This is a genomic window from Hyphomicrobium sp. 01T421, from assembly GCF_056398805.1.
This window is the reverse complement of sequence record NZ_JBFTQC010000003.1, coordinates 1-378093: the sequence shown is the minus strand read 5'-3', so window position 1 is coordinate 378093 and position 378093 is coordinate 1. Positions and strand designations below refer to the sequence as shown.

Annotated in this window: 345 protein-coding genes, 5 tRNA genes, 1 rRNA gene and 12 pseudogenes; 176 read left to right on the top strand and 187 right to left on the bottom strand. The window is 59.4% G+C overall.

Annotated elements, in window-relative coordinates:
• From rrf to AC1DK3_RS18735, 3 genes are all read left to right on the top strand, one after another.
• A 5S ribosomal RNA gene (gene rrf / locus AC1DK3_RS18745) occupies nt 1-112 on the top strand; the annotation flags it as partial.
• 832 nt (nt 113-944) lie between these two features.
• Entirely contained in the window at nt 945-1829 is an 885-nt protein-coding gene (locus AC1DK3_RS18740; RefSeq protein WP_477193748.1) for a helix-turn-helix transcriptional regulator, read from the top strand.
• Nucleotides 1830-2187: 358 nt separating this feature from the next.
• On the top strand, nt 2188-3357 hold the full coding sequence (locus AC1DK3_RS18735; RefSeq protein ID WP_477193747.1) for an alpha/beta hydrolase family protein: 1170 nt from the start codon (nt 2188-2190) through the stop codon (nt 3355-3357).
• Between the two features lie 297 nt (nt 3358-3654).
• Here the strand turns inward: AC1DK3_RS18735 and gspD are convergent, their stop codons facing one another.
• Together gspD and AC1DK3_RS18725 are read right to left on the bottom strand one after the other, a co-directional pair.
• Nucleotides 3655-5868, bottom strand: a complete 2214-nt coding sequence (gene gspD / locus AC1DK3_RS18730; protein WP_477193746.1) for a type II secretion system secretin GspD — start codon at nt 5866-5868, stop codon at nt 3655-3657.
• A gap of 598 nt (nt 5869-6466) precedes the next feature.
• Nucleotides 6467-6934, bottom strand: a complete 468-nt coding sequence (locus tag AC1DK3_RS18725) for a DUF1801 domain-containing protein (RefSeq protein ID WP_477193745.1) — start codon at nt 6932-6934, stop codon at nt 6467-6469.
• A 752-nt stretch (nt 6935-7686) separates the two neighbouring features.
• Here AC1DK3_RS18725 and AC1DK3_RS18720 point away from each other — a divergent pair.
• Nucleotides 7687-8187, top strand: a complete 501-nt coding sequence (locus AC1DK3_RS18720) for a Spy/CpxP family protein refolding chaperone (RefSeq protein ID WP_477193744.1) — start codon at nt 7687-7689, stop codon at nt 8185-8187.
• Nucleotides 8188-8409: 222 nt separating this feature from the next.
• On the opposite strand, the gene AC1DK3_RS18715 is transcribed toward AC1DK3_RS18720, so the two are convergent.
• Together AC1DK3_RS18715 and AC1DK3_RS18710 are read right to left on the bottom strand one after the other, a co-directional pair.
• Nucleotides 8410-8499, bottom strand: a tRNA-Ser gene (locus tag AC1DK3_RS18715).
• A 209-nt stretch (nt 8500-8708) separates the two neighbouring features.
• Complete coding sequence (locus AC1DK3_RS18710) at nt 8709-9176, bottom strand: cupin domain-containing protein (RefSeq protein ID WP_477193743.1); 468 nt, start codon at nt 9174-9176, stop codon at nt 8709-8711.
• A gap of 218 nt (nt 9177-9394) precedes the next feature.
• Here AC1DK3_RS18710 and AC1DK3_RS18705 point away from each other — a divergent pair, with 218 nt between their 5' ends.
• From AC1DK3_RS18705 to AC1DK3_RS18665, 9 genes are all read left to right on the top strand, one after another.
• Entirely contained in the window at nt 9395-10765 is a 1371-nt protein-coding gene (locus AC1DK3_RS18705) for a sensor histidine kinase (protein ID WP_477193742.1), read from the top strand.
• A gap of 3 nt (nt 10766-10768) precedes the next feature.
• On the top strand, nt 10769-11440 hold the full coding sequence (locus tag AC1DK3_RS18700; RefSeq protein WP_477193741.1) for a response regulator: 672 nt from the start codon (nt 10769-10771) through the stop codon (nt 11438-11440).
• A gap of 208 nt (nt 11441-11648) precedes the next feature.
• Nucleotides 11649-12842 (top strand): septal ring lytic transglycosylase RlpA family protein, encoded by a 1194-nt coding sequence (locus tag AC1DK3_RS18695; protein WP_477193740.1) that lies wholly within the window; start codon nt 11649-11651, stop codon nt 12840-12842.
• Between the two features lie 136 nt (nt 12843-12978).
• Nucleotides 12979-14139, top strand: a complete 1161-nt coding sequence (locus tag AC1DK3_RS18690) for a D-alanyl-D-alanine carboxypeptidase family protein (RefSeq protein ID WP_477193739.1) — start codon at nt 12979-12981, stop codon at nt 14137-14139.
• A gap of 30 nt (nt 14140-14169) precedes the next feature.
• On the top strand, nt 14170-14799 hold the full coding sequence (gene tmk, locus AC1DK3_RS18685; RefSeq protein ID WP_477193738.1) for a dTMP kinase: 630 nt from the start codon (nt 14170-14172) through the stop codon (nt 14797-14799).
• Complete coding sequence (locus tag AC1DK3_RS18680) at nt 14799-15920, top strand: DNA polymerase III subunit delta' (RefSeq protein WP_477193737.1); 1122 nt, start codon at nt 14799-14801, stop codon at nt 15918-15920. The genes tmk and AC1DK3_RS18680 overlap by 1 nt, the downstream gene beginning before the upstream one ends.
• Before the next feature lie 49 nt (nt 15921-15969).
• The gene (gene metG / locus AC1DK3_RS18675; RefSeq protein ID WP_477193736.1) at nt 15970-17508 is read left to right on the top strand and encodes a methionine--tRNA ligase; all 1539 of its coding nucleotides are present in this window, start codon (nt 15970-15972) and stop codon (nt 17506-17508) included.
• A gap of 52 nt (nt 17509-17560) precedes the next feature.
• Nucleotides 17561-18376 (top strand): TatD family hydrolase, encoded by an 816-nt coding sequence (locus AC1DK3_RS18670; protein ID WP_477193735.1) that lies wholly within the window; start codon nt 17561-17563, stop codon nt 18374-18376.
• Nucleotides 18373-19170 carry an MBL fold metallo-hydrolase gene (locus tag AC1DK3_RS18665; RefSeq protein ID WP_477193734.1) on the top strand — a complete coding sequence of 266 codons (798 nt, stop codon included), beginning with the start codon at nt 18373-18375 and terminating at the stop codon, nt 19168-19170. The genes AC1DK3_RS18670 and AC1DK3_RS18665 overlap by 4 nt, the downstream gene beginning before the upstream one ends.
• Before the next feature lie 39 nt (nt 19171-19209).
• Here AC1DK3_RS18665 and AC1DK3_RS18660 read toward each other — a convergent pair whose 3' ends face one another.
• The 11 genes from AC1DK3_RS18660 to rpsF form a co-directional block, all read right to left on the bottom strand.
• Nucleotides 19210-19602 carry a DUF930 domain-containing protein gene (locus AC1DK3_RS18660; RefSeq protein WP_477193733.1) on the bottom strand — a complete coding sequence of 131 codons (393 nt, stop codon included), beginning with the start codon at nt 19600-19602 and terminating at the stop codon, nt 19210-19212.
• A gap of 221 nt (nt 19603-19823) precedes the next feature.
• A complete protein-coding gene (locus tag AC1DK3_RS18655; RefSeq protein ID WP_477193732.1) occupies nt 19824-20591 on the bottom strand; it encodes an SDR family NAD(P)-dependent oxidoreductase in 768 nt (255 codons plus the stop codon).
• Between the two features lie 44 nt (nt 20592-20635).
• Complete coding sequence (gene purF / locus AC1DK3_RS18650; RefSeq protein ID WP_477193731.1) at nt 20636-22123, bottom strand: amidophosphoribosyltransferase; 1488 nt, start codon at nt 22121-22123, stop codon at nt 20636-20638.
• Between the two features lie 85 nt (nt 22124-22208).
• Complete coding sequence (locus AC1DK3_RS18645) at nt 22209-22844, bottom strand: CvpA family protein (RefSeq protein ID WP_339084042.1); 636 nt, start codon at nt 22842-22844, stop codon at nt 22209-22211.
• A 55-nt stretch (nt 22845-22899) separates the two neighbouring features.
• Nucleotides 22900-24279, bottom strand: coding sequence for a DNA repair protein RadA (gene radA / locus AC1DK3_RS18640; protein WP_477193730.1), 1380 nt, complete (start codon nt 24277-24279; stop codon nt 22900-22902).
• A 4-nt stretch (nt 24280-24283) separates the two neighbouring features.
• Complete coding sequence (gene alr / locus AC1DK3_RS18635) at nt 24284-25426, bottom strand: alanine racemase (RefSeq protein WP_477193729.1); 1143 nt, start codon at nt 25424-25426, stop codon at nt 24284-24286.
• Nucleotides 25427-25448: 22 nt separating this feature from the next.
• On the bottom strand, nt 25449-26960 hold the full coding sequence (locus AC1DK3_RS18630) for a replicative DNA helicase (RefSeq protein WP_477193728.1): 1512 nt from the start codon (nt 26958-26960) through the stop codon (nt 25449-25451).
• Nucleotides 26961-27109: 149 nt separating this feature from the next.
• Nucleotides 27110-27682: a 50S ribosomal protein L9 gene (rplI, locus tag AC1DK3_RS18625; RefSeq protein WP_477193727.1), complete on the bottom strand. Its 573-nt coding sequence runs from the start codon at nt 27680-27682 to the stop codon at nt 27110-27112.
• Nucleotides 27683-27719: 37 nt separating this feature from the next.
• Nucleotides 27720-28673, bottom strand: a complete 954-nt coding sequence (locus AC1DK3_RS18620; protein WP_477193726.1) for a DUF2232 domain-containing protein — start codon at nt 28671-28673, stop codon at nt 27720-27722.
• 113 nt (nt 28674-28786) lie between these two features.
• On the bottom strand, nt 28787-29041 hold the full coding sequence (gene rpsR, locus AC1DK3_RS18615) for a 30S ribosomal protein S18 (protein ID WP_045836217.1): 255 nt from the start codon (nt 29039-29041) through the stop codon (nt 28787-28789).
• Between the two features lie 3 nt (nt 29042-29044).
• A complete protein-coding gene (gene rpsF, locus AC1DK3_RS18610) occupies nt 29045-29617 on the bottom strand; it encodes a 30S ribosomal protein S6 (protein WP_477193725.1) in 573 nt (190 codons plus the stop codon).
• Between the two features lie 369 nt (nt 29618-29986).
• Here rpsF and AC1DK3_RS18605 point away from each other — a divergent pair, with 369 nt between their 5' ends.
• The 9 genes from AC1DK3_RS18605 (at nt 29987) to gmk (ending at nt 37974) form a co-directional block, all read left to right on the top strand.
• Nucleotides 29987-30229 carry a hypothetical protein gene (locus tag AC1DK3_RS18605; protein ID WP_477193724.1) on the top strand — a complete coding sequence of 81 codons (243 nt, stop codon included), beginning with the start codon at nt 29987-29989 and terminating at the stop codon, nt 30227-30229.
• Between the two features lie 150 nt (nt 30230-30379).
• Nucleotides 30380-30901, top strand: a complete 522-nt coding sequence (locus tag AC1DK3_RS18600; protein ID WP_477193762.1) for a VOC family protein — start codon at nt 30380-30382, stop codon at nt 30899-30901.
• 162 nt (nt 30902-31063) lie between these two features.
• On the top strand, nt 31064-32011 hold the full coding sequence (fabD, locus tag AC1DK3_RS18595; protein WP_477193723.1) for an ACP S-malonyltransferase: 948 nt from the start codon (nt 31064-31066) through the stop codon (nt 32009-32011).
• Nucleotides 32012-32021: 10 nt separating this feature from the next.
• A complete protein-coding gene (gene fabG, locus AC1DK3_RS18590; protein ID WP_092869513.1) occupies nt 32022-32768 on the top strand; it encodes a 3-oxoacyl-[acyl-carrier-protein] reductase in 747 nt (248 codons plus the stop codon).
• 396 nt (nt 32769-33164) lie between these two features.
• Nucleotides 33165-33407, top strand: coding sequence for an acyl carrier protein (locus AC1DK3_RS18585; RefSeq protein ID WP_013215676.1), 243 nt, complete (start codon nt 33165-33167; stop codon nt 33405-33407).
• Between the two features lie 135 nt (nt 33408-33542).
• Entirely contained in the window at nt 33543-34805 is a 1263-nt protein-coding gene (gene fabF / locus AC1DK3_RS18580) for a beta-ketoacyl-ACP synthase II (RefSeq protein WP_477193722.1), read from the top strand.
• A 284-nt stretch (nt 34806-35089) separates the two neighbouring features.
• Complete coding sequence (mltG, locus tag AC1DK3_RS18575; protein WP_477193721.1) at nt 35090-36310, top strand: endolytic transglycosylase MltG; 1221 nt, start codon at nt 35090-35092, stop codon at nt 36308-36310.
• A 91-nt stretch (nt 36311-36401) separates the two neighbouring features.
• Nucleotides 36402-37292, top strand: a complete 891-nt coding sequence (locus tag AC1DK3_RS18570) for a YicC/YloC family endoribonuclease (RefSeq protein WP_477193720.1) — start codon at nt 36402-36404, stop codon at nt 37290-37292.
• Nucleotide 37293: 1 nt separating this feature from the next.
• Entirely contained in the window at nt 37294-37974 is a 681-nt protein-coding gene (gene gmk / locus AC1DK3_RS18565) for a guanylate kinase (RefSeq protein ID WP_477193761.1), read from the top strand.
• On the opposite strand, the gene rsmA is transcribed toward gmk, so the two are convergent.
• The 6 genes from rsmA to lptF form a co-directional block, all read right to left on the bottom strand.
• Complete coding sequence (rsmA, locus tag AC1DK3_RS18560) at nt 37971-38858, bottom strand: 16S rRNA (adenine(1518)-N(6)/adenine(1519)-N(6))-dimethyltransferase RsmA (protein ID WP_477193719.1); 888 nt, start codon at nt 38856-38858, stop codon at nt 37971-37973. The genes gmk and rsmA overlap by 4 nt on opposite strands.
• Nucleotides 38855-39910, bottom strand: a complete 1056-nt coding sequence (gene pdxA, locus AC1DK3_RS18555) for a 4-hydroxythreonine-4-phosphate dehydrogenase PdxA (protein WP_477193718.1) — start codon at nt 39908-39910, stop codon at nt 38855-38857. The genes rsmA and pdxA overlap by 4 nt, the downstream gene beginning before the upstream one ends.
• 30 nt (nt 39911-39940) lie before the next feature.
• Nucleotides 39941-41284, bottom strand: coding sequence for a peptidylprolyl isomerase (locus AC1DK3_RS18550; protein WP_477193717.1), 1344 nt, complete (start codon nt 41282-41284; stop codon nt 39941-39943).
• A gap of 140 nt (nt 41285-41424) precedes the next feature.
• On the bottom strand, nt 41425-43962 hold the full coding sequence (locus AC1DK3_RS18545) for an LPS-assembly protein LptD (RefSeq protein ID WP_477193716.1): 2538 nt from the start codon (nt 43960-43962) through the stop codon (nt 41425-41427).
• Between the two features lie 3 nt (nt 43963-43965).
• Nucleotides 43966-45060 (bottom strand): LPS export ABC transporter permease LptG, encoded by a 1095-nt coding sequence (gene lptG, locus AC1DK3_RS18540; protein ID WP_477193715.1) that lies wholly within the window; start codon nt 45058-45060, stop codon nt 43966-43968.
• Nucleotides 45057-46247: an LPS export ABC transporter permease LptF gene (gene lptF / locus AC1DK3_RS18535; RefSeq protein ID WP_477193714.1), complete on the bottom strand. Its 1191-nt coding sequence runs from the start codon at nt 46245-46247 to the stop codon at nt 45057-45059. The genes lptG and lptF overlap by 4 nt, the downstream gene beginning before the upstream one ends.
• Before the next feature lie 455 nt (nt 46248-46702).
• On the opposite strand from lptF, the gene AC1DK3_RS18530 reads away from it, so the two are divergent.
• Nucleotides 46703-48232 carry a leucyl aminopeptidase gene (locus AC1DK3_RS18530; RefSeq protein ID WP_477193713.1) on the top strand — a complete coding sequence of 510 codons (1530 nt, stop codon included), beginning with the start codon at nt 46703-46705 and terminating at the stop codon, nt 48230-48232.
• A 153-nt stretch (nt 48233-48385) separates the two neighbouring features.
• Here AC1DK3_RS18530 and AC1DK3_RS18525 read toward each other — a convergent pair whose 3' ends face one another.
• The 3 genes from AC1DK3_RS18525 to AC1DK3_RS18515 form a co-directional block, all read right to left on the bottom strand.
• Nucleotides 48386-49234, bottom strand: coding sequence for a hypothetical protein (locus AC1DK3_RS18525; RefSeq protein WP_477193712.1), 849 nt, complete (start codon nt 49232-49234; stop codon nt 48386-48388).
• Between the two features lie 263 nt (nt 49235-49497).
• The gene (locus tag AC1DK3_RS18520) at nt 49498-50226 is read right to left on the bottom strand and encodes a hypothetical protein (RefSeq protein WP_477193711.1); all 729 of its coding nucleotides are present in this window, start codon (nt 50224-50226) and stop codon (nt 49498-49500) included.
• 98 nt (nt 50227-50324) lie between these two features.
• Nucleotides 50325-50882, bottom strand: a complete 558-nt coding sequence (locus AC1DK3_RS18515) for a hypothetical protein (RefSeq protein ID WP_477193710.1) — start codon at nt 50880-50882, stop codon at nt 50325-50327.
• Here AC1DK3_RS18515 and AC1DK3_RS18510 point away from each other — a divergent pair.
• Both AC1DK3_RS18510 and mazG read left to right on the top strand, forming a co-directional pair.
• Nucleotides 50866-51504 (top strand): DUF2306 domain-containing protein, encoded by a 639-nt coding sequence (locus tag AC1DK3_RS18510; RefSeq protein WP_477193709.1) that lies wholly within the window; start codon nt 50866-50868, stop codon nt 51502-51504. The genes AC1DK3_RS18515 and AC1DK3_RS18510 overlap by 17 nt on opposite strands.
• A 91-nt stretch (nt 51505-51595) precedes the next feature.
• Nucleotides 51596-52486 carry a nucleoside triphosphate pyrophosphohydrolase gene (gene mazG, locus AC1DK3_RS18505; RefSeq protein WP_477193708.1) on the top strand — a complete coding sequence of 297 codons (891 nt, stop codon included), beginning with the start codon at nt 51596-51598 and terminating at the stop codon, nt 52484-52486.
• Here mazG and AC1DK3_RS18500 read toward each other — a convergent pair.
• The 9 genes from AC1DK3_RS18500 to dusB form a co-directional block, all read right to left on the bottom strand.
• Complete coding sequence (locus tag AC1DK3_RS18500; protein WP_477193707.1) at nt 52483-53709, bottom strand: FAD-dependent oxidoreductase; 1227 nt, start codon at nt 53707-53709, stop codon at nt 52483-52485. The genes mazG and AC1DK3_RS18500 overlap by 4 nt on opposite strands.
• A gap of 9 nt (nt 53710-53718) precedes the next feature.
• Nucleotides 53719-55023, bottom strand: coding sequence for a GTPase HflX (gene hflX / locus AC1DK3_RS18495; protein ID WP_477193760.1), 1305 nt, complete (start codon nt 55021-55023; stop codon nt 53719-53721).
• 110 nt (nt 55024-55133) lie between these two features.
• Nucleotides 55134-55382, bottom strand: coding sequence for an RNA chaperone Hfq (gene hfq, locus AC1DK3_RS18490; protein WP_092869530.1), 249 nt, complete (start codon nt 55380-55382; stop codon nt 55134-55136).
• 185 nt (nt 55383-55567) lie between these two features.
• The gene (locus tag AC1DK3_RS18485) at nt 55568-56428 is read right to left on the bottom strand and encodes a D-amino-acid transaminase (RefSeq protein ID WP_477193706.1); all 861 of its coding nucleotides are present in this window, start codon (nt 56426-56428) and stop codon (nt 55568-55570) included.
• 12 nt (nt 56429-56440) lie between these two features.
• Nucleotides 56441-57841: a nitrogen assimilation response regulator NtrX gene (ntrX, locus tag AC1DK3_RS18480; protein WP_092869532.1), complete on the bottom strand. Its 1401-nt coding sequence runs from the start codon at nt 57839-57841 to the stop codon at nt 56441-56443.
• A 32-nt stretch (nt 57842-57873) separates the two neighbouring features.
• Nucleotides 57874-60198 carry a sensor histidine kinase NtrY-like gene (locus AC1DK3_RS18475; protein ID WP_477193705.1) on the bottom strand — a complete coding sequence of 775 codons (2325 nt, stop codon included), beginning with the start codon at nt 60196-60198 and terminating at the stop codon, nt 57874-57876.
• Nucleotides 60199-60445: 247 nt separating this feature from the next.
• Nucleotides 60446-61891, bottom strand: coding sequence for a nitrogen regulation protein NR(I) (gene ntrC / locus AC1DK3_RS18470; protein ID WP_339084073.1), 1446 nt, complete (start codon nt 61889-61891; stop codon nt 60446-60448).
• Nucleotides 61891-63057 carry a two-component system sensor histidine kinase NtrB gene (locus tag AC1DK3_RS18465; protein ID WP_477193704.1) on the bottom strand — a complete coding sequence of 389 codons (1167 nt, stop codon included), beginning with the start codon at nt 63055-63057 and terminating at the stop codon, nt 61891-61893. Before AC1DK3_RS18465 ends, ntrC begins: the two co-directional genes overlap by 1 nt.
• Nucleotides 63054-64040 (bottom strand): tRNA dihydrouridine synthase DusB, encoded by a 987-nt coding sequence (dusB, locus tag AC1DK3_RS18460; protein ID WP_477193759.1) that lies wholly within the window; start codon nt 64038-64040, stop codon nt 63054-63056. Before dusB ends, AC1DK3_RS18465 begins: the two co-directional genes overlap by 4 nt.
• 282 nt (nt 64041-64322) lie before the next feature.
• Here dusB and AC1DK3_RS18455 point away from each other — a divergent pair, with 282 nt between their 5' ends.
• The 5 genes from AC1DK3_RS18455 to AC1DK3_RS18435 all read left to right on the top strand — a co-directional run bounded on the left by AC1DK3_RS18455 (nt 64323) and on the right by AC1DK3_RS18435 (nt 68248).
• Nucleotides 64323-65528, top strand: a complete 1206-nt coding sequence (locus AC1DK3_RS18455) for a bifunctional 2-C-methyl-D-erythritol 4-phosphate cytidylyltransferase/2-C-methyl-D-erythritol 2,4-cyclodiphosphate synthase (RefSeq protein WP_477193703.1) — start codon at nt 64323-64325, stop codon at nt 65526-65528.
• Nucleotides 65525-66145: a cation efflux transmembrane domain-containing protein gene (locus AC1DK3_RS18450; RefSeq protein ID WP_477193702.1), complete on the top strand. Its 621-nt coding sequence runs from the start codon at nt 65525-65527 to the stop codon at nt 66143-66145. The genes AC1DK3_RS18455 and AC1DK3_RS18450 overlap by 4 nt, the downstream gene beginning before the upstream one ends.
• 157 nt (nt 66146-66302) lie before the next feature.
• A complete protein-coding gene (locus AC1DK3_RS18445; protein ID WP_477193701.1) occupies nt 66303-66788 on the top strand; it encodes a MarR family winged helix-turn-helix transcriptional regulator in 486 nt (161 codons plus the stop codon).
• Nucleotides 66789-66896: 108 nt separating this feature from the next.
• Nucleotides 66897-67388, top strand: coding sequence for a CinA family protein (locus AC1DK3_RS18440; RefSeq protein ID WP_477193700.1), 492 nt, complete (start codon nt 66897-66899; stop codon nt 67386-67388).
• Nucleotides 67385-68248 (top strand): pentapeptide repeat-containing protein, encoded by an 864-nt coding sequence (locus tag AC1DK3_RS18435; RefSeq protein ID WP_477193699.1) that lies wholly within the window; start codon nt 67385-67387, stop codon nt 68246-68248. Before AC1DK3_RS18440 ends, AC1DK3_RS18435 begins: the two co-directional genes overlap by 4 nt.
• A 9-nt stretch (nt 68249-68257) precedes the next feature.
• Here AC1DK3_RS18435 and AC1DK3_RS18430 read toward each other — a convergent pair whose 3' ends face one another.
• From AC1DK3_RS18430 to AC1DK3_RS18395, 8 genes are all read right to left on the bottom strand, one after another.
• Nucleotides 68258-68725 (bottom strand): type II toxin-antitoxin system RatA family toxin, encoded by a 468-nt coding sequence (locus AC1DK3_RS18430; protein ID WP_477193698.1) that lies wholly within the window; start codon nt 68723-68725, stop codon nt 68258-68260.
• Nucleotides 68726-68831: 106 nt separating this feature from the next.
• Entirely contained in the window at nt 68832-69086 is a 255-nt protein-coding gene (locus AC1DK3_RS18425; RefSeq protein ID WP_477193697.1) for a GlsB/YeaQ/YmgE family stress response membrane protein, read from the bottom strand.
• An 84-nt stretch (nt 69087-69170) separates the two neighbouring features.
• Nucleotides 69171-69458 (bottom strand): hypothetical protein, encoded by a 288-nt coding sequence (locus AC1DK3_RS18420; protein ID WP_477193696.1) that lies wholly within the window; start codon nt 69456-69458, stop codon nt 69171-69173.
• Between the two features lie 202 nt (nt 69459-69660).
• On the bottom strand, nt 69661-70047 hold the full coding sequence (locus AC1DK3_RS18415) for a hypothetical protein (RefSeq protein ID WP_477193695.1): 387 nt from the start codon (nt 70045-70047) through the stop codon (nt 69661-69663).
• A gap of 234 nt (nt 70048-70281) precedes the next feature.
• Nucleotides 70282-70611 (bottom strand): DUF5076 domain-containing protein, encoded by a 330-nt coding sequence (locus AC1DK3_RS18410; protein ID WP_477193694.1) that lies wholly within the window; start codon nt 70609-70611, stop codon nt 70282-70284.
• 136 nt (nt 70612-70747) lie between these two features.
• Nucleotides 70748-71011, bottom strand: coding sequence for an FtsB family cell division protein (locus AC1DK3_RS18405; RefSeq protein WP_477193693.1), 264 nt, complete (start codon nt 71009-71011; stop codon nt 70748-70750).
• Nucleotides 71012-71263: 252 nt separating this feature from the next.
• Nucleotides 71264-71614, bottom strand: a complete 351-nt coding sequence (locus AC1DK3_RS18400; protein WP_477193692.1) for a hypothetical protein — start codon at nt 71612-71614, stop codon at nt 71264-71266.
• 264 nt (nt 71615-71878) lie between these two features.
• A complete protein-coding gene (locus AC1DK3_RS18395; protein ID WP_477193691.1) occupies nt 71879-73141 on the bottom strand; it encodes a porin in 1263 nt (420 codons plus the stop codon).
• Nucleotides 73142-73433: 292 nt separating this feature from the next.
• Here AC1DK3_RS18395 and AC1DK3_RS18390 point away from each other — a divergent pair, with 292 nt between their 5' ends.
• From AC1DK3_RS18390 to AC1DK3_RS18380, 3 genes are all read left to right on the top strand, one after another.
• The gene (locus AC1DK3_RS18390) at nt 73434-74669 is read left to right on the top strand and encodes an FAD-dependent monooxygenase (RefSeq protein WP_477193690.1); all 1236 of its coding nucleotides are present in this window, start codon (nt 73434-73436) and stop codon (nt 74667-74669) included.
• On the top strand, nt 74666-75649 hold the full coding sequence (locus AC1DK3_RS18385; RefSeq protein ID WP_477193689.1) for a lysophospholipid acyltransferase family protein: 984 nt from the start codon (nt 74666-74668) through the stop codon (nt 75647-75649). The genes AC1DK3_RS18390 and AC1DK3_RS18385 overlap by 4 nt, the downstream gene beginning before the upstream one ends.
• Before the next feature lie 113 nt (nt 75650-75762).
• Nucleotides 75763-76572 carry a GTP-binding protein HSR1 gene (locus tag AC1DK3_RS18380; RefSeq protein ID WP_477193688.1) on the top strand — a complete coding sequence of 270 codons (810 nt, stop codon included), beginning with the start codon at nt 75763-75765 and terminating at the stop codon, nt 76570-76572.
• A gap of 152 nt (nt 76573-76724) precedes the next feature.
• On the opposite strand, the gene AC1DK3_RS18375 is transcribed toward AC1DK3_RS18380, so the two are convergent.
• The 5 genes from AC1DK3_RS18375 to AC1DK3_RS18355 form a co-directional block, all read right to left on the bottom strand.
• Nucleotides 76725-76973: a DUF883 family protein gene (locus AC1DK3_RS18375; protein WP_477193687.1), complete on the bottom strand. Its 249-nt coding sequence runs from the start codon at nt 76971-76973 to the stop codon at nt 76725-76727.
• 194 nt (nt 76974-77167) lie between these two features.
• Nucleotides 77168-79111, bottom strand: coding sequence for a threonine--tRNA ligase (gene thrS, locus AC1DK3_RS18370; protein ID WP_477193686.1), 1944 nt, complete (start codon nt 79109-79111; stop codon nt 77168-77170).
• Nucleotides 79112-79222: 111 nt separating this feature from the next.
• The gene (gene yidD, locus AC1DK3_RS18365) at nt 79223-79501 is read right to left on the bottom strand and encodes a membrane protein insertion efficiency factor YidD (protein ID WP_477193685.1); all 279 of its coding nucleotides are present in this window, start codon (nt 79499-79501) and stop codon (nt 79223-79225) included.
• Nucleotides 79502-79585: 84 nt separating this feature from the next.
• Nucleotides 79586-80221: a hypothetical protein gene (locus tag AC1DK3_RS18360; protein ID WP_477193684.1), complete on the bottom strand. Its 636-nt coding sequence runs from the start codon at nt 80219-80221 to the stop codon at nt 79586-79588.
• 300 nt (nt 80222-80521) lie between these two features.
• On the bottom strand, nt 80522-80983 hold the full coding sequence (locus AC1DK3_RS18355) for an iron-sulfur cluster assembly scaffold protein (RefSeq protein WP_477193683.1): 462 nt from the start codon (nt 80981-80983) through the stop codon (nt 80522-80524).
• A gap of 259 nt (nt 80984-81242) precedes the next feature.
• Between AC1DK3_RS18355 and hisI the strand changes: the two genes are divergently transcribed.
• Together hisI and AC1DK3_RS18345 are read left to right on the top strand one after the other, a co-directional pair.
• Complete coding sequence (hisI, locus tag AC1DK3_RS18350) at nt 81243-81659, top strand: phosphoribosyl-AMP cyclohydrolase (protein WP_477193682.1); 417 nt, start codon at nt 81243-81245, stop codon at nt 81657-81659.
• 186 nt (nt 81660-81845) lie between these two features.
• On the top strand, nt 81846-82850 hold the full coding sequence (locus AC1DK3_RS18345; protein ID WP_477193681.1) for a patatin-like phospholipase family protein: 1005 nt from the start codon (nt 81846-81848) through the stop codon (nt 82848-82850).
• Here the strand turns inward: AC1DK3_RS18345 and AC1DK3_RS18340 are convergent.
• Together AC1DK3_RS18340 and AC1DK3_RS18335 are read right to left on the bottom strand one after the other, a co-directional pair.
• Complete coding sequence (locus tag AC1DK3_RS18340; RefSeq protein WP_477193758.1) at nt 82832-83263, bottom strand: CBS domain-containing protein; 432 nt, start codon at nt 83261-83263, stop codon at nt 82832-82834. The genes AC1DK3_RS18345 and AC1DK3_RS18340 overlap by 19 nt on opposite strands.
• A gap of 186 nt (nt 83264-83449) precedes the next feature.
• Nucleotides 83450-84175: a rhomboid family intramembrane serine protease gene (locus AC1DK3_RS18335; RefSeq protein ID WP_477193680.1), complete on the bottom strand. Its 726-nt coding sequence runs from the start codon at nt 84173-84175 to the stop codon at nt 83450-83452.
• Between the two features lie 239 nt (nt 84176-84414).
• Between AC1DK3_RS18335 and AC1DK3_RS18330 the strand changes: the two genes are divergently transcribed.
• From AC1DK3_RS18330 to AC1DK3_RS18320, 3 genes are all read left to right on the top strand, one after another.
• Entirely contained in the window at nt 84415-85056 is a 642-nt protein-coding gene (locus tag AC1DK3_RS18330) for a PAS domain-containing protein (protein WP_477193679.1), read from the top strand.
• A 156-nt stretch (nt 85057-85212) separates the two neighbouring features.
• The gene (locus AC1DK3_RS18325) at nt 85213-85842 is read left to right on the top strand and encodes a PilZ domain-containing protein (protein ID WP_477193678.1); all 630 of its coding nucleotides are present in this window, start codon (nt 85213-85215) and stop codon (nt 85840-85842) included.
• 159 nt (nt 85843-86001) lie between these two features.
• Nucleotides 86002-86682: a transglutaminase-like cysteine peptidase gene (locus AC1DK3_RS18320; RefSeq protein ID WP_477193677.1), complete on the top strand. Its 681-nt coding sequence runs from the start codon at nt 86002-86004 to the stop codon at nt 86680-86682.
• Between the two features lie 187 nt (nt 86683-86869).
• Here AC1DK3_RS18320 and AC1DK3_RS18315 read toward each other — a convergent pair whose 3' ends face one another.
• Genes AC1DK3_RS18315 through cysE form a run of 3 tightly spaced genes read right to left on the bottom strand, consistent with a single transcriptional unit; the run spans nt 86870 to nt 88477 of the window.
• Entirely contained in the window at nt 86870-87400 is a 531-nt protein-coding gene (locus AC1DK3_RS18315; RefSeq protein WP_477193676.1) for a gamma carbonic anhydrase family protein, read from the bottom strand.
• Between the two features lie 12 nt (nt 87401-87412).
• Entirely contained in the window at nt 87413-87628 is a 216-nt protein-coding gene (locus tag AC1DK3_RS18310; protein WP_477193675.1) for a DUF3126 family protein, read from the bottom strand.
• Between the two features lie 21 nt (nt 87629-87649).
• Nucleotides 87650-88477: a serine O-acetyltransferase gene (gene cysE, locus AC1DK3_RS18305; protein WP_339084107.1), complete on the bottom strand. Its 828-nt coding sequence runs from the start codon at nt 88475-88477 to the stop codon at nt 87650-87652.
• Between the two features lie 221 nt (nt 88478-88698).
• Between cysE and AC1DK3_RS18300 the strand changes: the two genes are divergently transcribed.
• The 3 genes from AC1DK3_RS18300 to AC1DK3_RS18290 are packed head-to-tail and all read left to right on the top strand — an operon-like array spanning nt 88699 to nt 91136.
• The gene (locus AC1DK3_RS18300; RefSeq protein ID WP_477193674.1) at nt 88699-89502 is read left to right on the top strand and encodes an enoyl-CoA hydratase; all 804 of its coding nucleotides are present in this window, start codon (nt 88699-88701) and stop codon (nt 89500-89502) included.
• Between the two features lies 1 nt (nt 89503).
• Complete coding sequence (locus AC1DK3_RS18295; protein ID WP_477193673.1) at nt 89504-90637, top strand: polysaccharide deacetylase family protein; 1134 nt, start codon at nt 89504-89506, stop codon at nt 90635-90637.
• Between the two features lies 1 nt (nt 90638).
• Nucleotides 90639-91136: a GNAT family N-acetyltransferase gene (locus AC1DK3_RS18290; RefSeq protein WP_477193672.1), complete on the top strand. Its 498-nt coding sequence runs from the start codon at nt 90639-90641 to the stop codon at nt 91134-91136.
• A gap of 678 nt (nt 91137-91814) precedes the next feature.
• Here AC1DK3_RS18290 and metH read toward each other — a convergent pair.
• The 3 genes and pseudogenes from metH to AC1DK3_RS18275 form a co-directional block, all read right to left on the bottom strand.
• Nucleotides 91815-95580: pseudogene (metH, locus tag AC1DK3_RS18285) on the bottom strand (methionine synthase).
• A 25-nt stretch (nt 95581-95605) separates the two neighbouring features.
• Entirely contained in the window at nt 95606-96520 is a 915-nt protein-coding gene (metF, locus tag AC1DK3_RS18280) for a methylenetetrahydrofolate reductase [NAD(P)H] (RefSeq protein WP_477193671.1), read from the bottom strand.
• Entirely contained in the window at nt 96520-97533 is a 1014-nt protein-coding gene (locus tag AC1DK3_RS18275; RefSeq protein WP_477193670.1) for an ArsR/SmtB family transcription factor, read from the bottom strand. Before AC1DK3_RS18275 ends, metF begins: the two co-directional genes overlap by 1 nt.
• Nucleotides 97534-97693: 160 nt before the next feature.
• On the opposite strand from AC1DK3_RS18275, the gene AC1DK3_RS18270 reads away from it, so the two are divergent.
• The 4 genes from AC1DK3_RS18270 (at nt 97694) to AC1DK3_RS18255 (ending at nt 101892) form a co-directional block, all read left to right on the top strand.
• Nucleotides 97694-98314, top strand: a complete 621-nt coding sequence (locus tag AC1DK3_RS18270; RefSeq protein ID WP_477193669.1) for a hypothetical protein — start codon at nt 97694-97696, stop codon at nt 98312-98314.
• 250 nt (nt 98315-98564) lie between these two features.
• Nucleotides 98565-99038, top strand: a complete 474-nt coding sequence (locus tag AC1DK3_RS18265; protein WP_477193668.1) for an ABC transporter substrate-binding protein — start codon at nt 98565-98567, stop codon at nt 99036-99038.
• A 214-nt stretch (nt 99039-99252) separates the two neighbouring features.
• Nucleotides 99253-99849: a PRC-barrel domain-containing protein gene (locus AC1DK3_RS18260; protein ID WP_477193667.1), complete on the top strand. Its 597-nt coding sequence runs from the start codon at nt 99253-99255 to the stop codon at nt 99847-99849.
• A 177-nt stretch (nt 99850-100026) separates the two neighbouring features.
• Nucleotides 100027-101892, top strand: a complete 1866-nt coding sequence (locus tag AC1DK3_RS18255) for a hypothetical protein (RefSeq protein ID WP_477193666.1) — start codon at nt 100027-100029, stop codon at nt 101890-101892.
• A 69-nt stretch (nt 101893-101961) separates the two neighbouring features.
• Here the strand turns inward: AC1DK3_RS18255 and ettA are convergent, their stop codons facing one another.
• The 3 genes from ettA to AC1DK3_RS18240 form a co-directional block, all read right to left on the bottom strand.
• The gene (ettA, locus tag AC1DK3_RS18250) at nt 101962-103620 is read right to left on the bottom strand and encodes an energy-dependent translational throttle protein EttA (RefSeq protein WP_477193665.1); all 1659 of its coding nucleotides are present in this window, start codon (nt 103618-103620) and stop codon (nt 101962-101964) included.
• 191 nt (nt 103621-103811) lie between these two features.
• Nucleotides 103812-104561, bottom strand: coding sequence for a CPBP family intramembrane glutamic endopeptidase (locus AC1DK3_RS18245; protein WP_477193664.1), 750 nt, complete (start codon nt 104559-104561; stop codon nt 103812-103814).
• Nucleotides 104562-104588: 27 nt separating this feature from the next.
• A complete protein-coding gene (locus AC1DK3_RS18240; protein WP_477193663.1) occupies nt 104589-105626 on the bottom strand; it encodes a mitochondrial fission ELM1 family protein in 1038 nt (345 codons plus the stop codon).
• A 135-nt stretch (nt 105627-105761) separates the two neighbouring features.
• Between AC1DK3_RS18240 and AC1DK3_RS18235 the strand changes: the two genes are divergently transcribed.
• Both AC1DK3_RS18235 and AC1DK3_RS18230 read left to right on the top strand, forming a co-directional pair.
• Nucleotides 105762-106250 (top strand): Lrp/AsnC family transcriptional regulator, encoded by a 489-nt coding sequence (locus tag AC1DK3_RS18235; RefSeq protein ID WP_477193662.1) that lies wholly within the window; start codon nt 105762-105764, stop codon nt 106248-106250.
• Nucleotides 106251-106275: 25 nt separating this feature from the next.
• A complete protein-coding gene (locus tag AC1DK3_RS18230) occupies nt 106276-106839 on the top strand; it encodes a hypothetical protein (RefSeq protein WP_477193661.1) in 564 nt (187 codons plus the stop codon).
• A 75-nt stretch (nt 106840-106914) separates the two neighbouring features.
• On the opposite strand, the gene greA (AC1DK3_RS18225) is transcribed toward AC1DK3_RS18230, so the two are convergent.
• The 7 genes from greA (AC1DK3_RS18225) to carA all read right to left on the bottom strand — a co-directional run bounded on the left by greA (AC1DK3_RS18225) (nt 106915) and on the right by carA (nt 116101).
• Nucleotides 106915-107388, bottom strand: a complete 474-nt coding sequence (gene greA / locus AC1DK3_RS18225; RefSeq protein WP_477193660.1) for a transcription elongation factor GreA — start codon at nt 107386-107388, stop codon at nt 106915-106917.
• Between the two features lie 143 nt (nt 107389-107531).
• Nucleotides 107532-110807: a carbamoyl-phosphate synthase large subunit gene (gene carB, locus AC1DK3_RS18220; protein WP_477193659.1), complete on the bottom strand. Its 3276-nt coding sequence runs from the start codon at nt 110805-110807 to the stop codon at nt 107532-107534.
• A 149-nt stretch (nt 110808-110956) separates the two neighbouring features.
• Nucleotides 110957-112183 carry an MFS transporter gene (locus tag AC1DK3_RS18215; RefSeq protein WP_477193658.1) on the bottom strand — a complete coding sequence of 409 codons (1227 nt, stop codon included), beginning with the start codon at nt 112181-112183 and terminating at the stop codon, nt 110957-110959.
• 132 nt (nt 112184-112315) lie between these two features.
• Nucleotides 112316-113041, bottom strand: a complete 726-nt coding sequence (locus AC1DK3_RS18210) for a hypothetical protein (protein WP_477193657.1) — start codon at nt 113039-113041, stop codon at nt 112316-112318.
• Nucleotides 113042-113076: 35 nt separating this feature from the next.
• Nucleotides 113077-113703 carry a hypothetical protein gene (locus AC1DK3_RS18205; RefSeq protein ID WP_477193656.1) on the bottom strand — a complete coding sequence of 209 codons (627 nt, stop codon included), beginning with the start codon at nt 113701-113703 and terminating at the stop codon, nt 113077-113079.
• A gap of 115 nt (nt 113704-113818) precedes the next feature.
• Nucleotides 113819-114898: a ChaN family lipoprotein gene (locus tag AC1DK3_RS18200; RefSeq protein WP_477193655.1), complete on the bottom strand. Its 1080-nt coding sequence runs from the start codon at nt 114896-114898 to the stop codon at nt 113819-113821.
• A gap of 3 nt (nt 114899-114901) precedes the next feature.
• The gene (gene carA, locus AC1DK3_RS18195) at nt 114902-116101 is read right to left on the bottom strand and encodes a glutamine-hydrolyzing carbamoyl-phosphate synthase small subunit (protein WP_477193654.1); all 1200 of its coding nucleotides are present in this window, start codon (nt 116099-116101) and stop codon (nt 114902-114904) included.
• A 171-nt stretch (nt 116102-116272) separates the two neighbouring features.
• Here carA and AC1DK3_RS18190 point away from each other — a divergent pair, with 171 nt between their 5' ends.
• The 4 genes from AC1DK3_RS18190 to AC1DK3_RS18175 all read left to right on the top strand — a co-directional run bounded on the left by AC1DK3_RS18190 (nt 116273) and on the right by AC1DK3_RS18175 (nt 121819).
• Complete coding sequence (locus AC1DK3_RS18190) at nt 116273-116710, top strand: GatB/YqeY domain-containing protein (RefSeq protein ID WP_477193653.1); 438 nt, start codon at nt 116273-116275, stop codon at nt 116708-116710.
• A gap of 181 nt (nt 116711-116891) precedes the next feature.
• Nucleotides 116892-118859: a DNA primase gene (dnaG, locus tag AC1DK3_RS18185; RefSeq protein WP_477193652.1), complete on the top strand. Its 1968-nt coding sequence runs from the start codon at nt 116892-116894 to the stop codon at nt 118857-118859.
• A 114-nt stretch (nt 118860-118973) separates the two neighbouring features.
• On the top strand, nt 118974-120953 hold the full coding sequence (gene rpoD, locus AC1DK3_RS18180) for an RNA polymerase sigma factor RpoD (RefSeq protein WP_477193651.1): 1980 nt from the start codon (nt 118974-118976) through the stop codon (nt 120951-120953).
• 353 nt (nt 120954-121306) lie between these two features.
• Nucleotides 121307-121819 (top strand): VOC family protein, encoded by a 513-nt coding sequence (locus tag AC1DK3_RS18175; RefSeq protein WP_477193650.1) that lies wholly within the window; start codon nt 121307-121309, stop codon nt 121817-121819.
• Nucleotides 121820-121855: 36 nt separating this feature from the next.
• Here AC1DK3_RS18175 and greA (AC1DK3_RS18170) read toward each other — a convergent pair whose 3' ends face one another.
• Nucleotides 121856-122314, bottom strand: a complete 459-nt coding sequence (greA, locus tag AC1DK3_RS18170; RefSeq protein ID WP_477193649.1) for a transcription elongation factor GreA — start codon at nt 122312-122314, stop codon at nt 121856-121858.
• Between the two features lie 37 nt (nt 122315-122351).
• Between greA (AC1DK3_RS18170) and AC1DK3_RS18165 the strand changes: the two genes are divergently transcribed.
• Nucleotides 122352-122771 carry a secondary thiamine-phosphate synthase enzyme YjbQ gene (locus AC1DK3_RS18165; protein ID WP_477193648.1) on the top strand — a complete coding sequence of 140 codons (420 nt, stop codon included), beginning with the start codon at nt 122352-122354 and terminating at the stop codon, nt 122769-122771.
• Nucleotides 122772-122827: 56 nt separating this feature from the next.
• Here AC1DK3_RS18165 and AC1DK3_RS18160 read toward each other — a convergent pair.
• Nucleotides 122828-123420: pseudogene (locus AC1DK3_RS18160) on the bottom strand (TIGR02466 family protein).
• A gap of 131 nt (nt 123421-123551) precedes the next feature.
• Between AC1DK3_RS18160 and AC1DK3_RS18155 the strand changes: the two are divergent.
• The 3 genes from AC1DK3_RS18155 to AC1DK3_RS18145 are packed head-to-tail and all read left to right on the top strand — an operon-like array spanning nt 123552 to nt 125523.
• The gene (locus AC1DK3_RS18155; RefSeq protein ID WP_477193647.1) at nt 123552-123986 is read left to right on the top strand and encodes a ketosteroid isomerase-related protein; all 435 of its coding nucleotides are present in this window, start codon (nt 123552-123554) and stop codon (nt 123984-123986) included.
• 14 nt (nt 123987-124000) lie between these two features.
• Nucleotides 124001-124615 (top strand): GNAT family N-acetyltransferase, encoded by a 615-nt coding sequence (locus AC1DK3_RS18150; protein ID WP_477193646.1) that lies wholly within the window; start codon nt 124001-124003, stop codon nt 124613-124615.
• Nucleotides 124615-125523, top strand: a complete 909-nt coding sequence (locus tag AC1DK3_RS18145; protein ID WP_477193645.1) for a carbon-nitrogen hydrolase family protein — start codon at nt 124615-124617, stop codon at nt 125521-125523. The genes AC1DK3_RS18150 and AC1DK3_RS18145 overlap by 1 nt, the downstream gene beginning before the upstream one ends.
• 12 nt (nt 125524-125535) lie before the next feature.
• On the opposite strand, the gene AC1DK3_RS18140 is transcribed toward AC1DK3_RS18145, so the two are convergent.
• Nucleotides 125536-126264, bottom strand: coding sequence for an SIMPL domain-containing protein (locus tag AC1DK3_RS18140; RefSeq protein WP_477193644.1), 729 nt, complete (start codon nt 126262-126264; stop codon nt 125536-125538).
• A 213-nt stretch (nt 126265-126477) separates the two neighbouring features.
• Here AC1DK3_RS18140 and AC1DK3_RS18135 point away from each other — a divergent pair, with 213 nt between their 5' ends.
• The 9 genes from AC1DK3_RS18135 (at nt 126478) to AC1DK3_RS18095 (ending at nt 132507) form a co-directional block, all read left to right on the top strand.
• On the top strand, nt 126478-127239 hold the full coding sequence (locus AC1DK3_RS18135; protein WP_477193643.1) for a hypothetical protein: 762 nt from the start codon (nt 126478-126480) through the stop codon (nt 127237-127239).
• 84 nt (nt 127240-127323) lie between these two features.
• Nucleotides 127324-127399 (top strand) — tRNA-Ile (locus AC1DK3_RS18130).
• Nucleotides 127400-127561: 162 nt separating this feature from the next.
• Nucleotides 127562-128788 carry a tyrosine-type recombinase/integrase gene (locus tag AC1DK3_RS18125; protein ID WP_477193642.1) on the top strand — a complete coding sequence of 409 codons (1227 nt, stop codon included), beginning with the start codon at nt 127562-127564 and terminating at the stop codon, nt 128786-128788.
• Nucleotides 128788-129108 (top strand): hypothetical protein, encoded by a 321-nt coding sequence (locus AC1DK3_RS18120; protein WP_477193641.1) that lies wholly within the window; start codon nt 128788-128790, stop codon nt 129106-129108. The genes AC1DK3_RS18125 and AC1DK3_RS18120 overlap by 1 nt, the downstream gene beginning before the upstream one ends.
• Entirely contained in the window at nt 129105-129845 is a 741-nt protein-coding gene (locus tag AC1DK3_RS18115; protein WP_477193640.1) for a hypothetical protein, read from the top strand. The genes AC1DK3_RS18120 and AC1DK3_RS18115 overlap by 4 nt, the downstream gene beginning before the upstream one ends.
• Nucleotides 129846-129913: 68 nt before the next feature.
• Nucleotides 129914-130180: a helix-turn-helix transcriptional regulator gene (locus tag AC1DK3_RS18110; protein ID WP_477193639.1), complete on the top strand. Its 267-nt coding sequence runs from the start codon at nt 129914-129916 to the stop codon at nt 130178-130180.
• A 5-nt stretch (nt 130181-130185) separates the two neighbouring features.
• Nucleotides 130186-130548: a hypothetical protein gene (locus AC1DK3_RS18105; protein ID WP_477193638.1), complete on the top strand. Its 363-nt coding sequence runs from the start codon at nt 130186-130188 to the stop codon at nt 130546-130548.
• A 94-nt stretch (nt 130549-130642) separates the two neighbouring features.
• Nucleotides 130643-131842 carry a hypothetical protein gene (locus tag AC1DK3_RS18100; RefSeq protein ID WP_477193637.1) on the top strand — a complete coding sequence of 400 codons (1200 nt, stop codon included), beginning with the start codon at nt 130643-130645 and terminating at the stop codon, nt 131840-131842.
• A 185-nt stretch (nt 131843-132027) separates the two neighbouring features.
• Entirely contained in the window at nt 132028-132507 is a 480-nt protein-coding gene (locus AC1DK3_RS18095) for a DUF2280 domain-containing protein (RefSeq protein WP_477193636.1), read from the top strand.
• A 434-nt stretch (nt 132508-132941) separates the two neighbouring features.
• Here the strand turns inward: AC1DK3_RS18095 and AC1DK3_RS18090 are convergent, their stop codons facing one another.
• The 3 genes from AC1DK3_RS18090 to AC1DK3_RS18080 all read right to left on the bottom strand — a co-directional run bounded on the left by AC1DK3_RS18090 (nt 132942) and on the right by AC1DK3_RS18080 (nt 138312).
• Entirely contained in the window at nt 132942-133931 is a 990-nt protein-coding gene (locus AC1DK3_RS18090) for a PD-(D/E)XK motif protein (RefSeq protein WP_477193635.1), read from the bottom strand.
• Nucleotides 133928-136060, bottom strand: a complete 2133-nt coding sequence (locus tag AC1DK3_RS18085; protein WP_477193634.1) for a Z1 domain-containing protein — start codon at nt 136058-136060, stop codon at nt 133928-133930. The genes AC1DK3_RS18090 and AC1DK3_RS18085 overlap by 4 nt, the downstream gene beginning before the upstream one ends.
• A gap of 218 nt (nt 136061-136278) precedes the next feature.
• Entirely contained in the window at nt 136279-138312 is a 2034-nt protein-coding gene (locus tag AC1DK3_RS18080; RefSeq protein WP_477193633.1) for an ATP-binding protein, read from the bottom strand.
• A gap of 301 nt (nt 138313-138613) precedes the next feature.
• Between AC1DK3_RS18080 and AC1DK3_RS18075 the strand changes: the two genes are divergently transcribed.
• The 5 genes and pseudogenes from AC1DK3_RS18075 to AC1DK3_RS18055 form a co-directional block, all read left to right on the top strand.
• On the top strand, nt 138614-140107 hold the full coding sequence (locus AC1DK3_RS18075; protein ID WP_477193632.1) for a DNA cytosine methyltransferase: 1494 nt from the start codon (nt 138614-138616) through the stop codon (nt 140105-140107).
• 6 nt (nt 140108-140113) lie between these two features.
• Nucleotides 140114-140596, top strand: a complete 483-nt coding sequence (locus AC1DK3_RS18070; protein WP_477193631.1) for a very short patch repair endonuclease — start codon at nt 140114-140116, stop codon at nt 140594-140596.
• Nucleotides 140597-140747: 151 nt separating this feature from the next.
• Nucleotides 140748-141002, top strand: a complete 255-nt coding sequence (locus AC1DK3_RS18065) for a histone H1 (RefSeq protein ID WP_477193630.1) — start codon at nt 140748-140750, stop codon at nt 141000-141002.
• Nucleotides 140992-142272, top strand: coding sequence for a hypothetical protein (locus AC1DK3_RS18060; RefSeq protein ID WP_477193629.1), 1281 nt, complete (start codon nt 140992-140994; stop codon nt 142270-142272). The genes AC1DK3_RS18065 and AC1DK3_RS18060 overlap by 11 nt, the downstream gene beginning before the upstream one ends.
• A 186-nt stretch (nt 142273-142458) precedes the next feature.
• Nucleotides 142459-143095: pseudogene (locus tag AC1DK3_RS18055) on the top strand (IS1 family transposase); the annotation flags it as partial.
• A gap of 77 nt (nt 143096-143172) precedes the next feature.
• Here AC1DK3_RS18055 and AC1DK3_RS18050 read toward each other — a convergent pair.
• Entirely contained in the window at nt 143173-143424 is a 252-nt protein-coding gene (locus AC1DK3_RS18050; RefSeq protein ID WP_477193628.1) for a hypothetical protein, read from the bottom strand.
• A gap of 721 nt (nt 143425-144145) precedes the next feature.
• The gene (locus tag AC1DK3_RS18045; protein WP_477193627.1) at nt 144146-144901 is read right to left on the bottom strand and encodes a Tim44 domain-containing protein; all 756 of its coding nucleotides are present in this window, start codon (nt 144899-144901) and stop codon (nt 144146-144148) included.
• A gap of 662 nt (nt 144902-145563) precedes the next feature.
• On the opposite strand from AC1DK3_RS18045, the gene AC1DK3_RS18040 reads away from it, so the two are divergent.
• A complete protein-coding gene (locus AC1DK3_RS18040; protein ID WP_477193626.1) occupies nt 145564-145890 on the top strand; it encodes a septal ring lytic transglycosylase RlpA family protein in 327 nt (108 codons plus the stop codon).
• A gap of 9 nt (nt 145891-145899) precedes the next feature.
• Here the strand turns inward: AC1DK3_RS18040 and AC1DK3_RS18035 are convergent, their stop codons facing one another.
• The 5 genes and pseudogenes from AC1DK3_RS18035 to AC1DK3_RS18015 form a co-directional block, all read right to left on the bottom strand.
• Nucleotides 145900-147627, bottom strand: coding sequence for a sulfatase-like hydrolase/transferase (locus AC1DK3_RS18035; RefSeq protein ID WP_477193625.1), 1728 nt, complete (start codon nt 147625-147627; stop codon nt 145900-145902).
• 365 nt (nt 147628-147992) lie between these two features.
• Nucleotides 147993-149800 (bottom strand): annotated as a pseudogene (locus AC1DK3_RS18030) (arylsulfatase).
• 30 nt (nt 149801-149830) lie between these two features.
• Nucleotides 149831-150742, bottom strand: coding sequence for a formylglycine-generating enzyme family protein (locus AC1DK3_RS18025; RefSeq protein WP_477193757.1), 912 nt, complete (start codon nt 150740-150742; stop codon nt 149831-149833).
• Nucleotides 150743-151230: 488 nt separating this feature from the next.
• Nucleotides 151231-151707: a SphA family protein gene (locus AC1DK3_RS18020; RefSeq protein ID WP_477193756.1), complete on the bottom strand. Its 477-nt coding sequence runs from the start codon at nt 151705-151707 to the stop codon at nt 151231-151233.
• A gap of 10 nt (nt 151708-151717) precedes the next feature.
• Nucleotides 151718-151984, bottom strand: a complete 267-nt coding sequence (locus tag AC1DK3_RS18015) for a transporter (RefSeq protein ID WP_477193624.1) — start codon at nt 151982-151984, stop codon at nt 151718-151720.
• A gap of 150 nt (nt 151985-152134) precedes the next feature.
• Between AC1DK3_RS18015 and queE the strand changes: the two genes are divergently transcribed.
• From queE to queF, 3 genes are all read left to right on the top strand, one after another.
• Nucleotides 152135-152764, top strand: coding sequence for a 7-carboxy-7-deazaguanine synthase (gene queE, locus AC1DK3_RS18010; protein WP_477193623.1), 630 nt, complete (start codon nt 152135-152137; stop codon nt 152762-152764).
• 86 nt (nt 152765-152850) lie between these two features.
• Nucleotides 152851-153237 (top strand): 6-pyruvoyl trahydropterin synthase family protein, encoded by a 387-nt coding sequence (locus tag AC1DK3_RS18005; RefSeq protein WP_477193622.1) that lies wholly within the window; start codon nt 152851-152853, stop codon nt 153235-153237.
• A 6-nt stretch (nt 153238-153243) separates the two neighbouring features.
• Entirely contained in the window at nt 153244-153705 is a 462-nt protein-coding gene (gene queF, locus AC1DK3_RS18000) for a preQ(1) synthase (protein WP_477193621.1), read from the top strand.
• A 47-nt stretch (nt 153706-153752) separates the two neighbouring features.
• On the opposite strand, the gene AC1DK3_RS17995 is transcribed toward queF, so the two are convergent.
• The 3 genes from AC1DK3_RS17995 to AC1DK3_RS17985 all read right to left on the bottom strand — a co-directional run bounded on the left by AC1DK3_RS17995 (nt 153753) and on the right by AC1DK3_RS17985 (nt 155646).
• On the bottom strand, nt 153753-154034 hold the full coding sequence (locus AC1DK3_RS17995; protein WP_477193620.1) for a hypothetical protein: 282 nt from the start codon (nt 154032-154034) through the stop codon (nt 153753-153755).
• Between the two features lie 151 nt (nt 154035-154185).
• Entirely contained in the window at nt 154186-155109 is a 924-nt protein-coding gene (locus tag AC1DK3_RS17990; RefSeq protein ID WP_477193619.1) for a pirin family protein, read from the bottom strand.
• Nucleotides 155110-155187: 78 nt separating this feature from the next.
• Entirely contained in the window at nt 155188-155646 is a 459-nt protein-coding gene (locus AC1DK3_RS17985; protein ID WP_477193755.1) for a thiol-disulfide oxidoreductase DCC family protein, read from the bottom strand.
• Nucleotides 155647-155833: 187 nt separating this feature from the next.
• Here AC1DK3_RS17985 and AC1DK3_RS17980 point away from each other — a divergent pair, with 187 nt between their 5' ends.
• The 3 genes from AC1DK3_RS17980 (at nt 155834) to AC1DK3_RS17970 (ending at nt 157600) form a co-directional block, all read left to right on the top strand.
• Nucleotides 155834-156259, top strand: a complete 426-nt coding sequence (locus AC1DK3_RS17980) for a lysozyme inhibitor LprI family protein (RefSeq protein ID WP_477193618.1) — start codon at nt 155834-155836, stop codon at nt 156257-156259.
• 228 nt (nt 156260-156487) lie between these two features.
• Nucleotides 156488-156982, top strand: coding sequence for a DUF992 domain-containing protein (locus AC1DK3_RS17975; RefSeq protein ID WP_477193617.1), 495 nt, complete (start codon nt 156488-156490; stop codon nt 156980-156982).
• A gap of 210 nt (nt 156983-157192) precedes the next feature.
• On the top strand, nt 157193-157600 hold the full coding sequence (locus AC1DK3_RS17970; RefSeq protein ID WP_477193616.1) for a hypothetical protein: 408 nt from the start codon (nt 157193-157195) through the stop codon (nt 157598-157600).
• 6 nt (nt 157601-157606) lie between these two features.
• On the opposite strand, the gene AC1DK3_RS17965 is transcribed toward AC1DK3_RS17970, so the two are convergent.
• From AC1DK3_RS17965 to speB, 3 genes are all read right to left on the bottom strand, one after another.
• Nucleotides 157607-158308: a ParB-like protein gene (locus AC1DK3_RS17965; RefSeq protein WP_477193754.1), complete on the bottom strand. Its 702-nt coding sequence runs from the start codon at nt 158306-158308 to the stop codon at nt 157607-157609.
• Nucleotides 158309-158426: 118 nt separating this feature from the next.
• Nucleotides 158427-158738, bottom strand: coding sequence for a hypothetical protein (locus AC1DK3_RS17960; RefSeq protein WP_477193615.1), 312 nt, complete (start codon nt 158736-158738; stop codon nt 158427-158429).
• A 102-nt stretch (nt 158739-158840) separates the two neighbouring features.
• Nucleotides 158841-159893: an agmatinase gene (speB, locus tag AC1DK3_RS17955; RefSeq protein ID WP_477193614.1), complete on the bottom strand. Its 1053-nt coding sequence runs from the start codon at nt 159891-159893 to the stop codon at nt 158841-158843.
• A 221-nt stretch (nt 159894-160114) separates the two neighbouring features.
• Here speB and AC1DK3_RS17950 point away from each other — a divergent pair, with 221 nt between their 5' ends.
• The gene (locus AC1DK3_RS17950; RefSeq protein ID WP_477193613.1) at nt 160115-160411 is read left to right on the top strand and encodes a hypothetical protein; all 297 of its coding nucleotides are present in this window, start codon (nt 160115-160117) and stop codon (nt 160409-160411) included.
• Between the two features lie 154 nt (nt 160412-160565).
• Here the strand turns inward: AC1DK3_RS17950 and AC1DK3_RS17945 are convergent, their stop codons facing one another.
• Nucleotides 160566-160826 (bottom strand): hypothetical protein, encoded by a 261-nt coding sequence (locus AC1DK3_RS17945; RefSeq protein WP_477193612.1) that lies wholly within the window; start codon nt 160824-160826, stop codon nt 160566-160568.
• A 138-nt stretch (nt 160827-160964) separates the two neighbouring features.
• Between AC1DK3_RS17945 and AC1DK3_RS17940 the strand changes: the two genes are divergently transcribed.
• Nucleotides 160965-161312, top strand: coding sequence for a DMT family protein (locus AC1DK3_RS17940; RefSeq protein ID WP_477193611.1), 348 nt, complete (start codon nt 160965-160967; stop codon nt 161310-161312).
• A 41-nt stretch (nt 161313-161353) separates the two neighbouring features.
• Here the strand turns inward: AC1DK3_RS17940 and AC1DK3_RS17935 are convergent, their stop codons facing one another.
• Nucleotides 161354-162358 (bottom strand): hypothetical protein, encoded by a 1005-nt coding sequence (locus AC1DK3_RS17935; RefSeq protein WP_477193610.1) that lies wholly within the window; start codon nt 162356-162358, stop codon nt 161354-161356.
• 281 nt (nt 162359-162639) lie between these two features.
• Here AC1DK3_RS17935 and AC1DK3_RS17930 point away from each other — a divergent pair, with 281 nt between their 5' ends.
• Complete coding sequence (locus AC1DK3_RS17930) at nt 162640-163011, top strand: YidB family protein (protein WP_477193609.1); 372 nt, start codon at nt 162640-162642, stop codon at nt 163009-163011.
• A gap of 49 nt (nt 163012-163060) precedes the next feature.
• On the opposite strand, the gene AC1DK3_RS17925 is transcribed toward AC1DK3_RS17930, so the two are convergent.
• On the bottom strand, nt 163061-164683 hold the full coding sequence (locus AC1DK3_RS17925; protein WP_477193608.1) for an isovaleryl-CoA dehydrogenase: 1623 nt from the start codon (nt 164681-164683) through the stop codon (nt 163061-163063).
• A 796-nt stretch (nt 164684-165479) separates the two neighbouring features.
• On the opposite strand from AC1DK3_RS17925, the gene AC1DK3_RS17920 reads away from it, so the two are divergent.
• The 3 genes from AC1DK3_RS17920 (at nt 165480) to hspQ (ending at nt 167644) form a co-directional block, all read left to right on the top strand.
• Complete coding sequence (locus AC1DK3_RS17920; RefSeq protein WP_477193607.1) at nt 165480-165878, top strand: GNAT family N-acetyltransferase; 399 nt, start codon at nt 165480-165482, stop codon at nt 165876-165878.
• A 318-nt stretch (nt 165879-166196) separates the two neighbouring features.
• Nucleotides 166197-167258 (top strand): HpcH/HpaI aldolase/citrate lyase family protein, encoded by a 1062-nt coding sequence (locus AC1DK3_RS17915; protein ID WP_477193606.1) that lies wholly within the window; start codon nt 166197-166199, stop codon nt 167256-167258.
• 53 nt (nt 167259-167311) lie between these two features.
• On the top strand, nt 167312-167644 hold the full coding sequence (hspQ, locus tag AC1DK3_RS17910) for a heat shock protein HspQ (protein WP_477193605.1): 333 nt from the start codon (nt 167312-167314) through the stop codon (nt 167642-167644).
• 76 nt (nt 167645-167720) lie between these two features.
• Here the strand turns inward: hspQ and AC1DK3_RS17905 are convergent, their stop codons facing one another.
• Nucleotides 167721-168593, bottom strand: coding sequence for an invasion associated locus B family protein (locus AC1DK3_RS17905; RefSeq protein ID WP_477193604.1), 873 nt, complete (start codon nt 168591-168593; stop codon nt 167721-167723).
• Between the two features lie 346 nt (nt 168594-168939).
• Between AC1DK3_RS17905 and AC1DK3_RS17900 the strand changes: the two genes are divergently transcribed.
• The gene (locus tag AC1DK3_RS17900) at nt 168940-170730 is read left to right on the top strand and encodes an extracellular solute-binding protein (protein ID WP_477193603.1); all 1791 of its coding nucleotides are present in this window, start codon (nt 168940-168942) and stop codon (nt 170728-170730) included.
• Complete coding sequence (locus AC1DK3_RS17895; RefSeq protein WP_477193602.1) at nt 170727-172268, top strand: class I adenylate-forming enzyme family protein; 1542 nt, start codon at nt 170727-170729, stop codon at nt 172266-172268. The genes AC1DK3_RS17900 and AC1DK3_RS17895 overlap by 4 nt, the downstream gene beginning before the upstream one ends.
• 6 nt (nt 172269-172274) lie before the next feature.
• Here the strand turns inward: AC1DK3_RS17895 and mfd are convergent, their stop codons facing one another.
• Together mfd and AC1DK3_RS17885 are read right to left on the bottom strand one after the other, a co-directional pair.
• A complete protein-coding gene (gene mfd / locus AC1DK3_RS17890) occupies nt 172275-175760 on the bottom strand; it encodes a transcription-repair coupling factor (RefSeq protein ID WP_477193601.1) in 3486 nt (1161 codons plus the stop codon).
• Nucleotides 175761-175770: 10 nt separating this feature from the next.
• Nucleotides 175771-176127, bottom strand: a complete 357-nt coding sequence (locus tag AC1DK3_RS17885; protein WP_477193600.1) for an FAD assembly factor SdhE — start codon at nt 176125-176127, stop codon at nt 175771-175773.
• A gap of 119 nt (nt 176128-176246) precedes the next feature.
• Here AC1DK3_RS17885 and recG point away from each other — a divergent pair, with 119 nt between their 5' ends.
• Entirely contained in the window at nt 176247-178361 is a 2115-nt protein-coding gene (gene recG / locus AC1DK3_RS17880) for an ATP-dependent DNA helicase RecG (RefSeq protein ID WP_477193599.1), read from the top strand.
• An 8-nt stretch (nt 178362-178369) separates the two neighbouring features.
• Here the strand turns inward: recG and AC1DK3_RS17875 are convergent, their stop codons facing one another.
• The 4 genes from AC1DK3_RS17875 to glmU all read right to left on the bottom strand — a co-directional run bounded on the left by AC1DK3_RS17875 (nt 178370) and on the right by glmU (nt 184020).
• Nucleotides 178370-179194 (bottom strand): DUF502 domain-containing protein, encoded by an 825-nt coding sequence (locus tag AC1DK3_RS17875; RefSeq protein WP_477193598.1) that lies wholly within the window; start codon nt 179192-179194, stop codon nt 178370-178372.
• 44 nt (nt 179195-179238) lie between these two features.
• Nucleotides 179239-180567: an SPOR domain-containing protein gene (locus tag AC1DK3_RS17870; RefSeq protein ID WP_477193597.1), complete on the bottom strand. Its 1329-nt coding sequence runs from the start codon at nt 180565-180567 to the stop codon at nt 179239-179241.
• A gap of 128 nt (nt 180568-180695) precedes the next feature.
• On the bottom strand, nt 180696-182516 hold the full coding sequence (glmS, locus tag AC1DK3_RS17865) for a glutamine--fructose-6-phosphate transaminase (isomerizing) (protein ID WP_477193596.1): 1821 nt from the start codon (nt 182514-182516) through the stop codon (nt 180696-180698).
• Nucleotides 182517-182655: 139 nt separating this feature from the next.
• Nucleotides 182656-184020, bottom strand: a complete 1365-nt coding sequence (gene glmU, locus AC1DK3_RS17860) for a bifunctional UDP-N-acetylglucosamine diphosphorylase/glucosamine-1-phosphate N-acetyltransferase GlmU (protein WP_477193595.1) — start codon at nt 184018-184020, stop codon at nt 182656-182658.
• A 365-nt stretch (nt 184021-184385) separates the two neighbouring features.
• Here glmU and AC1DK3_RS17855 point away from each other — a divergent pair, with 365 nt between their 5' ends.
• Nucleotides 184386-185264 carry an SPOR domain-containing protein gene (locus AC1DK3_RS17855; protein WP_477193594.1) on the top strand — a complete coding sequence of 293 codons (879 nt, stop codon included), beginning with the start codon at nt 184386-184388 and terminating at the stop codon, nt 185262-185264.
• 107 nt (nt 185265-185371) lie between these two features.
• Here AC1DK3_RS17855 and ypfJ read toward each other — a convergent pair whose 3' ends face one another.
• A complete protein-coding gene (gene ypfJ / locus AC1DK3_RS17850) occupies nt 185372-186325 on the bottom strand; it encodes a KPN_02809 family neutral zinc metallopeptidase (protein WP_477193593.1) in 954 nt (317 codons plus the stop codon).
• A gap of 141 nt (nt 186326-186466) precedes the next feature.
• On the bottom strand, nt 186467-187909 hold the full coding sequence (locus AC1DK3_RS17845) for a malonyl-CoA decarboxylase domain-containing protein (RefSeq protein WP_477193592.1): 1443 nt from the start codon (nt 187907-187909) through the stop codon (nt 186467-186469).
• Nucleotides 187910-187995: 86 nt separating this feature from the next.
• Here AC1DK3_RS17845 and AC1DK3_RS17840 point away from each other — a divergent pair, with 86 nt between their 5' ends.
• The 3 genes from AC1DK3_RS17840 (at nt 187996) to AC1DK3_RS17830 (ending at nt 191371) form a co-directional block, all read left to right on the top strand.
• Entirely contained in the window at nt 187996-188493 is a 498-nt protein-coding gene (locus tag AC1DK3_RS17840; RefSeq protein ID WP_477193591.1) for a hypothetical protein, read from the top strand.
• 395 nt (nt 188494-188888) lie between these two features.
• A complete protein-coding gene (locus AC1DK3_RS17835) occupies nt 188889-190337 on the top strand; it encodes a YcjX family GTP-binding protein (RefSeq protein WP_477193590.1) in 1449 nt (482 codons plus the stop codon).
• On the top strand, nt 190334-191371 hold the full coding sequence (locus tag AC1DK3_RS17830; protein WP_477193589.1) for a YcjF family protein: 1038 nt from the start codon (nt 190334-190336) through the stop codon (nt 191369-191371). Before AC1DK3_RS17835 ends, AC1DK3_RS17830 begins: the two co-directional genes overlap by 4 nt.
• 31 nt (nt 191372-191402) lie before the next feature.
• Here the strand turns inward: AC1DK3_RS17830 and mdoH are convergent, their stop codons facing one another.
• Together mdoH and AC1DK3_RS17820 are read right to left on the bottom strand one after the other, a co-directional pair.
• Complete coding sequence (gene mdoH, locus AC1DK3_RS17825; protein WP_477193588.1) at nt 191403-193376, bottom strand: glucans biosynthesis glucosyltransferase MdoH; 1974 nt, start codon at nt 193374-193376, stop codon at nt 191403-191405.
• Complete coding sequence (locus AC1DK3_RS17820) at nt 193361-194950, bottom strand: OpgD/OpgG family glucan biosynthesis protein (RefSeq protein ID WP_477193587.1); 1590 nt, start codon at nt 194948-194950, stop codon at nt 193361-193363. Before AC1DK3_RS17820 ends, mdoH begins: the two co-directional genes overlap by 16 nt.
• Nucleotides 194951-195698: 748 nt before the next feature.
• Between AC1DK3_RS17820 and AC1DK3_RS17815 the strand changes: the two genes are divergently transcribed.
• The 6 genes from AC1DK3_RS17815 to AC1DK3_RS17790 all read left to right on the top strand — a co-directional run bounded on the left by AC1DK3_RS17815 (nt 195699) and on the right by AC1DK3_RS17790 (nt 202443).
• A complete protein-coding gene (locus tag AC1DK3_RS17815; RefSeq protein ID WP_477193753.1) occupies nt 195699-196982 on the top strand; it encodes a porin in 1284 nt (427 codons plus the stop codon).
• A 386-nt stretch (nt 196983-197368) separates the two neighbouring features.
• Nucleotides 197369-198694 (top strand): porin, encoded by a 1326-nt coding sequence (locus tag AC1DK3_RS17810; RefSeq protein WP_477193586.1) that lies wholly within the window; start codon nt 197369-197371, stop codon nt 198692-198694.
• Nucleotides 198695-198806: 112 nt separating this feature from the next.
• The gene (locus tag AC1DK3_RS17805) at nt 198807-199982 is read left to right on the top strand and encodes a vWA domain-containing protein (RefSeq protein WP_477193585.1); all 1176 of its coding nucleotides are present in this window, start codon (nt 198807-198809) and stop codon (nt 199980-199982) included.
• Nucleotides 199983-200145: 163 nt separating this feature from the next.
• A complete protein-coding gene (locus AC1DK3_RS17800; RefSeq protein WP_477193584.1) occupies nt 200146-200664 on the top strand; it encodes a hypothetical protein in 519 nt (172 codons plus the stop codon).
• 49 nt (nt 200665-200713) lie between these two features.
• Nucleotides 200714-201079, top strand: coding sequence for an ABC transporter permease (locus tag AC1DK3_RS17795; RefSeq protein WP_477193583.1), 366 nt, complete (start codon nt 200714-200716; stop codon nt 201077-201079).
• Between the two features lie 113 nt (nt 201080-201192).
• Nucleotides 201193-202443, top strand: coding sequence for a GNAT family N-acetyltransferase (locus tag AC1DK3_RS17790; RefSeq protein WP_477193582.1), 1251 nt, complete (start codon nt 201193-201195; stop codon nt 202441-202443).
• Nucleotides 202444-202447: 4 nt separating this feature from the next.
• Here AC1DK3_RS17790 and AC1DK3_RS17785 read toward each other — a convergent pair whose 3' ends face one another.
• The 3 genes from AC1DK3_RS17785 to AC1DK3_RS17775 all read right to left on the bottom strand — a co-directional run bounded on the left by AC1DK3_RS17785 (nt 202448) and on the right by AC1DK3_RS17775 (nt 204437).
• Entirely contained in the window at nt 202448-203530 is a 1083-nt protein-coding gene (locus tag AC1DK3_RS17785) for an NAD(P)/FAD-dependent oxidoreductase (RefSeq protein WP_477193581.1), read from the bottom strand.
• Nucleotides 203531-203561: 31 nt separating this feature from the next.
• Nucleotides 203562-203882: a 2Fe-2S iron-sulfur cluster-binding protein gene (locus AC1DK3_RS17780; RefSeq protein ID WP_045837936.1), complete on the bottom strand. Its 321-nt coding sequence runs from the start codon at nt 203880-203882 to the stop codon at nt 203562-203564.
• 159 nt (nt 203883-204041) lie between these two features.
• A complete protein-coding gene (locus AC1DK3_RS17775) occupies nt 204042-204437 on the bottom strand; it encodes an Hpt domain-containing protein (RefSeq protein WP_477193580.1) in 396 nt (131 codons plus the stop codon).
• A 376-nt stretch (nt 204438-204813) separates the two neighbouring features.
• On the opposite strand from AC1DK3_RS17775, the gene AC1DK3_RS17770 reads away from it, so the two are divergent.
• Nucleotides 204814-207579 (top strand): coiled-coil domain-containing protein, encoded by a 2766-nt coding sequence (locus AC1DK3_RS17770; protein ID WP_477193579.1) that lies wholly within the window; start codon nt 204814-204816, stop codon nt 207577-207579.
• 65 nt (nt 207580-207644) lie between these two features.
• Complete coding sequence (gene dgcA, locus AC1DK3_RS17765) at nt 207645-208622, top strand: N-acetyl-D-Glu racemase DgcA (protein WP_477193578.1); 978 nt, start codon at nt 207645-207647, stop codon at nt 208620-208622.
• Between the two features lie 10 nt (nt 208623-208632).
• Here the strand turns inward: dgcA and AC1DK3_RS17760 are convergent, their stop codons facing one another.
• Nucleotides 208633-209844, bottom strand: a complete 1212-nt coding sequence (locus tag AC1DK3_RS17760) for an MFS transporter (RefSeq protein ID WP_477193577.1) — start codon at nt 209842-209844, stop codon at nt 208633-208635.
• Between the two features lie 157 nt (nt 209845-210001).
• On the opposite strand from AC1DK3_RS17760, the gene AC1DK3_RS17755 reads away from it, so the two are divergent.
• A complete protein-coding gene (locus AC1DK3_RS17755) occupies nt 210002-210550 on the top strand; it encodes a hypothetical protein (protein ID WP_477193576.1) in 549 nt (182 codons plus the stop codon).
• A gap of 78 nt (nt 210551-210628) precedes the next feature.
• Here the strand turns inward: AC1DK3_RS17755 and AC1DK3_RS17750 are convergent, their stop codons facing one another.
• The 10 genes from AC1DK3_RS17750 to AC1DK3_RS17705 form a co-directional block, all read right to left on the bottom strand.
• Nucleotides 210629-211870 carry an OmpP1/FadL family transporter gene (locus AC1DK3_RS17750; RefSeq protein WP_477193575.1) on the bottom strand — a complete coding sequence of 414 codons (1242 nt, stop codon included), beginning with the start codon at nt 211868-211870 and terminating at the stop codon, nt 210629-210631.
• Nucleotides 211871-212256: 386 nt separating this feature from the next.
• Nucleotides 212257-213072, bottom strand: coding sequence for a bifunctional hydroxymethylpyrimidine kinase/phosphomethylpyrimidine kinase (gene thiD / locus AC1DK3_RS17745; protein ID WP_477193752.1), 816 nt, complete (start codon nt 213070-213072; stop codon nt 212257-212259).
• Nucleotides 213073-213128: 56 nt separating this feature from the next.
• Nucleotides 213129-213926: a cytochrome c biogenesis CcdA family protein gene (locus AC1DK3_RS17740; protein ID WP_477193574.1), complete on the bottom strand. Its 798-nt coding sequence runs from the start codon at nt 213924-213926 to the stop codon at nt 213129-213131.
• Nucleotides 213927-213973: 47 nt separating this feature from the next.
• Complete coding sequence (locus tag AC1DK3_RS17735) at nt 213974-215173, bottom strand: phosphoglycerate kinase (protein ID WP_477193573.1); 1200 nt, start codon at nt 215171-215173, stop codon at nt 213974-213976.
• Between the two features lie 41 nt (nt 215174-215214).
• Nucleotides 215215-217227 (bottom strand): transketolase, encoded by a 2013-nt coding sequence (gene tkt / locus AC1DK3_RS17730; protein ID WP_477193572.1) that lies wholly within the window; start codon nt 217225-217227, stop codon nt 215215-215217.
• A gap of 154 nt (nt 217228-217381) precedes the next feature.
• Nucleotides 217382-219247 carry a monovalent cation:proton antiporter-2 (CPA2) family protein gene (locus AC1DK3_RS17725; RefSeq protein WP_477193571.1) on the bottom strand — a complete coding sequence of 622 codons (1866 nt, stop codon included), beginning with the start codon at nt 219245-219247 and terminating at the stop codon, nt 217382-217384.
• 244 nt (nt 219248-219491) lie between these two features.
• Nucleotides 219492-220094, bottom strand: coding sequence for a PQQ-dependent catabolism-associated CXXCW motif protein (locus AC1DK3_RS17720; RefSeq protein ID WP_477193570.1), 603 nt, complete (start codon nt 220092-220094; stop codon nt 219492-219494).
• A gap of 113 nt (nt 220095-220207) precedes the next feature.
• The gene (locus AC1DK3_RS17715; protein ID WP_477193569.1) at nt 220208-221128 is read right to left on the bottom strand and encodes a substrate-binding domain-containing protein; all 921 of its coding nucleotides are present in this window, start codon (nt 221126-221128) and stop codon (nt 220208-220210) included.
• A 183-nt stretch (nt 221129-221311) separates the two neighbouring features.
• Entirely contained in the window at nt 221312-222199 is an 888-nt protein-coding gene (locus tag AC1DK3_RS17710) for a c-type cytochrome, methanol metabolism-related (protein WP_477193568.1), read from the bottom strand.
• 274 nt (nt 222200-222473) lie between these two features.
• Nucleotides 222474-224294, bottom strand: a complete 1821-nt coding sequence (locus AC1DK3_RS17705) for a methanol/ethanol family PQQ-dependent dehydrogenase (protein WP_477193567.1) — start codon at nt 224292-224294, stop codon at nt 222474-222476.
• Nucleotides 224295-224739: 445 nt separating this feature from the next.
• Here AC1DK3_RS17705 and AC1DK3_RS17700 point away from each other — a divergent pair, with 445 nt between their 5' ends.
• Nucleotides 224740-225708 (top strand): quinoprotein relay system zinc metallohydrolase 2, encoded by a 969-nt coding sequence (locus tag AC1DK3_RS17700; protein WP_477193566.1) that lies wholly within the window; start codon nt 224740-224742, stop codon nt 225706-225708.
• A 153-nt stretch (nt 225709-225861) separates the two neighbouring features.
• Here the strand turns inward: AC1DK3_RS17700 and AC1DK3_RS17695 are convergent, their stop codons facing one another.
• The 4 genes from AC1DK3_RS17695 to AC1DK3_RS17680 form a co-directional block, all read right to left on the bottom strand.
• The gene (locus tag AC1DK3_RS17695; RefSeq protein WP_477193565.1) at nt 225862-226233 is read right to left on the bottom strand and encodes a hypothetical protein; all 372 of its coding nucleotides are present in this window, start codon (nt 226231-226233) and stop codon (nt 225862-225864) included.
• Nucleotides 226230-226919, bottom strand: a complete 690-nt coding sequence (locus AC1DK3_RS17690) for a hypothetical protein (protein WP_477193564.1) — start codon at nt 226917-226919, stop codon at nt 226230-226232. The genes AC1DK3_RS17695 and AC1DK3_RS17690 overlap by 4 nt, the downstream gene beginning before the upstream one ends.
• 238 nt (nt 226920-227157) lie before the next feature.
• Nucleotides 227158-228087 (bottom strand): YVTN family beta-propeller repeat protein, encoded by a 930-nt coding sequence (locus AC1DK3_RS17685; protein WP_477193751.1) that lies wholly within the window; start codon nt 228085-228087, stop codon nt 227158-227160.
• A 46-nt stretch (nt 228088-228133) separates the two neighbouring features.
• Entirely contained in the window at nt 228134-228676 is a 543-nt protein-coding gene (locus AC1DK3_RS17680; RefSeq protein WP_477193563.1) for an SRPBCC family protein, read from the bottom strand.
• Between the two features lie 224 nt (nt 228677-228900).
• Between AC1DK3_RS17680 and AC1DK3_RS17675 the strand changes: the two genes are divergently transcribed.
• The 5 genes from AC1DK3_RS17675 (at nt 228901) to AC1DK3_RS17655 (ending at nt 233892) form a co-directional block, all read left to right on the top strand.
• Nucleotides 228901-230184, top strand: a complete 1284-nt coding sequence (locus AC1DK3_RS17675; RefSeq protein ID WP_477193562.1) for a formylmethanofuran dehydrogenase — start codon at nt 228901-228903, stop codon at nt 230182-230184.
• A 19-nt stretch (nt 230185-230203) separates the two neighbouring features.
• Nucleotides 230204-231868, top strand: coding sequence for a formylmethanofuran dehydrogenase subunit A (locus AC1DK3_RS17670; RefSeq protein ID WP_477193561.1), 1665 nt, complete (start codon nt 230204-230206; stop codon nt 231866-231868).
• A complete protein-coding gene (fhcD, locus tag AC1DK3_RS17665; protein ID WP_477193560.1) occupies nt 231865-232770 on the top strand; it encodes a formylmethanofuran--tetrahydromethanopterin N-formyltransferase in 906 nt (301 codons plus the stop codon). The genes AC1DK3_RS17670 and fhcD overlap by 4 nt, the downstream gene beginning before the upstream one ends.
• Complete coding sequence (locus AC1DK3_RS17660) at nt 232770-233582, top strand: formylmethanofuran dehydrogenase subunit C (protein ID WP_477193559.1); 813 nt, start codon at nt 232770-232772, stop codon at nt 233580-233582. Before fhcD ends, AC1DK3_RS17660 begins: the two co-directional genes overlap by 1 nt.
• Before the next feature lie 109 nt (nt 233583-233691).
• Entirely contained in the window at nt 233692-233892 is a 201-nt protein-coding gene (locus tag AC1DK3_RS17655) for a hypothetical protein (RefSeq protein ID WP_339083930.1), read from the top strand.
• Between the two features lie 20 nt (nt 233893-233912).
• Here AC1DK3_RS17655 and AC1DK3_RS17650 read toward each other — a convergent pair whose 3' ends face one another.
• The 3 genes from AC1DK3_RS17650 to AC1DK3_RS17640 all read right to left on the bottom strand — a co-directional run bounded on the left by AC1DK3_RS17650 (nt 233913) and on the right by AC1DK3_RS17640 (nt 237604).
• Complete coding sequence (locus AC1DK3_RS17650) at nt 233913-234656, bottom strand: DUF1194 domain-containing protein (RefSeq protein ID WP_477193750.1); 744 nt, start codon at nt 234654-234656, stop codon at nt 233913-233915.
• 169 nt (nt 234657-234825) lie between these two features.
• Entirely contained in the window at nt 234826-236109 is a 1284-nt protein-coding gene (locus AC1DK3_RS17645; RefSeq protein WP_477193558.1) for an O-antigen ligase family protein, read from the bottom strand.
• Nucleotides 236099-237604, bottom strand: coding sequence for an undecaprenyl-phosphate glucose phosphotransferase (locus AC1DK3_RS17640; protein WP_477193557.1), 1506 nt, complete (start codon nt 237602-237604; stop codon nt 236099-236101). The genes AC1DK3_RS17645 and AC1DK3_RS17640 overlap by 11 nt, the downstream gene beginning before the upstream one ends.
• A 391-nt stretch (nt 237605-237995) precedes the next feature.
• Between AC1DK3_RS17640 and AC1DK3_RS17635 the strand changes: the two genes are divergently transcribed.
• The 3 genes from AC1DK3_RS17635 (at nt 237996) to AC1DK3_RS17625 (ending at nt 240581) form a co-directional block, all read left to right on the top strand.
• Nucleotides 237996-238397 carry a hypothetical protein gene (locus AC1DK3_RS17635; RefSeq protein ID WP_477193556.1) on the top strand — a complete coding sequence of 134 codons (402 nt, stop codon included), beginning with the start codon at nt 237996-237998 and terminating at the stop codon, nt 238395-238397.
• Nucleotides 238398-238627: 230 nt separating this feature from the next.
• The gene (locus tag AC1DK3_RS17630; RefSeq protein WP_477193555.1) at nt 238628-240283 is read left to right on the top strand and encodes a L,D-transpeptidase family protein; all 1656 of its coding nucleotides are present in this window, start codon (nt 238628-238630) and stop codon (nt 240281-240283) included.
• Nucleotides 240284-240407: 124 nt separating this feature from the next.
• Complete coding sequence (locus tag AC1DK3_RS17625) at nt 240408-240581, top strand: hypothetical protein (protein ID WP_339083924.1); 174 nt, start codon at nt 240408-240410, stop codon at nt 240579-240581.
• Nucleotides 240582-240605: 24 nt separating this feature from the next.
• Here the strand turns inward: AC1DK3_RS17625 and AC1DK3_RS17620 are convergent, their stop codons facing one another.
• On the bottom strand, nt 240606-241190 hold the full coding sequence (locus AC1DK3_RS17620; protein WP_477193554.1) for a GNAT family N-acetyltransferase: 585 nt from the start codon (nt 241188-241190) through the stop codon (nt 240606-240608).
• 409 nt (nt 241191-241599) lie between these two features.
• Between AC1DK3_RS17620 and AC1DK3_RS17615 the strand changes: the two genes are divergently transcribed.
• Together AC1DK3_RS17615 and AC1DK3_RS17610 are read left to right on the top strand one after the other, a co-directional pair.
• Nucleotides 241600-242481: an HlyD family secretion protein gene (locus AC1DK3_RS17615; protein ID WP_477193553.1), complete on the top strand. Its 882-nt coding sequence runs from the start codon at nt 241600-241602 to the stop codon at nt 242479-242481.
• A gap of 28 nt (nt 242482-242509) precedes the next feature.
• A complete protein-coding gene (locus tag AC1DK3_RS17610; protein WP_477193552.1) occupies nt 242510-244015 on the top strand; it encodes a DHA2 family efflux MFS transporter permease subunit in 1506 nt (501 codons plus the stop codon).
• Nucleotides 244016-244025: 10 nt separating this feature from the next.
• On the opposite strand, the gene AC1DK3_RS17605 is transcribed toward AC1DK3_RS17610, so the two are convergent.
• The 3 genes from AC1DK3_RS17605 to AC1DK3_RS17595 form a co-directional block, all read right to left on the bottom strand.
• Nucleotides 244026-245282 carry an aminotransferase class I/II-fold pyridoxal phosphate-dependent enzyme gene (locus AC1DK3_RS17605; protein ID WP_477193551.1) on the bottom strand — a complete coding sequence of 419 codons (1257 nt, stop codon included), beginning with the start codon at nt 245280-245282 and terminating at the stop codon, nt 244026-244028.
• Between the two features lie 782 nt (nt 245283-246064).
• Nucleotides 246065-246841 (bottom strand): carbon-nitrogen hydrolase family protein, encoded by a 777-nt coding sequence (locus tag AC1DK3_RS17600; RefSeq protein ID WP_477193550.1) that lies wholly within the window; start codon nt 246839-246841, stop codon nt 246065-246067.
• A 269-nt stretch (nt 246842-247110) separates the two neighbouring features.
• Nucleotides 247111-248100: an agmatinase family protein gene (locus tag AC1DK3_RS17595; RefSeq protein WP_477193549.1), complete on the bottom strand. Its 990-nt coding sequence runs from the start codon at nt 248098-248100 to the stop codon at nt 247111-247113.
• Nucleotides 248101-248329: 229 nt separating this feature from the next.
• On the opposite strand from AC1DK3_RS17595, the gene AC1DK3_RS17590 reads away from it, so the two are divergent.
• From AC1DK3_RS17590 to AC1DK3_RS17580, 3 genes are all read left to right on the top strand, one after another.
• Entirely contained in the window at nt 248330-248764 is a 435-nt protein-coding gene (locus AC1DK3_RS17590) for a M20/M25/M40 family metallo-hydrolase (RefSeq protein ID WP_477193548.1), read from the top strand.
• A 352-nt stretch (nt 248765-249116) separates the two neighbouring features.
• Nucleotides 249117-250154, top strand: a complete 1038-nt coding sequence (gene lpxD, locus AC1DK3_RS17585; protein WP_477193547.1) for a UDP-3-O-(3-hydroxymyristoyl)glucosamine N-acyltransferase — start codon at nt 249117-249119, stop codon at nt 250152-250154.
• A gap of 164 nt (nt 250155-250318) precedes the next feature.
• A complete protein-coding gene (locus tag AC1DK3_RS17580) occupies nt 250319-250897 on the top strand; it encodes a lysophospholipid acyltransferase family protein (protein ID WP_477193546.1) in 579 nt (192 codons plus the stop codon).
• A gap of 63 nt (nt 250898-250960) precedes the next feature.
• Here AC1DK3_RS17580 and AC1DK3_RS17575 read toward each other — a convergent pair whose 3' ends face one another.
• Nucleotides 250961-251635, bottom strand: coding sequence for a tyrosine-type recombinase/integrase (locus tag AC1DK3_RS17575; RefSeq protein ID WP_477193545.1), 675 nt, complete (start codon nt 251633-251635; stop codon nt 250961-250963).
• Between the two features lie 300 nt (nt 251636-251935).
• Between AC1DK3_RS17575 and AC1DK3_RS17570 the strand changes: the two genes are divergently transcribed.
• Nucleotides 251936-252526 carry an integrase core domain-containing protein gene (locus tag AC1DK3_RS17570; RefSeq protein WP_477193544.1) on the top strand — a complete coding sequence of 197 codons (591 nt, stop codon included), beginning with the start codon at nt 251936-251938 and terminating at the stop codon, nt 252524-252526.
• Between the two features lie 332 nt (nt 252527-252858).
• Here AC1DK3_RS17570 and AC1DK3_RS17565 read toward each other — a convergent pair.
• Nucleotides 252859-253444 (bottom strand): annotated as a pseudogene (locus AC1DK3_RS17565) (cupin domain-containing protein).
• On the opposite strand from AC1DK3_RS17565, the pseudogene AC1DK3_RS17560 reads away from it, so the two are divergent.
• Nucleotides 253391-254103, top strand: a pseudogene (locus AC1DK3_RS17560) (acyl-CoA dehydrogenase family protein); the annotation flags it as partial. The pseudogenes AC1DK3_RS17565 and AC1DK3_RS17560 overlap by 54 nt on opposite strands.
• Before the next feature lie 3 nt (nt 254104-254106).
• Here the strand turns inward: AC1DK3_RS17560 and AC1DK3_RS17555 are convergent.
• The 10 genes and pseudogenes from AC1DK3_RS17555 to AC1DK3_RS17510 form a co-directional block, all read right to left on the bottom strand.
• Nucleotides 254107-255513 carry a sigma 54-interacting transcriptional regulator gene (locus AC1DK3_RS17555; RefSeq protein ID WP_477193543.1) on the bottom strand — a complete coding sequence of 469 codons (1407 nt, stop codon included), beginning with the start codon at nt 255511-255513 and terminating at the stop codon, nt 254107-254109.
• Nucleotides 255510-256664 carry a hypothetical protein gene (locus AC1DK3_RS17550; protein WP_477193542.1) on the bottom strand — a complete coding sequence of 385 codons (1155 nt, stop codon included), beginning with the start codon at nt 256662-256664 and terminating at the stop codon, nt 255510-255512. The genes AC1DK3_RS17555 and AC1DK3_RS17550 overlap by 4 nt, the downstream gene beginning before the upstream one ends.
• A gap of 156 nt (nt 256665-256820) precedes the next feature.
• Entirely contained in the window at nt 256821-257567 is a 747-nt protein-coding gene (locus AC1DK3_RS17545; protein WP_477193541.1) for a type 1 glutamine amidotransferase, read from the bottom strand.
• Nucleotides 257568-257652: 85 nt separating this feature from the next.
• Nucleotides 257653-259143 (bottom strand): APC family permease, encoded by a 1491-nt coding sequence (locus tag AC1DK3_RS17540; protein ID WP_477193540.1) that lies wholly within the window; start codon nt 259141-259143, stop codon nt 257653-257655.
• A 348-nt stretch (nt 259144-259491) separates the two neighbouring features.
• On the bottom strand, nt 259492-261024 hold the full coding sequence (locus AC1DK3_RS17535) for a glutamine synthetase family protein (protein WP_477193539.1): 1533 nt from the start codon (nt 261022-261024) through the stop codon (nt 259492-259494).
• A gap of 31 nt (nt 261025-261055) precedes the next feature.
• On the bottom strand, nt 261056-262375 hold the full coding sequence (locus AC1DK3_RS17530) for a type I glutamate--ammonia ligase (protein WP_477193538.1): 1320 nt from the start codon (nt 262373-262375) through the stop codon (nt 261056-261058).
• A gap of 43 nt (nt 262376-262418) precedes the next feature.
• Complete coding sequence (locus tag AC1DK3_RS17525; RefSeq protein WP_477193537.1) at nt 262419-263642, bottom strand: NAD(P)/FAD-dependent oxidoreductase; 1224 nt, start codon at nt 263640-263642, stop codon at nt 262419-262421.
• The gene (locus tag AC1DK3_RS17520) at nt 263639-263836 is read right to left on the bottom strand and encodes a ferredoxin (RefSeq protein WP_477193536.1); all 198 of its coding nucleotides are present in this window, start codon (nt 263834-263836) and stop codon (nt 263639-263641) included. The genes AC1DK3_RS17525 and AC1DK3_RS17520 overlap by 4 nt, the downstream gene beginning before the upstream one ends.
• 28 nt (nt 263837-263864) lie before the next feature.
• Nucleotides 263865-265079 carry a cytochrome P450 gene (locus tag AC1DK3_RS17515; RefSeq protein ID WP_477193535.1) on the bottom strand — a complete coding sequence of 405 codons (1215 nt, stop codon included), beginning with the start codon at nt 265077-265079 and terminating at the stop codon, nt 263865-263867.
• Nucleotides 265080-265482: 403 nt separating this feature from the next.
• A pseudogene (locus AC1DK3_RS17510) lies at nt 265483-266445 on the bottom strand (transposase); the annotation flags it as partial.
• Between the two features lie 341 nt (nt 266446-266786).
• Between AC1DK3_RS17510 and AC1DK3_RS17505 the strand changes: the two are divergent.
• The gene (locus tag AC1DK3_RS17505; RefSeq protein ID WP_477193534.1) at nt 266787-267332 is read left to right on the top strand and encodes an NADPH-dependent FMN reductase; all 546 of its coding nucleotides are present in this window, start codon (nt 266787-266789) and stop codon (nt 267330-267332) included.
• 43 nt (nt 267333-267375) lie between these two features.
• On the opposite strand, the pseudogene AC1DK3_RS17500 reads toward AC1DK3_RS17505, so the two are convergent.
• Both AC1DK3_RS17500 and AC1DK3_RS17495 read right to left on the bottom strand, forming a co-directional pair.
• Nucleotides 267376-267591: pseudogene (locus AC1DK3_RS17500) on the bottom strand (transposase); the annotation flags it as partial.
• Complete coding sequence (locus AC1DK3_RS17495) at nt 267584-268297, bottom strand: L,D-transpeptidase (RefSeq protein ID WP_477193533.1); 714 nt, start codon at nt 268295-268297, stop codon at nt 267584-267586. The gene AC1DK3_RS17495 and the pseudogene AC1DK3_RS17500, both read right to left, overlap by 8 nt.
• 173 nt (nt 268298-268470) lie before the next feature.
• Here AC1DK3_RS17495 and AC1DK3_RS17490 point away from each other — a divergent pair, with 173 nt between their 5' ends.
• A complete protein-coding gene (locus tag AC1DK3_RS17490; protein ID WP_477193532.1) occupies nt 268471-269388 on the top strand; it encodes a LysR family transcriptional regulator in 918 nt (305 codons plus the stop codon).
• Nucleotides 269389-270285: 897 nt separating this feature from the next.
• On the opposite strand, the gene AC1DK3_RS17485 is transcribed toward AC1DK3_RS17490, so the two are convergent.
• Entirely contained in the window at nt 270286-270756 is a 471-nt protein-coding gene (locus tag AC1DK3_RS17485) for a CYTH domain-containing protein (protein ID WP_477193531.1), read from the bottom strand.
• A 387-nt stretch (nt 270757-271143) separates the two neighbouring features.
• Here AC1DK3_RS17485 and AC1DK3_RS17480 point away from each other — a divergent pair, with 387 nt between their 5' ends.
• The 8 genes and pseudogenes from AC1DK3_RS17480 to AC1DK3_RS17445 all read left to right on the top strand — a co-directional run.
• Nucleotides 271144-272418 carry a M20 family metallopeptidase gene (locus AC1DK3_RS17480; RefSeq protein WP_477193530.1) on the top strand — a complete coding sequence of 425 codons (1275 nt, stop codon included), beginning with the start codon at nt 271144-271146 and terminating at the stop codon, nt 272416-272418.
• A gap of 125 nt (nt 272419-272543) precedes the next feature.
• The gene (locus AC1DK3_RS17475; RefSeq protein WP_477193529.1) at nt 272544-273212 is read left to right on the top strand and encodes a trimeric intracellular cation channel family protein; all 669 of its coding nucleotides are present in this window, start codon (nt 272544-272546) and stop codon (nt 273210-273212) included.
• Between the two features lie 965 nt (nt 273213-274177).
• Nucleotides 274178-275290 carry a hypothetical protein gene (locus AC1DK3_RS17470; RefSeq protein ID WP_477193764.1) on the top strand — a complete coding sequence of 371 codons (1113 nt, stop codon included), beginning with the start codon at nt 274178-274180 and terminating at the stop codon, nt 275288-275290.
• A complete protein-coding gene (locus AC1DK3_RS17465) occupies nt 275185-275415 on the top strand; it encodes a helix-turn-helix domain-containing protein (RefSeq protein WP_477193528.1) in 231 nt (76 codons plus the stop codon). Before AC1DK3_RS17470 ends, AC1DK3_RS17465 begins: the two co-directional genes overlap by 106 nt.
• Nucleotides 275416-275440: 25 nt before the next feature.
• On the top strand, nt 275441-275788 hold the full coding sequence (locus AC1DK3_RS17460; protein ID WP_477193527.1) for a hypothetical protein: 348 nt from the start codon (nt 275441-275443) through the stop codon (nt 275786-275788).
• A 187-nt stretch (nt 275789-275975) separates the two neighbouring features.
• Nucleotides 275976-276935: a helix-turn-helix domain-containing protein gene (locus tag AC1DK3_RS17455; protein ID WP_477193526.1), complete on the top strand. Its 960-nt coding sequence runs from the start codon at nt 275976-275978 to the stop codon at nt 276933-276935.
• Between the two features lie 113 nt (nt 276936-277048).
• A complete protein-coding gene (locus AC1DK3_RS17450) occupies nt 277049-277831 on the top strand; it encodes a hypothetical protein (protein WP_477193525.1) in 783 nt (260 codons plus the stop codon).
• A 145-nt stretch (nt 277832-277976) separates the two neighbouring features.
• Nucleotides 277977-278081: pseudogene (locus tag AC1DK3_RS17445) on the top strand (helix-turn-helix domain-containing protein); the annotation flags it as partial.
• Between the two features lie 333 nt (nt 278082-278414).
• On the opposite strand, the gene AC1DK3_RS17440 reads toward AC1DK3_RS17445, so the two are convergent.
• The 8 genes from AC1DK3_RS17440 to AC1DK3_RS17405 all read right to left on the bottom strand — a co-directional run bounded on the left by AC1DK3_RS17440 (nt 278415) and on the right by AC1DK3_RS17405 (nt 286157).
• Nucleotides 278415-278813: a RidA family protein gene (locus AC1DK3_RS17440; RefSeq protein ID WP_477193524.1), complete on the bottom strand. Its 399-nt coding sequence runs from the start codon at nt 278811-278813 to the stop codon at nt 278415-278417.
• 85 nt (nt 278814-278898) lie between these two features.
• Nucleotides 278899-279834, bottom strand: a complete 936-nt coding sequence (locus AC1DK3_RS17435; protein ID WP_477193523.1) for a pirin family protein — start codon at nt 279832-279834, stop codon at nt 278899-278901.
• A 25-nt stretch (nt 279835-279859) separates the two neighbouring features.
• Nucleotides 279860-281548 carry an MFS transporter gene (locus AC1DK3_RS17430; RefSeq protein ID WP_477193522.1) on the bottom strand — a complete coding sequence of 563 codons (1689 nt, stop codon included), beginning with the start codon at nt 281546-281548 and terminating at the stop codon, nt 279860-279862.
• A 4-nt stretch (nt 281549-281552) separates the two neighbouring features.
• Nucleotides 281553-283403, bottom strand: coding sequence for an amidohydrolase (locus tag AC1DK3_RS17425; RefSeq protein WP_477193521.1), 1851 nt, complete (start codon nt 283401-283403; stop codon nt 281553-281555).
• A gap of 35 nt (nt 283404-283438) precedes the next feature.
• On the bottom strand, nt 283439-283861 hold the full coding sequence (locus AC1DK3_RS17420) for a DoxX family protein (protein ID WP_477193520.1): 423 nt from the start codon (nt 283859-283861) through the stop codon (nt 283439-283441).
• Nucleotides 283845-284150: a GNAT family N-acetyltransferase gene (locus AC1DK3_RS17415; protein ID WP_477193519.1), complete on the bottom strand. Its 306-nt coding sequence runs from the start codon at nt 284148-284150 to the stop codon at nt 283845-283847. Before AC1DK3_RS17415 ends, AC1DK3_RS17420 begins: the two co-directional genes overlap by 17 nt.
• A gap of 68 nt (nt 284151-284218) precedes the next feature.
• Nucleotides 284219-284908: a hydrolase gene (locus AC1DK3_RS17410; protein ID WP_477193518.1), complete on the bottom strand. Its 690-nt coding sequence runs from the start codon at nt 284906-284908 to the stop codon at nt 284219-284221.
• Between the two features lie 304 nt (nt 284909-285212).
• Nucleotides 285213-286157: a LysR family transcriptional regulator gene (locus AC1DK3_RS17405; RefSeq protein ID WP_477193517.1), complete on the bottom strand. Its 945-nt coding sequence runs from the start codon at nt 286155-286157 to the stop codon at nt 285213-285215.
• Between the two features lie 98 nt (nt 286158-286255).
• Between AC1DK3_RS17405 and AC1DK3_RS17400 the strand changes: the two genes are divergently transcribed.
• Both AC1DK3_RS17400 and AC1DK3_RS17395 read left to right on the top strand, forming a co-directional pair.
• Nucleotides 286256-287134 (top strand): alpha/beta fold hydrolase, encoded by an 879-nt coding sequence (locus AC1DK3_RS17400; RefSeq protein WP_477193516.1) that lies wholly within the window; start codon nt 286256-286258, stop codon nt 287132-287134.
• A gap of 111 nt (nt 287135-287245) precedes the next feature.
• Nucleotides 287246-288154 carry a helix-turn-helix domain-containing protein gene (locus tag AC1DK3_RS17395; protein WP_477193515.1) on the top strand — a complete coding sequence of 303 codons (909 nt, stop codon included), beginning with the start codon at nt 287246-287248 and terminating at the stop codon, nt 288152-288154.
• A 552-nt stretch (nt 288155-288706) separates the two neighbouring features.
• Here the strand turns inward: AC1DK3_RS17395 and AC1DK3_RS17390 are convergent.
• A complete protein-coding gene (locus AC1DK3_RS17390) occupies nt 288707-288880 on the bottom strand; it encodes a hypothetical protein (protein WP_477193514.1) in 174 nt (57 codons plus the stop codon).
• Nucleotides 288881-289288: 408 nt separating this feature from the next.
• On the opposite strand from AC1DK3_RS17390, the gene AC1DK3_RS17385 reads away from it, so the two are divergent.
• On the top strand, nt 289289-289621 hold the full coding sequence (locus AC1DK3_RS17385; RefSeq protein WP_477193513.1) for an HGGxSTG domain-containing protein: 333 nt from the start codon (nt 289289-289291) through the stop codon (nt 289619-289621).
• Nucleotides 289622-289712: 91 nt separating this feature from the next.
• A pseudogene (locus AC1DK3_RS17380) lies at nt 289713-290301 on the top strand (recombinase family protein).
• Nucleotides 290302-290656: 355 nt separating this feature from the next.
• Here the strand turns inward: AC1DK3_RS17380 and AC1DK3_RS17375 are convergent.
• Together AC1DK3_RS17375 and AC1DK3_RS17370 are read right to left on the bottom strand one after the other, a co-directional pair.
• A complete protein-coding gene (locus tag AC1DK3_RS17375; protein ID WP_477193512.1) occupies nt 290657-291832 on the bottom strand; it encodes a tyrosine-type recombinase/integrase in 1176 nt (391 codons plus the stop codon).
• Between the two features lie 147 nt (nt 291833-291979).
• Nucleotides 291980-292064 (bottom strand) — tRNA-Tyr (locus AC1DK3_RS17370).
• Between the two features lie 111 nt (nt 292065-292175).
• Between AC1DK3_RS17370 and rlmB the strand changes: the two genes are divergently transcribed.
• Nucleotides 292176-293108: a 23S rRNA (guanosine(2251)-2'-O)-methyltransferase RlmB gene (gene rlmB / locus AC1DK3_RS17365; protein ID WP_477193511.1), complete on the top strand. Its 933-nt coding sequence runs from the start codon at nt 292176-292178 to the stop codon at nt 293106-293108.
• 83 nt (nt 293109-293191) lie between these two features.
• On the opposite strand, the gene AC1DK3_RS17360 is transcribed toward rlmB, so the two are convergent.
• The 3 genes from AC1DK3_RS17360 to AC1DK3_RS17350 all read right to left on the bottom strand — a co-directional run bounded on the left by AC1DK3_RS17360 (nt 293192) and on the right by AC1DK3_RS17350 (nt 295732).
• Complete coding sequence (locus AC1DK3_RS17360; protein WP_339083911.1) at nt 293192-293518, bottom strand: hypothetical protein; 327 nt, start codon at nt 293516-293518, stop codon at nt 293192-293194.
• 313 nt (nt 293519-293831) lie between these two features.
• Nucleotides 293832-294164 carry a hypothetical protein gene (locus AC1DK3_RS17355; protein ID WP_477193510.1) on the bottom strand — a complete coding sequence of 111 codons (333 nt, stop codon included), beginning with the start codon at nt 294162-294164 and terminating at the stop codon, nt 293832-293834.
• A gap of 164 nt (nt 294165-294328) precedes the next feature.
• Nucleotides 294329-295732: an exopolysaccharide biosynthesis polyprenyl glycosylphosphotransferase gene (locus AC1DK3_RS17350; RefSeq protein ID WP_477193509.1), complete on the bottom strand. Its 1404-nt coding sequence runs from the start codon at nt 295730-295732 to the stop codon at nt 294329-294331.
• A gap of 482 nt (nt 295733-296214) precedes the next feature.
• On the opposite strand from AC1DK3_RS17350, the gene AC1DK3_RS17345 reads away from it, so the two are divergent.
• Complete coding sequence (locus AC1DK3_RS17345; protein ID WP_477193508.1) at nt 296215-297060, top strand: WecB/TagA/CpsF family glycosyltransferase; 846 nt, start codon at nt 296215-296217, stop codon at nt 297058-297060.
• A gap of 26 nt (nt 297061-297086) precedes the next feature.
• Here the strand turns inward: AC1DK3_RS17345 and AC1DK3_RS17340 are convergent, their stop codons facing one another.
• Nucleotides 297087-297275 (bottom strand): hypothetical protein, encoded by a 189-nt coding sequence (locus tag AC1DK3_RS17340; protein ID WP_477193507.1) that lies wholly within the window; start codon nt 297273-297275, stop codon nt 297087-297089.
• Nucleotides 297276-298211: 936 nt separating this feature from the next.
• On the opposite strand from AC1DK3_RS17340, the gene AC1DK3_RS17335 reads away from it, so the two are divergent.
• Together AC1DK3_RS17335 and AC1DK3_RS17330 are read left to right on the top strand one after the other, a co-directional pair.
• Nucleotides 298212-298286: transfer RNA gene (locus AC1DK3_RS17335), tRNA-Thr, on the top strand.
• A gap of 572 nt (nt 298287-298858) precedes the next feature.
• Entirely contained in the window at nt 298859-301435 is a 2577-nt protein-coding gene (locus AC1DK3_RS17330; RefSeq protein WP_477193506.1) for a TonB-dependent receptor, read from the top strand.
• A 790-nt stretch (nt 301436-302225) separates the two neighbouring features.
• Here the strand turns inward: AC1DK3_RS17330 and AC1DK3_RS17325 are convergent.
• Together AC1DK3_RS17325 and AC1DK3_RS17320 are read right to left on the bottom strand one after the other, a co-directional pair.
• Nucleotides 302226-302582 (bottom strand): hypothetical protein, encoded by a 357-nt coding sequence (locus AC1DK3_RS17325; protein ID WP_477193505.1) that lies wholly within the window; start codon nt 302580-302582, stop codon nt 302226-302228.
• Nucleotides 302583-302806: 224 nt separating this feature from the next.
• Nucleotides 302807-303253, bottom strand: coding sequence for a cupin domain-containing protein (locus AC1DK3_RS17320; RefSeq protein WP_477193504.1), 447 nt, complete (start codon nt 303251-303253; stop codon nt 302807-302809).
• A 206-nt stretch (nt 303254-303459) separates the two neighbouring features.
• Between AC1DK3_RS17320 and AC1DK3_RS17315 the strand changes: the two genes are divergently transcribed.
• Nucleotides 303460-304401 (top strand): hypothetical protein, encoded by a 942-nt coding sequence (locus AC1DK3_RS17315; protein ID WP_477193503.1) that lies wholly within the window; start codon nt 303460-303462, stop codon nt 304399-304401.
• A gap of 49 nt (nt 304402-304450) precedes the next feature.
• On the opposite strand, the gene AC1DK3_RS17310 is transcribed toward AC1DK3_RS17315, so the two are convergent.
• The 3 genes from AC1DK3_RS17310 to AC1DK3_RS17300 all read right to left on the bottom strand — a co-directional run bounded on the left by AC1DK3_RS17310 (nt 304451) and on the right by AC1DK3_RS17300 (nt 306716).
• Entirely contained in the window at nt 304451-304897 is a 447-nt protein-coding gene (locus tag AC1DK3_RS17310) for a DUF1810 domain-containing protein (protein WP_477193502.1), read from the bottom strand.
• A gap of 173 nt (nt 304898-305070) precedes the next feature.
• On the bottom strand, nt 305071-305976 hold the full coding sequence (locus AC1DK3_RS17305) for an MBL fold metallo-hydrolase (protein WP_477193501.1): 906 nt from the start codon (nt 305974-305976) through the stop codon (nt 305071-305073).
• A 47-nt stretch (nt 305977-306023) separates the two neighbouring features.
• Nucleotides 306024-306716 (bottom strand): TetR/AcrR family transcriptional regulator, encoded by a 693-nt coding sequence (locus AC1DK3_RS17300; protein ID WP_477193500.1) that lies wholly within the window; start codon nt 306714-306716, stop codon nt 306024-306026.
• A gap of 250 nt (nt 306717-306966) precedes the next feature.
• Between AC1DK3_RS17300 and AC1DK3_RS17295 the strand changes: the two genes are divergently transcribed.
• The 6 genes from AC1DK3_RS17295 to AC1DK3_RS17270 all read left to right on the top strand — a co-directional run bounded on the left by AC1DK3_RS17295 (nt 306967) and on the right by AC1DK3_RS17270 (nt 312477).
• On the top strand, nt 306967-307821 hold the full coding sequence (locus tag AC1DK3_RS17295) for an ABC transporter permease (RefSeq protein ID WP_477193499.1): 855 nt from the start codon (nt 306967-306969) through the stop codon (nt 307819-307821).
• Between the two features lie 4 nt (nt 307822-307825).
• Nucleotides 307826-308656, top strand: a complete 831-nt coding sequence (locus tag AC1DK3_RS17290) for an ABC transporter ATP-binding protein (protein WP_477193498.1) — start codon at nt 307826-307828, stop codon at nt 308654-308656.
• 107 nt (nt 308657-308763) lie between these two features.
• Nucleotides 308764-309702: an ABC transporter substrate-binding protein gene (locus AC1DK3_RS17285; protein WP_477193497.1), complete on the top strand. Its 939-nt coding sequence runs from the start codon at nt 308764-308766 to the stop codon at nt 309700-309702.
• Nucleotides 309703-309811: 109 nt separating this feature from the next.
• Nucleotides 309812-311173, top strand: coding sequence for a type III glutamate--ammonia ligase (gene glnT / locus AC1DK3_RS17280; RefSeq protein WP_477193496.1), 1362 nt, complete (start codon nt 309812-309814; stop codon nt 311171-311173).
• 10 nt (nt 311174-311183) lie between these two features.
• Nucleotides 311184-311951: a creatininase family protein gene (locus AC1DK3_RS17275; protein ID WP_477193495.1), complete on the top strand. Its 768-nt coding sequence runs from the start codon at nt 311184-311186 to the stop codon at nt 311949-311951.
• A gap of 244 nt (nt 311952-312195) precedes the next feature.
• On the top strand, nt 312196-312477 hold the full coding sequence (locus AC1DK3_RS17270) for a hypothetical protein (protein ID WP_092869337.1): 282 nt from the start codon (nt 312196-312198) through the stop codon (nt 312475-312477).
• A 73-nt stretch (nt 312478-312550) separates the two neighbouring features.
• Here the strand turns inward: AC1DK3_RS17270 and AC1DK3_RS17265 are convergent, their stop codons facing one another.
• Together AC1DK3_RS17265 and AC1DK3_RS17260 are read right to left on the bottom strand one after the other, a co-directional pair.
• On the bottom strand, nt 312551-312868 hold the full coding sequence (locus AC1DK3_RS17265; RefSeq protein ID WP_477193494.1) for a hypothetical protein: 318 nt from the start codon (nt 312866-312868) through the stop codon (nt 312551-312553).
• 152 nt (nt 312869-313020) lie between these two features.
• A tRNA-Gly gene (locus tag AC1DK3_RS17260) sits at nt 313021-313094 on the bottom strand.
• Nucleotides 313095-313351: 257 nt separating this feature from the next.
• Between AC1DK3_RS17260 and AC1DK3_RS17255 the strand changes: the two genes are divergently transcribed.
• Complete coding sequence (locus AC1DK3_RS17255) at nt 313352-315043, top strand: L-lactate MFS transporter (RefSeq protein WP_477193493.1); 1692 nt, start codon at nt 313352-313354, stop codon at nt 315041-315043.
• Nucleotides 315044-315273: 230 nt separating this feature from the next.
• Here the strand turns inward: AC1DK3_RS17255 and AC1DK3_RS17250 are convergent, their stop codons facing one another.
• Together AC1DK3_RS17250 and AC1DK3_RS17245 are read right to left on the bottom strand one after the other, a co-directional pair.
• Nucleotides 315274-315579 carry an ETC complex I subunit gene (locus AC1DK3_RS17250; protein WP_339083891.1) on the bottom strand — a complete coding sequence of 102 codons (306 nt, stop codon included), beginning with the start codon at nt 315577-315579 and terminating at the stop codon, nt 315274-315276.
• A gap of 272 nt (nt 315580-315851) precedes the next feature.
• Nucleotides 315852-316142, bottom strand: coding sequence for a hypothetical protein (locus tag AC1DK3_RS17245; RefSeq protein ID WP_477193492.1), 291 nt, complete (start codon nt 316140-316142; stop codon nt 315852-315854).
• Nucleotides 316143-316543: 401 nt separating this feature from the next.
• Here AC1DK3_RS17245 and AC1DK3_RS17240 point away from each other — a divergent pair, with 401 nt between their 5' ends.
• The 3 genes from AC1DK3_RS17240 to AC1DK3_RS17230 all read left to right on the top strand — a co-directional run bounded on the left by AC1DK3_RS17240 (nt 316544) and on the right by AC1DK3_RS17230 (nt 318831).
• Nucleotides 316544-317590, top strand: coding sequence for an FkbM family methyltransferase (locus tag AC1DK3_RS17240; protein ID WP_477193491.1), 1047 nt, complete (start codon nt 316544-316546; stop codon nt 317588-317590).
• A gap of 343 nt (nt 317591-317933) precedes the next feature.
• The gene (locus AC1DK3_RS17235) at nt 317934-318167 is read left to right on the top strand and encodes a hypothetical protein (RefSeq protein ID WP_477193490.1); all 234 of its coding nucleotides are present in this window, start codon (nt 317934-317936) and stop codon (nt 318165-318167) included.
• 94 nt (nt 318168-318261) lie between these two features.
• Nucleotides 318262-318831, top strand: a complete 570-nt coding sequence (locus AC1DK3_RS17230) for a YceI family protein (protein ID WP_477193489.1) — start codon at nt 318262-318264, stop codon at nt 318829-318831.
• An 86-nt stretch (nt 318832-318917) separates the two neighbouring features.
• Here AC1DK3_RS17230 and AC1DK3_RS17225 read toward each other — a convergent pair whose 3' ends face one another.
• Both AC1DK3_RS17225 and AC1DK3_RS17220 read right to left on the bottom strand, forming a co-directional pair.
• The gene (locus AC1DK3_RS17225; protein WP_477193488.1) at nt 318918-320609 is read right to left on the bottom strand and encodes a hypothetical protein; all 1692 of its coding nucleotides are present in this window, start codon (nt 320607-320609) and stop codon (nt 318918-318920) included.
• 125 nt (nt 320610-320734) lie between these two features.
• Nucleotides 320735-322618: a multiheme c-type cytochrome gene (locus tag AC1DK3_RS17220; RefSeq protein ID WP_477193487.1), complete on the bottom strand. Its 1884-nt coding sequence runs from the start codon at nt 322616-322618 to the stop codon at nt 320735-320737.
• Between the two features lie 483 nt (nt 322619-323101).
• Between AC1DK3_RS17220 and AC1DK3_RS17215 the strand changes: the two genes are divergently transcribed.
• The 5 genes from AC1DK3_RS17215 to AC1DK3_RS17195 all read left to right on the top strand — a co-directional run bounded on the left by AC1DK3_RS17215 (nt 323102) and on the right by AC1DK3_RS17195 (nt 329670).
• A complete protein-coding gene (locus AC1DK3_RS17215) occupies nt 323102-324178 on the top strand; it encodes a 2Fe-2S iron-sulfur cluster-binding protein (RefSeq protein ID WP_477193486.1) in 1077 nt (358 codons plus the stop codon).
• Between the two features lie 28 nt (nt 324179-324206).
• The gene (locus AC1DK3_RS17210) at nt 324207-325265 is read left to right on the top strand and encodes a cytochrome c family protein (RefSeq protein ID WP_477193485.1); all 1059 of its coding nucleotides are present in this window, start codon (nt 324207-324209) and stop codon (nt 325263-325265) included.
• Between the two features lie 76 nt (nt 325266-325341).
• Nucleotides 325342-326247: a hypothetical protein gene (locus AC1DK3_RS17205; protein WP_477193484.1), complete on the top strand. Its 906-nt coding sequence runs from the start codon at nt 325342-325344 to the stop codon at nt 326245-326247.
• Nucleotides 326247-328628: a cytochrome c3 family protein gene (locus AC1DK3_RS17200; RefSeq protein ID WP_477193483.1), complete on the top strand. Its 2382-nt coding sequence runs from the start codon at nt 326247-326249 to the stop codon at nt 328626-328628. Before AC1DK3_RS17205 ends, AC1DK3_RS17200 begins: the two co-directional genes overlap by 1 nt.
• Nucleotides 328629-328773: 145 nt before the next feature.
• Entirely contained in the window at nt 328774-329670 is an 897-nt protein-coding gene (locus AC1DK3_RS17195; protein ID WP_477193482.1) for a tetratricopeptide repeat protein, read from the top strand.
• 143 nt (nt 329671-329813) lie between these two features.
• Here the strand turns inward: AC1DK3_RS17195 and AC1DK3_RS17190 are convergent, their stop codons facing one another.
• The 3 genes from AC1DK3_RS17190 to AC1DK3_RS17180 form a co-directional block, all read right to left on the bottom strand.
• Nucleotides 329814-330104 (bottom strand): hypothetical protein, encoded by a 291-nt coding sequence (locus tag AC1DK3_RS17190; RefSeq protein ID WP_477193481.1) that lies wholly within the window; start codon nt 330102-330104, stop codon nt 329814-329816.
• A gap of 687 nt (nt 330105-330791) precedes the next feature.
• Nucleotides 330792-331244, bottom strand: a complete 453-nt coding sequence (locus AC1DK3_RS17185; RefSeq protein WP_477193480.1) for a nuclear transport factor 2 family protein — start codon at nt 331242-331244, stop codon at nt 330792-330794.
• Nucleotides 331245-332468: 1224 nt separating this feature from the next.
• Entirely contained in the window at nt 332469-332720 is a 252-nt protein-coding gene (locus AC1DK3_RS17180) for an SGNH hydrolase domain-containing protein (protein WP_477193479.1), read from the bottom strand.
• Nucleotides 332721-332857: 137 nt separating this feature from the next.
• On the opposite strand from AC1DK3_RS17180, the gene AC1DK3_RS17175 reads away from it, so the two are divergent.
• The gene (locus tag AC1DK3_RS17175) at nt 332858-333802 is read left to right on the top strand and encodes a DUF3616 domain-containing protein (RefSeq protein ID WP_477193478.1); all 945 of its coding nucleotides are present in this window, start codon (nt 332858-332860) and stop codon (nt 333800-333802) included.
• Nucleotides 333803-333889: 87 nt separating this feature from the next.
• Nucleotides 333890-334237 (top strand): annotated as a pseudogene (locus AC1DK3_RS17170) (ATP-dependent DNA ligase); the annotation flags it as partial.
• A 280-nt stretch (nt 334238-334517) separates the two neighbouring features.
• Here AC1DK3_RS17170 and AC1DK3_RS17165 read toward each other — a convergent pair.
• Complete coding sequence (locus tag AC1DK3_RS17165) at nt 334518-334640, bottom strand: hypothetical protein (RefSeq protein WP_477193763.1); 123 nt, start codon at nt 334638-334640, stop codon at nt 334518-334520.
• Between the two features lie 1501 nt (nt 334641-336141).
• Here AC1DK3_RS17165 and AC1DK3_RS17160 point away from each other — a divergent pair.
• On the top strand, nt 336142-336432 hold the full coding sequence (locus AC1DK3_RS17160) for a hypothetical protein (protein WP_477193477.1): 291 nt from the start codon (nt 336142-336144) through the stop codon (nt 336430-336432).
• A gap of 1044 nt (nt 336433-337476) precedes the next feature.
• Here AC1DK3_RS17160 and AC1DK3_RS17155 read toward each other — a convergent pair.
• From AC1DK3_RS17155 to AC1DK3_RS17130, 6 genes are all read right to left on the bottom strand, one after another.
• Nucleotides 337477-337950 (bottom strand): ATP-dependent DNA ligase, encoded by a 474-nt coding sequence (locus AC1DK3_RS17155; protein ID WP_477193476.1) that lies wholly within the window; start codon nt 337948-337950, stop codon nt 337477-337479.
• A gap of 90 nt (nt 337951-338040) precedes the next feature.
• Complete coding sequence (locus AC1DK3_RS17150) at nt 338041-338412, bottom strand: hypothetical protein (RefSeq protein ID WP_477193475.1); 372 nt, start codon at nt 338410-338412, stop codon at nt 338041-338043.
• 906 nt (nt 338413-339318) lie between these two features.
• Complete coding sequence (locus tag AC1DK3_RS17145) at nt 339319-340131, bottom strand: YihY/virulence factor BrkB family protein (RefSeq protein WP_477193474.1); 813 nt, start codon at nt 340129-340131, stop codon at nt 339319-339321.
• A gap of 761 nt (nt 340132-340892) precedes the next feature.
• Nucleotides 340893-341903 carry a hypothetical protein gene (locus AC1DK3_RS17140; protein WP_477193473.1) on the bottom strand — a complete coding sequence of 337 codons (1011 nt, stop codon included), beginning with the start codon at nt 341901-341903 and terminating at the stop codon, nt 340893-340895.
• 534 nt (nt 341904-342437) lie between these two features.
• The gene (locus tag AC1DK3_RS17135; protein ID WP_477193472.1) at nt 342438-343679 is read right to left on the bottom strand and encodes an acyltransferase family protein; all 1242 of its coding nucleotides are present in this window, start codon (nt 343677-343679) and stop codon (nt 342438-342440) included.
• A 241-nt stretch (nt 343680-343920) separates the two neighbouring features.
• Nucleotides 343921-344277 (bottom strand): hypothetical protein, encoded by a 357-nt coding sequence (locus AC1DK3_RS17130; protein ID WP_477193471.1) that lies wholly within the window; start codon nt 344275-344277, stop codon nt 343921-343923.
• A gap of 224 nt (nt 344278-344501) precedes the next feature.
• Here AC1DK3_RS17130 and AC1DK3_RS17125 point away from each other — a divergent pair, with 224 nt between their 5' ends.
• Entirely contained in the window at nt 344502-344717 is a 216-nt protein-coding gene (locus AC1DK3_RS17125; RefSeq protein WP_477193470.1) for a hypothetical protein, read from the top strand.
• Between the two features lie 25 nt (nt 344718-344742).
• Nucleotides 344743-344934 carry a hypothetical protein gene (locus AC1DK3_RS17120; RefSeq protein WP_477193469.1) on the top strand — a complete coding sequence of 64 codons (192 nt, stop codon included), beginning with the start codon at nt 344743-344745 and terminating at the stop codon, nt 344932-344934.
• 1406 nt (nt 344935-346340) lie between these two features.
• Here the strand turns inward: AC1DK3_RS17120 and AC1DK3_RS17115 are convergent.
• Entirely contained in the window at nt 346341-346586 is a 246-nt protein-coding gene (locus AC1DK3_RS17115; protein WP_477193468.1) for a hypothetical protein, read from the bottom strand.
• Nucleotides 346587-346736: 150 nt separating this feature from the next.
• Nucleotides 346737-347237 (bottom strand): NAD-dependent epimerase/dehydratase family protein, encoded by a 501-nt coding sequence (locus tag AC1DK3_RS17110; protein WP_477193749.1) that lies wholly within the window; start codon nt 347235-347237, stop codon nt 346737-346739.
• 202 nt (nt 347238-347439) lie between these two features.
• Here AC1DK3_RS17110 and AC1DK3_RS17105 point away from each other — a divergent pair, with 202 nt between their 5' ends.
• On the top strand, nt 347440-347715 hold the full coding sequence (locus tag AC1DK3_RS17105) for a hypothetical protein (protein WP_477193467.1): 276 nt from the start codon (nt 347440-347442) through the stop codon (nt 347713-347715).
• Nucleotides 347716-347791: 76 nt separating this feature from the next.
• On the opposite strand, the gene AC1DK3_RS17100 is transcribed toward AC1DK3_RS17105, so the two are convergent.
• Nucleotides 347792-348061, bottom strand: a complete 270-nt coding sequence (locus AC1DK3_RS17100) for a hypothetical protein (RefSeq protein WP_477193466.1) — start codon at nt 348059-348061, stop codon at nt 347792-347794.
• A gap of 306 nt (nt 348062-348367) precedes the next feature.
• Nucleotides 348368-349543 (bottom strand): zinc-dependent alcohol dehydrogenase, encoded by a 1176-nt coding sequence (locus AC1DK3_RS17095; protein ID WP_477193465.1) that lies wholly within the window; start codon nt 349541-349543, stop codon nt 348368-348370.
• A 337-nt stretch (nt 349544-349880) separates the two neighbouring features.
• Here AC1DK3_RS17095 and AC1DK3_RS17090 point away from each other — a divergent pair.
• The 3 genes and pseudogenes from AC1DK3_RS17090 to AC1DK3_RS17080 form a co-directional block, all read left to right on the top strand.
• A pseudogene (locus tag AC1DK3_RS17090) lies at nt 349881-350648 on the top strand (NRAMP family divalent metal transporter); the annotation flags it as partial.
• Nucleotides 350649-350904: 256 nt separating this feature from the next.
• Nucleotides 350905-351924, top strand: a complete 1020-nt coding sequence (locus AC1DK3_RS17085; RefSeq protein ID WP_477193464.1) for an SDR family oxidoreductase — start codon at nt 350905-350907, stop codon at nt 351922-351924.
• A 487-nt stretch (nt 351925-352411) separates the two neighbouring features.
• A complete protein-coding gene (locus AC1DK3_RS17080; RefSeq protein ID WP_477193463.1) occupies nt 352412-352624 on the top strand; it encodes a con-10 family general stress protein in 213 nt (70 codons plus the stop codon).
• A gap of 160 nt (nt 352625-352784) precedes the next feature.
• Here AC1DK3_RS17080 and AC1DK3_RS17075 read toward each other — a convergent pair whose 3' ends face one another.
• Both AC1DK3_RS17075 and AC1DK3_RS17070 read right to left on the bottom strand, forming a co-directional pair.
• Nucleotides 352785-353039, bottom strand: a complete 255-nt coding sequence (locus AC1DK3_RS17075; protein ID WP_477193462.1) for a hypothetical protein — start codon at nt 353037-353039, stop codon at nt 352785-352787.
• Between the two features lie 44 nt (nt 353040-353083).
• Nucleotides 353084-353278, bottom strand: a complete 195-nt coding sequence (locus AC1DK3_RS17070; protein ID WP_477193461.1) for a hypothetical protein — start codon at nt 353276-353278, stop codon at nt 353084-353086.
• 449 nt (nt 353279-353727) lie between these two features.
• Here AC1DK3_RS17070 and coxB point away from each other — a divergent pair, with 449 nt between their 5' ends.
• From coxB to AC1DK3_RS17045, 5 genes are all read left to right on the top strand, one after another.
• Nucleotides 353728-354762: a cytochrome c oxidase subunit II gene (gene coxB, locus AC1DK3_RS17065; protein ID WP_477193460.1), complete on the top strand. Its 1035-nt coding sequence runs from the start codon at nt 353728-353730 to the stop codon at nt 354760-354762.
• Between the two features lie 7 nt (nt 354763-354769).
• Nucleotides 354770-356704, top strand: a complete 1935-nt coding sequence (gene ctaD, locus AC1DK3_RS17060; RefSeq protein WP_477193459.1) for a cytochrome c oxidase subunit I — start codon at nt 354770-354772, stop codon at nt 356702-356704.
• Entirely contained in the window at nt 356701-357306 is a 606-nt protein-coding gene (locus AC1DK3_RS17055) for a cytochrome c oxidase subunit 3 (protein ID WP_477193458.1), read from the top strand. Before ctaD ends, AC1DK3_RS17055 begins: the two co-directional genes overlap by 4 nt.
• A gap of 77 nt (nt 357307-357383) precedes the next feature.
• Nucleotides 357384-357752: a hypothetical protein gene (locus tag AC1DK3_RS17050; protein ID WP_477193457.1), complete on the top strand. Its 369-nt coding sequence runs from the start codon at nt 357384-357386 to the stop codon at nt 357750-357752.
• On the top strand, nt 357746-358660 hold the full coding sequence (locus AC1DK3_RS17045) for a cytochrome c oxidase assembly protein (RefSeq protein ID WP_477193456.1): 915 nt from the start codon (nt 357746-357748) through the stop codon (nt 358658-358660). Before AC1DK3_RS17050 ends, AC1DK3_RS17045 begins: the two co-directional genes overlap by 7 nt.
• Before the next feature lie 443 nt (nt 358661-359103).
• Here the strand turns inward: AC1DK3_RS17045 and AC1DK3_RS17040 are convergent, their stop codons facing one another.
• Nucleotides 359104-359406, bottom strand: a complete 303-nt coding sequence (locus AC1DK3_RS17040) for an HAD domain-containing protein (RefSeq protein ID WP_477193455.1) — start codon at nt 359404-359406, stop codon at nt 359104-359106.
• Nucleotides 359407-359749: 343 nt separating this feature from the next.
• Here AC1DK3_RS17040 and AC1DK3_RS17035 point away from each other — a divergent pair, with 343 nt between their 5' ends.
• The gene (locus AC1DK3_RS17035) at nt 359750-359908 is read left to right on the top strand and encodes a hypothetical protein (RefSeq protein WP_477193454.1); all 159 of its coding nucleotides are present in this window, start codon (nt 359750-359752) and stop codon (nt 359906-359908) included.
• A gap of 872 nt (nt 359909-360780) precedes the next feature.
• Here the strand turns inward: AC1DK3_RS17035 and AC1DK3_RS17030 are convergent.
• From AC1DK3_RS17030 to AC1DK3_RS17020, 3 genes are all read right to left on the bottom strand, one after another.
• Nucleotides 360781-361203 (bottom strand): response regulator, encoded by a 423-nt coding sequence (locus AC1DK3_RS17030; protein WP_477193453.1) that lies wholly within the window; start codon nt 361201-361203, stop codon nt 360781-360783.
• Nucleotides 361204-361257: 54 nt separating this feature from the next.
• Nucleotides 361258-361620, bottom strand: coding sequence for a hypothetical protein (locus AC1DK3_RS17025; RefSeq protein ID WP_477193452.1), 363 nt, complete (start codon nt 361618-361620; stop codon nt 361258-361260).
• Between the two features lie 172 nt (nt 361621-361792).
• A complete protein-coding gene (locus AC1DK3_RS17020) occupies nt 361793-362170 on the bottom strand; it encodes a response regulator (RefSeq protein ID WP_477193451.1) in 378 nt (125 codons plus the stop codon).
• A 256-nt stretch (nt 362171-362426) separates the two neighbouring features.
• Here AC1DK3_RS17020 and AC1DK3_RS17015 point away from each other — a divergent pair, with 256 nt between their 5' ends.
• Both AC1DK3_RS17015 and AC1DK3_RS17010 read left to right on the top strand, forming a co-directional pair.
• Entirely contained in the window at nt 362427-363092 is a 666-nt protein-coding gene (locus AC1DK3_RS17015) for a Crp/Fnr family transcriptional regulator (RefSeq protein ID WP_477193450.1), read from the top strand.
• A gap of 1485 nt (nt 363093-364577) precedes the next feature.
• A complete protein-coding gene (locus AC1DK3_RS17010; RefSeq protein WP_477193449.1) occupies nt 364578-365177 on the top strand; it encodes a hypothetical protein in 600 nt (199 codons plus the stop codon).
• Between the two features lie 202 nt (nt 365178-365379).
• Here the strand turns inward: AC1DK3_RS17010 and AC1DK3_RS17005 are convergent, their stop codons facing one another.
• The 3 genes from AC1DK3_RS17005 to AC1DK3_RS16995 form a co-directional block, all read right to left on the bottom strand.
• A complete protein-coding gene (locus AC1DK3_RS17005; RefSeq protein WP_477193448.1) occupies nt 365380-365568 on the bottom strand; it encodes a hypothetical protein in 189 nt (62 codons plus the stop codon).
• A gap of 211 nt (nt 365569-365779) precedes the next feature.
• Nucleotides 365780-366385, bottom strand: coding sequence for a hypothetical protein (locus AC1DK3_RS17000; RefSeq protein ID WP_477193447.1), 606 nt, complete (start codon nt 366383-366385; stop codon nt 365780-365782).
• Between the two features lie 14 nt (nt 366386-366399).
• The gene (locus AC1DK3_RS16995) at nt 366400-366684 is read right to left on the bottom strand and encodes a hypothetical protein (RefSeq protein ID WP_477193446.1); all 285 of its coding nucleotides are present in this window, start codon (nt 366682-366684) and stop codon (nt 366400-366402) included.
• A 742-nt stretch (nt 366685-367426) separates the two neighbouring features.
• On the opposite strand from AC1DK3_RS16995, the gene AC1DK3_RS16990 reads away from it, so the two are divergent.
• Nucleotides 367427-368254 carry a hypothetical protein gene (locus tag AC1DK3_RS16990; RefSeq protein WP_477193445.1) on the top strand — a complete coding sequence of 276 codons (828 nt, stop codon included), beginning with the start codon at nt 367427-367429 and terminating at the stop codon, nt 368252-368254.
• 254 nt (nt 368255-368508) lie between these two features.
• Here the strand turns inward: AC1DK3_RS16990 and AC1DK3_RS16985 are convergent, their stop codons facing one another.
• Nucleotides 368509-369159: an SOS response-associated peptidase gene (locus AC1DK3_RS16985; RefSeq protein ID WP_477193444.1), complete on the bottom strand. Its 651-nt coding sequence runs from the start codon at nt 369157-369159 to the stop codon at nt 368509-368511.
• Nucleotides 369160-369268: 109 nt separating this feature from the next.
• On the opposite strand from AC1DK3_RS16985, the gene AC1DK3_RS16980 reads away from it, so the two are divergent.
• The 10 genes from AC1DK3_RS16980 (at nt 369269) to AC1DK3_RS16935 (ending at nt 377368) form a co-directional block, all read left to right on the top strand.
• On the top strand, nt 369269-369556 hold the full coding sequence (locus tag AC1DK3_RS16980) for a hypothetical protein (RefSeq protein ID WP_477193443.1): 288 nt from the start codon (nt 369269-369271) through the stop codon (nt 369554-369556).
• Between the two features lie 283 nt (nt 369557-369839).
• A complete protein-coding gene (locus AC1DK3_RS16975) occupies nt 369840-370202 on the top strand; it encodes a PAS domain-containing protein (RefSeq protein WP_477193442.1) in 363 nt (120 codons plus the stop codon).
• Entirely contained in the window at nt 370154-370756 is a 603-nt protein-coding gene (locus tag AC1DK3_RS16970; protein WP_477193441.1) for a GGDEF domain-containing protein, read from the top strand. Before AC1DK3_RS16975 ends, AC1DK3_RS16970 begins: the two co-directional genes overlap by 49 nt.
• 1065 nt (nt 370757-371821) lie before the next feature.
• Nucleotides 371822-372079: a hypothetical protein gene (locus AC1DK3_RS16965; protein WP_477193440.1), complete on the top strand. Its 258-nt coding sequence runs from the start codon at nt 371822-371824 to the stop codon at nt 372077-372079.
• Nucleotides 372080-372545: 466 nt separating this feature from the next.
• Nucleotides 372546-373244, top strand: coding sequence for a phosphatase PAP2 family protein (locus AC1DK3_RS16960; protein ID WP_477193439.1), 699 nt, complete (start codon nt 372546-372548; stop codon nt 373242-373244).
• A 498-nt stretch (nt 373245-373742) separates the two neighbouring features.
• A complete protein-coding gene (gene ku / locus AC1DK3_RS16955; protein ID WP_477193438.1) occupies nt 373743-374570 on the top strand; it encodes a non-homologous end joining protein Ku in 828 nt (275 codons plus the stop codon).
• Between the two features lie 12 nt (nt 374571-374582).
• On the top strand, nt 374583-374960 hold the full coding sequence (locus AC1DK3_RS16950) for a hypothetical protein (RefSeq protein WP_477193437.1): 378 nt from the start codon (nt 374583-374585) through the stop codon (nt 374958-374960).
• A 1004-nt stretch (nt 374961-375964) separates the two neighbouring features.
• Nucleotides 375965-376420: a hypothetical protein gene (locus AC1DK3_RS16945; protein ID WP_477193436.1), complete on the top strand. Its 456-nt coding sequence runs from the start codon at nt 375965-375967 to the stop codon at nt 376418-376420.
• 108 nt (nt 376421-376528) lie between these two features.
• Nucleotides 376529-376669, top strand: a complete 141-nt coding sequence (locus AC1DK3_RS16940; RefSeq protein WP_477193435.1) for a hypothetical protein — start codon at nt 376529-376531, stop codon at nt 376667-376669.
• Between the two features lie 69 nt (nt 376670-376738).
• Nucleotides 376739-377368 (top strand): ATP-dependent DNA ligase, encoded by a 630-nt coding sequence (locus tag AC1DK3_RS16935; RefSeq protein ID WP_477193434.1) that lies wholly within the window; start codon nt 376739-376741, stop codon nt 377366-377368.
• Nucleotides 377369-378093 lie beyond the last annotated feature (725 nt).

The following is a 378093-nucleotide window of genomic DNA, read 5'->3' as shown; positions in this document are numbered from 1 at the left end:
GGTGATTATGGCGGGGTGGCTGCACCCGATCCCATTCCGAACTCGGCCGTGAAACGCCCCTGCGCCGATGGTACTTCGTCTTAAGACGCGGGAGAGTAGGTCGTTGCCAGGTCTGCCGAGACGTCATGTGAATTTTCTATTTTCGCGCATCGCGGCCGGCTCCCGGAACGGGAGTCGCGATGCGCAATCAGAAAGAAGTCAATCACCTCTATCGAAACGTTCAAAACGCGCCCCTGYGCCTCGTGCCAGGGGCGCGTTTTTGTTTTTTGCGACGTGTCGCAAACTATTCCCGCGCGAGCGAAACAGCGATCCCGTCTCATCGATCGGCTGTAACTTACTCGCGGCGAGCTGACCTCCCCAATCTTTAGGTTCCTGCCTTGTGTCGAGCCCGGCGGACGGGGGCGGGTTGATGACGATGTCGGTTTGTGGACATGGGATGCGTGATCGTGTGTGTGCAGCGCCGCTTCATGCGGAGACGGGGCGATGGAAGTGGGAAAAGTTTTATTATTTCGCGCCGCACAATGGTTGCGCTCTGTCATGCAGATCGTTTCATCGGATTCACCAGCGAACGACCTCATAAGCGACTGACTTCACGCTGTTCCGTTAAGGTTTTGCACTGGCGTACCGACGCGAAATTTCGTGTTGCAACAACGCCAAATCACGACGTTCTTGCCGTTTGATAATCCCGAGCAGCCGATCGTTACGCTGAAGACGAGCGATCGCGATCTAGGATGTGTGCGTCATAATTCGGGGATTGGAGCGCTGGCGCAAGACGATTGATTGTGCGCTGCACTCAGCTCGAATGGCTCGCAGCTGAAGCGTTCTGTTCATTCACTGCCAGTTGAGTTCTCGCAGCGCCAAGCCTTGCCGTTCGATTCCTGAAATTCTCTCGGGCTTCCAAACAAACGAGAAGACATCTCGGCAGTGCGGAACCGGGGGAGAATGTGACCGCGTCACGCCTTCAAATGAATACAAATGGGCGCCGTGTTCCGTTCTTCGCGGACGCGGCACTCAGTAGTGGCGATAGCCCTTGGGCCGGCTACTATTTTGAAGAGGCAAACGGCCCTCTCGAGCCGCTTCCGAGCCATTCCTGGTCCAAGACGACGCTCCTGTATGTCACCGGTGGCTCCGGATCCTTGAATTGGAAGCATCGGGGCATCTGGCGCAAGGACGCTGTTCGGCGCGGAACCGTCTCTATCGTGCGGCGCGATGTGGAAATTCAATCCGCTGTGCCAAGCGATGCTACTCCGATGATGGTGCTCCAACTTGATAACTCCAAATTGCAGCACATTGCCCCCGACAATGTTGTCGCCATCGATAAATTTTTGGAGACTGCGCAGGTCGCGAGCGATGCCCGGCTCGCCATGCTGTTGGCGATAATGTGCGAGGAAGTTCGAGAAGGATGTCCGTCCGGTAGATTATTTGGAGAGTCGATCTCGCTCGCCTTGCTCGCGTATCTGGCGGCCAGGTATGCGTCGGCCTCGCACGTAGACAGTCGCGAGGTCAACCTATCGCCGACACAGAAAAGTTGTCTCGTCGATTACATTCGAGAGAACCTGACAAGCAACATCTCAGTGACGGAGCTTGCAGGGCTAGTGCAGATGAGCCCTTCCCATTTCACTCGATTGTTCAAGGCTGCGTTTGGCGTAACGCCCTATAGGTTCGTCATGCGCGAGCGGATTGAAGGGGCGAAGGGCATGCTCGCAACCACAAAGCTATCCGCGAGCCAAATATCATCGGCGTATGGATTCTCCAGTCAGAGCCATTTTGCGAAAGTTTTCCGCGAGGTTACGGGCGTTACTCCCAAGCAATATAAAGTTGGGCTGTAACTGGTTGCTCGATGAAGCTCGTCGCATCGATGCTCGCGTGAGGGTGACTGCCAAAGCGTTTCGCCGATAGTCCCGTCTGATCGCAACGCAGTATTGATGCCGGCGTGTAAACGCGCCTGCGCGATGTCGCTCGCGTGAGAGGTCGCGTCGCGAGAGCCGCGCGCGTATCACTCGTTTAGCACATCGGCAAGTATTCGCTTCACGGAGCAGTATTGTGCCGGAATGCGCAGGATCATTGTAGTTCCGTTTTTTCTCCACCTCTATCGTCCTTTTCGACGAGTGCACTTCACTGTTCGACGAAGATCGAAATGCTCGTTTCAAAAAAGAAAAACGGACGATGCCAACGGAGGAAATAATAATGAAAACAGACAACAATCGATTTTCGAAATACAAGCCGGGGGGCGTACGGAGCTATTATCCGTTAGCTGCTCTCTTGCTTGTCGCTTCGAGCGGCGGCGCGATGGCCGGTAAAGATATCGTGCTCGAAAAATCGGGTGGATTCATCATCGGCGGCAAGCACTACACCGTCCCTTCCACCAACCCGAACGTTCCGACGAACCCGAACCGGACACTGTCGTGCGACCACGGGTATGTCGAGTATTTCATCCCGAAGAAGCCCCGCCAGACGAGCATCGTCCTGTGGCACAGCTCGAGCGCACAGGTGTGGCAGAACCGTTTTGACGGCGGCGAAGGCTATAAGGACAAGATGCTGCGCGCCGACTATCCCACGTACATTTGGGACGGCCCGCGCGTAGGCCGCGCCAACTGGAGCTGCGAGCCCATCAACTACGTGCCGAGCAACCGGGATCAGGGCAACTTCACCGCCTGGAAATTCGGCCCCACGATTCCAGCCGGACAAGTGCCGACGAAAGCCGAATTTTACAACCCCACGCAATTCCCAACCGATGCTGCGACTTTGGAGGAGAATTGGTGGAACGCGACCGGCGCTCGCTATGACGAGTTCGATAACGCTTACAACATCGAGCTCGAGACGGATGCTGCTGCCGTAGCGGCAGATTCCGGCAAACTCGGCAATCAGATCGTCTACCTCACGAACTCCGCGGGCGGCCTTCGCGCTGCGAAGACCACGGCGAAGACCACAAAGAACAACATCGCCGGCATCGTAACCTACGAGAGCATCGGATACCTGTTCCCGATCGGTGACCCGGAGAGCCCGACGCTCTGCACTGCACTGACCGCAGCCTGCGCATTCGGTCCGCTCGGTGTACCGCTGGAAGACTTCAAGAAGTTGGCTAAGCTCAAGAAGATCCAGTTCGTTTGGGGCGACAACCGTCCTGAAACCGAGCAGCAGGTCATCTTGTCCCGCCTTAGCGCCAAGCTCATCAACAAGTACGGCGGCAATGCAGAAGTCCTCAAGCTTGGGGATGATGCAGGCCTGAAGGGAAGCACGCATATTCCCTTCATGGACATGGACAACGACAAGGTCGCCGCTCTGCTCTTCACGCTTTTCAAGAAGAACAAGCTCGACGAGTACGCGAAGAAGCCCAAGGGCGGCAAGGGCAAGTAGTTACCCTCGTCGACGACACGGTTGAATTGGTCAGCTCTGCCCGCCTCGCGCGGGCAGAGTTTTTTTTGGGCCGTGTGTGAGGGACATAACGTTCGCTCCAGCGCAAGGCCATGCGCATCGCAATTTTACCGCGCTCTGCTCGGCTCATAAAAAGTCGGCACTCGGTAGGCGCGATGACGCCAGTGCCATTCGGCGTTTTCTTTTGCTTGCCATCCGGTAGCATTTGCCCACGCGTTCGTCGCGCGAGTGGAACTCACTCGCCTGGGCTATGATGATTAAACGCCGAGCGATTGCTTCTCACTTGATGACGGTTGGCCGGCGGCCGGCGCCGCGTTCCTCGACTTCGACATCCCATGCCGTTGGCCTTGGCGCGAGCGATTGCATACCCGCACGCAGTGCTTCAGCGGCATTGCTCGCATCTTCCGGATTGTGAATGACCGTCGGCCGGATAAAGACGATCAGCTCCGTTCTCACCTTGGAGTTATTGGTTGCTCCACCGAGAACGTCGCCGATGTAGGGAATTTTGTTGAGCACAGGAATGCTGGATTTCGAGCGATCGACTTCTTCGCGGATGAGCCCGCCGAGGACAACCATCTGACCGCTCTGGACAGCAATGGTGCTCGATACGCGACGCTGCGATATCGTCGGCGTGAGCGTGGTCGAGGTCGAATTCGGACCTCCGGGGTTCACAACCGCGCTGACTTCCTGCTGAACCTCCATCGTTACGAGACCGTTGCTGTTGATGCGCGGCGTTACATTCAGAATAACGCCGGTGTTCTTGAACGAGATTTCATTGACAGTCGGAGAGTCCGGATTGACCACGCTCTGTGCCTCGCGCGTGATGATCGGGACCTCGTCACCGACTTCCAATGTCGCCGGCTGGTTATGAAGCACGACGACGGATGGCGATGAAACAACCCTGACGGCGGTCTCCTTCGCCAAAGCATCGAGGATAACGCGCGGATCGGTGCCGACGCTTCCCGCGATCAGATTGAGGCCGGGTGCTACGGGCGAGATGGCAAGCGCATCAGATGTGCTAAATCCGATCGCGCCGGCCTTGCCGTGATTTTTCTGCAGGTAGAATTGAACGCCATAGGACAGATTGTTGTTGAGCGTGACCTCGGCGAGCGTCGCGTTGATGAGCACCTGTAGCGGCGGCTGGTCAATGCGCTGGAGGATCTGGAGGATCTTTCGGTAGTTTCGTTCAGATGCCTTGATCAGCAGCTTGTTGTTTCGCTCGTCCGGCGTGACCCGTACCTGATCGGACGACGAGGAAGGTCCACTGCTGGGTGACTCCGAGACGTCCTCGCTTGACGAGTCGTCGGCCGTCGACATCGGCGGTGCGCTCTTCAGCGGACCGCTGCTGTTGCTGCCGCTTCCGGAACTGCCCGGTGTATCGTTGTTAGCAAAACTGGACCCTGTGCCGGCCGAACTGTTGCTTCCGAAGCTGCTTCCAAAGCCACTTCCGCTGCCCCCGCCGGAACTCATCCGGGACGCTCCGGAAGTTGGTACAACTTCTTTCTCTTCCGCGCCACGACTGGAGCCGCCGCCCGATCCAGAAAAGGCCGCCATCAGGAGTCGCGCCAGATCTTTTGCGCGTCCGTTTTCAACCCGATAAACGTAAAAGTTGTTGTCGTCGGCGCCGCCATGGTCGAGCCGCGAAATCCATTCCGCCGCCTTGTCGATCATTTGCGATTTCGGCGCGAGAACGAGGACGGCGTTCAGGCGCGCGATCGGCTGAAACTTGACGAGGCCCTTGCCTTGCCGCTCCGTCTGGAAGACTTGAGTCAGCTCCCGGATGACGTCATCGGGCGCCGCGTTGTTGAGTTTGAAGAGCCCGGCGGACTGACCCCTCATCCAATCGACGTCAAACATCGAAACGATGTCGACCACCGACTGGCGGACTTGGCCGGACCCGCGGACGAAGAGAAGGTTGTTGTAAACGCTCGCGCGCAGATCGTCCTGCTTGACCAACAGTCCGTCGAGCATGCGCATCATTGCAGCGGTCGAGACGTATTTCAGAGCGAAGATGGAGACCCCGTAGCCGGGGCCAACCTCGCGGCTTTCCCTGACGTAGTCGAACGCAGAGATGCCTTGCTGGTGCGCGTCGGCTTCCGGCACCACGCGGTAGACGTTATTTTCAATGAGGAGGGCCGCTTTATAGGTCGCTAGCACACTCTCCAGGATCGAAATGAGCTCGGCGCGCGACACCGGGCTGCCAGTCGACAGGGTGACGCGACCTTCGACGTGCGAATCGAAGACGTACGTAAGTCCGAGCGTGTCTTTCAGAACGACTTTTGCGAACTCGGATAGCTCTGCATCGTTGAAATTCAGCTCGTATCCGGCGGTGCTTTGGCTAATTCCTGGGGTCGATTGCCGAGGTGCGCCTGCTACGCGGTCAACGCCCGGATATTTCGCAGAGATACTCCGGGGATTACCATTGGAATCGTATTGCGGTTGGCGATTTGCAGGCCGAGCCGGACCGAGATCTACGTTAGAGAGCTTTGCCATTTCGTCGGGCGGTTCGATAAGCGGCTTATCGAGAGATGAACAGCCTGAAATGCCAAGGGACGCACACAGTGCGACGGCCAGAACCAAGCAGCGAAACATAAAAGGCCTTCCCCCAGAGCTCTCAACTGTACGTGGTTGTTATTATTTAGACTTCCCGCGTACAGCAGCTGCGAAAGCCTGTTTGTCGTCGGTGTCCCCGCTTCCTCCTTCCGGTCTGATCCTATTTTTGAATCACGTGACATTAACTCGATGATCTAGGCCATAATAATCTTTCGACGCATATTGCGTCGTTGAATCTTCGCCTGTTGCCGAGACGTAACTTATCCTCGTTCAGAGATTTGCATGGGGTGAACGGGATTGGACGACCGTGCACTCCCTCGTTGCCGTTCACTGGGCCGGCTGATCGTTCCACTGAAAAATCTGCGTGCCGATGACGGCATCTGCCGCCAACGGGAGATTCGTACCGGCCGGAAAGATCGGAACGGGCGAGCGCACCCCAGAGCAGATTCGGGAGAGTAGGTCGCGAAGAATGAATGACGCCAGGTGATTTTCGTTCGACATGACGGAACGTGCTTGCTCCATCCCTGCGAGACGCGTGTCAGGGGCTCTTTGGCTTCTTCGGAGAGCGGGCGGGGCGGGCGCTAGCGCGAGCCGACGTGTTCAGCGCCGCGGCGGCGCGGATGAGCGCCTTCAATGCCTTTTCATCAATCTTGTCGCCTTCGTGGATATCGATGGCGCGCCGTGTGCTGCCTTCGAGGCTGGCATTGAAGAGGCCTGAAGGGTCGTCCAACGCGGCGCCCTTGGCGAAGGTCAACTTCACGACGCTTTTATACGTCTCGCCAGTGCAGATGATGCCGGCGTGCGACCAGACCGGAACCCCTCTCCACTTCAACTCCTCGATGACTTCGGGGTCGGCCTGTTTGATCAGATCTCGAACCCGAGCCAGCGTCTCACCCCTCCAATCACTCAGCGTCTCGATTCTCGCATCGATCAGCTGAGAGGCGGAGGCTTCTTGTTCTCCTTTCTTCGGGCGGCTTTCTTTCATTGTGGTTATCGCTTTCTTCATCGCCGTTGCTGGTGGTCTTCTTTTTTGGACACGCATTTTTGACGACTACGTATCTGCTCCGCGAGTGCGGATGGTTCCCAACGTCTTGCGCGACGGCAACAAACGGGACTCGATGCGCGTCGCGCTGCTTCGCCGCTTAGAGAATTGCCCGCCTTCCGAACGCCGGCCGAAGTAATCGCGCGACCGCAGAGCACTTCTAGACATTGTACAAACTATTATGCGTGTTTGCATTGAACCAACTTAGCACGCCATCAACAATCTTCGGATGCTCCGAACCGGGCAGCCGTCTCGATTGACCCGAGAGATGGCATGTTGGATATTGCGCGGCGATGCATTGGCCTGATGATACGACGCAGGTCTGATGGGAGCGACCGCCATTTCCACTATTTTGATTTTGGGCGGACCCACAGGTAACGCAGTAAAAACGGACGATAACGCTTGGTTGTCCTCCGTGAGCGCGACCGACATTTAAGAACAGATCTGCGATCATAAACGACTGCTATCGGCACCTCGCCCGAGGCAAGACTCCAGAACTTCGATATCGATCCATGAAGACGACGCATCGGCCAACATGCAGCCGGCTTCTTCGTAGCTTCTAACAATCGCGATAGGAACAGGAGTTCAACATGTCGAGATTCATCGCGTACGGCTTTGCGGCACTCCTAACGGCCGCTCCATCGCTCGCCATCGCGCAAACCGCCCAGCCCATGCAAGGCCAGCCCATGCAAGGCCAGCCAATGCAAGGCCAGCCAATGCAGGGCATGCAGCCGATGCAAGGGATGCAACGGATGCAAGGAATGCAAGGAGGGCGAATGGGTGCCAAGGATGATGTGACCGATAATCGGATCGACATTGTGAAGGCCGCTCTGCAGCTAAGACCCGATCAAATGCAGTACTGGCCCGCAGTCGAGGACGCTATCCGTGCACGGGCGGAAGGACGCCGCCAAAGAATTGAGAACATGATGTCTCACATGGAAGAAGGTCAATTTGACCGGAATTTCGTGCAGGTCTTGCAAAATCGAGCTGAAAATCTTTCAGAGCGCGGTGCTGAACTCAAAAAGCTCGCTGACGCATGGCAGCCCCTTTATTCAACGCTGGACGACGCCCAGAAGCGGCGGATGCGAGTACTCGGCGTCCTCATCCTTCATAGGATGAGGGAAGGCTTGGAAGCCCGGCGCGAGCGAATGGAAGACGAAGGTGGCGGAGCCATGATGGGCGCCAGTACAGGCGAGGGCGGCATGGGCCGGGAATAGACTCGCCGTTCAGACGGAAGGCCGGAGGTAGACAGGCTTCCGGCTTTCCGAGCCAGTTTTTTGAAGCGCGCCGGAACAGCTCGGACGATTTCGCATGAGGGCTGGTGGCGGAGAGTTCGGACGAAAGTTGGAACCCGGAGCCAGGAGCGCGACTGCGCGACCGGTCGCAAGGCCGCCCCATCGGAGCGGCGAGCGAAGCGAACTGTCGTGAGATAACAGAAATGGCGGAGGGGGTGGGATTCGAACCCACGGTGGACTTGCGCCCACGCCGGTTTTCAAGACCGGTGCCTTAAACCACTCGGCCACCCCTCCGAACATGCGCGCTCAGAGACGCTATTTGCATGCCGGGCCAATCACCATCGCAGCCACCGTAATGGACCGGCGCTTGGCCAAGTGCGACCGTTTACTTGCTAACGGGATCGCCGACAAGGCTTTGCGCGCGGTCAGCGGCGTCTTGCTGCATTTGGATGGGCCGGGGGTGGCTGGTGGTTGGGAAGAGCGACCTCGCGTATCGCTCCAATCTATTTCTTTCGCGGATCATCTTCCGGGTTGACGTAGGTAAGGTCGAAGGGGCCGATGGCGGCCACCTGAAGGATCGTTTCCTGGTCTTCAGACCACACGTAGTGCGGGTGGTTGGCCGGTAGCAGAAGCAATGACCCGGCCTCGAGGACCTTTCCTTTGGACTTGTCGACCTTCTCCCCCATGCCGCTTCCCATGGTTCCGGTCAGGATCGTAACCGATTCAAAAACCGGGTGCGTGTGGGGCGCTATGACGGAATGAGGCGGCAGCTTGACTCGCAGGACGAACATTCCGGGTTTGGACGGGTCGCCGTAAAGAACCACCGTTTGAATGCCTTCCGGAAATGCCGGGTTGTCTTCAAACTTCATCTCACCAGGAGCCAATTCCTTCGCATCATGGGTGGCTTCTTGCGCGAACGCGGGACTTGCAAATGCGATCACCGCGGCGGCCATCAGAGCTTTTGAAATCATCGATTCCTCTTTCCCTTCGTCATCGGGGAAAGCGCAGCTCCCTCCGAGCCATCCGCTCGCAAGCCTAACGCTCAACCCTGGGGGCGAAAGTAGGAGGCGCTGTGCCGGCTCGACAGAGTGGTTCACCCGCGGACCATTGGGCAAATTTCCTGAGCATTGGCTGCGGCCCTTCACAGCTTCCGCGTCGCCTTTTAGTTTGCTGGGAGAAAGGTGGCGTCATGGATCTCAAGCGGCTCTTGGTGAGGCGGATCACGCTGGTCGCGCTCGCGTGTTTCCTCGCCGGATCGGCGTTCGTCATTTATGAGACCGCGCGGGAGGCCAAGCAGCAGAACACGGAGCTTGCTGAACTCGTCTCCCGCCAACTCGAGCTGCAGCTTTCGCGCATCGACCGGTCGACGGACATCGCGATGCGATTTCCGGATTGGGACATCATCACGACGTACTCGTTGGAGGCCGGCCAATGCGTCGAACTGCGTAGTGAAGAGGGAACGACACAGCGCTCGAGCTGCGGCGGCATGAACACCGCATCGATCAACGCACCAGTTTGGTTTTACGAGGCGTATCGGTCGTTCATCAGCGGTAGCTTGGATGCGGTCAGGCCGATATTCTATCGCGGCGCATCGCACGGCACTGTCGCCGCAACCCTCAATCCAGCCGCGACAGCCGCGCAATCGTGGGCGACGATTGCGCCGCTTCTCCTTCTATCCGCGGTCCTCGTCGCAACGCTCTGCCTCGTCACGTATTTTGTTGTCGACCGTGCCCTTCTACCGGCAAGGGAAATACTTTCAGGGTTGAACCGTTTGGCGCGCGGTGACCTTACGGGCCGGCTGCCCCCGTTTCGCTTGACGGAGTTCAATCGTATCAGTGAGGTCTTCAATGCGTTGACGGACGAACTCGGCAAGGTCACTTCCGAGCGAGCCGAGCTTGCGCTACGCCTCGTGGACAGCCAAGAGCATGAGCGCCGCCACATAGCGCGCGAGCTTCACGATGAGATCGCTCAAAAGCTCGCCGCTCTCAACGCGCTTGCTGCATCCATTCGCACCGGCGCGCAACGCGACGCACCGGGGCTTGTCGCCGAGGCCAAGCAGCTTGAAGAGATGGCTTCCGGATCGATGAGATCGCTGCGCCGGACGCTCACCTACCTCAGACCGCAGGAAATCGACGATCTGGGTCTCATTCAGAGCCTCAGGGAGCTGATAGAACAGCACAACAAGTTCGCACATGGCGTTACGAAATTTTCGTTCGAAACAACCGGCGACGTAGAGAAACTCCGGGCGGAAACGAGTGCACACGTCTATCGGATCATTCAAGAAGCCCTGACTAACGCTTCGAAACACGCCAATGCGCGCAATGTAAGGGTGCTGTTGAACCACCTTGCCGATACCGGCCAGGAACGGATCACGCTTTCAGTCGTCGACGACGGATCGGGTAGTCGCTCCGATGAGGGAGGGTCGCTTACAGCGGGGTGGGGCCTGATCGGCATGCGGGAGCGCGTCGTCGCTCTCAGCGGAAAGTTCGTCGCAGGGCCACTTCCAAGTGGTGGTTTCGGGCTCCAAGTCGAGTTCCCAACCGCGCAGAGGGCAGCCTGAGACATGGTCATCCGAGTCCTACTGGTCGATGATCATGCCGTTGTCCGTGAGGGCTATCGCAGGCTGATCGAGAAGCACCCCGGCATCGAGATCGTCGCGGAAGCGAATGATGCGGCGTCGGGCTATCAGGCTTTCAAGAAAAACAGTCCGGATGTCGCCGTCATCGATATTTCAATGCCGGGGCGCGGAGGGATAGATCTCGTTCGGCAGATACGCCAATTGGATTCTACCGCTCGCATACTGATCTTTACGATGCACGCCAGCGCGAGCTACGCACAGCAGGCCTTTCGCGCCGGCGCGCGAGGCTATGTCACGAAAAGCAGTCCGCCCGACGTACTGGTCAGCGCAATCCGCGAAGTTTTCGCAGGCCGTCCCGCGCTTTGCGCGGAGATCAACCGGGCCATCGCGGAAAATACACTCTGCGATGAGGGGGCCGGCGTCGATCAGCTTTCGCCTCGGGAATTCGAAATCCTGCGTATGATCTTGGATGCCAAATCGACAGACGAGATTGCGGCGGCCTTCAACCTCAGTCCGAAGACCGTGGCGAACTACCACTATCAAATCAAATCCAAGCTCGGCGTCAGATCCGACATCGAACTCGTCTATTTCTGTATGCGGCGGGGGCTAGTTGCTTCGCTGGCCGAGCCGCCATCTTACGTGCAGGGTGGCCAGTAGCTTTTTTGGGAAGCCGGCTCAGTGACGGGTGGTGCCTGGACAACTTTTCCCGTGGGAGGTTGCATTTCCGCCCGAGGGGTCCCTAGAGCTTAACCTGATCCTAAGTCGCATTTGCCATCATTCCAGCAAGCTTCGGCCCACCTTCGCGCGCTTGATGGTTCGCGAGGGTGCGCTTGGGCGGGCGTAGCGTATCAAGTGAGTTTGCGTAATGGAGAGGCGTTTATTCGGCTCGCTCAGGGCGTGCCGGCTGATGCTCGCTGCGAGTGCAGCGGTGCTTACAACTGCCTGTTCCTCGAATAATCCGTCGCCGGGGTCGCTGACCGGCGTCTCACGCCCTGCCTTCTCGGAAGACGAATACGGCGTCAAAAGCAGCCCGCGCGTGGCCTCCTCCGACAACGTTCCGAAAGGTGGCGGTCATTTCAAGCTCGGTTCGCCATACAAGGTCGCCGGGCGATGGTACGTCCCCCGCGAAGATCCCAATTATCAGGCATCTGGCGTTGCGTCGTGGTACGGCGCAGATTTTCACGGCCGGAGAACCGCTAACGGGGAAGTCTTCGACGCGAAAGCGTTGACTGCCGCCCATCCGACGTTGCCGCTTCCGAGCTACGCCTATGTCACCAATCTGGAGAACGGCAAGACGGTGCTTGTGCGGGTGAACGACCGCGGGCCTTACGTGAACGACCGGCTTATCGACATGTCGTACGCCGCAGCAAAACATCTGGGATATACAAACAACGGACGGGCCCGGGTTCGTGTCCGTTTTGCTGGATTGGCGCCGCTCAATGGCGACGACAGCCGGGAACGGCAGTTTCTAGCTTCCCAAGAGTCCGGGCAGCGGCCGGGCAACTGGGCACCGCCACCACCCAAGCGCGCATATGCTTCCGCCCAGCCCGAATACCGGTCCGCAAACCAGTCTGGAAACGAGTCTGGCTATCAAGGATTGCCGTCCGACGCATCGGATCGCTGGTCGGCGACCAGCTACCGCGCCGCGCTTGCGGGCAAGCCGGATCGGGGTCCGCCTGCCGCGTCTCAATTCCAACCGTTCGTCCAAAGGGCAAGTCTGTCCACGCCTTCGAGGGGCGATGGCCGCATGTCTCTTTCCTCTCCGCCGCCCTTCGACAAACCGTTCGACAAACCGTACGGCCATGGCGCCGCTCCACAACCTTTCGGTAACGGCCGCACATATGTCCAGGTCGGTATTTTTCGCGACCGGTCCAACGCCGAAAGATTGCGCCGCGAGCTTGGCTCGCTCGGACCGGTCGAAGTGGCGCCGCTACAAGTCGGCACGGGGGCGGAGGCCTACCGCGTGCGCGTCGGGCCATTCTCGGAGGCCGATGCGTCGCGCACCCAAAGCCAAATTGCGACATATGGCGTCGCCAACACCGCGATCGTCAACGATTGAGACCTAACAGCCGTTAACCTTGCGTTGACCATGTTACAATGTGACCGGATACTCCTATCTTCATGAGGGAGTGCCCCGCTCTAGAGGCGGCGCTGGGCAAAGCGTGGTTCGATCTATGTCGAAGAAGACTTGCAGCATGTGGTTCGCGGCCGTTGTGATCGCGGCATCACTTTGGGTGCCGTTCGGCGGAGCTATTGCGGCAGAGTCTGCTTTTGCGACGAAAGCACCGCGCGCCATCCTCATGGATGCGGCGACGGGCGCGACCTTGTTCCAACAGAATGCCGACGAGCTGGCTCCGCCTGCGAGCATGAGCAAGCTCATGACGCTTGCCGTGCTGTTCAGGGCGATCAAGGAAGGCCGCATCAACAAGACCGACGAATTCGTCATGAGCGTCAACGCGTGGCGCAATGGCGGGGCGCCGTCGGGCACGTCGGCGATGATGGTGCCGGTCAACACCAAGGCGACGGTGGATGAACTCATTCAAGGCATCGCCGTGCAGTCGGGCAATGACGCCGCCATGTGTATTGCGGAGAGCATGGCCGGAACGGAGGCCGCCTTCGCTCGCATGATGACCGATGAGGCGCGTCGCATCGGTCTTGTCAAATCGACGTTCGCGAATGCAACGGGTCTCGAAGCCCCCAACCACCTGATGACAGCGCGCGAACTCGCCATGCTGGCGCGTTACCTCGCAACCGAATATCCGGAATTCTACCCCGTCTTCGGCCAAAAAGAATTCCTCTACCGCAAACACAGGTTCATCAATCGCAACCCGCTGCTGTTTCTGAACATCGGCGCCGACGGATTGAAGACCGGGCACACCGCCGCCGCTCGCTACGGCCTCGTTGGGTCTGCGGTGCAGGACGGCAAGCGCCTGATCGTCGTCGTCAGTGGGCTCGAGAAGGCGGACCAGCGCAAAGACGAGGCGGCGAAACTTCTGGACTGGGGTTTCCGGTCGTTCAGCGAAGTCAAAGTCTTCGACGATGGAGAGATCGTCGGCAAGGCGCGCGTGTGGGGCGGCAAGGAATGGTACGTGCCGCTCGCTCCCAAGGGCGACGTGATGTTCACGTTGCCGAAATATCCGGCCAACCAAAAACTCTCGGCGGAAATTGTCTATAAGGCGCCGCTGAAACCTCCGGTAAAAAAAGGCGATCAAGTTGCGGTACTTAAAATTACAAGTACCAGCAGCGCTTCGGTCGAAGTGCCGCTCTATGCGTCGGAAGACGTGCTCAACGGCGGGATCGTGCGGCAAGGCGTCGATTCACTTGTTCTGATGGCCTTGCGCCGCTTGGCGCTCTAGATTACGCCCGCCGGTAATAGAGGCGAGCCAATGAAACGCGGAAAATTCATCACATTCGAAGGCGGGGAGGGGGCTGGAAAGTCGACCCAGGCCAAGCGTCTTGCAGAACGCCTGGAGCGCACGGGCATCAGCGTCATCGTCACGCGCGAGCCGGGAGGCACCCCGGTCGGCGAAGACGTGCGCGAACTCATCATGCGCGATCATCCGACGGATCCCGTGACGGAGCTGTTGCTCTTCGCTGCGGCGAGAGCCGAGCATGTGACGTCCGTGATCCGGCCTGCGTTGGATGACGGTACGTGGGTCATCTCGGACCGCTTCATGGATTCGACGCGCGTCTATCAAGGCAAGCTCTATGGTCTGGAGCCCGAGTTCATCGCTCAGCTCGAGCGCTTCACGGTCGCGCCCGATTATCCTGATCTCACGTTGATCCTCGATTTGCCGGCGAGCGCCGGTATCGAGCGTGCGCAGCTTCGCGGCACGCTTTCGCGCTATGACGCGGAACGCATCGAAACGCACGAGACGCTGCGCGAGGGCTTTCTTGAGATTGCCGACGCCGAACCATTACGCTGCATACTGATCGATGCGAGCCTGACCGTATCGAGTGTCGAGACGGCGGTTTGGCAGGCCGTGTCGTCTCACCTGCTTGCCGAGGCCGATTGATGGCGCGGGCGCCGCTTGTCGCGGATGCGGAAGTCCTTCCCGAGGCCGATCGGCTGGACGATTTTCCGAATCCGAGAGAGACCCGTGCGCTCTACGGCCAGGAGGGCCCGCAATCGGTCTTCGCCGAAGCACTCGCGGGCGAACGCATGCATCATGCGTGGCTGCTTTCGGGACCGGCGGGGATAGGCAAGGCGACGCTCGCCTATCAGGTCGCGCGTGCGGCTCTTGCGCAGCCGGAGGAGCGCGACCTTTTCGGCCAGGGGCTCGCGATCGAGCCCGACTCTCGAACGGATCGGCAAGTTCGGGCGCTGTCCCATCCGTCGCTGTTGGTCATCCGGCGTCCCTACGATCAAAAGACGAAGCGTTTCCCGCAGTCCATTCCGGTTGACGAGGTCCGCAAGCTCAAAAACTTTCTTTCACTCAGCGCAATCGGGCAGGGGCGGCGCGTCGTCATCGTCGACACGGCGGATGAGCTCAACCAGAACGCGGCGAATGCGCTGCTCAAATCGCTGGAGGAGCCGCCGGCGCGCACGATATTCCTGATGATGACGTCGTCGCCCGGGCGCTTGCTCCCAACTATCCGGTCGCGGTGCAGGACGATCGCGATGGGGCCACTTCCGGATAGTGATGTGAAGCGGGCGGCGGCGCAGGCGCTTACAGCAGCGGGGAAGGCCGTGCCGGAAGCCCACGAGTGGGAAACGCTCGCGCCTCTCGCTGAGGGCAGCGCCGGCAGGGCCTTGGTGCTGCTCGGCGGCGGGGGGCTTGCCCTTCAGTCCCGGATCGATCAGGTGCTGGCGGGTCTTCCGCGGCTCGACCTCAAAACGGTGCATGCACTATCTGACGAGCTGCAGCCCTTGGCGCAGGATCGTAAATTTCAGCTGTTCATGGATCTTCTGCAAACGTCCCTGGCGCGGCTCATTTCGGCCGCCGCGACGGGAAAAGGGGCTGAACGGGACGTTAGCCTCGCAAAGCGTCTTATCGGCGAGGGCCGCCTTGCCACTTTTGCCGAGCTATGGGAAACACTGGCCCGCGACAAGGCTGATGTCGTTTCCCTCAACCTTGATCGCAAATCGCTCATCCTCGGAACTTTCGCGCGCCTCGAGGCCGCGAGCCGCGGTTGAGGCGAGCGCGGCCGCATCCTGCGACCGGCGATAACGAAAGATACCGAGAGTGGCGGAAAAATATTACATCACGACGCCGATTTTTTACCCCAACGGAAAGCCGCATATCGGTCACGCCTACACGGTGATCGCGAGCGATGCGTTGGCGCGGTTTGCCCGGCTCGACGGGAAGGACGTCTTCTTTCTCTCAGGCACGGACGAGCACGGCCTCAAGATGCAGCAGACCGCCGAGAAAGAGGGTGTGCCGACGATCGAGCTGGCGGACCGGAATTCGGCAATCTTCCGCTCGATGATCGAAACGCTCGGCGGTTCGAACGACGAATTCATCCGCACGACGGAGCCGCGCCATTATGCGGCGTGCCAGGCCATTTGGGAGCGGATGGCAGCGAACGGCGACATTTATCTCGCGCGCTACGGTGGCTGGTATTCGGTGCGCCAGGAAGCGTATTTCGACGAGAAGGAAACGACCGTCGGCGAGGATGGCGTGCGCCGCGAGCCGCTCGGGTCACCAGTCGAATGGAACGAGGAAGAAAGCTATTTCTTCCGCTTGTCGGCGTATCAAGACAAGCTGCTCGCGCTCTATGAAGACAATCCCGAGTTCGTCGGCCCCGTCGAGCGGCGGAACGAAGTCGCAAGCTTCGTCAAGTCCGGTCTCAAGGACCTTTCGATTTCGCGTTCGACGCTGAAGTGGGGCGTTCCTGTTCCCGGCGACGACAAACACGTGATGTACGTGTGGGTCGATGCGCTGACGAACTACATCACCGCTGCCGGATATCCGGATACGGATGGCGCGAAATGGAAGTATTGGCCGGCCGACGTCCACGTCATCGGCAAGGACATCGTGCGGTTTCACGGCGTCTACTGGCCGGCGTTTCTCATGTCGGCGGGCATCGAACTTCCGAAGCGGGTTTTCGCCCACGGGTTCTTGTTCAGCCGCGGCGAGAAGATGTCGAAATCGGTCGGCAACGTCGTCGATCCGTTCGATCTCGTGAAAGCCTACGGCCGCGATGCCGTGCGCTATTTCTTCCTGCGTGAAGTGATGTTCGGGCAGGACGGAAACTATTCGTCGGAAGTGATCGTCAATCGCATCAACGCCGATCTTGCCAACAACCTCGGCAATCTTGCGCAGCGCTCGCTGTCGATGATCTTCAAAAACTGCGACGGCGCTATTCCGGCTCCGGGGCAGCTCAGCGAGGCGGATCAGGCGATCCTGTCGGCGACGGATAGCCTTTACGTGATTGCGCGTTCGGAAATGGAGCGGCAAGCCGTCACCAAGTATCTCGATGCCGTGTGGGCCGTGATCGCCGACGCCAACCGCTATTTCGCGGCGGAAGAGCCGTGGGCGAAAAAGAAGACCGACCCGGCGCGCATGGCGACGATCCTTTACGTGACGGCGGAGGCTGTCCGGCAGTTCGCCATTCTCGTTCAGCCGGTGATGCCGGAAAGTGCTGCAAAGCTGCTCGATCTCCTCGGTATTCCGCAGGACGAACGCACGTTTGCATACCTTGGCGAAAAGGGCCGTTTGAAGCCGGGCGCGCGGATACCCGAACCGCAGGGCGTTTTTCCGCGCTACGTGGAACCCGAGTGAGCGGACAACGCGCCGCACCGCCGACACGAGCCTCTGGAGAGTAAAAGACCTGATGCTTGTCGATCATCATTGTCATCTCGACTTTCCGGAGTTCGCGCCGGAGCTCGATCAGGTCGTGGCACGCGCTCAGCAGGCGGGTGTCGGCACGCTCGTGACGATCTCGACGCGCATTCGCAAGTTCGACGATGTGAGGGCCATCGCCGAACGGTTCGACGATGTCTTTTGCTCCGTCGGTACGCATCCGCATAACGCGCACGAGGAACTCGACATCGCTGTCGAGCGGATCGTCGAACTTTCGCGGCATCCGAAAGTCGTCGCGATCGGTGAAGCGGGACTTGATTATCACTACAAGCATTCGACGCCGGAGGCGCAGGCGGAGGGCTTCCGTCGCCACATTGCGGCCGCGCGTGAAACGGGGCTTCCGCTTGAAATTCACACGCGCGAAGCTGACGCTGACACGATCGCCATTCTCGAGGCCGAACATGCGAAGGGCGCATTTTCGGCCGTGCTCCATTGCTTCACGGGCGGACGGGAACTCGCCATGCGTGCATTGGACCTCGGGCTCTACGTGTCGTTCAGCGGTGTGATCACCTTCAAGAATTCAGAGGCGTTACGCGAGATCGCACGCGACGTGCCGCTCGATCGGGTTCTCGTCGAAACGGATGCGCCGTTCCTGGCGCCGATGCCGTTCCGTGGCAAGCGCAACGAGCCTGCATTCGTCGTTCGCACGGCTGCGGCGCTTGCGTCTATCAAGGGCGTCACCGGCGACGACATCGCACGGGCGACGACCGAGAATTTCTTCAGGCTCTACGGCAAAGCGAAACGGCCGCTCTCTGCAGCAGCAGCCGGCGGGTCCGCCGCGGCATGAGCTACCGGTGCACGATATTGGGATGCGGCTCGTCGGGCGGTGTGCCGCGCATCGGAATGAACTGGGGTTCATGCGATCCCGACAATCCGAAAAACCGGCGGCTCAGATGTTCGGCACTCATCGAGCGCACGGGATCCGGCGGCAGAACATCCGTGCTGATCGATACCTCACCTGATTTTCGCGAACAGATTTTGTCGACCCGGCTGACGGCCCTCGATGGCGTTTTGTACACGCACGATCATGCCGATCATACGCACGGCATCGACGACCTCCGCATGGTCGCGTTCGCGATGAAGAAGCGCGTGGACGTCTACTTCAACAAGGAAACGGGCGAGAGCCTGAAGACACGCTTCAAATACTGCTTCGAAACGCCGGCGGGCTCACCCTATATGCCCATGCTCAACGGCCATGAGATCGACGGCGTTGCGCCGATCGCAATCGCGGGGGGCGGCGGTACGATTTCAGCTCAGCCCGTGATCCAGTGGCATGGATCGATCCAGTCGCTCGGCTACCGCGTCTCGAACCTCGCGTATTCGCCCGACATCAACGACATTCCGGCCGAGTCGCTACCGCTACTCGAAGGGCTGGACGTTTGGATCGTCGATGCCTTGCGTCATATGCCGCATGAGAGCCACTTCAGCGTCAAGCAGGCTCTCGGTTGGGTTGAGCGCTTGAAACCGAAGCGCACGATCCTGACGCACATGACGAGCGAGCTCGATTATGAAACGCTGGTGCGGCAACTGCCCGAGGGTGTCGAGCCGGCATATGACGGCATGATGATTTCGTTCACCTGACGTTGTGATCGCGGGTGTCCGGTTGGTCCGTGTGCGGCATCATTTCCAGAGGCCGAAATCTTCCCATTTGTTCTCGGGTATTTCGCCGCCGAGTTTGTAATCGAACGAGGTCGCTTTCATCTGGTCGGCGCTCACCGCGCAGGTGAAATCCAAAAAGTACCAATGATTTTTCGCACGCACCGCGCCGCCTTTGGCGATGACGACGTTGTCTTTGAAAATTGCGGGCTTCTGGAGCGTGGTGGTGACGCGATCGACGCCCTTCAGGTGGCTTCCTTTGCGGACCGCATCGAGCCCACGCAAATTGCAGACTTGATGGGCGCGTTCTTCCGGTTCGAGCTCTTTGAGTACGCGATCCATCGATGCGTCGGCCAAAGCCGTTTGCGTGCTGCCCGCCAGAATGAGCAGCAAGACAAGACTTCTCGTTAAGCGCATTCTGTTGTGTTCCCCAAGTCTGTTTGGCCGGCTTCCGCCGGACCAGAACGGCCCCCCGGCCGCGATCGTCAAAGCGCGCGAGGTTGTGTCCGTATTGAGGCAAGGTTGGGGCCAGCAGTTCTCCGCTGCTATGCGGGAATGGCCGTGTACGCCGTTTCGGAGGCTGGTCTCTCCGAGGGCGGGTTGGTTTTGCGTCGTGAAACTGTCGTCGGGGGTCAGACTCAGGCGTCGGACGGCGATCGTAGGGATGCTTCCTTCGCAGCCTGCTGTTCACGCCACTCGCGGAAATTCACCGTTTCGCCGTTTCGTTCGCAGGTGGGCGACGCAAGTTCGACGAAGAGGGGAGCGAGGGCTTCAGGCGGCGGCAGCGTTGCCGCATCTTCGCCCGGGAACGCCTTGGCGCGCATGTGTGTGCGCGTTGCGCCGGGGTTGATGAGGTTCGCCTTGACGGGGGTATTCACAAGCTCGGCGGCCCAGGTTTTGACGAGGGCTTCGAGGCCTGCTTTGGATGCCGCGTAGGCGCCCCAGTAGGCATATTTGCCGCTCGCTGCGCCCGACGTCACAAAGATGGCTCTGCCGGCGTCGGAGCGCTTCAGAAGCGGGTCGAGCGTGCGTATCAGCCGCCAGTTGGCAATGAGGTTGATGTCGATCGTCGAGACGAAGCCATCGTCGGTCGTATGACCGAGCGGGGAGAGGGGGCCAAGAATGCCGGCGTTGGCCACAAGGATATCGAGACGCTGCCAGCGCTGAAAGATCGTCGGGCCGACCTGGTCGACACGGTCGCCCTTTTTCAGATCGAGCTGGAGGAGGGTCGCGGCGCCGCCGATCGCTTGAATCTCGTCATCGAGGGATTCGAGCGCTCCGACGGAGCGGGCAGCAATGATGACGTGCGCGCCGGCTTTCGCGAGGCCCAGCGCGACAGCACGGCCAATTCCGCGCGATGCGCCCGTCAAAAGAGCTATGCGACCCGAAAGAGGGCTGTCGGTCATGTGTCACTTATGAATTCTAAGAAGCGGCCGGTCAGAGGCCTGGGTCAGCCCACTTCGGCCAAGAGGGAAAGCTGCCGGGGTACCGCCTCGCCGCCGTAATCGGTCAGGTTCGTCGGGTAGTCGCCGGTGAAGCAGTGGTCGGTGAACTGCGGCGAGCGGTCGTCGCGATGATCGAGGCCGATGGCGCGGTAGATGCCGTCGACCGAGAGGAACGCCAAGCTGTCGGCTCCCATAAATTCCCGCATTTCCTCGAGTGTCATGTTGGCCGCGAGCAGATCCTTTTTGCTCGGTGTGTCGATGCCGTAGAAATCGGGGTGTGTGATCGGGGGCGAGGAAATACGCATATGGACTTCGGCGGCGCCCGCATCGCGGATCAGCTGCACGATCTTTTTCGATGTCGTGCCGCGGACGACGCTGTCATCGATCAGGACGACGCGGTTGTTGCGGATCACTCCGGAATTCGCGGAATGCTTCAGCTTTACGCCGAGCTGGCGGATGCGCTGCTCCGGTTCGATGAAGGTCCGGCCGACATAGTGGTTACGGATGATGCCGAGTTCGAACGGAATGCCGCTCTGCTGGCTGAAGCCGATTGCGGCGGGTACGCCTGAGTCAGGAATAGGGACGATGACATCGGCCCCGATCGGCGCTTCGCGGGCCAATTCGATGCCCATCCGCTTGCGAATATCATAAACGGTCTGGCCGCCAACGTGAGAATCCGGTCGCGCGAAGTAGATGTATTCGAAGATGCACGGCCGCGCCGGGCGGATTGGAAAGGGGCGGTGGCTTTCGAGACCTTCGTCAGTGATGACGACGACCTCGCCGTTGTCGACCTCGCGCAAAAATTCGGCGCCGACCATGTCGAGTGCGCAAGTCTCGGAAGCGAGAACGTAGGAGGTGCCGAGACGGCCGATGACCAGGGGGCGGATGCCGATCGGATCGCGTACGCCGATCATCATATCGTTGGTCAGGCAAACGAGGGCGTAAGAGCCTTCGATCTGCCGGATTGCGTCGACCAGGCGTTCGACGATACGGCGCTTCTTCGAGCGGGACAGGAGATGGAGGATGACTTCGGTGTCGGATGTCGACTGGCAGATGGCGCCGGAGGAGATGAGCTCGCGCCGTAGCGTCAGAGCGTTCGTCAGGTTGCCGTTATGGGCTACGGCAAAGCCGCCGGTATCAATATCTGCGAAGAGTGGCTGAACGTTTCGGATGAGGGCTTCGCCCGTCGTCGAGTATCGATCGTGCCCTATGGCCATCCGGCCTTTGAGGCGGGCGAGTACGTCTGGCTTGGAGAAGTTATCACCGACGAGGCCCATGCGGCGCTCGGAGTGAAAGTTGCGGCCGTCGTAGGAGCAGATGCCTGCTGCTTCCTGGCCGCGGTGCTGGAGTGCGTGGAGGCCCAGCGCGGTTATGGCTGCGGCATCGGGATGGTCGAATATTCCGAAGACGCCGCATTCTTCCCGCAGGCGATCATCGCCATAGCGGGTAAAGGTCAGACCGTCGATTGTGGTCACGCCGCCTTGTTGTGCCATAGGCACCCTCCCGCGATTGAGCTGGCCTGCTTCGCCCGATACGCCGGTTAACCTTCGAACCATCCGCTATGTTCGACGCCGGTCGTCACGCGACGGTCATATAGTACCGCTTGCCGCCAATGACCAGCGCGACTGAACGACCCTTTTGTTCATTAAAGCCTTGTTGTCCAGGCTGTTCGTTCGGCGAAGGCGGAGGCGGCGTCGTCGAAGGCTGTGGAATAACCTGCAGGAGCACGTTCCGGATCGCTTCGCCCGTCGATTTCACGTAGTCGCGAAAATAGGCGTCGCGAACCAGGGGATGCTGCTTTTCCTTGTCCGGCGAGATGAATGCCTCATACGCCATATAAGGGATAACGAAGAGCAGGAACCCGCGGAGCACGCCGAAGACGAAGCCGAGAACCCGGTCGATCATGCCGACCTGCGAGTCGAGAATYGCATCTGAGATGCGGGCCGTGATCAGGTGCACGATGATCAATACGATCAATGCAACCACGACCGCCACAGCCACTGTCGCAATTTGAGGCGGAAGGCTTGTTTGTGCCGCGATATCCGCGGTCATTTCCTTCTTGGTCGCGAAGATCCAATAGCCGACGCCGGCTGCGGCAATCCACGACACGATGGAAAGAAGTTCGCGGGCGAACCCCCGGTACATCGCTAGAAGACCGGAAATGAACGCAACGGCGATCAACGCCAGGTCCAAGTAGGTGAACGGACCGATCATGGCCGGAATCCCTCTCTGATCGACAGCTCCCCGAGCGTCAGACTCGCTCGGAAATTCAGTCGCATGGCGTCATTGCCTCTGCAAGCGACTTGAGATGCGAGATGCGAGAAAGCGACAACTTCATCCCCTGAACATCGATCTCGCCACTTTCGGGCAGAAATGCGCGTCCAAACCCGAGTTTTGAGGCTTCTTTCAGCCGCGAGGTCATCATGGTGGCGGCGCGGACGGCTCCGGATAGGGAAACTTCGCCGAAATACACGGCGTCGCGAGGGAGGATGACGCCCGAAAGCGACGACAGAAGCGCCGCAGCCGCCGCCAAATCCGCTGCGGGCTCGGTTATTTTGAGGCCCCCGGCGACGTTCAGATAGACGTCGTGGCTGCTGAACGAGACGCCGCAGCGGGCATCGAGCACGGCCAGCAGCATCGCAAGCCGGTTGCTGTCCCACCCGACAACGGCCCGGCGTGGCGTCCCGAGCCCTGACGGCGCGACGAGCGCCTGAATTTCGACGAGCAGGGGGCGCGTACCTTCGACGCCTGCAAAGATCGAGGCGCCGGGGCTGCGGCTGTCGCGGTCGCCCAGGAAGAGTTCGGACGGGTTGGCGACTTCCTGCAGGCCGCCGCTAACCATCTCGAAGACGCCGATTTCGTCGCTCGGCCCGAAGCGGTTTTTGACGGCGCGAAGGATACGATAGGTTAGGCCACGATCACCTTCGAAGTACAACACGGTGTCGACCATGTGCTCGATGACCTTTGGACCGGCGATCTGGCCATCCTTGGTGACATGGCCGACGAGGAGGAGGGCGGCGCCCGCCATCTTCGCATAGCGGATGAGGGAGAGAGCCGCGGCGCGCACCTGGCTCACCGTGCCCGGCGCCGCGTCGAGCGTGTCCGCCCAGAGCGTCTGAATCGAATCGATGATGATGAGATCGGGCGGCCGGTCCTCTCCGAGCGTCGCCAGGATGTTCGAGAGATTGGTTTCGGATGCGAGCCCGACTTGAGCGTCGGCAAGACCCAATCGCCCAGCGCGCAGGCGGACCTGCGCGACGGCTTCTTCGCCGGAGAAATAGACCGCGCGTCCGCCACGCCGCGCCACGTGGGCTGCGACCTGAAGCAACAGCGTCGACTTTCCTATTCCCGGTTCGCCACCGATCAGGATCGCGGACCCCGGCACCACGCCACCGCCGGTCACGCGATCGAGCTCGGCGATCCCGGTCGAGAAGCGCGGTGCTTCCTCAGCGTCGCCCTTGAGCGTTTCGAGCTTGACGACGCGTCCCTTGCTTTGTCGCGTGACGCCAGCTCCGGGCGGCGGCCCGGCGTCCGTCTCTTCGATGAGCGCGTTCCACTCGCCGCAAGCGGTGCATTTGCCCGCCCAGCGCGTGGAGGTCGCTCCGCAGGACTGGCAGACGTAAAGCGACGATCGAGAGGCTTTTGCCATGTTGCTATGGGTTGTCGTCGAGGTAGAGACGCGTGAAGCGATGCCCGAGCCGCGTCAGGATCTCATAGCCGATGGTGCCTGCCGCGAAGCCCGCGTCTTCTATCGTCAGCCCTTCGGCGACGAGCTTGGCAAATTCGCCGGGCATTGCGGCGCCTTCGGGTAGATCGGTGACGTCGACGGTGATGAGGTCCATCGAAACGCGCCCGACAATGGGTGCGAGATGGCCGCTGATGAGAACGTGGCCGCCGGGACGGCCGTCGGGAGCGCTGGCACTACGCGGTATCCCGTCGGCGTAACCGGCAGCGATGGTCGCAATCCGGCTCGCGCGTCTCGCGCGCCATGTCGCCGAGTATCCGACGGTCTCGCCAGGAACGACATCGGCGACGGCGAGGATGCGGGCGGCCACCGTCACCGCCGACTTTACTGGTGCCGGCGAGCTTTGCGATGCCTGTCCGCCGTAGAGCGCGTAACCGGGCCTCACGAGATCGAAATGAAAGTCGGGCCCGAGCATCAGTCCGTCGGATGCCGCGAGACTTCGCGGAACGCCGGGGAACAGCGCCGAGAGCGTTTCGAACGCCAGAAGCTGGTCGCGATTTTTTGGATCGCGCGGATTGTCGGCGGAGGCGAGATGGCTCATCACGAGCTTGAGTTCGACGCCCGACATCATGGTGGGTTCGGCTGCAAGACGACGAACGTCGCGCAGAGGGAGCCCGAGCCGGTTGAGGCCAGTGTCGATGTGGAGGGCTGCAGGCAATTTCGCGCCGCGTCCCCGGCTCAATGCGGACCACGCGACGACGTCATCGAGGGTCGACAGGACCGGCGTTACTGCGAGCCGGTCGAAAGCCGCAGCGGAATTTCCGACGAGGCCGTCCAAAGCAAAGATGCAGGCTTGTGGCGCTATCTTGCGCGCGAGTTCGGCTTCTTCGGGCGTCGCAATGAAAAAGGCGCCGCAACCCGCTCGCGCCAGCGCAGCGATGACGCGCTCGGCTCCGAGGCCATAGGCATCGGCTTTCACGACGGCTGCGCACTGGGCCGGCGCGACCTTGTTTGCAAGCGCCCGCCAGTTCGTCACGATTTGCGCGAGATCAACCGTGATCGTACCGGTGGCGCTGGCTAGGCTTTCCGGCATGCGCATATTGACCGTCATCTCGCCGTTTCCACCCGATCACTTAACGCTCGGGCACCATATAGTCCCGAGCCAAATTGCCAAAGCGCGTGTATTGGCCTTCGAAGGCCAATTCGACCGTGCCGACGGGACCGTGACGCTGCTTGCCGATAATGACTTCAGCCTTGCCCGATACCAGGCTCATCTTGGTCATCCAATCGGCAAATTCGGGCGTTCCTTCGGCAGGCTTCGTGCGCTCGACGTAATATTCTTCGCGGAAGACGAACATGACGACGTCGGCGTCCTGCTCGATCGAGCCCGATTCACGGAGATCGGAAAGCTGAGGGCGTTTGTCTTCGCGTTGCTCCACCTGACGAGAAAGCTGCGAGAGCGCGATGATCGGTACGGCCAGTTCTTTCGCGAGCGCCTTGAGACCCGTCGTGATTTCGGTGATTTCCTGCACGCGGTTGGCGCTGCTGCTCGCTTTCGATCCGGCGAGCAGCTGGAGGTAGTCGACCACGAGAAGATCGAGGCCGTGCTGGCGCTTCAGTTTTCGCGCTCGCGCTGAAAGCTGCGCGATCGTGATGCCGCCCGTCTGATCGATGTAAAGCGGGATGCGCGACATCTCGGAGGCGACTTCGGAGAGCTTACGGAATTCGTTCTCATCGATCATGCCGCGGCGGATCTTTTCCGAGCTGATTTCTGCTTGCTCGGCGAGGATACGCGTTGCGAGCTGCTCGGACGACATTTCGAGCGAGAAGAAGCCGACGATGCCACCATCGGCTGTCTTGTTCGACCCATCCGGTTGGCGCTCGGCCCGGTAAGCCTTGGCGACGTTGTAGGCGATGTTCGTGACGAGCGCGGTCTTACCCATCGACGGACGGCCCGCGAGGATGATGAGATCCGACCGCTGCAATCCGCCGAGCTTGTTGTCGAGATCGGAGAGGCCGGTCGATGCGCCCGATAGATGACCTGCGCGCTGGAACGCACTGTTCGCCATCTCGACGGCGGTGATCAGCGCGGATTTGAACGACTCGAATCCCTTGCCGTACTTGTTCTGCTCGGCGAGCGAGTAGAGGCGGCTTTCCGCTTCCTCGATCTGTGACCGGGGCGGGTGGTCGACGGCGCTGTCGTAGGCGGTGTTGACCAGATCTTCGCCGATGATGATCAACGACCGGCGCGTCGAGAGATCGTAGACTGTGCGGCCGTACTCGGCGGCATTGATGATCGTCGTTGCGTTGGCTGCGAGACGGCCGAGGTATTGCGGCACCGTCATGTTCGCGTCGATCGGTTCGACGTTCTCGAAGAATGTTTTGACGGTGATCGGCGTCGCCGTCTTGCCGGCGTGAATGAGCGTCGCCAACGTTTCGTAGATTCGCCCATGCAGCGGATCGAAGAAATGTTCGGGAGACAGAAAGCCGGAAACGCGGTCGAGCGCCTCGTTGTTGACGAGGATCGCACCGAGGAGCGCCTGTTCGGCTTCGAGATTGTGAGGCGGTTGACGGAAGGTCAGCGCCTCGTCCGCCGACGACGCTTGCTTCAGCTTCTCGGTGTTGAGGAATGCGGGATTTGCCATGCGGGGAGGCTTAGCAGATTCCGCGTCGCATTCGCGGCCTGGGGACATGCAACCCGTAAAGCATCCCCGTTATCAACATGGCGCTCGGGAAGTGCTTGGCCGTGGGATTCGCGCCACGACCAAGCAACCCAGTGTTTATGCGTCTGCGCTCAGACTGATTCGTCGTCCGGACCAGCGCCGCCTTCGAATGCCGAGTCGGGATTGAAGGTTTCGAGCTCGAGCGCTTCTTCCTTCACGATCGCAACGTTTTCGCCACGGGCCTGCTTGTCGGCTTCGTCCTGCGAACGAGCGATGTTCAGATTGATCGAGGCGACGACTTCCGGATGCAGCTGAACTCTGGCGGGCGTCACGCCGAGCGCCTTGATCGGCTTGTCGAGAACGACCTGGTTACGGTCGACGGTGAAGCCGCCTTCGGTGATCACGGTCGCGATGTCGCGCGTCGAGACCGAACCGTAGAGCTGGCCCGTATCGCCGGCCGCGCGGATGAGCACGAACGTCTGGCCCTGCAGCTTGGCCGATACGGCTTCGGCTTCCGATTTGTGTGCGAGGTTATCGGCTTCGAGCTGTGCGCGGCGGCCGTCGAATACCTTCTTGTTGTCCTCAGTAGCGCGGAGCGCCTTCTTCTGGGGCAGCAAGTAGTTGCGAGCGTAGCCGTTCTTGACGTTGACGATGTCGCCCATCTGGCCGAGGCGGCCGATACGCTGGAGGAGAATGACTTGCATAGTTTGAAGCTCCTGTTGGATGCGTTGAATCAAATTGTCAGGTGGATGGTGTTTCAGGGGGCCGGCCGGCCGTTCGGTAGTGAAAGACGGTTTCCGCCAAGCCCGTGACTGCGAGGAGCAGACCGATGTAGGGGAGGAACACAAGGCCGGTGTAGAGAGCGGTTAGGATGAATGTCCGCCATGGCGAGCCGCGCGTCAGTGAATGAACGACTGCCAGGCCGACGAGAGCAAATGCGAACGTGAAAGGGGCTGCGACCGCCCCAGCGAAAAGTCCCGCGATCCCATCGACGAACGACAGTGCGATCGCGATCAGCAGCACGAACACCGCGCTCGCCGGCATCGTGAATGCCGCAAGATCCGGCCATGGACGTTGAAGGCGCCCCGAGGCGACCGTAATCCGTCCGGCGATCCACAGATTGAGCAGGATCGTTCCCATGGAGAGAAGACCCAGCGCCCAAGGCAACGATGACAGCGTCGAGCGCGTGATGGAATCGATCTCGCTCGGACCGATCGCGGGAGCGCCCGGCACCTGCGAGAGCTCGGTCTTGACGAAACTCTCGACGACGGTGCGCAACAACTTCGTCAGCGTCTCGACGTCGCCGCCCATCAGCATCAGCGCGAGCATCGCAAAGACAGCCGAGAAAATCGCGGCGGCAACGACAACGCGGCCGATCGGATACCATTGGCGTTCGTCTCCCTCTGTGCGGCTGAGGAGTGCGAGACGCGTGCAGACGACTGCAGGAGCCGCCGTGCTGATGGCGTAGACGAGGGCTGCGAGCGGATTGGCGATCAACAATACGATAGCGGTCGCGGTGATCGCAGCGATGCCGGCCGCAGCAGCGCCGAGGCCCAGCCCCGCCAGATAGATCGGGAGCGGCGTCAGCAGAAAGAGAATGATGCGGAGCAGGAAAGCGCCGGTCGTCGCAGACGCGAAGACCACCGCCGAGATCAATCCGGCGGCGAGGGCGAGTATGAAAGCTTTCGACTGCATTCGTTTGCTGTCCCGCGATCTGTGCGGTTAGAGCCAGATCCGGTTCCCCGTTCCGACCCAACGTATTGAAAGAAAGAGAGGCGGAGCGACAAGGGGCCGCTCCGCCTTCGGTATTACTTGATCACGTAAGGCAGCAGGCCGAGGAAGCGAGCGCGCTTGATGGCGCGTGCCAGCTCGCGCTGCTTCTTCGCCGAGACAGCCGTGATGCGGCTCGGAACGATCTTGCCGCGCTCGGAGATATAACGGCCGAGCGTACGGACGTCCTTGTAATCGATCTTCGGTGCGCCGGCGCCCGAGAACGGGCAGGTCTTGCGGCGACGTTGGAACGGACGGCGGGCTCCGCCGCCTGAAGAGGCGATTTCAGCCATTGGTTAGCCCTCCGAGCCAGGTGTGGAATCACGACGGGGTGCGGGCGCGCGGGGCGCTTCGCCTTCACGCGGGGGACGGGGACCGCGGTCGCCGTCACGCGGTGGGCCGCCGCCTTCACGGGGAGGACGCGACCGGAATGTGGAGCCGCCTTCGCGACCGCCGCCACCGAATCCGCGATCACCGCGGGGCGGGCCGCCACGGCCGCCACCGGGGCCGCCGAAGCCACGATCGCGATCACCGCGCTCGTCGCGATCCTGCTTGCGCATCTGGATGCTCGGCTCGGTCTCGAGTTCTTCGACGCGGACGGTCATGAAACGCATGACGTCCGTGTTAATGCCCATGCGCCGCTCCATTTCAGCGACGGCTGCAGGCGGGGAATCGATGTTGAAGAAGGCGTAGTGCGCCTTGCGGTTCTTCTTGATCTTGAACGCGAGGTTCTTCAGACCCCAGTATTCCTGCTTGGTGATCTTGCCCTGGCCCTCTTCGATGATGCCCTGGAATTCCTTCATGAGGGCTTCAACTTGGGCCTGGGTAATGTCCTGGCGCGCCAGGAATGTATGCTCATAGAGCGGCATACGGTTGGCCTTTCGGTTTGAGTTTCAACGTCTTTCGACGTCAGCTTTTCCGCCGGCGCAAAGCCCCAAAAGGCCGAGAAAGGCCAATCTGGTACCAAATAGGAGAAGACACTGGGGGACAGCGCGCGAAGCGCCCCTCGGGCTCGACCGGCCATTCAGCTGGTACAACCTAAGCCCCCGTTCAGCCTCCTGCCGACGGGAAAGCGGGCTTATACAGGAATTTGGGCAGAGGGCAACCCGGTCAGCGCCCCGCCACGAATGTCTATTTCTGCTCAATAGCCGCGTAACTGTCACCCGCCAAGCGCTGGAATCATGGCCTAGATGCGGTGCCGGGGGACGGTCCCGGCGCGTGAAGGGAGACGAGAAGACATGAAGTTTGCAGCCTATACCGAGGAAACGATCTGGGCGGTCGAGGACGACGAGGCGACCGCCAAAAGCGAAGGCGAGGCGTCGATGCAGGAAAACGGGGGATCGGATGTCGCAGCCCTCAAGGTCGCGCCAATCGATGATGACCTCGTGGAAGCCCTGGCCCAGGCCGAAGCGTCGGGCACCGACGTTCTCTTCGACCTGATCGACGGAGAGCTTTGCGAAGTCGAAACCGTCGAAGGCTGATCGGAGCCACTCTGCAATCCGCCTTCACATGGGCGCCGCGGTCTCGCGGCGCTTTTTTTCGGCGAGGGGAGAGCACCGGCGCCGAGCCTTGCCTTGGGCTCGCAGGCCGCCCATTTCCTGGCTCAGGATAATTTGGGAGCTTTACCCGTGATGGACGAGCCTCGCACGACAGCTGTTACGCCTTCGCCGATCGATAAAGGCGTCAGAATTGGTCACGTCCATCTCAAGGTCGCAGATCTCCAGCGGGCGCTTGATTTCTACTGCGGCGTGCTCGGCTTCGAGCTGACGCAGCGTTTAGGCAACCAGGCGGCTTTCATTTCAGCGGGCGGATATCATCATCACATCGGGCTCAATACCTGGGAAAGCCGAGGGGGCAGCGCGCCTCCTCGGGGTACGACCGGTCTCTATCATGTCGCCATTCTTTACCCGACGAGGGGAGCGCTCGCCGATGCGTTGCGACGGCTGATCTCGGCTGGCGTACGGCTTACCGGCGCCAGCGATCATGGCGTGAGCCAGGCCCTCTACCTCGATGATCCGGACGGGAATGGGGTGGAACTCTATTGGGACCGCCCGGAATCCGAGTGGCCGCGCGACGCCGCCGGGAATATCGCGATGTTCACCCGCGCCCTGGACCTGGACGATTTGCTGCGTGAGCCTGTCCCCGCGAAATAGCCCTCTGTTTTGTTTGCGCCCGGCGACTCCCCAAGAGGGGAGCCGGCCGCCGGGCGAAGACGTGCGTCTCTTGACACCGGGATGGCTCAGGTGGACTAAGGCCGCCAAATCTCGCCGTGGGGGTGCTTCCCGGCAATCCAGCACAAGGTATTTTTCCAAACGATGGCACGCGCATTCGTTTTTCCAGGGCAGGGCAGCCAGGACGTCGGCATGGGCAAGGCGCTGGCGGATGCTTTTCCGTCGGCGCGCGCCGTATTCGATGAGGTCGACGACGCGCTGGGTGAAAAGCTGTCGACGATCATCTGGGAGGGGCCGAAAGAAACCCTCACGCTGACTGAGAACGCTCAGCCGGCCTTGATGGCCGTCTCGGTCGCGGTCATGCGGGTTCTCGAGAAGGAGCGCGGCTTTTCTCTCGCAGACAACGTGAAGTTCGTCGCCGGGCATTCGCTCGGGGAATATTCGGCGCTCGCAGCTGCCGGAGCGTTCTCGCTGGCAGACGCGGCGCGGCTCCTCCGCCTCCGCGGGCTCGCCATGCAGAAGGCCGTTCCGGTCGGCGTGGGCGCGATGGCGGCACTGCTCGGCGTCGGGGTCGATGTGGCCGAGAAAGTTGCGGCCGAGGCCGCACAGGGCGACGTTTGCCAGGTCGCGAACGACAACGAGCCGACACAGGTCGTGCTCTCCGGCCACAAGACGGCGATCGATCGCGTGATGGAAATTGGGAAGGCGTTCGGCGTTCGGCGCGCGGTGCCTCTTCCGGTGTCTGCGCCCTTCCATTGCAAGCTTATGCAACCTGCAGCCGACGCGATGGCCGAAGCCTTGGCATCGGTTACAGTTCGCGCTCCTGCGGTGCCTGTCGTTGCAAACGTTCTGGCGCAGCCCATTTCCGACCCGGACGACATCAAAAAGCGCCTCGTCGAGCAGGTTACGGGCACGGTTCGCTGGCGCGAATGCGTCGCTGCGATGGCTGCGGCCGGGGTGACGGATTTCTACGAGATCGGCTCAGGCAAGGTTCTGGCCGGGCTCGTCAAGCGCACAGCGCCTAGTGCCAACGCGATGAGCGTTGGGACACCGGCCGATATCGATGCGGCGATCGCCGCACTCACTCAATAAGGAGATCTGAATGTTCGATTTGACCGGCAAGACTGCGCTCGTCACGGGCGCCACCGGCGGACTAGGCGCGGAGATCGCGCGAGTGCTGCATAAGGCGGGCGCTTCCGTCGCGATTTCCGGACGCAAGGTCGAGGCACTCGACGCTTTGGCGAAAGAACTCGGTGACCGGGTACACGTCGTTCCGTGCGACCTCGCCGATCGTGCAAGCGTCGGGAAGCTGGTCGACGAGGCGGTGAAGGCGCTCGGCGGACGGCTGGATATCCTGGTCAACAATGCCGGTCTCACCAAGGATAATCTCTTCATGGTGATGAAGGACGATCAGTGGGATGACGTCATCGCGGTCAACCTGACCTCGACGTTCATGCTCTGCCGCGCTGCCTCGCGCCACATGATGCGGTCCAAGACCGGGTACGGGCGCATCATCAACATCGCATCGGTTTCGGGCGTTTTCGGCAATCCGGGCCAGGGCAACTATGCAGCGTCCAAAGCCGGTATGATCGGCATGACCAAATCGCTCGCACGTGAAGTCGCGTCACGCGGGATCACGGCAAACTGCATCGCGCCCGGCTTTATCAAGACGGCGATGACGGATGTTCTGACTGAAAAGCAGAAGGGCGAGATCGCTCAAATCATTCCTGCGCAACGCTTTGGCGAGCCGCTGGACGTGGCAGCAGGCTGTTTATATCTCGCCTCGAATGAAGGCGGCTATATCACCGGCCAAACGCTCCACATCAACGGCGGCATGGCGATGGTTTGATGCAGCCTTGGGCATTGGTAAACGCCCAGAATGCCTGATTTATTGGCCTTGAGCCGGTCAGGCATTCTGATGCCGAATGGTGCGTCACCACGTACTTTGCATTGGTGCTGAAGTGTGTTAACGACACCACGGTTTTGAGGCGTCGAGATCGCGTCATCGGGACTGTGCGAAGCTGGGGACAACTCAGGGCCGTGCAAGTTAGAGACGATGCCGAGCGTTGAGACTCACGCTACGGCGACTAACGAAAAAAGACTTCTGAACGGGGCGAACCCCTATCCGAACAGGCTAAACTTCCCGTAAGTTGATATCCTGTCATGCGGCTTATAGCGGGTTCTGCAGGGCGAACAGGCGAGCAATAAAAGGCCGCCAAAAATTAGAAAGACACGAGGATTGACGATGAGCGATGTCGCAGAGCGCGTGAAGAAAATTGTCGTAGAGCATCTTGGGGTCGAGGCCGACAAGGTCACCGACAATGCAAGCTTCATCGACGACCTTGGTGCAGACAGCTTGGATACTGTTGAGCTCGTGATGGCATTCGAAGAGGAATTCGGCTGCGAAATTCCGGACGATGCTGCCGAGCACATCCTGACGGTCGGCGACGCCGTCAAGTTTCTCGAAAAGAACGCAAGCGCCGCTTAAAAAGCGCCGCCGTTCCTTTTCGTCCTTGGCGCAATTGCGTCTACCGGGCAGAATTAAGAGGGGGCTGGGCAACCGGCCCCCTCTACGCGCCCAGCGCCGATCGCAATCAATGCAACGGGAAATAAGAAAAAATCGATGCGCCGTGTCGTCATTACAGGAATGGGTCTCGTCACTCCCGTCGGATGCGGTGTCGAGGCCTCATGGTCCAATCTTCTCGCGGGCCAAAGCGGTGCACGGCGTATCGAGGAATTCGAAGTTTCCGACATAACATGTCAGATCGCGAACTTCATTCCGCGGGGCGCTGCGTCAGAGGGCAAGTTCAATCCCGATGATTGGATGGAGCCGAAAGAGCAGCGCAAGGTCGATGATTTCATCATCTATGCGGTCGCTGCTGCCGATCAGGCTATCGCGGATTCCGGTTTGAAGTTCGATACCTCCGACGCGCAGGAGCGCGCTGGGGTTCTCATCGGCTCGGGCATCGGCGGGCTTTCGGGAATTGCGGATACTGCCCTCCTGCTCAAGGAGAAGGGCCCGCGCCGCGTCTCGCCGTTCTTCATTCCGGGACGCCTCATCAATCTCGCCGGCGGCTACGTTTCGATCAAGCATCACTTGCGCGGTCCGAACAACGCGGTGGTGACTGCCTGCGCGACCGGTACGCATGCGATCGGCGACGCTGCGCGGATCATCGCGCTCGACGATGCCGATGTCATGGTGGCTGGCGGAACGGAGAGCCCGATCTGCCGTATCTCGATGGCGGGCTTTGCCGCTTGCCGCGCGCTCTCGACCGGCTTCAACGATGATCCCACAAAGGGTTCGCGGCCGTACGACAAGGACCGCGATGGGTTCGTGATGGGCGAGGGCGCCGGTGTCGTCGTCCTCGAAAGTTACGAGCACGCCAAGGCTCGCGGCGCCAAGATTTACGCCGAGGTTATCGGTTACGGCATGTCAGCGGACGCCTATCACATCACTGCGCCTGCCGAAGACGGCGACGGCGGCTACCGGTGCATGAAGGCCGCGCTTGCGCGAGCAGGCGTCGCACCAAGCGAGATCGACTACGTCAACGCGCACGGCACGTCGACGCCGATGGGCGACGAGATTGAACTCAAAGCTGTTGAACGGCTGTTCGGTAACAGCGCGGGGCGGCTTGCGATGTCGTCGACGAAGTCGGCCATCGGGCATCTGCTCGGGGCAGCTGGCGCGGTCGAGGCGATATTCTCCGTTCTCGCGATCCGCGATAACATCGCTCCTCCGACGCTCAATCTGGATAATCCATCGGTCGAGACGGCGATCGATCTTGTGCCTCACAAGGCACAAAAGCGTGATATCAATATCGCGCTTTCAAATTCGTTCGGCTTCGGCGGGACGAATGCGTCGCTCGTTCTCCGCCGCGTCGCGTGAAAGCTGCGGCGGGTACGGGTTTTTGCCACATTTTACGTTGAGCGTCCCGCGCGGGTGGTGGGGGATGGAGCAGCGCAATTCGAGGCAACAAATCTCGTACGCAGCGCTCTTTCAATGACGGTGCTCGCGGTATCATGAGTCAAAACAGAAAGCGGCCGGACGGGAACAGAACGTCTCGGACTGCTGGAGCTCGAAGCCCCGCCGAACGGTTAGAGCCGGGTCGCGCGCCGGGTCGTCCGCGCGGCGTCCAGGCCCGTGAGCCGTCGCGCGCCATTAGCGGGTTCGTGCGCGTCATCAGCAGCGTCCTGACGGTATCTCTCATCGTGATGGTGCTCGTCGGCGGAACAGCGTTCGCCATTTTCAATCAGTTCGAAAGTCCCGGCCCACTCGATGCGCCGCGCACCGTCGTGATCCCCAAGGGCGAAGGCCGGATCGCGATCGCCGAGCGCCTGGAAAAAGAAGGCGTCATCACCAATCGATGGACCTTCGTCGGCGGCTATCTGCTGCAAGGTTTCCTCGGCGGCCGAAAGACGAGCGAGCTTCGCGCCGGCGAATACGAAATCAAGGAACACGCCTCCATGCGGGAGGTGATCGATACGCTCGCCGAGGGCAAGTCGATCCTCTACAAGGCGACCTTACCTGAAGGCCTGACGAGCGAGCAGATCGTCGAGCGGCTCAAGGCCGAGCCGAACCTCAGCGGCGAGATCACGAGCATTCCCGCCGAAGGCACGCTGCTTCCCGATACTTATTATTTTTCGAAGGGCGCTTCTCGGAACGAGATCCTGGACCGGATGCGGGACGGGATGGAGAAGGTCATGACGGAACTCTGGGAGCAGCGCGATCCCGATCTCCCCGTCAGATCCGTCGAAGAGCTGGTGACGTTCGCCTCGATCGTCGAGAAGGAAACGGGTCGTCAGGACGAGCGCGATCGCGTGGCGGCCGTTTTCTACAATCGGCTGCGGAAGGGGATGCGGCTGCAATCCGATCCAACCATCATTTACGGCATCGTCGGCGGGCAGGGCGTTCTTGGCCGCGGCATCACGAGGGCCGATATCGATACCAAGTCGCCGTATAACACCTACCAGATCAACGGCTTGCCGCCGGGGCCGATCTGCAACCCGGGCAAATCCACGATCGAGGCCGCACTGCATCCGGCGAAAACGTCCGATCTCTATTTCGTCGCCGATGGTACTGGCGGCCATACTTTCTCGGAAACGCTGAAAGATCACAATTCGGCCGTCCAGAAATGGCGGGCGGTCGAGAAGCAGGCGAAAGCCAAGCAGGGGGCAAGCGACACGCCGGATCAGGACACGGGCACGGTTCCGATCCCTCAGGGGCCCGATTACGCGCCGAAGAGCCCAGCCACCACGAAGGGGCAGAAAGCCGCCAAGACCTCAGCTCCGGCGCCCTCAGCCAACGGCGCCGACGACGGGTCGGAAGCTCCGGTTTCTTCGGCGAATACGACGGACGTTCCCTTGCCCGTCCGGAAACCGAAGAAGCAATAGAGCGCACCTGATCACAACTCCTGTTGGCGGGGGCGGCGTGACCCGTTAAGTTGCGCGCCGCTAGCTCACCCCGTCGACGAGACCTTTCCTTATGACAATTTCCAGCATGACGGGATTTGCCCGTGTCGATGGCTCGGCCGATGGCTTGGCGTGGACGTGGGAAGCGCGCAGCGTCAACGGGCGCGGCCTCGACGTTCGGCTGCGCCTGCCGCCGGGCTACGAGGGGCTCGAAGTCGCCGCGCGCGACGCCGTTTCAAAGCGGTTTGCCCGCGGAAGCATTGCGCTCTCCCTCGCGCTCGAACGGCAGCAGGGCAACGGCTCCGTGCGTTTGAACGAACTCGTGCTCGCCGACGTGATGAAGGCCGCCGACCGGGTATCCGCGTTATCGGGTGCGGCGAAGCCCGATGCAGCACAGTTCCTCATGATCAAAGGCGTGCTCGAGACCGCGGATCAAGCGGTCGAGGACAGCGAAGTGCGTGCGGCTCGTGAAAGCGCGGTCTTGCGCAGTCTCGCGGCCACGCTCGATAAGCTTGCCGAAGCGCGGCGCGCCGAGGGCACGCGTCTCGCCGATATCGTTCGCGATCAGCTCGCTCAGATCGAACGTCTGGCGGGAGAGGTGCGTGCATCGCCTTCCCGGTCGCCGGAAGCCATCGTCGCGCGGTTGAAGGATGCGATGGCCCGTCTCTTCGAGACGACAGCCGCACTCGATCAAGACCGGCTCCATCAGGAAGYCATGCTCATGGCGACGCGTGCCGACGTCGAGGAAGAACTGCAACGGCTTGCCGCCCACGTCTCCGGCGCACGCGATATCATCAGCGAACCTGGGGCAGTCGGGCGGAAGCTTGATTTTCTGGCGCAGGAATTCAACCGCGAAGCCAATACGCTTTGCTCGAAAGCGAACGCGGTCGACGTCACCCGGCTCGGCCTGCAGTTGAAGACGGTCATCGACCAGCTTCGCGAACAAGTGCAAAATGTCGAATAGAATGACCAAGAACCCCGCGGACAATTCAATCGATAACGGGGGCATTGCCGGCCCGCACATCGCGCGCCGGGGATTGCTCTACATCGTCTCGTCGCCGTCGGGTGCGGGGAAAACGACGCTTGCCCGACGCGTGCTCGCGGCCGACGACAACATCGAGATGTCGGTTTCCGTTACGACGCGGCAACCGCGTCCCGGCGAAACGGACGGCGTCGACTATCATTTCGTCGACCATGCGACGTTCGAGAGAATGAAAGAGCGAGGCGAGCTGCTCGAATGGGCGCGCGTCTTCGACAACTTTTACGGCACGCCCCATGCGCCGGTCGAAAATGCCATTCGCCAGGGCAGGGACGTTCTGTTCGATATCGATTGGCAGGGCGCACAGCAGCTGTCCGGCAAAATGCCGGGAGACGTCGTGCGGGTGTTCGTTCTCCCGCCGTCGGGCGACGTGCTAGAGGGCCGGCTGAAATCGCGTGCGCAGGATCCGGCCGACGTCGTTGCGAAACGCATGGCGGCGGCGTCTTCCGAGATCAGCCACTGGCCGGAATACGATTACGTGATCGTCAACTCTGAGATCGAGAAGAGCACCGCTGCGGCGCTGTCGATCCTCTCGGCCGAACGATTGAAGCGGGCGCGGCTCTTGGGGCTATCCGACTTCGTTCGCAAATTGCAGTCGGCGCTTTAGTCCTTCGCCGCGCCGGCCTCGTCCAAAATGGCCGCGAGACGGGCGAAGTCCGAAACGGAAAGTTCTTCCGCGCGCTTTTCGGGCGATAGATCGGCGCGCTGGAGAAGAAGCTCAGGAAACGGCGTCAGTTGCTTCAAGCTCGAACGGAGCATCTTGCGGCGTTGACCGAAGGCTGCGCCCGTCACGCGGGCCAGCGTCGCAACGCGGCAGGCGGGTTCGGGCTTTGCCCGCGGGCGAAACTCGACAATAGCTGATGCAACTTTCGGGGCCGGCGTGAAAGCCTCTGGCGGCAGGTTGAGGACGATCTTTGCCTCCGTTCGCCACTGCGCGAGAACGGAAAGCCGGCCGTAGGCCTTCGACTTCGGCGCGGCGACGATGCGTTCGGCAACCTCGCGCTGGAACATCAAAACCATGCGGTCGTACCATGGTGGCCAGGGCTCGGTTTCGAGCCAGTTCACGAGGAGCAGCGAGGCGATGCCGTAGGGAAGGTTTGCCGCGACCGTCACCGGGCCGGCGCCTTCCAGCAGTTTCGGCCAATCGACTTTGAGGGCATCGTCCGCGTGGACGTCCAACCGTCCCGGGAAGCGCGCCGCGATATCGGCAAGCGCTGGGAGACAGCGATCGTCGCGTTCGATTGCGATGACGCGTTTCGCGCCTTCGATCAGAAGTGCGCGGGTCAGTCCGCCGGGTCCGGGGCCGACTTCGACAAACGTGCGCTCGCTCAAATCGCCGGCGAGGCGTGCGATCTTGCGCGTCAGATTGAGGTCGAGCAGAAAATTCTGGCCAAGAGCTTTCTTGGCGCTGAGGCCGTAGCGTTCGATGACATCGCGGAGTGGCGGCAGTCCATCGGGGCCTTCACGGTGAAGGGGCGCGGGGGCTTTCATGGTGCGGTCGCGAGAGATCTGCGTGCGCTCATCTCGCCGGCGAGTTTCAGAGCGGCTTTAAGGCTTGCCGCCGAAGCGAGCCCTTTGCCGGCGATCGCAAATGCCGTGCCGTGATCGGGTGAGGTGCGGACGAACGGCAGGCCGATCGTTGCGTTGACCCCTTCGTCGAATGAGAGCGTCTTGATCGGGATCAATCCTTGATCGTGATACATGGCGAGCGCCGCATCATAGGTCTTTCGCGCCGCGTCGTGAAACATCGTATCGGCGGCGTGGGGGCCCGTCACGTCAAGCCCCTCCGCTTTCAGAGCCTCGACGGCCGGCCGTATGATCTCGGCATCTTCCGAGCCTAGAGCGCTGTCTTCGCCCGCGTGCGGGTTCAGTCCTGCAACGGCGATGCGGGGATTTGAAATGCCGAAGTCGCGTTTGAGCGATGCCGCCATGATGCGTGCGGTTGCAACGATTTTATCGAAAGTCAGAAGGGAAGGCACGTCCTTCAACGCGACGTGGATCGTCAGCGGGACCACGCGCAACTGCGACGAGGCGAGCATCATCACGGGGACGGACGGCGCTCCCGGCCAAAATTCCGCGGCGAGCGCGCCCAGATACTCGGTATGTCCGGGAAACTCGAAGCCTGCGCCGTAGAGCACCGACTTCGCGATCGGGTTCGTAACAACCGCGGAGGCGCGTCCCGCGGCGACATCGGCGACGGCGCGGCGGATAGCGAGGATCGTTGCGGGGCCATTAGTGACACTGGGCGCGCCGGGCCTTGCAGGCTCCGCGAGCGGAATGGGAATGACCGGCAGCGCATCGTCGAAGATCTGCGCCGCGGCCGACGCGTCCGCCACGGGCACGATGATGGCGGGATCGACGCCGGCCGCGCGAGCGACTGCGCGCATCATATCGACGTCAGCGTAGAGTACGAACTTCGGTAATTTATCGGCGAAACGGTCTTTCCAGGCCTGGAGGGCGAGTTCGGGGCCGATGCCGGCGGCGTCGCCCATCGTCAGTGCCATAGGCGGCAGGGTCGCCGGTGTTGTGGGCGTCAGTGTCATGTGGCGTGTACCAGGTTCGCGCGCGTCCCCTTAGCGGGAGCCGACATTTATCCGGTACTCGATGTGGGCGTCCTCGCGAAGGTCTTTGAGATAGCGTTTGGCCATCAGCTCGAACTCTTTCTGCTTGAGTTCGCCCTCGGCCTGGGTGCGCTTTTCGTCCACCGCCTTCACCACGGTCCGTCCGCAAACGACCCAAAGCTCGATCGCCCCATCGTTTACGGTCGGCGGCAGCATCTCGCCGTCGGCGGCGTTGACGAGAAGTGTGCGGGTCGGTTCTGAAATGGCGGATGGCCGGCGTTTCCCAAGATCCTCGAACGTGGCACCAGGGACGCCGGTTGCCGCGGCCGCCGTCGTCTGGCAGCCGGTGAACTTCGAGCGCAGCCTATCAGCTTCCTGAATGCGCGCGGCGACGCCCTTTTCGTCGATCTTGACCGGCATCGATATCCGGACGCGCTGCACCTGCAGTTCGACGTCGTCGTTGCCGGCGACGGAGGTGGCCGCGACGAGCTTATCGACATCTCTGTTGGTGATATTGATCAACGGGCCAAAGCGGCGGCGCACGACTTCATTCCACGAGAGGGTGGCCCGGATGCGGGTCTTGATCGGGTCGAGGCTGCCGCCCATTTGCTTGGCGAATTGGTCGACTGTCATTTTATTTCGTTCTGCAATGCCGGAAACGATCCGGTCGATCTCGGCATCTTCGATTGCGACGCTCTGCTTTTTCGCTTCCTGCATCTTCAGCCGGTCATCGATGAGCTCTTCCAGGGCCTGCTTCTTCATGGCGGGCATAGCTGAATTCCTGGCGCTTTCGAACGCCTGCTTCTGCAGGCTCATGCCAAATTCTTTTTTGCGGCGCTCGAAAATTGCAATGATCTCTTCCCGCGATTTTCCCTCGTTCGCCTTGACCGTTTCCTGAAGCAACGCCTTGAGCCGCTCGGACGTCTTCGGATTTTTGATGATGGCTTCGAAGTTGGCTTTGGCCTGGTTCTGAATAGTCGAGCCGCTCAGCATCATCCCGCGTTGCTCGAGTTCGTAGCCGGTGATCGGCTCGTCGTTCACGAGAGCGGCGATCGCGCGCTGGTCGCTCGAGGGGGGCGCAGAATCCCGGCCGGCCGACTCTCTGGCACCTGCCGTTGGTGAATTCTTCTTCTGATTTTTGCCTTTGCCCTGCGTATCGGTAGACGCTCCGGTGGCCGTGTCACCGACCGCCGGCTTCGGCAGTGACGACGTGCCGTCACCGGTTACCGCAACCGTGCCGCCCTGAGCCGCGACGGCGAACGAAAAGGCGACGCTCGCGAGACCTGCGAGACCTGCGCGGCCGCATCGCCCAGCTAGCGAGGGAAATTGAGCGGTAATGGTCCGTGGCGAGGGCATGCTTTTACGACTTCCATAGGTCCGAATCGGCGCGGACGTCAGGATACCGCAGCCACGCCCGATACCCCGGCCTTATCCACATCAAGAGTGGCCAAAATCCGGTCTCCGTTGGGGACAGGAATGGACGCGGGCAGCCGGGATCAGTTCGTACGCTGGTCGCCGCCCATGTTGAAGTCGAGGTTGCCGGTCGTCGCCGCAAAATCTCCGAGATGCTTAAATTCGAACCGCAGCATGACCGTCTGGTCGGGCTCGATCGAGAGATCGGAGTAGTTAGACTGGATATAGGAGGCAGTCAGCACGAAGCATTCGTCGGCGTACTTAACGCTCACGCTATCGTAGCGGAAATTGCCGGTCTCGAGATCGTAGCGCGTCGAGCCACCGAGGCTCCAACGGTTGGTCAGCTGCAAGGTCGCCGAGCCCAGGATTTCCTCGAGGCGCGTCGGAACGGCGATCACGTCGGGATCATCCGGGTTCGTGAACAAGGCCGCGGCGTCATATGAATAGCCGGTCTGCACCGACAACGGCCCGTATTTGGCGACTGCGGCAAGATCCTGGCGTCTCAAAGCGAACGTGGATTGGTCAAACCGGCTCTGCGAAATAATCCGGAAATCGGCGATGGGGGCGAAATAGGCGCCGAGAACATAGTCGGAGTTCCGCGTCTGAAGGCCGTTAGCGGGGTTAAAGGTGAAGTTGCCGTCGTCGGTCCGGCCCGGGAATAAATAGGCGTTCTCGCCAGACAGCTGATAGCTCTGGCCCGCCAGGAACCGCGCATAGCCACCGTCGTTGGACTGGAAAGTGTACTGCAGACCGGCGTTGACGCGCGTACCCGTTTCGATGCGGTCGTAGCCCGAAAACTTCGAGGTCGCGAACAGGTTGGTGTCGTCGAAAACGAGGCTCTGGGCATCTTCGTTGGGCAGCCGGCGTTGCGGAAGGCTTTCCTGGTGCACGACGACTTGCCCGATGGGTTCGATGATGTGCGATCCGCCCGCGTTGTTTGCGACCCAGGGATAGGACACCAGGACACCGCCGTCGACGACGCCGCGCGTGACCGTGGAGGAGAATTGTTCGGACGATACAACCTCGGTGCCTGCCGCGTTGAGCACGACCGATTGAGGATTCGTAACGTTATCGTAGCCGTAGATATCGCCGCGCACGTCGGCGAACGGCGTGTAGCTGATGCCGATCGCGTCGGTCAGGCGGCGGCGCCATTTGAGCTCGGTGATCACCCGATTGATGTTCTGGTCGGTCTGGCGGCCATTGGTCAGGGGATCAACCGTCGTACCGTCCGCGCGGGTGAAGCTCAGGACGTTGGTATTCCATTTGAGTTCGCCGCCGGCGACGGGGTCGGCGAACACATAATTGTAGTTGATGATCGGGTGCGTGTAGCTTTCGGTTCTCGGCGTGTCGTCCGTCAACAGGCCGCCGAACTGATAAAGCGTCGCGTTGAAGTAGTTCCGGTCGGATTGTCCGGTCAGGTAAACCTGATTGACGCGATCGGTGACGAGAATGCTGTCGAGTTTATAGAAGCGGCGGAACTGATCGTCGCTTTCGACGATCGCATCCCAGCCGAATTTCCACCAGCTCGACAACGAGAACAGGCCGTGCGTCTCGACGCTGCCGCGGAGGCCGTCGAGTTTCTCATTGGGTCCCGGTTCGCCCGGTAGATTTCTGAAATTCTGGTCGATGCCTGCGAGCTTGATGGTGTATTCGCCGTTGGCCAGACGATGGCGCCACTCGCCCTTCAGGAAGAGGCCCTGTTCGCTCATGTAGAGCGGCTCGAACGTAACGTCGTAGTTCGGCGCGAGATTCCAGAAGTAGGGGATGCCGGTGATGTAGCCGAGCGTCGATGAGTGGCCGTAGTCAGGCGTCAAGAACCCGGACTTGCGCTTCACAGACGGGTCGGGGCTCTGGAAATAGGGAAGATACAAGATCGGCTGGCCGTAGATCTGGAAATRGGCGTCCTGGTAGGTGAGGGTCGCTGCTTCCTGATCGTGAATGATGCGCGCGGCGCTGATGCACCAAAGGGGAGGCGTGTTGCCATCGCTTTGGCACGGCGTGAATTTGCCGTTCTCGAATTCGGTGGTGTTGCCTTCGCGGCGAGTCGCGCGGTCGGCTGAGATGTGTGACTTGTCGGCCGAAACGATCGACAGCGCCGACACGAAACCGTCGCGGAAGTCATCGGTCAGCGTGTAGCGGTCGGCGTGGACGATGTTGCCTTGGGGCTCTTTCAGCGTGACGTTGCCGACGGCCGTCAGCGTTCCGCCGCTCTGGTCATAGACGACTTCGTCGGCGGTCAGGATGTAGTTGTTGTAAAAGATTTCGACGTTGCCGCGCGAAATTACGCGATCGCCGGACTTGTCGTAGATCAGCTGGTCGCCCTGCAAGCGCATGGGCTGCGCGCGATCGATATTCGTGTTGACCTTGCCGAAGATAGTGCCCGGCGAATTTGCAGCTCCGAACGACGACTTGTTCTTCTTCGTTTGGCCAAGCGTTCCGCCGGTCGCCGGATCGATACTTTGAGCGTGGGCAAGCGGGGCGTGGCCAAGGCTGGCAACGGTTGCAATGCAGGTGATGGCGAAGGCGCGCAGAAGCACACGAGCGGCCCTGCGCGCCTGGCGGCGGCCGGAACCCTCGCTTAACGGCCCGCAACCCTCTTGCGGTATCCGCCCTTCACGCATCACTCAACCGTCCTCCTGGTGCAACAGCACCGTGGTTGCGATGATTAAAACCAAGGCAACGGGCAACCATGCCGCGGCCCACGCCGGCGCCAAACCTGCGATGCCAATTTGTCTCGCGATTTCCGAGAGCAAGAAGAACCCGACCCCACCGACCATTCCAGTCGTAACCATAGTCTGGATGCCACCTGAGCGGAATGACCGCAATGACACAGTTGCTGCCAAAAGGACCATTGCCACACAGAGCAAAGGGCGAACCAGAAGGGACTCGTACTGCACCCTGAGCCGCTCAGTTGAAAGTTTTGCCTTATCAGCAGCTTCTATCAGCTCCGGCAGATCCCAAAAGGATACCGAGAAAACTGTGCCGAGAGCCTCCTGGACCCGGTCGGGTGTGAGGTAGGTCGAGACGAGGTAGGACGTGAATTTCTCGGGCTGCTGGCCGAGGCGGGAAACCCAGGCATCCGTCAGGTGCCAATAGCCGTCTCTGAGTTCGGCTTGCGTCGCGTCCACCCGCTCGGAGAAATGCCCTTCGCGATCATAAGCAAATATCATGACGCCGGTGAGGGTCAGGCCCCGGTTCGACGCCGCTGCGGCACCCAAAACCGATTCCCCGTCGACGCCGTTCTGCGTGATCCACGAGCCGCCACCTTGGGCGCGCAAGAGATTGGTATCGTTGCCGAAAGCCTTGGCGAACACCTGTTCGGATTTGGCCCGGCCACGGGCGGCAAGCGGGTTGTAGACGGTCACGGCGAAGACGCCGACCATAAGTCCGACCGTCAGCCCAGGAGCCAGAAATTGCCAGACGGACATGCCGCCGGCGCGCATGACGGCGAGTTCGCTTTTGCGGTTGAGATACAGGAGGGCGCTGATCGTGCCGACGAGGACCGCGAAGCCGATCAGAAATTCGACGTAGGCGCTGAGGCGGAGCAGGGCAATTCCGACGAGCGTTCCAACCGGAACGTTGCCGTACTTGCTCGACTGGCGAAGCAACTCGACGAAGTCGATCATGAAGATCAGGAGCGCGCAAACGGCGAGGGTTGATGCAATTGCAACGAAGAACAACCTGGCGATGTAGCGCGAGAGGGTGAAGGAGCGAATCATGGCGCCACCTTCCGGCGCGGCAAGATGAGACGAAGGACCTTTTCAATTGTTCCCGTCATCGCGTCAGCCGCGCGTCCAAAGATCGAGATCCCCGACTTCTGCCGGTCAGAGTTCTTGATGACGATCAACGACAGTACGATGGCGCCTATCGGGACCCCGTAGAGGGCGACGAGCATCGAGGCGTCCCGCGTCACGGCACTGTTCAACGCCAATCCGGCCATTCGGCAGGTGGCGGCGAAAAGGAATGTCAGGACAAGGGTTTGCATTCGGCTCGAGCGGGTGGATCTCGCTTGGCCCACAAAGGCGACGATGAGGAACACAAACGCGATCGGATAAAGTGGGCCGACCAGCCGTTCGTGAATTTCGGCGCGGAACTGGCCGGGGGAATTCTTGAATATTTTCGAGTCCGGGCTCGGGTGCACAAGTTCGTCCCAATACCGCTCTCGGGGCTTTTTTTCGCCCGAGCCGTCGTCCTGGGATTCGAACCGGTCGAGGTCAACGACGTATTTATCGAAAGCCACGATCTGCGGCGGGGCGTCGGCATCCGTCCGCCGGATGATGTGGCCGGTCGACATGACGAGATAGGCCGTTCCGTCTTGCTTCACGATCGATCCGTGCTCGGCGAGGTAGCTCTGGGACTGGGACTTGTCGCGGGTATCGTGCATGACAAGTCCGAGAAGCTCGCCGTCGGCCGAGCGGTCGCGGATATGAAACATCAGGTCGGGTTCGGGGCTGGAAAAGCGCCCGGGTTGGATGACCTGGGTCAGGAGATCACTTCTGACCTGCACCAGATAATCGCTCAAGAGCCGCATGCTCCACGGCTGCGCGAGGTGGCCGACGAACGCGAGAAAGATGCTGACGAGCAAAGCCAGCAGGATCAACGGCCGCGCCACTGTCCAGACTTTGGAACCTGCCGCTGACAGGACGATGAGTTCGCTATCGGTATTCAGGCGATTGAGCGTTTGAAGGGCTGCGATCAAAAACGAAAACGGGGCGATGATCGCCATGAGATTCGGGACGGCGAGGGACGTCATCTTGATGAGCATCCAGGTGTCCTGACCCTGGCTCGTCACGACATTGAACTGGCGCAGCGCCAGCGCAATCCAGACGATGCCGGTCAACGACGCCAGTATGAGCAGAAACGCGCTCGTTGCCTGCCGGAAGACGTATCTCGAGAAAATTCGCATGCGTTAGCCGCTCTCCCCCCTCCGGCCACCCCGCCGAAGCAATCTCCCCATCACCGGCTCCTGTGGGGATACGTCCGGCTCCCATAGCACAGTGGCGGAATTTCGGCTGTTGGCCGTTTCCTGGCCGTTCGGCCGATAGCAAAAATCGTTCTTTCGGCACAGTTGCTTAGATCGTGAAAGCGCCTTGGAGGGAAGGGCGTTTGCAAAGGCTTGCTTGCCACGCCTTCGTGAACGACTAAGTTGTGCCCCTTAACCACCGGTGCTTGCCCCTTCTGTCGCTGCCGTGACAGTGTGGGAAAACCTGCGGATCGGCGTCCGCATCCCGGCACCCTATCTCCATCCCCGGCCTTAAATCCGTGGCCTCGAATCTTTGGTCTCGAATTCCTTGTCTCAAATCCCTCGCCTCAAATCCATGCCCCCCCCCGATCACCTCTTAACCTGGAGTCGCTTTGAAAATGTCCGACCGCCTCGAAGTCACGTTCGCGCCGCTCAACGCCGAGAATGAATCTGTAACTGTCGCATTGGCGGGCGATGGCTTGGTTCTTGGCTCCCGGGCTCGTGAGCTCGAGACGAAATCCGCAAGCGCGCTGAGCAAGGCTGCAGCTGCCGCCGATTTCAAAGGCAAATACAAGTCGACGATCGAGATTCTGGCGCCGGCAAAACTTGGTATCGACAGGCTGATCCTCGGCGGTCTCGGGAAGGCTGCGACGCTCACCGATCTGCAGCTCGTCGATCTCGGCGGCGCGATATTGGGTGCCATTCAAAATCGCAAGACGTCGGCGGCAAGCGTGATCGTCGACGCGGAAGCAGCGGGCAATATCTCCGCCGATGAAGTTGGCGCGCTGATTGCTCAGGGCGCGTTGCTCCGCCACTACAACTTCAAAAAATACCTGACGAAGAAATCCGGGGAAGACGGAGCGGACAAGGACGGCTTGAAGAAGCTCGTCATTCACGTGCCGCATCCCGACAAGGCGAAGGCCGCATTCCAGCCGCTGAAGGCCGTTGCCAACGGCGTCAACGTGGCTCGCGATCTCGTCAATGAGCCCGCAAATATTCTCGGACCGGTCGAACTCGCCGAGAAGACAAAATCCCTCGAAAAGCTCGGTGTCAGCGTCGAGATCCTCGACGTCAAGGACATGGAAAAGCTCGGCATGGGCTCGCTTCTTTGCGTGGGTCAGGGAAGCGTTAGGCCGTCCCGTCTCGCCGTCATGGTTTGGAACGGCGCCAAGGGCAACAAGAAGCAGAAGCCGGTTTGCTTTGTCGGCAAGGGCGTCGTCTTCGATACCGGCGGCATATCGATCAAGCCTGCCGCCGGCATGGAGGACATGAAGGGCGACATGGGTGGCGCGGCTGCCGTGATCGGAACGATGCACGCGCTCGCGGAGCGCAAGGCGAACGTCAACGCCGTCGGCCTGATCGGTTGCGTCGAGAACATGCCGTCCGGCAACGCGGTTCGTCCGGGCGACATCGTGAAGTCCATGTCGGGCCAGACGATCGAAGTGATCAACACCGATGCCGAAGGCCGCCTCGTGCTCGCCGACGTGCTCTGGTACGCGCAGGAACAGTTCAAGCCGAAGGTCGTCATCGATCTCGCGACGCTGACCGGCGCCATCATGGTCGCTCTCGGCAAAGAGTATGCGGGTCTCTTCTCGAACGACGACAAGCTTGCGGACGAGTTGCTGTCGGCATCACGCGCGACCGGCGAAAAAGTCTGGCGCATGCCGCTCGACAAGGCATTCGACAAAATGATGGATTCCAAGAACGCCGACATGAAGAATGCCGGCGGGCGCTGGGCGGGTGCTGCAACCGCCGCAGCCTTCCTGCAGCGGTTCGTGCAGAAGGACACAGCTTGGAGCCACATCGATCTCGCCGGTACCGCGATGGACGGCAGCCGCAACGACACGAACCAGAGCTGGGGTGCCGGCTGGGGCGTGAGGCTGCTGAATGCGTACGTCGCGGAGCATCACGAGAAAGCTGAGAAGTAGGCTTCGGTCCCGCTGGGATCGGCCCTGGGCTGACCTCGGTTGTTAGAAATTGCCGCTTGGTGGATCCGCCGTATCGCGTTGATACATATGGCGGTCCGCCGGCTAGTTTCCATAATATATATTATGCGAAATTGAGAAGGGCTCATCAGGCCGTCATGCCAGCCTGAATCTCTCCGGGTTCTGGCGGATGAAATCGGGCAGCTCGGCGACGCCCACGATATCGGTCTGGTCGGCGACCATCTTCGCGTACTCGCTCGAGCACTCGAAGCTCGGCGTCAATTTGTGTTCCGCGTGCGAGTACGACGCGGCCTTGCGGCGCCATGCTTCCCAATCGCCCAAGCTCGTCATGTGCCAACCGGCATCCGGGACGACGCGCACTGGGGCCCAGATTCCGGTGTTGATCCAATTCCAAGCTCTGGCATGAAGGTGCCCCAGCGCCGTACCTCTGAGCCGCGCCGACGCACAGATCTTAGTCATGCGAAGACGTTGGGCACCTGGAAATTGTCGATACTCGATGAGACGTGGTCCCTTGTCCCAAGGTGGGCTCCTCACCCGGCGGTTGGCGGATCCACGGTAGACCGGCATCTCGAAGATCGTCAGCTCTCCCGGTTTGCGCTCGCTCAGCGCGCGTCGCAACGCCGTGGCGCTCAGGATTTCATCGACGTCCGACACGATGATCAAATCGCTTGCCGTGGCTTTGACTAATCCCTTGCCGATCTGATTGCGCTGGTAGTGCTCTCGCGCCCAATTCGCATCGAGGGGCTTTGTATCCAATCCGTAGCCGTCGCTCGTCTCGGGAAAGTCGACGACGATGGGGATGATCTTGCCGGAATAGCTTCGGAAGCGATCGGCATTCTCGCTGAAATAGAGCGGTTTGGGGGCTCCCTGGAATGTCCGGCGCGCTTCAACGAGCACAAAATAATCCACGAGCGCGTGAAGCTCGTGCAAGCGCACATCGAGCAAATCGAGCTCGTTGAAAAAGCTGAAGCAATCGAAGAGCATCCGATTACTCGTTGTTATCTACGCGATTGAAAAGGACAGGCTCGGATTGAGAGAGCGGGATGTTTTTGAAATGAATGGCTTTGAGAAATGGGCCGTCGATTCGAAAAGCCGACAATGGGCCCGCTGCGCGGCTATCTCCTAACGGAGTAGTTTTCGCGGGACAGGAAAACGCGGAGCGAGCGAGCCATCAATTTCATTCTGGCGGACGAAGGAGTTCCCGCCCCAACTAATCCTCCCGCGGATCATCTCCGCCGTCTCAGATGCTATGGCTCGCGGCGTTCGAGCGTCCGGATTCCTTCCGCGATCAACACGGCGTAGAGCGCTATGACAAAGCCCGACAGCATGTTGACCGAGACGATGGCTCCGATCGCCTGCGCCAGCGCCGGATCGAACACCCAGGACAGCATGCGGACGACGATCTCGTCGAAGCTCTGTTTCAGCAGGAAGAGGAACTCGCTCGCCTGCTCCATCGTCGGCTTCGTGGGAAGATCGAACGCGGCTCGCTTTGCAAGTTCGGTTATGCCGGGCGCCGGCAGGAATGTCAGGCCCGCGGAAAACAACAATCCGAGCGGTGCTGCCAACCGAAAGTAGCCCCAACGCATCGGGCGGGCCTTCAGCCGGTCCATCAGGAACCGCACGGCCTGGACGCCGAGAAAGAGCGAAATTGCGAAAATCACGGCGACGAACTTCAGCCGCTCCTGATCCGTGCCGAGAAATGTCAGAAGCCCGACGACGCCCGCGAGAACGGCCTTCGTTACTGCCTCCAGCGCCCCGACCGTCACGATGACGATCATCGAGCGTCCGGGAGGCCGGTCGAAATAAAACGGGAACTCGTATCTGAGGCGCGCGATCTCGAGTGCCGCGCCGACGCAGAGGGCCAACAGCGCGGTTCCGGCTGCGAAGATCAACGGCGCCGTGAAGCCCGTCCAGGTGACAGCGAAAATTGCCGCCAGCTCCAGCGCCATCATCAGGCCATTGAAGATAATGTGCATCGATCCCCCGCTCCGCCGTCGAGACTAGCAGAGCTATTCCGCTCGGCAACGGGCGTCGCAAACGGGAGACGCCCTGGTCTGGGCGGACCTCAGCGCCGTCAGCTCGTCGCCTTATCGGCTTTGCAAGTTGCATCGCCTGCCCGCGCGAAGTTCGCCTCGAACGGATAGGACCGGCGGAACAGCAGAAGCTCAGGGCCGGTATCGCCGAGAAGGTGCAGCTGGCCGATTTTGCTTTCCTCGTCAGTTCTGTACCAGGCTTCGATCGCATAGGGCGCGGCGCCTTTCGCGAGTTCGAGCTTGCCCTTGAAGGCGCCGTCGCCTTGGCCAGCGTCGATCGCGAGATGGACGGCGACCTCACCACAAGAGTTGTCGTCTTTGATTGCTATCCCGCACCAGCCGTCCTTGCACGCAACGATATCGTACGTCAGGGCGCAGCCATCGTCGCCACAGTCCTGCGCGTCGCCGTTCCGGCCGTAGCCGTAATAGTGACCGGTCCATCTGCCCGCGATGGATACCGGCGCGATTTCTTCGACTTTTGTGGCGGCTTCGTCGCCGGCCGCCGCAGAGCCGCCAAAACCGAAGACGATGATGGTGACCGCGATGACCGATATGGCGACGACAACTCCTGCGGCTGCGAGCGTGACGGCGCCAGCCACTTTGCGCCCCGGCGAATTGTCGAGGCTCGGTCTTCGCGTCGCGATTTTTTCGATCATCGGCTTCCTCATAATTCCCGTTGGAGCGGTCGCGATCGGTTCAGGAACCGGCCTCATCGCGTTGCCCTATGAAATGTTCGTACTCGCCGGTCGCGCGCCGTTTCTTTTTCCGGCGCACATGCTGTCGTCGGCAATGGCGTTGTTGATCGCACCGATCGTCATCGCGTGTCGACATCGGCCCGAGCTTCACAGACCGCTTGGCCGGCTGTTGGGCGTATTTGTGGTGATTGGGGGGCTTACGTCGTTACCTGTCGCCATCATGAGCCATTCTCCGGCGTTGGCGCGGGCCGGATTCTTCGTGCAAGGTCTCGTCTGGCTTTACCTGTTCGGATCAGCCTTCGTCGCGATCCGCCAGCGGAACGTTCGCCGCCACGCGCACCTGATGATGGCGATGGTTGCGGTGACGACGGGCGCCGTCTGGTTCCGCGTGATTACGGGCGCCGCGATTGTACTCCACCTGCCGTTCGACCCCGTCTACGCGCTCGCGGCATGGATCGCCTGGATGGTTCCGTTAGGAATTGTCTTATCCAATCCGCGGTTCATTTCGGCGAGCTTGGCACGATAGCCGGGCGACATAGCCGCAGGACTCCACGGAACTGGCCCTCGTCCATCCTTTCGGGGTCGTCTACTGTCCGCCCGATCCAAAGAGGACGGACATGGCGGCATCAATCAAACCATCGCGCGACATCACCCGGCTGATCGAAATCATGGCGGCGCTCAGGACACCCAAAACGGGCTGCCCTTGGGATCTCGAGCAGACCTTCGAGACGATTGCGCCCTACACGATCGAGGAAGCCTACGAAGTTGCCGATGCGATCGCGCGCAAGGATCTCGTCGATCTCAAGGACGAGCTCGGCGATCTCCTTTTGCAAGTCGTCTATCATTCGCGCATCGCGGAGGAGCAAGGCTCCTTCGCATTCGGCGACGTCGTCGAGTCCTCCACGAAGAAGATGATCCGGCGACATCCTCATGTCTTCGGCGATGGTGCGGCGCGCGATCCGTCTCAAGTCAAATCGACGTGGGAAGAGATCAAGGCGGAAGAACGCGCTGAGAAGGCTGCGGAACGTTTGCGCGTCTTGGCGCCAAGTTCTTCGCGCGGGCATTCGTCCGCAACGCTGGCTGACGTTCCGGTGGGCCTTCCGGCTCTGACACGCGCGATCAAGTTGCAGGACAAAGCCGCGAGGGTCGGTTTCGATTGGCCGAACCTTCAGCCCGTGTTCGAAAAGCTGAAAGAAGAAGTCGCGGAGCTTGAAGAAGCTTTGGTTGCGTCCGGCGACTCTCCTTCGTCGAGCCGGCCGCCGAGCGCGGAAGTGAATCAGGACGCGGTCAAAGAAGAATTCGGCGATATGCTTTTTGTGATGGCGAACATCGCGCGGCATCTGAAGCTGGATCCGGAGGATGCGCTGCGCGGCGCCAACGACAAGTTCGTCCGGCGGTTCGCTCATATCGAAAAGGCGCTCGCCGAGCGCGGCAAATCCCCGTCGCAGTCTTCGCTCGACGAAATGGATGCGCTTTGGGATGAGGCGAAAGCGCTCGAGAAGCGTTAGGTTCCGTTCGCATTCCTTATCGCTTCGGAGATGTGCTCGGGCCGGAATCCGAGACCGATGAGGCGCGCCGGGATGCGGGAGACAAACGGCAGCCGGGTCAACAGCCGGATGATCAGCGGCGGCGTTATGGGGCCGCTGGCCGCCAGGGTTTTTGCTATCACCGCGTTCTGAACGGCGAGTTGCAGGCGTTGCGTCGCGCGGGTCGGGAACTCGCGGCGCTTCTGTACGGCTTCCAGATCTTCGAACGTCAGACTGCCGGTCTTGAGCGGCAGCCACAAAAGATTGGCGGCGGCGACGGCATCCTGAACCGCGAGGTTGATACCGACACCGCCGACGGGGCTCATTGCGTGCGCGGCGTCTCCGATGCAGAGGAAGCCGGGCCGCGCCCACGTCTTGAGGCGGTCGACCACAACCGTCAGAAGCTTGACGTGATCCCAGTCGGCAATGGCGTCGGCGCGCTTGGCGTCAAATGGCAGAAGTGCGCCGACCGATCTGCGGAAAGCGTCGAGGCCCGCCGCTCGCACTCTCGCATCGCCACCTTTCGGGATGACGTAGGCGCACTGCCAATAATCTCCGCGCTGGAGCATAACGAAGATATGCCCGGCATCGAAGCGGCCTTGCGTTTCCTCGGTGTCGGTTGGGAGCCTCGGCAGGCGGAACCACATCACGTCCATCGGCGCGCCGAAGTCCTCGCTGACGAGGCCGGCTGCGCCGCGCAGTACTGATGAGCGTCCGTCGGCTGCGACCACGAGATCGGCGTTGATGGTCATGGCGCCTTCCGGCGTCTTGATCTTTACGCCCGTTACACGATCGCGATCGAAAACGAGGCCTGTCGCTTCGGCGTTCATTTTCAGGCTGAATTTTGGATAGGCCCTGTCCTTTTCCGCAAGGAAGTTCAAAAAATCCCACTGCGGCATCAGGGCGATAAATTTCGTCCTGATCGGGAGATGCGAGAAATTCGCCATCTCGAGACGCGTGTCACCGAACTGCCCGTAGATGCTCTTGGCTTCCTGATGTGGAAGTTTGAGAAAATCGTCGAGCCAGCCGAGTTCGTCCATCAACTGCAGCGTTGACGGATGAATTGTATCGCCGCGAAAATCGCGAAGGAAATCTTTGTGTTTCTCGAGTACGGTCACGGCGACGCCGGCGCGCGCCAGAAGCACGCCCAGCATCATCCCCGCAGGTCCACCGCCCGCTATGCAGCATGTGACGCGCTCATCCACGGGACGAGCTTAGACCGATATTCCCGCTTTGCGAAGATGCCCGATGACGCGCGCCTTCTTTTCGCTCGGCACGCGGAGGCGCAATTCGATGCTGCCATCCTTGCGGGCTTCTCGTGCGAGCACATCGCACGTCTCGTGCAGCCAATGGAGAAGCGCGCCATTGCTTCCCGGCAGGATCACGTCGAGAATTTCGTCCGACGCGCCGAGGCGCTCATCGATCGAATGCAGCAACGGCGCCATGCCCTCGCCTGTCGACGCCGAGACGAGCACAGGCGGGCGTGCATTGCGATGCACTTCGTGTTGCAGCTCCTCTCGACGCTCCGCAGGCAGAAGATCGATCTTGTTCCAGACTTCGAGAAGGTGGCTTTCGACGGGCAAGGTATCGATACCGAGATCCGTCAGCACTTTCTCGACGTCCTGCGCCTGCGCGTCGGTTTCTTCGTGGGCGATGTCGCGCACGTGCAGAATGAGATCGGCTTCAACCACTTCTTCGAGCGTCGCGCGGAAGGCGGCGACGAGCATCGTCGGGAGATCAGAGATGAAACCGACCGTGTCGGACAGGATGATCCGCCGGGCGCTGGGGAGCTTTACTTCGCGCATGGTTGGATCGAGGGTCGCGAAGACCTGATCCATCGCGACGACGCCAGCGCCGGTGATTTTATTGAAGAGTGTCGACTTGCCCGCGTTCGTATAGCCGACGATCGCGACGATGGGGTACGGCACTTTACGCCGGCCTTTGCGATGCAGATCACGCGTTTTTGCGACGTCGGCCAGGTCGCGCTTGATCGCATCGATGCGGTCCTGGAGCATTCGGCGATCGAGTTCGATCTGGGCTTCGCCGGGGCCGCCGAGGAAGCCGCCGCCGCCGCGCTGGCGTTCCAAATGGGTCCAGGCGCGAACCAGACGGCCCTTTTGATACGTCAAATGCGCGAGTTCGACCTGCAGCACGCCTTCGCGTGTCCTGGCGCGCGCGCCGAATATTTCGAGGATCAGCCCGGTGCGATCGAGAACCTTGGCGTTCCACGCCTTCTCGAGATTGCGCTGCTGCACCGGCGTGATGTTGTAATCGATGACGACGAGACCGATTTCGAGCTCTTCGACGAGGCCCTTGATCTCTTCGACCTTGCCCGATCCGAGCAATGTCGACGGCCGAGGTTCGGAGACCGGCACGATCGTCGAGTCAATGATGTCGAGTTCGATGGCTCGCGCCAGGCCGACGGCTTCGGCCAGACGATTTTCCGGCGTGTGTATTTGCGCGGACGATTCCGCCGGCTGCGTGGTCTTGGGCTTCGGCTGACGCTTCCATGCGGGCACGACAACGAGCGTTCGCGTCTTCGGCGCTCTCGTCTCCTTCGAGACACGCCGACGTTCGCGATTTCGTCCGCCTTCGCCCTTTTCGCCCTCGCCGTCTTTAGAACGAGAGGTCAACCGGCGGGGCTTTCGTCCTGGTCGTTCAGATTGACGGGGCCGCCCGGCATGATCGTGGAAATTGCGTGTTTGTAGACAAGCTGGGAGTGACCATCGCGGCGCAGGAGAACGCAGAAATTATCAAACCAGCTGACGATGCCTTGGAGTTTCACGCCATTGATGAGGAAGATCGTGAGTGGCGTTTTGTTTTTGCGAACATAATTTAAAAATGTGTCTTGGAGATTCTGAGGTTTTTCAGCCGCCATTTTTTTTGTCCGTTTTTTATCTCGACGTCTTGTTCTAGCGTCTTCTCGTATTCGACCGGTGCTGTTGCGGTGGACAGCAACGAAGCACCGATGCAGCGGTCACCAGGAAATGCGGTGATGATCGAAGCGAGCCGCACTCTACATCCATTGTTGCCTCGCACAATGCGGCAACGTTCGCACCTGCCTCATGCCGAAAATTCAGCAACCTGATGAAATCTCAACCGCAGCTGGCGGGCAAGCGGCCCCGGCCGCCCATCCCCAATTGCAGCTCCATCTATTTTAACAACCGGCATGACGATATTGGTGGCGGATGTCACAAATGCCTCGCGGGCGTTCAGGACTTCTTCCCGGGTAAAGGTCCGCTGTTCAATTTTTATTCCCTCCCCTTTCGCAACATCCATCACGGTTGCCCGGGTCACTCCGGGCAGAATGTGATGGTCGAGCGGATGGGTGACGAGCGAACCGTTCGAGGCGACGATCCAGGCGTTGCTCGAGGCCCCCTCGGTGACGTTGCCGGCGGCGTCCACGAACCATGCCTCGCGGGCTCCGGCCCGGCGTGCTTCGTCCTTCGCCAGGACGGCGGGCAGCAGCATCACCGTTTTGATATCGCAGCGCGCCCACCGATTGTCCGGGGTGGTCTTCACACTGATACCCGTTTCGGCGAGTTCGGCCGCCCATCCCCGCCGTTGGGCGCGAGCGATCACGACAAGCGTCGGCGGCGTCTCGGGAGGCGGCAACGCGAAGTCCCTCGGCCCAGCGCCGCGCGAGACTTGCATATAAACGATGCCGTCGCGGACGCGATTGCGCCGGATCACCTGGTGAATGACGTGGCGCAGCGCGCTCTCCGTCATCGGCGCCGGGATCGCAAGTTGCTTCAACGACCGGGCGAGACGCTGGAGATGCCGGGGTGCATCGACCAGTCCGCCGTCGCGGACTTCAATGACCTCGTAGATCGCATCGGCGAATTGGAAGCCGCGGTCTTCGACATGAACGGCGGCCTGCGCATAGGGCCGGTAGCCGCCATTGACATAAACGATGCGTGTCAAGCAACCTCGCTCCTAGGACGCCGAGCGGAGGTCGCCGCTACGCTGCTCGGAGGAAACGCCGAGCGCGCGGAGCTTGCGATGCAATGCCGATCGCTCCATGCCGACGAATTCAGCGGTTCTCGAAATGTTGCCGCCGAACCGGTTGATCTGAGCCAGGAGGTATTCACGCTCGAAAATTTCGCGCGCCTCGCGGAGCGGAAGCGACATCAGATGTTCGGCGCCGCCGTTGACGGGCAACGGCACGTTGGAGCCGATCTCGTCGGGAAGCATGTCGGCCGTGATCGCGGCGTTCGGCTCACCGCCCGCGAGGATCAAGAGACGCTCGACGTTGTTGCGCAGTTCGCGAACGTTACCCGGCCAATCGTGCGCCTGCAGCACCGCGATGGCGTCTTCGCCGATCCTGCGGGGTGCGAGGCCCGACGTCTGGGCGACCTGACCGATGAAATACTGGATGAGTTCGGGAATATCCTCGCGGCGCTCGGCGAGGCTTGGCACCCGGAGCGTCACGACATTCAGGCGATGGTAGAGATCTTCCCGGAAGCGTCCCTCGCGGATGTCCTGCTCGAGGTCGCGAGAGGTCGATGAGATGATCCTGACATCGACCGAAACTTTTTGCGAGCCGCCGAGGCGGAGAAACTTCTGTTCGACGAGCACGCGCAGGATCTTGCCCTGCGTTTCCATCGGCATGTCGGCGACTTCGTCGATGTAGAGCGTGCCGGTGTGCGCTTCTTCCAAAGCGCCGACTTTGCGCGGGCCGCCCGTGCGGTCCTCTGTTCCGAACAACTCGTCTTCGACGCGATCCGGTACCATGGCTGCCGCGTTGAGCACGACGAACGGTCCGTCGGCGCGCAGCGATTTTTGATGGAGAACGCGGGCCGCGAGTTCTTTGCCGGTCCCTGACGCGCCGCGCAGCATGATGCGGCTATTCGTTGGGCCTGCCTTGTCGATGTTGTTCTTCAGCTGGTTGATCGCCGGCGACTTGCCAATCATGTCGGCGGAAACGACGGAGCGCTCCTTGAGCTCTCGAACTTCCCGCTTCAGCTGGGATGCTTCGAGCGCGCGCAAGGCGACGAGGATGAGGCGATCGGATTTGAACGGCTTCTCGATGTAATCGTAAGCGCCGCGCTTGATGGCGGTCACGGCGGTTTCGATGTTGCCGTGGCCTGAAATGATGACGACGGGCAGATCGGGATATGTCCGCTTCATCACCGTCAGGACTTCCAGTCCGTCGAGGCGGCTTCCCTGCAGCCAGATATCGAGGACGACGAGATGAGGCCTTCTGTCTTCAATCGCGCGCAGAGCTTCATCGCTATCGCGCGCAAGCCGTGTGCGGTGGCCCTCGTCCTGTAGAATGCCGGCGACCAGGTCCCGGATATCTGCCTCGTCATCGACGATCAATATATCAGCTGACATTGCTGCGCTCCTGGGGGGTTAAGCGTTTCATCTCATGCTCCGCCGGCTAAGTGCGCTGCGGCGCGTATTTGATCTGTCGTCATGTCGCGGGATGGTCCGACCTTTATCGGCAATGTCAGCCGAACCAGAGCGCCGCGCGTTCTCGTATTGCTTACGGGAGCATCCTCAAGGGCCAGCGTGCCGCCGTGCTGCTCGACGACTTTCTGCACGATGGCGAGACCGAGGCCAGTGCCCTTGGCTCTTGTCGTAACATAGGGTTCCAAAAGCTTCGCACGATTTTGTTTCGGCAGACCGATGCCGTTGTCGATGACTTCGATCGCGACGCGGTCCGGCAGGGGTACCAGCCGCACCTCGATCTCGCCCTTATAGCCGGGCGGACGGCCTTGTGCTTCGCCGTAGGATTCGATCGCCTCGGCAGCGTTCTTGATGAGGTTGGTGACCGCCTGCGAGATCAGCCGCAGATCGAAATGCGCGGTGACCGGGCGATCCGGAAGAACGAGCTTGAAGTTTATGTCCTTGTGGCCTTCGCGGAAAAGGACGGCCGGCTCTTGGACAGCGAGTTTCAGATCCTGATCCGCCATGACGGGCTGCGGCATACGCGCGAACGACGCAAACTCGTCGACCATGCTTTTGATCTGACCGGTTTGGCGTTCGATCGTCTGCGTCAGCGTTTCGAACAGCTCGCGGTTCTCGCCAATCTGCGACCCGAACTTCCGGCGCAGGCGCTCGGCGGAAAGTTGTATCGGCGTGAGGGGGTTTTTGATTTCGTGCGCGATGCGTCGCGCGACGTCCGCCCATGCACTCGTTCGCTGGGCCTGGACGAGTTCGGATATGTCATCGAACGTGACGACGGAACCGACGTCTCCCTCACCCTCTCTCTCGTGCGTGATCCGGACGGCGAACGTTCGCTCTTCGTCGCCGATCTGCTTTTGAATTTCGTACTGCTTGCTCTTCAGACCGGGCTCGTCGCCGGCGGAAAGAATGCACGCGAACTCCGGAACGACATCCTTCAGGGGTTTGCCGACGACTTCCGCACTCGTGAAGCCGAGCAGGCGTTCGGCGGAGCGGCTGATAAGGGTGATGCAGTCGGCGCTGTCGAGGCCGATGACGCCGGCGGAGACGCCCGACAGAACGGCTTCGATGAAGTTCCGCCGCTCGGTCAATTGCGCATTGGTGGTGACCAGCGCGTTCTGCTGCTGCTTCAAATCGCGCGTCATCACGTTGAACGTATGCGAGAGGCGCCGCAGGTCGCCTTCTCCCCGCTTCTCGGGCAGCGAGAATTCGAGATTGCCTTTCGACACTTCTTGCGCGCCTGCGATCAACCTTCGGATCGGCGCGACGAACCTGCCCGCAAACCACATGCCGACCCAGATCGCAGCAAGCAGAGACGTCATCGAGATCATGAAGTAGATGAGGCCGTGCGCGACCTTCAGGCCGCCTTTGGCTTGCCTCAGGCGTGTATATTCATAGACATTCTGCTCGGTGCTCTGGAGATGGCTGATAACCTTCGGACTGACGCCGCGCGCGACGTAGAGATACCGCCCCGGCATGCTGTCGATCTTGGTGATCGCGGAAATCCGATAATCGCTCGACGGTTTCGATAATGCGACTTGGCCCGATTCCGCCTGCTGAATCGCGGCGGGCGGCGGCACGACATACGGCAACTTCGGATCATCGAGCGCAAGGACGATGGGCACGCCTTCGCCATCGATGATGTAGGCCGACGTGAGATCTCTGAGACCTGCCTGGCCGATGAGGAACTTCTGAAATGCGTCCGGATCGTCCTTGAGGGTCGCTGCCTCGCCGTTGATGTCGCGGACCATGTTGACGATATCGGTCCGGATGATCTGGCTGTGCTCGTCGACGTAGGCTTTCGCAACGTCATAGGAGTTTTCGACGATGGCGCGCGTGCGCCCTGAGAACCAGCCGTCGAGCGAGCGGGAGAATGTCGTCGTCGCGGCGACGGCGAGCAGCACGGCCGGCAGCGCAGCCGTAAGCGTGAAGAGAGCGACGATGCGCGTGTGCAGCCGCGCTCCTGGAACCTTCTGCTTCCACGCACGGCGAAGTCCGAGCGCTTGCCAGACAATGGTGCCGAACATCGCGACGAGGAGGACGGCATTCACCGCCAGCGCCGTCCAGACATATTCGTTGCGCGGCGTTATCGCGGTTAGACCCGTCAGGATGAGATAGCTGACGAGCGCAGACATCAAAGAGAGCAGCACGACGCCGAGGCCGAACCAGAATGCGCGGTCGGAAGGGTTCAGCGGTGTTGCCCCTTCCTGGACCAAAGCAGCAGTGGGCACTCTATCGCGCGGGGCGATCGTGTCGGCTTTGCCATCGCTGTTGCTGGCGCTCATCAGTTGTCGACCGATCCAACTATTGCTCTGAATTCGTTCCCAATTGACCGTCCGCCCATTACCGTGGACGGCATTTCCCGACGCGGTATTTCCACGCCGGGCGAGCATGCAGCGACGATCACGCTACAGCTGCCCAGACCCAACAGCCTAACTGTGACATTTTCGCGACGGGTGTGGCGCAGATCAAGCGCCAAACGCACGTTCGGTCAAGGCCTGTGGATAACTTTTTGGGATAAGAACCGGATGATCAGCCTTCGACGGTGCGAAATACCCGGATATTGAGATCCCGAATGCGCGCGCGCAGCGTGTTGCGATTGAGGCCGAGAAGCTCGGCGGCGCGAATTTGATTGCCGCGCGTGGCGGCCAGCGCCGCGCTGAGCAGCGGTTTCTCAACGTCGCGGATGACCCGGTCGTAAAGGCCTGGCGGCGGCAGTTCATTGCCGAACGAAGAAAAATACCGCGAGAGGTATCGTTCGACGGCTTCTCCGAGATCGCCGCCTTCGGCGCCGCCTCCGACCGGGGCCGAGATCGCGGAGCCCGCAAGCTCCTGCTCGACGATCTGAGCCGTCAGCGCGTCCTGCGTGTAGAGGGCGACAAGGCGGCGGACGACGTTCTCCAGCTCACGGACGTTTCCGGGCCAAGGATGCGACTTGAGGCGTTCGATCGCGGCGGTCTCAATCGACTTCTGGCCGAGGCCTTCCCGCGCTGCCTGTCTCAGGAAGTGGCGAACGAGATCGCCGATATCTTCGAGCCGCTCCCGAAGCGGTGGCAGGCGGATCGGCACGACATTCAGCCGATAGAAAAGATCTTCCCGGAATAGACCCTGCTGGATCTGCGTTTTGAGATCGCGGTGCGTCGCCGCGATGATGCGCACGTTGGTCTTGATGGGCGTGCGTCCGCCAACGGTCGTGTATTCACCTTGCTGCAGAACGCGCAAAAGCCGCGTCTGCGCCTCGAGCGGCATATCGCCGATCTCGTCGAGGAAGAGCGTACCGCCCTCGGCCTGCTCGAAGCGGCCGGGCGTGCGCGTCTGGGCGCCGGTGAAGGCCCCCTTTTCGTGCCCAAAGAGCTCGCTCTCGATCAATTCCCGCGGGATCGCCGCCATGTTGATCGCGACGAAGGGGCCGTGCCGGCGCTTGCCGTAATCGTGCAGAACGCGCGCGACGAGTTCCTTGCCCGTGCCGCTCTCGCCGTTGATCATGACCGTCAGATCGCTCTGCGTCAGGCGGGCGAGCACGCGGTAGATGTCTTGCATCGGCAGCGAACGGCCGATGAGCGGCAGTTCGTCCGTCTCGCGTTCGGTGTTGACCGTCTGGCGCTTTCGCCCCGGCTCCGACAGCGCACGCGAAACAACCGCCACGACCTCATTGAGATCGAAGGGTTTGGGCAGATATTCGAAGGCGCCCTTCTCGGCCGCCGTCAGCGCCGTCATAAGCGTGTTCTGCGCGCTCATGACGATGATCGGCAGGTCGGGCCGCAGCTTCTTCATCCGCGGAATGAGATCGAACGCGTTCTCGTCCGGCATGACGACGTCCGTGATGACGACATCGCCCTCGCCCTGGCTCACCCAGCGCCACAGCGTCGCCGCGTTGCCAGTCGCCCGGGGCGCGAAACCTGCTCGCGCCAATGCCTGGTTCAACACCGTGCGAATGGCGGTGTCGTCGTCGGCGATAAGTATGGTGCCTCTGGCCATTAAGTCTCTCTCGTCGTCGGCACGGGAGCTGGCCGCGTGCGTTGCATGGGAAGCAGCACGCGGAAGATCGTGCGCTTGGGCTCACTTTCACATTCGATGATGCCGCCGTGATCGGCGATGATCTTGGCGACCAGGGCGAGGCCGAGGCCGCTACCTGACGTCTTTGTGGTGACGAACGGGTCGAAGAGATGCGGCTTCAAATGATCGGGGATGCCGCAACCGTTGTCTTCGATCTGGATCATCAGCGGGAGGCTGACGCGCATATCGGAGCCGGGAAGCGATAACCGCACGCCCGGCCTAAACGCCGTCTGCATGATGATGCGGCCAGAGTCGGTTCTATCGCCGATGGCTTCCGCCGCGTTCTTCAGAAGGTTGAGGAAGACCTGCACGAGCTTGTCGCGGTTGCCGAGAACGGCCGGCAGCGACGGATCGTAATCTTCGACGTAGCGAATGTTGCGGCCGAACCCGTGCTCCGCGATGCGTCGCACGTGATTGAGAACGTCGTGAATGTTGACCGCATCCTTCGTGATCGGGCGCTCGTCACCGAACACTTCCATGCGATCGACGAGGTTTCGGATGCGATCGGTTTCGGAACAGATGAGCTGGGTCAGCGCGCGGTCTTCGTCGGAAAGAGCGGGCTCCAACAGCTGGGCTGCGCCGCGGATGCCGGATAAGGGATTTTTGATCTCGTGCGCCAAGACGCCGGCCATTCCCGACACGGAGCGCGCGGCCGCGCGATGCGTCAGCTGCCGCTCGATCATTTGCGCCATCGAGCGCTGCTGCAGCATGAGGAACATGTTGCGCGGCTCTTCCAGAAGCGGGCCGCCGTAAACATCGACGAGCTTTGCACCGGAGAACCGGGGCGTTGCGACCTCGATGCTGTATTCATTGACTGTCGAGCTTGTGGCCTGCACCTGCTCGATCAATCCAAGCAGCGGGCAGCCGAATGCGACGATGTCGGAAATTCGGCTTCTCGTCAGCGCGGACGCGCTCATCGAGAAAAAGGATTCAGCCGCCGCGTTGGCAAAAACGATGGTTTGATCGCTGGCGACGACGAGTATCGGGTGCGGCAGCGCACTCAATAGATCCTCGCAATCGACCACTCTGGCCGGAGGCGGCGCCGAGTGACGATCAGATTTGCGTACCGATGCCGACTTGCTACTCATGCCGCGCGGGACTCCGTACAAGAATAAAAAGTCTTAAGGCCGTCGAGCACGCGCTCGGGTTCAAGCATCGTGCAGAGCTTGGCGCGCCACGACTTGACGACCGCTTCGCTGGCGCCGCTCGTCGCCAAATACCAGCCGACGTGCTTGCGGGCGTTGCGCAGACCGAGGTCCCTGCCGTAGTGGCCGAGCATCGCTTCGACATGCTCGATGGCAATGTCGCGCTGGTCGTCGAGTGCCGGATCGCCTGCATCGCGGCCCGTCGCCAAGAAGTTTGCGATGCGCCCGGGCATCCACGGTGCCCCGTAGGCCCCGCGTCCGACCATGACGCCCCTCGCCCCGGATGCTCGCAGCGCCTCTGCGGCGTGGACGGGCGATAGGATGTCTCCGTTGACCAGGACGGGAAGCGAGGTCGCTTCAACGACGGGACGAACGGCGGTCCAGTCGGCTGTGCCGGTGAAGAACTGACATCTCGTGCGGCCGTGCACCGTGATCAGCTTGACGCCTTCGGCCTCGGCTCGCTTGGCGAGTTCAGGCGCATTGCGGGTGTTGTCGTCCCAGCCGAGCCGCATCTTCAGCGTCACGGGAACCTTCACGGCATTGATGACCGCTTTGATCAAAGCCTGGGCGTGGTCGAGATTGCGCATGAGCGCGGAGCCCGAGAGCTTGCCCGTCACCTCTTTGGCCGGGCAGCCCATATTGATGTCGATGATGTTCGCGCCCTTCGCTTCGGCGATACGGGCGCCCTCAGCCATCCACCGCTCTTCGCGGCCGGCGAGTTGTACGACAAACGGTGTTAGGTCCCGTCCCTCGACCCGGCGCAGGACGTCAAAACGCGATTTGACCAATTCCTCGCTCGCGACCATCTCGGAAACGACAAGGCTCGCTCCAAGGCGATGAGCAAGGCGCCGGAAGGGCAGATCACTCACCCCCGACATGGGCGCCAAGACTGCGGGCGGCGCGCCGTTTACGATGTCTTCTAGCATTTGGTCGAAACCAGCTCTCACCGTTCTGCCTATTCCCTGTGCAGATTAAAGATGTGCCGCGAGTTTGGGCAGCCTATGCGCCGTTCAGGGATTTCGCAAGGGTGAACAAGACGTTTCGGATTTGCCGATTTGACGCGGCTGAGCATCTGGCGATTATGAAATTGGCAGTTCCGGTTTCACGGCGGCCATTCCAGCGGGCGAGAGGGTGTTGCGAAAGCTCGCGCCAGCGGGCACGGAAGGCCTGGGCTTTCGACCATAGAGCATTTTCAGGGAGATCGTATCTTGCGCATTGCCGCTTTGATTGTCGCGGCCGGTCGGGGAACGCGCGCGGCTTCAAGCCAAAGCTCCGGCGGTCAGGGCGCCGGGCCGAAGCAATATGCGGCCATCGGAGGTCGAACGGTCCTCACCCGCGCGATCGATGCCTTCGCGCGCCATCCCGAGATCACCGAGATCAAGGTCGTCATCCATGCTGACGATGGCGAGTTGTACGAACGTGCCACGGCGGGATTTGGCTTCGGCAAGCTTTCCGGCGTCGCCATTGGCGGCCCAAGCCGGCAAGCGTCCGTCCTGCGCGGTCTCGAAGCTTTGGCGCCGGCGGCTCCCGACGTCGTCTTGATCCACGACGCCGCGAGGCCGTTCGTATCATCGAAGACGATATCGAACGTTATTGCGGCGCTTCGCGAGCGGCCCGCGGCCCTGGCGGCGCTGCCGGTCACCGACACCCTGAAGCGGACTTCCGGCGACGGCGTCGTTAAGGAGACTGTCGCCCGCGCTGGGCTATGGCGCGCGCAGACACCGCAAGGTTTTCAATTCGGGCCGATCATCGCCGCCCACCGCGAGGCCGCGAAGAAGAACTTGGATACGTTTACCGACGATGCTGCGATCGCCGAATGGGCCGGTCTCGAGGTGGCCGTGGTCGAAGATTCAACCGGTAACATCAAAATCACAACGGCAGAGGATCTCGAATTGGCAGACCGGCAAATGACTAGCGCACTCGAACCGCGCACCGGCACGGGCTTCGACGTTCACCGCTTCTCAGAAGGCGACCACGTTTGRCTCGGCGGCGTGAAAATTCCGCACACGCACAAACTCGAGGGACACTCCGACGCCGACGTCGTGCTGCACGCGCTGACGGATGCTCTGCTTGGAGCGATCGGAGATGGCGATATCGGTCAGCACTTCCCGCCGTCCGATCCGAAATGGAAGGGCGCTGCGTCGCGACTGTTTCTGGAGGATGCCGTTCGCCGCGTGCGAGAGATCGGCGGCCGGATCGGCAACGTCGATATTACCGTGCTTGCCGAAGCTCCGCGCATCGGACCGCACCGCCCGGCGATGCAGAACTTGATCGGCGAAGTCTTAGGTCTTCCGCCGAACCGCGTCGGTATCAAAGCCACGACGATGGAAAGCATGGGTTTCGTCGGCCGCCGAGAAGGCATGGCCGCAATGGCATCGGCGATGGTCTTTGTTCCGGCCGACGACGCCAAATGAGCGAGGCACCTGATCCCGCTGCCGACGACATCGCGACGAATGCCCGGCTGCGCGTGACGGTCCGGAATGTTGCGGCACTCAATCTCGGATATTTCGGGATCGAGTTTGCCGTGGCTGTCGCGATCGGCTCCGTCTCGCTCTTCGCCGACAGCGTCGACTTCCTCGAGGATGGCGCGATCAATCTGCTTATCCTCGCCGGGTTGGGTTTCAGCGCTGCACGCCGAGCCAAGCTCGGAATGCTCCTTGCGGTGATTATTCTTGTTCCGGGTCTCGCGACGCTCTGGACGGCTTGGCAGAACTTTGCGGACGTCCGCGTTCCGGACGCTCTTCCGCTCAGTCTCACAGGATTGGGAGCACTCGCCGTCAATGCCGTCTGCGCGTGGCTCCTCGCACCATTTCGTGCGGGAGGCGGCAGCCTGACCAAAGCGGCGTTTTTGTCGGCCCGAAACGATGTGGCCGCGAACATCGCGATTGTGTTCGCCGGACTTTTGACTGCTGGAACGGCGTCCCGCTGGCCGGATCTCATCGTTGGGCTCGGCATCGCGGCTCTGAACGCCGGAGCTGCCATCGAAATCTATCAGGCCGCCCGCGATGAACACGTTTCAGCCAAACCGTGATTACCGGGTTGCGTGCTCCCATCTATTCGTCTCGCCAACGAAATTGATGCTGCTTTGCAACGGCTTTCTTCGTTGACCCTCAAGGCAGAATCGCGGCATCAAATGGTTAAGTGGTTGTATTGCCACGACCCACGAAAGTGCTCATACGGGAGCCGATATGAACATCATGCCCCAAAATCTCGAACGCAAGCCTGACGACGACGCCATCAGCACAATCGCTGAGGCACAGTCGGAGATGTGCTTAGCGACCCGTGTGCGTCAGCTTTCGCGGATCGTCACGAGGGTTTACGACGATGCCTTGCGCCCACTCGGCATCACCGCGAGCCAATATACGTTGCTGGCACAGCTGGCTTCTCGTGACGCCATCACGGCCGTCGAGATCGGTCACGAACTCGACATTGAAAAGTCGACCCTCTCTCGCAACTTGAAGCGCCTCTTGGCACTTGGCCATATCATAATGGATCCTCCCGCCGGACGGCGGGGACGCGGCCTGCACCTTACGCCCAAAGGTCAGGCAGTCCTGAAGGATGCCTACCCGATTTGGCAAGGCGCCCAGAAGCGTGCTGTCGGGGCCATGGGCTCCGATAGCCGGTCCGTCCTCGATAGCCTGCTTTTACATGCTGAGGTCTTAGCCGCGGCTTGATCAGCCAAGCCGTTTGCACATTCTTCTCTCTCTAGATAGCGTTGCCGGGGAGTGCTTCATCTGAAGCGCTCCCCTCCTTCTTTTGGGAGCAATGGCGAGGCTTCCCGCGTGTTTCCACCTGACGTACTCGATGACGCCGGCCGGCTCATTGCCGCTCTCAGAGCCAAGCGCCGGCTGCTGGCGACGGCCGAGAGCTGCACGGGCGGCCTCGTTGCAAGCGCGATTACAGCCATAGCCGGTTCGTCGGACGTGTTTTTCGGCGGGTTCGTCACGTACGCCGACGATGCGAAGTCCGGCATGATTGGGGTCGATAGCGGGCTCATCCTGCGCCACGGGGCCGTTAGCGAGGCGGTGGCCCATGCCATGGCGGACGGCGTCGTCCGGACGACGGGGGTCGATCTGGCCGTTTCCATCACTGGCATCGCCGGGCCGGGCGGCGGCAGCCCGCACAAGCCCGTCGGGCTGGTTTACATCGGGATCGCTTCCGTGTTCGACGCTCCGCTCGTCGAACGCCATATGTTTGGCGAGGTTGGGAGGGATGAGGTTCGCCTCGCCAGCCTCCGGGCGGCCCTCAGGATGCTTCTAGAGGCAGCTGCATGAAGCCGGGAATATTCTGGGCATCCGTTGGCGCCGCCGTCCGCGCGTTCGTTCTGGTGGCTGCAAGCGCGCTGGAATTGGGGCTCACATTCGGGCCGTCGGTCGCCGCCGATATGTCGGCGCGGGACGTCTCGATCCTGGTGTTTCGGGCCGCTCCCGGAAGTCACCCTTCCCTCAATCATCGGGATCTGACGCGGCTTGATCTTTCTGGCCTCGACTTCAAACAGGCCGACCTCAGTCAATCCAATCTCTTCGGGGCCGATCTTTCCGGCGCAAACCTTTCGGGGACGGATCTCTCCGGCGCGATACTGGACCGCGTCACTCTCGTCGGCGCGAAGCTCGACGGCGCTCGCCTCGACAATGCGAGCCTGATGCGTCCGTCATCGTTCTCAACGCTCGCCCCACTTCCGGCCGAGGCACCGAGCCTCAAGGGCGCTTCGATGCGCGGCGCGCGGTTTTTTGGAACCTTCGCGGGCTCGAATCTTGCCGGCGCCGACCTCACCGATTCCCATTGTGCACCCACGTACACCACGGGCTTCATCGAGCACATTTGGCGGACCGACTTTACGAGCGCAAACCTTGTTGGGGCCATTCTCACGCGCGCCGACATGGGCCGAGCGCAACTGAGTTTCGCGCGGCTCCAAGGCGCGGTCATGCGCGACGTGATCCTGCGGGGCGCTGACCTTTCGGGCGCCGATCTGACGAATGCCGATCTGTCAGGCGCTGATCTGACGGACGCCGACCTGACCGATGCGGATGTTCGCGGCGCCAATCTCTCAGGCACCAAACTTCGCAATGCCAAAGGATTGGATCGGCTCAGAGGCTTGGCGCTCGCCAAAAACTCTGACAAGAGCGTCCGCTAGTTTTTGCCGTCAGGTTTCCGCCGTCTTGGATGCCGCGCCATAGACCTGAGAAGCGCGTTCCTCGAAGGCGTGGGTAAAACGCCGGAATGCCTGATCGAACATCGCGCCCATGAGCGCGCCGAGCAGTTTCGAGCGAAATTCGTAGTCGATGAAAAAATCGATCATCGAGCCCGATGGATCGTCCAAAAATTTCCAGCGATTTTCGAGGTGCTTGAAGGGACCGTCGAGGTAGCTGACATCGATACGCCGGTCAGACCTATCGATCACGACGCGTGTCGTGAAGCTTTCGGCGATCGATTTGTAGCCGATGCTCATGCGGGCTGTCAGTTCCTCTCCCGCAGCGGTTTGCTGGCGGGACAGGACGGTCAGGCCGGTGCAGAGCGGAAGGAAGTCGGGATATTTTTCAATGTCGGCGACGAGAGCAAACATTTGCTCGGCCGAAAAGCTGACGTGGCGCTGGGTGGAGAAAGATGGCATGGCGCCGGTCTTATGGCACGGGTCGCCGCTCAGCGGAAAGTATATGCTTCAAGCAGCCGCACCGCTGTGCGGCGGTGATGGCGTGTTGCTCTATCAAGCGATGAGACTAGGCGATCAGGCGGGCGACCAGCACGATCACGATTGCGCCGATCGCGGCAGTGACGATTTCCGACACGAAGGCGTTTCTGATGCCGAGATTGATGCCCAGCGCCCGGAACAGATAACCGCCGACGAAGGCGCCGATGATGCCGGTGATCAGGTATCGGATCAGGCCGTCGCCACCAACCACGAGAGAGGCCAGAAAGCCGGCGATGATCCCGATGATAGCGAAGACGACCAAACCGCGCGTTTGACTGTCCATGTCAGCTCCGAAGGCTTCCTCACCGAAACGGCGGCAACTGAACCGTCATCGCCGGATCGTCACCGTGGAGTCAAAACTGGAAGCTCAAACGTGGCAGCGAGCACCCAGATACTGGTTGAGCAGGTCGTTGTACTTGTCGACGTCGGCGCGTTGGGCCGGCGTAAGCTTGCCGCCGCCGCTGGCGCGTTCGACTTGAGCGGGAACGCCTCTGGAATCCAGCCGATTGAGTTCGCCGCGAATTGAACCGCACGATTCGCCCGCAGGAAGAGGCTTCGCTCCCGGATCGCCGCCGGTAGTTCCCGCTGCCCCGCCGCATCCCTGCAGCGCGCAGCCAAGAGCGATCACAAGACCAACCGCTAAACAACCCCGCATTATCCGTCTCACTCAGCTTGAATTTACGAAGAGGTTCCCGAGGACGGCTCTTCTAACGTCGCAGAGATCACAGCCAGGGAGCCTTCGCAATCCCCCGTGGCCTTCCTGTGGCACTGATGCAGCAACAGAAATTCCAAAATACCCGTTTTCCACACGCCAAAAAAGCGTGTGCGCCATCATCGCGGCAATGCTCGGGATCAGGTCAGTTCGCGGCAGGAGTCGTTGCAGCCGCGGCAGGTTTTGCCGGCTGTTGCGAGGCGACCTGGTTGGGAATGCCAGTGCCACAGCGGGTCTGGTATTCGCCGTAGGCCTTGTTGAGCTCGGCCTGCTTTTGGAGGGCCGTGCGCTTTACAGAAACCTTGTCGCCTTTGCCGTCGGCCGCCTTCTCGAGTCTCTCGATCGTGCCGTCACCCTTCAAGGTCGTGATCTGACTTGCGAGCGAGGCGCAGACAGGATCCGATTTTGCCGCGGTCTTCTCAGGCGCCATCACAGAGGCCGTAGAAAGATCAAAACCCGAGTTCGCGCATCCGCACGTGAGTGCCGCCGCAACGACGACGAAACCGATTTTGCCAATATGAACTTTTCTCATCTAAACCCCCAGAGAGTTGCCACCCACAACTCGACGCGCACGCACAAATTGTTAGCGATCCGAGAGGACGCGGCGCAAGGAGGGGAACCCTCGTCATCCCCCGCCAAAGCGGCGGAATGACCCGAAAGTGTGGAGATCAACTATCTGGCGCAAATGGGCAACAGAGCGGGCAGCACGGCCCGCTGCGCACGGCGGCGCTTGTACTCTCGACGCAACGATACGAGCGCGACAGCGCTAGTGGGTCACGCGCTTACGGCTTCTGCCGAAGGCCGCCAATTCGTTCTTCGGGAATGCCTCGTCGAAGCCTTTACGGACGGCCGCGATCAAGCGCTGTTCGCTCGATTCTCCGTTCGCGGAAGCCGAACGCGCGACGTGGTGCCCGATCTGCGCGAGCAATCTGCCCCATTCTTCCAATCGCGGGCCGAAGGCTTCGCCATTGAGGGTTACGACAAGTGCGCCGTCCGCCACCCAAGCTCTGATAAGCTCGACGGCCTGCTCGGCCTCCGGCACTTCTTCCGGGATATCGAGTTCGAGGAGGACGTCGGAATCCTGCAGGTCTGACATTTCATGGACTCCCCTCGATGCACCAAACGCATCTCTGACGTAGCCAGTCTCGGCCTGGTGCTCAAGCGGTGATTATCCCACGGGAGCACTCATTTGGAGCTGTGAGATGCCAAGGCGTAGTAATCAACTACGGTGCTTATTGGGCGGTGATGATTTTGTCGTCGGCGCGCACATAGCCGAGCATGTCGCGCGCGGTCTCTTCCACGATATCGGCGTTCGGGATTTCGGGAGACAGCAGCGCCACGTCGTGGCGGAGTTTCGTGCGCACGCTCTCGAGACCTTTGATCTCGAAATCGAGAAGCGCCGAGCGCTCGATGAGCTGAGCCCGCACCTCGAGGCCGTGCCGTCCATATCGAATGTGGTAGGCGAAATAGCTCGTCAGCGCGATACAGGCCAACATAATCGCAAGCTGCTCCATGAGCCGCCCGGCTCCGTTCGGCCTGTTCGTTGAGAGGCTCAAATAACGCAAGCCGCGGTCCCCGAGAAGAGAGGGTGAGATCGACGGTATATGAGAGGGGCCATTAAGAGCGGGTAAACCCGGTGTCGACCAACGGACAGCCGACAGACAGACATGTACAGGCAGACATGTCTGCAGTTAGAACATTGCGCGGAGAACGAGCCCAGACCGCCGCTCAAGATGCGCGATCGGCTTCTAGAAGCGGTGTTTCACTGATCCGTGGATCATCAGGTCTTTCTGATCATCGGAATTCTGCGAATCGGGAAGATTGGGAGCTTTATTATTGTCCTCGGCCGCGCCGTACAAAAGATCGAGGCCGAAGTCCATTTTCGGCAACGTACCGATTTTGCCCAGTCCGGGAATTCTGATTTCGGTGCCCTCAGGCTTCGAAGGACTTGCCTGATCTTGCTCTTGAGCCTTCGGGGCGTCGGGCGCGGACACGCCGCCCGGGATCGCCCCGCGCTGCTCTTCCATTGAGAACACATTGGTGCTCGCCGCAGCGGCCAACGCCGCCAGCATGCCAGTCACCATAATCAATCGTCTCACGTCTACCCCGCAATGCTTCGGAAGCACGCACATGCCGTAGTGTTGCGCGGTAGATAGCAGAACTTCAATGCCATTAGCCCATCGTTAACTGGACAGAGGACGTTTCTTATCGTCGCTGTTGTAGCATAGCCATGTTGCTCGAACGACACATGTTTTCCCGGCGCGGGCCATCGCCGGATTGCGGCTTATGGGCGGCGAGCCCGCAACAAAAAGGGGCCGCCCGAAGGCAGCCCCAGTACTCTGACGCAGACGGGAGATAAGCGATCAGAATCTCATCAGAGCGCCCATCATCACCGTATCGAACGCATCGAGCTTGACCGACTCGTCGGCAGAGTTCGTAACGTCGCCGTCTGCATGGCGATAGATCACGTAGAGATCCATGGCAGCAGGTTCGATGTTCTGAACGACGCCAGCACCTACGAAGTTGAGGCTGCTGTTGTGCACGTAGCCGCTGAAGCCGTTGGCCGTGAACGACTTGTCGAGGTTCGAGCCGCCGTCATCGTGACGATATTCGCCGAACACGGTCGTCTTACCCAGCGGGATCCACTTCTGCTCGATACCGCCCTGGACGAACCACATCGTGTCCGTGGCTTCAGCGCCGTTACCAGATTTAGCTTCGGCATTGTCGTGGTTCTGCGCGTAGCCGCCATAAACATACAGACCCGTGGGGACGTGCATGATGGTACCGGCTGCGCCGAACAGTTCGCAATCCTGACCGCCGACACCTTTGCTACCGGTTGTCGAGCACTTAGAAATGGTTTCGTCCGAGTTCTGGCCGTAACCGACTTTGCCGAGGAGTTTGAAGTCGCCGAGCGTATTGGCGTAGGTCAACGCCATAGCCCAGATATCGTCTTCACCCCACGACGCCGTCACTGTGAAACCGGCGATCGTCGGCGAGTCGTAGCGGACGATGTTGCGGCGGCCGTCCTGGCCGTCCGTGCCGTTGTCTACGCCGCGGAGGACGTCGCTCCAACGCAGGTTATTGACGAAATTGCCGTTGCTACGGAGGAAGAATGCGCCTTGTGCAACCGCTGCAGCCTGCGCGTCCGCGAAGTTACGCGTGTTGGCACCGTCAGCATCGTCGAGGATGTGATACATCGCCGTGCCTTCGAGACCGACCGTGACTTTGCCGTAGTCTTTGCTCTTCAGCCACCAGTTGCTCTTACGGACCGTCAGAGAGCTGTCGCTGCTGCTCGAGGGAGAGTTCTGATCCCACTTGTTCGAGCCATGGCCCTGGAGGCCGATTTCGAGGGTGTAACCTGCCGAGTATCCGGGAGCGATCTGAGCTTCGCCGGTGAATTTGACGCGCGACTGCTCGAGCGAGTTGGTGCCGACATAGGCGTTGCGCTCGGTGCCATCATCCCACAGGAAAACGGCTTCGTTGACCCAGCCAGTGACGGTCAGCGAGACTTTGCGGTTGCCCTTACGGGCGGTCGTAGCTTCGAGCTCGGCTACGCGTTCTTCGAGATCGGCGCAGCAATCGCCGCCCAGATCGGCCGCTTGCGCGGGTGTAAATCCAATGGCCAACCCGAAGGCTGCCACTAACGCCATACGGCTACTAGATAATTTGAATACCGACTTCATCGGTGCCCCTCTGTTTACAGACCCCAAACTTGACGGCGCGCAATCCCCTTCGCGCCGGGCGAGTTTTTCGCCGTTTGCCCCTGAGAGTTTTTCTCCGTGAGCAACTTACGTGTCTGCTAACCACGCCAATTTAACAGATGCGTGACAGTCCGGCCGAAACAGCGTTGCACGCCTGCAACGGCTGCCCTTTGGAGCATTTCTGTGTTTCAATGATCACACTTTCAGGGGCTAAGGCATGAGCCGAGAAGACATTTTTGACATTGCTGTCGTGGGCGCCGGTCCTGCCGGGCTCATCACGGGATTGTCTTGTGCTTTCTCGGGACTTAGCACCGCCGTCCTCGGGCCGCGTTCCAGCATAACGGACGGGCGCACATCGGCGCTCTTTGGCGGTTCCATCGATCTTTTGAAAGCTGTCGGCGTCTGGCCGGCGCTCGCCGATGTCTCCGCTCCGATTTCGGGTATCAGCATAGCGGATGCGAGCGGCGGGTTGCTGAGCGCGCCGGAGGTGCATTTCCAGGCAAAGGAAATCGAACTCGACGCCTTTGGCTACAATGTCCCGAATGTCCCCCTCACCCAAGCTCTCGAGGGTGCAAGCGCTGGGCGTCTCAGCCGTATCGTCTGCGAAGGCGTGACGGGGTTCGCCTCGAAGGCCGATCATATTTTGGTATCGGACAGCGATGGGAACCAGATCCGGGCGCGGCTCGTCGTGGCCGCCGACGGCAGGGCATCCTCGGCGCGGCAGTTCGCCGGCATCGAGGTTTCGACCTGGTCGTATCCGCAGTCGGCAATCGTTGCGACCTTCCGGCACCAGCGTCCGCATCGGGGCGTATCGACCGAGTTGCATCGGCGCGCTGGGCCGTTGACCGTCGTTCCCGGCCGATCCGGGCTTTCTCACCTCGTGTGGGTTGATACTCCCGAAGAGGCAGCGAGATTGCTCGCGCTTGATGATCTGGGTTTTGCTCGCGCACTCAACGCGGAGCTCAAAGGGCATTTGGGCGCGCTTTCGGAGTTCTCTCCGCGGCAGGCCTTTCGGCTGACGGGACAAACCGCACGCGCGCTCGGCAAAAACAGGGTTGTGCTCGCGGGTGAAGCTGCCCACGTGATTCCGCCGATCGGCGCGCAGGGTCTCAATCTCAGCTTCCGGGATGCGGCCACGATTGCCGAGATAGCCAGTGACGCGAAACGCAACGGATCGGATGTCGGCGGCGACGCGACCCTCGCCCGTTATGAAGGCGCGCGACGCAGAGACATTGCGACGCGGGTTTTCGCGGTCGACGTTCTGAACCGGTCCCTGCTGAGTAACCTCCCGGGCGTCGGCCTCGCGCGCGGGTTTGGCCTCTTTGCACTTGCTTCCAGCCCCGCCTTGCGAGTTCGGATCATGCGGGAAGGCTTCAGGCCGTCCGCTTCAACTCCCGCCTTGATGGCCTCCTCCGCGGCTGTGACCGGGGGAAATGGGGCGATGGAAGCTTGACGGGCCCCTCGTCGGGGGAGCATGACCCTCGGTCAACGGCAAACGAGGGTCGGGCACTGTCCACGCCAGAAATTTCACGGCTGCGCGATTTGCAGTTCCGGCTCGAATATTGGCTGCTTCGGGGCATAGCCGGGGTCGTGCGCTCCGTACCTCTCGATGCCGCGACGCATTTCTCGGCCTGGTGCTGGCGCCGTCTGGCGCCCCGGATCAACCCGAAACGCCACAATCGAGCGCTCGACAATCTGAGGATCGCTTTTCCGGAGAAGTCCGAAAAGGAACGTGAAGCCATTGCGCTCGCGCATTGGGAAAACCTCGGGCGCGTCATGGCCGAGACGATGCGCATCGACCAGATCATCGCCGAGCCGTCGCGTCTTTCCATCAAGAACCCTGAAGTCTTCGCCCGCTATTCGAGCAAGCTCGGCCCGATCGTCGGCGCGTCGCTTCACATGGGTAACTGGGAACTCGCCATATGGCCGTTGACGATCTCGGGCGCCAATCCTGCCTGCGTCTATCGCACGGTCAACAATCCCTACATCGACCAATATGTCCGTTATCAGCGCCGCGACCTTTATCCCGGCGGTCTTTTCGGCCGGGGCAAAGTCGAGGGTGATCACGGCGAGAGCCAGAAAACCGCGCGGGTCATCATGGATTACGTTCGCAACGGCGGCCGTCTCGGCGTCGTCTGCGATCTCTATGATCACACAGGACTACCCGTCCCGTTCTTCGGAAAAGACGCCCGCACTGTCAGCATCCCAGCAATGATTGCTCGCCGGGTGGGCGCTCGTATCTGGATGGCGCGGTGCCTGCGCATCGGCCGGGACAGCCGTTTCGAGATCGAGTTGAAAGAACTTCGCGTACCGCGAACTGCCAACCAAGGCGACGACGTGAAGTGGGCGACGGCCGAGATGACCCGTCAATTCGAAGCCTGGGTGAGAGAATTCCCAGAACAGTGGATGTGGTCGAACCGTCGCTGGAAATGAGCTTCGGACGCTGCGCCGTGTCCGGAAGCCGGGCCTGAAGAAGTCGGCGCTTGAATAGGAACCGCGGGTCGACAGGTTGCGTTTCCCGAGGTTGAACCGCGACGGAGCGCCGAATGAGCGACGCCCTATCACCACTACGCCTGTTGATCGTATTCCTTGGACTGCTGTTCCCGACGCTGGCTCTCATCCCGCTGGGTAGTCTGTGGCTCTGGCAACATGGCTACCTGATCTATTGGGCTGCAGCGACGCTCTGCTGCACGCTCATTGCGTTCTTCTTCCAGCGGCGAACTCTTGGGCCCCCTCCTAAGGCCGGCCAAGACGAGCCGGCCGCCGAGGTGATCCCTCCGCCCGGCTCCTCCGGTGGCGATTCCCTGCGATCCTCCGCGCAGAAGGCCGTCGATACATTTGCGAGCGACGCAAACACGCGAACCATCGGATCGTGGAACGATTTGCTGAATACCGGTCTCGAGACGGTTGAGATCGTCGCCAAGACCTATCATCCGGACCGCAAGGACCCGATGCTGCGCTTTACCGTTCCAGAAGCCTTGACGCTTCTCGAACAGGTCAGCGCGCGTCTCAGGCCGGTATTCGAAGGGAGCATTCCGCTTGGCAACCGCCTGACGGTCGCGCAATTCGCGCAGGTCTACCGGTGGCGCGGAATCTACGACGTTGCCGGACGGGCCTGGTCGGTATGGCGTCTTGCGCGGATGTTCAATCCTGCAACCGCTGCCACGTACGAATTGCGCGAGAAGCTATCGAATTCCCTCATCCAGTGGCTCAAGGGAACGATTTCGGGCCGCTTGGTCCGGGCATTTATTCAGGAGGTCGGGGCGGCGTCGATCGATCTTTATAGCGGCGAACTCAAGAAAGCCGCGTCGAACCGTAAGACCGCAAATCTGCCGGCGACAATTCCGAAACCATAGTTCGCTCACACTTCGTTTGGATCGTGATCCAACGCACGCGCACGAAGGCCGCCGAGGCGCCAAAGGGCAGTCGCCCAATCGAGCCTTCGACGGCCTAATATGTCGTCACGAGCGGGACGTTGCCTGACGATGCGCTGTCCGCAAGCGAGTGATTACGACTTCCAAAGTGCGCCGATGACGAAGCCGACCGCGGCTGCCATAGCCAATGTTGCGATCGGCTGATCTTTCACCGATTTGTCGATTGCGCCCTTGACGTTGCCCGCCAAGTCGCCGACCTGCTGCCGAGCTTGGCCAGCAATCTCCTGCGCACGGTCGGACGCCTCGTCAAAGGTCTGTTTGGCTTTGCCTTTGACGTCGTCGAGTGATGTCGATGTCCCATACTGGGAAGTAGATGCGGCCATAGTCAAAACTCCGTTCGTTGCAAGTTCATGGTGCAAACGCGGAGCGCAAGGCGTTGGTTGCACGTGGCCGGCCCAAAAGAAACGGCGGCGGCGCGAAGCCGCCGATATGCCGATATTCAGCGTGCAGATCACATTCGAGTGCTGGAACGGCGCGTTCAATGGGAGCGCCGCTTACCGGCAGTTATCTGAGGCCATTATCTAAGGTCTGGCGGCACGGCCTCGGCGGCGAGTGCGGTTAACGCCTCATCGAGGCCGAGCACGGTTTGATCCTGCGAACCGAGGCGGCGGATCGAGACCTTCTTTTCCTCGGCCTCGCGTTTTCCGACGACGATGATGACCGGAATTTTCGCGAGCGAATGTTCGCGAATTTTCAGGTTGATCTTCTCGTTGCGCAGATCCGTTTCGACGCGCAGGCCCGCTGCCTTGGCCTTTTGCGCAACTTCGACGGCGTAGTCGTTCGCGTCCGAAACGATCGGCGCGACGACGATCTGCAACGGCGCAAGCCACAACGGGAAGTGACCGGCGAAGTTCTCGATCAGAATGCCGGTGAAGCGCTCGAGCGAGCCGAACATCGCCCGGTGGATCATCACGGGGGTTTTCTTTTCCGAATGATCGTCGATGTAGAACGCGCTGAGGCGGCCTGCGAGATTGAAGTCGACCTGCGTCGTTCCGCATTGCCAGTCGCGGCCGATGGCGTCCTTCAAGACGTACTCGAGCTTCGGGCCATAGAAGGCGCCCTCGCCCGGATTGATCGCGGTTTTCACCTGACCGTTCGAGCGGCGCTTCACTTCGTCGAGCACGTCCGACAAGGCTTTCTCGGCTTTGTCCCAAAGCGCGTCGGCGCCGACACGCTTCTCCGGCCGGGTCGAGAGCTTGATGTAAATGTCCTCGAAGCCAAAGTCCTTGTAGATCTGAAGCATCAGATCGTTGATCTTGAGGCATTCCTCCATGATCTGATCTTCGGTCAGGAAGATGTGCGCGTCGTCCTGCGTGAAATGGCGCACGCGGAGCATGCCATGCAAGGCGCCCGACGGTTCATAGCGGTGAACCTTGCCGAACTCAGCGATGCGGTACGGAAGATCGCGGTAGCTCTTCAGGCCGTGCTTGTAGATCTGCACGTGGCCTGGGCAGTTCATCGGCTTGCAGCAGAACACACGCTCGTCCGGCAGGACGGTCGTAAACATGTTCTCGCCGTAGTTCTCCCAGTGACCCGAAAGCTCCCAGAAGTGCTTCTCCATCATGTCCGGAGAGTTGACTTCCTGGTAGCCGGCGCGTTGCTGCTGACGGCGCATGTAGGCGATCAGGGTCTGGAACAACGTCCAGCCTTTCGCGTGCCAGAAAACGGAGCCCGGCGCTTCTTCCTGGAAATGGAAAAGATCCATCTCGCGGCCGAGCTTGCGATGGTCGCGCTTCTCGGCTTCTTCCAGCTGGTGCAGGTAGGCTTTGAGCTCGTCTTCGGTCGCATAGGCAGTGCCGTAGATACGCTGGAGCTGCGGCTTCGTTGAATCGCCGCGCCAATAGGCGCCCGCGAACTTCATCAGCTTGAAAGCCTTGCCGACCTGGCCGGTCGAGGTCATGTGCGGGCCGCGGCAGAGGTCGAGCCAATCGCCCTGCTTGTAGATCTTGAGGTCCTGATCCTCAGGGATCGCATCCACGAGTTCGACCTTGAAGTACTCGCCCTTGTCCTTGAAGAATTTCTTCGCCTGGTTGCGCGACCATACTTCCTTTGTGAAAGGTGCGTTCTTGGCGATGATCTCTCCCATCCTCTTTTCGATTTTGGGAATGTCTTCGGGCTCGAACGGCTGCTGCTTTGCAAAGTCGTAGTAGAAGCCGTTCTCGATCACCGGGCCAATGGTGACCTGGGTGCCGGGCCAAAGCGATTGCACGGCTTCCGCCAACACGTGCGCGGCGTCGTGCCGGATCAGCTCGAGAGCCGCCGGATCGGTGCGCGATACGAAATTGATCGACGCGTTCTTGGTGATCGGATCGGCGAGGTCGGCCAATGCGCCGTCGAGCTGCATGGCGACGGTGCGCTTCGCGAGTGAGGGCGAGATCGACTTTGCGATTTCGAGGCCCGTGGTTCCTGAAGCGACCTGGCGCTGTTTGCCATCGGGGAACGTAATCGTAACATCAGTCATCGCGGCCTCCTTTGCTCACTCGCCGCAAACGAACGCGGCGTAAGACGATTTCGAATGCGCTAATGGGGTGTGGCGGCGCTCGAGTCAAGTCAGCCCAATCGCAGCACCAGCTCAGCGCCAGCGGCCGTAACGCCAGGGCTGGAAGGTGTGTTTAACGGCGCGAATATCGGGCACCATATCGACGCCGTGCGTGCCGCCCGGCCCACATCTCACGAAGCGAGAGAGGGTCAGCCAGAACCCCCGCCAAGCGCCATTCAGTTCGATGGCCTGCAGTGCGTATTCAGAACACGTCGGCCAATGGCGGCATTGACCGCCCGCCATGCCTTTGAAGGTGTAGCGGTAGACGTGGACCGGGGCCTTGAGGAGCGTTTTGGCGAACGTGGAACTCATAGTTCGAGCAGACGTCAAGTCCGTGGGCGGACGCAAGCGCAAACCCGACGCAGTTATCAGGTGGCGGTTATCGGGTCGCAGTTATCAGGGCGTCGGGGTCGCCGGTGCGGCTGGAGCCGGAGGTGCCGGGGTCGGTGCCGCAGGCGGCGCCGCCTTCGCCGCGTCCAGCTCCTTCTGGACAGTGCTCAGCTGCGATTTCAGGCTGTCGTTTTCAGCACGAATTGTGTCCAGGGCTGCTTCGGCATCGGCCTTCGCCTTGTTCGCGATATCGAGCAGAACCTTGACCTTGCTGGTTTCGTCGCCCGCTGCCGCGAGCTTCGCCTTCGCCTCCTCTTCGGCGGCTGCGAGCTTGGCTTTCAGATCGTCGGTTTCCTTGGCCAACGCGTTCGCCTTGTTGTCGAGTTCCGACACCTTGGCCATCGCCGTCGAAACGTCAGCCTTGCCCTCGTCGACCTGACGCAGCGCATCGGTCTCGGCAGCCTTCAGGCGATCGATCTCGTCCTGCGATGATTTTCTGACCTGCGCGGCATCGTCGACCGCCTTGCGGAGCGAGGTCACTTCACCCTGCATCGCCGTAAGTTCGCCCTCGGCCGACGTCTTGCCATGCCAGCCATAGAGCGCGAGGAACGCCAGAATTGCGATCACGGCCCATTTGAGCGCGCTGGTCGACGAGGCCGCACCATCCGCGCGCGCGCCGCTATCGTTATCCTGCGCTGCCATCTCAAACTCCGTTTCTGCTCTAGGCTATGGTTTGTGGGCGTTTACACGCCGCCGCTTCGGCCTGCCCGAAAATTCTCTTCGACTCGTGTTCGACTCGTGACTTGCATACTCGGCAGACGGTTCGACTTCCACACTCAGATTGACGGATGTAACCGCTTGAAAAAGATGGCATTGCTGAGGCTGTCGGCGCTGCTGCGTCCTGCAGGTCGGGTCTTTTGGACATACAGCACGCCGCATCGTTCTCGTCGATTGGCTGAATGATTTCGCGGCAGCCTTAGTCGCAAAAAGTTGCGGTAAAGGTTAGCGCGCAACCTGCAGCCCGGCGTCCGTCCGAAGGACTGCATCGTCAAGAGCTCTCTCGACGGCGTCGAACACAAGCAGCGTCGAAGCCTGGCGCGCTTTGTAGTTGCGGACGGGCTCGAGGACGGCAAGGTCCGCCCAACGCCCGCCGGGGGGCGGTCCCCCTTCCTTCAGCATGGCGCGCATCGTGTTGGCGACGGTGCGGAGTTCCTCCGGCGTCGAACCGACGATCTCGCGGGCCATGACCGACGCCGACGCCTGACCGAGAAGGCAGGCCTTGACCGACTGGCCGAAATCGCTGACGCGGCCATTCTCCAGTTCGAGATCGACAGTCACAGTCGATCCGCAGAGCTTGGAATGACCCGTCGCGGTGCCATGGGGGTGGGTTAGTCTTCCTGTTCGCGAGATCGCTCCCGCCAGCTCGAGAATGCGCGTGTTGTAGATCTCATCGAGGTTGGCCATAGGTCTCTTTTGCGTCTTATGGTCTTTTGGATTGCGGGCGGTGTCCCGCCTCTCGTCTAAACATATCAGTCGCCGTATATAAGGCCTGCCGGCCGCGAATACGAGATCTGCCGGCAATCCGGCGGGGAACGATACCCCCAACGATCCCATGACGATTGGGCCTTTCCAACCACCATAGTTGGCCATAATTGGCCTATGCGGCGGTGGACCCGATATTATGGCGGGCCCAATGATGGCCACAACCTAGACAGAGTTGCAGATGGCGGACGGCGAAACCGACGAGACCACCCTTTCCTTTCGGCCCGTATTCGGACCGGACGGCCTGATACCCGCGATCGTGACGGATCCGGTGTCGGGAAATGTGCTCATGTTCGCGTACATGAACGAGGAAGCCCTGGCGCAAACCATCGCCAGCGGGTTTGCGCATTTCTGGAGCCGGTCGCGGGCCAAGCTTTGGAAAAAGGGCGACGAGAGCGGAAACCTGCTCAAGGTCATCGAACTGCGCACCGACTGCGACCAGGACGTCATCTGGGTTGCCGCCGAGGTTCAAGGCGACGGGGTCGCCTGCCATACGGGCGCTCGTTCCTGCTTCTATCGCCGAGTTGTGCAGGCGACCGGCAGCGGAACGCCCGTCCTCGAGTTTGCCGACCTTCCGGAGCCGAAGACGCTGGCCTGACAAGACGCTGGCCTAACTACGAATATCTCTGCTGCCATCCCGGCGCTTCCGCCAGTTGCTTTGGCTCGCCCTGTTCACACCTTGATTACCTATTGGTAGCGGGGCCTTAATGCCGCAGCGCTAGCATAAGGTTTGCGGACGCTGCTCGGCTGGTAGAGCCGTCGCCCGCTGGCAGGGAGTGCCATCATGGAACGCGCGGCGGGGTTTAGGATCGGATTAGCGCTGGGCGGAGGTGCCGCCCGCGGATGGGCGCACATCGGCGTTCTCAGAGCTTTGGAACGCGCCGGCATCAAGCCGGATATTATCGCGGGCACGTCGATCGGCGCGGTCGTCGGCGGTTGCCATGCGGCCGGCCATCTCGACAACCTGGAGCGCTGGGCGCGCGAACTCACTCCGAAGCGCATATTCGGCTACCTCGACTTGAACTTCGCCGGCACCGGCCTGATCAGCGGCCAGCGTTTGTGCGACCGCCTCGAGCAACATCTCGGCGACCGCAACATCGAAGATCTTGGAACGCGTTTCACGGCGGTCGCGACGGAAATTGGCACCGGGCACGAGCATTGGCTGTCGCGCGGCCGGTTGGTCGATGCCGTGCGCGCATCCTATGCGCTGCCGGGTGTTTTCAAACCGGTCAAAGTTCATGGCCGCTGGCTGTTCGACGGCGCACTGGTGAACCCCATTCCCGTCTCGGTCTGCCGTGCGCTCGGCGCTCGCTACGTTATCGCCGTCAATTTGAACTTCGATATTCTTGGCCGCGGAAGCGTCATCTCCACACCGGAAGCGCTTTTTGCGGAAGGCGAAGAAGCTTTGCACATGGCTCAGGAAGTCGAGCCGCAGGACAAGCGCGGCGTGCGCGCGCTTCTGCAACGTCAGATTCTCGGAAAGCGCGATGGCGCTCCCGGCATCTCGACGGTGATGGTCGATGCTCTCAACATCGTACAGGACCGCATCGCGCGCTCGCGGCTTGCCGGTGATCCCCCTGACGCCATGATTTCGCCGCGGCTTCAGGACGTCGGCCTCTTCGATTTTCACCGCGCGGAAGAAGCCATCGAGCGCGGCAGCCAAGCCGTCGAGCGTCAGCTCGACGACATGGTCCGCGAAATTGAAATATGCGATCCGAGGCGCGCACCCAATCGCGCGCGCCTGCAAACAGGTGGTTCGATCGCGAACGATCAGCCGGTTGCCAAGTAACCGCGCATCGCGGTTACTTCAAGCTCCACCTCGGCCGTGTGGTGCTTGACGACGTCTCCGATCGAAATGATGCCGACGAGCGCGCCGTTTTCGACGACGGGAATATGGCGGAAGCGTCCCTTCGTCATCGTCTCCATGATCTCGTCGAGCGTGCACTCACGCGTGCAGCAAACGACATCGCGAGTCATTCCTTCTTTGGCCAGCATCGAGAGCGCTGCGGCTCCATGCTCCGCGACCAATCGTATGATGTCTCGCTCCGAAATAATGCCAACGACGTTTTCGGTGTCGCCGAGAATGAGGATGGCGCCGATCTTGCGGCTGGCGAGCCGCAAAGCAATTTCCTGGATCGAGTCATCCGGACGCGCAGTCATGACACCGCGGTCTTTCGACTTGAGTATTTGTCCAATGATCACTGGTTCAGCCTCCGTTCCGAACGTCGTGCGTGACGGAATGCAGAGCTTTGCGCTTGCGCGCTCCGGAGCATTCGCAAGCTTGCCCGTCTTCAGCCGGCACAACGCTGCGTTTTTCACCCTAATTGATATCCGCTCTTACGGCGGACTGCCTAAAGGCTGGGGCAAATCCGGAATGAATGCAAGGCTTCAATCTAAATCCGGTGAAGGCGGCGGATCATTTTGCGCTGCACGATCGAAAGCACCGAGTGCGAACAAACCAAATAGATATCCGCCGACGTGCGCTTCCCACGCGATATCACCCTCTTCGCCGAATTTACCGAAGCCGATGATCGCCAGCAAATTGATCGCAAGAAATGCAGCGGACACAACGATAATGCGTTTGTCGCTCAATGCGCCTCTTAACGTTAGCGCCGGGATTGCAGACGGCTGTTCGCGAAGCAAATAGCCCTCGCCCCTATCGAGCGCCGGAAAGAGAAATCGCATGACGCCGCCCATCATCGCGGAGATGGCGCCGCTTGCTCCGATGACGGGCGCCAGCAGTTCAGGATTGATAACGAGAAACAGAAGTGCACCGCACATTCCGCCCGCTATCGAGAACGCTAAAAAGCGAGCACCCCCGAGGCGAGCACACAAGACAGATCCAAACGCGAGCATCCATGCCGAATTGAACACGAGGTGCGTAATGTCGGCGTGAACCAGCATGTGCGTAATCCACGACGTGACTGCCGACACGTCGCCGCCCGGCAGCTCGCCTGCCAATCCTGAATAGCGCGCGGGAATAAAAGCGAGCGCGAGCAGCCACCACATGAGCTGGTCCGGTGTCAGAAACGACATCGCGGCGTGGACGGCGATCAAAACGGCAAGGATCGCGAGCACCGTGCCGGGGACGTTGAAGATTGGTTCTCGGTTCACTGGGACGTCCCACTTTGATGCGATGCGGCATCTGTCTGCCGGACGGCCGTTGTTAGCCGTTCGGTTCGAGCCGGGCAACACCGAGAACCCGCGCCTCAAGCGGAAGATCTCCCGGATGGCACGAAGGATGCTCCCCACAGGTCCGTCGGGCCGGCGCACTAGCGTCGTGCGCCGAAATGGTACGGACCGGCTTTAACCGCGTCCGGTCAAGTTGCAATCGTTGCCGGGTGCCCGTTCGCATGAAAGAAGCTGTCAGCCAATCGTTGTTTACCTATTGGAACGACCTTAGAGGAGATCGGCTGGCGCCGAAGCGTTTCGAAATCGACCCCTCGAGCATTGCCAATTATCTCCCCGATACGTTCATTCTCGAGCGCGTCGATTATGCGACGCTGCGGTTCCGCCTCGCCGGAACACGGATCGCCGAAGCTTTCGGCATGGAATTGCGCGGGCAAAATCTGCTCGGGCTCTTCAACGAGGAAGATGCCGCCACATTGGAAGGGCAAATATCTCTCATCACGTCGGAGGCCGCGGTCGGCGTATTCGAGATGTCCGCCCATGACGGGCGCGGTCACTCGGCCTCTTTCGAAGTCACGATTTTGCCTTTGGTCCACACGCGCGATGTCGTGGAACGCTATCTCGGTTCGGTCGTGCCGATCGACAGGCCGGAATGGCTCGGCAGGGTACCTCTTCCGCATCGTTCGCTCGTCCGGCACAAGCTCATCCGGCCCGACGGCGCGACGCGCCGCGAAGTCGAAACCGTCAATCGCCAGACACCGTTTTGCCCAACCATTCGAGAAGCCAGAATTGTGCGATCGGCGCGCCGGCAATTCCGCGTCTATGAGGGCGGCCTCAGCGGAACGGCGAAGACAGATAATCTTTAGGACGGACATAACCTTACCCGGAGCCAATCGATTTTGATGCGCTGATTAGAACTTCATTAAGGAGGTCTTCGGCATAGTCATTACGGGTAGCGTTCATGTGTTGACACCGCGGATAGCGCCCAATGAACCCACCCCGTTCAGTCCCAAGGGTCGGCTATGTCCGTGCATTCGAGCATCATCCGGGAAGTCCTGCAGCAGACTGATGCGCTGAAGGCAGGAGACTTGCGCAAGCATCGCAGGGTTCCGCTTTCGCTTCCGGGCCGCTTCATGCGCTCTGACCGCACCGAATACACATGCCAGCTCAAGGACATCTCAGTCGGCGGCGCCGCGATCATAACGACGAACGTTCCCGAAATCGGTGAGCGCGTCGTCGTCTACCTCGAGCATCTCGGCGGTCTCGAAGGTGTCGTCTCTCGGATTACGTCCGACGGCTTCGCATTTGCTTTTAAAGTCACTGAGCACAAACGCGAGAAGCTCGCGGCGCAAATCATGTGGCTGGTGAACAAGGACGAATTCCCCGATGAGGTCGGCCGGCTGCATGAGCGCACAGGAACTCGCGGGCGGCGGACGACGTTGAGGGTCGAAGAAGGCGTCATAATTGACGTCGAATTGCTCGATGTTTCAGCATCTGGCGCTTCAATCGGCACTCCGGCGCGGCCGCCGATCGGAAGCCTCGTGATCGCTGGAAAGACGCGAGCTATCGTTCGGCGTCACCACGGACACGGCATTGGTTTACAATTTCTGTCGCTGCTTTCGCCCGAGGCGTTGCGCGACAGATTTCCTTGAACATTACGCGTTGGTTGTGTGATGCCTCAAATCGCCCGCCGAGTTGCCAAAATCATAAAGTTCAATTTGGATGTAACTTTAGTGCGAATGCCACGGCGGGCATTCATGCTAAAAGCAGCTGTCTCGCGTACTGTATCGTACCGTGTTCGAGGGCGTATCATGAAGTACGGTAGCGTAGCCATTTACTTGGCGGTTGGACTATTTGCGGCAGTGATGCCGGCGGCAGCGCAGCAGGTAGCGGTGGTCAGCCCCGCGACGCGAGCTCCCGAATTTATGCGGGTATACGGAAGTTCCCAGCCGCCATATGGCTTTGTGGCTTTCTGTGAGCGCATGCCTCAGGAATGTGTCGTCACCTCACAGGATGACGCGCGTTACCAGGCGACACCACAGGCGTTGAGCGAGCTCGACGAAGTCAATCGCTCGGTCAATCACGAGATTGAGCCCGCGACCGACCTCGAAGTTTACGGCGTGGTCGAATACTGGACGCTGCCGAAAACACGCGGCGATTGCGAAGATTACCAACTTCTTAAGCGCCATCGTCTCATCACTCGGGGGTGGCCGTCCTCATCGCTTTTGATGACGGTCGTTCGCGACGAAAAGAACGAAGGACACGCCGTACTTACGGCGCGTACGACGCAAGGCGATTTCATCCTCGACAACAAGGTCGATGTCGTCCGGCTGTGGAACCAGACGCCTTATCACTATGTGATGCGGCAGTCGTATATGGATCCGAAGGTTTGGGTATCACTCGACCCGAACGATGCCGCGACGCCTTCTGCGCTGTCGGGTGTTCAGTCGGTCAATCCGGGGATCATCGAGACGACGCCGGGTTACCGGTGATTGGACAGTAGTCGACGAAAGAACTTTGCAGGCCGGACTGAAAACCGATCTTTGGCCGTTCCCCCGGCCGATCCCCCGATCGAGTCCGACCTGTTCGCGGGCCGCGCGTCTTCCCCCGAGACGCCGGCCCGCTTTTTTTTGGGCCGGTTCATGCAAACGCGGTCAACGAGGCTTTAGCGTCAGGATTTTAAGTTTGGGGCATGAGGCCGGCCGCGTAGTGCTTCCACTTTTCGACGTACCGCCGTGCGCCGCCGCCGAAGCGATGAGCTTCTTCGTCACTCAGCTGACGAACGACTTTGCCGGGTGAGCCCATAACCATCGACCGGGGCGGGATGATCTTTCCTTCCGGTATTAGCGTGTTGGCGCCGATGACGCATTCCTCGCCGATCTCTGCGCCGTTCAAAATGATGCTGCCGACGCCGACGAGGCTGCCGCGGCCGATGGTGCAGCCATGCAGCATCACCATGTGGCCGACCGTGCAGTCTTCGCCGATCGTGAGCGGGAAGCCGGGATCGGTGTGCAGAACGCAGCCGTCCTGCACGTTCGACCGCGCGCCGACGGTGATCAATTCGTTGTCGCCGCGGAGCACTGCGCCGAACCAAACGCTCGCATCCTCCTCGAGCTTCACTTTGCCGAGGAGAACGGCGTTGGGGGCAACCCAGAACACGCCGTTTGCCGGCGTGCTCACGCCTACGCCATCGAATTTATAAAGGGGCATGCTGATCGGGCTCTAGACGCCTTCGAGGTCCATATCGAGGATCGCCATCTGGAATTGATAGGACGTCTCGCCCTCTTCGACTTCACGATAAAGCGTCGCGACGAACTCGCCATTGATGAAGACTTCGGCCATGTCGTCTTTCTTCGGCTGAGGCCTGATTTCGAGATTCGTGGCGCCGAACGTTTTACGCAGGTACGACTGCAGGCGCGCGAGTTCTTCTTTCTTCAATGTCTTTCTCCTGGACGAATTTCAGAGGCCGCCGAAATCATCAACCCAACCCTGCTCCATGGAGCGGGCGGGTTCGGCGCAACCTGCGCTGCCGACGATTTTCGCGGGTACTCCGGCGACGGTTACGTTGGGCGGCACTTCGGCGAGAACCACCGATCCGGCAGCCACGCGCGAGCAACGCCCGACTTTGATATTACCAAGAATCTTGGCCCCCGCTCCGACCAGCACATTATCGCCGATCTTCGGGTGCCGGTCACCCATCTCTTTGCCGCTGCCGCCAAGTGTCACCGCGTGCAGGAACGAGCAGTTGTCGCCGACGACGGCCGTCTCACCGACGACGAAACCCGTCGCATGATCGAGCATGATGCCCTTGCCGAACTGTGCGGCCGGATGAATGTCGACCGCAAACATTCGCGACGACTGGCTTTGCAGATAGAGCGCAAAATCATAGCGGCGGCTCTTCCACAGCGCGTGCGCGAAGCGATACGTGACGAGGGCGTGGAAACCCTTGAAGTACAACAGCGGGTCGAGATAGCGCGTGCATGCCGGATCGCGGTCGTAGACCGCCTGGAGGTCGGCACGGAAAATTGCGCCGATGCCCGGATGCTCGGCCATCACGCTTTGGAATGTTTGCGAGATCAGCCCGGCATCCACGTCGGTGTGGTTCAACCGCTGGGCGAGCCGGTGGCAGACAGCATCTTCCAGCATCTGGTGGCTGAGAACGGTCGCGAAGATGAAGCTGCCGAGCGCGGGCTCGGTCTTCATCGCGGCTTCGGCCTCGGCGCGGATCTGCGCCCAGATCGGGTCGACGATTTGGACCTTGGAAGTGGCTGTCTTTGTGTTCGACACGTCTTGCCTCTACGCGGAATGAGGTCCGGCACCCCTGCGCACGCACGCGGGCCGATCCAAATTAGCAACAGCCGATTAACGCTGGTGTAAACCCCGGTCAATCGATCGCGTCATTAACATATACACTTTCTCGCCGCCGCGTGCATCTGCCGCCCTGGCCCCGGTTTGCCGGCCGTTTTATTGCGCCTTAGATGGCCGCCCGAACAGAAGGATCAAGACGCATGGCTCAAGCCGCGGAAGTCGCCAACCCGACGCTGCGATATGTCAAGGACGGGGCCATCGGCTGGATCACGGCCGATAATCCGGCCCGGATGAACGCGCTCACGGCCGCCATGTGGGAGGCCATACCAGGCGCGGTCGCGCAAGCCATTGCCGATCCAGACGTCCGGGTCGTCGTTTTACGCGGCGCGGGCGACAAGGCCTTTTCGGCCGGCGCCGATATTTCCGAATTCGAAAATTCCCGAACCGGGGATGCCGCTAAGACCTACGACATGTTGAACGACAACGCCTTCAACGCCCTCATTAGCTGCCCCAAGCCGACGATTGCCATGATCCACGGCTTTTGTCTCGGCGGCGGACTTGGGCTAGCGCTCTGCTGCGATATGCGGATTGCGGACGATGCGAGCCAGTTCGCCATTCCGGCGGCCAAGCTCGGGATTGGTTACAATGCACGCTGGGTGCGGCCGATCCTTGCCGCCGTCCCGGCAGCGCGCGCCAAGGAACTCCTCTTCACTGGACGCCGTTTCCGCTCCGCCGATGCAGAAGCGATGGGCCTTGTTTCGCAACTCGTGACGACGGCAGAACTCGAGGCGACCGTCAGGGCGCTCGCGCTGGAGATTGCCACGAACGCACCCTTATCCGTCGCGGCAGCCAAACAGGTGATCGACGAAATCTCACGTCATCCCGAGACTCCCGATATGGCCCGCCTCGATGCGGCCGTCGCCGCCTGCTTCGAAAGCGAAGACTATGCCGAAGGCCGCCGGGCGTTTCTTGAAAAGCGCAAGCCAGTATTCAAGGGCAAATGAATTGACCGAGCGCATCACCTGGTTTCGCATTCTTGGCTCCGTGGCTGTCGTCTCCTTCACTGCGACAACTGCATGGGCCGGCGACAAGACATTGCTCGAAGCGTGTTTTTCGCCGGCGGCCCTTGCGGCCGTTCAGGGCGAAGAGGCGATCACAAAGGGCAATCGCTCTTTCGATGCTCAGATCAAAATCACCGGGTTTACGCCTGCGTCTCCCGTTCCCGATACGCTTCGCGGTGCGATCCGCCGCGTCAACCTTCCGCCCGGCGAGAAGGCAATCGCGCTGACGTTCGACCTTTGCGAGCAACGTGAAGAAGTCGCCGGTTACGACGGGCGAATTTTCGATTATCTACGGCAGCAGGGCGTCAAGGCAACGTTCTTTGCGGGCGGAAAGTGGATGGTTTCACATCAACAGCGCACCGCACAGCTGTTGGCCGATCCGTTGTTCGAAATCGGCAATCACACCGAAACGCACGCCAACCTGCGCCTGTTGCAACCTGCCGCCGTGAACCAGCAGGTGCTCGCTCCGCAAAAGGCATATGAGGACGCGCGCGGCCGCTTGGGTGCGCAGCAATGCGTTGCGTCGTCAGCGCCGGACTCGATGAGCCGCATTCCAGTGCAACCGACGCTTTTCCGCTTTCCCTACGGGGCCTGCAACGACGCGTCGATGAAAGCCGTCAACGATGCGGGCATGCTTGCGATCCAATGGGATGTCGCCACGGGCGATCCCGATCCGCACGTATCAGCCGCCAGGATTGCGCAAGCCATGGTGAACGAAGCAAAGCCCGGCTCGATCATCGTCAACCACGCGAACGGGCGCGGCTGGCACACCGCCGAAGCACTCGCGATCGCTATTCCGAAGCTGAAGGCCAAGGGCTATAAATTCGTGACGGTCAGCGAACTGATGACAATGGGCAAACCGGTGATCACGTCCGAATGCTACGATCGCAAGCCTGGCGACACCAATCGCTACGACTTCCTCAGCGCCCTGCAACATCCGCTGAATTCAACCGCCCAGAATTCAACCGGCAAGAACGGGGCGACAGCCGTCCTTGCGCCGTCGTCATCGCAGAAGCCACCGTCCAAATCAAAGACGCCAAAAGACGCTTCGCAGAAACCCCTAGCGACCGATCACTGAGATGACGGGAGCCGACATACTGCCGGTCTCCCATCGCGCGGTGACGTTCGAACCGATGACGGCCGAGGCGGCGCAAAGTCTCGGAGCGACGCTCGCACAAATCGATCCGTGGGCGCGTTACGATTACACGGGAGAGACGCTCGCCGCGTTCCTCGACGGCGAGGAGCCGGGTGCGCAGCGCTTCCAGATCGTCGTCGATCGCGTGCTCGCGGGTGCAATTGTCATCCGGAGCAATTGGCTCCGGGGACCCTATCTGCAGTTTCTCGGCATCCTGCCGGCGTTCCATCGCCAGGGCGTGGGGCGCTCAGCCCTCTTGTGGTTCGAGCGCGGATCGGAAGCGGCTGGCGATCGCAATCTTTGGGTTGTCGCTTCCGATTTCAACGCGGGCGCGCAGGCCTTCTACGAACGGCACGGATTCGCTCGCGTCGGGATCATCGACGGGCTCGTCGCCGATGGCGCCGCAGAAATACTTTTTCGAAAACGACTAACGATTGGTTGAGGCGGCGATGCGGCGCGGCTGAGTTGCCTGGGCCGCCAATGAGGCTTGATGCCTACGAGGCTCGCTACCGGCGAACGCCACGAACGTCGTGGTGAATGCAAGAAATTAATTTTGGATCGTTATTGTGCGGCGCATCGCAACAAGCCGCCAGTTATGACGGGATGCGATCCATCCTCGGGCTCATCCCGATAACCGCGCATTTGCGGGGCTTTTTGAAGAGGCCGCCCCCATCCCCGCGGGAGCTGCGGTCTTTGCTTATGGGCTCGGCCGCGATCTCGGCACTGAGATTAATCGTTTTGAGGCAGGGCTGCTTCTGCGACGCAAAATGCTTTTTGCTTGTCAGCGATGTCAGCTGTTGCATAGCTTCCGGCCGACGCTTCGAAGAAAGCGAGACGAATTCCAAGGCCTTCAAAGGGGGGCCGGTGGCAAGGCTCTGCAGGGCGAATTTAACTCTCTTGCGGTAAGATTGTCGTTTGGATTTCGTGGTCTGGTCGTGCTCGGGACCCAATGAGAGCGACCGTCTGGAGGAAATGCCTGAAACAGTAATCCCACGCGCGATGCTCCAAGGAGCCAACGAGACGGGGGACTATTTCTGGGATGTCTGGCGCGAGCCAAACGACCATACGGCGCGGTACCGAATGCGGACCGCGCCGATTTTTTTTCCTTGGGAGTTGAGCCTCAAGCCGCCGCGGCTGTGCTCGCCCGCTCATAATTCAAAACGGGGGCGAGCCAACGCTCCGTTTCTTGGACTGTCCATCCCTTGCGAGCCGCGTAGTCCTCGACCTGATCCCGCTCCACCTTGCCGACGCCGAAATAGTGGCTTTCGGGATTTGCGAAATAAAGTCCCGACACGGATGAACCGGGCCACATCGCGTAGCTCTCCGTTAACGTAATGCCGGCGGCCTTTTCGACGTCCATCAGCTTCCAGATGGTCGCCTTTTCCGTGTGATCGGGCTGAGCCGGATAGCCGGGCGCCGGGCGGATTCCCTGGTACTTCTCGAGGATCAAATCCTCGGCCGAAATTTTTTCGGATTTCGCGTAGCCCCAAAGCTCCTTGCGGACCTTCTCGTGCATGGCTTCGGCGAACGCCTCCGCCAAGCGATCGCACAACGCTTTCACCATGATGCGATTATAGTCATCGGTCTTTTTGATGTGCCGTTCGATGGCTTCGTCTTCGCCATGGCCCGTCGTCACGGCGAACGTGCCGACGTAATCGGTGATCCCGGTTTCCTTCGGCGCAACGAAATCGGCAAGAGCCACGTGAGCGCGGTTGCGCGTCGGATCGCGGGCGATCTGCTGGCGCAGAGTGTGTAGCGTCGCCATCTCACCGGACCGCGTGTCGTCCGCGTAGAGCGCAATGTCGTCGCCGATGCTGTTCGCCGGCCAGAAGCCGACGACGCCGGATGCCGTTACCCATTTCTCGGCGACCATGCGTTTCAACAACGCTTGAGCGTCGTCAAAGAGCTTCTTCGCTTCCGAGCCGACTTTGTTGTCGGTCAAGATTTGAGGATAACGGCCGGTCAGCTCCCACGTCTGGAAGAATGGCGTCCAGTCGATATAGGGAACGAGCGATGCGAGGCTGAAATTCGAGAAGCTGCGCGCGCCGAGGAAGCTCGGCTTGACCGGCTTGAACGCCTGCCAGTCGATCTTGAACTTGTTGTCGCGCGCGGCCTTCAGAGTAATGCGCTGCTTGCGCGCTTCGTTGGCGAGGTGCGTCTCGCGAACCTTGGCGTACTCGGCTTGGATGTTTTCGACGTACGGCGCCTTATCGGTATCCGACAGCAGTTTCGAGACAACGCCAACGGCCCGGCTCGCGTCGAGAACGTAGACGGCCTGCCCACGGTTGTAGTTCGGATTGATCTTGACGGCCGTGTGCACTTTGCTGGTCGTCGCGCCGCCAATCAGAAGCGGCATCGAGAAGCCTTCGCGCTCCATCTCGCCTGCTACGAAACACATCTCGTCGAGCGACGGCGTGATGAGGCCTGACAGGCCGATCATATCGACTTTTTCCCGCTTTGCCGTCTCGAGGATTTTCGCGGCGGGCACCATGACGCCGAGATCGATGACTTCGTAGTTGTTGCACTGGAGCACGACGCCGACGATGTTCTTACCGATGTCGTGGACGTCGCCCTTGACGGTCGCCATCAGAATTTTGCCCGCGGCGGGCTTCTGGTCGAGGCCTGACGCTTTCTTCTCGGCCTCGAGGTAAGGCTGCAAATATGCAACCGCCTGCTTCATGACGCGGGCCGATTTCACGACCTGCGGAAGGAACATCTTGCCGGCGCCGAAGAGGTCGCCCACGACGTTCATGCCGGCCATAAGCGGACCTTCGATCACGTGCAGCGGCTTGTCGGCCTCGGCGCGCGCCTCTTCCGTGTCGGCTTCGATGAAATCGGTGATGCCGTGCACGAGGGCGTGGGTCAGGCGCGCTTGAACGGGCGCTTCGCGCCACCTGAGATCTTTCTCCTTCGCCTTCTGGCCGCTGCCGTCGCCTTTGAATTTCGCGGCCGAGTCGAGCAGCCGGTCGGTCGCGTCGGGGCGACGATTGAGGATCACGTCCTCGCAAAGTTCGCGCAGCTCCGCCGGGATGTCGTCATAGAGCGCGAGCTGTCCAGCATTGACGATGCCCATATCCATGCCGGCTTGAATGGCGTGGTAGAGGAACACGGAGTGCATTGCCTCGCGAACCGGCTCGTTGCCGCGGAAGGCGAACGACAGGTTGGAAACGCCGCCCGAGATATGGACGAGCGGCATCTTCTCCTTGATCTGACGCGCCGCCTCGATGAAGGCGATGCCATAGCCGTTGTGCTCTTCGATGCCGGTTGCGACGGCAAAGATGTTGGGATCAAAGATGATGTCTTCCGGTGGGAAGCCGACTTTCTCGGTCAATAGTTTATAGGCGCGCTCGCAAATCGTGACCTTGCGCTCAATCGTGTCGGCTTGGCCCTGCTCGTCGAAAGCCATGACGACGACAGCTGCGCCATAGCGCAAAACCTTGCGCGCATGCTCGAGAAACGGCCCCTCGCCTTCCTTCATCGAGATCGAGTTGACGATCGGCTTGCCTTGCACGCACTTCAGGCCCGCCTCGATGACGCTCCATTTCGAGCTGTCGATCATGATCGGCACGCGGCTGATGTCGGGTTCTGACGCGATCATATTGAGGAACGTCGACATCGCCCTTTCGGAATCGAGCAGGCCTTCGTCCATGTTGACGTCGATGATCTGCGCGCCGGCTTCCACCTGCTGGCGTGCAACGGCCAGGGCACCGGCATAGTCATTCTGCTCGATCAGCTTGCGAAACTTGGCTGAACCCGTGACGTTTGTGCGCTCACCGATGTTGATGAACGACTGTGCGGCGTTGGCTGTGGTCATTGTGCTCAGTTCACCCATGGACGAACGGTTCGAGGCCGGAAAGGCGCAAGCGCGGCTGATGCTCGGGGAGCGCGCGCGGTTTGTAGGATTTCGCGTGGCTTGCGATGTGCGCGATATGGTCAGGCGTCGAACCGCAGCAGCCGCCCACGATGTTGACCAAGCCGTCGGCCAGCCAGGGCTCGACCTTGCAGGCCATCTCGTCGGGGCCTTCGTCATACTCGCCCATCGCATTCGGCAGGCCGGCATTCGGATATGCCGAGATACGCACGTCAGCGACGTGCGAAAGCTCGGCGATGTACGGCCGCATCAGTTCGGCTCCGAGCGCGCAGTTGAGCCCGATCGAAAACGGCTTCAGATGCCGCATCGAGTACCAAAAGGCTTCAGCCGTTTGCCCCGACAGTGTTCGGCCCGAACGATCCGTGATCGTTCCGGAAATCATGATCGGCAGCTCGAGATCTTTTTCCTCGAAGACTTCCAAAGTGGCAAAGCCCGCGGCCTTGGCGTTCAAAGTGTCGAAGATCGTCTCGATCAGGATGATGTCGGAGCCGCCGTCGATCAGTCCCCTCACCTGCTCCTTATAGGCTTCGCGCAACTCATCGAAGCTGACGTTGCGGTAGCCGGGATTATTGACGTCCGGCGAAAGCGACGCCGTGCGATTGGTCGGCCCGACGGCGCCCGCGACGAAGCGCGGCTTCTCGGGCGTTTTCTTCGTCCATTCATCAGCTGCGCGACGCGCGAGCTTCGCCGCCTCGACGTTCATCTCATACGACAGCTCTTCCATATGATAGTCGGCCATGGAAATGCGCTGCGCATTGAACGTATTCGTCTCGATGAGGTCGGCACCCGCCTGCAGATACTTGCCGTGGATCTCTTGGATGATCTCCGGCTGCGTCAGCACGAGCAGATCGTTGTTGCCCTTGATGTCCTTCGAATGATCGGCAAAGCGCTCGCCGCGATAATGTTCTTCGCCGAGCTTGTATTGCTGGATCATCGTGCCCATCGCACCGTCGATGATCAGGATGCGTTCGCTTGCGGCCTTTTCAAGCGCGGCCCAACTTGGTTTGCGTCTCATATCACGCCTCAACTTTCCTGAAATTTCACGCAGCGTCCGCGTTCGCCGCCCTGACAGAGCGCAAGCCCAGCAGATGGCAAATTGCGTAAACGAGATCGGCGCGGTTCAACGTGTAGAAGTGAAATTTCTTGATGCCTTCGTCGACGAGGTCCATCACCTGCTCGGTCGCAACGGCGGCTCCGACGAGATGAGAGGTGGCGCTGTCGTCTTCCAGCCCTTCGAAACGCCGCGCGAGCCAGGACGGCACCGTCGCGCCCGCGCGCTTCGCGAAGCCCGCGACCTGCTTGAAGTTATGGATCGGCACGATGCCCGGAGAAATCGGGACCCAAATGCCTGCAGCACGGGCGCGCTCGATGAAGCGCAGGAAGTAGGCGTTATCGAAACCGAACTGCGTGATGATGCGATCGGCGCCGGCATCGACCTTGGCTTTCAGATTTTCGATGTCGGCCTCGATCGACGGGCTTTCCGGATGCTTCTCGGGATAGCCCGCAACCGAAATTTCAAAATCGGCAATGGCCTTCAATCCTGCGACGAGGTCGGCTGCGTTTTTGTAGCCGCCCGGATAGGGCTCGTACTTCGCGCCGGTTCCTTGTGCGGGATCTCCGCGTAGCGCAACGATGTGGCGGACGCCCTCGTCCCAATAGGTCTTGGCGACGGCGTTCACCTCTTCCTTCGTGGCATCGACGCAGGTGAGATGCGCGGCAGGCTTCAGCGGCGTCTCCTTGAGGAGACGGGTCACCGTTGCGTGCGTACGCTCACGCGTCGATCCGCCTGCGCCGTATGTCACTGAGACGAATTCAGGGCCGAGCGGCGCAAGCCGCGTGATCGAAGACCACAGCGTCTCTTCCATTTTCTCGGTCTTCGGCGGGAAAAATTCGAAGCTGACGAGGATATCGCCCGATCCCAGCAGCTTGCTTTTGCGTTCATTCGTTTGTGCCATCAGCCTGCCCCCTCGCGCACTTCTTCAGCGGGTGCGCTTATTCTTGCGACCGACGCCTGCGCCGCGGGCCGTTCCGCGAGCCAGATCGTAACGGTCAGGATTTCTTCGCTGTCGCCGTCCTTCGGTTTCAGATCCTCGGTCGACTTCGGAACGAGACCTGCATCCTTGAGCCAGCCGGCGACCTGCTCATGCGGGAAGCCGAGCCGCTCGTGCGCTTCGCGGGATCTCAAGAACTCGAGATCATGCGGCGCGAAATCGATGATCAGCAGCTTGCCGCCCGGAGCGAGCACGCGCGCGGCTTCGCGAATGGCGAGCGCCGGATCGGATAGAAAATGCAGAACCTGATGCATGACCACGACGTCGGCCTGCCGATCGGCGAGCGACAGCGAATAGATATCGCCGTGACGTACCTGCGCGTTGAGGCATCCCTTGGATTTCAGATTGGCCTGCGCGTAGTTGAGCATCGCCTGATTGACGTCTAGGCCGAGCCCCCGCGCAAACCGGTCTGCGAACAGTTCGAGCGTGCGGCCGGTGCCCGTTCCAAGATCGACGAACAGGCCGAATGGCCCCTCGCCGATGGCACGGCGCATCGCCGCCTCGACGTCGTTTTCCGCGACGTGCAAGGTTCTGATCCGATCCCAATCGGCAGCGTGCTGTTCGAAAAACGACTGGGCGGTGGCTTCGCGCTCGCGCTTCAGGGCTTCCGCGCGCTCGCGATCACGCCGGACCGAAGCCTCCGCCGGATCGACGTCCGAGACGAGGCGCAGCGCCAAGCGGCCGCCCGGCTGGCGATCGGAAATATGAAAATAGACCCAGCTGCCGTCCCGGAAGCGCTCGATCAGGCCTGCTTCGCACAGGAGCTTCAGATGGCGGCTGATCCGCGGCTGGCTTTGACCGAGGATGAGGGTCAGATCCTTGACGTTGAGTTCGCCGCCCGCGAGCAGCAGCAAGATCCGCAGACGCGTCGGCTCGGCCGCTGCTTTGAGCGCGGCGACGAGATCAGCGGTTCGCATTTCGGGCGATCGATGCATGCGCCACAACATATAAAGATATGTTTATGTGTCAAGTGGCGAGTTCAATTCCCTTAATTGAACGCTGGTACGTAGGTTAACGGCCTTTTAGCTATATTCGCCATAATGTGCCGCCGTTAGGTCTGCGGGGATCGAGTTCGGAATGCGGCGTCAGGATTTTGAAGTCATTGAGCTTTCGAGCAGCCCCCATAGGTTGCCGATCATACTTCGCCAGACCAACTCGAAGCTTTCCCGGGTTCCGGGCCTTGTCCTGATGACGATTTTGGCCGCCCTGATCGTCGGCCCGCAAGTGGGCTTCGCGGCCTACGCCATCGCTTCTCCGGAAGTCCGGAGCGCGATGATTGCACACCCCATGGTTGCGATAGAGCTCGCGCTTGCTCTCGTGTTCTGGGTCGGCCTCATCGTTTGGCCATTGCGCAACATTCTCCTCGCTTTGCTTTCGGACCGCGAGGTCGATATCCGCGATGGCGAGGTCAAGGTGATTGACCGGACTGCCTTTTCGAAGACGTTTTGGCGGATGCCGCTTGCCACCTACGAGGGTGTGGCCGTGCATGTGCGTTCTTCCCTTTCGGGCGTGCGGCAGGAGGCCGTCCTTGTGCATCCCAATAAAAATCGCAGCATCGTTTTGATGACCGCCGAGCATATCGGAGCGCGAGAAGTCGAGGAGCTTTGCAATTTACTGAGCCTTCCTTCTGCTCCGGCCGACCGCGGTTTTGCCGTCAGCGCGCAGGTCTCGGGCCGAGAAAATCCTGTGGCAGCGTAGCCATCCGGCATCGTTTTGACGTGATTGTTGCCTCTCTAACGCGTTGAGAGGCTTGTTTCGAAGCAGTGAGGACGGCAGAGTCTGATTGGGTGACCTGCCACTTCCGGTTTTTCAGGGGACGACTATGCGAGGGTTAGACATGTTGTGGGCATTTTCACGGATCCGCTCCGCTGGTTGCCTTGCCATTTTGGTCGCTTGCTTTGCCGCCATTTCTGCCGGTGGAGCGCGGGCTGAATCTCCGGCTGTTTACATGCAGCGCGTTCAAAACGAGTTGATCGTCGCGCAGAAGTCCGGCGGGGTCGCACAGTTTGCCCAGGTGCTGCGCCAGCACATGGATGTGCCCGGGATCGGCTTGACGGCGCTCGGTCCTCATGCCCGGACGCTGCCGAAGGAAGAACGTCCGGCGTATTACAACGGCATGATCAATTTCATCGCCAAGTACGCGGCCAAAGAAGGCCCGAAGTACATGGTCAGAAGCGCTGTCGTGACGGGTCAGGGTCCTGGTGACGCGGGCGGCACGAATGTCGACAGCCGCCTCACGCTGATGACGGGCGAAAGCTACGACATCCGCTGGCTCGTGATGAAATCGGGGTCGGGCTACAAGGTTCGCGATGCGCAGGTGGTCGGCTTCTGGATGACGTCGTTCCTCGACGATCTTTTCCAGAATTACATCACCGAGAACGGAAATAATCCGCGCGCTCTTGTATTGGCTCTGAGCCGGTAGCATCTGCCATCGGGCGCTTTTCGCCGGATGTACGTGTGCAATTGCCGGTGACGGTCATGGAATAGCCTGCAAATCACACTTCCATCGGCCGGCGCCGAGAATTTTGACAAAGGGCCGTACTCATGGTCCTTGTCAAACGGGGACGGAAAATGACGACGCGCACGTTCCATAAGTGCTGTGCGCGTACGGTCGTGAGTGGGGATGGAGACGGGTGATGAATTCTCAGAAGTTGCGTTTTGTGTTCGGCATGGCGCTTGTCGTCGGCCTCGGCACAGCGATGTCGATGTCACCGGCATCGGCGGATGATCAACAGCCACCCGCCGCGGAGAGCGATCAAGCGGCACCTGCCCCTGAAGGCGGTGCGGATACGCTTCCGACCGCAGGTGCGGCACAGGATGGATCGGAGCAGGCTGCTCCCAGCGCAGAGCCCGCGCAGGATGGCGCGGCAGGGGCCCCCGAAGCTCCGGCCGAAGCTACTGCCCCGGCGGAACACCAGGAAGCGCCAGCTGCAGCTGAGGGTGCTGAAGCTCCCGCATCAGGCGCATCAGCCGTCTCGGCCAGCGAATTGAAAATCGGAGCCGCGGTCTATGGCGCCGATGGCGCGAAGATCGGTGAGGTCAACGGCGTCAAATCCGACGATGCCGGCAAGGTTCAAGAAATTCTCGTGACGGACGGTGTTGCAGCGGGCATCAACGCGAAGGTCTTCGCCATTTCCGGCGACAAGATCACAAGCGTTTCCGACGGCGTGAAGCTGTCGCTCAGCTCGGAAGAAGCAAAGAAACTTCCGATCATCGACAACAGCAACGGCTAATCAGTCCACAGACTCTCATTTCGGAAGCCGCGCTTTTAACCGAAGCGCGGCTTTTTGCTGTGAATTGTCCGTGTTCAACCGAATTTGCCGGCCGGTTCTCTCGCAATCGGCGGGCCGCTCGCATATGCAGGACCTCCGGCGGCAATGACATCGCCCGCGTCGGAGAATGGAAACGTCATGCGCAGCAGTGGCTTCCTCGCACTTATTCCGTGTGTCCTATCGGCATTTGCACTCTTCGTTGGCATCACCGGTGCTTCAGCGGACGAAACTCTCGACACGAACAAGCTCCCGCGCGTCTCCGGCACCAAGGTCATCTTCGCCAGCCCGTCGTCCACGATTTTCACGTCGCCGGGAGCCGTCGCCGAGACGGCCGACGGCACCGTCGCGGCGCTCACGGCGGCGGGTTGGCAGCCATATGCGCCAGCCTTCGGCGAGCCGATCAAGAGCCCCACCATGGCTATCGCGAACTTGAAGAAAGGCGCGACTGGCCTCTCCGTGTTCATCACCGTCGCGCCGGCGCAGAATAACGCGACGAGCGTCACCTATACCGGAGTGATCATCGCGAACGACTTGCCGTTTCCCAAGGATGCGACGGACATCAAGTTCGACGGGGATCGGCCGTTTCTCTCGTGCGTGACGGCCGGCAACCTCGCGGCGACTTCCGATTTCCTGCGGACGGAGCTGATCGCGCGCGGCTGGTCGCCTTGGTCAGTCAAGGACAATGCCAAGTCGGCCTACGCTGACGAGAAGACTGAGAAGGGCCTCTATGCCTACTACGTTCGCGACGCTGGCAAACCGCTGATACTCGTGCTGCAGAGCGCGGATGACGGCAAAACGACGGTGAAGATCGAGTCCGTTCCCCCTGAAGTCCTGCACCCCGCTGAAAAGAAGGAAGCGGCGAAGGCGCCTGAGGCTTCTCGGGCTCCGGCAGCCAAGCCCCAGGACAAGGTCGGCGATGCCATCGACGATCTGGCGGCAAGCATCATCAAACAGGCGCAGCAGTCGGTCGAGGACTCGATGCGGGGAGCCAAGCCCGCTGCCGCCGACAAGGCCGACAAGATCTCCGACGAGCCCACGGAGGCCTTGACCGTTCTCGACGGCAACACAGCGCCCATTCCGGTTCCGTCGACAGCGGCGGACATCGACTTCGACGGCGCCAGCGGCCAACTAGAATTCAACTCGTCCTCCAGCATCAAGCAAATCGCGGCGTTCTACAGGAGCCAGATGAAGACGCTCAGTTGGAGCGAAGAGAAGTCCGTGATCAACCAAGCGAACATGGTGGTGCTCGGCTTCCACAAGGGTGAGCAGGACGTTTCGCTCACGCTGATGAAGATGGGCGATACGGTCAACGTCAGCGCCTCGGGGTCGGCACTCGAGAAACCGGAGGCGACCGAAGAGGCTTCAGCAAGCAGCGATGCTGCTAGCGCGACGGGCAACGAGCCTGAAAAGGAACTCGAAGCCGAAGATGCCGGAGGCCTCCCCGTGCCGAAAGAACATTCGCTGAGCGGTAGCGAGCAGTCGATGTTTCGCCACGGCGCTAATGCCAATGTCCCGGCGAAGCTTTTGTCGGTGCTTGCTTTTTATCGCCGGGAGCTCGGCAAGCGTGATTGGAAAGAGGATGCGTCGAAGTCCGTCATCAAGGATGACGCTGCGGAGGTTCACTACGTGACGGCTGAGGGGCCCGCCGTCCTCACGCTCGGGCGCGCCAATGGCGAGACGACAATCGCGCTTGGCGTGCGCGAGGACGATAAGGCGAAGAAATCCGGGATGATGGCGAAGCCCGGGCAGACGAAGCTCCTGATCGGCAACTTCCTCGAAACCGATGCCGTCATCACCATCGCCGGAAAGACGATCAAGGTTCCGGCCGGTGCGGGCAAAAACGGCCCAGATGGGCCGACGCTCGACGTCGCGCCGGGAAAATATCCATATAAGCTCAAAGGCGCAGGCGGCGCCGGACCCAACGATCCAGTCGAAGTCGGCGCCGATGAAATCTGGGGGCTGATGATCGGACCCGGCGGCGTGTTGCCGGTTCAGATGTACTGAGGCCAGCCTGAACGGACATGCTCTCCGAGTGGATGTGCGTGTCCGTCTGTCAGCTGGCCTCGTATTGCGTCACCGTTCGAAGCGCTTGAACTTGATGCGGTGCGGCTCCACGGCCTGATCACCGAGGCGGCGCTTCTTGTCTTCTTCGTAGTCGGCGAAGTTGCCTTCAAACCATTCGACGTGGCTGTCGCCTTCGAAGGCAAGAATGTGCGTCGCGAGACGATCGAGGAAGAAGCGGTCATGCGAGATGACCACGGCGCAACCGGGGAAATCTTCGAGTGCAGCTTCGAGCGCGCCGAGCGTCTCCGTGTCGAGGTCGTTGGTCGGCTCGTCGAGCAGCAGCAAATTGCCGCCCTCCTTCAGGAGCTTGGCGAGATGCACGCGGTTGCGTTCACCGCCCGACAGCATGCCGACCTTCTTCTGCTGGTCAGCGCCCTTGAAGTTGAACCAGCCGCAATAGGCGCGGCTCGGGATTTCCTTTTTGCCGCCGAGCAGCATTTGATCGAGACCCCCTGAGATCTCTTCCCAGACCGTCTTCTTGTCGTCCAAATGCGCGCGGGACTGATCGACGTAACCGATCTTCACAGTATCGCCGAGACGGATCGAACCCTTGTCGGGTGTTTCCGCACCGGTCAGCATCTTGAACAACGTCGTCTTGCCGGCGCCGTTCGGGCCAATCACGCCGACGATGCCGCCGGGCGGCAGCTTGAACGAGAGATCGTCGATCAGCAGCCGGTCGCCAAAGGCCTTCGTCAGGCCTTCCGCTTCGATGACGACACCACCGAGGCGCGGTCCGGTCGCGATCTGGATCGATGCGCGTCCCGCTTCCTCGCGGCCGGCTTCGTCAGCCAGCTTCTCGTAAGCGGTGATACGCGCCTTCGATTTGGCCTGACGCGCTTTCGGCGACGATCTGATCCACTCGAGTTCGCGGGACAGAGTCTTTTGCTTGCCTTCTTCCTGCGCCTTCTCGACAGCCTCGCGCTTGGCCTTCTGCTCGAGCCAGCCGGAGTAGTTGCCTTTCCACGGCACGCCATGTCCGCGGTCGAGTTCCAAGGTCCATTCCGTGATGTTGTCGAGGAAGTAGCGGTCGTGGGTCACGAGGATGACGCAGCCCGTGTACTCTTTCAGATAGCGTTCGAGCCAAGCGACGCTCTCGGCGTCGAGATGGTTGGTCGGCTCGTCGAGGAGAAGAATGTCGGGCTTCGACAGCAGAAGCTTGGTCAGCGCGACGCGGCGCTTCTCGCCGCCCGAGAGCTTCGTGACATCGGAGTCGCCGGGGGGCGAGCGCAGAGCATCGAGCGCCTGCTCGACCTGAGCGTCGAGGTCCCAAAGGTTCTGCGCATCGATCTGGTCCTGGAGCGCCGTCATCTCGTCGGCGGTTTCCTCGGTGTAGTTCGAGGCGATTTCATTGTAGCGATCGAGAATGGCCTTCTTCTCGGCCACGCCCTCCATCGCATTGCCGAGAACATCCTTGTTCGGATCGAGCTCTGGCTCTTGCGGCAGATAGCCAACCTTGATGCCGTCAGCGGGGCGGGCTTCGCCCGTAAAGTCGTCGATCCGGCCGGCCATGATTTTCAGCAGCGTCGATTTACCGGAGCCGTTGAGGCCGACGACACCGATCTTTGCGCCCGGCAGGAACGAAAGGGAGACGTCCTTCAGCACCTGCTTCCCGCCTGGATAGGCTTTGGACAGCTTATGCATGTGATAAACGTACTGGTGTGCTGCCATGCGCGGCGCCTCGTTGGGGGTAAGGTTTAGGGATTGGGGCCTTCCTACCCGATTGTCGCGACTTCCTCAATTGCATCATTGCGCCCATGTGCGACGTGCCGCGGGGCGACTTTTGGGGGCGGGCAGGAGGGCGGATCAGCTTGTCGCAAACGGCGCAGGACACAGAGCAAAATCAAGCTCGGTCTTGACCGTCACCACGCGGGATTTTTGACGCCGGTAAAGAAATAGACGCCGAGACCGATGGTGAAGACGAGCCATCCCCAGAGGACGTGCTCCATATAGACCGCTGAGAACGATCGGGTGCGCTCGTACCGCCAAGCCAAGAGCAGTCCGATGACGAAGGTTCCGCCGACTGCGATCCAGTTGCGGAAAAGGATGTGGCCAAATCCAAATGCCAAGGCGTTGACGAGGATCAGGCTCCATCGCGAATGGAACAACGGTCCGTAACGGTGAAAGAAGAATACGCGATACGCGAACTCCTGAGGCAGGACCGACGTGAACGGATAGAGCACCATAATCTTCAGCCAGAGGCCGGGACGCTCGGCGGCGAGTGCGAACAGGCGCTCGGGCATCAATACCGCGACGAGCGAGCCGACCAGCGCGCTGCCGATGATGAATGTGCCCAGTATCGAGGGCACGGTCGATCTCGCGACGCCGCGGCTCGCCTCCGTTTTCAGGCTGAAGGTGCGATCGAAATAGAGGAACGCGACAAACGCGATGAGCACCGGCGGCAGCGCATAAAACAGCGGCACACCGTACTCGAAAACGGCGATCCGCATCAGCAGCGGGGTTCCGACGTAAATCAGTCCGAACTCCGTCCAGAGTTGCAGCCTGCGTCGTTCCGAAGGATGAATAACGTCGAGCGATTGCGCGAGCGTTCCGCCAGCGCAGAGATCGGCAGAACCGGAGACCACATCTTTCGGGGAGAAGACTGTCGTCATCTCGTCTGCACCTCTCGCCTACCCTCGTTACGTCTTTGCCTTGACCAGCCCGGGGAGCATTTCGGCACGCCGGAGCCAGCGCTTCGCAATTTCTGCGGCGATGACGTCCGCCGAATGCAACGGGTCATAGGTCCACGACGGCAGCGGTTCACCAGGTGGGGGTAAAGGCCGCGTCGCGCCATAGGACGCGAGGCCAGAGTGGAAACGGTTGAACTTCGCGCTTCCGCCGGAGGGCGAGAAAATAAAGATCGGACGTCCCGTCGCTGCTGCCTCGCAGGTCATGCTGACGCTGTCGGCGGTGATGACGAACATGTCCGCGTGGGCGACAAAATCGGGGTACGGGTTCTGCCCTTCGCCATCCCAGAAATAGGCGCGCTCGGCCGCCACCGAGTTTTTGATCCGAGCTGCGAGCCGCTCGGGGGTTCGACGGGAGGTTGTGATCATGAGCCCGGCGCCGCTTGCCGCCAACCCGGCCAAGGCGTCCACCAAGCGCTCCTCATCAGCCGGCGAATATCGGTAATAGCCGTTCGGACCGCCGATCAGGCACGCAATGCGGGGCCTCGGCAGCCCGGCGATCCTCGGCGCCGGGTTGGTGTTGAGCGCGCGCAGCCGCGCGGGCGAAAAGCGATGCGGCGCCGTCAGCGTCGAGATGACGTTCGGGCCTCGGCGGCGATCGTGCGCGGGGACCCATATGAGGTCGGCGCTATTCGCTCCAGTTCGGGGGTCCATCAGAATGACGGTATATGTCTCGAGGCCAGCGCGCCGCCGCAGGGCGCGGATGTAGGGTATCGTCGTGCGGCCCGTTGCGAACGCAAACGCCGGCCATGGCGGGTCGAGACGCGCTCTGCCGCCATTGGGAGCCTCGGGCGGCAGCGGACCCCAGGGGGCCATAAACTTGTAGATACCGGCTATGTCGACCCGTTGGATCTCGGCCTGCAGCCCCAGCGCTTCGACGACGCCCAGGACCTGGGCTTCGTGGCCCGCCTTGCCGTCAGAGAAGATCCAGGCCGTTTGACCCTGGAACATCCCGGAATATGGAGCTGAAGGCGGGTCGCTACGTGCCATGACGGACAAACTTTTGGGCTCCTCACCGCGGCTATGCCGAGGCTGCCGGCGATCTTGTTAAAGAAATAAGCGAAACTTCGTGCGCCGTTCTACATTCCTGATATTACTCAAATCTCCCTGAAGTGGCGCGGCTCCATGGCTATCGAACTCGACGCAACGGACTGGCGGATCTTGCGCGAGCTGCAAGCCGACGGACGGATTACCAATATCGCTCTCGCCAACCGCATCGGGTTATCGGCTCCGCCCTGTCTTCGCCGCGTTCGGGCATTGGAAGAAGCCGGACTTATCGCAAGCTATACTGCTCTCGTCGATGAGGTAAGGCTCGGTTATGCGCTGACGGCGTTTGCGATGGTGAGGCTCCACAATCAGGCCGAGTCCGATCTCCGTTCATTCGAAAACAGAATTCTGGGCTGGCCCCTCGTCCGTGAGGCCTACATGCTGTCCGGCGAAAGCGACTTTATACTGAAGTGCATCGCTCGCGATCTGCAACGGTTCCAGAGCTTCGTGCTCGATGAATTGACTGCGGCGCCCAACGTCGCCAGCGTCAAGACCTACCTTACGATCCGCCGGGCAAAACGGGAGCCCGGGGTGCCGATCACAGTGGCTGGCCCCGAAGGGACCTGAGAGGAACGGGCATTGCGGAGGGCCGATGGCAACCTTTTCTGATATGGCGCTTCGGATTGGAAGAGCGCTCGTTCTCTCGGTTGTCAGCATATTGCCTTCGGCCGCCGCTACGTCGGACGATCTCTACAATAGCTATTTCGCGAATGTGCTCGACGGCGCGCCCTGCTTTGCCCGGACGTATGAGGAAGCTCATCTCAAAGATCATCCGGACCAGCGCGTTCGCAAAATCGAGATCGACCTTTCGAAACGGAATTCGGACGGCACGCCGAATTCCGCAGACCGGTTTGAAATCGGGTTCGGGCTCATGCTGACGAGCGGCCCGGAATGGTATGGACAGGCCGCGAGCTGCAAAACCAACGATACCGATTTCGAGTGCTTTCTCGAAGGCGACGGCGGCGTGTTTCGCCTCACACCGCAAAGCGGCGGTGCGCTTCGCCTCGAGACCGGCGACACCGGCATCGCGATCCAAGGCGGCGCCGGCGACATCGAACTTTCCGGCAAAACCGGAGAGGATCGCGCTTTCGACCTTACTCAGTCGAAGGAAGAGTGCCGTTCCGCTTCTGCGTTCTTCGAAGGCGGCAACGAGTAGCGAGCCCGAGCCTTGCGGCTTAGGCTCGGCTTTGTTTGGTTTGGCTTAGAATGAGCCTGAGTCGGTGGCTCGAGTTCAGCCCCAGTTCACCTGCAAGACTTCGAGTGTACGCGTCCCCTTGGGCGTCGTGACGTCGACGCTTTCGCCCTTGGTCTTACCGATGAGCGCACGCGCGATCGGCGACGAGATGGAGATTCTGCGCTGGCGCATATCGGCCTCTGTATCGCCGACGATCGTATAGGTGACCTTGTCGCCTGAATCTTCGTCCTGCAGCGTGACCGTCGCGCCGAACTTGATCGTGTCGCCGGAAAGCTTCGTTATATCGATGACATCGGCGCGGTTGATCTTGTCTTCGATCTCGGAGACGCGCGCTTCGTTGAGGCCCTGCTGCTCTTTGGCTGCGTGATACTCTGCGTTCTCGGAAAGGTCGCCATGGGCGCGAGCCTCGGAAATCGCCGCGATAATGCGCGGACGCTCGACTGCCTTCAGGCGGTGCAATTCTTCCTCGAGGTTCTTGTAACCCTCAAGCGTCATCGGCACCCGTTCCATCATCTTCTCCAAATTCTTCCGAACGGCTAATCCATTGCGGGGAAGAGGCCCCCAACACACACGGTAACAGTAGAGTTGGCATACAGGAAAGCAGCGAAGCCCGGCCGCGCCTTCCGGCGCGTCCCGAACTCTCGACGAAAGACTCAGCGATGGGCGAAGGCCTGCAACGGCGCCACTTCCAGCGTATCCGATGCCAGCGCTTTAATGGCCCGTGTAACCGCTACTGCCCCCGCCAATGTTGTATAGTAGGGTATGTGGTGAAGCAAGGCCGTGCGCCGAATGTCCTTGCTGTCGCTGAGGGCTTTTGACCCTTCGGTTGTATTGAAAACAAGGTGAATATCCCCGTTTTTCATCGCGTCAACGATGTGCGGGCGGCCTTCCAGCACCTTGTTGATCGCGTCACACTGAATGCCGTTGGCCTCGAGTAAGCGCTTCGTGCCGCGGGTGGCGACGACCTTGAAGCCCATGGCCGCAAGCTCCTTCACCGGAGCAACGACGCGAGCCTTGTCACTTTCCTTCACCGAGACGAAAACCGTGCCGCCCGAGGGAAGCTTCAGGCCGGCGCCGAGCTGGCTCTTGCCGAAGGCCATCGCGAAGTCGTGGTCGATACCCATGACCTCGCCAGTCGAGCGCATCTCCGGTCCGAGGATCGGATCGACGCCGAGGAAGCGGGCGAACGGAAAGACGGCTTCCTTCACCGCGACGTGCTTGTAGGACGGCTTCTTCAGGTTGAACGCCGCGAGCGGCTTACCCGCCATCACCTCGGCCGCAATCGTCGCGATAGGCAGCCCGATGACTTTGGCAACGAAGGGCACGGTTCGCGACGCACGCGGATTGACTTCGAGAATGAAGACCTGATCGTCCTTGATGGCGAACTGAACGTTCATCAGGCCGACGACGCGCAGCGCGAGCGCAAGCTCCCGGGTCTGCCGCTCGAGTTCAGCGATCATCGCGGGCGAAAGCGAGTACGGCGGCAGGGAGCAGGCGCTATCGCCGGAGTGAATCCCGGCTTCCTCGATATGCTCCATGATGCCGGCGACGAAGGTGTCCTTGCCGTCCGAAAGGCAGTCAACATCGACTTCGACCGCGTCGGTCAGATAGCTGTCGATTAAAAGCGGCCGCTTGGCCGAGACGACCAGTTCCGAGGGCTTGTCGAGTGTCGCGGAAAGGCGGGCGACGTAGCGGTCGACCTCTGCTCCATCGTGCACGATCTCCATACCACGGCCACCGAGCACGTAGGACGGACGAATGACGACGGGATAGCCGACCTGTTCGGCGATGCCGCGGGCTTCGCCCGGAGACTTGGCGATGCCGCTCTTGGGCTGCATGAGTTGCAGCTTTTCGATCAGCGCTTTGAAACGATCGCGATCTTCGGCGAGATCGATGGCGTCGGGCGACGTTCCGAGGATCGGCACGCCGGCTTCTTCCAATGCGCTCGCGAGCTTCAGCGGCGTCTGGCCGCCGAACTGGACGATCACGCCCTTGAGCGTGCCCTTTTTGCTTTCGACGCGAATGACTTCGAGGACATCCTCCGCAGTCAGCGGCTCGAAGAACAGACGGTCGGATGTGTCGTAATCCGTCGAGACCGTCTCGGGGTTGCAGTTGATCATGATCGTCTCGAACCCGGCCGCGGTCAGCGCAAAACACGCGTGGCAGCAGCAGTAGTCGAACTCGATGCCTTGGCCGATGCGGTTCGGTCCGCCGCCCAAGATGATGATCTTGTTCTTGTCGGTCGGATCGGCCTCGCAGACCGGGTCGCCGGTGAGGCCCGTTTCGTAGGTTGAATACATGTACGCGGTCGGCGAGGCGAACTCGGCGGCGCACGTGTCGATGCGCTTGAATACGGGTTCGACGCCCGCCGCTTTACGCGCCTCGCGAAACGCCGCTTCGGTCGTTTTGCCGAGCTTGGCGAGGCGAGCGTCCGAGAAGCCTTGCGCTTTGAGCGCGCGAAGCTGGGCAGCCGACTTCGGCAACCCGTGCGCGAGGACCCGCGCTTCCGTGTCGACGATGGCTTTGATCTCGGTCAGGAACCAGGGATCGATTTTGCAGTACTGATGAATTTCGTCGAGCGAGAAGCCCTCGCGGAATGCCTGCGCTACCTTCAAAATGCGATCGAAGGTCGGGCGGGAGACGGCAGCGCGAACGACGTTCTTGTCGTCGCCTTGGCCGAGGCCCTCGAGCTGCACGTCGTCGAAACCGGTCAGGCCGGTTTCCATCGAGCGAAGCGCCTTCTGCATGCTTTCCGCGAACGTCCGGCCGATGGCCATGGCTTCGCCGACCGATTTCATCGACGTCGTCAGCGTGGTGTCGGCGCCGTGGAATTTCTCGAACGCGAAGCGCGGGATTTTCACGACGACATAGTCGATCGTCGGCTCGAAGGAAGCCGGGGTCGCGCCGCCCGTGATTTCGTTCTGGATTTCGTCGAGCGTGTAGCCGACGGCGAGCTTGGCCGCGACCTTGGCGATCGGGAAGCCCGTCGCCTTCGACGCCAGCGCCGACGATCTCGAAACGCGCGGATTCATCTCGATAACGACGAGACGACCGTCGGCGGGATTGACCGCGAACTGAACGTTCGAGCCGCCGGTTTCGACGCCGATCTCGCGCAGAACCGCAATCGAGGCGTCGCGCATGATCTGGTATTCTTTGTCAGTCAGCGTCAGCGCCGGCGCGACGGTGATGCTGTCGCCCGTGTGCACGCCCATCGGATCGATGTTCTCGATCGAGCAGATGATGATGCAGTTGTCCGCCTTGTCGCGAACGACCTCCATCTCGAATTCTTTCCAGCCGAGGACGCTCTCCTCGACAAGGACCTGAGACGTCGGCGACGCATCGAGGCCGCGTTCGATGATCTCGAAGTACTCTTCGCGATTGTAAGCGATACCGCCGCCTGTGCCGCCGAGGGTGAACGACGGCCTGATGATCGCGGGTAGGCCGACACTCTCGAGCGCCGCTGCCGCCTCGTCGCGCGAGTTCACGAGTTCCGAGCGCGGCGTTTCGAGGCCGATCTCGCGCATGGCTTCGCGGAAAAGCTGGCGATCCTCGGCCTTGTCGATGGCTTCGGCTTTGGCGCCGATGAGCTCGACACCGTATTTGTGCAGGATGCCCTGCTTGTGGAGTGCGAGCGCGGTGTTGAGAGCGGTCTGTCCGCCCATCGTCGGAAGGATCGCGTCGGGGCGCTCCTTGGCGATGATCTTGGTCACCACTTCCGGCGTGATCGGCTCGACGTAGGTCGCATCCGCGAGATCCGGGTCGGTCATGATCGTCGCCGGATTGGAATTGACGAGGATGATCCGATAACCCTCTGCCCTCAGCGCCTTACAGGCCTGGGTGCCGGAATAATCGAACTCGCACGCCTGTCCGATGACAATCGGGCCTGCGCCGATGATGAGAATTGAGTTGATGTCAGTTCGTTTTGGCATTCGGCGCACGGATTTGGCCGAGGCTCGCGATATCGCGGTCGGCTCAGGATTGGATCAGAGGTCGGGCTAAGTGGGCCTTATAGGCAATGCGCCTCGCGGGGGAAACCCCGAAAATTTTTCGCGAGGCCGTTCTTCGAGGATAAGCGTGTTTATCCCTTTTTCACCTTGTCACGTTCCTGTGCATCGGATCTCGGAAGAAAGACCGTCAGCAGGCCCAGAAACGGCAGGTAAGAGCAGATCTGGTAGACATAATCTATGCCGCGCGCGTCGGCGACGACGCCCAGGACCGCCGCTCCGATGCCCGCCATGCCGAACGCGAAGCCGAAAAAGATGCCGGCAATCATGCCGACCCGGCCGGGCACGAGTTCCTGCGCGAAGACGACGATTGCCGGGAAGGCCGAGGACAGGATGAGGCCAATCACCACAGACAGCGCAATCGTCCAGTTGAGGTCGGCATACGGCAGCGCCAGCGTGAACGGCAGGCAGCCGAGGATCGAGAACCAAATCACCATCTTGGGACCGAATCGATCGCCGAACAGGCCGCCGAGAATGGTGCCCGCGGCGCACGCTCCGAGAAACGCAAACAGCATCAACTGCGACTGCTGCACGGAGACGTCGAAGCGATGAATGGCGTAGAAGGTGTAGTAGCTCGATAGGCTCGCCATGTAGATGTTTTTCGTGAAGACCAGGAGGGCCAGAACCGTCAGCGCGACGGCCGTCCGTTGGCGCGAATGAATGAGCCCCGCGGGCAGCAGCTCTTTGCTGACCTTGCCCCGCGCGGTCGTTCCCCATTCGCCCACTTTCCAGAGGATCACCATGCCGACGAGCGCGATCGCGCCGAACCAGGCGATGCTCTGCTGTCCACGCGGTAACACGATGAAAGCCGCGAGCAACGGCCCGAGCGCGGTGCCAAAATTGCCGCCGAGCTGAAACAGCGATTGCGCAAATCCATGACGGCCGCCAGATGCGAGCCTCGCGATGCGGGACGATTCCGGGTGAAAGATAGCCGAGCCGATGCCGACGCAGGCGGCGCCCACGATGAGGACCGCATAGCTCGTCGCGTACGCCAGCATCATGAGTCCGATGAACGTCGACCCCATGCCGATGCTGGTCGAATGGGGAACGGGGCGCCTGTCGGTGAAGTAGCCGATGAAGGGTTGCAGTAGCGACGCCGTTACCTGGAACGCCATTGTGAGAAGCCCGATCTGCCAAAAACTCAGGGCATAATCGTGCTTTAGCATCGGATAGACGGCTGCCAGCAGCGACTGCATCACATCGTTGAGGAGATGACAGAAGCTGACTGCGACGAGGACAGTAAGGGAGGCCGTTGCCATCGGCGCGCGCAGCGCCGAGCGTGACGATTCTATCGTGGTCATTGAATTCTCCGGCGCTGCTTCTAGCGCCGAAGGGGGGCCCGGTCATCGGCCAAACCGGTCATACCAGCCATCTCAGGGAGCATGGCCAGCATCACGGCCGGCACGCATGAGATGACGGATCGTGCTCGAAGGCTATTTGCCGGCCGCGGGGTCGGCGGCAGGCGTCTCGGCAGGCGTCTGGGCGGCCGGGGGCGCCGCCACATCCTTTGGGGGATCGATTTTCAGATCGATCGGGAACGTATAGCTCGTCTTGAAGATCGGCTTGTCCTCGTGTCCCGGCGCCAGAAGCGTATTGCTGACCGGCAAGCCCGTGAGGGCGTCGACGTAGAACATGCGGAACGCCTGGTTGGGGTCGGCGGTGGAGCCCTTCTCGGCTTCCGTGTCGAGCCGGTACGACAGGACATCGCGGCCGTCGATGGTCGTGCGGCCCTTGCAGGCGTAGCTGCCGACATCCGTCTGCTGCGTCACGACGGAGTCCTGCATCTGCTCCTTGATCTGGCTCGCGACCTTCGGCGGCACCGGCTTCCAGCCGGTTTCATCCTGCTTCGACCACGCCTCATTGCCGACGAGGATCAATTCCGTCGTCTTGTTGGTCAGTTTCGCGGTTACGGTCTGGTGCATGCGATCGGGAAGAACGTAATCGACCTGCATCGTCGACGGGCCGTTCTCGGTCAGCATGTGAGTGTCCATGCGGAACCACGACGACTTTCTCAACTTCTGGAGTGCGGCGGAAACTTCATCGCTGCACGGATTGGCGTTGGGCTTTGCTCCCGGAGCCGCCGCGGGGGCCGGGGCTTGCGCCAGAACGTTGCTGGAAAAGGCGGCGACGGTAACTAGGGCGAGCGCGATGCGGCGCATACGGATATCCTAAATTATGCCGGGGGCGGCTGGATTTAACGGAGCTTTTGCACGGGAGCGTTCGTGGGTGCAACGATGTCGATATCGGTCGGGTAGGAATACTTGACCTTCAGAACGGGGTTCGCGCCGTCCGCGCGGGACGCCACGACGTTGAACGCCGGTAGTCCGCTCGTCGGATCGACGTAGATCGTCCGCGCCATGATCTTCGTATGATCCGCTTCCGGCGGAGATTTGTCCGCGGTGCGATAGGCGATGAAATCCTGGCCATCGAGCTTCGCGGGACCGAGGCATTCGAAGTCACCAAGACCCTTGGGCGGCGCGTATACGGTTTGGTTCACCTCGGCGACGATCGACTGGGTATACTGGGGCAGCAGCTCTTCCATGGCTCCGCTCGTTCCGGCGAAGGCGCGATCGCCAACCAGCATCGTCTGCTGCTCGCCCGGCATCGCCGGCGACGTCACGGTCTGCAGCATGCGATTGGGCGGCATGTAGTCTATTCGCATATGCGCCTCGCCCTCAGCCGTCGGCTGGCTGAATTCGACGCGGAATGCCTTCGACGCGCGCTGTTTCTCAAAGGCCGCTAGTACGTCGGTCGTGCAGTCGGAGGCGAAGGCCGGTGTCGCTACGGCGAGCGAGAGGACGGCCAGGCAGAGCGCGCGCATCGATTTCCTCCAGATTTTTTCCTTGCGTTATACTCAGATCGGCACGTGAAGCGATCTTAAAGTTCAGCAAGGTTGATTTGTGGAATCGTCCATTCGGGGCGCGCCTTGAGCGGGACTACTTTTTGCGCATCTTCTCGCAAGGGTCACCGCGTTCAGTGCGTGCTGTGAAGACGACGAAATCGGCGGCCGGCTGGCCATCTGGGTCGCGTGGTATGTAGGACTGAGCGTCGGCGTTGCCGTCTTCGACCTCGATGAACATCACCGAGACGATCTTCTTCTCCGGCGCCCGCTGACGAACATACCAGGGCACGCCGCGATCCGTCCGCGCGTGTCCCGTGCCGGCGATCAGAAAGGCTGCACCGTTGGTTCGTCCGGCCGCGATAACCGCATCGGCCAGATGCGCATCGCGATAGCGCTGCGCGTAGGCCATGCCGCCGAATGCTTCTTTCGGAAGCGCGCCGCAATGGGAGTCCTCGATTTCTTTCACCGAGGCAGCGTCGAGCTTTTCGCCCAGGGGCACATCGAGACCGAGGCGCGAACGGTCCTCAAGGGCGACGGCGCCCTCCCCTCCTTTGGCAGCCTTCATGATTTCTGCGCGAGCAACGTCGCCGGCATAAATCGGCAGATCGAGCGCAATCGCGGCGCTGAAGAGAGGTTCGTAGACATTCTTCGGCCACGCGGATTTATCCCAGTCCACGAGGCGCTTCAGATCGTCGACGGTGCGCGTCTCGGACGTTGCGCTTCCCGATACGTTTCCCGGCAGCGCCCTGAAGCTCGCGACGCCCGTCTCCTGGTCGGCGCGAAGTTGTTCGAAGACAACCGCGGGTCGCTTCGCGTTCGACGTGTCCGCAAATTCGGCGAGAGCCGCGGCTTGCAGAAGATGATGCTCGGCGTTGTCGTGGGTCTCACCGAGGATCAGCGCGCCGCCCGAAGACATAGCGGTGGCCGCCTCGGTCTTGAGGCGCATCCATGGATGGTCTGCACACGACGCATTGGCGACTACGGGCACGGCGTCGGCGGTTGCGAGAATTTGTCCGCAAAGAGGGTGCGAACAGGTTTTCGCCTGTCGCGCGATCTCTTGCAGGAATGGGCCTTGCTCGAACGCACAAGCCTGCGCGTCTGCTCCGAATGTCAGCGCCGAAAAAACGGCCGCGAGCCGGCCTCCGAAGCCTCTCGCTCCCCCCGATTTTTTCACCGGTCAGCGCTCCCGGCTCGCCGGCAATCCCTTTTGCTTGCGCATCATGTTGACGAAGCGCGTGAACAGATAGTGGCTGTCCTGCGGGCCGGGCGAGGCTTCCGGATGGTGCTGCACGGAGAACACGGGCTTGCCTTCGAGCTGCAAGCCGCAATTCGAACCGTCGAACAACGAGACGTGCGTTTCAACGACGCCGCCAGGCAGGCTCTCGCGATCGACTGCGAAGCCGTGGTTCATAGAGACGATCTCGACCTTGTTCGTCGTGAAGTCCTTCACCGGGTGATTGGCGCCGTGGTGGCCTTGATGCATTTTCTTTGTCGTCGCGCCGAGCGCGAGGCCGAGCATCTGATGGCCGAGGCAAATGCCAAACACCGGCTTGCCGCTATCGACGAGCTTCTTGATTTCCGGCACCGCGTATTTGCCGGTCGCTGCGGGATCTCCCGGCCCATTGGACAGGAAGACGCCGTCCGGATTTCGAGCGAGCACGTCCTCGGCCTTTTCCGTTGCCGGAACGACTGTGACCTTGCAGCCCGCCGACGCGAGGCAGCGAAGGATGTTGCGCTTCAGGCCGTAATCGATCGCGACGACGTGGAATTCCGGGTTCTCGTTGCGTTTGAAGCCTTCGTTCCAGACCCAGCGCTGCTCATCCCAAGAGTAGCTCTGACCGCTGGTGACTTCCGGGACGAGGTCGAGACCCAGAAGGCCGTGCCAGGCTTTCGCCTCGGCCTTCAATGCGTCGATGTCGAACTTGCCGGATGGATCGTGCGCGATGACGCCATTCGGCATGCCCTTCTCGCGGATGCGCGCCGTCAGCGCTCGCGTGTCGACGCCCGAGATGGCGATGATGCCTCGGGCTTTCAGCCACTGATCGAGATTTTCGGCTGCGCGGTAATTCGAAGGCTCGGTGATGTCGGCGCGCAAGATGCAGCCCCGGACACCGGAGCGCGACGCGAGATTGGACGTCTCTGTGTCTTCCTTATTGGCGCCGACGTTGCCGATATGGGGGAAGGTAAATGTAATGATCTGCCCGGCGTAGCTCGGGTCCGTCAGGATTTCCTGATAGCCGGTGATCGCGGTATTGAAGCAAACCTCGCCGACGGCGGTGCCGGTCGCACCGAGACCACGGCCCGCTATGACTGTGCCATCGTCAAGCACGAGGCGCGCCGTCAGAGGCACTTCTGTCCAGGGTTCAGGTGCGGTCATCTGTCATCCATTGAATGGGTCTTCGAGCAACGGCTCAAATCGCGCGGGAACCTAGGGGAACCGCCATTCAACGTCAATTATGGTTCCCCCTAAAACTTATGTCCCGCAACGCTTGCCGGGAGATACATGCACCTCGTAAACCAATCCCTCAGTTTCAAGGAGACGTTACCCATGCGCGCCAAGATCAGCGCCGATCTCAAGACGGCAATGAAAGCCGGTGACAAGCCAAAGGTCGCGACACTGAGGCTCATCAACGCTGCCATCCAAACCGCGGAGATTGAAACGAGGAAGGAACTCGATGACGCGGGTATCCTCGCCGTCATGACGAAGATGGTGAAACAACGCCGGGATTCGATCGCGCAGTATACAAGCGGCGGCCGCCCCGATCTTGCAGCCGCCGAGCAGTCCGAGATCGACATCATCGAGGCCTATCTGCCGAAGCAGATGGACGAAGCCGCCGTCGCCGCCGCGGTCGCCGAAGCAATCAAGGAAGCGGGCGCCACGTCGGCCAAAGACATGGGCAAGGTCATGGGCCTGCTCAAAGCCAAGTACGCGGGCCAAATGGATTTTCAGAAGGCGAGCGCTGCGGTCAAAGCCGCGCTTGGCTGAGCCGACCAATCGAGGCTGCGCGATCTGCTCGAAACGGCCCCTCTGTGGAAAGCGGGTATGGTTTGGCGTGACAAGGCATTGAAGCGCCGTGCTTCTAGGCGAATCACCTATTCAGTTGCGTGCCGGGGCGAACAAAAGGGCCTCGGCATAAGACTTCGCTTCATCGAGGCCCACCACGCCGATGCGCTTCAGTCCGAACCTTCTGGATGAAATCCGCTCCCGGCTGCTCGTGAGCCAGGTTGTCGGCCGCAAGGTTGCGCTGAAGAAATCCGGCCGCGAATTCCGAGGTCTCTCACCGTTCAAGACGGAGAAATCGCCCTCGTTTTTCGTGAACGATCAGAAGGGCTTCTACCATTGCTTCGCGTCCGGCGAGCACGGCGACATCTTCACCTTCCTGATGAAGACCGAGGGCCTCGAGTTCCCGGAGGCGGTCGAGCGGCTCGCGGCGGAAGCCGGCGTGCCCATGCCGAAGGCTACTGAGCGCAATGTCGAGCAGGAAGACCAGCGCGAGAGGCTTTACCGCCTACTCGAGGCTTCGGCCGCGTTCTTCGAGGACAGCTTGCGGACGGATCGGGGTTCCGAGGCCCGAGGGTATCTCGAGAGGCGCGGACTGGCGCGTGAGACGATCCAGACCTTTCGGCTCGGGTTCGCGCCGAACTCGCGCTCAGCGCTCAGCGCGCACCTCAAGGGCAAGGGGTTCTCGGCTGCCGACATGGCGACCGCCGGAATGCTCATTGCCGGGGATGACATCCCTGAACCTTATGACCGTTTCCGCAATCGGGTGATCTTTCCGATCCTCGATTTGAAGGGACGTGTCATTGCGTTTGGCGGCCGGGCGCTCGACAAGGAGGCGCCCGCCAAATACCTGAATTCTCCGGAGACGCCGCTCTTCCACAAGGGCCACATTCTATTCAATGCCGCGCGTGCCCGGGCCGCAGCCCACGACAAAAACAGGGTTATCGCGGTCGAAGGCTACATGGACGTCGTGGCGCTTGCCGAGGCGGGCTTCGTCGAAACGGTCGCGCCCCTTGGAACTGCGCTCACCGAAGACCAGTTGAAGCTCTTGTGGCGTTTTGCACCAGAACCGCTGTTGTGCTTCGACGGCGATGGCGCCGGCCGCAAGGCAGCTGACCGTGCCGTCGAGATCGCACTCCCATTGGTCAAGCCTGGCTTCAGTGTCGCCTTCGCCTTTCTGCCAGACGGCCTCGACCCGGACGATCTCATTCGCCAGCGGGGCGCTGGCGCTATGACCGAAGTTTTGGAGAAGACGCGTCCGCTCATCGACGTTCTTTGGGACCGCGAGGTGAAAGCCCACCCGGTCGGCACCCCGGAGCAGCGCGCGGCGCTCGAGGCCCGTCTCAAAGCTCTGGCCGAACTCATTCAGGACGCGACAGTTCGTAGCTACTACTCCCGAGAGCTACGCGACAGGTTGTATCAACTTGGGCGGGAAAGGTTTTCCGCACAGAGCCGAGGCGCCGGCGGGCCATCCGTCCAGTCCTCGTACGCCCGGCCTGTGGCGGCGCCTGACTGGCGTGGACGCGAGCGCTATCGGCTCAATGGGCCCGAAAAGCGCTTTCCAAAAAAGCCGTCTTATCCTGGTGCAATGACGGCAAGTCCGGAGCTCGTAAGTCATTTTCAGAGCATATTACCGCGTGAGGCTCTTATTCTGAAAACACTTATTAACCATCCATGGCTGATTGATGAGCATTCGGAGGCTGTTGCGGTCATCGAGTTCGCCTCCCCTGCGATTTCAGCGCTTCGCGATGAAATTTTAGCGGTGCATGCGCGCCAGAATTCCCTTGACAGCGCAACTTTACGAACCCAATTGAGCAAATCGGGGGTTGCAAAGGTGGTGGACCTCGTCGCGCGAACGATTACGCACAAAAGCGACCGTTTTGCCGAGCCAGATGCCTCCGCCGCCGATGTCGAAGCCGCCTGGCACCATATTCTTGCGCTCCAGCAGCGACAGGCCGAGCTAGGCCTTGCCCTGAAGAACGCTGAGGAGGCTTGGTATCGGGATTGCACAGAAGACGCAGAAAATCGCCTTCTCGACATCAAACGCCAGATCGCCCGCGAGACGGCGACAGATCAAATGGACGAGTTCGATCAACCCGACGACGACAATTCGGACTTTAAGCGCGCTGGATAGGCGCGTGGTTAACATTCCCGCTTCGGCGAGCTGCAGCATGCGGCAGTTCGAAGCCAAGATTTTGTGATTTAGCCTCTCTCGTGCGGGAGCGGCGCAGACGACAAGGAACCAAGGATGGCACGCGCCCAGCAGGCAGTCCAGAAGACGGAAGACAAAGACCAGGCCGCCGACACTCCAGAACGCGACAGCCCATTACTCGACCTGTCGGACCAGGCCGTAAAGCGTCTTCTGAAAACAGCGAAGGCGAAGGGTTACGTCACGCTCGACCAGCTGAATTCGGTTCTGCCGTCGGAGGAGGTTTCTTCCGACCAGATCGAGGACCTTTACGCCACGTTGTCCGACATGGGCATCACGGTCGTAGAAACCGAAGAAGGCGAGGAAAAGGAAGAAGCGGCCGAAGAGCTGGCTGAGGATGAAGAGGGCCGCGCCCTCGTCACTCAGAGCAGCAGCTCGCTCGTCAAATCCGAAACCAAGTCGGAGCCAGCTGAACGCACCGACGATCCCGTCCGCATGTACTTGCGCGAAATGGGATCGGTCGAGCTTTTGTCGCGCGAAGGCGAGATCGCGATCGCAAAGCGCATCGAGGCCGGTCGCGAGGCGATGATCGCGGGGCTCTGCGAAAGCCCCCTCACCTTCCAGGCCATCATCATTTGGCGGGATGAGCTCAACGACGGCAAGATTCTTCTCCGCGACATCATCGATCTCGAAGCGACCTATGAAGGCCCCGAGGCCAAGGAAGTTTCGGCGCTTCCGGGCGAAGGTCCAGCTGCTGAAGCAGAGTCCGAGACACAGTCCGGCGAAGGCGACGATGATGATGAGTTCGAGAACGCGATGTCGCTTGCCGCGATGGAAGCGGAGCTGAAGCCGAAGGTTCTCGAGACCTTCGACCAGATTGCCGCGACCTACAAAAAGCTTCGCAAGCAGCAGGACAAAAAGCTCGAACAGCAGCTCGTCGGCGATCAAGGTTCGCGCCAGCAGCAGAAAGCCTACGAGAAGATCCGCGACGAGATCATCGTCGACGTGAAATCGCTGTCGCTCAACAACAATCGTATCGAAAGCCTCGTCGAGCAGCTTTACGCGATCAACAAGCGCCTCATCGGTCTTGAGGGACGTTTGATGCGCCTGGCTGACAGCTACGGCGTGCCGCGTCAGCATTTCATCGACGAATATTACGGCAACGAACTCGACCAGACATGGCTCGACCGCGTTGCCAACAACGGCAAGAAGTGGGGCTCGTTCGTCAAGACCGAACGCGGTCAGGTCGAGCAGATCCGTGGCGAGATCCATCAGCTCGCGACCGAGACGGGTCTTGAGATTCCCGAATACCGCCGCATCGTCAAAGCCGTTCAAAAGGGCGAGCGCGAGGCACGGCAGGCGAAGAAGGAAATGGTCGAGGCCAACCTTCGGCTCGTCATCTCGATCGCGAAGAAATACACGAACCGCGGTCTGCAGTTCCTGGATCTCATCCAGGAAGGCAACATCGGCTTGATGAAGGCCGTCGACAAGTTCGAGTACCGCCGCGGTTACAAGTTCTCGACCTACGCGACGTGGTGGATCCGGCAGGCGATCACGCGTTCGATCGCGGACCAAGCGCGAACGATCCGTATTCCCGTGCACATGATCGAGACGATCAACAAGATCGTGCGCACGTCGCGGCAGATGCTGCACGAGATCGGACGCGAGCCGACGCCGGAAGAGCTGGCTGAAAAGCTCGCGATGCCGCTCGAGAAGGTTCGCAAGGTTCTGAAGATCGCCAAGGAGCCGATCTCTCTCGAGACACCGATCGGCGACGAAGAGGATTCGCATCTCGGCGACTTCATCGAGGACCGCAACGCGGTGCTGCCGATCGAAGCGGCGATCCAATCCAACCTCAGGGATACGACGACGCGCGTTCTGGCTTCGCTGACGCCGCGCGAAGAACGTGTTCTCCGCATGCGCTTCGGCATCGGCATGAATACCGATCACACGCTGGAAGAAGTCGGCCAGCAGTTCTCGGTGACGCGCGAACGTATCCGTCAGATCGAGGCGAAGGCTTTGCGAAAGCTGAAGCATCCGAGCCGCTCGCGCAAGCTGCGCAGCTTCCTGGATAACTGATTGAAAGGGCCGCGAAAGCGGCCCTTTTTATTTCCAGCCACACGATGCCGCGGCACTCCCGGCCCTGGCTGCAGAGACTGCCCCGGCGGCGCCGTGAACCTTTGAGTTCGTGCGCGGTAAACCATAACGTGTACGCATTGCAGGCCGTCGCTCCGCGCTTGAGCGCCGTATTTCGGGAGCTCATCCATCTCCCGAACCATCTCTCGAACCAGTTCCGGCGCTTGGCAATTCTTGAAGAAGCCTACATTCTCACGAAAGCTGCCGCAGGGAGCTTGGTAGCCACGCCCTTCGATCACCCACGCTCCCCAATAAAAAGTCTTACGCGGCCGCCAAATAAAAAATGGAGGAGCGAAATGACCCAAATACAGGAAACACAGGAGAAGACCGCCGACGGCATCCGAAGTGACGACCTTCAAATGATCACTCCGCATTTGGTCTGCGCTGGCGCCAGCGATGCCATCGACTTCTACAAGAAGGCTTTTGGCGCGGTCGAGATGATGCGATTGCCGGGAAAGAACGGCAAGCTGATGCACGGCGCCATCAAAATCGGCAATGCGCAGGTGATGCTCGTCGATGAGGACCCGGAATGGGGTTCGCTTTCGCCTTTAGCGCTCGGCGGCAGTCCCGTTACGATCCATCTTTATGTTGCCGACGTCGATGCGTTCATCGAGCGAGCGGTGAAAGCGGGGGCGACCTCTCTGATACCGATCGCCGATATGTTCTGGGGCGATCGCTACGGCATCATCGAAGATCCGTTTGGTCACAAGTGGTCGATCGCAACACATCAGCGCGACATGAGCGCTGCCGAAATCGAGGAAGCGATGAAGACGTTTATGCCATCATCCGACGCCGGCGATTGCAAATAGCGATCTAGCGCATTCACTTCGAGGCGGTGAGTGGCTCTACTCGATCTTCACGATCTCGGCTTCGCCGGTGCCGGCTTGAACGACGTCGCCGACGCTCTTCTCCATAAGTGCCTGCGCTAATGGCGAGGTGTAGGAAATCTTGCCCTTCGCCGGGTTCGATTCATCTTCACCGACCAGGCGGTATTTCTGGATACGGCCGTCGTCCCGTTCGAGGGTCACGAGCGATCCAAACGAGACGACCGATGAGCCGGTCGGTGGGTTCTGAACCTCGGCGCTGCCAAAACGCTGGTTCCAATAGCGGAAATCGCGCGAAGCCCGTTGGATCGCATCGCGGTCGCCCGAACGCTGCGCTTCCGCAAGCTCCGCCTGCAGCCTTCCCACCTCGGCCTCGATGTGAGCCAAGCCTTCCGGCGTTACCAGATTACGGTGCTCAGAGACGAGCTTCTCGGGAAGCTCCTCTACTGCGTCCGATTCTTTGACGAATGCTCTGCTCATCCCCCTTATATAGGCTCTCTCGGAGGCCGGCACCAGAATGCGACAGCACCAGGAAACGCTGGAAATCAGAACCAATGGCGCGGGCCTCGTGGAATTCACGGAAGCGGTGGCCCGGGTCGTCGAAGACGCAGGCATTTTGACCGGCTTGGCCCATGTTTTCTGCCGCCATACGTCGGCCTCGCTGCTGATCCAGGAGAACGCCGATCCGGACGTCCAGCTCGATCTCGCGGCCTTTTTCAGGCGTCTGGTTCCGGATGGCGATCCGCTCTTCTTGCATCAGTCGGAAGGTCCGGACGACATGGCGGCGCACGTTAAGAGTGCGCTAACCCAGACGGCGCTCGCTATCCCAATCGCGGACGGGCGAATGCTGCTCGGCACGTGGCAAGGCATCTACCTATTCGAGCACCGCCATCGGCCGCATACCCGGCAGGTCGTGATCCACGTGCTTGGAGCGTAGCGGACGCGTCTCGTGCCCTCACCGGGGCGATCGATCAATCGAGACGATAATTGAAGCTAACCGACACCCGCTCGGCCTTCGCGTGATTGACGGGCACTTCGGAGCCAGCTTTCCCAGAGCAACAGCGTGCCCGCGGCCGGGGCGACCGCGACGAACGTCTTGTTCTGCTCTTTCGCCGTAGGCTTGCGCGCGGGTGCGGCCATCATCATCGGCAACCGCGGATCTTCATATTTGATCGCGCTCGCGTCCTTCGGGACGGCGAGGTAAAGCGTGCCGCTGATCACCGAATGCGGGTGGATGTGCGCGGTGTGAAAACCGCCCGGCTTCAGGACATTGATCCATAGGCTGTCGAGGGCGAGGCGCTCCCCGTCAACTCGAACTCCAGCGTTTTCGCGAAGGCACTCGCATGCCGATCCAATACCGCGACGAGATCGGCGAATGCCGGGTGCCTGTCGGGCAGATCGTTTAGCGACGCATAAGATGTATATCCCGCATAATCGTTCGCCTTCGACCACGCCTGCCCTGCCCGGTCTTGGGCGGAGATTTCGCGCGCCGCCTCCCCAAGCTCTTGGAGCAGCGACGATGTTGGGCCGCGCTGGAGCTCTTCCCGGTAGATCCGGGTGACGAAAAGCTCTTGAAGGCGCGCCATCGACTTCTCCCCGCTGCGCAATCGAAGGTGAAATGTCGCGTTTACCCCAGCACGCTTGCGCATGGAAGGGCCCGTTCCGACCTGCTAAACACCGCGGCAAATCAAACGCAGAGCCTTCCGGGAGACAACCGATGTCCGACACCTCGCCTGAATCGCAAGCACGCGCCGCAACAGCTGCCCTGATCCGCGACTACTACGCGGCGTTCAATCGCGGCGACACCGACGTCATGCTCGACTTCCTGACGGACGACGTGATCCACGACGTCAACCAGGGCGAGCGCCGCCAGGGTAAAGAGAAGTTTCGCGCCTTCAACGCGCGCATGACGCACAATTATAAGGAAGAGCTGAAGGACATCGTCGTCCTCGTCTCCAAGGACGCGACACGGGCTGCCGCCGAATTCAACGTGCACGGAACTTACAAGAACACGGAAGAAGGTTTGCCGGACGCCGTCGGCCAGAAATACGTTCTGCCGGCCGGCACGTTCTTCGCGGTCCGCGACGGCAAGATCGCGCGCGTCACCACCTATTACAATCTGACGGATTGGATCGCGCAGGTCGCGGGCTGAGGCATCGACGAGACATGACGACGACCGCGGGCGACAAGAAGAAACTCGACGTCAAATCGGTAACCGGGGAGGACATTCTGAAGGTCCTTCCCGATCTCAGCCGCCTGCGGATGATCGTGTTTCGCGATTGGCCGTATCTCTACGAGGGCACGCTCGAATACGAACAAAAGTATCTCGAGAAGTTCGCCAAGGCCAAAGGGGCCGTCGTCATCGCGGCCTATGACGGCGACCAGATGGTCGGCGCGTCGACCGGTGCGCCGATGATCGAGCACGCGGACGAATTCGGCGAGCCCTTCACGCAAGCCGGCTACGACATCACGAAGATCTTCTATTGCGGCGAGAGCGTGCTGTTGAAGAGCCACCGTGGCCATGGACTGGGACACGCTTTCTTCGACGGCCGTGAGGCTCAGGCAAAAAAGCTTGGCGGGTTCACCCATTCGTCATTCTGCCGGGTCGTTCGGCCTGACGATCATCCGTTGAAGCCGGCAGACTACGCCCCACTTGATCCGTTCTGGCGCAAGCGCGGGTATGCTCCTGTCGACGGGATCATCGCGACCTACGACTGGCAAGACATCGATCAGCCCGGCGAGACGTCCCACAAGATGCAGTTCTGGATGAAGACCCTCTGATGACCGCGAAGCATCTTAAAGTTGCGAGCTCGCAATATCCGATCGGCCAGCCGAAGACGCTTGCCGAATGGGAGAAGAAGATCGCGCTGTGGGTCAAAAACGGCGCGGCGACCGGCGCGGAGCTTCTGGTATTTCCGGAATACGCGGCAATCGAGCAGGCTGCCTGCTTTGGCCCCGAGGTCTACGAAGATTTGCAGGCGACGCTGACGAAAGTGGCGGAGCTGAAAGAGAGCCGCGTCCAGTTCCATCTGGAGCTCGCGGCGAAGCATAACGTGCATATCCTCGTCGGTTCTGGACCGACGAAGAAGATCGACGGCCGCTTCGTCAACGCCGCCCAGCTCGTTACGCCCAAAGGTTCGGTCGGCGAGCAGGAGAAGCTCGTAATGACGCCGTTCGAGCATGGTTGGGGCGTCACCGCGGGTGGTCCGGTGCGCGTGTTCTCGACATCGCTCGGCACCATTGGTGTCGCGATCTGTTATGACAGCGAATTCCCCCTCATCACGCGGGCAATGGCGGAAGCGGGAGCGGAAGTGCTTCTCGTTCCCTCATGCACGGAGCGGGTCTCCGGATATCACCGCGTTCGCACCGGCTCGATGGCGCGCGCGCTCGAGAATACGATTGCCGCCGTGCAGAGCCCGACCGTCGGCGACGCGCCCTGGTCGCCCGCTGTCGACTTCAATGCCGGCGCCGCAGGCATTTATGTGCCGTCAGAACACGACGTATCGGACACTGGCGTGCTCGCCCAAGGCACGTTGAACGCCGCCGAGTGGGTGACGGCCAACATCGACCTCGCCCGTCTCGCGCGCGTTCGCGAGACAGGCGAGATGCACAACTACGGTGACTGGTTGAAGCAGCCCGGCGGTGGGACGACGGCGAAGGTCGACGTCGAAATCGTCAAACTGATCTGATGCCGGGCGGCGCTATTTCAGCGCCCAGGTGACTGTCACGCGGGCCTCGAGCGTGCTCGTTCCGGCTTCGATCGGAACGGACATTTCCGCCTTGGCCAACCGGGGGGCATAGGTCACGGGGCCGCTTGCCTGCGTTTCTTCCGATATCTGCAAGACGTTGCCGACTTCGGCGCCGGCAGCTGCGGCCAGAAGCTTGGCGCGACGCAAAGCATTCGCGACGGCTTCCTTGCGGGCATCGTCTTTCAGCGTATCCTCTTTGGAAACCACGAACGCCAATCCCTGAATTTGATTGGCGCCTGCGCTTACGATCTCGTCGAGGACCTCGCCCAGTTTATCGAGGACGCGAACGTACACGACGACCTGATTGGTGACGCGATATCCCCTGAGCTGCGGCGGTTGTCCATCCTTGGAATAATCCATCACCGGCTCGACGTTGAAAGCTGCGGTCTGGATATCCTTCGGACTGATCCCTTTCGCTTTGAGCTCCGAGATGACCTTGCTCATCGTCTCGCTGTTGCCGGTCAAAGCTTCACGCGCGGTCTTGGCTTCCGTCGTGACGCCCGAGGTGATGCGAGCGCTATCAGGTTCGGCCTCTGCTGTGCCGGTCGCGGAGACCGTGATCGAGCGTTCGATGGGCATCTGCTGAGCCTGCAGTCCTGTTGCTTGTGTCATGAGGAAACCCGTCGCGACGGCGCCCGAGAGCGCCGAAACGAGAAATCGAGAACGCAGAGCTGTTGGCATGTTGGTCTCCTCACCTTTGTGCCCGGTCGCTATAAGCGGTTCGCGGGCAAAAGAGGGCAAAATCCTGTATTTCAGCTGAACGCGCAATTTTTGGCGCGTCTGTGCGCTCCTGGGCAGCCTTGCGACGCTCGGATCTCCTGCTATAGCATGCGGCCTTCGCCGTCATGCGGCTGCGCAACATGAATTCCCGAAGACACCGAGACCCGAGGAACGATGGAAACGAAGGTTCGCGAAGGTTCCGGCAATAGAAGCCAAGATTCCGACATCCGTCAGACCTTCGCCTCGGACTTTCTCGTCATCGGATTTTTCACGCCGAACTATGAACCTGCAGCACGGGCCTTCGCAGAAAACCTCGCCGAGCATCGAATCTCGCATCACCTTTACGCGCGTCCGATCGTCGAAGGCGACTGGTACTCGCAGACCCGGCAGAAGCCGACTGTTCTTGCTCACGCGCGTCACGACTACCCGGAAGAAAATCTCGTCTTCATGGATGTCGATTGCCGGGTCCGCGGCGACATCAGCGATATACTGAAGACGCGTGGTGACGTCGTCATGCGAACGAAGGGCACCGCTAAAGGAACGCAACGAGCTCTAAAGCCGACGACTCGCGTCATGCTCCTGCGCCCGACACCAGGGTCTGACGCCTTCATCGCCGGATGGGAAGCCACGTGCCGCAGCGCGCGCCCTGGTCAATCAGCCGAGTTCATGCTGATCCATGCGATGTCGGATAGTTCCGAGATTTATTCGATCGGAACGCTGCCGATCAGGCTTGCAGGCATAGAACTGCACGATGCTCTTCCCGACGCCGTCATCGTGCACGATAGCATTCGCGATCCGACCCGACCAGGCTGGGCGCTCCGCCGCGGCCTGCAGCGCAATTTTCGCGTTGTGCGCAACGCGGCTTATCGTTTGGCCACCGGCAAAACCTATGATGACCTCTACGACAAGCGCCGCGGAGGGCAGAAAACCGGATAAAGTTATGCGGCGACAGAATGCCAACGCAGAATTGCCTACCGGCACTGGTCCTTCTGCGAACATCTGTTAAGAGAAGCGCGTGCGGGGCCCGTAGCTCAATGGTTAGAGCTGACGGCTCATAACCGTCTGGTTCCAGGTTCGAGTCCTGGCGGGCCCACCAATTCCACCTCCGCTGAAGTTCTCTGCCGTTCGCGCCCAGCGCAGATTCTTCAGTAATTTGCCTGTTAATTGCACGGTTCCGTCCGCTGCGGTTCGTTGGCATCCGTAAAGTTTGGTGGTATTTTTGTTGGTATCGCTTCGCCAGGATACCAACAGAACATCAATGCCATTGAGTGACACCGCGGTTCGCAACGCCAAGCCGCAAGGAAAGCCCTATAAGATCTCAGATGGCGGTGGTTTGCACCTCCTGGTCCAAGCGAATGGCGCAAAGTTGTGGCGCCTCGCATACCGCTTTGCTGGGAAACAGAAGACCCTCGCGCTGGGGGGATATCCGGCCGTTACACTTCAGAGGGCTCGGAAGGGACGAGACGATGCTCGTCAGCTACTCGCCGATGGGCTTGACCCGTCAGTGCAGAAGAGACAGCAAAAGGTCGCTGCTAGGCTCGGGGGCGATGCGACTTTCAAAGCGCTCGCTCTTGAGTATCTAAACAATCAGCGCCACGCGCTCAGCCCCTATTATGCCGATCAGCTTCAGCGCCGGCTAGAGAGGGACATTTTTCCTTCTCTTGGTCGCCGGCCGATCGCGGAAATCGACGCGCTGGAACTTCTCGACGCTTTGCGCAAGGTCGAGAATCGGGGCGCTCTGGAACAAGCAAAGCGACTGAGACAGACTTGCGGGCAGGTTTTTCGTTACGCCGTTATCACTCGCCGAGCCAACCATGATCCCACGAGCGGCCTGAAGGGCGCATTGAAACCTAATGGCCGGCAGCAACACCACCGGACAATGCCGCGCGACGAGCTACCCGCTTTCTTGAGAGCGCTCGACTCCTACGACGGAGATCGGCGCACGGCAATTGCGCTGCGGCTGGTAGTGTTGACCTTCGTACGAACCGGGGAGTTGCGCGCGGCGCGCTGGGAGGAATTCGAGGACATAGATGGGCGCGAACCACTGTGGCGCATTCCGGCCGAGCGTATGAAAGCGCGGTTCGAGCACTTGGTGCCGTTGCCGCGTCAAGCCGTTGCGGCACTCAAAGAGCTTGCAGCCGTTCCGGGATCTGACGCCAACGGCTTCCTATTCCCGTCGCCCTCTCGCGAAGGCTGCATGTCCAACAACACGATGCTCTATGCCCTGTATCGGCTGGGCTGGCACGGCAGAGCCACCGTCCACGGTTTCCGCGGAGTAGCGTCAACGACCCTCAACGAGATGGGATTCAATCGTGATTGGATCGAGCGACAGCTTGCGCACGATGAGCGGGACGAAGTGCGAGGCGCCTACAATTCCGCGCAATACCTTCCCGGACGGCGTCAGATGTTGCAGCGCTGGGCCGATTGGCTCGATGAGGTAAAGGCTAACGGCAAGGTGACCCTGATCGCGCGCGAGGCCGCTTAATGGATTTGGGCATTGTCGATCGGAAGATCGCCGGGCAATCGGCAGGGATACGAAGCGCAGCATACAAGCCGCTCTCGGATACTGCCATGACGCGGACCCTCCACCGGCTCAAGGTCGGAGCGACAGTGCACGGCTTCCGCAGTACGTTCCGAGATGGGTGCAGCGAAGAGACTGACTTCCCGAGTAAAGTCGCGGAAATGGCGCTCGCCCACGCCATTGAAAATAAGTTCGAGCCCGCCTACAGGCGCGGAAAGCTCTTGGAGAAGCGTCGCGAACTAATGGACACATGGGCGAGATTTGCGCTTGGCGATAAGCGATGAGCCCCGAAGAAGAAAAGGCGCGCTCTGAATTGTCTCGGCTCCCGGGAACAATGTTCACGTCAGAGCGGCTTGATAGTCTCATCGAGATCGTTCTTCAATACGAGCAGGACTTTGAAGATCGATTGAAACTCAATCGAGTGGCAAAAGGAAAAGGTGACCGGAGCCGCAGCAAAGACGCTGCCCATGAAGCTGATGAGATTATGAAATCGGCCGAGAAGCTCATCGCTTTGATTGCTGGTCATGGTGTGTCAGGGATTGAGTGGGCAGAGGCGTTACGCGCTCATTGCCTGGTGGCAAATCTTCGCGATGGCGTTATAGGCGCCGATATCACTTCAGACGAGTGGCGAGCTCAGATAATTCATTTGCTGCGGTGTTTCACCGAAGTGGGTAAAGCTCGGCGGTCGTACTACGCCAAAGAGCCTGACGAACGAGAGGCTCTGTATCCAACTGATACCACGCGCGTGTTCGCGACGTGCCTTGCGTATGCGTTTATCGGAGCTGGTGGCGTATTCGGCAGTGAAGCGGGAAAAGCAGGTTTTCCGGCGCTTTTGAAATCTGTTTGGCTCCTTTTGCCGAAGAGCCGTGGCTCGATGAATGCTACGAGCTTTGCTCGGGCACTAGCTCAGTCCATCCCCGACGAAGCGATGGCCGACCTTTTGGAAACGCAAAAACATCCTCGGCGAGCCGATTACTTAGTGCGCACGATGACGGCCGGGCGCTCGAGCCGACCGCTGTAAAATGTGGTCCGCTTTTCTGAGTTTCTTGTAGCGGTAGTGACTGTAAACTTGCTCTCGAACCTCGCAACATGCTCGCACATTCAAATGAAGCAGCGAGGGCGCCAATGGATAAGACAACTAATAAGCCGGATCGAGTACTGAGAGCAAAGATGGTCCAAGACAGGATCGGTTGTGGCAATTCTAAGTTTTACGAGCTTCTGAAAAACGGTGAATTCCCGCCAGGCATCCGGATCGGGTCCCGCTCCGTCGGGTGGCGAGAAAGCCAGGTTGAAGCCTGGATTGCTAGCAGGCCGATTGTCGATCTTCGTAAGCCCCATGGCGAACAATTTGCGTGACACCGATGGCAGAGCTTCTCGCCACCGATGGCAAGCGCGCTATTTTGATCCCAATAGGGATCGGCGCCAGAGGTGCCCGCTACCTCGTTGAGTACGAGGTCTTTCACCTGATCGAAAGTCATCACCCGGGCTTCGACGCCTGCCGTGCGCTACTAGCGCTGGGCGTTACCGGAACAATCGAATTCTGGCACGCCGACGCCTCATATCCCGCTATGCGGATAGACATCGAGCGTGGATCTAAACTGACAGTCATCGAAAACGATCGGACCGGGCCCAAAATTGGGGGCTGGCAAGAGGTCCACCCGACCCAGTGCGCCGGGACGCCGATTCCTGACCCAGCATCAAAGCAAGGAGGGGCATTCGCATGACAGGCGCCAGTACCCTAGCCACCCAAGACAATGACCATTCTTGCCTCGACGCAGTGCGGCGATCAGTGGTCCTGAAAGCATCAGGGGGCTGATATTGGACCTGCGCGATATTGATAGTCCCTTATCGGACTACAGCGACTTCGGAGATGAACTCGCCAGTCTAATGGCCAAAGAGCTGGACGAAAGCTCACATCGTATGACATCGACATACACTTGCGCAGCGCCCCTGACATCCCTCACCGCGGCCATCGAGGATTACCTCRGCAATCTGGCACCACGCAACGAGAGCAAACCGGCCGAAGTCGGAATGATTCAAGGCTATCAGCGCAAAGGCGCTATCGGTTCGGCCCTTGCATTGGCGATAGCAAGGGCCGTCCGGCACTGCACCAGAAGAACGGCCCTTACGACGGCATACCTCTACTACGTGTCGATCAGATCAGATAACTCGAATGGCCGGTGCACCGACAGCGCCACGCGAATAGCAGATTATCTGGGTTGCGCTGAAGACGTTGTCCGGGATGTGCGCGATGCGCTCGTTGACTGTGGAGCGCTTCGACAGGAGAAGCGACAGGGACAGCCCAACGCCGTTTGGCTACCCTACGTCGAGGAAGTGTTCCTTTATTCCGACTTTGCACTCTTAGCGGCGATCGCGCCCGCGCGGCTTGGGCCGGGACGCCTCAGGAAGATGGAAAACGCACATGAGAAAACCCCGGGCGCCGGACACCCGACCTTTGTGCAAAAAGCCCGGGTGTCGACCGAAATAACCCCGGGCATACGAGGCGAAAACCCCGGGTTGCTAGCACCCGACTGCAAGAACTCTTCACTGCAAGATCTCATTTCAAGGAAAGAAGGGCATAAGCGCTTGCGACCGGAAAGCCCTAGCGCTTCGCGAATAAATTCAAATGAAAGCAGTGAAGAGGTTTCTCGTCCCGAGTCCGGAGCTGATTACCTGTGGGATGCGTTGACTGGGCAGGCCCTCAATCAATCATTCGGGTTCAATCAAGCCGCTATTCGCAAGGCATTCGCTGCATGTCCCCACATCATGAGCCTGAACAAAACTGAGGCGCAGACAATAGCCGCGCTTGCTGGAAAAGAAATTCCAGCGGACGCGACAGGACGAAAGTTTTGGCCGCCTACGGGGGTCTTATCAACCGTCATCGCTGACGAGCGCCGATACCGAAGTCTCTACGATAAGATCAATGCAGAACGCGCGGCGGCCAAAGAAAAACCTATGGCGCCTTACGACCAAAAGTTCAATTGGCCGAAGATGCTGGACAAACCCACCCGCCGGTGAGCCCGCGAAGATTGCGCGCCTGCTTTGGCATCTCGGGAGCAAGGAATGCCGCGAGTGAACAAGCCGAATTGCGTTTGGTTACGATAGAGGCGTCCGCGCTCGCTGAGGCAGCAAACAGGAGGCACAGAAAGGGTCGGCTATTGTCATCTGACAAGATGCATGACTGACCTTATCCTGACGTATTGATGGCAAATGGAAAACTGACGGACGAGGCCCGGACCTTTGTCGTCCAAGCGCTGGCGTGCTTCGATTACCCCGCCAACGTCACTGAGGCCGTCAAAAAGGAATTCGGCGTCGAGATCACCAAGCAAGCGATCGAGGCTTATGACCCCACTAAACGGGCTGGCAAAAATCTCGCGCGTCGGTGGGCAACGATCTTCGAAGATACCCGGAAGGCGTTTCTCGATAGCCTCATCTCCATCCCGATCGCTCATCGAGCGGTGAGGCTTCGCGCGATCCAGCGGATGGCCGAGAGAGCCGAAAGGCAGCAAAACTATCAGCTTGCCGCGCAACTACTTGAGCAAGCCGCAAAGGAAGTCGGCGACATCTACACAAACAGGCGGCAGCTCACCGGCGCGAATGCTGGCCCAATCCAGACTGCGAACAGTACGGAAGTGAAGCTAAGCGATGCAGACGCCGAACTTATTAGACGTTTCTTGGGCTGATCTAGACTGAGCACCGTTCGATTCCTGACCGCCTTTTTGTTCGAAAATCGCTTCGTTGACCTAGTCGCAAGTCATCTCGCGTCCAAACGGCGAGTTGCAGATCGCTCTTGTCGACAAAGGCGATAAGCCCCAGCGCTTTACCTCACAGACTGCGCCACGGCCCACGCGAGTCATGCGATCGATTAACGGCGCGCCGATTACGCTCGACTCGCAATCGTTTAGGGCACACCGATTTGAAAACGACACGCGTCTATGCCTACGCTACCCGCGGTGAGAGTTGAAAGCACATACGAGAGGCCGAATCCCACGTTCGTAGCTCGATATCTGCGCGAAGGCAGGTCGGTCGGACGGTCAAATTTGAAGCCCGCGATTAGTGCGTCGGCAGCTGGGATCGACTCAAAATCAAGGTGAGCCCCCGAATTGATCGCACATCCTCAGGGTCCGCCCCGAGCGAGAGCGGAGATGTCTACAAGGACTTCACCGGAATCTAAAACTGGCAGATTTGCTAGGCTGATCGTATAGCGAATCGACAGCACACCCGGGGGGAGCCGGAAATCCTGTGGTAATCCTGGAAACTCGTCATCAACCTCGAAGATTTGCGCGTCTCTGTAATGAAATCGCAAAAGCTCCGGCGAACGCCGCATATCATCTATCCAATTTAGGGCGTTGAGCCGCGTCAAAAAGCCGTCAACTGCCGCTGCGTCGCACCGAACGTCGTCGATCAGAGCATCAATGAGAGTGGCGAGCGATTGTGCGCCGGCCGCCGACTCTTCTAGCTGGACGGATGCGAATAGCAGCCGACGACCCTCGGGGGCCAATAGCTGGTCCACACGCGAGATCTCATGCTCGTGGCGACTCCGGGTCGTCGCCTTAACCTCCATGTTAAGATGTTCGCTGACGAAATCGTGCCTCTCGTTATCGGGCCCGCTCCAAAAATGGATTGCCTCGGTTCCGATTGCCTTCATCCAAACCATTTGGAGCATAAGCAGTTCGCCAGCCAAGCCCACCTGCTCTCTGCGCGACATCGGTTGACGCAGAGGCCTCCAAGCGGACTGCCAACTGCGAACGATCGAGATAGCAGCCGCCCATGGATCCCGGCGCTCGCCGACTATTGCTTCAATAACTTGGCCGCAAAGTGCAGCAAACATTATCTCGTGTGCGGCCGGTGACTGAATATCAAGGCATCGAGTTTCTCCCACCTGCGCCAAGCGCAGGCGTAACCCGTTCAGGTCCTGCGGCAGTTCACGGTCGGGCGGCCCGTCCACCGGGACCAGCAAGTGGAGAGCGCCCGCCGCATCGACGGCGAGCTCTAGACCTGTGTCTTCATCGTCGCGCAACACCGGCGAGGTAAGACTCAGGTTCTCACCAGGGGGTCTCCGGACGCGCAATTCACGCCAAGAAGCGATTAAGACTTCGGGCGTCACGCGGCCACGCCTCGGTTAACGATGGCCTTCGACTGGTCATCGGAAGTGTAAGGCAAGCTTAGCGCCACGGCGATCACCGCGTCGACACTGGTCACTCCTAAAGGCACTGGGTTTAACGGGTAGACGATAAGCAATCCCTGAGTTCGTGGCCGTGCAGCGCGCATGGCTTCCGCATCATAGTTGCCAGAATCTCGTCGAAATGCTTCGGCTCCGCCCGGCAGATCGACACCTTCGTGACGCGGATCGATTAGGATGCCGATGCTTTCCGAGCTATTGCGAGTGCGGGTAACTAGGCGCGTGGAAATGCCGCCGATTTCGACGGGTGCACCAGTCTGAGTTCCGGCGAGAAACAGCGCCCACTCGGTCAATTCACCTTCGGTCGCCCGCCGCATGATCCAATCGGCAATCCCGTCTACCTTAAAGGAGACGGTGTCCGGATGAACGTAATAGGATCTGAGAAAATCGCACACAATCTCGGGCGGTATGTCTCGGAAAATCCACCCGCCAGACACTTGCCGACCGGGGGATGCGATAGCCACAAGCCGGTCAGCAAGCCGCCTGTTGTTTTGGAGCCCTTGCTCGTTTCTAAGCGGTAGAATGACGGTCTGCGGGTGCTCTGCCGACCACGACTCTTGAATAGTCTCTGCCATTCCAGACTTATTGCGCGCAGTCAGCAGAAGACCAGAGTGCGCCCGAAGGCGGATGGCCATTTCAGCAGGACGTCGACCTGCCCGATAAAGAGCCTGTAGACTATCTCGAAGAGACTGCTCGACAAGGGCAAGTTCAGTGAACCAATGGGCGATACCATCGGTTGTCCAAATGCGGATCAGGTCCTCGTAATCGGTGCGGAAACCGTACCACCGTGCCATTTGCAATATCGTGTCGGCCATGGACGCGGTACGCAGAAAATAGGAGATCGTAAGCCCTTCCAGCGTAAGACCTCGCGACAGACGATTGCCACCCACTGCAATGACGTGTCGATCAGGCCGGTCTTTGTATTCAAGATTTTCCCCGGTGGCGCTGTTAAGCTCAACAACAGCGAGCTGCCCTAAGACCACGATTGCATTCGCGACGACTTCTTCACGACTTGCCGGAAGTGTAACACCCCGAAAATGCAGGTCGAACTGTTCGCGAAACATGGCGCTGATGTCCTGTCCCTGGCGCATGGCTTCCAACCATATGGCCTGTTGACTCCGTATGGCATCCGCCACACATGCCTGATCCCTGACGCGAACGCTTACGTGGACAAGCATGGTGTGTGGTTGGCTGGTCAGCGTAGGGCGGCCCGCTCGGATCGCGCCAGCAAGACAGAAGGCTATCATCGCGTCCGCAAGAGATTCAGGCAGGAGTGCCTGCCGAGGGCTGGCGACCATCGGAGCCGATGACCGGCGATGCGTCGTACGCTTAAGCTGCACAACGTCTTCATCCGGCACGCAGCGGAATACGTTTCTTCCCTGCGCGCTGACGCCAAATAGTTCCTCGGTGCCTGTATAGCCCTCGGGTCGGGGCAGTTGGAGCGCGAAGTCCCGCGGGAACAGATCCTCTCCGACGCGTCTGTCGGTAGCGGTCGGATCAATAAGGATATTGGCGAAAGGAGTGGCGGTGTAGGCCACGTAGGCCGCCTTCGGAGTTCGCCCGAGGATTGAACGGATCAAAGCGTTGGTTGTGGTGGGCCCATCGCGGCTTCGAGCAGGCTCTTCGACGTCGTCATCGAGCGACGGGTCCGGCGCACGATTGCCACGAGTATTGATCGATGCTTGATCGGCCTCATCGTCGATCAATAACATAGGTACAGTTTCTAGAAGAGGCGTGACCGCCTTTAGCCAAGTATCCAGGCGCTCGAGGACTGGAACAATCTTTTTGGCCACGATCAAAATGACACCGGATCGTGGGAGTACATCCGTGCCAGGGTTCCGAAAATCATCTGTTGTGCCCGTGAGCAATGTCCAAGTCTGATCGCTTGGCTCTCTTGGACCGATGAGTTCTTCCTCGATTCGTGACTGGGTCTGGTTACGAAGAGCGTCGTGTATGCCCGACAAAACAATGATCATACGGTAGCCGGCATCGACCGCGCGCGCCGACACAGCAATGTAGTTGGCGGTCTTGCCGCTTTGAACGTAGCCCACCACTAAGCCGCGTCCCTGGAAATACTCTGACGTTCGCGGGTCCGGTAAATGCCGAAGCACCCGCATCGATTCGGAGGCCAAGCTCGCTAGCTGTTCTGGGCGCCAGCGGCCCCCAGCCGTTAGGCGTTGCTTCACCTTCGCCCAGGCACCGTGCGGTGCGGAGGGCAGGTCATCGGTCCAACTAGGCTCGGAGGCGCGAAGCTCTTTGAGTCTGATATTGATCATACGTCAGCATCTGCCCCGATTAGCGACTGCTGGACATCTGCTTCATCTAGCTCCTCGAGAAATGCCGCCAACGATGCCGCCGCGTCGTCATTGTCTTCGATAAATCGCGCCAGCTCTGCTAACGCCGGAATGGCTGAGCTAATTTGAAGTGTTCGCCCGCCTGTAAAACCATCGACAATCTTCCACGCAAACTTGTTGGTGGTCACAATACGAATTTTTACACTTGAAGGATTGACAGGTGGTTGGGGAGTTGAACCGGGGGCTGCGGGCACAAATGGACCCCCCGGAGGCGACGGCACTTTCGGAGTTCCTGGACTTGGTGCTGGTCCACGCGGAGGCGGTGTTGGTCGCGGCGAAGATCGTGGCGTCACATACTTGGCGCGACTAACTTTGCGAGTTGGGTTGGCTAGCTCCTTGATTTCTGCTTGCAGGTAGCCAGGCAGCCTAACAGACTGTTTGGAGATGTTGATTTGGAAGGCCTCGTCAAGTGCAGGATCAAAGTCGACAATGACGCGGGCTAATTTCATTTTTTCATCGTTTGTGGCCCACATCTCGTGCCAGCCGCCCCACCGGATCAGCCTATCGTTCCGATAAATGAAGAGCCCCTGTGTCTCGTTTCGTTTTCCGAAGTATCCAATGCGATCTAGACTCTTTTGAATGCCCTCCGGTCCCTCCGAAGCATGAAATATTTTTAGCTCTTCTTCAGAAGGAAGCACGAAAGGCTGGACCCGCACGTCAGCAGCGCCGCCCTCGAATGGCATCTTGAGAGTCTTGGCGTCGTACGCCTGAGCGAGGGGATGACTCACTGGACCATTGCTCTCGACGAGAATTCCGTTGATCCGGATCGTCAAAAGAGCTCGTCCTTTCGCATTTCCTTCGAGGAACCGGTGAAACACCAAACCCAAGTGTCGAGTAAGTTCCTGGATCTCTGCGACATGAGGAGCTACCCCCTTGGCAGATGGCGCCGTCGTCGGGGCCTTCATCTTTTTCCAAAGCACGGTGACGCCGTGCTCGCCGGGATCTGCTATTTCATTCTCCCAATCCTCCAATGGGCTATCGTCAACTAACCAATCGGCCATGTTGTCCTGGTCCCAGGTCAGGTGCGCCAACGAGCCATCAATTCGCTGGCGTGTCACGACGGTGAATGCGCGTGCCTGGGACCACGACGCACCTTTTAGACCGTACCCATACTTTCCAAGGCTGCGGCTCTCATATTCCGCCTCCCCTCCAATCCGCATTGCTTCTTGAAGCTCTTCGGCGCTCATGCCTTTGCCGTTGTCGCGAATAGCTAGCCAGCGGCCGTTGCCGCTATTCGGAGGATCGAACGTGATGTTGATTTCGGTCGCATCGGCAGAGATGGAGTTGTCAATGATGTCGGCAACGGCACTTACAAAGCTGTGGCCGGCGCTACCAAGGATGGCTGCCAACCGTTTTGGTCCCGGCGGAAGCCGTAGCGGCGTATCGCCGAATTCTGCCGAATCTCCCTCGCCAGGGCCGCCGGTAGCCATGAACTCTCCCTTGGTGGTGGGTGCAGTGAATAGGTCGGGGCGCGCTCGAGCGAGCAGATTCACTATGCGCGGCGCCTCGTCGAGTTCAACGGCGATCATGCCGCCCCTAGCAAGGCCGGCTGTGGCACCATCGGCTAAAATATTTTGCGCAGTTAGGTCACTCTTCGGGAACACCACCCAGGCGCCGGTCGCTGGGTTAACCCCCGCATCAACGTTCAAGGCGAAAAGACAACCAGGTTCGACAAAGTCATAGATTTCGTCCGTGGGGCAATTGCCTTCAAACCGCCAGTTCTTAGCTTGGCGCTTTAGCGAATGATCGATGGTTTGAGACCCACTGTCTGTATCGTATCTAAGCCGAAGCACGATGCGGTCGAGGTCGGTAGCGGTTGGAAAAACACGGTCTACGACATCTGCGTCGAAATTAATTGCCCGCTGGCGTGATCCCTCAAGACCACTTCGGCGATAGGCATGGAACATACCTAGCTCGCTGTGTTGCAACGCTCTTAAAATTATAAATTTCATCAATCCCCTCGTAGGCCTTCCGACCGACGGCCACTTTGGGCGAACGGCCGCTACCATCAACCGGCTAAACCACTGCGTGTGATTTAACAGAAATCGCCCTCTCCGGGCTGGCAATCTCCAAAGATAGTTGGATAAAAACAACACTTGTACTGCATTGCGTTGTGCGGCGCAGTTGACGCAATTGATGAGAGCATCGACTCTCACCTTGGAGCCGATTCGATGAAACAAATCTCCATGTTGGAATTGAAGATTTGCCGAGCTCGGCCCCAACTGGCGATTAACTGGCGAGATCATTCAAGTCTTGAGAAAAAACGTAGATGCATCAGTGTTGACGCGGATCGAGCGCCTCGCGAAAGGCGGACGTCCGCGCGTGTTGGACCTTTTTTCAGGTTGTGGTGGCCTGTCTTTGGGATTCCACGCAGAAGGCTTCGAGATCGTGGCTGGGGTCGAGGTCGATGCGGATGCGGCGGCTTCGCACGGTGAAAATTTCCACCCGGGCCAGCCACGGCATGCTCGCCCGCGGGACATCACAAAGTTGCGGCCCAAAAATTTGGTCGATGAACTTGGGTTGGGGCCGGTCGAATCAGCAGTCGACGTCCTCGTGGGCGGTCCGCCCTGCCAAGCTTTCGCGAGAGTCGGACGCTCCAAGCTGCGCGAGATAGCCGAGCATCCTGAGGCCTTCCGGTTTGATTCTCGAGCTCGTCTATATCTCGACTACCTTAAATTTGTGAAGGCCTTCCGTCCGTTGGCGTTAGTGATGGAAAATGTACCTGACGTTTTGAATCATGGGGGTCAAAACGTGGCGGAAGAGACTCGGGAATTCCTCGAATCTATCGGGTATGTGGCCCGCTACACTTTGCTCAACGCCGCCTTCTATGGCGTCCCACAGATGCGCGAGCGGATGATACTAATCGCCATGCGGCGTGAGCTAGATGTTGGAGTCGCATTCCCGTCTCCCACACATTTCATGAAGCTTCCGCCGGGTTACGTCGGTAGTCGTCAAGTGGCACTAAGGGTGTTAAACGGCAATTTGTCCACCGCCGCCGAGGGATACGTCGCGGTCGAAGTTCCAGACAAGAGACTGAAGCCCGCCGTGACGGCCGCACAGGCACTTGCCGATTTACCCGTCATCACAGAACATTTGCGTGGCGAGCTCCGCCGCGGCACACGGCACTTCGACCGGTTAGCGCCATACCCAAACTCGCCAGTGTCCGAATATGGCCTCGTAATGCGATGTTGGTCGGGCTTCGAGAACGACACGGGCGTTTTCGACCATGTAATTCGCTATCTGCCGCGTGACTGGAAGTTGTTCGGTCGGTTGCAGCCTGGGGATCAATATCCCGAAGCGCACGCCGCAGCGGTCCGCATGTTCGAAGAAGCCTTGACTGAGTTACAGACACTGAATGGCTCCGCACCTCGCGCAGGATCAAGGGATTGGGAGGCACTTAGAGCATCGATCGTGCCCCCTTATGACACTGGCAAGTTTCCCAACAAGTGGCGTAAAATGGAGCCAAATCTCCCGGCGCGGACGTTAATGGCGCACCTGGGTAAGGATAGTTATAGTCACATTCATTACGACAGTAGCCAAGCTCGGACCATTTCCGTACGGGAGGCGGCGCGTTTGCAATCTTTTCCAGACGGCTTCGTATTCCGCGGAGCTATGAATGCTGCCTTTCGGCAGATCGGGAATGCTGTCCCTCCGTTGCTGGCACGAGCGATAGCGCAAAAAATTGCAGAGAGCTTGGCTAAAGTTTCGGGTGGCCGAGGACGGCGCGTTGGTAGCTTGGCGGCATAGAAAAATATGGTGAGGCGCCAAGCTTCACGGGCGGATCCACTCACGCCTGAGCAGCGCCGCACCAACATGTCAAGAATACGAGCCCGAAATTCGATCCCAGAAATGACTATTCGGCGCGGCTTGCACGCCCTCGGCCTAAGGTTTTATTTACATGATCGCCGTTTGCCTGGCACGCCAGACCTCGTTTTTCCTAAGATACGGGCTGTGATCTTCGTGCACGGCTGTTTTTGGCACGCACATGAATGCTCGCTGGGTGTGATGCCTCGTTCTAACGCTACTTTCTGGTCTGACAAAATCGCACGGAACCAGGCCAGAGACAGGGAAGCCATCGAAAGGCTGGAACGCGCCGGTTGGCGATGGGCGGTAGTTTGGGAATGCGCGCTAAGAGGTCCCTCGCGGAAACCAATCGTGAGCGTGCTCGACGATTTGGCGGCTTTTTTGCGGTCTGACGATGTGCGCACGCAGCTCAATATTGAAGGCTTAAGATGAGTCTTCGCAAGAAGCTCCGTGAATCACTTACTCGATATCAAACTCGGCAAAACAATCAAAGCGAGGGAATGATTCGGCGCGAGAAAGGGTAGTGGGTCAGTTTGAAATTTAGTGCGCTTGACACCGGACGAACACGTGCCAGGTTTTATGCATGACCGGAAAAGCACCCAAGCGACTGAAAGACACCAATCAGCTCGCCAAGAGCATTGTGGATATCGCCACGGACGAGCCGGAAGATGGTAACCTTGCGCAAGCCACGCATGATAAGGACCCTGCGGCAGTCAGTCTTGGACGCCGAGGGGGGCTTAAGGGCGGTGCCGCGCGTGCGGCGAAGCTGGACCCCACCAAGCGTCGAGAGATTGCCCAGAGGGCAGCGCAGGCGCGGTGGAAGAAAGATGACAGCTGAAATTGCCATCATGAATAAGATGGCTGTCGCCCTCGCGGCGGACAGCAAGGTCACCATCGGCGCTGAAGGTCAGGAGAAGACGTTCGACACCGTCAACAAACTTTTTACGCTCTCACGCGTTCACCCTGTCGGAATAATGATCTACGGAAATGCCGAATTCATGGAGTTTCCGTGGGAAACAATAATCAAAGAATACCGGAAGCAGAAAGTTGCTGCCGAGGAAAATACAATTGAAGATTGGGCCAAAGATTTTTTGGTTTATTTGCAGAATAATTACAAATTTTCTAGGCCCGAATGGGAGCACAACGTCAAGTCATTAGCCAATTCAATTTTTGCTGATGTTTTTTCCAAGACTCAGCGTCGTTTTCTTGATGATACCGGGCAAAAAGCCTTTGAGATCATCATGCACGAAGTGATGGACGATGAGATCGCTAGGGCTAAGCGCTGCGACGAGTTTTTGGCGAAAGATCAATACAATAAATTTGTTGGCGATTTTGGGCCAACAATAGACACGTTCATTTCTACTGCGCCGGTTAAGGATGGCTCGGCAGATAAGTTGCGTGAGCTTTTGCTCCTCCACATGACGCGCCATTGTTATTCACCGAATATGTCAGGCGTCGTGATCGCCGGATTTGGTCGGAACGAGAAGCTGCCCGCTCTATACGGCTTTGCTTTGGATGGTTTCGTTGGGCCGCATCTCAAGCATCAAAAAAACGCGAAGGCTGCTGTTTCAGCCACCAATAGCGCGGTTGTAATACCGTTTGCCCAGAAAGACATGGTTGTGCGGTTCATGGAGGGGATTGATTCCAACTACAGCGGCTTCTTGGACCAATCTTTTTCCGATTTGATCGTCAGCACAACTGCGGCAGTGCTCGACAAATACCACGATCCTGGAATCGACCTAAATGCGGCCAAGGCCGACGTCGCCGCCCTTTCGGTAGAGGCGTTCAAAAATTTCCGAGATCAGGCGGTTAATTATCGAAGGGAAAAATTCTCGAGTCCAATTATCGATATGGTTTCATCTCTTCCTAAGGAAGAGTTGGCGAATATGGCGGAGGCGCTAGTCAATCTAACGTCTTTGAAGCGCAGAATATCGCGAGATAGGGAAACCGTTGGAGGCCCGGTAGATGTAGCTGTCATATCCAAGGGAGATGGCTTCATTTGGGTCAAGAGAAAGCATTACTTCGATCCGCAATTGAACCATCATTTTGCAGCTAACTATTTCCGAGATATGGGAGAGAAAAATGGAAGCAAGCCAAAACGAGCGTGAAAAGAAGGCCGACGATAAGAATTTTCGGCACCGGGACCGCAGTATCTGCGCCGATGAATCGATCGACCGTGACGCGTACAACGCAGCTAAATCCGTGGCGCGGTCTGTGTCTGATGCATTCCGACAATCTCTCGCGACGCAGGTCATAAAAAGAAAATGACCTTTATGCTTGACCGCTAAAGCATAGAAGCAGCACCTCCGGGCGCGGGCGATACTTGGACTTGGGTTGGCATTGATGCAGACACAAAGCTTGCGGTCAGTTGGCTGGTAGGTGGTCGCAACGCAGTTTGCGCTCGGCGTTTCATGACGGATCTTGCCTCACGGATTGACAATCGTATCCAGCTAACAAGTGACGGACTTCGCGCATATATTGAAGCCGTTGACGCTGCATTCGCCGGCCGTATTGACTATGCGCAGCTCGTGAAAATTTACGGCGATGTGCCCGAGAGTGCGAAGGGTCGTTACAGTCCGGCCGAGTGCACCGGCGCGATCAAGACGCCGATAATCGGCCTTCCCGATCCTGACCACATCAGCACGTCGTTTGTTGAGCGGACTGACGATGCGGATGCATATGCGTCGGTTCACTCGCCTGACGAACGGGTTCAGCAAGAAATTCGAAGCGCACGCGAACGCGGTGGCTCTACACTTCGTCTATTATAACTTCTGCCGCATCCATAAGACGCTGCGCCTTACCCCGGCCATGGCGGCAGGCGTGAGCGATCACTTGTGGGATGTTTCGGATATCGTTGCGTTGGTTGAAGCAAAGGAAGCCGCAGAAGCACCAAAGGTTCGCGGCCCATACAAAAAGCGCATCGCCGCCTAGAGCCGTCCAGCAGACAAGCGAAAAGCCCGCCACTCGAGCGGGCTTTTTCATTTGGAGATCGAGCAATGTCAGAAACGTCAAGAACGACCGAAGTTATCAAGGGTGTCCTTGAGCTTTTGGAATGCGTCCTGAGCGTCAGCAACCGGCCCGGTGAACTGGTCCTTGTTGAACCGGATGTGGGCTCCGCAGCCGCAGACCATTTCGTCGTTAGCTTGAAGCCAACCGAGCGTCTTCTTCGTCTCAGCGAGACACTTCGGACACTTAATCGGAATCTCGGCTTGGTCCAGAAAGTTTCCGAATGAGCCTGATGTCCGGACAGTCATTGCCATTGCGGATGATCTCCCCCAATTCGAATCAATGCAGAAGCATGGCGGCTTGTCCGAGATTTTTCAAACTGACCCACTACCCGAGAAAGCTTGCAAAGACTAATCAGCCGGCAGAAGCTAAAGTACCAAAAATTGAAATCATCAGTGGGCGATCGCAGGCTCGAACCGCGACCCCCTCAATTAAGAGTCAGCTGCATTCGCATAGCCACTGTGGATAAAATGTGGGACGGCATGCCCCACTAATTGCGAAGATTATCCAACATCAATGACTTACACCGATGGCTCGGCAGACGATCCCTCTGCCATCGTTGCCACGGGATCCGGGAAGCATTGCCCGCATCCTCCTTCAGCGCGTTGGCACCGGTCAAAGGGCCAATTTACGATGCCTTGTCTCTGGCATCGATTGCCAGCCTGCCAATCGGATTGTCGCCGTTCGCGCACGGCCGCCTTCGATGTCGCTCGGATCTTTGCCGATCTCTGCTTTAGGGACCGCGGATCGTTTTCGTTGGTAGAATTGTTGGTATGCGCCCCGCCGACAAACATTAAGTAACGGGAAACATTAATATATTTTCCACAAATTTGCATGCTGGCGGGCCACCAATGCACTCAATACATTACAGAGAAATGCTAGCCGGAAAGGCAGCAAGCCGGGTCAGATCCGTTTGAGAAGCAAAAGGCGCTGACTGAAATCAGCGCCTCAAGATTGCCTCGCATGTCCTTTTCGTCATGCCTGCTGGATGGCGGAAAGCTGCCAGCCATCGGCACGAGCACGATCGTCACGACGGAACGTCCAGAGTTCTGTTGCTTCGGTGGGACGGGTAAGATCACCGGAGACGACGCGACCCGTCTCCCGTTCTACCGTTGCGTCGATGAGGGAGTAGCGCATCGCAACCGTCGCATAGTCCGAACCGTTGTCGCGCCAAGCCTCCGCCAGGTCACCTTGCAGGAGTTTTACGCCGGAGATTTCATTGCGCAGACCCTGCTTTGCCTTTTCGGAAATTTCCTCGCTGAAATAGGAGAGCATCTCCGGTGTCGTCATGGCTCCCAGCTTGTCAGCGTCCTCGCGGCCATATGCGGTTTGAATGTTGCCGAGCAGTCTCTCGAACGAATCGAAGTCATCGCCACCGATTGTGAGCGCTGGTTCGGACGAACCGGCGCTGGTTGCGGCTGCGCGGGCAAGGCCGGATTGCGCAAGCGTATCACGCTGCGGCGTCCTGCCGGCGCCCTGTGGAACGGCGCGTCCAAACGCGGACTGGCTGCGATTTCTAAGCAGCATCAGCACGAGGTAGACGATGCCGGCGATAAGCGCGAACTGCAGGAGAAATCCGAGGACACTCGCCAATGCGCCGAATCCGAAGATGCTTGCGAGGCCGGCCGCGAACAAACCGCCCAGGAGCAGGCCGCGCATTCCACCGAAGCGCGAGGGTTGCGCTGCCGCAGCGCCCGGCTGTGCGCTTGCTGGAGCGCTTTTCGGAGCCATGGATCTTTCGATTGGCGCGGCTTTCGGAGCTGTATTCGTCGGCGGGGGCGCGGTGAAGGTTTTACCTGCCCTGCTACCGAAGCTTCTGCCGYCGCCAGCGCGAGCATTGGCGACGTCGGCCGCGACAATCGCGAACCCCGCAGCCAAGGTAAGGATGAGAGCGACTAAACGTGAAAACGACATGGATATCCCCGAATAGAAATGACTTCAGAGCGCATATGGGTATGCGATGGCTGAATGTCACGGATCTTGACCGGCGCATCGCAGCAGCTCAATGGGACGGGTCGAACATCTTTGCGACAAACGAGACATCCGAGCGAAAGTGCTGGTAATCCGGGCTGAAGATTATGTCGTCCGGCTTTGCGATGAGGTGCTGAGCGAGTGGCCCAAGTGCCGGCGCCGCTTCTCTCTGTTGGCGATGCGAGCGCGCATGGTCGCAATCCAGCGCTCATTGAGCATTTCGATGTATGCTTCGATCCTGGGATATCGATCCCCTGCGTTTACGGGAATGAGCGCAACTCAACCTTGATCCGTCAGTGGCCATAGGCTGCTGACATTCCGAGCAGAACGATGCGCACGAATTTTTTAACCACACATATTTTGCAACCGTTTTCTGCCGCGCGTGGTTACAGCCCGGACATCGGTAAGCTAGCAGGTCAATTATGCGCGCAATCTTTGTTATGGCGGTTTTTGTGATCCTAATTCCAGAGGGCGTCACCGCCGGTCAGATTGGGATCGCCTCTCGGTATTGTCACCACGATAGTGCCAGCGGGCAAAAGATGACGTGCCGGAGCAAAGTGGCTGCCCATCGCACCATTCCCTTTGGAACGCACATCAAGGTGAGAAACTTGGCCAATGGCCGATCAGTGATCGTCACGATCGTCGATCGCGGTCCTTTTGTGAAAGGACGCATCATCGATTTATCGGAAGGAGCTGCGAACGCGATCGGCTCCTCCGACTTGATGCATGTCGAACTCACCCGTCGTTAGCCGGTGCGATCAGCGTGCATCGATGAGGCCTGAATCCATAAGCCGGCGGTGGAACGCAAGGATCTCCTGCGACTTCTTGCACGTAAAGTAGCGTCCGTCGCAGACGCCTAAAAGGCGCAACCGTTCTTGATAGGAGTCAGGCAGGGGCAAACGTGCGGCCTGCAGCATGATCGTGCCTAGATAGGGCACATCGACAACATCGACCTCCGGCAAAGACGGGGGATTATAGTTCACGCCGTCGACGGAATAGTACGTCAGCAGGCCGAGACTTTCAGGTGTCAGCTTGATGTCTTCGGCGAACGAACTCGCGTCGAAGCCGAGCAGCGTGCGCGTTGCGATCGGTTGATGATCGCCGTATTGCACGATGAGAAAGCGCTCGTTTGGAAAGCGCTTCGAGAGCGACGCGCGAAATTCATCGTAGTCCATGTGCGCCAACGCGAGACGGCGCAGATATTCATTCATTTCCGGATCGGTTCCGGGGCCGCCCCCCGAAACGTGCACGTCTGGCTCGTACGTCTTGTCGTACGGAAGGTGCGTCGCCGACGTGATGACGAAAGTGAAGAGCGGGTTGTTCGACACCGCGAGGTGGCGCTCGATGTCGTTCATCGCGTTTGCGTAGTAGAAACGGTCACGCTCGTCGAAGCGCTTGGCGCCCTGCGCCCTGTAATCGAAAATCTCCGGCATTCCGACGGTCGCGTAGAAGCGATCGTTGGAAACGAATGCCTTCGGAACCGGGTAGAAGACGCTGTTGTGATATCCGCAGCGGGCCAGAACCTGTGGAACGGCGTCGTGGATTTTTCCCTGCATGAGCGATTGGACGAACGTGCGCATCCCGCCAAATGAATAGGAGGATACGCCGGCGAGGACCGAGAACTCGGTGAGCCAAGATGCTCCGCCGTACGTTTCTACGCGTAGTTTATGCAGGCGTCCGTCGAACGACTTGAAGAACGGGTCGAGCCGGTGGTCGTAATTGATTTCGGAGAAGTATGATGGAGGAAAAACGCTTTCCTGGTGGATCAGGATAATGTGCGGCGGCTTCTGCTGCAGAGCGCACGTGGGAATTTTGAAGGGCGGCATCGGCTGCGACTTCAGGGCGTCGAACAACTGGCCTTTCCATAGGGTCTGCAAAGTCTCCGACCAGGAGGAATAGAACGACGAAACGTAGAGATTGTCCCAGTAAAACTGCGTATTCCGCCGTTCGCCTTTCGCGTAGCTCGCCCCGACACTCAGGGCGACGAAAAGGACGAGCAACGCGCCACTGACGCGACGCGGAACGCGCGAGCTGTCAAGGCGCCAAAGCACCAGGCCCGTGATGATAGTGATCGAGACCATCGCCAGAAGCGCGAGCAACATCGACCTGTGGTCCGTCCATAGGTAGACGATGGTCGACCAGGACATCAGGTAAAATACAACGTCGTAGGCATGCAGCACCATCTCGATGTAGTGCTGCTTGATTTCGGAGGCGATGACGATCGACGCGACCAAGAGTGCGATCAGCGTGATTGAAAAAAGGATGCGCCTGGAAAGAAACGTCACCGCGCATATCAGAGCCGTCGTGATCGCCCCTGCGAAGACGATGGTTTGGAGCCAACCTTCGTAACGCCAATGGTAATAAGCAAGGCCTACTGCAATTGCGCTCGTTGCATACCAGACGGTGGCAGCCGAAAGCTGACGCTGAAGCGGCTGGTCACCGATGCGCGTCAGCGACCCGGCCCGATCGATCAGTTCGACACTCATGGGAATGCAATCGCCTTGGACGCCCGCGGTCGGCGGGCAAAAGAGCGTAGCTCTCGTCTAGTTTAGTTCAATACGTTTCTTCTTATTGCACTGCATATATATTTGCCGGACGGCAGATATGAGGCCTCGCGCCTATGCTGCAACGCAACCGAGACGGCCGCTCTCACACGCTGCCGGTTGGGGCTCCGGGAATGTCCATTTGCCGTCGAGGATTTCTTCCCGTGGACGATAGGGCCGCGCGGTGCTGTTCCCGCCCTTCGCTATCTTGCTGTCGCAGTCAGCGAATTGGGCCGCGATAGAGCGCGCGCTCCTGTGACTGGACCGCTTCCAGCGATATCGCGACCAGTACGAACCTGCTCCAGCGACTACTGCATGCCCCGCTGTTGAAGCTGGTCATCGATCATCCTGTTCAAGCCGCCGCGAATGCGGTCGAGGTCCAAGTTCTTCTTGAAGGCCTCCCTCCGCTTAATTTGATCCATTTCTTCGTCCAGGATGTTTGCCGGATTGAAGCTCGGCGGGAACGAGCGTGGCGGGAAGTCCTTGAACGTCGACGCGAACTGGAAGACGTCATCCATTACGCCATACATCGAGCCCACGTGGTCGATCTGCCAATCCCAGAACGTGTTGGATGTGATATCCGCGCGTTCGAATGGATCTTGAAAGAGGTTGAAGATTTTCTGCAAGCGAAGCGTCGTGAAAGGCTCGGCCCATAGGCCCATCGTGCCTTCCATGCGCTGTTCGGAGAAGACGTACTTGTAGTCTCCCTTCCGGAATGACACCAGCAGCCCATCGTCGCTGGAATAAAAGAAATTTTTGCGTGGACTCTCGGTGCCGTTGTTGTTCGTCGCTGTTCCGCTTACGGCCTTCAAAAATGCCGATTGATCAATGCCGTCGAGGTGGACTTTGTAGTTGATGCCGTTAGCCGTGTAGCCTGCTTTGAGTTTATTGACGATGTCGGGTTCGCCCGCGATAGCACAGAGCGTCGGGATCCAGTCGTTGTGGCTCATCAGCTCGTTCGTGATGGTTCCAGGTTTGACGTGTCCGGGCCAGCGGACGACGCAGGGCACGCGGAAGGCGCCTTCCCAGTTGGTGTTCTTCTCCGAGCGGAACCAAGTCATCGCGCCGTCCGGCCAAGTGTTCATGTGAGGGCCGTTGTCGCTCGAATAAACGACTATCGTGTTGTCAGCGATCCCCATGTCGTCGAGCGCTTTCAGCAGCGTGCCGATGGTGTCATCGTGCTCCATCATGCCATCGATGTACTCGCTGTCTCCATGCGTATACCGGGCGCGGTGGCTGGGGCGGACATGCGTTCGCAAGTGCATGCGCGTTGAATTGAACCAGACGAAGAATGGTTTTCCGGCCGCCTGCTGCCGCTTCATGTAATCGATGGCCGCCGATGACGTTTCGTCGTCAATCGTTTCCATGCGTTTCTTGGTGAGCGGACCCGTGTCCTCAATCGTCTGCTTGCCGATTTTGCCAAAGCGCGGATCAACCATCGGATCGTCGACGTCCGTCGCTTTGCACTTCAAAACACCGCGCGGGCCAAACTTGGCGCGATATACCGGGTCCTTCGGATAATCGGGCAGTTCCGGTTCTTCCTCGGCATTCAAATGATAGAGGTTGCCGAAGAACTCATCGAACCCGTTGACCGTGGGCAATGACTCATTGCGATCACCGACGTGGTTCTTGCCGAACTGTCCCGTTGCGTAGCCAAGATTTTTCAGTAGGCCGCCAATTGATGGATCAATCTGGCTCATGCCCATCGGCGCGCCGGGAAATCCGACCCTGCTCAGTCCGCTACCCATGATGTGCTGGCCGGTCAGGAACGCCGAGCGGCCCGCCGTGCAGGATTGCTCGCCGTAGTAGTGCTGGAACTTCAATCCTTCTTTGGCGATCCGATCTATGTTCGGGGTCTCGTATCCCATTAAACCATTCGAGTATGTGCTGAGATTGCGATGCCGATATCATCGCCCCAGAGGACAAGAATGTTGGGTTTTCCGCCCGCTGAAGACTTCCCGGCGGGAGATGCCGGTTGCGTCTCTTGTGCGGCAGCTCGTGTGGACAATGCAGAAGACAGAGCCAGTAGTGAGGCCCCACTTCTGAGGAGATTTCTGCAATCCAGCGTAGCTTGCAATTCAGTGTTGTCTTGAGCGTCCTTCGAGCCGGTACTCATCGGGAACTCCACTGTTGATTTTCTTCTTTGCTATTTTCGGATGACGCATCGAAATCCGACGTGGCTTGTCGATGTATCGACAGGCTCCGGATGGCGCGCTGCGGGACGGTAGCGACGGCAATAGTTCGGCGCGCAAAGATGCGAACCGCCTTTCAAGACCTTTCGCGGAATGCGGATATGAGGCTGCTGCGGATCGAAACTCCGCTCCTTGCTCGGGCCTCGCGGATTCTCAGGAATGCAGCAGGCTTTCGCAGCATCTGCCGGATGTTTCGGTGCATACCAGTCGGTCGTCCACTCCCAGACGTTTCCGATCATATCGAACAGTCCGTAGCCGTTGGGTGGAAACGTCTTGACCGGGGATGTGCGCGCGAAGCCGTCGAGTTCCAGATTTTCGTGAGGAAAGTTGCCTTGCCACGTGTTGGCCATGTGCCGCCCGTTCGGCGTCAACTCATCGCCCCAGGCAAATTCGGCGCCCTCTAAGCCTCCGCGTGCGGCGAATTCCCATTCGCCTTCCGTCGGTAATTCCTTTCCCGCCCACTTGGCGTAAGCCTCTGCGTCCTTGTAGGCGACGTGGACAACGGGGTGATCGTCTTGCCCCTTGATCCACGTGCCCTTGCCGTAAGGGTGACGCCAATTCGAGCCGAAACGAAACGCCCACCATTGGCTCCAATCGTTCAGACCGACAGGACCGGTGGGTGGACGGAAGACGAGCGATCCCGCCTTCAGCATGTGCGGCAGGGCGCCGGGGTAGTCTTTGGCCGTAGGCGCGATTTCGGCGAATGTGGTGTAGCCCGTTTCTTCAACGAACTTTCGGAATTGCGCGTTCGTGACTGGCGTCTCATCGATCCAGAATCCGTCAATCGCCACTCGATGGACAGGTGCTTCTTCGGGGTAATGCCGGTTCGACCCCATGGCAAAGACGCCGCCGGGTATAAAGACCATGCCCTTGCGATCCGCTTTCGTCGTCTTCTCGTGGGCGACATCTTCGACATCTGCGTTGTTGGCAACCATCGTACCTCTGCCTATTGGACACGAGTTGATGCGTTACATTTCTGCGCGAAATGTTCGAACTACGGAGTTGCTAGAGTCGCTACAAATGAAGGCTTCTGATGGGTGTCAGGGCTTCGGCACCGCGCGCCGCTTGCCGCTCTCAGCGTTGCGTAAGTCGAGACAATGCCGCCGCACGATACGGCAGTCCCAAAGAGCGTTGAGGAAAGAGAAAGGAGCAAAATCGATTCAAACAATCGATTTAACAATACGGCAACGGCTAACCGCATTTCCAGCCTCGCTCTGGATGCGTAGTCGCCCTGCCCGTCCCCGATTACTGTCGGATGAGCGAACAAATGATAGTCAAACGAATATGCCGCCGCGACGCATCGCTGCGCGTCCCATGGTAAAGACAAAATGCAACAATTTGCTATTTGAGGACGTTAATATCGAATAGTGCCGGAAAGAATTGTCGTGCTGCCGTTCCATCGGCGCTCAACGTCAATTTCCTCGTAATGGCGCGCACTGAGTATCAACGGCGCGCCGTTCGCCATCGTCGTGTAGGTCAGGCCGGCCCCGATTGCATCGACGCTTCCCTTAAGCGGACCTAGCGGGGCACCGGAACCTGAATCTCCCGTCAATTGACGATAGTCGTACCCGACGATTCCAATCATGAGCCCAGTGCAGATGTCACGGCCGATCGCCCACTCGTGGTGAAAATAGATGCCGCTCTGATAGTCAGTCGCGTCGTTGTTGAAATTATAGGTGACGCCCAACGTGCTGTTGAATTGGAGCTTGCTTGTCTTTTCCGTCCCGGTGAAAGCCCATCCGCCGTCAATGCCTGGCCGATTGAGGCCGATATCGGGTTCGAAGCCGACGGCATAACGGCCGGTCGGCGCGACAGTCTGAAGATAAGCGATATGGGCAAAATCACCTTTTTGCCAAACCGAGCTGAATTCGCGCCGTCACATCACCAAGGCCGCCGCCCCGATGTTTCCTCTTCGAGATCGTATTATTGCCACAAGTGGACCAGAAGTTGACGGCCGCCTTGAGATCGATATGGCCGACAGGCGCCGTCACCGAGAGCCCCAAACTACCGCCCAGAACTTTCTGCTTCGGGACGTAGAGGCCGTTCAGTGCTTCCTGAAAAAACTGAACTCTGCTGCCGAAATAAGCCTCTTGCCGGCCGCCTTTCAATGCGGCGGGTAGTGCTGCATACCCGCAAAACCCGGCCTGCCCCCATGACGCGCCCGAAATAGCGCCCGAACTAGCGACAGGACCGCGCTTCGGTCACCATCCGCCCCGGCCGGACTTGACTTGCGCGCGGCGCTTCGTAGGTATCCCAGCATGTATGCGATCAAGGAGATTTTCTACACGCTGCAAGGCGAAGGCGCGAACGCCGGCACGCCCGCCGTGTTCTGCCGGTTTGCAGGCTGCAACCTGTGGACCGGGCGCGAGCAGGATCGCGCCAAGGCCGTCTGCCAGTTCTGCGATACCGACTTCGTCGGCATGGACGGAGAAGGCGGCGGACGCTTCGAGACGGCGGACGCCCTCGCGGACGCCTGCCGGCAAGCGGCGCCTCAGTCAAACCATTCGATACTCGTCGTTCTGACCGGCGGAGAACCGATGCTCCAGGTCGACCAGGAACTGGTCGACGCGCTGCACGCGCGCGGCTTCAGGATCGCCATCGAAACCAACGGCACGCGTCCAGTCCTCGAAACGATCGATTGGATCTGCGTCTCGCCAAAAGTTGGATCCGACCTGAAGCAACGCCACGGCCACGAGTTGAAGCTCGTCTTCCCGCAAGAAGGCGGCGATCCGGCCCGGTATCTCGAACTCGACTTCAAGGAACGCTTCCTGCAGCCGATGGATGGGCCCGATCAGCACGCCAATACGCTTGCGGCCATCGCCTACTGCAAAGCCAATCCGGCATGGCGTCTGTCCGTCCAAACCCATAAAATTCTCGGAATCCCTTAACGAATGGGCCTTCCGCGCCGGTTTGGCGCGGTTTGAGCCCCCCGGCGGGGGTGGCGCCTCGGGGCGAAATCCCGTAAGGAGCGGCCATGCAAATCTACAAGGAATTCAGGTTCGAGGCGGCCCACTTCCTGCCGTCGGCGGCACCCGCCACTCCGAATGCACGCGTGCACGGACACTCGTTTCGCGCGCGCATCGTCGTCGAAGGCGAACCCGGCCCCGCGACCGGCTACATCTTCCATTTCGACGAATTGTCCGCAGCACTCCGCGAAACGGAAGACGCGCTCGATCATCGCATGCTGAACGACATCGACGGGCTCGAAGCGCCGACGCTCGAGCGCATCGCCGTGTGGATCTGGAACCGGCTTTCGAACCGCATCCCCGGCCTTTGCCAGGTTGAAGTCCATCGCGATAGCTGCAGCGAGGGTTGTATATATCGCGGGCCTTCACCCGAAGCGCGTTTGGCTGCGGAGTAACGGACAATGGCAGCGGAAAAGCCGGGCGCAACTCAGCTCGGCAAGCAAGTCGGGATACCGGACAGTCCCGAAACGGCTCAGCTCGACCGCGTCGCCAGTCCGCACGCCGATACAGATTATGTCGCGCGCTTCACCGCACCCGAATTCACATCACTTTGTCCGGTGACGGGCCAGCCCGACTTTGCCCATCTGGTCATCGACTACGTGCCGGGCGGATGGCTGCTCGAAAGCAAATCGCTGAAACTCTATCTCGCGTCCTTCCGCAATCACGGCGCCTTCCATGAAGATTGCACCGTTGCGATCGGCAAACGCATTGCGAGCCTCATCGAACCGAAATTCCTGAGGATCGGCGGCTATTGGTACCCGCGCGGCGGCATACCGATCGACGTCTTCTGGCAAACGGGATCGCTCCCGAAAGACGTCTGGCTGCCGGATCAAGGCGTGCAACCTTACAGAGGACGGGGCTAAGCCCGTCCCCTATAATGATTTCCGGTCAGCCTGAGCGGCTGAACGAATTACCAGCGATTGCGGTTGTGGTGACGCCAGTAACGGTGATGGCGATAATAAGGGCGATAGTACCCATATCCGTAATACGGACGATAATAGCGCCGTCCATAGTAGTGGTTGTGACGATGACGCCAACGGCGATAGTGCGTCTTCTCTACGACACTGTTGCCGCTCTTTGCAGCCGATTCAACTGCCGCAAGACTGCCGCCACCGATTGCTGCGGCTTGAGCTCCGGTCGCGGCAAAGCCGATCCCGAGTCCCAGCGCCACTGCCAAAAGTAGATTTCGCATTTCGGTCTCCCAAGCTATTGCCTCCCAACAATTCGCAATTGCGATCACTGGTTCCGGCTTTTGAACTCTAGGAGTCGAAGACTGAACGGCAGCTGTACGGAACTCGCAATCTCCGGTGGCGAATTGGAATGAATTACGGCGAAATCAGGGATTAGCGATTTTCCGGCAGCGGGATAAATTCCGTTTCATCGCCGGGAACGATGGCAAAGCGGCCCTGCCGCCAATCCTCTTTGGCGCTGTCGATGCGCTCTTGCGAGCTTGAAACGAAATTCCACCAGATATGCCGCGGTCCATCCATCGGCTCACCGCCGAGCAGCATCAGCCGCGCGTTCGTTTCCGCGAGAATTGAAATGCGATCGCCGGGCCTGAAGACGAGGAGCTGACCTCCCTCGAATGTCTGCCCGCCGATATCGACGCGCCCCGACGCGAGATAGACAGCACGTTCGTCGTAATCCGGATCGAGCGGCAGAACCGCGCCCGGCGCCAGAACGGCTTCGGCGTAAAAGCAATCATGTGGGAACGCGGCAGGCGACGTCTCACCGTAAAGACTGCCGACGATGAGCCGAACACGCTTCCCCTCGCCTTCGAGCCTCGGTAGCGCGCTCACGTCATGATGCGCAAAGGCCGGAGCGCTCTCCTCGTGCGATTTCGGAAGAGCCATCCACGCTTGAATTCCAAACATATCCTGGCCGGACATTCGCGTGTCGGGAGCCGTTCGCTCGGAATGCACGATGCCGCGCCCCGCCGTCATCAGATTGACCTCACCCGGACGGATCGCAAGCGACGACCCAAGGCTGTCCCGATGCATCATTTCGCCTTCGAAAAGATAGGTGACGGTCGCAAGCCCGACGTGGGGATGGGGTCTGACGTCGATCCCTTGCCCGGATAGAAATTGCGCCGGGCCCATCTGATCGAAAAAAATGAACGGCCCGATCATTTGGCGCTGCGCCGACGGCAGCGCGCGCCGCACTTCGAATCCGCCGAGGTCGCGAGCGCGCGGCACAATGACTTGCTCAATCGCGTCGCAAGACTTGCAATCGCCCGGAATGGGATCGTTATCCTTGAGCCAACTCATCGAGCGCCTCCTCTGCTTTGCCCAATCATGGCGGCAACCAGCACCTGCCGCAACCGGCAGCGATCCATGTAGAGCAATCTATGTAACCAGAAATCGCAACTTCTCGGCGACACTCGGACGCCTGCATGTATCACGGCTGCCGAACCACCTCAGCCGGTTCCGCTGAACCCAATCGTAAATGCGATCGCCGATGGCACTGGGAATAATCTGGCCAGCGAACCCCAATCCACGCCAGGGTTGAGGCAGCGTCTGCGCCGCAGCCAACACGCCCGCCCACTTCGTGTAAGGCAGCCCCTTGCTCAACACCATGAAGGTGTCGAACACCTTGGCGTCGAGATTGTAATGGCGGTAAAGCGCGGCCGGCAGCGCGTCCTGAATCACCGCGAAGCGGGTTTGCCCAGCCGGATCATGATCCAGCATCCACTGCACGCCGCTCGAACAGAGAACGCAAAGTCCGTCGAAAATGATCAACGGCCGGCTATCGTCAAAGCTCGGAACCGCCGGATCATCGCGGTAGCTATAGGCCGTGAAGGGCATCACGGATCATGTCCTGTCTGAAATTCATGACCGGCCTATGAAGCCGGAGTGTAGCTGGCGCCATCATGAAGCAAATTGAGTTTCCGTCCCAATGCTGAATTGTTCCGGATAAAAGCCTTCCGGCCTGGACGCGCGCCGCGTACAAATTTGCACACACCATACGCAGCGCCACTTGGAGTTCAGAACGATGCCCCGTCGTGCCGCACACATCCCCTGCCTTCTCCTCTCTCTCGGCCTCGCAAGCCTATGGACCACCAGACCCGCCGTCGCCGAAATCAATTGCGCCGACGCTGGTACGACGGTGGAACTGAACTTCTGCGCCGACAAGGATTATCAGGCCGCCGATAAGGCCCTCAACGCCGCCTACGCGAATGCGGTTGATTACATCCGAACGCGCGGCGACGACGAAAAGCCATACGACACGGCGAGCTTCGAGGAAGCGATGCGCAACGCCCAACGCGCCTGGATCGCCTATCGCGATGCCGACTGCAAAGATCTCGTGGCCCAGGAGTGGTCAGGCGGCACCGGCGCCACGGCGGCAATCCTCGGATGCATGACCCAAAAGACCATCCAGCGGACCAAAGAACTCAAAGACCGATATTCGGAGCACTGAGACGGCGCACTGAACGCGGCTCAAGACGCACGCCAAGATAGCCGTTCACCATATCCTTCACTCGCGCGTGACTGTAACCGCGCGAACTGCCACCGAACCGTCGCTTTGGGACTTTAGACCTCCGCGACTACAGGGGGCCTGAACGTCACGCATGTGCAGAGTTTTTGTCCTTGTGTACACGCGCCCGGACATGCCCGCGCGCGACAGTCGATGTCGGGAGAAAAGACCATGACTTCATCACCCCCAATTGCGCGCGTTCTTGCCGGATGCGCAGCATTCGCCGCAATGGCCGCGACGCCGCTTTCGCCTTCCATCGCCGCACCGAAAATCGCGGTCGGCACATTGACCTGCTACGGCAAGGGCGGCGTCGGGCTCATTTTCGGCTCGAAGCAAAACCTGCGGTGCAATTTCGAAACGCCGATCAGCGGGCGCACCTATCGTTACGCCGCAACGATCACCAAAGTCGGGATAGACATCGGCGTCAAAGGCGATAGCACCCTCGTCTGGACAGTCCTTGGACCGACGACGGATATGCCGAGCGAAGCTCTTGAAGGAAGTTACGGCGGCGTCACCGCGGGCGCCGCAGTCGGCATCGGCGCCAGCGCCAACGCACTCCTTGGTGGCTCGAGCCAGTCCATCATCCTCCAGCCTCTGAGCGTCGAAGGACAGACTGGCCTGAACCTGTCTGCTGGCGTCGCCGGCTTGACGATCTTCAAGCCATAAATCCACGAACTGACCAGAACAACGGCGCGCTGCAATTCGACAGGCGGCGCGCATAACTCTCCCGCAATAATAGTCAGTCGGCTGCTCTTTTATGCTCGGCAAATTACTGAGCCTCGCGCGCCGCTTAGCTCGCATTTCGAGCATAACGTCATCACTTTTTGGCCATGAGAATCGCGCGGTATCGGACCTCTAAGCCGCGAGGAGATAACCATGGCCGCACTATCCAAAAACGTCGAAGAAATGCTGATGCGCCTTGCGGATAATGCGCGCACCGAACAGGATTTCGTGATGACGTTGTCCGACGCGATCCGCCGCGTCGACGAGCAGTTGCTGCGTGACGTTCGCAACGTCGCGATCCAACACGAACTTCGCCGCGAAGCCATTCTCGGAGAACTTCAGGATCTTGCTTCCCGGCTTTGCGCTCTTCCCGTACGCACGCCCATCCAGCCAGTTACCGCGATTGATCAGCAAGGGTACCAGCAGCAGGAACCAGGCCATCAAGCACGCGCGGAAATCGAGGCCGCGTTGAATGGTCAGGCCGGAGCCGATTGGCGCCAGGCCGCACAGAATATGCACGACGAGTTCGAGTTCACCTTCAACGGTCAGCAGCGGCACTAGGCGAGCTTACCGCCCGATATATCCGGGCATCCGCACGGCCTCACGAGAAGCAGAGAGGCGCATGGCATGTCTGTGCGCGTACTCGAAATCACGGCGCACGGTCGCCCTCGGAATGCGCGCCCGGAAAAAATCGGCCCATCGAAATTCCTCAAAGGGCTTGCCCGATTTTGCAAAGCCACCGGCTTTGCGGACGGACCAAGCGAGGTCGCGATAGGGATCGGCGCGCAATTCCTTCAACGTCTCGGGAAGTTTTGACGGGCACACCGGTTGCCCCTGCGCATCATAAGGGTGCAACAGCCCGAGCGTTGTCATCTGCCGAAGGAACCCCTTGCGCGGCAGATGCGAGAGATCGGCGACAACATCGACCCATGCCTCTTCCACGTCGCTCTTCAAAAGCGCCAGGCTCAAGTGATGATGATCGATGATGAAAAAGTCTTCGCCGGGACCGAGCACGGCAGGGATCGGACGCTCCTCGAGAAAACATTTGAGCTTCCGCCGGCTTCTCGCGCGTCGTTCGACTTTTTCTCGCTTGGCCGCAACGGCCCGCATTCCCACCGCCATTTGCGTCGGACGCAAGTCCTCGATGGGAACCTGAATGAGTTTGGACTTGCTGCGTGTATGAACGTGAGAACGCGGCAACCGTACTTGGAAGCCCTGGGCTAAACGCAAATCGGAAGCCGGTTCAAACCAAAGATCAAGCGGCGGCATGACTTCCCACAAAGCCAACTGAACACCGCTTAACGTTTTCGCCTTTATGGTTAAGATTTGGTTTAGGATATCGAATATCTCAGCCGCGAACGCGACCGTGCGAATTTTTGCGAAAGACTTACTTCGCCGCGGTCTTCGATCCGCCACGCCGCCGCGAAACCTCCACAACCGAAACTTCGCCAGCCGCAACCAGTGCATCGACACAGCCCTTCGAGAGACCGACGCCGACCGCGCGCATGCACGATCTGACCTGCGGGCTGTTCGGACTGTAGGCGCTGCAGTGGGCGTAATAATCGCTGGCGCATGCCATTTGTACGCGCAGGCTGACGGCCGAGGCAGTGCCCGCCATCAGCGTGACGCCGGCGAGAGCGAGAGCCGGCGCGAGAGCAGCGCGGAAAGCATTCCGGTGGATCACAACAAGAGCAGTCATTGCAGGTCTCCATCTCTTCTAGCGGCAAGCCCCTATGGGCCGTTGTCGCGAGAAGAAATAGCGTGTCCCAGGACGCTTCCGCTGTTCCGGCGGGAACCGGACTTACATCCGGTTCAACTGACCGGCCCTTGCGTCGAACTTTTGTATCGCTCCGCCCGGGCATGGATATACGTCCGCCTGCGCCCCATTTTTGCGAGCCAACCGGCATGCCTGCTCATAGACGACAGTTGCCGCAGCAAGAGCCGTGATGCCTCCATGATCGTAGGCGGGCGCCACTTCGACGACGTCGCATCCGACGATCCGAAGATCATCGAAACCGCGAAGCATGGCGAGCAGTTCGCGCGGCGTCAGTCCGCCGACCACGGGCGTACCGGTGCCGGGCGCAAAGGCCGGATCGAGGCAATCGATGTCGACGGTCAGATAGCAGGGAGAATCCCCCGCAAGCGCCTTCACCATTGCAACGATCTCACTGGGTCCTCTATCGGCGACGGCGACACTGTCGAAAATGTTCATGCCCATCGGATCATCGACCCAGGTTCTAATGCCGATCTGCGATGACTTCTTGGGATCGATCAGGCCATCGTGAATCGCTTGCGCGAACATCGTGCCGTGATTGATCTCGACTGAACCGTCAGGCCCGACACGCGGCGTCCACGTATCGGGATGAGCGTCGAAATGAATGAGCGTCAGCGGGCCGTGTATCCGCGCATGAGCTTTGAGCAGCGGGTAGCTCACGAAATGATCGCCGCCGAGAGCGCACAAGAATCCACCGGCCGCGACGACATCGAATGCAGCGTCTTCGATCGCCGCTGGGATCGTCTGCGGAAAACCGAAGTCGAGCAAAGCGTCACCCAGATCGACAATCCTGACGTGCGATAAAGGATCGAAACCGCCGGGGTATGCCTTCAGTTCGGCGAGCTGAGCGGAGGCAGATCTGACCGCGTCGGGCCCAAGCCGCGCTCCCGGCCTGTTCGACGTTGCGATGTCGAGCGGTACTCCGAGCACGGCGAAATCGCCGGCCCGTGCACTGTCGACGCGTGGCGCCCGCAGAAAAGTATGGGTGCCCGAGTAGGTTTGTTCGGAAGCGATGCAGGAAGGAGACAGCGCGCTGAGCTTATGCTGCGCGCTCACGCCGGATGTAGCGCCGGAAAGCATGACGACCTCGATTGTTGCGATGTCGTCCGGCCGACACCTTCACAACCAACCGGGCAATCCCGGCGCCTCCGTTTCGCGGCTCTCCCCAGGATGCCGATCCAAATGCCGCAGTCAAGCCCCCGGAAAACCTAGAGAGAACGCCTCGTCAGACCGCACGCAATGAACCTGAACGCTTTCCGCGCGTTAACACCTTCGACGATCACCCAACCGGACGTGAAACAATGTCAAAACTTGTACAGCTGACCACTGAAAAGGCTGCACGAACCGAGCGCGACGCGGAGCTTCTGCGCGAAGACCTGTTTGAAAAGTGCAACTCCGCAGTCGACGGACTGGGAAACAACGTTGCGGGATTTGCGCTGATTGTTTGGGGTAAGGATGGCGACATGCGGACAGCATATAACGCCGCTCATGGACCTATTGGACCGGGGCTCGTTCCAACACTCGCAGCCGACGCATTGAACCGGCATGTGGCAGTCATGCTGGCTAAAAAGGAAGAACCGGACGACTCTGTCAGCTGAAACAACCATCCGCAGAAGAAGAAAACCCAGAGCCAAGGCTCCGGGTTTGCAACTTTGAGGTTAGTGCAGGAAGCCGAACAGATGCAGGCCGATGATCACGACCAGCGGAACACCTGCCAGCCAAAGAATTACGTCACGTGCCATGATGCTCTCCTCAATGATTGATTGACGGGGGTTTGATCGACGGGGGAATTCCGGTGTCAGTTGACTGGTCTGATTGCCCTTCCACGGAGGAACCATGTGAACGCACAAGGCTCAGCAACTCGTCGAGGTGTTGTCGCGCCTCCGCCAAGTGGTGCTTGGCTTCCTCGCGTCGCAGGATGACGCTGTTCCGCGCGGCGCCGCGCAATTCACTCTCAAGATCCCAAAGGGTCTTCAGGACCTTCGGAACAGTCTCTCTGATGTTTTCCGGCATCTGAGCCTCGCCAATTTCGACTGCTCCCTGAACGCCTCTCGTTGAATTCCGGTTCCGCTTTTGCCTTTGGCCCGCTCGACGGGTAATTGAGGAATGGCGTTAGCTATCAGGCGCAATCAATCCGGACCTTCGAGCAACATGATCCCACAAGCAGTATTACCCATCGTCCTCCTGACGATGTCGAACGTCTTCATGACCTTCGCCTGGTACGGCCATCTCAAATTCACCAACAAACCGCTATGGCTTGTCATTATCGTGAGTTGGGGAATTGCGTTTTTCGAATATTGCCTCGCCGTCCCGGCAAATCGCTACGGGGTCGCGGTCTATTCGCCGGCGGAATTGAAGACGATGCAGGAGGTTATAACCCTGATCGTATTCGTGGCTTTTTCGGCAACCTATCTAGGCCAGCCGATCACCATCAATCAGGGCGTCGGATTTGCCTTCATCGCGCTCGGAGCGTTTTTCGTCTTCAAGGCGCCATTGTGAGCCCATGACGCCAAAACGAGACGCCGATAATCGAGACGCCGTTACCTGATCGGAACGCTGAGCTGGAACTTGCTGCTCAGGCTTTGCGGCTCCGCTGTCATTCCGACATTGTCGACGTCTGCCGTAACGCTCAATGAATAAGCGTCGGGTTTGGTATAGGTCACGCCCGCGCCCGCCGACGCGGCGTCGAACGATGTATCCGCTGCATCCTTGCGGCTCGTCGATAAATCGAAGGCGCGCTTGTAGGTCACGAATGGCTCGAGTGTCGTTCCACCTTCGAGCGAAAACGAATGGTTGACCTTCGGCGCGAGGATGACGGCACTCTTTTGAGCAGCCCCCGTGCTCGCCGCGAATTCGCTGTTCCCCGCCTGCCATTCGGTACGCGCGTCCAAGCTGAGCATCGGCGCCGCCTGCATCGTGACGTACGCCGATGCCTTCTGATCCTGCTCGACACCCGCCGCCGACGAGGAACGAGCATCGCCTTTCTCCAACGACACGCCGACGCTCGTCGCTCTGTTGATCTTGTAGTCCGCTCCGAAACCGACGCGCGAGGAATGCGACTCCGATCCATTGTAGCCGCTAAGATCGATGTTGCTCCAAACATCAATCGGAGCATTTGGCCCAGAGCCCGCTTTGGGAAGCTTCACCGCATAAGCATCTGCTGCCGCATAGTCCGGCCGCTGCACGGACACGGTCCGCGCATTGTAATCGCGCAATGTGCCCAAGCTCGTGCGAACCGAAACACTGCCATCGTTGGCGTTGAACTTGGAGGGAATGGTGCCTTTGCTCAGCGCGATCCACGGCATGCCGTCCGACGCAGGAGGTGCCGACGCGACCGGTAGGCCTTGCTCTGCAAGGGCGGTATCCAAATCGAACTCGAGTTCGTCGTCGCAAGCCGTAAAATCGGGTTCCGCGGTCGTCGACTGCACCTCGACGCAATCCTCGGCACGAGCCTCGGGAGCGAGGCAGAAAAGAAGTGCCAAGCATGCAACACCGGCGCGCGCGGCACCGCTCTCGCGGATGAATCGAATGTGTTTGATGATCATAGTCGCCTGTTAGCTATGAACTTTGATCATGATATGGCGAAGCATCTCAATCGTCCACCGTCGTGGCTCTTCAGTGCCGTTATTGATCGTTCTGACCGGCATCCCTGCATTTACGGCCCTGTCACGTGAGCCTAGTATTCACTGGCTCAAGTCACACGAACTCCGGTTAACGGCCGCAGATCCGTGATGCATGGGTGACGCCCGTTACGTCGCGGACGCCCTGGACAGAGGTCAAAAAGCAATCACGCTGGATGACGTGTCGAACAGAGAAAGGGCAGACCATGAGCTGGAGCGATACACTCAAGGGAGTTGTCGGAAACATCGTCGGACAAGCCGAGCAAGGAGCCTTGCCGGAGATCCTGAAGGGCGTCCTCGGAAACGAAGGCCTCCAGTCGATCCTCACGAAACTTCAAGACGCGGGCTTCGGAGCTCAGGTGTCTTCGTGGCTGGACAAGAACAAAAGCAATCTGCCGATCACGCCCGAACAAATTCAAGCCGCGCTCGGCGACGAACACGTTCAGCAGATCGCGAGATCTCTCGGAATTCCCGTGGATACGATCCTCGCCGGCATGGCGAAGATGCTTCCGGAGATCGCAAGCGCCGCGGGCCCCGCCGCCGATCCGAATACGACTCCCGATCCCAAGTCCGGCTGAGAGTTCAAAGCCCGCGAAGGCTCCAGCATTCGCCCTAATCCGACTCTTATCAACGGAACGCCGGGGCCGCCCGGTCGACGATGGCACGCGCGTTGGTGCCCGCGGGAAGAAGACCGAACGCTCCGCCGTCACCCGCCAATCGCGTGGCGCAAAACGCATCCGCAACGTCCGCTGGCGAATAGCGAATGAGCAACGCCGCCTGCAACGCGAGGACGAGATCGCGGACGAACGAACGCGCGCCCGCTTCATCCAGCTGCTTCGCTTCCTCCTGCAGTCGGACGAGGAGCGCCCTTAAGCGCGGGTCCGCCGTCGCAGGTTCGACGACCTCATCCAGAAGCATCGCGACGGCGGCGGGCGTCCGCGTCAGCGCGCGCAACACGTCGAGACACATGACATTCCCGGAGCCCTCCCAAATCGAATTAAGCGGCATTTCCCTGTAGATTCGCGCCAGATTGAACTCTTCGACGTAGCCGTTCCCCCCGAGTACCTCCATCGCTTCGGCGGCAAAAGCCGGGCCGCGTTTGCAAATCCAGAATTTTGCGGCTGGCGTCACGACGCGGCGAAACGCCAACGCCTGCTCATCGTCCTCGTCATACGCCCGAGCCAGCCGCATGGTCAGAACGGTTGCGGCCTCCGATTCAATGGCGAGGTCGGCGAGAACGTTCGTCATGAGAGCTTGATCGATCAACAGCTTCTGGAATGCGCGGCGGTAGCGGGCGTGGTGCACCGCCTGCGCGAGGCCTTGCCGCATCAGCCCCGAGGTTCCGATGGCGCAATCGAGGCGCGTGTAATTTCCCATTTCGATGATGGTCGGAATTCCGCGGCCTTCCTCGCCGACGAGTTCTCCGTGAGCGCCATCGAGCTCGACCTCACTCGACGCGTTCGAGCGGTTCCCGAGCTTGTCTTTGAGGCGGCGAATATGGATCGCATTTCTCTTGCCCTCCCGCGTCCACCTTGGAACCAGGAAGCAGCTCGGCCCGGCTTCGGTCTGCGCGAGGATCAGGAACGCATCCGACATCGGCGCCGACATGAACCATTTGTGTCCGTTGATCCGATAGAAGCGGCGGTGCACCTCGCTCGCGTAAGGGACAGCGCGCGTGACGTTCGCACGCAAATCCGACCCGCCCTGATTTTCGGTCATCCCCATACCGATCAACGCCGACGTCTTCTCCGCGGCCGGCCTGAAACTCGGATCGTAGACGCGCGAATAAATGCGCGGCAACCATTCCGCTGCGAGCGGCGGCGAATGCGAGAGCGTCGCAACGGCCGCGTACGTCATCGAGACAGGGCAATAAACGCCGCTTTCGATCCGGGCCAGCATGTAGCAACCAGCCGCGCGAGCGACATGCGCGCCCTTTCGCGGCTCGACCCATGGACCGGAATGCAGCCCCGCGTTCAACGCGAGACCCAGCAGTTTGTGCCAGCTGCCGTGAAACTCGACCTCGTCGATCCTATGACCGTACCGGTCGAACGATTTGAGAACGGGGCTGTTGCGATTGGCCTCCGCCCCGGCGGCGATCATCTCGGCGCTACCGAGCAGCCTTCCGAGCATCGAAAGCTCGTCCAAGGCCCAGCCCGCATGCTCGCGGACCAGCGCATCGCGGAGGACGGGATCGCTCGACAGCAGATCGTAATTCTCAAGCGGCGGCGGCTGATTGGTGACATCGATCATCGGCGCGCCTCTAAAAATCGATGGAGCGCCGTCGCGCCCGTGGCACCGCTTCCGGAGGTCGCACTTGTCGGCTCAATCTCCGATGATTTCAAGCGCCGGTACGCGAACAGAGCAGAAGGCAGAGGCCGTCCTGGAATAAAATTCGCGGCCCTCGAGTCTCAACTGTCGACAACAAAGTCAGGAGAGGACGCGATGATCAGGAATTTTCCATTCTGCATGCTGGCTACCGCACTGGTTCTACCCGCGCCGGCCAGCGCACACATTCTCTGCAACGGCACATTCCAAGTGTTGCCAACCGGCCAACTTTCTACGCCGTACTGCCAAGATGAGGACTTGGCGCGACGAGCGCGGAGCCAAGGCGTCGAGGTCACGGGCGATGCTGTTCGTCGGCACCCGAGCCTTAAGGCGAGCCTTTGCGCGGGATCGCAGGATTTGGCAGCGTGCGCGAGTTCAGCCAATGACTGAGCACATCCGAAATATGAAAGAGCGGCAGGAACATGTTGAACGAGAACTCACGAGAAGTTGCCGCCGCGACGGCGATGAGGTTGCCTGTTGTTCTGTCTTGTGCGAGCGCAACGCTCGCACAAGTCCAGACGGCCGGTCATGTTCTGAGCTTGGACGTTGCCATGGACGCTGCAAACGAGCCGATCAAGGTGGCGATAAGGACCAAATATGCGCGGGGGCGGCTTTGGCGAAAATCAAGGATCGGCTTGCGAAGCAACCTTGAGCCGCGGATGCAAACAACGGATCGCTGACGAATATGCGGGTTCAACTTTATGAAGGAGCGAGATCTGACTTGCTCCCATTGTTTCGACTGGCTGATGAGTCGGAGATTCACATCCGCAGCTATTTTGAAATTGGTCAAGTCCTGGTCGCGCGTAAGGCAGATCGAGTGATCGGAATGATCCAGATCTTGAGAGAAAAGAAGGTTGCTGAAATCGTCAGCCTTGCTGTTGATCCCGACAATCAACACCAGGGGATAGGAACCGCGCTGATCCAAGAGGCTGCGAACAATTGCCGACGAAACTCCGTTCGTCAGCTTATCGTCTGCACTGGATCATGGGAAGTAGACAACATCGCATTTTACGAGAGACGCGGGTTTCGCTTGTTCAACGTCGCCCGCGGTTTCTTCACACGCGAGAAAGGCTACGATCTTCTGGTTCGTGATCAAGCCCAGTTGGAGAAATCCTTGTAATTGGGAATAACCAGCCTTAAGCGCACCGGACGACGGATACTTGCATCTGGAGAAATGAAATCAGTAACGGCCGTCTATTTTACATAAGGCGGCGGCTTACATCGTTGACCGGCCGGGATGCGTATGACCGTGACCGGCATTGTCTTTCCGTCGCGTACGGCACCTGGTGCCGGCGCGTGAACATGGGTCCCGCGCGGGCGGCCGGCGCGCGGAACGCGTGTCGCCCGCGCCAAAGGTAAACTCTGCCCGGTTGACAGCGAGACACCGACCCCACAATGGTGGCGCCTTCATCCAAGCCTTTGAATAGGATAGCTGCCGATGGCTTCGACGCGCACTCCCGCCAAGCATTTCTCGCCCCTCGCCATCGGCGCTCCGGAACCCTACCGGGCCCTTCCCGTCACGCTCGAGCGCATGATCCATTTCGTGCCGCCGCATAACGAGAAGATCCGCGCCAAGATCAAGGAATTGGCGTCCCAGGTCGATGTGGTCCTCGGCAATCTCGAGGACGCGGTGCCCCTCGATCAGAAAGAAAATGCCCGCAAAGGCTTCATCCAGATGGTCCGTGAAAACGATTTCGGATCGACCGGCGTCTGGACGCGCATCAACTGCCTCAACTCACCCTGGGTGCTCGACGACGTCACCGAGATCGTCGCCAACGTCGGCAACAAGCTTGACGTCATCATGCTGCCGAAGGTCGAAGGACCGTGGGACATCCACTATCTCGATCAGCTTCTGGCCCAGCTTGAAGCGAAACACGGCGTCAAGAAGCCGATACTGATCCACGCCATTCTCGAAACGGCCGAGGGCGTGAACAATGTCGAAGCGATCGCAGCCGCCTCACCGCGTATGCACGGCATGAGCCTCGGCCCGGCCGATCTCGCAGCCTCGCGCGGCATGAAAACGACCCGTGTCGGCGGCGGTCACCCTGATTATGGCGTCCTCGCGGACGCACAGAAGGATAACCCCGGCGTAGCGCGCGCCTTCTATCAGCAAGACCTTTGGCATTACACGGTCGGCAAGATGGTCGACGCTTGCCTCGCCTACGGTCTGAAGCCGTTCTACGGCCCGTTCGGCGACTTCTCGGATCTCGCCGCCTGCGAGGCCCAGTTCCGGAATGCGTTTCTGCAGGGTTGCCTCGGCGCCTGGTCGCTGCACCCGTCACAGATCGAAATCGCCAAGCGCGTGTTCTCGCCGGATCCGGCGGAGGTCAAATTCGCAAAGCGCATCATCGACGCCATGCCCGACGGAACGGGCGCCGTCATGCTCGACGGCAAGATGCAGGACGACGCGACCTGGAAACAGGCCAAGGTCATCGTCGATCTTGCAAAGATCGTTGCATCAAAGGACCCGGAGCGCGCGGCGCTTTATGGCGCGCTCTAGTCTCCGTTGTTGGACTTGCGTCGCGAACCGGGCCGCCACACATTAAAAATGCCATGAACGATATCAAACACGCCAAGTTCGCGATCGGCCAAGTGGTCCGGCATCGACTCTATCCATTTCGCGGGCTGATCTTCGATATCGATCCGGAGTTTGCAAACACCGAGGAGTGGTGGCTATCCATCCCCGAGGAAGTCAGGCCTCGGAAAGATCAGCCCTACTATCATCTCTATGCAGAAAACGCCGAGACGACCTATCTCGCATACGTCTCGGAACAGAACCTGCTGCTGGACGACAATGCGGCGCCCCTCCGTCACCCCGATATCGGTGAGCGTTTCCTCAAGGACGGCAATGGCGGCTATCGCCTTCGTCCCGGCTCAACGAACTAGATCAGCAAAACGCCGATAAAAAAACCGCCCCGGATTTGTCATCCGGAGCGGCGTAAAACTTGAAAACCAGAAGACCTTACTGCTTCGGCTTGGCAGCTGCCGCAGCCGGCGCCTTCGTCGAGCTGGTTGTGGTCGGAGGAGCGCCCGGCCCATCGAGCGGCAGGTTCTTCAGCTGGTCTTCCTTCCACTTCTCGGCCATCTGCGCCTGGCGCTGACGGATCTGCTGCATCAGCTGGCTGCGAGCCTCGGCATACTTCTTGTTGTCGACCGGAGGTCCAGCGGCGGCTTCATTGTAGCCGTCGAGAGGAACCGGGAAGCCGATCGGCTGTGCTGCGGCGTTCATCGCCAGCACCATCAGTCCGCCGCCCTTCGACATCTGGGCGAGGATATCGGGCGTAGCTTCCGTTTCGGCCGTGCACCCAGCCGGATGGCAAAGCGCATAATGAAGTTCGATGGGCTTCAATGCCTTCTCATCGATCTTTTCATTCTTGGACGCAGCCGCCCACTGTTCTTTCGTGTAGATCGCAGCGCGGACGCCCGGAGGGATCGCCATCCCGAGCGGCACCATGATCATCAGCGATTTCTTGTCGGAGCCTTCGACTTCGCGAATAGCTGCCGAAACGAGAACCATTCCGGTATTGCCGTCGAGACGCTCATGGTGCGTGAGGCAGAGAGACTTCTCTTCCTTCACTTCCTTGCCGTCTGCGCCCTTCTTTTCGATAGGCGCTTTCTCGCAAAGTTTCACCCAGGCGCTCTTGGGAGAAGCAGCCGCCGCTCCGTTGACCGCAGGCGCTCCTGCCGCCGGGGCAGCAGCAGCCGGCTGAGCCTTTTTCGGTGCAGCCGGTTTTGCTGCATCTTGGGCCCAAGCGGGCGCAGCGGACATCACCGCCGCAACCGCTACGGCCGATACGAGCGCCCTGCCGCCCGCGCGCAATAGTGCGTTTGCCATCAACCTAAAAATCCTCGCTTTATTCGTTGTGCCGGCCTCACCGGCGCCTACCCCTAAGTTCATCGCCGTGCGTCAAAAGCTCGCCACCAAGCCTGCGCAGACCCGGCACTGTACTGCCGATCCGGCGCCGAGTAAGGCTCGGATTACGGCAATCACGTGACCGCGGTCCAGCACAATTGGGGGCCGCAGCTCGCTATCGGCCATCGTTGCTCGTCGGCCACTGCGACAAGCTGGACAGCCCCCGCTCGGCCCCGTTAGAAGACCTGAAGTCGCGCTGTCCGTTAGCGCCACACTGCCGGGATTATCGCGTAGTAACAAGCCGGTGAAAGCATTTCAGGTACCGGCAATGTCCTTCGGGAAGTTTATCCTCATTTTCTGGGTAGTGTTGACGGCGAGCCTACCGGCCGTGGCCGCTCCGCAGACCTCAATCGCACTTCATGGCGCCCCGGCACTCGGTGATGGCTTCACGGCCTTTCCCTACGTGAACCCGCAGGCCCCGAAGGGCGGCACTCTGACCCTGGGCGTGCTGGGCTCCTACGAGAGCGTGAACCCGCTCATCGTGCAGGGAACGCCCGCGTCAGGCATCCGGGAATTCGTCGTCGAAGCGCTGATGGCGCGCAGCCTCGACGAACCGTTCACGCTCTACGGCCTCTTGGCCGATTCAATCGATGTCGCCGCCGACCGCAAATCCGTGACATTCACGATCAATCCCGCGGCGCGCTTTTCCGACCGTCAGCCGGTCACCCCGGAAGACGTCGTCAAATCGTTCGCGTTGCTCAAAGAAAAAGGCCGCCCGAACCACCGCACCTATTTCGCAAAAGTCACCGCTGCCGAGAAAGTCGGCGAGCGCGGCGTCAAGTTCACGTTTCAAGATGCAACCGACCGCGAGCTGCCGCTGATCCTCGGCCTGATGCCGGTTTTCGCTGCCCGCGACATGACGCCGGAACAATTCGAAACCGCCGGGATGAAACCGCTCCTCGGCTCCGGCCCCTATACGGTTTCAAACATCGACGCGGGAAGATCGATCAGCTATCGCCGCGATCCGGACTATTGGGGCAAAAACCTTCCCGTCAATCGCGGCCGCTTCAATTTCGACGATATCCGCTTCGACTATTTCCGCGACGCATCCGTCATGTTCGAAACCTTCAAGTCCGGCAACATCGATCTGAGGCTCGAAGACGATCCAGGCCGTTGGGCTGGCGGCTACGACATCCCGCCGGTCCATGACGGCCGCATCGTCAAAGCGGAATTTGACATCGGCCTCCCGGCCGGCATGACGGCATTCGTCTTCAACACGCGCCGCCCGATCTTTGCCGACCAGCGCGTGCGCCGCGCCCTGATGATGCTCTTCGACTTCGAATGGAGCAATCGGGTCCTTTACAACGGCCTGTTCAAGCGCACCGAGAGCTATTTCGAACGTTCATATCTGGCGTCGACCGGCCACCCGGCGGACGCACGAGAACGTGCACTGCTCGCACCCTTCCCGGACGCCGTCCGGCCGGAATTCATGGAGGGCACGTACCGGTTTCCGGTGAGCGACGGCAGCGGCCAAAACCGGCCGAACCAGAAGGCGGCTTTTGCGCTGCTGACGGAAGCCGGCCTGGTTCTCAAGGATGGCCGCCTGATCGACCCCAAGACCGGCAAGCAACTCGCGTTCGAAATTCTCGCAAACAGCAACGCGCAGGAAGCCCTGCTGCTGAGCTACGCGCGCAGTCTCGCGCCCCTCGGCATCGCGGYCCGGGTGCGCGTCGTCGACAGCGCCCAATACCAACAGCGCCTGTCGAGCTTCGATTTCGACATGATCCAGAATTCGTGGCCGTCGTCGCTTTCGCCTGGCAACGAACAGCTGTTCCGATGGTCAGCCAAGACGGCGGATTCCAAAGGCTCCTATAATTTCGCGGGCGTCCGCAACCCCGCAGCCGACGCCATGATCGAGAGCATGCTGGCGGCCGAGAGCGAGACTGATTTCGTATCGTCGGTCCGCGCGCTCGATCGCGTGCTGCTCTCAGGTGACTACGTCGTTCCCTTGTTTTATACGCCACGGCAGTGGGTCGCCTACTGGGCGCGTCTCAAGCATCCGGATAAGACGCCGATCTTCGGATATGCCGTCGACACGTGGTGGATCGAGGGAAAATGACAGCGAGCTCCAGCAATTCGTTCAACATGGCGAAATACGCCATTGGCGGAGCGGCGCATGAAACGCCGTCAAAAACAGCTCTGCTCGTCTACGATACCTGCAAGCCTGAAAGCCCATTGGAGACGTGGTCGTTCGCAGAGATTGAGGATGCCGTCCTTCGTCTCTCCGGCGGACTGGCCGCCCGCGGATTGAAGCCCGGCGCAAGAGTTGCGATCCGCCTCGGAAATTCGAGCCAATCGGCACTTCTGTTCTTCGCGGCGATTGCCGGCGGCTTCGTCGCGTTGCCGCTTTCCGATCAGTTGACGCCCCCCGAACTCAAGGCACTCCTCGAGGATAGCGGCGCCTCGGCAATCGCGACCTTCGAACCTTTTGCGGCCGGCTTCGCACCCGGCGTCATGGAATTCTCACCCGAAGATATCGCGTCTTTCATCCGCAGGTCCGAGCGCGCCGATTACGCGGCGACCAATGCGGACGATCCGGCCTTCCTAATCTATACGTCGGGCACGACCGCGAAGCCCAAAGGCGTTCTGCACGCCCATCGCTCGGCCAGGGGACGCAGTCCCATGTATCAAGGTTGGTTCGGCATCACCGCTGACGACCGGATGCTCCACGCCGGCGCGTTCAACTGGACGTTCACGCTCGGCGTTGGTCTGACCGACCCATGGGCGAATGGCGCAACAGCCATCGTTTGCACCGGAGAGAAATCACCCGAGCTTTGGCCGGCTATCATCGCGGCAACGGGAGCGACCCTGTTCGCGGCCGTTCCCGGCGTATTCCGTCAGATATTGAAATACGCGCGGCCGACACCCGGCTCACTCGGCAAATTGCGCCACGGATTGATGGGTGGCGAAACACCGCCGCCAGGCCTCGTCGAAGACTGGGGCAGCGCAACGGGCCTGCCGCTCTACGAAGCGCTCGGCATGAGCGAAATCTCGACCTACATTTCGACAGGTCCCGATGTTCCCTATCGTCCGGGAACCGTCGGCAAGCCTCAACCCGGACGTCGCGTCGCGATCATCCCAGCCGACGAAGCGAACGGAAGCGAGCCGCTGCCTCCGGGACAGGAAGGCCTCATCGCCGTCCACCGTTCCGATCCGGGCATGATGCTTGGCTATTGGAACCGTCCGGACGAAGAGGCTGAAGTGTACCGCGGAGAGTGGTTTGTCGGCGGCGATCTGGGCTCCCTCGACGCCGATGGCTACATCACGCACCTCGGCCGCGTGAATGAGCTGATGAACGCGGGCGGTTATCGCGTCTCGCCACTCGAAATCGAATCCGCGCTCGCACCATGCCCCGGCGTCGCCGAAGTCGCCTGCACGGAAATCCGCGTCAAAAGCGGCGTATCGATCATCGGCGCCTTCGTGGTTCCGAGCGAAGGAGCACCGAAGAACGCGGCCGCGGTCAAGGCATTCGCCAGCGAACACCTCGCCGCCTACAAGGTGCCGCGCGAAATCGTTTTCGTAGATCGGCTGCCGCGGACGCCCAACGGCAAGATACAGCGCAAAGCCCTCGCCGCACTCATCGCGACAAACCCCTGATCGCGCTTAAGCCGCCTTCTTCGTTTTCGCCGCGATGTCTGCGAACTGCTGAACGACCGCTCTCACGCCCTTCAGACGCATCTCCGGCAAATCCCAATCGGAGCGATAGACCAGGCGCTGATCCGGCTGAACCTTGAGCGCGCCGCGCGAATTCTGCACGAATGCGATGAGCCCTTCCGGGTTCGCGAATTTCGCTTTGTGCAACGTAATGACGGCGCCCTTCGGTCCCGCATCGACCTTCGCGATGCCGGCCATGCGGCAAAGGCCCTTGATCTCCATGACGTCCAGAAGATGCTCGACCTCTGGCGGCAGCGGACCGAAGCGGTCGACAAGCTCCGCCGCGAAGGCATCGATCTCGGACCGCTTCTCTAGACTCGACAGCCGCCGGTAAAGGCCGAGCCGAAGCTGCAGATCCGTAACGTAAGGCTCCGGGATCATGATCGACGTGCCGAGCTGGATCTCCGGGCTCCACTTGTCGTCGGCTTCGAGATCGCCGCCCTTCATTGCTGAAACGGCCTCTTCCAGCATCGACTGGTAGAGTTCGAAACCGACCTCCTTGATGTGGCCCGACTGCTCTTCGCCGAGAAGATTGCCGCCGCCCCGAATATCGAGATCGTGCGAAGCAAGCGAGAAACCCGCACCCAGCGTATCGAGCGACTGCAGAACCTTGAGGCGCTTTTCCGCGCCTTCGGTGATCTTCTGTCCCGGCGGCGTCGTGATGTAGGCATAAGCCCGCGTCTTCGACCGGCCGACGCGGCCGCGCAGCTGATAGAGCTGCGCTAAGCCGAACATATCGGCCCGGTGAACAATAAGCGTGTTCGCATTCGGCACATCGAGGCCGGACTCGACGATCGCCGTCGACAGCAGGATGTCGTACTTGCCCTCGTAGAACGCCGTCATCACGTCCTCGAGTTCCGTCGGCGTCATCTGCCCCGTCGCGCGCGCGAAGACGAGATCGGGCACGGCCTCGCGCAAGAACTCGGACATCTCATCGAGATCGGAAATCCGCGGCGCCACGTAATACGTCTGCCCGCCACGGAAACGTTCGCGCCGCAGCGCTTCTTTCAGAATGACCGGATCAAACGGCGAGATGAATGTCCGCACCGCCAAGCGGTCGACCGGTGGCGTGGTGATCAGCGAAAGCTCGYGCACGCCCGTCAACGCAAGCTGCAGCGTGCGCGGGATCGGAGTCGCCGAGAGCGTCAGCACGTGCACGTCTTCGCGCATCTTCTTCAGGCGCTCTTTGTGATTGACGCCGAAGTGCTGTTCTTCGTCGATGATCAGAAGACCGAGCCGCGCGAACTCGATCGATTTTCCGAGCAAAGCATGCGTGCCGACGACGATATCGATATCGCCCGATTTCACGCCGGCTTTCACCTCGGCCAGTTCTTTGGTCCCAACCATGCGCGACGCCTGCGCGATTTTCACAGGTAGACCCTGGAACCGCTGCGTGAACGTGCGGAAATGTTGCCGCGCAAGGAGCGTCGTCGGAACGACGAGGGCGACCTGTAGACCGTTCATTGCCGCAACGAATGCCGCGCGAAGGGCGACTTCCGTTTTGCCGAAGCCGACGTCACCGCAGACGAGCCGGTCCATCGGCTTGCCCGACGCGAGATCGCCGAGCACCGCGTCGATGCTGGCTGCCTGATCCTCCGTCTCCTCATACGGAAACCGCGCGACGAATTCGTCGTAAGCGCCGGTCGGCGGAACGAGCACGGGAGCTTCCCGCAACGCCCGAAGCGCCGCGATCTTGATGAGTTCGTTCGCTATCTCGCGAAGACGTTTCTTGAGCTTCGCCTTGCGTGTCTGCCAGCCCACGCCACCGAGGCGATCGAGCTGCGCATCCCCTTCGTCGGCGCCATAACGCGTCAGCAGCTCGATGTTTTCGACCGGCAGAAACAGCTTGTCGCCGCCGGCGTACTGCAGCTCGAGGCAGTCATGCGGAGCGCCGAGCGCCGTGATCGTCTGCAAGCCCGCGAACCGGCCGATGCCGTGATCGCTGTGAACGACGAGATCGCCGACGGAAAGGCTCGTCGCTTCCGTCAGAACGTCCGCCGCCTTGCGCGCGCGACGGCGTTGGCGCACCAGCCGGTCGCCCAGAATGTCCTGTTCGGCGACGACCGCGAAATCGGGCGTCTCGAAACCTTCCTCGATGCCGAACACCGCGAACGCCGTGTTGCCCGGCGGCAGCGCCAGAACTTCCTCGAAGTTCTCGACTTTCACGGCGTTCTCGAGACCATGATCCTCGAGGAGCGTGATCAGGCGCTCGCGCGCCCCCGGCGTCCAGGCCGCAAGAATGACCCTGCGGTTTTCCGCATGAACACGCCGGATATGCGCAACCGCCGCATCGAAGACGTTGGCGTCGGGATTGGCGCGTTCGGCCGCGAACGTTCGGCCGCGCTTTCCGTGCATCGAATAGACGTTCGTCGCGCCGGGATCGTCGAAGGGCGTCAGACGCGAGACCGTTCGCGAGCCAAGTGCGGCCGCCCAATCCTTGGCGTCGAGAAACATCTGGTCGGGCGGCACGGGCTTGTAGGGCGGCGCTCCGAAGCGCTGGCCCTCGAGTGAATCGACGCGCGCCTCGTAGTGCTCGCGGATCTGCTCAAACCGCCTTTCGATCGCTTCGTCGTCCAGATGGTCGAAGCTGACGCCGACGCCCGGCAGATAATCGAAGAGCGTCTCGAGGCTCGGATGAAAGAACGGCAGCCAGTGCTCCTGGCCGACGTAACGCCGGCCGCTACTGACCGCTTCATAAAGCGGATCATCGCCCGTATTGCCGCCGAAGAGCGCGACGTAACGCGTCCGGAACAACGCCGTCGCCGCTTCCCCGAAGGCGACTTCGCTGACCGGCATCAGCGAAAATTTCGGAACCGCCTTCAGCGAGCGCTGCGTCTCGGCATCGAACGCCTTGATGGACTCGAGCGTATCGCCGAAGAAATCGAGACGGATGGGATTGCTCCGCCCAGGCGGATAAAGATCGATGATGCCGCCGCGCTGCGCATATTCGCCGGGCTCCATGACCGTGCTCGACCGGTCGTAGCCGTAAGATTCGAGGCGCTTGATGAGATCGGCAGGATCGAGCCTCGTCGCCGGCGCGATCGTCTTTACGGCGCCACGGATGAAGCTGCGCGGTGGAAGGCGCTGTAAAATCGCATTGATGGTCGTCAGCACCAGCGTCGGCTTTTTACGCCCGCCGACGGCAAGCCGGCCGAGCGCCGTGATCCGCTTCGACACGATTTCCGGATTGGGGCTCGTCCGGTCATAGGGAACGGTGTCCCACGACGGAAACGGCACGATCGCGATGTCGGGGGCAAAAAAGGCTACCGCCGCTTGAAGCTCATCGAGCCGGCGGTCGTCGCGGGCGATATGGAGGTGCAGACCCGGCTGGTCGCCGCTGCGCGCAGCCTTCGTGATATCGGCAACGACGCGGCCGTCAAAACCTTCCGGAACACCCGTAAACACGGCGCGAGAATTTTGCACTTTTGTTGTCATCTAATGCGTCTTATCTCGTCTCTGCCGTAAGACCATGGAAGGCCCGAATATCGTTCAGCAGGTCCTCGAATTCGATGCCGCTGTAACCCTGGCCGGAGAAGATCCACTGCTGGAGTGAGGGATCGGGAATTGTCATGAAACGCTCGAAGCGCTCGATCTGTTCAAGAGTATAGGAGCGAAGCCGGCCATCGGCATAGCGCCCGACCAGCACGTCCATTTCCTTGGTGCCGCGGTGGTGAGCGCGATAAGACGCACGCCGCCTCTTCGCCTCGAGATCGTCCGTCATATGAAGTCCGGGTTGCATGGCAATGGTAAAAGCGTCGGCAGCAGCTTGACTGAGCGCCGGCCGGCCGTCACGGTGCGCCATTCGCGAAGGGTTCCTATACCGCCCACTGCTCCCCGCGCCTAGCGCACCCGGCGATGCTTATTGCCGCGACCAACGGTAGCGGCCCCGCGACACCTGCCAACGGCGAGCCTAATTCTACGATGCGACCAGCCTTTCTCAATCCGCTTTTCGCGTCGGCGCAAACCCTGGCCGGGATCGGCCCGCGCCTCATTCTGCTTTTGAAAAAATGCTTGGCGCTGCCGCCGGGCGTTTCCGAGCCCCGTGTCGTCGATGTGCTGTGGCACATGCCGACCGGCGTGATTGACCGGCGCAGCCAGCCCCAGCTCGCAGCCGCCGTTCCCGGAACCATCGTCACGCTTGAACTGAGAGTGCTGAAACACAAGCCCTCGCCGCGAGGCAACACCAAGGCCCCGTACAAGGTCACGTGCGAAGACGACACGGGCCGCATCGACCTCATCTTCTTCCACGCCGAGCATAAATTCATCGAGCGTCAGCTGCCCGAAGGCGAAATCCGCTACGTCTCAGGCCGCATCGAACGCTACGGCGAGCGGCTTCAGATGTCGCATCCCGATTACATCGTCTCGCCCGAAGCCCGCCACGAGATGCCGTTGCTGGAGCCCGTCTATCCGCTGACAGCTGGGCTCTCCGGAAAGATCGCGCTCAAAGCCGCGCGCCAGGCCGTCGAACGCGTCCCTGAACTTCCCGAATGGCAGGAGACCAGTTGGCTCGAAGCGCGCTACTGGCCGAAATTCAACGAAGCGGTCGTGCGCGTCCATCGGCCGGCCGACGCGCAAGACGTCTCGAACGGCGCCATGTTTTGGCAACGCCTCGCCTATGACGAACTCCTCGCCGGTCAGCTCGCGTTCGCACTCGTACGGCGAAACCTGAAGACGGAACGCGGACGGCGCCTGTCGGGCAACGGGAAAATCCGCGCGATGATCACGGCCGCACTCCCGTTTTCGCTAACCGGATCGCAAACGGGCGCGCTCGCCGAAATCACCGACGACCTCGGAGCCGCCCACCGGATGTTGCGTCTGCTCCAGGGCGACGTCGGCTCCGGCAAGACCGTGGTCGCGTTGATGACGATGGCCGTCGCCGTTGAGGCCGGAGCGCAAGCCGCGTTGATGGCTCCTACCGAAGTGCTTGCCCGCCAGCATATCGAGACGATCGCACCGCTTGCCGACGCGGCAGGCCTCAGGATCGCCCTGCTCACCGGGCGCGAAAAAGGCAAAGCCCGCGACGCCGTGATATCGCGTCTCGCGACGGGCGAGATCGACATCCTGATCGGAACGCACGCGCTCTTTCAAGCGGACGTGCAGTTCAAGGATCTCGCCGTCGCCGTGATCGACGAGCAGCATCGTTTCGGCGTTCACCAGCGCATGGCGCTGCAATCGAAGGGATCGAACGGCGACACCAACGTCCTCGTCATGACCGCAACGCCCATTCCGCGTACGCTTTTGATGACGCACTACGGCGACCTCGACGTATCGAAGCTCACCGAAAAACCCGCCGGCCGCAAACCCGTCGTAACCAAGGCCGTACCGCTGGAATTGCTGGAACGCCTGATCGATCGCGTTCGCGTCCAGCTCGAAGAAGGCGCGCAGGTTTATTGGGTCTGCCCGCTGATCGAAACGTCCGAGATTTCGGATCTCGCCGCCGCCGAAGAACGGTTCGCATATCTCCGCCAGATCTTCGGCGAAAGCGTCGGCCTTTTGCACGGAGGACTGACGGGCAAGGAGAAGGACGAGACGATGTCGGCATTCGCCGCCGGCAACCTGAGAATTCTCGTCGCGACGACCGTCATCGAAGTCGGCGTCAACGTTCCGAATGCCAACATCATGGTAATCGAGCACGCCGAGCGTTTCGGCTTGGCCCAGCTTCACCAGCTGCGCGGCCGCGTCGGCCGAGGCACGCGGGAATCGTTCTGCATGCTGCTCTTCAAAGCGCCGCTCGGTGAAACCGCCGAAGCGCGACTGAAGATGATGGAAGAGACCGAGGACGGCTTCAAGATCGCCGAGAAGGATCTCGAGCTTCGCGGCGGCGGCGAAATTCTGGGCGCGCGCCAGAGTGGCGCGCCGGGCTTCCGGATTGCAGAGGTCCCCGGCCGTGAGGCGTTGCTGGAAGCCGCCCGCGATGACGCCGAACTCATTCTTCAGAAAGATCCGAACCTCGTTTCGCCGCGCGGTCAGGCGCTCAGAACGCTGCTCTATCTCTTCGAATGCGATGAAGCGGTTCGCCTGTTTCGCGCAGCCTAGTTAGAAGGCTAAGCAGCAGGCTTGTCGCTGCCCAAACGGAAACGCGACGCTTTCTTCTCCGCCGCCGCAAGCCGTTTCATTTTCTCGGCGACGTCCGGCATGACGATGCCGCCCGAGAGCACGATCTTCGCTGCTTCCTCCACGGTCATCGATAGAAACACCACGTTCGACCGCGGCACAAAGCAAATGAACCCGGTCGGCGGCACGATGCCGGTCGGCATGAATACGGTCAGAAGATCCTCAATTCCGCCCGGCTTCGCATCCTTGATCTCGCCCGTCGTCTCGCCCGTGACGAACACGAGACTCCAGATTTCCTTCGACGGGAATTCGATCATCCCGACCTTTTGGAAACTCGAATTCGGGCCCGTCGTCGAGATGACGCTCTCGAAAATCTGCTTCAGCGCCCCGTAGACGTTGCGAACGATTGGCGTGCGCGACATCATGAGCTCGCCCGAGGAGACGAGCGTCCGCCCGAGCAGGTTGGCGGCAAGCGCGCCGATCAGCGTCAGCCCGACGATGGCGATGACGAGACCAAGCCCCGGCAACGGAAAAGGCAGGTACGTATCGGGATTGAACGTCGTCGGCAGCAGCGGCTTGATCCAGGCGTCGATCCAATGGATGACGCCCCACATGATCCAAAGCGTGATCGTGACGGGGCCGACGATGACGAGACCGGTCAGAAAAGCGTTGCGGATCCGCGATCCGAGCCGCCATCCCGTTTTGCCGTCATCGCTAGCGAGCCGCTTGAGCCCAGCAGTCAGCTGTGCATCCGTCTTCGCGTCGGCGGCCGGGGAACCCCGAGGGCCGGGATCGTAACCAGACGGTGGGGCCATTCTCTCCTACTCGAGCTGATAGCCCGATGGAGACCGGGCGAGCCTCAGTTTGTCACGACCAGACAATCAAGGCCACTGCTTCGGAGTTTGTTGCAGAGACCGCGCGGCTCTTCCTGCGAAGCATAGCCCCCGATCCGCACGCGATAAAACGTCCCCATGCTGCCGATGACGGCCTCATCGACGGTCGGCACGTGATTGGAAAGATCGGGGCCATGCTGGGCGATGAGGTTCTGCGCCAACGCCTCGGCGTCTGCGCGCGACCTGAGAGCAGCGATATGAATCTTATACTTGCCCTTCGTCGCGACGGGCTTTGGGTTGGTCTCGGCTGCGAGCGCTATTTTCGTGGGCTTTGCGGTAGCCCCCGGCGCGACAACGGTCGCGTTGCTCCAACTAGAAGTCTCCGGCGCGGATGCGGCTGTGGATGCCGTTGTGACGGAGTTGCTAGCCTCAGGAGGCGCAGCGGAGGACGACGATCCGCCTCCAAACATGTTGGAGAAAAAGCCCGTGACGTTGCCGGGTATGGCGCTGACCGTCTGCCCGAACGAAGACCCGCTAGATGGCGGTGCCGGGCTTGCGTCTCCACCGTATCCGGACGGCGACGCAACAGATTGAAGGCTCGAACTCTCTCCCGCTGCGGTAGCACGAGCGCGCGCCGCATCCTGCGCGGCCTCGCTGGCGGCGTCCTGCCGCGTAATCGTCGCCGACGTGCCGTCTCCGGAGCTCGCACCACCCTGGCTGCCGGCCGCTTCGGCAATAGCCGCCGCGGAAAGCCCGGCCGACCCGGCATTGGGCCCCGGCGCCGGATTTGCAACGACCTTGGCGCCCGTAGCGCCGGCTGCCGGTTGTGCGGCGGAGATAACGCGCTGATCCGGCGTGCTGCCCGTGTCTTCGAGGCCCGCCATGCGATAGGCCTCCGAGCGCTCCGCAATCGCCGATTTCTGATCGCTCGGGCTGAGCCCGTTCTTCAACCAGATCGCGCTTGTGAGGTCTGAAATAGCGAGGCCGGGCTTGTTATCTCGTTTGTAGGCAAGGCCGCGGGTGTAAAGGGCTTTCGCCATTTCTGAGGCCGAAAGCACGCCCGCCTTGACGGCAATCGTCAGCTGGCCAATCGCATTTTGGTGACGGCCGGCAGCATATTCCTTGAGCCCGGCATCGTAAGCCTTTTTCGCAGCCGCAATAGCCACGGCCTTCTGTTCGGCGTCACTGTCGCCGCCACCGCTTTGGCCAGCTTTCGGCCCCTGCGTCGCCTGGCTTGCGGACTTTGCCTTGGCAGCTTCGCCCGCGGATGGCCAGCCGGCGAGGCCGCCGGCAAACACGCACGTCACGATGGCAGCGAGCGCCACCGGGCGCGCCAACACGTGGAACTGCGTCATTGTACGTACCTTCCCCAATGGTCACGTTCTAGATTGCGCAACCTCCCCTCAAGGTATTGCAATCATTTGAACGAGGCAAATTGTGGGCCCCCGCCCTCTTATACCGGTATACCGGCTTTTTTAGCCGGTTATTCCACCGTAACGGACTTCGCCAGATTTCGCGGCTGATCGACGTCCGTACCCATCAATACCGCCGTCTGGTAGGCGATGAGCTGAGTCGGCACAGCATAAATCATTGGCGCAACAAAAGTGTCGACGCTCGGCATTTGGATGTGGGCAGCGAGTTTACAACCAGCTTTTTCAGGCGCCGCATTGGAAATCAGGATCACCTGACCCCCACGAGCCGCTACCTCCTGCAGATTGGACACTGTCTTCTCGAAGAGGTCGTCCTCGGGAGCGACCACGACGACCGGCACGGTTTCATCGATCAGCGCGATCGGACCGTGCTTCAGCTCGCCGGCGGCGTAGCCCTCGGCATGTATATACGAGATCTCCTTGAGCTTCAGCGCGCCCTCGAGTGCGATCGGGAAACTCGAACCGCGGCCCAGATAGAGAACGTCACGGGCCTTGGCGAGTTCGTGCGCAACAGCGATGAAAGGCTCATCGTTCTTCAAAATCGAAGCGATGTGGCGGGGCACCTCCATCAACGATTTGACGAGCGCCATTTCCTGTTCGACCGTGATCTTGTCACGCGCCCGGGCGATTGCGATCGCCAAGCAGGCGAGCACGGCAAGCTGGCACGTGAATGCCTTCGTCGAAGCGACCCCGATTTCCGGCCCCGCCAGCGTCGGCAGCGCCGTGTGCGATTCACGCGCAATCGTCGAGGTGCGAACGTTGACGATGGAAGCGATGCGTTGGTCATTGGCCTTCGCATAGCGAAGCGTCGCCAGCGTATCGGCCGTTTCCCCTGACTGCGAGACGAACACCGCGAGACCGTGCTCGGGCAACGGCGTTTCGCGGTAACGCATTTCCGACGCGACATCGATGTCGACCGGCAAACGCGCGTAACGCTCGATCCAGTATTTGGCGACGAGCCCGGCATAATAAGCCGTACCGCACGCCGATATCGTAACGCGGCTGATTTTCGAGAGATCGACGCCCAAATCCGGAAAACGCACGCGCGCCGTCGTCATATCGAGGTAGTTCGCGAGCGTGTGCGAAATGACTTCCGGCTGCTCGTGAATTTCCTTCGCCATGAAGTGGCGGTAGTTGCCCTTATCGATCAAAAGAGCGCTCGCTACGGCTTTGACGAGCGGGCGCTCCACGCGCTCACCGTCCAGATTGAAGATCTCGGCGCCCGAGCGGTGCAGAACCGCCCAATCGCCCTCTTCAAGATAAGTGATAGCGTCCGTGAAAGGTGCAAGCGCGATGGCGTCGGAACCGAGGTACATCTCGCCCGAGCCGTGGCCAATGGCGAGCGGCGAACCCTTGCGGGCCGCAATCATCAAATCGTCCTCGCCCGCGAAAATGATGCCGAGCGCAAAGGCGCCCTCCAGATGCTGCAGGGCATTGCGAACGGCAGCTACTGGCTCCGCACCCTGATCCATTTCGTCCGTGATCAGGTGGACGACGGCTTCGGTGTCCGTATCGGTCTCGAATTTGTGTCCCTTGGCCTCGAGACGCGCCCTGAGCTCGCGGAAATTCTCGATGATGCCGTTATGCACGACCGAGACCTTCGCCGTCATATGCGGATGCGCATTGCGCTCCGTCGGACGGCCGTGCGTCGCCCAGCGCGTATGGCCGATGCCGGTGCGGCCCGCGAGCGGCGCCGAGATCAACCGCTTTTCCAAGTTCCGTAGCTTGCCCTCGGCGCGGCGGCGATCGATCGCGCCGCCCTCGACCGTCGCGATGCCCGCCGAATCATAGCCCCGGTATTCGAGCCTCCGCAGGGCATCGACCAGATTGGTCGAAACCGATGATTTTCCGAGAATTCCTACGATCCCGCACATTGGATCGGCTCCCCCAAAGAAGGTTCCCCCAAATCGAACGATGGGGGCGGTTAACAATCATCTCAAGTCACAGAGTGTTTCAGACGAACGCACTCTTTGTGTCCTGTCGCTCTCGGCAAAGTCCCGGCGTGGTTAATTATCATTTTTTTTGAGCGGCTTTTCGGCGAGACATCACCGCCCGGAATTTCTCGGCCCACCCCGGCCTTTCTTCTTGCGCGCTCCGTTCGATCGCCAGAGCCCCCGGGCTGACGTCCTTGGTAATGACGCTTCCCGAACCGATATAAGCGCCCGCGCCGATTTTAAGGGGCGCGACGAGCGACGTATTTGAACCGATGAAGGCCCCGTCGCCGATCTCGGTTTTCTCTTTGTTGTATCCGTCATAATTGCAGAAGATCGTGCCCGCGCCGATGTTTGCGCCAGCCCCCACGCTCCCGTCGCCCAGATAGGAGAGGTGGTTGGCCTTCGCGCCCTCGCCGAGAGTCACATTCTTGACCTCGACGAAATTGCCGATGTGAGCGTTCGCCCCGATCCGGGCACCGGGCCGGAAGCGGGCGAACGGTCCGATTCGCGCACCCTTCCCGATCGTCGCGCCTTCGATGTGGCAAAAACCTAGAATCTGAACGCCCTCTTCCACCGTCACGCCCGCGGCAAAGATCACGTTGGGCTCGATCGACACATCGGACGCGATTCGCGTGTCGAAATTCAACCAGACAGTCTCCGGCGCGATCATCGTGACGCCATCGCGCATGAATGCCGAACGGGCGCGCGCCTGCCAAATGCCTTCCGCGACAGCCAGTTGTTCCCGCGTATTGACGCCGAGAACATCGCTCTCGTCGCACTCGACGACCGTCGCTTTGAGCCCCTGCTGACGCGCGATCTCGATCGCGTCGGTCAGATAGTATTCGCCCTTTGCGTTGGCGCTGCCGATCCGCGACAGAAGTTCGGAGAGCCGCGGAACCCGGAATGCCATGACGCCCGAATTGCAGAGACCGATGGCCCGCTCGGTTTCGGTCGCGTCCTGTTCCTCGCGTATCCCCGTCAGCGCGCCATGATCATCGATCAGAAGCCGGCCGTAACCCGTTGGATCTTTTGGCCTGAAACCGAGAACGGCAATGTTCGCGCCCGAATCGAGGGCAGCACGAAGCCGCTCGATGACCTCGCCCCGGACGAGCGGCGTATCGGCGAAGAGAACGACGACATCGCCGCCATCCTGCTCATCGAGAGCGGGCTTCGCGGCGAGCACCGCGTCCGCGGTCCCGAGCTGGGCCGCTTGCTCGAACATCCGCGCGCCGGGAACCACCCGCACCGCTTCCGTTCCGACCGCATCCATTTGAGACCCAGCGACGACGGCGATCTTGCCGCCCTCGATGCGCGATGCCGTCGTCAAGACATGCGCGAGCATCGACTGCCCGGCAACTTTGTGAAGCACCTTCGGCAGGGACGACTTCATGCGCGTGCCCTTGCCCGCAGCTAACACGACGAAGAGACAGAGCCGGACACTCATGGAAAACCTTGCTTTGTCATTGCAATGAGCCGAAGGGCGAGCGCTGACGCCGTGCGCTCCCCCGATTGCCCATCATGCCATACCGCCAGCGATCCATCCGGAGCAAGTACTGCTCGAAGTATCGATTTGCTCGCCCGCGACAGGGCGCCTCAAGCATCTTTGCCGATAGCCCTTTGCCCAAGAGTTCCCGAAGGATAGGTGGCTCGCGGCAAGTCTGCATTCGTCCACAGGTTCTAGCGCCGAACGCACTCGCTGGCATTGCGGCAATCGCACACCGGACCCAACCTCATCCACACGGTGAAAACGATTCGGGGCAAACGGACCGCCATGCGGACCGGCCCCTAAGGCATCAGGACGACAGACCAATGACCAAGACTGCAAGCGACAAGCCGATGCGCAGGAACACCGGTGCCACGCCATATGCAGCTATATGGTTCACTCTGGGGGCCGCCGGCCTCGGCTATCTCTGCATAGCGTTTCTCGCGCCGCACATACTCCCCGACTTTTCGGGTGGCCGCGTCGCGGAGCGCATGCTGGGCGAAACGCAAGTGATGAAGGTGTCGGCCGACGTCGAGGGCCTCAAGTCATCGCTGGAAAGACTTCAGATTGAGGTCGACAGCGTCAAGGCGAACGCCGCTGCTCATCAGACGCAAACGGATCAGCTGAGCGCGCACCTCGCCGCGCTTGACGAGAAGGTTCGCGGCCAAGACACGGCGAAGACGGCGTCCGCCGCTCCGCTGCCACCACCGACGCCCGACGTGCCGGACTTCGCCTCGGGCGCTTCACAAGCGCAAGCTGCACCCAGCGGACCACCCGCGACCAAAGTCATCAACGCCGCTCCCAAGGTCGGGCCGCAAGTTGGGCCGCCAGTCGCTCAGCCAGTCGGCGCGCCGATCGTGACGGGCAGCATCTCGAAGGGCACGCAGACGGCGAACGCGGGTGATGCGATCAGCTTTGGCCCAGCCGTCGTAAAGCCGGCGCCGAAACCGATCGGAATTCAGATCGCAACGGATTCCTCCGTTGACGGCCTGCGGATTACCTGGAGCACGCTTGCTCAGGTACACGCGGAGCAACTGGGCACTCTGAGCCCGCGCTATGCCGACCTCGGAACAGCAGCGAACCCGAGCTTTGGATTGATTGCAGGCCCGATCAAATCGAAGGCCGATGCGAAGAAACTCTGCAAGGAACTCGCGGCCCAATCGATCAGCTGCAAGATCAGCGACTTCAAGGGCGCCGAACTATAAGAGCCGCTCGATGACGGACGGGATTGCGATCCGTAATCCCGTCCTCCGGCTCATTCATTTGTGCACGCGCCAGTCAGAGCACTCTTCAGCGAGACCGGCGCTAGCTCTCACGGACTGGACGTATTGAAGGTGTCGCAGGCATCCATCTTGCCGGTTTCCAAACCAGCTTTGAACCAGCGAACGCGTTGCGCGGCCGAGCCGTGCGTAAACGCATCCGGGACGACACGGCCCGTCATCTTCTTTTGAATCATATCGTCGCCGATCTGCGATGCCGCGTTGAGCGCGTCTTCCACGTCGCCCGGCTGCAGGCGCTTCTTCATCTGATCGTTGAGATTGGCCCAGACGCCCGCAAGGCAATCCGCCTGTAGCTCGGTCCGAACCTGAATCTGGTTGGCGGTCGCTTCGTCGTCGGCCCGCTCTTTGAGCTTTTGAACCTGATCGAGTATCCCGAGCTGCTTTTGCACGTGATGGCCGACCTCGTGCGCGATAACGTAGGCCTGCGCAAAATCTCCGCTGACGTTGAACTTCCGCTTCAGCTCGTCATAGAACGCGAGATCGATGTAAACCTTCTGATCGAGTGGGCAATAAAACGGCCCCATCGCCGCTTGCCCTGCGCCGCAGGCGGTGCGGGTAATGCCCGTATAGAGAACCATCGGCGGATCCGGATAATCCCGCCCGAAGCTCTTGAAGACCGAAGTCCAAACATCCTCGGTATCGGCAAGCACGCGTTTGACGAACACCGCTTCCTGGTCATTGCCGGCCGCCTGCTTCTGCGGCGAACCCGGAAGCCCTGGAATGTCGGAAGGCGAACGAGACGGCCGATCCGAATGCGGCATCTGCGGCATGCCGATCTGGCCATTGGTGCCAAGCAGAACGTCGAGCGGATTGATGCCGAACAACAGCATGACAGCGCCGATGATCAGCAACGTCGTGATGCTGAAACCACCCTTGCCCCCGAGAGGAATTTGAATGCCCCCACCCGGAAATTGAAAACCGCCGCCGCCTTGACCGCGCCGATCCTCTACGTTGCTGCTTTCACGGTCGTCCTGATCGTAGCGCATGTCAGCCTCAAAAAATGACGAAGCATTGCGGTTGGAGGCGCACAGCCTCAACCGGTGCGCGAGCCGCAATCCCAAGCCGCATACTGCACGCGCGAGAGGCCTTTACAAGGTTCGTGTAGAGCCGATCCGAAACGATATCCGCTACGGCTTGGTTTCCTCCGGACGGCCCTTTTTTGTCTTCCCCGTACCAGGTAACGCGAGAAGATCCGGCATCGTCGAAAGCCCCTTGGGCTTGGCCGCCGGTTTCAATTGGGAACGAACGATGCGGGATGCGGCCACCGTGCCGTCATAAGCGTACGCCTCGTGATTGCGTTCGATCTCGGCCAGATCGTACCGGTAGTTGACCATCAGACCGTGCGCCTCGCGGAGCCCCTTCTCGGACGGGTCCGCCAGCCAGTTCAACCGCTCGAGCCGCGCGCCGTTGCCAAGATGAAAGCGCGCGACCTGATCGACCGGCCGATCGTCGCTCGACCGGGCGACAAGAAAATAATGCGCCGCAAGGCCCATCAGCGCCGACTTGAGCTCGTCCGTTCCGGGTGCGTCTTTCGCCGTCTCCTCGACCCAACGCGGGTCGCGCAACCGCGATAGAGCCTGCCGGTCGGCGGCCGAGATCGGCACGTCGCTGCCGCTCGCGAGCGCCCGGTCGGCCCAGCGCGCGAAGCTTGGAACCGGAGAAAGCGTGACGAACGTCTTGAGGCTCGCCACGTCCCGCGCGAGATCCTCGACCACCTGTTTCAAGAGGAAGTTGCCGAACGAAATGCCTTTAAGGCCGTCCTGGCAGTTGGAAATCGAATAGAAGACCGCGGTCGTCGGCGGCGCATCGTCCTCCGAGCGGCGCCCGTCGAGCACGGTCGCGATGGCGTCCGGCATCTCGCGCATCAAGGCGACTTCGACGAAGATCAACGGTTCGTCGACGAGCGCCGGATGGAAAAAGGCGAAGCAGCGCCGATCCTTGGGATCGAGACGGCGGCGCAAATCATCCCAACCGCGGATCTCGTGCACCGCCTCGTATTCGATGATCTTCTCGAGAATAGCCGCCGGCGTCTGCCAGTCGATGCGGCGAAGAACGAGGAAGCCGCGGTTGAACCACGACGTCAAAAGCCTTTCGAGGTCGGCATCGACGGCCGCGAGCGCGTCGTCCGACTTGATGTGGCGAACGAGATCGCTGCGCAGCGCGACGATTTCCGCTGTCGCTCCAGCCGCTAAATTCAAGCGGCGGAAAAATTCGAGCCGCGGGCTGTACGAAGCCTTCTGCAGCTTGGCGAGCGTCTTGTCTGACGGGTAATCGAGATAGGCCCTGGCGGCATCCGCCACCTGCGCGGGATTGGGTTGTAGATCGTCAGCGAGAAACCGGAAGAACTGCAGCCGTTCCTCGCTCGTTGCTTTCTTGAGCTGATTGAGAAGCTGGCGAGCAATCGCCACGCCGGAAGCTTCACCCCGTCCCGACATCAGCGCCCGCGACAGAACCTCGATCGATTCTCCGCCGGCCTCGCCGAACAGCGCTTTCGGCAGCAGCGCACGCCCCTGCTCGGCGACTGCCGCCATCAATTCTTGAAAGAAAGAAACGTTCACGCGTTCTGCCATGGCTGGGGAGGGCTCCTGGATCGTTAACGTTTGCTTAACCGTATCGAACGAGCATCCCGTCGTTACTTGTATAGGGCATTTTCATTATGGCTGATCGCTTTTCAACCGCCTGGCCGGCGTCGAGCCTCGACTCGGCGAAGAACGACACCGGGCGGGTCGCATTCTGCGGGCCCTATGTCCTTTCCGCTATCACGGGCTTCGGCATCTCCAAGATCGAGGACGTCATTCGCGAAGGCCGCGAGTTGCCGCCGCACCGCAAACCTGTCGTCAAAGGAACCTACGCCGACGAGGTCGAAGCTGCCCTTTCCTATTTCGGCTACCGCATGGAGCTGAAGGAAAGCCACATGCATCGCGCCCGCAAGGAACGCCCGACGCTCTGGACCTGGATGCAAAAGCCGCGGAACGCCTGGGCCTACTACATCCTGGCGATCCATAAGGGCAAAGAAGGGCACTGGATCCTCGTGAAGGGCGTAAAGATGTGCGACACCTTCACCGAAGGCAAATGGACGTTCGTCGTCGACGGCCCGCATCGCGGCTGCCGCATCATGGAAATTTTCGAAGTCCGAAAAGCCCACGACGCCTGAGCCCGGGCAGCCTCCAAAACGGGCAGCAACGCATCCTCTCGCCGTCGGTCAGATCATCGCGCGGCGAATGAACGTTGGCTGAACTCCTGCTTCACGGCCTATTCAATCCCAGAGCCTATTCTAGGTCCCAACACGCGTTGTGAACCAGACTAAGGGAGAGAGGACCGTGGCCGAGTTTCTTCGATCGAGCGCCATCATGCTGATGGCCGTCGTTGTACTGGCGGCAGGCGTCGCCGTCGTTTTTTACGGTTGAGCCTTTGCAGATGAGCGGCTTTCACGGATTAGCCGCTCCACGCCGCCGGGCACGGCTCTGAAGCGCCTTGTCGACGCCCGCAAGTTACGCCACTTAAAGGGGGCTTTCCGCTCCCTTTCTCTTGGCTCATGCGCGGCTCCACTTGGCAGACATCTCCTATTCCGAACTTCTGAAAGACGCGCAGGCGCGTTTCGCCGATTACCTGACGCCGTCGGTGCGTCTGGGCGTGACCGGACTGTCGCGCGCCGGCAAGACGGTTTTCATCACCGCTCTCGTTCGCAATCTCGTTGCGGGAGGACGCCTGCCGTTCTTTGCGCCCGACGCCGAGCGCCGCATCGTCCGCGCCTACCTCGAACCACAGCCCGACGACAGCGTTCCCCGCTTCGACTACGAAGCCCACCTCGCTGATCTCTTGTCCTCTCCGCCATCATGGCCCGAGAGCACGAAGCGCATTTCGGAATTGCGCGTCACCATCGAATATCGCTCGGCTTACGCCCTGAAGCGCGCCATCGGACTTTCGAAGCTGCACGTGGACATCGTCGATTATCCCGGCGAATGGCTGATCGACTTGCCGCTCCTCGAGCAGGATTACCGGGCATTTTCGAATGAAGCACTGGGCTTCGCCAGCGCGCCGTCGCGCGCCGAATTCGCGAAACCCTTTCTCGGTTTTCTCGCCGGCACCGACCCCGCCGCAGCGGAAGACGAGCAGATCGCCATGACCGGCGCCAAGCTCTTCACCGCCTACTTGCGGGCTACGCGCGGCAGCGGCGCGCAATCGACGCTCGCACCCGGCCGCTTCCTGCTGCCCGGCGAATTGGAAGGATCTCCTCTTCTTACGTTCTTTCCGATGCCGCTCGCGTCGGACGAGCGCCTGCCACGCGGATCGCTCGCGGCGATGATGGCGCGCCGCTTCGAAAGCTATAAGTCGTCCGTCGTCAAACCGTTCTTCAACGATCACTTCGCGCGCCTCGACCGCCAGATCGTGCTGATCGACGTTCTGACCGCGCTTCACCGTGGCGCCGAAGCGGTGGGCGATCTCGATCACGCCATGACCGACATCCTGAAAGCCTTCCGGCCCGGCGCCAACTCGTGGCTCTCGATGTTTCTTGGACGCAAGATTGATCGCGTGCTGTTTGCTGCGACGAAGGCCGATCATCTTCCAGCATCGAGCCACGACCGCCTCGAAGCCCTCCTGAAAGCAATCGTCGACGACGCCGTTACGCGCGCCCAAACCGAAGGCGCCGGCGTTCACGCTTTAGCGCTCTCGGCGCTGCGTGCGACGCGCGAGGCGACGGCCAAACAAGGCGGGGAAATTCTGCCCTGCCTTCGTGGCACGCCGATCAAAGGTGAGCGGATCGGCGGCGTCACCTTCGATGGCGTCAAGGAAGTAGCGATTTTTCCCGGCGACCTCCCGGCCGATCCGGCAGCCGCCCTCAACGCGGCGCGCCACGCGAAATCTGCGTCCCTCGAACTTGTCCGCTTTGCCCCGCCCAAGCTGGTCGACACGCTTTCCGATGGCAAGCCGACCGCGTTTCCGCATATCAGATTGGACCGCGCGCTCGATTTCCTGATTTCGGATTATCTCGCATGACATTCGAGAACGATCAGCCGCCGCCGAGAAAGCCCCGCGTCTTTCCGCTCGACGACATCGCCGACGAACCGGAACTCGACGACGCCGTCTCCGGCGGCGGCGCGGTCACATCCAGGCGCGCCTCCGTTCCCGCCCGGCGCCTGACGGTGAGTGATATCAACCGCGGCTTCCGTTTCGGCAGCATTCTCTTTTCCGCGATGGCGGCCCTCGCGTCATTGGCCGCAGGCGTGTGGTTCACGCGGTTCGTCTCGATCGCGCTCGAACGACAGGACTGGGTCGGCTGGGTCGCTTTTGGGTTGATGACGATCATCGCCCTGGCGCTGCTCGGCATCGTATTGCGCGAGCTCCTGGGTTTCCGCCGGCTGGCGCGGCTGGCGAAACTCCGCGCACTCGTCCGCGACACCATTGCGAAACCCAACCTCCCGGGCGAGCGCAAGGCCGTCGCCGCTCTTCTCGCTCACTACCGCGGCCGCCCGGATCTGGCCTGGGGCTTGGCGCGCGTAAAGGACCATACCGGCGACGTGCTCGAACCGGGCGAGTTGCTGCGTCTGGCAGACCGCGAACTTCTCCGCCCCATTGATGGCGAAAGCCGGCGTGTCATCCTGAAATCAGCGAAGCGCGTGGCGACCGTCACCGCGCTCTCCCCGATCATGTGGATCGCCATGGGCTTCGTCCTCGTCGAGAACGTGCGGATGTTCCGCACGCTCGCCGGGCTCTACGGCGGCCGGCCGGGCGTCCTCGGTGCGCTACGTCTCGCCCGCCTCGTCGTCGGCCACATCATCGTGACCGGCGGCATCGCGATGACCGACGATCTTCTTGGCCAGTTCGTCGGCCAGGACGTATTGCGGAGACTATCGCGGCGCCTTGGAGAAGGCGCGTTCAACGGCGCATTGACCTCCCGCCTCGGCGTCGTCGCCGTCGAGGTGATCCGGCCTCTTCCCTATCTCGATGCCGAACCGCTGCGGGTCCGCGAAATCTTCAATGAGCTGCTGCGATCGCTGCGCGGCTCCGAAAAGTCTGAGAAACAAGTCTGAGAAGCAAGTCTGAGAAGTGAGACGCGCCCGTCTACGCCGCGGCTGCATCCGGCTGCTGCGTCAGGCCGCCAGGCGTCGCGATCTTTCGCGCCCAATCGCGCGACCGGTGGCCGGCATCGACGAGCACGGCGGGCGGTTTCCGGTCCTCATTCGTCGCAAGCGCCCATCGCTCGAAGGCTCCCGCCCTCAACGATGTCAGCCAGCTGACGGGACCCGCCAGAACGAGACCCAGAATCACCGGTGACATCCACGCGAGCAATGCGGGCGATACGGTCCAGGCAATCGCGCCGACGATGCCGCCGATCGCGGTGTGCCAGCGCGCGAACCACATCGCATCGTCGAACGTCAGCGCGCCGTCGCCACGCTTCTGCGCGTTCCAGCCCGAATCGCGCCCGGCCAGAATTTCGGCCGCACCGACCGTCTGCGTCACCATGAAGATCGGCGCGATCAGCATCGAATAGACCGTCTCGACCAAAACGCCGATCGTCACGCGGATCGCCCCGAAGAACGTCCCTTCTCTCCGCGCCTGCTGCCAGGCAAGCAACAGACCGAGAGCTTTCGGCAGCAGCACGACGATCATGGTCGCCATGAAGAGACGCAAGGCGGCACCCGGATCGATGGTCGGCCAGATCGGGAAAAGAGTCTTATCGTCCCGGAAATAGCTGGGGATCATCTGCTGGCCCTGGAGCGCCAGCACGACGCCGACGATGAGCGACATCGCCCATACGCCAGAAATCAGGTACGAGGCCGCCCCCATGCCGAGATGCAGCCGGCCCATTGGCGTCAGACCCGGCTGCGAGACGATGGCCAGATGCTGCAGATTGCCCTGCGCCCAGCGCCGGTCCCGCGCAACGACGTCGATAATGTTGGGTGGCATCCCCTCGTAGGAACCTTCGAGGGACGGCATCATGTGCACGCCGTAGCCCGCACGCTGAAGCAGCACGGCCTCGACGAAATCGTGGCTCATGATATGGCCGCCGAACGGCTTGCGGCCGGCAAGCTCGGGAAGCCCGGCAGCCTCGGCGAACGCGGCCGTACGAATGATGGCGTTGTGGCCCCAATAGTTGCCCTGGTCGCGATGCCAGAATGCGAGGCCCGCGGCAACCGATGGTCCGTAGGTGTTGGAGGCGAATTGCTGAAGGCGCTGTAACAGCGTCTCGCCGCCCACGAGTCGCGGCACCGTCTGAATGAGACCGGCCTTGGGATCGGCTTCCATAGCGGCGGCGAGCGAAACAAGCGTTCCGCCCGACATAACGCTGTCGCCGTCGAGAATGATGAACGATTCGTACGCGGCGCCGAACCGCTCGACCCAGTCAGCAATATTGCCGGACTTGCGCCCGGTGTTTTTGATGCGGCGCCGATAATAGATCGATGCAATCTCATCGAGTTGCCCGCTGAGAGCACGATAGACCGCCGCTTCCTTGGTGCCGTCGTCATCTCCGCGCGTATCGGAGAGGATGAACACATCGAACTTCTGATTCCGCCCGAGGTGCTCGAGCTCACGCACCATTGCTTCGACGGCGCCCGCAATCCGCGCCGGGTCCTCATGATAGACCGGAAACAGCAGCGCGGTGCGCGACGTCAAAGACGACGTCGGGAGCGGTGGCTCGATGGAGTCTGGCCTATCGCCCGTGAAGAGCGGAAGAAAACCGAGAGCAGCACTCAAGCTGCCTATCGCAATCCATCCGAAGGCAATGGTCGAAAGAATCAGAAAGAGGAACTGAACCGGCGTGATGACGACGAACGACAGGATGCTGAAGAGTTCCTGCGCGAAAGCTGCCGTCAGCACCGCGGCGCCGGCGAAGATCGCCGTGCGAGGCACCCAATATCCCCGGCGCCTGATTTCGGCGACCACCTCAACCGGCTTCGCGAAATCCTGGATAGGCATGTCGAGCGGCGCCGAATGTGGCAAATGCCGCCACGGACCGGCGTCGCGACGATGACTGGAATGGGGAGATGCGGGAAGCACCTCGCCGATGAAGTTCTCGTTTACGGCTTCGTCCATCGATAGAGCCAAGTCTCCGAAACCGCCTGATCGCCTGCCTTCAACACACAACGCAGCTCGACGAGTTGGCTGTCGCCGGGCGCCAGTTCGAACGTCACTCGAACACCTGAGATTTCGAGATTCCGCTGGACAGAAACGTTGGAAACCTTGCCCGCGCTCGCCGAGAGGTCGACAGCAGGCAAGTCCTTCGCATCTTTGACCAAAGGTCCTGTCAAATCGATGACGAAGACGATGCTGCCTGGCTTTTTCCCGCCTCCAACCCGCGTCTTGACGACGCGGGCGCCCGACCACGACGTCGGCACATCGGGACCCCAATAGATTTTGTAGTTGAACAGATGCGGGCCACCGGCGGCGAGACCCTTCGCTGGCTTCCAGTAGACCGCAATGTTGTCGTGGATCTCATCCTCGATGGGAATCTCGATGAGTTCGACGGAACCGTCGCCCCACGGTCCTTGAGGTTCCACCCACACCGACGGGCGCCGTTCGTAACGGCTCTCGAGGTCTTCGTAGTTGTGAAACGAACGATCACGCTGCCAAAGCCCGAATCCCTGCGGATCTTTGTCCATGAAAGCGCTGAGTTGCAGAGTCTTGGGATTATTGAGAGGACGCCAGAGCCGCTCGCCGCTGCCATTCACCAGCGCAAGCCCCTCGCTGTCGTGGACAGCTGGACGGAAGTCTTCGGTCCGCCGTTGGCTCGCTTGCCCGTGGAAGAACATGCTCGTCAAAGGACCGATGCCGACATGACTGAGTGCCACTCGCGGATACAAAGTCGCTTCGACATCCATAACCGTCGTCTCTCCGGGTGCGATCGCAAACCGGTAAGCGCCGGTCGTAGATTGACTGTCGAGCAACGCATGGACGACGATTTCGGTTGCGAGCGGTTTCGGTCTTTCGATCCAGAAGCTTCGAAAGAACGGAAACTCTTCGCCTGCCGGTTGTGCGGTGTTGAGAGCTAACCCTCTTGCGGAAGCGCCATAATTCTCTCCCCGCCCAACGGCACGCAAATAGCTCGCGCCCTGGAAAACCGTATATTCTTCGAAGGCGTCAGCACGGTTGATCGGGCCGTGAATCCGAAATCCCGAAAATCCGAATGGCGCGGCATCCGGCCCGGGGCCGATGAGCGGACCGAAGGAAAACATGTTGCTGTCGGCGACGAGTCGAGTCGCCTTGCCGTTCTCGACGACCCAGAGATCGACCGGAACATCGTACAGCCACCCCATCGCGAACGGCTGAACTTGAAAGCCGAGATGCTCGCCCTTCCAGATCGCTTTCTCCGAACGAAACCGGATGTCTCTATATTGATCATACGAGAGCTTGTTGAAGGGCGCCGGTAGAGCGTCCAAGGTCGGCTTGGAAAACGGCTGGTCTGCCAGCCTCTTCGCTTCGGCCTTCAACGTGGTCTGCCCGAACGCCATGCCCTGCGGGCTTGGTTGTGCCTGTGCCGGCGCTGGCGCGGATTCCCCTTCGGCGTGAGACTCAGTGACTGCCAGGGCCAACTTAGCGAGCCCAAGAGCAAAACTTCCCGCCACCGCCCTTTCGAGCAATGCGCGGCGATCAACGAAATTACCTGTCATTTCCGATATCAGCCAACCCCTGCGGTGCGTACGTACCGCCCTCTCGCTGTTCACAAGCGCCCCCGGCGGCCGGTCTCAAAATGGGTAGCGGATGATTGTGGCAGATTTTCCACGGAAGCCCCCGACGCGTGTGACTTTCACGTCGAGCATAATTAGGTCGACACCTACTTTTCAACCGCTATTGAACCGCCCGCAATCGTTATTACAGAAAAGGCATTTGCCTTTTATCTTTAATGCACTAACCCGCTTTTGAACAACGTATTTAGCCCGAATCACCCGCGACTCACTGATGCAATTAGCACACAGTCAAAATCTCTTCTGAGAATGCTCTTGGCGTACCGTAAGGACCCCACTATTCAATCGCCGTGCATAGGGTCGTCTTTATGATAATGCATGTGCTCAACGCACACGTTGTGGCGATCTCGAATTGCAACCGCTTGGGCAAGCAACAAAATCAATTCGGCTGAAATTCGGTTCGCAAGTGACCATCGTGTGGCAACTTCAGCGCTCGTGACCTTTCAGTCACAATCCCACGCCATTCCATCGCCAACACGTCTAATCCTGTTCACGGACGGAAACGGATCTGCTTATAGATACGGCCTGAGCGGCAATTCGGGGGGAAGCCCGTACGCCGCTGAAGACGGGTTTGAGGACGGTTAACAATAAGCACTACGTGAAGAAGAGTGTTGGGCTGAACAGTCTGTTCCGTCCGTCATTCCTCAAGTCGAAGCAGACGGGAGCTAAATTCATGAACAAATATCGTCTGAGTGCGCTGGTAGCAGCAGGCCTGGTTGCAGGTGGCCTGTCCGCTGGCAGTGCATCTGCGGCTGATCTCGGGGGGAACTGCTGCGCAGACCTCGAGGAGCGGATCGCAGAACTAGAAGCAACGACGGCACGCAAGGGCAACCGCAAGGTTTCGCTCACGGTCTCTGGCTGGGTTGGTCAGCAGGTCATGTGGTGGGACGACGGTCGTGAATCGAATGCGTACGTTACCGATCTCGGTTCGACGCTTGCCAGCCACGTGAAGTTCACGGGCCAGGCAACGATCCTTCCGGGCTGGACGGCAGGTTACGTTTTGCATCTCGAAGCCACCGGCTCCGACAGCTTGACGACAAGCCAGGGCCAACCCGACGGTCCGAACGCACTGACTGGTACGGGCAACGGCGTCAGCACGCTGCAGTCGTTCTGGTTCGTCAAGAGCGACCAGCTGGGTAAGGTCTCGGTCGGTAAGCAGTCCGACGCGGCCGATAACGCAGCAATCCTCGTTGACGGTTCGGGTTCGCTCGTCGCCGCTAACTGGGTGGCGTTCGACGTCAACAGCTTCGGCATCCGCGTCAAGGGTTCGGACGCTCTGTTCGGCCACTGGGGTGGTGACTACTGCCAGAGCTGGGGCGGCGCTTGGGGTGACTGCGCGGGCGTTCCTCGCAACACCGTTCGCTACGACTCACCGACGTTTGGCGGCTTCTCCGTGTCGGCATCGTGGGGCGAAGACGACATCTGGGCCATCACGACGCGTTACGCTGGCGAATGGGCTGACTTCAAGGTGGCGGGCGTAGCGTCTTACACCGAAAGCACCGACAACAGCATCAACGCGGTCGCGGGCTTCAATCTCGGCAACGAGACCCAGCAGTACTTCCAGGCTGGCGCCTACGTTGAGCACGTTCCGACTGGCCTCTTCGCTTATGCAGCGTACGGCCACGACGAATACAGCGACAGCAGCCTTGGATCGTCCGAAACGTGGTACGGCAAGGGCGGTATCCGCCAGCGCTGGAACCCGCTCGGTCACACGGTACTGTACGGCGAGTACGAGCATATCAAGGGCAGCAACTTCTTCTCGCAGACCTCGAATATCTTCGAAGACTCTTCGTTGCATGACCGCACCCAGGTTTGGGGCGCAGGTATCGTCCAGGAAATCGACGCCGCTGCGATGTCGATGTGGGTCAAGTATCGTCACCTTGATTTCGACGACAACTCTGGCCAGCGTTACGACAACTTCCAGTACGTCTCGTTCGGTGCTCTGATCAACTACTGATCCGACCCGCCTGAACTCAGAATAGGAAGGCCGCCCAATTTGGGCGGCCTTTTTTGTGTCTCACAATTTCGCCGCTGTGGCATAGACGCAACAAGCACATGTTGCGATTGGATCATTGCCGAATTCATCAACGCTTTGATTGGAATATCAGATTTTCGTCCGCACTCGGACAATTGAATTAAATGAGGTTTTCTTGCACCTGCCAAGAATAAACCCGCAAATTGCAAACCTGAATTGTTGCGCAAGCGCGAATCGCTAATCTCCCCTCAAGCGGCGAAGTCACTTGCCGGTGTCCCGCAACGGGCTCCTCCATCAGTGGCCGACTGCGGCGAACGCCGAAGTACCGCGTCCAGGACTAGAAGTGCTGAAGACGGGAGAAGGTAGAAATGACGAAATTTCGGGTAGGCGCTCTGGTCGCTGCAGGCGTCCTCGCTGGCGGTTTCGCCTCGAGCGCCTCTGCTGCGGACCTAGGCGGCAACTGCTGCGCAGATCTCGAGGAGCGAATCGCAGAACTAGAAGCAACCACGGCGCGGAAAGGCAACCGCAAGGTCTCACTCACGGTCTCCGGCTGGGTCGGCCAGCAGGTCATGTGGTGGGACGACGGCCGTGAATCGAACGCCTACGTCACCGACCTCGGCTCGACGATTGCCAGCCACGTGAAGTTCACGGGCCAGGCAACGATTTTGCCGGGTTGGTACGCTGGTTACGTTCTACATCTTGAAGCTGTCGGCTCGGATAGCTTGACGACAAGTCAGAACGTCGTCGACGGTCCGAACGCTCTGCTCAGGCCCGCCACGGTCAATGGCGTCAGCACGCTGCAATCGTTCTGGTTCGTCAAGAGCGATCAGCTGGGCAAGGTCTCGGTCGGTAAGCAGTCCGACGCGGCCGATAACTCGGCAATCCTCGTTGACGGTTCAGGCACGCTCGTCCCGGCCAACTGGGTGGCCTTCGACTACAACAGCTTTTTCATCCGCGAAAAGGGTTCGGGTTCTCTGTCGCCCGCGGTCTGGGGCGGCAATTATTGCCAGAGCTGGGGCGGTGCTTTGGGTGACTGCGCAGGTGTCCCGCGTAACGTCGTTCGCTACGACTCACCAACGTTTGGCGGCTTCTCTGTATCCGCATCGTGGGGTGAGGATGACCTCTGGGCAGTCACCACGCGCTATGCTGGCGAATGGAACAGCATCAAGGTTGCAGCCGTCGCGTCCTATACTGAAAGCACTGACGAGCTATGCTGCAACACGTCGAGCGGTTTCGTAGTCCTTAATAACACACAGCAGTACTTCCAGGCTGCAGGCTATGCCGAGCACGTTCCGACCGGCTTGTGGATCTACGGCGCCTACGGTCACGATGACTACGACGATGCGACGAACTTGACCGGCAGCAGAGGCCAGTCCGAAACTTGGTACCTGAAGGGTGGCATCCGTCAGCGCTGGAACCCGCTGGGCCACACCATCCTCTACGGCGAGTATGAGCACGCTCACGGTGAAGGCATCTTCGCAGCGTCCGGAGTTGACGGCTTCACCGCTCTCGGCGACTTCAGCGCTGCGAATAAGGACACCACCAAATTATGGGGCCTCGGTATCGTCCAAGAGATCGACGCCGCAGCAATGTCGATGTGGGTCAAGTATCGCCATCTCGAATATGATGACAACAGCAACATTAGGTTCGACGACTTCCAGTACGTATCGTTCGGTGCTCTGATCAACTACTGATCTCCCGCCCGTAAATACCCGGATACGAGAAGCCGCCCATCGGGCGGCTTCTTCGCGTTGTGGGCCCCCTTGGCGCATTGTCCCGGCGCGCCAAAGTGCTTATTTCTCTCACATGTTCGAGACTTTCTTCACTGAGCTCCGCTCAGCCAAACTGCCGGTAACGCTGAAAGAATACCTCACGCTGCTCGAGGCCGTTGGCACCGGCATTGCGGGCGGACGCGTCGAGGACTTCTACTATCTCGCCCGTGCAACCCTCGTGAAGGACGAGCGCAACCTCGATCGCTTCGACCAGATCTTCGCGCACGTCTTCAAAGGCATCGACCTTTTGCCCGAAGCAATCGAAGCAGAAATTCCCGAGGAATGGCTCCGCCGTATCAGCACGCTGCACCTGTCCGAAGAGGACAAAAGGAAGATCGATGAACTCGGCGGCTGGGACAAAATCATGGAGGAGCTGAAAAAGCGCCTCGCCGAACAGAAAGAGCGCCACCAGGGCGGCAACAAGTGGATCGGCACCGGCGGAACCTCACCCTACGGCGCATACGGATATAATCCCGCCGGCATTCGCATCGGCCAGCACGAGAGCCGGCATCGGCGCGCCATCAAGGTTTGGGACAAGCGGGAATTCAAGGATCTCGCCGGCACTGCCGAAATTGGCACCCGCACCATCAAGGTCGCGCTTCGCCGCCTACGCCAATTCGCGCGTTCCGGAGCCGCTTCAGAACTCGATCTCGATGGCACGATCCGCGGCACCGCTGAGAAGGGCTATCTCGACGTTCGTCTCCGCCCCGAGCGGCACAATACCGTAAAGCTCCTGATGTTCTTCGATATCGGCGGCTCGATGGACGATCATGTGCGCGAGGTCGAAGACCTGTTCTCCGCGGCGCGCGCGGAGTTCAAGCATCTCGAATATTATTACTTCCACAATTGCCTCTATGAAGGTGTCTGGAAAGACAACGCCCGCCGTTACACCAACAAGATCGACACATGGCAGGTGCTCCACACCTACCCTGCCGACTACAAGGTCATCTTCATCGGCGATGCCTCGATGAGCCCCTACGAAATCAGCGTCCCCGGCGGCTCGGTGGAGCATATGAACGAAGAGCCCGGCGCCGTGTGGCTGAAAAGGGTCGCCGATATCTACAAGCACGCCATTTGGCTGAACCCCGTCGACGAACGGCATTGGGAGTGGACGCCATCCATCGGCATCGTGCGTCAGCTTCTCGACGGCCGAATGTTTCCCCTGACACTCGACGGTCTCGATGCCGGAATGCGTGCGTTGATGCGTTAAGAACGCCGTTCGGACGTACTTTGGTGCGTAACATCCCATCGGCCCTATCGAGTTGCGCCGGAAACAATTAGGCTCCGAATGTGGCTAACTCGATTCTAATCATTGACCTTGGGCTTGGCCTGGGGACAATGGCTTAGAAATCCGGGGTGGGGGGAACATCCCAATGAAACACGTCAGAATCTTTCTCGTAGCTGTCTCGACTGCAGCCCTTGGGGGCTGCGGCGCGTCGCTGCCCAGTCTATCGACCGGCTCCCTCTTGGGAGGCGGCTCGAAAGCGGCTGCAGAAAACGCCAATGCAAACGATCCCGTCGCGCGCACCATGGATGTTGCAGCGACATCGGCTCGCGCCATCAAGTGCGGATATAATTTCGATCCGGCGAAACTTAAAAATCAGTTCCTGTCGACCGAAACTGCCGCCAATCCTCCGGATGCCGCGAAGCTCACGCAGGTTTACGACGCGTCTTTCAACGGTGTCTCAAAGTCACTTGCTGAAAAGGGCGCAGATTATTGCTCGGAACTGAAAGTCGCGAAGATCAAACTCGCGCTGACGCGTCATCTCGCAGGTGACTACACGCCCTCACCGCCCGAACCCGTCGAGGAAGAAGGACTGCTCAGCGGCTGGGGCGGCGGCGGTTCGAACAGTTCTGAAGGCGTCAACATGAAGCAAGTCTTCGAGAACTGAGACGAACCAATCCTCTGATCTCGAAAATCGCGCTTTGCCGGATGTTCGCGTGCAGCAGATCCTCTGGGCCGAAATCATCATCAAAGGTTTCGCTGGTTTCGTACTTTTGATCGTTCCACTCGCGGCACTCGCAATTGCGGGACTCGCGCGACCTGCCACTGGACTATGGCCTCGCCTCGTCGGCGCTCTTTCGGTGGCTATCGCGGCCAGCATCTGGATCGGGCTGGAGTATCCGGCGAGCCGCGGATCGATCGGCCCGGCGGCCCTCGTTCCGATCAATCTTTTATCTGCAGCCGTGCTCATCGCAGCGCTGGTAATGGGAACCGCAGCACCCACACGGCGCGGCAAGGTCCTGATCGCGGCGAGCGCTGCTTTATTGACTGTCCTAGCATTTCTCGAAATCGCACACGCGTAAGGACATCAGTCAGAATTGCGCGGCGTAACGCTCATCTAACGTTTGCCCGCTACACCATCGGAAGGAAATCCTGAAACTGCGGGCCCGCCCCGCCACCGAGATCGCGCTGGCCCATGATGACCACTGCCGCCCGCACGCTGACGTCTTTCGAGCGGCCAGCCATCGAGAAATGCCGCGCCGTCTCGGCCGTGCATCCAACGTTTTGCGAATTTGATCTTATCACTGATCGTGCAGCGTTCGATGCGCTCGAAACAGAGTGGAATGATCTTTTCGCTAAATCCGGCAAGCCGACGAACGTATTTCAAACCTTCAATTTCTGCTGGCACTGGGCCAATCATTATCTGCAAGAGCGAGACGGCCGGCCGAGTACACTGAAACTTCTGCTCATCACGGCGCGCCGCGACGATCGCCTCATCATGGTGTTCCCCCTCGTTTCCGAGCGCATGCGCGGCATTACGCAAGTCTTCTGGATGGGCGGATCTGCTAGCCAATACGGCGACGCCCTCATCGAGAATGTTCCGGATAAAGACGCGATCCTGCGCGCTGCATTCGATTTACTGCGCACCCAATCGGGTGCCGACATCCTCCGCCTGCGCCGCGTCCGGGAGGACGCGAACGTCGCTCTACTTATGAATGAACTCGGCGCCACGGCCGCCGAACGGCTGGTCGCGCCCTACATGAATCTGACGTCGGCGGCGGATTTTCCCGCCTTCGAACAACGTTATTCGAGCAAGACCCGAAAGAACCGCCGCCGCCTCTTCCGCCGGCTCGAAGAAAAAGGCCCGATGCAATTTCTCCGCCTCCGCGGCGGGGAGGAAGCACGTCAACTTGCCGTCGAGGCTGTCGCGCTCAAGGCCGAGTGGCTCAAATCCCGCGGCTTGCTGTCGAACGCGATCGCCGATCGGCGCTTGGCGGATCTCTTCGCCGATCTGGCCGAAGGCAAAGCGAAACCGGCCGGCTGCATCGTCTCGGCTTTGAAATCGAACGGCGAGATCGCGGCACTCGAAGTATCCTTCGCCTGCAAAGCGCGCATCGCGATGCATTTGATCGCCTTCAATCTCGAGTACGAAAAATCCGGCGCCGGCGTATTGCTCCTCGAGCAGAGTCTGAAGGACGGATACGCTGACGGCCTCGAAGCCTGCGATATGCTCGCCCCCGGCGACGATTATAAATTCGACTGGTGCGAGAAGGCAGATTCCGTCGTCGATTGGGTGATGCCGCTCACGCTGAAGGGCGAAATCTACGCAAGGGTCTACCTTGGATTTCTCCGCGCACGTATCAAAACAGCGCTCAAAAAGCTGCCGAAACCGTTGCGGCAGCTCATGCGCGACGGCGCGAAAATCGCCGCCGCCGCTGAGAAATAACGCGTTATTTTACGCCGAGCTTCTTCTGCAGACTCGATGACGACGTCGTGTACTGGAACAGCAGCTTCTTGTCAGGATAGACGATCTTATGAGCGGCCTGAGCCATCAGAGCACCCTCATGGAAGCCTGATAGGATGAGCTTCAGCTTACCCGGATACGTGTTGATGTCGCCGATGGCGAAGATGCCGTGTTCGCTCGTCTCGAAACGCTCGGTATCGACGGCAACGAGGTTCTCATGAAGATTGAGCCCCCAGTTGGCAACCGGTCCGAGCTTCATCGTCAGCCCGAAGAAGGGAAGCATGGCCGAGCAGGCAATGCGCTCCATGCCTGACGCGGTCTTGACGTCGAGCGCCGTCAGTTGACCGTTCGCACCGTCAAGCGCCGTGACCTGACCGATCATCAGACGCACTGTCGCTTCCTCGACGAGCTTGCGCATCTTCTCGACCGAATGCGGCGCGGCGCGGAACTCGTCGCGACGATGGATCAGCGTCAAGCTCTTGGCAACCGGCGCGAGATTGAGCGTCCAGTCGAGAGCACTATCGCCGCCGCCGACGATGACGATGTCGTGCCCGCGCATCGTTTCGATTTTGCGCACCGAATAGAAGACCGATTTGCCTTCATACTCTTCGATGCCGTTGAGCGGCGGCCGCTTCGGCGTAAAGGATCCGCCACCCGCAGCGACGACGACCACTTTAGCCAGGAACTCGGTTCCGGCGTCGGTCGTGAGACGGAAGCGGCCGTCCGCCTCGCGGCTCAGGCCGTCGATGCGCTCATTGAAATGGAACTGCGGACCGAAAGGCTTGATCTGCTCCATCAGCCGGTCGGTCAATTCCTGACCTGTCACGACCGGAAGCGCCGGAACGTCGTAGATCGGCTTCTCGGGATAAAGCTCCGCGCACTGCCCGCCAGCCCGGTCCAGGATATCGATGACGTGCGTCTTGATATCGAGAAGACCCAATTCGAAAACGGCGAAGAGACCGCACGGTCCCGCACCGATAACGACGGCATCGGTTTCGATCGGCGCGGACGTTTCAGACGCTTCGGAGATGTCGGAAACTTCGAGCGCGGCGGGAGTAGTCTCGATCATTGCGATCGTCCGTTTGAAAAATGAGGATACGTCAGAACTGCTTTGCCGGTACGCGGACGACGAGACCGTCGAGAGCGTCCGTGATCTTGATCTGGCAGCAGAGCCGGCTGCCTTCGCGCACATCGAACGCGAAATCCAGCATGTCCTCTTCCATGTCGGCAGCTTTGCCGGTTTTGTCCCGCCAAGCTTCGTCAACGTAGACGTGACACGTTGCGCAAGCGCAGGCGCCGCCGCACTCGGCCTCGATGCCGGCAATGTCGTTAAGCTTAGCAGCTTCCATGACGGTCAAACCATTTTCCGCCTCCACCGTTTGACTCTCGCCGTCGGGTTGGATGAACGTTATTTTCGTCATGGTTGCGTGCGCGTCCTTGTGGCTTGAAAAGGCTGCCATTCGGCAGATTCGAGCGAATTGGGTTGATTAGCTAGCGCGCACACTTAGATCGACGCAGCTTCTATTTCAAGCCGAACGGGCGCGCGTCCCTGCGACGCGCAAATGCTGTTGCCCCGATGCTTAAGCTAATTTGCTGGATTGGTGGAAAAACCTACTGGCCTCGGACGCCGCGGCTTCCAGTTTGGATATCGCGTCCGAGCACGCTTCGGGCTCGGCGCTGCAAACAAGTGCCTCAGCTTGCTGGGCCAATCGCGCTATCCGCCATGCCCCGACCGCCCGGCTCGATCCCTTGAGGGTATGCGCCGCCATTTTCCAGTCCCGCTCGGTAGCGGCCGACCTGAGAGCCGCTATCGTCTCGGGGAGTTGCGCAAGGAAAAGCCCGAGAACCTCGTCTTCCAGCGCTTTATCCCCAAGCGTGTAGCGCCGCAAATGGTCGAGATCGACCGGCAATTCGTTCGAACAGCCTTGGTTTTCCGGGGCCTGAAGGTCGAACGCGCGAGCCGGTCGGATATCCATGATACGCATTCCGATGCACTTAGCACTGCTGCGGTCATAGCTTCGCCATGCCTGACCTTTGAATAATCATGGTCGCAAATGCGCGATAACTCTGGGTAAAGAGCGCCGCGGCGTTTCGGCGATCTTCGTAAACCGCTACTTAACCTACTGGCGTGAGGCCGCAGGCGGCTCTGAGGGACGCGTTGGCCGCAATCCGGCCGCAATGCGCGGCCCAAATCGCTAAGCCCCTTAGATGCATAGACATTCCGTATGGTTACCCATGTGTTTCCATTTTGTAACCAAGTAAAAATCTTATAGGGTGCGAAATGGGAGTTCCGGTGGGCCTGAAGCGCACGGGCTTGTGTCGCGTACCGGATCGAGTGGGGGGCATTGCGCAATGTCGCAGGATCAGATTGCGAAGCTCATGGCTATCGGCGGCAGAACGCAGCCGGCATCGACGGAGCCTACCTTGAGCGCTCCCGACGGTCTGCGCCAAGCAACCGCCCAGCCGGCCGGGCAAGCATCGATCCAAAAGGGCTCGATCGACACGCCTCTGGCCCTTCCGCCGCCGCTACTCGGCGACGACCATCAGCGATCCGCGCCACCAACGTCACCGCTGAAGGCCGACAACGAAATCGCGAGCGATGACGCACCTTCTCGCCGCGTTGCGCGCCGCCGCCCCGCAGGCCCCGTACGCGGAAAGATCGCGGCCAACGACGACGTCCCAAGTATCGGCGGCCTGATCTACGCACTCGAGCAAAAGCCCTCGAGCAAAGTCTTCCGCTTCGCCGCCATCGGCAGCGCCGTCTGGGCCATCGTCGGATTGACCGTCGGCGCACTGACGATGGCGCCCGGTTGGCAGGCAGGCGAATCCTTCACGTCGCTGCTGCTGCATCCGGCGACGTTCTACACCATCACGGCCATCGTCGCGCCGATCGGAATTATCTGGCTGCTGGCTCTACTGAACTGGCACATTGCTTCGCTTGCGCTCAAATCCGCGACGATGAGCGAAGTCGCGATCCGCCTCGCCGAACCCGACAGAACCGCCGAGCAATCGATCGCGAGCCTCGGCCAAGCGGTCCGCCGCCAGGTCTCGTTCATGAACGACGCCGTGTCGCGAGCCCTCGGCCGTGCAGGCGAACTCGAAGCCCTCGTCCATAATCACGTCGCGGAACTCGAGCGCTCCTACGAGCACAACGAGCGCCGCATCCGCGAGCTGATCAACGAGCTCGGCGGCGAACGCCATGCGCTTCTCGATACGTCGACCAACGTCACCGAAACGCTGAAAACGCTCGGAACCGAAATCCCGACGCTCATCGAAAAGCTTTCGCAGCAGCAGCTGACGCTGCGCGGCATCATTTCGAACGCAGGCGAAAATCTCGCCAACCTCGAAGGGTCCTTGGCGACCGCGACGGGCCGCTTCGAAAATGCCGTCGGATCGCGCACGCTGCAACTGCAGTCCGTTCTCGAAGACTACACGTCCGCATTCTCGACTGCCCTCGGCGCCCGCACCGAACAGATGCGCGTGACGTTCGACGGCTATATGCAGACGCTCGATACCACGCTCGGCAATCGCACGGAAAATTTGCAGACCGTGTTCGAGGAATACGCCCGCGCACTCGATACGACGCTTTCAAACCGCGCCCAGGCCCTCGACGGCCAACTTGTAGAGCGCACGCGGTCTCTCGATGAAGCCTTCCAGCGCCGTCTCGAACTCTTCGACGATCAGATCGTGCGCTCGACAACGGCCATCGATCACGCGGTCAGCGAGAAGGCTTCCCTGCTCACCAATGCGCTCGAACTGCATTCCCGCACGTTCCGCGATACGATTGCGCATCAGGCAGCCGAACTCGACGATTCCGTGATGAACGGCATTAACGCCGTGCGCCGCACCAGCGAGAACATCACGCGCCAAACGATGAAGGCGATCGACGGGCTCTCCAAGCAGTCCGGCGTCCTGCAAAACGTCGCCGAAAATCTGTTCTCGCAAATTCACGGCGTCACCGATCGCTTCGAGAACCAAGGCCAGCAGATTCTCAACGCCGCGAACGTACTCGACAGCGCGAACAGCAAAATCGAGACGACGCTGCAGTCGCGGCACGCCGAACTCTCGCACACGCTCGACCGCCTCTCCGGCAAGGCCGACGAATTCGGACGGACAATCGCAGGCTATTCGACGAACCTCGAAGGCTCGTTCTCGAATATCGAAGTCAAGGCGAGAGCCATCGCCGAAGAGCTTCGCGACAGCGCCGAGAACCGCTCGCGCGCACTCATGGCCGAACTCGACCGCGTCAAGCACGAGACTGAAGCCCAGGGTGACCGGGCGCTCTCCGACTTGAGAAACCGCTTCCAGAACGTATCGGGCGAACTCTCGCGGGAATTCGAAAACCTGACCACCCGCTTGTCATCGGCATCCGACGAAACGCGCCTGCGCGCGGCGGAGGCGGCAGCCACCCTTGCCCGCGAGCAGGCCCGCATCCGCGAGGAAGCCGCACGCCTTCCCGCAAGCACGCGCGAAACAGCAGAATCCATGCGCCGCGCTCTCCAGGATCAGTTGCGCGCGATCGAACAGCTGACGCAGATTTCCCAGCGCGCCAACGCGCCGCGCGAAATCACCCGGCCGGATCTGGCTCGCCCCGACCCGGCTCCGGCTCGCCTCGGCGGATCGTTGACCTCCTCGCTCGTTCAGCAGGAAGGCGCACCGAGCCGCGGCAGAGGCGCATCACAGCAGGAAGCACGCGAAGGATGGTCGCTGGGCGATCTATTGGCCCGCGCCTCTCACGAGGACGAGGCGCCCGCGCAGGCCCCGGAGCCGCCGCCTGCGCCCGCTCCCGTTCGTCTCGACGTCGGCATGATCGCGCGCGCGCTCGACCAGGCGACGGCAGGCGCCATTTGGAATCGCATCCGTGCGGGCCAGCGCAACGTCCTCGTACGCAGCATCTATGCGCCGGAAGCACGAACGCTCTTTGACGAGATCTCGGCGCGCGTCAAAACCGATAACGATCTTGCGCAGTCGATTTTCCGCTATCTGTCCGACTTCGAACGCATCATCAAGGAAGCGGAAGCTCGCGACACATCCGGCCGCACGGCGCAAACACATCTGGTTTCGGAAACCGGCCGGGTATATCTGTTTCTCGCCCACGCCGCCGGCCGCATCAGGTAGCGGGCTTGCCTTTCTCCTTCGGTCACCCGATGTCGGTACGATCGATGCCAATCTGGCGATGACCGATGACCGCGCTGACCATTGAAGCCCGAGCCGAAGTCTGGCCGCTTCGGGAAGCTTTTATCATTTCACGCGGCGCCAGAACGGCCGCCGAGGTCGTCGTCGTCGAAGTCTCAGACGGCACGCATCAGGGCCGCGGCGAAGCGGTGCCCTATACCCGCTATGGCGAAAGCGTCACCGGCGTCCTCGAAGCCATCCGTTCGTTGGCCGGCCGCGTTTCGACCCGCTCCGATCTCGCGCAGCACCTAAAACCCGGCGCGGCACTTAACGCGCTCGACTGCGCATTCTGGGATCTCGAAAGCAAGCGCACCGGCACGCACGTCTTCGAGCTCGCCGGTCTCGCGCCGCCAGAGGCAAAAGTAACGGCATTTACGATCAGCCTCGATGCGCCGGAGACGATGGCCGAAAAGGCAGCGCGCGTGCCGAACCTTTCGCTTCTGAAACTCAAACTCGGAGGCGCAGGCGACGAGGCTCGCATGCTGGCGGTTCGTGCCGCCCGTCCGGATGCGCGCCTTCTCGTCGACGCCAATGAAGCATGGACAGTCGAGACGGTTCAGCATCTCGTGTCCGTCGCCGCCGAATGCGGGATCGAACTGATCGAGCAGCCGCTTCCCGCAGGCAGTGACGAACCCTTACGCCACATCGAGCGTGCGGTTCCGGTCTGTGCCGATGAGAGCGTGCATACGGGCGCCGACATACCGCGCCTCGCCGGCCTTTATGATGCGGTCAACGTGAAACTCGATAAGGCCGGCGGATTGACCGGCGCGATCAGCCTCATGCGGGCGGCGCAGCGGCAAAACTTCAAGATCATGATAGGCTCGATGGTCGCGACCTCCCTTGCCGTCGCGCCTGCGATGCTGCTCGCCTCCGAAGCGGATTGGATCGACCTCGACGGGCCTCTGCTGCTCGCACGCGATCGAGAATTCGCAATGCGCGTAGAAAACGGGATCATGTATCCCCCCGAGCCGCAACTCTGGGGCTGAACGCGCGCGGTTACGCGGTTTCTACTTTCGCCGCGCCGAACACCGTGCCCTTGCGCGACTTGACGAGCCATAGTCCCGCGGCAAGCGAGACCATCGAAATGGCAACCATCGCGAGATACGACATCGATCCGCCGCTCGCGTAAGCCCAGCCCGCGATCAGCGTCGAACATCCCATCGCGACCCCGGAAGACATCGTCGCGTAAAGCGCCTGTGCCGTACCCTGCTTCTCCCGATCGACGGTGTTGTGGATGAAATGGATCGCACCGATGTGCGTCGCGCCGTACGTCAAACCATGCAGGATCTGCAGCGGCAGCAGCACGGCGAGAGGCGGATCGAACGCCATCACGAGCCAGCGCACGATCGCGGCGGCCGCACCGGCTGCAATCAATTGCGCTGCGCCGAACCGCTGAATGACGGAACCGGAAACCGAAAACAGCAAAACCTCGGCAAAGACGCCGACGGCCCAGAGACTTCCGCTCCACGCGGCCGAAAGCCCCTGCCGTTCCCAAATCAGAATACCGAACGTGTAGAACGCGGCATGGGAAGCGATCGCGAGCCCCGCCGCGACGAGGAAGAAGCGAAACTCTCGTTGCCTCAGCAAATCGCGAAGCGCATCACCTTGCCAAAGCGGCGCCGAGGGCTTCGTCTGCGCGTCCGGCCGCTCTTCCGCCGGCAAGATGTGACCCGCGACGACGGTCAACCCGCAGCCGAAAGCAACCAGCCAAACCCCGGCGCCCCCACCAAACGCGTTGATGACGACACCGCCGGCGAAGGTTGCAGCGACGAACGATAACGAACCCCAGAGACGCATCCGGCCGTAATCGAGCCCTCGATGGCGCATGCCGTTCACGGCAATCGTCTCGATCAAGGGCATGATCGTCGAGTTGCACAGCATGAGGAGTGTCGCGAAGATAAGAATGCCGCCGAAGGATTGGGAGGCGGCAAGCGCCAGCACGAACCCCAAGGTGAGCCACGCGAGAATGATGAGGTATCTTCGGTGAGCGCCCTCGCGATCGGCCGCCATGGCGATCAGCGGCGTGACGAACAGGCGAAGAAAGAGAGGCGTCGCGACGATGATGCTGATCTCGGCGGGAGATAGCCCGCGCCAGTCCAGCCAGACGGGCATGAAGGGCACGTTCATTCCGTAAACAACGAACAGCGCCGCGTAGAACAACGCGACCGGCACCGCGAAGCTCCACCTCGCGTGTCTGACCGCGCCCATACCTCGGTCCCTTATGCTCAAATGCTCACGTCACCGTATAAGGCCGAACTGCTCAGAATGATCTTCAAGTTCCACTCGGTTCAGCCGGAGGTTGTGTCTACGCGGTGCGAGAATCGCGTAACCCATTAAGCTGATTTTTGCGGAGCACAATACGGCCATGCAGGCTCTTCCCTCGGTCATCCCAAGCGACACCGAAACCGAATACCGGGCTATCGAAACGACGCTGCTGGAAACCGCCCGCGGACGCTGGTTTTTGGCGGAGCACGGACGCCGCGCGCGCCGGCTCGACGGCGCTCTGCTCGAAGACGCGATCAAGCGTCTGCAAAGCTCGTTGCGCGAACCGCCTGCCCTCCTCGGCCAGCTCAAGGCGGAAATTGAAGCGATCAAGGCGAAGATGGCGGAAACGCGCGCCGCACTGCTCGCGAGACCTGCGGTCGACGAAAGCATTCTGCCGTCGCACGCGATCCTGAAGGCGGCGGAAGATATCCACGACATTGCCTGGTCACTTCAGGCCAACCCCTTCGATCCGAAGGGCTGCGAGGAAATCGCACGCAACGCCGGCCGCCTTTATGCGATGAGCCAATCTCAGGCCGCGCAATCCAACCGCGTCGTTTCAGCGGCAAGCGCACTCGAAACATCAGCGAACAAGCTCGAAGGCATCCTCGAAAGCATCATGCACGAGCTGAAAGTCGACGAGGCCGCTTAAACGCTTCTTCGATCAGCAGACACAAAAAAACCGGGCACATTGGGCCCGGTTTTTTTTATTCTTAGATGAGGTTGCCGCCTACCACTTCGTACGCATACCGACAGAGAAGAGATCGACCGCAGCCTGGGACGTTCCTGAGAACGTTGGTCCGGTGGGCGAACCATCGAGGGTCGGCGGAGATAGCTCTACACCGCCATCCTGGATGAAAAGGTGCGAATATCCCACGTCGAGCGTTATGGACTCGCTCCACTTGTAGCTCGCACCGACGCTCAGCCAGATCCGATTGTTATCGGGGATCTGAACGAGTCGTCCTGTCGCGCTATCGATCGGTGAAATTTCATAAGCGACGCCGCTGCGAAGCGTCAGCAGCGGAGAATAGTCGTACTCACCGCCAACCGAGAAAAACCAGCCGTTGCTCCAGTTCGCATCAACCGCCAGCTCATGCCCGGGGATTGAAAGCGGAAGATCTTTGAACCGGCTCCAGTTCGTCCATTGGACCGTTCCGAGAAGCCGCGTCGTCGGCGTTATGACCTGGCGTCCGCTCAACGTCACAATATCGGGCAGATTGACAGTGGCAGTTCCAGGCACGTTTGTGCCATCGGTGAGGGCCACCGAATGGAAACTGCCTTCGAGGTCGTGCGTCATCTGCGAGCGATAGCCTAGACCAATGGTCGTGCCCGCAGCCGGCTCGAGCGTGATGCCAGCTGTGCCGCCGAATGCCCAGTCGGTGCCACCGAATTGAGCTACGTTGTTGGAAGGATCGCGAAACTGCAGCTTCGCTTGTGCCCATTCGATCTGCACGCCAGCACCGATCGTGATGCCCGGTGCGATCCGGTAGGCGATCGTGGGATTGGCGTTGATCGTGAGAAGCTTGGACGTCACGCCCAAGTACGACCCGATGTAAGACGTATTCTCAGGCTTCGTCGCCAATCCGAACGGCGAGTTGATCGCGATGCCGAGCCAAAGATCTTTTGAAACCTGATAGGCGCCGTAGCTCGCGCTCGTCGTCGCGTCGATGCCGATGTTGCCGCTGCTACCCTGCGCCGGGCTGTTAAAGTCGAGGTTCGCGTACGGCAGGATCAGCGTGTAGGACGATTCCGAATTCAGCCCCGGAAACTGCGCAGTGGCCGCCGGGTTCCAGAACATCGAGCCGAGGCTGCCGCCAGCGGCCGCGCCCGCAGATGCCGAGCCGAGGAAGACGGTCGACTGCTCATGAATGTCGAAACCGCCCGCCGACGCCGCGCTCGACCAAGTAGCAGCCGCAACTGCGCCAATGGCTGCCAGACGCAGTGGATTCGTTTTTGCTTTTGAGTGCCGCATTCTCTTGCCCCCACGCCTGCGACGGCGTTTACCCTAGTTCTCACAATACTTGCATCTGTGATTAGCTCCACGTGGGGAAACACTCAACGAGACCGAAACATCTCTCCTGTGCCACTTGTGCAACAAAAACAATGGCAACAAAAAACCGGCCCGCCGTAGGCGGACCGGTTCTTGCCAAGCCCCGTTTCAATCCCTTGAAACTCAGCTTGGCGCTCCCCCCGGAGTCTGTGAACGGCGTTATGCCGAAGTCGCGCGCAAGCTGCCAAAGTCCTAGATGGGGCGCAAGCCTTGACGCTTCCCCTGACGTGCGAGTCGAAGCGCTTAGGTGCTCGCTCGCAACAGGCCTTGAACGCACGACTAGGAAGTACGCGCCCGGAATGGCGAAGCTACACTTTCCTCAGCGCAAAATTATGGTCGACCGGTCCATTGCCCTTGCCGATCTGCATCTGTGCACCGGCAAACAACGCATGCCAGACGAAGAGCTTTGCGTTTTCCACTGCGTCGCGCATCGATTGACCCTGCGCGAGGCAGGCCGCTATCGCCGCCGATAACGTGCAACCCGTGCCGTGCGAATTCCGCGTCGCGACGCGCGGCCGGCGAAGAACATGATGCTCTTGTCCGTCGAAGAAAACATCGACGGCTTCCGCCCCAGTTCCATGACCGCCTTTGAGAAGCACCGCGGCGCAACCGAATTTCATCAACGCTTCGGCCTGCACGCGCATATCCGCTTCGGTCTCAGCCAGCGGACCATCGAGTAATCGGCTGGCCTCCGGAATGTTCGGCGTAATCAAGCGAGCCCTCGGAAGTAACGCGCCGCGAACCGCGTCGATGGCATCGGGCGCGAGAAGAACATCCCCGCTCGTCGCGACCATGACCGGATCGACGATCACGGGCACAGCCGGAACATCCGCGAGAAGGCGTGCGACGCACTCGACGGTCGCTGCGTCGCCGAGCATTCCAGTTTTGATGGCCGAAACTTTAAGATCGGAAACGACCGAGCGGAACTGCGCGGCGATGAAGTCGGGCGATATCGGAAGAACGCCAGTCACCCCGAGCGTGTTCTGCGCCGTCAACGCCGTGATGACAGTCGCACCGTAGATTCCGAAAGCGGAAAACGTTTTCAGATCGGCCTGAATACCGGCGCCCCCGGAAGGATCGGACCCAGCGATGGTAAGGGCGATCGGAACAGTCTCGGCGGCCATCATTTTCATTCCAATGGCTTCATTTGAATAGCGGGGCGTATAGCTGGGGCCCCGCGTCAGGGCGATCCTTTTTTCAAAATCTCCGAGCTGAGATCAGCGGGCGTGACCAGAGACTCGATCCTGCCCAGCGCCGGGAAGTTCTCGATCATCCATTGGCTGAACCAGTTCTGCGCACCAAAAACGAACAGCAGGCCCGTCACGACTAGCAGCAGCCCCATGACTTTTTCGAGCGTCGCGAAATGGCGCTTGAACCGCTTCATGAAACCGAGGAACGGCCGTATCGCGATAGCGGCAAGGATGAACGGGATGCCGAGACCGAGCGAATAGACGAGAAGCAGAGTGACGCCAGCCGAGAGGCTCGACTCGCTCGCGGCAAGCGTCAGAACCGTCGCGAGCACCGGCCCAATGCACGGCGTCCACCCGAATGCGAACGCGAGCCCCATGACGTAGGCGCTGAGGAAGCTCGATTCCTTTGCGGCGGTCGAATATCGCGCTTCACTGTAGAAAAGATGAATTCGGAAAATCCCGAGGAAATGAAGCCCGAACAGAATGATGACGATACCGGCGAGCGTACCGAGCGACGCACGATAAGACAGCAGCACCTGACCGATCGAGCTTGCTCCGGCGCCGAGGCTGACGAATATCGTCGTGAACCCCAAGACGAAAAACACCGCGGAAATGACGACGCGCATCCAAACGGCGCGGTCTATCTTTTCGTCGCCCGTCAGCTGATCGAGCGTCGTCCCGCCGATATAACCGAGATAGGGCGGCACGAGCGGCAGCACGCACGGCGACAGGAAGCTCGCGAGACCCGCGAGAGCGACGCCGAGATAGATATGAGCATCTGCGAGCATTACAGCCTACTTCCTAACGCTGGGCTCTCTCGCGGGCCGATCAGCCGTCAGCGCGCGAGCGCCGCGACGCCTGGCAATTCGCGGCCCTCGAGCCATTCCAGGAAAGCACCACCCGCGGTCGAGACATAGGTGAAATCGTCTGCTACTCCGGCCGAATTCAAAGCGGCGACCGTATCTCCGCCGCCAGCCACCGAAACAAGCTTTCCTGCTTTCGTCAATCGAGCGGCCGCACGCGCCAGCGCAAACGTACCCTCGCCGAAAGGCGCAATTTCGAACGCTCCGAGCGGGCCATTCCAAAGCAGCGTTTTGGTGTGGTCGAGGAGTTCACTGGTGCGCGCAACGGATTTCGGACCTACGTCGAGGATCATCGCGTCCGCTGGCACGTTATCGATCGCGACGACCTCACTGGCGGCGCCTTCCTTGAATTCGCGCGCAACGACCGCATCGACCGGCAGGACGATTTCGCAGCCCTTCTGCTTCGCGGCAGCCATGATGTCTCGCGCGGTTGCGTGAAACTCCGGCTCAGCAAGAGACTTGCCGACGGCCACGCCCAGCGCTTGGAGAAACGTGTTCGCCATGCCGCCGCCGATAATCAGGCTATCGACCTTCGCAACGAGGTTGGTCAAAACCGGAATTTTCGTCGAAACCTTGGCGCCGCCGACGACCGCAGCGGTTGGCCGCTGAGGCTTTTCGAGTGAGGTTCTGAGGGCGTTGATCTCTTCCATCAGAAGCGGCCCGGCGTATGACGGAAGAAAATGCGTCAATCCCTCGGTCGACGCATGCGCGCGGTGCGCACACGAAAACGCGTCACCGACGAAGATGTCGCCAAGCTTCGCAAGCTCTCCCGCGAAGGCCGGATCGTTCTTCTCTTCGCCCTTGTGAAAACGCAGGTTCTCGAGAAGCGCGACATCGCCGTTCTTCAGCTGGCCGACGGCACTTGCCGCTTCCGCACCGATGCTATCGCCGGCGAATGCAACCGGCCGCCCGAGCAGCCGTTGCATCATCTCGGCGACAGGCTTCAACGACAGCTCGGCTTCAGGACCATTCTTCGGCCGTCCGAAGTGCGAGATCACGATGACCTTCGCGCCGCGATTGGCCAGGGCGTTGATGCCGGGCAGCAGCCGCTCGAGACGCGTCGCGTCCGTGACTTTCCCGTTTCGCACCGGAACGTTGAGATCGGCTCGAACGATAACCCGTTTACCTTCGACGTCGATCCCATCCGTCGTCTTCAGCTTGTCGAGGTTCATTCCGCGTCCATTCCGGTATCAAATGCGTGTTTGTCAGCGCGTCATGCGGATTTCGAAATGGCGCCGCGCGCCGCTTTTACGACGTGCGAAGCGGTGATGCCGAAATGCTCATAGAGCTTGCCGGCAGGCGCCGACGCGCCGAAACCGCGCATGCCGATGAAGACGTCGGACGGATTGCGAAGCCATTCGTACCACGACTGCGCGGTGCCCGCCTCGACTGCAATCCGCGGCACGTCGCCGAGGACTTCACGTTGATAGGCCTCAGACTGAGCGCGGAAGAGCTCGAACGACGGCATCGAGACGACGGCGGCCTTGATGCCATCCTTCGCCAGCGCAGCAGCCGCTTCGACCGCGAGGCCAACCTCGGAGCCGGTCGCGAGCAACGTCACGTCGCGCTTGCCTTCCGGGGCCTTCAAAACGTACGCGCCCTTCGCGCTGAGGTTTTCAGCGCCATCCGCGCGCAGATTTGGAACCGCTTGCCGCGACAGGGCCAGAACCGACGGCGCCGCTTCGGACGCAATCGCAAGCTCCCAGCACTCTGCCGTTTCGACGCCATCAGCCGGACGAAATACATTCACGTTCGGGATCGCGCGAAGCGAACTCAGGGTCTCTACGGGCTGATGCGTCGGACCGTCTTCACCAAGGCCGATGGAGTCGTGCGTCAGCACGTAAAGCACGCGCTGCTGCATCAAAGCCGAGAGACGAATGGAAGGACGGCAGTAATCCGCGAAGACGAGGAACGTCCCGCCGTACGGAATGAACGACCCCGAGAGCGCGAGCCCATTCATCGCGGCGGCCATGCCGTGCTCGCGCACGCCGTAGTGGATGTAATTGCCCGAGAAATTTTCGGGCGTAACCGAGTTGTGGTGCTTCGTCCGCGTGCCGTTCGATCCCGAGAGGTCAGCGGATCCACCGATCAATTCCGGCAGAACCGGCACGAGCCGTTCGATCGTCAACTGTGACCAGACACGCGTCGCGCGTTTGGCGGTATCGCTCGTGAAAGCGGTCTTCGCCTCGGCGATCGCCTTCGCAACGATCGCTTTCGTATCGCGTCCCGCGATCAAGGCGTTCGCTTCCGGGCTCGCAGCGGATACGCGCTTTGCCCACTCGCCGCGAAGCTGCTCGTGCGCACGGCCGACACCGCGCCAAGCGGCGAGGATGTGATCGGGAACCTCGAACGGCCCATATGGCCAACCGAGCTTCTCGCGCGTATTCTTGATCTCCTCGGCGCCAAGCGGTTCGCCGTGAGCCGACGATTTACCGGCCTTGTTCGGCGAGCCGTATCCGATCTGCGTCTTGCAGGCGATGAGCCACGGCTTCGACGGATCGGCCTTGGCCGCTTTGATCGCCGCCGAGACGGCCGCCGCATCGTGGCCGTCCACCTTCGCCGTGTTCCAGCCAGACGCCTCGAAGCGCTTCACTTCACTGTCGGAGACCGAGAGGCTCGTCGCGCCGTCGATGGTGATCGAGTTATCGTCCCAGAGCACGATCAGCTTGCCGAGCTTCAGATGCCCCGCGAGCGAAATGGCTTCCTGGCTGATGCCCTCCATCAGGCATCCGTCACCGGCGATGACGTACGTATGATAGTCGATGAGATCCGCGCCGACGCGCGCCGCGAGCAAGCGTTCCGACAGAGCCATGCCGACCGCATTGGCGAGACCCTGACCGAGGGGACCCGTCGTCGTCTCAATTCCGGGAGCGTGGCCATATTCGGGATGCCCCGCGGTCTTCGAACCGAATTGACGGAAGTTCTTGATCTCCTCGATCGTCATGCCGGGGTAGCCGGTCAGATAGAGGAGTGAATAGAGAAGCATCGACCCGTGACCGGCCGACAGGACAAATCGATCGCGGTTCGGCCATTCCGGCGCACTCGCATCGAACTTCAGCGCTTCGGTGAACAAAACGGTCGCGACATCGGCCATGCCCATGGGCATCCCGGGATGACCGGAATTGGCCGCCTGAACGGCATCCATCGCCAGGGCGCGGATGGCGTTGGCCATTTCCCCGAGGCTTGCTGCCGGCGCCGTGTCGGCCTTGATCTGGGCTTTACTCATTCTATTGGTGGATCCGTTTTCATGAGCGCCGCTGGCGCCGCCGTGAGGTCGAGGGGACATTTACCGGGGGATTACGGCCCCGTCTACCGCAGCGAGACCCGTGGTGCACGGCAAAAACCGGCCCTCCGGACCCATTCCCGTAGGGGACCAAGTGTCACGCTAAGGGGTCGATGCTGTCTGCCTTGGCCTTGGCGTCACGGGAACCTTTGCCCTCACGCTGGCCCTTCTCGGTGTGGGCGAGCTTTGCCTCTTCGACCTCGTCCTCGCGAAAAAGCTTGTCGAGCATCGCCTGCGACGTGCGCGCCCGCTCCAGAAGCTTCTCGACGTCTGACGACAACTTGTAGTCTTCGTTGAGACGTCGCTCGTCATGATCCCGGAAGGTCTTGACGATGCGGCTCGCCACCCGGTCGGAATACCCGAGACCCAGCATCAACGAGCGCGTCAGGTCCAAAGACGCCAAAAAAGTCTCGCGGCGGATCGCTGCAACGCCGAGGTCGAGCAACCGATACGCGTGCATGCGGTCGCGCGCACGCGCGTAGATCGGCACGTGCGGATACTGCTTCTTGACGTATTCCGCCGCGCGCATTGACGCTTCGACATCATCGATCGCGAGAACGAACGCTCGCGCCTTGTCCATCTGCGCAGCCTCCAGCACCTCAGGCCGGCTGGCATCGCCGAAGAAGGCCTTATTGCCGAAGCGTCTGACGAAGTCGACCTGCTCCACGCTGATGTCGAGCGCCGTGAAAGGAATGCCCTTCGCGCGCAGCACGCGGGCCGTGATCTGCCCAAAGCGTCCGAACCCCGCGATCACGACGTGTCCGTCGTTTTCCGGCAACGTATCGAAGGGGCGCGTCGGCGCCTTCGCTTTCGCCGAAAGCCTGCGGTCGAGCAGCAGCAGCACCGGCGTCATCGCCATCGACAAAGTGACGACGACCGCGAGAATTTGCGATGGCTGACCGCCGAGAACGCCGGCCGCCTGCCCGACCGACAGCAGCACGAACGCAAACTCGCCGCCTTGCGACAGGGCAAACGCCAACCGGCGAGCGGGTCCGGCCTCAAGTCCCTGCCAGCGACCGAGCAGGAACAGGATTATCGCCTTGACGACGATCAGCGTCAGCGTCAGCGATATGATCAGCACCGGCTCGGCGACCAGAAGTCCGAGATTCAGCGACATGCCGATCGCCGTGAAGAAGATCCCGAGCAGCAGGCCTTCGAAAGGCGCTATGTCCGCCTCGAGCTCATGGCGGTAGCTGCTCTCGGCAAGCAGAGCACCCGCGATAAAGGCTCCGAGCGACGCCGACAGGCCGACGGCTTCCATGATCAGCGTGACGCCGACGACCGTCAGAAGCGCGGCCGCCGTCATGGCCTCCTTCACGCGCGACAACGCGACGAGACGCAAAAAGCCATCGAGCACGTAACGCCCGACGACGACGACCAGAACGATTGTCCCGAGACCCTTGGCGAAAGCAAAGTAATCGATCACCGGCGCCGCCTTGGCAGCCGTCACCGCGAAATAGGGCGCAAGCGCAATCAGCGGAATGGCGGCGAGGTCCTGGAACAGAAGCACCGAGAAACCGAGCCGGCCGTGGCGGGTCGAAAGTTCGTTGTTCTCTTCGAGCACCTGCAAAGCAAAGGCCGTCGATGAAAGCGCTAGAGCCGCGCCCGCAAACAGCGAAGGCTGCCACTGGCTTCCGAAAAACAGCATGCCAACGAACGCGAGAGCGATCGAGGTGATCGCCACCTGCAATGTGCCGATACCGAAGATGGACTGGCGCATGGCCCACAGTCGCTTGGGGCGCAGCTCCAATCCGATCAAAAACAGCAGCAGAACGACGCCGAATTCCGCAAAGTGCAAAACTTGCTGCGCGTCATGCTCCGAGAACAGCCGCCCGACACCATACGGCCCGAGGAGAACGCCCGCGACCAGATATCCAAGAACTGCTGCGATACCGAAAAATCGCGCGAGCGGCGCGGCTAGCGCCAAGGCGGCCAGAAGGATCGCCAGTTCGTTAAGTGTCACTCTATCCCCGCTTCTCTGGCTGAGAGATTGCGTTCTGCGCGAAATCTACACTGCGCTGCGCAATACACCACCCCGTCGCCTCGTATAACAACCCGCAACCGGATCGCACCCGAAGCCGTTAACATCCGATCCACCTCGAAACGGTGGCGCCGAGGTGGCGACCAGTGCGACACATTGCGATCAAATTGAACTTCACGGCGCCGGCGACCGCGCAGCGAGAGCAAGCCTCAGCGCTGCTCGAAGCTCAAGGCAATGGGTGAGCGTCGACGACGAGGCCGCCGGCTTCCTGCCAGCCGTCGCTGCCGTCGCGATACCAGTCGACGTTCGTATATCCGTAGCTCAAAGCGCGCTTTGCGGCGTTCCAGCTCATCCAGCAATTCTTCAGACAGAAAAAGACGAGCGGTTTCGTCTTATCGCCCTTCGTCAGCGTCTCGAGGTTGCGTTGGAAATAGGCGGCAGTCTCCGCCGACAGAACGCCGTAGCCGACATTCGGAAGCCATACGGCGTCTTCGATTGTCATGTGAGACGCGTCCCGCCAGATCGTACCGGCAGGCAGGCCCTCGGGTTTCGGCGCATGCGGATAGACGTCGATGAAAACCGCCGTCTTCGCAGTCCAGATCTTCATTGCCTCGCTGTCGGACAGCACCGTCGCGCCTTTGAGCGTCAGTGGAACGGGCTTGCGATAATTGTCCGTCCGGTAGGACTGAGGCTCAGGCGGCGCCTCGCCGATGGGTGCAGGACCGGAAACATCTTCTTCCGCTGACACGGCGAGGGTGCCTGCAATCGGCATCAAAAGCGCTGCAGTAACGATAAACGCGACGATCATGAGCGCGCGGGGCAGAAGCATCTTTGGCGGGAAACTTTCAAATTGCCCGAGTAAGGAAAGTAAGGGAGTAAGAGCTAAAACGGTCGGGAAGCGGCGAAAAAATCCGCCGCTTCCGAGTTCGCGTCTCGCGTCTTTTAAGGCGTAGTCGGCGCTGGAGCCGGCTCAGCCGAAGCCGACGTTCGGGGCTTTGTGATCATCTCTGTCGACGTATCGTCATCGACCAACAGCGGCACGCCGTAATCGAGCAGCACCTTATCGATATCGCCCTGCCGTTTGCGAATGACGTCGTTGAGCTGGCGCTTCCAGGCATCGTCGCCGTTGCGCACGCCCATCGTAATGCGGAATGCGATTCTGGCTGCACCGGTGTCTTTGACAAGAGGAACGACAACGAGCGGTTCGCCGTCGCGCGACGCCCAGTAAGCAGCGATCGGCCCCCACAAAATTCCAGCGTCGACTTCACCCTTGCGAATGTCGTTGATCATGTCTTCAGCGGGATTTGCGTAGCGGCGATCGACCATCAGCGGGTAGCCGTGCACGTTGGACATCAGCCCATACTTTGCAGCGAGCGTTGCCCCTGCCGAGGCCTGCTGAGCGCCGATTCTCTTGCCCTGGAGGCGAGGATCGGCGAGCGAGTCGACGCCGTCGAGGCCGGTGCCCTTCTTGTAGATGAGAGCCGACGTCGAACGATAGATCGCGTTCGTGTTCAGCACCATGTCATCGCCCTGACCCCATCCGATGACGAGATCGCATCGTTTGGCGCCAAGTGTCATGCGAACGAAGCCCGTTGCCTTGGGAAACCAAGTATAGACGACCGGAAGCTTCAGCTCCTCGCCGATGATGTTGGCGATCTTGTTTTCAAAGCCCTCCCCCTTGTCGTTCGAGAACGGGAGATCGGCCGGATCGGCGCAAACGCGAAGCTGTTGCCTGTTGACCAGATCCGCTTTGGGCACATCGGCGGCGTTTGAACGAACGGGAAAAGCAAATATCGAAACGGTAATTCCCAGAGCCAATGCAGGCGCTGAAAAGAATGAAACGCTGAGCGCTTGTTTCCTCACGTTGATAACCTTTTTGTTATAGCGGCGTGAACGTCGCGGCTCCCGATATGGAGGGGGGGCACGTCGCAATCGCGACCCGCCCCCCTGAACCTTCAATAACCGAATTTACTGTCAGCCCGGAGCGACGCCGACGCGCTCCAGACTAACAATTATATGATGAGGACTGGACGAAATTCCAGATCGTCAGCCCGTGCATTCTTCCGCAGCCTTTTTGGCTTCGGGCGAGATATCTTCACGGCCATTCGGACGGCCGGCAGGCATGCCTGTCTTGCTGTCGGTCGCGTTCAGGGAACGTGCCTTGATGTACGTGTAGATATCGTCGATGTAGCACATGATGTTCTTGTCTTCGCCGAACGCCGGCATGACGTATTCCGTACCGGCGCGGTTGACGACGCGGCCACTGGAGACCGTCGCGATGAACGTATTGTAATCCATCGTCTTCAGGCTGTCCGCGAGCGATGGAGCGAAGGTGCTGCCGAGAGCATTCGGGCCATGGCAGACGTGGCAGGCGTCGTGATACCGGCGGAAGCCGTTCCAAGTGCCCCAGTCGACCGTGTAATCCTTCGTGACAACCGGCACGGGATCGCCGTCCTTGTTGCGATAACGGCCATCTTCAAACTTGATGCCCTCGCTCTTGGCGAGTTCGCTGACCGGATTCGGAAAGACGGCATCGCCATCAGGCTTACGCGATCCAGCGGGGGCTTCCTCCGCGGGAGCGGCAGCATCGGCGGCGGGAGCAGCAGGTGCTGCAGCGGGTGCGGCTTGCGCGACCTGCTCGGATTGAGCTGGGGCCGGTGCGGCCGGCGCTTCTGCCTTCTTCTCGGGCTCGGCTGCGGGCGCCGGAGCAGCTGATTCCGTCTCAGCGGGCTTCGCTGGTTCGGCGGCTGGCGTCGCGGCAGCTTCAGGCTTGGCTTCCGGAGCCGGAGCCGGAGCGGCTTCGGTTGTCGCAGCTGGTGCGGGTGTCGAAGCGGCAGCCTTCTCTTCGGTCTTGTTCTGCTCCTGGCAAGCGGCAGCTCCGGCTGCGGCACAGGCCACCAGCACGAAGGCCAGTCTCTTACTGAACTTGTTCACGATGTTCCTCTTCATCCTGTCGTTTGAATTGCGTGGGTCACCACCGCACTGACCGTTCCTAAATCCATTCTAGAGAGATCATGGATGGTGAGCCGCCGTTCGCCGAACGCTTCCCGCTTTTTGCGCCGCGTTCCAGCGCGAAAGAATATCGCCACTTGTCGCGCCGTTCTTTTGAAAAGACAGGGTATCGGGTTGGTTGGCTGATGCGTGGCCGGACGGCAAAGAGCCGGCGCAGGTTTCCCTGCACCGGCTCCCATAATTCTAGGCGCGTGTCCTATGGGAGAGCGAACACGGTGAGCGAGCCACCAAGGTTCGTGTACTCCGAGAGGCCAGCGTAGCCACCGACGGCACCGAGACCATCAGTCGGGTTCGTCAAGCCAGCAGCAAGACCGATACCGGCCCAACCACCAACGCCCGAGAACACGCCAACGTACTGCTTACCGCCGTGGCTGTAAGTCATAGCGTTGCCGATGATGCCCGACGGCGTCTTGAACTTGAAGAGCTCCTTGCCATCCTTCTGGTCGACGGCTTTGAAGTAGCCCTCGAGCGTGCCGTAGAAGGCAACGCCGCCAGCGGTGGTCAGAGCGCCCGACCATACCGAGAACTGCTCAGGCTTCGACCATACGATCTTGCCCTTTGTGCCGTCCCAGGCAATGAAGTTACCCATACGCTTCGGTTCATCCGGACCCGGGAACATGGAGAGCGTGGCGCCAACGTAAGGCTGACCAGCCGTATACGAAACCTTGAAGGGTTCGTAGTCCATGCAAACGTGGTTGGTCGGAACATAGAACAAGCCGGTCAGCTTCGAGAACGAAGCCGGCTGCTGGTCCTTGGAGCCGAGAGCTGCAGGGCAAACGCCCTTCGTGTTGAAGTCTGCGCCGTTCTTGAACGTCGAGTACTTCGCAACGCGGATCGGACGGCCGTAGTCCTTGGAGGACTTGTCCATGTCGATGCCGGTTGCCCAGTTCGTGGCAAGGTCATACTTCTCAGCGACGAGAAGCTCACCCGTTGCACGATCCCAGGTATAGCCGAAGCCGTTACGGTCGAAGTGAGTTGCCGTTTTACGCTTCGCGCCATCGAAATCGAGTTCAGCAAGGATCGGCTCGTTGATGCCGTCATAGTCCCACTCGTCGAACGGCGTCATCTGGTATGCCCACTTGGCCACACCGGTGTCGACGTCACGAGCGAACATGGTCATCGACCACTTCTGGTCGATCGGCTTGCCATCCGGTCCCGCGCGCTGTGCAGGGTTCCAGGTAGATGGGTTGCCGGTGCCGTAGTAGATCAGGTTGAGTTCAGGATCGAAGGCCATGTAGCCCCAGGTCGAACCGCCACCGATCTTCCACTGATCGCCGTTCCAGGTCTTGAGCGAGGAGTCCTTGCCGACCGGCTTGCCGAGCGACATGGTCTTCTCAGCATCAACGAGGATGTCAGAATCCGGGCCCATCGAGTAGGCGCGCCAGACCTTCTTGCCGCTGTTGATGTCGTAGGCAGTGAGGTGGCAACGAACGCCGAACTCAGCGCCCGAGATACCAATGATCACCTTGTCCTTCGTGACAAGCGGAGCACCTGTGCCCGTTTCGCCCTTCTTAGGATCGCCGTCGATCACCTTCCACAGTTCCTTACCCGTCTTCGCGTCGAGAGCGACGAGAGCGGTGTCGGCCTGATGGAGGAAGATCTTGCCTTCGGCATACTGCACGCCGCGGTTAACCGTGTCACAGCACATCACGGGGATGACCGAGGGGTCCTGCTTCGGCGTATACTTCCAGATGATCTTCTGTTCGTCGGCGAGGTTCAAAGCGAACACAATGTTCGGGAACGCCGAGTGAAGGTACATCGTGTCACCGATCACGAGCGGGCCGCCTTCGTGACCACGAAGAACGCCCGTCGAGAACGTCCACGCCACTTTCAGCTGACCAACGTTTTCAGTGTTGATCTGGTCCAGGGCCGAATACCGCGTACCGGCATAATCGCCGGACTGCTGGGCCCAGTTATTCGGATCGCTCGACAACTTAGACACGTCATCGTTCGCCCAGACGGGCGCCGAGAACGCGGCTGTTGCGAGCAAACCGTATGCGAATGCACTTTTGCGCATCGCGCTTCCTCCATTTTGAGAAAAGTCTTGCCACGCTTGCAAGTCGAACTCGAGGACTGCCGATATCTCCGGGCTCCGATCTCAGGAATTGCGGGATTTTCTCCCGTCTTTGCCCCGTCGGAGAAGGAGTGCTTCACGAAACCGTGTAGGAACCGGTAGTCCTCGTGAACGAGGCGCATGTAGACACTTTTTTTTTGAGCCCGCAACACGAAGTGCGACGATCATTCCGCTGCGGCAAATTAGGACAATACCTCTGACCCAAATTATCCCTTTGTTCACGGGAAGAAGTTGCAGTGCACAAAAAATGCTGCGGTGCACGTCTAGTTGTTATCGACGGGTAAAAATTGGGCGCAGTGATTACGAATTTGCGCACTTTCGAGAAAAGTCGCTGACCAAACATGATTTAAGACCATCGATGTTGCACGATTTCAGAGGTCTGGCCTGAATGTCCAAAATTTCGCCTTTGAATGCAAAACCTTCCCGGAAAGAGTTCCTGCGCGGTGTGACCTTGGCGGCGCTCCTGCCGCTCCTGCCGCGCGTTTCCCAGGCCGAAGCCGAGCGAATCGGCGTCATAGAGATCGCCCCCGGAGTTTTCGTTCACGTCGGCAAATATGAATTGGTTAACAAGGAAAACCGCGGAAATATTTCAAATGCCGTCTGCATTGTCGGCAGTTCGGCCGTCGCCGTGATCGACACGAGCGGCTCCTACGCGGCCGGTAAGGATCTTCATGAGGCCATCTCGAAGATCACTGAGACGCCCGTTCGCTATGTCATCAACACCCACATGCATCCCGACCATGTTCTGGGAAACGCCGCCTTCAAGTCGGTGGGGTGCGAGTTCGTTGGCCACCACAAGCTTCCCGCAGCTCTCTATGCGCGCAAGGACAGCTATCTGACGAACACTCGTCAGCGCATCGCAGATGAAGCTTTTGCAGGCACCGAAATCATTCCGCCGAGCTTGCTCGTGACAGACACGCTCGACCTCGATCTCGGCGGCCGGACACTGACCCTCAAGGCGCGCCCCACGGCGCACACCGACAACGACCTGACGATCTTCGATTCAGCAACCGGCACATTTTTTCTCGGCGATCTTCTTTTCTCAAATCACGTTCCGACGCTCGACGGTTCGCTCGTAGGGTGGATCAATCTCATTCCAGCACTGATGCAAGAAAAAGCCGATCGCGCCGTTCCCGGCCACGGACCGGACGCGATGCCCTGGCCCGATGCGATCAAGCCCGTGGAACGCTATCTGAAAGTTCTGGCGAGCGACGTTCGCAAGATGATCAAGGACGGCAACACGATCGAGCAAGCCGTCGCGACGGCCGGACAGTCGGAGCGGGGCAACTGGGCGTTGTTCGACGAGCATCACCCGCGCAACGTCACCGCCGCCTTCACCGAACTCGAATGGGAATGATGTCCAGGTGGCCCGTACCCGGCGGCCGGCTCCGCGTCAGCGGAGTCGCCGGATGCAAAAAAAGTAAAAATCTTCAGTCGCCCGGCTCAAGCATCAGCTAATCGCGCCGGGCGGCCGGCTCCCCGGAGGGGAGTCGCCCGGCGCAACATAAAGTCAGAAGCAGCGCAACTCACCTTCGACTTGCGCGCGCCGCAGATTTTTCACCTTTTCCTGGAATTCCGGCGCGTGCGTCCAGGCGACGTTTTCTCCGCCTTTCAGGCCGACGGACAACAACGTCTCCGCCTCCTCATATTCGGCGTACGGCAAGATGGCCGCGATTTCATCGATCGAGCACGAGCACTTGTCGAGGTTGGTGCGGTTCTGGCCGTTGACCGCCATGCACGCATAAACGTAATCGGCGCGCGCCGTTGTTGGATAATCGTTGGCCGGTAATTCCTGCGCCGCGACGCGCGACCCCACAGCGGAAATCAGAACAGCCGCCACGAAAAGCCCGCTGAATGCCAGGCTCGAGAAGCCCTTTGTCATTTTACCTCTCCTACACCTTCAAGCGTCGTCGTCTCTTCCAGCGTCGGCGAGTTCTTGTCCGTATTGTTGTACTCGGCGGTCATCTTCGCGAAGTAACCGGGGATCTTGTCCGACAGCGCTATCGTAAACGTCGCGCCCTCGAAACCCCTCATCTTTGCGCGCGCCGGGTCGTTCGCGAACGGCGTCGCGGTTACGCGATATCCTTCGACCGTCTGGCCCTTATAGACGATCGTTGCCGGAGCAATCGTTGCGCCGTCGCCGAGATACCGGCTGAAGATGCCCTTGAGATAAGCACTATCCCCACCTGCCAGTTCGCGGAAATGCGCAACCGAATTGTCGAGATAGATGACGAGCATCGGATTGCCGTCCATGTCGGTGATCCGTTGCGGCTCGCGGGCTCTATCCCCCGAGTACATCTTGACCAGAACGTTCTTTTTGCCGGGCGCGCCGTCGCTTTCGACCTTCACGACAATGTCATCGGTGTAGCCCTCACCGAGGGCCTTCGGATTGGAAGGCTTGCGCTCGAACTTGTAGACGAGTTCGGTCCCCGGAGCGATCGCAGCAATGTGCGGCCGGTCGAATAGGATCTCGGTCGGCTTCGGTGTCTCGGCCGCAACGCTTGCGGCACTCAGGCAAGTGATCGCGAACGCCGCAAGACCGGCTTTGCGGAAGGGAAAATTGAACATTGGGGGCGATCCTCCAGATCGTCTATGCGAAACTTTTTTCCCGGCTGTGTAGCGGGACAACGGCAGCTTGACCAGAAGCGTTGCGAATTTCAGTCAATGACCCGGGCCACGGACCGAATGCAAGGCATTCCGAAGGATGCCGGAAGATCGGAAAGTCTCAACTTACAAGGCAGTAACCCGGACGTTTATCGCCCAACGCCACCCAGGCCGTCATCGGACAGCTGTCAACGCCAAGCCTTTATCGTATGAATTTGCCGAACGCCCGAGGCCCGGTGCCGACCGCGACCTTGCCCGTTACGGCGAGACTTTGGGAATCGATGCGCAGAAGAACGTCGTCGCCCCAGCACGCCACATAGACGTTCGCTCCGTCCGCGTCCGGCTCGATGCCTTCGGGATGATCACAAGCTTCGATCCGCTTGATGGGCTGAAGCGTCGACTGGTCGAACACGGTGACGGTCCCGCCGTACTGGTCCGTGACGAACCCCTTCCCCTGGGCCAAGGCGACCGCGTAAGGACGCCGCCCGGCCGCCACGCGCCCGATCACCTTTCTCGTGGCGATCTCGATCACGGTGACGTCGTCACTCTTGACGTTGGCGGTGAACGCCCTCTGACCGCTCGCGTCGATCGTGATGCCGAAGGGACGGCTACCGACATCGACCGACGCCAGGCGCGTACGCGTCCCGATATCGACAATTGAAACGGCGTCACTATCGCGATCGGCAGATAGGAGCAAACGTCCGTCCGGCGTCACGGCGAGCCCCGACGGAGATTGTCCGACGCCGATTTCGCCCGAAACCGAGAGCGTCCCGGCATCGACGATGATCACCTTATGCGCATACCAATCAGCCACATAGACTTCGGGCCGGGTCGGATGCGCCGCGATCCCGAGGGGCGCGCCGCCGAGAACGAGACGCCGCTTGATCGCGCGCGAAACGGCGTCGATCTCGATCAGCTCTTTTCCATCCGGTGCGGTAACGTAAGCCGTCGCCTTGTCGGGGGAAAGAGCGATGCCGGCGGGCTTGCCGCCGGCATGAATACGCCCAGTCTCTTTCATCGCCGTGAGATCGACGAACGAGACGCTATCGGAAGGTTGACCCGTTACGATCGCCTCGTGCGCAGCGACCGCCCCGCACGACCCGGCCAGCGCGAGCACGATGAGTGCTGGCAGGCAAAGACCGAGCTTTCGTCGAACCCGCGAGGCGTTCAATCGTCCCTCAGCTTCCGCCTTCGATCTTCTTCTTCAACGCCGCGAGGGTCGAGGTGTAGAGATCGGTGATCGCCTTGAGCGCAACTTCGTCGGAAAGCTCCGGCGGCGGGTCGTTAAGCATGTAGCCGCGGTAGAACGCACCCTTCCATTCGACCGTCGTCTTGTCGCCGTTCGCCGTCACAGAAATGCGCGAGGAATAATCGTTGATCGGCAGGACCTTCACGTCGACCTTGGTGATCTCGTACCCGTAAGATTTCTCCTCGGCGTCATACTTATCGAGCTGTTCCTCGACCGTGCCACCGCTCTGGAGCGTCAGCGTGCGGGTCGCACCGACGTCGTTGCCCCCCTTGCCCTCAGTCTTGGCGACGGCGGGGATCCAGCTCACATCCTGGAAATTGCCGATCACGGCCCAGACCTTATCGGCGGGCGCATTGATCTCGACGGACTCAACGACTTTCTGGCGCGACGGGCCGTGCGCCCAGGCTGCGCCGGTCAGAGACAGCGGCACGAGGCCGAAGATCGTGGCGGCGATCAGCAACCGTTTGAGCATACATTTCCTCCGGAAATTACTGGTGCGTTGGGCAGGTCCTTGGCCCGGGATCGAGCGGCGGGACAATAGGCAGGTTCATCGTCAACGGAAAGACGGCAAAATGTGTCGCATTCAATCTGTCCATTCGGCACGCTTGACCGCCCCGGTAACGTTGTTTTACCTGCGGCCGCGTGCTTTGGTCGAATCCCGCCGGTTGCGAGACCAGGGACCATGAGGAGCAGGATTTGGAATCCGAAAAGTCGAGTCACGGCGCAAACCACTATCAGAACGTCGCCTGTCCTTTTTGCGGCATTCTTTGCGACGATCTTGAGATCGGCCCTTCGAGCGAAGGGCTTAAAGTTTTAAAGAACGGCTGCGTGAAATCGGTAGCGGGCTTCGAGCGGAAGCTCGCGGAACCCTCTCCACAAGTCGACGGCAAAGATGTGTCGCTGGACGAGGCCATAGCTGCCGCGGCCCGTCTCATCCGTGAAAGCCGCCTGCCGATCTTTGGTGGCCTCGCAACCGACGTCGAAGGCGTCCGCGCGATCATGGCCCTCGCGGAGAAGGGCGGCGGCGTCGTCGACCATGCGCTGAGCGACGCCCAGTACCGCAATTTCAAAGTGCTGCAGACCTCCGGCTGGGTGATGACGACGCTCACCGAGGCGCGCAACCGCGCCGACCTCTTCATTATCGCCGGCAGCGACGTCCACAAACTTCACCCGCGCTTCTTCGAACGCATCGTCTGCAATGAAGCCTCGATGTTCTCCGATAATCCCCCGAAGCGAACGGTCGTGTTCCTCGGCGAAGGCCTCGATCAGTCTGCCGTCAAAGGCAAGCGCATCGGCGAAGTCCTGACGCTTCCGGTGAAAACCGATCGCATCGGCGAAATTCTCGATGCCATGCGCGCGCTGAACAAAGGCGCGACGATCACCGGCGACGACATCGGCGGCCTGCCGCGCGCAGCCGTCGAAGATCTTCTCGAGCGTTGCAAGGCCGCGAGCTACGGCGTCGTCGTATGGGCGCCCCCGAGCCTCAGCTTCCCCAACGCCGACTTGACGGTCCAGGCAGTCTCCGAGTTCGTCAAAGACATCAACCTGACATCGCGCTTCGCGGGTCTCGCCCTCGGCGGCAACGAAGGCGCCGTCTCGGCGGGCGCCGTTTGCGGCTGGCAGTCCGGTTTTCCGCTGCGTGTCTCGTTCGCGAGCGGCAAGCCCGACTACGATTCAGAGCGCTATGCGATGAGCCGCATGCTCTACGCCAAGGAAAGCGACCTGCTCCTGTGGCTCGCGTCGTTCACGCCTGACCTTTCTCCGCCGGACACGGATATTCCGATGATCCTGCTCGGCACGCCGTCGATCAAGCCGGCACGGACTCCGAAGGTCTATATTCCCGTCGGCACGCCCGGCATCGACCATGCGGGCATTATGGTGCGCGTCGACAACGTCGTATCGCTGCCATTGCGCAAGCTCCGGCAATCGAAACTGCCTCGCGCCGCCGACGTGCTCGAAAAAATTGAAGCTGCCCTCTAGGCCCAATACGAGACCGAGAATGCTCATCAAGCTAACTGGCGGCAAAGTCTACGACCCGGCAAACGGCGTCGACGGCGAAGTTCGCGACATCTTCATCGAGAACGGCCGCATCGTCTCTCCCGAGCCGAACGCGAAGGTCGATCAGGAATACCCTCTGCACGGCCGGGTCATCATGGCTGGCGGCATCGATCCGCATTCCCACATCGGCGGCGGCAAGATGACGATCGCCCGCATGCTGCTCCCCGAGGATCACATCGGCCATGAAGTGGCGCGCACGGAATTGACGCGCGCCGGCGTCGGCCACGCCGTCCCCTCGACGATGACGACCGGCTATCGCTACGCCGAAATGGGATACACGGCCGCTTTCGAGCCCGCGATGTTGCCCGCGAACGCCCGCCAAGCGCACATGGAGATGGGCGATACGTCGATCATCGACAAGGGCGCCTTCGTCATGCTGGGCTCCGACGATTTCTTCCTCCGCCAGCTCGCCGGCAAAGCCGATTTCGCAGCGATCAAGGATTACATCGCCTGGACGATGCACGCCGCGCAGGCAATCGCCGTCAAGGTCGTCAATCCAGGCGGCATCAGCGCTTTCAAGTTCAATCAGCGCAAGCTCGATCTCAACGAGAAGCACGTCTATTACGGCGTCACGCCGCGCGACATCATCGTGACGCTGGCCCGCGGCCTGCACGAACTCGGCGTCGTGCATCCGCTGCATATTCATGGCTGCAATCTCGGCGTACCGGGCGGCTACGAGACGACGCTTGATACGATCAAGGGCGCGGAAGGCCTGCCGATCCATCTCACGCACATTCAGTTCCACAGCTACGGCACCGAAGGCGACCTGAAGTTTTCATCCGCCGCCGCGCCGATCGCCGAAGCCGTCAACGCCAACAAGAACGTGTCGTGCGACGTCGGCCAGGTCATGTTCGGCCAAACGTGCACCGCCTCCGGCGACTCCATGCGCCAGTTCGTGAACACCCGTTCCGCCGATCCGAAGAAATGGGTCGTGATGGATATCGAATGCGACGCGGGCTGCGGTGTCGTTCCCTTCAAGTATCGCGACAAGAGCTTCGTCAACGCGCTGCAGTGGGCTATCGGCCTCGAGCTGTTCCTGCTCGTCAACGATCCGTGGCGCCTCTTCCTGACAACGGACCATCCGAACGGCGGACCGTTCACATGGTACCCGCATCTCATCCGGCTCCTGATGGACAAGGAGTTCCGCCGCGACCGGATGCAGACGATCAATCAGGACGCGCTGAAGTATTCGACGCTCGCCTCGCTCGACCGCGAATATTCGCTCTACGAAATTGCGATCATGACGCGCGCCGGCCCGGCTCGCAGCCTGGGCCTCCACGATCGCGGCCATCTGGGCGTCGGCGCCTGGGCGGACATCACCGTCTACGACGACAATCCCAATCGCGAGGCGATGTTCACGACGCCGGAACTTCTCTTCAAGAACGGCGAGCTGATCGTGCGCAACGGCAAGATCGTCAAGGTCGTCAACGGCGGAACGCACGTCATGCGCCCGTCCTACGATCCGGGCATCGAGAAGTCTTTGAAGAGCTACTTCGAAGATTATCATACGGTACGCATGGAGAACTTCCGCTTATCCGATGATGAAATCGTCAACGGCGGCCGCGGCTCGCTGATCATCCAACCGACCAGGGCACGCGCAGCATGAGCAAGACGGTCAACGGCGTCGCCATCGACGATACCTTCGCCGAAGCTTTTGGCATGAGCGGAACCGGCATCATCATCACCGCCGATACGCTGAAATGGGCCCGCATCGCCGCAACCGTCGCGACTGGCTTCGGCACGTCGGTCATCGGCTGCGGCGCTGAATGCGGTATCGACAAGGAATTGTCGCCCGACGAAACGCCCGACGGCCGCCCCGGCGTCCGCATCCTCATCTTCGGATTTTCACCGGACGCGCTCGTTCCGCAAATCCGCAACCGCATCGGTCAATGCGTGCTGACGAGCCCCGGCTCCGCTTGCTATTCCGGCCTCAAGTCGGACAAGCATATCGGCCTCGGCAAAGGCCCGCGCCTGTTCGGCGATGGCTTTCAAACGGCGAAGAAGCTTGGCGACACGCGCTACTGGCGCGTTCCCGTCATGGACGGCGAGTTCGTCGTCGAGGAAGACACGGGGCTAACGACCGACGCTGTCGGCGGCGGCAACATGCTCATCCTCGGAACGGACCGCACCGGCCTTCTCGAAACGGCTGAGGCTGCTGTTGACGCGATCGCCAAGGTCGATGACGTCATCACGCCCTTCCCCGGCGGCATCGTGCGGTCGGGCTCGAAGGTCGGCGCGAAATACGCTGGCATGTTTGCGTCGACGAACGACGCTTTCTGTCCAACGCTTCGCGGCACGGTGAAGAAGACCGAGCTGGCGCCCGACACGCTCGCGGTCCTCGAAATCGTCATTGACGGCCTGACGTCCAAAGCCGTCGCCGACGCCATGCGCGTAGGCCTCAAAGCCGTCACCGACATCGGGGCGAAGCGCGGCGTCACGCGCATTACTGCCGGCAACTACGGCGGCAAGCTCGGCCAGCATCACTATCATCTGAAGGATCTGATCTGATGAGCGGCCTCACGCTGCGCCTCAAGGCGCCCGCGAACGAGCGGATGACGCTCAAGGACATCACGCCCTCGAAGCTCGCCGCTCTGTCGTCGCATGAAATCGCACGCCTGAACGTTGGCATCGAAAAAGGCGGCGTTGCCCTCGGCGACGCGTTCGATATTTCAGGAACCCCGGGCGACGTCCTCACCATCGAGGGCGCAACGCCGACCCTCGATTTCGTCGCCTTCGGTCTCGACAGCGGCACGATCCGTGTGATCGGCGACGTTGGCCACTATGCCGGCCGCAAGATGACCGGCGGCAAACTCGAAGTTCAGGGCAGCGCAGGCTCGCATCTGGCGTCCGGCGCGACCGGCGGCATGATCCTCGTCCTGGGCAACGCCGGCGATAATCTTGGCGGCATCGTTTCCGGAGACCGCTTCGGCCTGATGGGCGGCATCACCGTCGTTGAAGGCAATATCGGCGCCCGCGCCGGCGAAAAGATGCGCAGAGGCACCGTTGTCGTCCGTGGCAAGACGGGTGTGGGTACGGGCACGCGAATGATCGGCGGCACCATCTGGGCTGAGGGCGGCCTCGGTCCGGAGCCTGGCCTGATGATGCGCCGTGGTACGCTGATCGCCCCGACCGTCGACAGCCTGCTTCCGACATTCGTCGATACCGGCAAACACGATCTCGTGATCGTACGGGTGATATCGCGCTACCTGAAAGCTGCCCTCGGTCAGCTCGCACCGAAGCCTATGCCATTGTTCGTACAGAAGATTGGCGGCGACACAGCGACGATCGGGCGGGGCGAAATCCTATTGCCCGCCGCCTGACGCGGCGTTTTGCAAACTATTTTGCAAGGAAGTGCATCTGAAACAAATCCCCGGCACCTAGCGTCAGCGTACTGTCAAGTATCGCTGACACGCAATCCGGGAATTCGCCATGCTTGCAATCGTTCTATCCGCCTGCCTTACGAACGATCCGAATGTTTGCCGCGACTACAAGATCCCGATCGATGCCAACATCGACGCGATGACGTGCATGGCCGAAGCCCCGCCGCACTTCGCGAAATGGGCCGAGGAACATCCCGGCTGGCAGGTCACCCGTTGGCGCTGTGCCCCCGCAACCGAAAATGACATCTGAACTTCCGGACGGCTAACGAGCTATCGGGCCAAGTTGGTCATCGAATAGCTGGGTGAAGCGAGCCCGCTCACCTCGATGACGAATTTTTGCCGGATGGCCCGTTCGAAATCGCTATAGCCCTGGGCAGGCAGCACGAAACTACCGGGTCCGCCCATGACGTGCTCGCGATACCACTGTTCGAGCGGAGGCGGCCCGCCCGGAACGGCTTTCGGTAACAGCGCTGAATCTTCCGGCGTATCGAGCAGGATCGGCAAACCGTTGATCGTGACACCGTTGGCCACGAGCTCGTCGCGCACGGTTTCAATCGGCTCCTCGGCGTTGCAGTTGTCGGGACCGTCTCCCGACACGTCGATGATGATGCGGGCAGCCTTCGCCGGAACTTGCGGGACGATCTTGTCGTTCGCCGACCGCAGCATGCGCGTCATGCAGGTGAACTCCCCGCCTTGCCGCTGCAGCGAACGAACCCGCTTTGCCGCCGCGAACGCATCGGCTTTGTTTGCAATCCTGATCCAAGGAATGACGAACGACGGCGTGTCCGCCCACGTGACCATCGAGAACAGGATACCGCCCGCTGATCCCCCGGTAATCGCCTCGATGACGCCGGGGTCTTCGAGCGCCTTGGCGATCCCTTCCATCTGCAGCCGGTAACGGGCGTCGTCGACGGAATTCGAGACGTCGACGGAAACGACCAGCGCCGTATCAACGGGCGGCTCCTCCTGCGCTGCCACGGTGAGACAGCCAAGCAGGAAGGCACCGGCGGCCATGAATGCGGCAATCGCCGCACGCCGCTGTTTGAGAATGCTCAAAATGGAGAGAACTCCTGGTCGACGGGCACGGCACCAGACGCCGAACCTATAGGCAATACGTAGCAAACGGATTTTTTCCCGCCAAGCCAGCGATTACCGCGAGCCGGCGGCACGAGCGTGCACACGGCTAAGCCTCGATGTCATCGGCCCGCTGTCGCAAGTCACTCGCGGCAGGAGTTGCATCCGCCAGCCCCCAAATCAATCCGGCCATAAGGAAGAAGTGACGCCAGTGATCGCTATCGATGACGAAGCCCTCGAACGCCAATCCCGCAAATGACGCGAAAGCGATCACAGCCGGTCCCTGAAGACGCGTCCTTTGCAGCGCCGTTCGAAAGCCGAGATAGAGCGTCGCCGCCACCGTCATGATGTAGATCAAACCGCCAAGCCACCCGGCATTCAGAAACTGGGTGAGATAAACGTTATGCGGTTCCTCGTGATGATAGGTATCGCGGAACGTATGCGTCCCGATCCCGAAGGGATGCTCGACGATCAGCGCACGCGCCTTTTGCTGCCCCCCGAAACGCCCGTTCGGACCCTCGTCATAACTCTGATCGAGGTTGGCGCGCTGACTGAGCAAGTCGCGGACCTGGTCGATCTGTGTTGCAACCGCAAGCGCGCTCATCAGGCCGACGAAGCCGATGATGGCGACTTTCCCGAAGCGATTGAAATCAGAGCTGCGCCGCGAACGGAAGAGAACGATGCCGATCAAGATAAAGACGGAAAATATCGTCGACACCCAGGCGCCGCGGGAAAAGCTGATGAGCAAGCCGATGACGAGCGGCAATGCAACGGCCGCCGCCATGAGCGCGTGCGTCGGCCGTCCCCGCAACATGACCCAGACGACGCTGACGATCGCAGGCGCCACCGCCGCGCCATAGACGTTCGGATCTTTGAAGGTGCCGCGCGCGCGGTCGTAGTTTGTGAAGAGGTCGTACGTCGAAGGGATGAGGCGAAAGTAACCGGCGAACGCCGCCGCAGTGGCGATGAGACAGGCGGCGACGTAGCAGACGAGCACGAGCTTCGCCCGCGGCTCTGGATCCTTCGCGACGTAACCCGCGATCCCGAACGCGCCCGTTGCGAGAAACAGCGTGACGAGCTGATGCACGAAAGCGGTCTGGAAGGTCGTGGAAAGCATCGTCCCGGCAAAGCCCAGCGCGAAGAGCGCGATCCACGCCGAATAATTGACGAATGCGGCGTTGCCGAATTTCAGCACATGCAGAACCGGCAGAACGCCGATGACCATCACCATCAAGCCGTCGGCGATCGCAGGCTCCGAGAAAACGATCGTGCTGAACATCGTCGCAATGGCGACGAGCACGCCTGCAAGCGTGCTCGCCCGGATGCTGAGCGATATCGGAGCAGCAGGAGCAAGGGGCGGCGCTGTCTCGGCTGCGTTGGCGCTAGTAGGCATTTTTCCCCGTCAGCAGCGAGACCGGCGTCATCGCAATGATGTAGAGATCGAACAGAACCGACCAGTTGTCGATGTAGTAGAGATCGTGCTCGACACGGCGGACAAGCTTCTCGTGGGTATCCGTCTCGCCGCGCCAGCCGTTGATTTGCGCCCAGCCCGTGACGCCCGGCTTCATCCGATGGCGAGCGAAATAACCCTGCACGACGTTTTCATAGAGATCCCGCTCGGCCTTGGCGCCCGTCGCGTGCGGACGAGGCCCAACGAGTGACATCTCCCCTTTCACCACATTGATGAGCTGTGGGAGTTCATCGAGGCTCGTGCGCCGGATGAAGCGGCCGACGGCCGTCACGCGCGGATCGATCCTCGTCACTTGTTTGCTGCCTGTCGCATCCTGAGCCTCGACGTACATCGAGCGGAACTTCAACACTTCGATCAGCTCGCTGTTGAAGCCATAGCGCTTCTGGCGAAAGAATACCGGACCCTTGCTATCGAGCCGCACGGCAAGCGCAACGAGCGCCATGATCGGCGAAACGAGCAGCAGCAACAGTGCTGCGAGCGCACGATCCTCGACGTTCTTGAGAACCCTGTCCCAGTCGCTCAGCGGCTTATCCATCACCGCCAGCATGGGCACCCGCCCGATGAAACTGTAGGCGCGGGAATTGAGACGGAGCTTCGAGTTCAACGCGGAAATTCGCACGTCCACTTGCAGCGTGAAAAGCTTGTACAGGATCTCCATCAGCCGTTCTTCAGCGCGCGTCGGAACGGTGACGATGAGCAAGTCGACGCCGGCGTCGCGGCAGAAATCTGTAAGCGTCTCGAATGTCCCGAGCCGCGCGATGCCGCCATAGCTTCCCGCGGCGCGTGCGTCCTGCCGGTCGTCGAATACACCGAGGATGCGCATGTGATTTGTCGGATCCGCGGAAAGCTCGCGGATGAGATCCTCCGCCTCCTTCCCGCCGCCGACGATGACCGTCCGCCGGACCAGACTTCCGGCGCGCGTCAGCCGGTCTATCGTCAACGCGGCGAGCGAGCGAACGAAGCAAAGAAACACGGCCGACAATTCCATCCACGCCGCAATCTCGCGTGGCGCGACCTCACTGTGATCGAACAGAAACGCAAAACCCGAAATTCCGAGCGCGACAGCGCCGAGCGACGTCAGCACCTTCAGGGCTTGCGAGGTGAACCCGCGAAGCGACGGAATGGAATAGGACCACTGACGGCGCAGCACGTAGACCGCCAGCATCGCAACCAATGTCGTCGCAGTAAAACTCCGCCACGATGGCTCGAAGGGGTTTCCGAGCAGGGCATTCGCGAGCGGCCACGCGACAACGATTGACACGAGATCGGCGATCGTTACCGCCAGAAGGAGTTTTGGCCGCGAAGCGCTGCCGAGCCTGTCGAAAAAGAGCGACCTGGCCCAGGCGGCCGCGCGCTCCCATCGGGGATCGGCGTTTTCGAGAATGATCTGGGAGGAGGAATTCGACTTCTGGGGCATCTGCGGAAGGGCACCTTGGAATGGAATTTAATTCCATAGAGGTGCTCCGATGACGCGATGGTAAACGTCGTCCAGTCGGGCCCGAGATTGATGAATGCAACCCGCCCTAGGGTGAACACCGGGTTGTCCGGTGTGCCGTGATGGCGCGAACCGCTAAGCCTCAACCTGCCTCAGCATATTTTGCGCCACTCGCGCTGTTCCCAGGGGAACACGCCCCGAGATACCTCCTGGTTAAAATAGGATTAACGGCGACGATGTCCCGTTCTTCCGGTCCGCAAATGCGACGCGACCCCTCGTGACGTCCCAGGTCACGACCCTGATCGAGCCCGCATTCCCCGTCCGTGTACGGCATTCAGGCCGGATGCTTTTGCTCACACTCAAGGAGAGCACCATGTCTAAAAAGCTGCTTTCTCTATTTGCCGGCGGAGCGCTCGCGCTCTCGGCGGCAGCCTGCGGCGCGGCAGCTGCGCCGATCAACCCAGGCGGCTTGTCCCATTCGACGAGCGGCCTGGAGATACAGGTCCGCTCCGGCGGAGGCGGGGGCGGGGGCGGAATGCATGGGGGGTTTGGAGGCATGCACGCCGGTCACATGATGGGCGGACCACGCTTCGCGGGCCCTTCGGGCCATCGCGAGATGGGCCGCACACACATCGCCGGCCGCCACCGGCATCACCATAACCGCTTCTTCTTTGCCGGTTACCCCTACTATTACTATGAGGACGGCTATGACGACGATTACGATGGAAGCTGCTGGTGGAGCCGTTCGCATCGGCGCTGGATCTGCGGCGACTGACGACTGAAACTCGTAATCAAGTCATCACGATAGACCCTCAACACCCACGTTTGTTGAGGGTCTTTTCATGATTTTTATGAGCCCGGGCATCCGAGCAATACGGAGGGCTATTGAAACGGAACGTCCACGATGACATCAATCGTGGAGCATGCGCTAATCAATGCTCAACCATCTTCAGACTACGCTGCCCTCTCTCATTTCCGCCCGCCAGCATACTCAAGGTCTGTAAAATGTACCGCCTGCTTTCCGCGCGATCGCGTCCCCTGACAGGCCTTGCCATGATGGCGCTGATCGCACTGACATCGAGTTCAGCGATTGTTAGCGCCGAAGCCGCAAGCCGCCGGTCGCGCAATCTCGACGACGTTTCGCAGGATACTTTGACCGGCCAGCCGATGCTGGCGATCGTGTCCGTCAAGGATCAGCGGGTCAGCATTTATGACGCCGCCGGCGGCGTCATGCGCGCGCCGGTTTCGAGCGGCCGAACGGGTTACGAGACCCCGGTCGGCGTCTACAGCGTTCTTCAAAAGGAAGAGGAACACTATTCGAACGTCTACGATGACGCGTCGATGCACTTCATGCAACGCATCACCTGGTCAGGCGTAGCGCTCCACGCAGGCGCCCTTCCGGGCTACCCGGCATCGCATGGATGCGTCCGGATGCCCGACGGCTTCGCCCAGCGCCTCTTTCCGCTGACCAAGATCGGCATGCGCGTGATCGTTGCCTACGACGACGTCGCGCCCGTCGAAATTTCCCACCCGATGTTGCTGAAGCCCACGCCGCCGCCGGCCGTCGAGTCTGCTGTCGCGATCCCGATGTCGTACTATGGCCAGGACAGCGACGATAGCACGAGCCCTTTTGAACCCGACGTGAAGCGTTGGCCGGCGCGCAAAGCCCAACTCGACGCCCTGAAAGCCATTGCAGCTGGCAAGCGGATCGAAGCCGATTCCGCAAATGCCCAGGCCGACGAGATGAAGCAGATCGTCGACGAAAAGAAAGAGCCTCGTGACAAAGCGGCCAAGATTGTCCGCAAAGCCGAAGCCGCGAAAAAGTCCGCAGACGATCGAGTTGCAAAGGCTGAAAAAGGACTGGCGGCCGCAAAGTCCCCCAAAGCCACCAAGAATTGGGAAGACACGAAGGCGAAAGCGACGAAAAACGCTGAAGAAGCCGCAGCAAAATTGGCTGTCGCGACAGCAAATCTGAAAGCGGCCGAAGATGAATTCCAGGCGGCCGAGAAACAAGCAGCGCCCTCTGAAGCCGCAAGAGCCATCGCTGTCGCGGCCGCAGACGACGCCAAGCACAAGACACAACCGGTTTCGATATTCATCAGCCTCAAGACGCAACGACTCTATGTGCGCCAGGGCTACGAGCCCGTATTCGAAGCCCCTGTCACAATCAGCGAGCCCGATCGGCCGATCGGCACGCACATCTATACCGCCGTCGAATATGCGAACGACGGCAAGGATCTCCGTTGGCACGCGGTGACGTTGGAGCACAAGGAAGCCGATTACGCCTACAATGACGACGACCGCCTCCAGCAGACGAGCGATGCCCTCAACAACACCCCTCAGACCGATCTCGCCAAAGCCGCCGCCGCGCTGGACCGGATCACGATTCCGCCGGAAGTCATCGCGCGCTTTTCCGAGGTCGCTTGGCCCGGCTCATCGCTGATTATTTCCGATGAAGCGATGAGCAAAGAAACCAACAAGGCGACGGACTTCATCGTGCTTGTTAGTACCGAACCTCAAGGCGGCATCAAAAAGCGGCCGAAGCAGTTCTTCCCGTCCGACAACTTCTATCGCGATAGCTCCGACGATTATTATTACGGCTACGACCGTTACGGACGGCGGGCATATCCACGGCAGAAGTCTTTCTTCGGCTGGTGGTGACGCGCGGGGCCCCCCCGTCCCTGCCGCTTTGTCGGCAACGAAAGATGCGCCGGAAGCCCCCGCTTCCTTGAAAATGCCGCGAGGACGTTATTGCTTCCGAACAATCGAATTCGGAGGATCCGTCATGAATGCGCAACCACGCCTTGCAAGCGACATCTCGACACTCGGAGTGATCGAGCAATTGCGCGACGCGCTGAAATACGCCGACAGCGAGCTTCAGCGCCGCTGCGTCATCTCGAGCAAAGTTCGGGAAGCCCTGAGCGTCGCCGAGCGCTTTCTCGCAAACGCCGGACCCTGAAGGGCCGCGACCCGGCCCCGAAGCTCAATCAAGCGACAGCCCGCACACCCACTTGAACCGGGAAACCAGCGCGTGGAAATAAGCGCGTGCCGTCTCCCTGAAGGCGCGCCTGGGCGGGGCGTCGTCGAACAGCTCTTCGAATTCGAAGCGCGGCCGCAGACCAAGCCGGTGTCTGTGCGGATAATAAAACACCAGCACCGGCGACCGCCGCCACCAGACCTTGAACTCAGCGTCTGACATTTGCCTAGGCGGCACCGGCCACAGCAGCCCTCCGGCTTGGATCATGTCGGCCGAAATCAAGTCATAAACGGCAGTCGCTATACCCTTCTGCTGAAACGATCTCTGCACCTCGGCTTTGGTGATGACCGCGATCCCGTTGACCATGCGGCCCACCTCGCAAAATCCAATGGCCTCCTCGCCGATCACAGCCGACAGTTCCGTGCGGAAAATGCGATACGACATCCCGGCGTCCGACAGTGCCCGCCGCAAGAAGAACACGCGGCCACTTTTCGTCGTCAGCGGAACGAGGGGATTATCGAGTACCCGCGCCCGCAAGCGTGTCTCCGCCTCCATCGGATCGAAATCCGATTTAGCCTGCTGCGCCAGCAATCTCGAGTAAGAGGCTTCGGCTTTCTGCAATCGCTCGGGCACGACCACCACCTAGGCTTTGCTTCAGCTGTCCGGATACGTCTCCGGGAAGGATTCGGCAGAAGGAGTTAACAAGCGCCCAATTCTGCCCCATGCCAAACAGCCGAAATGTGAAGCACACCAAATTTATTGATCCGATAGCGGAAAACCCGGAGTTTATGCTGCGCATGCGCCGCATTCCGGACTGGGAGTTCAGCCGGTAAGCAATCGGTGAGAATTGCTCTCGGGCCGAGGGGTGTAGTCGTGATATTTCAGTCGCCCGTGCGGCACGCTGCAGGTAAAGAGCCTGCAGCCGTTCGTTCCGTCCAGCCTTGATGGCAACTTTAAGGGGTCATGAAAGTTGCAGCCTACGAATAAGCGGAAAAAATCCATGCAGGATCGATTGCAAGAGAAGAAGCCGTTGACCAGTGCTGTCCAGAACAGCCCCCCGGCATCGGCACGTCAGCCGCTTCTGTCCAAGCGTGCGCTTTCCGTCATCGGCACACTCGCACTCATCGGTCTGATCGTCGCCGGATATTTCTATTGGCAACATTCGACACTTTATCCCTCGACGGATAATGCGCAGGTCCAGGCCAACATCGTCCAGATAACCCCTCTCGTGAGCGGGCTCGTGACAGAGGTCAAAGTCGAACCCTTCGCGTCCGTGAAATCCGGCGACATCCTGGTTCAGCTGGACCCCGCACCCTACGAGTCGGCGCTAAAACTGGCGCAGTTGCGCCTCACCGTCGCACAGCAGCAGCCGACAGGAACCGGCCCACAGGCCGTCGCCGCGAAGGCGAACGTCGAGCAAGCGCAATTGGCAGTCGATCAGGCCCGTCTCGATCTCGATCATGCCACCATCAAAGCGCCCGTCGACGGAACCGTCGGCAAGGTCCGCATTCAACCGGGCGAACTCGCCAAAACCGGTATGCCCCTCTTCCCGCTCGTCGATACGGCGCATTGGTGGGTCGATGCGAATTTCAAGGAAACTGATCTTGCCCGCATCAAGGTGGGCCAAAGCGCCAACATCACCATTGACGCTTTCCCGTCACTGAAATTCACCGGCAAGGTCGAGGCCATCAGCCGGGCCAGCAATGCCGCGTTCTCACTGATGCCGTCGGAGAACGCCACAGGCAGCTGGGTAAAAGTCGTCCAGCGGTTCCCCGTGCGCATCGGATTGACGCTTCGTCCGGACGATCCGCCGATCGGCGTCGGCGCTTCGGCATCCGTGACGATCGACACTGCCGGGGAAAGTGACAGTGGCGGCAAGTGATCAAGTAGCGGATCCGGCAAGCCTGCCGATGACAGACAGGCTCCTGACTTCGCTCGCCGTTCTTCTTGCCGTCCTCATGGTCATTCTCGACATGACCGTGGTGAATGTCGCGCTGCCCGAATTGATGGGCGCTCTCGGTGCAACGCCCGATCAGATCACGTGGGTTTTGACATCCTACATCGTCGCTGAAGCGATCGTCATTCCGATGAGCGGCTTTCTGGCCGAACGGTTCGGGAGAAAGCGCGTTCTCATCATCAGCGTCGCGGGCTTCGTCATCGCCTCGATGCTCTGCGGCCAGGCCCGCACGCTCTTTCAGATGGTGTTGTTCCGCCTTCTCCAGGGTGCCTTTGGCGCGAGCGTCATCCCCCTTTCCCAAGCGACGATGGTCGACAGCTTCGATGCGCAAAGCCGCGGCAAGGCGATGGCCGTTTGGGGGATAGGCGTGCTTCTCGGGCCCATCATGGGTCCGACAGTCGGCGGCTTCATCACCGATCATCTCGGCTGGCCGTGGGTATTCTACATCAATCTGCCGATCGGGATCGTCAACCTCGCGCTTCTCGTCGCCTACCTCAGACCGACGAAGCCGATCCGCGTACCTATCGATTGGTTGGGCGCTGCCCTTTTGGCGATCGGCATCGGCAGCCTTCAGATGCTGCTTGATCGCGGCAACGTCGAAGACTGGCTGCAATCGAACCTGATCGTCAGCTTGGCTCTCATATCGATCGTTTGCATCACGACCTTCGTCTACAGAAGCTTCAATCGGCCGGATGCAGTGCTCCAGCTCAGTCTGCTGAAGGATAGGAACCTCGCCACATCGACGTTTCTCATCATGGCGTTCGGCGTCGGCATGCTGAGCACCATCGCACTGCAGCCGCTCTTTCTGGAGCACCTTCTCGGCTATCCCGCGAGCACGGCAGGGCTCGTCATGGCCCCGCGTGGCATCGCCGTAATGGCGGGCATGATCATCGTCGCCGTGTTGATCTCGCATATCGATTCACGTTGGCTCGTGTTTCTCGGCCTCGTGTTGTCGGCCGGCGGCACGTACGTCACGACGACGACGTACAATCTCGACATCGACAAATTCTGGATCATCGCGCCGACGATCGTTCAAGGCATCGGCATGGGCATGATATTTGTGCCCCTTTCGACGCTGGCCTATCAGACCTTGCCCAAGAGCGCCTCGGATCAAGCAGCAAGCATCTTCAACATCGCACGGACGATCGGCGGCTCCGTCGGCATCGCGATCGCCGCAACGATTCTGACCCGCACGGCCCACCAGAATTGGCAATCGCTCGGCGGCGCGATGGATCCCTACAATCCCGCACTCCACGCCTGGTTCGAAGCGACCGGCGTCCCGGCGTCCAGTCCCCTGGCGCAGCAAATGCTGGGCGCCGAACTCATGCGTCAGTCGATGATGATCGGGTTCGTTGAAGCCTTTGGCTTCATCACGCTGAGCTTCCTCGTCCTGATCCCGTTCGTGCTCCTGCTGAAGGACACTGGCGCCGGATCGCCCTACGCCGTCGAAGGTAAATAAACGCGGCCGATTATCTGCTCAAAGCTTCCGCGCAGGATCGAAGTTCATCGACGGAGTGTTCCGACGAAATGAAAAATCTCAACCGGCCAGAGTTGATCCGCACGCCAGGATAGATGATCGGCGACGGGTTGAAGCCCTGCTCATACATACGCTCCAGCAGCTTGCCTGTATTCTTCACTGAACCGACAATGATGGGGACCATTCCAAGTCCGATGCTCGTCCCCGTATCGAACCCACGCGCTCGGCAGTCTCTGAAAAACAGCTTGCAATTATCATGGAGGCGACGGACGCGCTCCGGCTCACTTTTGAGAATGCGCAGGCTTGCGAGTGCCGCGGCGGTCATTGCGGGGGGAAGGCCCACCGAGTAGACGAAACCCGGTGAAGAATATTTGAGAATTTCGATCAGTTCCGCATTGCCAGCAATAAACCCGCCGCAGGATGCGAGAGACTTACTCAGAGTGCCCATGAAAACGTCGATTTTCCTTGGGTCAACTCCGGTGTATTCCGCGACGCCCCGGCCGCTTTCGCCCAGAACCCCGACGCCGTGGGCATCATCGACCATCAACCAACAGCCGAATTTCTCTTTGATCTCGATGAGGCTGGAAAGATCGACACAATCACCCTCGGTCGAATAAAGCCCCTCGATGACGATCAATACGTTTCTGAAGCTGTCGCGATTTCGGAGAAGTAGCCGAGCGAGCGATTCCAGATTGTTGTGTTTGAAAGTCTTTATTTCAGCGCCGGATAGCCGTGCGCCGACGATGGCACTGTTGTGCACGAACTCATCATGAATAACGAGGTCACCCTTGTTCACAAGCGTGGCGATCGTTGACACGTTGGCGGCGTGCCCGCTCACAAACATCAGCGAATTTTCGAAGCCGAAAAACTCCGCAAGCTCCGCTTCGAGCTGCTGATGCATGTCCAGGCTCCCCGAGATCATCCGGCTTGCCGATATACAGGAACCAAACGCGTCGATGGCACTCCTCGCCGCCGCCAGCACTTCGGGATGATCACTCAGGCCGAGATAATCGCACCACCCGAAGTTTACGAGTTGTTGTCCATCGATTGTCACCGACGTCTTCGAACGGCTTTCCTGAATTTTGAAGAAAGGATTTCCTATCCCCCAGGACTGCGCCAACATTTGATATTGCCGGATCGACCGAAATCGCGACGTATCGGAAAATGCAGCGGCCGCTCGATAGCCGAACCTTTGAGCTTTTTGGAAACCAAAGGCGGGTCTCAAGGCGCGAGTGGTATTCGATGCCATGGGCTGGACCTTTCCATCCTGCGAGAAAGGATGCGTCCCTGCGATAATCCGTCAGAGGATTGATCCCGATGCATCATGCCTCCTTCCCCATTGTGGGCGAAGGTCGTTGCTCGAGATCGCGCAGCTATCAAATATACAACGGCCAGGACAAGCGACGGTGCCCCTCCTTGCGGACCAATTCGGCGTCGCCAGTTGAACTAGCTGAATGGCCTAGCCGCTTCGCCGGGTGCGGAGAAATCCGAACGAACACGGCGGATCCTATCCACGAGCGATCGATCGTTGCCGATGAGTACCGTGAGTTTCTTCGAGTGCGGAAAACTCCTCGTCCAACGCGTCCGCGTGAAGTTCGGCTAGGGGATCGTGTCCCGTTTCGCTCTCGCCGCAAACCCGCTCGCTGACGTGAAGATCGTTCTCGAACAATAAGCGAGATCCGTGAACGTGCCGGCGCGGGAATCACCAGCGGACGCGTTCTCAATTATTTTTATCGGCCGGCCGCGAGCGCGCTTGATGCTGCGGCCAGTTCGGGAAACACTTCCGCGATCGGCCGCGCGCTTGCCAATTGCTCGGAAGTCAGCGGCGGGTTCTCCGAAACGGCGTCCCAATCAGCTTTGCGAGATATGTGGCCCAAGGATTGGGTCCCCCAAAGGCCGCTTATGATAGCCGCTTATGATAGTTGCGGAGAGGACATTTCGCGCTTTTCATCCATGGCAGTCTCTCAATCGCGGGCAGAGGTTGCATTCGGAGATAGTTATCGAGCGCTAAAAGTACGGTCGGATTCTATATCAAAGCACGGGCGGCAGACGTATGTCGCTGACCTGCGTGGATAGCGTATCGGGTCTCACTTCGGTCGGGATGTCCGCCACAAGCAAAACCTCTCCTTTCGGACCGGCTCGAGCCAAGTCAATGCCGTCGGGACCCGCTATTCCGCTGAGCCCGGTGAAGTGAAGTGTCCCCTCGGTCCCTGAGTGATTGGCATATGCTACGCTGATGCCGTTTTCGAGTGCGCGTGCACGTATGAGTGTTTTCGGCACTTCCCAATACGGCGCCATGTTGGCGGTGGGCGCAAGCACCAGCTCCGCGCCTCGGCTTTTCAGAGCTCGTGAAAACTCCGGAAACTCGATATCGTAGCAAATAGCTAGGCCGACCGGCAAACCGCCGACGAAGGTGACGACGTACTGATCGCCTGGCGAGAAGTAAGAAGCTTCGAGAGCGCCGAACAGTTGAATCTTACGGTAGATGGCGACCAGACGACCTTGCTCATCAAAGAGTGCTGCCGCATTGAAGATTCGTTTGCCCTCTGCTTCCGGAAAGCCCACGGCGATTGCGCATCTTGCTTCTCGAGCTATGACTCCGATGGCGGCTAGCGACGGTCCGGTTTGAGGTTCCGCGAGTTCCGCCACCGACGGTCCGATGTTGTAGCCGGTGAGGAAAAGCTCAGGCAGCACGAGGAAGTTAGCACCGAAGATGCCGGCAGCGCGCGCAGCTGCACTTATCTTCGCGATATTCCGCGTCTTGTCACCGGGAACTGCACTTCCTTGAAATACAGCGACTCGTGTCATTGCTCTGCACTGCGCGCCTTTGCAACTCGCCAGTTCCACTGATCAGCAACGCCTGGCATCGGACGGTCCGTCACCATCTTGAGCAACTTTCAACAAGCATGGCGATAACGGCCGTACCCACAGAACTGTTAGCAATCGCCAGCTTGATCGGCTCGGCTGCTTCCGGTTTGGCTTGCCCAAGTGCCGCGAGCGGAACAAGGGCAAGCGAGACCGACCGGGAAAATACGATCGTGCGGACTGTTCCGATTTTCTCGACGTATCGTTTGCTTCTAGGCTGAAAGGCGGTTCAATTTCCGCGAGGATGCGATCATTGCTAGCGTGTCCAGAATGATGCGAACACCCAACCGCGAGGTGATGCCGTCGCTATCCCAGGAGGGCGAAACCTCGACGAGATCGAAAGCTCGAATGTTTGCGCCCCCCAGTCCGCTGATAATCGCAAGCATCTCGCGTGGACTCATCCCGCAGGGCGTGGGAACTCCAGTGCCAGGCGCGTGGCTCGCATCGAGCGTATCGATATCAATGGTCAGATAGACGCCGTCCGTCTGATTGCCCGCAATCGACACGGCTTTTTGAGCGACTTGTTCGGCCCCTAGCTTCCAGACCTCTTCGAGAGAAATAAGCGTTATGCCTTTTTCGCGGCAATACGCGAGTTCTGAACGGGGATTCATCCAGCCGCTATGGCCGATAATGACAATCTTCTTCGGATCGAACCCGGCGTCGACCGCACGCGTAATGGGACAACAGTGGCTGAGCTCTTCGCCGCCCACATCGAGTGCGGTATCGAAGTGCGTGTCGAAAAGGATCAAACCGCAAGCAGGCACGGCTTTTGCGAAAGCACGTACTGCGGCGATAGTGATGGAATGGTCACCGCCGAGGGTTATGGGCAGGGCGCCTGCTGCGAGGACTTCGCTTATCAAGTCCTCCGCGCGGCGCATCGTTATGGGCGCATTTCCCATGGCGACCGGCACATCTCCGACGTCGGCGAATGTGAAGTGTTCGCTTAGATCGATCCCGGTATTGGCATTGTAAAGAAGGAAGTGGTCTGTCGCTTCACGGAGGGCCTTTGGACCAAGATTTGTCCCGGTCCGGCTTATGCACATCGAGTCCCAGCGGAAACCAACGAAAGCCGCGGTAACGCCCGCATCTTTCAAAGCCTTACGATCGGCAGCGACATGTGGTTGGCGCAAAAATGTTCCGAGAATGCTTGAGTGGAGAAAACCGCTCCACATCGTAAGGTCGGGGGCAGCGTCTCGCGCCATGTCCATCTCCATTGGCTCTTGCATGTGTGATCGGCGGATCGTGTGGCCAATGAAGCGGACGGACAATGGTGCCAATTTTCACCCGTCGACTGCTTGTTATTTGTGCGACGGACGTTAACTTGATCCGGACAGTATTGTGCGTTGCGCATATGATCCTGACGCAAAGTCATCCGTGGGCTCTCTTTACGTTTTTCCAAACTCTCGAAATGTAATTCCAGGCGAAGTCAAATTGACTGTCGATCTGCGGCATCCCGATGACGCAGTACTCCACCGGATGGACGCCGAATTCAAAACGATCCTGATCGACGCGGCGCGCCGTCACGAGCTCGAACACGAAATTTCGCCCGTGTTCATCGCCGACGCCATGCAATTCTCTGATGACGCGATTTCGTGCGTGGAAGAAGGCGCGACGGCGGCTGGTCTGAAATTCCGGAAGATCGTATCGGGCGCCTCGCATGACGCAGTCAACCTCGCTCGCGTCGCGCCAACCGCGATGATCTTCTCACCCTGCCTTGATGGCGTGAGCCACAACGTCGCCGAATACGTCTCAAAGGATCAATGTGCGCGAGCGGCCCAGGCATTGCTCAATGCAGTCCTGGCATTCGACCGGAAATATGAAGATCGACAGCTCACATCGATTGCAGCCCGCCACGGCAACTCCTAGCAACTTTTCGCCCGGCCCTCTGGCTCCGGTGCCCGGCAAGTGCCGATACGCATTGGCCATTTCGCTCTAAGTAATGTCGGCTTATGACCCAAAGCGGACGAAATATTCGTAGAGCCTCCGGCGGCGCCACGGATGCGCCGTGGCTAGGGGCGGACTCAGGATGATCAACGTAGCGACGTCTATTCACCTCGGAACGAAAGTCGCGATCGTGAACGGAACCAGGGCCCCCTAGTAGACCGGTCAGCTCAAGCCTGCGGCGCCGTATCTTCTCAACAAAGAGCGGCATGAAGTTGTTTGACCCAAGCAACGGTTTATAGATGCGGCTTCCGTTCTTTGAGTAAAAGGTAAACCTATGCCTGATCTTCGCTTCTTTCGCCGCGCCGGCCCTTTCAAGTTAAGTGAGATCGCGGCGCACCTCGGGGCGGATATTCTTGAGGCGGACAGAGGTTCGATTTCCATTCACGACATCGGCGACCTAGACACTGCTGAAGCCGGTGAGATCAGCGTCTTTACCGACGCACGTTATCTCGACGGCCTCGGTCGAACACGTGCAGAGGTTGTCATCTGCAGTCGAGAACTTGCACACCATGCACCTGTTTCGACGCTATTGATGTTCGTCAAAGATCCGCGCCTGGCATATGCCCAGGTCGGGCATCTCTTCTATCCTGATCCTTCTCTCGAATCCGGGGTTAACCCAACTGCCCGCGTGGACCCGACCGCTACTATCGGCAAGGACTCCCAGATAGACGCTGGCGCGGTGATCGGCCGAGGCGTCGAGATTGGACGCAGATGTCACATCGGCCCCAACGCCGTGCTGGGCGAAGGAGTTCGAATGGGCGACGATACGAAGATCGGCGCCAACACAACCATCAGTCATGCGCTGATTGGCCAGCGCGTTGAAATCGAGACTGGCGTGACGATTGGGTCGCAAGGCTTTGGCTTTGTACCCGGCCCGAAGGGGCTGATGCGCATGCTTCAACTCGGTCGCGTTGTCATCGAAGATGATGTCCAGATCGGAGCTAACTGCGCCATAGACCGTGGAGCAACGGGCGACACGGTGATTGGCTCGGGCACTGTTCTCGATAACCTAGTGCATATTGCCCACAACGTCCGTATCGGCCGCCAATGTGTAATTTGCGCCCAGGTTGGCATTGCCGGAAGCACATGCATAGAGGACGGGGTCATGATGGGCGGACAAGCGGGCGTCGGAGATCACCTCAGAGTTGGGGCTCGGGCAAAGATTGCCGCGAAGAGCGGTGTGATGCGGAACGTCGAGCCCTCTGCTGTCATGGGCGGTTTTCCGGCGGTCCCCATCAAGAATTGGCATCGCCAGACCATCGGTCTTGCCCGACTTTCTAAGAGTGCGCCGGGCAACACTGAAAAGCAGTAACCGTTAGACTAGAAATGAACCCAGCATCAAGAACAGCACGATTGCTCACGAGCGTTGCGGCGCACTCGCTGTCTGGCTTAATCAAAACCGTCAAGGCTACGTCTCGCACGGTTCATGAGCCGCCTGACCTGTTTCCTCGCCTGCGAGCGCAGGCGCCATTTATCATGACGATGTGGCATGGGCAGTTTTTGATGCTCGGCGATCTTAATACTCGGGAGTTCAATGTCGCTGCGATGGTCTCGCGCCACGGGGATGGCGATCTCGTAACGGGCGTCCTGAAAAAATTTGGCATCTCGGCCATTCGCGGCGCGGGCGCCGGAGAGCGGAAGCGGGACAGGGGCGGCGTTTACGCGTTGCGGGCGTCGGTACGTGCGCTCCAAGACGGTTCCATTGTTGCGATGACGGCCGATGTCCCGCCGACGAGGCCGCGTCAGGCGGGTCGCGGCATTGTTATGCTAGCGCGCCTTTCAGGAAGGCCTATCATTCCGGTCGCCGCCGCGACTTCGCGATTTCTGGTGCTAAACTCTTGGAGTAAGGCGACAGTCAATTTGCCATTCTCAACCTTGGCGTTGGTTGCCGGTGAACCTTTATTTGTTGCGGGTGACGCGGATGAGGATGCGATTGAAATCGCCCGCCAGAAAGTCGAAACCTCTCTCAATCATGTGACCGAGCGCGCCTACGCGCTGGCGGGATCTCGCGATGCCGGTTCGACCACTGCGGGTGTGGCGCCACAACGCGATTAACAACACATCCATGCAAAAGCCCAATCGGTGGGGACTTCAGCTAAGTTCCCGAAGGTGCCGCGTCTATATTCGAGAGTCAGTACCAGTGGAGGTGAAGGTCCATTTTTGAGGGAGTGGTAGCATCGAAAGCAAAGACTGGTGATGTCCGCATTTGGACCTAAGCGGAAGAACTGACCATGTCTGGTTGCCGCCGAATAGCGGACGAGCATCCTCAACGATTGATCGGTACGGCCCGCACAAGACGGAATGTCCGCTTCGAAGCAGATTGGCAAGGTGGCCGCGCCAACGAGCTGGGTTCTCTCCTGAGAAGGCGCCGCGCGCCTTCGCCCAATCGATGACGACCTCGATCCGTCCCCTCACCCGAGATGCCGTTTCCGGCATCGAATGCCAAATAGGTTGTACAGCGCAGAGAACCATCTCGGTCGTAACTGAGGAGACAGCCACGCCGCCGAACTTCGGATAGAGAAGGCGTCGGAGGGTGCTGTGCCATTGCTCACGATGCTTCGCGTTCTTCCAGCTCGGCTCGTGCGCGGCCATGTAGGCTTCGGCGCACTCCTTGAACGTCATCGAGCGAGCCTTGTCGGCGGCGGCTTCCTTTTCCGCCAGGCGCTTCGCCTCAATCGGATCCTGACCGAGGTCAAGCTGGCGTCGCGCGTCACCGGCCAACGAGCGCGCGGTTGCAAGACTGACCGACGACGCCGAACCCAGCCCGAGATACCTCGGCTTGCGGTCGTGCATGTACCGAAAAACTCAGGAGCGGCCCCGCTCTCCTTCACCCTCAGATAGAGCCCAGCGCCGTCCGAATAGAGGCTCGGCTTCTTGAGGTTCAAGGCAGAGATAGCGGTGAGGTGATGAGTTGTTTCGGCATCCCTGGGTCCACAAATTGGTCCACAAACGCGAGGCCGTTGATAGGCAATTTGCGCCGACTTCCATAGACGCCAGAGAGCAACTTTCCTTGATTTTATTAGTGTTTCAGAAGCGCCCACCGACGTCAATCGACACTGGCAGGCGTGGGGTTGGTGGAGAGGGCTTCCTCCAATGAGCACTGAATTTATTGTCTTATTTTCGGTTTCCTGCATCCAGTCCACAAATCAGTCCACAAACGGAGGCTTCGGCACTCGCTCAGGCTCGGCTCTATCGAAACGTCGCTGCAAAGTCCGCTTCATCCCCAATAGCGGTCATTGCCGCGGACGTAGTCGGCGCCCCCGTGCACTCGCCGACCAAGTCTGCTCATTGGGGGTAATTCTGCCATCGGATGTCGATCTTTTCGGCGATCTCGATCGCATCATCTACCTCGGTCCCAAGGTAGCGAACCGTGCTCTAAAGAAAGGCCCCCCACCGCGAAGTGGCCAAGGGCTGCAATTCGTTCATATCTGTCTGTTGGTCTCGCCGAAGCGAAGGAGCGGGCTCAGGAACTCGCTGTCGAGGCGCGCGCTTTTCACGACGCTGCGCGAGGCCGAGGTGCTTATCGAGAACTGGCGACGGCACTACAATGCCGTCAGGCCGCATTCCTCGCTCAACTATCGGCCGCCGGCGCCAGAAGCGATCTTGCCGCCAGCGCCAGATCTGCCCTACGCTCCACTCCGGCCAACCCAAACGCTGGCCGATGACGGCCGGGTTCTAACTTAGTGCCTGGTCTCGTGATATGGTGCAGGCCAATAAAGACAAGCATAACGCAGATACTTGCAGCCTCGTCGTGCAGCAACCGAACCCAAGCGGCGCTTATCACTCTGCGACTGCATCACGCGATCAAAGTTGACGACGTTATCGGACGAAGACGTGGCATATCCGATGTTAGCATTTCGACGGACGAACTCCTCACGGTCGAGTTTCTCAACAAGCGCTACTTGCATTCGAGGTTAGGGCAGCTGGACCGGGACGAGGTTTCGGCTCTGGCGGAGATCGGATTGAAGGGCTCCAAGACACCGGCCTTTGAGCGCTGACCAGGAATTGACTCAACGTCAAAGCGAAGGCGGCGTGCAGGCACTGATAATGACCGCTGATTTTGTTCCGACGTTGCGAAAACGGTGAGGTTCTTCGCTCCCCGAAATAGTATGCGTTGCCGGGCCCGAGAACGAGGCACTGATCGCCGACCGTTATTTCGACCTCGCCGGAAACCACGATGCCGCCTTCTTCACCCTCATGCGAGAGCATCTCTGGGCCCGTGTGCCCCGCCGGGTTGGTATATCTCGTAAAGAATCTGAAGTGCTTTAGCTCGGCGAGCGCCGGCAACGACGCGCAGCTCGAGCTTGCCCTCGCTCAAGGGGGTCAACTCGTCGGGCCGGAAGAAACCTTGGGCGCCGCCGCTTCGCTGCCGAGTGAAAAGAAATCCACGAATGACATCCCCAGCGCGTCCGTGATCCGGTGCATGGTGGCAACGGACGGACTGTGCTTGTTCTGTTCAATCATGCTGATCATGCCGTTCGTGACGCCGGAACGGTCCGCCAAATCGCGTTGAGACAGCTTACGTCTAGACGAATCTGTTTGAGACGCGGTTACCGCTCCGCAATGAGCGTCCAGTCTAGCCTCGTCATGCATCCGATCCATGAGTACGGCAGCGAAGAGCAACGGCGGAAGTATCTGCCGCGTCTCGCGACGGGAGAACTCGTCGGCTGCTTCGGACTGACCGAGCCGGACTTCGGATCACACCCGGGCGGYATGAGAACGCGGGCGAAAGCTGTCTCCGGCGGATATTCCCTGTCTGCTCGAAGATGTGGATCACCAATTCTCCCATCGCCGATATCTTTATCGTTTGGGCGAAAAACCAGGACGGCGTCATCCGAGTTCATACTTGAAAAAGGGTTCAAGGGGCTGTCCGCTCCCAAGATCGAGGGCAAATTCAGCTTGAGAGCCTCGATCACAGGCGAGATTGTTATGGATGACGTCTTCGTTCCTCAAGACAATTGGCGGACATGCAGACCGAGATCACGCTCGGCCTTGTTGCGTGCCTCCACGCGGCGCGTCTCAAAGACAACGGACAGCTCGCTCACGAGGCCGTGTCACTGCTTAAGCGGAACAGCTGCGGGAAGGCGCTGGAAATTGCCCTGGCTGCGCGCGACATGCACGGCGGCAACGGCATCGCCGACGAGTTTCACGTCGTCAGACACGTCATGAACCTCAAGGCGGTGAACACATACGAGGGCACCCACGATATCCATGCGTTGATCCTCGGGCGCGCTGTGACCGGCATTCAGGCCTTTTCATAGAAGCTAACGCGTCGTTTTGCGGACGAGCGTCGCGATGTCCACACCGAGATGCCGTGCGGCCTCTCGTTTCGACCCGAACCTTACGATCGCTTGATCGATGATATGATCCTGAAAGGCCCGGGTGAGCTCCTTCAGCGTCTTGTCGCCGGGCTCGAATTTCGTCTCGACCTTCGCCTCTTCGTTCCGCGTCTCTTTCAAGCTGTCGGGGAGGTCTTCGGGCTTTGCCACTTCGTCCACCACAATATCGAGGTACTCGATGATGCTCCTCAACTCGCGCAGATTGCCGGGGAACTCGTGTTGAAGTATCGCGGCTCGGCAAGCGGCGCTCAGACGTAAGGGGCGCTCGCGAGTGCGGTTCGTTACCTCCAGCATTCCGTTGAGAACGTGCTCCTTGTCCGAACGCTCCTTAAGCGAAGGTACTTGGACTGGAAACGTGGCCAACCGAAAGTACAGATCCTTGCGAAAGTGCCCCTCTTTCATCATGCGCTGCAGATGGCGATTGGTAGCCGCGATCACTCTCGTTTCAACTTTCTTGCTGACGGCAGATCCCAGGGGGTGGATCGAACCGTCTTCGAGAAATTTCAGCAATTTGGCCTGACTTGCGATTGGAATCTCACCAACCTCATCGAGAAACAGGGTGCCCCCACCGGCGCTTTCAATGTAGCCGCGCTTGCCGGCCTGCAACGCGCCGGTAAACGCGCCGCGTTCGTAGCCGAACATTTCAGATTCAAAGAGCGACTCGGGGATGCTGCCGCAATTCACGTGCACGAACGGTCGATTCCTTCGCCCGGACGTTAGATGGAGGTGCTTGGCGACTGCAGTCTTGCCCACACCCGACGGTCCCAGAAGCAATATCCTGAAAGATCGCGCATACGCCCTCTTCGCTCGATCAATCTGAAGCTGAAGATTCTCCGGGAACGACAACTCCTCGGCTTCGCCGGGATCTCCAGGCGTCAGCACTCGGCTCTGCGCACCGCGTTTTGCAAACTCCCAGCCGTCGGGATCGCGAAGCCAATAAACAATGAAACCTCTGCTGCTCCCTTCGAACAGCAGCACGCGGCACGATGAGATGTAGGGCCGCCCGGTCGAGCGCCTGCGTGCTACGCCTTGCATTTGGCCCCGCTCGGCAGCGGCAACGAACTCATCAAGATCCCAGTCCGACTTGCGAAGGAACACTGCGAATGGAGTTCTCTCCCAACCGGCTTCCGGCGACGAGCCGCGGTTACCAACGCTACCGCTTGTAAATACGACCATGCCCTCGGGATTCACAACAATCACCGGGTCGGGCGTTAGGTCGGCAAAGGCTTTGAAATGTGCAGATGCGAATAGCTGTTCGAGACCATCCTTGTCCGTCGGAAGCGAACCACGCAGGCCGACGCTAAACGGCTTGATCTCTTTGGTACTCGTCACTCGGCGCTACTCCTGACCTTTCGGCCGTCGCCGCGTCCGCTTTTCTTGGACTGTCGTCGCAAGGTCAGCATGTCCCAGCAGTCGTCGTTCTCGCCGGGAATTTCCGCCCGCTGGATCTCAAACGGGTGCACCGCGCCGGTCTTGTCGGCCAACTCAAAAACGGGTGGCGGCGTCGCCGCGTTCGGGCGCGAACGCGCCCAGTCCAGCACCAACTCCTCGACTGCGGCCGCGCTACCAAATTTTTGAACGTAAGCGTGGTTCTTTCCGACCTCCCAACTGCCGTGCTTCAGAAACAAAACTGGGTCGGGGATCGCGTTGATTATCTTGATGATCGCTTCCATGCGCTGCGCGCTGTTGACTGCCGCGACTTGGGTTTCCGTTATATTTCGACAGTTGCCCCACAATTTTCGCAAATACCCATCCACAATTTCCGCACTCACATCATTGCGAAGGTAAAACGGCGAGCCGTCGTAGCTGCGGTCGACACTTAAAGCGTTCCGAATAGAATAGTTTGACTCGATGATCTGCTGAACGAAAATTTCGTTGACCTCGCTGTGCGGCCAGCAAAGCCTGACGTATTGGGAATTGAAGTCGATTTCGTCTGGAAGGTCGTAGAGCCTTGACATGGCTTTATTGCACATTCGCCAGATCGATTTATTCTCGAATACTTGGCGGATAATCTCCGGAGTCAGTTGCGTGGTGTCAACGGGCTCCAGGAAGACAATTGCCCAATGCGCCTCGGTCGCGTCGTTCACAATGCTTTGTAAAAGGGCGAAATCGCTGCGGAGATCGGCCAGCTGGAGGGCCACTGGGCCATAATCCATTTTAGTCAGACGCAGCGCACTCTGGCCGCGCCAGGTCACGTAACGAGGACGGGCTAGAAATGTCGACTTACGGCCACCATGGCAGATGAGTTCAAGTTCGATTGTCTCCTGGTGAATGCCGCCTGACATCTCACGCAGCAACTCGTAGACTTTGCGCGACGAGTTATCCGTGTAAAGCGCAGCAACCTCGATGCCCGTCACGACGTCTAGCGGAAGCCCGAGTGCTTCGAGCTGAACCTCGTTGGCCCACAACACCCGCCCATCGAGGCCGATGACGTCGATCAAGCACTCCTCGGCAACCGCTCCGGCGTCCGGCGTCTCCTGCAACAGCCCTGCACTCCTCGTTCCGGCCTTCGAGAACGACATGTCGAACCCTTGCTTTTTTTCGCGAACCAATCCCGCTGCATCGCTCAGAGCGCCAGCGTTTAGATTACGGCGATTTACTGGCCACCTGCACCACCTGCCAACTCCTTAGACCACCGTTTAGGTCAGTCGGGGAGCACTTTCGATGCCGGCGCCCTTTAAGAAGTTGACCACTAGGCGCTCGCAACCCACTATATAGCTATACGCTTCGGCCAGTGCCGGATTGCGTTCCAACCAGCAAGTCGCGATGCGATCGCAAGTAACCTCCGGATGAAACTGCGCTGAGAGCCAGCCGCCACCATGATCCAACGCCGCCGCGGGCAAATGCGGTCGCGTCGCTAGGACCACAGCATCACGATCTGTCTCGATAACCCTGTCGAAGTTACCGAAATAGAATTTCGCGCCCGTATCAAACCCGTCAAACAGGTGGTGCCGCTGACCTTCCGTCGTCAGCGTTATTGGAAGGCTTCCAACCTCAGGGCCGGCAGGGATCTTTTCGACGCGCCCCCCAAGCACAGTCGTCATCAACTGGTGGCCGCCGCAGAGCCCCAGCAGGGGTTTGTTGAGAGGCCGGATCCGCGAGAGCCAATCCGCCAGGGCCCGTTGCCAGGAGTAACCGTCCGAAACAGAGGCAAAGCTGCCGCCCAAGACAATCGCCGTGACGTCATTCAGGTCCTCCGGCAATGCGTCACCAAGATGGGCGCGAACGGGAATGTAGTCGGCGACCTCGAGAACACCGGTCGCGTCGAACAGGGCTTCCATGGCGGTGCATTCGTCATCGTACCCCAGCACCCGTTTCCACGTTTCCTTTCGATAGGAATTCGGATCAGCAAACTGGGAAATGAACATCACCGCGGGTCGTCGCATTAGGCCTCCGTAGCAGGTATCGTCGTCTGCATTAAAAGAAGGGCGCCCGCTCTTGGGTGCCCTTCTTTCGTCTATTGTCCAGGCATCACTCCGCGGGCGCGCTCGAGATGAGATGTGCGTCACCATAGGGCGCCGTATTCTCTTCATGTGAACGGAAGAGCAGCATGTAGATCAATCCCAATCCAACCACGATGCCGACCGTGAGTGGGGTTGCGTAGTTGATGTACCAATCCGCATCCGGGCTCCGCGGCCAGACGAGATTGACGATGGCGCCAACACCGTAGACCAAGGCTGCGATGTTGACCAACGGACCCCAGGCTCCGAGGCGAAAGGCTCCGCTAGGCCTCCAACCGTTCGATCGCGCATAGAGCGCTCCCAAAACGACCATTTGGAAAGCCAGGTAGATACCGATCACCGCGAAACTGATGATCGTGGTGAGCGCATCCTGCAGTACCAAGCCGATGCAAACGATCACCGCCGGAATGAACCCGGCGAGCATGAGGGCACCGACCGGCACGCGCGTTGTTTCCGACAGCTTGTTCAGAACCCTGCTGCCCAGAATCATGTTGTCGCGTGCGTAGGCGTACACCAATCGACTAACGGCAGCCTGCAGGCTCAGGATGCAGGAAATGAAGGAAATCATCACGACCGCGCTAACGCCCCTCGAGCCAACGGGGCCGAACGCTTGGTTGAGGATATCGCCGAGCGGATCTTTGACTTCGCCGGAGATCACTTTTGCGATGTCAGGCACGGCAAGAACGAGCGCGTAAGCAACAAAGAGAGATGCGCCGACACCGATGTAGATCGTGTAACGCATGGCCTTTGGAATCTGTCGCGAGGGGTCTGGTGTTTCCTCCGCGACGTCGCCGCAGGCTTCGAAGCCGTAACAGCAGTAAAGGCCGACCAACGTGGCTGTCAGGAATGCCGGCAGATAAGAGCCTGCACCTTCAACACCGAACGTATTGAACACGACGTCGAGGGGCTGCATGCGATGGAACAGCAAAAGATAGACGCCAACCACAATCGCGCCGACCAGCTCGCAGACAAAGCCGAAAACGGCGACCTTGGCCAGGAGCCGTGTCCCCATGAGATTTAGACATGTGGCCACGAACACCAATGCGAGTGCGACCGCTGTAGTCGTCTCCGGCGTAGCCTCGAAGCCAAGTAAGAGCGCCAAGAACGGCCCGGCTCCCACGGCGACCGCCGCGATCGTGGTGAACAATGCCCAGCCGTAAATCCACCCGGCCATCCACGCCCATCGTCGTCCGACCAGGCGACGTGCCCAAGGATAGAGGCCGCCGGAGATAGGGAACTGGGAGACAACTTCGCCGAAGATCAGGGCTACGAGGAGCTGTCCGCAACCGGCGATAACGTAGGCCCAGATCATCGGCGGCCCACCCGCCGCAAGCCCAAAGGCGAATACCGAGTAAACGCCGACAACCGGCGAAAGATACGTGAAGCCGAGGGCGAAATTTTCCCAAAGGCTCATCGACCGGTCAAATCTCGATTTGTAACCCAGCGCTGCCAACTGCCTTGCGTCTGCGCCGTCTTCTCCCTCGTTCCGTTGAATTGCCATGGTTGCTCCTGATAAGTCGTTCCCCGTTTCCGGATTGACAGACACGGCACGTGGCCGTCCGGGCAATCAGGTCAACCCCTCGCGGCGAAGTGTTCTCAGCATCCGCTGATTGACCTGGGTTCTTCGTCAGCAAAACTTGTGCCATTGATATTATCAGCGCGGCAACAATACGTTAGCCGATTACGATCACTCGGCAGCGGCGCAATCAACTCATCTCAGCGCATAATTGCAGCGCCGCCGCTGCGAATTTGCAGTCCCCTTCCACGTTTCCAACCGCGCTACCTCGGCTAAAAAAAAACCAACCTCGGCTTGCGAGGTTGGGTTTTGTCGACGAGCGAAAACCAGCAATTACGGCAGACAATCCATGTACCGCTCAACGTCCCAGTTGGTCACCTCTTTCAAGAACCGTTGCCAGTCGTCCCGCTTAATCTTGTCGTAGAGCTCATGGAGACGCCCCGGCATTGCTTGAAGGATGAGATCGTCCTCTTTTAATGCTTCAAGCGCCTCAAAGAGATTCAGCGGAATGGTGGCGATCGTCTCTTTGCCTTCTTTCATGACTTCAACAACGTTTCTGCTTTCAGGCGGACCCGGATCAATCTTGTTCTGCAAACCGTCGTCCATTGCCTTGATGAGTGCACTGCAGAATAGATGCTGATTGACCATTGCGTCGACGGCGCGGAATTCGAAGCGATCGGGAGCCGAGATGCGGATCGTGCAAGATCTGTTTTGCAGTCCCCAATTGGCGCCGACGGGCGCCCACAACCCGATATCTGCAAACCGGCGATAGGAATTCACCGTCGAGGCGCCGATCGCGGTAAGCGCACCGATATGTTTCAGGGCGCCGCCGAGAGCGTGCTTTCCCATGTCGGTTGGGATCCACCCATCCTCCTTGTTCGTGAACTCGTTCACGCCGCCCTTCGTGTAGGTGAAGACCTCGTCCATGCCCGGCAACTCGCCCGGGACGAGTCGTTGGACTTGCTTTTCGCCACCCGTCCAGATCGAGCAATTATGATGGCATCCATTGGCAGGGACGCCCATGATCGGCTTCGCCATGAAGCAAGCGATCAATCCTTTTTGGCGCGCAATCTCCGCGCAAATCTGCCGGTAGGTGGTGAGGCGGTCGCATGTCGCCAACGCGTCGTCGAAACTGAAGTTGAGCTCGAGCAAGCCCGGTGAATCTTCGACGTCGCCTTGGATCATATCGAGACCCATGGCCTCGGCGTATTGATATACCTGCATCCAGATATCGCGCGCCGCCTCGAATTGATCGATGTGGTAGGCGTTCGGTTTGGTAATGCCTTCATACGGCTTGGAGGGATCGCCCGTCGGCCTCAGCCAAAGCATCTCGGGTTCGAGACCAACCCGCAAATGCAAGCCATTGTATTTTTCCCGGAACTGGCGATCGAAGCGTTTGAGGTTGCCACGCGTATCGCACTCGTAGAACGCGCCCGGCGTCTTCTCGTCCTCAAGGCTATAGAAGAGGCTGCAAAACATGCGGCCAACCTTGTTGTTCCAGGGGAGCTGGCAAAATGTTTCCGGGTCCGGGAGCGCAATGGATTCGCCGTCATTGGCGGAAAAGCCGATCAACTGTCCGTTCATGTCGGGGGCGAGGTTCGTGATGCCGCCGAGCCAAGTCTGGATGCCTTTCTTGGCAGTCTGTTCCCAGTGACGAGCAGGAACCGCTTTTCCTAGAACGCGGCCCGTGATCGTGACGTACTGGTAGTAAATGTATTCAACGCCGAGCTTGTCGATTTTCTCGCGCACGCGCGCAACCCGTTCCTGCCGCGCAGGATCCGCAATTTCCCGGTGGTAGTCGGTGTCAGCCTTCGCCGCTGGTATCGCTCTGTCTTTCTGAAACATGGGCTTATCAAGTGTAAACATCCGTGACGTCCTCCCACTCTGATATTTGCGCTTAGCCTTCGAGATATCGCTTGAGTTCGAGATTGCTGACCGCGCGAGCGAGGCTGGCGTGCTCGACGTCGCAGGCCTTGGCGAAGTGCTCGGCGAATTTCGATCCGAACAATCGCTTGGCATCTGCGCTCTGGCGAAGCCGCTCGGCGGCTTCAGCAAGATTGGAGGGAAATCGGATCGCGCCTGCCGGCACATCATCAGGGCCGCCATCCGGGGCTGGCGGCGTCGACGCCAGCTTTTTCTCCAGCCCATCGAGACCGGAACCGAGCATCAGCGCCAGAGACAAGTGCGGATTGCAGTCGGCGCCCGGCACCCGGAACTCCAGACGGGCAGTGTCGCTCGACGACGGAGCTGACCGGACGGCCGTCGTAAATTTCCAGTCCGACCAACTCATAGACTTCGGCGCCCATGAGCCGGGCGCGAAACGCCTGTAAGCGTTCACCGTGTGGGCGCAGAGCGCGAAGGCTTGCGGCACGACATTCGTCATGCCCGCTATGAACTGCTTCGCCGCTTCATTGGTGGCGCCTTGAGCGTCCGAGAAAATGTTCCGGCCAGTCTTCTTGTCGAGAAGAGACAGGTGGATATGGCCGCCGATCGCGGGATAGCTTGCTCCAAGATACGACATGAAGCTCGCGGTGAGATTATTTCTCCGCGCATACGACCTTGCTGCCATGCGGAAGAAGCAGGCGTCGTCAGCGGCCTTCATCGCCGGAACGGCGCCGAGCGTCGCCTCGAAGCATCCGGGGCCGAGTTCGCCCGCAACCGAGAACAGAGCGACATCGTTGTCGACAATTGCTTTCTCGAGACCAGCTACAAACTCTGCCTGGTCCGCAGCCGTTTGTCCGGACCAGCATTTGTTATCTGGCGCGAACTGGCGGGGCGGGGCGAAGTCCGAGGCGCGGAGGCTCTCCGCCGTCTCGGCTAGTATGAGAACCTCAAATTCGAACGCGGCTAAAACGTCAAAGCCCATCGCCGCTGCGCGGTCGATCTGGGTCCTGAGCACATGCCTCGGCATCAGGTCCGCGGACGATCCGTCAAATTCCGCCACGATCGCGACCGACTTCGGTTCAAAACCATACCGGCGCCAGGAATTGGCATCGATGCGAAGCTTTTCCGTGAGATAGGGGCCGCTGCCGAACAGGTTGTCGGCGCAGTCCCATAGGGGTAACACGTTCGCGAACCGAGGTTCACTCGCCCACGCCAAGAACTGTTCGCGCCGAAGGCGGCGTTCGCGAAACACGCTCCCATAGTCGAATTGTCCAACATGCACCACATCGATAGCTTCGGTCTCGAGACGTGTCCTGAGGTTGTCGGTCACCATTGAAAGCCTTTCAATTCTTGAGCAGAGCCTGAGACGAAGAAGTTCATTGCTGTTCGAGATACGTCCGGTGCGCGAAAGCCTTGTTCGGGGGCAAGCCAACGCAAACAACGCCGATCGGCTTGTCGTCGCGCCTGTATCCGACCGCCACGCCCTGCCGGAGAGACGCCGAGCTTTCCAACGAGCCGTCGAGAAGCTCGGCGGAATTCCCGCACCCGGGAAGACCAAAGGACTGGATGCGAATGTCGTGCTGATCACTCCAGAAGGACGGCATCGGCGAAAACGACTCCGACGCCTGCTGTGCGCCGGATAAATCGGCCATGCAGGTTTCTGCGGCACGCTTCGCCGTCATTCCCGGCACGCACCAGTGCTCAATGCGGCGGCACACATCGTCGAACCTTGGATTCGGGAACCGCGCGACGTCACCCACCGCGTAGAGGTACTTTCGCCCCTCGACCCTCATCCAGTTATCGCAAAGCAGCCCGTTCTCGAGATTGAGAGACGTGCCTGCCAGCCACTCGACATTGGCCACCGAACCCACGGCTTCGACGACAAAATCGGCCGAGACAATCTCTCCTGTCGACAAGACCACGCCGGTGAGATCTCCGTCATCGCCGATACGCCAATCTTCTACACTCGCGGACGTGCGGAACGAGACACCGCAATCCTCATGCAGGCGCCGCATCGCTGCGCCAAGTGTCGATCCGATCGCCCGCTCCATTGGTTCGTCCAAGGCCTCAACGACCGTGACATTGCATCCGAGCTTTTTGGCCGTCACGGCGGCTTCGCAACCTATGAAGCCTCCGCCAACGACAACGATATCCCGCTCGGTCCGAAGCCTGGTGGCGAGGTTGAAAGCATCATCTAAGGTCCGCAGAACGAACCTGTGCGACCACGCACCGGCGATCTCAAGGCGGCGCGGAGACAGCCCCGTCGCGACGATCATGGCGTCGAATGGGATCTCGGTTCCGTCATCAAGGGACAGTATCTTGTTCGTGAGTTCGACAGACGTGGCGCGCCGCCCCAGCAGCCACCGAGCAGCCTCGAGCTCAGGCTTGATCTTGAAGTGCAGCTTGTCGAACGCCCGCTCGATGCCGTCGTCGGCGATGCTCGCGAAGATATCCTTCGATAGCGGGGGACGATTGTAGGGACGGAAACGCTCCGCGCCGATGATGGTCAACGCCTCGGGATCGGCACCGCAGGCGATGAGACCTTCCATCGCCCGCAGTCCGCCAAGTGACGCGCCGACAATCGCGATTTGGGCGCTCACGAGTCTTGCTCGATCGTAATCGCCTGCTCGGGACAAACGTCCGCCGCTTCTACCGCCTGCTGCCTAAGTGAATCACTCGGCGACTCCGTCCATACGAGATCGCCGTTTGCGTCGAAGGAAAAAATATCGGGAGCCGCGATAACGCACTGCCCGTGCAATTGACACTTCTTCATGTCGACGCAAATTTTCATCATATCCCCCTGCTGATTGATTGTGTGCGGCTTACGCTTCGCAATCGAATGCGATCGGAAGCCGGATCGGACCGGTATTGCCACTGTCCGCAAGCCACTCCGGTTCGCCATTGAAGCGGGGGTTCTTGATCCGGCGCGCGAGAATCGCGAGCGCCTCCGTCATGTCGCCGCGTGCGATGAAGTGGCCGAGGCAATGGTGGGAGCCGCCGCCGAACCCGAAATGCGGCTTGCGCACTGCGGTTATATCAAAGTCTGAATTTGCGAACGCTCTCGGGTCTGAACATGCAGCCTGTCCGAAGAGATGAATCGTCGTTCCCTTCGCAATCATCAAGTCCTTGTACTCGAAGTCTTCCACCGCTTCCCGCGTTACCCAGGTGACGGTCGGGCGAACACGCATGACCTCTTCGACGGCGGCTCTCCCGAGTTCGGGATTGGTGCCGAGCAGACGCCATTGCTCGGGATGGGCGATGAAGACGTCCATCGCCAAACCAAGTTGGTTTCGCGTCGTGTCGATTCCCCCGAAAATGGCCAATACGACCATGTCATACAGCTCTTCGTCGCTGAGTGTTTGCTGGCCCTCCCGGTTGGCCTTGATCAGGAGGCTTACGAAGTCATCGCCGAGAGATTTTGCACTGCGCTCCTCGATCAGCCCTTTCGCATAATCGAACATTTTCTGCGTTGCGGCGTCGATGCGGACGAGATCATCCTTGAAGGTGACACCAAGGGCCAAACCCATGTCGGATGCCAATTCCGCGAGGCGGCGCCACTCATGCTCGGGAAGTCCTAGAAGCGTGGTGATGACTCGCGTCGCGTAGGGCTCAGCGAATGCGCTCACGAACTCGCATTCGCCCGTCTTTCTAAACGCGTCGATCAACTCATTGGCGATTTCGGTGAACGCCGGCTTGAGCTTAGCCACGAGAGCCGGCGAGAATGCCGGATTGGCGAGACGGCGCAAACGCGCGTGGTCTGCTCCCTCGCGGCTCAGCAACATTCGCGACCACCACGATGCAAACAATCCCGAAACGCCGTTGAGCCTAGGCCAGGCGTATGATCCCTGCCGCAGACGAGGATCGCGAAGCAGCTTTTGCATGTCCTCATACCGCAGGACCGCGATCCCATAAGGGGTGCGTGCGAACCAGCTCTTCTCGCGCGCTTCGGCCACTTCGGGTGAGCGGATAGAAAAACTCGCATCGCGAACGTTCAAGAACGGAGCGGTATCTAGTAGGACGTTGGCTGATGCGTTCATGCTCACTCCCCAAAGAGGTCTGAGCGGAAACGGCAAGTTCTATGCCAAACGATTAATTATTCTCTATGTGTATGTTTTATAGCGGATAAATCATTTTTCGAGCGCATGCCGCGCGCACGGCCCCATTCGAGTGCTGACTTTTTGCGCCAGCAGGCGCTGCAATTGCGCATCGGCTCATTCAATGTTCGGACGACTTCCCGGGCGCTTGTCGAAATGCCGCTCGCTTGGCTTTGAAAAGCAGCCGTTCGCGCCAGACTTCGAGCTTAGCACTCGATATGCGCGGCATTAATGGTCAGCGAAATGAGCTGCGGACGACAGGGCGGTTCGTCGCTCACATTTTGCCCGGCGGCGATGCGCCAGCCGTCTTGCATTCTCGGATCGCGCGGTATTTGGGATGCGAGGTGGGCACGGTGACCGGGATGCCGGCCTCCTCACACGCGACGATCTCCTCGCCCTTGTAATAGCCTTTGTCGGCAATCGCCTCGATCCCGTCGCTGGACATCACCTCCCGCGCCGCATGCGCCATCATCACCAGGGCATCACGGTCGTAGCCGTGGTTCGTCACCTCGTGCGCAATGATCAGGTGGTTCTTCGTCTCGACGGCACTTTGCACGTTGTAGCCGACCACGCGGGGCTTCCTGCTCGTCGTCGCCATCGCGCGGGCATCAGGATCGGTCAGCGAGACCTGCGTCTCTCCGCTGGCGTCCATGCGCCGCTTTCAAGGCGTTGGCCTCTCGTCGGCAGTAGGCGAGCTTCTTGATCACGCGTGCGAGCCGTGCTTCGGGCACCGACATCCCGGTCTTGCTCACCACCTCGTCGGCACGATCGAGCTCGGCCATATACCTGCCGATGGCCGCATCGATCTCGCCCAGGCGCCGCGCGAGCTTCTCGCGTGTGAAGCTCTTCGTCTTAGCATTGACGGCTTTGAATTTACTGCCGTCGATCGCGACGATGCTGGCATCCAGGAGATCGAGGCCGCGGCAGAGAGCAATGAACTGCTGGCATACCTTGCGGATGGCTGGACCGTTGTCGCGGCGGAAGTCGGCGATGGTCTTGAAGTCGGGCGCCAGGCACCCCGTAAGCCAGATCAGTCCCAGGTTCCGCCGGCACTCGCGCTCGATGCCGCGCGAGGATTGCACTTGGTTGAGATAGCCGTAGATGTAGATCTTGAGGATCGTTGCCGGATGGTAGCCGGGGCGGCCCGTCTCTTCAGGGACGACGCCCTCGAAGCCGAGCGCCGCAAGGTCGAGCGCATCGACAAAGCATCGACCACGCGAACCGGATTGTCGTCGCTGACGTAGTCGTCAATCGCTTCCGGCAGAAGCGTCACCTGTGTCCGATCCGCGCCTTCGATGAACCGCCCCATTCGTCCCTCCCGCTCAAGCTCGCGGGAATCGTACAGCGCTTCGCTAAAAGGGGCGCGTTTTCACACAGCCTCTCGGCCTTTCAGACATTGCCTTCTACGCTGCCTTGTATTGCTTCACACTTCCACAGGATCGTGAAAGTCGGAATTGCGCGAGGGAGCTTGGCTCGGCCGCCGGCACGAAAGCAAAAATGATGCTCGTGCCGTGGAGTAATCTAAGAATCGGTCCGGGCCCATCGACTGACATTCGCAATCGGCGCGACACCTCTCGAACTTCAGAAACTTTTGATCGAAGCCGACTAAGAATTACATCGGATCACAACCTATTGCAGGAGAATTAAAACATGAGCTTCAAAGTCGCTGTGGTCGTCGGCAGCTTGCGACGCGACTCGTTTAATGCGCAACTCGCCAAGTCTCTCGTGAAACTTGCACCGTCCGATTTTTCTTTCAAGCACTCGGAAATAGGCGACCTTCCGCTTTACAATCAGGATGTCGAGGCTAATCCCGCGAAAGAAGTGCATAGGCTAAAGTCAGAAATCCAATCGGCCGATGGCCTTTTGTTTGTTACGCCCGAATATAATCGCTCGATCCCCGGCGTCCTCAAAAATGCGATTGACCACGCTTCTCGTCCGTACGGGCAGAATGCATGGGCCGGCAAACCAGCTGGCATTCTCGGCGTTTCGGTTGGGGCGATAGGTACCGCGCTCGCGCAGCAGCATCTGCGAAATATATTGGCTTATCTTGATGTGCCAACACTGGGCCAGCCCGAGGCCTTCATCCGGGCCAAAGACGGCCTGTTTGACGCTGACGGCAACATCGGGGCTGCGAGCCATCAGTTCCTTCAGAGTTGGATGGACTTGTTCGTGGCCTGGGTGAAGAAGCATTCCTGATCAACCGGCGCGGCGCAGTCGCGAGCCGGCGTAGAATAATCTTACCGTGAATCGTGTTGGCGAGGATCGCGATGGCGCCCAGCATGTCGGTGAAGCCAAGCTTGCGCGAGGCAAAGATCGTCCCAGACGAGACGCTAAATTGATGCGCGCACGCCTTGCACTTGAACTTCCGCCGCGTCGAGATCTCGTAGGCTTCGATACTGCCACAGTGCGGGCAGACCGCTCTGCCATCCGTCTCCGGCCAGCGGAGCTTACGGAACAGGTCGTATTGCTTCGACCCTTCGTTCCATTACCACCACCCTTGTTCCCGGAGGCACCCGCCGGTGGAGGTCGATGATATCGTGATTGAACATGCGGATGCAGCCTGACGATACCGCCTTGCCAATGGTATTGGGCTCAGAAGTACCATGGATGCGAAAAAGCGTGTCCGTGCCGTCCTTGAAGAGATACAGCGCACGGGCGCCAAGCGGATTGGATGGTCCGCCGTCCATGCCCCTCTTCCATTTTGCGTTGAGAGAGGGATTGCGACGGATCATGTTTGCTGTCGGTGTCCAGCGAGGCCACTCGCGCTTGTAGCCAACTACCGCGTTGCCCGTGAAAGCCAAGCCGTTCACTCCCACTCCGATTCCGTAGCGGATGGCTTTATGGTGATCTTGAACGAGGTAGAGAAACCGACTGTCGGTATCAATCACAATCGTGCCCGGATGCTCATCGGTTTCGAAATCGACGAATTGGCGCAGGTTACGCTCGGCGATCGTCGATGCATTGATGGCATGGATCGGGAACTTCTCATCGGTGATAGCCCCATAGTTGGCGACGTCATCCAGATCCTTGTGCGAGACATTTCGCGGAGTCGAGGCAATAAAGCGTGAGGACGCTTCGATTGACGAACATGCGCTTAGCCCTGTGGCCACGACTGCAAGCAGGAATGACACAAAAACTCGGGTCTTTTGAACAGAGTCCATATTTCCCCTCTTAGGAACCACGGCTTCGGAAGCCTGCGCGGGCGAGGTTTGTGGCTGGCGGTCCCTGCAGAAGCCGGTCACGCGACTTGTCGTCAACCTAAGGATACGCTGGAAAACCGGTTTGATCATTCGCCTGGGCAAGATATCATTTCATACCGCTAGTGTGAGGCCAAATGCTCGATCGCGTCACAGGAATGAAGGTTTTTGCTCGCGTCGCCTCCCTTGGGAGCCTGTCGGCAGCGGCTCGCGTCCTCGGTATGTCCCAAACCATGGCTACCAAGCACGTCGCGTCCCTGGAGGAGAAACTTGGCGTCACATTGTTGCAAAGGACTACGCGGCGCGTGTCGCCGACGGAGGCCGGACGCAACTATCTCGAACGGGTGGAGCGTATCCTGGCAGAGATCGATGAAGCCGATGCGTTAGCCTCGCTCGACGCCATGCAGGTGCAAGGTACCCTGCGGCTGAATGCCCCCGTCTCATTCGGAATACGAGAGATTGCGCCCTTGCTTCCCGAGCTGGCAGCCCGCCATCCGGCCTTGGCGGTCGATCTCGGCCTGAACGACCGCCAGGTGGATCTTGTCGAGGAAGGATGGGATCTTACCATCCGCATTGGATCGCTTGCGGATTCGTCGATGATAGCCCGGCGCCTCGCGACATGCCGGACAGTGGTATGTGCCGCGCCGTCCTATCTCAAAAAGCACGGTCGGCCGCGGACCATCAATGACCTGAAAAATCACAATTGCCTTGGATACACGCTTTCGCGCCTAGTAGGCGCGGACCGGTGGTCATTCGGCCCGGATGGCAAAACCGTTGTCGCGATCAAGGGCTGCCTCCGGGCGAACAATGGCGATGTCCTGGTAGCTGCCGCCATCGCAGGACAGGGTATCATCTACCAGCCGATGTTCCTCGTAGCCCGCGAGATCGAGGCCAAACGTTTGGTGGCGCTGAAACTAGATCATGGGCCTATCGAACTTGGTGGAGTTTATGCCGTCTATCCTCCTAACCGGAATCCTCCCGTCAAGGTTCGCGCAACTATAGATTTTCTGGCCGAACGATTAGGACCGCGACCGCCTCGAGAGAAGAAGAGCTGAAAGGGGCATCAAGTTCGTTCGGCCGCCGGCTCCAGAAGTGATCTTGTCGTCAGCATCCGGTCTGCCATACGCTACAGTCCGGCTAACCCGGACGCTGACCAATGACGGCCGGGTTCTAACTTAGACCGTGGCACCGCGATGAGGGGCAGGCCACGGACCTTCGTTGCGTTGCTTGTGCGAATTGAACGTCAGCCTGTCGACACCGCGACTCCCTTGCAAAGATACCCGACCGAGCGCGGCACGCCGCTAAGGTAGCAGTGATCAACCTCTGGCAGCCGAAAGCCGGCTTTTTCAAAGGTCGATGCGACAGGCCGGTTTAGATTGCAGTCAACGGCGAGGCGCTTCCATATTGGGTTCACTATTTGATCGCGCATCGAAAGCAGAACATCAGCCTAACGGACGTCATCCCGCCGCTCAACTCGTTAACAACTGCGTCCATGAGCGTTGAGAGCCTCGATCAAGCCGTTTGACGCCCGCCACTTAGACAGTGCGGGAAATGCGGTGCGTAACAGCACCTTACGCTTCAAAAGTAAGTGGTCGCCGCAAAGGATCAAAAAACTCATCTTTGCACACCTTCCGTTATGCCATGATGGCGTGCGAACGTCGGTTATGGGAGCATTGCCGCGCTATGCCTGCAGACACAACAAGACTGCTGTTCTTTATCCGCGAGATTGAGCACACGCCTCAAGAGTCCCTTAAGTTGCTAGATCGTCGGATTTTGTTGCGCATTCGCAATATGCTTTTGGTTCATAAAAAGTAGGTTGATAAAGCCTTAGCGCGACTATTGTTCATCGATGAGCGGCAGCTGCACTAACACTGGCCCTATCATCGAACAGGCCGTAGTCACTAGCGCCACGTGTTGTGCGCGACCGCCTTGGCGTAGGGGTTGGGTGATTTTCAGTCTACGTTCGGCAAGGGATTGCTTTGCAGATTGCCTTTCTTGAAGCGAGGATCGTCAGTCACCTCTTTGCCAACCCAGCTTGGCAGATGGAAAGTCTGATGTTCTCGCTCCAGTTCGACCTCGGCGATTATCAAACCGTCGTGCGCGCCCCCATAGACATCAACCATCCACGTCAGACCGTCATGAGGAACAAAATGGCGTGTTTTTTCCATCAGTCGCCCCACGCAAAGCGTGATCAAGATCTGCTCGGCGTCGGCATGGGGAATATCGTATTCGTATTCCGAGCGGCGGACGCCAGTCCGTGAACTCTTGATGGTGATCGTCGCCCTGTCTTCGGCAACTCGTATCCGGACCTTTCCACCATCGAACCGCGCCAGCAATCCGTCACGCAGCCTCTGGCTGCCGGTCTCCAGGTCACGCCATTTTTCGCTAGTTACGAAGAATTTGCGCTCGATCTCAAAGCCCAATTTTGCTGCTCCGAAAAATGCCGGCAGATAAAGGCACCGCGCGAACCGAAGCGAGGAAACGCGCCAAGAGAATGATTGGTTGCAGGCACGAGCGGCTGCTGAGGCGCATCTGCCAATCAACCCTATTGGCGCACTCCTCCCCACTTTGTCATAGCGGACTTTGCCGGGCTTTCAAGATTCAGGTCGGAGCCCGATCTTGATTGGGACTTTCTTTTCCGGTCCGCGGCATCGACTCGACGGCGCGTGTCATTGCCGGGAGCGAGGGTCCGAGCCATATTTGATGGTAGATCGCGGTCGCCGTTCGATGAGTTCCAATAGCCAGATGACAGCCGCCAGCGCTTCCCGGTCGGCTAATTACTGGCACGCAGGCATCAACAGGAGATGATCATGGCTGAGCATACCTCCTCCAGTAATGCATCCGCCGTCCTAACGAACCTCGGCCAACTGCTTCCCGATCTTGAAACGCTCTATGAAGGTATTCACGCGCATCCCGAATTGTCGATGCACGAGACGCGAACGGCGGCCATCGCCGCCGACAGGCTCAGGAAAGCCGGTTACGAAGTGACGACGGAGGTGGGCAAGACGGGTGTCGTGGGATTGCTCCGCAACGGCAAGGGACCGACCGTGATGCTGCGCGCCGACATGGACGCGCTGCCGATCGCCGAACAAACCGGCCTTCCCTATGCCAGCAAGGTCACGGCGACGGACGCCGAGGGGATAACCGTCCCGGTAGGGCATATGTGCGGCCACGACATGCACGTCGCCTGGCTGGTCGGTGCAGCGACGTTGCTTTCGCAGGCGCGCGAGGCTTGGAAGGGCACATTGATGGTCGTCTTCCAGCCCGGAGAGGAAACTGCGCAAGGCGCTCAGGCCATGATCGATGACGGTCTGCTCGAACGCTTTCCCAAACCGGATGTGGTGCTTGGCCAGCACGTCATGGTCGGTCCGGCCGGCACTGTCGCCGGCAGCGCCGGGCCAATCACTTCCGCCGCGGACAGCCTGCAAATCCGTCTGTTCGGCCGTGGTGCGCATGGTTCGATGCCGCAGGCCAGCATTGATCCCGTCGTCATGGCGGCATCCGTCGTCCTGCGGCTCCAGACCATTGTTTCCCGCGAAGTTGCCGCAACGGACGCGGCGGTGATCACGGTCGGCGTGCTGCAAGCCGGGACCAAGGAAAACGTCATTCCCGACGACGCCATCATCAAGCTCAATGTGCGGACATTCGATGCTGGCGTGCGAAAGCATGTACTTGCTGCGATACAACGGATCGTCAATGCCGAGGCCGAAGCCTCGGCTGCGCCGCGTAAACCGGAAATCACGCCGCTCGACAGCTATCCGTTGAATATGAACGACAAGAGCGCGAGCAACCGCATAGCCGACGCTTTTCGCGGCTATTTTTCTCCCGACCGAGTAATACACACGGGGCCCGCGCCAGCCAGCGAGGATTTCGGCTGCTTCGGAACCGCATGGCATGAACCTTCGGTATTCTGGTTCGTGGGCGGCACTGATTCCAAGATGTATGCCGAGGCCAAGGCGGCGGGTAAACTGAATGAACTGCCGGTCAATCACAGCCCGCAATTCGCGCCGGTCCTGCACCCCACCATGGAGACTGGCGTCGAGGCGCTGGTCGTCGGCGCGCTGGCCTGGCTTGGCACGACCTGATGTTCCTTTTGGGTCGAAGGCTTCCGGGCGAGGAGCGTGTTGTGTGGAAGCTTACTTATCGGAGTTTGTCCCGATGTCGCTTCGTGCTTTGATCGCCAAACTGAGCTCGCGTTAGCGGAGCTGTCATGATCACCATTGAAACTTTCCTGCATGTTCTTGACTTGGGGGGTACCTTTGTTTTTGCCATCAGCGGGGCGGTTGCCGCCGTCAATCGACGGCTCGACATTTTCGGTATCCTCGTCCTGTCCTTCGTGGCCGGAAATTTTGGTGGGATTGGCCGCGATTTACTGATCGGCGCGGTGCCGCCTGCCGCGCTGACCGATGGTCGATATTTGCTGGTCTCGGTCATGGCTGGGCTGATCACCTTCTTCTCGTATGCCGGCGTCGGCAGGCTGCGCAGCCCCGTGCTTTTATTCGACGCGGCCGGACTATCGTTCTTCGCAGTCGCGGGTGCGCAAAAGGCTATCGAGTTCGGATTGAGCCCGGTAATGGCAGCTCTTCTGGGCATGTTAACCGCAATTGGCGGCGGCATGACGCGCGACGTTCTCCTCGCGGAGATTCCGCATGTGCTGCGTTCCGATCTATACGCCGTTGCAGCACTGGCCGGCGCTGCCATCGTCGTCATCGCCGATACGCTCGCTCTTCCTTATGGCGTCTCAGCGTTGGTCGGAGGGGCCTTGTGCTTCGGCCTTCGCTTCATGGCGATCAGACACGGCTGGCATCTGCCTGTCGCGCATCTCTCCGCGCAAGGACGAGCGGGGGTACATCCTTCAAAAGACGAGAAGCCGCACTGAAAATTGTGATCATAGTCAAGGATACTCGTATCACCACGTTTCAAGATACGCTTGACCTCCTCCGGTTCGGTGCCGGTGCTAATCGCCGCCTGGCAACGCCAGCACGAGATGCGGCCTATGATCGAGCATGTGCTGGTTCCGGATCGGCTAAGCGACCTTGCCTTACGTCTCCAGCCCGCCACTTCATTGATCGGGCGAAACGACCGCTCCCGCATTACACCATTCGATAGCGAGGCGTTTCAAGTCAGTAACGACCGGATGGCCGTCCGGAACACGGCGCAGGGTTTTCGTGACGGTTGGTAGCATCAGCAGAACGCCGTCTAGCTAAGGCAGGCTCAGCTGGTCGAGCAACGCCCCCTAGCCGACATCGTGATGTTATCCCGTCCGAACAGTTCGCTGAACGATTCAGGAGGCCCAAAACCGTGCCAAGCCGATGTTTTGGCCGACATCGTCGCCCGCACCAAACGCGGCCAACTGTTTGCGATGCAGGAAGAACTTCGAGCACAGCGTGCGAACCGAGGCGGGACGTCAGAAAGCAGTAGGCTAATACGCAAATGCCGTCGACGCTGGGTAGCGCCGGCGGTTTCGAAGGCTAAAGGAAATTTGCAGTGATAATTCAATGGGACATGGCGGAGACGGAGTCCTCCGCTAGTTATTATTTTTATTATATAATTTTCGACTCTTGATCTCCATTCCACAAATCGATCCACAAACCTCTTGAGCCGGGAGCGATCGGAACACAAACTCTTCGCGTAGTGTCCGAACTCCGATTGTCACTCTTCCGCCAATTGAGCCGCTGTACTTCGATTGACGTCTGTCAGCGTCGATGCAATTCAAACAAAAACGGGCCGTGTAAAAGAAAATGAGATGGCATTTGCGCCTCAGGCACCGTTCGGCGGGTAGGGACACGAGCAGTAGAATTTTGGTCAGCGAGGTACGACCTATCAGTGGACTCCACACCTAAAATGGCCGAGCCCCCATATCCACCCGAGATCCCGGCCAGTTGCGTCACTGAAGTAGCGAGCCTGGCAAGCATTCCCGCTGACGCCTTTGAGAAGTTTTCAATAAGCATCCAAAGAATGGTCGCCTGGGCTTGGCGCGATTACACGACGTGGCCTCAAAAACTGCAACTTGAGCAAGTAATCGAGCGCGAACTCGATGTCGTTACTAGATCTGCCGCCAAACTCACGCAAGCGCTTGCTGATCTGAGCCACGACGGTAATTGTAGATTGAGCAACCGCGTCTATAGTGACAGCGCTTTTCAAAGCGAACCAGAAAAAGCAGCGAACTTATCGCGATTTAAAGACTTAACTCGTCAAATAGAACAAGTCAGTCGAGCTTCCCGATCGCCGAGGAAAAATTCTAAGGGCGGCCAGCCCTCGCGACTATCGAAGCGCGAACCTCTCGATCTCTTTATTGTTTCTTTGTCAGTCGACATTCTTGTGCTTGGTGGCCAGCTTCACTTCAATAAAAACGACGGAACAGGCAATTTCGCCGGAATCTTACGTTCGCTTGCGCCGTATCTGCCGAGTGGGTTTTTGCCCTCGTGGATTGTCGAACCTGATGTCAACGAATCTTTGAGCGGCGCGGCGGCCATCGATAGAATTTTACGTGGTAGGAAAAAAAGAGTCGCCGAATTGGTAAGGTCAGCGTCACGGGATATAAATCATACCAACGTTGATGCGTGGCGCGCGCAGCGCCGGGTGGGCGCTCTAGATCGATATATGGACGAGCTGAGCGATAAATGGCGGGGAAACGCTGCGCTTCTATCTGGCCGGTTTTGTCATTTCAGGAGAGTTGGTCAAAACGCCTCTAAAATCGGACTCTACCATGTGACCCATGGGAAAGACGGTCGTTGGCTATCGCGGAACTGGACAAGAACCCCTGGAAAAAACCAAGGTTCTTGTCGTAGCAGCATACGCAGAACTGCATCACTGTTTCTGTCGACCGAAGTAGATCGACAGAGGGGACTATGGACAATCATCGCAGCGAATCGGCGAAGGAGCCGAGCTCAGACGACCGGGCCGCATACTCCATCGACGAATTTGCCAAGATTCACGGCGTTTGTCGCGACGTAATCTACGAAAACATCGCGATTGGTCGCATTCGGGCTGTCAAGCTTGGGCGCAGGACGTTGATCCCTGCTTCCGAACGTCAGCGCTTTCTTTCCGAACTCCCGCCGTTGCGCCTCCCTTACCCGTGAAACACTCAGATGAAGGGCACTAAACGTGCTGCGATTGTCAGTTCCAGCCCTTGACCGCTTTGATCCGAGCGCATTCGCGTTCGTCGCGGCCGTAATGCGCGAGAACCCCAAAAAGCGATGGTTTAGCGCGGACGCCGTATGGGAGGACTATTCGTTCTCCTATTTCGCCGAATACGCCGGGCCAAACGACGAGCCGCTCAGCCGCGGCCAGTTCTTCCGTCAGTTGAAGATTGCAGGCATCAAGCGAACTCGATCTGGCGCAAGAAATCAGGTGGGGAAGCGGCCCTACGTCTACAAACTTGTCAGACGTGGGCGTCTCAAGACGGAAGTGGGACGCTTCCGGGACGCGCGTCTTGGAAGCGTCTCAGGATGAGGCTTTGATTTTCGGCTCTGCCGCCGGAGGAGCCGGACAGTCGGCAACGCGCATAAAAAAAACGACCGCTTCGGGGGGCAACCCGAGCGGCCGAGAAAATCAGGCTTTAACGATGGCGAAAAAATATCTGTTTTCGCGTTGATCCGCAAGAGTCGCGGCGCCATCTCGACCGAAAGAAAGGGGAGCAATGGTTGAGAAATCATGGCGTGTATTGCCTACCGCCGACGACGTAGCGAACGACGAAACCGGATTCAGGTTTGTCAGAACTTTGGCGGTTTATAAGGCCGCGCTGGACCGTCGCTTGACACTTGGCGATATCCGCGTGCTCGCCGCGATCAGCTATTTTATGAACAGCAAGATCAAGCGCGCTTGGCCCAGCTATTCCTCGCTCGCGGAGGTAGCCAACGTATCCGAAATTTCAGTCCGGCGGGCAATCACGAAACTCAAGGCGCTCGGTTACATCTTCAGCGAGCGCCTTGCTCCGGTCGGTGGCGGACGCGCACTCACGCACTATGGTCTGAAGACGACCCGGCCGTCCGACATTGAGGCGATGATTTCGGACGCCGTGAAATCCCTGACTGCATCACGCACGATGCAGTCAGCAAGTGATCTGAGTGCATCATCAGATATGCAATCGGAAGCTGACTGCATCAAATCAGGTCGTCCTGACTGCATCAAATCGAGTCTCCAGGAACCCTATACGGATGAACCCTATGTAAGTGAGTCTGTCGACGCGAGGGCGCACGACACATTTTCGAACGATCAGCTTGAAGAGTTGCATCAGCTTTACAACAGCTGGGGTCACAAACCTGGCGCATCGCCGCCTTTCGACGAGATCGACCGCGCACGGTGCGATCGCATCATGCTCGACGCGGTCGAAGCTTGCCGCAGGAACCATACCGAGGCCGACTACGGGCATATCCAAGCCGCGGCCTTGGTTGCGCTCAACATCCTGCGCTGCACCCGAGCGACCGGCACAAATGGCGGCGCCAGCATGCTCGGGCTGTTCCGCAAAGCGATGGAAGGCGAAATCACTCGCAAGGTGACACCGCAGGAGCGACCTGCGGCTTCATCCTCCCCGCATCGCGGCGGTCCGGTCAGCAAGTTCCAACTCGCGCGGCGTGCGTTCGAAACGTTGGGGGGCTGATCATGTCAAAAGCAATCGTCCCCATTCACGCAACCAATCTCTCGACGCGCTCCAGCCCAGGCGTAGCCCTTGGTGGTGACGTGCTCTCGCGAACCAACATGCCGCCTGCAATCATGGGCGGCATCACCGACCTCTTCATCGCGTTCGATGCCGGCAAGAAGGCCTCTGACGACGATGAAACGCGCAAGATTCAGATCTGCGCCGAGGTGCTCATGGGCTTCGAAATCTCGGTCGTCGAATATGTGCTCAAGCGTATGAGGAGATTCAACCCGAGAAACCCATTCCCGCCAACTGCACAGGATTTGTATCAAGAGTGCGTGCGCGTCCGCAAACTCTGGGGCAGCCGGGTGCTGCGGTATTTCGTCGAGGGCGAGGAGTGGGGCAGCCTCGATCTTGTTGAACAGCTGGAAGTCTTCGGGGGCAAGGACTCGGAGATCGATCCGTTCGGGCCACCCCCCTATGTGACCGGCTGCTGGATAACGCGAGCGATGATCGAAGAATTTCTCCGGCCAGCTATCGCGGATGCCTACGATGACATGCGCAAGCGCGAAAAGCCTGGGACCGAAATCCTTTTGACGGTGTTCGAGAAGATCTCGGACGAGCGCTTCAACGAAATTCCCGAAGCGGCGTTTGATGGCAAGCGCGATGAGATTGCTTCGCTGTGGCACAGGCGGCGAGAGCGACAAGCTGAGTTGAAGCGACAGAGAAAGAAGTTGCTTTCCAAGTTCCCAGTAGGTGCAGCGGTAATCGACCACGCGATCGGTGGCCTGAGAGGAATTGTTGAAGAAATCGACGAACGCAACGAGCGCGTCATCGTTAGCTTCAACTATGGCAAGCAGCCATTTCGCATTTGGGGACAAGATTTTGCCAAACTCGAGCTTGCACCCCCCTCATAACGGGCCGCGACCCGGATGTCACTCACATGCACCGTACAGACCTTGGGGCGACAGAGATTGTCGTCGCGGTGAAGGAGGCCGATCATCGCGAATTGCCGGCCCAGCGCTGCAGCGTAAGGCGCAAACCGATTGAAGGGAGACTAAGTTGATTCAATCTGGATATCAAATTGCTGCCGCGCGGGCTCTTCTGGGTTGGACGCAGCAAGACCTCGCGAACGCATCAGGTTTGCACCGCCGTTCGATCCAATATTGGGAACGCCAAGAAGTTATTGCCCATGGCGGTTTTCGCGAACCGATCGCCGTTCGTAAAATTCGCAGCGCACTTGCAGATGCTGGCGTCGAGGTCGTCGTTAAGCCGACCATCGGGGTCCGCCCCTGCCATAGCGGCAGCATCAGTCACTTTCGGATCCTCCAACCACAGGGAATGGCCGCAGCGAAAAGGCATCCCGTCATCCGGAGGAACGCTGCGCGCCCCACGCAATATACCGGCATCAACGCTTTGTCCCTTTTAGAGCGCGGTGATCCAACTATGGCTTTTCTGGTCAGTCTGCCGCAATTTGAGAAACGCGGAGAGCATCAGGACTTACTTGCTCTCTGGTATGCGCGCGATGACCTTGATCTCGAAATCGAAACCGGCAAGCCAGTTCACCCCGACGGCTGTCCAGTTTGCGGGCGGCGTCTGGGTCAAATTCCTTTGCCTGACTGCCATGACATCTGCGAACTGGTTTTCCGGATCGGTGTGGAATGTCGGGACGTCGACGACATCGTCGAACGTGCAACCTGCAGCGTCGAGCGTGCCCTTGAGATTGTCGAAAGCCAGCTGTACCTGACGTTCGAAATCGGGCTCGGGTGTGCCATCGCCACGGCTTCCGACTTGCCCCGATACAAACAGCAGATCGCCTGACCGGATCGCGGCGGAGTAGCCATGCTCTTCGTAAAGCGTGTGCCTGTTGGCGGAATAGATGGCCTCGCGTTTCGTCATGTCTCATTCCTCTGGTCAGAGTGATGGAAGCAGAGACCGATCATCTGCTTCGGCGTCGCGCGATGGGGCGCTCCGATTGTTTCAACTAGTCGGGCAGCGGAATGAATTCCGCATCATCGCCGGGAGGCAGGCGGAAGCGGCCATGCTCCCAGTCGCCCTTGCGCCAGGCCTCTTTTGCGGCGTCGATCTTCTCCTGCGACGACGCGACGAAATTCCACGAAATGTAGCGTGGCCCATTCAACGTCTCGCCACCGAGCACCATCAGCCGCGCACCGGTTGCGCCGGCGGTCAGGCTGATCCGGTCGCCGGGGCGGAACACCATCATCTGCCCTGCAGCGAAGCTGGTGCCGGTGGCGAGAATGCTTCCCTCAACGACATAGACGCCGCGATCCTCGTGATCGTCCGGCAGCGGCAGCTTTGCGCCTGCGGCCAGAACCACATCGGCGTAGAACATTTCGGTGAATGTCCTGACTGGCGCCGATGCACCCCAGGCCGAGCCGAGGATCAGACGCACCTGCTTGCCTTCGTCTTCGAGAAAGGGCAGCGCCTCGCGGCCGTGATGCTCGAAGCTCGCCGTGACGTCTTCCGCGTGATCCGGCAGCGCCACCCAGGTCTGGATCCCGAAAGCGGTGCCGGGCCTGCGGCGCATGTCCTCGCTGGTGCGTTCGGAATGAGTGACGCCATTGCCGGCGATCATCCAGTTCACCTCGCCCGGATAGACCATCTGGTCGGCGCCGGTGCTGTCGCGGTGATGAAACGCGCCCTCGTAAAGATAAGTGACGGTGGCAAGGCCGATATGCGGATGCGGGCGCACATCGATGCCGCCGCCGGTCAGAAATTCCGCCGGTCCCATCTGGTCAAAGAAGATGAAGGGGCCGACCATCTGCCGCTCCGGCGCAGGCAGAGCGCGGCGCACCTCGAACCCGCCGAGATCGCGGGTCCGCGGGATGATCAGCGTTTCGATCGCGTCGAGTCCGACCGCTTCAGGACAATCGGGATTTTGCGCAGGGTTCCAGCTCATGGTGCTCTCCTTCGACTAACTAGGTTCACAGCGGCCGCAGCAGGTGGCGGACGACGGGCGGATGGTCACCGATGTGGAATGAATTCAGCAGGTCCTGATCCAGCGCATCCGTATGCGTCACGCGCGCATGCTGACGCTGATGCTCGACCCAGCTTTCGACGACAAAGCCTTCGACGACGCGGCCCGGTTCGGCCACGTCCTCCCAGATATCCCAGCGGATCGCGCCATCGCGCTGACGGACCGAACGGAAGCGACGCAATATGGCGATGAATTCGGCCTGTCGCTCGGGCACGATGCGATATTCGATCTCGACCAGGACCGGGCCACGGTCACCGGCGAGCGGGACCGACACCACAGGCTCGACCCAATGGTTGGATGGCGCGAGATCGATGGCCGCATCTTTCGGCAACCGCCAGCGAAGCGCCAGCAGGATGGTCAGCGTCAGGCCGGCAGCGGCCACCGTCAGCGCGTCGGTCACACTGGAGCGGCTCGCAAGCGTTCCCCACAGAATGCTGCCGCCTGTCATCGCGCCCTGAAACACCACGAGATAAACCGCGAGCGCGCGAGCCTTGACCCATCCCGGCGAGGCCATCTGTGCGGCGACATTGAGCGAGGTCAGCATGCCGATCCAGGCGAGGCCGGCAACAAACATCACCGCTCCCGCGAACCACACATTCGGCGCCAGCGCCAGTGCGAGCGTCGCGCCGGCAAACAGCAGCGTCGCCCAGATCGACGTCGTATTGGCGGCCACAATCTTGCGCAGTCGCTTCAGCAGCAAAGCTCCGACGACAGCACCCGCGCCCATGCAGCCGAGAAGCGCGCCATAGCCCGCAGCATCCAGACCAAGCTCACGCCGTCCGACCAGCGGCAGCATCGCCCAGAGCGCGCTGCCGAACAGAAAGAAGCCCAGCGTGCGGACCAGAACCAGCCGCATCGCATCCGAATGCCGCACATAGCGATAGCCGGCCCGGAGCGCGCCGAAGAAATGTTCGGGCGGCAGGCTGTGAGCGGTCGCCGCGCGTCTCCATTTGAAAAGCACGACCAGCACGGCGAGCACGGACAAAGCGTTGATCCAGAACACAGCAGGAATGCCGGCCATCGCCACGATCACCCCGCCAACCGCCGGGCCGATGGCACGCGAAATGTTCACGCCGAGACTGTTCAGCGCAACAGCATCGGGGAGAGCGGGCTTGTCCACCAATTCCGGGACGATGGCCTGGAACACCGGCGCGGTCAGCGCCGCCGCGACGCCTAGCACAAAGGTTGCTGCGAGCAGAACCCACGGCGTGGTCAGGTCTTGCAAGGTCAGAACGGCGAGAACAGCCGCGGCAACAAGACCGAGGATCTGCGCCGCCAAAAGCATTTTGCGCCGGTCCACAATATCGGCCATCGCTCCGGCGGGCAGCGCCAGCAGGAACATCGGCAGCGTGGTTGCCGCCTGCACCAGCGCCACAAACAGCGGGCTGGGTGACAGCGAGGTCATCAGCCACGCCGCGCCGACATCATGCATCCACGTGCCGATATTCGAGATGACCGTGGCAATCCAGAGGGCCCGGAAGACGGGGTAATCCAGCGGGCCTTGAGCGGCCGCTTTATTTTGGAGAGACATCGCAACTTCTTTCCGGAGAAAAACAGGATTCGCTCCGTCTATATCGTCTGAAGGTGACTGAGGCGCGCCTTCGCCGCTCATCGCCGGATACGAAAATTTGCGCATGGTGCTACACCGCCCAGCAGCCGCAGCCAAAGGCGCCCCAGAAACTGCGGACATCCGCAAAGGGCACATTCGCACCAAGTGGTGCGGCATGGTCGTGACCATGCACGGCGCAGCCTTGCGAACACCCGCAGTTCGACGCCAGCTTCGCCTGCGTCTCGGGCGTCCGGTAATAGCCACCGAATGTCGCAACAGGCGACCAGTCGGGCATCGGTGCAGGCAATGCGGGAGCGAGCGGTCCGTAATCACCCTCGCCATGCACGACCTTGCCACCCAGTACCGTCAGAACCGAGCGCAGATGCACGATCTCTGCCTCGGGCACGGTGAAGTAATCGTCCGACAGAACGGCGAAGTCAGCGAGCTGTCCGGTCTTGATCTGGCCCTTCTTGCCCTGCTCACTTGAGAACCAGGTATTCGCCTCGGTCCACAGCCGCAGCGCAGTTTCCCGATCGAGTCGGTTCGCCACCGGATAAAGCCGCGTGCCGCCCAGAGTCTGCGAGGTTACCAGCCAGGACAGGGAAACCCACGGATTGTAACTCGCGACGCGCGTGGCATCGGTGCCCGCGCCAACCGGCACACCTGCTTCCAGCATCCGCCGGATCGGCGGGGTATTTTCCGCAGCCTTGGCGCCGTAGCGTTCGATGAAATACTCGCCCTGAAACATCATCCGGTGCTGAACGGCGATCCCGCCGCCAAGCGCGGCGATCCGGTCGATCGAGCGATCGCTGATCGTCTCGGCATGATCGAAGAACCAGTTGATGCCCTGCAGGGGAATGTCCCGGTTCACCTTTTCGTAGACATCGAGCGCACGCGAGATCGTCTCGTCATAGGTGGCGTGCAGACGCCACGGCCAGCGGTGTTCGGCCAGAAGGCGAATGACAGGTTCGAGGTCAGCCTCCATATCAAGCGGCATTTCCGGGCGTTTCACTCGGAAGTCTTCGAAATCGGCGGCGGAATAGACCAGCATCTCGCCCGCGCCATTATGGCGATAGGTGTCGTCGCCCTGGCCGGGGCTGACCTGCTTTGCCCAGGAAGCAAAATCGGACAATTCATCCTTCGGCTTCTGGGGGAAGAGGTTATAGCTGACCCGAATCGTCATCTGCCCTTCGGCATGCAGCGTCTCGATGATGGCGTAGTCGTCCGGGTAATTCTGGAAACCGCCGCCTGCATCGATGACCGAGGTGACGCCAAGGCTGTTCAACTCGCGCATGAAATGCCGCGTGGAGTTGATCTGATAATCGGGGTCGAGTTTCGGGCCTTTCGCCAGCGTCGAATAGAGGATCGTGGCGTTGGGCTGGGCCAGCAGCAGACCCGTGGGGTTACCGCCGGCATCGCGCATGATTTCGCCGCCCGGCGGATTCGGCGTGTCCTTCGTGTAACCGACCACACGAAGCGCGGCTGCGTTTAGCAGCGCCTGATCATAAAGGTGCAGGATGAAGACCGGCGTATCCGGCGCTATGGCATTCAGTTCGTCCAGCGTCGGAAGACGCTTTTCGGCGAACTGAAGTTCGGTGAAACCGCCGACGACGCGCACCCATTGCGGAGCGGGCGTGCGGTCCACCTGCCGCTTCAGCATCGCCATCGCCTCGAACAGCGAAGGCACGCCATCCCAGCGCAGCTCCATATTGTAGTTCAGTCCGCCGCGGATCACATGGGTGTGGCTGTCGATCAGACCGGGGATTAGGCGGCGCCCCTTTGCATCGATCACGGTCGCATCGGGCACAGCGAAACGCGCCTCGGCCTCGGAGCCAACTGCAATGAACCTGCCGTCGCGGATCGCTGCCGCTTCGGCCACAGGGTTCTGCCGGTCGAGTGTCGTGACTTTGGCATTGACGATGACGAGATCGTTTCCGGACATTGCTGTGCTCCTTGCAGGCACTGAATTTGTTGTCGTCACAGATCGCGGACCGGCAACCGGACGAGATCCAGCCAGGCGACAATCAGAAATCCGCCGGCCAGACCGAGATGTTCAAAAAAGGCGTTCGCATCCGCGTGCCGGGCTTTGCCCGCCGGCCGCTCCCAGAACCGCAATGCGATCAGGGTGGACAACAGGGTGAAGCCGGCCAGCCCCAGCGCACCAAGCCAGCGCAGATAGCCGGTCAACACCATCGCCGAGGCGATAAGCTCCAGCGCGATCACCAGAACAGCAAACAAAGCGGGCGGTGCCAGCCGGAAATGAATCATCTCGGCAACGGCACCGGGAAAATCGAACAGCTTGACGAGCCCGCCTTGAATGTAGGCGGCGCAAAGCCCGAGATGCGCCAGGAACAGCACTGCAATCGAGAGCGAGTCGCTGGCCTCAATGCTGAATGACATCGGACCATTCGGGATGCTTGAGCGATTGCGCACGCACGAAGGGGCACAACGGCACGATGCGATAACCCTTGCCACGCGCATCCGCGATCAAAGCTTCGACCAGCGCCGAAGCAGCCCGCATGCCGCGCAGCGCGTCAGGAACGTGTGTGTGATCGGCGATGACTAGCACATCCGAAACCGTAGAGATGGTCAGTTCGCCTTCACCCTCCACACCGTCGACACGGGCGACGAAACGCCCCTTGTGTCCCCGGTCTTCGTAGGAAATCCGCGCGGCAGATTTTTCAGTCATCGCAGCCTCCGTTGGATGGTTGAGTGGCCACCAGCGGCCCGGTCATGCCGGGCCGCCATGCGACGGGCCTAGACGGCCGGATTCGGGCCGACGATTGCGCCATGCGCCGAACGCTCGGGCGCTTTGTGAACCATCGTGTAGGCGTAATCGACACCGATGCCGTATGCGCCCGAATGCTCTCTCACGATGGCGAGCGTGGCGTCATAGGTTTCCCTGCGGCTCCAGTCCCGCTGCCATTCCAGCAGAACCTGCTGCCAGGTCACCGGCACCACGCCGACCTGAACCATGCGGTCCATCGCATAGTCATGCGCCTCGACGGAGGTGCCCCCCGAAGCATCGGCCACCATGTAGATCTCGTAGTCAGTGTCCTTCATGCAGGAGAGCGCAAAGGTCAGATTGCAGACCTCGGTCCACAAACCGGAGACGACGACCTTCTTTCGACCTTGCGCGGCATGTTTGGCCAGCGCATCGCGCACGTTCTGGTCGTCCCACGAATTCATCGAGCTGCGTTCCAGCAGCTTGTTGTCCGGGAAAACCTCCAGCAATTCCGGGAAGGAATAACCAGAGAAGGCAAGCGTCTCCACCGTGGTGATGGTTGTAGGAATGCCGAACGCTTTGGCAGCCTTGGCAAGCCCCACAACATTGTTCTTCAGAAGCTGGCGGTCGATCGACTGCACACCGAAAGCCATCTGCGGCTGCTGGTCGACGAAGATCATCTGGCTGTTCTGAGGAGTAAGCAGGTCGAGTTTGCTGGACATGGAATAGTTCCTGTATGGAAAATCAGGACGAGCCCGGTCGGCGTCGTCTCACTGCCGCGTCGGCATCAAGCGCGTTGGCATGGCCGCCAGCGCGCAGACCACGCGCATCAGAACCTGTCGAACTATCCCGCGAACGGGAGTGATGACGCTCGGCAAGTCATCGCGTTATGGCGACGCCTCAATGGTGGCCAAACCCTAGAGAAGGTTTTCGTGCCATGCGTTGCGGAAGCTGCGGCGATGGTGCCGATCTTGCGGCTCCCTGCCTGATATCGTGCTGTTGCCGCGGGCTTCTGAATCGCCGCGACTAGGCGTCGGCGAGTGCAGCGAGCTGCGGGGACGCCACGCGCGACTGCATGAATGTGTCGCGCAACCGGGGAATCGCGTGGTCTATGAACGCGCGGACCGCGACGCTATTGGCCCTGCCAAGCGGGCGGAACACCAAGTGTACCGGTACCGGCTCCGGTTGGTAGGCCTCGAGGAGCGGGACGAGGAGACCCTGCACGATCAGCTTTTCGACCTGATATGAAAGAGGCCTGACAATTCCCAGACCTCGCACAGCTGCATCGATCGCCGCGCCTGCACTGTTCGTCGTCAGTCGGCACGCAACCCTTACAGATTTGAGGCGGCGTCCGGTCGGACGCTCGCGATAACGCCAGAGTTCCTGAGCCCCGGCATCATTCAACCCGACGCATAAATGGTTCAACAGGTCCTGTGGCTGTTCCGGTGGCGCACGCTTGTCCAGATAGCGCGGGGCCGCGCAGGTCAATCTTCGCACTTCGCCAATTTTCACGGCGGTCAGTGACGAGTCCGGCAGCGGAGCCATACGGACCGCAACATCCACCCCCTCTCCTACAAAATCGACCATGCGGTTGAGGAAAAGCGAGCGCACTTCCGTTTGCGGAAATGCTGCGAGGAAGCTCTCGACAACCGGCATCACATTCTGACGCCCGAACAATTCTGGTGCGGTCACGACGACGGTGCCGCTGACGGCGTCATCCCGCGACCGTGCATCAAGCTGCGCGAGTTCAGCGAGCATGGTCCTGTAGATCGCAGCGTGACGCGCACCGGTCTCACTGACGGCGACCTGTCTGGTCGTCCGATCCAGCAGGCGTTCGCCAGAAATCGATTCCAGACGCGCAACGGCTCGCGTCACCGAAGCAGGGGAGCAGCCAAGACGGCGTGCGGCGCCGGCCAGCGACCCCTCGTCGACGACGGCGAGGAATATCGACATCGCTTCCAGCCGGTCCATGATTGTCTCCTGTTCTGAAATTCTATCTTACAGCCTGTGCCCATTATGCCGAAGTGAGGAAGGCACTACCTTTCCGGAAAGGATGAAAGGGTTGCATTGTGACGATCCGATACGGATTTCAAACAATTGGCGAAGTGGAGGTTTTCTACCGGGAGGCAGGGCCGCGCGACGCGCCGGTTCTTCTTCTGCTGCATGGTTTTCCAACCGCAAGCCACATGTTTCGTGACCTGATCCCGCTTCTTTCTGATCGTTTTCGACTGATTGCGCCGGATCTTCCCGGTTTTGGGCAAACCAAAGCGCCGCCGCGCGGGGCTTACGACTACACCTTCGACAATCTTGCAGACGTGATCGAAGGCTTTACCGCAGCCCTCTCGTTGGAGCGATATGCGCTTTACGTCTTCGATTATGGAGCACCGGTCGGACTGCGTCTGGCGATGCGCCATCCCGAAAAGGTGCCCGCGATCATCTCCCAGAATGGCAACGCCGATGAATGGGGGCCGTGGGAAGCGTATTGGCGGGAGCCCAGCGCAGCCAATCGGGAGGCGTGCAGAGCCTCGCTTGCGCCGGATACGATCCGAAACTGGCAGTATGGCACTGGAGCCGATCCGAGCCTGTTGTCGCCAGACGGATACGAACTGGACATCGCCTATATCTCCCGTCCTGGAGCCGAGGACATACAGCTCGACCTGATTCTCGACTACCGCACAAATGTCGCGCGCTATCCCGACTTCCAGGCGTATTTTCGCAAACACCGCCCGCCGCTTCTGGCCGTTGGGGGTCCGCATGACCCTGCCTTTGTGCCTGCAGGAGCGGCTGCCTATAAGCGTGATCTGCCGGATGCGCAGATTCATCTGCTGGATACAGGGCATTTTGCGCTGAAGACGCATGCGAAAGAGGTGGCCGCTCTGATCGCTCCCTTCCTCGAAAGCACGGTTTGTTCACGCACAACGAGGATCAAGGCGCTGAACTACATTTGATGCAGAGCGAGGCAGTAGAGGTTGGGAAGCCACCTCGCTTCACTTTGTGCGTGGCCTTGCCCCGCGGTGACTTCAATAGACTTGAGAAGCCATTTCATAGGATACACAGCAATGACCGCGCCTGCTAATTCGTCGTTCACCCGATGGTACTGCGAGGGCCGACAGGCGTCCTATCTGCGTACATGGAAATCCCCGGGCACAATCCTCGATCTCCTTGAAATGGCGCGACCGGCCGGGGATATGCACCGCCCTGCCTTGCCGGATGTTGTCCTGTATCAGGACCTGCTCGGTGGCAGCCGTCTTCGCGGCAACACGGGAGGGGGGTATGTCGATGTGACGAGCGAAAAAGGCGATTTCTATCTCGCTGCGCCAGACTTCGCCCTTACATCTACCGTCGACACCAGCCATCAGATTCGCGCCTTGTCGTTCCCGGTGGCGCAGTGGCAGAACATGCTCGACGGAGCCGCCGATGGCCGGCTCTCATTGGAATCCTTGCGACTCTACAAAGGTTCATTTCAGTCGCCGGCGATCCGATCAGCGCTCCGGAAACTGTGGGCTCTGTGTGAAGAAGAAGAGGGTGCGCCGTCGCGGCTGCTGGCGCGGGCTGCAGGCTGCGAGATCCTGGCCGAGCTGTGCAGGTTGGGCGGAGCATCGATCGTTCCGGCCAAGGGTGGCCTTGCTCCGTGGGCAGAGCGGCGCAGTCTGGAGCTGCTGCGGGCGAGGCTTTCTGAAGACATCAGCCTCGACGAACTGGCAGCGGAGGCACGGCTCTCACCCTTTCATTTCGCACGCATGTTCAAACAAAGCCTCGGCGTGCCGCCACGGGTCTACCTGACGCGACTGAGAGTGGAGAGAGCTTGCGAGCTTCTCGAGATGACGGACCTTCCCGTCACAGAGATCGCCCAAAAGGTCGGATACTCGTCCAACCAGGTACTCGCCCGGGTATTCGTCAAGCATCGGCACATGAGCCCGACCGACTATCGTCGGGCTGTTCGCGATCCGGTGCCGGCGCCAAGTTGATTGCGGATCCAGTCGCTGCTCAATTCCCTGAGCCGGCGCCGGTCAAACCGAATTTTGATGACCTGCATCTGCACCCCTCGTCAGACCAGCTCGCCGAGCGTCGGCGTCGGTCGTTGCAGGCGGAGCAACAAAATATCGAAGCACGCGTCGCTTGGCGCAAGAAAATCCGCGAAGCGCAGATTGCGGCTGGCGTTGATCCAGAACTTGTCGATGCATTGACGAAAGGCTCGCCCCCGGCGCCACCTACCAGACCTGGCGTTCCAGAAATTCGGTTTGTATGGCCAGCACGGACTAAATAGACCGCAACAGTATTAGTTTTGCGACTCCGCTGCGCGCGTGCGCGCGCCGGTCATGGGGTCTTAGAAAACCCCTTAGGTTTTGTGACAGTCGGCGCGATTTGATTTCTTGAGATCAGAGCTTGCCTCGCCATCCGAAAACGATTGGCCCTACCTGGTGCACCCAGGTGTGGACACTCAACACTAGCGGTGAGCCCATCATTGAGAAGATGCTATCGCTCAGAGAAGACGTCGTCTTCCGACCAGCGCAGCAGATCTAACGGCCCGACTTCTTCGCGAGTTTGTTATCGAGTTCGTGGATGGCTTGGAGCACGGCCTCAGTCGTCGACGGAATAGGCCACATCGCCCTCCGAATACGGTCGATGGCGTCGAGGTCTTTCTGCTGAACCCGAAGGTTCAATTGTAGCCGCTTTTCTTTTTCCTGAGCCATTTACCGGTGATACACGCCGTGAAACATTTTGTCTACTTGTCTAGACAATCTATATATGATAGACAAGGGCACTCCTAGAAAGCGAGACCTCCCGGACACCCCCCTGAACCAATACCTCCGGTGGTCCACCGATCGACAGGAAGATCTCGTGAGTAAGCGCAGCACGACACGTCGACGGCGAAAACCAAGGCCAGTGCCTCAACCCGATGTCTCGAGCGCTAGCAGGGGCGCAACCCACAAACGGTTTCCCCTTCTCGATGTCACTATCGGAGCAATCGGAATTCTCGGGCTCCTGGTCGCCGTCATCTCCTGAGAGAAACACTAGGATTCGGGGCACTGTCCCGGCCCTGCCACCGACAGAAGTGACGAAAAACTCTTGTCGCTCAAACAAGCATCGCGCCCAACAACATGGAGTTTCATGTGACAGACGCCGCTTCTCAACCGAACCAGCCTCAGGAGAAAAAGCGAAAGCCGTCGCGCTGCGGAGCGTATGCAAGGAGCACGGGGGAGCCGTGTTGCGCCCCTGCCATGTCGAACGGCCGTTGCAAGCTTCATGGCGGTTTGTCGACCGGTCCGAAGACGCAGGAAGGTCGCAAGCGGATTTCAGAAGCCCAGCGCCAAAGGTGGGCTACGTTCAAACAAAACAGTTTGTCCTGCGATTCTTTTCAGTCGGCAGCGGTGCCAGCCCCCCGAAAGCGACTGCGTCCCGCACAAGGGGCACTTCTCTTCACGCTGCCATAAACGAACGATTTTGACCCGGTGCCATACACTGTGCCAAAAGCCGGACCATCGAGGTGCCATAAGTCAGTGCCAAATCAGGAGCCCACGTCGCATGACAAAAACCGTGTTTTACGCTCGCGTTTCGACCCGTGACCAAAATCTCGCGCTACAAGTCGACGCCGCCAAGGATCTCGGTATCAAAACAGAAAACATCTTTATCGAAAAGGCATCAGGCACGCGCCACGACCGGCCAGAGCTGGCAAAGGCAATCCGCCGCATTAGGGCTAGGCGACACGCTGGCCTGCTACAAGCTTGACCGCATCGGCCGTAGCCTCGCGCATCTCTCGAATTTGCTCGACGACCTCAACGGACGCGGTATCAAATTCAAGACTGTCTCCGATGGCCTCGACACTTCCGGATCGACCGGTCGCTTAGTACTGCACATGTTGGCGGCGGTGGCGCAGTTCGAACGTGACCTGATTGTGGAGCGCACGCGCGCCGGACTAGCAGCTGCGAAGAAGTGCGGTAGGAAATTCGGAGCGCCGGTGAAATGGACACCAGACATGGCCGCGAAAGCTAAAGGCTACTTCGAGAAGGGCCTCCACGGCGATGAGGTCGCGCGACTGTTGAAGGTTTCGCGGCGGACGTTGTTCCGCGGGCTCCGCGCAGCGCGCGATCATGACGAAGCGGTAGCATCGTGAATCCAACCGCTAGCTCCTAACGGGGAACGATAGAAACCACCTGAGCTGCAGTTGAAAATAGATGGGAAGTGGCCATTATAGTTATGCCAACAAAGGATATTATCAGCATAACAATTCGCCGAACAACGCTTCCAATAACTCACTCGCAGGACTGTTGTTGTCTGGGTCTCTGCCCGGCGTGACGCAAAGGCAGATATCGCCGTCTTCCAGGCGCGGATATGCGGCAGCATTGAGCCACACTCATAAAGGTCAGATGAGCGAGGAGACTGGCTCGTAGTTTACTGAGTAAGGCTATCCCCAGCGCGGGCAAACCAGACGAAGTAATCGCCAGTGACAACATCATACGTCAGGAACTTCATTTCCACGCCACCATTAACGCGCGCCGCTTCTCTAAAAGGTCCCCTCGCCTATAAGCTCCTTCGACCTTAATTTCGATTGTATGCGCGAGCGCCATTTCCACGATGAAGTTCGGGAAGCTCGTCGTCTCCGCAGCCCAGTCGCGGAACGTCGATCGGAAGCCGTGGACGGTAAGTTCGCCTCGGTTCATACGGCGCAGCAACATCAACATGCTCATGTTGCTCAGGTGCCGGCCGGGCTTTTCTCCGGGGAAGACGAACTCGTTCCGCTTGACTGTTTCCAGCACTCTGATGATCTCGACGGCTCGTGGCGATAGCGGCACGCGATGATCCTTGCCTGCCTTCATCCGCACCGCCGGCACGGTCCACATCTTCTTCCCTAGATCGAACTCACTCCACTGCGCACCCAGCGCTTCCGTGGTTCGAGCGGCCGTGAGAATGGTGAACTCCAGCGCTCTCGAAGTCAGGCCCGTTGCAGCTCGCAGCTCCGACATGAACGTTGGTAGGTCTTCGAACGGCATCGCCGCGTGATGCTCAACCTTGGCGACCTTCGACGGCTTCGGGAGCAGGTTCGCAAGGTGGCCACGCCAACGGGCCGGGTTCTCTCCTGAAAAGGCGCCACGTGCCTTCGCCCAATCGATGACGACCTCTATCCGGCCCCGCACCCGAGAGGCCGTTTCGGGCATCGAATGCCAGATAGGTTGTATAGCTTCGAGAACCATTTCGGTCGTGACTAGAGAGACCGCGACGCCGCCAAACTTCGGATAGAGATAGCGTCGAAGGGTGCTGTGCCACTGCTCGCAATGCTTCGCGTTCTTCCAGCTCGGCTCGTGCGCTGCCATGTAGGCTTCGGCGCATTCCTTGAATGTCATCGAGCGAGCCTTGTCGGCGGCGGCTTCCCTTTCCGCCAGTCGCTTCGCCTCGATCGGATCCTGACCGAGGTCAAGCAGGCGGCGCGCGTCACCAGCCAACGAGCGCGCGGTTGCAAGACTGACCGAAGTCACCGATCCGAGGCCAAGATAGCGCTGCCGCCGATCGAACATGTAGCGGAACACCCACGACTTGGATCCGCCCTTGTCCACCTTGAGATAGAGGCCGGCTCCGTCGGGATGCATCCCGACGGCCTTCACATTGGCAGCCTTGATCGCGTTCTGCCGGTACGTGCTTTTTGCCATCGCTCGTCCACGAATTCGTCCACGAATGCGCGACCGATGGTAGGCGATTTGCCCCGACGTCAATAGACGTCAGATTGGGATTTTCCCTGATTTTATTAGGTAATTTTCTCGTCAACCGACATCAACCGACACTGTCTGACGGGGTCTTGGTGGAGAGGGCTGGATTCGAACCAGCGTAGGCGAAGCCAGCGGATTTACAGTCCGCCCCCTTTAGCCACTCGGGCACCTCTCCCCAGGCCGCTATTTCGCGGCCGTAGAAATGAAAGCGCCCTGCCAATCGGGCAGGGCCTTCGCCCGGGTTATCTTCACGGGGGCCTTTCATGTCAATCGGAAAAGCGGCAATGTGCGCTTCGGCCCCCATCCCGTTGCCGAATTGGGTATCCCGAGCGGGCCGATAGCGATTAATTTTTCGAGGCAAGCCCTGCAGAAACCACGATTCAACAAGCCGTGGCGCGATAAGAAGCGCTCGAGCGACTTTTCATCTCGCCCCGGCGGACGGCCAGAAAATAGCCGAGGAAACGATCGAGGGCACGCCCGCGGCCACTCTGAGAACGAGGACGGCCCGATTCGGCTGTTCGGGCTCCATGCCGTCGAGGCCGCGCTGAAGAACCCAGCGCGCAAGGTCCTGCGCGCACTTCTGACCGAAAACGCCGAGCACCGCCTCCTGGAGGCCGTCGGCAAGATCGAACTGCCGATCGAGCGTGTCTCACCGCGTGACCTCGATAAGCTTCTGGGCGCCGATACCGTCCACCAGGGGGCCGCCATCGACGTCGACCCGCTGCCCGAACCCGACTGGCACGATCTCGCCGAAGCCGCAGGCGGACGCCCCCTCATCGTTCTCGATCAGGTGACGGACCCACACAACGTCGGCGCAATCTTGAGGTCGTCGGCCGTCTTCGGCGCCAGCGGCCTCGTCATGACGCGCCGGCACAGCCCTCCCCTCAACGGCGTACTCGCCAAGTCCGCGTCCGGCGCCCTCGAACTCGTTCCCGTCGCCCTCGTCGCCAATCTCTCGCAGGCCCTCGCTGAGCTGAAGGATGCGGGCTTCGCCGTCATCGGCCTCGACAGCGGCGGCGAGCAAAGCATCGAGACGCTCGATTGGTCGCAACCAACGGCGCTGGTGATGGGGTCTGAAGGCAAGGGGCTGCGCGAGCTGACCCGCAAGACCTGCGACAGCCTCGCCCACATCACGACCGACGATACGCTCGCCAGCCTCAACGTCTCGAACGCGGCAGCGATCGCGCTTCACACGGCGCTGCTCGCCCGCAAGAAATAAAAGCGGAAAAATGAAAGCTCAAAAATGAAAACGGCCGGCGCGTTCCCGCGCCAGCCGCTAATTCTCAACCGAACCGATCCCGCCTAATCGCAGATGAGCGGCCGTTCGCAGAGGTACCGTCCGCCGCGGCAGACGGTATCGCCGAAGTCGTTTTCAAAGCACCGGCGCCCGGACCAGCGGCACTCTTCGCGGCCACGGTAGCAACGGCCCTCGTCATAGCGCGAATAGTAACGACGGTCATAATCACGGGAAGCAGCTGCGGCGCCAAGAATGCCAAGACCGATGATACCGGCGGCAACGCCAACACCGACGCCTGAGCCACGGCGAGCCTGCGCCTCTGGAGCGACGGCAAGCATCATTGAAGTCGCGACGGCAAGCGCCATCATCGCGTTGCCAATTCTTTTCATCATGGGTTGTACCCCCTCACCAAGTTACTCGAACGCCTGCATGTCCCGCTAGCAGGGGGATATTCTCAAAATACCAATGAACATGTTCTGAACGAGCACTGCGAATACTCCGCACGAGCATTCGCGCGTGCCTTCGCGGTAAATCAATGGGGCCGGAACGTCACAAAATAGGAACCCAAATTCAGACACAAACGAAAACGCCCAGTCCTAACCGGGACCGGGCGCTGCAAACGCTTATGGGATATGACGACGTCGACCCAAGGCCGCGCCACCGGCCCGCTCCGCGCAGCGGAGAGCCGGCGCCAATCAGCCGGGATTACCAGTCGCCGCGACGATGGCCGCGGTAGTGCAGCCGGTGCCATTCGACGTGATGATACCGCCGGTTCGGCGCGCCCCAAGAGGCGTAATAGGGCGGCAGCGGCCCCTTGTAGCGGCGGATGATGGGGGGACCCCACTCGCCGGAGTTGTAATAGGGATAATAGCCGCGCGGATCGTAATAATACGAGTAATAGTTCTCAAGCGCCGGATTGGGACGGTAGGCGCGCGGCCGAAGATCAGGGCTGTCCAAACCCCAGGCCGCCACCTCGCCAGTCGGCACTGCAGAAGCCGCAACAAGCGCGGCGAGCGCCATCAAGGATTTAAAGCGCATTGGGTGAACTCCCCCTGTGGTTCCAGCTGCCTTCGCGGAACACTACGCAAAGGGTCCGAGAATCGTTGCCCAGAGTACCTTAAGATCGGTTGAAGACCATCGGGCGAAGTCTCCGCCAGTGCGGAATCCGCCGCCCCCGTTACATCTCTGCAAGAGCCCTGAAATTACCGGGCGTTGCGTTTGGCCTTCGGTGAAATCAACGTGAGCAAGAGAATGTAGAGGTCGAAACCGACCGAGCAATTGTCGATGTAATAGAGATCGTGGTCGACGCGCTGCCGCATCGCCTCTTCCGTGCGGGTCTCGCCGCGGAAACCGTTCACCTGCGCCCATCCCGTGATGCCGGGCTTCACGTTCAGCCGCCGGGGGTAGCGCTCGATATGTCTCTCGAAATAGCGGTCATGCGCGACGGCATGCGGGCGCGGACCAACGAGCGACATTTCGCCCTTGAGAACATTGATGAGCTGGGGAAGCTCGTCGAGAGATGTCCGCCTCAGGATATTCCCGAGAGCCGTCACGCGACCATCGTTCTCCGTCGCCTGAACGATCACGTCCCCGTCGTCGAGAGACGTCATCGTGCGAAACTTCCAGATCTGAAATTCCGCGGTGTTGTATCCACGCCGCCGCTGCTTGAAGAACACCGGTCCACGGCTATCCAATTTTATCAGGACCGCGATCACCGCGAACAGCGGGCTGAGAAGAGTGAGCGCGACACCCGCAGCCACCATATCGAACCAGCGCTTCGTGGCAGCTTCCAGCGGCCCGAGCGGTGGCCTTGTCAAAGAGATGGTCGTGGTTTCGCCGAAACGCGCGATGCGTGCGTCCTTGAACCCGCGCACAAAGCCGCTCGTGCTCAGGTGGAGAGCGACGGGCAGAACACTGAAAGCATTGACGGCCCGCTCCAGGAACTGGCTGCGCACGAGTTCGTGCGAAATGATGACCTCTTCGACGCCGAGCATCCGCGCCTTTGCGATGGCCGCATCCAGAACGGAGTCGATCTCATTGGGCTCTTGCGCAAGATTGGGAACTGTCGTCCGAGCGATGACCCAGAACCCCGCCGCAGCGCCGTTGATCTCTCTTTCGAGCGCGGAGACGTCGCTGTCCGTCGCCACGATCATCACCTTCCGCCAGCGAATCCAGCCGCGCGACATGATTTGAACCGCGGCGCGGCTGAGCGCCGAATTGAACGCCAGCACACTGGCAAGCCCCGATACGAAAAAGACGGCCAGCCATCCGTGCGAAAACTCTTCCGTGCTGTTCGTCAGAAAACCGATGACCGCGAGACCGATGAACACGAGGCTCCACGTCAGAAAAACGCGCCCAGGACTGCGTCGTCCCTCCAGCAGCACCTCGATGGCGTATTCGTCGCGAATGAGAAACGCCAGACTATAGCCGAGCCCGGCGAGGATCCCGGCCGCCGCGTAAGTTTGGCCGAAGCCGGCCTCGCCATTGACCACACAGTCGTAGGACATCCCGGTCGCGATCGCGATCAGCACGATGCCGGCAAGCTCGGTTAAAAATGCTGCCGCACGGAAACCCGATTGGGTCAGAGCAAATCGCGAGAACCTCATGAGGTTCGGCGAAGCAAGTTGTCGAACAGTTCCAAGCACTGATAAGCGTCCTGTCACACCGGCAGGCAAAGCCAAACGTCCCGCCGCATGACGACAATGCATTTGCCGGGCCGTTGCGACGCGGAATGCGGTTTCCCTTCGAGCAATGCCCGACGGAGTCCGCACCCGTGCAATGGTTGCAGAAGCACCAAAGCGCCAAAAAACCTTGTGAAATCCACCTGTTGCGTGAGAATTATGCGGCTCTTAACCGGATTGCTGGGGCGTCCCGCAAAATATTGCGGCACTCATCTCTCGCAACGATCGCTCCTTGGGCGGAGCGTTTCGAAGCGCGTCGCGCATGACGTGCGATATCGGGACGACCGGCCACAAAATGGAACAGATCGGCGACGCGATACCCGCCCCCCGCGCCCCGTTTTCGCGAGGCACGGGAATTGCTCCGGCACTGCCCCTCAGGGACATGACAGCCGGATCAGAGATACAAAGTGCAACAGAAGAATACCGCCGCCCGCGCATTGGTGGATCTGCAATCCGAGAGCATCGCAGAACAGCCGAGCCCGCCCCTCGCACACGTGGGCGGCTGGCCGATCAACACGCCCGACATGGACACGGCGATTGCCGCGGTCATCAAACGAGCGAGAGCGAGAGACGCCTTCACCGTCTTCACTTTGAATCTCGATCATCTCGTGAAGCTTCGCAGCGACGAACGATTTCGCCTGGCCTATCGCGAGGCGGACATCGTCACGGCAGACGGAGCGCCGGTCGCTTGGCTCGCGCGCATGCAAGACCGCAGCATCGTTCGCGCCACCGGCTCCGACATGCTCTTGCCCTTGCTCGATGCGGCCGCAGACGCCCATCTCCCCGTATTTCTTTTCGGTTCCACCGAGGATGTCCTGGCAAAGGCCGCGCACGAAATCGCCGACCACACCGACGGACTTCTGAAAATCGCAGGCATGCTCTCTCCCTCTCGCGCATTCGATCCGGAGGGCGCGGAGGCTGACCGCGCCATCGAAACCATTAGAAGGTCGGGAGCCCGCATCTGCATCGTCGCCCTCGGCGCGCCGAAGCAGGAAATCTTTTCCGCGCGCGCCCGCGCCAAAGGATTGGCGTGCGGCATGGTCTGCGCAGGAGCGTCCCTCGATTTCGTTGCCGGCGCGCAAGTACGGGCGCCAAAACTGTTCCGCAAACTCGGCTTCGAATGGATGTGGAGGCTGGCAACAAACCCGCGCCGCCTTGCGAAGCGATACGTCGAATGCGCAATTCTACTCGGCGGCCTCGTCGTCGCGGGCTTGGCGCAACGGCGCCTTCCACAGCCGAGATCCCGCGTGTGATCTACCGAGCGTGATTGAATTGAAAATCAGTTCGGCGAATGAGCCGGCAACGGCGGATGACGATTGTCCCCACGACGGTTTCGTGGCCGAACATACATGATGGTCGCCGCTGGACACTTGGCCTTCAGTTTGAGCGCAGCCACGAGGGCGTCGTCACCATCGATGAGGACATGCCCGAGCTTTCCTTCCGACTTGAAACCCACGGCGAACTGCATGCTCAGACCTCCTCTCGTCGGCGTGACTGTACCACGTTCCGGGGAGGCTTCGCACTGTCGGTCTGCACAAGAAGCGAAGCATCGCACAACCGCTTGATTTTCTTCGGCAAGCCGCCCCTCCGCAATCGCAATCCGCCTGCTTTTTGCTCCAAAAGCGCGGCTTTGCCGATTTTCCCCAACTGATCGACTTGGTTCGCGGCGAAATTCTTCTTCGGTCGATGGTGCGATTGCCGACTGCGATGTGTTCGACGCTGTTGAAATCGATATGCTCATAGCCGACGCCAAGAATGATGCTCTGCGTCGTGCCCGATCCGGAATGAGTTGATCTTCCGCGCACGTATCCCGTATGGCGTCAGTCAGGTTCATAGCGGAACCAAAGAGAACCTAGCGCGTTGAGGCAGGTTCGTTATGTCGAAATCGGGAGAACAACTTTGGGTATCAAAAGCATCGCGTTGTGTGCTGTGGCTGCGTCGATCCTTTCGGCGACATCTGCATCGGCAATCACAGTAGGCGCGCCTGCACATGTCGCAGCTTCAACTGCGATCCAGCAAGTCGACTACAGGAACGATCACAGAAACGTTCACGGCAAACATCACGGAAAAAAGTCCTATTATCATAAGCGGCACCGCAAGGGCCCGCCCAAGGGTTGGCATCGCTATGACAGGCGGCCGGGCGACTGGAGCCGTCGTGGTTGCATGGCGATCGGACCGGTCTGGTGGTGCCCGTGAGGGCTCGCTTCTAACGGGAAGCAGAGGAAGCAGAGAGCAATCTCTGCTTCTTTTTTTGTCCGATCGGCCCGCGTCACCGGAGATGCGGCAGGGCGCTTGCACACCACCCGCCCCGTCGAGTATCAAGCGCCTGCGCGAAGTCGGGCATCTCCTGGCACGTCGCAGCCAAAATGACGCGCCCGCCCGGGCGGCGCCGTAACCTTGGCAAGCCGGCTTAGCACAGTGGTAGTGCACCTGATTTGTAATCAGGGGGTCGTAGGTTCAAATCCTACAGCCGGCACCATGAATTTCAATAATTCAGGCTGCTCTCCGAAATTGCCGAAAATGGCTTGGGTGCCCTCCGGATGCGATCAGTGCATCGATAAGCCCTCGGCGCCTTTCCGACACCAAAGGCAACTGACGATTTCAACCGACGAGTTCGATTTGCGTAGTCGTACGCTGAACGGCTGACGCTCGTCCTGCCAGCAAGCTTCTTTGCCGCGTCCCGCCACTCATTCGATCGGCGCCAAACGTTGGCTGCAATCCCAACTTCGAAGGCGCCTGATAGTTGACTCCAAAGCCGCCCTTAGGCCTCACGCCAAGCACATCTCGGTTGAGGCCGATCGAAGTGCCGGATCACAGTCGGTTCGCTAGTGTTGCCAAGTCTGCTCGGGAAGTTTTTCCCGATTTGTCGGATCGGCCGGAAAGTATCTATTCTACAACACTTCAAATCGGAACGAGCTATACGGATCGTCGGGAACATTGACCTAATATACTCAAGAACTTTTCCTGCTTATGGGAACAAGAGTCGCGATTGCCGGGTCACTGCTGAGGCAATGGTCCGAGTGATACGCGTCCGGGAGCAGGGGGTCGTTGATGTCAACGCGCATGGTCACCATGGCGCCAGCAGTGGCGCTTGCATGCGTCGTGTTCGGAGCGTCCGCTGTTCTGGCTCAAGACGCCGGCGGGTCAACGACAACTCCGAGCGGCCTTCCGAGCGCCCAGACGTCCCAAGCGCCATCGACCGGCGCACCGGCTTCACAATCGACAACGCCTGGACAAGCCGCCGCTCCGGGTACGACGTTGCCGGATGTGGAAGTGATTCAGCAGCAACCAAAAGCCCAACCCAAGCCAGTCAAGCAGGCAGCCAAAACAAAGAAAGAGCCGGCGACACCAGCGCCTCCGCCAAGCCCTGCCGCTATCGAAGCGGCTGAGCCATCTCAGATAAAGATGTCCCCTGTTGCGGGAAGCGAAATTCCTCTCGAAAAAGTTCCGAACGGGGTCGCCAGCACGACGGCAGCGGATATTCAACGCACTGGCGCTGTGACCGCCCAGGACGTTTTGCAAGCACGCGTGCCTGGCGTGATCGTCAGCGATCTGCAGGGCAATGGGTTTCAGACCGATGTGCAGTATCGTGGATTTTCTTCCTCGCCTGTCAACGGTGTGCCGCAAGGCTTAGCCGTCTATCAAAACGGCGTCCGCATCAACGAGGCGTTCGGCGACATCGTCAACTGGGATTTCCTGCCATCGAACGCCGTCTCCAGCATGACGGTGATGGGCAGCAACCCTGTGTTCGGATTGAACGCCATCGGCGGTGCGATCAGCGTCGACATGCGAGACGGCTTCAATTTCCAGGGCGCGGAATTTGACGTTCGCGGCGGTTCGTTCGGGCGCATCCAAGGTTCGGGGGCGGCCGGCGCGCAAAGCGGCAACTGGGCCATGTTCATTGCGGCCGAGGACATCAATGACAACGGCTGGCGCCAATTTTCACCCGCCGAAATTCACCGCATGTACGCCGACCTCGGGTTCAAGAATCGCGAGGCCGAGTTCCACGTCAATTTCACGGGCGCGGATAACTTCGTCGGCGCTGTATCGGCAGCGCCCGTTCAGTTGCTCGATGAGGGTTGGAATCGCGTCTACACCAATCCGCAGACCACCCAGAACGACATGGAGATGGTCTCGATCAATGGGTCGGTGAAGGCAACGAATACGCTGACGTTCTCCGGCGTTACGTATTACCGCCATTTCCAGCAAGCCCACCTCGACGCCAATATTTTGGAAGTGGAAGCGTGCGGCAACTTTCTTTGTCTTGATGGCGATCCGTTGACCTCCGCAAACGGTCCAGTACCTTCATCCGTCGGTGGCGGTGCTCCTATAGGATCGCTAGATCGGACATCTCAAAACGCCGACAGTTTCGGCGGATCGCTGCAGGCCGTCGAGAAAGCCAAGCTTTTCGGCCATAACAATCAGTTCCTGATTGGCGGCAGCATCGATCACGGTCACGTCGCCTATGGAGCAAGGAGCGCCCTCGGCACAATCGGACCGGATTTTGTCACCTCGCCACTCGGCATCGGCCTGACCGGGCCGGATGATATTTCGCCGCGCAGCCTGACGACGACCAACGATTATTACGGCGTCTATTTCACCGATACCTTTGACGTCACTGATCGGCTCAGCCTCACTGTCGGCGGACGCTATAACTTCGCAAGAGTGACGTTGGAAGACAAAACCGGCGACGATCCATTCTTGAACGGGTCACATACCTATCAGCGCTTCAACCCGATGGGCGGGCTAACCTATCAGCTGTCAAAAGGGCTGACCTTTTACACGAGCTATGCCGAGGCTAACCGAGCACCGACGCCGGCGGAACTTGCATGCGCGGACCCGGAAAATCCGTGCCTCATCGAGAGCTTCCTTACCGGCGACCCTCCGCTGAAACAGGTGGTGTCGCGTACGGGCGAAGTCGGATTCCGCGGCGAAACGTCAAACGCGCTGAGGACCGACAAGATCGACTGGAGCTTCGGACTCTTCAGAACGCTCAATCAAGACGATATCATTAGCGTTGCCTCCCCGACGTCCGGGCGTGGCTTCTTCCAGAATGCCGGCGACACGCTGCGTCAGGGCATTGAAGCTTCGATCAGCTACCAGACGCAGCGTCTGTTCCTCTATGCAAACTATGCTTTCATCGATCCGACATTCCAGTCGTCGCTGGAACTCGCGTCGCCGAACAACCCATCACCCGACGTGGTGCCCTGCTCAGGCGATGCGACCGAGAACTGCATCAATGTGCGTCCGGGCGACAGGATCCCGGGCATTCCTCGCCACCGCTTCAAGGCAGGGTTTGATTATTGGCTGACGCCAAAATGGAAATTCGGCTCCGATCTCGTTGCGGCAAGCGATCAGGTTTTCTTCGGTGACGAGTCGAACCTGAACAAACCACTCGCAGGATATGCGCAGGTAAACCTGCACACGTCATATGACATCACCAATCACATCCAGATTTATGGGTTGATCAACAATCTCTTCGACCACCACTACGGAACTTTCGGAAACTATTTCGACACGGAGGAAGCCTCCGAAGCCTCTCTCGGTACGATCGATTTCACCGACGCACGAACCATCGTCCCCGCGATGCCATTCGCGGCTTACGGAGGCATGAAGTACAAGTTTTAGGATCGCGCGCCGAATTTCCGAGGAAGGTGATGCGGGCCCAACGCGGGAGTTGATCAGCATGCGACGCATCATCACCGCAACGTCGCCTGTCGCAAAAGCTATAAAGAAATGTCGTTTGCTGTGTGCGGAGGGATATTTCGGGGGGACGAATATTTGGTGCTAAATTGAATAAAAGGTAGTCCAATTAATGTCACTTTCCACCCGCTCCGTAATTATCGTGTCTACGCCTGGCTGCGTTCCCCACCACATCAGAAACGCGCTCCTCAATACCGGAGCCACAACACACGTTTTCAATAGCTATGCCGCTGCATTGACTCTGCTGCGACGGAAGAAAATCGACACCGTCGTGATTCAATTCGCGCGCGACACGGCCACCGTCAATTTTTGTGAAGCCGTACGGTCTCTGAATGTACCGGTGGTCTACGCTTCACCATCCACAAACTGAGACATCAAGGTCCAAACTCCCGATAGCGGCCGGATTTTATCTCAGAGCCCGGTATCGTGATCAGGAGCAAAACCACCGGTTGCTCGGCGAGCGTCGCACTATCTAGTCGGCGCCGCCGTTTCGTGGAAATTTTTCAATTGCGAAGCGGGTGGTGCGCCTTAACGGCATCAGGATTGAAGTCGGCAAAGTTATCCACAGAACTTGACAGTTCTGTCAGTTGAATTTGACAGCGCAAGGGAGGACAATAATCAGCATACTGTATTGATATTTCAGCACGTGTCTATATTTCAGACAGGGGGTATCTTTTTAGATATCCCCTTTTGGCTGACCTCGCTGGTCGATCGGTTATTCCAAATATCTCACGGCTAATCCCGTCCCGCTCACACTCCCCCAGTCCCAGAGCCCCATTGGTACGTCATTGTACTTGACGTTGATTACGGCATCGGCGCCCAGGGCCAGCGCCTGTTTTTGCATTTCCCAGCGAACATTGTTTGAGTCCGCGTACGCGTATTGCGGATGGCCCTTCTTGATCGAAACGGCGAGCGCTTTGATGACCTTGTATTTCCGCGATGGGCTGCCTTCGACAATCGTAATTTTATCAGCCGCGGTTTGACCGATTGAAGCCAGACCTGCGCATCCCGCGGAAAGAAAAACAACCAGTCCTGTCGCGGCCAAACCAGCAGCCAACGTGCCTCGCATCATTACCCCCCTCAAATTCTCCGGGAAAGAATTAGCACGAGGATAAGGCGGCCGGAATTGACGCCGCCTCTGGATGATCCGTTACCTGACGGATTGATCGCACCTGTGACACGGCAAACACAAATTCCGCCGCAGACTAAATCCACTGCAGCCTGCACAGGATCGGGAACGAGGCCGGAGGCAGGCTCAACGCGCTGCCTTCTGACAGAACTCAGCCTTGCGGTTGATCAATCACGATCTTCTCGATGATCGCTTCTGTTACGGGGATCGTCGTGGGGATCCAAATATTCTAGACCCAACGGACCGACGGCCGTTACCTGAGTGACGTATTCACCGGATTTTGCCCAATGAAAGTGAAACGTGTCGCCGGGTAGAACGACGACGCTTCCAGGCGGATAGGCTTGCAACTTGTCGCCGTCGAATTGATCGCCAAGGCCTATGTAAAAAATACCCGAGATGACCGTGTAGACTCGGTCCTCCGGGTGCATATGCGGCATCAGCTTTATGCCGGATGTGACCTTCACCCTTATCACGTAGGGCGCAGCCTCCGCAGGCTGCCCGACGACGACGGCAAGCCGGACCGATGACGGAAACGCGGCGAAAGGCTTCCAGTCGATATCTTCAGGCAGCGTCGCTTTGAATTCGCTCTGTCCGGGCTGGTGGGTCCGGCCCATGCAGCCTCCAGCGTTTGCTGCTGTTCTCGCACTATCGCTCTTCACAGAAGAAAGACAGGCGGTGATAAAGATAATCTAAAAGCGGGCTTTCTCTATTGACGCAAACATCGGAGCGCGCCCCGCGTGCCCCAGTGAGGGAAACGCGGGCCGCGCGGTGGACCGCTGCCGTCTCGGATCGCCAAATGTCAACGTGAGGATCAACGAGCGTGACCGAAATAGCCTTGGGTATAGTCGGCGCATTCTATGCGTTCGCGGGATGGTTGGCGACGCGAGCAGCTCTGACTTCCCTCTTCATGGACCAGGCCATCGCCAGCATCTCAGGACAGAAGCCGGAAGCCGCCGAGATGGCGCAGAGCTACTGGCTCCTCGCCGCCGCAAATCTCATTCTCGCCGGCGGCGTTGCCCTGGTCATCCGCACTGACGTTGCGATGTGGCTGTTCCTCCTCTCCGCGATTGGCCAGGCATTCTATTTGTATTACCTCGCCCCGCGCGTCTTCGACCTCGAAGAGCCGCCTGACGCCACCGGTCGCGCGCAGACGCGCAACGCCTTCGTGCTCTATCTGGCCGCCACCGCGTTTGTCGTTTGGGCGGCGAGCCGGGACGCGCTGAAGAGCTGGCAGGACGTTCCGGGCCCACTCCTCGCTGCCGCGGGTGCGGCCGTTCTCGCCCATTTTGGCTATGTTCTCTGGATGGTCGCCGGCCCCGGCAGCATGCGCGCGTCGGCGAGCCCTTCTCCGCTCGCCTGGCCTGACGACGAAGCACAGCCTGACGACGCCGCCCCCTCAGTCTCCGGGAGCGACCCTTCGCAATCCCGTTCGATCAAGGTTATGGCCGACTACCACGCTTATCCGCTCTGGGCGATGGACGAGCACCTTTACGGAGATTTTCCCCCGGAACAGCTCGGACTGTCGCCCGATCTATCGGCATCCCTCAACGCCTGGGCGGATGCCTTCACTTCGTCATTGAACGGCGATGATCCAGCCAACAGTCTCTGGTCGGATGAGCAGCATCGAGCCCATCAGGCCGAGGCGCGGCCGCTCGCTCTTCGCATCAGGAGGGAGCGACCCGATCTCAAGGTCTACGTTGCAGACGGCGCAGGGGATTTTGTCGAGGTAGGAACCAATCCAGCGGAAGAGGCTGAGCGATAACCAGCGTCCGAGGCACGGTCGGCGAATTGAATGCTCAGCCAGCCAATCATCATGCGTCTTTGCTGATTTTACCCAGAAGCGCGAGTGTCTTTCGGTCGGGGCCGTTGCAAAACGTGTACAGCGCGCGCGCATAGATGCTCTCGTGACTCGTCACCGACGCGAACAGCGTCATCGACGAATGGAACTTCAGGTTGTCGGGCGTGCCCAGAATATCGATCAGAGATTTGTCTCTGTGATCGAGCATGAGGGCCGTCACCTGAGCAAGGCGCGGCCCGAGGACCGGATGGCCAATGTAGGCCAAAGCTTCCTCATAACTTCCGATGCCGAATTTCTCCGACATGGCGCTTGAGCCGAGACCGCGCAGCTGAGGAAAAACGTACCACATCCAGTGCGACTGCTTTTTGCCACCTGCGAGCTCCCTCGCCGCACGGGCGAAGCTGTCCGCCTGAGCATTGACGAACCGTTCGAGGTCAAAGGGATCGGCGCGATTCTCCATTTACGGTCCTCAGCGAAAGCATGCCACACAGCCGCTCGAGATTTCCCCCAATAGGCTCTATAATGACAATGTTATCGCAAATCCGCAAAAGCTCGCACTTTTCTATATCGACGCCGCACGCGACGATCGTCCACGCGCGAAATATACGTAGACGGCCAACCTTGCTTCCAGCGTCAGCCGCCTGCCCGCGTTAACGCCCGAACCTTCGCAATGTTCGTCCGATGAACGGCCTCATAAGGTTCGAAATAGCTGATCGCTCCACGAGCCAACGGCTCGGCGAGAAAAGCTTTGAGAGGTAACCTCGCCAGCTGATCGTCATCCCCAGCTTCAATCAGACGTTCGACGTAAATACGCGTCGCGTCGATCAAACCGGCATCGTAGCCCAGCCCCGCTATGCGCTCAGGCGCGCCGTGGTTCGGAAGAATGCGCGAAAAATCCCAACTCGCCAGCTCTGCTAGCCCATCAAGATGCTGCACCAGACGGTCAGGCTCGTCGACATACGTGACCGTATCTTCGAGCGTGTCGCCGGCAAGCAACGTTCCGTCTCCGGGCAAGTACATCGCGACGCCGTCACGACTGTGAATATCGAGCGGCCGCAGCTCGATTTCGACATCGCCGCAGCTCAATTCGAATCCGCCGGAGAACGTCGTCGTCGGCAGAACGAGCGGTRATATTCCGGGCAACCCATCGAGCGTTCCGGTCTCGATCGCCTTCTTCTTATCGATAAGCAAACGCGTGGTTTCCTCACACGCGATAATTTCACAGTCATCAAAAACCGCGTTGCCCGCGACGTGATCCAGATGCCAATGGCTCAGCACAACGCGGATATCGCGAACACCGCGAGCTTCGAGCTCCCGCCTGATGGCTCGTGCATGCGCGAGAGACAAGTGCGTGTCGTAAACAACCGCCGACGCGCCGTCGACAACCGCGTAGCTGCAAATGCCGAGCGCGTAACCGCCGTCATCAAGCCAATTCGGCTCAGACGAATGATACCGCTTGCCCGGCACGCGGCCATCATAGAAGCCAATCAGATTCTTGCCGAGTTGCAGGACCCTCAGCGTCTCAGGCTCTATCTCCATCGGGCCCTCTCCATTCATGAAACAGCGAACACCGATGCGCGGCGCGCTCACTTTTTCCGCTTCAAATGCGTATTCAAGAACGACCGGAGCTCTCCAATCGCGACGATCGGATCGAAATCCTTCAGGATCATCGCACGCGCACAAACGCCGTCGAGAAAAGTCGAGATGAAGCTCGCCGTCTCTTCAACATCGACATTGCGGAAATCACCCCGCGCAATGCCCGCAGCGAGCGCCGTCTTCAACACATCCCTTTCGTCAAGATAGAACCGCCTGATGGCCTCGTCGATTCGCACATTGCGTTTCGATATCTTGGCATAGTCGATAGCAATCTTGATGAGATTCGATATCGTTCTGTACTCCTTCACGTGAATATCGAGCCACCCGTAGATGATGTCGCGAGGACGCTCCAAGCCTTCCCGCGACAAACGAAACTGCTCGAACGCCCTTTCCACGGCAAGAGTTACGGCACGCCGGAACAGCTCTTCCTTGCTTCCGAAATAATAATAGATCAGCGCGGGATTGAAGCCGGTCGCATCGGCGATGTCCTTCGTCGTGACCAACGAAAACCCGCGATCGGCAAAAAGATCGAGCGCAACCGCGCAGATCTTCTTTTCCGCATCGGGCGAAGCACCATCGAGCCTTGGACGTCCAGCGCGCACAACGCGCTGTTGGCTTGGCGCTTTTGACGCCAGCTTCCGGCGTTTCCGCGCGGCAGCCGGCGAAGTGCTTTCAGTGCTCAACGTCGAGTCTCCCTCGATCTCAATTGTTCCGACGTTCCTATCAAACCCAAACACCCGCTGTCAGCCCTGCCTCAAGAATGTGCGCGCTGGTGCAAAGATTGTTCGAAAATGCTGCACTTTACGCCGCACAAACACTTGCTCGCGGATATTAATCCCACGTTTAATTAGCGCAGCTCAAGCGCAACTTTGACAGCAAACAAACCAACTGCCCCTGAGCCCGACCGATCAGCGTTTGGACCGGAAAATTTGGATGGATGCTTCGCCTTTAAAACTTAATGCCCCACAGGCGACCAAGGCTGCAAGAGAACAGCCCAGAGCAAAGCGTCAATGGACTCTGCGCGGCACACTGACCAGCCGCCAATATGCGCTTTACGCCTTCCTCGGCGTCGCCACGCCGATCCTCGTATGGGCTTTCGTCAACGAGGCCGGCATCGTACCGAAAATGTTCATGCCGGGGCCGCTCGACGTGCTGAAGCGCTTCTGGTCGTGGATCGCGAATGAAGGATTCGCCGGCGATCTCACGATCAGTGTTCAGCGCGTTTCGCTCGGCTTTCTCGCGTCTCTCCTTGTAGCGCTTCCGCTCGGACTCGTTGCCGGCACGTTCAAGCCCGCAGAAGCGTTCCTCGAACCGGCCATGGATTTCATCCGTTACATGCCGGCCGTCGCATTCGTTCCGCTGATGATGCTGTGGTGCGGCGTCGGCGAGAATTCCAAAATCGCAATCATCTTCGTGGGCACGTTCTTTCAAATGGTGCTGATGTTTGCCGATGACGTTCGCAAAGTGCCGATGCAGCAGATAGAGGCGGCCCAGACGATGGGCGGCACGCGACGGGAAATTCTTTACAAGGTCATCTTTCCCTCCGCCGCACCTGCGCTTCTGACGACCTGCCGCATCACCCTTGGATGGGCGTGGACCTATCTGGTCGTCGCCGAAATTGTCGCCGCCAACTCCGGCCTTGGCTACGCGGTGCTCAAGGCCCAACGCTTCCTGCAAACGGACAAGATCTTCGCAGGCCTGATCGTCATCGGATTTCTCGGCCTGATCCAGGATCAGCTCCTCCGCGCCCTCCACCACGCTCTCTTCCCCTACCTGCGGAGGCAATAGGCGAATGACCAACACCATCGAGATCAAGCACGTCTCTAAAAGCTTCGACGGAAAGCGAGGCCGCAACCTCGTCCTCGACGACGTGAGCCTGTCGATAGCAGCCGGAACGTTCGTCACGATCGTCGGCGCGTCGGGCTGCGGAAAGTCAACGCTGCTGAGGATCGTAGCGGGCCTCGAGTCCGCCGATGACGGCATCGTTCTCGTCGGCGGCAAAGAGATTGACGGCCCGGGCGTCGATCGCGCCATGGTGTTTCAGGACTACAGCCTCTTCCCGTGGCTGACGGTCGAGCAGAATGTCCTTTTCAGCCGCCGTCTCGGCGCCAACAAATACGACAATCTCGCGCTCGAGCGCGACGCCGAAGAAAAACGCGCTGCGAGACTGATTGCGCTCGTCGGCCTATCCGCATCGCAGGATCTTTATCCCTCGCAACTTTCGGGCGGCATGCGCCAGCGCATCGCGATCGCGCGCGCGCTCATGTCGAAGCCGTCGATCATTCTGATGGACGAACCGTTCGGCGCGCTCGATGCGCAGACCCGCGAGGTCATGCAGGATCTCGTGCTGGACGTCGTCGAGCAGGAAGGCACGACGATCATGTTCGTGACTCACGACGTCGAGGAAGCTCTCTATCTCGGCCGGCAAGTCGTGCTCATGTCCCCGCATCCAGGTCGCATCGACACGATCTATGACGTGCCGCTGCCGGACAAGCGCGACGCTGACATGCGCGTCGACCCCCAGTTTCTCAAACTCAAGCGGACCGTGATGGACCGGATCCGCGAGACGGTTGGCTTGTCGCTCGACAGGTCTGCATCGCGAAGCGTCGAAGCCGGTGCATGACGCCCGGCGCCCTTAACGGAGGAGTATCCCAAACTATGCGTAGGCTTTTGTCACGGCTACGGACTGTTGGAATAGGCAGCGCATTGGCGTTGGCCGGAATGGCGTCCATGCACGCGAGTTCCGCACGCGCCGAAGAGGTCAACCTCGCGACGGTCGCATGGATCGGCTACGCGCCATTCTACGTCGCCGCCGAAAAGAACATGTTCGAGAAATACGGCATCAAAGTCGCTCTCAAGGACTTCGCCGACCCGGCGCTCATTCCGGCCGCCCTTCAGAGCGGCGGCATTCAAGGCGCGATGTACACCTACGATCAGGTGATCAATCTCGTCGCCAACGGCAACGCCTATCGCGTCGTGATGCCGATCGACTATTCCAACGGCGCCGATGCAATCCTCGCCCAGAAGTCGATCAAGTCGTTGGCTGACCTCAAGGGTAAGAAAGTCGCCTATCCGTTCGCAACTTGCGACAACCTTCTCGTCGCCTATGCACTGCAGCAGGCGGGCTTGACCGAAGCCGATGTCGAAGGCCTCGACACGACACCCGAAAGCGTTGCTGCGGCCTTGATCGGCGGCGCGGTTGCGGGAGCGACCTACGAACCCAACGTCAGCAAAATCCTGAAGCTCGACGCCAACGGCGGCTACCACGCTCTGTACACGTCGGCGTCCGCTCCCGGTCTGATCACCGACGTCCTCTACTTCTCGGTCGACTACATCGAGAAAAATCCGAAGACCGTCGAAGCCGTGATCAAGGGCTACATCGACGGGATGGCGTTCATCAAGGAAAATCCCGACGAAGCCTACGCGATCGTTGCGAAATACTTCTCGACGTCGGTCGACGACGTCAAGGAACAGGCGAAGGGCGCTTACAATATTCCAGTCGCAGAAATGGCCGGATATTTCGCTCCGCGCGACGATGCAAAATCCCTCTTCACGTCGGGCAAGTTGATCGCTGACGTGCTCATCAAGCGCAACCAGATCAAGGCGGCGCCGAAGATCGAGGACACCTTCGACGCGAAGTTCGTCAGCGCCCTCATCGCCGCGAAATAACGAACGGCCAAACGAACGAACCGGCGCGGCTTAGGTACAGCCATCGGCTTTGCCGCGCCGGCCCGACACTCCCCTCAAAGCCAAAACGAACCTCGGAGACGATAAGAAAATGGACGCCGTCGTTAAAAAAGGACGCACGCCGCTCGAAGATCAGCTCGCATCGCAATGCGTGAAGTACCTGCTCGCCAGTTACGTCGACCTGCACGGCGTGTCGAAGGGTAAGGCCGTGCCCGTTGCGCACCTCGATCGCATGCTCGGCGGGTCGGAGCTATGCACGGGTGCCGCTCTCGAAGGCATCCCGCAGGACGTGAGCGACGAAGAAGTTGCAGCCCACCCCGACCCCGCCTCTTGTACCGTTCTTCCCTGGAATAAGGACATTGCCTGGTTCGCAAGCGATCTCTGGTGCAGGGGCCAGCCCTTCGAAGCGTGCAGCCGCAATATCCTGAAGCGCGCGCTCGCAAAGGCCGATGCAATGGGATACGGCATGAACCTCGGCATGGAAGCCGAATTCTTCGTGCTGAAAGACGACCCAGCGCTCGGGTTCACGCCGCTGTCCGATCGCAAGCACCTCGAAAAGCCCGCCTATGACGTCACGCGGACGCTCGACAACATGGGCTGGATCGGCGAACTCGTCGACGCCATGAACGGCCTCGGCTGGGACGTCTACAGCTTCGACCATGAAGACGGTATCGGACAGTTCGAAATCGACTTTCGCTATTTCGATGCGCTCTCGATGGCGGACAAGTTCGTGTTCTTCCGTCTCATGGCTCACGAGATCGCCCGCAAGCACGGCGGCTTCGCAACCTTCATGCCGAAGCCCTACGCCGACCGCGCAGGCAGCGGCGCGCACTTCAACATGTCGCTTTCGGATAAGAAGACCGGCAAGAACCTGTTCGCCGATCCGGCCGACCCGCGCGGCTGTGGCCTTTCCAAGCTCGGCTATCAGTTCCTCGCCGGCGTCATGAAACATCTCCCCGCGATCTGCGCCGTGGTCGCTCCGACCGTGAACAGCTACAAGCGCCTCGTCTTGAAGGGTTCGATGTCAGGCTTCACCTGGGCGCCTGTTTGGGCCTGCTACGGCAACAACAACCGCACCAACACGCTGCGCATTCCGCAAGGCGGCGGCCGCGTCGAGTTGCGAGCCGCAGACAGCGCCTGCAATCCCTATCTCGGTGCAGCGCTCGTCCTGGCCGCAGGTCTTGAAGGTATTACGAACGAAATGGATCCGGGCGATCCGCACACCGAGAACATGTATCTGAAGAGCGAAGCCGAGCTCAAAGCGATGGGCATCCACCACCTGCCGCGCACGCTCGACGAAGCGGTCTCCGCTTTCGACGCCGATCCCCTGAGCGAAGAAACGTTCGGAGCCGCGATGAAGAAGACCTGGGTCGACTACAAGCGTGACGAGTGGCTGAGCTACCTCAATCACGTCTCCGACTGGGAACGTGCCCGCTACCTGAAGTTCTACTGAAGGCGCGCCGATGAATTGGGCGGAAAGAACCTGGACCGAATTGCCGGGCGACTTGGCGAATGCCAGCCACGCGGCAATTCTACCCGTAGGCGCGACCGAGCAGCACGGACCGCATCTCGGCACAGGCATGGACTACGTTTTGGCGGACCGTCTCTGCCAGAAAGTTGCAGAACGAACGAGCGTTCCGATGCTCCCCGTTCTGCCCTACGGCTGTTCCATCGGTCATAGTCGCCGCTGGCCCGGCACGATTGCCCTTCAGCCGATAACGCTGATCAATGTCGTGAAGGAGATCGGCGACTGGGCCTATCACAGCGGCGTGCGGCGGCTCTTCATCGTCAACAGTCACGTGACGAACGCCGCGCCGCTGAGATGCGCTCTCGAGATGCTTCGAGCCGAGCATGACGACATGATGATCGCGCTTATTAACACGGCGACGGTCAGCGACCGGGTGCGCGCCGCGCATTTTGCCGACGGTGACGACTGGCACGCAAACGCCGCCGAGACGTCGCTCATGCTCGCGGCAGCTCCCGAAATCGCAAGGCCCGATTTGATGGCAAGCTCGGATGATCCGGATCGCACAGACGGTCTCGTCTTTTCACACCCCGTGAACAGAACGAGTCTCAACGGCGTCACGGGAAAACCGAGCCTCGCGAACGTTAATCAGGGCCGCGAGCTTTTCACCTGGATGGTCGAAGACCTCGCCGCAATCGTAGAGCGAGGCAAATCCGAACGGCCGCCGATTGATGCGTCTTATTTCGGCGGTCCGGCCAGGAGTTGATCGGACGAATTGATCGCCCGGCTTGATTGGCCAAGAGTCGGGCGAGAGTGGCGACATGGGCACCACCTACCGCCACATACCTCCTCGCTTCTGAAGGGGCGTGCACCCCTTTCATCGCCATGCTAGCCTCGCGTGGGCGGCCGAGTTCTGTCTCAGATGATGACAACATCAGGCGCCTGAATGGGCCGGATTGCTTCGAAAGAACAAAGCCGCTGGCTCGTCCTTTCGAAACCAGGAGGGTGGTATGCCGAACTTTGGAATTCCTCGCCGGGTCGCGTCGGATTTCAAGGCCGAATCTGTGTCCGTCAATTGGAGACGCGGCCTGTTTCGAGTCTGGATGCTGATCTCGGCAGGATGGATCATGGGATGGACGATCTACCTTATACTCGAAGGCGTCCAAGGCAGCCTGAGCACGAGAGGCGATTTCATCGAAGTCCCAATATTGCTCTTCGCCCCGCCGATTGCGCTTTGGCTATTCGGCTTGGCCGCAGCCTGGGCGATCCGCGGATTCGAAGTCGAGAGATAAAAACCGCGGCACCAATCGGCGACATCGCAGCGACGAACGAATTAGAAAATCTGGCCGGCCGCAGCCGGCGCGATCACGTCGCGTCGGATTGCGCGCGTGCGTGGTCGGGCGAGCCTTTCGTCTTCCAGAAGCGGTGAGCGCGCGCTTCTTCGTTGTCGCTCTTTGTGAGCGTCAAATGCTCTGCGAGTGCTTTCGAATCCTTGATAACGTCTTCCCAGGTCAGGTCGGCAGCCTGCAACATTTCGGAAGCCTTCAACGCCGCCGACGCCCGCTCGCCTTCATTGGGAGAGGCGAGCATTGCGCAGAGTTTCATGAAGCGGGAAACGTCGAGAGCAACCGGACGCCGCTCGGCCGAACCGACGGATTGACTGCGACGACGCCACTTGGCCATGTCACCCTCTGAAAGCCGTGCCTCAAGTCTTAGGCGTACCCAAAGTCTTGTACTCCGCGTTTCGACAGCTTGGTAGTCACTTGCGCGACGTCCAGCGAAACACGCCGGCGCACTTATACGCCTTTGAATTTATGGAAGAATTTTGGCGATGTTGGAGCGGGTGATGGGAATCGAACCCACGTATTCAGCTTGGAAGGCTGCTGCTCTACCATTGAGCTACACCCGCGCCGCGGCGAATTCCGCGTTTTGTAGCGAATTTTTTCTGATCCGCAACGACCTTTGACGAGCGCCGCGATGTTGACCACACCTTGACCCACCGCCTGCCACCATGAATGCCACGGCAAAACGCTGTCATAACGGACAAGATTCAGCACCCAACGTGCACAATAGAACGCGACCCGTGTTGATTGTGTCGCGCCCCCCATGCAAAAAAGACGGAAAAAAGCAGCCGCGAACTGCCACTAAATTTTGGGGGGAACAACGATGACTGTAACGAGCCCGGCGGATGCGTCCGCTCCCGGTTTGCTTGATCGAGAACGTATCGTCGCGAAGGCCGGCTTCAATCGCTGGCTCGTCCCGCCAGCGGCTCTCGCGATCCACCTCTGCATCGGCATGGCATACGGCTTCTCCGTTTTTTGGAAGCCGCTGCAAGCCGCGCTCCTAGGCGCCGACGGCAAACCTCTGCCTGAATGCTCCGCGGGTGCGGTCACCTTCAGCGAGAAGGCGGCAGGCACCCTCAAAGCTTTGAGCGCCACTGACTGCAATTGGAGCCAGTTCGATCTCGGCTGGATGTTCACATTTTTCTTCGTCCTGCTCGGCGTCTCCGCCGCTATCTGGGGCGGGTGGCTTGAACGGGCGGGCCCGCGCAAAGCAGGCGTCGTCGCGGCAATCTGCTGGTGCGGCGGTCTCGTCATTTCCGCCTTCGGCGTCCACCAGCATCAGCTTTGGCTCATGTGGCTCGGCGCTGGCGTCATCGGCGGCGTCGGCCTCGGACTGGGCTACATCTCGCCGGTATCGACTCTGATCAAATGGTTCCCCGACCGTCGCGGCATGGCAACCGGCCTCGCCATCATGGGCTTCGGCGGCGGCGCGATGATCGGCTCGCCGCTGGCCACGCTGCTCATGAGCCACTTCAAGACAGCAAGCGATCCTGGCGTCTGGCAGACCTTCCTCGTCATGGCCGCGATCTACGCCGTGTTCATGCTCATCGGAGCGTTTGCCTATCGCCTGCCGCCGGCCGGATGGAAGCCGGAAGGCTGGACCCCGCCGGCGTCGACGAACGCAATGATAACGTCGAACCAGGTGCATCTCGCCAACGCCCACAAGACGCCCCAGTTCTGGCTTTTGTGGCTGGCGCTCTGCCTCAACGTTTCGGCTGGTATTGGCATCATCGGGGCCGCTTCTCCCATGTTGCAGGAAACCTTCGGCGGCGCCTTGATCGGTCATCCCGAACTTGCATTCGCCGATGTCAAAAAGGACGCCGCCCTCGCAGCACAAGCCGCGGGCGTCGCGGCCGGGTTCGTCGGCCTCATCTCGCTCTTCAACATCTTCGGCCGGATTGCATGGGCTTCATCGTCGGACGCGCTCGGCCGGAAGCAGACCTACTTCATCTTCTTCGTCCTCGGAGCGGTGCTCTACGCGCTCGCGACGCAAGCGGCCGAATGGAAGTCGCTGGCGCTCTTCGTCGCCTGCTTCTGCATCATAGCATCGATGTACGGCGGCGGCTTTGCGACGATACCTGCCTACCTCGCTGACATGTTCGGCACTCAGTTCGTCGGCGCCATCCACGGCCGTATCCTCACCGCGTGGTCGACAGCCGGCATCGTCGGCCCCGTGATCGTCAACTACCTGCACGACACCCGGCAGGCGGAGGGCATTCCTGCCGATCAGATCTATGGACCCATATTCTACGTGCTGGCGGGGCTGTTGGTCGTTGGATTCCTCGCTAACCTGCTCGTGCGTCCCGTTAATCCGAAATGGAACATGACGGACGCCGAAATCGCCGAAGAACGCGCCAAACTGCACGAAAAGGGCGGCGCCAAAGCCTCAGGCTCGTTCGGCATCGGCAAGGGCGGCATCGATGTGAAGGCCGTGCCGTTCTGGCTCCTCGTCCTGATCCCGCTCGGCTGGGGAATCTGGATCACGGTGCAGAAAACCGTCGCACTATTTGGCTAGAAGCTCTGCTGGCGCGTGCAGCCTGCTCACCGAAGGCAGGTTGCATGCGCCATCAAAGTTGATTGGTTCGAGAGCCCGTCACACATGGCCGCGCTGGCTGTCGGCTCCGCCTAGCGGTGTCGCCAGCGCCAAACATCCATACCGCAACACCAAATTTGATTAGCTCAGACGCCCGCCACAAGGCCGCGCCGGCGGCCGGCTCGCGGAACGCGAGTCGCCGGCGCCAACGATCAGTGCGTCCAGTTCGTCGTCCGGCCGTAGCGGAAATTATCGGCGTAGGCTTTGCGGATCGGCTTACGCGGTTTCGGCTCCGTCAACGTATAGGCAAGCCCGGCGCGCGTCGCATACGCAATCGCCTCTTCCTTAGTGTCGAACTCCAGCCGTACCTGCGATTGCATATCGCGAGAACTCGTCCAGCCCATCAGCGGATCGATATCGCGCGGGCTCGCCGGTCCGAACTCGAGCACCCACTCCTTCGTGCGCGCTTCCCCGGACTGCATGGCAGTCTTGGCGGGTTTGAAGATTCGTGCCGTCATGGTGGCTCCGCATTGAAATCGACGATTGACCGGGGCAACCTCGAACGAACACGTGAGAAAGGCCCAGACTGACACTTACCTGCCGAACCCACCCTGGATGGTCAACGGCTGGCAAACGTCAGATGTGCCGTTTAGCATTTTGAATTGAGCTTTTCGACCCCAATTTCGGACGACGACATCCTGCCGCTCCAGGAGCCCCCGGAGCGGAAAAAAGGACCGGAAGAAAGCCGTCGCGGTTCAGGGTCTCAGATGCCCGCTCATCAAATGGCCGCTTATTTGATCTGGTTCTTTTCCTGAGTGGTGATCGACTGACTAGGACCCGTCTGCGACGAATCCGGCAGCACATCAGGAGCCGCCGAATTGTTCATCTGGTTCTTTTCCTGTTGGGGAATCGACTGACTGGGCCCTGTCTGCGATGAATCCGGCAGCACATCAGGAGCCGCCGAATTATTCATCTGGTTCTTCTCCTGCTGCTCAACGGACTGCGCGTACACCGGTGAGACGCCAAGCAGTGCAACGGCGACTAATATCGCCAACACCGTATGCTTGCTGATGATCGTCATGAAATGTGCCTCCAAAAATCAATTAATCTTCACGGATTCCGCGACATCAAAAACGAGCATCCCTTTGGACGCCCTAAGCGACCCGGTCGACCTTTGATAACGATCGAACGACCGTTCTATCGGCCGTTCGTTGACGGAAGTTCTCGAAAACTCCGACAAGACGTCTCGAACTGGATGATTTAATCCGCGCACGGCATAGGCCGGCTGGTCCCGCGTCGCGGGCATTCGGGCGGCGCAACATTGCGCCCGCACCCGCCCGCGTGGTTGCAGAATGCTCGCGTTCGACGAGCGAAGCTGGTGCTGACGAAGCAAAGGTGCATGATGCCTTCCAAAAGCTAAGCCGCCGCCGGCCGGCCGCCATTCGATTGGTGAGCCCAACCGCGGCGCGCACCGGGGGACCAATGGAACTGACTTATGCTCAAAACATGGAGGATCACCATCTTTGGCAGGCGCTAGGGCACAGGACTTCCGGATTTTATATCGACATCGGTGCAGGACACCCCATCGCAGACAGCGTTTCGTTCTGGTTTTATGAGCGCGGATGGCAAGGCATCTGCGTTGAGCCTCAGCCGCATCTTGCTGCGCTGTACGGTCAGATCCGCCCCCGGGACGCTGTACTGGAGGCTCTCGTTGGCGACCACAGCGGCGTAATGGATTTCTACGTCGTGAACCGGCTGCACGCCCTCTCCACTACGGTAAAATCTCACGCGGAAGCTGCAGCAAAATTTGGCGCGATCCATCGCACCGTGTCGATGCCGGTCGTAACTCTCGCCCAGTTATGCGAGCGCTACGGCGTCACAGAGATCGACTTCCTCAAGATCGACGTCGAAGGCGCCGAGGCCAACGTTCTGGCGGGCAATGATTGGAACCGCTTTCGTCCCAAGGTGATCGTAGCCGAGGCGGTGTCGCCCGCAAGTGGCGCACCTTCCTGGCTCGAATGGGAGGCCAATCTCCTGGCGCAAGGTTACGTGTTCACCCTTTTCGACACGCTAAATCGCTTCTACGTCGCGCAAGAGGCGAAGGACGCGCTCGCCGCCGCACCCCGCGAGCGAGCTCCATGGGAAGCCGTGCCGCACCTCTATCAAGTGGGCCGCGCTCCTGAATATTCCGGCCATCCCGACAACCACCTGGCCAGCGAGCTGACCCGCGGATTTTGGGCCAGTTTACCTTCGATTGATAAGCGTCAGCTTGCGTCGCTGCTCGCCCGCGGCCGTGGGATCACAGATCCGGTCGAGGTCGAGCAACTCGTCATCGATCTTGAAACAGATATGATGCGTGGCGCTCTCGGGCGCATCGCCTGCGGATACGATGGTGGCCAGCTCTGGCCGATATCTTCCGACGAAAAAAACTCCCGATTTGCGAAGTTGGAGTCGTCCGTCACTGCACGGCTACGTTCAGCACGCATTCGCTTGGCAGCGAAGAAGCGGTATCTCACGCAAGAAGCGTGATCCGTGCGAAGCGCCGCGGAAATCATGACATGAAATGTGATCGCCGCCCGCTTTCACACCTGTCGCGGCCCAGATTCATTCTGCTAGCCCAATGAATTCGGCATTTACACTCCGGCAATAGCGGCTATTGAAGCCTCGATTCAAAGAAAATGAGTATTTCTCGAACCCATTTTCGCCTTTTCACAATCGAATTGTCCAATCGGGGAAATCGAAGGACGGGATTGGCGCACCTCATAATATTGGATTCGCCGTTTGGGATAATTGGGCCAACTGCGGCTGATATTGACTCTCGGCGCCTTCACGACGCCGTCCCGCGCCGCGTACGAGACCGGAAGAAAGCGCGATGGCGACTACGATTATCGAATTGATTGTCGTGTTTCTGTACCCCATCGTTTTGTTGGCCATTGCCTGGATTATTTTCAGAGCCGCAATCACCGGCAGAGACGGCATTTCTGAAGTCGTTGAAACCTTAATTCATACGAATGGGATTGGGGAACGCGCAAAGCGCACCACACGCTTCTCCCAGAATACAAACAGCGAAAGGCCACTCAATGAAAAACCCGCGTCGCGGCAATGAACGCCGCCGAAGCAATGCTGAAATCCAAGACGTATCGGGGGACCGCGAACGTTCAAAGTGTGCGTCGTCGCTCAAAGCGCCGTCCTCATTGCGAATGGCATGTCTCTCACTGCTTGCCGCAGAGCTGACAGTCGCCGGCGCATCGGCCGCCCACGCTCGACGCTTTGAATTCGACCAGCGCCGAACCGAGGTTCGCTTCGCTTATAAGATGGCTTACGCGACGCAACGCGGCCGCTTCACAAAGGTTAGCGGTACGCTCGACTTTGACGAAGCCGCTCCCGGAAAGAGCAAGGTCAGCGCCTCGATCTCTGCTGCGAGCCTCACGACCGGCGAAGACTTCATCGACAACGAGTTGAGAGGCGCAGATTTTTTCAACGTCGAGCGCTCGCCCGTCATCGCCTTCAAGAGCGTCGGCGTCCGAACAGGCTCCCAAACCGCCGCGGAGGTTTTGGGCGAGATCACGGTCAACGGCATCACCAAGCCGGTGACACTCCAAGTCAGCATCGAGTCACACGACGATCCCGCACTCAAGTACGACGCCGGCGCACGCAGATTTATCGCCAAGACACGCATTCAGCGTAGCGCATTCAACATGACGAACTACCAAGCGATGGTCGACGATGACGTCGACATCGAGATCGACGCTATCGCCCGGCCGAGATAAGACGTCAGACGTTCCGGCCTCCAGTTCAGCAACAATCCGAACAGCTTTCGCCGTCGTCGCCGACGGCGAAAGCTTTTGGGCGTCGCTCAAAACTTGCTGCGCAGCTCCGTACGGAACCCGAAATTATCTTCTGCGCCTTCTTGGATCTGATAGGTCGCATCGGCGCGGAACAGCCACGACCGGGTGAGCGGGATCTGATAGCGGGCACCGAAGCCGTACTGTGCGCCCTTGGGACCTATATTGTCATTCTCGAAGGGCTGCACTGTCGCCACCTCGAAGACGAGCTGCTGATCCAGATTGAAGAGATACTGCACGCCAAGCGCGCCGCCGAAGGTATTGGAGGCGGTGTCGTCGAGTTTCGGGTAGCCCGTCAGGGCGTCGGTCTCGAAGTTGATGCCGACGTTCTTCAGTATGCCCGCGTTGTTGCCATCGACAAGGGGCTCGGGATTCCCAGCCCCGATAAAGAAGTTCGCATAGGGAAGAAGCGTGCTCGGCAAAGATGTGATCAAGCTGTTCTCTGAGATCAAAGCAACGCCGTCGCCATTTCCGCGGCCATCCTCCCCGAAGTTCGCGAACAACCGGGTCGAGTTTGAGATCGTGTTGGCATAGCGCCGGGTATACGCGGCCGTCAGGAAGTGTTGCTCGACGCCGGCCTGAACGCCGGTGCCTTGTAGAAAGCCATAACCCGCTTCGACATAGCCGTTGAAAGCGTCGGCGAAGGTCGTGACGCCGAAGAGGTTGGCGTTGTTGTTGTCCACCTTTCCGTTCGCTTTGACGAAGCTCGCGTTGTCGATGTTGTCGAAGCCGGCGAAGAACGTAACGTCGAAGTTGGAGAGACCAAGCGCCGCCGAATTCCGCGCCGGCAGCGTCACCGCACCGCCGAGGATCGCGTCGTTCGCCCAGATCCCGTTCTGCAGGAACAGCGGGAAAAGACCGACGGTGAAGGGCAGGTCGAACGCGGCATGCTGTCCGGTCATGCCGGAATAAATCGAGCCCGCGTCACCCTCGAAGTACAATATCTGCGGAGTGAAATCGAGCTCATCTCTGAACTTACCGTCACCATCACTGCCGCCGAACTCGAAGCGAGTGAATTTTGCGTTGCCGTCCTGAAACGGCGTGAAGAAGGCATGTATGCGTTCTGTTGCGGTAATCTTGAAATCGACGTCGAGATTCAACCGGGTCGCGACCTGCGCGATATCCTTGCCGTTATTGCGATTGTAGGCGATCGCTGTCCTCCAATCCCCGTAGACGGAGAGTCCCGGAAGCAGCGGGTTCAACTTCCCGAGGACCGTGCTGCTCTCATCGTAAATTCCCGAAGTGTATTGCTCGCGACCAATTTCGAGCAGCGGACGCGGCGGCTCGACAGCGGTTTTCCCGCCATATATGTCGGCTTGTTCATCGGCGTCGTAGGCGTGTGCGTACTGCGGATCGGAGCGGAAGGCGCTCTCGGTCGACTTTTCTTTCTTGCGAGCTTTGGCTTTCTTGCCGTCTTCTGCCGCCGCGTTCGATTTGTCGGCGTCGTCGACATTCGCTCCGAGGTACTGCTTCGGAACGACAGTCTCGTTTTCGCGTTTCCCCACGGACTGGGAAGCGGCGGGAGACTCACTGGACAAAGTCGTAATCCAGCTATCGTCTTTGCCGGCCTCGGCGCCACTTTCACGGGGTTCAGTTTTTGCGGTCGTGCCGGACATCGTCAGATAGCTTCCGGCCATCAGAACAATTGCAGCAGTCGTCACACTCGTTCGGTATCGAAGGTTGCCCTTCGCATCGCAAGTCATATGGAAGCTCCCACTTCATGCCCCTGGCTCGTGCGTTCGAGTTTCAGGAGACTTCAGAGAGGCTTCGGACCCGCTATTTTGGACCCATGGCGGGACCAAATCCGAAACACTCGGCTCTTTGATTTTTATCCTTTCACGTCGACATCGACGGCGAAGTCATGGAAGTTCATGATCCGCTCATTCATGCTCTGCTCCATGGCCTTGGTGGCACCGACGAAGCGCATGAAATAGATAGGCTCGGCACGGCTACGCATGCGGAAGGCAAGGCGATATTTGCCAGACTTCTTGATCAATTTTCCCGGCACTGAATATTTGGCCACCTTCTCCCCCAGCGGCGCCATTGAATGGTTCTCCATGCGCACGAGCGGCGGATGGTTGAGAACCGTAGTCGGGATTTGCGGCGGCCGAAGATGCGGCAGCTGATCGATGTCGAAGTTTACCGGCAGGTACATCTCCCGGTCCGTGCCCTTGATATTGGTCGTCAGGAACTTGGTTTGAAAATTGACCAGCATTTGATCCGTGTCGATGCGGCCGGCCGCAACGTCGAGGCTATGTAGATCGGCCATGTCCCCGTTGCTGTCGACGTAACCCGACTCCCAGATGTTCTTCCCATCGGGATCGACGAGGGCGACATTCACCCAAAGCTGCGGTTGCGCGCCGAGCGAGCCGGACGGCAGATTATGCCCCGTATTGATGTTCTTGATCTTGTAAGAGAACGCCAGCTCTGCGCCGGTCCGCGGCGTGCCTTGGATGTAGGGACCGTCGACCTTGCTGCTGTTCTCCATCACCTCGCGCCTGAGCTTGTCACGCTCGTCGAGCTTCTTCAGATTTTCATCGATGATCTCACGCGCATCTTCCCGATCGCTCGCATCGGCCCATCGCTTTGGAAAATTGACCCTGATCTTTCCAGCCGCAACCTTGTCTTCGAACTTGCGGCTACCCCAGCCGGCGCGCCAGTCGAACTCCAGCCAGTCCTTGATACTCGTGGTCTGCGCCTTCGTGTTGTGCGGAAAGATTCCAGGGTGCGCGATAGAATAACCCGGACCGATAAACCGGTGGTTTGCGTGCTTGCGACCGGGGTTGACCTCTTTGCCGCCGACGATCGCAGAGGGCGCGGTCGCATAGCCATCCGGCTTCCCCGGAGTTTTGCCCATGTGGCAATCCTGACAGCTGACGCCCGCTTTGCGTGCCGGGCTGTCGCGATATTGATCCCAGACGATTTCCAACTTGATGCCGAGGTTGACTGCGACCTGGTGGCAGCTGACGCAGAACTCAGACTTGGTGATCTGATCGTTGGTGATCATGCCCGCGTGAATGTCGTTGCCGCGCCCGTCGGCACCCGTTTTGACCGAGTAAGTATCCTTGTTGGCGAGAACGTCTTTGATGACGCTCTTTTCGCCGCTGCCGTAGACAGGCTCGTAGATTTTTCCGGGCTCGATCCGGCGCTCACCGTTGACCTTGCCGTACTGTTCCTTGACCCGGTGACAGGTGATGCAGGTTACGCCCTCACGCGAGATCTGACTGCGCTCCCAGAGTGGCGCTTCGCGGGCTTCGCCGAGCTGCGTGCCGACCTGTTGATGGCATCGAACGCAAAAAGTGCCGACCGTTCCTTGAGTGAGCGATTGGAACTTCTGCTCGAACTTGTGGAACATCGGAGATATCGACGCATAGGCATGCTGCGACGACGACCACTCTTCATAAATTTGCTTGTGACATGCGCCGCATTGCGCGGCAGTGGGATATAGAGACTCGTCGACGCCCTGGCCGCTATGCGGATCGGACTTTGACTTTACGATCTCGATGCTCGTCCCTTTGGCGGCCTGGCCTCCGCCGGCAGCTTCGCCATTCTGCGCGAGTTTCAGTACGGAACGGCTCTGTTGAGTTTGACTTGGTGCCTCGCCTAAAGCGCGAGATCCTGCGACGGCATCTTGCCGAGAGAACATTACGCAGACCAGCATCGTGCCTGCCCATGCGCAGGCAAGCAGTGAAACACGCGAAACTTGTACCATCGCCCCCAGTCCAGACTGCCCATACCCCTGGGCAGAACTCAAAATTGCATGATCGCGCGAAATGCAGTCTGATTTATGCGATCCCCCGTCGAAAACAGATCAATATGGAAAACGGGGCAGCGATATGGCCGGATTTGATAACGCGCGAAATTGAATATGGTTAATTCGGAATAGAAAAAACAATTCCATTCCACTCGATATGAATATAAAAAGAATTATGCTCTTCTAAATGATTATGACCGCCGGACGCAAGCCTATGAAACAGCAGCCGCTTTCACGTCAGACAATTGTTGTTCCGCAGAGCAAAACGGGTAAAGCCGCGAGCATGGCTCCTAATGCATAATTCGAGTTATTGACCGGAATAATTCGTCTTCAATCCATGTTTCATTTTATTCGATCCGCCGCGGGTCATTGTCTAACCATAATAGCTGGATAGCTCCCAATTCCGAATTCCTTGAAACGGCACGAATTGCAGGGCAGGTGATGGCAAGAAGCCATAACATTACGATCGATGGAAAAAGCTTTGAGGCACGCCCAGGTGAGTTGCTGCTCGACGCAGCTCTGAATAACGGCATCGACCTGCCTTACGATTGCCGCGCCGGACACTGCGGCACATGCTGCATTCGGCTGGTTTCCGGCGACGTCGAGGGCGGAGAAGGCTCCGAGCCCGGCATAGTTCATGCGTGCCAGTGCCGCATCGCCAGTGACGCGGTCCTGGAGAGCAACCGCCAGACAAATATTAGAGCCGTCGAAGGCGTGTTGAGTTCGCTGCGTCCCCTGTCGTCCGAGGTGATCGAGGTCGGCATCAAGACGGATCGCGCGCTGCCGCATCATGCTGGGCAATATGCGCAGGTGTGTTTCAAGGGCTATCCGCGCCGTCCCTTCAGCATTACTCATCCGCTGCGCGGCGATCCGGACAACGGCTCTATCTGGTTTCATGTCCGGCGCATGGACGGCGGCCGCGTTACCTCATCGCTCGGCAAGCGCATCACGCCGGGACACCGGGTGACTTTGACAGGGCCGTACGGCTCGGCCCATTTGCGGCCCAATCTGGAAGGCCGCCTCATTCTCGTCGCCACCAATACCGGCTTCGCACCGATCTGGTCCATCGCCGTCGCCGCTTTGCGAGAAAGGCCGGAGCGAAGGATGATGATCATCGCCGGCGGCCGGACTCTCGAGTCTCTATATATGGGTCAAGCCCTCGCGAAGCTCGCACGTTTTCCCAATGTCCTTGTCGTGCCCGTCTGTAGCGCGCAGCAAGCTTTGCCGAACGCCATCATGCCCGGCCGGCCGACCGACTATCTGCCGCGGCTATTGCCGACGGATGTTCTCTACGCCTGCGGAGCGCCGGGAATGGTCGAGTCAGTCAAATCCATCGCCGCGCACGTTGGTGCGACCTGCCATGCAGATCCTTTTCTACCAAACGCCGATGGCCCGAGCGAAGGAGGCGTTCTGACCCGGGCGATGAAAAGGCTTGCTGTGCCCCTCGGTCGCCCGTTGCGCAATCCCGATTTCGATCGCTCCCGCGACCTCGCGATCACACTCGATACGAGCGCGTAGGCTCGCCGAAGCAAGGCTCGACAGCACTGTGGTTTTAGATCGTTTGCGTTTCAGTCCCTGGCTTTCCGGCACACGGCGTCTCTCTCGCCTCGCCTGCTTTCTCTCCGGCTCGCTGATCATGTTTTTTGCCGCGTGCGGCGCGGCCCAATCCGATTCCGCCCAGGTCGTCGGGCCGAATGCCTGCGCCGAGTGTCACAAGCAGGAGACCGAAGCCTGGAAGACAACGCATCATTTCAAAACGTTTCGAGATCTTCCGCGCAACGGCGAGGCGAAGAAAATCGCGGACAAAATGGGAGTGAGACGCATCAAATCGGAAGGGTTGTGCGTCACCTGTCATTTCACGGTGCAGCAGAAGGACGACGGCAAAGAGCCGGTCGCAGGCATCTCCTGCGAATCTTGCCACAGCGCCGGCAAAGACTGGATCAAAGTTCACAGCAGCTACAGTGGCAAGAACGCAAAGACAGAGACGAAAGCCGAGGCGGCGGCGCGCTGGAAACTTGCCGATTCCAAAGGAATGATAAGGACCAGCGCGATCTATCAGCTGGCGAAGAACTGCTACGGCTGCCACGTCGTGCCGCAAGAAGAACTCGTGAACAAAGGCGGCCATCGCGCCGGTAGCGCCTTCGATCTGGTGTCCTGGTCGCAGGGCGAGGTGCGCCACAACACTTGGTATTCCAAAGGCAAGGACAACGCCGCCGCGAACACGACGCGCAAGCGGATGCTCTATCTTGTCGGCCTTGGCGTTGAACTCGAAACTTCATTGCGCGCCGTCGCAAAGGCGACGGTGAGAAAGCCTTACGCGTTCTTCATGGCCGAGCGGGTCGACCGGGTACGAAAGCAACTTGCCGCTGCGGCGAAAGCTGCGCCGAAAGTGCCGGAAATCGCCAAGTTGATCGAATATGCCCATTCGGCATCGCTGAAGCTCAACAATGAGCGCCTGCTGACCGCTGCTGCCGACAGTGTTTCGAAGCTGCTCACAAGCCTCACCGAAAAATACGACGGCAGCACGATGGCCGGGCTCGATGCCCTTATTCCTGGGCCGGAGAAGTACGTCGGGAAGGTGAGGCCACCGAGTGCAATCAATTAATCTCGGCGCGATGTCAACTGAAGCTGTCTGACACGCACGATGGGGGAACGACGATGAATGATTTTGGCGGGCCGCCGTGAAATGGGTGGCGCGGCGCGCGGCCAGCGGTTCGATGGGAGCACGCTCTCCGGGCTCGACGCGAGGAGTCAGCGGCCAGACAATCACTGCGATACTGATCGTGGCCGTCTCCGGCGGCCTATTCTGGCTTGTCCAGATCTACACCGATGCACTTCGCGATCCACGCTATCTCGACGGCTGGTTGCTGGCTGGTGGAATGAGCTCGCAGCTCTTCTTTCATGTCGCCACCAAAACGGGCAGGCTTCCGCCAAAATCCATCATGCGGTGGCGGACGTTCCATATTCTCATAGGGTACCTGCTGGTCGCGGCATTCCTTTCCCATTCGAATTTCGCCCTTCCGAACTCGGCTTTCGATTGGGCGTTGTGGACGGGCTTCGTGCTCGTAACTCTGAGCGGCCTTTTCGGCACCTACCTGGCTTGGTCGCTTAAGACCAAAAGCCGCGTCGACGAGCGCGTTGGCTATGATCGCATTCCCCTTCGCGTCGCTGAACTCGCGCGAGATGTCAAAGCAGTCGTTGCAATGCCCGATCCGTCGGCAGACGCGATCGCCTTGCCCGCGGCACCTTATGATGCCTGGATCACCGATCTCTACACAAACCACTTGCAGGATTTTTTCGAGGGCCCGCGCAATTTCTCGTCCCATCTGGTCGCTTCGCAACGCCCGCTCAAACGGCTGATCGACGAAATCAACCACCTCTCGCCCTACGTCGACGCCCAGGGCCAGGAAAAATTGTCCAGAATCTGGAACCTGGTAGCTGAAAAGGATGCGCTCGATTTCGCGCGCGTCCATTTCGGGCTCACCAGGGCTTGGCTATTTGTACACGTACCCGTCACCTACGGGCTGCTCGTGCTCTCGGTGCTGCACGTCCTGATCGTCTACTCCTACGCGTCGGGGGCTCTGTGATGTGGCGCTTTTTCTGGCCGCGCGAGGGCGACAGTCCGAAACCTCCGAGTTTTCGGCGCGACCGCATCGCTCTGCTCGTAGCGCTCGTCACGGCTGCCTCCACGTTCACCGCCTTCTTTCTCTCGAAGGGCACGCAGTTCCTCATGCCCGGGCCGCTGACGAGCGCTCACGCTTCGATTGAAAAATGCTCTTCGTGTCATAGCAAAAGCGGCGACGGCAAGTTGAGTTGGATTCACGGCCTTGTCGCCGGCAACCCGATTGATGATAGCAAGGCCTGCATCACCTGCCACAAGATGGCGGCAACGGCTTTTTTCCCACACGGCGCTTCGGCCGATGTGCTGCTAGCCAGCACCAAACGGCTGAACAAGATCGCCGCGACTACGCCCGAGCCGTTATCGGCTCGCGCACAAAACGCCGCCTTCCCGTCCCACGATGTCGTCTCGCGCGGTCTCACTTGCGCAACCTGCCACCAGGAGCACAAAGGCGCCAATTTCAAACTGGGCAAGATCTCCAACGAGCAGTGTCGCTCGTGCCATGTCGTGAAGTTCGATAGCTTCGACGGCCATCACCCGCAATTCGAAAACTATCCGTTCGATCGGCGCACGCGGATCGTCTACGATCATGCGAGCCATTTCGATAAACACTTTCCAGAAGTGGCGAAGAAGGATGCAGCAAAGCGTATTCCGGACTCCTGCTCGACCTGTCACGACAGCCAGAAGGACAGGCGGATCATGGCGGTCGCGCCTTTTGAGAAAACCTGCACCGGCTGCCATCTCGATCAGATCACAGGCAAGGAGCGGGCGACCGGCCCGAAAGGTATCGCCTTCCTCGCGCTCCCTGGCCTCGACCTGCAAACTCTGAAGAAGCGCAACGCCGCCATCGGCGAATGGCCGGAGGCATCCGAAGCCGGGCTGACGCCATTTATGAAGGTGATGATCAGCCGAACCGAGAAGGGCCGTGCACTTATCAAGACCGTGGACAAATTGAACCTCCAGGATCTGACCAATGCAAGCGACGACCAGATCACGGCGGTGAAGGATCTCACCTGGGAGATCAAGCGCCTGCTTTATGCGCTGATCTCCGGCAAGGCTTCGGACGTCCTCGGCGACCTCAATATCGGCAGCGGCGGAAAGCTGAGTGCGTCTCTCGTTGCCGATCTGACCGCGAGCATACCGCGCGATGTCGTCGTCGGTGCCCAGCAGCAGTGGCTGCCCAATCTCGCGAGGGAAATCACCGGCGGTCCTGTGACCTCCGATCCGCAACCCGCCGCGAATGATCCCGAACCGAGCAATTCGCGCGCGGCGACCACCGAGGAGCCCGCTGCCGCGGACACACCGGCGACTTCGGACGAACCTCAGTCATCGACCGAGACTGACGAGAAAGAGGCGCCGAGTGAAAATGCCAGCGGCACCAAATACGATCCGCCCGCATGCCTCATGCGCGTTCTCGGTCAGTGCCTCATGCCCGCGGGACAGGAGAAGAAGGCTGCGGGACCCGATGCCGAAGGAGCCGTCGGAAAGGACGACGGCGCAAACGCGAAGTCGAACGGCGGCAAGGAAAAACGCGCCGCCGGCAGCCTGCCCGGACCGATGAGAGCAGGTTTGCAGGACGCACGCCCGGCGGAGAATTCTCAAGCAGTCAGCGACAAGGCGACGAGCCAATCTGATGATCTCCTCCGCCCCACCGAGGAAGAGCTTCGCGAAATGAAGTCGCGCAGCAATGACCGCGGCAGAGCGCCAGATCCGCGCGCAATTCCATCGCAGCCGGACACGGCCTCCGCGTCTCCGGCGAAGACCGCGCCCGTGATCAGCATAGAAAGCAATATCGATCCGGAAAGCTGGGCCGAGTACGGCGGTTGGTACCGGCAGGATTATGCGATTTTCTATCGTCCGGCAGGCCACAAGGACAAATTCATCTACTCATGGCTCTTCCTGACCGGCCCACAGGCGCCGAAGGGAGACCGAAGCCCCGCAACAGCCGTCTTCGATTTCCTGACGAGCAAAGACGCTCAAGGGTCCTGCACGAAATGCCACAGCGTGGACGACAATCAAGGCAAAGGCCGCGTCGTCAACTTCTCACCGTCATCGGCTGAGACGAAACTCGGACGCTTTACGACTTTCATCCATGAGCCGCATCTCGGCGTTATGCAAAATCGCGGCTGTCTAACCTGCCACAGCCTCGACAAGACCCGCCCCTACCTGAAGAGCTACGAACAGGGCAATCCGCATAACTTTGCCTCCAATTTTGGGGCCGTGAACAAGGACCTTTGCCAGAGCTGTCACGCCACCCAAAAGGTGCGCCAAGACTGCCTCACCTGCCACAAGTATCATGTGAATGGCGTGATCACGCCGATCATGCAGACGAAAATCCCGATGCAGTAGCGCCGTATGTTCTACTCCGATCAAGCCGATGAAGATGAAACCTCGGCACGGTGGTTCATCATCTTTTGTCGCGCGAAACCATTGTGCTGATGCCTCATTTTGCGACCCATTCCTCGGCAAAAAATGCACTTCACGAGGATGGGACATGACACAGCACTATATGATGGTCGCCACGGGAACAGCCGCAACGCTGCTGGCGACGGCGCTACTTCTCTTGCGCGTTAAATTGCACGGTCACCGGCCGGCAGTGGCGCTCGTCAGACGGTGGATCGCGACAAGCTTTCCCTCATCCGGTCTCGTATTGCTTCCGCTCGCGGCGATCGCCGCCGTTTGTTTTGCAGGCGTTGCTCAGAATGAGTTGAGCTCTTCCGGCGCCGGAGCAGCCCTGAGTGATACGCCGTCTGCACCGCATTCAGCATTCGCCTCTGACGATGGCTCGGATACTTCGCAAGCGTTGGACTCTCTTCGCGCGTACGCGAACGCGATAGACGCACATCCGGAATCGGCGGCTGCTCAATCGCCCGCTTCAAACGCGGTCGACTTGCCCGACGTCGATACGATGATCGTGAAACTGGTGACGAGGCTCGAACAAGATCCGAACGATGTGAACGGTTGGAAAACGCTCGGATGGTCTTACCTCAATACGGATAAGCCAGACGATGCGGCTAAAGCCTACGAAACAGCACTGAAGCTCGATCCGGGCAATATGGAAATCAAAAAGGCCCTCGAGCAAGCAAAGTCGGCACAGATCGCGGCAAGCAATTCGCCGTCCGCTTCAGCGTCAGAGCCTGCCACGGCGGACGCCGCTTCTCAGCGTAACGACATGATTCACGGCATGGTCGATAAGCTCGCAGCCCGGCTCGAAACCTCTCCAAACGACGAGAACGGCTGGTTGCGTCTTATGAGTTCGCGCATGACCCTTGGCGAGAAGGATGCTGCAAAAGCAGCACTGACGAAAGCCCTTGCGGCCTTTGCAAACGACGCCGGCGCAAAGACCCGCCTGACCTCCGCAGCGCGCGAACTCGGCATCGACACCGAATAGTCGATGAGCGAGTGCGCCGGGCAATCCATGCCCAGCGCCTAGCACTGATCGAAGTGCGTAGTCCGTCCGCCTTTGAACCTCAGATTCTTGAAGTCAAATTCGAACCACGTCTCTCCGAAAGACAGAGACGGAAATTGGGACGATCAGCGCTTCTTTTTTCGAAGGTCGAGATAATACAGATCCAGCCCGTAGATTTCTTTTCGGCGCGAGTTCAGCTGCGCGATCAGGGCAACGATCGAGGCCGTGTTGAACAGCAGCACAAGGCCGCCGGAAATCGCGAGAGCGAGCATGATTTCATCTGAAAACCCCCAGACCCACATCTCGTAGAAAATGAACAAGTAAAGCACCCAGAGCACCACGACACTGACTAGGGACCAATTCCGGTCTGAAGAGAATTCGCGCTCAATTCGGGGATCTTCCTCGGGTGGCTTCAAGATAACCTCCACGGTTGATTATTCATTGTGTCAGCGACTTAAAATTAAATCGCCATCAGATGAATGGCGTTCGTGCACTGACCGGGGAAGCGAAAGGTTATGTAGTTTCCGGCGAATTAAATCGCCGTCCGGGCAGGAAGTGTCTCTTGCAACGCAACTCCGAGATTAACGTATACAGATCAAATCTTCTAGACATATTGCATAATACTCGAACGACTGGTTCAATCAGCTCTCACGCAGCTTGCCGTCCTCGTCTTGTGCCAATCCCGGCTAGGACCGCCGAGCCGTTAGGGCACGGCGCTTGCTGACTGTTCCCGCACGTCGCGAGGAGCTCTCCCCGAGTCCGGAGTTGCACCGCACACGAACCTATTTCCCGCCATGACCGATTGATTATCCGCCTCCCCGCATCGCCACTAGACGACGCGCTCCGCCGAGAGAGCGACCTGGGCATCCACCATTTTTCTTGCGGCGCAAGCCCCCCAACTGGGGATACCGCCGCCTCTCTACGCCGTAGATGCCCGACGTGCGTACGAGGCCTGACAACGCCGAACGGGCGCTACGCCAAAGCTCGCAAGTCAAAAGGTTCGACCACCAATGAAGACTGCGATGCGTTCATTTACGTAGAAAGGCCGACCGGTTCATCGATCTCGCAACACTCGAAGGGCGCATCAGCATGCTTCCAAAATATTAAACGCACGATGTCTTATCGCTTCGTGCAATCGACGACTTAGGCGCTTCGACCATGCGAAGGAACGCATTTAACGAAGCCCTATCGTGATACACCTCCATCCGCGCGATTTGCATGTTTCGGAAGGTCATGATCTGGCGAAGCCTGGATGTATGCGTATCGCCAGTGTCGCGATCCTTTAAATAGTAAGACGCCTTCGCCTGTCCGATACCAGAGTGAAATTGAAAGCTCTCGACCACGGACATGCTTTCCACTTTCGCCACCAGTCCCTTAAGAAAGGACCGCATCGCTTCCTTGCCGTGGAGGATCAGCGGTGGCTCGGCAAAGTCCTCTGCGTTGCGTTTAAAATAGAAGTCGTCGGTATAAGTCCTTAGCACAGCCTCTATGTCGCCTGCGCTGAATGCGCGATGAGCCTCTTCGGCGATCGCTCTAGCGGTAACATAATTTAACACGGTATAATTTCCGCACACGGCCTATGACCGCAATCATCAAAACGGCCGTCGCTGGCCAACGCTCCGATAGAAGCCTATTGCTTTGTGCGGAGCAACTCAACCTCGTGCAGCGCAAGAGAGCTACACAGAGAACGACATCAGGTTCGCAGCACTCGCTGTACGTTTGGTTATCGCGGTGAACAATCGCGAGCAACGCTCCAAATATCACTCGCAACGTTGGCACCCATTGAGGTCACGTCCGCGCGAACCGCGACTGCTCTTCGCTTGCCGATGGATCTCACGCTTGCGGCTTGCCGGCACGGCGGCCTGACTGAACTCGGTGATGCCGAGCTGACCGAACAAGGCGTGATGGCCCTCTCCGGTCATCGAACACCAGAAGCAGCCCGGCGCACAAAAACCCAGCGCGTGACAGCCGCGCGGAAGCGGCGTGTTTGGGTCGAAAGCGGAAGCAATGATGAACGTAGCGCGGCCAAAAGTCAGAATGGCGCCGCTGCCGAGAAGTCAGAATGAAAATGCGACTTCAGCTAACACACGGAATTGATTGGTCGGGGCGACATGATTCGAACACGCGACCCTCTGCTCCCAAATAAGCGGTAAAACTGCCAAGTACAAGCAAATCAGAGGAAATCGCTGTACAGATGGTTCCCATTAAGACCTACCTAGACCCATGTCTTCCTGTTCGTTTGTACAACGCTCCTTGGCTAAAACGCCGAGATCGGACGCTTTATATTTCAATACGTTGCTGGGAGTTGGGCCAATCGACGTCCATGTCGCTTGTTCGATTTCCTTATGTCAGAATACTGAGCTAATGTTTAAAGGATTCCAGCAGCAGTATCATATCTTTACGATCGATCCGCGAGATCGAAAAAACCTGCGCGCTTGGAAACGCAAAACTCGCCGCCAGATATTGGGCAGCTTCCATGTCGTTTTGACGTGAGCTTTCCGCGGAATTGCAGCGGCTTTGGCATGCGCGATGTCGTCCGTGATCCTCAAGGCAACGCGAGCAACGGGGGCGTCCGAAACTCACGACCGGGGCGCCTACGATCGCGCCGAAGCGGCCTACAAAGCCGCAAAGGCCGATTTAGATAGTGTCAAAGATGCCGACATGGTGAAAGCCGTCGAGGCCAAGACGCGCACAACGCGCGAGAGACCTTACCTCGATCTTGGTATGCGAAGTCGAAGTTGGGCGTACCCCGTTTGCGACCGGCCTCACTCCGCCTCAAGCTATTCGATTGATTTCCGAACCCCACCGGAGAAAATTTCGCCTAACATGCCGTAAAGCTGCTCGACGCCGACCGGCGAAAGATGCACGGCATCGGAATACATCGGCTTGTCGCCGTCACTATAGCGACAAGTTTGGTCATCGCACAACGCGAGGTGCGGATAGACAACGCGCACATTCTTGATCGTCGCGAGCCGCGAAAAAAGGGCGAGCACGAATTGCTCTTCTTTCGCGAATGCTTCAAACGAGCGCACTGGAGGCAACAATTCCCGTTTCATCGTCGGCCATTAGAGTTCAATTATAATGCGTCCCCTGCTCATCGCCTCAGCCTCAGCATGTGCTTAGGTCGTGACGAGTTGATTAGGACCAATGATGGACCGTGGAGAGGCGGATGCAAATCAAATCCGAGAAGGAATGGAACGTCACAGGCAAGCTTTTCGGCAAGGCGAAGCGTAGGGCTCCAGGGGAATATCAGAAATCAAAAGACATGAGCGGTATCGCCTGCGATCGCGCGGACGGCTTTCCGCGCAATGGGCTGGTCATCGATGACGAGGCCCAAGCCGCGCAGCTCGTGGTCGTGAATGATGGCGAACTCGTCGCTGGCGATAGGATCCAGCTGATCACCGACACCTTCAATGGTGAACCTCTGGAACTCGACGGTGAAGCAGTCGCCTACGAGGAGGGCTTCTACTATGTCATCGGTTCGCACGGGCATCCGCGTGATAGGCTTCAGAACCTGGATGCCGTTGCCGACAAGCCAGAGATCGAGGCCAGGATAGCCGCCTCCAGCCGGCTGTTCCGGATCGGAGCCACGGCGCCATACATGGTGACCGGCACTGAGGCACTGAAGAGTGTATTGAAGACGTTTCCGGCCATCGCGCCCTTCATCGATACGCCCTTGAGCGAGAATGGACTCACAATCGAAGGGCTGGCCGTCAAAGACAGACGCGCGTTCGTCGGTCTCAGAAGTCCAGTCATCGAGGGTAAAGCGGCAATCGTTTCTGTAGCCCTGGATGATCTATTTGGCGGACTGCCGCGCGCAGACGCGAAGCTATTTTTGCTTGATCTTGGCGGGAGGGGCATCCGGGATATGGCGGTCGACGGCAACTCGTTCACGTTACTCGCGGGACCATCGGCTTACGAGAAGATAAGTTTCGTCTTATATCGATGGGCTGGCGACGCGGAGGTGAGCTCAATGGTGGAGCTCCCGCCGTACGCCGGCACAGATGGAAAGGAATGGAAACCCGAGGGCATTCTTCCGCTCGACGAGCTTCGCATGCTTGTCCTTCTTGATACCGCGCCTTTGGGCAGCCCCCGGGAGATCGTCCTTCAATGATAATGGCTGCACAGGCGGTCTCATGAGCAAAGCCCCCGAGTGTGCTTGCGCTCTGTCATTCCAGCGCGACTCGTTCGCGTTGGACTAATGTCTCCGTGGCTGGTTTTCGTACATCGCCAGGACTTGATGTGCGTATATGCCACGAATGAGGTCGGCGACGATTGGATTCGCGAGGTCAAGTTCGACGGCTGGCGGGCCCAGGTCCACGTCGACGATGGCGAAGCGACGATCTACAGCCGCACCGGCGCCGAGCACACCAAGCGGTTCCGCGCGTTAAAGCCGATCATCGGGATGATCCCGGCTCGGTCGGCGGTTATGGACGGCGAGCTGGTCGCCTGCGGCGAAGATGGTCTGCCGTGTTTCCGGACCCTGATGGATCACCGGGCCACGGATGCTCCGCTGTGTCTCTGGGCCTTTGATTTGCTGGCTCTCGACGGAGTGCGAATCATCCTGTTGAAGCTCACCGAGCGCGAGGCGCAGCTCGCCGAACCCATCGCGGCGGCCGTACGCCGAGCACATTCAATTTTCAGGCGCGTTCGCGGACCCGATCAAGCTGCTTGTTACGCGCGAGAACATGGGCCTGGAGGGGATTGTGTCGAAGCGCCGAGACAGTGCCTATCGATCGGGTCCCACGCGCGATTGGCTCAAGACGAAAATGGCGACTTGGCGCGCGGCGAACAAAGACAGGTTCGAGTTACTTCAAAAGAAGCGGTGATTATGCGGCGGACGTTCGCACGTGACCGCGCGAACACAGCGATACGTCGTTGCAGAACGCGTAAACCTCATCGAGCTTCTTGCCGGTGGTCAGCCGCTGAGCAAGCGCGACTTGAAATCGCATCCTGCATCGATCCTGTTTTTGCTCAATTCGCCCGTGCGTTTGATCATGCTTCGTGCGTAGAACAAAAAGAGAATATGGTCAATGAACACCGGCAAATTCGACACGACGATGCTACGACGAAGACGTTGCTCAGTGAGCCCGAAAATCCCGCCTTCGGTTCCCGAGGCGCATACGCACTTAGGCTTTTTGCCGGCGAAGCGCACTGTCAGGCAGCTTGATTATTGTTCGATCAGGCTTGCGTCTCTGAGCGAAACTGGTGATTGGCTGTGACGCCAATGAGGGAGCAGCATCGATCAGTCGTAGATCACGGCGCGCTCTCTCAAACGCAGCTTCAAACTTCGCTTTCTTGGACAGTCGGGACGCACGGGCGTGCTTGGCAAACTCGCCAACTTTCATCGCGATCCTATAAGTTTGAGAAGGGCCAATGAGGCACCAGCCGAACTCTCGACCAGTGCCTCTGTATCGGAAAAAGCCTGAGCTTACTTCCGACGCAATAAACGACCGCGATATTGTTTGGTTCCAAGAGAGATTTAGTTCTGACGAAATCATCTGCGTTGGAGGGCAAAACTCCTTCGGGAATAATGACCGAGGATGCGGGATCGCCCGTCGCGCCATCTAAACCGCGAGCGCCAACATATAATAGCGCAAATCAGGGAAAAGTGGTTTGGCCGCCATCTTGGTCTCATTGCGCCGCAAAATCCGTTGCCCGCAAAGAGAGATGCGTCACAGGATATGGCGATAGGGATCACAGCGGAATAGGGGGAGCGACAGGCGGACCCGCATCTACACGGTACGAGACTTGCAATGTCACTACCGCCGTCGCTCTGCCGAGCATTTCATCTTTTAGCGAAGGTGAGGCAGGATTTTCTGGATCGACCCGTTGACTGGGAGGAACCTGTTCGGGCTCCTGTTTCAGGTCGCGCTTTTCCTATGGTGTCGTTGGCAGCTCTACGGCGGATCCGCCAGCACTACCAGCCTCGCCTGAACCCGCGCCACTATTCGGTGCACCTGCTTTTGGGAACTCAGGCGTTACGCGTCCTGTCAGCGCCAGGGGCTCCAGCTGCGCACGTCGATGGTTTTGAGGTGATCGATTGCGGGCTTGTCCGGCGCTTTGAGGGCGAGGAAGATGCCATTCGGGCGGCGTTGGCGAAGCTCCGATAATCACGCCTGATGCCAGGAACATACCGTTGTTGGTCTTCGTTTTGCGGAAAACGGAGATCCGGCATGGCTGTCAATAAACCGACCGGCGACAACGCCAGAAAAGGTGCTTGCGAAAACGGTCGCAACTGGCGACGAAGCTCCAGGGCGAAGACACCTGGACGAAACGGAGTAAGGCCTCCGGTCAATTTATTGATCAGAAAAAAGCACCCGCGAAAAAGCCCTATAAGGGCGTGCGGAAAGAGCGGTAACGCGGCGACCACGATCATCTGCGTGCTGAGGAACCGCACCCGCCCCCGACGATTTTATTTAGGGGCTCAAGCCCCGAAAAGGAGACCGCAACATGTACCTTAAGCACACAGTAATCGCTGCCGCCGCCCTTGCATGCGTCGCAGCGAGTGCGGCCGCGGCCGCAGAGCAGTCCTCTGACCAAATGAAGAAGGACCTCGATATGAATTCTGGATCTGCTGCTGGCACATCAACCGGCGAACAGGGCAAGACGTCCGACCGCACGCCCGGCAACCCATCACCGGATCGCGTACAGGGTTCCTCCAAGGCTGGCGCTCCGGGTACGGATGCTGGGAAGACCCAAGAAGGGACTTCGGACCGCACTCCAAATAATAAGGACCGCTGATTAAACGCCCGCGCTTGCGCGGGCCGCATCCGCGACGGGGCGATCGGTGGCTAGAAAGCTCATTTGCGATGAAGCAGCTTCGAGCTCCACGCCCGAAAGTGTGAATAAAGCCCTCATGCGTTCTGTCGCTCGATGCATTGCCCTTGTGTGAACGTTGTTTGGTTGATTTTTTCTGGGTCACGCCGAGGTGCACAATCGCTTATGGGCACATCAACCTAGGTGTCCCCCAAATCTAGCTCGCTAGTGATAGCGGCGCCTCGGCGACAGATGGCACCCGGCGCGCAAAGTTGGTCTGAAGTTCACGCCTCTTGTGACTCCGAACGCCCTGGCATTTGCGCCTTGGAATCAGCGGAGGCCTCTGTCCCACTCACATTGGAGGCGGTTACGGCTCGGACCGGTGATGGTATGTCTGACGTGGAAGGCCGCGTAACCGTGCTAGCTGATGGACGCCGACCGGCCCCGCTTTATGCAGACTGATCAGCACCTCCGATAGGACATCTTCGAAGCGCGGCACCTTGGCAATTTGCACACCGCGCCGGCGGAGTTCGTCGCATGCTAGGTCAAATGCTTCAGATAGAAGTTCTCGGCTGACCTGGTCGAGGTCCGATCGATCGACGAATGGTGAGCTAACCTCATGCCCAACTCCGCAATGATGAAGTTTCATCAGTCCAAATACTTGCGACGCCGAACGTCGTTCCCCAAAAATTGGAAAAGTGCGCTTGTTTTCATTGGGTTTGCACAACGGGCTAATTTCCCCGGGCGTGTCGGAAGAGAGTTAGTCAACTTTTGTGATGTACGAGCGCCCGCCCTAGCTGCTGCAGTTTTTTGCTTAACCCAATTTTCTCGAGGCCACAGCGGGACGCCGGGTGGATGCCACCTGGATCGCCAGTGAAAGCGCGGAAATCGAGACTTTCGAGCTGTGCCGAGAATCGACCCCTTATCTAGCGCTTGCGCACCAGCTCGAAGCGATCGCGGTTCGCGGCCTTCCATACCGCCGTTTTGCACTTGAGCCAGTCGCGGGTCGGACCCGGCCTATAGGCGCTGTCACGACGCTTGCTGACGATCCCCTCCAGGCCCCATGCGCTGACAGGTGTCCAGGAGCTTTGCGGCGTCCGGAAAGTCGCCCGAGAACTGGATATGTTCTGTGTCGGCCGCCGCGACCAGGTCAGCCAGGCGCGCACGGCGCTCGTGGAGAGGCAGCGGCAGCAGCCGCACGCCGTCCAGCGACAGGAGGTCGAAGGCCCACAAGCAGAGCGGCGCGCCCTTGCTGCGATGATCCATGAGGGTCCGGAAGCACGGCATCCCGCTTTCGTCGCAGGCCACCAGCTCACAATCGATGATGGCGGATCGGGCCGGGATCTCAGCGAGGACCGGCGCCAGGGCGCGGAAGCGCCTGGTCAGATCCGCGCGGTTGCGGCTGTAGATCGTCGCCTCGCACTCGTCGAGGTGCACCTGGGCGCGCCAGCCGTCGAATTTGACCTCGTGAATCCACTCGTCGCCCGTGGGCGGGGTCTTCACGGGAGTCGGGGTCATGGGGCGGATGAATGGAAGTTTACGCAGCACACCGCGTAGGTGGGCTCGGTTCCGGTGATTGCAACCCGGTTCGCGCTATGCGGCCTGACGATCTTCCCAGCCACAAACCATCTTTCTGCGAGGAACGTCGGGCATCTCGACGCGAGGAAGGGCGCGCTGAATGTCGCGAATGACCTTCCCGAGAACCTCAGCCGGGGTCACGTGAGTAAGGTACATCATGCGCACGGCCACATCGATCGCCCCGTGAGCGTGCTTGCCCTTTTCAAAATTCGCGACGGTTTGCTCATCCAGACGAAGCCGCTCTGCAAGTTCGGCCTGGGTCAACCTTCCGCGCTCATCGATGTGCGCCAACGTCACGGCCTTCCAGGCATCGCACTTCGGCAATGGATGAAAGGCGCGATCCACGTCGGCTTCGGTGGGATAGAGTCTTGAGTCGTAAGGCGACATCTCAGATCTCCCCGGCGCGGGATATCCAATTCTTGGTGGTCGTTCAATTCACGAATGTTTTCGGCTTTCCGGAACAGTGCCTCGCGGGTCTCCGTTGTGCGAAAAAAGGAGATACGAGCCAATAAATAGTTTGCTTATTGTGCTGTGCCTAACCAGGCCTCTGAGAGAAGCTGTAACATTCTTCGGTGGACGGTGAAGAGCACAACAAAGCGCCTGCAGACCGTCAACGATGCCTTCCAAAATGCCCCAGTGGCTATGCTTGCGGCTTAGGACATTCAAAGCGCGGCAACACTCACACAATGCGTAGACATTCGCTCGCTGAGAAGCACCGTGCAGGCCAGACGTGAAGTCACGACGGAGCTGCCTAAGGAGCGCTGTTCTGAATTCTCGATACCAATGGATTGCCGACTCCGCTGTGCTTGCATCGAAAATACGTTCTCGGCAAAACCAGATCCGCGCGTCTCCGCTCGCCTCGTAAAGACCGACATAAATTCCTGGTCCCGAATTGGCCACGTCATGCCTCTTCGGCAAGTGCACAAATTTCGGCATCTCGGCATCCGAATCAATTCGTACGAAGGCCGTGGCTCGGCCATTAGCGCCGATCGCGAGGCGTCGCAGGGGGGTGGCCACTACGGCGCCTCTCCAACTTGCGTGCCTCTCCTGCAGGAAACAGCGAAGCTGAACCGCCGGGCACCGTTGGGACGGAGTGAAATCCTCCCGGCACCTGCTCGCGGCCCGGTGACGCGCGGGGGAACGCAGAACCGACCGCGCATGGGTTTGATACTGACACCGCTGAGCGTGGTTCCTAATGTTTTGCATTACGCAAGAAAACAATATCGCGGGAACTATCCGGGTCCCTTCATCTGTAACGCCACCCCGACGGACGAGTTCACCAGCGGCGCGTATCTATGTGACATCGCGTTTCGAATAGGCGCGCGTGAGCTCCGCTCCAAACAACACGATTTGAGAGGAGTAATAGACCCAGATGAGGAGCACCACCAAAGACGCTGCTGCGCCGTACGTCGTCTCAAACCCCTGCGTCCCAATATACCACGATATGCCCAGCTTCCCGAGTTCGAAAAGCCCTGCGGTCGCCGCCGCGCCGATCCACACATCTGACCAGGAGACGGCGGTATCCGGAAAATACTTGAATAGCGCGCCGAACAAAACGGTCAGAACGATGAATGAAATGACCAGTTCTGCGGCTTGCCCAATGACGCTGCTTTCGGGAAAAAATCGCGAGACCGAGGCCAGCACCGTGCTTGAAACGAGCGACGTCGCTAGCAGGAAGCCAAGCGCCATAATCCCCGCCATCGATACAATGTAGGTCCGGAAGAACGGCCAAAAACCCCTCTCTTTGCGTTCATCCACTTCCCAGATTGTATTCAAGGCGTCCTTCAATTGGGCGACAACGCCAATCGCCGCGACGATTAGAAGTATGATACCGACGATCGACGCCGCCTTTCCCGTCGAAGTGGAGGCAGCGCCCTCTCTCATGGCATCGAGGGCGCGGGCACCATTTGGGCCTATCAAGCTTGAAAACTGAGTGCTGAGGGCCTTCGTGACCGTCTCCTGATCAAAAAAGAGACCGGCGATGGCGATGACAATCAAAAGGAGCGGCACCATCGAGAAGACTGCATAATACGCAAGAGCAGCTCCGAGCCTCGGGCTCCGATGATTAAGCCAACTTTCAAAGGCCGTAGTCAGAAGACGCCACATCGATCAGGCTTTAATGTTTGAATGGTTATGGCTTGTTATTCGGAGTCGTAGCGTCGGGAGCTGGCGGCGTCGGGCTCGCTGGATACGGGGGCGGAGCGCTTTGCGGGGAAGGGCCAGGACCGGCCTCCGTTCCCATGTGCGTGTCCACCGTCGATGTGATGGGCACTCGCGACGCGAAATACCAAGCGGCCACTCCAATGACCGCAATCATGACAACAGCGATGGGCCATCTCATCGTATCCAGTTCCTTGGTCGTTCTTCGCAACGGGAGCCGCGCGAAGCGACTCCCAATTGGATGCTCAGTCCATTGACTTTTGTTTGCTCGAGTCAGGCGCCCGCGAGGACGTTCCCTCCGGTGTCTTGGCGGCATCGGTTCCGGCCGCGCCCGATGCCTGTCCCTGCGCCACGGTCAGGTGATGAACCGGGCGTCTCGTATCAAATGGTCACCCTATTCGACGACTTTCGCAAATCCGCTCATGCGGTGGGAACACTGTTCCTTTGGTAAAGAATGGCGAGCGCAAAACAGGGAGCGCTCGGTGGACGTTTTTTGACGATGTCCCATCGCGCGGCCTTTGGGATCCCCAACGTCATTGCGACGTCAGCCAGGACGCGGAAGTGTTGCGAGTCACTCGCGGACCAGCGATCACGAGCTTGCGGGATGAACCAGACTCGCACTCGTCCACGGTTCGAGCTCGTGATCACCCACTAAGTTGCTGTGTTGCCGATTGCAGCGTTGCAGTCTTCTACTAAGCCACACTCGCTCAGTTCTGATTACACATATATGATCTCGAACAGCGGACATAGTTTCCGTTTATTTCGAACGCGTTGTCCAGGAACTGCACGGAATCTGCGTTGCGGACCTTTATGTGAATGCGTTTCTTGTCCGGGTCGTAGTCCTTGAGCCTACACGATGTCTCGACATCGAGATCGTCGCCGACCTTTTTCACATCGGTACCTTGACAAGAAAATGCTTCGTGAAGGTATTCAAAACTAGCACCACAAAATCCCATAACCTGATATTGCTTGGAGTCGAAGCGAGTCATTTTGGCGAGCGCGCCGCTGTTCGCCAATTGGCAGTCCTCAGACGAATGCGCCCACACTCCGGTCAACTCGGCCAACGGAGCTACGGAGTCCGGCACGTCCACAACTCCCGGTGCCTTGGTTTCCCCCGTTGGGTCGAACAGCTCAAATTTTCGCTCGATAAGTCTCTTGCCATTCGCCAGTAGGCTTACCTCCCACTCCCCCAGAGTTGCTGTATTCGGTGCACTGTGAAATCCCGTAAATACTGTTCGAACAGTGCCTGAATAGGACGAGTCGAAGACCCAGGGATAATCGACATCCTCCCAGCCTATTCCGCCCTCTGCTACCTCGTGCGGACGAGACACCCTATAGTTCACGACAAGGCGATCGCCGCGATGGATCTCGGGAAGTCGGAATTCAAAACCCACGACCATGCCATCTTGCTTCGGCACCCGGTTGCTTGTCGGCTCAAACCGATAAGTCATGCGGTAATCGTTCATCTTCTGATTTTCGGAATCCGTGCCGTGGAAGGATCGGAACTCTTGGGATATCGTTACAATTCGCCCGAAATTCGTGACGCGAAGCCAAACACGACGTCCTTTTTCTGTGACTACCGAAAATGTTTGCGGCAGGTTTGCTTCAGGAGGGGAGGGAATAGCTGGACCTCCGTTACCCTCTCTCGGATCACCTTCTACGCGTTCTAATCCTTCGACGTTTTCTTCGCCGGCCTCGGCGCAGTCCCACTCGGACATCAGGATATAGACGTCTCTTTGAGCGATGCCGCCGCGACTGCCATGCAGGTCGCCCTTGGCGAACAGACCGGTCTGTGAATTGACCGTCTCATTTACTTAGAACGACCATCCGGTCCCAACAGAGTTATCGCCCGTCCATTGTAGATCAATCGCGTTGGGTTTGGGCGCGGTCAGGATACGAGCGTTATTATCTTTCGGGCTGCATAACGATCCCGCGTTACAGCTCGCAGATAAAATCAATAAAGTTGCGATCGCCACTAAACAGCGTTTCATTGTGCCCTCCCCGAATGGATTGACAAGACAATCTCTCAGGTCAAGGAATAAGGAAATGCATTTGTAGGGGTTTTCTTAATCCCCGTTTCCGCGCAGTCAGTCGAGCATCACTCAGATTTTGGCATACAGAGCCGCATGAGCATTACCTTCAGTTTCTGAGCAGAAGACGAAGCTCCGTCTCCTCTTGTGTGAAGGGGGATCTGCATCAACTATAGTTGTTCGGGAATATCGGCATCATTCCGGCCGGCGCTCTTTTTATTTTCAAATGCCTGTTCCGGTTACCACGACCCGTGGGGAGACAAGAGGAGAGCGCTTCGCGTACGTTATCATTGGTGCCTCAATGCCTACGTAAAGAAGGTAAGCCGCACCCAGCGTAAGGGGTAATGCCAGCAGCAGAACGAAAATTACGGTCGCGACTTGGCCAAACTGAAAAGTGCCAATGGCTATAAAAATCAGAAGTTGAATGATAGGCACGTGAACGACGTACGTTGAGTAAGACAATTTCCCTAACAGGCGAATTGGCCGAGCCTCAAAAACCATCGCCGCGACGCTTTTTAAATTGAGCCAGTTCCAGGGTATCAACAGCGGCGCCACGAACATCGACCACAGCAAAGCGGTTTGCTTAGCATGGTGGGCAGAAATGAAAACTATCAATGCGAGTGCCGTAGACGCATACAATGTCGAACGTTGAGATGGCGGAGAAAGGCACAGGCGCGTCAATATTCCGAGTAAAAGAAACGGGCCACCGAAGGCCAAGTTGCCCGGAAGATCGAAGTCGCCGAAAACGCCGCCTTCTAACGCCAGAAAACCCGCTGTTGCGAATATGAAAAGCGTGAGCGGCCCCATCGGCTTCAACGCTAAAGCGACAATGAACGGCGCAATCAAATAGAATTGCCACTCAAGCGATAAACTCCACGCTGGAGCAAGAAAAATTTCTTGCGACCCATGCGCGATTTGATTTGGAATTAATCCTTGAAGAAGACCGACGTGGGCGAACAACTGGGCAGCAAATCCCGTTCCAGCCAACGACGCTCTGTCGAGACGCATTTCTTCCACGTTTGGTGTGAGATCCCCCCACGGCAGCGTCAGGATCGTATCGGAATAGAGTTTCGAACAGACGACGCCGGCCGCCAAGCAGATCAAATACACCGGAAAAATGCGAAAACCCCGGCGCGCAATATACCTCCCATAATTTTCATGCTGGCCAATAATGAGATGCGTCAACACGAAACCGCTTAGGATGATAAACACCTGTACCGCATAAGCGCCTTCCAATCTCACCCTAGTCAATATCGGAAATAAGCCATCTGCCCCTGTGTACCAGACGATGTGCGTGATCACGACTGTCCATGCCAAATAGGCACGTAGCCCATCTACACTCGCGATATGGCCAGATGAGTTCACGGCTTTTGGGCCGGGCTCGGAGATCGTCACGGGCAACGGCCCCCCAAAATTAAGGCGAATGTCTAAAAATACAGTATTCCCTGGTGAAACGGCTTTCACCCGGGCGATGATTTGTCGGTTAAAGAAGATATTTAATTCAGCAGCATACCGCGCAAATCAATTCCGCCCCGCACCTCACAACACGAATAGATTGGGCAACCAACTCGCATATCGCGAGAGAACCGTATGGGAGGACTTAACGCCATTGATGTGGACAAATCTATTCGCGCTCCGAAGGGCTCTATTCGGGAAGAGGAGCGGGGCCCGGTGGCCTCGCTACCCGCGAGTGAGCAGGAGTGACTCAAGCCGCGTCCGCAGCTCGGCCTTCGCGCACGTCAACGAGGTAGTCCTGAATGTCGTCCCGGTAACGCAGCTCTAACGCGACGGATAGGCTCTGGAAGAGCGTGAATTTGATAACGTGGGCACGAGCGGCGGCCCCTCCGGCGCTCTCGAAATCAACGCCGTATCTACGTCGCAGGTTAATGCGCTCCCGAACGAGATCGTCGATGCCGAGAGTGAGGGTTGGGCCATCGAAGCTGCTTCCCTCTATGTCGATAACGACGACCGACCCTGTCTCGTCGAATTGCGCCTCGCCGGTAAAATGGCCATAGGCGATCCCGTCGACCACGGCCCCCAGCTCTTCGAAACTACGATGCATCGGGCTACTCCAAACACAAGCCTGCATATGCATCGAAAACGCCGTTGAGGTGGCTTGGTTCGTTACAATTTGTGAGCCGCCGTCGACCACGAAGGACGTTTACCTTCTGTATTGGGGGGCTAAACCGTGGCCAGCCATCTTCAGGATGTTTTATTCACTTGGTCTACTGCCGGGAACCCTTCCTCGGAAGCGCGCGTTGCGCGCAAAAGAGTCAAAGGGACTTCATGCGCAATCTCACTGCTTCGAATTACCTCTTCCTTATCCCCGCACTGGTTGTCGGCCCTCTCCTGCTCGTGCTGCTCATCCTCCACGGCCTCATCCTCGACCAGTATTACCGCGTAAAACGGTGGTATACGCGGGAGCTTCCATCCGCGCGCATCATACCCTTGAACATCTACTTGAATCATCGGTCGAAGCATTACGGATCCAACCACAGGTGATGCAGAACGAGCAAAGGCCTACGCCATGGCACCACAAACCGTAGCGGCAGAATTCCCCAATGAAGACCTTGCTGACAGAGCAATTGGCCGTCTGGAAATCTTAGGTGTTCCGCCCGAAAACATCCAGAAAAGCCGCTCTTTCGGTACGCAGATAAGGGTGACTGCCAGCGTCGAAGACAGGTTGGCGGACAAAGCCCGAACCATTGTCGATGGCTGAGATCCGAGAGGCGCTAGACGCCCTCTATTGCGGGAACTGTCCGAGATCCTTCTCCGTTGTGCGAAAAAAACCGAGATCTGAGATGGCGGGCACCAAACCTACCGGCGATAATGCGAGAAATGGTGTGCGAAAGCGCTCGCAGCTGCAGCGACTAATCCTGCCACAGCAACGGACGCCATCGGAAAAGCGTGTTAAGAGCACAGTATCGGCAGTCAGAACCCTAGGCTCTGCTGGCTGAGATCCACTGAGGTCTCGCCTAACGCCGGAGTGTTCGCTGTGAGATTTCCCGTCGGTATTTACACACCCAGAACAATTCGATATTCTGAAGTCGGCGTTCGAGATAACGGGCGCAGAACTCAGGTTGCCACACGAGGACGCGGAAGGACGGGATCAAGTTGCGAAAGCCCTGTTAGATCCATCCAGGGCGGGTCAATTTGAAGTTGAGCGGCTGAAGGCTTATGCCGTCTCACGATATCGCCCCAGGACGTAACTTTGCTCTACCGTCGTCAATCCGTAACTAGCACATCGCTTGCGGACCAGGAACCGACGGGGGAACCACGAGTATTCGGCTTATGTGCGGCATTGGATTTCGCCCCTCCCCCCGCGCGTCATTCGAGCCGCAAAGAGGGTTGCCGCTGGCAGCCGCCAGCCGATGGGTCGGGCCGCAATGATGGCGTCGCAGGCCCAGCGACTGCGACGCCACTTACGAGTGCCGGATCGGTATATGCTCAGTATGCTGCGCAATTTGAACCAGATTGGGAGCAGCCCCGGGACACTGGCGACCGGCAAGCACTTCTAAGCGGGACTCGGCTTATCGATCGGCGGCGATCGCGGGATTGGCTGAAGTGCGCTGGCGGGTAGCGAACCGCGACCGCTGAGCGATGCTTCAGAGGCGCGTTAAGCGTTTTCGGTTTACTTCGGTCTCATAACTACCGTCGACAATCTACAACTACCACCACGACCGACATCACCTTGGAAACACCTCGGTTTGCAGGCCGGGAACCGACGTCCGTATAACGGGTATTTTGCTCATGTGTGGCATTGGATTTTCGCTCCCCCGCGTCATCCAAGCCACAATCAGGTCGCCGCGCTATGCTTCAGCGGCGGGTCCGACGGCCGACAAAACGGAGTTGTGCCGTATGGCGTCGCAGCCCCACCAAAGACTGCGACGCCAATAACAACGAACGCTTCAAGCCTTGCGGGTTTGACCCGCGGGCATAAAGTCTGCATGCTGTGTATTCTCGAGAACAGCGCCTGTAAATAAACCCACGACCGCGAAAACCCCACGCTTCTCCGAGCGTGGGGTTTTTGAATTTGCGAATGCTCCGTCTTGGGGAGTCGGACGCGCGGACTGGGATCGACGCGCTGGCTTGGTGGAACTTGGGTCTGCTGCGCTATTCGAACCCTCAGGCTGCGCGCCGCTCCAGATCTTCAGCGAGGTTGAGGGCAAGTGTCTTCGCTGGTTCCGCTGTTGTCGATGCCGCGTAACGTGCGACGTTGGCGGCGTTTTTGAGCCGGAATTTGGAGGGTTCCGCTTTGATGTCATAAATTCGCAGAAGCAGCTCCGGAACATGCGAGAGCCGTAGACCGGCATCCTCCCAATCCGCCAGATCTGCCATCGAGATTGGAAGGCTTTGAAAATATCCCGCCATACTACCTCACTCGCTTGTCGCGGCAACCGCTTAGCAAAAGGAGCCGCAGACCTAATTGGGTCCCAAGAAAGTAATAGATTGACCTGATATTTCAGCGACCAACCTCAAATGATCCGCGCGGCTCGTGTTATTCAAGTCACGGAACCTTCATTACCTGAGAACGATAAGATGTTGCACGCGCCCGGTGTTAACCAGCCGTAACAGAGAACGATGGATGCGGTCGGTTTCTGGCTGCGACAGCAGCGCAACGCTTACGTCGGAGTTTGACGATGTTGAAGAAAGAAGCGCAGCATTTCCTTTGAGGCATCTGGACCATCTTCGCTGGTGAAAGTGCCCGCTGGCCGTCGCAACCATATTGCGCGTACCATGGACGTTGCTCCGCCATTGCCTTCCATGATGGCCCGGCCACATGCTGGTATCACCGGCGACGTGAAAAACGGCGTCGAGCTCCTCGGGCATGGCCCTTCTGAGCGAGTCGGCATCCTCGATCGACCCTTCCACGAGACGAACGGGGTATTGCTGTAATCGCGCCAGCCGGGAGCCTGGCCTATGCAGCGCTGTAACCGCCCTGCCGGATTGCGCGAGATGCTCGATGAGGTTGAGACCAATGAAGCCCGTTCCTCCCGTAACGAACGCGCTCTTATTTGGCATTATTGCGCCCTTGCGTAGTTGACCGATGTTAGAGCCCTCGACGTGCAAACATCGCTCGGGAGCCGGCGGACAACAGTGCGCGTACCGACCATCTGGACCGCCCGAGCTCTCATAAAATTTCGAGATGCCAACGGCGTATTGGGGGAACGCCCGATCTACGGGTAGCGTTCGCGGAGTACAACAAGAATTGGAGGAACGTAATATGAAGACGATTTTTGCCGCAGCCGCGTTAGTTGCGTTGTCAGCAACAGCTCCGGCACTAGCCGCCGAGACCGATGTTAATGCGAATTCAACTGGCGGGAAGCCGTCGACCAGCACAGATGCCGGCACTAATCCTGCCGCCAAGAATGAGCAAGCCTCAGAGTCTACGGGTGCTTCAACAGGCATGTCTGGCAGCTCATCCAAACAATTGCCGGGCGCATCGGACACTAAATCGGATTCAAGCTTGAGCACTAATGGCAATAAGCCAAAACAGTAAGCTCTTGCGCTGATCAATTGCACCGAGATTGGCCTCGACTAAAGCGGGGCCTTTTTTGATCGCTGCGGCACGCTTATCAATGCTGATGCTGCGGTGTAAAACTGTTCGCCTCCCCAGCCTGCGCAGAGATCAAGCCGCCGTGCCGATCACGACCGACACCATTGGGAAAGCCGCTCCTACCTGAGTAATCCCGCGGTTGCGACTTTCTTGCAGATCGCGCGGTGACCTCAGTTGCAGCAAATAGGTCGAGAGCCGTGATACCGAGGACCGTGACCAGCGCCGCGCCTACAGTTTGGCGTTGCGGGTTGTAAGGGCTGAGGGCTGCGGTCAATGCGGCGATATCCATCCCGTCTCCCGCGACGCGTGCCCAAAGGCCAATCTTTTTTTCCGTCGACAACGTTATGACGCCGGCTCCGATTTCCCGTGCACCGAAAGCGCGGATCACCGCGGGAGCGTTCGGCGAATATAATCCGAGGGCATTGCTCAAACGGCGTGGCGCAACAAGTTGGACCGTGCCAAGACAAATCCCGAACCAAGCTAGGCCCCGGCTTAACCTATCGACCGGACCGGCGCTGCCGTTCCCAGTCTGAATAATCTTTGGATCCGACGGCAGACGCGTCATATTGCTGGATAAGTTCATTTCAAAATCCGATTATGGTTTGAGGACGACCTTGATGCAGCTGTCGCGTTTATCGCGAAATACATTGTACATCTCGGGGCCGTCCTCTAGGGCTGCCGTATGAGTGATCACGAAAGAAGGATCAATCTGTCCTTCGGATATCCGTTCTAAAAGGTCGTCGGTCCAACGATTGACGTCGGTCTGACCCATCTTAAACGTTAAGCCCTTGTTCATCGCCATGCCTATTGGGAATTTGTCGATGAATCCGCTGTAGACCCCAGGGACAGAAATGACCCCGGCAGGGCGGCACACGTATATCATCTCGCGCAGAACGTGAGGACGGTCACTTTCCAAACCCACCATTTGTTTAGCGCGATCATAGACTGTATCAGGCTGGGAAAATGAAACATGGCTTTCCATGCCCGTCGCGTCGATGCACTTGTCCGGTCCCTTGCCGTGCGTCAGTTCGTTAAGACGATCGACGACACTTTCGTCATCGAAGTTTATGATCGTGGCACCGCTCGCCTCGGCCATGCTGAGCCTCTCGGGCAAGCGATCGATAGCAATGACCTGTTCAGCGCCGAGTAGCATGGCGCTGCGGATTGCCATCTGACCTACGGGGCCGCATCCCCACACGGCGACTGTGTCCGCTTTCTGTATGCCGCACTGCTCGGCAGCCTGCCATCCGGTTGGAAAAATATCGCCGAGAAAAAGAGCCTGCTCATCGCTCAAGCTGTCTGGAATTTTAATATGCGTGGTGTCCGCGAACGGCACGCGCAGATACTCGGCCTGCCCCCCAGGATAGCCGCCTGTTAGATGGCTATAACCGAACAGCCCAGCTGTGCTGTGCCCAAAAACTTTATCGGCAAGATCTTTCTTCCGATTGGATCGTTCGCAGACGGAGTAATGCCCAGCTTTGCATTGGTCGCATTCCCCGCAGAATATCGTGAAGGGAACGACGATGCGGTCGCCCTTCTTCAGTTGGCCGTTAACTCCCGACCCGATCTCAACGACTTCGCCCATCATCTCGTGCCCCATGATATCACCTGGAAGCATCGCCGGGATGAAGTTATGAAAGAGATGCAGATCCGAGCCGCAGATGGCGCAGCTCGTTACTTTGATTATCGCGTCACGGGGCTCCTCTATTTCCGGATCAGAAACCTGGTCGCATCGAATATCCTCCTTTCCGTGCCAAACCAGAGCTTTCATCTGTTCTTCTCTCCGTGGCGAAGATCCAATTCCAGTGGAGAACCGCATCGCCATGACATCGTTCCAGCACGAAGTGATGCTCCACCGCGGTGGGCTTCAGAGTTCGCTCCACGCCCCTTACTAACCCGCCTGAGCAGTTGTGCGATGTCGCGAGGAGAGAAGAGTTCCTACCCGGCACAACAGCATTCTCTGGAAAAGCTCGTTTATCATTTCAATTCGACCCAGACAGGCGCGTGGTCACTTGCGCGAGCGCGTCCGCGAACATTCCGATCGACGCCCGCTCGTTTCAGCTTTTTTGCGAGCGGCGGGCTGAGAAGAATGTGGCGCTGATCTCGGGGCAATGGGAGACGCGGGGGTGTTACTCTTAGGAGGGCCGCGCCTCCTCTATGTAGTTGGCTTTGGCGTCATCTGTATCCTGATGCAGATTTTCCTTAAGTACACTCGTTATGTCTCTGTTCTGAAATGGCTTGCCCTTGCGCTATTCGCTTATGTTGTGACGCTGTTCGTCGTGCAGGTCTCTTGGAGCGAAGCGTTACGGGGTCTGCTGCTTCCGAACCCATCGATGGAGAGTAACTATTGGCAAACCGTCGTCGCGATCTTCGGCACAACAATTAGCCCTTATCTATTTTTCTGGCAGGCCTCCCAAGAGGTCGAAGATATCCACGAGATCCCGAGGCGCCAACCGCTGAAGCGAAAGCCACAACAGGCGGAAGGCGCGCTGCAACGTATCCGTCTTGATACAGCCGTCGGTATGCCTTTTTCGAATCTCGTTGCGATATCGATCATGATCACCGTCGCGGCTACCCTTCATGTGGCGGGAAAAACAAATATCGAAAGCTCGGCGCAAGCTGCCGAAGCACTGAGGCCAATGGCCGGCGAGTATGCGTTCTGGCTCTTCGCGGCCGGCATCATCGGGACAGGTCTTCTCTCGATTCCTATGCTAGCGGGTTCTGCCGCCTATGCAGCGGGCGAAACTTTCCGTTGGAGGACCGGTCTTGCCCTCGGTCCGCGGGAAGGTAAGGCATTTTATGCAACGATTGCTTTGTCGACCATCATTGGCACGATCCTGAACTTTACGAGACCCGATCAAGGCACTTTTCTATAGCGCCGTCCTCAATGGGTTGGCGGCCGTCCCGGTGCTGATCGCGATGCTGATGATCGCCCTCCTGAAGTGATGGGAAAATTCCGTATCCGGGGAACTTTGCTGAAGCTCGGATGGATCACGGTCATTGTGATGGGCGCAGCCGCTATCGCCATGTGCGGACAGTTTTTCATCAGTTGAATGTGGGCCTTATCGAGACGCGCCGCGAGGAACGCACGTAGAGGCCTAGCGTTAAGGACCTGACACATCGGAGATTGCTATGAATTCCTCTGCGCACAGCTCGAATACGGTAGACCTTTCTAAATTCCGCAAGGGCGCGGAGGCCGCGGCGCGCGCCGAACGTAACATCCAGCGCGAGATTGATGAGAAGGAAAAGAGCCACAAGACCGTAAAGAAATCCCGCGCAATGCAAGCAGGTGCGCGGGAATATCCCGAACCGCCGCTACCAGATCAACATCTTGCGAAGCCCGGTGAGGAAGCAGCGCTTGCGGTACAGCCAATGTATGACGCCCCCCACTACAAGGGGTCAGAAAAACTGAAGGACAAAGTCGCGCTCGTCACCGGCGGAGACTCAGGTATCGGCCGCTCGGTCGCCGTCCTCTTTGCGCGGGAGGGAGCTGATATCGCCATAGCGTATCTTACCGAGAATCAGGATGCCAAAGAGACCAAGCGCGCTGTCGAAAAGGAGGGCCGCCGCTGCATTCTCCTGTCCGGCGATGTTGCCGATCCGGCATTCTGTCAAGCAGCAGTGAAGAAAACCGTCGACGAGTTTGGCAGGCTCGACATCCTCGTCAACAACGCGGCGTTTCAAGAACACGTGAATGCGTTCGAAGATCTGACGGAAGAACACTTCGATCGCACCATCAAGACCAACCTCTACGGCTATTTTCATATGGCCAAAGCTGCCGTTCCCGAAATGAAGAACGGAAGCGCGATCGTTATGACCGGCTCAGTCACGGGCCTTCTCGGCAACAGGGATTTGCTAGACTACTCGATGACCAAGGGTGGCATTCATGCCTTTACCCGCTCACTCGCCACGCACCTCATCGACAAGGGTATTCGCGTGAATGCGGTGGCACCAGGCCCGGTATGGACTCCGCTCAATCCTGCAGACAAGCCACCAGCGAGCGTCGCGAAGTTCGGGGCCGACACGCCGATGAAGCGGCCTGCACAGCCTGAAGAAGTTGCGCCCGCTTTCGTCTTTCTCGCCTCTCCCAGCTGCTCAAGCTTCATCACGGGAGAGGTGCTTCCCATTATTGGCGGCTATTCCGGCGGCTAGGCCGGCTGAAATCAGTTCGCAGATTTCGGCTCTACAGTCCGGCCGCTCTTGTTACCGGGTTCACCTTTGACGCCCGCCGAGTCCTGCGAAGGTTGTGTCGGGGTTCTGAGGCTCCTGCCACTTTCTCCAGGCGAGGCGCCAGTCCCGGCTCTCTGATCGGGCGGTTCTACGGCTCGTCCGCTTTTATTTCCAGGCTCGCCCTTGATTCCGGGACCGGAATTTGGCGGCGTGGCAGGCGGATACTCCGTGGCGAATGCTGATAACGCTGGGGGCAACGACAGAGCTAGGACGGCGATGCCGATAAGGATCTTTTTCATACCGGAGCTCCTTCTTATGGGCATTGAAAACTATTCTCGCCATGTCCCGTTCCCTAAGCCGGCTGCGGCTTCGCAACTAGTCCCCTCGCCGGGGACAGTGAAATTGCGCAGCCTTATCCTGCCTTATCGAGTCACCTTTCTGTTCATCGAAGAACAAGAAAGGACTCGAAATGGTAGGAAGCAATTTCAAGAATGATCCACAGAAGGCGTCGGAAGCCGGCAAGAAAGGCGGCCAGCATTCGCACCCCAGCCATCAGCAGGATCAAAGTCACCAGAAAGGCGGTCAGCAGGGTGGAAGCTCGTCCTCAGGGCAACACGGACAACACGGCGGCTCGCAGGAGCAGCACCCCGAGGCAGGAAAACACGGCAACAAAAACCGCTGAGTTTCGCTTGGGATGGTTCAATGGACCATCCCTTTCTTTCAGACCTGAACGAAGGGGCCGGAGCAATCACTGTGTTTGGTCATGGCCCTGGTGACGCAGACCCACGTACAAGAACCGATCGGCCGCCTCCTAGAAATGCGAAGTGCAGCTCTTAAACTCGTCAGCCCGTGGTTCCAGTTCTAAGCTCAATTTCGTCAACGACACGATCGGAGCGCTCGGCCGATAGCTCCTTCTGCTTCCGTTCGGCTTCGGCGTCACGATAAATCTGTTCGGTCGCGCGCGTAGTAGCAGCTCTGGAGCCTGGACGCCCGTCCAACTGTCTCGTCGCGTTGGCTCCATACAGATAGAGGACGGCTAGGAGTATAGGCCCACCTATGATCGCGAAAGTGAACAGCAAGTCGCTTAAAGTTTTCATCACGGGTGTTCCTTCTCAAAGATCACGAGAAGCGGTCCTTCGCCTTACTTCTTCCGACCCATCGGTTTAACGCCTCCGACGCATTGCTGGCCGCTGAGGACACTCTCGCAGCTGAAGTCGCTTCGACTTTGTGCGCCCTTCATTTCGGACTTGGCCAAGCCTCTGATCGGGTCCTTGCCGCTGAGGACGCTCTTCTTACCGCCCTCGATGGGGACGGGGTGAATTGGTGCGTTTGCCACCTCAAAATCTCCTTGCACTACTATTGGAAAATTCCTGACAGCGAGGTGTGTTCCTCCATCAAGCCGAGTGTGACTGCACAAAATATCGCGCTATTTTGCAACGCATGAGATTGCTGCATCGCCGCTGGCATTTAGGGCAAAACTACAGGGCGCATTTTCATATTTTGCATCGATATTTTTAGACGCCAACAGGACGCGAAAATGGACTGCCCTCTGGAACCTCACCGTGCCGGGACTGTTGCCACACGGAAGATCCCAAGAGGCTCGGCCCGCGATTGCGCGTAGTTCGGCCTCTCTGATCGCTCCGCCTGCTGACCATTCGCGAGGAACCCAAAGCTTCCGCTTGATGAGCCGGTTTGGCCCAACTCGCCAGGTCTAATGCACTCGTTTCAAGCAGCCCGCCCAATGCACGGGCCGCTCGGCAAAGGAACGTCACAAGGAAGGCAGCCGTGTCGCCGAGGAATTACAAAAAAAGAGACCTCCTCGTGCACCTGATCCTCGCCGGCTACGCAACTCTGCCGAATGTTGCATCAGCCGATGCACCGTTGAGCTACCTGACATCATCGGGACCGAAGGCGGAGCAGACCCTCTATTTGACGTGGGGCCTCCTTCTCATGTCCATTTTCGTCGTCATTCTCTTTTCGTCGCTCGTCGTCTGGGCGATCTTCCGGGCGCGCCCGCCGACCACAACAGAGGCGCCAAGTGTGGCGTCCCAAGTCAGCGGATTCAATATCTTCGGTTGGGGCCTCATCGCGACCACGCTGCTCCTCGCAGGATGTGTGGGATGGACCATGGTCACATTAGCGGCAATCAATCGCCCGCCGCGCCAGCCCTCTGTCACCATCGAAGTCACAGGGAGGCAATGGTGGTGGGAAGTCCACTACCTCGACAAGGATCCGTCGAAGACTTTCCTAACGGCGAACGAAATCTATATTCCCGTCGGTGAACCGGTCGAGGTGAAGCTCCGATCGGCCGATGTCATCCACTCATTTTGGGTTCCAGCACTCGCTGGCAAGACCGATGTTATTCCGGGGCAGATCAACACGACGTGGATCGAAGCGAGCGCGCCAGGAACGTTTCTCGGCACGTGCTCGGAATATTGCGGATTGCAGCATGCGCACATGGCGCTTCGCGTCGTCGCGGCACCGCGAGACAAATTCGATGCGTGGCGTGACGATCAGCTGAAGCTCGTAGAACCCCCGGGCACTCCCGACACCAAAGCCGGACTTGTCGCGTTCGAGCGGCGATGCGCCGCCTGCCATGCGGTGCGTGGCACACCCGCAGGTGGCATTTTCGGGCCCAATCTTTCGCACTTGATGACGCGAGCGACGCTCGCCGCAGGCACGATCCCGAATGACGAAGGCAACCTGGCCGCCTGGATCGCCCATCCCCAGCAGCTCAAACCTGGCACGCGTATGCCCCAGGTGCAGCTCTCCAGCAACGAAATGCAGTCAATAACAATGTATCTCACGAGCTTGAAGTGAGGCACCGATGACCGAGACCGATCTCATTCGCTTCGAGGACTCGACACCAGCCCTTCACGCCAAGCTCCAGCGCATCTGGCAGTCACCTCCTGGCCTCCTCGGCTGGATCGCGTCGGTCGATCATAAGTCGATCGGCATCCGTTACATCGTGACGGCGTTCGGCTTCTTGCTGCTCGGCGGGATCGAGGCGCTGATCATGCGCGTGCAGCTCGCGCGTCCAGATCAGAACATTTTGACACCGGAGCAATACAACGAGCTCTTCACAATGCATGGCGTGTCGATGATCTTCTGGTACGCATCTCCCATACTGTCAGGACTCAGCAATTATCTCTGGCCGCTGCTCTTGGGCTCACGCGACATGGCGTTTCCGCGTCTCAATGCATTCTCGTACTGGATCTATCTTTTCTCGGGTGTCATCCTCTACGCGGGCTTCGCTTACGGCATTGCGCCGAATGCGGGTTGGTTCAACTATGTTCCCTACACAGGCAAGGAGTTCAATCCCGGGTTCAATATTGACGTTTACGCAATGGCGTTAATCCTTCTCGGCATTTCGACGACCGTCGGCGCCATCAATTTCGTCGTGACGCTGATGCGGCTGCGCGCGCCAGGGATGTCGGTCAACCGGATGCCGATCCTGGTCTGGGGAACGCTGACCGCGTCCGCCGGAAACATTCTCGCCGTTCCTGCCGTCAGCCTCGCATTTTTTCTTCTCTGGCTCGACCGGCGGTTTGGAACGCACTTTTACGACGTCTCGAAGGACGGCCAGCCGCTGCTCTGGCAGCATCTCTTCTGGATGTTCGGACACCCCTGGGTCTACGCAATCGTATTGCCCGCGATGGGCATGGTTTCCGATGCATTGCCGACGTTCTGCCGGCGGCCGCTTGTCGGCTATACGCTCGTTGCGCTCGCGACCGTACTGACGATGGTACTCGGATTTGGCGTCTGGGTGCACCACATGTTCGCCACGGGCTTGCCGAATATCGGCATGTCGTTCTTCAGCGCGGCGTCTTTCGTCATCGTCATTCCAAGTGCGACGGCCGTGTTCGCATGGATCGCGACGATCGCTCTTGGCCGTCCGCAATTGACCACGGCGTTTCTTTTCTTCTCAAGCTTTATCATCCTGTTCGTCATCGGCGGCGTCTCGGGATTCATGACCGCGTCGGTTCCGGTCGATTGGCAACTCACCGATACTTATTTCATCGTGGCGCACATTCATTATGTGCTGATCGGGATCAATCTTTTTCCCGTACTTGGCGCCCTTTACTACTGGTTCCCGAAGATGAGCGGCCGCATGCTGGATGAGCGCCTCGGCAAGTGGAACTTCTGGTTGACCTTCATCGGGTTCAACGTCGCTTTTCTGCCGATGCATTTGACCGGCCTTTGGGGAATGCCGCGGCGCGTCTACACCTACGGCCCGGACTTCGGCTGGAATACGCTCAATATGATTTCGAGCATCGGCTCATTCATACTGGCGCTCGGCATTCTGGTTTTTCTGATCAACGTCGTCGTCAGTCTGAGGCGCGGCGCGGTCGCCGGAGCGAACCCCTGGAACGCGCCGACGCTGGAATGGGCGGTCTCTTCTCCTCCGCCGCCGTATAATTTCTCCGTGATACCGACGGTCGCAAGCAGACATCCCCTCTGGGAGGATTTTCTCCGGGCAAGTGATGACCGTTCCGAGATCACGCGTGGGTTCGCGCTCGATGACGGCCGCGAAACATTGGCGACAACGCCAGTCGATGCCGAGCCTGATGCCATTTTGAAGATGCCGGAAGACACCTACGCGCCCTTCGTTTTGGCGCTCGGCGTCTCAGGACTCTTCGTTTCAATGCTGGAACGATCGGTACCTGGGGGCGCTGTGACGCTCACCGTTACTCTGTTCGCCACACTCTTCTGGCTGTGGCCGGAACGCGCAACGTTCAAGCCGCTGGAGGCCTCCCGATGACCGATGCCGCGACGACAGAGGTCCATACCGAACCCCGCGTCCTGGCCGGCGACGTGTACAAATCTTCCGGCTGGTGGGGAATGGTCTTCGCCATTGCGACCGAGGGGGCCATCTTCGCCTATCTGCTTTTCAGCTATTACTACATGGCGATCGAGGCGAGAGCGGATTGGCCGAATGCCTATCCTTCACTCAAACTTGCACTTCCGAATACGATCGTTCTGCTCTTCAGTAGCGTGACCTTCTGGTGGGCAGATCGGCAGTTTGCATCAGGCAAAAAAGCCGAAGCGCTGCTCAATATGGTATTAACAGCAATCTTGGGGGCGATATTCATCGGCGTGCAGCTTGCTGAATGGCACAGCAAGAACTTCTCGATGTCTTCCGGACCCTATGGCTCGCTTTATTTTACAATCACCGGCTTTCACATGGCGCACGTCGTCGTCGGCCTCATAATCACTCTTGCACTCATCGTGTGGCTGGCGTTTGGCGTGATCGACGATCGGCGTCACGCTGGGATTTCCATTGGCTCCGCCTACTGGCATTTCGTCGATGCGGTTTGGTTGACCGTCTTCTTCACTTTCTACATCACACCGTATTTGATTTGAGGTGCACGATGCCACAAGAGCTTCCATATCCAGCCTCAAGACATCCCGCGCCACGCCATGAAAGCAGCCACGAACTCTTGACGTGGTTTTCAATTGTCGCCCCTCCGCTCGCCTGGGCCGCGCGGCTTTTGGTGAACTATGCGATCGCCGGCCAGCATTGCACTGGAGCTGCGGACATCGGCGCGATGGCGCTTCCCGAGGAACGGATCGCAACGATACTGCTTATCGATATCCTGGCAGTGGTGCTTGCATTCGTCGCCGGCGTTATTGCTTATCGCCGGTGGCGCGAGCCGCGCTCCGAACGCGGTGGCGGCGCGCATCATCTCGTCCACAGTGGGGAGGGACGCGCGCGCTTTCTCGCGATGTGCGGAATGTTGACCAGCGCGCTGTTTGGCGTCGCCGTCATCATCGATGCGATCGGGACAATCATGGGGCCGCCATGCTGACGATCGTTCTACTGGCTTTTGCGTTTTTGGCCGGGTCCGCTTCCCTTGCGCATGCGCACATTGATGCCGACGCGGAGGCAGCGGCGACGCTTCAATATCTGCAGGCTATTATCGTCACGGCGGCGACGCTTCTCTATGCTTCCGGTGTGTATCGCATCCGCCGCCGCGTAGGCGGCGACCGCGTAGTCACCCGCTGGCAAACGCTCGCATTCAGCTTGGCTGCCATTCTATTCATCGTCGCCCTATCGCAACCGGTCGACGACATCACGGACTCACTGTTTTCAGCCCATATGGCGCAGCATCTGGTGCTGATGTTGCTCATCCCGCCGCTCGCGGTCTGGAGTCGGCCAGTCGTCGTCGGCTTCTGGGCGTTCCCGCACCAGGCGCGAAAGATCTTGTCGAGTTCACGCCCCTCCCGCATTCTGCGCTTGATTGTTGACTGGCTCATGCAGCCACTCGTCGTTGCTGCATTGTTCCTCGGCACATTTTCATTTTGGCATCTGCCGCAGCCTTACGCATGGAGCCTCGAGAATGAATGGATCCACGCCTTTGAGCATCTCACCTTCTTCGTCACTGCGATCATGTTCTGGAAACTTGTGATCGAGCCATCGGGCCGACGCAGAATGGGATATTACGCAACGCTGGTTTACGTTGCGGCCATCGCCGTGCTGAGCGGACTGCCCGGCGCACTGATGCTCCTTTCACCCGTCGCCCTATTCAAAGCGCATGGCAGCGCTTCGGCGGTGTGGGGGCTAACACCACTCGAAGATCAGCAGATCGCTGGGCTCATCATGTGGATTCCGGCGGGCCTACTCTTCCTTGTCCCAACCGCCGCGCTTTTTATCAAAGGGATGACGGCGGAGTCGCCCGCTCGTCGAATGCACATCAATCTCGTCATACGCCGTTAGAAGTGCTGGTGGGATGACGCGAATGTCCAATTTGCAAGCATGGGAAGTTTCCAAATTGCGTGATGAACGCCACTCGTTCCTTCGAATTCTTTTTGATGAACTCTTCTTCGCACAATGCGTTTGATTTTTGCATGGGCCCGGTGTCAACCGGCCGCGACAGAGAATGATGGACGCGGACATTTTGCCGGTTTCTGGCCGCGACAACAACGCATTGGTACGCGCTGACATCTAACCTGTTCCGGGCACGTGCACTCACCGCGGATTAATCTTTGTCTCGGTGGAACGCCGAGCGGATATTCTCAGCCACCCTCATAATCAAGCCTGCTCGCATGTCGCGGTTGGTTTTGCCTGCGAAGTAGTCAAGCACCCCGTTACAGATCTCCGAAGTGAGGCCGTCCTGTCCCGAGGGTTGGAAAAGAGGCAGCTCGTCGAGTTCGTCATCCTCATCGTCGATTACGACATAACGGCCGCAATCCGCATGCGCGGCGAGCCAGCGACGTGCGTCGCGGCTCCTCCGGCATGTCGGGACAAATGTCATCGAACGGTATTTCGTAGAATCGGGCCGCGTACAGTCCAATGGGATCGACCCGCCAGGAGGAGGTCAGCACCACGTGCGCCCCGCTGGCCTCGACGAGCTTGCGGAAGCGGGCAAGCAGCGTTTTGTCGACGATATAGGGAAAGTGGCGGGGATTGGCCGTGCGATCGCAATTGAGCACACCATCGATATCGAGAAAGATCGCTTTCATTCTTACCCGTCCCTTCATGACGAGCGGCGCGAGCCCGAATCTGCTTCGAACGTCACTTAATGCACCGGCACGTCACCACTCTACATGGGATTTGAATTGGTGGTCACTCGCGGGAGTACAACGGACCATTGGCCGAGGTCGTCAGCGAGGCTTGGCTGCGCGGTCGATCCATTAAATCGGCAAGAGACCGCAACTCCCGAGATGTTCGCGATGTTGTGTGGAGATCCCGAACAAGGATCAAATCAATGTTTAGAGTGATTATCTTAGCGGCTTCTATGATCGCAATCGGTTGTCTCGCGGCATCTGCGCAGGACAAAGCGAAGAGTGGTGTACTAACGCGCACATGCAGCAGATGAATTCCCAAATCGGCAAGATGACTGACGCGGCAAAGAAAAAAGAAGCTAAAAACCATCTCGCCATGTCAAAGGCCGCCATGAAGGCCAAGGACATGGACGGATGCGTCAAGCACATGGAAAAAGCCCACCAGGCGATGGGCCTCTGAATCGCCGAAGAAGCATGTGGACATGATCCTATTCGGTATTCACCGACGACCGTGGATGAATTTGAACGAAGAAAAAAATGCGACACACATTTTTACTGGCTACATTTTTACTGGCTACACTGTTCTTTCCAACTAGCGTAGGGTCCCGCCAACCCGTCCAAGCTAAGGTGCCAGATCTCGCCCGCACGCTTGGTGACAATGCGGACGTCATCCGAGATAGCCGCTTCTCAACTGGCCGGCCTAGAGCTTTCCTCTAATGCTCTAGCAGTGGTTCGAAATGATCGCGGTTCGCGGCCTTCCGTGGCTCCGTTCATCGAAGCGGGCTTTTCCTGAGACCTTCTATCACCGCCAACGCCATCCCAGCACATGCCGGTACGGCTCAGCGAGGAAGCAGACTTAGGCAGCGGCGCTGCTCAAAGGACGGCTTCCAGAACCGGCTACCCCCCCCGCGCCCCATTGACAAACTATCATGGTTTGAGAATTCTTTCCCGTGCAATAGCTGGGCTCGGCATGCGTGCGCGTCGCATCCTACAAACAGGAGCGTTTAGTCCGGACGACGTCATCCGGCTCCAGGAGGCTTTTGACGCTGCTTGGGCGACAGTGTCCACGACCGTCGAAACCGTAGATCAACCACGCTGTCGGGAAGTCCTCGCGACCATCGTCGTCTCAACGGGAAACGTATCAGGCCTCGACGCCCACGAGCTTGCGGCAGTGGCTATCAGGACCTTCGAGTCCATCCGTGCCGGTACTCAAACTCTCCTCTAGGCGCTTTTCCTGAAGCGGATTCCTAGCTCGTGAGCTAGTCAGGGATAAGTTCTTAAATCCGCTCGTGTGGTACCGACTGACTTTATGCGATCTGAAAATGGTCAGAGTCAAATCGGCTTACTACGGGGTGTGTACTGACCAACTTCGCCTGCGATCAAAGTGTCCACCAATCTCGCAAAGTCGTCGGCTCCATAGGGCTTTCTAAGTATCGGCGTTTGGGGATACACCGCGCGCATTTCCCCCTCGCCGCGGCCTGTGCAGATGGCGAATGGTATGCCTTTGCCATGGAGAGCCAGGGTTACACACTCCGCGGTCCCATCTTTCAGGACGTAATCGATAATCGCGATGTCGATCTCCTCGCTGTCGAGAAACGCCAACGCTTCCATGGCCGTCATGGACCGTCCGACGACCTCACATCCGTTGTCTAGGAGTAATTGCTCCATGTCCAAGGCGACCAGAACGTCGTCTTCGACGACCAGCACTCTGGGTCTACGACGATCAGATGTAAGGTCATACGAGATAGTGTGCATTTTGCACCCCAGGACCGACTGAGGAAGTCTATAACGGAAAGTTACTCTCCTCGGTTATGCTGTCTCCTTCGCCTTCTTGCGGTAGTGCACGAACATCCTTGGGCGTCCTGGCACATCTTGAAATTCCGCGTGGAAGCCGTTCTGCCGCAGATCTTTGGGTTTAACGGGTGATGCCGAGAATACGACAGGCACATCGCGTGCTCTAGCCTCTTCGCAAAACTTTGCTGTCTCGGGCTTCCCATCAAACTCGACGACGACGGTATCGATTTTCTTGCTGCGCAAGAGCGCGAGAGCTGCGGCGAAGTTGTGAAAGACGTGCGTGCAAACCTGGCGCTTATTGAGCGACGCGCGCAGGCTGATTCCGTAAAGACGGGACCGGTCTACAATGATGATCGCTTGCGGAAGATCCTTTGCCATTGTTGGTAACTCGTCGAAGGAACTGGAACGAGATATTTGACAGCAGGACGCGATTTTGGAGGCGACGGTTCCCGATGAAAACTCCTTTTTCAAACCCGATCGAAAAAACTTGGTACGGTATCGAACAATAATTTCCGTTCGCAGAATTGCGCCGCAGCATTGCTGGGAATTGTTAAGCTGCAGGAGCGACGAGCGCATCGCAGGCAGCGATGACTGCTGCGGAATCGTAGGGCTTGTCGAAAAATATCGAGCCAGGAACCTTCCGCGAATGGTCGCGCGAATTTGCCGACGTGTAGATGATTGGCAAGTCGGGCTGCAAGGCTCTCAACTGGTTAGCGACATCCCATCCATTCAAGCGACCCGCGAGTTGGATATCCGTGAAAAGAATATCGATCTTGCCACCCCCATTAAAATGTTCGATTGCCCCTTCGCCGGTCGCTGTCTCTAAAACCGCCCAACCGCGCGCCTCCAATTCGTTGACGATGTAAATGCGCACGAGGAATTCGTCCTCGGCAACGAGGACAACCCGCGCTTCATGGCCGACACGCATGGCCGCGTCCTAAATTGAGAAGAGAAAACGCCGCCCCGGTTGTTTCTTATTAATTTATTGCGTCAAACACAGACGGCTACCGCTCCATAACGGTCGCCAAGAGCGCTGGTTCCGGCAAAACGTATGAAAACGTACAGTCCACCCGGAATTAGGCGATTGCTCATTTCGGGTATAGAAGGAAATATCGTCCGCTGGATTTTCCGGGCGCGAACGACTGAGAGATGCGAAGCGCTCTTGCCCTTCTTGGGAAAGAGCCATGGTCTTCCAGCAAAACCACATACTTTCGCGTCTCGCGCCCCGTGATTTTGAGCTTCTTGAACCGAGCCTCGAAGTAGTCGATCTTCCTCTACGCAAGGTTTTGGATCGCGGACGAAGAAAAATTACTGCGATCTATTTTCCGGACAGCGGCTTCGCCTCGGTCGTCGCAAATGGGCGAGAGCATCCTATCGAAGTCGGGCTAATAGGCCGTGAAGGCATGAGTGGTTTGGCTATTCTTTTCGGAAGCGACCGCGACGCCAACGAAACCTTCATGCAAGCCCCCGGACGCGGCAGACAGATTGCAGCACATGCCCTTCGGGAAGCCATAGATCAGAGCGCGACTCTACACCGCTCAATGCTTCGGTATGCCCACTCATTCCTTGAGCAGACCATGCAAACAGCTGTCTCCAACGCGCGCAATAAGATCGAAGAGCGCTTGGCCCGTTGGTTGCTGATGGCCGATGATCGGATCGACGGTGATGAACTGCCTTTGACCCATGAATTCCTGGCTATGATGCTTGGAGTACGACGTCCCGGCGTAACAATTGCAGTCCAAGAGCTTCAACGCGCCGGCGTCATCGCGCAGAGGCGTGGGCGGATTGTCATCACTGATCGCGCAGCGTTAGAGAAGCTGTCAAACGGCACTTATGTTCCTGCCGAGTAGGACTGAGATTTCTACTGGCCGAAGCCAACATCCCGGCTGTCTGCTTAATCACGCGGACACGTATTGAAATCAGCTCCTTCGAGATATGCTTTGAACAATTTTGTGCGGGGCGGCGTTCGATTGTGAAAATCGCAGCAAAGGAATGTCGCAGCGCGAAGAGGATATCGTCGACGTTCATGAGGTGATTGAACCTGCGGTGTTCGAGAAGTTAGGTACCCTGTTTCTTGGACGATCAAATCGCGGGCGAAGCGGTTCGCCGTTTCGACGACGATCGTCCGACTTCCATTCGAGGATGATCCACCGAACAGCCAGTCATCGCTGAGCAGAAAATCGAAGTCCGACGATCGAAAACGCCCATCGGCGAATGGCTTCATGAGGCCAAGTTCGACGGATGGCGGGTCCACGTCGATGTGTTAATACCAGCCTCCCGTCGCACTATTCCGCCAAGCAGGCTCCATGGCCGAGGTCAGGCTGATCCTCATCCTCTATTCCGCTGCCCGCATCGGCCCCGGAAGGCCGGCTTTGCTCGAAAGCATCCAGTCCACCAGCGCGATCTCTGCGGCCGCGCGATTAGAAAGGGCATGGAAAAAAAAGCCGGATGATGGGTGTAGAAATTATAACAATCCCGTTCGACGCCTCCATCGTAACGATATGAAACTGCTGCTCGAATGCTCTCAACAATTCGCTAGGTAATTTCGTTACATGGAAGATCGAACACGCGACATGGGCATCGACTGGTGAAACTAATTGGCAACCGATTGAAATATATGCAATTTATCCTTTAACAATTGGGTCAGTGTTGATCATCCTTGTCGTGGCAAAGAGCCCCGGGAGACGTCGGGATTCTCGCGAGACTGGAAATGGCTCACGTGGGAGCGTTGGTCTCGGCGACCCGGTGGAAGGAAGCTATTCGAGGACGTGGAAGCATTCTAATTTTCATCCCTGCAAAAGGCTGCAACCTCGCCTGCTCGCAGTCGCATAGGGACGCTCTCGAAGCCGACCCGACTTTCGTTCTGACACCACGTGTAAGAGATTGATCTTCAATCACCGGAACACCGCGCGAACTGTCAGAATCAACATTGATTGGCTGGGCTTCAGATTTGTAATCAGGGGGTCGTAGGTTCAAATCCTACAGCCGGCACCAATGAAATCAGATATTTAACGACTCCGTTCATGTTGCTGGAAGTGGCTCGGGTGCGATCCGGGTGCGATAAAATTTACAGCATTCATTCGCGCCACCAAGGTTTCAGTCAGTCTACGATTACTTCCGGCGCGATATTCACAATTCAATTGGGAATGGAGGATCGCCGACCAGACGCCAGATCAAAAAATTGAGCTAGGCTCGTCAAGGGGGTGACCATGGCGAATCTCGACAAGATCGAACGCACCGATGGGATGGTCGCGGCTACGCCTTGCCCGTTTTGAAACGAAGCGCCGCCATGACCGACTTTTTGAACCAGCAGTGCTTGGACCGAGCTGAACACCTTGTCTTGGCCGGTGCCGGTAATCATTCTCGCGATCATCTTCCGCAATACGGTAGTCGAGATGGCGTGCGGGCTGGTCAACCTCAGCCAACGAGCGACGAAGGTTGCTGGCGTCGAGCTTCAGCAACAAGTGGTCGAAACCGCATCGCAGGATGTTCCGCTCTCCGCGGTGCTCGATGGCGACAACGATCTCGCGAACTGGACTGCTCCGCTCGATCGAGAACTGGCATCCCGGAATTTTCCTGGGCCTGAACTCAAGACCCGGCTTATAGGCGCGTGGGCATTTACAAATCGAGTCCGAACGTTCGACGGAATTATGCGCACGATATTCGACAGCCAGGTCGAAGCCCTAAAGAAGCTGTCCAACGAGCCAATTACGAAGAAGGGATTCCAGCAATACTATCAAACTCACGTCGAACGCGTGACGGCCGCGGGTCTTGCTGAACGGATTGGCGATATCGACAACTGGATCAGATTCCTGCAAGGCGAGAACCTGATGGCAAAGGACAATCCCGGTTCTTATTTTCGGATCACTGATCGTGGTCGAGCATTTTTAACACACGTCGCAGCCACGCCGGCGATCACCGTTTCGCCATTTTAAATGAGAAGGGCCTGCCAGCTTTCGCCGACGGGCCGCTTCTTTTTCAGTGGGCGACTATCGCGATCATGAGGCCGCAGAGCCCGAGGACAGCGATGCTGGCGTCCCCGCAGGCACTGGGCTTCTCAGCCTCACGCCGGGGCAGTGAGATCGTCGGTCTCGACATGGATTGCCGATAGTTGGCTTCAGCGGCGAGAGTTCGACGTCACTTGCGTTTCTGGCAGGTGTGGGTGGCGTCATCCCAGTGCATTTTCTTCATGCCTGTGCATTCCACTTGCGAATAGATGTGCGGCGCGTTCGCGGGTTTTTTTGATTTCTCCTTCGCCACGGTCGGAGCAGCGAATACGACCAGCATGGTAGCTGTACCGGCGGCCATCAACAGTTTACCCAGCATGAAAACTCCTCCAAATCGCAAGTGTCATGGTACTTCGTGCCAAGGCTCAAGATACCCGTGGTTTGGCCTCTGGGCATCTAGGCTTTCTCGCATCCGCGTTCGGTCAGCCTTGCATCGCCGCATGAATTCGCAGGGCCGTCCTTTTAATGGACGGCAAAACGAAAAGCACCGGCGTCTAGCGCCGGTGCCAATGAACGTCTTTGCTTACACTCTACAGACCACGTTCGCGCTGTGAACGGATTTGATCGGCTGTGTAGGGGGTCGCGTCGTCAAAGCCGTTCCATCCTGCACGACGATAGTCGCTGGCCCGGCTGCGCGTATCCACGGCGTATTGATTGAGAATCTCTTCAACCCGCGTTGCGCTTCCTTGCGGCGCTCTAACCGTAAGAAGCACGCCGCCGCGGCGCAGACCTTCGGCATAAACATGCGCGTCTTCTTCGGGAACACCGCTCTCGACGAGGGCCCCGATAAGAGACCCGGCGGCGCCGCCCGCCAACGCGCCAAGCGCAGTGGTGGCCAGCCACCCAGCCGCTACCACGGGCCCGACGCCCGGAATGGCCATGACGCCGAGGCCCGTAAGAAGTCCAATGGCTCCGCCGGCGGCCGCGCCGAGGCCTCCACCAGTGCCGGCTCCTTCAGCGCGATCGTCAACGCCATCGTTATCTCGGTCCAGCACACGAGACTTGTCACTGAAGTAGTCGTCGCCATTATTGGCGACCATGCTGATGTCTTTCTCCGGGATTCCACCAGCAACGAGAGCGTCGAGCGCCCGGCGCGCAGAAGGAAAATCGTCGAACATTCGAGATACTGTCGGCATGTTGAATTCCTTATTTAGTTCGCAAAAACGTTGCCCTGGAAATCAAGGCTGACGCTCACCGTTTTGCCGTCCTTCTCGGCGCGGCCCCGCCAGATGCCGGTGTTATCTTTTTTCAAATCACTGACGTTCGAAAAACCCTTCTCCTCGAAACGCCATTTGGCCTGGCCTTCAGTGAAGCTATTGGCGCCCTCGACGGGCATCGCCGGTTGCGGAGTGGTTGTGGTATTAACCGCATTGTTACCGGGGGTTTTTGATGAGTTCTGTGTCTCATCGGCGGATGCCGGAATTGCCAAGAGCATTGTCGCGGCAACGGTTAGAATTAATGTCCTCATGAATCCTCCTGTAATCCTCCTGTTTTCTTTCTGCGGAGAACGAGCCGCTTGAGCCAAAGTTCAATGAGCGGAAAAAAGTTCAATGAGCGGGGAAAATTCCTGGTCGCCTCATGCTGCAGTGCATGTTGCCTCTGGCTTCACGAGAGCGCGCGACGTCCGGCTATTGGAACAATTGGCGGCTAGCAGACATTCAATCTGCATCAACAATGGAGAATTGTCATGCCTGTCTTACTCTGGGCCCTCGGAGTTCCGCTCACGATCGTCCTTGCTCTAATGCTGTTCGGGGTCGTTCACTTCTGAGCCGAGTATGCAAAATGCAAACGGGTGCCTGAAACTTGGCACCCGCTTTTCGCGTAAAAGAAAGGGCCGTTGCCAATGTGTTTCAGGTCGCGACGGTAAGCTGGAGACAATCAGCGAGAGCCACGGGATGTGCGCTGAGGCTCTTCAAGGCACATTAGTGTGCTTTCCCGCGCAGAAGCTGGTCGCGTCCGAACGACATTCCAGTAGAATTCAGCCCCGGATATTCGCGTTTTAACCGTGGCCATGGACGTCATTAACCTCCATGGCTAACGCCGCGGCTCTCCTGTTCACCTTAGAACTCGCCTCAGGTGTGCAGCCAGGATGGCGCCAATAGAATTGCGTAGTAGACTGGGTGAGCCGAGATCAGCCTGTCTAGCCTTGAGATTAGTCACTGGGTAGGATCCGTGTGATGCTGGAATGCAGTCAGCATCCGCTCACAAAGTCGCAGCGGTGCGCCGCTCTGGCATGGGCCGGTCTTGCGGCTCTCGCTGTGGGGCTCGTCTCGGCCTCCGCCGAGGAAACCGGCAAAGCGCAGAGGGAGGCGAAGCCGGTCGAAGCGAATCCGGTCGCTGCAACTGCGCCGCCAGCAATGACGCTTGAGACCTTTCTCGACCGCCTCATGATGGCGGAGTCGGGTGGCCAGGATGCTGCACGAAATCCACGTTCCACTGCCGTCGGTCCATTTCAATTCATCGAGCAAGCGTTTCTCGACGTCGTCCGCCGGCACTTCGCTGAAGAGACGATGTCTCTCTCGACCATGGCGCTGCTGAAACTGCGCGAAGACCGGCCGTTCGCCCGCCGCGCCGCTGAGGCGTACACGAAGGACAATGCCGCACACCTTGCGAGAGAAGGCCTGCCGACAAGCTTCAACAACCTCCGCCTCGCGTACCTCGCGGGGGCAACCGGCGCCGTGCGCCTGTTGCGTGCGCCGCCCCAAACGAAGGTCTCAACGCTGCTCAGCTCCGCTGCTATTTCCGCCAATCCCTTCATGGCGCAAATGAGCGCAGAAGAGCTCATTGCCAAGTGCGCGCGGGACCTCAATGTCGATCCGAGCAGCAGGGCCGGTATTGCCGCGAGCAACTCGACTGCCAGTGGCGTGGATCGCCCCAAGATTGAGATCAAGTGCAATCAGAAGCTGCCGTCCTGCCGACGCTGGGTCGCGCTCCGCTTGGCGCCACCCGACCGCAACCTCGCGCGAAGCCAGCGCCGGCACGCGGTCCACTCGGCGCAGGAATGATGCAATGACAGTTTCGCGATCACGGTAACGTCCGACAAGTAGGGTCAAGAGAGCCATCGACGTGCGGCGTCCAGCGTGTCGCAGTGGCGTCAACTATCCCCGCCACCAAAGTAAGGATGAGACCGATCAAACCTGATAACAAGGATATCGTCGAACGGAATTGACAAAGAGCCACAAACCTTGAGGGGGTACATGGGTGCGCTAGACCTAAATGTCACGGATGTCGATCGACGCCAGGCCCTCGTCTTCGCCCATCAAGCCGCCAGCAGGTCTTTCTTTTCAAATCTCGACTGCACGATACGCATTGCCCCGGCATCATAGCTCCGCGCGAGCGCGAAGGCCTCAGTCGGTGACCCCGAGAGCCAAGTCTCGAAATCGGCTTCCTCTGAAAGCAGCACCGGCATCCGTTCGTGGTTGATCGAGTCCGTGAGGGCATTCGGCGCCGTCGTCATGAAGCTGTAGACGTCCAGCTCGACATTCGGCGCGTCCTTCTTCACCGGCCCGTTCCACCGCTGCCAGATCCCGGGAAAGGCGAATAGGCGGCGATCCTCGTCGCCATTGACGGCGAACCAATGCCACTTCGCGGGCGTGCCGCTATCGGGCTCGCAGTAGCTCGACGCGGGCACCAGACAGCGACGTTGCACGAACGAGGGCTTCCAGAACCGGCTCGATAGGATCTTGTCATCGCGGACGTTGGTGACACGGCGCGGCGCCTTGCCCGGCTGCAGCAGCACGAAGCCCCAGCTCATCGTCACCAGCTCGCGCTCGCCGTCGTCGGCTTTGCGGATGACGCTGCCGTTCCAACCCGGAAAAATCGCGGGCTGCGGCTCGATCGCGGTCGCGCGGTTGTGCGCCACGCGGAAGAGCCGCCGGATGGCTTCGACGTTACGGGTTTGAGAATACAAGTTGCACATAATTGGAGATGTAGCGGCGGCGCGGATTGATCGCAAGGCGATGGCCGGGTTAGACCGTGGCGGGGAATTTAGGGAACGGCAGCGCCGATAGGAGCTGACCGTGAAAATCTATCTCGACGAAACCGACGCGCCGAACCCGGCCGATCGTGAAGTCGCGGAGCGCATCATCACCGAGATCATCTCGAACGACGTGATCACGAAGGGCTCTTTTTGCGTTGAGGGCACAGCGCCGCCCGGCGAATCGCGAAGGCACTCACAGCGGCACGCATCGACGAAACGACGTCTAGGCTTCGAGACCCCCATGCCGATGCGTGAGCTGATCCCAGCGCCAGGGGCTCCAGCCGTGATGGCAAAATGGCCGACACTGCGTCCCTCTATCATTGGCTGACCGTCGACGGCGTGCGGTTTCAAAGTTACCGCGTGGACGTGCATCGCTCGCCCCTGATCTCAAACGCTTAAAGCACTCAACCCTCAGCGGACCAAATTACTTATCAGTATTGCTGCATTTGCACTTGGATGCGTAGCCGCGGCCCTTCTCTGCGCTAAGCTCGACGATGCCGTTTTGATCCTGCCGCCGCTGTGCATTATGGCGACGCTTCTCATATGCCTTTCAGCGAGGCGGCTGTCATAGCCGCCGAAAGCGAACCGAGGCAATGCTATAGGCGAAACGAATGCCGCGTTCTGCCCAACCTCTCTCAGGTTTCGCCGCCGCCGTTTTGAACGCGCTTACATCAAATATTTGCGTCATAGATCGGGACGGGATCATCATTGCAGTCAATCAAGCATCGCTAAAATTTAGCGAGGAAAATTCCGGCGGCGCGCGCAGGTCCGATATTGGAACAAACTATCTCGAAATTTGCCGGACTGCTACGGGGAACGGATCGGAAGGAGCATCCGAGTTCGCCCGTGGGCTGGAATTGGTTCTTGCCAGAACGACCGAAAAATTTGAGTTGGAATATCCCTGCGATTCGCCAACCGAGCGCAGATGGTTCTTGGCGCGCGCTACACCGTGGAGCATGAGCAGGGTGGCGTAGTCATTCACGCCAACGTCACTGATCGCAAACAACTTGTTTTCGATCTCGCGAAGTTAGCCGCCACCGATCCTCTCACTGGCGTGCCTAACCGCAGATACTTTGTGGATGTTGCCGCTGCCGAGCTGGAACGCACCAAACGATTTGGCACATCGACATCGGTCTTGATGATTGATCTCGATCATTTCAAGTCGGTCAACGACACTTACGGGCACGCAACTGGCGACGAGGCGCTTCGCTCTGCTGCGAAGGCTTGTAAATCCGCAGTGAGAAAAGCTGATCTCCTTGCGCGCATGGGTGGAGAAGAATTCGCGGCCTTACTCCCAGGCACAGATATGCCATCTGCCCTGGCGGTTGCCGAAAAGCTGCGCCGCGCTGTCGCTTCAACCGCGGTTTGCGTCGAGCAAAATACCTGTCGGCTCACAACAAGCGTCGGCGTGTCTCAGGTGTCACCGGACGATAAGACGATTGAAGAAGCGTTGAGCCGCGCCGACGGCGCCCTGTACCGCGCCAAGCGCTCAGGAAGAAATTGCGTAATTGCAGAGGACACTGAATGATGAGGACAATGCGCTGGATAAGCTGGCGCTGTCCCGACCCTCATGCAACGCCGCGGCCTGACGATGGAGGTGGCGCGCAGTTTGGAGCGCTATCTACTTGGAGAAATAGACCTATTCCGCTAACGCTGGCCCGCGCTGAGGTGCCGGAGTGTTTTCGCGACGGTGTAATTGCTGAGCCTAGTCTCATCAAACTGCCGCGCCCGATAAAGGGAAAGAAGGGCGTCGGCCATAACATCTGTCAGGGTATCGAGATCGGCATCGGTAAGTGCAGCCTCGCTTTGCAAGGCTTCGCAGGCCCTCTCGTAAGCCGTGCGAACAAGCGCAAGACCGCTCGATCCAAGCCATTCGCAATCGCAAAAAATTCGAGACAAAAAACCTCGTTGAGCCAATAATGTAATGGAGATAGCCGATCAAAAAGCGGCTGCCATATAACCGGCCGACGAATATATCGTTTATTTTAAAGTTTCATGACAGACGTTAGCTCGCTTAAGCCGCTAGCGACAACTTAAATATCGATGCAATTAGATCGTATTTGGAAATGACAAAGGGACCGGGTGGCCCTTTTTTTACTGGCTCTGAAAGGTGATATCGGTGCCGCCCTCGCCACATCCCGCTGTTTCCACAGCTCTGATTCTCGAAAAAACGCTCCGGCGACGTCTAAACCTGTTCCGCCCACCTTCACAGTGCCCTGTGTTAATCCTTGTTTCGGTGGAACGTCGAGAGAATATTTTCAGCCACCCTCGTGATCAAGCCCGCTCGCATGTCGCGGTCGGTTTTGCCTGCCAAGTAGCCGAGCACCCCGTCACAGATCTCTGAAGAGAGGCCTTCCCGTCCCGACGGTTGGAAAAGAGGCAGCTCGTCGAGCTCGTCATCCTCATCGTCGATTACGACATAACGGTTGCAATCCGCATGCGCGGCGAGCCAGCGAAGGATCTCCGTGCGTCGCGGTTCATCCGGTCGTCAGCGAGGCTTGGCTGCGCGGTCGATCCATTAAATCGATAAGCGGCCGCAACTCCCGAGACGGTCGCGATGTTGTGTCGAGATCCGAACAAAAGGATCAAATCAATGTTTAAAGTGATTATCTTAGCGGCTTCTATGATCGCAATCGGTTCTCTCGCGGCATCTGCGCGGGACAAAGCGAAAGAGTGGTGTACCAACGCGCACATGCAGCAAATGAATTCCGAGATTGGCAAGATGACTGACGCGGCAAAGAAAAAAGAAGCCAAAAATCATCTCGCCATGTCAAATGCCGCCATGAAGGCCAAGGACATGGATGGATGCGTCAAGCATATGGAAGAAGCCCACCAGGCGATGGGCCTCTGAAGCACGTTCGACCTAAGCGGCCGTCTGGACCATTATCGTTTTACGACGATGGCGTTCAGCTAACATATCTCTTCGCCCGCGCCAGACATCCTCGGAGAGGAAGCCTTGAAGTTCATTACTCGGTTCATTCCTGCACTCGCAGTGCTGACCGCTTGCGGCCTGGCTACACTGTTCTTTCTGACTAGCGTAGCGGCGTCTGCTAGCGACAAGCTCACGGCTGCGTGCGAGGCAGACTACGCAGCCTATTGCGGTCCCTATAAGGTCACGTCCCCGCCAAGTGCGCGTCTGAGAGCATGTATGCAATCGCATCGTCGTCAGCTGCGGGAGAAGTGCCTCCGAGCTTTGTAAAATGCAGGTTATTGAGCGAGCCTCCATTGACCGCTGAGCGTTGAAGGTCCCGCCCATCCGTCCAAGCTAAGGTGCCAGATCTTGGATTAAAATCATTTAGACCTTGCGAGGCAAGGACGTGAATGCTGTTGACGCCCAAGTGATGCGCGTACTTGGACAATACGCTCATCGATCTGAAATCGCCGACCGATTCATCATCGGCTTTCTAGGTTTGGGCAGCATCAAGCTGCTGCCAATCGTGGCCATGGTGTGGGCCCTGTGGTTCCGCAAGCATGGAAGAGAACTATACCGATCCGATATTGCCGCAGGGTTGGTTGGTGTGATTGCAGCATTCGTGATCGGCCGATTTCTGCAGGATTTTCTACCGGAGCGACCGCGCCCCCTCTTTTCGGGAGCTCATGATTTCGTTCTTCCGTTTTACGTTGACGACCGTGCCCTTGCAAAATGGAGTTCACTTCCAAGTGATCACGCGGTCATCAGCTTTGCGCTCGCAACCATTATCTTCTTGATCTCTCGTCCTCTCGGCCTTGTTTGCTACTTCTGGTCATTCTTCGTGGTCTGTCTGCCAAGGGTCTACGGCGGGCTTCACTACGCAAGCGACATCCTCGCGGGAGCGTTGATCGGGGTCTCGGCTGCGGTTGTTTCTGTCAAAGCCTTTTCTGAGTGGCCCTGGCTAGTTCAACGACTGCTCGCAATGGAGATGAATTATCCAAGCGCATTCTACGGCTCCGCATTTGTTTTCTCGTATCAGATGGTCACCCTCTTCGACGACTTTCGCAAATCCGCTCATGCAGTGGGCACACTGTTCCTTTGGTAAAGGATACCGAGCGCAGAAGACGGAGCGCTCAGCGGCACACCTAAAACCTGGAGAAGTTCTCACACTCGGTCCTTGTTTTAGGCTCGCTGTAACGGCGATGATTTAAGCAATCGCTTCTGGGCCCTGAAGCCACGCCCCCTAGCACATTTGTAGAAGCTCGAACCGGTCGCGGTTCGCAAACCTCTAAAAAAAACTGTAGCGATCCGACTACGTTGACTAGGCAGCGCGGTTCGAGAACTTTCTCTCGTTCAATTACCGGGACTATCAATGCGAGCGCGCAGAATCCTTCAAACCGGGGCATTTAACCCGGACGATGTAAATCGCCTCCAATACTCCTTTAAAGCTGCTGCGTTACCCCGCGATCGAAGGCTTACGCGCTTGGTTAGCTTGGTTTGTCATTTCGGCCCACATGGTTTGGTATACGGGCGCTCCCCAATTAATACCTAAGCTGAATTGGTTTCATCACCTCGGGTATTATTCAGTTCTTGAGTATTGCGTATGCCGAAACGTGCACGGGCCTACTGGAAGGGCCACCTTCGACTCTCGCTGGTGAGCATTCCCGTTGAAATCTACAACGCCTTTGAATCACAAAACGAAATTTCCTTCCGCCAAATCCACAAGCCCTCGGGGCGGCGGATCAGCCTTGAAAGGGTCGTTCCTGGGGTCGGGAAAGTGGAAAACAGCGACATCGTCAAAGGCTACGAGATCGAGCCCGACACTTACGTCACGTTGGAGCCGGCGGAGATTGAAGCCCTTAGGCTTGATAGCAAGAAGACAATCGATCTGGTTCAGTTCGTCAACGCCGACGATATCGACACTCGCTATTACGAACGCCCTTACTTCATAGCCCCGGCCGATGAACTGGCGGGTGAAGGCTACGTCGTCATCCGCGACGCGCTGCGCAAAACCAACAAAGTCGGTTTGGGACAAGTCACCATCGGCGGACGTGAATGGTTGATCGCCGTCTCCCCCGTGCGCGATGGCGACGGATTGGTGATGGCGATGCTCCGTTACGCGGACGAGCTGCGCGACCCGAAAGATTTCTTCGACGAGGTTCCGACAGAGAAGCCGCAGAAGGACATGGTCGATCTCGCGGTTCAACTCATTACCCAGAAGTCCGCGGCATTTCACCCTGAAAAGTTCGTCAATCATTACCAGGAAGCGCTGCGCGAGCTCGTCAAAGACAAGCTCAAAGGGAAGAAGATCATCGCAGCGCCGGAAGGGCCAAAAGCTGGCGGCAATGTCGTCGACCTGATGGAAGCGCTTCGGAAAAGCGTGGCGAGCAAAGCCAAGCCAAAAGCCAAATCCGGCAAGAAGTCTGCGTAGAGGAGGCGCTGCATGCACCGCGAGTTTGAAGAACTGGGCCTGACGATCGGGGGCGCTAATTACGGTCACTTCACCGGAGAAGTTCAGTTCGACGAGACCGGCGCGCCCGTCATCATCGACATCGAAACATCAAATTTCGGTGGCTCGCCTTTAAGGCTCGATATTGAGGAGTTGGTCCGCGAGCGGATCGCCCTGCGGCGCAAATTGGGCAGCGGATTTTTAGAAAGCGGCACGCGGTTCGCGAACACGCGCGTAAGTGGCTGCTGTTTCAGGGCCTATCTGAAAGCATCGAATCAAGGTTCAAAGACGACATCATCGATTATCTCGCAGATGTTCGGAGTGATCGAGGCGCGGCCTGGAATGCCGCGTAAGAAGGAAGAGGGGCGCTGAAAGCTTTTCGCGATCGACAAGCAGTCCTCGAATCGATCTATGGGTACGCGCGCGTCTCGGATGTTGACTATCTTTATGACGAAGCCCTGCGCGACCTTATGAAGAAGAGGGGCCAACCCGTCACTTTTCATGAGGCCTTGCGACAGAGCACTACGTTGATCGCGGCCAATGATCCAGTCGACAAGTCACGTTCAAAGGTCAAGCGCTCGCCGAAGAAGCCGCGCGGATAAAATTCACTGTAACTTTCATTTTTCCTGAAATCGTTGGCCATCATCCCGGAAAACCTTATCCAAACGATCAGTAGTCGGCTTTTCGGATTGAAGCGTGACGTTGCAATAATTGCAGTTCACGGACGCAAGTCTCCCCAGAACTGGGGATACCAAACCCACCTTCTACACCGTAGATGTCATGCATACGGCGAAGCGCGGGGCGCGTGGGTCGGGTTGGATTGCGTAGAGCATGTCGCTCTTCAAGCATCTTTCCCGACCCACTTCCTGCGCGCGGAAAGGGCTCCATGTTGATTGTGATCGTGCCCGCGGTTACGACCGCGTTCTCTATTTTCTGCTTGCTGACCTTCGCTGTTTTAGAGCGCAGGCGCCCTTGCCGGTACGCTCTCGCCGCTTTCCGTTCTCCGAAAGAATACCGACGCGACCAGCGGACCGACAAGGCTGCTCCAAACGGCGCGGTGCAAAAGCTCGCAACGCAAATCCAGGATTCAAAACGAAGAGCATTAGGCAACGCGCAGCCGTGCTACCGGCCGCATCCGGTTTGGATGCTTCGCCCATCAAGACGCCAGCAAGTCCTTCTTTTGAAATCCAGACTGAACGATTCGCATTGAGGTCGGGTCATAGCTCCGCGCGAGCGCGAAGGCCTCGGTCGGCACATGCTGAGGAACGGCAACCCTAGTATCGATAAGCAAGTCGAAGCGATCGGCGTATCCAGGCGGCCATCTATTTCTGCCAATTCGAAATATTCTGGGCGACTCGCCATGGCCCCGACAATTGGTGCAAGTCGCAAAAACCGCCCAAAATAGCGAACGCCCCTTACTATTTTGCCATGGCGCGGACGGCAGTTCAGAGACTATTTCGAATTGGCACGCTTCGGAAGTACTTGGTGTTTTCGTTACCCATATCTGTTCAGGAACCATATTCAGCGAACGAAGTAATACTTTTTCAAACCTCAGAGTTTTTGCGATTGTTCTCGTATCTCCGGTTACGCCCATGGGCGAAATCTTCGAAACAAGGCACGATCTCGATCAGGAAAGTCGCGAATTGCTGAGCGAGGCCTATACGCGAGCATGCCGAGATCTTCAGCAGAGTGCCTCAGATCGCAATCAGAAATGGCTGCAAAGCACGCTCGTAGAGGCATTGATAGATCTTTACCGCGCGGGCCAACGCGATCCCAATCAGCTTGCTCGTTACGCATCGTTCTGCGCCAAGTTTAAGGGGCTAGATATCTAAGTCATTCGGAACGCTTGGGCGCTTGTGCGCATTGCTCCATCGAACCACCGAAGGAGATGCGAGATGGCGGTCAACAAACCCACTGGGGACAACGCGAGGAAGGGTGCAGTGCGAAAACGCTCGCAGTTGCAAACCAAAATCGAAGGCGAAGATACCTGGACCAAGCGCAGCAAAGAGACTGGACAGTTTATGGACCAGAAGAAGGCGCCAGCCGAAACGCCCTACAAGGGCGTCCGCAAAGAGAAATGAACCGCCGCACGTCGCTCTTTCGGCCGCGCGGCCGCTGTTATATTCATTGGCACTTCTTGCTTATCCGCTATGCTGCGTAAAATCCCTTTCATACCCCCGATGCTGCCGACGCCGGCGAAAACGCCCCCAGTCGGCCCTGAATGGCTGCACGAGGCCAAGCTCGATGGTTTCCGCGCCCAAGTGCACATCGAGAACGGCTCGGCCGCCCTATACAGCCGCAACGGTTCAGACCTGACGAAACGGTTCCGCGCGCTCCGTAGCACGATAGAAGCCATCCCGGTGAAGTCCGCGATCATCGACTGCGAGCTCGTCGCGTGCGGAACGGACGGCTTGCCCTGCTTCAAGACGCTGATGGAGCTTCGCAACAACCCCCCCGCCCTTTATCTTTGGTGTTTCGACCTGCTGTTTTTCGACGGCGACCGAATAACTCCGATGCTGCTGACCCAGCGCAAGGACATCCTGAACGACATCGTGTCCCAGGCGGACGACGAACGCTTGCAGTTGTCAGGGGAATTCGCGGGCCCGGCACGGCTGCTTGCCGCCGGCGAGCAACTCAAGCTCGAAGGCATCGTCTCGAAGCGGCGCGATTCCCCTTATCGGTCCGGAAGGACGCGCGACTGGCTGAAGATCAAGACCGCGAGTTGGCGGGCGGCAAACCGGGATCGGTGGGAGATGTTTCAAAAGCGATGTGCCACCTAACAGGGGATACCCAAAAGGTATCCCTTTGACCAAAGACTAAGGAGAATTAACATGATTGCTAAGATAATTAGTGGCACAGTTTGTGCTGGGCTTGTGTTTGCAGCTGCAGGCCCGGTAACATCCGCTGAGAACACCTAAGACGAAGGCAGAATGCAAGAAGATGTCGGATATGAAGTGGGATGCGACGACGAATACATGTGTAAAGAAGTAAGATTCTAGTTGGCTTATTTGGAGGCGTGAGCGAAGGGCGTTTGCCGCGGTCTATCGCTTCCAAACGGTTCGCTCCTATTCGAAAACGTCCGCTGCGATGTTGTGCCCTGTCTCGCCGAAGAAGCATGTGGACATGATCCTATTCGGTATTCACCGACGACCGTGGATGAATTTGAAAGAAAAAAATGCGACGCATTTTTACTGGCTCCATTTTTACTGGCTACAYTGTTCTTTCCAACTAGCGTAGCGGTGTCTGCTAGCGACAARCTCACGGCTGCGTGCGAGGCAGAYTAYGCWGCCTATTGCAGTCCCTATAAGGTCACGTCACCGCCRAGTGCGCGTCTGAGAGCATGTGTGCATCGTCGTCAGCTGCGTGAGAAGTGCCTCAGAGCTTTGCAAAATGCGGGTTATTGAGCGACCCTCAATTGACCGCTGATCAAGATGAGGGTCCCGCCAACCCGTCCAAGCTAAGGTGCCAGATCTCGCCCGCACGCTTGGTGACAATTGGTGACAAT

What these genes read in the sequence shown, in the direction of transcription:
- AC1DK3_RS18735 (WP_477193747.1), top strand. Translation starts at nt 2,188, where the DNA reads ATGAAAACAGACAACAATCGATTTTCGAAATACAAGCCGGGGGGCGTA.
- gspD (WP_477193746.1), bottom strand. Translation starts at nt 5,868, where the DNA reads ATGGCAAAGCTCTCTAACGTAGATCTCGGTCCGGCTCGGCCTGCAAAT.
- AC1DK3_RS18725 (WP_477193745.1), bottom strand. Translation starts at nt 6,934, where the DNA reads ATGAAGAAAGCGATAACCACAATGAAAGAAAGCCGCCCGAAGAAAGGA.
- AC1DK3_RS18720 (WP_477193744.1), top strand. Translation starts at nt 7,687, where the DNA reads ATGCAGGGCATGCAGCCGATGCAAGGGATGCAACGGATGCAAGGAATG.
- AC1DK3_RS18710 (WP_477193743.1), bottom strand. Translation starts at nt 9,176, where the DNA reads ATGATTTCAAAAGCTCTGATGGCCGCCGCGGTGATCGCATTTGCAAGT.
- AC1DK3_RS18705 (WP_477193742.1), top strand. Translation starts at nt 9,395, where the DNA reads ATGGATCTCAAGCGGCTCTTGGTGAGGCGGATCACGCTGGTCGCGCTC.
- AC1DK3_RS18700 (WP_477193741.1), top strand. Translation starts at nt 10,769, where the DNA reads ATGGTCATCCGAGTCCTACTGGTCGATGATCATGCCGTTGTCCGTGAG.
- AC1DK3_RS18695 (WP_477193740.1), top strand. Translation starts at nt 11,649, where the DNA reads ATGGAGAGGCGTTTATTCGGCTCGCTCAGGGCGTGCCGGCTGATGCTC.
- AC1DK3_RS18690 (WP_477193739.1), top strand. Translation starts at nt 12,979, where the DNA reads ATGTGGTTCGCGGCCGTTGTGATCGCGGCATCACTTTGGGTGCCGTTC.
- tmk (WP_477193738.1), top strand. Translation starts at nt 14,170, where the DNA reads ATGAAACGCGGAAAATTCATCACATTCGAAGGCGGGGAGGGGGCTGGA.
- AC1DK3_RS18680 (WP_477193737.1), top strand. Translation starts at nt 14,799, where the DNA reads ATGGCGCGGGCGCCGCTTGTCGCGGATGCGGAAGTCCTTCCCGAGGCC.
- AC1DK3_RS18670 (WP_477193735.1), top strand. Translation starts at nt 17,561, where the DNA reads ATGCTTGTCGATCATCATTGTCATCTCGACTTTCCGGAGTTCGCGCCG.
- AC1DK3_RS18665 (WP_477193734.1), top strand. Translation starts at nt 18,373, where the DNA reads ATGAGCTACCGGTGCACGATATTGGGATGCGGCTCGTCGGGCGGTGTG.
- AC1DK3_RS18660 (WP_477193733.1), bottom strand. Translation starts at nt 19,602, where the DNA reads ATGCGCTTAACGAGAAGTCTTGTCTTGCTGCTCATTCTGGCGGGCAGC.
- AC1DK3_RS18655 (WP_477193732.1), bottom strand. Translation starts at nt 20,591, where the DNA reads ATGACCGACAGCCCTCTTTCGGGTCGCATAGCTCTTTTGACGGGCGCA.
- purF (WP_477193731.1), bottom strand. Translation starts at nt 22,123, where the DNA reads ATGGCACAACAAGGCGGCGTGACCACAATCGACGGTCTGACCTTTACC.
- radA (WP_477193730.1), bottom strand. Translation starts at nt 24,279, where the DNA reads ATGGCAAAAGCCTCTCGATCGTCGCTTTACGTCTGCCAGTCCTGCGGA.
- alr (WP_477193729.1), bottom strand. Translation starts at nt 25,426, where the DNA reads ATGACGGTCAATATGCGCATGCCGGAAAGCCTAGCCAGCGCCACCGGT.
- AC1DK3_RS18630 (WP_477193728.1), bottom strand. Translation starts at nt 26,960, where the DNA reads ATGGCAAATCCCGCATTCCTCAACACCGAGAAGCTGAAGCAAGCGTCG.
- rplI (WP_477193727.1), bottom strand. Translation starts at nt 27,682, where the DNA reads ATGCAAGTCATTCTCCTCCAGCGTATCGGCCGCCTCGGCCAGATGGGC.
- AC1DK3_RS18620 (WP_477193726.1), bottom strand. Translation starts at nt 28,673, where the DNA reads ATGCAGTCGAAAGCTTTCATACTCGCCCTCGCCGCCGGATTGATCTCG.
- rpsR (WP_045836217.1), bottom strand. Translation starts at nt 29,041, where the DNA reads ATGGCTGAAATCGCCTCTTCAGGCGGCGGAGCCCGCCGTCCGTTCCAA.
- rpsF (WP_477193725.1), bottom strand. Translation starts at nt 29,617, where the DNA reads ATGCCGCTCTATGAGCATACATTCCTGGCGCGCCAGGACATTACCCAG.
- AC1DK3_RS18605 (WP_477193724.1), top strand. Translation starts at nt 29,987, where the DNA reads ATGAAGTTTGCAGCCTATACCGAGGAAACGATCTGGGCGGTCGAGGAC.
- AC1DK3_RS18600 (WP_477193762.1), top strand. Translation starts at nt 30,380, where the DNA reads ATGGACGAGCCTCGCACGACAGCTGTTACGCCTTCGCCGATCGATAAA.
- fabD (WP_477193723.1), top strand. Translation starts at nt 31,064, where the DNA reads ATGGCACGCGCATTCGTTTTTCCAGGGCAGGGCAGCCAGGACGTCGGC.
- fabG (WP_092869513.1), top strand. Translation starts at nt 32,022, where the DNA reads ATGTTCGATTTGACCGGCAAGACTGCGCTCGTCACGGGCGCCACCGGC.
- AC1DK3_RS18585 (WP_013215676.1), top strand. Translation starts at nt 33,165, where the DNA reads ATGAGCGATGTCGCAGAGCGCGTGAAGAAAATTGTCGTAGAGCATCTT.
- fabF (WP_477193722.1), top strand. Translation starts at nt 33,543, where the DNA reads ATGCGCCGTGTCGTCATTACAGGAATGGGTCTCGTCACTCCCGTCGGA.
- gmk (WP_477193761.1), top strand. Translation starts at nt 37,294, where the DNA reads ATGACCAAGAACCCCGCGGACAATTCAATCGATAACGGGGGCATTGCC.
- rsmA (WP_477193719.1), bottom strand. Translation starts at nt 38,858, where the DNA reads ATGAAAGCCCCCGCGCCCCTTCACCGTGAAGGCCCCGATGGACTGCCG.
- pdxA (WP_477193718.1), bottom strand. Translation starts at nt 39,910, where the DNA reads ATGACACTGACGCCCACAACACCGGCGACCCTGCCGCCTATGGCACTG.
- AC1DK3_RS18550 (WP_477193717.1), bottom strand. Translation starts at nt 41,284, where the DNA reads ATGCCCTCGCCACGGACCATTACCGCTCAATTTCCCTCGCTAGCTGGG.
- lptG (WP_477193715.1), bottom strand. Translation starts at nt 45,060, where the DNA reads ATGATTCGCTCCTTCACCCTCTCGCGCTACATCGCCAGGTTGTTCTTC.
- lptF (WP_477193714.1), bottom strand. Translation starts at nt 46,247, where the DNA reads ATGCGAATTTTCTCGAGATACGTCTTCCGGCAGGCAACGAGCGCGTTT.
- AC1DK3_RS18530 (WP_477193713.1), top strand. Translation starts at nt 46,703, where the DNA reads ATGTCCGACCGCCTCGAAGTCACGTTCGCGCCGCTCAACGCCGAGAAT.
- AC1DK3_RS18525 (WP_477193712.1), bottom strand. Translation starts at nt 49,234, where the DNA reads ATGCTCTTCGATTGCTTCAGCTTTTTCAACGAGCTCGATTTGCTCGAT.
- AC1DK3_RS18520 (WP_477193711.1), bottom strand. Translation starts at nt 50,226, where the DNA reads ATGCACATTATCTTCAATGGCCTGATGATGGCGCTGGAGCTGGCGGCA.
- mazG (WP_477193708.1), top strand. Translation starts at nt 51,596, where the DNA reads ATGGCGGCATCAATCAAACCATCGCGCGACATCACCCGGCTGATCGAA.
- hfq (WP_092869530.1), bottom strand. Translation starts at nt 55,382, where the DNA reads ATGGCGGCTGAAAAACCTCAGAATCTCCAAGACACATTTTTAAATTAT.
- ntrX (WP_092869532.1), bottom strand. Translation starts at nt 57,841, where the DNA reads ATGTCAGCTGATATATTGATCGTCGATGACGAGGCAGATATCCGGGAC.
- AC1DK3_RS18475 (WP_477193705.1), bottom strand. Translation starts at nt 60,198, where the DNA reads ATGAGCGCCAGCAACAGCGATGGCAAAGCCGACACGATCGCCCCGCGC.
- ntrC (WP_339084073.1), bottom strand. Translation starts at nt 61,891, where the DNA reads ATGGCCAGAGGCACCATACTTATCGCCGACGACGACACCGCCATTCGC.
- AC1DK3_RS18465 (WP_477193704.1), bottom strand. Translation starts at nt 63,057, where the DNA reads ATGAGTAGCAAGTCGGCATCGGTACGCAAATCTGATCGTCACTCGGCG.
- dusB (WP_477193759.1), bottom strand. Translation starts at nt 64,040, where the DNA reads ATGCTAGAAGACATCGTAAACGGCGCGCCGCCCGCAGTCTTGGCGCCC.
- AC1DK3_RS18450 (WP_477193702.1), top strand. Translation starts at nt 65,525, where the DNA reads ATGAGCGAGGCACCTGATCCCGCTGCCGACGACATCGCGACGAATGCC.
- AC1DK3_RS18445 (WP_477193701.1), top strand. Translation starts at nt 66,303, where the DNA reads ATGAACATCATGCCCCAAAATCTCGAACGCAAGCCTGACGACGACGCC.
- AC1DK3_RS18435 (WP_477193699.1), top strand. Translation starts at nt 67,385, where the DNA reads ATGAAGCCGGGAATATTCTGGGCATCCGTTGGCGCCGCCGTCCGCGCG.
- AC1DK3_RS18430 (WP_477193698.1), bottom strand. Translation starts at nt 68,725, where the DNA reads ATGCCATCTTTCTCCACCCAGCGCCACGTCAGCTTTTCGGCCGAGCAA.
- AC1DK3_RS18425 (WP_477193697.1), bottom strand. Translation starts at nt 69,086, where the DNA reads ATGGACAGTCAAACGCGCGGTTTGGTCGTCTTCGCTATCATCGGGATC.
- AC1DK3_RS18420 (WP_477193696.1), bottom strand. Translation starts at nt 69,458, where the DNA reads ATGCGGGGTTGTTTAGCGGTTGGTCTTGTGATCGCTCTTGGCTGCGCG.
- AC1DK3_RS18415 (WP_477193695.1), bottom strand. Translation starts at nt 70,047, where the DNA reads ATGAGAAAAGTTCATATTGGCAAAATCGGTTTCGTCGTCGTTGCGGCG.
- AC1DK3_RS18410 (WP_477193694.1), bottom strand. Translation starts at nt 70,611, where the DNA reads ATGTCAGACCTGCAGGATTCCGACGTCCTCCTCGAACTCGATATCCCG.
- AC1DK3_RS18405 (WP_477193693.1), bottom strand. Translation starts at nt 71,011, where the DNA reads ATGTTGGCCTGTATCGCGCTGACGAGCTATTTCGCCTACCACATTCGA.
- AC1DK3_RS18390 (WP_477193690.1), top strand. Translation starts at nt 73,434, where the DNA reads ATGAGCCGAGAAGACATTTTTGACATTGCTGTCGTGGGCGCCGGTCCT.
- AC1DK3_RS18380 (WP_477193688.1), top strand. Translation starts at nt 75,763, where the DNA reads ATGAGCGACGCCCTATCACCACTACGCCTGTTGATCGTATTCCTTGGA.
- AC1DK3_RS18375 (WP_477193687.1), bottom strand. Translation starts at nt 76,973, where the DNA reads ATGGCCGCATCTACTTCCCAGTATGGGACATCGACATCACTCGACGAC.
- thrS (WP_477193686.1), bottom strand. Translation starts at nt 79,111, where the DNA reads ATGACTGATGTTACGATTACGTTCCCCGATGGCAAACAGCGCCAGGTC.
- yidD (WP_477193685.1), bottom strand. Translation starts at nt 79,501, where the DNA reads ATGAGTTCCACGTTCGCCAAAACGCTCCTCAAGGCCCCGGTCCACGTC.
- AC1DK3_RS18360 (WP_477193684.1), bottom strand. Translation starts at nt 80,221, where the DNA reads ATGGCAGCGCAGGATAACGATAGCGGCGCGCGCGCGGATGGTGCGGCC.
- AC1DK3_RS18355 (WP_477193683.1), bottom strand. Translation starts at nt 80,983, where the DNA reads ATGGCCAACCTCGATGAGATCTACAACACGCGCATTCTCGAGCTGGCG.
- hisI (WP_477193682.1), top strand. Translation starts at nt 81,243, where the DNA reads ATGGCGGACGGCGAAACCGACGAGACCACCCTTTCCTTTCGGCCCGTA.
- AC1DK3_RS18345 (WP_477193681.1), top strand. Translation starts at nt 81,846, where the DNA reads ATGGAACGCGCGGCGGGGTTTAGGATCGGATTAGCGCTGGGCGGAGGT.
- AC1DK3_RS18330 (WP_477193679.1), top strand. Translation starts at nt 84,415, where the DNA reads ATGAAAGAAGCTGTCAGCCAATCGTTGTTTACCTATTGGAACGACCTT.
- AC1DK3_RS18325 (WP_477193678.1), top strand. Translation starts at nt 85,213, where the DNA reads ATGTCCGTGCATTCGAGCATCATCCGGGAAGTCCTGCAGCAGACTGAT.
- AC1DK3_RS18320 (WP_477193677.1), top strand. Translation starts at nt 86,002, where the DNA reads ATGAAGTACGGTAGCGTAGCCATTTACTTGGCGGTTGGACTATTTGCG.
- AC1DK3_RS18315 (WP_477193676.1), bottom strand. Translation starts at nt 87,400, where the DNA reads ATGCCCCTTTATAAATTCGATGGCGTAGGCGTGAGCACGCCGGCAAAC.
- AC1DK3_RS18300 (WP_477193674.1), top strand. Translation starts at nt 88,699, where the DNA reads ATGGCTCAAGCCGCGGAAGTCGCCAACCCGACGCTGCGATATGTCAAG.
- AC1DK3_RS18290 (WP_477193672.1), top strand. Translation starts at nt 90,639, where the DNA reads ATGACGGGAGCCGACATACTGCCGGTCTCCCATCGCGCGGTGACGTTC.
- metF (WP_477193671.1), bottom strand. Translation starts at nt 96,520, where the DNA reads ATGGCACAAACGAATGAACGCAAAAGCAAGCTGCTGGGATCGGGCGAT.
- AC1DK3_RS18275 (WP_477193670.1), bottom strand. Translation starts at nt 97,533, where the DNA reads ATGCGAACCGCTGATCTCGTCGCCGCGCTCAAAGCAGCGGCCGAGCCG.
- AC1DK3_RS18270 (WP_477193669.1), top strand. Translation starts at nt 97,694, where the DNA reads ATGCGGCGTCAGGATTTTGAAGTCATTGAGCTTTCGAGCAGCCCCCAT.
- AC1DK3_RS18265 (WP_477193668.1), top strand. Translation starts at nt 98,565, where the DNA reads ATGCAGCGCGTTCAAAACGAGTTGATCGTCGCGCAGAAGTCCGGCGGG.
- AC1DK3_RS18260 (WP_477193667.1), top strand. Translation starts at nt 99,253, where the DNA reads ATGAATTCTCAGAAGTTGCGTTTTGTGTTCGGCATGGCGCTTGTCGTC.
- AC1DK3_RS18255 (WP_477193666.1), top strand. Translation starts at nt 100,027, where the DNA reads ATGCGCAGCAGTGGCTTCCTCGCACTTATTCCGTGTGTCCTATCGGCA.
- ettA (WP_477193665.1), bottom strand. Translation starts at nt 103,620, where the DNA reads ATGGCAGCACACCAGTACGTTTATCACATGCATAAGCTGTCCAAAGCC.
- AC1DK3_RS18245 (WP_477193664.1), bottom strand. Translation starts at nt 104,561, where the DNA reads ATGACGACAGTCTTCTCCCCGAAAGATGTGGTCTCCGGTTCTGCCGAT.
- AC1DK3_RS18240 (WP_477193663.1), bottom strand. Translation starts at nt 105,626, where the DNA reads ATGGCACGTAGCGACCCGCCTTCAGCTCCATATTCCGGGATGTTCCAG.
- AC1DK3_RS18235 (WP_477193662.1), top strand. Translation starts at nt 105,762, where the DNA reads ATGGCTATCGAACTCGACGCAACGGACTGGCGGATCTTGCGCGAGCTG.
- AC1DK3_RS18230 (WP_477193661.1), top strand. Translation starts at nt 106,276, where the DNA reads ATGGCAACCTTTTCTGATATGGCGCTTCGGATTGGAAGAGCGCTCGTT.
- greA (WP_477193660.1), bottom strand. Translation starts at nt 107,388, where the DNA reads ATGGAACGGGTGCCGATGACGCTTGAGGGTTACAAGAACCTCGAGGAA.
- carB (WP_477193659.1), bottom strand. Translation starts at nt 110,807, where the DNA reads ATGCCAAAACGAACTGACATCAACTCAATTCTCATCATCGGCGCAGGC.
- AC1DK3_RS18215 (WP_477193658.1), bottom strand. Translation starts at nt 112,183, where the DNA reads ATGACCACGATAGAATCGTCACGCTCGGCGCTGCGCGCGCCGATGGCA.
- AC1DK3_RS18210 (WP_477193657.1), bottom strand. Translation starts at nt 113,041, where the DNA reads ATGCGCCGCATCGCGCTCGCCCTAGTTACCGTCGCCGCCTTTTCCAGC.
- AC1DK3_RS18205 (WP_477193656.1), bottom strand. Translation starts at nt 113,703, where the DNA reads ATGCGCGCGCTCTGCCTGGCCGTCCTCTCGCTCGCCGTAGCGACACCG.
- carA (WP_477193654.1), bottom strand. Translation starts at nt 116,101, where the DNA reads ATGACCGCACCTGAACCCTGGACAGAAGTGCCTCTGACGGCGCGCCTC.
- AC1DK3_RS18190 (WP_477193653.1), top strand. Translation starts at nt 116,273, where the DNA reads ATGCGCGCCAAGATCAGCGCCGATCTCAAGACGGCAATGAAAGCCGGT.
- dnaG (WP_477193652.1), top strand. Translation starts at nt 116,892, where the DNA reads ATGCGCTTCAGTCCGAACCTTCTGGATGAAATCCGCTCCCGGCTGCTC.
- rpoD (WP_477193651.1), top strand. Translation starts at nt 118,974, where the DNA reads ATGGCACGCGCCCAGCAGGCAGTCCAGAAGACGGAAGACAAAGACCAG.
- AC1DK3_RS18175 (WP_477193650.1), top strand. Translation starts at nt 121,307, where the DNA reads ATGACCCAAATACAGGAAACACAGGAGAAGACCGCCGACGGCATCCGA.
- greA (WP_477193649.1), bottom strand. Translation starts at nt 122,314, where the DNA reads ATGAGCAGAGCATTCGTCAAAGAATCGGACGCAGTAGAGGAGCTTCCC.
- AC1DK3_RS18165 (WP_477193648.1), top strand. Translation starts at nt 122,352, where the DNA reads ATGCGACAGCACCAGGAAACGCTGGAAATCAGAACCAATGGCGCGGGC.
- AC1DK3_RS18155 (WP_477193647.1), top strand. Translation starts at nt 123,552, where the DNA reads ATGTCCGACACCTCGCCTGAATCGCAAGCACGCGCCGCAACAGCTGCC.
- AC1DK3_RS18150 (WP_477193646.1), top strand. Translation starts at nt 124,001, where the DNA reads ATGACGACGACCGCGGGCGACAAGAAGAAACTCGACGTCAAATCGGTA.
- AC1DK3_RS18145 (WP_477193645.1), top strand. Translation starts at nt 124,615, where the DNA reads ATGACCGCGAAGCATCTTAAAGTTGCGAGCTCGCAATATCCGATCGGC.
- AC1DK3_RS18140 (WP_477193644.1), bottom strand. Translation starts at nt 126,264, where the DNA reads ATGCCAACAGCTCTGCGTTCTCGATTTCTCGTTTCGGCGCTCTCGGGC.
- AC1DK3_RS18135 (WP_477193643.1), top strand. Translation starts at nt 126,478, where the DNA reads ATGGAAACGAAGGTTCGCGAAGGTTCCGGCAATAGAAGCCAAGATTCC.
- AC1DK3_RS18125 (WP_477193642.1), top strand. Translation starts at nt 127,562, where the DNA reads ATGCCATTGAGTGACACCGCGGTTCGCAACGCCAAGCCGCAAGGAAAG.
- AC1DK3_RS18120 (WP_477193641.1), top strand. Translation starts at nt 128,788, where the DNA reads ATGGATTTGGGCATTGTCGATCGGAAGATCGCCGGGCAATCGGCAGGG.
- AC1DK3_RS18115 (WP_477193640.1), top strand. Translation starts at nt 129,105, where the DNA reads ATGAGCCCCGAAGAAGAAAAGGCGCGCTCTGAATTGTCTCGGCTCCCG.
- AC1DK3_RS18110 (WP_477193639.1), top strand. Translation starts at nt 129,914, where the DNA reads ATGCTCGCACATTCAAATGAAGCAGCGAGGGCGCCAATGGATAAGACA.
- AC1DK3_RS18105 (WP_477193638.1), top strand. Translation starts at nt 130,186, where the DNA reads ATGGCAGAGCTTCTCGCCACCGATGGCAAGCGCGCTATTTTGATCCCA.
- AC1DK3_RS18095 (WP_477193636.1), top strand. Translation starts at nt 132,028, where the DNA reads ATGGCAAATGGAAAACTGACGGACGAGGCCCGGACCTTTGTCGTCCAA.
- AC1DK3_RS18080 (WP_477193633.1), bottom strand. Translation starts at nt 138,312, where the DNA reads ATGAAATTTATAATTTTAAGAGCGTTGCAACACAGCGAGCTAGGTATG.
- AC1DK3_RS18070 (WP_477193631.1), top strand. Translation starts at nt 140,114, where the DNA reads ATGGTGAGGCGCCAAGCTTCACGGGCGGATCCACTCACGCCTGAGCAG.
- AC1DK3_RS18065 (WP_477193630.1), top strand. Translation starts at nt 140,748, where the DNA reads ATGACCGGAAAAGCACCCAAGCGACTGAAAGACACCAATCAGCTCGCC.
- AC1DK3_RS18060 (WP_477193629.1), top strand. Translation starts at nt 140,992, where the DNA reads ATGACAGCTGAAATTGCCATCATGAATAAGATGGCTGTCGCCCTCGCG.
- AC1DK3_RS18050 (WP_477193628.1), bottom strand. Translation starts at nt 143,424, where the DNA reads ATGGCAATGACTGTCCGGACATCAGGCTCATTCGGAAACTTTCTGGAC.
- AC1DK3_RS18045 (WP_477193627.1), bottom strand. Translation starts at nt 144,901, where the DNA reads ATGGCTCCGAAAAGCGCTCCAGCAAGCGCACAGCCGGGCGCTGCGGCA.
- AC1DK3_RS18040 (WP_477193626.1), top strand. Translation starts at nt 145,564, where the DNA reads ATGCGCGCAATCTTTGTTATGGCGGTTTTTGTGATCCTAATTCCAGAG.
- AC1DK3_RS18035 (WP_477193625.1), bottom strand. Translation starts at nt 147,627, where the DNA reads ATGAGTGTCGAACTGATCGATCGGGCCGGGTCGCTGACGCGCATCGGT.
- AC1DK3_RS18025 (WP_477193757.1), bottom strand. Translation starts at nt 150,742, where the DNA reads ATGGTCTTTATACCCGGCGGCGTCTTTGCCATGGGGTCGAACCGGCAT.
- queE (WP_477193623.1), top strand. Translation starts at nt 152,135, where the DNA reads ATGTATGCGATCAAGGAGATTTTCTACACGCTGCAAGGCGAAGGCGCG.
- AC1DK3_RS18005 (WP_477193622.1), top strand. Translation starts at nt 152,851, where the DNA reads ATGCAAATCTACAAGGAATTCAGGTTCGAGGCGGCCCACTTCCTGCCG.
- queF (WP_477193621.1), top strand. Translation starts at nt 153,244, where the DNA reads ATGGCAGCGGAAAAGCCGGGCGCAACTCAGCTCGGCAAGCAAGTCGGG.
- AC1DK3_RS17995 (WP_477193620.1), bottom strand. Translation starts at nt 154,034, where the DNA reads ATGCGAAATCTACTTTTGGCAGTGGCGCTGGGACTCGGGATCGGCTTT.
- AC1DK3_RS17990 (WP_477193619.1), bottom strand. Translation starts at nt 155,109, where the DNA reads ATGAGTTGGCTCAAGGATAACGATCCCATTCCGGGCGATTGCAAGTCT.
- AC1DK3_RS17985 (WP_477193755.1), bottom strand. Translation starts at nt 155,646, where the DNA reads ATGCCCTTCACGGCCTATAGCTACCGCGATGATCCGGCGGTTCCGAGC.
- AC1DK3_RS17980 (WP_477193618.1), top strand. Translation starts at nt 155,834, where the DNA reads ATGCCCCGTCGTGCCGCACACATCCCCTGCCTTCTCCTCTCTCTCGGC.
- AC1DK3_RS17975 (WP_477193617.1), top strand. Translation starts at nt 156,488, where the DNA reads ATGACTTCATCACCCCCAATTGCGCGCGTTCTTGCCGGATGCGCAGCA.
- AC1DK3_RS17970 (WP_477193616.1), top strand. Translation starts at nt 157,193, where the DNA reads ATGGCCGCACTATCCAAAAACGTCGAAGAAATGCTGATGCGCCTTGCG.
- AC1DK3_RS17965 (WP_477193754.1), bottom strand. Translation starts at nt 158,308, where the DNA reads ATGCCGCCGCTTGATCTTTGGTTTGAACCGGCTTCCGATTTGCGTTTA.
- AC1DK3_RS17960 (WP_477193615.1), bottom strand. Translation starts at nt 158,738, where the DNA reads ATGACTGCTCTTGTTGTGATCCACCGGAATGCTTTCCGCGCTGCTCTC.
- speB (WP_477193614.1), bottom strand. Translation starts at nt 159,893, where the DNA reads ATGCTTTCCGGCGCTACATCCGGCGTGAGCGCGCAGCATAAGCTCAGC.
- AC1DK3_RS17950 (WP_477193613.1), top strand. Translation starts at nt 160,115, where the DNA reads ATGTCAAAACTTGTACAGCTGACCACTGAAAAGGCTGCACGAACCGAG.
- AC1DK3_RS17945 (WP_477193612.1), bottom strand. Translation starts at nt 160,826, where the DNA reads ATGCCGGAAAACATCAGAGAGACTGTTCCGAAGGTCCTGAAGACCCTT.
- AC1DK3_RS17940 (WP_477193611.1), top strand. Translation starts at nt 160,965, where the DNA reads ATGATCCCACAAGCAGTATTACCCATCGTCCTCCTGACGATGTCGAAC.
- AC1DK3_RS17935 (WP_477193610.1), bottom strand. Translation starts at nt 162,358, where the DNA reads ATGATCATCAAACACATTCGATTCATCCGCGAGAGCGGTGCCGCGCGC.
- AC1DK3_RS17930 (WP_477193609.1), top strand. Translation starts at nt 162,640, where the DNA reads ATGAGCTGGAGCGATACACTCAAGGGAGTTGTCGGAAACATCGTCGGA.
- AC1DK3_RS17925 (WP_477193608.1), bottom strand. Translation starts at nt 164,683, where the DNA reads ATGATCGATGTCACCAATCAGCCGCCGCCGCTTGAGAATTACGATCTG.
- AC1DK3_RS17915 (WP_477193606.1), top strand. Translation starts at nt 166,197, where the DNA reads ATGGCTTCGACGCGCACTCCCGCCAAGCATTTCTCGCCCCTCGCCATC.
- hspQ (WP_477193605.1), top strand. Translation starts at nt 167,312, where the DNA reads ATGAACGATATCAAACACGCCAAGTTCGCGATCGGCCAAGTGGTCCGG.
- AC1DK3_RS17905 (WP_477193604.1), bottom strand. Translation starts at nt 168,593, where the DNA reads ATGGCAAACGCACTATTGCGCGCGGGCGGCAGGGCGCTCGTATCGGCC.
- AC1DK3_RS17895 (WP_477193602.1), top strand. Translation starts at nt 170,727, where the DNA reads ATGACAGCGAGCTCCAGCAATTCGTTCAACATGGCGAAATACGCCATT.
- AC1DK3_RS17885 (WP_477193600.1), bottom strand. Translation starts at nt 176,127, where the DNA reads ATGGCGCACCGTGACGGCCGGCCGGCGCTCAGTCAAGCTGCTGCCGAC.
- recG (WP_477193599.1), top strand. Translation starts at nt 176,247, where the DNA reads ATGCGACCAGCCTTTCTCAATCCGCTTTTCGCGTCGGCGCAAACCCTG.
- AC1DK3_RS17875 (WP_477193598.1), bottom strand. Translation starts at nt 179,194, where the DNA reads ATGGCCCCACCGTCTGGTTACGATCCCGGCCCTCGGGGTTCCCCGGCC.
- AC1DK3_RS17870 (WP_477193597.1), bottom strand. Translation starts at nt 180,567, where the DNA reads ATGACGCAGTTCCACGTGTTGGCGCGCCCGGTGGCGCTCGCTGCCATC.
- glmS (WP_477193596.1), bottom strand. Translation starts at nt 182,516, where the DNA reads ATGTGCGGGATCGTAGGAATTCTCGGAAAATCATCGGTTTCGACCAAT.
- glmU (WP_477193595.1), bottom strand. Translation starts at nt 184,020, where the DNA reads ATGAGTGTCCGGCTCTGTCTCTTCGTCGTGTTAGCTGCGGGCAAGGGC.
- AC1DK3_RS17855 (WP_477193594.1), top strand. Translation starts at nt 184,386, where the DNA reads ATGACCAAGACTGCAAGCGACAAGCCGATGCGCAGGAACACCGGTGCC.
- ypfJ (WP_477193593.1), bottom strand. Translation starts at nt 186,325, where the DNA reads ATGCGCTACGATCAGGACGACCGTGAAAGCAGCAACGTAGAGGATCGG.
- AC1DK3_RS17845 (WP_477193592.1), bottom strand. Translation starts at nt 187,909, where the DNA reads ATGGCAGAACGCGTGAACGTTTCTTTCTTTCAAGAATTGATGGCGGCA.
- AC1DK3_RS17840 (WP_477193591.1), top strand. Translation starts at nt 187,996, where the DNA reads ATGGCTGATCGCTTTTCAACCGCCTGGCCGGCGTCGAGCCTCGACTCG.
- AC1DK3_RS17830 (WP_477193589.1), top strand. Translation starts at nt 190,334, where the DNA reads ATGACATTCGAGAACGATCAGCCGCCGCCGAGAAAGCCCCGCGTCTTT.
- mdoH (WP_477193588.1), bottom strand. Translation starts at nt 193,376, where the DNA reads ATGGACGAAGCCGTAAACGAGAACTTCATCGGCGAGGTGCTTCCCGCA.
- AC1DK3_RS17820 (WP_477193587.1), bottom strand. Translation starts at nt 194,950, where the DNA reads ATGACAGGTAATTTCGTTGATCGCCGCGCATTGCTCGAAAGGGCGGTG.
- AC1DK3_RS17815 (WP_477193753.1), top strand. Translation starts at nt 195,699, where the DNA reads ATGAACAAATATCGTCTGAGTGCGCTGGTAGCAGCAGGCCTGGTTGCA.
- AC1DK3_RS17810 (WP_477193586.1), top strand. Translation starts at nt 197,369, where the DNA reads ATGACGAAATTTCGGGTAGGCGCTCTGGTCGCTGCAGGCGTCCTCGCT.
- AC1DK3_RS17805 (WP_477193585.1), top strand. Translation starts at nt 198,807, where the DNA reads ATGTTCGAGACTTTCTTCACTGAGCTCCGCTCAGCCAAACTGCCGGTA.
- AC1DK3_RS17800 (WP_477193584.1), top strand. Translation starts at nt 200,146, where the DNA reads ATGAAACACGTCAGAATCTTTCTCGTAGCTGTCTCGACTGCAGCCCTT.
- AC1DK3_RS17790 (WP_477193582.1), top strand. Translation starts at nt 201,193, where the DNA reads ATGATGACCACTGCCGCCCGCACGCTGACGTCTTTCGAGCGGCCAGCC.
- AC1DK3_RS17785 (WP_477193581.1), bottom strand. Translation starts at nt 203,530, where the DNA reads ATGATCGAGACTACTCCCGCCGCGCTCGAAGTTTCCGACATCTCCGAA.
- AC1DK3_RS17780 (WP_045837936.1), bottom strand. Translation starts at nt 203,882, where the DNA reads ATGACGAAAATAACGTTCATCCAACCCGACGGCGAGAGTCAAACGGTG.
- AC1DK3_RS17775 (WP_477193580.1), bottom strand. Translation starts at nt 204,437, where the DNA reads ATGGATATCCGACCGGCTCGCGCGTTCGACCTTCAGGCCCCGGAAAAC.
- AC1DK3_RS17770 (WP_477193579.1), top strand. Translation starts at nt 204,814, where the DNA reads ATGTCGCAGGATCAGATTGCGAAGCTCATGGCTATCGGCGGCAGAACG.
- dgcA (WP_477193578.1), top strand. Translation starts at nt 207,645, where the DNA reads ATGACCGCGCTGACCATTGAAGCCCGAGCCGAAGTCTGGCCGCTTCGG.
- AC1DK3_RS17760 (WP_477193577.1), bottom strand. Translation starts at nt 209,844, where the DNA reads ATGGGCGCGGTCAGACACGCGAGGTGGAGCTTCGCGGTGCCGGTCGCG.
- AC1DK3_RS17755 (WP_477193576.1), top strand. Translation starts at nt 210,002, where the DNA reads ATGCAGGCTCTTCCCTCGGTCATCCCAAGCGACACCGAAACCGAATAC.
- AC1DK3_RS17750 (WP_477193575.1), bottom strand. Translation starts at nt 211,870, where the DNA reads ATGCGGCACTCAAAAGCAAAAACGAATCCACTGCGTCTGGCAGCCATT.
- thiD (WP_477193752.1), bottom strand. Translation starts at nt 213,072, where the DNA reads ATGGCCGCCGAGACTGTTCCGATCGCCCTTACCATCGCTGGGTCCGAT.
- AC1DK3_RS17740 (WP_477193574.1), bottom strand. Translation starts at nt 213,926, where the DNA reads ATGCTCGCAGATGCTCATATCTATCTCGGCGTCGCTCTCGCGGGTCTC.
- AC1DK3_RS17735 (WP_477193573.1), bottom strand. Translation starts at nt 215,173, where the DNA reads ATGAACCTCGACAAGCTGAAGACGACGGATGGGATCGACGTCGAAGGT.
- tkt (WP_477193572.1), bottom strand. Translation starts at nt 217,227, where the DNA reads ATGAGTAAAGCCCAGATCAAGGCCGACACGGCGCCGGCAGCAAGCCTC.
- AC1DK3_RS17720 (WP_477193570.1), bottom strand. Translation starts at nt 220,094, where the DNA reads ATGCTTCTGCCCCGCGCGCTCATGATCGTCGCGTTTATCGTTACTGCA.
- AC1DK3_RS17705 (WP_477193567.1), bottom strand. Translation starts at nt 224,294, where the DNA reads ATGCGCAAAAGTGCATTCGCATACGGTTTGCTCGCAACAGCCGCGTTC.
- AC1DK3_RS17700 (WP_477193566.1), top strand. Translation starts at nt 224,740, where the DNA reads ATGTCCAAAATTTCGCCTTTGAATGCAAAACCTTCCCGGAAAGAGTTC.
- AC1DK3_RS17695 (WP_477193565.1), bottom strand. Translation starts at nt 226,233, where the DNA reads ATGACAAAGGGCTTCTCGAGCCTGGCATTCAGCGGGCTTTTCGTGGCG.
- AC1DK3_RS17690 (WP_477193564.1), bottom strand. Translation starts at nt 226,919, where the DNA reads ATGTTCAATTTTCCCTTCCGCAAAGCCGGTCTTGCGGCGTTCGCGATC.
- AC1DK3_RS17680 (WP_477193563.1), bottom strand. Translation starts at nt 228,676, where the DNA reads ATGCTCAAACGGTTGCTGATCGCCGCCACGATCTTCGGCCTCGTGCCG.
- AC1DK3_RS17670 (WP_477193561.1), top strand. Translation starts at nt 230,204, where the DNA reads ATGCTCATCAAGCTAACTGGCGGCAAAGTCTACGACCCGGCAAACGGC.
- fhcD (WP_477193560.1), top strand. Translation starts at nt 231,865, where the DNA reads ATGAGCAAGACGGTCAACGGCGTCGCCATCGACGATACCTTCGCCGAA.
- AC1DK3_RS17660 (WP_477193559.1), top strand. Translation starts at nt 232,770, where the DNA reads ATGAGCGGCCTCACGCTGCGCCTCAAGGCGCCCGCGAACGAGCGGATG.
- AC1DK3_RS17655 (WP_339083930.1), top strand. Translation starts at nt 233,692, where the DNA reads ATGCTTGCAATCGTTCTATCCGCCTGCCTTACGAACGATCCGAATGTT.
- AC1DK3_RS17650 (WP_477193750.1), bottom strand. Translation starts at nt 234,656, where the DNA reads ATGGCCGCCGGTGCCTTCCTGCTTGGCTGTCTCACCGTGGCAGCGCAG.
- AC1DK3_RS17645 (WP_477193558.1), bottom strand. Translation starts at nt 236,109, where the DNA reads ATGCCTACTAGCGCCAACGCAGCCGAGACAGCGCCGCCCCTTGCTCCT.
- AC1DK3_RS17640 (WP_477193557.1), bottom strand. Translation starts at nt 237,604, where the DNA reads ATGCCCCAGAAGTCGAATTCCTCCTCCCAGATCATTCTCGAAAACGCC.
- AC1DK3_RS17635 (WP_477193556.1), top strand. Translation starts at nt 237,996, where the DNA reads ATGTCTAAAAAGCTGCTTTCTCTATTTGCCGGCGGAGCGCTCGCGCTC.
- AC1DK3_RS17630 (WP_477193555.1), top strand. Translation starts at nt 238,628, where the DNA reads ATGTACCGCCTGCTTTCCGCGCGATCGCGTCCCCTGACAGGCCTTGCC.
- AC1DK3_RS17625 (WP_339083924.1), top strand. Translation starts at nt 240,408, where the DNA reads ATGAATGCGCAACCACGCCTTGCAAGCGACATCTCGACACTCGGAGTG.
- AC1DK3_RS17615 (WP_477193553.1), top strand. Translation starts at nt 241,600, where the DNA reads ATGCAGGATCGATTGCAAGAGAAGAAGCCGTTGACCAGTGCTGTCCAG.
- AC1DK3_RS17610 (WP_477193552.1), top strand. Translation starts at nt 242,510, where the DNA reads ATGACAGACAGGCTCCTGACTTCGCTCGCCGTTCTTCTTGCCGTCCTC.
- AC1DK3_RS17605 (WP_477193551.1), bottom strand. Translation starts at nt 245,282, where the DNA reads ATGGCATCGAATACCACTCGCGCCTTGAGACCCGCCTTTGGTTTCCAA.
- AC1DK3_RS17600 (WP_477193550.1), bottom strand. Translation starts at nt 246,841, where the DNA reads ATGACACGAGTCGCTGTATTTCAAGGAAGTGCAGTTCCCGGTGACAAG.
- AC1DK3_RS17595 (WP_477193549.1), bottom strand. Translation starts at nt 248,100, where the DNA reads ATGGCGCGAGACGCTGCCCCCGACCTTACGATGTGGAGCGGTTTTCTC.
- lpxD (WP_477193547.1), top strand. Translation starts at nt 249,117, where the DNA reads ATGCCTGATCTTCGCTTCTTTCGCCGCGCCGGCCCTTTCAAGTTAAGT.
- AC1DK3_RS17580 (WP_477193546.1), top strand. Translation starts at nt 250,319, where the DNA reads ATGACGATGTGGCATGGGCAGTTTTTGATGCTCGGCGATCTTAATACT.
- AC1DK3_RS17575 (WP_477193545.1), bottom strand. Translation starts at nt 251,635, where the DNA reads ATGCACGACCGCAAGCCGAGGTATCTCGGGCTGGGTTCGGCGTCGTCG.
- AC1DK3_RS17570 (WP_477193544.1), top strand. Translation starts at nt 251,936, where the DNA reads ATGAGCACTGAATTTATTGTCTTATTTTCGGTTTCCTGCATCCAGTCC.
- AC1DK3_RS17545 (WP_477193541.1), bottom strand. Translation starts at nt 257,567, where the DNA reads ATGCGACGACCCGCGGTGATGTTCATTTCCCAGTTTGCTGATCCGAAT.
- AC1DK3_RS17540 (WP_477193540.1), bottom strand. Translation starts at nt 259,143, where the DNA reads ATGGCAATTCAACGGAACGAGGGAGAAGACGGCGCAGACGCAAGGCAG.
- AC1DK3_RS17535 (WP_477193539.1), bottom strand. Translation starts at nt 261,024, where the DNA reads ATGTTTACACTTGATAAGCCCATGTTTCAGAAAGACAGAGCGATACCA.
- AC1DK3_RS17530 (WP_477193538.1), bottom strand. Translation starts at nt 262,375, where the DNA reads ATGGTGACCGACAACCTCAGGACACGTCTCGAGACCGAAGCTATCGAT.
- AC1DK3_RS17520 (WP_477193536.1), bottom strand. Translation starts at nt 263,836, where the DNA reads ATGATGAAAATTTGCGTCGACATGAAGAAGTGTCAATTGCACGGGCAG.
- AC1DK3_RS17515 (WP_477193535.1), bottom strand. Translation starts at nt 265,079, where the DNA reads ATGAACGCATCAGCCAACGTCCTACTAGATACCGCTCCGTTCTTGAAC.
- AC1DK3_RS17505 (WP_477193534.1), top strand. Translation starts at nt 266,787, where the DNA reads ATGAGCTTCAAAGTCGCTGTGGTCGTCGGCAGCTTGCGACGCGACTCG.
- AC1DK3_RS17495 (WP_477193533.1), bottom strand. Translation starts at nt 268,297, where the DNA reads ATGGACTCTGTTCAAAAGACCCGAGTTTTTGTGTCATTCCTGCTTGCA.
- AC1DK3_RS17490 (WP_477193532.1), top strand. Translation starts at nt 268,471, where the DNA reads ATGCTCGATCGCGTCACAGGAATGAAGGTTTTTGCTCGCGTCGCCTCC.
- AC1DK3_RS17480 (WP_477193530.1), top strand. Translation starts at nt 271,144, where the DNA reads ATGGCTGAGCATACCTCCTCCAGTAATGCATCCGCCGTCCTAACGAAC.
- AC1DK3_RS17475 (WP_477193529.1), top strand. Translation starts at nt 272,544, where the DNA reads ATGATCACCATTGAAACTTTCCTGCATGTTCTTGACTTGGGGGGTACC.
- AC1DK3_RS17470 (WP_477193764.1), top strand. Translation starts at nt 274,178, where the DNA reads ATGGCCGAGCCCCCATATCCACCCGAGATCCCGGCCAGTTGCGTCACT.
- AC1DK3_RS17465 (WP_477193528.1), top strand. Translation starts at nt 275,185, where the DNA reads ATGGACAATCATCGCAGCGAATCGGCGAAGGAGCCGAGCTCAGACGAC.
- AC1DK3_RS17455 (WP_477193526.1), top strand. Translation starts at nt 275,976, where the DNA reads ATGGTTGAGAAATCATGGCGTGTATTGCCTACCGCCGACGACGTAGCG.
- AC1DK3_RS17450 (WP_477193525.1), top strand. Translation starts at nt 277,049, where the DNA reads ATGGGCGGCATCACCGACCTCTTCATCGCGTTCGATGCCGGCAAGAAG.
- AC1DK3_RS17440 (WP_477193524.1), bottom strand. Translation starts at nt 278,813, where the DNA reads ATGACGAAACGCGAGGCCATCTATTCCGCCAACAGGCACACGCTTTAC.
- AC1DK3_RS17435 (WP_477193523.1), bottom strand. Translation starts at nt 279,834, where the DNA reads ATGAGCTGGAACCCTGCGCAAAATCCCGATTGTCCTGAAGCGGTCGGA.
- AC1DK3_RS17430 (WP_477193522.1), bottom strand. Translation starts at nt 281,548, where the DNA reads ATGCGCAAATTTTCGTATCCGGCGATGAGCGGCGAAGGCGCGCCTCAG.
- AC1DK3_RS17425 (WP_477193521.1), bottom strand. Translation starts at nt 283,403, where the DNA reads ATGTCCGGAAACGATCTCGTCATCGTCAATGCCAAAGTCACGACACTC.
- AC1DK3_RS17420 (WP_477193520.1), bottom strand. Translation starts at nt 283,861, where the DNA reads ATGTCATTCAGCATTGAGGCCAGCGACTCGCTCTCGATTGCAGTGCTG.
- AC1DK3_RS17415 (WP_477193519.1), bottom strand. Translation starts at nt 284,150, where the DNA reads ATGACTGAAAAATCTGCCGCGCGGATTTCCTACGAAGACCGGGGACAC.
- AC1DK3_RS17410 (WP_477193518.1), bottom strand. Translation starts at nt 284,908, where the DNA reads ATGTCCAGCAAACTCGACCTGCTTACTCCTCAGAACAGCCAGATGATC.
- AC1DK3_RS17405 (WP_477193517.1), bottom strand. Translation starts at nt 286,157, where the DNA reads ATGGACCGGCTGGAAGCGATGTCGATATTCCTCGCCGTCGTCGACGAG.
- AC1DK3_RS17395 (WP_477193515.1), top strand. Translation starts at nt 287,246, where the DNA reads ATGACCGCGCCTGCTAATTCGTCGTTCACCCGATGGTACTGCGAGGGC.
- AC1DK3_RS17390 (WP_477193514.1), bottom strand. Translation starts at nt 288,880, where the DNA reads ATGGCTCAGGAAAAAGAAAAGCGGCTACAATTGAACCTTCGGGTTCAG.
- AC1DK3_RS17385 (WP_477193513.1), top strand. Translation starts at nt 289,289, where the DNA reads ATGGAGTTTCATGTGACAGACGCCGCTTCTCAACCGAACCAGCCTCAG.
- AC1DK3_RS17375 (WP_477193512.1), bottom strand. Translation starts at nt 291,832, where the DNA reads ATGGCAAAAAGCACGTACCGGCAGAACGCGATCAAGGCTGCCAATGTG.
- AC1DK3_RS17360 (WP_339083911.1), bottom strand. Translation starts at nt 293,518, where the DNA reads ATGATGAAAAGAATTGGCAACGCGATGATGGCGCTTGCCGTCGCGACT.
- AC1DK3_RS17355 (WP_477193510.1), bottom strand. Translation starts at nt 294,164, where the DNA reads ATGCGCTTTAAATCCTTGATGGCGCTCGCCGCGCTTGTTGCGGCTTCT.
- AC1DK3_RS17350 (WP_477193509.1), bottom strand. Translation starts at nt 295,732, where the DNA reads ATGAGGTTCTCGCGATTTGCTCTGACCCAATCGGGTTTCCGTGCGGCA.
- AC1DK3_RS17340 (WP_477193507.1), bottom strand. Translation starts at nt 297,275, where the DNA reads ATGCAGTTCGCCGTGGGTTTCAAGTCGGAAGGAAAGCTCGGGCATGTC.
- AC1DK3_RS17330 (WP_477193506.1), top strand. Translation starts at nt 298,859, where the DNA reads ATGTCAACGCGCATGGTCACCATGGCGCCAGCAGTGGCGCTTGCATGC.
- AC1DK3_RS17325 (WP_477193505.1), bottom strand. Translation starts at nt 302,582, where the DNA reads ATGATGCGAGGCACGTTGGCTGCTGGTTTGGCCGCGACAGGACTGGTT.
- AC1DK3_RS17320 (WP_477193504.1), bottom strand. Translation starts at nt 303,253, where the DNA reads ATGGGCCGGACCCACCAGCCCGGACAGAGCGAATTCAAAGCGACGCTG.
- AC1DK3_RS17310 (WP_477193502.1), bottom strand. Translation starts at nt 304,897, where the DNA reads ATGGAGAATCGCGCCGATCCCTTTGACCTCGAACGGTTCGTCAATGCT.
- AC1DK3_RS17295 (WP_477193499.1), top strand. Translation starts at nt 306,967, where the DNA reads ATGGATGCTTCGCCTTTAAAACTTAATGCCCCACAGGCGACCAAGGCT.
- AC1DK3_RS17290 (WP_477193498.1), top strand. Translation starts at nt 307,826, where the DNA reads ATGACCAACACCATCGAGATCAAGCACGTCTCTAAAAGCTTCGACGGA.
- AC1DK3_RS17285 (WP_477193497.1), top strand. Translation starts at nt 308,764, where the DNA reads ATGCACGCGAGTTCCGCACGCGCCGAAGAGGTCAACCTCGCGACGGTC.
- glnT (WP_477193496.1), top strand. Translation starts at nt 309,812, where the DNA reads ATGGACGCCGTCGTTAAAAAAGGACGCACGCCGCTCGAAGATCAGCTC.
- AC1DK3_RS17275 (WP_477193495.1), top strand. Translation starts at nt 311,184, where the DNA reads ATGAATTGGGCGGAAAGAACCTGGACCGAATTGCCGGGCGACTTGGCG.
- AC1DK3_RS17270 (WP_092869337.1), top strand. Translation starts at nt 312,196, where the DNA reads ATGCCGAACTTTGGAATTCCTCGCCGGGTCGCGTCGGATTTCAAGGCC.
- AC1DK3_RS17265 (WP_477193494.1), bottom strand. Translation starts at nt 312,868, where the DNA reads ATGGCCAAGTGGCGTCGTCGCAGTCAATCCGTCGGTTCGGCCGAGCGG.
- AC1DK3_RS17255 (WP_477193493.1), top strand. Translation starts at nt 313,352, where the DNA reads ATGACTGTAACGAGCCCGGCGGATGCGTCCGCTCCCGGTTTGCTTGAT.
- AC1DK3_RS17250 (WP_339083891.1), bottom strand. Translation starts at nt 315,579, where the DNA reads ATGACGGCACGAATCTTCAAACCCGCCAAGACTGCCATGCAGTCCGGG.
- AC1DK3_RS17245 (WP_477193492.1), bottom strand. Translation starts at nt 316,142, where the DNA reads ATGACGATCATCAGCAAGCATACGGTGTTGGCGATATTAGTCGCCGTT.
- AC1DK3_RS17240 (WP_477193491.1), top strand. Translation starts at nt 316,544, where the DNA reads ATGGAACTGACTTATGCTCAAAACATGGAGGATCACCATCTTTGGCAG.
- AC1DK3_RS17235 (WP_477193490.1), top strand. Translation starts at nt 317,934, where the DNA reads ATGGCGACTACGATTATCGAATTGATTGTCGTGTTTCTGTACCCCATC.
- AC1DK3_RS17230 (WP_477193489.1), top strand. Translation starts at nt 318,262, where the DNA reads ATGGCATGTCTCTCACTGCTTGCCGCAGAGCTGACAGTCGCCGGCGCA.
- AC1DK3_RS17225 (WP_477193488.1), bottom strand. Translation starts at nt 320,609, where the DNA reads ATGACTTGCGATGCGAAGGGCAACCTTCGATACCGAACGAGTGTGACG.
- AC1DK3_RS17220 (WP_477193487.1), bottom strand. Translation starts at nt 322,618, where the DNA reads ATGGTACAAGTTTCGCGTGTTTCACTGCTTGCCTGCGCATGGGCAGGC.
- AC1DK3_RS17215 (WP_477193486.1), top strand. Translation starts at nt 323,102, where the DNA reads ATGGCAAGAAGCCATAACATTACGATCGATGGAAAAAGCTTTGAGGCA.
- AC1DK3_RS17200 (WP_477193483.1), top strand. Translation starts at nt 326,247, where the DNA reads ATGTGGCGCTTTTTCTGGCCGCGCGAGGGCGACAGTCCGAAACCTCCG.
- AC1DK3_RS17195 (WP_477193482.1), top strand. Translation starts at nt 328,774, where the DNA reads ATGACACAGCACTATATGATGGTCGCCACGGGAACAGCCGCAACGCTG.
- AC1DK3_RS17175 (WP_477193478.1), top strand. Translation starts at nt 332,858, where the DNA reads ATGCAAATCAAATCCGAGAAGGAATGGAACGTCACAGGCAAGCTTTTC.
- AC1DK3_RS17165 (WP_477193763.1), bottom strand. Translation starts at nt 334,640, where the DNA reads ATGCGATTTCAAGTCGCGCTTGCTCAGCGGCTGACCACCGGCAAGAAG.
- AC1DK3_RS17160 (WP_477193477.1), top strand. Translation starts at nt 336,142, where the DNA reads ATGTACCTTAAGCACACAGTAATCGCTGCCGCCGCCCTTGCATGCGTC.
- AC1DK3_RS17150 (WP_477193475.1), bottom strand. Translation starts at nt 338,412, where the DNA reads ATGTCGCCTTACGACTCAAGACTCTATCCCACCGAAGCCGACGTGGAT.
- AC1DK3_RS17145 (WP_477193474.1), bottom strand. Translation starts at nt 340,131, where the DNA reads ATGTGGCGTCTTCTGACTACGGCCTTTGAAAGTTGGCTTAATCATCGG.
- AC1DK3_RS17140 (WP_477193473.1), bottom strand. Translation starts at nt 341,903, where the DNA reads ATGTCCGAGTGGGACTGCGCCGAGGCCGGCGAAGAAAACGTCGAAGGA.
- AC1DK3_RS17130 (WP_477193471.1), bottom strand. Translation starts at nt 344,277, where the DNA reads ATGCATCGTAGTTTCGAAGAGCTGGGGGCCGTGGTCGACGGGATCGCC.
- AC1DK3_RS17125 (WP_477193470.1), top strand. Translation starts at nt 344,502, where the DNA reads ATGCGCAATCTCACTGCTTCGAATTACCTCTTCCTTATCCCCGCACTG.
- AC1DK3_RS17120 (WP_477193469.1), top strand. Translation starts at nt 344,743, where the DNA reads ATGGCACCACAAACCGTAGCGGCAGAATTCCCCAATGAAGACCTTGCT.
- AC1DK3_RS17115 (WP_477193468.1), bottom strand. Translation starts at nt 346,586, where the DNA reads ATGGCGGGATATTTTCAAAGCCTTCCAATCTCGATGGCAGATCTGGCG.
- AC1DK3_RS17110 (WP_477193749.1), bottom strand. Translation starts at nt 347,237, where the DNA reads ATGCCAAATAAGAGCGCGTTCGTTACGGGAGGAACGGGCTTCATTGGT.
- AC1DK3_RS17105 (WP_477193467.1), top strand. Translation starts at nt 347,440, where the DNA reads ATGAAGACGATTTTTGCCGCAGCCGCGTTAGTTGCGTTGTCAGCAACA.
- AC1DK3_RS17100 (WP_477193466.1), bottom strand. Translation starts at nt 348,061, where the DNA reads ATGGATATCGCCGCATTGACCGCAGCCCTCAGCCCTTACAACCCGCAA.
- AC1DK3_RS17095 (WP_477193465.1), bottom strand. Translation starts at nt 349,543, where the DNA reads ATGAAAGCTCTGGTTTGGCACGGAAAGGAGGATATTCGATGCGACCAG.
- AC1DK3_RS17085 (WP_477193464.1), top strand. Translation starts at nt 350,905, where the DNA reads ATGAATTCCTCTGCGCACAGCTCGAATACGGTAGACCTTTCTAAATTC.
- AC1DK3_RS17080 (WP_477193463.1), top strand. Translation starts at nt 352,412, where the DNA reads ATGGTAGGAAGCAATTTCAAGAATGATCCACAGAAGGCGTCGGAAGCC.
- AC1DK3_RS17075 (WP_477193462.1), bottom strand. Translation starts at nt 353,039, where the DNA reads ATGAAAACTTTAAGCGACTTGCTGTTCACTTTCGCGATCATAGGTGGG.
- ctaD (WP_477193459.1), top strand. Translation starts at nt 354,770, where the DNA reads ATGACCGAGACCGATCTCATTCGCTTCGAGGACTCGACACCAGCCCTT.
- AC1DK3_RS17055 (WP_477193458.1), top strand. Translation starts at nt 356,701, where the DNA reads ATGACCGATGCCGCGACGACAGAGGTCCATACCGAACCCCGCGTCCTG.
- AC1DK3_RS17045 (WP_477193456.1), top strand. Translation starts at nt 357,746, where the DNA reads ATGCTGACGATCGTTCTACTGGCTTTTGCGTTTTTGGCCGGGTCCGCT.
- AC1DK3_RS17040 (WP_477193455.1), bottom strand. Translation starts at nt 359,406, where the DNA reads ATGAAAGCGATCTTTCTCGATATCGATGGTGTGCTCAATTGCGATCGC.
- AC1DK3_RS17035 (WP_477193454.1), top strand. Translation starts at nt 359,750, where the DNA reads ATGCAGCAGATGAATTCCCAAATCGGCAAGATGACTGACGCGGCAAAG.
- AC1DK3_RS17030 (WP_477193453.1), bottom strand. Translation starts at nt 361,203, where the DNA reads ATGCACACTATCTCGTATGACCTTACATCTGATCGTCGTAGACCCAGA.
- AC1DK3_RS17025 (WP_477193452.1), bottom strand. Translation starts at nt 361,620, where the DNA reads ATGGCAAAGGATCTTCCGCAAGCGATCATCATTGTAGACCGGTCCCGT.
- AC1DK3_RS17020 (WP_477193451.1), bottom strand. Translation starts at nt 362,170, where the DNA reads ATGCGTGTCGGCCATGAAGCGCGGGTTGTCCTCGTTGCCGAGGACGAA.
- AC1DK3_RS17015 (WP_477193450.1), top strand. Translation starts at nt 362,427, where the DNA reads ATGGTCTTCCAGCAAAACCACATACTTTCGCGTCTCGCGCCCCGTGAT.
- AC1DK3_RS17005 (WP_477193448.1), bottom strand. Translation starts at nt 365,568, where the DNA reads ATGCTGGGTAAACTGTTGATGGCCGCCGGTACAGCTACCATGCTGGTC.
- AC1DK3_RS17000 (WP_477193447.1), bottom strand. Translation starts at nt 366,385, where the DNA reads ATGCCGACAGTATCTCGAATGTTCGACGATTTTCCTTCTGCGCGCCGG.
- AC1DK3_RS16995 (WP_477193446.1), bottom strand. Translation starts at nt 366,684, where the DNA reads ATGCTCTTGGCAATTCCGGCATCCGCCGATGAGACACAGAACTCATCA.
- AC1DK3_RS16990 (WP_477193445.1), top strand. Translation starts at nt 367,427, where the DNA reads ATGCTGGAATGCAGTCAGCATCCGCTCACAAAGTCGCAGCGGTGCGCC.
- AC1DK3_RS16975 (WP_477193442.1), top strand. Translation starts at nt 369,840, where the DNA reads ATGCCGCGTTCTGCCCAACCTCTCTCAGGTTTCGCCGCCGCCGTTTTG.
- AC1DK3_RS16970 (WP_477193441.1), top strand. Translation starts at nt 370,154, where the DNA reads ATGGTTCTTGGCGCGCGCTACACCGTGGAGCATGAGCAGGGTGGCGTA.
- AC1DK3_RS16965 (WP_477193440.1), top strand. Translation starts at nt 371,822, where the DNA reads ATGTTTAAAGTGATTATCTTAGCGGCTTCTATGATCGCAATCGGTTCT.
- ku (WP_477193438.1), top strand. Translation starts at nt 373,743, where the DNA reads ATGCCGAAACGTGCACGGGCCTACTGGAAGGGCCACCTTCGACTCTCG.
- AC1DK3_RS16950 (WP_477193437.1), top strand. Translation starts at nt 374,583, where the DNA reads ATGCACCGCGAGTTTGAAGAACTGGGCCTGACGATCGGGGGCGCTAAT.
- AC1DK3_RS16935 (WP_477193434.1), top strand. Translation starts at nt 376,739, where the DNA reads ATGCTGCGTAAAATCCCTTTCATACCCCCGATGCTGCCGACGCCGGCG.